The 461,373-nt window shown below is 72.6% G+C and carries 387 protein-coding genes, 5 tRNA genes, 1 other RNA gene, 1 pseudogene and 2 CRISPR repeat arrays (2 of these 396 cut by a window edge); of the genes and pseudogenes, 158 read left to right on the top strand and 236 right to left on the bottom strand.

Going from position 1 to position 461,373, the window contains the following annotated elements:
• On the bottom strand, positions 1-379 hold the start of the coding sequence (ligA, locus tag O7625_RS14095; protein WP_282346387.1) for an NAD-dependent DNA ligase LigA. The gene continues 1,760 nt to the left of window position 1, outside the view; the window shows 379 of its 2,139 coding nt (coding positions 1-379); the start codon lies at positions 377-379; the stop codon falls past the left edge of the window.
• 181 nt (positions 380-560) lie between these two features.
• Between ligA and O7625_RS14090 the strand changes: the two genes are divergently transcribed.
• Positions 561-1,073, top strand: a complete 513-nt coding sequence (locus O7625_RS14090; RefSeq protein WP_067314841.1) for a type II toxin-antitoxin system PemK/MazF family toxin — start codon at positions 561-563, stop codon at positions 1,071-1,073.
• Positions 1,074-1,118: 45 nt separating this feature from the next.
• On the opposite strand, the gene O7625_RS14085 is transcribed toward O7625_RS14090, so the two are convergent.
• The 7 genes from O7625_RS14085 to O7625_RS14055 form a co-directional block, all read right to left on the bottom strand.
• Complete coding sequence (locus O7625_RS14085) at positions 1,119-2,120, bottom strand: ADP-ribosylglycohydrolase family protein (protein ID WP_282346383.1); 1,002 nt, start codon at positions 2,118-2,120, stop codon at positions 1,119-1,121.
• Positions 2,121-2,330: 210 nt separating this feature from the next.
• Entirely contained in the window at positions 2,331-2,699 is a 369-nt protein-coding gene (locus O7625_RS14080) for a VOC family protein (protein ID WP_282346943.1), read from the bottom strand.
• Positions 2,700-2,736: 37 nt separating this feature from the next.
• Positions 2,737-3,744, bottom strand: coding sequence for a methionine synthase (locus O7625_RS14075; protein ID WP_282346381.1), 1,008 nt, complete (start codon positions 3,742-3,744; stop codon positions 2,737-2,739).
• Positions 3,745-3,773: 29 nt separating this feature from the next.
• On the bottom strand, positions 3,774-4,847 hold the full coding sequence (gene mnmA, locus O7625_RS14070) for a tRNA 2-thiouridine(34) synthase MnmA (RefSeq protein WP_067314849.1): 1,074 nt from the start codon (positions 4,845-4,847) through the stop codon (positions 3,774-3,776).
• A 525-nt stretch (positions 4,848-5,372) separates the two neighbouring features.
• Complete coding sequence (locus tag O7625_RS14065; protein WP_282346379.1) at positions 5,373-6,548, bottom strand: cysteine desulfurase family protein; 1,176 nt, start codon at positions 6,546-6,548, stop codon at positions 5,373-5,375.
• A gap of 315 nt (positions 6,549-6,863) precedes the next feature.
• Positions 6,864-7,532, bottom strand: coding sequence for a class F sortase (locus O7625_RS14060; protein WP_282346377.1), 669 nt, complete (start codon positions 7,530-7,532; stop codon positions 6,864-6,866).
• Complete coding sequence (locus O7625_RS14055) at positions 7,529-8,359, bottom strand: DUF4397 domain-containing protein (RefSeq protein ID WP_282346375.1); 831 nt, start codon at positions 8,357-8,359, stop codon at positions 7,529-7,531. Before O7625_RS14055 ends, O7625_RS14060 begins: the two co-directional genes overlap by 4 nt.
• Before the next feature lie 251 nt (positions 8,360-8,610).
• Here O7625_RS14055 and O7625_RS14050 point away from each other — a divergent pair, with 251 nt between their 5' ends.
• Positions 8,611-9,213, top strand: a complete 603-nt coding sequence (locus O7625_RS14050) for a sigma-70 family RNA polymerase sigma factor (RefSeq protein WP_067305832.1) — start codon at positions 8,611-8,613, stop codon at positions 9,211-9,213.
• Positions 9,167-10,036: an anti-sigma factor gene (locus O7625_RS14045; RefSeq protein WP_282346373.1), complete on the top strand. Its 870-nt coding sequence runs from the start codon at positions 9,167-9,169 to the stop codon at positions 10,034-10,036. The genes O7625_RS14050 and O7625_RS14045 overlap by 47 nt, the downstream gene beginning before the upstream one ends.
• A 188-nt stretch (positions 10,037-10,224) precedes the next feature.
• On the opposite strand, the gene O7625_RS14040 is transcribed toward O7625_RS14045, so the two are convergent.
• From O7625_RS14040 to O7625_RS14025, 4 genes are all read right to left on the bottom strand, one after another.
• On the bottom strand, positions 10,225-11,184 hold the full coding sequence (locus tag O7625_RS14040) for an electron transfer flavoprotein subunit alpha/FixB family protein (RefSeq protein ID WP_067305838.1): 960 nt from the start codon (positions 11,182-11,184) through the stop codon (positions 10,225-10,227).
• 11 nt (positions 11,185-11,195) lie between these two features.
• Positions 11,196-11,975 (bottom strand): electron transfer flavoprotein subunit beta/FixA family protein, encoded by a 780-nt coding sequence (locus O7625_RS14035; protein WP_282346369.1) that lies wholly within the window; start codon positions 11,973-11,975, stop codon positions 11,196-11,198.
• 236 nt (positions 11,976-12,211) lie between these two features.
• Positions 12,212-12,625, bottom strand: a complete 414-nt coding sequence (locus O7625_RS14030; protein ID WP_282346368.1) for a hypothetical protein — start codon at positions 12,623-12,625, stop codon at positions 12,212-12,214.
• Positions 12,622-13,419 carry a GNAT family N-acetyltransferase gene (locus O7625_RS14025; protein WP_282346367.1) on the bottom strand — a complete coding sequence of 266 codons (798 nt, stop codon included), beginning with the start codon at positions 13,417-13,419 and terminating at the stop codon, positions 12,622-12,624. Before O7625_RS14025 ends, O7625_RS14030 begins: the two co-directional genes overlap by 4 nt.
• Positions 13,420-13,460: 41 nt before the next feature.
• Between O7625_RS14025 and O7625_RS14020 the strand changes: the two genes are divergently transcribed.
• Genes O7625_RS14020 through O7625_RS14010 form a run of 3 tightly spaced genes read left to right on the top strand, consistent with a single transcriptional unit; the run spans position 13,461 to position 14,572 of the window.
• A complete protein-coding gene (locus O7625_RS14020; protein WP_067305851.1) occupies positions 13,461-13,853 on the top strand; it encodes a DUF202 domain-containing protein in 393 nt (130 codons plus the stop codon).
• Positions 13,850-14,170: a DUF202 domain-containing protein gene (locus O7625_RS14015; protein WP_282346366.1), complete on the top strand. Its 321-nt coding sequence runs from the start codon at positions 13,850-13,852 to the stop codon at positions 14,168-14,170. Before O7625_RS14020 ends, O7625_RS14015 begins: the two co-directional genes overlap by 4 nt.
• 27 nt (positions 14,171-14,197) lie before the next feature.
• Positions 14,198-14,572, top strand: a complete 375-nt coding sequence (locus O7625_RS14010) for a PLD nuclease N-terminal domain-containing protein (protein ID WP_282346365.1) — start codon at positions 14,198-14,200, stop codon at positions 14,570-14,572.
• 12 nt (positions 14,573-14,584) lie between these two features.
• On the opposite strand, the gene O7625_RS14005 is transcribed toward O7625_RS14010, so the two are convergent.
• The 4 genes from O7625_RS14005 to O7625_RS13990 all read right to left on the bottom strand — a co-directional run bounded on the left by O7625_RS14005 (position 14,585) and on the right by O7625_RS13990 (position 19,090).
• Positions 14,585-15,403 (bottom strand): ABC transporter permease, encoded by an 819-nt coding sequence (locus tag O7625_RS14005; RefSeq protein WP_282346364.1) that lies wholly within the window; start codon positions 15,401-15,403, stop codon positions 14,585-14,587.
• Positions 15,400-16,383, bottom strand: coding sequence for an ATP-binding cassette domain-containing protein (locus O7625_RS14000; protein ID WP_282346363.1), 984 nt, complete (start codon positions 16,381-16,383; stop codon positions 15,400-15,402). The genes O7625_RS14005 and O7625_RS14000 overlap by 4 nt, the downstream gene beginning before the upstream one ends.
• Before the next feature lie 133 nt (positions 16,384-16,516).
• On the bottom strand, positions 16,517-18,139 hold the full coding sequence (locus O7625_RS13995; RefSeq protein WP_282346362.1) for an acetolactate synthase: 1,623 nt from the start codon (positions 18,137-18,139) through the stop codon (positions 16,517-16,519).
• Positions 18,140-18,316: 177 nt separating this feature from the next.
• On the bottom strand, positions 18,317-19,090 hold the full coding sequence (locus tag O7625_RS13990; protein ID WP_282346360.1) for an enoyl-CoA hydratase-related protein: 774 nt from the start codon (positions 19,088-19,090) through the stop codon (positions 18,317-18,319).
• Between the two features lie 100 nt (positions 19,091-19,190).
• Here O7625_RS13990 and O7625_RS13985 point away from each other — a divergent pair, with 100 nt between their 5' ends.
• A complete protein-coding gene (locus O7625_RS13985; RefSeq protein WP_282346359.1) occupies positions 19,191-19,739 on the top strand; it encodes a DUF6232 family protein in 549 nt (182 codons plus the stop codon).
• Positions 19,740-19,806: 67 nt separating this feature from the next.
• Here the strand turns inward: O7625_RS13985 and O7625_RS13980 are convergent, their stop codons facing one another.
• Positions 19,807-20,475: a ScbR family autoregulator-binding transcription factor gene (locus O7625_RS13980; protein ID WP_282346358.1), complete on the bottom strand. Its 669-nt coding sequence runs from the start codon at positions 20,473-20,475 to the stop codon at positions 19,807-19,809.
• 199 nt (positions 20,476-20,674) lie between these two features.
• On the opposite strand from O7625_RS13980, the gene O7625_RS13975 reads away from it, so the two are divergent.
• The 15 genes from O7625_RS13975 (at position 20,675) to O7625_RS13905 (ending at position 33,801) form a co-directional block, all read left to right on the top strand.
• Positions 20,675-21,589: a ScbA/BarX family gamma-butyrolactone biosynthesis protein gene (locus O7625_RS13975; RefSeq protein ID WP_282346357.1), complete on the top strand. Its 915-nt coding sequence runs from the start codon at positions 20,675-20,677 to the stop codon at positions 21,587-21,589.
• Positions 21,583-22,656 carry a hypothetical protein gene (locus O7625_RS13970; protein ID WP_282346356.1) on the top strand — a complete coding sequence of 358 codons (1,074 nt, stop codon included), beginning with the start codon at positions 21,583-21,585 and terminating at the stop codon, positions 22,654-22,656. The genes O7625_RS13975 and O7625_RS13970 overlap by 7 nt, the downstream gene beginning before the upstream one ends.
• A 631-nt stretch (positions 22,657-23,287) precedes the next feature.
• On the top strand, positions 23,288-24,628 hold the full coding sequence (locus O7625_RS13965; protein WP_282346355.1) for an MFS transporter: 1,341 nt from the start codon (positions 23,288-23,290) through the stop codon (positions 24,626-24,628).
• The gene (locus tag O7625_RS13960; protein ID WP_282346354.1) at positions 24,625-25,074 is read left to right on the top strand and encodes a hotdog fold thioesterase; all 450 of its coding nucleotides are present in this window, start codon (positions 24,625-24,627) and stop codon (positions 25,072-25,074) included. The genes O7625_RS13965 and O7625_RS13960 overlap by 4 nt, the downstream gene beginning before the upstream one ends.
• On the top strand, positions 25,071-26,084 hold the full coding sequence (locus O7625_RS13955) for an AvrD family protein (RefSeq protein WP_282346353.1): 1,014 nt from the start codon (positions 25,071-25,073) through the stop codon (positions 26,082-26,084). The genes O7625_RS13960 and O7625_RS13955 overlap by 4 nt, the downstream gene beginning before the upstream one ends.
• Before the next feature lie 27 nt (positions 26,085-26,111).
• Positions 26,112-27,143, top strand: coding sequence for a beta-ketoacyl-ACP synthase III (locus O7625_RS13950; protein WP_282346352.1), 1,032 nt, complete (start codon positions 26,112-26,114; stop codon positions 27,141-27,143).
• Between the two features lie 49 nt (positions 27,144-27,192).
• Entirely contained in the window at positions 27,193-27,429 is a 237-nt protein-coding gene (locus tag O7625_RS13945; protein ID WP_282271663.1) for an acyl carrier protein, read from the top strand.
• A 3-nt stretch (positions 27,430-27,432) separates the two neighbouring features.
• Complete coding sequence (locus O7625_RS13940) at positions 27,433-28,086, top strand: histidine phosphatase family protein (RefSeq protein WP_282346351.1); 654 nt, start codon at positions 27,433-27,435, stop codon at positions 28,084-28,086.
• Positions 28,083-28,376, top strand: a complete 294-nt coding sequence (locus O7625_RS13935) for a putative quinol monooxygenase (protein WP_282346349.1) — start codon at positions 28,083-28,085, stop codon at positions 28,374-28,376. Before O7625_RS13940 ends, O7625_RS13935 begins: the two co-directional genes overlap by 4 nt.
• 24 nt (positions 28,377-28,400) lie before the next feature.
• Positions 28,401-30,026: an FAD-dependent monooxygenase gene (locus O7625_RS13930; protein ID WP_282346348.1), complete on the top strand. Its 1,626-nt coding sequence runs from the start codon at positions 28,401-28,403 to the stop codon at positions 30,024-30,026.
• A gap of 5 nt (positions 30,027-30,031) precedes the next feature.
• Positions 30,032-30,583 carry a carboxymuconolactone decarboxylase family protein gene (locus O7625_RS13925; protein WP_282346346.1) on the top strand — a complete coding sequence of 184 codons (552 nt, stop codon included), beginning with the start codon at positions 30,032-30,034 and terminating at the stop codon, positions 30,581-30,583.
• Positions 30,584-30,626: 43 nt separating this feature from the next.
• Positions 30,627-31,607, top strand: a complete 981-nt coding sequence (locus tag O7625_RS13920) for an aldo/keto reductase (protein ID WP_282346345.1) — start codon at positions 30,627-30,629, stop codon at positions 31,605-31,607.
• Between the two features lie 72 nt (positions 31,608-31,679).
• Positions 31,680-32,414 carry an SDR family oxidoreductase gene (locus tag O7625_RS13915; RefSeq protein WP_282346344.1) on the top strand — a complete coding sequence of 245 codons (735 nt, stop codon included), beginning with the start codon at positions 31,680-31,682 and terminating at the stop codon, positions 32,412-32,414.
• A 62-nt stretch (positions 32,415-32,476) separates the two neighbouring features.
• Complete coding sequence (locus tag O7625_RS13910; RefSeq protein WP_089004015.1) at positions 32,477-32,959, top strand: DUF6232 family protein; 483 nt, start codon at positions 32,477-32,479, stop codon at positions 32,957-32,959.
• 71 nt (positions 32,960-33,030) lie between these two features.
• Positions 33,031-33,801 (top strand): hypothetical protein, encoded by a 771-nt coding sequence (locus tag O7625_RS13905; RefSeq protein ID WP_282346341.1) that lies wholly within the window; start codon positions 33,031-33,033, stop codon positions 33,799-33,801.
• 148 nt (positions 33,802-33,949) lie between these two features.
• Here the strand turns inward: O7625_RS13905 and O7625_RS13900 are convergent, their stop codons facing one another.
• Positions 33,950-34,843 (bottom strand): ribokinase, encoded by an 894-nt coding sequence (locus O7625_RS13900; RefSeq protein WP_282346339.1) that lies wholly within the window; start codon positions 34,841-34,843, stop codon positions 33,950-33,952.
• 121 nt (positions 34,844-34,964) lie between these two features.
• Positions 34,965-35,852, bottom strand: a complete 888-nt coding sequence (locus O7625_RS13895) for an ABC transporter ATP-binding protein (protein WP_067305878.1) — start codon at positions 35,850-35,852, stop codon at positions 34,965-34,967.
• A gap of 75 nt (positions 35,853-35,927) precedes the next feature.
• On the opposite strand from O7625_RS13895, the gene O7625_RS13890 reads away from it, so the two are divergent.
• From O7625_RS13890 to O7625_RS13880, 3 genes are all read left to right on the top strand, one after another.
• On the top strand, positions 35,928-36,989 hold the full coding sequence (locus tag O7625_RS13890) for an ATP-binding cassette domain-containing protein (protein WP_282346336.1): 1,062 nt from the start codon (positions 35,928-35,930) through the stop codon (positions 36,987-36,989).
• Positions 36,986-37,999, top strand: coding sequence for a hypothetical protein (locus tag O7625_RS13885; protein WP_067305881.1), 1,014 nt, complete (start codon positions 36,986-36,988; stop codon positions 37,997-37,999). Before O7625_RS13890 ends, O7625_RS13885 begins: the two co-directional genes overlap by 4 nt.
• A gap of 342 nt (positions 38,000-38,341) precedes the next feature.
• Positions 38,342-39,856: a S8 family peptidase gene (locus tag O7625_RS13880; RefSeq protein ID WP_282346334.1), complete on the top strand. Its 1,515-nt coding sequence runs from the start codon at positions 38,342-38,344 to the stop codon at positions 39,854-39,856.
• A gap of 90 nt (positions 39,857-39,946) precedes the next feature.
• Here the strand turns inward: O7625_RS13880 and O7625_RS13875 are convergent, their stop codons facing one another.
• The gene (locus O7625_RS13875) at positions 39,947-41,122 is read right to left on the bottom strand and encodes an ROK family transcriptional regulator (protein WP_282346332.1); all 1,176 of its coding nucleotides are present in this window, start codon (positions 41,120-41,122) and stop codon (positions 39,947-39,949) included.
• 301 nt (positions 41,123-41,423) lie between these two features.
• Here O7625_RS13875 and O7625_RS13870 point away from each other — a divergent pair, with 301 nt between their 5' ends.
• On the top strand, positions 41,424-42,995 hold the full coding sequence (locus O7625_RS13870; protein ID WP_282346330.1) for a glycoside hydrolase family 3 N-terminal domain-containing protein: 1,572 nt from the start codon (positions 41,424-41,426) through the stop codon (positions 42,993-42,995).
• A 96-nt stretch (positions 42,996-43,091) separates the two neighbouring features.
• On the opposite strand, the gene O7625_RS13865 is transcribed toward O7625_RS13870, so the two are convergent.
• Together O7625_RS13865 and O7625_RS13860 are read right to left on the bottom strand one after the other, a co-directional pair.
• Positions 43,092-43,433: an STAS domain-containing protein gene (locus O7625_RS13865; RefSeq protein WP_157746966.1), complete on the bottom strand. Its 342-nt coding sequence runs from the start codon at positions 43,431-43,433 to the stop codon at positions 43,092-43,094.
• Between the two features lie 374 nt (positions 43,434-43,807).
• Positions 43,808-44,470 carry a GNAT family N-acetyltransferase gene (locus O7625_RS13860; RefSeq protein WP_348774016.1) on the bottom strand — a complete coding sequence of 221 codons (663 nt, stop codon included), beginning with the start codon at positions 44,468-44,470 and terminating at the stop codon, positions 43,808-43,810.
• Positions 44,471-44,668: 198 nt separating this feature from the next.
• Here O7625_RS13860 and O7625_RS13855 point away from each other — a divergent pair, with 198 nt between their 5' ends.
• Together O7625_RS13855 and O7625_RS13850 are read left to right on the top strand one after the other, a co-directional pair.
• Positions 44,669-44,869: a hypothetical protein gene (locus tag O7625_RS13855; protein ID WP_067305940.1), complete on the top strand. Its 201-nt coding sequence runs from the start codon at positions 44,669-44,671 to the stop codon at positions 44,867-44,869.
• A gap of 220 nt (positions 44,870-45,089) precedes the next feature.
• Positions 45,090-45,608 (top strand): hypothetical protein, encoded by a 519-nt coding sequence (locus O7625_RS13850; RefSeq protein WP_067305900.1) that lies wholly within the window; start codon positions 45,090-45,092, stop codon positions 45,606-45,608.
• A gap of 77 nt (positions 45,609-45,685) precedes the next feature.
• Here O7625_RS13850 and O7625_RS13845 read toward each other — a convergent pair whose 3' ends face one another.
• Positions 45,686-46,414 (bottom strand): Clp protease N-terminal domain-containing protein, encoded by a 729-nt coding sequence (locus O7625_RS13845; protein ID WP_282346322.1) that lies wholly within the window; start codon positions 46,412-46,414, stop codon positions 45,686-45,688.
• Between the two features lie 165 nt (positions 46,415-46,579).
• Between O7625_RS13845 and O7625_RS13840 the strand changes: the two genes are divergently transcribed.
• The 4 genes from O7625_RS13840 (at position 46,580) to O7625_RS13820 (ending at position 51,898) form a co-directional block, all read left to right on the top strand.
• Positions 46,580-47,491 (top strand): hypothetical protein, encoded by a 912-nt coding sequence (locus O7625_RS13840; RefSeq protein WP_282346321.1) that lies wholly within the window; start codon positions 46,580-46,582, stop codon positions 47,489-47,491.
• A 169-nt stretch (positions 47,492-47,660) separates the two neighbouring features.
• Positions 47,661-48,488 carry a DUF72 domain-containing protein gene (locus O7625_RS13835; protein ID WP_282346941.1) on the top strand — a complete coding sequence of 276 codons (828 nt, stop codon included), beginning with the start codon at positions 47,661-47,663 and terminating at the stop codon, positions 48,486-48,488.
• A 309-nt stretch (positions 48,489-48,797) separates the two neighbouring features.
• Complete coding sequence (locus tag O7625_RS13830; protein WP_282346320.1) at positions 48,798-49,778, top strand: VTC domain-containing protein; 981 nt, start codon at positions 48,798-48,800, stop codon at positions 49,776-49,778.
• Positions 49,769-51,898, top strand: coding sequence for a CotH kinase family protein (locus O7625_RS13820; protein ID WP_348774003.1), 2,130 nt, complete (start codon positions 49,769-49,771; stop codon positions 51,896-51,898). The genes O7625_RS13830 and O7625_RS13820 overlap by 10 nt, the downstream gene beginning before the upstream one ends.
• A 53-nt stretch (positions 51,899-51,951) precedes the next feature.
• Here the strand turns inward: O7625_RS13820 and O7625_RS13815 are convergent, their stop codons facing one another.
• Entirely contained in the window at positions 51,952-54,444 is a 2,493-nt protein-coding gene (locus tag O7625_RS13815; protein ID WP_282346319.1) for a helix-turn-helix domain-containing protein, read from the bottom strand.
• Positions 54,445-54,765: 321 nt separating this feature from the next.
• Here O7625_RS13815 and O7625_RS13810 point away from each other — a divergent pair, with 321 nt between their 5' ends.
• Together O7625_RS13810 and O7625_RS13805 are read left to right on the top strand one after the other, a co-directional pair.
• Positions 54,766-56,061, top strand: a complete 1,296-nt coding sequence (locus O7625_RS13810) for a hypothetical protein (RefSeq protein ID WP_282346318.1) — start codon at positions 54,766-54,768, stop codon at positions 56,059-56,061.
• 575 nt (positions 56,062-56,636) lie between these two features.
• Positions 56,637-57,665 (top strand): glycoside hydrolase family 11 protein, encoded by a 1,029-nt coding sequence (locus O7625_RS13805; protein WP_282346316.1) that lies wholly within the window; start codon positions 56,637-56,639, stop codon positions 57,663-57,665.
• 80 nt (positions 57,666-57,745) lie between these two features.
• Here the strand turns inward: O7625_RS13805 and O7625_RS13800 are convergent, their stop codons facing one another.
• The 8 genes from O7625_RS13800 to O7625_RS13765 form a co-directional block, all read right to left on the bottom strand.
• Positions 57,746-60,097, bottom strand: coding sequence for a ricin-type beta-trefoil lectin domain protein (locus O7625_RS13800; RefSeq protein WP_282346314.1), 2,352 nt, complete (start codon positions 60,095-60,097; stop codon positions 57,746-57,748).
• A gap of 397 nt (positions 60,098-60,494) precedes the next feature.
• Positions 60,495-61,727, bottom strand: a complete 1,233-nt coding sequence (locus O7625_RS13795; RefSeq protein WP_282346312.1) for a hypothetical protein — start codon at positions 61,725-61,727, stop codon at positions 60,495-60,497.
• A gap of 176 nt (positions 61,728-61,903) precedes the next feature.
• On the bottom strand, positions 61,904-63,274 hold the full coding sequence (locus O7625_RS13790; protein WP_282346310.1) for a ricin-type beta-trefoil lectin domain protein: 1,371 nt from the start codon (positions 63,272-63,274) through the stop codon (positions 61,904-61,906).
• A 774-nt stretch (positions 63,275-64,048) separates the two neighbouring features.
• Positions 64,049-66,748 (bottom strand): RICIN domain-containing protein, encoded by a 2,700-nt coding sequence (locus O7625_RS13785; RefSeq protein WP_282346308.1) that lies wholly within the window; start codon positions 66,746-66,748, stop codon positions 64,049-64,051.
• Positions 66,749-67,069: 321 nt separating this feature from the next.
• On the bottom strand, positions 67,070-69,619 hold the full coding sequence (locus tag O7625_RS13780; RefSeq protein WP_282346306.1) for a UvrD-helicase domain-containing protein: 2,550 nt from the start codon (positions 69,617-69,619) through the stop codon (positions 67,070-67,072).
• Between the two features lie 275 nt (positions 69,620-69,894).
• The gene (locus O7625_RS13775; protein WP_282346305.1) at positions 69,895-71,175 is read right to left on the bottom strand and encodes a DUF6357 family protein; all 1,281 of its coding nucleotides are present in this window, start codon (positions 71,173-71,175) and stop codon (positions 69,895-69,897) included.
• Between the two features lie 97 nt (positions 71,176-71,272).
• Positions 71,273-71,926 carry a hypothetical protein gene (locus O7625_RS13770; protein ID WP_282346304.1) on the bottom strand — a complete coding sequence of 218 codons (654 nt, stop codon included), beginning with the start codon at positions 71,924-71,926 and terminating at the stop codon, positions 71,273-71,275.
• Between the two features lie 199 nt (positions 71,927-72,125).
• The gene (locus O7625_RS13765) at positions 72,126-73,718 is read right to left on the bottom strand and encodes a glycoside hydrolase family 44 protein (protein ID WP_282346303.1); all 1,593 of its coding nucleotides are present in this window, start codon (positions 73,716-73,718) and stop codon (positions 72,126-72,128) included.
• A gap of 309 nt (positions 73,719-74,027) precedes the next feature.
• Here O7625_RS13765 and O7625_RS13760 point away from each other — a divergent pair, with 309 nt between their 5' ends.
• Positions 74,028-75,698, top strand: a complete 1,671-nt coding sequence (locus tag O7625_RS13760) for a cellulose binding domain-containing protein (RefSeq protein WP_282346301.1) — start codon at positions 74,028-74,030, stop codon at positions 75,696-75,698.
• A 643-nt stretch (positions 75,699-76,341) separates the two neighbouring features.
• Positions 76,342-83,110: a CRISPR direct-repeat array (repeat unit 37 nt; unit sequence GTTGCGATCCTCGCCCGGCGCGTTGGCCGGGCGCAGC).
• A gap of 126 nt (positions 83,111-83,236) precedes the next feature.
• Here the strand turns inward: O7625_RS13760 and cas2 are convergent.
• The 7 genes from cas2 to cas3 all read right to left on the bottom strand — a co-directional run bounded on the left by cas2 (position 83,237) and on the right by cas3 (position 91,602).
• Positions 83,237-83,527 (bottom strand): CRISPR-associated endonuclease Cas2, encoded by a 291-nt coding sequence (cas2, locus tag O7625_RS13755; protein WP_348774015.1) that lies wholly within the window; start codon positions 83,525-83,527, stop codon positions 83,237-83,239.
• Between the two features lie 2 nt (positions 83,528-83,529).
• Positions 83,530-84,558, bottom strand: a complete 1,029-nt coding sequence (cas1c, locus tag O7625_RS13750) for a type I-C CRISPR-associated endonuclease Cas1c (protein ID WP_282346296.1) — start codon at positions 84,556-84,558, stop codon at positions 83,530-83,532.
• Complete coding sequence (gene cas4 / locus O7625_RS13745; protein ID WP_282346295.1) at positions 84,551-85,201, bottom strand: CRISPR-associated protein Cas4; 651 nt, start codon at positions 85,199-85,201, stop codon at positions 84,551-84,553. The genes cas1c and cas4 overlap by 8 nt, the downstream gene beginning before the upstream one ends.
• A complete protein-coding gene (gene cas7c / locus O7625_RS13740; RefSeq protein ID WP_282346294.1) occupies positions 85,198-86,088 on the bottom strand; it encodes a type I-C CRISPR-associated protein Cas7/Csd2 in 891 nt (296 codons plus the stop codon). The genes cas4 and cas7c overlap by 4 nt, the downstream gene beginning before the upstream one ends.
• Positions 86,085-87,911 (bottom strand): type I-C CRISPR-associated protein Cas8c/Csd1, encoded by a 1,827-nt coding sequence (gene cas8c / locus O7625_RS13735; protein WP_282346293.1) that lies wholly within the window; start codon positions 87,909-87,911, stop codon positions 86,085-86,087. Before cas8c ends, cas7c begins: the two co-directional genes overlap by 4 nt.
• Positions 87,911-88,600, bottom strand: coding sequence for a type I-C CRISPR-associated protein Cas5c (gene cas5c, locus O7625_RS13730; RefSeq protein WP_282346937.1), 690 nt, complete (start codon positions 88,598-88,600; stop codon positions 87,911-87,913). Before cas5c ends, cas8c begins: the two co-directional genes overlap by 1 nt.
• Positions 88,601-89,334: 734 nt before the next feature.
• Positions 89,335-91,602, bottom strand: a complete 2,268-nt coding sequence (cas3, locus tag O7625_RS13725; protein ID WP_282346292.1) for a CRISPR-associated helicase Cas3' — start codon at positions 91,600-91,602, stop codon at positions 89,335-89,337.
• Positions 91,603-91,929: 327 nt separating this feature from the next.
• Positions 91,930-92,852: direct repeats of the CRISPR family, unit length 37 nt; unit sequence GTTGCGATCCTCGCCCGGTCCGCAGACCGGGCGCAGC.
• Between the two features lie 294 nt (positions 92,853-93,146).
• Between cas3 and O7625_RS13720 the strand changes: the two genes are divergently transcribed.
• Positions 93,147-93,344 carry a hypothetical protein gene (locus O7625_RS13720; RefSeq protein ID WP_282346291.1) on the top strand — a complete coding sequence of 66 codons (198 nt, stop codon included), beginning with the start codon at positions 93,147-93,149 and terminating at the stop codon, positions 93,342-93,344.
• Between the two features lie 123 nt (positions 93,345-93,467).
• Here O7625_RS13720 and O7625_RS13715 read toward each other — a convergent pair whose 3' ends face one another.
• The 11 genes from O7625_RS13715 to O7625_RS13665 form a co-directional block, all read right to left on the bottom strand.
• Entirely contained in the window at positions 93,468-93,908 is a 441-nt protein-coding gene (locus tag O7625_RS13715) for a hypothetical protein (protein ID WP_282346289.1), read from the bottom strand.
• A gap of 80 nt (positions 93,909-93,988) precedes the next feature.
• Positions 93,989-94,888, bottom strand: a complete 900-nt coding sequence (locus O7625_RS13710; protein ID WP_282346288.1) for an endonuclease/exonuclease/phosphatase family protein — start codon at positions 94,886-94,888, stop codon at positions 93,989-93,991.
• Positions 94,889-94,937: 49 nt separating this feature from the next.
• Positions 94,938-96,932, bottom strand: a complete 1,995-nt coding sequence (locus tag O7625_RS13705) for a DEAD/DEAH box helicase (RefSeq protein WP_282346287.1) — start codon at positions 96,930-96,932, stop codon at positions 94,938-94,940.
• Positions 96,929-98,056: a CDC27 family protein gene (locus O7625_RS13700; protein ID WP_282346285.1), complete on the bottom strand. Its 1,128-nt coding sequence runs from the start codon at positions 98,054-98,056 to the stop codon at positions 96,929-96,931. The genes O7625_RS13705 and O7625_RS13700 overlap by 4 nt, the downstream gene beginning before the upstream one ends.
• A gap of 85 nt (positions 98,057-98,141) precedes the next feature.
• A complete protein-coding gene (locus O7625_RS13695; RefSeq protein WP_282346283.1) occupies positions 98,142-99,278 on the bottom strand; it encodes a class II histone deacetylase in 1,137 nt (378 codons plus the stop codon).
• A 190-nt stretch (positions 99,279-99,468) separates the two neighbouring features.
• A complete protein-coding gene (locus tag O7625_RS13690; protein ID WP_282346281.1) occupies positions 99,469-100,731 on the bottom strand; it encodes a histidine decarboxylase in 1,263 nt (420 codons plus the stop codon).
• Positions 100,728-101,561, bottom strand: coding sequence for a hypothetical protein (locus O7625_RS13685; protein WP_282346280.1), 834 nt, complete (start codon positions 101,559-101,561; stop codon positions 100,728-100,730). The genes O7625_RS13690 and O7625_RS13685 overlap by 4 nt, the downstream gene beginning before the upstream one ends.
• Before the next feature lie 203 nt (positions 101,562-101,764).
• The gene (locus O7625_RS13680; protein WP_282346935.1) at positions 101,765-103,183 is read right to left on the bottom strand and encodes an APC family permease; all 1,419 of its coding nucleotides are present in this window, start codon (positions 103,181-103,183) and stop codon (positions 101,765-101,767) included.
• 35 nt (positions 103,184-103,218) lie between these two features.
• Entirely contained in the window at positions 103,219-103,566 is a 348-nt protein-coding gene (locus O7625_RS13675) for a hypothetical protein (protein WP_282346279.1), read from the bottom strand.
• A 129-nt stretch (positions 103,567-103,695) separates the two neighbouring features.
• Positions 103,696-104,382 carry an N-acetyltransferase gene (locus tag O7625_RS13670; protein WP_282346278.1) on the bottom strand — a complete coding sequence of 229 codons (687 nt, stop codon included), beginning with the start codon at positions 104,380-104,382 and terminating at the stop codon, positions 103,696-103,698.
• Positions 104,379-105,572, bottom strand: coding sequence for an FAD-binding oxidoreductase (locus O7625_RS13665; RefSeq protein WP_282346277.1), 1,194 nt, complete (start codon positions 105,570-105,572; stop codon positions 104,379-104,381). The genes O7625_RS13670 and O7625_RS13665 overlap by 4 nt, the downstream gene beginning before the upstream one ends.
• Positions 105,573-105,987: 415 nt before the next feature.
• Between O7625_RS13665 and O7625_RS13660 the strand changes: the two genes are divergently transcribed.
• Both O7625_RS13660 and O7625_RS13655 read left to right on the top strand, forming a co-directional pair.
• Entirely contained in the window at positions 105,988-107,325 is a 1,338-nt protein-coding gene (locus O7625_RS13660) for a hypothetical protein (protein ID WP_282346275.1), read from the top strand.
• Positions 107,322-107,915 carry a flavoprotein gene (locus O7625_RS13655; protein WP_282346273.1) on the top strand — a complete coding sequence of 198 codons (594 nt, stop codon included), beginning with the start codon at positions 107,322-107,324 and terminating at the stop codon, positions 107,913-107,915. Before O7625_RS13660 ends, O7625_RS13655 begins: the two co-directional genes overlap by 4 nt.
• 219 nt (positions 107,916-108,134) lie before the next feature.
• On the opposite strand, the gene O7625_RS13650 is transcribed toward O7625_RS13655, so the two are convergent.
• Positions 108,135-108,686: a GNAT family N-acetyltransferase gene (locus tag O7625_RS13650; protein WP_282346271.1), complete on the bottom strand. Its 552-nt coding sequence runs from the start codon at positions 108,684-108,686 to the stop codon at positions 108,135-108,137.
• Positions 108,687-108,856: 170 nt separating this feature from the next.
• Positions 108,857-109,081, bottom strand: coding sequence for a hypothetical protein (locus O7625_RS13645; protein WP_282346270.1), 225 nt, complete (start codon positions 109,079-109,081; stop codon positions 108,857-108,859).
• A 157-nt stretch (positions 109,082-109,238) separates the two neighbouring features.
• Between O7625_RS13645 and O7625_RS13640 the strand changes: the two genes are divergently transcribed.
• Positions 109,239-109,445, top strand: coding sequence for a helix-turn-helix domain-containing protein (locus tag O7625_RS13640; RefSeq protein WP_208567406.1), 207 nt, complete (start codon positions 109,239-109,241; stop codon positions 109,443-109,445).
• A 3-nt stretch (positions 109,446-109,448) separates the two neighbouring features.
• Positions 109,449-110,666 (top strand): site-specific integrase, encoded by a 1,218-nt coding sequence (locus O7625_RS13635; protein ID WP_282346264.1) that lies wholly within the window; start codon positions 109,449-109,451, stop codon positions 110,664-110,666.
• A 143-nt stretch (positions 110,667-110,809) separates the two neighbouring features.
• On the opposite strand, the gene O7625_RS13630 is transcribed toward O7625_RS13635, so the two are convergent.
• Positions 110,810-110,885, bottom strand: a tRNA-Lys gene (locus O7625_RS13630).
• Between the two features lie 184 nt (positions 110,886-111,069).
• Here O7625_RS13630 and O7625_RS13625 point away from each other — a divergent pair.
• Both O7625_RS13625 and O7625_RS13620 read left to right on the top strand, forming a co-directional pair.
• Positions 111,070-112,341 carry an Ig-like domain-containing protein gene (locus O7625_RS13625; protein ID WP_282346262.1) on the top strand — a complete coding sequence of 424 codons (1,272 nt, stop codon included), beginning with the start codon at positions 111,070-111,072 and terminating at the stop codon, positions 112,339-112,341.
• Between the two features lie 176 nt (positions 112,342-112,517).
• Positions 112,518-113,813: an Ig-like domain-containing protein gene (locus O7625_RS13620; RefSeq protein WP_282346261.1), complete on the top strand. Its 1,296-nt coding sequence runs from the start codon at positions 112,518-112,520 to the stop codon at positions 113,811-113,813.
• A gap of 198 nt (positions 113,814-114,011) precedes the next feature.
• Here the strand turns inward: O7625_RS13620 and O7625_RS13615 are convergent.
• Both O7625_RS13615 and orn read right to left on the bottom strand, forming a co-directional pair.
• Positions 114,012-114,084: transfer RNA gene (locus O7625_RS13615), tRNA-His, on the bottom strand.
• A gap of 99 nt (positions 114,085-114,183) precedes the next feature.
• Positions 114,184-114,774, bottom strand: a complete 591-nt coding sequence (orn, locus tag O7625_RS13610) for an oligoribonuclease (RefSeq protein ID WP_084261213.1) — start codon at positions 114,772-114,774, stop codon at positions 114,184-114,186.
• Positions 114,775-114,847: 73 nt separating this feature from the next.
• On the opposite strand from orn, the gene O7625_RS13605 reads away from it, so the two are divergent.
• Positions 114,848-116,104 (top strand): glycosyltransferase family 87 protein, encoded by a 1,257-nt coding sequence (locus O7625_RS13605; RefSeq protein WP_282346259.1) that lies wholly within the window; start codon positions 114,848-114,850, stop codon positions 116,102-116,104.
• Between the two features lie 303 nt (positions 116,105-116,407).
• Here the strand turns inward: O7625_RS13605 and O7625_RS13600 are convergent, their stop codons facing one another.
• Together O7625_RS13600 and O7625_RS13595 are read right to left on the bottom strand one after the other, a co-directional pair.
• Positions 116,408-117,142 (bottom strand): YcnI family protein, encoded by a 735-nt coding sequence (locus tag O7625_RS13600; RefSeq protein WP_282346257.1) that lies wholly within the window; start codon positions 117,140-117,142, stop codon positions 116,408-116,410.
• A 16-nt stretch (positions 117,143-117,158) separates the two neighbouring features.
• Positions 117,159-118,814: a copper resistance protein CopC gene (locus tag O7625_RS13595; RefSeq protein WP_282346255.1), complete on the bottom strand. Its 1,656-nt coding sequence runs from the start codon at positions 118,812-118,814 to the stop codon at positions 117,159-117,161.
• A 343-nt stretch (positions 118,815-119,157) separates the two neighbouring features.
• Between O7625_RS13595 and O7625_RS13590 the strand changes: the two genes are divergently transcribed.
• Genes O7625_RS13590 through O7625_RS13580 form a run of 3 tightly spaced genes read left to right on the top strand, consistent with a single transcriptional unit; the run spans position 119,158 to position 121,482 of the window.
• A complete protein-coding gene (locus tag O7625_RS13590) occupies positions 119,158-119,682 on the top strand; it encodes a MauE/DoxX family redox-associated membrane protein (protein ID WP_067306102.1) in 525 nt (174 codons plus the stop codon).
• Entirely contained in the window at positions 119,675-120,391 is a 717-nt protein-coding gene (locus O7625_RS13585; protein WP_067306099.1) for a thioredoxin domain-containing protein, read from the top strand. The genes O7625_RS13590 and O7625_RS13585 overlap by 8 nt, the downstream gene beginning before the upstream one ends.
• The gene (locus O7625_RS13580; protein WP_282346254.1) at positions 120,388-121,482 is read left to right on the top strand and encodes a hypothetical protein; all 1,095 of its coding nucleotides are present in this window, start codon (positions 120,388-120,390) and stop codon (positions 121,480-121,482) included. The genes O7625_RS13585 and O7625_RS13580 overlap by 4 nt, the downstream gene beginning before the upstream one ends.
• Before the next feature lie 31 nt (positions 121,483-121,513).
• On the opposite strand, the gene O7625_RS13575 is transcribed toward O7625_RS13580, so the two are convergent.
• Genes O7625_RS13575 through O7625_RS13560 form a run of 4 tightly spaced genes read right to left on the bottom strand, consistent with a single transcriptional unit; the run spans position 121,514 to position 124,186 of the window.
• The gene (locus O7625_RS13575) at positions 121,514-122,278 is read right to left on the bottom strand and encodes an ABC transporter ATP-binding protein (protein WP_282346253.1); all 765 of its coding nucleotides are present in this window, start codon (positions 122,276-122,278) and stop codon (positions 121,514-121,516) included.
• Positions 122,275-123,045, bottom strand: a complete 771-nt coding sequence (cbiQ, locus tag O7625_RS13570) for a cobalt ECF transporter T component CbiQ (protein ID WP_282346252.1) — start codon at positions 123,043-123,045, stop codon at positions 122,275-122,277. Before cbiQ ends, O7625_RS13575 begins: the two co-directional genes overlap by 4 nt.
• 14 nt (positions 123,046-123,059) lie before the next feature.
• A complete protein-coding gene (locus O7625_RS13565) occupies positions 123,060-123,470 on the bottom strand; it encodes a PDGLE domain-containing protein (RefSeq protein ID WP_282346251.1) in 411 nt (136 codons plus the stop codon).
• The gene (locus tag O7625_RS13560; RefSeq protein WP_282346249.1) at positions 123,467-124,186 is read right to left on the bottom strand and encodes an energy-coupling factor ABC transporter permease; all 720 of its coding nucleotides are present in this window, start codon (positions 124,184-124,186) and stop codon (positions 123,467-123,469) included. Before O7625_RS13560 ends, O7625_RS13565 begins: the two co-directional genes overlap by 4 nt.
• Positions 124,187-124,354: 168 nt before the next feature.
• Here O7625_RS13560 and bcp point away from each other — a divergent pair, with 168 nt between their 5' ends.
• From bcp to O7625_RS13540, 4 genes are all read left to right on the top strand, one after another.
• Complete coding sequence (gene bcp / locus O7625_RS13555) at positions 124,355-124,831, top strand: thioredoxin-dependent thiol peroxidase (protein WP_067306082.1); 477 nt, start codon at positions 124,355-124,357, stop codon at positions 124,829-124,831.
• A gap of 31 nt (positions 124,832-124,862) precedes the next feature.
• Complete coding sequence (locus O7625_RS13550; protein WP_282346247.1) at positions 124,863-125,732, top strand: hypothetical protein; 870 nt, start codon at positions 124,863-124,865, stop codon at positions 125,730-125,732.
• Between the two features lie 5 nt (positions 125,733-125,737).
• Positions 125,738-125,823, top strand: a tRNA-Leu gene (locus O7625_RS13545).
• Between the two features lie 65 nt (positions 125,824-125,888).
• Positions 125,889-126,419, top strand: a complete 531-nt coding sequence (locus O7625_RS13540) for a GNAT family N-acetyltransferase (protein ID WP_282346246.1) — start codon at positions 125,889-125,891, stop codon at positions 126,417-126,419.
• 22 nt (positions 126,420-126,441) lie between these two features.
• On the opposite strand, the gene O7625_RS13535 is transcribed toward O7625_RS13540, so the two are convergent.
• The 3 genes from O7625_RS13535 to O7625_RS13525 form a co-directional block, all read right to left on the bottom strand.
• Positions 126,442-127,536, bottom strand: coding sequence for an expansin EXLX1 family cellulose-binding protein (locus tag O7625_RS13535; protein WP_282346245.1), 1,095 nt, complete (start codon positions 127,534-127,536; stop codon positions 126,442-126,444).
• Positions 127,537-127,590: 54 nt separating this feature from the next.
• Positions 127,591-127,917: a hypothetical protein gene (locus tag O7625_RS13530; protein WP_282346243.1), complete on the bottom strand. Its 327-nt coding sequence runs from the start codon at positions 127,915-127,917 to the stop codon at positions 127,591-127,593.
• 161 nt (positions 127,918-128,078) lie between these two features.
• Complete coding sequence (locus O7625_RS13525) at positions 128,079-128,912, bottom strand: class I SAM-dependent methyltransferase (protein ID WP_282346241.1); 834 nt, start codon at positions 128,910-128,912, stop codon at positions 128,079-128,081.
• A 208-nt stretch (positions 128,913-129,120) separates the two neighbouring features.
• Between O7625_RS13525 and O7625_RS13520 the strand changes: the two genes are divergently transcribed.
• The 7 genes from O7625_RS13520 to hutH all read left to right on the top strand — a co-directional run bounded on the left by O7625_RS13520 (position 129,121) and on the right by hutH (position 138,129).
• The gene (locus tag O7625_RS13520; protein ID WP_282346240.1) at positions 129,121-130,104 is read left to right on the top strand and encodes an LCP family protein; all 984 of its coding nucleotides are present in this window, start codon (positions 129,121-129,123) and stop codon (positions 130,102-130,104) included.
• A gap of 153 nt (positions 130,105-130,257) precedes the next feature.
• Positions 130,258-131,109: a MurR/RpiR family transcriptional regulator gene (locus tag O7625_RS13515; RefSeq protein WP_067306065.1), complete on the top strand. Its 852-nt coding sequence runs from the start codon at positions 130,258-130,260 to the stop codon at positions 131,107-131,109.
• Between the two features lie 12 nt (positions 131,110-131,121).
• Positions 131,122-132,777 (top strand): urocanate hydratase, encoded by a 1,656-nt coding sequence (hutU, locus tag O7625_RS13510; protein WP_282346239.1) that lies wholly within the window; start codon positions 131,122-131,124, stop codon positions 132,775-132,777.
• Entirely contained in the window at positions 132,774-134,003 is a 1,230-nt protein-coding gene (locus tag O7625_RS13505) for an allantoate amidohydrolase (RefSeq protein WP_282346237.1), read from the top strand. Before hutU ends, O7625_RS13505 begins: the two co-directional genes overlap by 4 nt.
• The gene (locus tag O7625_RS13500) at positions 134,000-135,355 is read left to right on the top strand and encodes a formimidoylglutamate deiminase (RefSeq protein WP_282346933.1); all 1,356 of its coding nucleotides are present in this window, start codon (positions 134,000-134,002) and stop codon (positions 135,353-135,355) included. Before O7625_RS13505 ends, O7625_RS13500 begins: the two co-directional genes overlap by 4 nt.
• A gap of 54 nt (positions 135,356-135,409) precedes the next feature.
• Positions 135,410-136,603, top strand: a complete 1,194-nt coding sequence (gene hutI, locus O7625_RS13495) for an imidazolonepropionase (RefSeq protein WP_282346236.1) — start codon at positions 135,410-135,412, stop codon at positions 136,601-136,603.
• Complete coding sequence (gene hutH / locus O7625_RS13490; protein ID WP_282346235.1) at positions 136,591-138,129, top strand: histidine ammonia-lyase; 1,539 nt, start codon at positions 136,591-136,593, stop codon at positions 138,127-138,129. The genes hutI and hutH overlap by 13 nt, the downstream gene beginning before the upstream one ends.
• Positions 138,130-139,054: 925 nt before the next feature.
• On the opposite strand, the gene rdgB is transcribed toward hutH, so the two are convergent.
• From rdgB to clpS, 8 genes are all read right to left on the bottom strand, one after another.
• Positions 139,055-139,669 carry an RdgB/HAM1 family non-canonical purine NTP pyrophosphatase gene (gene rdgB / locus O7625_RS13485; RefSeq protein WP_282346234.1) on the bottom strand — a complete coding sequence of 205 codons (615 nt, stop codon included), beginning with the start codon at positions 139,667-139,669 and terminating at the stop codon, positions 139,055-139,057.
• Entirely contained in the window at positions 139,666-140,394 is a 729-nt protein-coding gene (gene rph, locus O7625_RS13480; RefSeq protein ID WP_282346233.1) for a ribonuclease PH, read from the bottom strand. The genes rdgB and rph overlap by 4 nt, the downstream gene beginning before the upstream one ends.
• Before the next feature lie 65 nt (positions 140,395-140,459).
• Complete coding sequence (locus O7625_RS13475; protein ID WP_067313931.1) at positions 140,460-141,206, bottom strand: MBL fold metallo-hydrolase; 747 nt, start codon at positions 141,204-141,206, stop codon at positions 140,460-140,462.
• A 194-nt stretch (positions 141,207-141,400) separates the two neighbouring features.
• Complete coding sequence (locus O7625_RS13470) at positions 141,401-142,366, bottom strand: cysteine synthase (protein WP_067313933.1); 966 nt, start codon at positions 142,364-142,366, stop codon at positions 141,401-141,403.
• An 11-nt stretch (positions 142,367-142,377) separates the two neighbouring features.
• Positions 142,378-142,677 carry a MoaD/ThiS family protein gene (locus tag O7625_RS13465; protein ID WP_067313936.1) on the bottom strand — a complete coding sequence of 100 codons (300 nt, stop codon included), beginning with the start codon at positions 142,675-142,677 and terminating at the stop codon, positions 142,378-142,380.
• 61 nt (positions 142,678-142,738) lie between these two features.
• The gene (locus O7625_RS13460; RefSeq protein WP_067313938.1) at positions 142,739-143,227 is read right to left on the bottom strand and encodes a M67 family metallopeptidase; all 489 of its coding nucleotides are present in this window, start codon (positions 143,225-143,227) and stop codon (positions 142,739-142,741) included.
• Between the two features lie 55 nt (positions 143,228-143,282).
• Entirely contained in the window at positions 143,283-143,777 is a 495-nt protein-coding gene (locus tag O7625_RS13455) for a DUF2017 domain-containing protein (protein ID WP_172898515.1), read from the bottom strand.
• Between the two features lie 61 nt (positions 143,778-143,838).
• Positions 143,839-144,129, bottom strand: coding sequence for an ATP-dependent Clp protease adapter ClpS (gene clpS / locus O7625_RS13450; RefSeq protein WP_067313943.1), 291 nt, complete (start codon positions 144,127-144,129; stop codon positions 143,839-143,841).
• Positions 144,130-144,459: 330 nt separating this feature from the next.
• Between clpS and O7625_RS13445 the strand changes: the two genes are divergently transcribed.
• The 4 genes from O7625_RS13445 (at position 144,460) to O7625_RS13430 (ending at position 150,367) form a co-directional block, all read left to right on the top strand.
• Positions 144,460-147,138: a LuxR family transcriptional regulator gene (locus tag O7625_RS13445; protein WP_282346231.1), complete on the top strand. Its 2,679-nt coding sequence runs from the start codon at positions 144,460-144,462 to the stop codon at positions 147,136-147,138.
• Positions 147,139-147,154: 16 nt separating this feature from the next.
• Positions 147,155-148,441 carry a nicotinate phosphoribosyltransferase gene (locus O7625_RS13440; RefSeq protein ID WP_067313945.1) on the top strand — a complete coding sequence of 429 codons (1,287 nt, stop codon included), beginning with the start codon at positions 147,155-147,157 and terminating at the stop codon, positions 148,439-148,441.
• A gap of 68 nt (positions 148,442-148,509) precedes the next feature.
• Positions 148,510-149,091: an isochorismatase family protein gene (locus O7625_RS13435; protein WP_282346230.1), complete on the top strand. Its 582-nt coding sequence runs from the start codon at positions 148,510-148,512 to the stop codon at positions 149,089-149,091.
• A 64-nt stretch (positions 149,092-149,155) separates the two neighbouring features.
• Positions 149,156-150,367: an MFS transporter gene (locus O7625_RS13430; protein WP_282346229.1), complete on the top strand. Its 1,212-nt coding sequence runs from the start codon at positions 149,156-149,158 to the stop codon at positions 150,365-150,367.
• A gap of 311 nt (positions 150,368-150,678) precedes the next feature.
• On the opposite strand, the gene ctaD is transcribed toward O7625_RS13430, so the two are convergent.
• Positions 150,679-152,436: a cytochrome c oxidase subunit I gene (gene ctaD, locus O7625_RS13425; protein WP_089004020.1), complete on the bottom strand. Its 1,758-nt coding sequence runs from the start codon at positions 152,434-152,436 to the stop codon at positions 150,679-150,681.
• A 137-nt stretch (positions 152,437-152,573) separates the two neighbouring features.
• On the bottom strand, positions 152,574-153,680 hold the full coding sequence (locus O7625_RS13420) for an FAD-dependent monooxygenase (RefSeq protein WP_282346226.1): 1,107 nt from the start codon (positions 153,678-153,680) through the stop codon (positions 152,574-152,576).
• A gap of 197 nt (positions 153,681-153,877) precedes the next feature.
• Here O7625_RS13420 and O7625_RS13415 point away from each other — a divergent pair, with 197 nt between their 5' ends.
• Positions 153,878-154,657: an IclR family transcriptional regulator gene (locus tag O7625_RS13415; RefSeq protein WP_282346224.1), complete on the top strand. Its 780-nt coding sequence runs from the start codon at positions 153,878-153,880 to the stop codon at positions 154,655-154,657.
• A 155-nt stretch (positions 154,658-154,812) separates the two neighbouring features.
• Positions 154,813-155,940 carry a cellulose binding domain-containing protein gene (locus O7625_RS13410; RefSeq protein ID WP_282346222.1) on the top strand — a complete coding sequence of 376 codons (1,128 nt, stop codon included), beginning with the start codon at positions 154,813-154,815 and terminating at the stop codon, positions 155,938-155,940.
• A gap of 80 nt (positions 155,941-156,020) precedes the next feature.
• On the opposite strand, the gene O7625_RS13405 is transcribed toward O7625_RS13410, so the two are convergent.
• Positions 156,021-156,803, bottom strand: coding sequence for an aldo/keto reductase (locus O7625_RS13405; RefSeq protein ID WP_282346220.1), 783 nt, complete (start codon positions 156,801-156,803; stop codon positions 156,021-156,023).
• Positions 156,804-156,918: 115 nt separating this feature from the next.
• Here O7625_RS13405 and O7625_RS13400 point away from each other — a divergent pair, with 115 nt between their 5' ends.
• Positions 156,919-158,106, top strand: coding sequence for a threonine synthase (locus O7625_RS13400; protein WP_282346218.1), 1,188 nt, complete (start codon positions 156,919-156,921; stop codon positions 158,104-158,106).
• Positions 158,107-158,232: 126 nt separating this feature from the next.
• On the opposite strand, the gene O7625_RS13395 is transcribed toward O7625_RS13400, so the two are convergent.
• On the bottom strand, positions 158,233-158,625 hold the full coding sequence (locus O7625_RS13395) for a cupin domain-containing protein (protein ID WP_067312738.1): 393 nt from the start codon (positions 158,623-158,625) through the stop codon (positions 158,233-158,235).
• A 274-nt stretch (positions 158,626-158,899) separates the two neighbouring features.
• Here O7625_RS13395 and O7625_RS13390 point away from each other — a divergent pair, with 274 nt between their 5' ends.
• The gene (locus tag O7625_RS13390; RefSeq protein ID WP_067312736.1) at positions 158,900-159,625 is read left to right on the top strand and encodes a response regulator transcription factor; all 726 of its coding nucleotides are present in this window, start codon (positions 158,900-158,902) and stop codon (positions 159,623-159,625) included.
• 175 nt (positions 159,626-159,800) lie between these two features.
• On the opposite strand, the gene O7625_RS13385 is transcribed toward O7625_RS13390, so the two are convergent.
• Positions 159,801-161,150, bottom strand: a complete 1,350-nt coding sequence (locus tag O7625_RS13385) for a cellulose binding domain-containing protein (RefSeq protein ID WP_282346215.1) — start codon at positions 161,148-161,150, stop codon at positions 159,801-159,803.
• Positions 161,151-161,326: 176 nt separating this feature from the next.
• Between O7625_RS13385 and O7625_RS13380 the strand changes: the two genes are divergently transcribed.
• Positions 161,327-162,430: a beta family protein gene (locus O7625_RS13380; RefSeq protein WP_282346214.1), complete on the top strand. Its 1,104-nt coding sequence runs from the start codon at positions 161,327-161,329 to the stop codon at positions 162,428-162,430.
• A gap of 5 nt (positions 162,431-162,435) precedes the next feature.
• Here the strand turns inward: O7625_RS13380 and O7625_RS13375 are convergent, their stop codons facing one another.
• The gene (locus O7625_RS13375) at positions 162,436-162,717 is read right to left on the bottom strand and encodes an adhesin (protein ID WP_067312730.1); all 282 of its coding nucleotides are present in this window, start codon (positions 162,715-162,717) and stop codon (positions 162,436-162,438) included.
• A 229-nt stretch (positions 162,718-162,946) separates the two neighbouring features.
• Between O7625_RS13375 and O7625_RS13370 the strand changes: the two genes are divergently transcribed.
• Together O7625_RS13370 and dacB are read left to right on the top strand one after the other, a co-directional pair.
• Entirely contained in the window at positions 162,947-163,672 is a 726-nt protein-coding gene (locus tag O7625_RS13370; protein ID WP_067312728.1) for an aquaporin, read from the top strand.
• A gap of 97 nt (positions 163,673-163,769) precedes the next feature.
• Positions 163,770-165,353 carry a D-alanyl-D-alanine carboxypeptidase/D-alanyl-D-alanine-endopeptidase gene (gene dacB / locus O7625_RS13365; protein WP_282346209.1) on the top strand — a complete coding sequence of 528 codons (1,584 nt, stop codon included), beginning with the start codon at positions 163,770-163,772 and terminating at the stop codon, positions 165,351-165,353.
• 27 nt (positions 165,354-165,380) lie between these two features.
• Here dacB and O7625_RS13360 read toward each other — a convergent pair whose 3' ends face one another.
• From O7625_RS13360 to O7625_RS13350, 3 genes are all read right to left on the bottom strand, one after another.
• Complete coding sequence (locus O7625_RS13360) at positions 165,381-165,818, bottom strand: nitroreductase family deazaflavin-dependent oxidoreductase (RefSeq protein WP_067312724.1); 438 nt, start codon at positions 165,816-165,818, stop codon at positions 165,381-165,383.
• 75 nt (positions 165,819-165,893) lie between these two features.
• Positions 165,894-166,790 (bottom strand): hypothetical protein, encoded by an 897-nt coding sequence (locus O7625_RS13355; RefSeq protein WP_282346206.1) that lies wholly within the window; start codon positions 166,788-166,790, stop codon positions 165,894-165,896.
• 226 nt (positions 166,791-167,016) lie between these two features.
• On the bottom strand, positions 167,017-167,610 hold the full coding sequence (locus tag O7625_RS13350) for a pentapeptide repeat-containing protein (RefSeq protein ID WP_282346205.1): 594 nt from the start codon (positions 167,608-167,610) through the stop codon (positions 167,017-167,019).
• A gap of 78 nt (positions 167,611-167,688) precedes the next feature.
• Between O7625_RS13350 and O7625_RS13345 the strand changes: the two genes are divergently transcribed.
• A complete protein-coding gene (locus O7625_RS13345; RefSeq protein ID WP_282346204.1) occupies positions 167,689-168,921 on the top strand; it encodes a serine hydrolase domain-containing protein in 1,233 nt (410 codons plus the stop codon).
• A gap of 58 nt (positions 168,922-168,979) precedes the next feature.
• Here the strand turns inward: O7625_RS13345 and O7625_RS13340 are convergent, their stop codons facing one another.
• Entirely contained in the window at positions 168,980-169,444 is a 465-nt protein-coding gene (locus O7625_RS13340) for a PPOX class F420-dependent oxidoreductase (RefSeq protein ID WP_089004022.1), read from the bottom strand.
• 43 nt (positions 169,445-169,487) lie between these two features.
• Positions 169,488-170,129, bottom strand: a complete 642-nt coding sequence (locus tag O7625_RS13335) for a hypothetical protein (RefSeq protein ID WP_089004308.1) — start codon at positions 170,127-170,129, stop codon at positions 169,488-169,490.
• Between the two features lie 322 nt (positions 170,130-170,451).
• Here O7625_RS13335 and O7625_RS13330 point away from each other — a divergent pair, with 322 nt between their 5' ends.
• Positions 170,452-171,231, top strand: a complete 780-nt coding sequence (locus tag O7625_RS13330) for a D-Ala-D-Ala carboxypeptidase family metallohydrolase (protein WP_282346203.1) — start codon at positions 170,452-170,454, stop codon at positions 171,229-171,231.
• 88 nt (positions 171,232-171,319) lie between these two features.
• Here the strand turns inward: O7625_RS13330 and O7625_RS13325 are convergent, their stop codons facing one another.
• The 3 genes from O7625_RS13325 to O7625_RS13315 form a co-directional block, all read right to left on the bottom strand.
• A complete protein-coding gene (locus O7625_RS13325) occupies positions 171,320-171,811 on the bottom strand; it encodes a hypothetical protein (protein WP_282346202.1) in 492 nt (163 codons plus the stop codon).
• A gap of 186 nt (positions 171,812-171,997) precedes the next feature.
• Positions 171,998-172,681 carry a response regulator transcription factor gene (locus tag O7625_RS13320; protein WP_067313237.1) on the bottom strand — a complete coding sequence of 228 codons (684 nt, stop codon included), beginning with the start codon at positions 172,679-172,681 and terminating at the stop codon, positions 171,998-172,000.
• A 55-nt stretch (positions 172,682-172,736) separates the two neighbouring features.
• Positions 172,737-173,981 (bottom strand): histidine kinase, encoded by a 1,245-nt coding sequence (locus tag O7625_RS13315; protein WP_282346200.1) that lies wholly within the window; start codon positions 173,979-173,981, stop codon positions 172,737-172,739.
• A 133-nt stretch (positions 173,982-174,114) separates the two neighbouring features.
• Here O7625_RS13315 and O7625_RS13310 point away from each other — a divergent pair, with 133 nt between their 5' ends.
• From O7625_RS13310 to O7625_RS13290, 5 genes are all read left to right on the top strand, one after another.
• Positions 174,115-175,014: an ATP-binding cassette domain-containing protein gene (locus O7625_RS13310; protein ID WP_282346199.1), complete on the top strand. Its 900-nt coding sequence runs from the start codon at positions 174,115-174,117 to the stop codon at positions 175,012-175,014.
• Complete coding sequence (locus O7625_RS13305) at positions 175,011-175,793, top strand: hypothetical protein (protein ID WP_067313243.1); 783 nt, start codon at positions 175,011-175,013, stop codon at positions 175,791-175,793. Before O7625_RS13310 ends, O7625_RS13305 begins: the two co-directional genes overlap by 4 nt.
• 2 nt (positions 175,794-175,795) lie before the next feature.
• Positions 175,796-176,515: a hypothetical protein gene (locus tag O7625_RS13300; RefSeq protein WP_282346198.1), complete on the top strand. Its 720-nt coding sequence runs from the start codon at positions 175,796-175,798 to the stop codon at positions 176,513-176,515.
• Positions 176,516-176,556: 41 nt separating this feature from the next.
• Positions 176,557-177,117 (top strand): heme-binding protein, encoded by a 561-nt coding sequence (locus O7625_RS13295; protein ID WP_282346197.1) that lies wholly within the window; start codon positions 176,557-176,559, stop codon positions 177,115-177,117.
• A gap of 103 nt (positions 177,118-177,220) precedes the next feature.
• Positions 177,221-178,648 carry an amino acid permease gene (locus O7625_RS13290; RefSeq protein WP_282346195.1) on the top strand — a complete coding sequence of 476 codons (1,428 nt, stop codon included), beginning with the start codon at positions 177,221-177,223 and terminating at the stop codon, positions 178,646-178,648.
• On the opposite strand, the gene O7625_RS13285 is transcribed toward O7625_RS13290, so the two are convergent.
• Positions 178,594-179,634: a hypothetical protein gene (locus tag O7625_RS13285; RefSeq protein WP_282346194.1), complete on the bottom strand. Its 1,041-nt coding sequence runs from the start codon at positions 179,632-179,634 to the stop codon at positions 178,594-178,596. The genes O7625_RS13290 and O7625_RS13285 overlap by 55 nt on opposite strands.
• 56 nt (positions 179,635-179,690) lie before the next feature.
• Between O7625_RS13285 and O7625_RS13280 the strand changes: the two genes are divergently transcribed.
• The 5 genes from O7625_RS13280 to O7625_RS13260 all read left to right on the top strand — a co-directional run bounded on the left by O7625_RS13280 (position 179,691) and on the right by O7625_RS13260 (position 184,435).
• Positions 179,691-180,623 (top strand): AAA family ATPase, encoded by a 933-nt coding sequence (locus O7625_RS13280; RefSeq protein WP_282346193.1) that lies wholly within the window; start codon positions 179,691-179,693, stop codon positions 180,621-180,623.
• Entirely contained in the window at positions 180,620-181,060 is a 441-nt protein-coding gene (locus O7625_RS13275; protein WP_282346192.1) for a Rho termination factor N-terminal domain-containing protein, read from the top strand. Before O7625_RS13280 ends, O7625_RS13275 begins: the two co-directional genes overlap by 4 nt.
• Positions 181,061-181,281: 221 nt before the next feature.
• Positions 181,282-182,475, top strand: coding sequence for an endonuclease (locus O7625_RS13270; protein WP_282346191.1), 1,194 nt, complete (start codon positions 181,282-181,284; stop codon positions 182,473-182,475).
• A 69-nt stretch (positions 182,476-182,544) separates the two neighbouring features.
• On the top strand, positions 182,545-183,396 hold the full coding sequence (locus tag O7625_RS13265; RefSeq protein WP_282346190.1) for an aldo/keto reductase: 852 nt from the start codon (positions 182,545-182,547) through the stop codon (positions 183,394-183,396).
• A 160-nt stretch (positions 183,397-183,556) separates the two neighbouring features.
• Entirely contained in the window at positions 183,557-184,435 is an 879-nt protein-coding gene (locus O7625_RS13260; RefSeq protein WP_282346189.1) for a cellulose binding domain-containing protein, read from the top strand.
• Between the two features lie 276 nt (positions 184,436-184,711).
• On the opposite strand, the gene O7625_RS13255 is transcribed toward O7625_RS13260, so the two are convergent.
• Entirely contained in the window at positions 184,712-186,034 is a 1,323-nt protein-coding gene (locus tag O7625_RS13255) for an AAA family ATPase (protein ID WP_282346188.1), read from the bottom strand.
• Between the two features lie 105 nt (positions 186,035-186,139).
• Here O7625_RS13255 and O7625_RS13250 point away from each other — a divergent pair, with 105 nt between their 5' ends.
• Positions 186,140-187,390 (top strand): inositol monophosphatase family protein, encoded by a 1,251-nt coding sequence (locus O7625_RS13250; RefSeq protein ID WP_282346186.1) that lies wholly within the window; start codon positions 186,140-186,142, stop codon positions 187,388-187,390.
• A 17-nt stretch (positions 187,391-187,407) separates the two neighbouring features.
• Here O7625_RS13250 and O7625_RS13245 read toward each other — a convergent pair whose 3' ends face one another.
• The 6 genes from O7625_RS13245 to O7625_RS13220 all read right to left on the bottom strand — a co-directional run bounded on the left by O7625_RS13245 (position 187,408) and on the right by O7625_RS13220 (position 196,042).
• Positions 187,408-188,412, bottom strand: coding sequence for a hypothetical protein (locus O7625_RS13245; RefSeq protein WP_282346184.1), 1,005 nt, complete (start codon positions 188,410-188,412; stop codon positions 187,408-187,410).
• Positions 188,413-188,509: 97 nt separating this feature from the next.
• Complete coding sequence (locus O7625_RS13240; protein ID WP_282346182.1) at positions 188,510-188,809, bottom strand: helix-turn-helix transcriptional regulator; 300 nt, start codon at positions 188,807-188,809, stop codon at positions 188,510-188,512.
• The gene (locus O7625_RS13235; protein WP_282346180.1) at positions 188,806-189,159 is read right to left on the bottom strand and encodes a type II toxin-antitoxin system RelE/ParE family toxin; all 354 of its coding nucleotides are present in this window, start codon (positions 189,157-189,159) and stop codon (positions 188,806-188,808) included. Before O7625_RS13235 ends, O7625_RS13240 begins: the two co-directional genes overlap by 4 nt.
• Before the next feature lie 113 nt (positions 189,160-189,272).
• Positions 189,273-193,574, bottom strand: coding sequence for an AAA domain-containing protein (locus O7625_RS13230; RefSeq protein WP_282346178.1), 4,302 nt, complete (start codon positions 193,572-193,574; stop codon positions 189,273-189,275).
• Positions 193,575-193,654: 80 nt separating this feature from the next.
• Complete coding sequence (locus O7625_RS13225) at positions 193,655-194,818, bottom strand: aminoglycoside phosphotransferase family protein (protein WP_282346176.1); 1,164 nt, start codon at positions 194,816-194,818, stop codon at positions 193,655-193,657.
• Between the two features lie 357 nt (positions 194,819-195,175).
• A complete protein-coding gene (locus tag O7625_RS13220; RefSeq protein ID WP_282346931.1) occupies positions 195,176-196,042 on the bottom strand; it encodes a TetR/AcrR family transcriptional regulator in 867 nt (288 codons plus the stop codon).
• 158 nt (positions 196,043-196,200) lie between these two features.
• Here O7625_RS13220 and O7625_RS13215 point away from each other — a divergent pair, with 158 nt between their 5' ends.
• Positions 196,201-196,419 carry a hypothetical protein gene (locus tag O7625_RS13215; RefSeq protein ID WP_231932830.1) on the top strand — a complete coding sequence of 73 codons (219 nt, stop codon included), beginning with the start codon at positions 196,201-196,203 and terminating at the stop codon, positions 196,417-196,419.
• 81 nt (positions 196,420-196,500) lie between these two features.
• On the opposite strand, the gene yidD is transcribed toward O7625_RS13215, so the two are convergent.
• Positions 196,501-196,884 carry a membrane protein insertion efficiency factor YidD gene (yidD, locus tag O7625_RS13210; protein ID WP_282346175.1) on the bottom strand — a complete coding sequence of 128 codons (384 nt, stop codon included), beginning with the start codon at positions 196,882-196,884 and terminating at the stop codon, positions 196,501-196,503.
• Positions 196,885-196,937: 53 nt separating this feature from the next.
• On the opposite strand from yidD, the gene O7625_RS13205 reads away from it, so the two are divergent.
• Complete coding sequence (locus tag O7625_RS13205; RefSeq protein WP_282346173.1) at positions 196,938-197,360, top strand: VOC family protein; 423 nt, start codon at positions 196,938-196,940, stop codon at positions 197,358-197,360.
• 125 nt (positions 197,361-197,485) lie between these two features.
• Here the strand turns inward: O7625_RS13205 and O7625_RS13200 are convergent, their stop codons facing one another.
• Positions 197,486-198,571 carry a hypothetical protein gene (locus O7625_RS13200; protein WP_282346172.1) on the bottom strand — a complete coding sequence of 362 codons (1,086 nt, stop codon included), beginning with the start codon at positions 198,569-198,571 and terminating at the stop codon, positions 197,486-197,488.
• 247 nt (positions 198,572-198,818) lie between these two features.
• On the opposite strand from O7625_RS13200, the gene O7625_RS13195 reads away from it, so the two are divergent.
• Both O7625_RS13195 and O7625_RS13190 read left to right on the top strand, forming a co-directional pair.
• Positions 198,819-200,369: a gluconokinase gene (locus O7625_RS13195; RefSeq protein WP_282346171.1), complete on the top strand. Its 1,551-nt coding sequence runs from the start codon at positions 198,819-198,821 to the stop codon at positions 200,367-200,369.
• A gap of 48 nt (positions 200,370-200,417) precedes the next feature.
• Complete coding sequence (locus O7625_RS13190) at positions 200,418-202,043, top strand: SLC13 family permease (protein ID WP_282346170.1); 1,626 nt, start codon at positions 200,418-200,420, stop codon at positions 202,041-202,043.
• A gap of 249 nt (positions 202,044-202,292) precedes the next feature.
• Here the strand turns inward: O7625_RS13190 and O7625_RS13185 are convergent, their stop codons facing one another.
• From O7625_RS13185 to O7625_RS13145, 9 genes are all read right to left on the bottom strand, one after another.
• Positions 202,293-203,069: a hypothetical protein gene (locus tag O7625_RS13185; RefSeq protein ID WP_282346168.1), complete on the bottom strand. Its 777-nt coding sequence runs from the start codon at positions 203,067-203,069 to the stop codon at positions 202,293-202,295.
• Positions 203,070-203,404: 335 nt separating this feature from the next.
• A complete protein-coding gene (locus O7625_RS13180; RefSeq protein ID WP_204956596.1) occupies positions 203,405-203,689 on the bottom strand; it encodes an antibiotic biosynthesis monooxygenase family protein in 285 nt (94 codons plus the stop codon).
• Between the two features lie 59 nt (positions 203,690-203,748).
• The gene (locus O7625_RS13175) at positions 203,749-204,507 is read right to left on the bottom strand and encodes a MerR family transcriptional regulator (protein WP_282346166.1); all 759 of its coding nucleotides are present in this window, start codon (positions 204,505-204,507) and stop codon (positions 203,749-203,751) included.
• Positions 204,508-204,586: 79 nt separating this feature from the next.
• Positions 204,587-206,884, bottom strand: coding sequence for an EAL domain-containing protein (locus O7625_RS13170; RefSeq protein ID WP_282346165.1), 2,298 nt, complete (start codon positions 206,882-206,884; stop codon positions 204,587-204,589).
• 83 nt (positions 206,885-206,967) lie between these two features.
• Positions 206,968-208,476 carry a hypothetical protein gene (locus O7625_RS13165; RefSeq protein WP_282346164.1) on the bottom strand — a complete coding sequence of 503 codons (1,509 nt, stop codon included), beginning with the start codon at positions 208,474-208,476 and terminating at the stop codon, positions 206,968-206,970.
• Positions 208,473-209,561, bottom strand: a complete 1,089-nt coding sequence (locus tag O7625_RS13160) for a hypothetical protein (RefSeq protein WP_282346163.1) — start codon at positions 209,559-209,561, stop codon at positions 208,473-208,475. The genes O7625_RS13165 and O7625_RS13160 overlap by 4 nt, the downstream gene beginning before the upstream one ends.
• A 295-nt stretch (positions 209,562-209,856) precedes the next feature.
• Entirely contained in the window at positions 209,857-210,090 is a 234-nt protein-coding gene (locus O7625_RS13155) for a zinc-ribbon domain-containing protein (RefSeq protein ID WP_282346159.1), read from the bottom strand.
• Positions 210,091-210,211: 121 nt separating this feature from the next.
• Positions 210,212-211,549 carry a class I SAM-dependent methyltransferase gene (locus O7625_RS13150; RefSeq protein WP_282346158.1) on the bottom strand — a complete coding sequence of 446 codons (1,338 nt, stop codon included), beginning with the start codon at positions 211,547-211,549 and terminating at the stop codon, positions 210,212-210,214.
• On the bottom strand, positions 211,546-212,928 hold the full coding sequence (locus O7625_RS13145) for an FAD-binding oxidoreductase (RefSeq protein WP_282346156.1): 1,383 nt from the start codon (positions 212,926-212,928) through the stop codon (positions 211,546-211,548). Before O7625_RS13145 ends, O7625_RS13150 begins: the two co-directional genes overlap by 4 nt.
• A gap of 138 nt (positions 212,929-213,066) precedes the next feature.
• On the opposite strand from O7625_RS13145, the gene O7625_RS13140 reads away from it, so the two are divergent.
• Positions 213,067-213,792 (top strand): RICIN domain-containing protein, encoded by a 726-nt coding sequence (locus O7625_RS13140; RefSeq protein ID WP_282346154.1) that lies wholly within the window; start codon positions 213,067-213,069, stop codon positions 213,790-213,792.
• Between the two features lie 73 nt (positions 213,793-213,865).
• Here O7625_RS13140 and O7625_RS13135 read toward each other — a convergent pair whose 3' ends face one another.
• Entirely contained in the window at positions 213,866-215,173 is a 1,308-nt protein-coding gene (locus O7625_RS13135) for an MFS transporter (protein WP_282346152.1), read from the bottom strand.
• Between the two features lie 71 nt (positions 215,174-215,244).
• Here O7625_RS13135 and O7625_RS13130 point away from each other — a divergent pair, with 71 nt between their 5' ends.
• A complete protein-coding gene (locus O7625_RS13130; RefSeq protein ID WP_282346150.1) occupies positions 215,245-216,297 on the top strand; it encodes a helix-turn-helix domain-containing protein in 1,053 nt (350 codons plus the stop codon).
• Here the strand turns inward: O7625_RS13130 and O7625_RS13125 are convergent.
• The 3 genes from O7625_RS13125 to O7625_RS13115 all read right to left on the bottom strand — a co-directional run bounded on the left by O7625_RS13125 (position 216,262) and on the right by O7625_RS13115 (position 220,351).
• A complete protein-coding gene (locus O7625_RS13125; protein ID WP_282346930.1) occupies positions 216,262-216,738 on the bottom strand; it encodes a hypothetical protein in 477 nt (158 codons plus the stop codon). The genes O7625_RS13130 and O7625_RS13125 overlap by 36 nt on opposite strands.
• 152 nt (positions 216,739-216,890) lie before the next feature.
• A complete protein-coding gene (locus tag O7625_RS13120) occupies positions 216,891-218,846 on the bottom strand; it encodes a VWA domain-containing protein (protein WP_282346148.1) in 1,956 nt (651 codons plus the stop codon).
• Between the two features lie 2 nt (positions 218,847-218,848).
• Entirely contained in the window at positions 218,849-220,351 is a 1,503-nt protein-coding gene (locus O7625_RS13115) for a magnesium chelatase (RefSeq protein WP_282346147.1), read from the bottom strand.
• 175 nt (positions 220,352-220,526) lie between these two features.
• Between O7625_RS13115 and mgrA the strand changes: the two genes are divergently transcribed.
• Positions 220,527-221,516 carry an L-glyceraldehyde 3-phosphate reductase gene (gene mgrA / locus O7625_RS13110; protein WP_282346146.1) on the top strand — a complete coding sequence of 330 codons (990 nt, stop codon included), beginning with the start codon at positions 220,527-220,529 and terminating at the stop codon, positions 221,514-221,516.
• 133 nt (positions 221,517-221,649) lie between these two features.
• On the opposite strand, the gene O7625_RS13105 is transcribed toward mgrA, so the two are convergent.
• Entirely contained in the window at positions 221,650-222,615 is a 966-nt protein-coding gene (locus O7625_RS13105) for a lytic polysaccharide monooxygenase (RefSeq protein ID WP_282346145.1), read from the bottom strand.
• A gap of 134 nt (positions 222,616-222,749) precedes the next feature.
• On the opposite strand from O7625_RS13105, the gene O7625_RS13100 reads away from it, so the two are divergent.
• Complete coding sequence (locus O7625_RS13100) at positions 222,750-225,053, top strand: DUF4173 domain-containing protein (protein ID WP_282346144.1); 2,304 nt, start codon at positions 222,750-222,752, stop codon at positions 225,051-225,053.
• Positions 225,054-225,263: 210 nt separating this feature from the next.
• Positions 225,264-229,352 carry an Ig-like domain-containing protein gene (locus O7625_RS13095; protein ID WP_282346143.1) on the top strand — a complete coding sequence of 1,363 codons (4,089 nt, stop codon included), beginning with the start codon at positions 225,264-225,266 and terminating at the stop codon, positions 229,350-229,352.
• Between the two features lie 99 nt (positions 229,353-229,451).
• On the opposite strand, the gene O7625_RS13090 is transcribed toward O7625_RS13095, so the two are convergent.
• Positions 229,452-233,069 (bottom strand): AAA domain-containing protein, encoded by a 3,618-nt coding sequence (locus O7625_RS13090; RefSeq protein WP_282346142.1) that lies wholly within the window; start codon positions 233,067-233,069, stop codon positions 229,452-229,454.
• Positions 233,069-233,449: a hypothetical protein gene (locus O7625_RS13085; protein ID WP_282346141.1), complete on the bottom strand. Its 381-nt coding sequence runs from the start codon at positions 233,447-233,449 to the stop codon at positions 233,069-233,071. The genes O7625_RS13090 and O7625_RS13085 overlap by 1 nt, the downstream gene beginning before the upstream one ends.
• Before the next feature lie 237 nt (positions 233,450-233,686).
• On the opposite strand from O7625_RS13085, the gene drmD reads away from it, so the two are divergent.
• From drmD to O7625_RS13070, 3 genes are all read left to right on the top strand, one after another.
• On the top strand, positions 233,687-236,875 hold the full coding sequence (drmD, locus tag O7625_RS13080) for a DISARM system SNF2-like helicase DrmD (protein ID WP_282346139.1): 3,189 nt from the start codon (positions 233,687-233,689) through the stop codon (positions 236,873-236,875).
• Complete coding sequence (locus O7625_RS13075; protein ID WP_282346138.1) at positions 236,875-241,038, top strand: DNA methyltransferase; 4,164 nt, start codon at positions 236,875-236,877, stop codon at positions 241,036-241,038. The genes drmD and O7625_RS13075 overlap by 1 nt, the downstream gene beginning before the upstream one ends.
• A 141-nt stretch (positions 241,039-241,179) precedes the next feature.
• Entirely contained in the window at positions 241,180-241,911 is a 732-nt protein-coding gene (locus O7625_RS13070; protein ID WP_282346137.1) for an EcsC family protein, read from the top strand.
• Positions 241,912-241,931: 20 nt separating this feature from the next.
• Here the strand turns inward: O7625_RS13070 and O7625_RS13065 are convergent, their stop codons facing one another.
• From O7625_RS13065 to O7625_RS13055, 3 genes are all read right to left on the bottom strand, one after another.
• Positions 241,932-242,303, bottom strand: coding sequence for a nitroreductase/quinone reductase family protein (locus O7625_RS13065; RefSeq protein WP_282346136.1), 372 nt, complete (start codon positions 242,301-242,303; stop codon positions 241,932-241,934).
• A gap of 296 nt (positions 242,304-242,599) precedes the next feature.
• Positions 242,600-242,800, bottom strand: coding sequence for a DUF397 domain-containing protein (locus O7625_RS13060; protein ID WP_282346929.1), 201 nt, complete (start codon positions 242,798-242,800; stop codon positions 242,600-242,602).
• Positions 242,800-243,639 (bottom strand): helix-turn-helix transcriptional regulator, encoded by an 840-nt coding sequence (locus O7625_RS13055; protein WP_282346135.1) that lies wholly within the window; start codon positions 243,637-243,639, stop codon positions 242,800-242,802. The genes O7625_RS13060 and O7625_RS13055 overlap by 1 nt, the downstream gene beginning before the upstream one ends.
• A 197-nt stretch (positions 243,640-243,836) precedes the next feature.
• Here O7625_RS13055 and O7625_RS13050 point away from each other — a divergent pair, with 197 nt between their 5' ends.
• On the top strand, positions 243,837-244,178 hold the full coding sequence (locus tag O7625_RS13050; protein WP_282346134.1) for a hypothetical protein: 342 nt from the start codon (positions 243,837-243,839) through the stop codon (positions 244,176-244,178).
• On the top strand, positions 244,172-245,125 hold the full coding sequence (locus tag O7625_RS13045) for a DNA-processing protein DprA (protein WP_282346133.1): 954 nt from the start codon (positions 244,172-244,174) through the stop codon (positions 245,123-245,125). The genes O7625_RS13050 and O7625_RS13045 overlap by 7 nt, the downstream gene beginning before the upstream one ends.
• 311 nt (positions 245,126-245,436) lie before the next feature.
• Here the strand turns inward: O7625_RS13045 and O7625_RS13040 are convergent, their stop codons facing one another.
• On the bottom strand, positions 245,437-245,898 hold the full coding sequence (locus O7625_RS13040) for a hypothetical protein (protein ID WP_282346131.1): 462 nt from the start codon (positions 245,896-245,898) through the stop codon (positions 245,437-245,439).
• A 740-nt stretch (positions 245,899-246,638) separates the two neighbouring features.
• Between O7625_RS13040 and drmA the strand changes: the two genes are divergently transcribed.
• The 3 genes from drmA to drmC are packed head-to-tail and all read left to right on the top strand — an operon-like array spanning position 246,639 to position 252,777.
• On the top strand, positions 246,639-250,142 hold the full coding sequence (gene drmA / locus O7625_RS13035; RefSeq protein ID WP_282346129.1) for a DISARM system helicase DrmA: 3,504 nt from the start codon (positions 246,639-246,641) through the stop codon (positions 250,140-250,142).
• Complete coding sequence (locus O7625_RS13030) at positions 250,139-251,977, top strand: DUF1998 domain-containing protein (protein ID WP_282346127.1); 1,839 nt, start codon at positions 250,139-250,141, stop codon at positions 251,975-251,977. The genes drmA and O7625_RS13030 overlap by 4 nt, the downstream gene beginning before the upstream one ends.
• Positions 251,974-252,777, top strand: a complete 804-nt coding sequence (drmC, locus tag O7625_RS13025; protein WP_282346125.1) for a DISARM system phospholipase D-like protein DrmC — start codon at positions 251,974-251,976, stop codon at positions 252,775-252,777. The genes O7625_RS13030 and drmC overlap by 4 nt, the downstream gene beginning before the upstream one ends.
• Before the next feature lie 36 nt (positions 252,778-252,813).
• Here drmC and O7625_RS13020 read toward each other — a convergent pair whose 3' ends face one another.
• The 9 genes from O7625_RS13020 to O7625_RS12980 all read right to left on the bottom strand — a co-directional run bounded on the left by O7625_RS13020 (position 252,814) and on the right by O7625_RS12980 (position 265,577).
• Positions 252,814-253,572 carry a phytanoyl-CoA dioxygenase family protein gene (locus O7625_RS13020; RefSeq protein ID WP_282346123.1) on the bottom strand — a complete coding sequence of 253 codons (759 nt, stop codon included), beginning with the start codon at positions 253,570-253,572 and terminating at the stop codon, positions 252,814-252,816.
• A gap of 34 nt (positions 253,573-253,606) precedes the next feature.
• On the bottom strand, positions 253,607-256,000 hold the full coding sequence (locus tag O7625_RS13015) for a CehA/McbA family metallohydrolase (protein WP_282346120.1): 2,394 nt from the start codon (positions 255,998-256,000) through the stop codon (positions 253,607-253,609).
• A gap of 228 nt (positions 256,001-256,228) precedes the next feature.
• A complete protein-coding gene (locus O7625_RS13010) occupies positions 256,229-258,835 on the bottom strand; it encodes an alpha-L-rhamnosidase (protein WP_282346118.1) in 2,607 nt (868 codons plus the stop codon).
• A gap of 56 nt (positions 258,836-258,891) precedes the next feature.
• Positions 258,892-260,064 (bottom strand): serine hydrolase domain-containing protein, encoded by a 1,173-nt coding sequence (locus O7625_RS13005; protein ID WP_282346116.1) that lies wholly within the window; start codon positions 260,062-260,064, stop codon positions 258,892-258,894.
• Positions 260,061-260,591, bottom strand: a complete 531-nt coding sequence (locus tag O7625_RS13000) for a phosphopantetheine-binding protein (RefSeq protein ID WP_089004026.1) — start codon at positions 260,589-260,591, stop codon at positions 260,061-260,063. The genes O7625_RS13005 and O7625_RS13000 overlap by 4 nt, the downstream gene beginning before the upstream one ends.
• Positions 260,592-260,766: 175 nt before the next feature.
• Entirely contained in the window at positions 260,767-261,717 is a 951-nt protein-coding gene (locus tag O7625_RS12995) for a carbohydrate ABC transporter permease (protein ID WP_282346114.1), read from the bottom strand.
• Positions 261,710-262,543, bottom strand: a complete 834-nt coding sequence (locus O7625_RS12990) for a sugar ABC transporter permease (protein ID WP_282346112.1) — start codon at positions 262,541-262,543, stop codon at positions 261,710-261,712. Before O7625_RS12990 ends, O7625_RS12995 begins: the two co-directional genes overlap by 8 nt.
• Positions 262,544-262,682: 139 nt before the next feature.
• Positions 262,683-263,969 (bottom strand): extracellular solute-binding protein, encoded by a 1,287-nt coding sequence (locus O7625_RS12985; RefSeq protein WP_282346110.1) that lies wholly within the window; start codon positions 263,967-263,969, stop codon positions 262,683-262,685.
• Between the two features lie 162 nt (positions 263,970-264,131).
• On the bottom strand, positions 264,132-265,577 hold the full coding sequence (locus tag O7625_RS12980; protein ID WP_282346108.1) for an AMP-binding protein: 1,446 nt from the start codon (positions 265,575-265,577) through the stop codon (positions 264,132-264,134).
• Positions 265,578-265,858: 281 nt separating this feature from the next.
• Here O7625_RS12980 and O7625_RS12975 point away from each other — a divergent pair, with 281 nt between their 5' ends.
• A complete protein-coding gene (locus O7625_RS12975) occupies positions 265,859-266,752 on the top strand; it encodes a glycosyltransferase family 2 protein (protein ID WP_282346106.1) in 894 nt (297 codons plus the stop codon).
• A 184-nt stretch (positions 266,753-266,936) separates the two neighbouring features.
• On the opposite strand, the gene O7625_RS12970 is transcribed toward O7625_RS12975, so the two are convergent.
• Both O7625_RS12970 and O7625_RS12965 read right to left on the bottom strand, forming a co-directional pair.
• Positions 266,937-268,724, bottom strand: coding sequence for an ABC transporter ATP-binding protein (locus tag O7625_RS12970; RefSeq protein WP_282346104.1), 1,788 nt, complete (start codon positions 268,722-268,724; stop codon positions 266,937-266,939).
• Positions 268,721-270,634: an ABC transporter ATP-binding protein gene (locus O7625_RS12965; RefSeq protein ID WP_282346103.1), complete on the bottom strand. Its 1,914-nt coding sequence runs from the start codon at positions 270,632-270,634 to the stop codon at positions 268,721-268,723. Before O7625_RS12965 ends, O7625_RS12970 begins: the two co-directional genes overlap by 4 nt.
• 274 nt (positions 270,635-270,908) lie before the next feature.
• On the opposite strand from O7625_RS12965, the gene O7625_RS12960 reads away from it, so the two are divergent.
• Complete coding sequence (locus O7625_RS12960) at positions 270,909-272,426, top strand: AMP-binding protein (protein WP_282346102.1); 1,518 nt, start codon at positions 270,909-270,911, stop codon at positions 272,424-272,426.
• A gap of 7 nt (positions 272,427-272,433) precedes the next feature.
• On the opposite strand, the gene O7625_RS12955 is transcribed toward O7625_RS12960, so the two are convergent.
• Positions 272,434-272,598, bottom strand: coding sequence for a hypothetical protein (locus tag O7625_RS12955; protein ID WP_157517440.1), 165 nt, complete (start codon positions 272,596-272,598; stop codon positions 272,434-272,436).
• Complete coding sequence (locus tag O7625_RS12950; RefSeq protein ID WP_282346101.1) at positions 272,591-274,627, bottom strand: RiPP maturation radical SAM C-methyltransferase; 2,037 nt, start codon at positions 274,625-274,627, stop codon at positions 272,591-272,593. Before O7625_RS12950 ends, O7625_RS12955 begins: the two co-directional genes overlap by 8 nt.
• Before the next feature lie 454 nt (positions 274,628-275,081).
• Between O7625_RS12950 and erm the strand changes: the two genes are divergently transcribed.
• A complete protein-coding gene (gene erm, locus O7625_RS12945; RefSeq protein ID WP_282346100.1) occupies positions 275,082-275,885 on the top strand; it encodes an ErmE/ErmH/ErmO/ErmR family 23S rRNA (adenine(2058)-N(6))-methyltransferase in 804 nt (267 codons plus the stop codon).
• Positions 275,886-275,926: 41 nt separating this feature from the next.
• On the opposite strand, the gene O7625_RS12940 is transcribed toward erm, so the two are convergent.
• Genes O7625_RS12940 through O7625_RS12930 form a run of 3 tightly spaced genes read right to left on the bottom strand, consistent with a single transcriptional unit; the run spans position 275,927 to position 278,702 of the window.
• Entirely contained in the window at positions 275,927-276,922 is a 996-nt protein-coding gene (locus tag O7625_RS12940; RefSeq protein WP_067302008.1) for a Gfo/Idh/MocA family oxidoreductase, read from the bottom strand.
• Positions 276,919-277,899: a Gfo/Idh/MocA family oxidoreductase gene (locus O7625_RS12935; RefSeq protein ID WP_282346099.1), complete on the bottom strand. Its 981-nt coding sequence runs from the start codon at positions 277,897-277,899 to the stop codon at positions 276,919-276,921. Before O7625_RS12935 ends, O7625_RS12940 begins: the two co-directional genes overlap by 4 nt.
• The gene (locus O7625_RS12930) at positions 277,899-278,702 is read right to left on the bottom strand and encodes a sugar phosphate isomerase/epimerase (RefSeq protein ID WP_282346098.1); all 804 of its coding nucleotides are present in this window, start codon (positions 278,700-278,702) and stop codon (positions 277,899-277,901) included. The genes O7625_RS12935 and O7625_RS12930 overlap by 1 nt, the downstream gene beginning before the upstream one ends.
• Positions 278,703-278,993: 291 nt before the next feature.
• On the opposite strand from O7625_RS12930, the gene O7625_RS12925 reads away from it, so the two are divergent.
• The 4 genes from O7625_RS12925 to O7625_RS12910 all read left to right on the top strand — a co-directional run bounded on the left by O7625_RS12925 (position 278,994) and on the right by O7625_RS12910 (position 283,840).
• A complete protein-coding gene (locus tag O7625_RS12925) occupies positions 278,994-279,887 on the top strand; it encodes a phytanoyl-CoA dioxygenase family protein (protein ID WP_282346097.1) in 894 nt (297 codons plus the stop codon).
• 29 nt (positions 279,888-279,916) lie between these two features.
• Positions 279,917-280,945: a hypothetical protein gene (locus O7625_RS12920; protein ID WP_282346094.1), complete on the top strand. Its 1,029-nt coding sequence runs from the start codon at positions 279,917-279,919 to the stop codon at positions 280,943-280,945.
• Positions 280,946-281,022: 77 nt separating this feature from the next.
• Positions 281,023-281,787, top strand: coding sequence for a class I SAM-dependent methyltransferase (locus tag O7625_RS12915; protein ID WP_282346092.1), 765 nt, complete (start codon positions 281,023-281,025; stop codon positions 281,785-281,787).
• A gap of 103 nt (positions 281,788-281,890) precedes the next feature.
• Complete coding sequence (locus tag O7625_RS12910) at positions 281,891-283,840, top strand: carbamoyltransferase C-terminal domain-containing protein (protein ID WP_282346090.1); 1,950 nt, start codon at positions 281,891-281,893, stop codon at positions 283,838-283,840.
• 5 nt (positions 283,841-283,845) lie between these two features.
• Here O7625_RS12910 and O7625_RS12905 read toward each other — a convergent pair whose 3' ends face one another.
• From O7625_RS12905 to O7625_RS12860, 10 genes are all read right to left on the bottom strand, one after another.
• Entirely contained in the window at positions 283,846-284,844 is a 999-nt protein-coding gene (locus tag O7625_RS12905) for an aldo/keto reductase (protein ID WP_282346088.1), read from the bottom strand.
• A gap of 33 nt (positions 284,845-284,877) precedes the next feature.
• Positions 284,878-285,879, bottom strand: coding sequence for an aldo/keto reductase (locus O7625_RS12900; protein WP_282346086.1), 1,002 nt, complete (start codon positions 285,877-285,879; stop codon positions 284,878-284,880).
• A complete protein-coding gene (locus tag O7625_RS12895) occupies positions 285,876-287,081 on the bottom strand; it encodes a 2-epi-5-epi-valiolone synthase (protein WP_282346084.1) in 1,206 nt (401 codons plus the stop codon). The genes O7625_RS12900 and O7625_RS12895 overlap by 4 nt, the downstream gene beginning before the upstream one ends.
• A gap of 93 nt (positions 287,082-287,174) precedes the next feature.
• Positions 287,175-288,302, bottom strand: a complete 1,128-nt coding sequence (locus O7625_RS12890; protein WP_282346083.1) for a Gfo/Idh/MocA family oxidoreductase — start codon at positions 288,300-288,302, stop codon at positions 287,175-287,177.
• Between the two features lie 67 nt (positions 288,303-288,369).
• The gene (locus tag O7625_RS12885; protein ID WP_089004031.1) at positions 288,370-288,750 is read right to left on the bottom strand and encodes a hypothetical protein; all 381 of its coding nucleotides are present in this window, start codon (positions 288,748-288,750) and stop codon (positions 288,370-288,372) included.
• Positions 288,747-290,270, bottom strand: coding sequence for an NTP transferase domain-containing protein (locus O7625_RS12880; protein ID WP_282346081.1), 1,524 nt, complete (start codon positions 290,268-290,270; stop codon positions 288,747-288,749). Before O7625_RS12880 ends, O7625_RS12885 begins: the two co-directional genes overlap by 4 nt.
• Positions 290,267-290,869 carry an SIS domain-containing protein gene (locus O7625_RS12875; RefSeq protein ID WP_282346080.1) on the bottom strand — a complete coding sequence of 201 codons (603 nt, stop codon included), beginning with the start codon at positions 290,867-290,869 and terminating at the stop codon, positions 290,267-290,269. The genes O7625_RS12880 and O7625_RS12875 overlap by 4 nt, the downstream gene beginning before the upstream one ends.
• 88 nt (positions 290,870-290,957) lie before the next feature.
• Positions 290,958-292,058 carry a glycosyltransferase gene (locus tag O7625_RS12870; protein WP_282346078.1) on the bottom strand — a complete coding sequence of 367 codons (1,101 nt, stop codon included), beginning with the start codon at positions 292,056-292,058 and terminating at the stop codon, positions 290,958-290,960.
• A gap of 91 nt (positions 292,059-292,149) precedes the next feature.
• On the bottom strand, positions 292,150-293,175 hold the full coding sequence (locus tag O7625_RS12865; protein WP_282346076.1) for an NAD-dependent epimerase/dehydratase family protein: 1,026 nt from the start codon (positions 293,173-293,175) through the stop codon (positions 292,150-292,152).
• A 73-nt stretch (positions 293,176-293,248) separates the two neighbouring features.
• The gene (locus O7625_RS12860; protein WP_231932773.1) at positions 293,249-294,451 is read right to left on the bottom strand and encodes a nucleotide sugar dehydrogenase; all 1,203 of its coding nucleotides are present in this window, start codon (positions 294,449-294,451) and stop codon (positions 293,249-293,251) included.
• A gap of 559 nt (positions 294,452-295,010) precedes the next feature.
• Here O7625_RS12860 and O7625_RS12855 point away from each other — a divergent pair.
• Positions 295,011-295,751, top strand: a complete 741-nt coding sequence (locus O7625_RS12855) for an LmbU family transcriptional regulator (protein ID WP_282346074.1) — start codon at positions 295,011-295,013, stop codon at positions 295,749-295,751.
• Positions 295,752-295,884: 133 nt separating this feature from the next.
• Here O7625_RS12855 and O7625_RS12850 read toward each other — a convergent pair.
• Positions 295,885-295,957: transfer RNA gene (locus O7625_RS12850), tRNA-Ala, on the bottom strand.
• 108 nt (positions 295,958-296,065) lie between these two features.
• Positions 296,066-296,665: a YqgE/AlgH family protein gene (locus O7625_RS12845; RefSeq protein ID WP_067301959.1), complete on the bottom strand. Its 600-nt coding sequence runs from the start codon at positions 296,663-296,665 to the stop codon at positions 296,066-296,068.
• 141 nt (positions 296,666-296,806) lie between these two features.
• Here O7625_RS12845 and O7625_RS12840 point away from each other — a divergent pair, with 141 nt between their 5' ends.
• Together O7625_RS12840 and mdlC are read left to right on the top strand one after the other, a co-directional pair.
• Complete coding sequence (locus O7625_RS12840; protein ID WP_282346070.1) at positions 296,807-297,610, top strand: S-methyl-5'-thioadenosine phosphorylase; 804 nt, start codon at positions 296,807-296,809, stop codon at positions 297,608-297,610.
• Positions 297,611-297,764: 154 nt separating this feature from the next.
• Positions 297,765-299,360, top strand: a complete 1,596-nt coding sequence (gene mdlC / locus O7625_RS12835; RefSeq protein WP_282346069.1) for a benzoylformate decarboxylase — start codon at positions 297,765-297,767, stop codon at positions 299,358-299,360.
• A gap of 171 nt (positions 299,361-299,531) precedes the next feature.
• On the opposite strand, the gene O7625_RS12830 is transcribed toward mdlC, so the two are convergent.
• The 8 genes from O7625_RS12830 to pruA form a co-directional block, all read right to left on the bottom strand.
• The gene (locus tag O7625_RS12830; protein WP_282346068.1) at positions 299,532-300,539 is read right to left on the bottom strand and encodes a hypothetical protein; all 1,008 of its coding nucleotides are present in this window, start codon (positions 300,537-300,539) and stop codon (positions 299,532-299,534) included.
• 321 nt (positions 300,540-300,860) lie between these two features.
• Positions 300,861-301,236: a transfer-messenger RNA gene (gene ssrA, locus O7625_RS12825) on the bottom strand.
• 104 nt (positions 301,237-301,340) lie between these two features.
• Positions 301,341-301,820, bottom strand: a complete 480-nt coding sequence (gene smpB, locus O7625_RS12820) for an SsrA-binding protein SmpB (protein WP_067306250.1) — start codon at positions 301,818-301,820, stop codon at positions 301,341-301,343.
• Between the two features lie 135 nt (positions 301,821-301,955).
• Positions 301,956-302,831: a permease-like cell division protein FtsX gene (gene ftsX, locus O7625_RS12815; protein WP_067306172.1), complete on the bottom strand. Its 876-nt coding sequence runs from the start codon at positions 302,829-302,831 to the stop codon at positions 301,956-301,958.
• A 70-nt stretch (positions 302,832-302,901) separates the two neighbouring features.
• Positions 302,902-303,582: a cell division ATP-binding protein FtsE gene (gene ftsE / locus O7625_RS12810; RefSeq protein WP_030331491.1), complete on the bottom strand. Its 681-nt coding sequence runs from the start codon at positions 303,580-303,582 to the stop codon at positions 302,902-302,904.
• A gap of 118 nt (positions 303,583-303,700) precedes the next feature.
• The gene (prfB, locus tag O7625_RS12805) at positions 303,701-304,822 is read right to left on the bottom strand and encodes a peptide chain release factor 2 (RefSeq protein WP_067306175.1); all 1,122 of its coding nucleotides are present in this window, start codon (positions 304,820-304,822) and stop codon (positions 303,701-303,703) included.
• 64 nt (positions 304,823-304,886) lie between these two features.
• Positions 304,887-305,402 (bottom strand): PadR family transcriptional regulator, encoded by a 516-nt coding sequence (locus O7625_RS12800; RefSeq protein ID WP_067306179.1) that lies wholly within the window; start codon positions 305,400-305,402, stop codon positions 304,887-304,889.
• A 264-nt stretch (positions 305,403-305,666) separates the two neighbouring features.
• A complete protein-coding gene (gene pruA / locus O7625_RS12795) occupies positions 305,667-307,295 on the bottom strand; it encodes an L-glutamate gamma-semialdehyde dehydrogenase (RefSeq protein WP_282346066.1) in 1,629 nt (542 codons plus the stop codon).
• A 469-nt stretch (positions 307,296-307,764) separates the two neighbouring features.
• On the opposite strand from pruA, the gene O7625_RS12790 reads away from it, so the two are divergent.
• Positions 307,765-308,748, top strand: a complete 984-nt coding sequence (locus tag O7625_RS12790; protein ID WP_282346063.1) for a hypothetical protein — start codon at positions 307,765-307,767, stop codon at positions 308,746-308,748.
• Between the two features lie 116 nt (positions 308,749-308,864).
• On the opposite strand, the gene O7625_RS12785 is transcribed toward O7625_RS12790, so the two are convergent.
• Positions 308,865-309,377 carry a hypothetical protein gene (locus tag O7625_RS12785; protein ID WP_067306189.1) on the bottom strand — a complete coding sequence of 171 codons (513 nt, stop codon included), beginning with the start codon at positions 309,375-309,377 and terminating at the stop codon, positions 308,865-308,867.
• A gap of 382 nt (positions 309,378-309,759) precedes the next feature.
• Between O7625_RS12785 and O7625_RS12780 the strand changes: the two genes are divergently transcribed.
• Both O7625_RS12780 and O7625_RS12775 read left to right on the top strand, forming a co-directional pair.
• Positions 309,760-309,987 carry a helix-turn-helix domain-containing protein gene (locus O7625_RS12780; protein WP_067306191.1) on the top strand — a complete coding sequence of 76 codons (228 nt, stop codon included), beginning with the start codon at positions 309,760-309,762 and terminating at the stop codon, positions 309,985-309,987.
• Positions 309,988-310,089: 102 nt separating this feature from the next.
• Entirely contained in the window at positions 310,090-310,671 is a 582-nt protein-coding gene (locus O7625_RS12775) for an Rv3235 family protein (RefSeq protein WP_282346060.1), read from the top strand.
• Positions 310,672-310,754: 83 nt separating this feature from the next.
• Here the strand turns inward: O7625_RS12775 and secA are convergent, their stop codons facing one another.
• Positions 310,755-313,679 carry a preprotein translocase subunit SecA gene (gene secA, locus O7625_RS12770; RefSeq protein WP_067306193.1) on the bottom strand — a complete coding sequence of 975 codons (2,925 nt, stop codon included), beginning with the start codon at positions 313,677-313,679 and terminating at the stop codon, positions 310,755-310,757.
• 170 nt (positions 313,680-313,849) lie between these two features.
• Here secA and O7625_RS12765 point away from each other — a divergent pair, with 170 nt between their 5' ends.
• A complete protein-coding gene (locus tag O7625_RS12765) occupies positions 313,850-315,004 on the top strand; it encodes a GNAT family N-acetyltransferase (RefSeq protein ID WP_282346059.1) in 1,155 nt (384 codons plus the stop codon).
• Entirely contained in the window at positions 315,001-316,131 is a 1,131-nt protein-coding gene (locus O7625_RS12760) for a GNAT family N-acetyltransferase (RefSeq protein WP_282346056.1), read from the top strand. Before O7625_RS12765 ends, O7625_RS12760 begins: the two co-directional genes overlap by 4 nt.
• An 80-nt stretch (positions 316,132-316,211) precedes the next feature.
• Here O7625_RS12760 and raiA read toward each other — a convergent pair whose 3' ends face one another.
• The 5 genes from raiA to mtrA all read right to left on the bottom strand — a co-directional run bounded on the left by raiA (position 316,212) and on the right by mtrA (position 322,082).
• Entirely contained in the window at positions 316,212-316,838 is a 627-nt protein-coding gene (gene raiA / locus O7625_RS12755) for a ribosome-associated translation inhibitor RaiA (RefSeq protein WP_067306200.1), read from the bottom strand.
• A 251-nt stretch (positions 316,839-317,089) separates the two neighbouring features.
• Positions 317,090-317,797, bottom strand: a complete 708-nt coding sequence (locus O7625_RS12750; protein WP_282346054.1) for a ComF family protein — start codon at positions 317,795-317,797, stop codon at positions 317,090-317,092.
• Between the two features lie 7 nt (positions 317,798-317,804).
• Positions 317,805-319,631: a GerMN domain-containing protein gene (locus O7625_RS12745; protein WP_282346052.1), complete on the bottom strand. Its 1,827-nt coding sequence runs from the start codon at positions 319,629-319,631 to the stop codon at positions 317,805-317,807.
• Positions 319,628-321,301: an MtrAB system histidine kinase MtrB gene (mtrB, locus tag O7625_RS12740; RefSeq protein ID WP_231932831.1), complete on the bottom strand. Its 1,674-nt coding sequence runs from the start codon at positions 321,299-321,301 to the stop codon at positions 319,628-319,630. The genes O7625_RS12745 and mtrB overlap by 4 nt, the downstream gene beginning before the upstream one ends.
• 91 nt (positions 321,302-321,392) lie before the next feature.
• Positions 321,393-322,082 carry an MtrAB system response regulator MtrA gene (mtrA, locus tag O7625_RS12735; RefSeq protein ID WP_067306208.1) on the bottom strand — a complete coding sequence of 230 codons (690 nt, stop codon included), beginning with the start codon at positions 322,080-322,082 and terminating at the stop codon, positions 321,393-321,395.
• 215 nt (positions 322,083-322,297) lie between these two features.
• On the opposite strand from mtrA, the gene O7625_RS12730 reads away from it, so the two are divergent.
• The 5 genes from O7625_RS12730 (at position 322,298) to O7625_RS12710 (ending at position 327,465) form a co-directional block, all read left to right on the top strand.
• Positions 322,298-323,143, top strand: coding sequence for a hypothetical protein (locus tag O7625_RS12730; protein WP_282346051.1), 846 nt, complete (start codon positions 322,298-322,300; stop codon positions 323,141-323,143).
• Positions 323,140-323,748: a DUF4129 domain-containing protein gene (locus tag O7625_RS12725; protein WP_282346050.1), complete on the top strand. Its 609-nt coding sequence runs from the start codon at positions 323,140-323,142 to the stop codon at positions 323,746-323,748. Before O7625_RS12730 ends, O7625_RS12725 begins: the two co-directional genes overlap by 4 nt.
• Positions 323,749-323,843: 95 nt before the next feature.
• The gene (locus O7625_RS12720) at positions 323,844-325,172 is read left to right on the top strand and encodes a DUF4350 domain-containing protein (protein WP_282346049.1); all 1,329 of its coding nucleotides are present in this window, start codon (positions 323,844-323,846) and stop codon (positions 325,170-325,172) included.
• Positions 325,169-326,158 (top strand): MoxR family ATPase, encoded by a 990-nt coding sequence (locus tag O7625_RS12715; protein ID WP_282346047.1) that lies wholly within the window; start codon positions 325,169-325,171, stop codon positions 326,156-326,158. The genes O7625_RS12720 and O7625_RS12715 overlap by 4 nt, the downstream gene beginning before the upstream one ends.
• Positions 326,155-327,465 carry a DUF58 domain-containing protein gene (locus O7625_RS12710; protein ID WP_282346046.1) on the top strand — a complete coding sequence of 437 codons (1,311 nt, stop codon included), beginning with the start codon at positions 326,155-326,157 and terminating at the stop codon, positions 327,463-327,465. The genes O7625_RS12715 and O7625_RS12710 overlap by 4 nt, the downstream gene beginning before the upstream one ends.
• A 196-nt stretch (positions 327,466-327,661) precedes the next feature.
• Here O7625_RS12710 and O7625_RS12705 read toward each other — a convergent pair whose 3' ends face one another.
• Positions 327,662-328,720 carry a stage II sporulation protein M gene (locus O7625_RS12705; protein ID WP_282346045.1) on the bottom strand — a complete coding sequence of 353 codons (1,059 nt, stop codon included), beginning with the start codon at positions 328,718-328,720 and terminating at the stop codon, positions 327,662-327,664.
• Between the two features lie 41 nt (positions 328,721-328,761).
• Between O7625_RS12705 and O7625_RS12700 the strand changes: the two genes are divergently transcribed.
• On the top strand, positions 328,762-329,925 hold the full coding sequence (locus tag O7625_RS12700; RefSeq protein ID WP_282346044.1) for an RDD family protein: 1,164 nt from the start codon (positions 328,762-328,764) through the stop codon (positions 329,923-329,925).
• Here O7625_RS12700 and efeB read toward each other — a convergent pair.
• The 3 genes from efeB to efeU are packed head-to-tail and all read right to left on the bottom strand — an operon-like array spanning position 329,918 to position 333,415.
• Entirely contained in the window at positions 329,918-331,219 is a 1,302-nt protein-coding gene (efeB, locus tag O7625_RS12695; RefSeq protein WP_282346043.1) for an iron uptake transporter deferrochelatase/peroxidase subunit, read from the bottom strand. The two genes, O7625_RS12700 and efeB, sit on opposite strands and share 8 nt — an antisense overlap.
• A 49-nt stretch (positions 331,220-331,268) precedes the next feature.
• Positions 331,269-332,402, bottom strand: coding sequence for an iron uptake system protein EfeO (efeO, locus tag O7625_RS12690; protein WP_282346042.1), 1,134 nt, complete (start codon positions 332,400-332,402; stop codon positions 331,269-331,271).
• A gap of 29 nt (positions 332,403-332,431) precedes the next feature.
• Complete coding sequence (gene efeU, locus O7625_RS12685; protein WP_282346041.1) at positions 332,432-333,415, bottom strand: iron uptake transporter permease EfeU; 984 nt, start codon at positions 333,413-333,415, stop codon at positions 332,432-332,434.
• Between the two features lie 409 nt (positions 333,416-333,824).
• On the opposite strand from efeU, the gene O7625_RS12680 reads away from it, so the two are divergent.
• Positions 333,825-333,983, top strand: a complete 159-nt coding sequence (locus O7625_RS12680; RefSeq protein ID WP_172898400.1) for a hypothetical protein — start codon at positions 333,825-333,827, stop codon at positions 333,981-333,983.
• 60 nt (positions 333,984-334,043) lie between these two features.
• Here O7625_RS12680 and ahcY read toward each other — a convergent pair whose 3' ends face one another.
• From ahcY to O7625_RS12615, 13 genes are all read right to left on the bottom strand, one after another.
• A complete protein-coding gene (ahcY, locus tag O7625_RS12675) occupies positions 334,044-335,531 on the bottom strand; it encodes an adenosylhomocysteinase (protein ID WP_067306231.1) in 1,488 nt (495 codons plus the stop codon).
• A gap of 229 nt (positions 335,532-335,760) precedes the next feature.
• Complete coding sequence (gene manA / locus O7625_RS12670) at positions 335,761-336,990, bottom strand: mannose-6-phosphate isomerase, class I (RefSeq protein WP_282346039.1); 1,230 nt, start codon at positions 336,988-336,990, stop codon at positions 335,761-335,763.
• 2 nt (positions 336,991-336,992) lie between these two features.
• Positions 336,993-338,015 carry a cation diffusion facilitator family transporter gene (locus tag O7625_RS12665; protein ID WP_282346038.1) on the bottom strand — a complete coding sequence of 341 codons (1,023 nt, stop codon included), beginning with the start codon at positions 338,013-338,015 and terminating at the stop codon, positions 336,993-336,995.
• Positions 338,016-338,061: 46 nt separating this feature from the next.
• A complete protein-coding gene (locus O7625_RS12660; protein ID WP_089004035.1) occupies positions 338,062-339,258 on the bottom strand; it encodes an SIS domain-containing protein in 1,197 nt (398 codons plus the stop codon).
• Positions 339,255-339,440, bottom strand: coding sequence for a Trm112 family protein (locus tag O7625_RS12655; RefSeq protein ID WP_282346037.1), 186 nt, complete (start codon positions 339,438-339,440; stop codon positions 339,255-339,257). Before O7625_RS12655 ends, O7625_RS12660 begins: the two co-directional genes overlap by 4 nt.
• 63 nt (positions 339,441-339,503) lie before the next feature.
• Positions 339,504-340,886 (bottom strand): phosphomannomutase/phosphoglucomutase, encoded by a 1,383-nt coding sequence (locus tag O7625_RS12650; protein WP_067306245.1) that lies wholly within the window; start codon positions 340,884-340,886, stop codon positions 339,504-339,506.
• 69 nt (positions 340,887-340,955) lie between these two features.
• Positions 340,956-342,419: a hypothetical protein gene (locus O7625_RS12645; protein ID WP_282346032.1), complete on the bottom strand. Its 1,464-nt coding sequence runs from the start codon at positions 342,417-342,419 to the stop codon at positions 340,956-340,958.
• A gap of 97 nt (positions 342,420-342,516) precedes the next feature.
• Positions 342,517-343,158 carry an endonuclease V gene (locus tag O7625_RS12640; protein WP_067314206.1) on the bottom strand — a complete coding sequence of 214 codons (642 nt, stop codon included), beginning with the start codon at positions 343,156-343,158 and terminating at the stop codon, positions 342,517-342,519.
• A 64-nt stretch (positions 343,159-343,222) separates the two neighbouring features.
• The gene (locus O7625_RS12635) at positions 343,223-343,447 is read right to left on the bottom strand and encodes a hypothetical protein (protein ID WP_282346030.1); all 225 of its coding nucleotides are present in this window, start codon (positions 343,445-343,447) and stop codon (positions 343,223-343,225) included.
• A 147-nt stretch (positions 343,448-343,594) separates the two neighbouring features.
• Positions 343,595-343,873, bottom strand: a complete 279-nt coding sequence (locus O7625_RS12630; RefSeq protein WP_282346029.1) for a hypothetical protein — start codon at positions 343,871-343,873, stop codon at positions 343,595-343,597.
• Complete coding sequence (locus tag O7625_RS12625; protein ID WP_282346028.1) at positions 343,848-347,891, bottom strand: toxin glutamine deamidase domain-containing protein; 4,044 nt, start codon at positions 347,889-347,891, stop codon at positions 343,848-343,850. Before O7625_RS12625 ends, O7625_RS12630 begins: the two co-directional genes overlap by 26 nt.
• 15 nt (positions 347,892-347,906) lie before the next feature.
• Positions 347,907-348,248 (bottom strand): hypothetical protein, encoded by a 342-nt coding sequence (locus O7625_RS12620; RefSeq protein ID WP_067314200.1) that lies wholly within the window; start codon positions 348,246-348,248, stop codon positions 347,907-347,909.
• Positions 348,241-348,672 (bottom strand): YbaB/EbfC family nucleoid-associated protein, encoded by a 432-nt coding sequence (locus tag O7625_RS12615; RefSeq protein ID WP_282346026.1) that lies wholly within the window; start codon positions 348,670-348,672, stop codon positions 348,241-348,243. The genes O7625_RS12620 and O7625_RS12615 overlap by 8 nt, the downstream gene beginning before the upstream one ends.
• A gap of 73 nt (positions 348,673-348,745) precedes the next feature.
• Between O7625_RS12615 and O7625_RS12610 the strand changes: the two genes are divergently transcribed.
• From O7625_RS12610 to gabT, 3 genes are all read left to right on the top strand, one after another.
• The gene (locus O7625_RS12610) at positions 348,746-349,969 is read left to right on the top strand and encodes an SUKH-3 domain-containing protein (RefSeq protein ID WP_282346024.1); all 1,224 of its coding nucleotides are present in this window, start codon (positions 348,746-348,748) and stop codon (positions 349,967-349,969) included.
• A 156-nt stretch (positions 349,970-350,125) separates the two neighbouring features.
• Positions 350,126-351,559, top strand: a complete 1,434-nt coding sequence (locus O7625_RS12605; protein WP_282346022.1) for a gamma-aminobutyraldehyde dehydrogenase — start codon at positions 350,126-350,128, stop codon at positions 351,557-351,559.
• A 123-nt stretch (positions 351,560-351,682) separates the two neighbouring features.
• Positions 351,683-352,954, top strand: coding sequence for a 4-aminobutyrate--2-oxoglutarate transaminase (gene gabT / locus O7625_RS12600; protein ID WP_282346020.1), 1,272 nt, complete (start codon positions 351,683-351,685; stop codon positions 352,952-352,954).
• A 151-nt stretch (positions 352,955-353,105) separates the two neighbouring features.
• Here gabT and O7625_RS12595 read toward each other — a convergent pair whose 3' ends face one another.
• The 8 genes from O7625_RS12595 to O7625_RS12560 all read right to left on the bottom strand — a co-directional run bounded on the left by O7625_RS12595 (position 353,106) and on the right by O7625_RS12560 (position 360,966).
• Positions 353,106-353,804 (bottom strand): hypothetical protein, encoded by a 699-nt coding sequence (locus tag O7625_RS12595; protein WP_282346019.1) that lies wholly within the window; start codon positions 353,802-353,804, stop codon positions 353,106-353,108.
• Positions 353,805-353,977: 173 nt separating this feature from the next.
• Entirely contained in the window at positions 353,978-354,748 is a 771-nt protein-coding gene (locus tag O7625_RS12590) for a DUF559 domain-containing protein (RefSeq protein WP_282346017.1), read from the bottom strand.
• Between the two features lie 609 nt (positions 354,749-355,357).
• Entirely contained in the window at positions 355,358-356,560 is a 1,203-nt protein-coding gene (locus O7625_RS12585) for a saccharopine dehydrogenase C-terminal domain-containing protein (protein WP_282346015.1), read from the bottom strand.
• Entirely contained in the window at positions 356,560-356,763 is a 204-nt protein-coding gene (locus tag O7625_RS12580) for a hypothetical protein (protein ID WP_067315264.1), read from the bottom strand. The genes O7625_RS12585 and O7625_RS12580 overlap by 1 nt, the downstream gene beginning before the upstream one ends.
• Positions 356,760-357,602: an ABC transporter permease gene (locus tag O7625_RS12575; protein ID WP_282346014.1), complete on the bottom strand. Its 843-nt coding sequence runs from the start codon at positions 357,600-357,602 to the stop codon at positions 356,760-356,762. Before O7625_RS12575 ends, O7625_RS12580 begins: the two co-directional genes overlap by 4 nt.
• A gap of 114 nt (positions 357,603-357,716) precedes the next feature.
• Positions 357,717-358,628, bottom strand: coding sequence for an ABC transporter permease (locus tag O7625_RS12570; protein WP_282346012.1), 912 nt, complete (start codon positions 358,626-358,628; stop codon positions 357,717-357,719).
• Positions 358,625-359,776 carry an ABC transporter ATP-binding protein gene (locus tag O7625_RS12565; protein WP_282346010.1) on the bottom strand — a complete coding sequence of 384 codons (1,152 nt, stop codon included), beginning with the start codon at positions 359,774-359,776 and terminating at the stop codon, positions 358,625-358,627. The genes O7625_RS12570 and O7625_RS12565 overlap by 4 nt, the downstream gene beginning before the upstream one ends.
• A 5-nt stretch (positions 359,777-359,781) precedes the next feature.
• Positions 359,782-360,966 (bottom strand): spermidine/putrescine ABC transporter substrate-binding protein, encoded by a 1,185-nt coding sequence (locus O7625_RS12560; protein ID WP_282346009.1) that lies wholly within the window; start codon positions 360,964-360,966, stop codon positions 359,782-359,784.
• A 208-nt stretch (positions 360,967-361,174) separates the two neighbouring features.
• On the opposite strand from O7625_RS12560, the gene O7625_RS12555 reads away from it, so the two are divergent.
• Complete coding sequence (locus tag O7625_RS12555; protein WP_282346008.1) at positions 361,175-361,687, top strand: Lrp/AsnC family transcriptional regulator; 513 nt, start codon at positions 361,175-361,177, stop codon at positions 361,685-361,687.
• 30 nt (positions 361,688-361,717) lie between these two features.
• Here O7625_RS12555 and O7625_RS12550 read toward each other — a convergent pair whose 3' ends face one another.
• From O7625_RS12550 to O7625_RS12540, 3 genes are read right to left on the bottom strand one after another with little or no spacing between them, the layout of a single operon-like run.
• Positions 361,718-361,897 carry a DUF397 domain-containing protein gene (locus O7625_RS12550; protein WP_282346007.1) on the bottom strand — a complete coding sequence of 60 codons (180 nt, stop codon included), beginning with the start codon at positions 361,895-361,897 and terminating at the stop codon, positions 361,718-361,720.
• An 11-nt stretch (positions 361,898-361,908) separates the two neighbouring features.
• Complete coding sequence (locus O7625_RS12545; protein ID WP_282346006.1) at positions 361,909-362,091, bottom strand: DUF397 domain-containing protein; 183 nt, start codon at positions 362,089-362,091, stop codon at positions 361,909-361,911.
• Entirely contained in the window at positions 362,082-362,849 is a 768-nt protein-coding gene (locus tag O7625_RS12540; protein ID WP_282346005.1) for a helix-turn-helix transcriptional regulator, read from the bottom strand. The genes O7625_RS12545 and O7625_RS12540 overlap by 10 nt, the downstream gene beginning before the upstream one ends.
• Before the next feature lie 406 nt (positions 362,850-363,255).
• Here O7625_RS12540 and O7625_RS12535 point away from each other — a divergent pair, with 406 nt between their 5' ends.
• On the top strand, positions 363,256-364,602 hold the full coding sequence (locus tag O7625_RS12535; protein WP_282346004.1) for an aspartate aminotransferase family protein: 1,347 nt from the start codon (positions 363,256-363,258) through the stop codon (positions 364,600-364,602).
• 126 nt (positions 364,603-364,728) lie between these two features.
• Positions 364,729-366,105, top strand: coding sequence for an FAD-dependent oxidoreductase (locus O7625_RS12530; protein ID WP_282346003.1), 1,377 nt, complete (start codon positions 364,729-364,731; stop codon positions 366,103-366,105).
• Positions 366,106-366,393: 288 nt separating this feature from the next.
• Here O7625_RS12530 and O7625_RS12525 read toward each other — a convergent pair whose 3' ends face one another.
• Entirely contained in the window at positions 366,394-366,771 is a 378-nt protein-coding gene (locus O7625_RS12525) for a DUF3499 domain-containing protein (protein ID WP_282346002.1), read from the bottom strand.
• 154 nt (positions 366,772-366,925) lie between these two features.
• On the opposite strand from O7625_RS12525, the gene O7625_RS12520 reads away from it, so the two are divergent.
• Complete coding sequence (locus O7625_RS12520; RefSeq protein ID WP_067315158.1) at positions 366,926-367,375, top strand: metallopeptidase family protein; 450 nt, start codon at positions 366,926-366,928, stop codon at positions 367,373-367,375.
• Positions 367,376-367,568: 193 nt separating this feature from the next.
• On the opposite strand, the gene O7625_RS12515 is transcribed toward O7625_RS12520, so the two are convergent.
• The 6 genes from O7625_RS12515 to O7625_RS12490 form a co-directional block, all read right to left on the bottom strand.
• Complete coding sequence (locus O7625_RS12515; RefSeq protein ID WP_007455784.1) at positions 367,569-367,826, bottom strand: WhiB family transcriptional regulator; 258 nt, start codon at positions 367,824-367,826, stop codon at positions 367,569-367,571.
• A 475-nt stretch (positions 367,827-368,301) separates the two neighbouring features.
• On the bottom strand, positions 368,302-368,652 hold the full coding sequence (locus O7625_RS12510) for a phospholipase (RefSeq protein WP_282346001.1): 351 nt from the start codon (positions 368,650-368,652) through the stop codon (positions 368,302-368,304).
• Between the two features lie 16 nt (positions 368,653-368,668).
• The gene (locus O7625_RS12505; RefSeq protein WP_282346000.1) at positions 368,669-370,066 is read right to left on the bottom strand and encodes a DUF4331 domain-containing protein; all 1,398 of its coding nucleotides are present in this window, start codon (positions 370,064-370,066) and stop codon (positions 368,669-368,671) included.
• Between the two features lie 235 nt (positions 370,067-370,301).
• On the bottom strand, positions 370,302-370,580 hold the full coding sequence (locus O7625_RS12500) for a hypothetical protein (protein WP_067315160.1): 279 nt from the start codon (positions 370,578-370,580) through the stop codon (positions 370,302-370,304).
• Between the two features lie 126 nt (positions 370,581-370,706).
• Complete coding sequence (locus tag O7625_RS12495; RefSeq protein ID WP_282345999.1) at positions 370,707-373,229, bottom strand: bifunctional FO biosynthesis protein CofGH; 2,523 nt, start codon at positions 373,227-373,229, stop codon at positions 370,707-370,709.
• A 201-nt stretch (positions 373,230-373,430) separates the two neighbouring features.
• Positions 373,431-374,339 carry a hypothetical protein gene (locus O7625_RS12490; RefSeq protein ID WP_282345998.1) on the bottom strand — a complete coding sequence of 303 codons (909 nt, stop codon included), beginning with the start codon at positions 374,337-374,339 and terminating at the stop codon, positions 373,431-373,433.
• Positions 374,340-374,437: 98 nt separating this feature from the next.
• Between O7625_RS12490 and cofD the strand changes: the two genes are divergently transcribed.
• Complete coding sequence (gene cofD, locus O7625_RS12485; protein WP_282345997.1) at positions 374,438-375,385, top strand: 2-phospho-L-lactate transferase; 948 nt, start codon at positions 374,438-374,440, stop codon at positions 375,383-375,385.
• Positions 375,382-376,575, top strand: coding sequence for a coenzyme F420-0:L-glutamate ligase (locus O7625_RS12480; protein WP_282345996.1), 1,194 nt, complete (start codon positions 375,382-375,384; stop codon positions 376,573-376,575). Before cofD ends, O7625_RS12480 begins: the two co-directional genes overlap by 4 nt.
• Before the next feature lie 109 nt (positions 376,576-376,684).
• Here O7625_RS12480 and O7625_RS12475 read toward each other — a convergent pair whose 3' ends face one another.
• Entirely contained in the window at positions 376,685-377,686 is a 1,002-nt protein-coding gene (locus tag O7625_RS12475; protein WP_067314086.1) for a winged helix-turn-helix domain-containing protein, read from the bottom strand.
• Between the two features lie 284 nt (positions 377,687-377,970).
• A complete protein-coding gene (locus tag O7625_RS12470) occupies positions 377,971-379,008 on the bottom strand; it encodes a hypothetical protein (RefSeq protein WP_282345995.1) in 1,038 nt (345 codons plus the stop codon).
• Between the two features lie 138 nt (positions 379,009-379,146).
• Here O7625_RS12470 and O7625_RS12465 point away from each other — a divergent pair, with 138 nt between their 5' ends.
• The gene (locus tag O7625_RS12465) at positions 379,147-379,749 is read left to right on the top strand and encodes an NUDIX domain-containing protein (RefSeq protein WP_282346927.1); all 603 of its coding nucleotides are present in this window, start codon (positions 379,147-379,149) and stop codon (positions 379,747-379,749) included.
• A 43-nt stretch (positions 379,750-379,792) separates the two neighbouring features.
• On the opposite strand, the gene O7625_RS12460 is transcribed toward O7625_RS12465, so the two are convergent.
• Together O7625_RS12460 and O7625_RS12455 are read right to left on the bottom strand one after the other, a co-directional pair.
• Positions 379,793-380,884 carry a sugar phosphate nucleotidyltransferase gene (locus tag O7625_RS12460; protein ID WP_282345994.1) on the bottom strand — a complete coding sequence of 364 codons (1,092 nt, stop codon included), beginning with the start codon at positions 380,882-380,884 and terminating at the stop codon, positions 379,793-379,795.
• 63 nt (positions 380,885-380,947) lie between these two features.
• On the bottom strand, positions 380,948-382,093 hold the full coding sequence (locus O7625_RS12455; RefSeq protein ID WP_282345993.1) for a glycosyltransferase family 1 protein: 1,146 nt from the start codon (positions 382,091-382,093) through the stop codon (positions 380,948-380,950).
• 150 nt (positions 382,094-382,243) lie between these two features.
• Between O7625_RS12455 and O7625_RS12450 the strand changes: the two genes are divergently transcribed.
• Complete coding sequence (locus O7625_RS12450) at positions 382,244-382,933, top strand: TIGR03089 family protein (protein ID WP_282345991.1); 690 nt, start codon at positions 382,244-382,246, stop codon at positions 382,931-382,933.
• 236 nt (positions 382,934-383,169) lie between these two features.
• Here the strand turns inward: O7625_RS12450 and O7625_RS12445 are convergent, their stop codons facing one another.
• Positions 383,170-385,272 (bottom strand): acetoacetate--CoA ligase, encoded by a 2,103-nt coding sequence (locus O7625_RS12445; RefSeq protein ID WP_348774014.1) that lies wholly within the window; start codon positions 385,270-385,272, stop codon positions 383,170-383,172.
• Positions 385,273-385,834: 562 nt separating this feature from the next.
• On the bottom strand, positions 385,835-386,350 hold the full coding sequence (locus O7625_RS12440; RefSeq protein ID WP_089004039.1) for an acyl-CoA thioesterase: 516 nt from the start codon (positions 386,348-386,350) through the stop codon (positions 385,835-385,837).
• A 23-nt stretch (positions 386,351-386,373) separates the two neighbouring features.
• On the opposite strand from O7625_RS12440, the gene O7625_RS12435 reads away from it, so the two are divergent.
• The 3 genes from O7625_RS12435 (at position 386,374) to O7625_RS12425 (ending at position 390,530) form a co-directional block, all read left to right on the top strand.
• A complete protein-coding gene (locus O7625_RS12435) occupies positions 386,374-387,048 on the top strand; it encodes a hypothetical protein (RefSeq protein WP_282345988.1) in 675 nt (224 codons plus the stop codon).
• A 180-nt stretch (positions 387,049-387,228) separates the two neighbouring features.
• A complete protein-coding gene (locus O7625_RS12430; protein WP_282345987.1) occupies positions 387,229-389,280 on the top strand; it encodes a class I SAM-dependent DNA methyltransferase in 2,052 nt (683 codons plus the stop codon).
• A gap of 8 nt (positions 389,281-389,288) precedes the next feature.
• Positions 389,289-390,530, top strand: coding sequence for a restriction endonuclease subunit S (locus O7625_RS12425; RefSeq protein ID WP_282346926.1), 1,242 nt, complete (start codon positions 389,289-389,291; stop codon positions 390,528-390,530).
• Between the two features lie 38 nt (positions 390,531-390,568).
• On the opposite strand, the gene O7625_RS12420 is transcribed toward O7625_RS12425, so the two are convergent.
• On the bottom strand, positions 390,569-391,936 hold the full coding sequence (locus O7625_RS12420; protein ID WP_282345986.1) for a hypothetical protein: 1,368 nt from the start codon (positions 391,934-391,936) through the stop codon (positions 390,569-390,571).
• A 326-nt stretch (positions 391,937-392,262) separates the two neighbouring features.
• On the opposite strand from O7625_RS12420, the gene O7625_RS12415 reads away from it, so the two are divergent.
• The 4 genes from O7625_RS12415 to O7625_RS12400 all read left to right on the top strand — a co-directional run bounded on the left by O7625_RS12415 (position 392,263) and on the right by O7625_RS12400 (position 400,786).
• A complete protein-coding gene (locus O7625_RS12415; RefSeq protein WP_282345985.1) occupies positions 392,263-393,501 on the top strand; it encodes a helix-turn-helix domain-containing protein in 1,239 nt (412 codons plus the stop codon).
• A 347-nt stretch (positions 393,502-393,848) separates the two neighbouring features.
• A complete protein-coding gene (locus O7625_RS12410) occupies positions 393,849-396,017 on the top strand; it encodes an AIPR family protein (RefSeq protein ID WP_282345984.1) in 2,169 nt (722 codons plus the stop codon).
• Positions 396,014-399,184 (top strand): DEAD/DEAH box helicase family protein, encoded by a 3,171-nt coding sequence (locus tag O7625_RS12405; protein WP_282345983.1) that lies wholly within the window; start codon positions 396,014-396,016, stop codon positions 399,182-399,184. Before O7625_RS12410 ends, O7625_RS12405 begins: the two co-directional genes overlap by 4 nt.
• A gap of 30 nt (positions 399,185-399,214) precedes the next feature.
• A complete protein-coding gene (locus O7625_RS12400; protein ID WP_282345981.1) occupies positions 399,215-400,786 on the top strand; it encodes a serine/threonine-protein kinase in 1,572 nt (523 codons plus the stop codon).
• 55 nt (positions 400,787-400,841) lie between these two features.
• On the opposite strand, the gene O7625_RS12395 is transcribed toward O7625_RS12400, so the two are convergent.
• Positions 400,842-402,005, bottom strand: a complete 1,164-nt coding sequence (locus tag O7625_RS12395; protein WP_282345979.1) for an acyl-CoA dehydrogenase family protein — start codon at positions 402,003-402,005, stop codon at positions 400,842-400,844.
• 248 nt (positions 402,006-402,253) lie between these two features.
• Between O7625_RS12395 and O7625_RS12390 the strand changes: the two genes are divergently transcribed.
• Both O7625_RS12390 and O7625_RS12385 read left to right on the top strand, forming a co-directional pair.
• Complete coding sequence (locus O7625_RS12390; protein ID WP_282345976.1) at positions 402,254-403,681, top strand: UDP-glucose/GDP-mannose dehydrogenase family protein; 1,428 nt, start codon at positions 402,254-402,256, stop codon at positions 403,679-403,681.
• A gap of 155 nt (positions 403,682-403,836) precedes the next feature.
• Complete coding sequence (locus tag O7625_RS12385) at positions 403,837-408,726, top strand: permease (protein ID WP_282345974.1); 4,890 nt, start codon at positions 403,837-403,839, stop codon at positions 408,724-408,726.
• Positions 408,727-408,960: 234 nt separating this feature from the next.
• Here O7625_RS12385 and purE read toward each other — a convergent pair whose 3' ends face one another.
• The 3 genes from purE to O7625_RS12370 all read right to left on the bottom strand — a co-directional run bounded on the left by purE (position 408,961) and on the right by O7625_RS12370 (position 412,835).
• The gene (gene purE, locus O7625_RS12380) at positions 408,961-409,452 is read right to left on the bottom strand and encodes a 5-(carboxyamino)imidazole ribonucleotide mutase (RefSeq protein WP_282345972.1); all 492 of its coding nucleotides are present in this window, start codon (positions 409,450-409,452) and stop codon (positions 408,961-408,963) included.
• Positions 409,449-410,609, bottom strand: coding sequence for a 5-(carboxyamino)imidazole ribonucleotide synthase (locus O7625_RS12375; protein ID WP_067314165.1), 1,161 nt, complete (start codon positions 410,607-410,609; stop codon positions 409,449-409,451). Before O7625_RS12375 ends, purE begins: the two co-directional genes overlap by 4 nt.
• Before the next feature lie 189 nt (positions 410,610-410,798).
• Positions 410,799-412,835 carry a thioredoxin domain-containing protein gene (locus O7625_RS12370; RefSeq protein WP_282345970.1) on the bottom strand — a complete coding sequence of 679 codons (2,037 nt, stop codon included), beginning with the start codon at positions 412,833-412,835 and terminating at the stop codon, positions 410,799-410,801.
• 135 nt (positions 412,836-412,970) lie between these two features.
• Here O7625_RS12370 and O7625_RS12365 point away from each other — a divergent pair, with 135 nt between their 5' ends.
• Complete coding sequence (locus tag O7625_RS12365; protein WP_282345969.1) at positions 412,971-414,005, top strand: phosphatidylinositol-specific phospholipase C domain-containing protein; 1,035 nt, start codon at positions 412,971-412,973, stop codon at positions 414,003-414,005.
• A 364-nt stretch (positions 414,006-414,369) separates the two neighbouring features.
• Here O7625_RS12365 and O7625_RS12360 read toward each other — a convergent pair whose 3' ends face one another.
• The 3 genes from O7625_RS12360 to mca all read right to left on the bottom strand — a co-directional run bounded on the left by O7625_RS12360 (position 414,370) and on the right by mca (position 418,303).
• Positions 414,370-416,838 (bottom strand): bifunctional diguanylate cyclase/phosphodiesterase, encoded by a 2,469-nt coding sequence (locus tag O7625_RS12360; protein ID WP_282345968.1) that lies wholly within the window; start codon positions 416,836-416,838, stop codon positions 414,370-414,372.
• Between the two features lie 249 nt (positions 416,839-417,087).
• Complete coding sequence (locus tag O7625_RS12355; protein ID WP_282345967.1) at positions 417,088-417,372, bottom strand: hypothetical protein; 285 nt, start codon at positions 417,370-417,372, stop codon at positions 417,088-417,090.
• A 49-nt stretch (positions 417,373-417,421) separates the two neighbouring features.
• Positions 417,422-418,303, bottom strand: coding sequence for a mycothiol conjugate amidase Mca (gene mca / locus O7625_RS12350; protein WP_282345966.1), 882 nt, complete (start codon positions 418,301-418,303; stop codon positions 417,422-417,424).
• Between the two features lie 179 nt (positions 418,304-418,482).
• On the opposite strand from mca, the gene O7625_RS12345 reads away from it, so the two are divergent.
• The gene (locus O7625_RS12345) at positions 418,483-418,917 is read left to right on the top strand and encodes a DUF4307 domain-containing protein (RefSeq protein WP_282346925.1); all 435 of its coding nucleotides are present in this window, start codon (positions 418,483-418,485) and stop codon (positions 418,915-418,917) included.
• 143 nt (positions 418,918-419,060) lie between these two features.
• Positions 419,061-419,561, top strand: coding sequence for a transcription elongation factor GreA (greA, locus tag O7625_RS12340; protein ID WP_172898402.1), 501 nt, complete (start codon positions 419,061-419,063; stop codon positions 419,559-419,561).
• Between the two features lie 74 nt (positions 419,562-419,635).
• Here the strand turns inward: greA and ilvA are convergent, their stop codons facing one another.
• The 3 genes from ilvA to O7625_RS12325 form a co-directional block, all read right to left on the bottom strand.
• Positions 419,636-420,856 carry a threonine ammonia-lyase gene (gene ilvA / locus O7625_RS12335; protein WP_282345965.1) on the bottom strand — a complete coding sequence of 407 codons (1,221 nt, stop codon included), beginning with the start codon at positions 420,854-420,856 and terminating at the stop codon, positions 419,636-419,638.
• 183 nt (positions 420,857-421,039) lie between these two features.
• On the bottom strand, positions 421,040-422,449 hold the full coding sequence (locus O7625_RS12330; protein WP_282346924.1) for an amidase family protein: 1,410 nt from the start codon (positions 422,447-422,449) through the stop codon (positions 421,040-421,042).
• 17 nt (positions 422,450-422,466) lie between these two features.
• The gene (locus O7625_RS12325) at positions 422,467-423,606 is read right to left on the bottom strand and encodes a cystathionine gamma-synthase (protein WP_282345964.1); all 1,140 of its coding nucleotides are present in this window, start codon (positions 423,604-423,606) and stop codon (positions 422,467-422,469) included.
• Between the two features lie 122 nt (positions 423,607-423,728).
• On the opposite strand from O7625_RS12325, the gene O7625_RS12320 reads away from it, so the two are divergent.
• The 8 genes and pseudogenes from O7625_RS12320 (at position 423,729) to O7625_RS12285 (ending at position 430,721) form a co-directional block, all read left to right on the top strand.
• Positions 423,729-424,142, top strand: coding sequence for an HIT family protein (locus tag O7625_RS12320; RefSeq protein ID WP_282345963.1), 414 nt, complete (start codon positions 423,729-423,731; stop codon positions 424,140-424,142).
• 103 nt (positions 424,143-424,245) lie between these two features.
• Positions 424,246-424,908, top strand: coding sequence for a peptide-methionine (S)-S-oxide reductase MsrA (gene msrA, locus O7625_RS12315; RefSeq protein ID WP_282345962.1), 663 nt, complete (start codon positions 424,246-424,248; stop codon positions 424,906-424,908).
• A gap of 125 nt (positions 424,909-425,033) precedes the next feature.
• Positions 425,034-425,318: a type II toxin-antitoxin system Phd/YefM family antitoxin gene (locus O7625_RS12310; protein ID WP_282345961.1), complete on the top strand. Its 285-nt coding sequence runs from the start codon at positions 425,034-425,036 to the stop codon at positions 425,316-425,318.
• Positions 425,315-425,605 (top strand): type II toxin-antitoxin system RelE/ParE family toxin, encoded by a 291-nt coding sequence (locus O7625_RS12305; protein ID WP_282345960.1) that lies wholly within the window; start codon positions 425,315-425,317, stop codon positions 425,603-425,605. Before O7625_RS12310 ends, O7625_RS12305 begins: the two co-directional genes overlap by 4 nt.
• Before the next feature lie 32 nt (positions 425,606-425,637).
• Positions 425,638-425,724, top strand: a pseudogene (locus O7625_RS12300) (peptide-methionine (S)-S-oxide reductase); the annotation flags it as partial.
• Between the two features lie 199 nt (positions 425,725-425,923).
• On the top strand, positions 425,924-427,714 hold the full coding sequence (locus O7625_RS12295; protein ID WP_282345959.1) for an N-acetylglutaminylglutamine amidotransferase: 1,791 nt from the start codon (positions 425,924-425,926) through the stop codon (positions 427,712-427,714).
• 2 nt (positions 427,715-427,716) lie between these two features.
• Positions 427,717-429,549 (top strand): N-acetylglutaminylglutamine synthetase, encoded by a 1,833-nt coding sequence (gene ngg, locus O7625_RS12290; protein WP_282345958.1) that lies wholly within the window; start codon positions 427,717-427,719, stop codon positions 429,547-429,549.
• Positions 429,546-430,721, top strand: coding sequence for an osmoprotectant NAGGN system M42 family peptidase (locus O7625_RS12285; RefSeq protein WP_282345957.1), 1,176 nt, complete (start codon positions 429,546-429,548; stop codon positions 430,719-430,721). Before ngg ends, O7625_RS12285 begins: the two co-directional genes overlap by 4 nt.
• Positions 430,722-430,838: 117 nt before the next feature.
• Here O7625_RS12285 and O7625_RS12280 read toward each other — a convergent pair whose 3' ends face one another.
• Positions 430,839-432,554, bottom strand: a complete 1,716-nt coding sequence (locus O7625_RS12280; protein WP_282345955.1) for an alpha/beta hydrolase domain-containing protein — start codon at positions 432,552-432,554, stop codon at positions 430,839-430,841.
• Positions 432,555-433,090: 536 nt separating this feature from the next.
• On the opposite strand from O7625_RS12280, the gene O7625_RS12275 reads away from it, so the two are divergent.
• A complete protein-coding gene (locus O7625_RS12275; RefSeq protein ID WP_282345953.1) occupies positions 433,091-434,020 on the top strand; it encodes a ribonuclease Z in 930 nt (309 codons plus the stop codon).
• On the top strand, positions 434,017-434,535 hold the full coding sequence (locus tag O7625_RS12270) for a GNAT family N-acetyltransferase (RefSeq protein WP_282345951.1): 519 nt from the start codon (positions 434,017-434,019) through the stop codon (positions 434,533-434,535). Before O7625_RS12275 ends, O7625_RS12270 begins: the two co-directional genes overlap by 4 nt.
• Positions 434,536-434,537: 2 nt before the next feature.
• Here the strand turns inward: O7625_RS12270 and O7625_RS12265 are convergent, their stop codons facing one another.
• The 3 genes from O7625_RS12265 to O7625_RS12255 form a co-directional block, all read right to left on the bottom strand.
• A complete protein-coding gene (locus O7625_RS12265; protein WP_282345949.1) occupies positions 434,538-435,431 on the bottom strand; it encodes a hypothetical protein in 894 nt (297 codons plus the stop codon).
• 161 nt (positions 435,432-435,592) lie between these two features.
• Positions 435,593-436,963 (bottom strand): cystathionine beta-synthase, encoded by a 1,371-nt coding sequence (locus O7625_RS12260; protein ID WP_282345948.1) that lies wholly within the window; start codon positions 436,961-436,963, stop codon positions 435,593-435,595.
• Between the two features lie 75 nt (positions 436,964-437,038).
• Positions 437,039-437,395, bottom strand: coding sequence for a DUF1232 domain-containing protein (locus tag O7625_RS12255; RefSeq protein WP_282345947.1), 357 nt, complete (start codon positions 437,393-437,395; stop codon positions 437,039-437,041).
• A 182-nt stretch (positions 437,396-437,577) separates the two neighbouring features.
• On the opposite strand from O7625_RS12255, the gene O7625_RS12250 reads away from it, so the two are divergent.
• The 3 genes from O7625_RS12250 to O7625_RS12240 all read left to right on the top strand — a co-directional run bounded on the left by O7625_RS12250 (position 437,578) and on the right by O7625_RS12240 (position 440,886).
• On the top strand, positions 437,578-438,627 hold the full coding sequence (locus tag O7625_RS12250; protein ID WP_282345946.1) for an SGNH/GDSL hydrolase family protein: 1,050 nt from the start codon (positions 437,578-437,580) through the stop codon (positions 438,625-438,627).
• A 76-nt stretch (positions 438,628-438,703) separates the two neighbouring features.
• Positions 438,704-439,507, top strand: a complete 804-nt coding sequence (locus O7625_RS12245) for an SGNH/GDSL hydrolase family protein (RefSeq protein ID WP_282271087.1) — start codon at positions 438,704-438,706, stop codon at positions 439,505-439,507.
• Between the two features lie 116 nt (positions 439,508-439,623).
• Positions 439,624-440,886, top strand: coding sequence for an acetyl-CoA C-acetyltransferase (locus O7625_RS12240; RefSeq protein ID WP_067307567.1), 1,263 nt, complete (start codon positions 439,624-439,626; stop codon positions 440,884-440,886).
• A 3-nt stretch (positions 440,887-440,889) separates the two neighbouring features.
• Here O7625_RS12240 and O7625_RS12235 read toward each other — a convergent pair whose 3' ends face one another.
• The 20 genes from O7625_RS12235 to eno all read right to left on the bottom strand — a co-directional run bounded on the left by O7625_RS12235 (position 440,890) and on the right by eno (position 457,891).
• Entirely contained in the window at positions 440,890-441,210 is a 321-nt protein-coding gene (locus O7625_RS12235; RefSeq protein ID WP_282345945.1) for a hypothetical protein, read from the bottom strand.
• Positions 441,211-441,302: 92 nt separating this feature from the next.
• Entirely contained in the window at positions 441,303-442,124 is an 822-nt protein-coding gene (locus O7625_RS12230) for a Bax inhibitor-1/YccA family protein (RefSeq protein WP_282345944.1), read from the bottom strand.
• 108 nt (positions 442,125-442,232) lie between these two features.
• A tRNA-Leu gene (locus O7625_RS12225) sits at positions 442,233-442,316 on the bottom strand.
• A gap of 153 nt (positions 442,317-442,469) precedes the next feature.
• Positions 442,470-443,807 (bottom strand): NAD(P)/FAD-dependent oxidoreductase, encoded by a 1,338-nt coding sequence (locus O7625_RS12220; protein WP_067307630.1) that lies wholly within the window; start codon positions 443,805-443,807, stop codon positions 442,470-442,472.
• Positions 443,808-443,911: 104 nt separating this feature from the next.
• The gene (locus O7625_RS12215) at positions 443,912-444,481 is read right to left on the bottom strand and encodes a hypothetical protein (RefSeq protein ID WP_282345943.1); all 570 of its coding nucleotides are present in this window, start codon (positions 444,479-444,481) and stop codon (positions 443,912-443,914) included.
• Positions 444,478-445,842 carry a DUF58 domain-containing protein gene (locus O7625_RS12210; RefSeq protein WP_282345942.1) on the bottom strand — a complete coding sequence of 455 codons (1,365 nt, stop codon included), beginning with the start codon at positions 445,840-445,842 and terminating at the stop codon, positions 444,478-444,480. The genes O7625_RS12215 and O7625_RS12210 overlap by 4 nt, the downstream gene beginning before the upstream one ends.
• A 5-nt stretch (positions 445,843-445,847) precedes the next feature.
• A complete protein-coding gene (locus O7625_RS12205; protein ID WP_067307555.1) occupies positions 445,848-446,855 on the bottom strand; it encodes a MoxR family ATPase in 1,008 nt (335 codons plus the stop codon).
• A complete protein-coding gene (locus O7625_RS12200; RefSeq protein WP_282345941.1) occupies positions 446,855-447,442 on the bottom strand; it encodes a hypothetical protein in 588 nt (195 codons plus the stop codon). The genes O7625_RS12205 and O7625_RS12200 overlap by 1 nt, the downstream gene beginning before the upstream one ends.
• A gap of 34 nt (positions 447,443-447,476) precedes the next feature.
• Positions 447,477-448,214: a DUF4129 domain-containing protein gene (locus tag O7625_RS12195; RefSeq protein ID WP_282346923.1), complete on the bottom strand. Its 738-nt coding sequence runs from the start codon at positions 448,212-448,214 to the stop codon at positions 447,477-447,479.
• A 19-nt stretch (positions 448,215-448,233) separates the two neighbouring features.
• Positions 448,234-449,007, bottom strand: coding sequence for a uracil-DNA glycosylase (locus O7625_RS12190; protein WP_282345940.1), 774 nt, complete (start codon positions 449,005-449,007; stop codon positions 448,234-448,236).
• A 19-nt stretch (positions 449,008-449,026) separates the two neighbouring features.
• A complete protein-coding gene (locus O7625_RS12185; RefSeq protein WP_067307546.1) occupies positions 449,027-449,713 on the bottom strand; it encodes a dienelactone hydrolase family protein in 687 nt (228 codons plus the stop codon).
• A gap of 307 nt (positions 449,714-450,020) precedes the next feature.
• Positions 450,021-450,530, bottom strand: coding sequence for a hypothetical protein (locus O7625_RS12180; protein ID WP_282345939.1), 510 nt, complete (start codon positions 450,528-450,530; stop codon positions 450,021-450,023).
• Positions 450,531-450,639: 109 nt separating this feature from the next.
• Positions 450,640-451,710, bottom strand: coding sequence for a hypothetical protein (locus O7625_RS12175; protein WP_282345938.1), 1,071 nt, complete (start codon positions 451,708-451,710; stop codon positions 450,640-450,642).
• Positions 451,707-452,039 carry a PadR family transcriptional regulator gene (locus tag O7625_RS12170; protein ID WP_067307540.1) on the bottom strand — a complete coding sequence of 111 codons (333 nt, stop codon included), beginning with the start codon at positions 452,037-452,039 and terminating at the stop codon, positions 451,707-451,709. The genes O7625_RS12175 and O7625_RS12170 overlap by 4 nt, the downstream gene beginning before the upstream one ends.
• A gap of 369 nt (positions 452,040-452,408) precedes the next feature.
• Entirely contained in the window at positions 452,409-453,344 is a 936-nt protein-coding gene (locus O7625_RS12165) for a Ppx/GppA phosphatase family protein (protein WP_282346922.1), read from the bottom strand.
• A 199-nt stretch (positions 453,345-453,543) separates the two neighbouring features.
• The gene (locus tag O7625_RS12160) at positions 453,544-454,785 is read right to left on the bottom strand and encodes a hypothetical protein (protein WP_282345937.1); all 1,242 of its coding nucleotides are present in this window, start codon (positions 454,783-454,785) and stop codon (positions 453,544-453,546) included.
• Between the two features lie 73 nt (positions 454,786-454,858).
• The gene (locus O7625_RS12155) at positions 454,859-455,365 is read right to left on the bottom strand and encodes an amino-acid N-acetyltransferase (protein WP_067302777.1); all 507 of its coding nucleotides are present in this window, start codon (positions 455,363-455,365) and stop codon (positions 454,859-454,861) included.
• A 1-nt stretch (position 455,366) separates the two neighbouring features.
• On the bottom strand, positions 455,367-455,924 hold the full coding sequence (locus O7625_RS12150) for a DUF501 domain-containing protein (protein WP_067302931.1): 558 nt from the start codon (positions 455,922-455,924) through the stop codon (positions 455,367-455,369).
• 37 nt (positions 455,925-455,961) lie between these two features.
• Positions 455,962-456,576: a septum formation initiator family protein gene (locus O7625_RS12145; protein ID WP_282345936.1), complete on the bottom strand. Its 615-nt coding sequence runs from the start codon at positions 456,574-456,576 to the stop codon at positions 455,962-455,964.
• 31 nt (positions 456,577-456,607) lie between these two features.
• Positions 456,608-457,891 (bottom strand): phosphopyruvate hydratase, encoded by a 1,284-nt coding sequence (gene eno / locus O7625_RS12140; protein ID WP_282345935.1) that lies wholly within the window; start codon positions 457,889-457,891, stop codon positions 456,608-456,610.
• A 220-nt stretch (positions 457,892-458,111) separates the two neighbouring features.
• Here eno and O7625_RS12135 point away from each other — a divergent pair, with 220 nt between their 5' ends.
• Complete coding sequence (locus O7625_RS12135; RefSeq protein WP_282345934.1) at positions 458,112-458,804, top strand: hypothetical protein; 693 nt, start codon at positions 458,112-458,114, stop codon at positions 458,802-458,804.
• On the top strand, positions 458,801-459,799 hold the full coding sequence (locus O7625_RS12130; RefSeq protein WP_282345932.1) for an NUDIX domain-containing protein: 999 nt from the start codon (positions 458,801-458,803) through the stop codon (positions 459,797-459,799). The genes O7625_RS12135 and O7625_RS12130 overlap by 4 nt, the downstream gene beginning before the upstream one ends.
• A gap of 133 nt (positions 459,800-459,932) precedes the next feature.
• On the opposite strand, the gene O7625_RS12125 is transcribed toward O7625_RS12130, so the two are convergent.
• Positions 459,933-461,373, bottom strand: partial view of a DUF885 domain-containing protein gene (locus tag O7625_RS12125; protein ID WP_282345930.1) — the 3' portion only. The gene runs 179 nt beyond the window's last position; 1,441 of the gene's 1,620 nt are visible here — the last part of the coding sequence; its start codon lies beyond the right edge, outside the window; the stop codon is at positions 459,933-459,935.

Below are 461,373 nucleotides of genomic sequence, written 5' to 3'. Positions count from 1 at the left end.
GGCCACCGGCGTCCCGCTCGACCCGCTCGGCCCAGGCGGCCAACTCCTCGTCGGCGAAGGCGTTGTCCAGCGAGAGCATCCGCTCGGCGTGGGTGACCGGGGTGAAGTCGGTGGAGAACGTGCCGCCGACCCGCTGGGTGGGTGAATCCGGGGTGCGCAGCGCCGGGTACTCCGCCTCCAACGCCTCCAGCTCGCGCAGCTGGCGGTCGAACTCGGCGTCGGGAATCGTCGGCGCGTCGAGGACGTAGTAACGGTACTGGTGTTCGGTCACCTCCTGGCCCAGCGTGGCGTGCCGCTCCCGCGCCTCGGGGGTCGGCTCACCACCGGCCGCCGCCTCCTGTGCCGCACTGACCTGCTGGGGAACCTCTTCTTTCGACACCCTGTCGCCTCCGGACATCGTGCGAACCTCCCCGGTGATCACGCTACTGGAGCACGGTAACGGGCCGGTGGGACATTCCCCCTGCCTCCCCCACCGCGCCCGACGGGCGCCCGCCACCCGACCGTGCGACGATCGCCGCACCTCGGCGGCGCGGTGCCGCCCGGACGGAGGCGGGGTATCGATGCCGGAGTGGGTGTGGTGGGGGCTGCTGATCGTGCTGGCGGTCGTCGCCGGCTGGGTCTGGAACGAGTGGCGTCGACGCGGTGGTCGACCCTCCAGCGGCGGCCAGCGCACCCGGCCGCCGCGCGGCACCCCGCCCCGCGACCGGGCCCGACCGACCGCGCCACCCCGCCCCCGCACCCCCACCGGTACGCCCCGACCGGGTGACATCTGGTGGGCGGACGTGCCGTTCCACGACGGCACCGGCTCGAAGGTCCGGCCCTGCCTGGTGGTACGCGCCGACGACCGGGGCGCCGAGGTACTCAAGATCACCAGTCAGGACAAGAGCGACCGGGACGACCACGTACGGATCCCGACCCGGGACTGGGATCCGGACGCCGAGCACGACAGCTGGCTCGACCTCGCCGAGCCGCTGCGGATCCCGGCCGACGCGTTCTCCCGCCGGGCCGGCGGCTGCGACCCGGCCCTGTGGCGTCAGGTGAAACGCCTGCACGGACGGCGCAGCCCGGCCTGACCCACCCCGCCCACCACGCGGCGGGCACCGGGCCTGCCGGGCGGGTCAGTCCCAGGCCGTGCCGAGGGTGGTGAGCTGATCGGCGTACTCGATGCGGGTGGACCACCCGGCCGGCCAGCCCGGCAGCCCGTGCGCGGCCCCGAGGAACGCGCCGGCCAGCGCGGCGATCGAGTCCGAGTCGCCCGCGGTGGCCGCTCCCCGGGCGATCGCGGCGACCGGGTCGTCGGGGTGCCACAGGACGCAGAGCAGCGCCGTGGCCAGCGCCTCCTCGGCGACCCAGCCCTCACCGGTGTACCGGCACGGATCGCCGCCGTCGTCCGGCCGGCGCAGCGCGGCGGCGAGCCGGTCCAGCGCCTCCAGGCACTCGTCCCAGCCCGGCGCGATGAACGCGGTCGGGGAGGTCGCCCCCGACCGTTGCCACAGGTCACCGAGCCAGTCGTCCCGGTACGTCCGCCGCTCGGTGCGGGCCCGGTCGGCCAGCAGGCCGGGCAGCTCCGTCGGGGCCGCGCCGCCACGCAGCAGCCGCACCGCGTACGCGGTCAGCTCGCTGGCGGCCAGGCCGGTCGGGTGACCGTGGGTGAGACCGGCCTGGAGCTGGGACAGCCCGGCGAGGGTGTCCAGGTCGACGTCGATCAGCCCGACCGGGGTGACCCGCATGTTGGCGCCGCACCCCTTCGAGTCGACCACCGTCGCCTGCTGCCAGGCCAGCCCCCGGCCCAGCTCCCCGCAGGCCCGCAGGCAGGTCATCCCCGGTGCCCGGTTGTTGTCCGGGCTGGCGGCCCAGTCCAGGAAGCGCCGCCGGAGCAGCGGTTCGACCACCTCCGGGGTGTGCACGGGGGCGTCGTGCAGTGCCCACCCCACCGCGAGCGCCATCTGGGTGTCGTCGGTGACCAGCACCGGATCGCCGACCAGCTCCCGCGGGCCGCCCGGGCCGTACCGGCGGTGGATCTCCGGTACGGAGAGGAACTCGGTCGGTTTGCCGAGCGCATCGCCGTAGGCCAGCCCGAAGAGCGAACCGGAGGCGCGACGCAGCAGGGAATCGATCACGACCCGATCATGCCCCGCCCCGGCCACCCCGGCACGCCGGAGACCACCGGCCGGCAGCCCGGCCACCGGCCCGAGCTGCGGCCGACGCCCCGCCAGCAGCCTGAGCTGCGGTCGACGCCCGGCCAGCGGCCTGAGTTGCGGTCGACGCCCCGCCAGCAGCCAGAGCTGCGGTCGACGCCCGGCCGGCGGTCGACGGCACGGCCGGCGGCGTCAGTCCCAGCAGAGGCAGAAGGGGTGGCCCACCGGGTCGGCGTAGACCCGGAAGCCCTCGCCCTCGCCGGGCAGCCGCCGGGCGCCCAGGGCGAGCGCCGCCTTCTCGGCCACCTCGATGTCGTCGACAGTGACGTCGAGGTGGAACTGCTGCGGCCTGGCCGGATCCGGCCAGGCCGGGGGAATCAGGTCGGATGCCTGCTGGAAGGCGAGCCGGGGCGACCGCCCGACCGGCCCGCCGAGCACCACCCACTCGTCGCCCTCGGAGTCCTCCTCGGCCAGGGGCAGGCCGAGCAGCTCGGCGTAGAAGCCGGCCAGGGCGCGCGGGTCGGGGCAGTCGATGGCCACGGTACGCAGTTTCCCAATCATGACCGTCATCCTGCCCACCCGGTACGACGGAAAACCCTCACGCCTCGTGCAGCCGCCGCGCGGCGTCCCGGCAGGCGGTGAGGACCGCACGGGCCTGCTCCGGGGTCGCCCCGGCCAGCCCACAGGCCGGGGTGACCACCACCTGTTCGGCGAGCTGGCGGCGCGGAAAGCCGAGCCGGTCCCAGAGTCCGCGTACCCGGTCGGCGAGCTGGGCCGAGGTCGGTGGGTGGCCGGCCGACGACGGCTGCGTCGGGGCCACCCCGGCCAGCAGGCCGAAGCCGGCGTCGATCGCCTCGCCCAGCGGGTCCAGGTCGGTGAGCAGGGCGAGGTCCAGGGCCACCCCGACCGCCCCGGCGGTGCGGAGCAGCTCCAGCGGCACGTCCGGGGCGCAGCAGTGCACCACCGTCGGCACCCCGACCGCGCTGATCACGTCGCCGAGCAGACCACGGGCGACCGCCGTGTCCACCGGTCGGTAGGTGCCCAGCCCGCTCTCGGTCCGCACCCGACCCGCCAGCGCCGCCGGCAGCGACGGCTCGTCGAGCTGGAGCAGCACCGACGCGCGGGGCAGCCGGCGGGCCACCGCCTCGACGTGCAGCCGCAGCCCTTCGGCCAGCGAGGCGGTCAGCTCCCGCACCGCCCCCGGGTCACGCAGCAGCCGGCCGCCGATCGGCAACTCCACCGCGGTGGCCAGGGTGAACGGCCCCGCCGCCTGCACCTTCACCGGCCCGGCGTACGCCTCGGCCTGCTCGGCGAGCTGGTCCAGGTCACGTTCCATCAGGTCCCGGGCGCGGCGCAGGTCCCGACCGGGGCGGGGGGCGATCCGCCAGCGGGCGGCGTACAGCTCGACCGGCAGCTCGACCAGGAGCCCGCCGCTGCGCCCGATCAGGTCCGCGCCCGGACCCCGGGCGGGCAACTCGGGCAGGTGCGGCAGGGCGGGCAGTTCACCGAGGACGATCCGCTGCGCCTCGGCGATGTCGGTGCCGGGTAGCGAGCCGATGCCGGTCGCCGCGCCCGCCGGCCAGGGCCAGAGCTGCTGTGGTTTCACCGCCGAAGGGTAACCGGCCCCCGGACGGATCAGCCGGTGATGGTGGCGGAACCGAGCACCACGTCCCCGGCCGGATCCGGCCGGTACGCCACGACCGCCTGCCCGGCGGCCACCCCGCGGACGGGACGGCGCAGCTCGGCGACGAACGTGTCGCCGTCCACCGTCACGGTCGCCGGTACGACGTCACCGTGCGCCCGCAACTGCACCTCGCACTCGATCGGCGTGCCCGGCAGCTCGCCACCGGTCCACACCGGACGACTGGCGCGGACCAGCGAGACCTCCAGCGCCTCGGCGGGACCGACGGTGACCGTGTTGGTCTTCGGGGTGATGGAGAGCACGTAGCGCGGCCGGCCGTCCGGGGCCGGTCGGTCCAGGTGCAGGCCCCGCCGCTGACCCACCGTGTAGGCGTACGCGCCGGTGTGGCTGCCCACCACCGCGCCGGTCAACGCGTCGACCACCTCACCGGGGGTTTCGCCGAGCCGCCCGGCGAGGAAGCCCCGGGTGTCGCCGTCGGCGATGAAGCAGATGTCGTGCGAGTCGGGCTTGTCGGCCACCGCCAGGTCACGCCGGGCCGCCTCGGCCCGGACCTCCGCCTTGGTGGCGTCGCCGAGCGGGAACATCGACCGGTCGAGCTGCGCGCGGGTCAGCACCGCCAGCACGTACGACTGGTCCTTGGCGAGGTCGACGCTGCGGCGCAGCAGACCGTCGGGGCCGAGCCGGGCGTGGTGACCGGTGACCACGGCGTCGAACCCCAGCGCCACGGCCCGGTCCAGCACCGCCGCGAACTTGATCTTCTCGTTGCAGCGCAGACACGGATTCGGGGTACGCCCGGCCGCGTACTCGGCCACGAAGTCGTCCACCACGTCGGCGTGGAACCGCTCGGCCATGTCCCACACGTAGAAGGGGATACCGAGCACGTCGGCCGCCCGCCGCGCGTCCCGGGAGTCCTCCAGCGTGCAACACCCGCGGGCGCCGGTCCGGAAGGTCTGCGGATTACGGGCCAGGGCAAGGTGCACCCCGGTCACGTCGTGGCCGGCTGCCACCGCCCGCGCTGCCGCGACAGCGGAGTCCACCCCACCCGACATCGCCGCCAGAACCCTCACAGCCACCCCCCTCTCCCCACCAACCCTACCCACCCCCCTCCCCCACGCCGTGCTCCGTGCCCCGTGCCCCTCCCCACCCGGTCCCCCTCGCCCCGCCCCGGCTCACCCCAGTCCCACCCCCTCTACCGCCCCGCCTGGCCCCGCCTTGCCTGCCCCCCGTCCCGCCCGGCCCTCTCCCGCCCCGGTGATCAAGAGGTTTAGGTCATCCGCGAGCCCGTTCCTCGCCTAAACCTCTTGATCACCAGGCGCCCCCATCCGCTCCGGCCCGACCTGGAGCGGATCAAGGGCTCGCGGGTGCTGCGGGTGGGCTTTGGGGTGGGTGACCAAGAGGTTTGCGTCACCCTTTGGGCGAGATTTTGACGCAACTCTCTTGATCACCGGGGCGGAGCGAGCCGGGGCCGGCCGGAACGGGGCGGAGCGAGCCGGGGCCGGCCGGAACGGGGCGGAGCGAGCCGGGGCCGGCCGGGGCCGGCCGAAACGGGGCCAGCCGAAACGGGGCGGAGCGGGACCGGCCGGGGTGGGGGGTCAGCGGGGGGTGCGGAGGGCGGCGGCTCGGCGGGCGCGGTCGACGGCGGTGGGGAGGGCGGCGATGAGGGCGTCGACGTCGGCGGGGGTGCTGGTGTGGCCGAGGGTGAAGCGCAGCGAGGAGCGGGCCCGGTCGTGGTCGGCACCCATCGCGAGCAGGACGTGACTGGGCTGGGCCACCCCGGCCGAGCAGGCCGATCCGGTGGAGCAGGCGATCCCCTGGGCGTCGAGCAGGAGCAGCAGGGCGTCCCCCTCGCAACCGGGGAAGGAGAAGTGCGCGTTGCCGGGCAGCCGGTTGACAGTGTCACCGTTGAACACCACCTCGGGCACCGCCTCCCGGACCCGCCGCACCAGGTCGTCGCGGAGCCCGGCCACCCGGGCCGCGTACTCCTGCTGGGCCTTGACCGCCGTCTCGACGGCGACCGCGAAGGCGACGATGCCGGCGGTGTCCAGGGTGCCGGAGCGGACGTCGCGTTCCTGGCCACCGCCGTGCAGCAGCGGGGTCGCCGCGACGTCCCGGGCGAGCAGCAGCGCGCCGACCCCGGTCGGACCGCCGAGTTTGTGCCCGGTCACGGTCAACGCGGACACCCCGCTGGCCGCGAAGTCGACCGGGACCTGGCCGACCGCCTGCACGGCGTCGGTGTGGAACGGCACCCCGTGCTCGGCGGCCACCGCGGCCAGCTCGGCCACGGGCTGAACGGTGCCTACCTCGTTGTTGGCCCACATGGCGGTCACCACGGCGACCCGCTCGGCGTGCTCGGCCAACCGGGCGCGGAGCAGTTCCGGGTCGAGCTGGCCGGCGGCGTCCGTGGGCAGCCAGTCGACCTCGGCGCCCTCGTGGTCGGCCAGCCAGTCGACCGCGTCGAGGACGGCGTGGTGCTCGACCGCGCTGGAAACCACCCGGAGCCGGTCGGGCCGGGCGGCCCGCCGGGCCCAGAAGATGCCCTTGACCGCGAGGTTGTCGCTCTCGGTTCCGCCGCCGGTGAAGATGACCTCGGACGGGCGGGCACCCAGCACCGCGGCCACCCGCTCGCGGGACTCCTCCACCCGACGCCGGGCACGCCGGCCTGCCGCGTGCAGTGACGACGCGTTGCCGACCTCACGGGCGGTGGCGACGTACGCCGCCAACGCCTCGTCGAGCATCGGGGTGGTCGCCGCGTGATCCAGGTATGCCATCACCGTTCAGCGTAACGGCCGGGGCACGGTCAGCCGGATACCGGACCGCTCGTACCGAAGCGTGGATCGGCCCGACCGGACCGGGAACCGCGCCCGCCCCACGCGGGCCGGGAGACGAAGCGGCCGGGGCCGGGACCGGATCGGCCCCCGCCCCGGCCGGCACGGCCGAGCGTCACGCCGGAACGGCCGAGCGTCACGCCGGCACCGCCCCGCCACGCCGGCACCGCCGAGCATCACGCCGGAACGACCGAGCGTCACACGAGCATCACGCCGGAACGGCCGAGCGTCACGCCGGAACGGCTGAGCATCACGCCGTCACGCCGGTACGGCGGTGACGACGATGTTGTCCCGGTAGTGGCGGGTCTTCGGGTCGAACGGGCCACCACAGGTGATCAACGTGAGCCGCGGCTTGCCGTCCCGGGCGAAGTACCGGTCCAGCGGGATCTTCGTCTTGGCGTACTCCTCGCGGGAAACGACCCGGTAGGCCCGCTGCTTCCCGTCGGCGCCGGTGGCGGTGAGGGTGTCGCCGCGGTCCAGTTCGCGGAGCCGGAAGAACGCCCCCTTGCCCTGCTCGGAGCTGTCGACGTGACCGGCGACCACCACCGAGCCGGCGGCGGTCTCCAGCCCGGGGCCGTACCGGTACCAGCCGATCTGGTCGACGCTCGGCGGGACGTCGAACTCGTCGGTCCGCGGGTCGACGCCCACCGGGTTGACCGTGGCGGTGACGTCGATCGCCGGGATGCGCAGCTTCACCGGCGGGACGGTCCGGTCGTCGGCGGGCAGGTCACCGGCGGTCACCGGCACCGACGGGCCGCCACCGGTGCCGGTCGTCGGGCTCGGCGGGCCGCTGCTGGCCAGCGCCGCCGCCTCGTCCGCGCCGACGTCCTCGGCCGGTTGCGATCCGCAGGCGACCACGGTGGCGATGGTGAGCGCGGCGACGCCGGCGGCCATCGCCGCCAGCGCCCCGCGGTGTCGCACCGTCACCGGCGACCGGTCCGGGTGGCGGCCACCCGCGCGCCGCCGCCGACCAGCAGCAGTACGCCGGCACCGGCCAGCACGTACCACCAGGTGTCCACGCCGGTGCCGGCCTGGCCGCCGGTGCCGCTGGGCACCCCGCCCGGGGCGGAGTGCAGGCCGGTGATGGTCTGGGCGACCAGGTCGAGGTTCTTGCCCTCGGCGGAGCCGGTCGCGTAGACGATGGTGGCGGTGCCCTCCTTGAGGGTCAGGTCCGCCGGGCCGATCGCCACGGTGTCGGTGCCGGCCAGCACCACGTCGGCCTTGACCGTGCCGGCGTCGACGTCGGCCTTGGCCTCCTTCGGGTTGGTCAGCCCCTCGAAGACCGGCTTGCCGCCGGCCCGGACGTCGACCGCCGGAGCGGCGGCGGTGTGCCGGACGATCAGCCGGGCCTTGCCGGCGGCCAGCTTGGCGGTGTCGTTGACGAACGGGGTGATCTGCGGCTTGCCGTCCGCGCTGAGGTGCGCGGCGAGGCTGATGTTGGCGCCGCCGGGCACCTCGGCGTCGTCGACCTTCAGGATGGCGCTGCCGATGGGCTGGCCGGGCTTGGTCAGGGCGATGTCGTACTCGCCCTCGGCGAGGGTCAGCGGGCCGGCCACGTCGCCGGGCTTGAAGTTGTCGAGGGTCTTCTTGCCGTTGACGTAGACGTCGACCGGGGTGTCCGGGATGCCGTGCACGACGGAGACCTTGGACGAGGCGGCGTAGGCCGGGCTCGTGGTCGCGGCGCCGACGCCGGCGAAGGCCAGGGCGGCCACCGCACCGCCTGCGGCGACCCGACGGAAGATAGCGAGCTGCATGTCTGCCTCCTGGTGATTGGTACTGGTTCGTCAGGTCTGGCTTGCAGAACGGGTTACGCCACCCGTCGCCGCACCGGATGCAGCCGCGGACCACTTTCTTTTTCTTCGTCCGAAGCGCATCCGGGACCGCCGTCGGGGACGAACAGCAGGTGAGACGAGTGGAGGCGGACACGGACCGGGAGAGTGGGGCGGAGGCTGTGGGCGTTACAGTCGGGCATGCCCCAGGGAAGGCGACCCGCCCGGTGACGGCGGTGGGAACAGCAGGACAGGACCCCGATCCACCCCCCGACGAGCTGGCCGAGCGCTTCCGGGCGGGTGACGAGAGCGCGCTGCGGGAGGCGTACGACCGGTTCGGCCGGGCCGTGTTCCACCTGGCCACCAACACGCTGGCCAACCGCAGCGACGCGGAGGACGTGACCCAGGCGACGTTCGTCGCCGCCTGGCTGGGGCGGGACACCTTCGACCCGGCCAAGGGTTCGTTGATCGGCTGGCTGCTCGGTATCGGCCGGCGCAAGGTGATCGACCGGCTGCGCGCCTCGGCCCGGGAGAACCGGGTGGTGGAGACGGTCCGTCAGCTACCCGAGCCGGTCGCCACCGGCGGCGACCCGGACAGCGTGGTCGACCGGCTGGTGATCGCCGACGAGCTGGCCCGGCTCCCGGACGACCAGCGCCGGATGCTGGAGCTGGCCTTCTACGACGACCTGACCCACCAGCAGATCTCGACGGTGACCGGAGTCCCGCTGGGTACCGTCAAGAGCCACATCAGGCGGGGCATGGCGAGCTTGAAACGCAGATGGGAGGTGGACGGTGCCACACCTGGAGCACGACCGGCTGGTCTTTCTGGCGCTCGGTGAGAGCGAGGCGGGCCACGGTGAGACCGACCACCTCGCGACGTGTGTGAGCTGTCGGGACGAGCTGGAGGCGCTGCGGCACATCGCCGGGCTGGGCGCGGACACCCAGGGCCTGCGCGAGTTGCCCGACCCGCCGGCCCACGTGTGGGCCGGCGTGCTGGCCGAGCTCGACGCCGCCGAGAAGCTGCCGTCCCTGGCCGAGGCGCACCGCCAGGGCCTGCCGGGGGTACGTCCGCAGCCGCTGGCCGAGGAGCCGCCCGACCTTCCCCACCGGCCGTCGCCGGCGGTGACCGGTGACCGCCCGGAGCCCCGTCGACAGTCCTCGCGCCCCGACGGGGAGCGTGCCCCCGGGCGACCGGCGACACGGTCCCGGCGGGGCCGGCGGTGGCCACGGTGGGCCACCACCGTCGTCACGGCGACCGCCGCCGCGGTGATCGCGGTGCTCGGCACCGTCGCCGTCCTCGGCGACCGGGGCGGACCCACGCCCCAGCAGGCCGTGCTGGCCAGCGCGCCGCTCACGGCGTACGGCAGCACGCCGAAGGACGCCAACGGTGACGCCCGGGTCTTCGCCGACGGACGACTGCACCTGCACGTCGCGAATCTCCCGGACGTTTCGGGGTACTACGAGGTGTGGCTGATCAATCCGAAGACCATGGAGATGTTCTCGGTGGGTGTGCTGCGCGGTAGCTCGGGCGACGCCCTGCTGCCCCTGCCGCCGAACGTCGATCTCCAGGCGTACTCGGTGGTCGACGTCTCCGCCGAGCAGTACGACAACCGCCCCGCCCACTCCGGCGACAGCCTGCTGAGGGGCACCCTGACGGGCTGATCGGTGGGCCGGTTCAGCTCCCCGGCCCGCCGATCAGCTCCCTCGCCACCCCGCGCTCCCGGCCGCGAGCAGCGCCCCGGTCCCGCCCACACCCCACCGGGCCGCCGCCCGGCACCGACAGGTCCATCCGGTACGACGAGGCCGCCGTCCGCAGTGCGGACGGCGGCCTCGGGCGGACCCGGAACGGGTCACTTACGCTTGCGGATCTCCTCGGCGGCCTGCGGGACGATCTTGAACAGGTCGCCCACCACGCCGTAGTCGGCCAGCTCGAAGATCGGTGCCTCGCCGTCCTTGTTCACCGCGACGATCGTCTTCGAGGTCTGCATGCCGGCCCGGTGCTGGATCGCGCCGGAGATGCCCAGCGCGACGTAGAGCTGCGGCGAGACGGTCTTGCCGGTCTGTCCGACCTGGAACTGGTGCGGGTAGTACCCGGAGTCGACGGCTGCCCGGGACGCCCCGACCGCGCCGCCGAGCAGGTCGGCCAGCTCCTCGACCAGCTTGAAGTTGTCGGCGTTGCCGACGCCGCGACCGCCGGAGACGACGATGCCGGCCTCGGTCAGCTCGGGGCGGGAGCCCTTCTGCTCGGCGACCCGCTCGACGACCTTCGCCAGCTTGTCGGTGTCGGTGACCGACACGGTGAGCTGCTCGACGGCCGGGGTGGCCGCCGCCGGGGTCGGGGTGACCGAGTTCGGCCGTACGGTGACCAGCGGCAGGCCCCTGGTGACCCTGGACTTGACGATGGTGGAGCCGGCGAAGGCGACCTGGGTGGCGGTGCCGTCGGCGTCGAGGCCGACCACGTCGGTCAGGATGCCGTTGTCCAGCTTGACGGCCAGCCGGGCGGCGATCTCCTTGCCCTCCTGGGCCGACGCCAGCAGGACGGCGGCCGGCTGCACCCGGTTGACCAGTTCGGCCAGCACCGTCGCCTTGGGGGCCACCAGGTGACCGTCGATCTCCTCGCTCTCGGCGGCGTAGATCTTCTCCGCGCCGTATTCGCCGAGCTTGGCGCTGAGCGCCTCGGCGGCACCGGCGCCCCCGAGCACCACGGCGCTCGGGGTGCCCAGCTCGCGGGCCAGGGTGAGCATTTCCAGGGTGACCTTCTTGACGCCGAATTCCCTGGTGGCTTCGACGACGACGAGTACCTCAGCCATGTTCAGACCCCTCAGACGAACTTCTCGGTGGCGAGGAACTCGACCAGCTTGACGCCGCCCTCGCCCTCGTCGGTGATCTTCGCGCCGCCGGAGCGCGGTGGACGCTTGGTGTGCTCGACGACGGCGCTGGTCGCACCCTCGAAACCCACCTCGGTGGGCGCGACGCCCAGGTCGGCCAGGGAGAGCGTCTTCACCGGCTTCTTCTTGGCCGCCATGATGCCCTTGAAGGAGGGGTAGCGCGGTTCGTTGATGGTGTCCCAGACCGAGACGACGGCCGGGGTGGCGGCGGTGACCACCTCGTAGCCCTCCTCGGTCTGCCGCTCCACGGTCAGCGTCGCGCCGTCCACGGTGAGCTTGCGGGCACCGGTCAGCGCGGCGACCCCCAACCGCTCGGCGAGCATGTGCGGCATGACCTGCACCCGGCCGTCGGTCGACTCGGCGCCGCAGATCACCAGGTCGGCGTTGAGCTGGCCGAGGGCGGCGGCGAGCACCTTCGAGGTGGCCACCGCGCAGGACCCGTGCAGGGCGTCGTCGAGGACGTGTACGGCGGAGTCCGGCCCCATGGAGAGCGCCTTGCGGATCGACTCGGTGGCCCGGTCCGGTCCCATGGTCAGGATGGTGACCTCGCCGCCGTGCGCCTCCTTGATCTTGAGCGCCTCCTCGATGGCGTACTCGTCCATCTCGTTGATGACGTTGTTCGCCGAACCGCGGTCGACGGTGTTGTCGTCAGCGCGCAGGTTGCGGTCCGCGCCCGAATCAGGCACCTGCTTGACGAGTACGACGATGTTCATCGCGATTCGACGACCCTCCTGTTGGTGGTGTGCGATCTGCTCGCCCGGTCAAGGGCGGAGCTTCGCGCGTCCGTTGACACCCGGTCAACCGCGGGGTGCTGTGCAGTTGCCCACGAACGCCATGTTACCTGCCAGTAGGTTACTGTTCCCGGGCACCCACAGTGACACGGCTCACCGCGTACCCGCCAATCTCGATCTCCGGCCGGAGCGGCTCCACGGCCGGGGGCGGGCGGGTCTTAGGCCGGCGCGGCGAGCGCGGTCCGGATCCGGTCGATGACGTCCGCCTCGGCCGGCGTCACCCCCCGGTGCGCGCGGGCCACCTGCTCGGCCGCGGCCACCACCAGCTCGCGGTACACGGACAGGTCGGCCGGGGACTTGGCCCGCAGGATCTCCACCGCGCGGCCCAGCGCCGGGAGCACCACCGACTCGACCTCCAGGGCCGAGTCCCGGGGCAGCCGGGGCAGCGAGCCGCCGGTGAGCGCCTCCTTCACCAGTCCGCTCGCGCCCGCGAACGCCCCGGACGCGGCGAAGCTCTCCCGGATCATCGCGAACACCCCCGGATCGGCGTTCGACACCAGGAAGACCGCCCCGAAGGCACCCGTCTTGAGGACCTGCTGCTCGTCGTCCGTCAGCCGCTGCTCCATCATCACGGAGTGTAGACGTACGGGGTGGTCGTGGTGACCGGGACGAAGCCGAGTCGCTCCAGGATCGGCCGGCTGTCCTCCGAGGCGTCCACCTGCAACAGCGTCTTGCCCCGCTGGTCGGCCAGCCGGGCCCGGTAGGCCACCAGCGCCCGGTAGACGCCCCGGCGTCGCCACGGCACGAGCGTCGAGCCGCCCCACAGGCTGGCGAAGCCGGTGCCGTTGAGGTAGCGCACCCAGGCGGCGCTGACCACGACGCCCTCCGCCTCGGCCACCAGCACGGTGATCGACTGCGGGTCCGCCTCGATCTCCCGGAGCAGGCCGGTGACCAGGTGCGAACGGTCGCTACGCCAGACCTCCTCCTCCATCGCGGCGATCCGCACCAGGTCGTCCCGGCTGGTGACCTCGCGCAGCCGTACCCTCTCGGGGAGCACCGGCACGGCGGCGGCCAGCGGCGCGACCGGGCCGATCAGGACGGTCTCCCGGTCCTCCGGCACGAAGCCGGCGGCGCGCAGCCGGTCCGGCAGGTCGGCGGGCTCGTCGTGGCTGTTGTGCTTCCACTCCACCGACTCGCCGCGCTGCCGGAACAGCTCGACCTGGCGGGCGATCAGCGCGTCCAGCTCCGCGCCGGCCAGCCCGTCCAGGGTGCGGTAGGTGAGGAAACCGCCGTGGTCCAGGCCCAGCACCCGCACCAGCGGCCCGTCCCGTTCGATGGTCACGCCGGCCGGGACCGGGTCGGGGATCTCCGGCCGGAGCTGTCGGTCGTAGGTGTCACGCAGGGTGGTGGCATCAAGATCTGTCACCGCTCCAGGCTAGGCCGACCGTAAAGCGGATAATCGGCGTCGTGTGGCAGGCGATCAGACGGTGGTTCGACCCGTCGGACCTCGACTCCGTGGGGACCACCCCGGACTACCGCTTCTCGCTGGCCAACGAACGGACCTTCCTGGCCTGGCTGCGCACCGGGCTGGCGCTGATCGCCGGCGGGCTGGCCGCCGCCCAGTTCCTGCCGCCGCTGCCGCTGCGACACCTGCGCGAGGCGATCGCCGTGGCGTTGCTGCTGCTCGGCGGCACGGTCGCGGTCCGCGCGGTGGACCATTGGTCGCGTACCGAACGGGCCATCCGGCTCGGCGACCGCCTGCCGGCCTCGCGCTTTCCGGCCGTGCTCGCCCTGATCGTGGCGGTGGGCGCGCTGCTGCTGGTGGTGGCCGTCCTGGTGCGCGGGGTTAGCGGCCGGTGACCGGCGGCCCGGGGCACGCGGGCGGCGATCCCGGCCTGCAACCGGAGCGCACCCGGCTGGCCTGGCGGCGTACCGCGCTGGCGTTCACGGTGGTGGCCGTGCTGGCGGTCCGGCTGGCGCTCACCGGGGACACCGCCGGGGCGACGCTCGCCGGGGTCACCGTGCTGCTCTGGTCGCTGACGCTGGTGGCCACCTGGGGGCGGGCCACCGGTCGCCGTCGGGCGGCGGTCGACACCCGGGCGGTACCGCTGGTGGCCCTCGCCGCGGCCGGTCTCGCGCTGCTCTGCGTGTCGCTGGTGCTGCGTGAGGTGTGGTGACGCGCGACGCTGCGTCATGATGGAGGCATGGCCCGGCTCTACGTGCTGTTGTTCCTGATCCAGGTGGTGCTCGCCGCCTGCGCGCTGATCAGTTGCCTGTCCGCCGACGACGGGACGGTCCGCGGGCTGCCCCGGTTCGTCTGGGTGTTGGTCATCCTCGTCTTCCCGCTGGTCGGGGCGGTCGCCTGGTTCCTCGCCGGGCGTCCCGTGCCCCGGGGGGACCGGCGGGGCAGGTCGTCCGGCCCGCGGCGGCCCGTCGCGCCGGACGACGACCCGGAGTTCCTGAAGTCGATCGACGAACGGGCGAACCGCGACGACCACGCCCTGTTCCAGCGGTGGGAGGAGGACCTGCACCGCCGGGAGGACGACCGGCCCCGCGGCGGTGAGCGGCCCGAACTCTGACCCCGGCCGGGGTCAGACCCGACGGCGCAGGCCCCGCACCGCGAGCGGGGCGAAGACCGCGGCGATGGCGACCGCCCACAGCAGCGACTGGAGGACCGGCCCGGCGACCGGCCCGCCGACCAGCAGCCCGCGCAGCGCGTTCGCCAGGATGGTCACAGGGTTGACTTCGACCCAGTGCTGGAGCCAGGACGGCATGGTCTCGGTCGGCACGAAGGCGTTGCTGGTGAAGCTGAGCGGGAAGATCACCGTGAAGCCGAAGATCTGGACCTTGTCCGGTTCGCTGACCAGCACCCCGACCAGCACCGACATCCAGGCGGCGGCGAGCGAGAAGACCAGCAGCAGGGCGAACGCGCCGAGCAGCCCGAACAGGCCGTTGCCGAGCCGGAAGCCGAGGATCATCCCGACCCCGAGGAGCAGGGTCAACGACCAGGCCTGCTTGACCGTGTCGGCGACGATCCGGCCGGCGAGCGGGGACCAGCGGGCCACGGGCAGCGACCGCAGCCGGTCGAAGACGCCCTTGGTGAGATCCTGGTTGAGCCCGAAGCCGGTGGTCATCGTGGCGAAGAAGGCGTTCTGCACGATGATGCCGGGCAACGCGAACGTCAGGTACTCCCCCGGGCTGCCCGAGATCGCCCCGCCGAAGACGTAGGTGAAGAGCAGCACGAACATCACCGGCTGGATGCTCAGGTCGAGCAGCTCCATCGGATTGTGTTTGATCTGCACCAGGCTGCGCCAGGCCAGCGTGCCGGTGTGCCGCAGGCCCGCGGTCAGGCCGAGCCGGCGGGTCGGCGCGGGACGGGCCGACGGGGCGGTGACGGTCGCGGCGGTCATGCCGGGCTCCCTTCCAGGATGTCGGCGGTGTCGGCGGTGGCGGTGTCGTCCTCGGCCCGGTGGCCGGTGAGCGAGAGGAAGACCTCGTCGAGGCTGGACCCGCGCAGGGCCAGCTCGGCCACGTGCACCTCGGCGTCGTCGAGGCGGCGGACCACGGCGGGCAGCGCGCCCGGCCCGCTGACCGGCGCGGTGACGGTGCTCTGGTTGACCTCCGGCACCACCCCGGTCACCTCGCCGACGACGGCGAGCACGGTCGGCAGGTCGGTCGCCTCGACCGGCCGGACGGTCAGCACCTGGCCGCCGGTCTTGGCCTTCAGCTCCTCGGGGGTGCCCTGGGCGATCACCCGGCCGTGATCGACCACGGCGATCTCGTCGGCCAGCTGGTCGGCCTCCTCCAGGTACTGCGTGGTCAGCAGCACGGTGACCCCCTCGGCCACCAGCCCCCGGACGATGTCCCACAGGTCGTTACGGCTGCGCGGGTCGAGACCGGTGGTCGGCTCGTCGAGGAAGAGCACCTGCGGCCGACCCACCAGGCTGGCGGCCAGGTCGAGCCGGCGGCGCATGCCACCGGAATAGGTCTTCGCGGCCCGCCCGGCGGCGTCGGTGAGCTGGAACCCGGCCAGCAGCTCGGCGGCCCGGCTCCGGGCGTCGCGCCGGGACAGACCCAGCAGCCGGCCGATGAGCAGCAGGTTCTCGGTGCCGGTCAGGTTCTCGTCGACCGAGGCGTACTGACCGGTGAGGCCGATCAGCTGGCGGACCTGGTGGGCCTCCCGGCGGACGTCGTACCCGCCGACGGTGGCGTGGCCCGCGTCGGCGGTGAGCAGGGTGGCGAGCACCCGTACCGCGGTGGTCTTGCCGGCGCCGTTGGGGCCGAGCAGCCCGAAGACCGTCCCGGTGGGCACCTGTAGGTCGACCCCGGCCAGGGCGGTGGTGTCGCCGAACCGGCGCACCAGTCCCTCGGCGCGGATGGCGTGTGTCATCAGAACTCCCGTCGTTATCGCTGGATCGTCCAACGATGGGCGAGGGGTCTGACGTTACGTGTGTCGCCGCTGTCATTCCGCCGATTTATCCGCCCGGCAGAACACGGCCGCCGCCGGGCGCGGTGCCGGGCGTTCAGGCCAGGTTCGACGAGCGGGGGTACGCGTCGGCCGGGTCGGTGAGCACGTTGACCAGGTACGGCACCCCGGCGTCGAACGCCCGGCCCAGGGCCGGCCCGAGGTCGGCGGCCTTCGCCACGGTCTCCCCGGCACCGCCGAGCGCCTCGACCACCTTGTCGTAGCGCAGCTCGGGCTGCAGGTCGGCGGCGACGTCGTAGCCGTACATGGCCCGCATCGGGTGCTTCTCCAGCCCCCAGATGCCGTTGTTGCCGACCACGATCACCACCGGCAGCCGCTGCCGGACCAGCGACTCCGCGTCCATCAGCGAGAAGCCGGCCGCGCCGTCGCCCATCAGCACGCAGATCTGCCGGTCGGGGTGGCTGACCCGGGCGCCCATCGCATAACCCAGCCCGGTGCCGAGGCAGCCGTACGGGCCGGGGTCGAGCCAGGTGCCGGGCTGCGACGGCTCCAGGTAGCGCCCGGCGTACGAGACGAAGTCGCCGCCGTCGCCGATGGTGACCGCGTCCGGGGCGAGCACCCGGCGCAGCTCGCCGTAGACCCGGGCCGGGCGGATCGGGTCGGTCTCGGCGGCCATCTCGGCGGCGTCCCGGGCCTTGGCGGCGTCCTCGGCGGTCCGCAGCCGGGCGATCCAGTCGGCGTGGTCGGCCCGGTCGCCGGGGTGGTCGGCGAAGGCGGACAGGATCAGCCGTAGGTCACCGGCGGGGCTGGCGGCCGGCTGGACGTGCCCGGCCCGCTGGGTCGGGGCGTCCACGACGTGTACCACCGCCGCGTCGCCGAAGTCGCCGAAGCTGAGCCGGAAGTCCAGTGGGGTGCCGACGACGACCACCACGTCGGCGTCGCCCAGCGCCACCCGGCGGGCCTTGGCGAAGGCGAGCGGGTGCTGCGGCGGGAGCGCCCCGCGCCCCATGCCGTTGGTGAAGACCGGCACCTGCAGCGCCTCGGCGGCCTCACGGAGCGCGGCGACGGCGTCGCCGGCGTACACGTCGGAGCCGGCGATGATCACCGGACGGGTGGCGGCGGCGATCAGCCGGGCCGCCTTCGTCACCTCGTCGGGGTCGGGTTCGATCGGCGCGACCGTGGCCGGGGCGGGCAGGTCGGCGTCACCGACCGAGAAGACCGCCTCCAGCGGGAAGTCGAGGAAGACCGGCCCCCGGTGCGGGGTGAGCGCGGCGGTCAGCGCGGCGGAGACCGCGCCGGGGATGTCGTCGGCGCTGAACACCGTCTCGGCGTGCTTGGTGACCGGGGCGACCAGCGGCAGGTGGTCCATCTCCTGGAGGCTGCCGGAACCCCAGCGGAACTGCGGGGCCCGACCGCCCAGCACCAGCACCGGTGAGGCGTTGAAGTAGGCGCTGGTCAGGCCGGAGATGCCGTTGGTGACGCCGGGGCCGGCGGTGAGCACGGCGACGCCGGGGCGGCGCTGGAGCTTGGCCACCGCCTCGGCGGCGAAGACGGCGGACTGCTCGTGCCGGACGTCGTAGAGCGGGAAACCGGTGGTGTGGGCGGCGTCGTAGAGCGGGAAGACGTGCCCGCCGGAGAGGGTGAACAGCTCCCGTACGCCGTGCGCCCGCAGTGCCGCCAGCGCCAGCGCTCCGCCGTGGCCCTCGACCCGTTCCGTCATCGCCGCTCCCCCTCGTCCGCCGACCGGAGTCACACGCTACTGGCCGGTACGGAAGATGTGAACACTCCTCACCCAGCCGACCTGAACCGGGCTCGGGCCGGGCCGGCAGCCGGGTGGCCGGGCGGGCCGGGCGGGCCGGGCGGGGGCCGGGTGGCCGGCGCGGACGCCCGGGCCGGATCAGCGGCCGGTGAAGTCGGGCTTGCGCTTCTCGACGAAGGCGGCCATCCCCTCGCGCCGGTCGTCGGTGGCGAAGAGCGCGGCGAAGAGCTGGCTCTCCCAGGCGAGCCCGGAGCCGAGATCCATGTCCAGGCCGGCGTCGACCGCCAGCTTCGCCGCCCGCAGCGCCTGCACCGGACCGGTCAGGTACGGCCGGACCAGCGCGACCGCGGCGTCGTAGACCTCGGCCGCCGGGACGACCCGGTCGGCCAGCCCGATCCGCAGCGCCTCCGCCGCGTCCACCATCCGGCCCGACATGATCAGATCCTTGGCGCGGGCCGGGCCGACCAACCGGGCCAGCCGCTGGGTGCCACCGGCACCGGGGATGACACCGAGTCTGATCTCCGGCTGGCCGAGCTTGGCGTCCTCGGCCACCACCCGCCAGTCGCAGGCCAGGGCCAGCTCGCAGCCGCCGCCGAGGGCGTACCCGGTGATCGCGGCGACCACCGGCTTGGGGATCCGGGCGAACGCGCCGATGGCGCTGGAGAGGTCGGCGGCCCGCTCCGCCATGTCCACGTAGGACATGGCGGCCATCTCCTTGATGTCCGCGCCGGCGGCGAAGACCTTCTCCCCGCCGTACACGATGACGGCCCGGACGGCCGGATCGGCGCCGGCGGCCACGGCGGCGGCCCGCAGCTCCTCCTGGACCTGCTTGTTGAGCGCGTTCATCGGCGGCCGCTCCAGCCGGATGGTGCCGATGCCGTCACTGGTCTCCAGCCGCACGAACTCGCTCACGCCGCCCTCACTTCCTCGTCGAAGTCGCGTGCCAACCTTACGACCCCGGTCGTTGGGGTACGTAGTCTGGTGTTCGCCACCCGCGGTCGGGAGTCCAGCGATGATCACGTACTACGACGACCGGTCGGTGCAGGTCACCTCCACCGCCATCCGGGTCGACGGCCGGGCCTACCCGTTGGCCGAGATCGGCCTGGTCTGGCACCGTCGGGGCGGCCGCTCCTGGCGGGTGCTGGCCGGGCGGGGCGCGATCGGCGCGGCCATGGCCGGTCCGCTGGTGGCCGCGGTGGTCGGCATCGCGGTGGCCGTGTGGCTGCACCGCTCCCCCACCGTCACGATCGCCATCGTGGGGGCGTCGGTCCTGGTCGGGCTGGCCGTCGGGCCGATCGCCGACTTCCTCTTCAACCACCTGGACCGGTCGTACGACCGGGGCAGCCGGCAGCGTGAGCTGTGGATCCGCTGGCGGGACCGGCCCGTGCTGCTGCTGCGCACCGGCGACGCCCAGCGCTTCGGGCAGATCTACCGGGCGGTGCAGCGGGCGGTGGAACACACCGGCCCTGCCCTCCGGCGGCCCACCCACCCTCGGGACCGTCCCGCCCCCAGTGTGCCCGGCCCGACCGGCGGCGGCCCGGGCCGGCAGGGTCCGCCGTAGCGGCAGCACCGGCAGTGGACCTCCCGGAGCAGCGCCGGGCGACCTCGGCACCGCACCGGCCGTCACGTCATGACGGGACGCTGTTCTGCCCGGGTGAGGCCGCGATCGACGACACCAGGAGCCGGGCCGCCTCGCCCCAACGTTCGAGCAGGTCCTTGCGGTGGTTCAGCTGCTCAGAGATGTGCTGGATGCCGAAGAACGTCGCCACCAGCACCCGGGCCGCCTGTGCCGGGTCGACCCCGGCGGCCAGTTGACCCTCGCGTGCGGCGGCCTCCAGCAGGTCGGTGAGAAGTGCGGTCCAGCCGAGATAGGGGGTCGGCAGCTCCACGTCGATGAGGTCACGTTCGATCTGCAGCCGCGCGCCCGCCCGGATGATGACGTCGTCGCGGAAGGCGAGCGCGGCCCGGTCGAGCATGGCGATCATGGTCGCGAACGGATCGAGACCCTGGCTGGAGACCTCCTCCAGCATCTTCGGCCAGCGGGCGTAGTGCTCCTCGACGACCGCCCGCGCCAGGGACTCCTTGTTGGGGAAGTAGAAGTACACCGCGCCCTTGGTCATGTCGATCGCTTCGGCGACGTCCTGGAGCGAGGTGTTGCGGAATCCTCGCTCGGCGAACAGGCCGGCTGCCGCACCGAGCAGCAGCCCGTGGGTCCGCACCGCCCGGTCCTGGCGGGGCGCGTGCATCTGACGCGGTTTCTTGGCGGGCCGCCGCGACGACCTCCACGGATCGTTCATCGAACACCTCTCCTCGCTGATGGGCCGCGCCGCTGTGGTTCAGGTCCTCCGCGCGGATCGTCGGCCCCGCTTGCAACATACCGTTGCGTAGGTATTTTTATCAGAGCACCCAGTAGCCCAGCGCCGACGCGGCACGCCGCGGATGCCTGTCGCCAGGCGCTACGACCGGGGGGAATCTCCGATGCTCCGAGATGCATCCATGTCCCGCTCGCGTCCCGCCACCCGGCCCGCCCTGCGGCGGCACCGGCCATCCGGCCTCCCCTCCACCGCGGTCCACAAGCGCCGCGCCGAGGCCGTGCTCCTGAAGGGACGGTCCCGACGACTCGGACCGGACCAGTACCTGGTGCCCGCGTCGTGGCCGGCCGACCATCCCCTGTACCACCCGGACCGCTACGGCCAGCTCGATCCGTTGCTGGTCGCCGAGACGATCCGGCAGACGGGCATCCTCATCGCCCACGAGCACCTCGGCATTCCTCATGATCACATGTTCGTGCTCGGCTCGCTCCATGTCGAGGTGCAGCACGGCGTCCACGCCACGGGTGACCGCCTGCCGGTCGGGGTCGTCGCCCACTGCCGGCACGACGGGCGGGATCCGGGGCGGACCCGGACCGCCATGACGGCGTGGTTCCAGTTCTTCGGACGGACCCTCGCCCGGGCGCGGGTCACCTGGCACACCATGGACGCTGCCCGCTACCACGACGTACGGTGGCCCACCGGTGCCGCGGTGACCTCCGACGGCCCGGCCACGCCGACCGTACCGGGCGACCGGCTCCCGGCCACCCGGGTCGGCCGGCGGCGACCCTGCGACGTCGTGCTGGCCGGCCCCGAGTCCGGGCCATGGCTCCTGAGCCCGGACCCCGCCCACCCCGTCCTGTTCGACCATCCCAGCGATCACGTTCCCGGCATGGTGCTGCTGGAAGGCGTACGCCAGGCTTACGCCGCGAGCCGGGACGACGATCCCGGACGGGCCGCCACCCTCGTGGAGGCGCGGTTCCGCCGGTTCGCGGAGCTGGACGCCCCCGTCCTGATCCGGCGCCGGGAACAGACGTTCACCGCCGAACAGCACGGGAGGATCCTGCTGGAGGCCATGGTCGACGGACCGGGTCCGTGCTGACCGTCCCGGACGACCTGCTGGCCCGGGCCGCCGCCACCGCCACCGGGGCGGACACCACCGGCCGCCTCGGTGCCGACGTGATGGAGGGCGTCCGCGCGGCGGGGTTCGCCCGCCATTTCGTGCCGGCCGAGTGGGGCGGCACCGCAGGGGGATTCGGCGAACTGGTGAACGCCTCGGCCACCCTGGCCGGCTCCTGCACCTCGGCCGCGTGGTGCGCGACGCTGTTCGCCGCGCACGGCCGGCTGGCCGCCTACCTGCCGGCACCCGGCTGTCAGGACGTCTGGGGGTCGTCGCCGGACGTGCTGATCGCCGCTTCGGTGGTGCCACCGCAGGGGGTGGCCACGCCACAGCCGGGCGGCTGGCGCCTGGACGGCACCTGGCGGTACGCCAGTGGCATCGAGTGGGCCGGGTGGGTGCTCCTGGCCGCGTGGACGGGGGAGAGCGAACACCGGGTGTTCGCCGTGCCCGCCGCGGAGGTCACCGTGGAGGCCACCTGGGACGCGCTCGGCCTGCGCGGCACCGGCAGTCACTCGGTCGTCGTGCGCGGCGTCTGCGTGCCCGCACACCGCACCTTCACCCTCGACGACCTGTCCCGCCCGTCCTCACCGTCCGCGGCCCGCTGCCACTCGGTGCCGTACCCGCTGGTCGCCTCCCTGTTGTTCGCCGCACCGGTGTGGGGGGCCGCGCGCTCCGCGGTGCAGGAGGCCGCGACGGGCGAACCGCCCGACCCGGGCTCGGCCCCGGAACGGGCGCTCGGTGCCGCCGCCGCCCGGATGGAGACGGCCGCACTGCTGATCCGGCAGGCGTCGGCCCGGGCCGACGACAGCGGGGCCGGACCGTCGGCGAGCGGGCTGAACCGCCTGACCGTCCCGTTCGCGGCCCAACTCTGCCGGGAGGCGGTCGACGCGCTGTGGACCGCGGCCGGCACGCGGGGTGTCGCGGGCGGCGCGCTCCAGCGGCGGTGGCGGGACGTGCTGACCGCCGTACGCCATCCCATGCTCGATCCGGAGGCCGGGGCGGCGGCGTGGGTACGGGCGCAGCACGTCACCCGGCACCGAAGCCGGTAGCACCCGACCCGCCCGCGCCCGGTCACCGGCACCGCGTCACACCCGGTCACGACCGACGGCCGATCCGGCCCGGGTGGCGGAATCCCGACCCGGTGGCCTGCCGAGCACGACAGGCCACCGGGCAGCGGGCGGTCGAGCCCGCGCACACCACTGTGGACATCCACGGGGAGGGCGCGGCACCGCGACTTTCCCTGCCCTGCCGGCCCGGTGCCACCGGGCCGAACACCGCACTGAGCAGGGAAAACCAAGAAGGATGGCTATCCCTTGTGGACTTCAGTGGATCACGCCGTCAAAAAAAACCTTCTCAAAGGTTTTTTTCTGCGCCGGATCTCGCTAGGGTCGAATTCGTCAGGACGTGAAGCCCCGGCCCGAGCGTGGGGCCACCTCGCACCGCGCTACCGCTCCACCCGGCCTGACCCCGCCACCGCCGATCTGGGCCACCACATCCGGATATGGACAACGGCCTCCGCCGCAGACAGCCACGCGTCCCCCGTCGGATCGTGGCGCGCGACGACCCGCGCCCGGCCCAGCCCGAGACACCCGCCCGCTGAACCGACGATCCCTGAAAGGGGGGGTAATGCCAGTCGACACGTCGACACCGACCAGGCGCCCCAGTCCCCTGGTCCTCCCGGTGACCATCGGCGCCCAGTTCGTGCTGCCGTTGTCCCTCGCCGGAACCGCCGTCGCCCTGCCGGCCATCGCCCGTGACCTGGGCTCGCAGCCGGAGAGCCTGCAGTTCGTGGTGAACGGGTTCAACGTCTGCTTCGCGCTCTTCACGATCGTGTGGGGACGCCTGTCCGACCGGGTGGGCTACCGCCGCGCCCTGCAGGCCGGCATGGCACTGATGTTCACCGGTTCGGTGCTGAGCAGCACGGCCGACAGTCTGCTGATGCTCGACGTCGCCCGGGTGATCGCCGGAATCGGGGCCGCATCCGTGCTGACCGGCTCCGCCACCATCATCTCGCACACCTACAGTGGGACGGCGCGTACCAGGGCGTTCACCGCCTTCGGTGCGGTGTCCGGCTTCGGCCTGGCCTCCGGCCCCATGATCGCGGGTGCGACGGTCGGCCTGGTGGGTTGGCGGGGCGTGTTCGTGCTGCACGCGGCACTGATGCTGCTCGCCCTGCTCGGCTCCCCCGCCCTGCCGCCCGGGAGGCACGAGAGCACCGAGACCGGCCCGCTGCTGGACCTGTCCATCCTGCGCAACGCACCGTTCATGCGGATGGCACTCGTGCCGGTCGCCGGCGCCATCGGATTCGTCGCCCTGATCACGTACCTGCCCAGCGCCTTCGAGGCGGTGCACGGCTGGAGCACCGCCTCCTCCGGAGCGCTCATGATGGTGATGACCGGACCGGTCTTCCTCTCCCCGCTGATCGTGCACCACCTCAGCGCACGCCTCCCCCGGATCACCCCGGGCAGGACGGCCGCGATCGCCCTGGTCTGCCTCGTGCTCGGCCCGCTCGGCCTGCTCACGGTCCGGCCGGACGCCTCGCCGTGGCTCGCCGTGGTGCCGATGCTGCTGTGCGGACTCGGCTTCGGTCTGCCGCTGGGTTTCGTCGACGGCGAGGCACTGGCCGCGGTGCCCCCGGAACGCGCCGGAACCGCCGCGGGCCTGTTCAACCTGCTGCGCATCGGTGCCGAGGCGCTGTTCGTCGCCGCGTTCGGCGCGACCATCAGCACGCTCGTCGCACGACGCCTGGCCGACCCGGCCGTGGCCGAGCGCGTCGCGGCCGGCGAACCGGGACACGCCGCCGACTACACGGCCAGCCTCTCCGTCGCGCTGCTCGGGGCCGCGGTCCTCTCGGCCGTCCTGCTCTGGTCCTACCTCGCCCTGAGCCGGCGCATCGCCGCCCGGCGCAGGCCCGTCGCGGACGCCGACCCCGTCCCGGCCGCCCCCGCGCCGGCACCCCCGACGACGGTCGCGGACTCCTACGACGACCGTACCGCCGAGTGCTTCACCCAGGTTCGATGAGCGGGGGGACGCTCAGCCTCGGGCCGGTCGCGGTGCACGACGACTACCGCGGCGAGCAGCTCGTCGACCGGCTCGGCATCCAGATCGTGCGGGCCGAGCCGGGGCTGGTGATCGGGACCATGCCGGTAGTGGGCAACCGCCAGCCGTTCGGCGTCCTGCACGGCGGCGCCAACGCGGTGTTCGCCGAGACCCTCGGCTCGCTGGCCGCCTACATGGCCGCCGGCCCCGGCGGCAACGCCGTCGGGCTGGACCTCTCCTGCAGCCACCACCGCTGGGTCTCCCGCGGGGTGCTCACCGGCACCGCCCGCGCCCTGCACGAGCACCAGGCCGTCGGGACGTACGAGATCGCCATCGAGGACGAACGGGAACGCCGGGTCTGCACCGCCCTGCTGACGTGCAGCATCCGGCGGGCCCCCGCCGCACACACCCCCTGGAGGCAGCCATGACCACGCACGTCGCCACCACGACCTACCCCGGGATCCTGCGCCTCGACACCGTCGACGACGCACTCGGTCCCGCCGCTGGCCGCTTCTTCGGCACCGGCTACCAACGGGTCCGCTACGCCCTGGACGACGCCACGTTCAGCCGCTCCGGCGGCACCCTCACCGGTCGGGCCGCGCTGACGATCAGCTACCCGGTCGACTGGTCCCGCAAGGACGGTCAGCGTCGGGTGCCGCACCTGAGCACCATCGACGCGCTCGTGGTCGCCGCGCGTGCCACGGAACAGGCGCTCGTCGCCTCCGGTGTGCCGGCGAGCGCCCTACCGGCCGCGTTCGTCCGGTCGGTGCGGATCCGGGCGGGAGCCCGGCCGGTCGAGCAGCTCGGCCGGATCGACGTGCGGTGCATCCGCCGCGGGACACCCCGACCGGTCGAGGAGACCGACCCGCCCGGAGCCGTCCGGTCGGTCTTCGAGATCGCCATCGGGACCATGCATACCGACATCGAGGTCGAGCATCCCGCAGCTCGGGCCGGCGGCCACCACCCGTCCTACGAGCCGCCCGCGAACGGGTTGTACGTCGACGGATTCGCCGAGCGTCGACTCTCCATCAAGGGGATCCGCGCCGACCTCGACACCCTGGCGGTCACGGGCGACGTACGGCTGAGCGCCACCCGGCCGCCGTCCCGCGCCGGCATCGAGGGCGGGTACGCGCCCGCCGTCACCATCTTCGACGCGTTCGTCACCACCCTGCAGCTCGGCCAGGTGCTGCTCTACGCGCACGACCGGGTCAGCCGGGACGCCAGCAACAACCTCTGGATGCGGCAGACCCGGATCGTCCGGAACCGCCCGGCGGCCCAGGGCCACGCACCCGTCCGGGCCAGCACCCGGCTGAGGAACGTGGACCTGCTCGGCAAGGGCGGTCACCGCTGGCGTACCGCGGACGTGGTGGGCGAGCTCGCGGGCATCCAGGTCAGCTGCTCGGTCACCCACCAACTGCCTGACAGCAATCGTCCCTGACCGACGACGCACCGGAAAGGAAACGCCGTGGCTCCCACCCCAGTCATCACGGGCATCGGCGCCAGCCTGCCACCTCGCGTGGTGACCAACGACGATCTCGCCCGTCAGCTCGACACCACCGACGAGTGGATCCGCACCCGTACCGGCATCAGCCGCCGCCATGTGGTGCAACCGGGCACCACCACCAGCGACCTGGCCGTGGAGGCCGGCGCCCGGGCACTGAAGAACGCCGGCACCACCGACGCGGACCTGGTGGTCCTGGCCACCACGACACCCGACCGGCCCTGCCCCGCCACCGCGCCGACGGTGGCGGCCCGGCTCGGCCTGGGCACCGTGCCGGCCTTCGACGTGGCCGCGGTCTGCTCCGGCTTCGTCTACGCCCTCTACACCGCGACCGCGGCCCTGGTCGCCGGGCAGGCCAGGACGGCCCTGGTCGTCGGCGCGGAGTCCTTCACCACGCTGCTCAATCCGCGGGACCGGACGACGGCCGCCATCTTCGGTGACGGTGCCGGTGCCGTGGTCGTCAGCACCCGCCCGGACGCGGCCGACCCGCAGCAGGCCGGCATCCTGCACTTCGACCTGGGCAGCGACGGTAGCCTGGCCGACCTGATCACGGTGCCGGGCGGCGGTGCCGAGCAGCGCACCTCGGACCGGGAACCCGAACCGGACGCGCAGTACTTCCAGATGGACGGCCGCGCCGTCTTCTCCGCCGCCGTACGCCGGATGAGCGACTCCACGCGCGCCGCCCTCGGTGCCAGTGGCTGGTCCGTCGAGCAGGTCGACTGGCTGGTCGGCCACCAGGCCAACGTCCGGATCCTGACGGCGGTGGCGGAGCAGCTCGACCTCCCACCCGAGAAGGCCCTGATCCACCTGGACCGCGTCGGGAACACCTCCGCCGCCTCCATTCCGCTCGCCCTGGCCGACGGCTGCCTTCAGGGCCGGCTGAAGGCCGGTGACCGGGTGGTCCTCACCGCCTTCGGCGGCGGCGCCACCTGGGGCTCGGCGACTCTCGTCTGGCCCGACCTGCCGCCGGTCGAGAACCCCACCACCGCACCGTGAACCACCCACCCCGTCAACCCGCTGCGACCCCTCAGAGGAAGGAACGTCGATGACCACCACCGCAGTCCTGGTAGAGGTGCTGGCCGGCAAGCTGGAGATGCCCAGCTCCGAGATCCCGGAGAGCGCCACCTTCGAAGAGCTCGCCGCCGACTCGCTCACGTTGCTGGAGATGTCCCTCGCCCTGGAGAAGCGTCTCAAGGTCAAGATCGACGAGGGCACCCTCCAGCCGGAGCACCGGATCGCCGAGGCGGCCGAGATCCTCGAGTCGCTGCCCCGCCTGGCCTGAGCCGTGCGACTGGTCCTGTTCCGTCACGGCGAGACGGCCCTCAACGGCGAGGACCGTTTCCAGGGACAGTGCGATCCGCCGCTGAGTGCCGCCGGCGAAGCGCGGATCCGGCAGGCCGCCCGCGCGCTCGCCGGGCGGGCCGGCCGCTGGACCGGCGTGTACTGCTCGCCGCAACGACGCGCCGTGCAGACGGCGGCGGTCCTCGGCGCGGCCCTCGGCCTGGGTCCGCTGCCCGACCAGAACCTGCGTGAGCGGCACCTGGGCGAGATCGACGGGCTCTCCCGCCGGGTCTTCGCCGCCGAACACCCCGACCGGATGCGACGCCTCGTCGCCCAGCTGGACTACCGGCCGCCCGGCGGTGAGACCGGAGCCGGCGTCCGCCGCCGGTTCACCGAGTTCACCGGCCGGCTGCTGTCCACCCCACCACCGCCCGGCGACGTCCTGGTGGTGACCCACGGCGGCGTGCTCAACGTCGTACGCCGCCACCTGCTGGCCGGACAGGAGCCGCCGGGCATGGTCGGAACCGGGCGGGCCGCCGTCGTCGACCTGGACTCCGGCCCCGGCGACCGGCGGCCACGGCTGAGCCTCGCCGCCTGGGACGTCGATCCGGGTGACCTGCCCCTCCACCAACCCCTTCAGCGAAGGAGCACCACATGAGCATCCACATCGTCGTCCGCTTCGACGTCAAACCCGAGCGCCTCGAATCGACCCTGGCGGCCTTCGCGGAACTCGCCGACCAGACCCGCCGGGAGCCGGGAGCCACGGTCTTCGACGTCTTCCGCGCCCAGGAGGAGCCGTGCACCGTCGTCCTGGTCGAGGAGTGGGCCGACCAGGCGGCCATCGACACCCACATGAAGGAGCCGCACACCGCCCGGTTCCTCGACCAGGTCCGGGACGCCTTCGCCACCCCGCAGGTGGTCCTCCACCTGGACCCCGTCAGCGCCTGACCGAGCCCGGAGAGGAGGGCCGACATGCACACAGGACCCGTCCACGGTGACGTGCTCATCGTCGGCGCCGGCCCGGTCGGCATGGCGCTCGCCGCCGAGCTTCTCGCTCACGGCATCCGCCCCGTGCTGATCTCACGGACCCGGCGGGTCAGCCCGCACTCACGGGCGACGATCCTCTGGCCCCGGGTGCTGGAGCTGCTGGACCGGACCGGCGTCGGCGCCGAACTGGTGGCGGCCGGACACTACTTCGACCAGATGAACTACTACTCGGACAAGCGGCGGATCGGCCTGGTGCGGTTCGACCGTCTGACCGGCGTCACCTACCCGTTCGCCATCACGATCCCCCAGTGGCGCACCGAACAGATCCTGGAGAAGCACCTCACCGCGCTGGGCGGGACCATCGAGTACGAACACCGGTTCGTCGACGCCCACCAGGACGACCGGCAGGTCCACTGCCGGCTGGTCGACCCGGCCGGTCACGAGTACCACCGGTCCTTCGCCTACGTGGTCGGCGCCGACGGACACGCCAGCACCGTGCGTGACCGCCTCGGCTTCGACTTCGACGGTCGGACCCTGCGGACCCGGTTGGCCATCACCGACGCCGAGCTCGTCGGTGAGCGCAGCAGCAGCGAGGCCGCCTACTACCTGACCCGTACCGGCAACATGGTGGTGGCACCACTGGGTGCGGGCCTGTTCCGGGTCGGGGCCAGCGTCCCGGACGGCTACGACCGCGACGACGTGCCGCGGGAGTTCTTCCAGAAGCTGCTGGACGAGCGGGTTCCGGGCGGCCACCGGCTCGGGCGGATGACGTTCAGCGGCATCTTCACCGCACACGTCCGGGCCTCGTCGCGGTACCGCAAGGGCCGGGTCTTCCTGTGCGGCGACGCCGCCCACGCGATGAGCCCCTCCGGCGCGCAGGGACTCAACACCGGCCTGCAGGACGCCGTGAACCTGGGCTGGAAGCTGGCCGGGGTGCTGCGCGACCGGTACCGGCCCGAACTGCTGGACACCTACGATCCGGAGCGACGATCCGCCGTCCGGGCCGTGTCGGACTTCTCGACCCGGCTCGCGACGATCGGGTTGTACTCGAAACGGTGGCAGATCGCCGTCCGCGACACCGCGTACCGCATCGGCTCGGTCACCGGCCTGCTGGAACGCGGTATGTCGCCGCGGCTCGCGCAGATCGACACCCACTACGGCCCCGGTCCCGGCCGCGGCCGCGGCCGCCGGTTACGCCCCGGTGCGCGCGTCCCGCTGGGTTGGCTGCCCAGTCACACCGCCGCGACACTCGCCGTCGACCGGTTCACGGTGCTGCTCTGGCCGGGAACCAGCTATCGCTACGAGCCGTGGACGGTGTTCGCCGACCGGGTGCGGCAGGCCGTGCCCGAGGTGGCCGTCCGGGATCTGGCGGGCCGTCCGCCCGGGCCGTTGCTGCCCCGCCTGGGCCGGTCGGCCACGGCCCTCGTGGTCCGCCCGGACGGGCACCTGCTCACCGCCGTCCCGGTCGGCGAGGCCGCGTACGACGCGGCGGTCGCCACCGTCCGCGCCGCCGTCCGGGCCGTCGTGTGCCCGCAGGCACCTCGTCCCGATCCCGTAACCCCATCCCGGACAGTGCTGTCCGGTCAGCACACGAGCAGCATAGGAGCGTAGATCCGATGACCCAGCGAGTGACCCTCACCCCCGTCGAGGACATGTCCCCCGAGCAGCACGACGTCTACGACAAGTTCCCGTCGAACCTGACCCGCGCCCTGCTGCTGACCCGTGGTTCGGCCGCCCCGCACCTGGCGCTGGGCGCCTCGTTCACCAAGGGTCTGCTCAGCGACCTCGACCGCGAGGTGATCGTGCTGCGGGTGGCGGCGTTGCGGGACAGCGCCTTCGAACGCCTGCTGCATCTGCACCTGGCCTACAAGGCCGGTCTCACCGATGCCGACATCGAGGCCGTCGAGCAGGGCGAGCTCGACCGGATGCCCGCCGGCCGGGCGGCCCTGGTGCGTTACGTCACCGAGTGCATCGACGAGCACAGGGCCAGCGCGTCGGCCTTCGCGGCGCTCCGGGAGTTCTATTCGCAGAACGAGATCGCCGAGGTGACGCACCTGGCCGGCCACGCCGCGATGACCGCGATGTACCTGGCCAGTCTCGACATTCCCCTGGACGAACACCTGACGTCCTGGGACAGACTGGCCGACGTGCAGGGAGCCCCGCGCTGACGCCGCCCGACGAGGCAGGGGTCGCAGGCAGCAGGAGGAAACGATGCGTCAGGTGAGACTGGGAAACTCGGGCCTGCGGGTGTCGCCACTGGCCCTGGGTTGCATGAGCTACGGCGATCCGGGCCGGGGCGCCCACCCGTGGACCCTGCCCGAGGAGCGCAGCCGCAGCCTGATCCGGGCCGCCCTGGAGGCCGGGGTCACCTTCTTCGACACCGCGAACATCTACTCCCTCGGCACCAGCGAGGAGTATCTGGGCCGCGCGCTGCGGGATTTCGCCCGTCGCGAGGAGGTGGTGATCGCGACGAAGGTCTTCGAGCCCATGCACGACGGCCCGCTGGCCGGCGGGCTGTCCCGGCAGGCGATCATGACGGAGATCGACCAGAGCCTGCGGCGCCTCGGCACGGACTACGTGGACCTCTACATCGTGCACCGCTGGGATCCGCACACCCCGATCGAGGAGACCATGCAGGCGCTCGACGACGTGGTGCGGGCCGGGAAGGTGCGCTACCTCGGGGCGTCGTCGATGCGGGCCTGGCAGTTCGCCAAGGCCCAGCACGTGGCCACGCAGCACGGTTGGACGCCGTTCGTCAGCATGCAGAACCACTACAACCTCCTCAACCGGGAGGAGGAACGGGAGATGCTGCCGTTCTGCGCGGACTCCGGTGTCGGCGTCACGCCGTGGTCACCGCTGGCCCGGGGCCTGCTGACCCGCCCGTGGGGCACCGAGACCGAACGCACCACGAAGGACCTCGTCCAGCACCGGCTCTACGCCCAGACGGCGGCAGCCGACCGTCAGGTGGTGGACGTGGTGGCACAGATCGCCACCGACCGGGGCGTCCCGATGGCACAGGTCGCCCTCGCCTGGTTGCTGTCCCGACCCGCCGTGTCGGGGGCGGTGGTCGGGGTCACCGACCCCCGGCACCTGACCGATGCGGTGGCCGCGACCGGGCTCGACCTCGACGCCGACGAGATCGAGCGGCTGGAGAAGCCGTATATTCCCCACGACACGGTCGAACTGCGATAAAAGTTGCATTGATCGCGTCTCTCCCGTCGGTAGCGTGGTGGCTCGTCCACCGCTACCGACGGGAGAGCGCCGATGGCAAGGTTCGAGGGTAAGCACGTGCTCGTCACGGGCGGCAGCAGCGGGATCGGCCTGGCCGGCGCACGCCGTATCGTCGCCGAAGGCGGCCGGGTCACGCTCACCGGCACCGACGAGCAGCGCCTGGCCCTGGTCGCCCGGGAGTTGCCCACCGCACGGGTGCTCCGCAACGACGCCTCGGACCCACGATCGGTCGACGACCTGGTCGACGTGGCCTCCGGCGACCCGTTGGACGGGCTGTGGCTCAACGCCGGATACGCGTCGGTGGCCCCGACGGAGCAGACGGACGCCGACTTCTTCGACGCGATGATGGCGGTCAACGTGCGGGCCGCCGCACTCCAACTGGCCCGTCTGTCCCCCCACCTGACCGACGGTGCCTCGGTGGTCGTGACGTCGTCCACCTCCGCCTACGAGGGCGCCCCGACGACCAGCGTCTACGCGGCGACCAAGGCGGCGCAGATCGCCGCGGCACGGGTCTGGGCCGCCGAGCTGGCCCCCCGTGGCATCCGCGCGAACGTCCTCGTGCCCGGGGCCACCGACACCAACTTCCGGCACTTCATGAGCGACGAACAGCGCTCCGGGTTCGAGTCGAGCCTCCTCGACCGGGTACCCCTGGGCCGGATCGGCACCCCCGACGAGGTGGCCGCGGTGGCCTTGTTCCTCCTGTCCGACGACGCCTCCTACGTGACGGGCGCCCAGTTCCCGGTCGACGGCGGCCTGCTCCGCCTGTGACGGAGCGCCGGCCGGGTCGACGGAGGCCGGCACGCACCGCTGCCGAGCGGTTATGCTTAGTGATGACCCTCTATTACCGGGACGACACGGTACAGGTGACCTCCGAGTCGATCCAGGCCGGCGGGCAGCTCGTCCGGATCGCCGACGTGGCGTACGTCTGGCACGCCCGGGGGGCCACCACGATGGCCGTCCGGTCCCGCATTCTCGGCCGCGGCGTGCTGGTGCTGCTGCTCTCACTGCCCCCGTTGATCGCGCTGGTCTGTGTCGTCTCGCTGGTCTGGTCCGCACAGGACCGGGGCGAGTGGAAGCCGGCCCTGCTCGTCCTGGCCGCCTGCGCCGTCGGGGCACTCGCCCTGCTGCCCTTCCTGGAGCTGCCGCTGGGCTGGCTGGACCGCTCGTACGAGCGCGGCAACCGGGTCAACGAGCTGTGGGTGCAGCACCTCGGTCAGGAGTTGCTGCTGCTGCGCACCCCCGACGCGCTGCGGTTCGGGCAGATCTACCGGGCCGTCCAGCGCGCCGTCGAACAGCAGGGGGAACACCGGTGAGCACCGCTGCCGGTGCGGTCGGCCCGCCCGCCGCCGGGCACCACTGGCCGGGGCGACGCACACTGGGTGACATGGCCATCCCACTGCCCCGACCGACCGCCGTCGTCGGCCTCACCCGTTCCGCCCTCGACCAGGCCCTCGGCTCGGCCGCCTCATTCGCCGCCGTACCGGCCCGCGCCTTCGCCGTGCTCGACGGGGTGGAGGCGCTCCTGGCCCGGATCAACCTGGTGGTGGACCGGATCGAGGAGACCCTGGACCGCACCGACCGGGTGCTCACCGACGCCGAGGAGGCGGTCGCCGAGGTAGCCGTGATCAGCACGGCGGCCACCACGGCCATCGACCGGGCCACCGAGGTCGCCGCCGCGGCCGCCGTGGTGGTGGCGGAGGCCGAGCAGGTGTCGGGGGCGGCCGCCGGGGTGGTCGCCGGGGCCGGGCAGGTGTCCCGGGCCGCCGGGGCGGTGGTCGCCGGGGCCGAGGCGGTCGCCGGGCGGGCCGCCGGTACGGTGGCCACCGCCGAGGGTGCAGCGGCCGTCGCGGCTGAGCTGCTGGCCGCGTACGAGCCGGCGCTGCGGCGGGGTGCGCCGATGGCGAACCGGTTCGTGGCCGAGCTGAGCCACGAGGAGGTGGTCGCGGCGATCCGGCTCGTCGACGAGTTGCCGAAGCTGAAGGAGCACCTGACCTCCGACGTACTGCCGATCCTGGCCACCCTGGACCGGGTCGGCCCGGATCTGCACGACCTGCTCGACGTGACCCGCGACCTCAAGCTCGCCGTCGCCGGGATCCCCGGCCTGGGGATGCTGCGCCGCCGGGGTGAACGGCTCGCCGACGACCCGGCAGGCTGAGCACCCCGGTCAGCGGGCCACCGGCACCGACCGTCCGCGCAGGAGTTGCAGGTCCCCGACCGGCCGTGCGGGATTTCCCGCTCCCTGACCGGCGGCGCGGGAGTTCCCGCGGCCCGACCGGCCGCTCAGGCGCGGGACCGGGGCCGGGTCAGGAGGTGAAGAGGGCGTCGATCTCGGCGCGGCTCGGCAGGGCCACAGAGGCGCCGAACCGCCGGACGCACGCCGCACCGGCCGCCGCCGCCCAGCGCACCGCGTCGACCACCTCGCGACCCTCGCCCCAGGCCACCGCCAGGGCGGCAGTGAACGCGTCCCCGGCGGCGGTCGAGTCGACCACGTCCACCGCGACGGCCGGCACGTGCACGGCCGGGCCGTCCCGCTCGACGTACCAGGCTCCGTCGCCGCCGAGGGTGAGCACCGCCCGGGGCACCAGCGCCAGCAACGCCTGCGGGTCGTCCCGCCCGCCTCCGGCGAGCAGCTGCGCCTCGGTCTCGTTGACCACCAACAGGTCCACCGCGGCGAGCAGCCCGGCGGGCACCTGCCGGGCCGGTGCGGCGTTGAGGATCACCCGGGTACCGGCGGCGCGGGCGGCCGACGCCGCCTCGGTCACCGTCTCGACCGGGATCTCCAGCTGCGCGACCAGCACGTCCGCCCCGCGTACGGCGTCCAGCTCGGCCCCGGTGAGGCCGGTGAAGGCGGCGTTCGCGCCCGGGGTGACCAGGATGGCGTTCTCACCGACGGCGTTGACCATGACCAGGGCCACCCCGGACGCTCCGTAGACCACCCGCAGGTGGGTGGTGTCAACCTGGGCGGCGGTGATCCGCGCCCGCAGGGTGACCCCGAACGCGTCGGAGCCGAGCGCGCCGAGGAAGGTGCAGGCGGCACCGGCCCGGACGGCGGCGATCGCCTGGTTGGCGCCCTTGCCGCCGGGCACCATCGCGAAGTCGCTGCCGAGCACGGTCTCCCCCGGCCTGGGCAGTTCCGTGGCGGCGCCGACCAGATCCATGTTCGCGCTGCCCACCACGACGATCCGGCTCTGCCGCACCACGACCTCCCGCCGACCGCACGTTCCGCGGCGAGTCTAGGGCCTCGACCGCCCGTCCCGGGTGAGTGGCCGGAAGGCGGCCCGACTGTCAGGCGGCGCGGGCGGTCAGGCTGCCCGGGTGTCAGGCGGCGCGGGCGGTCCAGCGGTCGCCGCGGCGCTCGACCACCAACGGCAGGCCGAAGGTCTTGCTGAGGTTGTCGCCGGTCAGCGTCTCGGCGAGCAGCCCCTGGGCGACCACCCCGCCGTCGCGCAGCAACATCGCGTGGGTGAAGCCGGGCGGGATCTCCTCGACGTGGTGGGTGACCAGCACCATGGCCGGCGCGTCCGGGTCGTACGCCAGCTCGGCGAGCCGGCCGACCAGGTCCTCGCGCCCACCCAGGTCGAGCCCGGCGGCCGGTTCGTCGAGCAGCAGCAGCTCCGGATCGGTCATCAGGGCGCGGGCGATCTGCACCCGCTTGCGCTCGCCCTCGGAGAGGGTGCCGTACGTCCGGTCCGCCAGGTGGCCGACACCGAGCTGCCCGAGCAGGGCGCGGGCACGGGCCTCGTCGGCCGGGTCGTAGTTCTCCCGCCAGCGGCCGACGACCGACCAGGCGGCGGTGACCACCACGTCGCTCACCCGTTCCTCGGCGGGGATCCGCTCGGCCACCGCCGCGGTGGTCAGGCCGATCCGGGTGCGCAGCTCGGTGAGATCGGTGCGGCCGATCCGGTCGCCGAGCACGTGCGCGACGCCGGTGCTCGGGTGCAGCCGGCCGGAGGCGAGGCCGAGCAGGGTCGTCTTGCCGGCGCCGTTCGGGCCGAGCACCACCCAGCGCTCGTCCAGCTCGACCTGCCAGTCGATGTCGTGCAGCAGGGCGGTGCCGGATCGCCGGACGGCGACGCCGGCCAGGCTGACCACCAGATCCGCGTCCACGGTCGAGGGAGCGGCTGCGGCGGGGAGCGGGTCACCAGTCACCGCTCCATCCAACCACGCAGTCCCGGGGTGGTCCCCCACGGGCGGCGGTCCGGCCATAGGGTGAAGCGCCGTGTCGTTGGTCACCACACCGGGAGGGCGACCCACGCCTGCACGAGACGAGAGGTGGTGCGGATGAGCGCGGTCATCGAGATCACCGGCCTACGCAAGACGTTCCGCACGCTGCGGCACGGCGGCCGGGTGGCGGTGGACGACTTCGACATGGTCGTCGAGGCGGGTCAGGTGCACGGCTTCCTCGGCCCGAACGGCTCCGGCAAGACCACCACGCTGCGCGCCCTGCTGGGGCTGGTCAACGCCGACGCCGGTGAGCTGCGCGTGCTGGGCGAACCGGCACCGGAGCAGCTGGCCCGGGTCGCCGGCCGGGTCGGTGCGATCGTGGAGAGCCCGCAGTTCTTCGGCAACTTCACCGGCCACCGGACGTTGCGCCTGCTGGCGGTGGCCGGCGGCGTGCCGACGTCCCGGGTGGACGAGGTGCTGGAGCAGGTCGGCCTCCACGACCGTGGCCAGGACCGGGTGAAGGGCTACTCGCTGGGTATGCGGCAGCGGCTGGCCGTCGCGTCGGCGCTGTTGAAGAATCCGGAGCTGCTGATCCTGGACGAGCCGGCGAACGGCCTGGACCCGGCCGGCATCCGGGAGATGCGGGACCTGATGCGTACGCTCGCCGAGTCCGGGGTGACGGTGCTGGTGTCCAGCCACATCCTGGGCGAGATCCAGCTGATCTGCGACCACGTCACGATCATCTCGCGGGGTCGCCGGGTGGCCGCCGGGCGGGTGGACGACGTACTGGCCGGGCACGACCAGCACGAGTGGCAGGTACGGGTGGGCGACCCCGGGCGGGGGGCGGAGCTGCTGCGGGCGGCCGGGCTGACCGTCACCGCCCATCCCGACGACCTGCTGGTGGTCGGCGGCACCCGGGAGCCGGAGCTGATCAGCAGCACGCTCGGCGGGCAGGAGTTGTGGGTCCGTGAGCTGACCCCGATCCGGCCGGACCTGGAGAGCGTCTTCCTCGAACTGACCGCGGCGCCGGCTCCACCCCGGCAGGCGGACGGCACCATCCCGGACGGCACCACCCCGGCTGGCACCGGCACCGGGGGCGCCGACCCGGGCGGCACCGATCCCGGTGGTGGGCGGCTGATCGAACTGGACCCCAACGACGGTCGGAGGGTGGACGCGTGAACCTGGTCCGTGCCGAGGTGGAGCGGCTGGCCGCCCGCCGCTTCGTCCAGCTGATGGTGCTGCTGCTCGCGGTGGCCTTCACGGTGACCACCGCGACGACCCTGCTCGGGTCGCACCGGCCGACACCGAGGGAGCTGTCCGCCGCGCAGGCGCAGGCCGCCCAGGCGGTGGCCGTGATGGAGGCGGAGCACACCCGCTGCCTGCGGGTCCGGGCGGGCGAGATCCCGATCACCGAGGACGCCGGTTACGTGCCGGCCGACTGTGGTGAGCTGGACCCGGCGCGGATGGAGCGGCTGCCGCTGGCCACCGACTACCTGTCGTCGGTCTTCGTCTTCGCCCAGGAGGCACGGGGGCTGCTCTACTTCTTGATCGCGTTCCTGGTGCTGTTCGGGTTCCTGGTGGGCGCGTCGTACATCGGTGCCGACCTGAACTCCGGCGGGGTGGTCAACCTGCTGCTCTGGCGGCCGGGGCGGCTCACCGTGCTCGGCACCAAGCTGGGCACCCTGGTCGGGGTGGTGGCCGCGCTCTCGGTGCTGGCGTCGGCGCTCTACCTGGGCACCTTCTGGACGATCGGGCAGACGGCCGGTGTGCCGGGTCCGCTGGACGGGGAGTTCTGGCGCGGGCTCGGCGCCATCTACGGGCGGGGGCTGGTGCTGGTGCTGCTGGCGACGGTGCTCGGCTTCGGGATCGCCACGCTGGGCCGGCACACCTCGGCGGCGCTCGGCGCGGTCGCCGCGTACGCGGTGGTGTGGGAGGTGGGCTGCCGGCTGGTGCTCCAGATCCTCGACGTGGCCCGGCCGGACCTGCTGATGCTCTCCAACTACCTGGGCGCGTGGCTGTCCGGCCGGTTGGAGTTCTGGGACGACACGGGTTGCCCGCCGGGGAGCGGTATCTGCGACGGCGGCACCTACGTGATCACCTGGGGGCCGGCGCTGCTGGTGCTGTTGGCGCTGACCGGTACGGTCACCGGGGCCGCGTTCGCCGCGTTCCGCCGCCGCGACCTGGTCTAGGCGTACCGCGGACCTGCTCTCATCCCGCGTTCCGCTCCAACGGCCCGGAAATTGCAACGCCGACAATGGACCACGACGAAAATCGCTCGCCATACGCTTGTCGGGCGAAGTGTTCGCCGGGCGGGAAAGCTCGGAAGGAATCCCATCATCCACATTTCGCCGGCGGTTCCGCGGAAAGGAATCCTGACGCCCCGCCCGCGGTATAGACGGAACGAATCCGTGCATTGACAGTCGGTGACGAAGGTTGAATTATCTACCGGCATGGATCAGCTTCGGAAACACCGTCGCCTCCGGGCAGCCCTGGTCACCGTGACCACTGCGGCAACCATTTCGACCATGGGAATGGCAAGCCCAGCAATGGCCGTAGGAAAAGTACTCGGTAGTGGCGGTCCGGACGCCATTGCCGACAACTACCTCGTCGTATTCGACGAGCACGGCACCGCCGAGGCCCGGACGAACGTGGCCGCGCTGACCGGACGGCTGGCCGCCAAGTACGACATCGAGGTGGCGCACACCTACCAGCACGCGGTCCGTGGTTTCGCCGGCACCATGACCCGCGCCACCGCCCGACGGCTGGCGGCCGAGGCCGACGTGTCGTACGTCGAGCAGGACCGGGTCGTCCGGGCGCTCGACACCCAACCAAGCCCCCCGTCCTGGGGCCTGGACCGGATCGACCAGCGCGACCTGCCGCTGAACGCCAGCTACTCGTACCCGTCGACGGCGTCCACGGTGCGGGCGTACGTGATCGACACCGGCATCCGGACCACGCACACCACCTTCGGCGGCCGGGCCACCTGGGGCACCAACACCGCCGGCGACGGCATCGACGCGGACTGCTCCGGCAACGGCCACGGCACCCACGTCGCGGGCACCATCGGCGGCTCCCAGTACGGCGTCGCCAAGGGAATCGCCCTGGTAGCGGTCAAGGTGCTGGACTGTAACGGCAGGGGCAGCCTGGCCGGAGTCGTCGCCGGCGTCGACTGGGTGACCGGGCACCACGCCGCCGGCGTACCTGCCGTCGCCAACATGAGCCTCGGTGCGGTCAGCCCCGACAGCACCCTCGATGCCGCGGTGCGCAACTCCATCACCGACGGCATCGTCTACTCCGTCGCCTCCGGCAACGACGGCACCGACGCGTGCGGCACCACCCCGGCCAGGGTCACCGAGGCGATCACCGTGAACGCCAGTACCACGGCGGACGCCCGCGCGTCGTTCTCCAACTGGGGCAGCTGCACCGACATCTTCGCCCCCGGAGAGGGCATCGTCTCGTCGTCCAACGCGAGCGACACCGCCACCGCCTCGCTGAGCGGCACCTCGATGGCCGCCCCGCACGTCGCGGGCGCCGCCGCGCTGGTGCTGGCCGGCAACCCCGGGCTCACCCCGGCCCAGGTGGCCGCCACCCTCTTCGACGCCTCGACCCCCAACAAGATCACCAACCCGGGCACGGGCTCGCCGAACCGCCTGCTGTACACGGGCTCGGCCCCGCCCTCCCCCGGCAGCGCCACGCTCACCCGGTACTTCTGGTCCGGCCGGGACCACGTCAGCTCCACCACCCACCCGGGCGGCGGTTACCAGCCCGAGGGCAGCCTCGGCAAGGTCCTCACCACCCAGGCCGCCGGCACCCACCCCCTCTACCAGTGCCAGGTGAACAACGACCGGTTCACCTCCCCGTCCACCAACTGCGAGGGGCGTTCCTTCCTCGGGGTGATCGGCTACGCCTACGACAACCCGCCGGCCGCGCCCTACCAGGGCCTCTACCGGTGCGTCGCGCGCGGCAGTGGAGAGCATTTCGACTCGCCGGACCCGAACTGTGAGGGACAGGCTGGCGAAGGGCTGCTGGGCTACCTGCTCAGCTGATCGGCCGTCCCGCCGGGCGACGGCGGGGCGCGGTTCCGGGACCGTGCCCCGCCGCTCCCGCCCGCCGGCACACCAGCGTCGGGTCGACGGTCAGCCGACCGTCGACCCGAACACCTCGTCCCGCACCGCGTCCAGCGCGGTGCGCAGCGCCCCCCGCAGGATCGGCTCCTCGGTCACCCCGGTGGGCACCACCCGGGGCCGGACCAGGGTGATCGCGGCCACCTCCTGCTGCACCCGCTCGGCCAGCGCCGCGCCACCGGCCTGCCCCACCTCACCGGCGAGCACCACCAGCGGCGGGTCCAGCACCACACAGGTGCTGGCCACCCCGAGGGCGAGCCGGCGGGCCAGCTCGTCGAGCAGCGGGCCACCGGCGGTGCCGGCGGCGATGGCGGCGCGCACCGCCTCGGCCGCGTCGGGTGCGTCGATGCCGTGCTCACGGGCCACCGCCTGGACCGCGTCCGCCCCGGCGAGCTGCTGGAACGCCGGCTTGGCCCGGCGCGAGACGTCCCGGGGGATCGGCACTCCCGGCACCGGCAGGTAGCCGATCTCGCCGGCCGCGCCGCTGCTGCCGTGGTGCAGCCGGCCCCCCAGCATGATCGCCAGACCCACGCCGGCGCCCACCCAGACCAGGACGAAGTCCGCCAGCCCCTGGGCCGCGCCGGACTGCGCCTCGGCGACGGCGGCCAGGTTCACGTCGTTCTCGAAGACGACCGGAGTGTGCAGGTCCTCGCGGAGCGCGGCGAGCAGCCCCCGGTGCCAGCGCGGCAGGTTGAAGGCGAAGGTGATGTCCCCGGTGGCCGGGTCGACCAGGCCGGGGGTGCCGAGCACCACCCGCCGTACGCTGTCGAGCTGCGCGCCGGCCCGGCTGGCCGCCTGCACCACCGCGGTGTGCACCACGCCGACCGGGTCGTCGGTGTCCCGGGTGGACTGCTCGACCTGACTGACCACCGCACCGGTGATGTCCGCGCAGGCGGCCACCACCCGTTCCGCGCCGACGTCCACCCCGACCACGTACGCGCTGCCCGGCCGGACGGCGTAGAGCTGCGCGTTCGGCCCCCGCCCGCCGGCCTGCTCGCCGACCCGGGCCACCAGCCCCCGCTCCTCCAGCCGCTCGACCAGCTGCGACGCGGTGACCTTGGACAGGCCGGTCAGCTCGCCCAGGCGGGCCCGGGTGAGCGGGCCGCGTTCGAGCAGCAGCTCCAGCGCCGCACGGTCGTTGAGCGCCCGCAACAGTCGGGGGGTGCCGGGCAGCCGGGTCGCACTCATGCCATGTCCTCTGGTTTTCCGTAAACTCTGCTAACCGAAGCGCGCTGATCAGGGCTGTCCGTAGCGTATCGGCCACCTCGAAACGGGGAACTCCGACGACTCGGCCGCCCGCGACGCCACTCGTGCCGTCCGGCGCTGCCGGCCGCCGGGCGGTGGACCGGGGACGACCGGGCGAGGGACCGGAGGCGACCGGGCCGCCTGCGCCGGTCGGGTCGGATGGGGCCGGGCGGGGCAGGCCGGGCGGGCGGGTCGGGACGGGACGGGCGGAGCGGGTCGGACGACGGGGAAAGAGGAGGTCCAGGTGGGGCGGGATGCCGGACTGCGCCGGTTGGTGCTGGGCACGCTGCTGGCCGCGTACCCGGGGCCGCTGCCGCCGGACTGGGCGGTCGAGCTGGTCGCCGGCGGGCTGGCCGGGCACACCCTGTTCGGCACCAACGTGCACGACCCGGCCCGGCTGGCGGCGAGCACCGCCGCGCTGCGGGCCGCCCGGTCCGACGTGCTGGTCGCCATCGACGAGGAGGGCGGCGACGTCACCCGGCTGGCCCACGCCACCGGCAGCCCGTACCCGGGCAACGCGGCGCTCGGCGCGGTCGACGACACCGCACTGACCCGGCGGATCCACGCGGCGATCGGCGCTGAGCTGGCCGCCGTCGGTGTCACCGTCGACCTGGCCCCCACGGTCGACGTCAACACCGCCGACGACAACCCGGTGATCGGCACCCGTGCGTTCGGCGCCGACCCGGCCCGGGTGGCGGCCCACGCGGCGGCCGCCGTGACGGGTCTCCAGTCGGTCGGCGTGGCTGCCTGCGCCAAGCACTTCCCCGGTCACGGTGCCACCGTCACCGACTCGCACCACGAGCTGCCCACTGTGGACGCCGGTCCGGCGCTGCTGCGGGAGCGCGACCTGCCGCCGTTCGCGGCAGCCGTCGACGCGGGCGTGCAGGCGATCATGACGGCGCACATCCGGGTACCGGCGCTGACCGGGGACGGGCCGGCCACCTTCAGCCGGGCCGTCCTGGTCGACCTGCTGCGCGGCGAGTACGGCTTCACCGGCGTCGTGGTCACCGACGCGTTGGAGATGAAGGGGGCGGCCGTCGCCGCGGGTGGGGTCGGGTCGGCCGCCGTCCGCGCCCTGGCCGCCGGCGCGGACCTGCTCTGCCTGGGCGCGAAGGTCGACGCCGCGCTGGTCGAGCGGGTGGTGGCCGAGATCGTCGGGGCGATCGGGGACGGCCGGCTGGATCGGCGACGGGTGGAGCAGGCCGCCGCCCGGACGGCCGCGCTCGCCGCCTGGACCTGCCGCGCCGTCCCACCCGGCCCCGCCCGACCCGGCCCCGTCCCCACCGGCAGCGGGCCGACGGGCAGCGGACCCACCGGCAGCGGGCCGACGGGCAGCGGGCCGACGGGCAGCGGGCCGACGGGCAGCGGGCCGACCTCTATTGTCCCGACCGGCATCGGGTACGAGGCCGCGCGCCGGGCCGTCCGGGTGGAGGGTGATCTGACCGGGTTCGACCACCCCCTGGTCGTGCAGGTGCACGCCGACGCCACCATTGCCGAGGGGCGGGTGCCCTGGGGGCTGGGTCCGCACCTGGGTGCCGTCGAGCAGGTCCGGGTGGTCAGCACCGAGACCGATCCGGCGGCGGTACGCCGACTCGCCGCTGACCGGCCGATCGTGCTGGTCGGCCGGAACCTCCACCGGCTACCCGGCGGTCCGGCCCTGGTCGCGGCGCTGGCCGGGACGCACCCCGTGACGGTGGTGGAGATGGGCTGGCCGGGGCGGTGGCGGCCGGCCGGGGTGCGGGCGTTCGTCACCACCTACGGCGCGAGCCACGCCAACGGTCGCGCGGCAACCGAGGCGCTCGGCCTGACCGGCTGAACGGACGGCGGCCTGCGGCGGCGGACGCCCGGCGGCGGGCTGCAGCGGCGGCGGGCGGCCGGCGGGTCGGCCACGTCGTGCCGCCACGGGCGGGTGTCAGCGACGCCAGGGGGCCGGGTCGCCGTGGTCGCCGGGGAGGCCGAGCAGCGGACCGACCGCCGTGATCCGTAGCACCCGTGCCACCACCGGTTGCGGCTCGGTCAGCCGCAGGGTGGCGCCCCGACCGACCGCCTCGGCCGCTCCGCGCAGCAGCGCGGCCACCGCGGTGGAGTCGAGGAAGGTGACGGCGGCGAGGTCGACGACGATCTCCAGCAGGCCGGGCCGGTCGAGGGCCTCGTCGAGAGCGCGCTCCAGCCCGGGGACGGTGGCGATGTCGAGGTCACCCACCGGGTTCAGCACCACCCGGCCGTGCCCCCCGCTCGGCGTCGGTAGCTGCATGCCCGTCCACTCCTGGTCAGCCGGCCGCCCGGCCCGCCCGCGCCGACCCTCGCCGCGACGCCCGACCATACCGCTGACCCCTGACAGCTTCCGCGACCAGCACCACCCGTGCCCCCGAACACCCGCACCGCGCACCCTGAGTTACCGGTGCACAGGTCGGCATTTTCCTCCCACCGCAGGTCAAGTCCACTTTCGGACAGCAGCAACCCGCCGCATGACCCTTGCATCGCGGCCACACAAGCACGTAGCGTGACCGCCGTTGAGGGCGACCGGCACCCGCGCCGGTCTCGGTGGGGCCTGGGACAGGCCGCGGACCGTGGATCCGGCCCGGGATCCACGGTCCGCGCCCGCACCCCGCTCGTCCGCCGCCCCGGTCAGGGCGGATAGACGCCGTACGAGGACCAGCCCCGGTCCGGGAAACCGGCCGCCTCGGCGACCCGGGCGGAGCCGATGTTCGCGGGATCGTGCCGGTAGGTCGGGACCGCCCCCTCGTCGAGCACCCGGCGGGCGGCCTGGGCGACGAGCCGACGGGCCAGTCCCCGGCCCCGCCCCGCGGGCGCGGTGCCGACCGCAAGCTCCTGCCCGTGCGCGTCGTGCCGCTTGATCCCGACGCCGGCCAGGTAACCGCCGTCGGCGTCACGGACCACGAGCACGTCGTTGTCGAACAGGCGCAGCCAGCGCGGCAGGGCCGGATCGGTGGGAGCGGTCCAGGTCCCGACGTCGGGCAGGGCCGCCGGCGCGAGGCACCACCGGAACACGTCGTCGTTGACCACCCAGCCCGGTTGCCCGACCGTCGCCGGCAGGGCCTCGTACAGCGCGGATCCTGGTCGTCCGGCCAGCACCCGGATGGCCTCGACCCGGTGCGGCGGCACGGAGAGCACGGTGCTGTCACCGGCCCGGACCGCGACGGCCGGACGCGGGCGGCCGTCCCAGGCCGGGCGGGTCCGCCGCCGCGAGCCGACCACGTGCAGGCCGGGCCCGGCCGGCCACTGCCCGAGCCAGGTCACCAGGTGCAGGTGCAACCGCCGGTCCAGCACCGCCCGCCCCTCCCCGGTGACGACACTTCCATGATCCACGGTACGCCGATCGGTCCCGTCGCGCGTCGGATTACCGACGCCGCCGCACGGGTAGGGACGAGCGGGATCGTGACCCTAGCCTGCCCGGAACCCGGTCCATCGACCGTGCGTCATATCTATTTCCATACATGTACACCTTTCTTTGGGACGGTAATGGTCATGCCAAGACAAACGAATGACCGATACCAGCAGGACAGCCCGCCGATCTGGGGTACGGCGGAGACCACGGGCCGGTTCCCCGCCCAACCGCGCTACCGGGAGGCCCGGTGCCGGCACGGCGCCGACCCCCTGCTCTCCTGGGCCGAGCTGGACAGCCTGCCCGCCGGCTGCTCGTCCCGGCGCGGCCTCACCGCCCACTGAGCCACCGGATCCGCCACGCCGGATCCACACCCGACCCCTTCCACAGATCCGTCACGGACAGGCCGGCACCGCCACCGCCCACGGGCGACAGCGCGGGGCCGCCGCAGCGCGATCCACCACCTGCCGACAGTCGTGCCGGGGTGTCCGGCCGGGGCGTTCGCACACCTGTCGGGTAGCGTCTTGTGGTCGATTCCGGCCAGCGACAGGAGAAGCGCAGCGCATGGGCAAGAAGACGATCCACGTCTCCGACTTCAGTGGCACGGTGCTGCGTCCCGACGACGAGGTGGTCCGGGTCGTCGTGCTGGAGCATCCCGACCTGGTGGCCGGGCCCGTGCAGCTGGACGCCACGGTGACCGAGGTGGAGAGCCTCGACGATGCAGCACTCGACGTGGCGGTGGTCGAGATCCACGACGGGCACGCCGGTGGGGAGCCCCGCCGGGTGGTGCTGACCGCCAGTGAGTTCGACGCCATGGCGACCGACACGCCGATGGCCCAGTTGTTGAAGACGGCCGAGCGGGTCCGCCCGCCGAAGGCCCGCAAGAGCGCCGAGAAGATCGACTATGGCACCCTCGACCATGCCGGCAGGCCGCACCGGGGGCGGGTCACCGAGGAGGAGGCCCGCCTGGTGCGCGAGCAGCTCGACGAGGTGAACAAGCGCCTCGCCGATGCCGGGCTGCGCCAGATCGACCCCGCCGACCCGGAGCACGCGCTGCGGTACGGATTCCCCGCGGTCGACTGAGTGACCCCGGCCGTGGCCGGACGCGCCCCCGTTGTCGCGTCCGGCCACGGCCACCGGGACGGTAGGCCCGCAGGCCGTCACTGCCCGCCGGCGAGCCCGGCGAGGGCGGCGGCCACCTGGGTCTCGGCCCGGTCCTTGGTCATCCCCAGCCCGGACAGCACGCCCGTGCCGTCCTCCCACTCCAGCAGGGCCAGCAGGATGTGCTCGGTGCCGACGTAGTTGTGACCGAGGCGGAGCGCCTCCCGGAAGGTGAGTTCGAGGACCTTCTTGGCCTGCGCCTCGTACGGGATCAGGGCGGGTACGTCGTCGGCCCGCGCGGGCAGCGGCGCGGTGGCGGCCTCGCGGACGGCCTCCGGGCTCAGCCCCTCGGCGACCAGAGCCCTGGCGGCGAGGCCGTCCGGCTCGGCCAGCAGGCCGAGCACCAGGTGTTCCGGTCGGATCTCCAGGTTGCCGGCGGTGCGGGCCTCCTCCTGCGACGCGATCACCACGTTGCGGGCCCGGGGGGTGAAGCGGCTGAAACCGGCGTTGGGGTCCAGGGCCGCCGCCGCGTCGGCCTTCGTGGCGGAGCGCTTCTGGGCGGCCTGCTTGCTCACCCCCATGCTGTTGCCGATCTCCGTCCAGGAGGCGCCGGAACGGCGGGCCTGGTCGACGAAGTGGCCGATCAGGTGGTCGGCGAGGTCGCCGAGGTGGTCGGCGACCAGCACCGCGTCGCTGAGCTGGTCGAGCGCGTCGGGGCGGGCCTTCTTGATCGCCTGGATCAGCTCGTCGAGGCTTACCGGGTTCGGGAGTTTCGCGGATTCCGTCATGCGTCAACCATAGGTTGACGAAGGCCCACCGTCAACCAGAGGTTGACGAAACTCGGTGGTGAGTAAATCCCGACACTCGCCGTGATTCCGCGATCTCGTACCGCAACATCGATGGGGCAAGTTATCGAAATCGGTCACTGTGACCGGAGGAGGTCCCGTCCCCCCATGCTCAGAACGATGAAACGCCTCGCCGCCCTCACCACCGCCGCACTGCTCGTCACCACCGCCCTCGCCGCCACCGCCGCGTCGGCCGCCCCCGAGGCCGGCGGGCAGACCGCCGACCGGGCCGCCAAGACCACCCTGGTCGCCTCGTGGTACTCGGGCACCCTCGCCGCGGGCGCCACCCAGAACTGGCAGTGGAACAACAACCCGGCCGGAGCGGTCTACCAGGTGGGGCTCTCCCCGACCGGGGCGAGCACCAGCCAGCCGTGCCAGTTCCAGGTGACCCGGAGCTGGTACACCCAGCTCTACAGCGGCGAGCGCCGGTTCAACTGGACCATTCGCAACACCGGCGCCATCGCCTGCGGCACCCAGGTCATGCTCAGCTCGCTGACCTCCGGGGCCACCTGGGCGCTCGGCGGCATCGCCCCGGGCAGCTCGGTCACCTCGGTGTGGAACAACAACCCGGCCAACGTGGCGTTCCTGCCCGGCATCGCACCCAGCGGTGCCACCAGCACCACCGGCTGCCAGCTTGAGGTGACCAGCTCGTGGTACTCCCGGCAGACCAACGGTGAGCGGCGGTTCTACTTCACCGTCAAGAACGTCGGCACCATCACCTGCGCCGGCAACGCCCTGCTGGGCAGCACCTCGACCTCGACCACCTGGTCCGCCGGGACGCTCGCGCCGTCGGCCAGCGGCGGATCGGTGTGGAACAACGCCAACCCGACGACGCTGGTCTACCTGCCCGGCCTCAACCCGGCGGTCGCCGCCAGCACCTGCCAGTTCGGCATCACCAGCAGCTACTACCAGCAGGTGGTGAACTCCGACGGCACCGTGCAGCGCCAGTACCTGGCCTACTACACCAACGTCGGCGGGGTCACCTGCTCCGCCACCTTCCTGCTCGGTTCCATCACCTGATCCGCCGTCGCGGCGGCCCGTCCCGATCCCGGGGCGGGCCGCCGCACCGGTACCCCGCCGTCGTGCCGGCCGCCCGACGCGGGCCGGTGCCGCTCCGATACCGTGCGGCGACGGATCGGGTCGGTGCTGCGGGAGGATCGGGATCATGCGGCTACACGTCGGCTGCGCGATGTGGACCCACCGGTCGTGGCAGGGCCGGCTGATCGCCCACCCGCTGCCGGCCCACGAGCGGCTGCGGCACTACGCCGGCTGGTGCGACGCGGTCGAGGGGAACACCACGTTCTACGCGACCCCGGCCCGGGAGACCGTGGCGACCTGGGCCCGGCAGACCGGGCCGGACTTCCGCTTCGTCCTCAAACTTCCGAAGGCCGTCACCCACGAGCGGCGGCTCGTCGACGCCGAGGGGCCGCTGCGGGTCTTCCTCGACGCCATCGAGCCACTCGGCAGCCGTGTGCACGCCCTGTGGCTCCAGTTGCCGGGGTCGTTCACCCCGTCGGACGTCCCCGTGCTCGCCGACTTCCTGCGCCGGCTGCCCGAGGCCCACCGGTACGCCGTGGAGGTCCGGCATCCCGCCTTCTTCACCGACCCCCGCGCCACCCGGCTGCTGGAGGAGGCGTTGGCCCCCTCGGGCACCGAGTGGATCCCGTTCGACACCACCGCGTTCTTCCGCAGGCCGCCGACCAGCGAGGCGGAACGGGAGGCGTGGGGCAAGAAACCCCGGATGCCGTTGCGGTCGGTCGCGCTGACCGACCGGCCCATCGTCCGGTACCTCGGCCGGGACGCCGAGACGGAGACCGTCGAGGGCTGGCGGCACTGGGTGGAGACCACCGCCGACTGGCTGCGGGAGGGCCGCTCGCCGACCATGTTCGTGCACACCCCGGACAACGCCGACGCGCCGCTGCTCGCCCGCCGCTTCCACGACGAGGTACGGGTCCGGCTACCGCACCTGGCCGCTCTGAGCGAGCCGATCCCGGTCGGTCCGCTCACCCTGTTCTGACCCTCGACCGCCACCGAAGGCCGAAAGTTTCGAGAGCCGACCCGGGATTCCCTGTCGGGAGAGTGGCCCACCGCCGCCTCCACCACGCCCATCCAGCCATGTCGGGGAATGTCGACAGGCAGCCTGGTCAGTCGCCGGAGCTGGACCAGCATATTGACGTCACCCGATGTTCGACTTACAGTACCGAAATAGTCACCGAAAGTTTACCGAAAATGTGATCGGCTCCGGCCGTCCCGCCGGGGGCTTTCCCCCGAGCTGACGCAGGCGACGTCGGACCCGACCGCCGACGAGCCAGGAGGAATCCGAGAGATGTCGCAGGTCGCAACCGGTCCGGCCGGCACGGGCCAATCCGCTCCGGCGACCGTCGGGGACCACCCGGCGCCGGTGACCGCCGGCGGCGGTCCCGTCCCGGCGACCGTCGCCGGCCCGCCGGTCCCCGGTGGGCGCGCCCCGACGGTCCCGCCGCCGTTCACACCGGCGCTGGCGGAGCTGCCCGGCGTCGGGCTGGCCGAGCTGATCGAGCGGGCCGCGCTGCAGAGCCGGGTGGACCGCAAGTACCTCGTCGCGCTGGACGAGCTGCCGGGCCTGCTCGACCGGCTCGTCCCACACGCCCTGGTGCTGGACATCGACGGCGCACGGTCCTTCCGCTACGAGTCGGTGTACTTCGACACCCCGGGCCTGGCCAGCTACCACGGTGCGGCGTACCGGCGGCGGCGGCGCTTCAAGGTGCGGACCCGGACCTACCTCGACTCGGCCGAGTGCTGGCTGGAGGTCAAGCTCAGCGGCTCCCGCGGGCTGGTCACCAAGCACCGGCTGCCGTACCGGCCGGAGGACCGTCGCACCGTCCGGTCGGGGCGGGAGTTCGTCGACCGGGCGCTCGGCCACGGCTCGGTCCGATCCGCCCCCGTCGGCGGTCACCTCGAACCGGTGCTGGTCACCCGCTACCGCCGTACGACGCTGCTGCTGCCGACGACCGAGAGCCGGGTCACCATCGACACCGACCTGTGCTGGCAGGACGACCACCACACCCTGCACCTGCCCGCTGTCGCCGTGGTCGAGACCAAGACCCGATCGGCGGCGTCCCCGGTCGACCGGCTGCTGTGGCAGGGCGGCACCAGACCCGCCCGCATCTCGAAGTACGCCACCGGCCTCGCCGCCCTGCGACCGGAGCTGCCGGACACACCGTGGCGACGGACCCTGCGCCGGCACTTTCGGCCGGCCCCGCCACCGGTCCCGGCGGGGCCGCCCACCCGCGTCATCCGAACCGGACAGGAGACATCGTGCGTCTGACCGTTCGCACCCCCTCCCGGCGCAGCGCCGGAATCGTGGCCGTGCTCGTCACCGGGCTCCTCGTGCCGTACGCGGCACAGGCGGACGCCGGCCCGTCCCCCCGGCCCCCCACCCGCGCCGGCGTCACCACGGGACTGGACACCTCCGCCGCCGACGCCCTGGCCGCCGCCGGGGCAGCGGACGACCTCGTCGGCGACATCGTCTTCTCGCGGCCGAGCGGCACCTTCCAGGGGGAGGTGACGGTGTCGCTGAGCACCACGGTCAGCGGCGCGCAGCTGCGCTACACCACCGACGGCCGACCGCCCACCGCGCAGTCACCGCTGTACGCGGGCACACCGTTGCGGTTCACCCGGACCACCCAGCTGCGGGTCCAGGCCTTCGTCGGCCAGACCGCCTCCGGTATGCCCGGCACCGCCATGTACGTCGCCCAGAACGTCGCCACCGCCCACGACCTGCCGGTGGTCCTGCTCGACTCGTACGGGGCGGGCAAGCCCGGTCGCGAGTACCTCGACGCCACCGCCATGGTCTTCGAGCCGGGCGGCGGCACCACCTCGCTGGCGGCGACCCCGACCGTCGCCACCCGCGCCGGGTTCCACCTGCGCGGCCAGTCGTCGGCGTCGTTCGAGAAGACGCCGTACCGCGTCGAACTGCGGGGCAACGACAACGACGACGCCGACTATCCGATGCTGGGCATGCCGGCCGACTCCGACTGGGTGCTGCGCGGGCCGTTCAGCGACAAGGCGTTGATCCGGGAGGCGCTGGTCTACGATCTCGGGCGCGAGATGGGCATGCCCGCACCGAGATACAGGTTCGTCGAGTTCTACCTCAACACCGACGCCGCCCCGGTGGCCGCCGGTGACTACATGGGCGTCTACATGCTGGTGGAGACGATCAAGAACGCCAAGAACCGGCTGAACCTCAAGCAGCTCGACGAGGACGACCTGACCCTGCCCAAGATCCAGGGCGGGTACATCTGGAGCTTCGAGTGGCTGGCCGCCGAGGAGCCGACGCTGACCTGCACCGGGCCGGCGGAGACCTGCTGGAACTACCTGGAGGTACGGGATCCGTCCCCCTTGCAGGCACCCCAGCGGGACTGGCTGCGGGGCCACGTCCAGGAGTTCCACGACGTGCTGCGGGCGGCGAACTCCGCCGACCCGCTCACCGGCTACCGGAAGTACATCGACGTCGACTCGTTCGTGGACCAGATGGTCCTCAACGAACTCAGCCGGGAGATGGACTCCTACATCCGCAGCGCGTACTTCTACAAGGACCGGGACACCAAGATCTTCGCCGGCCCGCTGTGGGACTACGACCTCACCTTCGGCGTCGGCGGCTACTTCGGCAACGACCAGATCGCCGGCTGGCAGTACCAGCAGACCCGGCAACCGGTCGCCAACGACTGGTTCCCACAGCTGGTACGCGATCCGGCCTTCGTCAACCAGCTCCGGTCCCGCTGGCAGAGCCTGCGCCGGGGCCTGCTCGCCGACAGTGCCCTCCAGGCGCGGATCGACGCCCTGGCGGCACCGCTGACCAACGGCGCCCAGCGCAACTTCCAACGGTGGCCCAACCTGACGGCACCGATGGTCGGCCCCTTCTACACCCCGACCGCGCCGACCTGGCAGGGCCAGGTCCAGGCCATGCGGGACTGGATGCTGCGCCGCGCGGCCTGGCTGGACTCCACCGCCGGCTGGGGCGGCCCGGTCACCACCCCGCCCCCGTCGCCGACGACCGCGCCACCGCCCACCACCACGCCACCGCCCACCACCACCCCGCCGCCCACCACCACGCCACCGGCCACCACGACCCCGCCGCCGGCCACCCCCCGCTGCACCGCGACGTACACGGTCACCAGCCGCTGGCCCGGCGGATTCCAGGGCGAGGTACGGGTCACCGCCGGCCCGGCCGCGCTCAGCAACTGGTCCGTGACCTGGACGTACGCCAACGGCGAGCGGGTCACCCAGGCCTGGAACGCCACGGTCACCAGCCAGGGCACGACGGTCACCGCCCGCAACGTCTCCTACAACGGGGCACTCGCCCCCGGCACCAGCACCACGTTCGGGTTCCTCGGCTCGTCCACCGGCGACCCCGGCACCCCCACCCCGAGCTGCACGACGAGCTGACCACCCACCGTCGCCGCCCCGGCCCGCCCCGGTGCCGGGGCGGCGACGGGCCGTCAGTCCGCCGCCGGGCTCCCCGCTGCGGCCGGGGTCAGCAGGTCACGGACCCGGGCCGCGTCCGGGTGGCCGAGGTGCTCGAAGATGGCGAGCGCCCGCCGCCAGGTCCGGCGGGCACCGTGGACGTCCCCCAGTGCGTGCCGGGTGTCACCGAGCCGGGTCAGGGTGTCCGCTTCGTCGTACCGGTCGCCGATCCGTCGGTACAGCACCAACGCCCGGCCGTAGCAGCGGATCGCCCGCCGGTGGTGGCCCAGCCGGTCGTGGATGAAGCCGAGGCTGTCCCAGGTGTTCGCCTCGCCGTGCCGGTCACCGGTCGCGGCCAGCAGCCTCAGCGCCCGCGAGCAGTGGTCGAGCGCCGGCCCGTACCGGCCGAGCTGGGCGAACGCCCAGCCGACCGCGTTGCGGGCGCTGGCCTCTCCGGCCAGGTGGCCGGCGGCCCGGTACAGCGCCAGGGCGCGCTGCCCGTGCTCCAGCGCCTCGGCGTGCCGGCCGAGCCCGTCGAGCATCGCGCCGAACGCCCGATGGGTGCGGGCCTGCCCGGTGTGGTCGCCCAGCCCGCCGAACAGGGCCAGGGCCTGTCGGTAGTGCTCGACCGCCTCGTCCACCCGACCCAACCGGTTCAGCGCCCGGGCCAGGTCGCGGTGGGCGTTCGCCTGTCCGGGAAGGTCGGCCGCCCGACGTGCCCCGGCCAGGGCGGCCTGCTGCGCCACGACCAGCTCCGGCCAGTTCCCCCGCCGCTGGAGGAAGTCCACCAGCGCCCAGGCCAGCTGCCAGGCGTGGCCGTCGAACCCGGTGCGCCCGGCGTACGAGACCGCCGCCAGCAGCACCGGGTACTCGGCGGTGAACCAGGCGAGCGCCCGACCGTGGTCGGGCAGCTCCTCGGGGGCCACCCCGGGCAGGGCGGCGACCGGCACCACCGGATCCCGGCCCGGTTGTAGCAGCAGGGCCGCCGCGTGCGCGGTGTGCAGGTAGTGGTCCAGTCCACGTTGGAGGGCCGCCTGCCGCTCCTCGACCGGTTCGAGGCGCTCGGCCAGCTCGGCCGCGTACGCCCGGAGCAGGTCGTGCGCGACGAACCGGCCGGGTGCGTGCTCGGTGAGCAGGTGCGCGTGGGCCAGCTCGGCCAGCAGCCGGGCCGTCCGGTCCCGGGGCAGGCCGGCCAGACTGGCCGCCGCGGCGACCCCGGTGTCCGGTCCCGGGTGGCAGCCGAACAGCCGGAACAGCCGCGCCGCCGGTGGGGTCAGGTTCCGGTACGACCAGGAGAAGACCGCCTGCACGTCGGTGCCGGTGTCCCCGCCGTCGAACGAGTCCAGCAGGCGCGGCGCCTCGCGCAGCTCGGCGACGATGGTGGCCAGCGGGAAGGTGGGATGCGCCGCTCCCCGCGCGGCGAGCACGGCCAGCGCCAGGGGCAGCCGTACGCACCGTTCGATCATCTCGTCGACCGCGGCGGGCTCGACCGTCAGCCGGTCCGCGCCGAGCCGCCGGGCGAGCAGCTCCCACGCCTCGTCGGTGCTGAGCAGGTCGACGGTGATCTGGCGGGCGCCCTCGGCGGTGATCAGGCCGGCCAGCCGGTGGCGACTGGTGACCAGGCAGAGGCAGTTCGGGCTGCCGGCCAGCAGGGGGCGTACCTGGTCGACGTCCCGGGCATTGTCCAGCAACACCAGCATCCGGCGGTCGGCCAGCAGGCTGCGGTAGAGACCGACCTGCGCGGACAGGTGGGTGGGAACCCGGTCGGGCGGCACGCCCAGGGCTTCGAGGAATCCCCGGACCGCCTCGGTCGGTGTGACCATCGCACCGGTGGAGTCGAACCCGCGCAGGTCGACGTAGAGCTGACCGTCCGGGAAGCGGTCGGCGACCCGGTGCGCCCAGTACACCGCCAGCGTGGTCTTGCCGACACCGGCCGTACCCGACAGGACCACGGTGCTGGTCGGCCCGGCCCGGCCCGGCGCGTCGTGGCCGGTGCGGCCGGCGTCGAGCTGGTCGAGCTGCGCGGCCCGGCCGACGAAACCGGGCAGGGCGGGGGGCAGCTGACGCGGCACCGGCACCCGGGCCACCGGTGTGCCGGCCCGGGTGCCGCCGCTCCTGGTCCGCGCCCCGGTGGCCCGGGCGGGCCGGCCCGGGGCGGGGTGGTCCGGGTTCGTGTGCCGGCGGCGCTCCTCGACCCGGTCCCGCGCGGTGGCCAGCGCCCCCTGCTCGGCGGGGGTGGCCCCGAGCAGCCGGATCAGGGTGTCGAACCGCTCCGGCGGGGGCAGGATGTTGCCGGCGAAGTACTCCCCGATCACCCCCCGCGACCAGCCGGTCCTCGCCGCCAACTGCCGGTAGGTCAGCGGCGTCTCGCCCTGCTGCCGGGCTTCCCGGCGGCGTAGCTGGCGCAGCAGTCCGGCCAGGTCCGGCACGGTCTGCGCGTCGGTGGCCAGGCGGTGCGCCTCCGGCGCGGGGCGGACCGCCCCGGCCGCAGGCTGCCGGGTGCCCGCAGGTCCCCGTTGGTCGGACATTCGGCGTTGGTCGGACATTCGGCCTCCACCCCCCGGGCATCCCCGTCGCCCCGGATGCGACACCGGGAGGGTAGAACCGGCCGGGCGACGCCGGTAGGCCATTGCCGATGTATGACAGTTCCACGTCGGACCTGTTGCGCCGACCGCAGGTTGATGCCTGTCGGGGCACGTCTGCCCCAGCTGACCGACGACCGCCCGTCCTGCGCTGTCCGGGAGTGTCCAGCCGTGTCCAGGATGCACCGCCGGACACCCCCGTGACCTGTCAATGTCCCCAGGGCGGGCTGACGCCCGCACCGCAGATCACTGGGGAAGGGATACCCGATGACTCGTCCACACCCGACCGCACCGCGGTCGGCGGGAGTGCTGCGTCGCGTCGCCACCACCGCGTTCGGCGTCACGATGCTCGTCGCGGGGGTGGCCGCCGCACCGGCCAGCGCCGCGCCCGCTCCCACGGCGCTGCCCGACAAGGCGGCCACCACCGGTTCGTTCGTCGACAGCACGCCGGTGCCCGGGGGCTTCGCCTCCTGGAAGGAACTGCTGACGTTGCAGCAGCGGATGAACACCGCCGCCGCCCGGATCACCAGCCTGGCGGAGCGCAACCCGAAGTCCGGTTTCGCGGGTGTGGTCGCCGACCCCACCGCCCGGCAGTTGCAGGTCTACTGGAAGGGCGAGCCGCCGGCCGACATGGTGGCCGTGAGCCGGACCACCGTGCCGACCCGGGTGCTGCCCGCCGCGTACACCCGGCGGGAGCTGGTGGCCGCGGCGGCCAAGCTGCGCCGTTCGGCCGGCGACAGGCTCACCACGGTCGGGCCGCGGGCCGACGGCGCCGGCCTGCTCGTCGGTACGCAGAACGGGCTGCCCGGCGCGGCGAGCCTGGCCGGTGTTCCGGTCACCGTGCAGACCGGGGTCGCCGCCGCGCCCGCCACCCGGTGGGACGACACCGCCCCGTGGTGGGGCGGCGCCGCGTGGCGCAACACCGCCACCGGTGGCGGCTGCTCGACCGGTTTCGGGGTCTTCCGGGCCGGAGCGGCGCGGGTGCTCTCCGCCGCGCACTGCGCCAACATCAACGTCGTCGCCGCCGACCCGACCGGGCAGACGATCGGCGCCGTCGGCGTCCGGAACACCGGCACCGACACCCTGCTGCTGACGGCCAGCGCGGGCGGGCGGGTCTTCAACAACAGCACCGACGCGGCCGGCAACGTGGTCAGTGAGTTCAACAACCAGGTGATCGGCGCGCTGGCCAGCCAGGTCGGCAACTTCGTCTGCACCTCCGGGGCGTACTCCGGAACCCGCTGCTCGATCCAGGTCAGGGCCCGCGACCTGTGCATCAACGTGCGTGACTTCGCCACCGTCTGCGGCCAGGTGCAGGCCGAGAGCACCGCCCGCACCAACGCGGTCGGCCAGGGCGACAGCGGCGGCCCGGTGGAGATCGTCAACGGGGCGAACACCCTCCAGGTCTGGGCCACCGGCACCAACACCGCCATCGACGACACCAACACGCTGACGGCCTGCACCGGCTACGTCCCCACCGGTCGCAAGTGCGCCTGGCGGATGTACTACGAGGACATCATCTCCGGGATGGCCGGTGTCGGCGCCTCGGGCGTGATCCTCGGCTGACCACCCCGACGTCCGCCGATCAGATCCGGCGGCCGGGCCGAGGCGCGATCGCGTCGGCCCGGCCGCCGACCGGCATGTCCGGCTCAAGGCCGGGACGGCTCAAAGCCGGGACGGCCCAAGACCGGGACGGCCCAAGGCGGGAGCCGGCCCAAGGCGGGGCGACGTCGGACGGGTGGCACGGATCGGATCACGGATCGGTCTCGGAAGTTTCGAGCTACCCGCCCCGAACACTCCGCCGGGCCGGCACACCACCGTGGTCGACCGGGCCGGGTCCGAGCCGTCGACACGGCCGCCGGCCAGCGGCAACCCGGTCGGAGCGAGCGATCTTGTTACGATAGAGTTTCGGGAATCTTTCGGAAAGTCGTTGACAGGTGGAGGATCGACACCCTACCGTCGCCATCGACAGCACTCGATGCTGTCGCCACCACCCCACCGCGACCCGTCCCCGGTTCCGCTGGACGACTCCGCGTGGTGACACACACCGCATGACCGGCTGCCGCACCTGGCCACCGACAGGCCGCCGGGTCGCGCCGCGTCGCTGGCTCCGGCCAGCTGTCACGAGGAGGAAAACGTACATGAAGGACACCTCGACCAGGCCGCGAAGGAGCCGCGTCCGGCTGCTCCTCAGCGCCGCGTGCGCCGCGGCGCTCGCCGTCACCGGCACGTTCATCGCCTCGCCCAACGCGTACGCCGAGAACGACCGGACCCTCACCTCGAACCTCACCGGAACGCACAACGGCTACTTCTTCTCGTTCTGGAAGGACAACGGCAACGCCAGCATGACGCTGCGCGCCGACGGCCGCTACAGCAGCAGCTGGGACCGGAGCACCAACAACTGGGTGGGCGGCAAGGGCTGGGCCACCGGCACCCGGCGGACGGTCAGCTACTCGGGCACCTACAACCCGGGCAACAACAACACCTACCTCGCCCTGTACGGCTGGACCCGCAACCCGCTCATCGAGTACTACGTGGTCGAGAACTTCGGCAGCTACAACCCGAGCAACGGCGCCACCCGGCTGGGCACGGTGACCACCGACGGCGGCACCTACGACATCCTGCGTAGCCTGCGGACCAACGCCCCGTCGATCGACGGCATCCAGACGTTCTACCAGTACTGGAGCGTCCGGCAGCAGAAGCGCAGCAGCGGCACCATCACCACCGCCAACCACTTCGACGCCTGGGCCCGCGCCGGCCTGAACCTCGGCACCAACCACAGCTACCAGATCATGGCGACCGAGGGCTACCAGAGCCAGGGCAGCTCCGACATCACCGTCCGCGAGGGTGGCGGCGGCAACCCGACCAGCGGGCCGACCGCCAACCCGACCACCCCGCCCGCCGGCGGCAACTGCACCGCGGTGCTCTCGGCCGCCGAGCAGTGGGGTGACCGGTTCAACCTGAACGTCGCGGTCAGCGGCACCAGCAACTGGGTGGTCAGTCTCGGCCTGAACGGCGGCCAGAGCATCCAGAACAGCTGGAACGCCTCGGTCAGCGGCACGAGCGGCACCGTCACCGCCAGGCCGAACGGCAACGGCAACAACTTCGGCATCACCATCATGGCGAACGGAAACTGGACCTGGCCGACGGTCAGTTGTCGAACGGCCTGACCCCGACCGGTTCCTGAGCACGACACAGCGGCGGGCGGCCCCGGTGACACCGGGACCGCCCGCCGTGGCGTTGCCTGCGGTCAGCCGCGTATCCACTGCTGGTTGCTGCCGCCGTTGCAGGTCCAGAGCTGGACGGCGGAGCCGTTGGCGGTGGCCCCGCCGTTGATGTCCAGGCACAGCCCCGAGCCGACCCCGACGATGGTGCCGTCGGCGTTGAGCCGCCACTGCTGGTTGGTGCCGCCGGTGCAGCTCCAGATCCGGGCCCGGGTGCCCGACGCGGCGCTCGGCACGTCCAGGCACTTGTTGCCGTAGACGGTGAGCTGGTTGGTCGAGCTGAGCGACCAGCGCTGGTTGGTGCCGCCGTTGCAGTCCCAGATCTGCACCACCGCGCCGTCGGTCTGGCTGGCCCCGTTGACGTCCAGGCACCGGTTCGAGCCCGCACCCCGGATCTCGCCGGTCGGGGTGCCCGGGGAGCCGACGGCGGTCACCGAGAGGTTGTCGAACTGGGCGGTGACGCCCTGGCCGGTGCCGTACCCGATCTGGCCGGCGACCCAGGTCGAGTCGGTGGCCGTGCCGACGGTGGTGCCGTCGATGGCGGCGGTCAGCGTGCTGCCGTTGAGCGTGAACGACAGGTTGTGCCACCGCCCGGTGCCCAGCGCCGAGGTGTTGCCGCTGGCCAGAGTGCGCCAGTTGCCGCTGGTGTTGTTGCTCCGGATCGACCAGGCCCCGCCGTCGGTGACCCGGAAGTAGTACCCGTTCATGTTCTGCGGGCCCTGGTGGTTGTAGGTGTTGCCGCGCCCGATGAGCTGCGCGTAGCCGGACTTCTCCAGCAGCACGTCCGAGGAGACCGTGTAGTTGCGCCAGCTCAGGTCGCCCAGCAGGGTGTACGGCTCGGCCTGGCCGGAGGTCCAGTAGATCGGGGCCTGCTCGGACATCTGCCGGACGCACTGCCCGGTGCGGCCGGCGGCGCAGCCGGCGATCTCGAAGGAGCCCTGCTGGTCCATCAGGTACCGCGCCTCGCGGCCGGTGGCGTACGAGTCGAAGGTGTCGCTGTACGGCAGCTTCAGGGTGCCCTGCGCCGCGCTGACCGCCGTGCCCTTGCCCTGCCCGCTGGTGGTGGTGATGCTGTAGACGTAGCCGGGCTGGACGGTCAGCGAGAAGCGCCCGCCGTTCGGGGTGATGTCGCTGCCCCGGACGAAGTGGTCGGCGGTGTTGTTCGACCGCACGTTGGTCGCCCAGACCCGGACCGTGCCGGTGGACAGGCCGCCGGTGACGGTGAAGTCGAGGGTCTGCGCCGCGCTGGCGTCCATCGTCTCGATGACGGTGCTGTAGTCGCTGTTGTTGGTGGACTTCAGCGAGACGTAGCTGCCGTTGTTGCGGTTACCGCCGAGGTATCCGCTGGACGCGTCGAGGTAGCGCCAGCCCGGGGCGGTGAACTGGGTGGTGTGCCCCATCACCCAGGCGTTCTTGCCGATCGAGTACGCCCCGGACCACGGCTGCTGGGCCACCGCCACGCCGGTGGTCGCCCACGGGATGTTGGGCGTGATGGCGGCGATGACCGGCCAGTTGATGTACGCGGTCATCTTGCCGTCGAGGTAGCCCCGGTTGATGCCCCGGGCGAGCGCCTGCGCCCCCGCGTTGTAGTCGTCGGAGCCGTTCTCGCTGGCCCACAGCGACTTGCCGGTGGACACGGCGTTGTTGGAGCTGGGGCAGCTGGTCTGGGCGCTACGGTAGCCGCAGACGTAGTGGCTGCCGAAGACCTGCACGGCGTTGGCGAACGCCGGGTCGCGCAGCGAGTCGTCGGCGGCGCCCCAGCCGAAGTCGTCCGAGGCGACGATCTTGACGTTGCTGTAGCCGCGGGCGTTGAGGGTGGAGCGCAGGTTCTTGTACCAGCCGGTGTTGTAGCCCTTCTCGTTCCAGCCGCCGAGGTAGTTGATGGTCAACCCGTGGGTGCCCGCACAGTCCAGCCAGGCCACCAGGTAGTCGATGGAGTCGTTGGACCAGAAGTTGCCGTTGCCGATCCAGCCCGGCGCTCCCCAGGCCAGGCCCACCAGGGCGATGTTGGGGTTACGGGCGCGGGCCTGCTCCATCATCCACCACTCGTAGCCCCGGTTGCAGTTGATGCTGCCCCGGGTGTGCTCGTGGCTGGGCTCCGCGCCGGAGGTCGAGTTGGTGTCGCCGCCGATCTCCACCTTCATCAGCTGCATCGCCGCGCCGTAGCCCGGCTTGAAGAGGTAGTCCAGGATGTCGCTGCGCTGCGGCTCCGGGTAGTCGATCAGCAGCCGGCTGTTGCCGCCGCCGCCGCTGACCGCGCCGATCCCGTCCAGCACCCGTCCACCGGACCCACCGTTGATCGTGATGGCGGTCGCCGCCTGGGCCGGGGAGGCGAATCCGGTCAGTACGGCCGCCGCCGCCACCGCCGCTCCGGCCATCGACGCCGCCAACCGACGTGGCCGCCATCCGCTGCGCCACCGTCGGCGGCGTGTCCCCCCGCCACCGGTGCCGTGTGGACGACTCTCTGCTCCGAACATCTGACTCGCCTCCCAGCCGTTTCCGGCCCGGAGCGGTACGGCGCACATCGGACTGCCGTACCCCACGCAGGATAGAAATCGGCGACCGTCAATGATTAGACGTCGTATGTTAGGCACCGTGCCGTTCGCCGGTCAACGGCCGACCCTGCACCTTTACCGTCGAATCGGGACAGCTCCACCACGATCCGGGAATGCGTCGCCGGAAAAGATCAGATGAATACGCCCGGTGGGTATCCCGCGCCCGTCGACCCGGCCACCACCGACGGGTGATGGCCGGGTCGACGGGACACGGCGTCGGTCAGCCCGGCAGGACCACCTGCGCCGGAGCGGACCGGTGGGTGGTGGTGCCGTCGCCCAGCTGCCCGGACATGTTGTTACCCCAGCACCACAGGCCACCGTCGGTACGCACGCCGCAGCTGTGGTAGCTGACGGCCAGGTTCTGCGTCCAGGTGGTCGCGGTGCCGACCCGGACCGGGGCGGACCGGTGGGTGGTGGTGCCGTCACCCAGCTGCCCGAAGCCGTTGTTGCCCCAGCACCACAGGCCACCGTCGGTACGCAGCGCACACGACGAGTCGACGCTCGCCTCGACCCTGGTCCAGCTGGTGGCGGTACCGACCTGGATCGGGCTGGTCTGGACGCCGGTGCCGCCGCCCACCTGGCCGTACCCGTTCTCGCCCCAGCACCACAGGGTGCCGTCGGTGCGGACCGCGCAGGTGTGCGCGTGCCCGGCCGTCACACCGGCCCAGGTGGTCGCGGTGCCCACCTGCGCCGGGGTCGCCCGGTAGCCCAGGATACCCACGCCGAGCTGGCCGTCCGTGCTGTCGCCCCAGCACCACAGGGTGCCGGTGGTCTGCACGGCGCAGCTGTGCGCGTACCCGGTGGTGACGCTCGCCCAGGTGGTGCCCGTACCCACCTGGACCGGGCTGGTCGCCCGGGACGGGGAGGTGCCGACGCCGAGCTGCGCGTTGCGGTTCAGGCCCCAGCACCACAGCGTGCCGGTGGTCTGCACGGCGCAGGTGTGGTTGGCCCCGGCGCTGACGCCGGCCCAGGTGGTGGCGGTGCCGACCTGCACCGGGGTGCTCCGGCTCGTGGTGGTCCCGTCACCGAGCTGCCCGCTGTAGTTGCCGCCCCAGCACCACAGCGTGCCGTCGGTGCGGATCGCGCAGTTGTGGCTGGTGCCCGCGTCGACCCGCGACCAGGTGGTGGCGGTGCCGACCTGCACCGGGGTGCTCCGGTTGGTGGTGGTGCCGTCACCGAGCTTGCCACCGTAGTTGTCGCCCCAGCACCACAGCGTGCCATCCGTGCGGATCGCACAGGTGTGCAGGTCACCGGCGGTGACCCGGGACACCTCGGCGGCGAACGCGGCGCTCGACGCGCCCCGCTCCGCCACGCCGGCACCCGCGACGGCTGCGCCCGCCGAGAATCCCACGGCGAGCGCGGCGACCCCGAGGGACACCGCCGCTGTGGTGACGGCGGCGCGGGCCGCCCGCCGCCATCGGGCCCACAGCCGACTGTTCCGTTGTTCGTTCATGCTCTGTTCTCCCCAGACAAACGTCGAATCCTGCACGGTGGAGGCGGCATCGCCCCGGCGGGTCTCCCTCGACCCACCGCGTACAGCAGTGACCCTATGCATTGAATGCAGTCAATGCGAGAGCCAACCGGGGCGATGTCGGGCCTACCGGTGCCGTCGATGGACGTCCGCCGGGCTCAGCTCCGGCTCCAGCGCTGACCCGCGCCGCCGTTGCAGTCCCAGATCTGGGTACGCGCGCCGTTGGCCGTGCCGTTGCCGACCACCTCCAGGCACCGGCCCGAGCCCACCCCGGTGATCGTGCCGTCGGCGTTGAGCCGCCACCGCTGGTTGGCCTGGCCGTTGCAGTCCCAGATGATCACGGAGCTGCCGTTGGCGGTGGCCGCGCCGTTGACGTCCAGGCACTTGCCGCCGAAGACCCGCAGCTCCTGGGCGGCCGTCGAGGTCCAGCTCTGGTTGCTCTGGCCGTGGCAGTCCCAGATGATCGCCGCCGCGCCGTTGGTCTGCGCGCCACCGTTGACGTCCAGGCACCGACCGGAGGAGGCGTGCCGGACCGCGCCCGTGCCGGACGGCGGCGGGGTCGTCGGGTTGCCGGTCGGCGAGGCCGTCGGGGTCGGCGTCGGGGTGGTGCCGTCGAACTGGGTGAAGAACCGCCAGACCTCACCCTTGGTCCAGGTACGGACGCCGCTGTCACCGCCGCCGTCCACCGGGCCGGGGGTGTGCCCGCCGTCGAAGGCGGCCCAGACCACGGGGTAGCCGGCCCGGCAGCCGGAGTAGGTGGTGGTGATGTGGGTCAGGCTGCCGGCGCGCGGCTCGGGCGGGCTCTGCGCCGTACACCCGTTGTTGCGGACGAAGGTGTCCCGCAGCGACCGACCGGCGGAGACGTTGAGCACCGGGTCACCGATGCCGTGGATGCCCATGTACGCGATCGGCTGGCCGCCGCCGCTGCACCCGCTGAGCTGACCGCCGGAGTAGACCGCGACGGCCCGGAAGACGTTCGCCCGGGAACAGGCCAGCGAGTAGCTCATCCCGCCGCCGTAGCTGAAGCCGAGGGCGAACAGCTGCGTCGTGTCGACGCACAGGTCGTTCTCGATCAGCCGGACCATGTCGTCGACGAAGGTGACGTCCTGACCGCCCGGGTTGGCCCAGCCGTTGCCGTTGCCCTGCGGGGCCACGAAGATCGTGCTGTTGTTCGCCTGCTGGCGCAGTCCGTAGTAGGACCAGGCCGCCCCGTCCGACCCACCCCCGTCGACGTCGTTGGCGGTACCGCCGTTCCAGTGGAACCCGAAGATCAACCGGTACTGGTGGTTCCGGTCGTAGTTGTCGGGGATCCGGAGGATGAAGCTGCGGTTCTGACCGCTGCTCTGGATGGACCGCTGGCCGCTGGTCAACGTGGGTGCCTTGCCGCACCCCGGGGTCGCCGCGGCCGCCGCGACCTCGGCAGCCGCCGCCGTACCGGTCGCGCCACCGGCCAGGGCCGTCGCGCCCACGGTCAGCACGAGGACCGCCGCCGCCGCGAGAGATCCGAGGATGGGTCTACGCCTTGTCATGATGCTGGGCTCCTGCCACTCGGCATGGACTGATGTCAGGTACGGGTTGCCACGGCGATCCCGACGTGCGCCCGACTGCCCCCGCTGACCGCACCCGCCAAGGACGGAGCACCGGGAGACGCTCGGTGCGCCCACGACGCCGACCGGCTCGTCGCCGTGGAGGCCAACCGCTGGTCCCGCTGCCCGGGCGGAACCGGCTGGCCGTCGAATCGATCGGTGGTCCACCCCGTGCGCCCGAACGCCACCCCGTCGCACACCGCTGCCGGAGCACCGGTACCCGACGTCGAATCGATTCGGCCAGACCCTAGGCCGGAAAGTGAAACATGTCAATGCTGTGTCCGGCAGGTTGCGACCCGGCTCCACCGCCGGCCGACCCGCCGGCGCGGCCCAGAATCCGCAGGCCGCCCGCCCGACGTGCGGTCCGACGGACGCACGGCGTCACCGTCTTACGGCACCACGGACGCGCGACGTCGGCACCGCACCGCACGACAACCGCGCGACATCGACGTCGCACCGCACCACGAACGCGCGACATCACGACCGCACGGCACCACGACCGCGCGACATGGATGCCGCACGACGCGACGGCCGCGCGACATCACGACCCCACGCCACCACGACCGCTCGACATCGACGCCGTACGGCAGCACAGCCGCGCGACATCGACGCCGCACGGCGCGACGGACGTGCGACATCGATGCCGCGCGGCTGCTCCGGCCCGCCGCGACCGACGACCCGGGGCCGGGTGCAGTGGCCCGGCCCCGGGGAGTGCGGTCAGTTGCGCAGGCTCCACTGCTGGTTGGCGCCACCGTTGCAGGACCAGAGGATGATCTTCGTGCCGTTGGCCGTGGCCGCGCCGTTGGCGTCGAGACAGAGCCCGGACTGGGCGTTGGTCAGGGTGCCGTTGGCGTTGAGGTTCCACTGCTGGTTGGTGCCGCCGTGGCAGTCCCAGATGATCACCGTGGTGCCGTTGGTGGTACCCGCGCCGTTGGCGTCCAGGCACTTGTTGCCGTACACGGTCAGTTGCTTGTTGGCGCCGTAGGTCCACTGCTGGTTGGCGGCGCCGCCGCAGTCCCACAGCTGCACCTGGGTGCCGTTGGTGGTGGAGGAGTTGGGCACCTCCACGCAGCGCCCGGACTGGCCGCCCACCAGCCGACCGCCCTGCTGGCTGCTGCCGCCACCCTGCTGGCGGACGATCGAGGTCGACTCGGCGGACCGGCTGCCCTGCGCGTCGAGCACGAACAGCCGGTACTCACCCTGGGTGGACGGCACGGCGATCGAGGTGGCGGTGCCGGCGGCCCTGGTCATCGTCGGGCCGGCGGTGAAGGTGGTCGTGCCGGCCGGAGCCAACCAGACCGTCCTGGCCGCGTCACCGGTGCTCCGGATCGGCACCGACGCCGTCGCGCTCGTGACGAACGTGCTGGCCGGGAGCACGTAGTTCGGCAGCGACAGGTTGGCCGCCGGAATGATGTCCCGGAACGCGTCCTCCAGCCCCGAGTTCGCCGCGATGGCGTACGCCGCAGCCGGCCAGACGTAGTCGGAGGAGACGATGATGTCGTTGACCGTGCTGTTGGGCAGGTTCTTGTTCGACACCTTGTTGATCGGTCCGTAGATCTGCGTGATGCTCAGATCGTGCTTCCGGCCGAAATCGTCGGAGTTGATCATCCAGGTGATGTTCTTGTCCACGCTCAGCACGTTGTCCCGGAACGTGATGTACGCCGAACCCTCGTCCGGGTGCAGGCCGTACTTGTGACCGGACGGCACACCCTGCAGATAGTTGTTGGTGATCGTGGTGCCCGGCTGGCTGCCCAGGGTGTAGATCGGCGCGGTGTCACTCAGGCGCTGCACCGTGTCGATGATGTGGTTGTAGCTGATCGTGTTGTTCCGGGCCGTCGTGGTGGGCCGGTTGGGCGCGATCGAGCCCGACGAGCCGTCGAAGTTCCACCAGCCCCAGCCGAGGGTGATCCCCGACCACGGCGACTTCTCGATCCGGTTCCGCTGGATCGTCAGGGTGTCCACGAAGTATGCCGAGACGGGGCTGTGCCCGTTGAACAGCACCGCGCTGTCGTACAGGTAGTTGTTCCTGATCTCGATGTTCTTGGGCAGCCCTTCGACCTGCGGCGACCACTTCTCCCGGTTGGTCGACGTGCCGTCGCCGATGTAGACGTGCTGGGGGTGGCCGACGGTGACCGCGGACCCGGCGACGTCGTTGGTGACGTTCCCGATCAACTGGCTGTTCTGCACGTCGTTGACCATGTTGACGCCGTCGGCGCCGGTGTGCTGGAACCGGTTGCGCTCCAGCCGGATCCCGTCGGCGTTCTCCACCTGGAGCATGCCGGGGGTGGTGTCGACGTTGCGGTAGTAGTAGTCGTGGAAGTTCCGCTTCGCGTACGCCTGCGCCCCGAGGTTGCCCTGCTGCGCCTGCTTGAACGACGAGCCGGCGACGTTGAACAGGTTCCAGTCGGAGTGCTGCACGGTGAGCCCGGAGAACGTGATGTTGCGGGCGTGGCTGCTCGTCGAGGTGCCGGCGACCCGCAGCAGGGTGGTCACGTTGTTCGGCGCGAAGACCGACGCGGTCGCCATGTTCTCCGTGCTGGACTTGTAGTAGTAGAGCGTCCGGCTGCTCTTGTCGAAGTGGAACTCACCCGGCGCGTCCAGGAACTCGTAGGCGTTCATGACCTTGTGCGAGCCGCCGGTCTGGGCGTTGCCGTTGAACGCCCCCTGGGCGATGGCGGCACCCGGCTGCTGGAACAGCGCCACCCGGTTGGCACCGTCGGAACTCGTGGTCACCTGACGCACCCCCACGATGGCGGTGGTCCAGGTGGTGGCCGTCTCGATCTCGATGTCGTCGGCGTTGCGGGCGATGGCGGGGAAGTCGTTCAGGCTGTACTTCGCGCCGTCACACTGCGACCCCGACTCCCAGGCCCACGCCGCCTGCCCGGCCGTGATGTTGTACGTCCCGTAGCAGCCCGCCGAGCCGATCGTCTTCGACGCCATGAACGCCCGCTTGTCGTTGACGTAGAGCGCCCGCAGTTTGGTGGACCGGTCGAGTGGCGCCTTCCAGATGTTTCCACTGTGCTGGGTCCAGCCGGTCACCGGCACACCACCGTCGAGCACCGGTGTCTCGTTGGGGTAGGCCGAATACATGACCCGGTAACCGTTGGTGCCGGAGTCGGCCGCCCCGAACTCGATGGTGCTGCTCACCGGGTAACGCCCGCCGCGCAGGTACACCTGGATGTCGCCGGTCATGCTCGCGTTCACGGTGCGGACGGCGTCCCGGGCGCGTTGCAGGGTCTTGAACGGCGACTGGACGGTGCCCGCGTTGGCGTCGTCACCGTCCGGCGCAACATAGTAGGTTTGCTGGACGGCGGCCGAGGCCGGCAGTGGGTTCCCGAGCACGGCCGGCAGCGCGGCGGCGACGAGCAACACGCCCGCCGACAGCGATCTGCGCACGACGGAGAGAGCTGATTTCACGTACGGTTCCTTTCGCCTGCCGCCGACTACGTGTCCGCTGGACGGTCGTCCGGGCAGTGCGACAATGAACCGCCGTGCGAACACGGGTCGACGCGCTGGGAGCGGGTGCGCTCCCGGGGTCTGACCGTTGGCGGGTTCCTTGCCGAGACGCCGTGACCGACCGGGCAGGGTCCACGTTCGAGCGACGCGTACCGACAGCGGAGAACCCCCTGCCACCGGGAGCTCCCACCGTCCGCTCAGACGCTCTTGCCCGTAGTCACGGAATGCTGCCTGAAGCGTAGGCGGCGCTTCCGGCAGACGCAACTACCAATTGTCAATCGCCTATGCGTAATCGTGACCCTGCCGGCGGGACGCCCGGATCGTTTCCTCGCCGACCGCCCGTGGACCGCCACCCGGGGTGGATGCCGAACCACCGGCCCGCCGGTCCCGGACGGGTGAGCCGGTGCGGTCGTCGGGCTGCGGCCCGGTGGCCCGGCGGTCGCCCGGTCGGCGGTGGAGGTGCTCCCGCAGTTGCCGGCGCAGCTCACCGATCGGCCCGGTGGCACCGAGCCGGCGCAGGAACTCCGGCGCGCTCCAGCTGACCAGGGCGCCCTGCCGGGACAGGTACAGGCCGACCCGGTCGATGCCGTACCGGTCGTCGTAGTCCAGCAACAGGTAGCCGGCGAGCTGGTAGATCTCGTCGCGGCCCAGCTGGTGCGGTCGGATGGTCGCCTTGCAGTCCAGCAGCAGGCCGTCGAGGATGAAGTCGGCGTCCGCGCCGCCGATGTCCTGACTGCCGGCGAACGTCGGGCCGCAGAACCGGGCGGCGGCGGGCAGTTCGAGGAACGGCCCGAACGCCTCCTCGGCGATCGCCAACTGCCGGGTGACGTCCTCGATGGCGTAGCCGGGGACCGCCGCCAGCAGGTCGTCGAGCGTGGTCGCCGGGGTCGCGCCGGTCAGCATGCTGTACCGCCGGATCTCACCGGTCCGGTAGACGTCCTCGTAGTAGGCGGCCACGAAGCACAGGCGCTCCAGGATCTCCCCGTCGAGGTCGTCGTCACCGTTCAGGTAGGCGTCCACCATGGCGACCAGGTCGCGTCCGGCCCGGTGCAGGGCCTGTCGTACCGGTGGTGGGGGTGCGCCCCGCAGCGGCCGGGCGTCGCCGACGGCGTCGACGCCGATCTCGACCGGTGCGCCGAGCGGGCTGCCCAGGCAGAGCCGGAGCCGGAAGTCGACGGCGTGCCCGAGCGCCGACCAGTCGGGATACCGCACGTCGATCGGCTGCACCGGACGGGGCAGGTCGCCGATCCTGCGGAGGTAGTCCTGCACGACGACCGCGCTGTGGGGCAGGTGCCGGGCCATGAACTGCGACATCGGGGAGTTCGGGTACCTGAGCTGGCGGGTCAGGCTCAGCTCGATCATCGGCCGCCCGGCCACCGTGCCGTCGCCGGTCGACTCCATGGTCTTCTCGTAGTCGTCGATCCACCGGATCCCCGCCGGGTCCAGGTGGTGCCGGGCCCGAGTGACCGCCACGTAGATCAGCCGGGCCTCGCCGGCCCCGAGCGGACGCGGCATCCCGTGGTCGTCGACCGACGGCTCGGCGAAGCCGTTGCCGATCCGTACCCGGGACCACTCCCGGCCCTTGGCCTTGTGCGCGGTGGACACCGTGACCTGTGCGGTGCGCTCGTCGGTGAGCCGGTCGACAGCATCGATGATCACGTCCGGCCCGTACGTGTCGACCAGCGTCACGATCGCCTTGAGATCCTGGCCGGCGGTGTCGTTCTCGGCGTACTCCTGCACGTCGTCCCAGGAGGTGAAGAGGAACAGCTCCGGATGGGTGGTGGCCCGGCCGGCCTTCAGCGCCTGGGCGGCCTGCGCGATGTTCCGCAGCGTCTCCCCGCCGCCGGTGAGCGCCACCGGCACGCCCCGCTTCAGGAAGCCGAGGACCTCCTGCATCGCGTCGGCGTTCCCCCGGCAGAGCACGGCGTCGATCTCCGCCGCCGCTCCGACCCGGGAGTCGATCACACTGTTGCCGGTCAGTTGCAGGTCCGAATCGGCGTGCCGGAGCCAGCGGTTCGCCGTCCGGGCGATGTGCGGGCCGAACCGGAACGACCTGGTCAGGTACAGGTGGTCCGCCGGGAACCCGGTCATCACGTCCCGGGCGTCGCGCCACGCGTAGATCTGCTGGGCCGGGTCACCCACGCACACCCGCTGCGCGTGCTGGGCCAGGAAGACCTCCTCCAGGACCGGGTTGGTGTCCTGGGCCTCGTCGAGCAGGACGAAGTCCCCCTCCAGCACCGGCCCGGTCAGCGCCCACATCTTCAGATAGTGGTCGTGTTCGAAGCGCAGCCTGCCGTCCGGGGCGCAGATGTCGTCCCAGGCCCGGCACGCGTACGGCAGGAGCACCCGGGCGAGGTGGTCCTGGGCCACCGGGTCCAGCCCGTTGATCCGTTCCAGGTGCCGGGCCGTCAGCTGGCGGTCGGTGCTGTAGCAGAACCGACGGATCATGCCCATCACCAGGCGGGCCTGGTGTGCGCAGGTGATCGGCCGGGAACTCACCCGCACCTCCTGGCGGATGCCCAGCAACCGCGCGGTCTCCTTCGCGGGAATGCGGGCCGACCGGTTCAGCCGTTCCCGGTAGTTCCGGCCGACGGCGCGGTGTGCCAGCGAGTGCGCGGTACGGCATTCGACGTTCGCCCCGAAGCGCTGCCGGGCCTCGTCGGCGATCGCCCTGTTGAACGCCACGTAGAGGCCGCGCTTCCTGGTGGTCCCGGCCATCATCACCAACGTCGCGGTCTTTCCGGTGCCGGCCCCCGCCACCAGGGCCAGTTCCCTGCCCGCGAGGAACATGTCCCGGGCGGCGAGCTGCTCCTCGGTCGGCTTGACGTCCATACACCCTTCCCGGACCGGTTCCCGTGCCCACCCCGTCGTCGTCCGTGGACCATCCGACGGCCCGCCCGGACCCGAGAGCCGCTCGCGGAACCAGTGGAGCCTACTGCGAAAGTGAGCGCGATGTGATCACTCCATCACCGCCGCCCGGGAGGATCCACGGTGTCACCAGGCCGTCGACCCAGCCCTCCCGGATAAAGCAGGCGCATTGCGGTGATTCTCGACCCTCTCGCACGAGCACCGGCAGCGACGCCGGACGGCTCCTGCTGAGTTTCCGGTCAGGCTCGGGCGTCGCGCCGACGACGCGTGCGCTCGAACTCGGCGACATCCGACGTCCAGGGACCGTGCTGGTCGAGTGCGGCGCAGCCGCCGCGGACGAAGGCGCGCACCAGGTCCCGGTACCCGGCGATCCCGTCGACCAGGCTGTACTCCACCCGGTACTGCGGATCTGATTCGCCCTCCCCGGGTCGCACCGTCGTGATCCGGGCGATGGAGTCGGCGTAGAAGTGCAGCTGGATCCCCTCGCCCCTCTCCTCGTCCTCGACGGTGAACACCTCGTTGTCCGCGGCTGAGCGGTCGGCGACGAACTCCCAGAACGCGGCGGAGGCGGTGCGGGGACCGCCCGCCGACCACTGCTGCCCGTCACCCCTGTCGTCGGTGAACGACAGGGCGGCCTTCCCCGCGCTCCCGTCGGCAGCCTCCCCGTCGTCGTCGCGGCGACCGTCGGCGGCCTCCCCGTCGTCGTCCGTCGGGGCGTCGCGGGAGCGGTCCGCAGCCTCGGAGCAGAGCAGGAAGCTCACCGTCCGCACCGCGTCGTCGACGAGTTCGGGGTACGCGCGCCGCACGGCCGCGTCGACCACCGCCGCCATCCGGTCCCAGTCGCGCCGGTCGGTGGCCCGCCGTCCCCGGCGCGGGTCGAGGCCGATCCGCATCCCGGCACTCGCCCGCTCCGCGGTGGCGATCACCCGCAGGACCCGGGGCAGCAGCGCCGGGTCCACGGCATCGGGCATACGTCGGGGGATCGTCGCGCCGTGCACGTACTGGCCCGTGTACCGCAGGATCTGCGCGTCGAGGGGGCCGAGGACCATGCCACGCTCGGCCCGACGGCGGTCCGCCTGATACTCCTGGGCTTGCCTCTCGTCCGGCCGTTCCGTCGCCGTACGCATCGCCTCGTAGACCTGACCGCGCTCCAGCAGGTCGGTGTCGGCGCCATGGGCGACGAGCCGGCTCCGGTCCCACCGGATGCGCCGGAAGAGCGCGTCGACCTCGACGGGTGCGGAGAGCAGGATCGGGTCCAGGAGCGCGACGGCGGCGTCCTGGTCGAGATCGCCCCGGGTTCCGGCGGCGTCGCACAGCGGAACGAGCGCGCTCCACAGCAGCAGGTGCCGGGCCAGGCTCTCCCGGATCACCGGGAGATGCGCCGCGCCGATCGGGAACGTGAACGTGCGCGGCTCGTGGTTGGCGTCGGCCCCGGCGCCGAGCACCAGCCGCAGCTCACCGTCCTCGCGGACCACCCACGGGATCCAGCCGCCGCTGCGGGTGAACACGGTGTCCGTCACCGCCCGGACCCTCCCCGCACCGACACCGGCTGGACCCTGCTGCCCCGGGTCCACGGCGGGCGGCGTGGCAGGTCGCCGTGCGCCCCGCAGCCGCCGTTCACGCCCACCGGGCACACTCGGCGTCGAGGCGCGGGGCACTGCGCACCCAGACTTCGCCCCCGGCGGCTCCGGCCGGGGGCTCGGCGCGTTCGAGGCCGAGGAACTCGATCAACTGGAGCAGCTCGGCGCGTTCGGCCCGGTCGTCGTCGACACCGTGCGAGTCGAAGAAGACGTGGTACCGGCCGCTCGGGTCGACGATGCCGGAATCCGCCCAGATCCGGGCGGTCTCTTCGAGCGCCGCCGCTTCCGTGGTGAACGTGGCGGCGCGGGCGGCCCCGCGGGCCTCCGGTGCCAGGTCGAGGTCGGAGAGGTCGGGGAACCACTGACCGAAGCGGTCGAGGCCGGCATATCCGTTCTCGAAGAACAGCCCGGCGGCCGGAACGTATCGGTTGACCGTGTCGACCCGGAGGTGCTCCGACCGGGGCTGGTCCCCGTACCCGAACCGGGAGATCACCCCCAGCCGGGGCATGAGCACCAGTCGCTGCTTCGCCGAGGTGTCCTCGATGGTGTAGGTGTCCGACTCCCGCTCCCGGAAGAACGCGGCGAAAGCCCAGTAGGCCTCCTGCGAATCGGCCACCGAGACCTCGCGGTCGTCGCCGTCGCCGACAGTGAAGACGAACTGCTTCGGTCCGGGACGGTAGGGACGGGCCATGGGCGTCCTTCGTTCGGGTGTGACAGCTCCACCGACGCAGTTGATCATAGCGGGCGGACCTGCGGCCCTGCTCACGGGCGGTCCGACCCACTGGTGTTCGGGGACGACCCGGCCCACGCACCCGGCACCGGAACCGTCCGCGACGCCGCCGAACCGGGACGCCGCGCCCTGTGTCGACCGGCGCAGCGCGGTGGGGCGCTCAGTGCCGGCGTTGCGGCAGGACGAGCAGCGTCACGGAGTTCGCCGGGTACGTCGCGCTGATGCCACCCCCGGCCACCCGGAGGTCCCCACCCCGGACGATCGAGGTGAGATCGGCGGGGCCGTAGGTGAACCGCTGCGCGCGGTCCCCGCCGTGCAACCCGGCGAGCGCCAACCGGGACGTCAGTTCGCCACCGGTCTTGTTGACCACCATCACCGTGAGTGCCCGGTCGGACGAGCGCTGCGCGGCGTAGACCGCGAGCTGCCCCTGGTCGCTGCTGACCGCCGACACGCTCACGTCACCGAACCCGCTCCCGGCCCCGTCGTAGTTCCGGTACATCCGGAAGGCGTACGCGCCGGGGTCGGTCGGCTTGGGTTCGCCCCAGATGGTGGCCAGGTCCAGCCCCTCGCGCCCGAAGATGCCGAGCACGTCGGCCTGCGCGAGCGCGCCGTTGATGTCGTCCAGCGCGCCCCAGTTGTATTCGGTGATGGCGACCTTCGTACCCGGGTAGTACTGCGCGACCCAGGCCTTCATCTGGCGGATGAACTGCAACGGCGGCGCGTTCACTCCGCCGGGGCCGATCCACGACTCGTCCACGTACGTCGGATCCCACAGCGACCGGGTGGAGCGCAGTCGCAGCGCGTTGGCGTCCGGGTCCTTGCCCCCGCTGATCTGCGGGTAGTAGTGCTGATCGAAGTAGTCGAGGAAGCGTTTCCCGCCGTGGGCGTCGCCGAAGTCCCGCATGTTCTTCAGGTACCACTGGGAGAGGTTGAGCCCGCCGTGCGCCGCCGCGTCCGCGCCCGGCGCGCATCCGTCCAGGCCGGACGCCACCCATTCGCAGTAGCCCCAACCGGACGGGCCGAGCACCGCCGCGCGCGGGTCGGCGGCCTTGATCGCCGCCGCGGTCGCCGTACCCTTGCCACCCAGTTCGTCGTAGCTCACCGGCTCGGGGTGGACGTCACGGTGGGTGGAGTTCCACAGCACCGGTTCGTTGTCGAGTTCGTAGATCGACACGCCACCGCGGGCCGCCGGGCCGAACTGGTCGACGAGGTGGGACACCATCTCACCCGCGAACGACGCGTCGGCCGGGATCGAGGTGTCGGTGGGGACCGCCCCGGTCAGGTTCGCGTCGGCGTGCCGGCCGTTGCCACAGTTCGGATCCCACTGGTCGAACGAGTCCTGCTCGGGAAAGCGGGTGGCGGGAAAGCCACAGGCGAACGGATGCGACGAGGGCGAGTCCTTCGCCACCCAGCCGATCAACGGCACGGCGACAACCTGTTTCGTCCCGTGATCCCGGTTCCGCTGGACGAACGCCTCGACCGTGTTCTCCGGCCCGGCCACGATGTTCTCGAAATACCAGTCGCTGCCCGTGTTGTAGGTGTGGTTCCTGAAGTTGTAGCGGCTGCTCGCGTTACCGCCCCACCGGGCCACCGGTGTGCCGAGTTCCGCGACGAGCGCGGGATCGCCGCCGTTCATGCCGTAGATGTCGGGGCTGATCCGGTGCCGGGCGGCGGAGACGTCCACCGCCAGGGTGAGGCCGCTGGCGGCCACCGCCGGACCAGCGGCGACCTGGGTGGTCAGCAATCCCGCCACCAGTGATCCGGCCACCCCAATCGCCGTCGCCGGTCGTGGCCCACGCCGTCGTCGCCCGCCCATCGGAGTCTCCTGCCGCCGATCGGCCCGGAAGGGGCCGAACCCGTATTCACATTATCAAGCATCTATGGGTAGTCAATCGCGTCCCGTTACCCACCTGACGATGGCCGGATCACCACCGCCAACCCGGCGATATGGTCGGCGCCTCCCACGCAGAACTGTCACGCATCTCAACTGTCGAGCATTCTCTTGACGCTCGTCTGTGCTTTGCGACATCGTCCAGGCATGGTGGGCAAAGGTCCGGGATCGGTGTTCCGTCGCATGTGGCCGGCCGTCGTCGCCGTGGCCGCGCTGCCGATCGCGATCCTGGGTGGAGGTCTGGCCGCCGCACCCGCGGCCGGCGCCGACACCCTGTCGACGCTGGCCGCCACCACCCCACCGTCGACCCCACCCGTCACACCGGCGCCGCCGGCCCCACCCACGCTGCTCAGGGCCACCACGGTGACCTCGACCTCGGTCACCCTGACCTGGACCGCCGCCGTCCCCGGCTGCTGCGCCATCACCAACTACACCATCACGTACCCCGAGGCGTTCAGCGACGTGATCCCGACGACGACGGTCGGCAACGTCACCACCGCCACGCTCACCGTCTCGCCGACCCGCCAGTACCAGATCAGGGTGGCGGCCAGGGACTCGGTGGGACACACCTCCCCCTGGTCGAACCAGATCATCGTGGTGGCTCCGGCAACCGACGACGGCCCGGACACCGTGCCACCGGGCTCGCCGACGAGCCTGACCAACCGGAACGGCACGCTGTACTGGTCGGGCGCGTCGGACAACGTCGGGGTGACCGGCTACCAGGTCTACAGATACGACGGCTGGTACACCTCCACGCTGCTCGGCACCGCCACGTCGACGACGTACCAACTGCCGCCCTCGGCCACGACCGGACCCGGCCCACGCATCCAGTTCTACGTGCGCGCCAGGGACGCCGCGGGCAACCTGTCGGCCGCGTCCAACACGGTCGACGCGACCAGCTCGACGCCCCCGGCCGATCTCCCGCCGACCCCACCGAGGGACCTGTCGGTCAGCCGGATCACCTCGACGTCGGCCACCCTGACCTGGACGGCGGCCGAGCCCGGCTGCTGCGACATCACCGGATACACGATCAGCTACTTCCCGGCGTTCCACGACCTCGGGGAGACCGCCCGGGTCGGCAACGTCACCACGGCCACGATCACCCTCAAGCCGGCCACCCAGTACCGCGTCACCGTGCACGCCAGTGACTCGGGCGGGCACGGTTCACCGTCGTCGGACTCCCTCACCATCGTCACCCCGGCAACCGACACCGGCCCCGACACCGTGCCGCCCGGTGCCCCGGGGACGTTGACCGTCAGCGACGTGACCACCGCGTCCGCCACGCTGCACTGGACGCCTGCGACGGACAACGTCGGGGTGACCGGGTACCAGGTCTACCGCTGGGACGGGTCCTTCAACTCGACGCTGGTGGCCACCGTGCCGGGCACCAGCCACACACTGCCACTCGCGCCGTCCGTGCCCAACCGCTACTACGTGCGGGCCCGGGACGCCGCGGGCAATGTGTCGATCGCGACCAACGAGGTACGGGTCGACCCGCCGACCGGCCCCACCACCTCGCCACCCGGCCCGACCTGTGCGGTGACCTACCAGAAGCAGGCGGAATGGCCCGGCGGCTTCGTCACCAACGTCACGATCGGGAACACCGCCACGACCGCTGTCGACGGCTGGACCCTGGCCTTCACCTTCCCCGATTACCAGCGGATCACCACGCTCTGGAGCGCCACCTACGCCCAGTCCGGCTCCGCCGTCACGATCCGCAACGCCAGCTGGAACGGCACGATCGCGGCCGGCGCGAGCGTCTCGTTCGGCTTCCAGGGCACCTGGAGCGGCAGCAACGCGTCCCCCACGGACTTCTCCCTCAACGGAACCCCCTGCCGGTAAGGCACCTTGCCATCGCTCTCCACAGCGGTCCGCCCGAGCTCAGGGAGCCCACGAGGAGGTGACACGGGTGACGGGTACCGCCCTGGCGTAGGTCTGAGGAAGCCTAGCCCCGACGGAACGTGCCGGTCATCGCCGAGTTCGGCCCGGAGGAGCGCGCCGCTGGCGGCGTGCCGGACGACGAAGACGGGTGCCCGAGCACCCACCGGGACACCGCGCCATCAACAGCAACGCCAAAAGACTCTGACCCAGGGTGAAACCCCAGGTCAGAGCCATTTTGATGGTGCGCCGCCAGGGACTCGAACCCCGAACCCGCGGTTACCGAAAGTAGCGATACGAATCTCGTCGCCGCCTGTCGAAAGTTGGCGCTGATCTGCACAGACATACCCGCACAATGAACGCCGCTTGTCACTTACGGTCACTCACCGACACGGGTTTTCGGGGGGTAAACGAGGGGTGCGACAGCACGTTGCCAGGATCCACCGACCCCGCTCAGGGTTCGGGCAGCATCGGCACAAGCACGACGAGCGCCGACCCCATCACGACCCAGCCGCCGCCGGCAGGGGTTCATGTCGGCAGGGCACTCGCCTGACGATGGTTTGCCGCAGCAGCGGCAGCCGTACCGGCAGGCAGAGTTGGTGCCGTGGTTGCGATCCTCGCCCGGTGCGGCAGCCGGGCGCAGCCGTCAAGGCTGGTGTCCAACGACTGGTAGACCACGGTTGCGATCCTCGCCGGCGCGGTGGCCGGACGCAGCACTGGTGCCCGATCCCGGCGGTGACCTGGCTCCACCTGTTGCGATCCTCGCCCGGCGCGGTGGCCGGGCGCAGCCGATCCTCACACCACACCCTCCGGATCGACGCCGATGTTGCGATCCTCGCCCGGCGCGGTGGCCGGGGCGCAGCACCAGCGCGACATGCTGACCGGGCGCGGGGTCGTAAGTTGCGATCCTCGCCCGGCGCGGTGGCCGGGCGCAGCTACGTCACGGGGACCGTGACGCCCGCCTCCGGGTCGTTGCGATCCTCGCCCGGCGCGGTGGCCGGGCGCAGCGCGATCGGGGTCACGCTGCTCCTTCGGTCGTGCGGATGTTGCGATCCTCGCCCGGCGCGGTGGCCGGGCGCAGCCGCATCGACCTTCTTCGGAGACTCCCTGGTCTCCTTGCCGTTGCGATCCTCGCCCGGCGCGGTGGCCGGGCGCAGCACCGGACCCAATCGGCATTGGCGGACCGTCGCCGGCCTGTTGCGATCCTCGCCCGGCGCGGTGGCCGGGCGCAGCTTTCCGACGACCCCGTTGCCGCCGTCCTCACCGGACTGGTTGCGATCCTCGCCCGGCGCGGTGGCCGGGCGCAGCCCGACGTTTTGCTGTGCGCCGCCCACCGGTCCGCCGCTGTTGCGATCCTCGCCCGGCGCGGTGGCCGGGCGCAGCTCCCGGACGGCACCACCCGGTGGGGCACCCCCCGCTGGTTGCGATCCTCGCCCGGCGCGTTGGCCGGGCGCAGCCCGTCGCGTGCTTCGCCAGCTGCGTCAAGCTCTCGTGTTGCGATCCTCGCCCGGCGCGTTGGCCGGGCGCAGCCTCGCCCCCGCTGCCGCCGGTGCCACCTACATGCGGGTGTTGCGATCCTCGCCCGGCGCGTTGGCCGGGCGCAGCAATGGCACCCGAGGGACCTCGCGACTCTCGAAGACCTGATGTTGCGATCCTCGCCCGGCGCGTTGGCCGGGCGCAGCCTCGCCCCCGCTGCCGCCGGTGCCACCTACATGCGGGTGTTGCGATCCTCGCCCGGCGCGTTGGCCGGGCGCAGCATGTCGGATGGGTTCCTGTTCCCGGTGGGGATCTGGGGGTTGCGATCCTCGCCCGGCCCGTTGGCCGGGCGCAGCCCGACGATGCTCTCCACCACCTCGCAGGCCGACAGGATGTTGCGATCCTCGCCCGGCGCGTTGGCCGGGCGCAGCGCCGCCTCCAGCTCCGGATCGACGGTGCGACGGAAGTTGCGATCCTCGCCCGGCGCGTTGGCCGGGCGCAGCCGCTCTTGCCGGCCCGCTCGGCGGCGGCCTTCCAGTTGCGATCCTCGCCCGGCGCGTTGGCCGGGCGCAGCATGTCGTTGCGGGTGCGCTGGTCGTCGAGCACCGGCGCGTTGCGATCCTCGCCCGGCGCGTTGGCCGGGCGCAGCGTCACATCACTGCCGGTCGGCATCGCGGCCAGCCGGTTGCGATCCTCGCCCGGCGCGTTGGCCGGGCGCAGCAGTCGGGAGATCGGCGTCGAGGTCTCATAGAGCAGGGTGTTGCGATCCTCGCCCGGCGCGTTGGCCGGGCGCAGCCGGTGCTGCTCGCACTCGGGATGTCCGTCGCCGAGCTGTTGCGATCCTCGCCCGGCGCGTTGGCCGGGCGCAGCTCCACGGCCGCCGTGCGGATCACCGCCGACGCCCAGCGGTTGCGATCCTCGCCCGGCGCGTTGGCCGGGCGCAGCCAACGCGGGTACGGCGCCGCCCACGAGCAGGAGCGCGTTGCGATCCTCGCCCGGCGCGTTGGCCGGGCGCAGCCCCGGACGTCGAGGGTGAACGGCTGGGGGCGGCGGTCGTTGCGATCCTCGCCCGGCGCGTTGGCCGGGCGCAGCGCCGCCTCCAGCTCCGGATAGACGGTGCGACGGAAGTTGCGATCCTCGCCCGGCGCGTTGGCCGGGCGCAGCGCGACCACATGAACGACCTGGCCCTGCTCGTCGAGCCGTTGCGATCCTCGCCCGGCGCGTTGGCCGGGCGCAGCGTTCTGCGAGCAGTACCAGGTGTCGCCGACGCCCGTGTTGCGATCCTCGCCCGGCGCGTTGGCCGGGCGCAGCCCTGCTCGCCGCCGCCGAGGTGGCAGCATTCCTGGACGTTGCGATCCTCGCCCGGCGCGTTGGCCGGGCGCAGCCCGCCTACGTCGCGCAGCTCGACGGGGCCCGCCCCGTTGCGATCCTCGCCCGGCGCGTTGGCCGGGCGCAGCCCGACCACCTCGGCCGAGTGGACGCAGCAGGCCGTCGAGTTGCGATCCTCGCCCGGCGCGTTGGCCGGGCGCAGCCGGTCCCGAACCGTGGCCCTGACGGACGGTGCGGTGTTGCGATCCTCGCCCGGCGCGTTGGCCGGGCGCAGCTGCTGACGGGCACCCTCGGTACGGTCATGGGCACCGCGTTGCGATCCTCGCCCGGCGCGTTGGCCGGGCGCAGCTGGTCCACCCGTCCGACGTGTCGGCCCCGGCCTCGTCGGGTTGCGATCCTCGCCCGGCGCGTTGGCCGGGCGCAGCTGGTCCACCCGTCCGACGTGTCGGCCCCGGCCTCGTCGGGTTGCGATCCTCGCCCGGCGCGTTGGCCGGGCGCAGCAACAGCAGCACATCAATCAACACCAGCATCCCCAACCCGTTGCGATCCTCGCCCGGCGCGTTGGCCGGGCGCAGCCAGGACAGCTCGGAGACGTGCACCAGGCCGTCCACGCGTTGCGATCCTCGCCCGGCGCGTTGGCCGGGCGCAGCCGCCACGGCGTGCCTCATGGCGAAGCACCTCCAGGACGTTGCGATCCTCGCCCGGCGCGTTGGCCGGGCGCAGCTTCACCGCCGTCATCCCGTTTGGGGCGATCCTCTACGCGTTGCGATCCTCGCCCGGCGCGTTGGCCGGGCGCAGCACGGTGCCGATCGTGTCGCCGGTCTCGGCGTGCACGTTGCGATCCTCGCCCGGCGCGTTGGCCGGGCGCAGCATCCACGGCGGGATGATGATCGGACAGATCCCCAGCCCGGTTGCGATCCTCGCCCGGCGCGTTGGCCGGGCGCAGCGTCCAGCGCGTCACGCAGCTCGGCGATCGTGGCCAGGTTGCGATCCTCGCCCGGCGCGTTGGCCGGGCGCAGCACGACCGGCGCGTCCCACTTGACCTTGATCCCGGCGTTGCGATCCTCGCCCAGCGCGTTGGCCGGGCGCAGCCGCTGGCCGAACGGATCTCCAGCCGGACTCCCCTGAGGTTGCGATCCTCGCCCGGCGCGTTGGCCGGGCGCAGCCCGAGTTCACGCGGGCGCTGATGCAGGCCGAGTCGTTGTTGCGATCCTCGCCCGGCGCGTTGGCCGGGCGCAGCCCGGTTCACGATCACGTTGCTCTGCATCTGCAACTTGTTGCGATCCTCGCCCGGCGCGTTGGCCGGGCGCAGCGCCTCGTAGCAGCCCCTCATTTGTGGTGATCTAGTAGGTTGCGATCCTCGCCCGGCGCGTTGGCCGGGCGCAGCGCCGTTCGCCGCGATCCCCGGGGCGGTGTTGTCGGTGGTGTTGCGATCCTCGCCCGGCGCGTTGGCCGGGCGCAGCGCCGTTCGCCGCGATCCCCGGGGCGGTGTTGTCGGTGGTGTTGCGATCCTCGCCCGGCGCGTTGGCCGGGCGCAGCGGTGACCCGCAGCAAGGCCAGGTACCACAGGCAGGCACCGTTGCGATCCTCGCCCGGCGCGTTGGCCGGGCGCAGCACCTGGGGGGCTGCGGGGACGCGCCCTTGCGGTGGTTGCGATCCTCGCCCGGCGCGTTGGCCGGGCGCAGCACGACTTCGACGTCGATCTCCCTCGACTGGCCGCCGCAGTTGCGATCCTCGCCCGGCGCGTTGGCCGGGCGCAGCTCGACCGTGCAACCGGACCAAGCGGGTTCGCTCAGGTCGTTGCGATCCTCGCCCGGCGCGTTGGCCGGGCGCAGCCCCGTCACGCCGACTATGCCCAATTCGCGCTGGGAGGCGGTTGCGATCCTCGCCCGGCGCGTTGGCCGGGCGCAGCTCATCCGCGCGCTGAACCCGACCAGCCGGACGCCGAAGTTGCGATCCTCGCCCGGCGCGTTGGCCGGGCGCAGCGCGCACCGAGATCATGGTTTGGCGCCTGCCGAGGCCGTTGCGATCCTCGCCCGGCGCGTTGGCCGGGCGCAGCGTCGATCGTCGCCCGGCACGACACCACCGTCTGACGAGTTGCGATCCTCGCCCGGCGCGTTGGCCGGGCGCAGCAACGTTGCACTGGCGCTGACCTGCTCTTTCACGTCGGGTTGCGATCCTCGCCCGGCGCGTTGGCCGGGCGCAGCCCCTTGTCGCCGGTGTCCGAGTCCTGGGCGAGCACGTTGCGATCCTCGCCCGGCGCGTTGGCCGGGCGCAGCTCATCCGCGCGCTGAACCCGACCAGCCGGACGCCGAAGTTGCGATCCTCGCCCGGCGCGTTGGCCGGGCGCAGCTTGACAAGCCGTTGAGTTATACGCTCTGTCATCTTGTTGCGATCCTCGCCCGGCGCGTTGGCCGGGCGCAGCCACCACCAGCGCCTCGCTGTCCCGGGTCGTGCGGGTGCGGTTGCGATCCTCGCCCGGCGCGTTGGCCGGGCACAGCCTGGTCCAGGTCGGCGACGCGGGGGTGACCGTCGCTGTTGCGATCCTCGCCCGGCGCGTTGGCCGGGCGCAGCGCCGCAACATCGGCGGAGGGATGCGCGCGACGAAGGTGTTGCGATCCTCGCCCGGCGCGTTGGCCGGGCGCAGCGCACCCCGGCCCTTGTCTCCGAGACGGTCGAGGTGCTGTTGCGATCCTCGCCCGGCGCGTTGGCCGGGCGCAGCCCGAGCAGCTCGCCCGGCCCCTCGCCGAGCTGCTCCAGTTGCGATCCTCGCCCGGCGCGTTGGCCGGGCGCAGCCGCGGACCGCCGGCATGCAGGCGGCCCGGCGGGAGATGTTGCGATCCTCGCCCGGCGCGTTGGCCGGGCGCAGCAATGGCCGACGCTGCCGTCAAGGAATCCGACAAGAAGTTGCGATCCTCGCCCGGCGCGTTGGCCGGGCGCAGCCCAAGGCGTACGGGTACGACCAGATCGGAGACGCCAAGTTGCGATCCTCGCCCGGCGCGTTGGCCGGGCGCAGCGTCACCCGCGCGCTGCGGCAAGCCAAGGGCATCAACCTGTTGCGATCCTCGCCCGGCGCGTTGGCCGGGCGCAGCTCGGCCGTCGCCGCGCTCCAGACCACCCCGACCCCGTTGCGATCCTCGCCCGGCGCGTTGGCCGGGCGCAGCCCGAGCAGGGCGGCCGGCTGGTCGCGGTCGCCGGGAAGTTGCGATCCTCGCCCGGCGCGTTGGCCGGGCGCAGCACTGGGATCTGCCCGAGCCGACGTTCAGCGACAAGACGTTGCGATCCTCGCCCGGCGCGTTGGCCGGGCGCAGCTCGCCGCCCGCTACGGGCAGAGCTGGACGGCCGTGTGGTTGCGATCCTCGCCCGGCGCGTTGGCCGGGCGCAGCTCTGCGGTTCGGTGCGCTGTCCGCTGGGTCCGCCTGCGTTGCGATCCTCGCCCGGCGCGTTGGCCGGGCGCAGCTGGAGATCGCGGCGGCGGTCGCCCGCGCTGAGTCGGTTGCGATCCTCGCCCGGCGCGTTGGCCGGGCGCAGCGATCTCCCTCGGCCAGATGCCGAGCCGTTCCCGCGCGTTGCGATCCTCGCCCGGCGCGTTGGCCGGGCGCAGCTCGAACCCGACACCCTCGCCGACGCCGCCGCGATCGTCGTTGCGATCCTCGCCCGGCGCGTTGGCCGGGCGCAGCACGTCGGGATACACGTGGTCGCAGATGAACTGTGATGCGGTTGCGATCCTCGCCCGGCGCGTTGGCCGGGCGCAGCATCGGTGATCTTGAGGGTGAGGTCTTCGGACGTCACCGCGTTGCGATCCTCGCCCGGCGCGTTGGCCGGGCGCAGCACGAGCAGCAGCGCGCCCTCCTCGCGGCAGCAGTGTTGCGATCCTCGCCCGGCGCGTTGGCCGGGCGCAGCCTCGCCGCGCCCCGATCCGGCGAGCGCGTCCGGGTGGCGTTGCGATCCTCGCCCGGCGCGTTGGCCGGGCGCAGCATGATCTTCCGCGGTGAGCAGTTCCTCGGCAACCAGTTGCGATCCTCGCCCGGCGCGTTGGCCGGGCGCAGCCGCTCCGGGGCTGGTGCCGGAGGCCGGCGAGATCCGGTTGCGATCCTCGCCCGGCGCGTTGGCCGGGCGCAGCCCCTCTACCTGGGAGAATCCATGGCCTCGCGCATCGGCGAGTTGCGATCCTCGCCCGGCGCGTTGGCCGGGCGCAGCTCAGCGTGTATTCCTCATCCTGCGGCCCCGTCAGGTGTTGCGATCCTCGCCCGGCGCGTTGGCCGGGCGCAGCCTGTCCATCTTCGCCGACCGCCGCCGGCAGAAGGGCGTTGCGATCCTCGCCCGGCGCGTTGGCCGGGCGCAGCCGGACAGCCAGGCCAGTGCCTCGTCGGCCGTCACGTAGTTGCGATCCTCGCCCGGCGCGTTGGCCGGGCGCAGCCCCCCACCTCGGGGCAGAGGTGGGGGCCTGGGCGTGAAAGTTGCGATCCTCGCCCGGCGCGTTGGCCGGGCGCAGCCCGCCGTCAACTGGGCCAGGGCGTACAAAGAATTTCTCGTTGCGATCCTCGCCCGGCGCGTTGGCCGGGCGCAGCGGTTCACGAGCAGCAAATATAGCGATCAGCCGATCCTTTATCGACTTGCTCGCAGTCCGTTTTGTCAATCTGATCCGGTTTTTTGACCTCGGAACCCTCCGGGGTTTTCGTGTCCACTAGGGGTTCCTAGATCACTAGTGGTCCGCGCGGGTCGATGGGTCGTGGTTTGCCGAGGTGTTCGACGTCGTCGAGGGCGTGGGCTGGTAGGTGGTAGATGCGGATGCTGTCCTGGGTGGGGTCAATGGCGTCTTGGAGGGCGGCGACGAAGCGGAGTTTGTCGGTGTCGCGGCAGACTACTTCGAAGACCGATTTTTGTACGCGGTGTCCGTATGCCTCGCAGATCTTGGCGACCTTGCGGAGTCGGCGTTGCCCCTGTGGGGTGACCGTCTCGACGTCGTAGGTGACGAGTAGGTCCATGTTCAGTTCACCGTCCACGGCTGGTAGGCGGCCGTGTCTCCGCGGAGGTGGCGGGCGAGAAGTCGGGCTTGCACGAGAGGGAGTAGCGCGGCGGGGACCTGGCGGTTGAGTTGCGCGTGGGGCCACTCGCGTTGTCGGCTCTGTTGCCAGGCGGCCAGTACGGTCTTTCGCCCGTTGTCGGTGAGTCGGTACGCCTTGTTTGGTAGTTCTTCGAAGTCGGTGGGGGTCAGCTCTCGTCTGTTGAGCATGGTGAGGGCGAGGCGGTCGGCCAGGAGGGGTCGGAACTCTTCCATCAGGTCGAGGGCGAGGGCGGGTTTACCGGGTCGGACGGCGTGGAGGAAGCCGATGTAGGGGTCGAGTCCGACTTGTTCGAGTGCGCCGTGGACGGCGACGCGCAGCATGCCGTATAGAAAGGAGAGCAGGCAGTTCAGGGGGTCGGTGGGTGGTCGTTTGTTGCGGCCGGATGCCTTCCAGTCGGTGTTGTCGCCGAGGAGGTGGGGCATGGCGGCGAAGTAGTCGCGGGCGGCGATGCCTTCGACGCCGAGGATTTCGTTGGTGCTGGCGGTGGTGGTGAGGAGTTCGAGTCGTCGGGCGAGGAGTTCGGCGGTGGCGCGTAGTGCGGTTTGTCGGTGGCCGCTGGTGTCGCGGGCGGTGCGGAGCAGGACTTGTCGTGCGTTGTGGATTTTGCCGGCGACGATGGCGACGGCTATGGGGAGTTGGCGTTCCGGTGCGTCGGCGGCGCGGTGTTGGGCTTGGCGTAGCAGTGGGTTGCCGTGAGTGGGGCCGACCAGGCTGGCGCGGAATCGTCCGCTGCCGGTGAGCCAGCTGACGGAGCGGCCGTCGTCGGCGCAGCGCAGGAGCAGGTCGTCGGTGGGGGTGACGCCGCTGAACAGGACCAGGTGGTCGAGTCGGACGAGGGGTAGCAGGTGACGTCCGGGTTGGTCGGGGTGGTAGATCCGGACGGTGTCGCCGTCGAGGCGCAGGCTGGTGCCGGGGGTTTGGACGTAGAGGGTGTTGAGGAGTTCAGTCACGCCACTGTCCCAATGGTCGTGGGGTCAACAGGTCGGGTGGGGTCTGCCGCTGGCCGTCGGTCAGTTCGGGGAGGCAGTCCTCGCGTAGCGAGCATCGCCGGCAGCGGGCGTCGTTGCGGGCTGTCGGCAGCGTCGGGGTGTGCAGCAGTCGACGGACGGCTGCGGTGGCGGCGATGACCCGTTCGAGCAGGTCGTGGTCGATGGGTATGGGATGTCGGCGGCGTTCGGCGACGGAGTAGATGTATCCGGTGGGCACGTCGAATCCGGCTTCGATGAGGCAGAGGGCCTGTCCGCCGAGTTGCAGTTCGGCGGGGCCGCCGGGTTTGTAGCGTCCGACCTTGTACTCGACGGGTGTCGCGGTGTTCTTCTCGAACTCGACGACGTCGCAGATGCCGCGTAGGCCGTGGGTGTGACTCCAGACCGGGAGCGACCGGATGGTGGTGAGACCCCGGCGGCGTTGGACGCCGGGGAGGTCGACGGTGGTGTGGCTGAGGTCGCCGCGTACCGTGTCGACGTTTTCCGACCAGACGCCTTCGACGTGGATCAGGGCGGTCTGCCGGTGGCAGTAGGCGTAGTGCTCCAACGCGGACAGCGGCACCTCCCGCAGGTCGGTGCCGCTGTCCGGGGGGTGGTTGTCGGTCACGGCCAGAGATCGACCAGCTTGGTCAGCTCGATGCCGCCGGGCAAGCCGGACTCGTCGATGCTGCGGGTGTAGTCGGTGTGGGCGCGTGGCGCCTTGTCGTCGTCGTTGCGCTTGACGGTGATCCGCTGGGTGAGGGCAGCCGACGGGGCGGCTCCGAAGGCGTCGGGGTGGCTGAACACGTACAGCCCGCAGAGCCTCATCTCACCGCGGCTGGCGGCCCGGTCGTGGTCGAACATGACGGTGAGGGCCTGCCACAGGGCCGCGAGGTCGTCGCTGGTGACACCGGTCTTCGCGGCGCGGGGTGCGGAGTAGAACAAATGGGCGCGGTAGAGGCCGTAGGGGACGGTCCACTTGGACCCGATCTCAGTGCGCTCACCTTTGTCGATGTCGTCCTGGCGGGTCTGGGTGACCCGGGTGATGGTGTGGTCGGTGGGCACGATCGCGTCGATGCTGCGGGCGAAGGTGAGCTGGAGCGGGCCACGGACCTGACCGGCACCGCCGCTCTTGCCGGTGCTGAGCACCGCGCCGAACATCCGGATGTCGAAGTAGTGCGCGCAGAGCCACTGCTGGGCTGCCGTGCTCTCTGCCGGGGTGGGCTTGTTGCTGATCTTGGGTGGGTTGGCGGTGAAGGCGCCGTCGATCCGGGTGTTCAGGGCGTGGCCGGCTTCGACGAAGATGCCGTAGCGCGGGTCGTCTCCGCGCAGCAGCGACACGGTGTCGCGGATCTTGCGTTTGATCGCCACGTCGGTGACCAGGCCCTGTCCGCTCTCGTCGTCGGTGCGGGGCTGGTTGCCGGCGTCCGGGTCGCCGTTGGGGTTACCGTCGCTGACGTCGAACAGCAGGACGGCGTCGTGGCGGCGGGTCGGGTCGAGGTGCGCGGCGCTCATGCGTCGTCTCCTTCGTCGTCGGCGGTCGGTGCCACGTCGTCGGGCTCCGGGGGAAGGTCGGTCTTCTTCTTGTTCGCGGCTGCGGCGAGTCGTTCGGTCCGCATCTCGGCCCGCTGCTGGTGGTAGCCGAGGATGAACTGGGCCTTGTCCGTCAGCACGGCGGCGCCGGGGATCACGTCGAGCTGGACGAACAGGTCGTCGAGCCGTCGTTCGTAGGCGTCCGACCAGCCGGGCCGGCGCAGCGGGCCGCGGAGGCGTTTGAGCCACGCCTGTACGTTGCGGCGGCCGGAGACGATGACGACCTGCGGGTTGTCGATGGCGCGGCCGAAGTAGCGTTCGGCGAAGGTGGTGTTCAGCTGTTGGTCGGCGACCCGGAACACGGTGCGTTGCAGGTCGTCCATGACGGCGAAGATGCGGCCGGCCACGTAGGCCGGCTGCTTGTGGGCGACGTTCAAGGTCGGCGTCAGCCTCTCTCGTTCATGCTCGGGCAGGGTCGGGTAACGGCGCAGGGCGAGCCGGATCAACGCCGCACGGGCGGGGTCGAGCCGGCCGTCGATCCGGATGCGATTGATGACGTGGTTGAGCAGCTTCGGCGGTAGCGGTCGCCTGAGTAGCGCAGCGCTGAGCAGCCGGTGGAACAGGTCAGGTGGGCGGTGCTCTCCGGATGCGCCGAACTTCGTCCACGTCCCGGGGCCTCCGTTGCGTCCGGCCTCGAAGCGCCCCGCCACCCGGGCCAGTTGGGAGACCCTGATGGTGGCCACCTCACCGGTCCAGGCGTCCACGATCCGGTGGTCGTCGAACCAGGCCCGGATGTTGTCCTTGACCCGGGAGATCGGCTGCTCGACCCAGTCCCGCACGACGACACGGGCGACGTTGCCACCCACCGTCACCGAGCAGTACCGGGACACCTCGTCCAGAGAGGCTTCCGCGCCGCCCGCCGGTCCGGCGACCAGTTTCTGGATGTGGCTGGGGTCCAACTGCTCGACGGCCGCCCACGGGTCGAAGGTCGACCCGCCCAGCACCCACCAGGCGAGCCGGGCGTTCTGCCCGGACAGGCTTGTGCTGTGACGCGGGTCGGACAGCAGCGCGGTCAGCGCGGTCATGATCTTCAGGCCGCAGTCGGCGCAGATCGGGGTGTGGGTCAGGAACTTCTGCAACTCGTAGCCGTGCGTGGCCTCGTTCATGCTGACCAGCGACGCGCTCTGGGTGGCCCCGGGCACCCACCGCCGAGGAATCTGCTGCGGCATCGTGTGGAGCAGCGGCTGCACCCGCCCGCAGACCAGACACAACCCGGTGCGTCCGGAGCCCTTCCGGTCACCGGCCACCCCGGCCCAGAAACGCAGCGCTCCGACAGCCTTCGCCGCGTAGACCCCGTCAACCCAGAAGCCGACCAGGTCTCCCCTGCTCCAGTCAGCCGGCGGTAGAACCTTGTCGGCATGCCCGTCGCGGTAGAAGGCGGCAATGGCCGGAGCAGGCCCGTCTGATTCGGCTACCGCCCACTCGGCGATCAGGGCGCGGAACGCGGCGTACTGCTTGGCCACCCGTTCCGGCTTGGCTCCTTCCGACAGCCAACCGAAGACGTACTCCCCCGTGTCGACCGCGAGCGCGGGCGAGATCCCGACGGTCCGGGTCACCGCCGGCACCAGCCGGGACTTGCCGAATCGGGCATTCGGGTCGTCCGTGTTCGCCGTATCGACCAGACCACCCTGGGGTACGCCGTTGGCGTCGATGTCCAGGCTCCAGCGCACCGGCTTGCGGGAGTAGAACGGCGGGATGACGTCCATGCTGGTGTCGGCGAACTCCACCAACCGCTGCAACAGCACTAGCCCACCGGACCTTCCACCGGAAGCGTCAACTCGATCCCCCGCTCCGGCACGGCCAACACCCCGGCCACCACCCGAGCGGCGAACCACTCCATCCGCGGCTGAGCAGACTGCCCGTCGCGGTGGATGGAGTGCAGCATGATGCCGATCTCCTCGTTCACATCCGCCCTCGGCGTGTCATCAGGCCAGCCGAACTCCGCGCTGAACTCGCGCGTGCCCAGGTAGGGCTGCTGGAAGCAGGCCCCTTTCCGAACCCGCCGACGCAACTGATCCCGGTACGCCGCGACCGGCTTGTCCGCGTGCGCCGCCACCTCGACGTGAGCATGGATGCGGTACGCCACATCCCGCAGACACACCGCATTGCGTTGATCCCGATGCGCCGCAGTGTCGACCCGCCGGGTGCCCTTGAGCGCCTCCGCCAACGGTGCGACATCCGAAGTCTCGTTCCGGCGGATCGAGAACTGTCGCACCGGCCTGAGCACCTCGATCGCCACCACCCGGTACCGCATCTCCGGCTTCCAGAAGATCGATTCCAGCACCCCCACCGCAGCAGACGGCGTCATCACCGGATAACTGACCCGCTCCACCTTCAACTCCGGCCGCGAAAACAACGCCGCCTCACCACTGACCTGCACCACCACCGGAAGATCACCCTCCGGACTACGCCGCAGAGTCACCCCATTGACCACTTCCGTCGTCACCACACAATCCCTCCCACGACAGCCCTCATCGAACACACGAACGAAGAAAGACCACACCACGAAACAAGAGGCCTCCTCGCACACCACGTGCGACGATCCACGACCAGTACGACAGAAACGACCGCACCACGCCGATTCGCTCCACGGAGGACTGACAAGAATCTGACTCGATCGACTCCGGAGGAGCGGGACTTCGTCCGACGAGGACCGCAAAGCCCAAGTCAGACGAAGCCATGCCCTCTGAGAGCCCACCCAAGGTTGCGATTCTCAGCACCTAAGCGCTGCAGGTCACCCGCTTCGCTGGCGACCAGGAGAGGCTACCAAACTTCCTTGGGTGTAGACCCCAGCTCTGCTCTGCGGTATGAATGTCTCGGCTGGGCGGGCACCGTCTGTCCAAACACGACGGTCCGCTGCGCGAACAGCGGACCGCCCAGCTCCCCGCCATCAGGAAGGCCAAAGGGAACAAGATGACAGTAAGGCAACGCCGCACCCACAGGCCACCCGACGAGGGCCAGGAGCACAGGACTCCTTCCCCGCTCCCTCTGCGCTGGGTGGTCATCATGGCGCTGAGCGCGGCAATCGGCATCATGGTCGGCACCACCGAGAGCCTGCCCGCCGGCATGGTCGCCAGCTTGATCACAGTCGGAGGGCTGCACAAGATCATGGATTGATTGGGTCACCAGGTGAGCGCGTGGCGCGCTCACCTGGTGACCTAGCCACCGTCAGAAGACGAACTGCTCCAGGTTCGGGTCGAGGTTGATCCCCGTGGCGGGGTCGTACTCGCCGATCCACTCGACCAGCGCGCCTCGCCGTACCTCGGTGCCGAGAATCGGTCGCAGTAGCGCCATGACGCCGGGTTGGCGTAGAGCGCTGGGGTGGAGGTTCGTCGTGTAGGCCTGTAAACGACGTAGCTTCGCCAGATCTGGAACCGGTGCGTGACGTAGATCGACGATGGCCTCCTCCAGTTCATGGCGCAGCTCGGGGGTTTCTGCGCCCTGTGGGGTCACCACGTTGATGGCGTCGTCGTCGATCATCCTGAACGCCAGCTTCCGATCCCGCCGCCCGGTGCTCGCATCCATCGGCCCGTCCGCCACGGTCTCGAACTCCCATCGTTGCCGGGCGCACTGGATGCGTTTCCCGACGTGCTGGCCGTCGGCGAGGTTGAGCATGTCGTACACGTTGCGGTAGTAGCGTCCGAGCGCCTCCACGTCGTCCGGGTCTGCCTTGTCCGGTCCGAACTGACGGCCGGTACAGCCGACCAATGTCTTGTACGAGGGTGGTTGGCCGCCGTCTTGCGGCGCGAAGACGACCACCCGACCACCGTCGGCCATCCGGCCCTCACGGTTGGCTCGACCGGCCGCCTGCAACAGGGAGTCAGCCGGCGCCATCGCCCGGAACACCACCGGGAAACTGACGTCCACCCCAGCCTCGATGAGCTGCGTGGCTACCAACAGGACCCGCTCGTGCTCGTAGAGTCGCGCGCGCACCTCATTCAGCACCCGCCGTCGATGATCCGGGCACATCCGGGTCGACAGGTGCCAGACCGTTCCTTCCTGAGCAGCGTCGTTCCACCGCTCGAACACCGCCTTCGCATCCGCCGTTGTGTTCACCACCACCAACGCCGACCGTTCTGCCGCCGCCTGGTCGGCGATATCCGCCAGCGTCGGCTGCGGGTCGAGCTGCCACTCGTATCGCACCCTGCGCAGCTCACTGACCAGCCTCGGGGTGTCGTGGATCAGGTCGGTGCACGGGACGTCCTTGAACTCCTCCAACGCCCAGAAGCTCGGCTGCGTCGCCGAGGACAGCAGCACGGTCGCCCCGAAGTGCCGCACGAGCAGGCGAAGACCATCGAGGATCGGCGCGAGCATGGCATGCGGTAGCGCCTGCACCTCGTCCAACACGATCACCGAGTTGGCCAGGCGATGCACCCGACGCATCGCCGACGGCTTACGCGCGTACAGCGACTCGAATAGCCGGACGAAGGTCGTGACCACGAACGGCGCATCCCAGTTCTCCGCCGCCAGCCGTGCCCACCGGCCGGCGTCCGGATCATCGAAGTCGGCCTGGCTGTGGTGTTCCAGAACAACCGGCTCACCACCCTCTTCGTCCAACAGCCGGCGGTACACGGCGGCGTTCTGCTCGGTGATGGTGAGGAACGGGACCGCCACAATCACCCGGCGCAGCCCGTGCTTCTCCGCATGCCGCAGTGCGAACGCCCCACTCGCCAGCGTCTTACCGGCACCGGTCGGCGCACCAAGGCGGAACACCCCCGGCTCGCGTTCAGCTGCCGCCAGACAATCTGCGTAGATCTGCTCCCGCAAGGCCGCGATCGGCGAGCCACCACGTCCGGCGATCTCCGCCCGACGTCGATGCTCGAATCTCTGGTAAAGATGACTGAAGTCGGCATCTGCAGACACCCGAGGGCCACTCAACCCTTGAAAATGCGCGGAAGTGTCCAAACTGTCTGCATCCACCAACGCGCTGTAACACAGGCGTAGCGCCATCTCCCCCACCAGCAGATCACCACGCCAGTCCGCCGGCACCAGAGAACCCAGCTCCTGCGGCAGATCGGGTAGCAACCCGGGCAACTCACGCTCAGCGGACGCCACGTCCCCGGACCCGTCAGCCAGCCTCTTCCGCAACGCCTGAGGAAGCCCCGGAGTATCGACAAGCCCACCATGATGGCCGAAAATCGCCCCAGCAAACGGCCCAAGACCACGCTCCTGCGCAATCCTGGTCCCCAACGACTTGTGATCAATACCCACCGCTCCCCCAGTGGACCCGACCACAGCGAGCTTGTCCTGCCACGCACAGGACGCCTTCCCCACGTCATGCAGCGCACCCAGCCAGTACGCCACCTCACCCCCACCAAACGGCGCAGCGAACCGTCGCGCCAACACCGCAGTGCCACGAAGATGATCCGCAAGCGAGTGCCACCGACCAGAACCGGTAGCAGGACTATGCGCCCGCAGGGAACTCACACCAGACATACACAACCCCCAAGAATCAACGTCACAGATCCCCTGAGCCACGTGGCTACCGACCACAGAGCAACAACGCTGTCGGCGGCCACCACCGACTCCTTCCGCACCCAGATGGTCACCACAGCAAAAGTGTGTCGACCTGGCCCTCGATATCGAGAACCTTCCTGAGCCCGTAGAACAGCTCGTACCCAGCAGCACTGGTGGATACGGAAGGCCGCGATCCTCGCCCGGCCCATAGACCAGGCGCAGCCGACCGCGCCGGACCGGGCCACCCCGCACCCCGGGAGAGCGCGAGCACGCAAGGGTGAAGGCGGCCGGTAAGCAGCTCGGCGAGTTGCGATCCTCGCCCGGTCCGCAGACCGGGCGCAGCCCCGTACGCATCGGCGCCGCCGCCTTCACCTTCTTCGAGTTGCGATCCTCGCCCGGTCCGCAGACCGGGCGCAGCCGCCGCCCAGCGCGCCGAGGCCGCGTCCGCCGAGTGGTTGCGATCCTCGCCCGGTCCGCAGACCGGGCGCAGCCCGGGTACGCCACCTGGGACCAGCTATTCGAGGAGCAGTTGCGATCCTCGCCCGGTCCGCAGACCGGGCGCAGCCCCACCCACTGGGCCGACCGGTGGCTGCCCGCCCCCGTTGCGATCCTCGCCCGGTCCGCAGACCGGGCGCAGCACCACATCCGGCCGATCCTCGGGCACCTTCCCCTCGTTGCGATCCTCGCCCGGTCCGCAGACCGGGCGCAGCTGCAGCAGCGGTGGGAGGCCCGCACTGGTGGGCTGGAGTTGCGATCCTCGCCCGGTCCGCAGACCGGGCGCAGCTCCCGCGTCCTGCCCGGTCAGCCGCCGGTACTCCTCGTTGCGATCCTCGCCCGGTCCGCAGACCGGGCGCAGCTCGACCCCCGGCGCGGCGCGAGCATCAACGAGTGCGCGTTGCGATCCTCGCCCGGTCCGCAGACCGGGCGCAGCGCCGGTCGGCGATCACGTCGGCCGGATCGCCCAGCCGGTTGCGATCCTCGCCCGGTCCGCAGACCGGGCGCAGCCCGCGACCCCCGCTGCGAGGCAGGTGATGTCCCGTACGTTGCGATCCTCGCCCGGTCCGCAGACCGGGCGCAGCCCCACTTGCCTCGGGCGGTCATGACGGCGATGCCAGGGTTGCGATCCTCGCCCGGTCCGCAGACCGGGCGCAGCATCGACGCCGTGGACGCGATCGACGGCCAACCCGACGTCGTTGCGATCCTCGCCCGGTCCGCAGACCGGGCGCAGCGGCTCCCCAACAGCAAAAATCGACTCTCGTCAGAGAGCCGCGCAAGCGATGTGGAACCGGTATATCCCAATCATTGCCATTTCGCGGTTCGGAACCTCCAGCCTTTCCGTGACCACCGAGGGTTCCTAGATCATTCACTGGTTACCTTCAGTATGTCAGTGCTGACGCCGCGAGTGGAGTTGATGAACCTGAGGCCTCGGACAGCAGGGCGACGTCTGGCGGCTTCTTGCCTGGCGCCGGCACCAGCCGAACGCCCCCGCGCCGAGCGCTAGGCTCATCGCGGCGATACAGCGCTTGATCACCGCAGCCGACGGCACGACCGCAAGTCCACTGGCCGTCAGCCCGCAATGGTCGGAAAACCACGAGCAGGCGGGCGAGGATCTTGGATTGCTCGACCGGCATGGCGCGCTGACCCGCAGCCTACGTGAGGTGTTGACCCACCACCTTCTGCTCCTGTTCAACCGGCTCGGCATCTCCGCCGCTGATACCTGACTGACCGCGACGGCGGCCGCGACTGTGGCCTTCCACCACTCGTTCGACCACATCCGGCTACCAAAACGCCACCAAGATCGACAGTAGGGTCGACCCGGTGAACACTTCCCGCACGCACCGGGATCATCGAGTGCCGCGACGCTCCGCGAACAGGCCCCTGCATGTACTCGAACACCGAGGAGCCGTTGCTCGCGCGGGCCTACTCAGCGATGTCGGCGATTCGCTGGGTGTGCCCACCACGCCCCCCAGGTCGATCACCGCGCCAACGTGGGCCATGGGGGCGGTGAGGTAGACGTACCAGCGCACCGACTGGCCGGTCACGAAGCGGCGTCGGAACTCGTAGCGCTTCTCGCCGGTCCAGATCAGGTCGAAGTAGATCGGGTTGAGCGCCATCAGCACCGGCTCTCGGGCGTCGGCCGAGGCGTCGTCACCGAAGAGGCTGGGGTGGGCGCTGCCGGTGAACAGGTTCATCGTCACCCCATCCATCGTGTCGCCGGCATGGCCCCAGAGGGTGGCCGTCCAGGTCAGTCGGTGTGTCGCGAGGTCGAGCGGCGGTGCGTCCACCCGGTGGGGCCTCCTTCCGGCGGTCACCCCGGGGCCGGGAGGCTGCGAGGTGGGCAGGCGTTCGTCGTGGAGGTCCGTCGTCACTGTTCTCTGGTGGTGTGGGTGGGGTGTATGCGTAGGGTGCAGCTGATGCGGCGGTGGTCGGATGGCCAGGTGGTGGGGTCGTCGGGTGGGATGTGGATTTGGTAGGTGCCGGGTATGAGGGTGGCGGTGGTGAGGAGGGCGTGGTTGGCGAGGATGTAGTCGGTGTGGAGGCCGTGGGGGCCGTTGGTGGTGGGTGGTAGTGGGGTGGGTGTGTGGGGGTCGAGTTCGGCGAGGTGGTGGAAGCCTGCGCTGTTGGTGCGTTGGCCGGTGGTGGTGTTCCAGGTGCCAATGAGTCGGTCGATGGCGCGGGTGTCGGCGTGCCAGGTCCCGTTGTGGTGGTGGGCTTTGTGGTCGCGGGTGCTGGTGGGGATGTGGGTCCAGTCGGGTGTGGGTAGGTGGGGGCCGGAGCTGGTGGAGTTGAGGTCTCCGGCGATGAGGGTGGGGGTGGGGCTGGTGCCGCAGGTGGCGAGGAGGCGGGCGCGGGCGAGGCGCTGTTCCGGGTCAGCGTGGGGCCAGTGTTCGACGTAGACGTGGAGTTGGTAGGTGGGGTCGGTGCGGAGGCTGAAGCGGGTGAGGTTGCGTTTGTCGGGGAAGTCGGGTTCTTCGGCGGCGTCGAGGCGCAGGACGCGGGGGTCGTAGATGACGGCGGTGGGGAGTGCTCCGGTGTGGAGTTCGCCGACGTAGGGGCGGCCGGTGACGTCGGTGAGGTGTGCCATGGCGGTGTGTAGTGGTCGTCTGCCTCGGGTGTTCCAGAATTTCGCTTCGCAGAGCATGAGCAGGTCGGGGGGTGGTCCGTCGAGGAAGGCGCGGGCCAGGGGTGTGAAGTCGTAGGTGCCGTCGGGTTGGAGTCCGCCGGCTTCGTAGTTGAACAGGGACAGGTCGAGGTCGACGCTCATCGGGTGCTCCTGGTTGCGGTGTCTTGGGTGGTGGCCGGTGATGCTGGCGTCACGGGTGGTTCTTGTTGGTGGGGTGCGTCCAGGTGAAGCCGAGGGCGTTGAGGGCGTCGATGCGGTCGCGGGGGACGAGGTTGCGTTTGCGTTGTTTGCGGAGGTTGTGGACGAGGTTTCCGAGGTTGATGTCGCCTTCGTGGTGGTGGCGGGGTATCCGCAGGTGTCCCTCACGTCGTTGGAAGGCGGTGAACGCGGCGAGGTAGCGCTGCCAGCGGGCGTCGAAGACCCGCCAGGTGATGCCGCACTGTTCCAGGGTGAGTACCTGGTCGGGGGTGAGTTCGCCGCGCCGGTATCGGCCTCGGCAGTTGTGGATGAACCCGCCGAGGTCGATGTCGTCTTCCCGGTGGTAGCGGGGTACGTCCATGTGACCTTCGCGGTGTCGGAAGGCGCGGGCGGCGGTGGTGCCGGCTGTCCAGCTTTCGGTGGGTGGGGTGGGTGCTCTGCCGGTGGTGGCGTGGTCGAGGACGCGGATGGTGATGTCCCGCAGCAGGGTGTCGGTGAGGTATCCGTCGGGCATGCGCAGCAGGACCCGTTCGGGGAGTCGTGGTTGCCGGGCGCCGGTGGTGGTGCGGGCGTGGCGGTGGCGGGTGTCGAGGTCGGCGGCGAGGGTGTCGTCGTGGGCGCGCATCGCCCACAGGACTTGCAGGGCGGCCATCCACTCGTCGTCGGCGTGGGGTAGTCGGGCGGGGTCGTCGGGGAGTAGCAGGGGGACGAGGATGGTGGCGATGCCGCTGCCTCGGGGGTTGCGGCGGAGGGCGCGTCCGACGGTTTGGACGACCTGGACGGTGGAGCGCATGGGTCGGGTGAGGACGACGGCGTCGACGGCGGGGACGTCGACGCCTTCGGTGAGGGCGCGGGCGGAGGAGATGACGGTCCATCCGTCGTCGGGGGGTTCGGCGAGGTGGTCGAGGTGGATCTGTCGTTGGCGGAGGTTCTGCTGGCCGTCGACGTGGCCGGTGGTGAGTCGGCCTTTGGGTTGTTGTGTGGTCGGGAGGCGGGATGCGGTCCGGGCGAGGGTCGCGGCGAATTCCTTGCTGTCGGCGACGCGGGGGGTGAACACGAGGACCCGGCGTAGCCCGAACTCGGTGGCGGCGCGCAGGAGGGCTGTCTGCACGACGGCGGTGCGTAGGGGGGCGTCGCCGATGGCGGTGATCTGGTCGTCGTCGGTGTTCTGCAGGACCCGTAGGGCGTCGTGGGTGCGGACGCCGACGACGACGATGCGGAAGTCGTCGAGCCAGCCGTCGGTGATGGCCTGGCCGAACGGGTAGCGGTGCCAGACGGGTCCGAACACGGTCGGGTCGTCCATGGACAGCACCTCGCGGGACTGCTGTTCCTTGCGGTGTGCGGTGATGATGCGGGGTGTCGCGGTCATGTTGAGCCGCACCCTCGCGGGGAGGTGGGTGTCGTGGTGGACGTGGGCGAAGGTCTTACCTGCGAGGCCGGCGGTGCGGTGCGCCTCGTCGACGATCAGCAGGTCGGCGGTCATGCCCGTCGCGTGGAGTGCGGCGCCGACCCGGTCGGCGGAGGTGTTGGTGACCGCGAGCAGCCGCATCCGGCCGCCCGGGGCGTGTCGTAGCCAGGCGGTGATCTCGTCGACTCCGGTCAGGACCGGGCAGCTCAGGTCGTCGGTGTAACCGGCGACGTCGGCGACGGAGGTGTCGCTGCACACCGCCGCCGTATGGACGCCGACCGGCCGCCACACCCGCAGGGTCTGACCGACCAACGCCAACGACGGACACACGATCACCACCAGGCCCTGAGGGCAGCACCGCACCGCCGCGTGTACGGCGATGAGTGTCTTCCCGGTCCCGCACGCGGCGATCACCTGTCCCCTGCCGTCCCGGGCGGCACCCTCGACAATCGCCTCGACCGCTTCCCGCTGATATCCCCGCAGCGGCGGCAACGCCTCCGCCGGCAGGGGCCGTCGGTCGTGGGGGACGCCGGATGGGCGTGCCTTCATGCCGCGTGCGGCCGTGTCCGAGGCGGTCATGCCTGCGCCACCGGAAGGGAAAGGGAAGGGTTCACTGCTGCTCCTCGGCTGCTGTCGTGACGGGTGGCGTGGTGGCCGGTGGTGTGGTGGTGCCACAGCCGGTCGAGGTGTTCGGTCATGCGGGCGGTGGCGGGGTGTCCGGGGTGGGTGCGGCGGTGGCGGCCGATGGTGTCGGTGAGCAGGGTCCTGGCGGCGTGGTGGTGGCCGAGGTCGTGTAGGACGAGGGCGGTGGTGGCGCGGACGGCGAGGGTGGGGTGCGCGTCGGGTCCGACGGTGGCGGTCAGGTGCTCGGCGAGGTCCCGCAGCAGGTGGTACGCGCGTTGGTGGTGGCCTGCCTGGCGGTGGGCGGTGGCGAGGGTATGCGCGGCGGTCAGCGTCAGCGGGTCGGTGAGGCCGTGCAGGTGGGTGAAGCTGCGGTGGGCGTACTCGGCCCAGTCGATCGCCGCTTGGCCGTGCAGGAGCGGGGCGAGCAGGTGTGCGGCGTCGGCGTGGACGACCTCGACGGCGGTAGTGGCGGGGTCGATGCCGGTGAGGATGTTCCGCAGGATGGTGCGGGTGCGCTGTGGGTCACTGCCGGTGAGCCTGCGGGCGAGGTGCAGGTGCCCAGGCGGGACGCGTCGAGGCGGCCGGCTGGTGGGCCAGGTGATGCGCAGGTCGCCGGGGTCGGTGCCGGCGGTGACCCGGGTGATCAGCCGGTGGGCGTGACCGGCGGCGGCGCTCACCCCCTTGGGATCGGTGAGCGCGGGCACCAGGTGCGCGGCATGCCGCAACACCACTTCACCGACGGTGTGGGCGACGGCAGTCGCGTTCAGCACCGGTCGCCGACATGGGGGTGGGCAGTCGTAGACGAGCCCGGCGCAGGTGAACACCGCCGTCATCGGCTGCCGACAGAACCCGCAGTGCAGCAATCCGTCAGGAAGCAGGACCGGGACATCGGTGGTCGGGGCGGCAGGTGCTGCGGCGGCATGGGCGCGGGCTTTCGTCACCCACGTCTGGAGAAGCCGGCGGTCGAGGCGGAGTTCCCGGGCGACGGTGCTGATCGGGCCGCGTCGTCCGGTCGCACGGACGGCTTCGACCTGGCGCACGGCGGCGGCGATGAGATCGGGGGTGTAGGTACGGGCCATCAGGAAGATCGGTCCTCGGCAAGACAGGGTGGGCAGGGGAAACACCGAACGGCCCGGCCACAGCGGCACCAGGCCCGGCGGGTGGTCAGGACGTGGGCGCGGTGGCGGGCGCGGTGATACGAGGTACGAGGTCGGCTGCGGCGTCGATGACGTCCTGCTGGTGGGGGCGCAGAAGTTCGCTGGTGTAGGCGGCGACGATCGTGGCGTAGGGGTCGGTGATGCGGGTGGTGGTGCCGGTGAGTTCTTCGAGGACGGCGAGGACGCAGTAGGGGGTGTAGAAGGGGCTGTAGCCGCCTTCGTGGGCGGCGATGAGTCGGCCGTGGCAGAGCCGGTCGGCGGCATCGACGAGCAGGCGGGTCATGGCGCGGTAGGTGCTGGTGGTGAGCATCTGTCGGGCCATGGGGTCGAAGACGTTGGCGTCGACGCCGTTGGCGAGCAGGATGAGGTCGGGGGCGAAGCGGTCGAGGGCGGGGATGACGACCTGCCGCATGGCCTGGAGGTAGGCGGCGTGGCCGCTGCCGGCGGGGAGCGGCACGTTGAGGGCATGCCCGGTGCCGTGGGCGGTGCCGTTTTCGTGGGTCCAGCCGGAGTCGGGTGGGAAGCAGTTGGCCTGGTGCAGGGAGAGGGTCAGGACGGTCGGGTCGTTGTCGAAGATGCTCTGGGTGCCGTTGCCGTGGTGGGCGTCCCAGTCGACGATCGCGATACGGGCCAGCCCGTGGACGGTCTGGGCGTGGCGGGCGGCGATGGCGATGTTGTTGAACAGGCAGAAGCCCATGCCGGTGTCGGCGGTGGCGTGGTGTCCGGGTGGCCGGGTCAGGGCGTACCCGGTGGTGATGTCGCCGTCGGCGGCGGCGGTGACGAGGGCGAGCAGGCCACCGGCGGCGAGACGGGCGATGTCGTAGCTGCCGTGCCCGACCGGGGAGAAGCCGTCTCCCGCGTCGCCTCCCCCACGCAGGTCGCTCTGCGCGCGGATGTGCTGGACGTGTGCGGGGGTGTGCACCCGGAGCAGTTCCGTCATGGTGGCCCGGCGGGGTTCGATGACGAGGAGTTCGCTGAGGAGTCCGGAGAGGTGGATCAGTTCGTGGGTGCGGCGTTTCGCCTCGGGGTTCTCGATGTGCACGGCGGGTTGCACGCCGGCGGTCGGGTCGGCGGGGAGCAGGCCGGCGCTGGTGCCGGTGTCGTGCCACAGGTATTCGGGGTGGAAGACGTAGCCGGTGGTCACAGTGATCGCCTCGCAAGGGGGTCAGCGGACAGGTTCGGACAGCGACGGGCAGGTGCGCCGGGACGCCAGGACTCGGGGGCCAGGACTCGGGGGCCAGGACTCAGCGGCCGGGGCTCGGGGCCAGGGCAGGGGGTCAGGGCTCGGGGGTCAGGGCTCGGAAAGGTCAGCGCGGCGGGGTGGCGGGCAGTGGTCAGGGGGTGCCGATGCCGGCGGTGGGTGAAGGCGCTCGCCGGGGACGGGGAATCGACCTCGGCAGGTGCGGTTCACCCGGGTCGGGATTGCCAACCGGCGCGGTGGTGTCGGTGAGGTCGGTGACGAAGGCGTCTATCTGGCCCTGGGTGACGCCGGGCATGCAGATGAGGTGGCTGATGTCCGCGTCGGTGGCGAGGAGCCATTTCGCCCGTACGGGGGCGGGTGGGGTGGCCAGGACGACGGTGAAGGCGTGGGGGTGTCGCCAGGCGGGCCAGCCGGCGGCGGTGAGCTGGTCGACGGTGTAGGCGGCGAGGCGGCGGGCTTCGCTGACCCGCCACCGGTGTCCCTCCCGGCCATGGGTGGCGATGGCGTGCCAGAGCAGGGCGGCGGCCAGCCCGCAGCGCGATCCGGTGATGGTGGAGTCGAGGGTCGCGGTGTAGGCGACGGGGGCGGCCTGGCGGCGGAGGCTGTCGCGGATGAGGACCACCCCGCACGGCGTCGGCACCCCGAGGAACTTGTGCCCCGACACCGCGATGCTGCCAACACCACTGTCGTCGTCCAGGCGCAGCCGCCCGTCGAGGGCCAGGGGTATGCCGGACAGGGCGGCATCCACGTGCACGTGCCGACCCGGCACCTGATGCTCATTGAGGACGGTGTGGATGTGGGTGGTGTCGTCGACGGCTTCGGTCATGGTGGTGCCGGCGGTGGCGACCACGATCGCCGGCCACCGCCGGTGCCGACGCACCCGGACGGCGAGATGCGCGTAGTCCATCTCCCCGTCGGCACCCGCCTCGACGGCCACCCCGCGTGCGCCGAGCATGTCGATGATCTTCGGGATGGAGTAGTGGGCGGCGGTCGAGTAGTAGATCCGTGCGGTGGGGAGACGGCGGCGGGCGGCGTGCAGGGCGGACAGGTTGCCTTCGGTGCCGCCGGTGGTGACGTACCCCCACCGGTCGTCGGCGGGCATGGCCAGGGTGTCGGCGAGCCAGGCGATCACCGCCCGTTCGAGGACCCGGGTGTGCGCGGTCCCGCCGATATCGGTCGGGTCACCGATGTTGTTCCACAACCGGTACCCCAGCCGCGCCATCACCTCCCGATGGTCGAGGTCGACCGCGCCGGGGAAGCCGATGCTCGTCGGCGCGGCCGTGTCCGCCTGCGCGACCAGGTGGTCCAGGACGGCAGTGACGTCGACCGGGGTACGGCCGAGGTCGGCGGCATCGGCCAGACCACACCGACAAACAGACACAGGGGTGGGGGTCATGCGGGGTGTCCCGTGAGAAGGTGCCCGGCGAGGGTCCGGTGCAGCCGGGTCAGCTGCGCCCAGGTGTCCCGGGTGATCGGGTCGCCCTGCTCGGTGAGGTGCTCGTGCGGGTTGTAGTAGGTGACCCGGTCGGGGTCGAGGGGTTTGGTGCAGCGGACACCGTCCACGCCGATCGGGGCATGCGGATCCCGATCGACGTGCAGAGCCGTGCCGTCGGTCAGCAGCACGTAGCACTGGCCCTTGAGGTCGAACACCGAGCGGCGACGGTCGTCGTCGGGGTGGCGCAGGGTCCGGGCGAGCTGCTGCCACCGCCCCTGATCGGAGTCGAGGGTCGTCACCCCCACCCCCACGTAGACCGCACCGGACGGCAGGGTCATGTCACCGCCGTTGACCATCGACCCCTGTGGCCCCACCGGATGCCACCGACCGCCGGCCGCCCCGACGCGGGTGATGCTGTCGGCGACGACCTCGGTCAGGTCCGCCAGGAGACGGGGCAGGTGCTGCGACTCCGGGGACGACAGCCACAACCGGTACGCGGTGTGCAGCTGGTAGCCGTGCGGCTGCGCCGCAGCTTCGGAGACGAAGAACAACATCACCCCGTGCGGGCCGAGCGCGTCACGCTGCCCGTACCGCTGATCCGCCTCGAACATGTGCCCGGTGTTCAGGCGCTTCGCCCGGTAGACCACCTGCTGCCGCAGATCGGCCCACCATCGGGCCTCGACCGACACCCCACCATCGGGCTCCACCGGCTGCGGGGACGGCGACGGGGTGTGCTCGGGTGGGGCCACGTGGACAGGGACATCCCGGCGGTACGGTCGCTCGTCGGGCATGCGGTAGTCCGGCGGGGGCGGCTGGATCAGGTTGGGACCTGGTGGGGGTTGGTGGTCTGCCGGTCGGCGAGGGCCGGGCGGTGCCGACAGTCGCGGAGGTTCGGGTCGCCAGGCCGGGTCCAGCGGATCACTGCTGCTGCGGTAACCCGGTGCCACTGGTGTGTGAGCGGTGTAGGTCTTCATGATCCGATTTCCCTCAGGGGTCAGATGGAGATGTGAAGGGCATCGGGCACCGCATGCGTCTTCGGCGTGCCGTGCCCGATGCCGGCGAAGACCTCCGGCCGGGACCGGCGCAGATGCCCCGCCCACACGCCGCCAGCAGTAGCGGTCGCGGCGAGGATCACCGGGAGCAGCAGCGGATACGGCGACCCGGGCGCCGCTCCGAGCAACGAGCCGACGTTGCCGACCATCGCCACCAGGACCACCGACCCGCCGAGCACCCCCAGTGCGGGTGCGACCTTCCACTGCCACACCCCGGCCCGTTCGCCCCGCACAGCGGGTGGAGCGGCCAGCGCGGCGACCGACGCGGCGAGCAGGAGGCAGAGCAGGCCGAGTGCGCCGAGGGTGGACAGCCAGGTGAACATCACCGCCACCGGATCAGCCCCGCTGACAGCGAACACCGCCACCACGACCGCCGCCACCCCGGACTGGGCGAAGGATCCGCCGCGAGGCGCGCTGACCCGGGTCGTGCTCCCCGTGCGGGCGAGACCAGCCGGGAGGACACCCTCGCGGGCCATCGCGAACACGTACCGGGCGATCACGTTGTGGAACGCCAGCATCGACGTGACGATCGCGAACACCAGCACCAGACCGGCGACACCCACCCACGCCGCCCCGGCGGGTTCGAGGATCGAAAACGGTAGCCCGGCCGACGGGTCGGCGGCACGGGCCGCGACGGCCTGCGGGCCGACGGCGACGCCCATCGCCCACGCCGCAGCCGCATACACGCCACCCAGGACGACAACCGCGATGATCGCCGCGCGGCCGATCGACCGACGATCCACCGCCTCCTCCACGAACGAGCCCGGCGCGTCCGCACCCATGAACGCCGCCACACACAACGCCACCGCCCCACCGATCCCCCCGACCGCCAGACCGGAAGCGTCGAAGCCCTCCCAGGACACGGCACCATCAGCCGGGGAACCGAGACCGGCCACGACGAACAGCCCCACGATCAGCAGCGACACCGCGAGAACCCCACCGAGAACCCAGGTCGACAGCACGATCGCCCGCACCCCGAGCGCCCCCACAACCGCCCAGGCGACACCCGCCCACACCCACCACGTGCCGCCGAGCTGGGCGGCGAGGGTCGCCCCGAACAGGCCGTACAGACTGGTCTGGATTCCGGTGTACGCGACCAGCGCGACCAGACCGGCGACCACACCCCAACCACGGCTCAGACCGTGAGCGAGGATCCCGTAATAGGCGGCCGGATGGCCGACCTGGCGGGCCAGCGCGGTGTAACCCACCATCAACAGCGCCACCACCCCGGCCACCAGGACGAAGGTGAGGGGCAGCGCGGTCACCCGGGTCGTCGCGTACGTGGTGACCAGACCACCGGCGAGGACCACCATCGGCGCGGACGCCGCCGCACCGAAAATCGACAAGCCGATCGGGGTCATCGTCCGCCGGGCGAGCGCCACCTGAGCGTGGGGCGTCACCGCTGACCCCACTGCAACGAGTCCGGGCACGACGACTTCCGACAACCCCGCACCGGATGCGACTTCACCTCACCGGCGCTCGCGGTGACCAGCAACACCGCCGTCGGACGCACCGGCCCACCCCGCCAGTAACCCCGATCCCGATCCAACCGCCGCAACGCCACGTCCGCCCGCGGCGTGAACCCGAACAGATCATGGGCACCGTCCGGCCACTCCCGCCGGATCGCATACCCCCACAGATCTGCCTCCCCGTCGGTGCTGTCGGCGGTGACGGGCCGGGAGCGGGCGGGAGTCAACCAGGGCGGCAACCACCGACCCAACTCACCCCGACGCGGCGGAAACATGACCACCGGACGATCGACAACAGCCACCATGAGACAAGCCCTCCTTGAGAAACGGGTACACAGGGACGACCGGCGGGCCACACGGCCAACACCAGCTACCGATCGGGAAAGCGCCCTACCGGGGCACGCTCAGCAAGGACCAGGTCGCGCAGGGACAACCCGACCACGCAGCAAGGTCACCCCACGACGCAACCGGACCCGAGGAGGAAACCCGCCACACGACCGGCCGGCGTCGGGGGCGGGTCGCCACATCCGCCACAGGGCGGGACCGCCCGGTTCCAGCAGGATCGGTGACCTCGGCGTATAGCCGCACCCGGCCAACACCCCCTCCCGAGGACGACCACCCGGGCACTCCGCGTACGCCGGAAGCCCCTCAATGTCGAGGACCCGGTGACAGGCGGCCAGCAACACCCGCGCCGCATCCTCGCGGCCGGGACGGATGGCGAGGTGCGCGAGATAGGCATGCGGGACCGGCGGCACCACCGCATCGAGGTACGCATGCCACAACGCGAACCGCGACGCATGCCCGCCGAGTGTCCGGTGCAGGTCATACATCCACCCCGCCGACGGCACCGGCACCTCCACCCGCCGGAACCACACCGCCACCACCGACCGATCCCCCGTCGTGTCGACCTGGCCGTGCCGCAACCCCCACGACACCAACAACCGTGCATACGAGCCCAGCACCAGCGGACGCGCGGGGGCCTCCGGCACCAACCAGCCACCGACCGGCCCGACCGACAGGGACTCCGCCACCAGCGGCGACAGCACATCGAGGTCCGCCTCCGACGCCCGGCACACCACGACCCGCGTCACGGCACGTCCCCCGCCCGACGATCCTCCCCGGCCTCGCCGCCGGCCACTTCAGCGACCACCGTGCCGGCGTGACGTTGCCGCGACGCCCACGACACCGCGTCGAAGCCATGCCGGAACGTCACCGCCACATGCAGATCGTCAGGGGCAATGCCACCGACCAGCAGCCAGGTCCGCGCTTCCTCGATCAACTGCGGCGGACCACACACCACCACGGCCCGACCCGGCTCATAGTGGAGCAACACCGCACCCAACAAACCACCCGCCGCCAAGGGATCGACATCCCCATCACCGGGCACCGACACCACCGTCAACCAGTCGCCGTACGCCCGCCGCAACCCGTCCAACCCCGCCATCTCACACAGGGCCGGCAGGTCACGGGCACCGACCACCACCGTCACCCGCCGCCGCACCCGCGACGCGGCGAGCTGGTCCACGACCGCCCGCAACGGAGCCAGCCCCGTACCCCCGGCAACCAACAGCAGATCCGCGTCACCGACGGTCGCCGCCGACAGACCCACCTCACACACCGGCCCCAACCACAGCGACTCCCCCACCGCCACCTGCCCGACCAGGACCGGTGAGACGACACCACCGGGAATCGCACGAACATGGAACTCGACCGTCCCGTCCACACGCGGCGCGTTCGCCGGAGACAACCACCGCCACCGCCCCGGCACCCGAGGCGAACACACCGGCAACGCCTCCCCCGCCACGAAGTCCAGCCGCCCCACCGGACGCACCGACACCACCGCAAGATCCGCACCCGCCGACACCACCGACACCACCACACCGAACGTCACCAGCGGACCATCGCCCAGCATCTCGGCGGACTGCTCAGCCAGACGCAACACCCGCAGACAACCCTGCTCCCACACCCGGGCCAACTCCGGCCCCCACGACTCCCCCGCGAACCGCCGCACCGTGTCCACCACCGCCGCCGCAATCACCGCCCCATCACCCGGACACAGGTCGAACCGCCGATACAACCGGCCCAACACCACCAGACCAGCCCGATAAGCAGCAGGATCACCCCCACGCACAATCAACTCCACCACCGTCGAGAAGAACACCGGCGCAAGCCGCTGCGGAAGAAACCGCACACCCCGAAGCAGCAGGAACGACCAGAAGTACGCCGCCGCCCGCTCATGATCAGCGACAGCGAACATCGATGCCCGCGCCAGTTCGCTCATCGAGTCACCGAGATGCTCGGCCCACCCGGGACAGCGGTCGACCCCCAAAGCCCGGCACGCTCACCGCTGCCAGCCAGCCGCTCGGGAGCAGGGTGGCCGCCGCCCGCCCACGCAGCCCTTCTCTCAGTACGCGGACGGGGAGCTACCGCTGCTGCTGGCGGATTGCTCGATGACAGCAGCTGCAGAGGCGTCAGATCGCATTCTGGCCTGTCACTGCTCGGCACATCCATCTGAAGCTCCCTGCCGTTTGAGATTGCGCTGACCTGCCGGTGAACCCTGGGTGCCGGCACACCCAGACTGTCGCGGGCGGCGTGTGGTCGGAATGTCCTTCCGGTGCACCGTCGGTGCACCGGCAGTCACCCCATGTGCCGCTACGATCACCAGGCAGCGGAGGCCCCTATCGGGAGGATGTGTGATGGCTCCGATCACGACTTGGACCGGCCGGGACGCCACCGCCCTGCGCCAGGCGTCGCGGATGAGCGTCACCACCTTCGCCGAACACCTGGGAGCGGCCCGTCGGACGGTGGCCAAGTGGAGCAGCCAGGGCGACAACGTCGTCCCTCGCGCCGATATGCAGGCCGCGCTGGACACCGTGCTGACCCGAGCCACGCCCGACGTCCGCGAGCGCTTCGCAGTCCTGCGCGCGATGGGCACCAATGGTGCAGCCGAGAGCACCAAGCTGCCGCATACCGGTCAGGATGCTGATACTGGTGAAGACAGCCACCACAGCTCGGACTCGGATGGTGACGTGCGACGGCGACATTTCCTGCGCAGCGCTGCGATCAGCGTCGCCGGTGCTTCCAGCGTCGTGCCAGTGCTCGACGCGCTCGTCTCACTCCGGCAAACGCCGGCGACGGTGTTGTCCGTGCAGCAACTCTCCCGCAAGGTGGTCGCCGTCAAACGCGACTACCAGGCCTGCCGGTACGAACGCGTCCTCGATCAGCTCGCCATGCTGCTGCCTACCCTCGAACCCGCCACGGTCGGCGCGGAAGGTGGGCATCAGATGCAGGTCAACGTTCTCGCCGCCGAGCTGTACCACGTCGTAGGTAGCGTCCTACTCAAGCTGGGCGACCGTGCGATGGCCCTGGTCGCCGCAGAGCGGAGCACCCGCGCCGCCGCAACGAGTCAGGACCCGGTGGCCGTCGCCGCGAGCGCACGGATCATGACCCACGCCCTGATGAGCAACAACCACGACGACCAGGCGGTGACCCTCGCCGCAGACGCCGCCGGCGTACTCGACCGGGACACCGGCCTCGCGTCGACCGACGCCGTCGCCGTCTACGGCGCTCTCGTTCTACGCGGTGCTGTCGCCGCAGCCCGTCGCGACGACCGGGACACCGCACACACCATGCTCGAAGAGGCCACCCGCGCCGCCACCCGCCTCGGCTACGACGGCAACGACCGGTGGACCGGCTTCGGCGCCACCAACGTCCTGCTGCACCGGGTCAACATCGCCCTCACCCTCGGCGACGCCGGCACCGCCATCGACATCGCCCGCACCGTACCCCTGGAAAAGATCACCCTCGCCGAACGCAAAGCCACGCTGCACGTCGACGTGGCCCGCGCCTACACCCAGTGGGGACGCCACGAACAAGGCCTCAACGCCCTCCGCACCGCATACGAGGTCGCCCCCGAAGAGATCCGCTGCCGCCCAGCAGTCCACCGCCTCACCAACGACCTCACCCACCTCACCAACGGCCCGATGCGCGCAGCCGTCGTCGACTTCATCCAGACCGCCGGAATCCCAAAATGACAGGACGCCACCTCCAGATCGTTGTCTGCGCCGCTGGCCCCGCCCCCGACGTCACCACCCTGATCAACACCGCACACCAACGGTCCTGGACTACGGCGGTCACCGCCACACCCCATGCGGCGAACTTCATTGACATACCGGCCATCGAAGAACTGACCGGCACACCCGTGCGATCCGACTACCAGGCATCCCCGGGCACCCGCCGCCTGCTACCCACCACCGACGCACTGGTCATCGCACCCGCGACCTACAACTCGATCAACAAGATCGCCCTCGGCCTCGCCGACAACTACGCCATGACCACCATCGCCGAACTCATCGGACGAAACATACCCACCGTCATCGTTCCCTTCGTCAACACCGCCCTCGCCACACGACGCCCCTTCCGCCACGCCGTGACCAGCCTCCGCGCCGAGGGCGTACACATCATGCTCGGCCCCGAAGAAGACTGGAAACCACACCCACCCGGCAGCGGTAACGACCGACGGCTGGCATTCCCCTGGGTCGCAGCGTTCACGGCAGCAGCCAGGAGTGCCTTATTGGGCCGGGGCAGGCTGGCGTCAGAGACCCCTCCGCCGGAAGACGGCTAATCGGTACCAACTCTTTTCGCATTGGAGTCAGCGCCAGCAGATGATGGGGCAGGCCAGGGAGGCTTCGTGAATGTTGTCGCGGATCTCCCAGCGGATGCGTGGGCGGCGGAATCAGTCAAGTAGAGCGATGGTCTGCTCGACGGTTGAATCCGTGGGAGCGGACGCTAGCGTACGAGTGCTTAACCAGGCGATCAACGCCTACCGCGCACAGCCCGCCATCTAACGCAGGGAACGCACGAACTTGACGTATTCCCGGTAGTAAGCGCCCGGCCGCCCGGGAACGGTACCGACCCGCTGCCAGCCCCACCCCTCATAGAGCGCATGAGTAGCGGTCGCGGCAGGGTTGGCCGACAGCGTGGCGCGTTCCTCGTGTCGTCCCCTCAGGAACGAATCGTGCAGGCCGCGCCCGATCCCCCGGCCCTGCCACGCCTTGCGCACCTCGATCTCGGCCAGGACCACCGTACGTTCGCCACCCCGCTCATCGGTGAAAGCCTCCTCCGGAGCCGGCTGAAGCCCCGCGAACCAGTCCCGATCCTGCCGCAGGCTGTACCCGAAGACGAACCCCACCAGCTCATCCCCCGCCCGCGCGGTGACCAGCGCATAGTTCCGCGCACCCAACGCCGCCGTGGCCCGCCCCCGGAACGCATCGACCTTGACCGTCGCATCCTCGCCAGGCACCTGCCCGTAGGCATCCGCATAGACCTCACACAATTCGTCCATCAACCCGCCAGCAGCCTCCGCACCAAGGCGGGCAAACGTCACATCGCTCACGCCCACCACCCTACGGACGCCCCCACACGCCGTCCTTCCCCGCGCCACGGGGAACTACGCTGAGCACGCACCGACGACTCGCGCCGGTCTTTACGCCGTGCCGGGCTTTCAGCAGACGACGCTACGAATTCCTACCTTGTGGAGGGTTGGAGTCGAAGCAAGGGCAACCGTCACGCTGTGTCCGCACCGCCGCCGGTAGCCTCGTCGAGCTGCCGGCGCAGTTCTGCGGCCTCGTCGGTCCGCCCCAGTCCGTCAAGGACATCGGCGAGGGTCTGGTAGGCGGCGAAAAGCCGCTCGGCGAACACGGCCGGCAGCTGTTCGGTCAGACGCGCGTAGATGGTGATCGCCTCGGTGGTCGCTTCCAGTGCCTCGGCGAGGTTGGCCTTCACGTTCACGCACACCCACCCGTACGCCCACAACGACGTCGCGAGGTCGGGTAGGTAGGCGGCAGGATTAGCCTCAGCCAACCGCCGACGGATCGCGACAGCTTCCTCGCTGGGAACCAACGCCTCCTCCCGCCGCCCCAACCCGGACAGCAGACCCGAGCCCGCAGTGAACACCCCCGCCGCCGAGTGGCGACCCGATCCCCTCCTGACCATTGATGACGTCGCGACCTGGTTGGGCAAACCGAAGAACACCCTCTACGCCTGGCACAGCCGAGGCAAAGGGCCACGCGCCATCCGCGTCGGCAACACCCTGCGCTACCGACGCAGCGAGGTCGAACGCTGGCTCGACGCACACACCGACCCGGAGCGCTGAGCCGTGGCCCGACCTCCACTATCCATCGGCACCTGGGGCAACATCCGCACCGAGAAGCTCGGCCCCAACCGGTACTGCGCCCGAACCCGATACCGCGATCACGACGGCAAGACCCGCGACGTCGAGGCCACCGACACCACCGGCCCGGCCGCCATCCGAGCGCTGAAGATCAAGCTACGCGACCGGGTGGCCCCCAACGACGACGAGATCACCCGGGAGACGCACGTCAGCACGCTCGCTGCTCGGTGGCTGGAAGAGATCACGGCAGAGGAGCGCGTCTCGCCGCAGAGCATCAGTAGGTACGAGATCAGCGTGCGGGTCTCCATCGTGCCCGTCCTGGGTGACCTACGGATCCGGGAGGCAAGCGCGGGCCGCATCGACAAGTTCCTGCGTAAGATCGCCGAGGATCGCCCCTCGGCAGCCAAGAGCGCGAAGGTGGTCCTCGGCCAGATGCTGGCACTGGCCGTACGTCGCGGCGCGCTCACCACCAACCCCATCCGCGACACCAGCCGCCTACGCAGGCCACGCAAGACCGTCGTCGCCCTTGAACGGGAACAACTCGACGACGTCCGCGCGGCGATCCGGAGGTGGCAACAGCCGACCCCCGGCAAGTCAGGCCCTCGCCCGACCAGCGACCTGGCCGACATCGTTGACCTCATGCTCGCCACCGGCGCCCGCATCGGCGAGATCCTGGCGCTGCGGTGGGAAGACCTGGACCTCGCCGTCGAACACCCCGTCCTGACGATCTGCGGCACCATCATCTACGTCAGAGGCCAGGGCTTCTTCCGCCAGGAGTGGACGAAGACCGACGCGGGCTTCCGGTCAGTGGTCCTGCCCCGCTTCGCGGTCGGAATGCTGATGGCCCGCAAGCTCGACGCCGCCGACAACCCCCACGACGCGATCTTCGCCTCCCGACGCGGCACCTGGCTATCCCCACCGAACGTCCGCCGGCAGTGGCGTGCAGCCCGCGCCGACACCGGCCTCGAATGGGTCACCCCGCACACCTTCCGCAAGACCGTCGCCACCCTGATCGACAGGGAGGCCAGCACCGACAGCGCCGCCGCCCAGCTCGGGCATGGCAGCAACGAGATCACCAAGAAGCACTACATCGTCAAGGCCGCCCTCGCCCCGGACAGCTCCGCCATCCTCGAACAGCTCGGCGGAAGGCCACCGTCAGGCGATCCGGAGAACCTCGGCCCTGGCACGCAGCCGACCGCATAGACGGGCAGCGGCCGGCAGCACCACCCGCCCCGTCGAATGTGATCGCCCCAGGGCGTTACTGGGGGGTTTACGGGGGGCGGTTCAAAACTACATAGATGAACATCAAGGCCCTGGCCAGCTAAGCGCTGGTCAGGGCCTTTTTGTGGTGCGCCGCCAGGGACTCGAACCCCGAACCCGCGGATTAAGAGTCCGCTGCTCTGCCAGTTGAGCTAGCGGCGCTCGTTGGCACGCAGAGAACATAGCACGGGGCAGGAGCGGGGTTCCAATCCACTACCCGGCTCCCCCCTTCGGTCGAGCTTAACGGTCAAAAGCCGCCAAATCCCCCACCGTACAACGTGCGGGATCGAGCCGGTGGCCTGGATGGGGCACGATGTCCGCCAGGTACGCGAGAACAGAGGTGGGGATGGGCAGGTTAACGCGGGGCGGGGCGATGGCGGGCGCTCTCGTCCTGGCGGCGTCGCTGGCTCTGGCCGGGTGCGGCGGCGACCAGAAGAAGCAGGCCGAGTTCGTCGGCGGCACCGGGGCTTCGCCGAGCACCGAGGCGGTGGCCCCGACGCAGTCCGACGGGGCGTCGCCGTCGGCGCCGGCCGCCGGCCTGGCGGTCAGTCCGGCCGACGGGGCGAAGAGCAGGCCGGTGAGCACCGAGATCAGCGCCGACCTCCCGGGCGGCGGCAAGATCTCCTCGGTCACCCTCACCACGGGTGACGGCAAGCAGGTCGGCGGGAAGATGCGTCTGGACGGCAGCTCCTGGGTGCCGTCGTCGGCCCTGAAGTACAACACCAGATACAAGGCCACGGTGACCGGCACCGGCGCCGACGGCCAGCCCCGGCAGGGGGTGAGTACGTTCACCACGATGGCCAAGCCGAGTTCGATGATCGGCTCCGGCCTGTACCTCTTCGACGACCGGACGTACGGCGTGGCCATGCCGGTGGTGGCCGAGTTCAGCCCGGGTATCCCGAAGAAGGACCGGGCGGCCGTCCAGAAGCGGATGTTCGTCAAGACCGATCCGCCGCAGCCGGGTGCCTGGCACTGGGTCTCCAGCGGCACCCAGGCGTACTACCGGGGGCCGGAGTACTGGCAGCCGGGGACGACGCTGAGCGTCCGGATCGCACTGGCCGGGATTCCGCTGAGCAACGGCCGGTACGGCAACGTGGACCGGTCGGCCACCGCCAAGATCGGGCGGGCCTTCGAGATGAAGGTGGACAACGCCACCAAACAGATGGAGGTCTTCGAGGGCGGCCAGCTGGTCAAGACGTTGCCGGTCAGCCTGGGCAAGAAGAGCACGCCCTCCTCCAGCGGCACGATGGTGGTGATGGAGAAGAAGGAGAAGACCGTCTTCGACACCATGGACGAGCCGGACCCGGCCAACCAGTACCGCACCGAGATCGATTTCGCCCAGCGGCTGACCTGGGGCGGCGAGTACATCCACGCGGCACCGTGGTCCGAGGGGGTGCAGGGTCGGCGGAACGTCTCGCACGGCTGCGTCAACGTCTCGATGGCGATGGGCAGGTGGCTCTTCTCCCAGACGAAGGTCGGTGACCCGATCACGGTCAAGGGCACCCCGCGCAAGCTCGAACCGGGCAACGGGTGGACGGCCTGGAGCCTGACCTGGGCGGAGTTCGTCAAGGGCAGCGCGCTGCCGGTTCCGCAGGGCGGCTCGGGCCCCCTGGTCTGACACACCCGGCCCGGGTCGACGCGGTCCGCGTCGACCCGGGCCGACGTGGACCGGTGACCCACCGTGTTCACACTTCGTCCACCGGCGTGTTTCAGTTCACCCTTCGCAACCGACGGGCGCTCCCACACGTCAGTGAGGCACGATGGAACATCGGGGACCACGACTGTGAGGGAATCATGCGACTTGTCCAGGACCATCTGACCGGGCGTACCGGTCGCCGCCGGGTGCTCGCGGCGGGGGTCCTCGCCGCGACGCTGGCCCTCACCTCCGCCTGCACCGGCTCCGGCGGTGACAAGCCGTCCAGTTGGCAGGGCGGCGGCGGGGAGAGCGCGCCCAAGGCCACCGCGACGATCAGCGAGCCGAAGGCCGACGCCACCGACGTCCCCGCCTCGACCGGCATCGTCTTCGCGGCCAAGGACGCCAAGGAGACCACCGTCGCGCTCACCGACGCGGCCGGCAAGCCCGTCGAGGGCAAGCTCGCCGCGGACGGTGCGAGCTGGCTGCCCGACAGCACCCTGGAGTACGGCGGGAAGTACACCGCCACCGTGACGGCCACCGGTGACGACGGCAAGTCGGCGACGGCCACCAGCGCCTTCACCGTGATGGCCAAGCCGGACAAGCAGGTGCGGGTGACCAGCTTCCTCGGCGACGACCAGGTGGTCGGCGTGGCCATGCCGCTGATCGTGAAGTTCGGTCGGGCCGTCCCCGAGGACTACCGCGACGACGTGCAGCGACGGATGACGGTCACCAGCACCCCGGCCCAGGAGGGCGTCTGGCACTGGGTCAGCCCCACCGAGGTCCGCTACCGGCCGAAGGAGTTCTGGAAGTCGGGCAGCACCGTGTCGTACCGGGTGCGGGCCGGTGGGCTGCCGATGGGCGACGGTTGGTACGGCCGGTCCGACCTGACCGTGGACATCAAGATCGGCCCGGCGGTGGTGATGCAGGTCGACAACAAGACCAAGCGGATGACCGTCACCAGGGACGGCAAGGCCGTCAAGACCGTCCTGGTCAGCCTGGGCAAGAAGAGCACCCCGTCGTCCAGCGGCACCATGGTGGTGATCGAGAAGCTCCGTAAGACGGTCTTCGACACCATGGAGGAGCTCGGCCCCGAGGAGGGCTACCGCACCAAGATCGACTATGCCCAGCGGCTCACCTGGGGTGGCGAGTTCATCCACGCCGCCCCCTGGTCGGAGGGGCAGCAGGGCACCACGAACGTGTCGCACGGCTGCGTGAACGTGTCGATGAAGGACGGCGCCTGGCTGTTCGCCAACACGAAGATCGGTGACCCGATCACGGTCAAGGGCACCGAGCGCAAGCTCCAGAACGGCAACGGCTGGACCGACTGGAACATGAGCTGGGACGAGTACGTCAAGGGCAGCGCCCTGCCGTACGACCCGGACGCCGGGCAGCCGGACGCCGGCACCGCCCCGGACGGCACCGCCCCGGAGCCGAGCGCCACGCCGACGTCCTGACCGGGACGTCGACACCCCGACCCGACCGGAGCACCGACCGTCCACGATCGGCCCCCGCCGCCAGGTGGGGGCCGATCGTGCGTCCGGGACAGGCACGACGGGTGGCGACAGCGGGCGCGTCCCCCGGCAGACCCCGGAAACGACTCAGGCCCCCTCGGCGGAGGGGGCCTGAACTGCGGTGGAAAGCTCCACCAACCGGGTGACTGATGGGAATTGAACCCACGACAACCGGGACCACAACCCGGTGCTCTGCCAACTGAGCTACAGCCACCATGCCGTCCGCTCCGGTCTCCCGGGCGGGTGCGGACTAATAATAGCCACACCCGGGCGGGGCCCGTCCAGCGGGTTGCACCCCGACCGGCGGACCGGCTCAGAGCTGCGCGGCGATCGCCCTCGCCGTGTCCACGTCCGGGCCGGGCAGTGGCACGAACAGGGTGCGCCGGTAGTACTCCAGCTCCCGGATGCTCTCCCGGATGTCGGCCAGCGCCCGGTGCGCCAACCCCTTCTGCGGCTGGCCGAAGTACACCCGGGGATACCAGCGGCGGCACAACTCCTTGATCGACGACACGTCGATCATGCGGTAGTGCAGGTGGGCGTCGAGCCGGGTCATGTCCCGGGCGATGAAGCCGCGGTCGGTGGCGATCGAGTTGCCACACAGCGGCGCGGTGCGCGGGTCCTTCACGTGGCTGGTCACGTACTCCAGGACCAGGTCCTCGGCCTCGGCCAGGGTGACCGTGGAACGGCGGGCCTCCTCGGTCAGGCCGGACTTCGCGTGCATGGTGCGGACGATCTCCGGCATCGCGGCCAGGGCCTCGTCGTCGGCGTGGATGACCACGTCCACCCCCTCACCCAGCACGTTGAGGTCGGGGTCGGTGACCAGTGCGGCGACCTCGATCAGCTTGTCGCTGGTGAGGTCGAGCCCGGTCATCTCACAGTCGATCCAGACGAGTAGGTCAGCCACCGCAACAGACTACGCGCAGCCCAGGTGCCCGCGCCTCGGCACTGTCGGGGGACGGGACCGCTAGGGTTTCCCCGTGCCCGCCGATTCCGTCGCTTCCCCCGTCGCCACCCCGGAGGACCAGCGAAGCCGTACGGTCCGCCGGGTCGTCACGGTGCTGGCGCTGGCCGCCGTCCTACCGGCGCTCTACCTGCCGGGCCTGGTGCACGACTTCTTCGATCTGAAGATCTACATGCGGGCGATGGACTGGTGGGCGTCCGGGCATCCGCTCTACGACTACGTGCAGCCCGACCGGGTGCAGGGTGAGCTCTACTTCACGTACCCGCCGTTCAGCGCGCTGCTGCTGCGCCCGTTCGGGGTGCTGCCGCTGGGCCTGACCATTGTCGTCTTCACGGCGCTGACCTGCGTCGGTGTCGTGGTCACCACCCGCTGGCTGGTGCTGCCGGTGATCGAACGGCACGGTCTGCACCGGACGTTCGCGCTCGCCGTGGCGGTGCTGCTGGTCTTCGCGGTGGAGAGCACCCGGGAGACGATCACCTTCGGTCAGATCAACATGCTGCTGGTGGTGCTGATCCTGGCCGACCTGCTCTTCGCCGTACCCCAGGCGCGGCGGTGGGCCGGGGTGGGCGTGGGGTTGGCCACGGCGCTCAAGCTCTTTCCGGGCATCTTCATCGTCTACCTGCTGGTGACCCGGCGCTGGCGGGCGGCCGTGGTGGCCAGTGTCACGGCGGCGGCGGCGACGCTGCTGGCCGCCGCGGTGGCGCCGCAGGACTCGTGGCGGTTCTGGACCCACGAGCTGTGGGCCACCGACCGGGTCGGGCGGACCGACTACACCGGCAACCAGTCGCTGTTCGGTCTACTCAGCCGGATCGACGCGCCCGAGGAGCCGAACCGCCTGCTCTGGCTCGTCCTGGTCGTCGCCGTTCTCGGGTACGGGCTGCACCGGGCGGCCCGTGCCGCGCGCAGCGGTGACTGGTTGACCGGCCTCACCCTCACCGGCCTGGTCGGCGGTCTCATCAGCCCGATCACCTGGACCCATCACATCTACTGGTTCGTCCCGGCGGTGGTGGTGCTGGTGGATGCCGCGCTCGACGCCGACCGGGAGACCGCGGCGGGGGCACGACGCCGACGTCGGCTGCTCGCCCTCGCCATCGGCACCGGCCTGGTGATCGTCTGCGGGGTGGTCTCGTTCTTCGACTGGGGTGTCGCCCCGGCCCGGACGGACAATCCGTGGGAGTTCCTGGTCCGCAACGCGTACGTGCTGCTGGCGGTGCTGCTGCTGGTGCTGCTCCCGGTGCGGCGGGAACCGCTCCCGACCGCCGGACAGCCCTGAAAAGGACAGATATTCCACTGTCTGACTTTTAGCGCTAATCTGACATGAGCCGGTCACGGCTACAACGCACCGCTCCCCCGGTGGGACGGCCCTCCGCGTCGGCAGCGCGGAGGGCCGTCACCGGGACCGGCCCGCCGCGCCGAAGGCCGTCACCGGGACCGGCCCGCCGGGAAGGAATGCCGCCACCGGGTCCGGCCCACCGCGCGGAGGGCCGCCACCGGGACCGGCCACCGCACGGCAGCGGCCCACCGCACGGCAGCGGCCCGCCGGACGGATCCGACGGGCCGGTGCGGGCGGTGCGGGTCAGGACTTCGGCGTCGGCTCCCGCCGGGTCCGGGCGAAGGCCAGCCCGCCGAGGGCCAGGCCGCCGAGCCCGGCCAGCAGGCCGACGACGCCCAGCACGATCGCCGTCGAACCCGAGTCGTCGTCATCGTCGTCGTCCTTGGCCGCCGCCGTCGCACCGGCCGCCGGAGCCGCCGACGGAGAACCGGCCGCGGCCGTCAGGGTCAGCACCGGTGCCGGGTTCTCCGGCTCCTCCGCACCCGGGGTGGGCTCCTCGATCCACCGCGACACGTTGCCGTCGGAGTAGGTCTGGAGCGTCTTGAAGACCATCCTGTCGACCTGCGGCAGCGGGCCCATCGAGACCGGGAACTCCTGGAACTCGCCCGGCTTGACGCCCCCACCGGCGGCGGCCGTCCAGGTGAGCTTGGAAACCGCCTCGGTGAGCTGGCTGCCGTGCACCTCGATCGGCGGATCCACCTTGCGCTTCTCCACCGCGACCGTCCACCCCGGCACCGGCATCGTGGAGACCGAGCCGACCGGGGCGTTGTCCGGCAGGTTCACCTCGATCTTGACGGTGGAGGCGGTGTCGCTCTCGTTGGGCACCCGGACGGCGAACCGGCCGTAGCTGCCCTGGGTCGCCTCCCTCGGGTTGACCGTGACGTGCGCCGCGGCCGGCCCGGCGAAGCCCAGCAGCGTGGCGGCGACGGCGGTGAGGGTGAGCGCGGCGGCGGATGCGGTGCGCCGGAGACGGATCATCTGGGACGGGCCCTTCTTACTTGATCGGCACGGTGGCGGTCACCGTGGCCTGGTCGATGTCGGAGGTACGGACCGTGAAACGCAGTTGCCACTCACCCGCCGACGGGAAGCTGAACTCCCCGGTCGCGTGGTTGTCGGTCAGCTTGAGCAGCGGGATGTCGATCGGTTCCACCCCGGCCGAGGGCAGCGCGGCGGTGGCCTTCCACTCCACCACCGGCTGCGGCCGGTTGTCCGGCGTGTAGGCGTACAGGTGCATCGAGTTGTTGCCCCGCTCGGCCGGGTCCAGCTCGACCTGGAGCGAGTAGATCGGGCTGGTCAGCGTGGTCGAGTAGTAGCCGGCGTCCGCGCCGGAGCCGCCGTCGGCGGCGGTCCGGGCCGGCGGGGTCTGCACCAGGACCGCCGTGACCCCGAGGATAACCGCGGTGACCGCCAGCTCCACCCAGACCGCGCGCCGCACCGGCATCGGCCGGGCCGCCGCGGTCCGCCGTCGCACCAGCTGCCGGGAGTACGCGGCCACCCCCACCACCAGCGCGAACAGTCCGATCTTCACGAGCAGCAGCCGGCCGTACGCGGTGCCGGTGAGGGCGGCGAGGGTGCCCACCTCGATCAACCCCTGCACGACGCCGGCCAGCAGCAGCGCCGCGACCGCCAGCGCCGCCCAGCGGGACCAGATCGGCAGGATCGCGCCCAGCTCCCGCTCGTCGGCCCGGCGCAGCAGGAAGCCGGCCAGCATCACCAGCCCGCCCAGCCAGACCGCCATGCTGCCCAGGTGCACCGCGTCGACGAGCACCGAGACCGCCGGGGCCGGGGAGGCCGCCGGATGCCCGGCCAGCGGCCAGGTGAACAGCCCGGCCACCCCGAGCCCGGTCAGGATGAGCCCGTCGGTGCGACCCACCGGCCCCCGGGTCAGCGGCCGGAGCAGGAACACCGACGCCGCCAACAGACCCAGCCGGATCAGGTGGGCGCTGCCGTACCCGCTACCCAGCACCTCGGACAGCCCCTCGCCGGTGACGTCGAACACACCGCCTCCGGCGGTGTACGGCACCTGCAACCACACCTCGACCGCGGTGGCGACGGCGAGCAGCCCGGTGCCGGCCCACAGCAGCCGGGCCGGCCCCCGCCGGGACAGCCGCAGCGGCCAGAGCGCGGCCAGCACCAGCGTCGGACCCACCACCAGCAGCAGCCCCGCGTACCCCAGGTAGCGGGCCACCTTCACCCCCGCACCGACCACCGGGTCGGCCCGGCTGTCCGTGCCGGAGTCGGTCGGCGGTGTCGACGGCGCTCCCACCGAGTAGGTGAACGCCCCGGAGACCGGGTGGCTGTCGGCGGAGATCACCCGGTAGCTGACCAGGTAGGTGCCGCGCGGACCGGCCGGGTCGACCCCGATGGTCACCACGGACCCCTCGAACCGGGGTTCCCCCCGGTCGGCGCGGGAGCCGTCCGGCGCGATGACCCGCACCTTGTCGGGCACCTTGCGGACCGACTCGCTGAACGTCAGCACCACCTCTGACGGGGCGCTCGGCACCACCGCCGAGGCGACCGGGCTGCTGCTGGCCAGCACGGCGTGGGCCGCGGCCGGCCCGCCGGGGGCGAGCAGCAGGGCGACGAGGGTGACCAGCAGGCCGGCAGCGGCACCCGTGCGGGCGAGCCAGCGACGATCGACGGCGTTCATCCCGCCATGCTCGCTGACCGGAGCCCCGAACGCCCACCCGACCGCCCCGTGACGGCACGGGGCGGCCCCGGCGGCCGGGGCGCCTGCCGTAGGTGGTGGCACGTCATGAACAGGTAGTCGGACGGGAGGGGGGAAAAGTTCCCGGCGTGAGCGGGACCATGCAAAGGGCCGAAGGACCCTGCCCGCCACGGCCACGCCGCGTAGCCTGGCTTGTCGTGACCCCCGCTCACCGCGACCCCGCCGCGACCGCCCGCCAGGCCCCGCCGACCGGTCCCACCCGCCCCCGGGCGGGCCACCGGGGACCGGCCACGCCGGGGAACCCGAGGGCCGGGCGGGACGACCAATGGGCGTGACCGCAGCGCGTACCCGGGCCGGAGGCTGGCCGGTCGTCCGGCCCTGGCTCGGCCTCGCCGCCCGGCTCGGCCTGGCCGCCGTGTGGCTGTTCGCCGGTGGGGCCAAGGTCGGCGACCTGGCCGCCTCCGGGCGGGCCGTCAACGCGTACCAGGTGATGCCCTACGAGGTGGCGACGGCGATCGGGGCCGCACTGCCCTTCGTGGAACTGGCGCTGGGCCTGCTGCTGCTCGCCGGGCTGGCGACCCGGCTGAGCGCCGGGGTCTCCGCCGCGCTGCTGGTGGTCTTCGTCGCCGGCATCGCCTCGGCCTGGGCGCGCGGCCTGGCCATCGACTGCGGGTGCTTCGGCAGCGGCGGGCAGCTCGCCGCCGGCCAGGCCCCGAGCTACCTCCCGGAGATCCTCCGGGACCTGGGATTCCTGGCGCTGGCCGGATTCCTGCTGATCTGGCCCCGCACCCCGTTCTCGGTGGACGGCTGGCTCGCGGGCGACCCACCCGTGGAGGACGACGATGAGTAGTCGCAAGGGGCGCAACGAGGCCGCGCGGGTGGTCCGCGAGCAGCTCGCCCGGGAGAAGCGGCGCAAGCGGACCCTCTGGACCTCCGTCGGCGCGGTCGTGGTGCTGGTGATCGCCGGCCTGATCGGCTGGAGCGTCTACTCCAGCCAGAAGTCGGACACCTTCACCGCGCCGCCCGGGGCGAACGACGCCGGCACCGGCGTCGTGCTCGGCACCGGGCCGGTCACCATCGACCTCTACGAGGACTACCTCTGCCCGGTCTGCAAAGAGTTCCAACAGACCAGCGGGGAGACCATCAACCAGCTGGTCTCCTCCGGCAAGGCCAGGGTGGTCTTCCACCCGGTCGCCTACCTCAACCGGTTCTCCACCACCGAATACTCCACCCGTTCCTCGGCCGCGTCCGGCTGCGCGGCCCAGGGCGGCAAGTTCAAGGAGTTCACCGACGCGCTCTTCGCCCAGCAGCCGCCGGAGGGCAGCGCCGGGCTGAGCAACGACCAGTTGATCGACATCGGCGCGGGCGTCGGGCTGAACAGGGACGACTTCGGCTCCTGCGTCAGGGACGGCACGTACACGGCGTGGACCGAACACGTCACCGACGACGCCAGCAAGGCCGGGGTCACCGGCACCCCGACCCTCAAGGTGAACGGCACCGCCGTGTCCGACCGCAGCCCGGCCGGCATCACCGCGGCCGTGGAGGCGGCCGGCAAGTGACCCCGGCACCCCTGCGGCGGGCCGTCCTGCTGGTCGCCGCCGCACTGCTCGGCCTGCTCGGCACCGCCGCCCCGGCGTACGCGCACGGGGCGGACGCCCCCGACGGCACCGACTACCGCACCGCGGTGACCGGGATCACCCCGGCCCGGCCGGGGCTGACCGTCCGGGCCGTCGAGGCGGGCGCGCGACTGGAGCTGGTCAACCGCACCGGCCGGGACGTCGAGGTGATCGGCTACTCCGGGGAGCCGTACCTGCGGGTCGGGCCGGACGGGGCGTACGAGAACACCCGCTCCCCCGCCACGTACCTCAACCGGACCCTGGCCGGCGACACCGCGCTGCCCGCCGCCGCCGACCCGGCCGCCCCGCCGCAGTGGCGCAGGATCGGCGACGACCAGCGGGTCCGCTGGCACGACCAGCGCACCCTGTGGCGGGAGCCCACGGTGCCCGCCCCGGTGGCCGCCGACCCGGGCCGGGAGCACCGGGTCCGCGACTGGGCCGTGCCGCTGCACGCCGGGGGCGAACCGGTGGAGCTGCGCGGCACCCTCGACTGGGTGCCGCCACCGGACCCGTACCCGTGGTGGGTGGCCGCCACCCTCGGGGCGCTGCTGGTCGGGGCGGCGGGTCTGCTGCCGGGCGGCCGGGCGCTGCGCGGCGTCGGCGCGGTGCTCGCCCTCGGTGGGGCCGCCGCCGTAGCCCTGGTGCTCGGCCGGGAGCTGGACGCCGGGGCGCAGGGGGTGGCCGGCGTGCTGCTCGGGCTGCTCGCCGGGCAGCTCTGGCCGCTGCTGACCGGGCTGGGTGCGCTGGCCGCCGGCGGGTGGGCGCTGGCCCGGCGGCCCGCCGCCGACTTCGTGCTCGCGCTGGCCGGCGCGTGCCTGACCCTCTTCGTCGGCGTCGCCAACCTCACCGTGCTGTCCCGCGCGGTCGCCCCGGTGCCCTGGTCCGGCGGCACCGCGCGGGTGCTGCTGACCGGGGTGCTGGTCACCGGGGTGGGCGCGGCCGGGGCCGGTCTGCTCCGGCTGCACGCCGCCGCCCGCGCCGCCGCGCCCCGGACCCCCGCCGGCCCGGTCCCGAGCCCGCCCGCCCACCGGTGAGGTCGACCGCCCCTCGGCGCTCCCGGGCCGGTCAGCGGGTCGGTCGCGGGTGGAAGCCGTAGGGCAGTTCCAGGCGGTGCCGGGCCAGCAGGGCCGCATCGGCGAGCAGGTCGGCGGTGGGGGCGTCGGCGACGATCCGGCCGGCGTCCAGGATCACCGCCCGGTCGCACAGCTCCGCCGCGTAGGGCAGGTCGTGGGTGACCATCAGCAGGGTCACCGGCAGGGCTCGCAGGATCCCGGCCAGCTCCCGGCGGGCCGCCGGGTCCAGGTTGGACGACGGCTCGTCGAGGACCAGGATCTCCGGGCGCATCGCCAGCACGGTGGCCACCGCCACCCGGCGACGCTGCCCGAACGACAGGTGGTGCGGGGCGCGGTCCCGGTGCTCGGCCATCCCCACCGCGGTCAGCGCCTCGTCCACCCGGGCGGCCAGCTCCGCGCCGCGCAACCCCAGGTTGGCCGGGCCGAACGCCACGTCCTCGGCCACCGTGGGCAGGAAGAGCTGGTCGTCCGGGTCCTGGAATACGATGCCCACCCGGCGGCGGACCTCGGTCAGGGTGTCCCGGTCCCGGGACACCGTCAGCCCGCCCACGCTCACCACCCCCTCGGTGGGGGTGAGGATGCCGTTGAGGTGCAGCACCAGCGTGGTCTTGCCGGCGCCGTTCGGGCCGAGCAGGGCCACCCGCTCGCCGCGCGGCACCGTCAGGTCCACCCCGGCCAGCGCGAGGTGACCGTCCGGGTACGCGTACCGAACGCCACGGACGTCCAGGGAGACAGCGGTCTGCACGTACCCGATCATGTCAGGACGACGGCGGTCGCGGCGATGGCCACCGCCACGACCGGCACGGTGGCCGCCGCCGCCCACTGCCCGGCGGTCGCCGCGCCGGCCCCCTGCCAGACCGCCGGCATCCGCCCGGTGTAGCCCCGGGAGAGCATCGCCAGGTAGACCCGCTCACCGCGTTCGAAGGCCCGCAGGAACAGCGCGCCCACCCCGGCGGCGAAGCCCCGCAGCTGCCACAGGAAACGCGGGTCGTCACCCCGGGAGACCCGGGCCACCCGCATCCGGCGGGCCTCACCGACCAGCACGTCGAGGTAGCGCAGCATGAACGTGGCGATCTGGGTGATGATCTGCGGGCACCGCAGCCGGTCCAGCCCGACGATCAGGTCCCGGGTGGTGGTCGTCGCCGCCAGCAGCAACGACGCCAGCACCCCCAGGGTGCCCTTGGCGACGATGTTCCACGCCCCGTGCAGGCCGTCCACCGACAGGCTCAGCCCGGCGAACTCGGTCCGCGCCCCGGCACCGAGGAACGGCAGGGCGACGGCGAAGAGCACGAACGGCAGCTCGATCGTGGCGCGCAGCAGCAGCCAGCGCGGACCCACCCGGGCCAGCGCGGCGACGACGGCGACCAGCAGGGCGTACCCGCCGAAGGCCCAGAACGCCTCGCGCGGGGTGGCCACCACCGCCACGGTGAACAGCACCATCGCGGCGATCTTGACCTCGGGGGCCAGCCGGTGCACCCGGGACGGGGTGTCCCGGTAGAGCACGTGTGCGTGTCCGGCTCCCACGGCGTACCGCCGGGTCAGCCGACGGAGCCGGACGCGGGCTGCCGGTCGGCGGTGCCGCCGGCCCGCTCGCCCCGGGTGCCGGTGTCGGCCGGGCCACGGCGACGCAGCAGCCAGAACAGGCCGCCGCCGACGGCGAAGGTGAGCAGCACCCCGACCACCCCGGACAGGCCGGTGGAGAGGAACCCGTTGTCGACGCCCCGGATGCCGTAGTCGGCCAGCGGGCTGTCGGCCAGCTCGTGGTCCCTCGCCTGCTGCGCGGGGCAGGAGCCGCCGGTGATCTCGTCGTCGGCGTTCACCGTGCAGCCCTTGAGCAGCGACGAGTCCAGGCCGTCCGGGTGCGACGAGGCGTAGTTGCTGACCACCCCGGCCAGCAGCAGGGCGACCAGCAGGCCGACCGCCACGAACCCCCAGGAACGCTTCCTCACCGCACACCTCCGACAGCCGGAACGGGAGCCGGCGCGGTCGCCGGCTTCAGCGCACGCAGCGCGTACACCAGATCGGGTCGGACCTTGGCCACGGTGGCGACCGTGGTCGCGGTGATCAGCCCCTCGCCGATGCCGATCAGCAGGTGGACGCCGGCCATCGTGCCGGCCAGGCCGGTGAGGTTGCCGCCCAGGTCGGTGGTGCCGCCGAGCCAGTACTGCACGACGAAGCCCTGGGACGCGACCACCACGCTGACCAGCGCCGAGACGAACGCGGTCACGGCCAGGCCGGCGGGGGTGCGGGGAAGGACCCGCAGCAGGCCGGCGATCAGCAGGTACGCCGCCGCGGTGCCGAGCAGCGCCATGTTGGTGACGTTCAGGCCGAGCATGGCGACGCCACCGTCGCCGAAGACCAGGGCCTGCACGATCAGCACCACCGACACACAGAGCGCGCCCACCCACGGGCCGACCAGCAGCGCGGCGAGCGCGCCGCCGAGCAGGTGACCGGAGACCCCGGCCGTGAAGATCGGGAAGTTGAGCATCTGGACGGCGAAGATGAACGCGGCGACCAGGCCGGCCATCGGCGCGAGCCGGTCGTCCAGGTCGCGCCGGCCGCGCAGCACGCAGAAGGTCAGGGCGGCCAGCGCCACGGCCGCGAAGACGCCCGCGACGGGACCGTTGATGATCCCGTTCGAGATGTGCATCGCCAGGGTTTCCACGTGACCTCCAGTCGACCGGCGCGCTCAGCTTATTTCCCGCAGTCTGCTGTTGCCAAGGTGCGGCAACAAGCCATGTGCGGTTCACCTCCAGGCCGGCCGCCGGTCGCCCCCGGGGCGGCCCGGCGCGGGACGGCCGACCCGTCGCCACCCGGCGGTAGGGTCGTCGCCATGACCGCGCCCGACCGGCTCGCCGCTGGCGACCCCGCTCCCGACTTCACCCTCCCCACCGACACCGGGGAGACGCTCTCCCTGGCCGCGCTGCGCGGTCGCCGGGTCATCCTGTACGCCTACCCGGCCGCGATGACGCCCGGCTGCACCAAGCAGGCCTGCGACTTCCGCGACTCGCTCGCCTCGCTCCAGGCCGCCGGCTACGAGGTGGTCGGCATCTCCCCCGACAAGCCCGCCAAGCTGGCGAAGTTCCGCGAACGTGACGCGATCACCTTCCCGCTGGTCGCCGACGTCGACAAGGCGGTGCTCACCGCGTACGGCGCGTTCGGCGAGAAGCAGCTCTACGGCCGTACGGTGACCGGGGTGATCCGGTCCACCTTCGTCATCGACCCGGACGGCAAGATCGAGCACGCGTTCTACAACGTCAAGGCCACCGGCCACGTCGCCAAGCTGCGCCGCGACCTCGGCCTCGACTGAGCGCGTCACACCCCGCCACTACGGTCGGTGGGTGGTCCGCTACCGATACCCACCCCCGGTGCTCGCCGAGGCGGCCACCGCCGCCCACTCCGTCGCCGGCGTGCTGAGGCTGCTCGGTGTCCGCCCCAACGGTGGCTCGCACGCCCACCTCAGCCGGCAGCTGCGCCGCTTCGGCATCGACACCTCCCACTTCACCCGCCGTCCGACCGGGAGCCGTCGACCGTCCGCGCGGCGCGTCCCGTCGACACAGCTGCTGCGCCCGCTCCCGGCCGGTTCCCGACGGGTGCCGGGGGCACGGCTCAAGGGCGCGCTGCGCGACATCGGCGTCCCGGACGAGTGCGAGGGGTGCGGCACCGGGCCGACCTGGCGGGGCGAGCCGCTGACCCTGCACGTCGACCACCTCAATGGCGACTTCCTCGACAACCGGCCACCCAATCTGCGCCTGCTCTGCCCGAACTGCCACAGCCAGACGTCGACCTACGCCGGGCGCAACCGGTCCGCCCCGGCACTGGTGGCCGACCATCCGCCCACGCCGCCGGGCCGGGAACCAGCCGGACCAGAGCGGGTCGCGGAGGTGATCCGGCAGGTCGAAGCCGGTGCCATCGGGCCGAGCGAGGCGGCCCGCCGGATCGGCTGCCACCGCAACCACATCTCCCGCCTCCGGCACCGGCTCGCCACCACCGGCAGCGTCACCGCCCCGCGCCGGGCACCGGCCGGTCACCCGCACGACCGGACCGTCGTCCGATACGCGCTGGACCGCCCCGAGCTAGGTCCCCGCAGACTCGCCGAGTTCATCCGGCAGGCGACGGACGGCACCTGCGCCATCAGCCACGGGACGGTCTCGAACATCCTGCGCCGGGCCGGGCTCTCCACCGTTTCCGCGCGACGCTCTAAACTCTGATCCGAGCGGGAGTGGCGGAATGGCAGACGCGATAGGTTTAGGTCCTATTGTCCGAAAGGACGTGGGGGTTCAAGTCCCCTCTCCCGCACCACACCGTCCTGTCGGAAACGTCACGATCGCGGGTCCACGACAGGTCGTGGCAGGAGGATCAGTGGCGTGAGCCTGCGCTTCGTCCTCGACCCCGATCTCACTGCCGGGCTGCGGGAACGCATCATCGACCTGTGGGTCGACGTGACCAACGCCGGCGGCGCGGTCGGCTTCGTCGCCCCGGTCGGCACCGCCGACGTACGCCCCGTCGCCGAAGCGACCTTCGCCGCCGTCACCGACGGCCCGGACCGGCTGCTGGTCGGCTACGACGGCGACCTGCCGGTGGCGGTGCTGTTCCTCACCGACCACCGGTTCCCGCTGAAGGCGCACTGGGGCGTCCTCAAGCGGGTGATGGTCCATCCCGACGCCCAGGGTCACGGCCACGGGCAGGCCCTGATGCGGGAGGCCGCCTGGCGCGCCCCCGAGCTGGGCTGGCGGGCGCTGCACGTGACGGTGCGCGGCGGGCTGGGCCTGGAGCGCTTCTACCGCCGGCTCGGTTACCGCGAGGTGGGCCGGCTGCCGGGCGCGCTGCGGGTGGCACCCGGCGACGACCGCGACGAGATCCTCATGTGGCGCGACCTGGACACCCCTACCACCTGACCCCATCCCGGGACCGCAGCGGTCAGCCCCGGGAGGCGCAGTCGACCGGACGGCCCGCGAGCGGCTCCGCCGACGCGGCGGGGGCCGGTGCGGCGGCCACCTCCGGCGGGGCGGACGAGGTGGCGGCGGCGACCGCCGACGGGCTGGCGGTGGTCCGGCTCGGGGTGACGCTGGGGCGTGGTGACGGCGGCCTGCCGGACGGGGCGCTCCGCGCGGCCGGGGCGCTGCCGCCGTACATCTTCACCGTGCTGCGCTGGACCCGGCCGGGGGACATGGTGATGCCGGTGGCGGTGACCCGGTGGCCGTAGACGTCGGTGACCCGGACGGCGTACGGGCCGGGCCCCGCCCCGGAGTCGATCAGCCAGTAGTTGAAGTCCTGCCGGGCGGCGGTGCGCCAGGCGCCGGAGCCCTGTCGCACCTCGACGGCGCGCAGCGGGTTGCCGTGCTCGGCGACCAGTACGGCGAACCAGTACTGCGACGCCCCCTCCTTGATCCGGAAGGTGAGCGGGCCGGACAGCGGCGGGTCGACCGCCGCGCGGTAGCTGACACCGACGATGCCCTGCACCGGGTCGGCGATCCGGGCGAACGCCTCGCGGGACAGGTCGACGTGCCCGGGGGCGCACTCCGGGCACTGGTCCATGATCAGGACCCGGACGGTGCCCCGGGGGCCGGTGACGTCGAGGTACCCGCCGCAGGCCGCGCCGGCGCTGTACTCGCCGGGGCCGAGCGCCACGTAGAGCCGGTCGGCCGGGGCGGACGGGTAGGAGCAGTTGCCGCCGGCCCCCTTCGAGTCGTAGAAGGTGGCCTTGCCCCGGTGGACCGTACCCCCGGTGGGTGGTGCCGCCAGCGGTTGCCCGGCGGCCATGACGACCGACCCGGCGCCGGCCGGCGCGGCCAGCCCGACGGACGGGGCGGCGCAGGCGGGGGCGGCCCCGGAGCGCAGCGCGAGGCTCAGCCCGAGCACGGTGGCGAGCGCGGCCACGCCCCCGGCGGCCAGCCAGCGGCGACGCCCGCCGGTACGGGCACGGCGGCGGCCCGGCCCGGGACGCCCGTCGGAGGTGCGGCGGTCCGGCCCGGAGCCGGCGAGTGGTTCGTCGGGCACGCTGCCATCGGTCACGCCGACCGATGCTGCCGGACCCGGGTGACCCGGGACAAGCCGGCTAAGGGAAAGCTAAGCCGGTCGGTCGATCCGGTCGCGGTGCAGCCCCGACGCGATCACGGTGAGCGACCGCAACGGCTCGGCGGCCTCCGGGCGGACCCGGAGCAGATCCTCCAGCCGGACCCGCCAGCGGCCGGCTTCGACGGCGGCGGCGTCGGGCGTGGTGTGCGCCCACGGCCGGAGCCGCTGCCCGGTGTCCCGGAGGGACCGCTCCTGCTCGGCGCCGAACAGCGCGCCGAGTTCGGTGCACATCCAGTCGAAGAGCTGGTCGTCGGGGACGGCCGAGACGATCAGTCGGGCCATGTCCCAGGCCACCCGGGGATGGTGGAGAACCTGCATCTCGACTCCTGGATAGATGGTGGCGATTCGGCCATCATCGATCCATGGGCGGTCCGGGACAAGACCCGACCGGTGGAGCACACCTCGACCGTCCGGCACCGCTTCGGCCGTCCGGCACCGCCTCGGCCGGCCCAGACCCCCCGTCGGGTGACACGGCCCTGTCACCAGGCGACGCCGATGCCGTCCCCGGGGTACCAGTGGTCGAGCGGGGTCTCCCGGTAGGCGAGGAACCGGCGGCCGGTACGTTCGGCGTGCTCGGCCAGCACACCGGTGGTGGTGACGTTGTCGGTGAGCAGGAACGCGCCGGGGGCCAGCTGCGGCTCGACGGCGTCGAACTCGCGGCGTTCGTGGGCGTGGCTGTGGTCGCTGTCGTGCAGGAACAGGTCGACCGGCCGGTCCAGGGCGGCGATCGCGGCGACCGAGTCGCCGACCACCAGGTCGACCACGTCGGACCAGGGCGCGCTGCGCGCCAGGTAGCCGGCCTCCGGGTTGACGTCCAGCGAGGTGAGCCGGCCGGGGTGCCCCTCGGCGGCGTTGCGCAGCAGGGCGGCGGCGAGGACACAGCTGCCGAGCCCCTTGTCGGTGCCGGTCTCGACGACGTGGGCGGGCCGGGTGGCCCGGACGATCGCGTACCAGCCGACCCGGCGCGCGTAGCGGACCCGCCGGTCGGCCAGGCCGCGCCGGGCGGACCGGGCGGTGGCCTGTTCGATGTGCCGGCGCAGCGCCGCGTCCCCGCTGATCTCGGCGAGGTATCCCCGGACCCGGGCCACCGGGACGTCGCAGACCACGCTGACGAACCAGGTGAGGTGCTGCCGGCTGAGCTGGGTCAGCTCGTAGGTGTAGTTGTGGTGTTCCCGGGAGGTGGCCAGCCACCTGGCCGAGGTGCGCAGCACCTTCGCGTCGTACCGGGCGACCCGGGCGAGCCGTCCGGGGAAGGCGGCCACCGGCGCCAACGGGGTCCGGGCGATGGCCCGGCGCAGTCTCGTCGCATCCACGGCGAGGTTCTACCAGCCGCAGGTGACCAGCGACTGAACGTCCAGCGTACGGCGGCTTTTCGGCTGCGCCCCGTCGGGCGTACGCGGGCTGCCCGACTGGGTGACGGCTCAGTAACATGCGGCCATGCCCGTAGGCGAACAATCCTCGGAAACCACTCCGGCCGCCTCCCCCGGGAGCGAAGGATCCCCCGGGAGCGCCGGATCCCCCGTGTCGTCGCCGCGGCGACGGCGGGGCTGGCGGATCGCCCTGGTGGCGCTGCTGGCGCTGGCGCTGATCGGGGCGGGCGGGGTCGGGGCGGGCGCGCTCTACCTGCGCTCGGTCGAGCAGGACGTCGAGCGGGTCGACGCCTTCACCGGGGTGCCGACGGAGAACCGGCCACCGGTGGTGGCCCGGGACGCCACGAACATCATGATCCTGGGCAGCGACTCCCGGGATCCGGAACGGACCGGGGGATCCCGTACCGACACGATCATCCTGGCCCACCTGCCCCGGGACCGGAAGAGCGCACAACTCGTCTCGATCCCCCGGGACACCTGGGTCGACGTACCCCGGTCGAGGGACGGCCGGCACGGCGGCCGGCCCGCGAAGATCAACGCGGCGTTCGCCTGGGGTGGGATCCCGCTGATGGTGCAGACCGTCGAGGAGTTCACCAGGGTCCACGTCGACCACGTGGCGGTGGTCGACTTCGCCGGCTTCCAGGAGATCATCGACGCGCTGGGCGGGGTCGACATCACCGTCGACCACCGCTTCACCTCGATCCACCCGCCGCTGCGCACCTTCCCGGCCGGTCGGCAGACGATGGACGGCGCGACGGCGCTGGACTACTCCCGGCAGCGCAAGCAGTTCCCGGACGGCGACTTCGCCCGGATCCGGCACCAGCAGCAGGTGATCCGGGCGATCCTCGACAAGGCGGCCACCGGGGGCCTCCTGACCAGCCCGGGGAAGCTCGACGACTTCGTCCGGGCCGCCTCGGCGTCGGTCTCCGTCGACCGGGAGATGTCGCTGCTGGAGCTGGCGACCGAGCTGCGCGGCCTGCGGGGCGGCAACCTCACCTTCGTCACCAGCCCGTCCCGGGGCACCGGCCGGGTGGGCAGCGAGAGCGTGGTCTTCGCCGACGAGCGGAGGTCCCGGGAGTTCTACGACGCGGTCCGCCGGGACGCCACCGCCGAGATCGTCCGCGCCGCCCGCTAGGCCACCGCCGAGATCGTCCGCGCCGCCCGCCGAGCCGCCGGCACAGACCACCGGGCCGGACGGCAGCGGGCCAGACGACACGGAGCGGACGGCAGCGGGCACCCGGAGGGGCGACTTCTTGCCCCTGAAATATTTCATGCATAGAGTCTCGGCATGAATGAAGGAGCCGTCGCCGCGCCGCCGGACCGGCTGCTCGACCTGTTCCACGGCGTCCGGCTCACCCCCACCCAGCGGCGCATCGCGCACTGCCTGGTGCAGCACGCGGCCACCGTGGCCTACCTGTCGGCGGCCGAGGTGGCCGAGCTGGCCGGGGTCAGCCAGCCGTCGGTGACTCGGTTCGCCGTGGCGCTCGGCCACGACGGCTACCCCGCGCTGCGCCGCCGGCTGCGCGAGCTGACCGCCGTCGGCCCCGACGGTCGCCCCGACGACGACAACGAACTGCAACTCGCGGTACGCGCCGAGATGGCCAACCTGGAGCGGCTGGCCGGTGAACTGGCCGACCGGGACCGGATCGCCACCGCCGGCCGGCTGCTCGCGGCGAGCCGCCCGCTGCCGGTGCTGGGGCTACGGGCCGCCGGGCCGCTGGCCGCCTACTTCGCCTACTTCGCCGCCAAGGTGCTCCCCGACGTGCGGGTGCTCGACGACGGCGGCAGCCTGCTCACCGACCGCCTCGAACAGGCCGCCTCGGCCGGGGCGGACGCGCTGCTCGCCTTCGTGCTGCCCCGCTACCCCCGGGAGACCCTCGACGCGCTGCGGGCCGCCCGCGACGCCGGCCTCACCGTCGTCGCGATCACCGACTCCCCGGTCAGCCCCGCCACCGAGTACGCCGAGCTGGTGCTCCCCGCCGCCGTCGGCACCGACCTCGTCTTCGACCTGCACACCGCTCCGATGACCCTGGCGATGGTGGTGCTCCAGGCGATCTGTGACGCCGCCCCGATCCAGACCCAGCGCCGCCTGGAGGCGTTCGAGTCGTCCGCCGCCCGTCGTCAGTTGTTCCTCGACTGAGAGGAGTACGCCATGCACCAGCCCGTCCGTGCCGCCCGCGGCACCACCCGTACCGCCAAGGGGTGGCCGCAGGAGGCCGCCCTGCGGATGCTGATGAACAACCTCGACCCGGAGGTGGCCGAACGCCCCGACGACCTGGTGGTCTACGGCGGCACCGGGAAGGCGGCCCGGGACTGGCCGTCGTACCACGCGCTGGTACGCACCCTCACCGAGCTGCGCGACGACGAGACGATGCTGGTGCAGTCGGGCCGCCCGGTCGGGGTGCTGCGCACCCACGAGTGGGCGCCCCGGGTGCTGCTGGCCAACTCCAACCTGGTCGGCGACTGGGCCACCTGGCCGGAGTTCCGCCGGCTGGAGTCGCTCGGCCTGACCATGTACGGGCAGATGACCGCCGGCTCGTGGATCTACATCGGCACCCAGGGCATCCTCCAGGGCACCTACGAGACGTTCGCCGCGGTGGCCGCGAAGCGCTTCGGCGGCAGCCTCGCCGGGACGCTGACCCTCACCGCCGGCTCCGGCGGGATGGGCGGGGCGCAGCCCCTCGCGGTCACCATGAACGACGGGGTGTGCCTGATCGTGGACGTGGACCGGACCCGGCTCGACCGGCGGGTGCACGACCGCTACCTCGACGAGGTCGCCGACTCGCTCGACGACGCCGTCGCCCGGGTGCTGGCCGCGAAGCGGGACCGCCGGGCGCTGAGTGTCGGCGTGGTCGGCAACGCCGCCACCGTCTTCCCCGAACTGCTGCGCCGAGGCGTGACCGTCGACGTGGTCACCGACCAGACCAGCGCGCACGACCCGCTGTCGTACCTGCCGGAGGGGGTGGAGCTGGCTGACGCCCGGGACTACGCGGCGGCGAAGCCGGCCGAGTTCACCGACCGGGCGCGGGCGTCGATGGCGAAGCACGTCGAGGCGATGGTCGGCTTCCTCGACGCGGGCGCTGAGGTGTTCGACTACGGCAACTCGATCCGGGGCGAGGCGCAGGCGGGCGGGTACGCGCGGGCGTTCGACTTCCCCGGCTTCGTGCCGGCGTACATCCGGCCGCTGTTCTGCGAGGGCAGGGGGCCGTTCCGCTGGGCGGCGCTCTCCGGCGACCCGGCCGACATCGCCGCCACCGACCGGGCCATCCTCGACCTGTTCCCGGAGAACGAGTCGCTGGCCCGGTGGATGCGGCTGGCCGGCGAACGGGTCGCCTTCCAGGGTCTGCCGGCCCGGATCTGCTGGCTGGGCTACGGCGAGCGGGACGTCGCCGGGGTGCGCTTCAACGAGATGGTCGCCGCCGGTGAGCTGTCCGCGCCGGTCGTGATCGGCCGGGACCACCTGGACTGCGGCAGCGTCGCCAGCCCGTACCGGGAGACCGAGGCGATGGCCGACGGGTCCGACGCGATCGCCGACTGGCCGCTGCTCAACGCGCTGGTCAACACCGCCAGCGGGGCGTCCTGGGTGTCGCTGCACCACGGCGGTGGGGTGGGCATCGGCCGGTCGCTGCACGCCGGTCAGGTCTGCGTCGCCGACGGCACCGCGCTGGCCGGACAGAAGATCGAACGGGTGCTCACCAACGACCCGGCGATGGGCGTCATCCGGCACGTCGACGCCGGCTACGACACCGCCCGCGACGTCGCCGAGCGCGACAACGTCCGCATCCCCATGGCGGAGGGGACCGCATGAGCGGCCTTGCCGGGCGGTTCCGGGAGTTGTGGGACGAGATCGCGCCGGTCGGCCGGGACGCCGACAGCGGCGGCTACCTGCGGTACGCGCTGACCGCGCCGGAGCTGCGGCTACGGGAGTGGTTCCGGGAGCAGGCCGACCTGCGGGGCATGCCGGTCAGCGAGGACGGCAACGGCAACATGTTCGCCTGGTGGGGCGACCCGCACGACGGTGACCCGAAGACTGACGGGCCGGCCGGCACCGGCGCGGTGCTGACCGGCAGCCACTTCGACTCGGTGCCACACGGCGGGGCGTACGACGGGCCGCTCGGCGTCGTCAGCGCGTTCCTCGCCGTGGACGAGCTGCGGGCCGCCGGGGCCGACCCGGTCCGGCCGGTGGTGGTCGCCGCGTTCGTCGAGGAGGAGGGCGCCCGGTTCGGCGTACCGTGTCTGGGGTCGCGGCTGCTCACCGGCGAGATCGACCCGGACCGCGCGGCCGGGCTGCGCGATGCCGCCGGGGTGAGCTTCGCCGACGCGCTGGGTGCCCGCCCGGCGGGGGCCGACCCGGCGCTGGCCGACCGGTTCGCCACCTTCGTGGAGCTGCACGTCGAGCAGGGGCGGGCGCTGGTCGACGCCGGTGCGCCGGTCGGGGTGGCGAGCGCCATCTGGCCGCACGGCCGGTGGCGCTTCGAGCTGCGCGGCGAGGGCAACCACGCCGGTACGACCCGGATGGCCGACCGCCGCGACCCGATGCTCACCTTCGCGTTCACCGTGCTGGCGGCGAACAAGGAGGCCCGGTTGCGCGGCGCGCACGCCACCGTGGGCCGGGTGGCGGTGGAACCCAACGCCACCAACGCGGTCCCGTCGACGGTGACCTGCTGGCTGGACGCCCGCGCCGCCGCACCGGAGACCCTGCGCGAACTGGTCGAGGCGGTGCACGCCAAGGCGGCCGAACGCGCCCGCCGGGACGGCACCGAGCTGACCGTGACCCCGGAGTCGGCCACCCCGCTGGTCACCTTCGACGCCGGGCTGGCCGACCGGCTGGCGGGGCTGCTGGCCGCGCCGGTGCTGCCCACCGGGGCCGGCCACGACGCCGGGGTGCTCGCCGCACGGCTGCCCACCGCGATGCTGTTCGTGCGCAACCCGAGCGGGGTGTCGCACTCCCCCGCCGAGTCGGCCACCGACGACGACTGCGCGGCCGGGGTGGTCGCGCTGGCCCGGGTGCTGGAGGAGCTGGCATGCCGCTGACCCGCTGGCTGGCCGAGCAGGCGTGGCTGCCCGATCACGCCGCGCCCACCCCGGACGTGCTGATCGAGGCCGAGGACGGCCGGTTCACCGCGGTCACCCCGCTGGCCCGGGGGGCGACCCCGCCCGCCGGGGTCGAGGTGCTGGCCGACGCGGTACGGCTGCCCGGCCTCACCCTGCCCGGCCTCGCCAACGCCCACTCGCACGCCTTCCACCGGGCGCTGCGCGGGCGTACCCACGGCGGTCGGGGTGACTTCTGGAGCTGGCGGGACGTGATGTACGACGTCGCCGGCCGGCTCGACCCCGACTCCTACCTGGCCCTGGCCCGGGCCGCGTACGCCGAGATGGCGCTGGCCGGGGTCACCTGCGTGGGCGAGTTCCACTACCTGCACCACGGCCCCGACGGCCGGCCGTACGACGACCCGAACGCGATGGGCGCGGCGCTGGTCGAGGCGGCGGCGCAGGCCGGCATCCGGATCACCCTGCTGGACGCCTGTTACCTGACCGCCTCGGTGGCCGGCGACCCGTTGGTGGGGGCGCAGCGGCGCTTCGGTGACGGGGACGCGCGGCGCTGGGCGGAGCGGGTCGACGGGTTCCGGCCGGCCGGGGCGCACGCGCTGCGCGGGGCGGCGATCCACTCGGTACGGGCGGTGCCGGCGGAGCAGCTCGCCACCGTCGCCGGCTGGGCCTACCGGCAGGGTGTCCCGCTGCACGTGCACCTGTCGGAGCAGCCCGCCGAGAACGACGCCTGCCGGGCGGTGCACGGGCGTACCCCGACGGGGCTGCTCGCCGACCGCGGGGTGCTCGGCCCGGACGTCACCGCCGTGCATGCCACCCACCCGACCAGCGCCGACCTGGCCCTGCTGGGCGAGCACCGGACCGGGGTGTGCCTGTGCCCCACCACGGAACGGGACCTGGCCGACGGGATCGGGCCGGCCCGGTTGATGGCCGACGCCGGCATCCCGCTGAGCCTGGGCAGCGACAGTCACGCCGTGGTCGACCTGTTCGAGGAGGCCCGCGCGGTGGAGCTGGACGAGCGGCTGCGTACCCGGCGGCGCGGGCACTTCACCGCCGCCGCGCTGCGCGACGCGGCCACCGTCGCCGGGCACGCCGCGCTGGGCTGGTCCGACGCCGGCCGACTGGCCGTCGGGGAACGCGCCGACCTGGTAACCGTACGGCTGGACAGCCCGCGTACCGCCGGGGTGCCGCCGGTGGGCGTGTTCTTCGCGGCCACCGCCGCCGACGTCGACCAGGTGGTGGTCGACGGGCGGCAGGTGGTACGCGACGGCCGGCACCTGACCGTGGACGTGCCGGCGGAGCTGACCGCGGCGATCGCGGCGGTGACCGGTGCCTAGCCGTACCGGGTCGGCGGCGGTCGGCCTGCCGCGGCCGACGGCGGGAGGGGTGGCGTGAGCAGTCTGCTGGTCGACAACATCGGCGAGCTGGTCACCAACGTGCCGGCGGCCGGCGGGGAGGGGCCGCTGGGCCTGCGGCGCGGGGTCGCCCTGCTGGTGGAGGCGGGCCGGGTGGTCTGGATCGGGCCGGCCCGGTACGCGCCGGCCGCCGACCGGCGGATCGACGCCGAGGGCGGCGCGGTGCTGCCCGGGTTCGTCGACAGCCACGCCCACCTGGTCTTCGCCGGGGACCGGGCGGCCGAGTTCGCGGCCCGGATGGCCGGCGAGCCGTACACCGGGGGCGGCATCCGGACCACGGTCGGCGCGACCCGGGCGGCCTCCGACGACGACCTGCGGGACACCGTGGGGCGGCTGCGCGAGGAGGCGATGCGGCAGGGCACCACCACCATGGAGATCAAGAGTGGGTACGGCCTGACCGTCGCCGACGAGGCCCGCTCGCTGCGGATCGCCGCCGAGGTGACCGCCGAGACCACCTTCCTCGGCGCGCACGTCGTCCCCGCCGAGTACGCCGGCCGGCCCGACGACTACGTGGGGCTGGTCTGCGGGCCGATGCTCACCGCCGCCGCGCCGTACGCCCGCTGGGTGGACGTGTTCTGCGAGCGGGGCGCGTTCGACGCCGACCACGCGCGGGCGATCCTCACCGTCGGGCAGGCCGCCGGGCTGGGCCTGCGGCTGCACGCCAACCAGCTCGGCCCGGGGCCGGGGGTGCGGCTCGGGGTCGAGCTGGGGGCGGCCAGCGTCGACCACTGCACCCACCTGTCCGACGCCGACGTCGACGCGCTGGCCGGTGCGGCCGGCACCGACGATCCGACCGTGGCGACCCTGCTGCCGGGGGCGGAGTTCTCCACCCGGTCGCCGTACCCGGACGCCCGGCGGCTGCTCGACGCGGGGGTGACCGTGGCGCTGGCCACCGACTGCAACCCCGGATCGTCGTACACCTCGTCGATGCCGTTCTGCGTCGCGCTGGCCGTCCGTGAGATGCGGATGACGCCGGCGGAGGCGGTCTGGGCCGCGACGGCCGGCGGCGCCCGGGCGTTGCGCCGCACCGACGTCGGGCTGCTGCGCCCCGGCGTACGGGCCGACCTGATGATCCTCGACGCCCCGTCCCACCTGCACCTGGCCTACCGGCCGGGTGTCCCACTGGTCCGCCAGGTCCTGCACAACGGAGTGCCGCAATGTCGACTGTGACCGTCCAGCCCACCGGGATCACCCCCGCCGACGTGCTCGCCGTGGCGCGCGGCGACGCCGGGGTCGCGCTCGCCCCGGCCGCCGTCGACGCGATGGTCGCCAGCCGGTCCATCGTGGACGGCATCGAGGCCGCCGGCCGTCCGGTGTACGGCGTCTCCACCGGCTTCGGGGCGCTGGCGAACACCTTCGTCGCCCCGCAGCGGCGGGCCGAGTTGCAGCACGCGCTGATCCGCTCGCACGCCGCCGGGGTGGGCACCCCGATGCCCCGCGAGGTGGTCCGGGCGATGATCCTGCTGCGGGTCCGTTCGCTGGCGCTGGGCCGCTCCGGGGTCCGACCGCTGGTCGCTCAGGCGCTGGTAGACCTGCTCAACGCCGACGTCACCCCGTGGGTGCCGGAGCACGGGTCGCTCGGCGCGTCCGGTGACCTGGCGCCGCTGGCGCACTGCGCGCTGGTGCTGCTCGGCGAGGGCTGGGTGCTCGGCCCGGCCGGGGAGCGGGTCGACGCCGCCGACGCGCTGCGCGCCGCCGGGCTGACCCCGGTGACGTTGGCCGCCAAGGAGGGGCTGGCGCTGATCAACGGCACCGACGGCATGCTCGGCATGCTGCTGCTGGCCGTCGCGGACGCCCGGCACCTGTTCACCATGGCCGACGTGACCGCCGCGCTGGCCATCGAGGCGATGCTCGGCTCGGAACGGCCGTTCCTGCCCGAGCTGCACGCCATCCGGCCGCACCCGGGGCAGGCCATGTCGGCGGCGAACATCCACCGGCTGCTGCAGAACTCCCGGGTGATGGACTCGCACCGTGACGACCTGGCGCACGCAGTGCAGGACGCGTACTCGATGCGGTGCGCCCCGCAGGTGGCCGGCGCGGCCCGGGACACCCTGGACTTCGTGGCGACGGTGGCCGGCCGGGAGCTGGTCTCGGTGGTGGACAACCCGGTGGTGCTGCCGGACGGCCGGGTCGAGTCGACCGGCAACTTCCACGGTGCTCCGCTCGGCTTCGCCGCCGACTACCTGGCCATCGCCGCCGCCGAGGTGGGGGCGATCGCCGAACGCCGGGTGGACCGGCTGCTCGACGTGACCCGCAACCGGGAGCTGCCGGCGTTCCTGTCACCCGACGCCGGAGTCAACTCCGGGCTGATGATCGCCCAGTACACCGCCGCCGGGATCGTCGCGGAGAACCGCCGGCTGGCCGCACCCGCCTCGGTCGACTCGTTGCCGACCAGCGGCATGCAGGAGGATCACGTCTCGATGGGCTGGGCGGGGGCGAAGAAGCTGCGTACCGTGCTGGACAACCTGACCAGCCTGCTCGCCGTGGAGCTGCTGGCGGCCGTCCGGGGGCTACAGCTGCGGGCGCCGCTGGAGCCGTCCCCGGCCGGACGGGCCGCCGTGGCGGCGCTCGGCGGTGCGGCTGGCGAACCCGGTCCCGATGTCTTCCTCGCCCCGGTGATGGAAGCGGCCCGTGCCGTGCTCGCCGGGCCCGACCTGCGTACCGCCATCGAACGGGAGATCGGCCCCCTGGGCTGACTTCCCTTCCCGGGCACTTCCGCCCTTTCCGCCCACCGCCCCGGCCGACCCACCGCCCCCGGCCGACCCACCGCCCCGGCGGACCCGTCGTCCCCGGCGGACCCGTCGTCCCCGGCCGACCCGTCGCTCCTGCGGCGGCCCGTCGCGGCGCAGGTCCTTGCCCCGGCAGGTCCACCGCCATAGCGCGCCCACCACGGCCCTCAGCTGAGCCCGCGTTCGGCACTCCCGAAGCCCACCCCGCCACTGTCATCACACAGCGTAATAACGCCTCCCAACCCAACAGCATCACCGAAAGTAGCCAAAGCCACTACCCCACTAATCCTCACCAGCACCCTTTGCTCTGCTGCCATGGAGGCGACATCGCTCTTACCAGCAAAAATCAAGGACGCACCCTGATTCACCCATAGAAGGCCCAGTTACTCTTCGTGCCTGTCGCCCGAAGGGCAGCAGAGCAAAGGATGCGGGTGTCGTACTGTACTGTCGGTTGGATGATTACCGTCGGTGAGTAGATGGGGCCTGACGTCGAGTGTCGGGGCTGGACGAAGTGGAGCATGTCCTCGCGGGCAGGGCGCGCATCTGGGACGACCGCAGGAGGGTAGGACAGGCACGGAGCCATGCCGCCCACGCCCCGGGCAACCAGACGTGCTGGATGCCGACAGCGCTGAGCCGTTCACGCCGGGCAGCCGACAGGCAGGGCCGTTCGTGAGCCGGCCCGCCGACAGGCGCCCCGCCCGCGGGGACGCGGGCGGGGCCGGGACGAGGCGCAGGCCGGGACGAGGCGCAGGCCGGGACGAGGCGCAGGCCGGGACGAGGCGCAGGCCGGGACGAGGCGCAGGCCGGGACGAGGCGCAGGCCGGGACGAGGCGCAGGCCGGGACGAGGCGCAGGCCGGGACGAGGCGCGGGCCGGGACGAGGCGCGGGCCGGTCAGGTGGCGGGCAGCACCTTGGCGGCCAGCTTCGCCAACTCGCGCAGCGCCTTGCCCCGGTGGCTGATCGCGTCCTTCTCCTGCGGGGTCAGCTCCGCGTTGGTCCGCTCCTGGCCGTCGCCGACGAAGATCGGGTCGTACCCGAAGCCACCGTCGCCGCGCGGGGCGCGCAGCAGCCGGCCGGGCTGGCGGCCGTCGACCAGGTGCTCCTTGCCCCCGGGCAGCACCAGCGCGACGGTGCAGACGAAGGCCGCGCCCCGGTGCTCGTCGGGCAGGTCGGCGATCTGGTCCAGCACCAGCTGAAGGTTGGCCCGGTCGTCGCCGTGCCGGCCGGCCCAACGGGCGCTGAACACCCCCGGCATGCCGTTGAGCGCGTCGACCGCGATGCCGGAGTCGTCGGCGATGGTGGGCAGGCTGGTCCGCCGGCAGCCCTCCCGCGCCTTGATCAGGGCGTTCTCGCCGAAGGTGAGGCCGATCTCCGGCAGCTCCGGGTACTCCTCGACGTCGTCCAGGCCGAGCAGGGCGATCCGGTGCGCGCCGAGCGCGCCGTCGAGGATGCGCTGGAGCTCGACCAGCTTCTTACGGTTCCGGGTGGCGAGCAGGACCTTGTTCATGATGCGAGCGCCTTCCGCTGGGCCTCGGCCAGTTCCAGACAGCCCAACGACGCGACGTCCAGCAGCGCGTCGAGCTGCGCCCGGGAGAAGACCCCGTCCTCCCCGGTGCCCTGCACCTCGACGAAGTCGCCCTCGCCGGTGCAGACGACGTTCATGTCCACCTCGGCGGCCACGTCCTCGACGTAGCAGAGGTCCAGCAGCGGCTCGCCCGCGACGATGCCGACGCTGACCGCGGACACCGACCGGTGCATCACCTTCTCCGGCTTGCCGGCCAGCGACTTGCGGGCGGCCAGCCAGCTCACCGCGTCGTAGAGGGCAACGTACGCGCCGGTGATCGAGGCGGTACGGGTGCCGCCGTCGGCCTGGAGCACGTCGCAGTCGAGCACGATCGAGTTCTCGCCGAGCGCCTTCAGGTCGACGCAGGCGCGCAGGCTGCGGCCGATCAGCCGGGAGATCTCGTGGGTCCGCCCGCCGATCTTGCCGCGGACGCTCTCCCGGTCGGAGCGGGTGTTGGTGGCCCGGGGCAGCATCGCGTACTCGGCGGTGACCCAGCCGAGCCCGGAGCCCTTGCGCCAGCGCGGCACGCCCTCGGTGACGCTGGCCGTGCAGAGCACCCGGGTGCCGCCGAACTCGACGAGCACCGAGCCCTCCGGGTGGGTGCTCCAGCCCCGGGTCAACGTCACCGGTCGGAGTTGGTCGGGTCGACGCCCGTCAGGTCGTGCCATCCCTGCACCCTATGCGGTGCCGTGATCGCGTCGTGCCGCGGTCTCCCGGCGGCGGTGGGGCCGGGTCAGATCTCGTAGCTGGCGCCGGCCCGGACCACTTCCAGCGGACCGGTGTACGCCCCGGCCGCCGCCGCGATGGTGTGCGACTCGCTGCCCCAGGCCACCACCAGGTGGGTCAGCAGCAGCCGGCCCACCCCGGCCTTGGTGGCCGCCTCGCCGGCCTCCCGACCGGTCAGGTGCAGATCCGGGGGGTTGTCCACCCCGTCGAGGTAACTGGCCTCGCAGAGGAAGACGTCGGCGTCCTGGGCGAGCCGCAGCAGCGCGTCACAGGGGGCGGTGTCGGAGGAATAGCAGAGCACCCGGCCCTCGTGCTCCAGCCGCACCCCGTACGTCTCGACCGGATGGTTCACCCGGTCGACGGTGACGGTGAACGGGCCGATCGGGAAGGTGCCCGGCTGGAGGCCGTAGAACTGGTAGACGTCCTCCACGTCGGCGCCGTCCTGGCCGTAGGCGGTGGCGAGCCGGTCCGGGGCACCCGGGGGCGCGTAGACCGGCAGCGCCGGGTAGGGGCCGTCCGGGGCGTACCGCCTCACGACCACGTACGACGCCGCGTCGAGGATGTGGTCGCAGTGCAGGTGCGTCAGGAGGATGGCGTCCGGGGCGTGCAGCCCGGCATAGCGTTGGAGGGTGGACAGCGAGCCGGACCCGAAGTCGACCAGCAGCCGGAAGCCCTGCGCCTCGACGAGGTAGGCCGAGCAGGGGGACTCGGGACCGGGGAAGCTCCCCGCACAGCCCAGGACGGTCAGCCGCATCCAGTCGCCCCACAATTACTATAGGTAGTCGACACGCCGGAGCCGGGATGGCTGATGATCTCAACCGACGCGTACGCCACGGTGCGCAGCCTACGCGCAGCGACGGCGGGGCAAGAATCATCTTCTGGAAGTTGTCACCAACGTGACACCCACGGAGGCCCGGTCGACGGTCCGTCGACCGGGCCTCCGGCGGGTCACGCCCAGAGCTGCCCTTCCAGGGCGTCCTCGGCGTCGGCGAGCGTGCCGCCGTACGCCCCGGTGGAGAGGTACTTCCAGCCGCCGTCGCAGACCACGAACGCGACGTCGGCCCGGCGGCCGTCCCGCACCGCCTCGTGGGCCACGGCCAGGGCGGCGTGCAGGATCGCCCCGGTGGAGAAGCCGGCGAAGATCCCCTCCACCTCCACCAGCTGACGGGTCCGCAGCACCGCGTCCCGGGTGCCGACGGAGAAGCGCCGGTTGAGTACCGTCGCGTCGTACAGCTCGGGGACGTAACCCTCGTCGATGTTGCGCAGCCCGTAGACCAGCTCGCCGTAGCGGGGCTCGGCCGCCACCACCTGGATGCCCTCGACCTTCTCCCGCAGGAACCGCCCGGTGCCCATCAGGGTGCCGGTGGTGCCCAGGCCCGCCACGAAGTGCGTGATGGTGGGGAGGTCGTGCAGCAGCTCCGGGCCGGTGGTCTCGTAGTGCGCCCGCGCGTTGGCCTCGTTGCCGTACTGGTAGAGCATCACCCAGTCGGGGTGTTCGGTGGCGATCTGCTTCGCGGTGGCGACCGCCTGGTTCGAGCCGCCCGCCGCCGGCGAGAAGATGATCTCCGCGCCGTACATCCGGAGGAGCTGGACCCGTTCGGTGGAGACGTTCTCCGGCATCACGCAGACCAGCCGGTAGCCGCGCAGCTTGGCCACCATGGCCAGCGAGATACCGGTGTTGCCGCTGGTCGGCTCCAGGATGGTGTCGCCGGCCCGGAGGCGGCCGGCCTGCTCCGCCGCCCGGACCATGAACAGGGCCGCGCGGTCCTTGATGCTGCCGGTCGGGTTCCGGTCCTCCAGCTTGGCCCAGAGCCGCACCGGCGGCGCCCCGTCGGGCACCGTCGGCGAGAGCCGGGGCAGCCCCACCAGGGGGGTGCCGCCGCAGGCGTCGAGCAGGCTGTCGTACCGCGTCATGACGCCCGCCCTCAGCGGGCGGCGACGAAGCCGAACGCGCCACCGGCGACGGCCGGCAGGACGGTCACGCTGTCACCGTCGTTGAGCTTGGCGTCCAGCGCGCCGAGGAACCGGACGTCCTCGTCGTTGACGTAGACGTTGACGAAGCGGTGCAGCGCGCCGGCGTCGGTGACCAGCCGGCCCTTCAGGCCGGCGTGCCGGGAGTCCAGGTCGGTGAGCAGGTCGCCCAGGGTGTCCCCGGAGCCCTCGACGACCTTCGCGCCGCCGGTGTAGCTGCGCAGGATGGTGGGGATGCGAACCTCGATGGCCATGACGTACTCCTTGGTCGGGTGTGCCTCGGTGCCGGACGGAAAGGGTGTGCGGAGCTGGGGATCAGCTGCCGGAACACTCGTAGTCGACCGTCGCCGGGCTCTGCCCGAACATGTAGGACTGGACCGCGTGCGGGTCCACCCCGGCATCCACGATCCGCACCGGCTCCTCGGTCACCACACCGTCGACGATCCGGAACGACCGGATCTCCTCGGTGTCCGGCTCGCGGGTGGAGACCAGCAGGTAGTGCGCGCCCGGCTCACCGGCGAAGGCCACGTCCGTGCGGGACGGGTACGCCTCGGTGGCGGTGTGCGAGTGGTAGATGACGACCGGCTCCTCGTCGCGGTCGTCCATCTCCCGCCACACCCGCAGGTGCTCCATCGAGTCGAACTCGTAGAACGTCATCGAGCGGGCCGCATTGTCCATCGGGATGTGCCGGGTCGGGGTGTCGCCGCCGACGGGTCCGGCGACCACTCCACACGCCTCGTCCGGGTGGTCCCGGCGCGCGTGGGCGACGATCGCCTCGACGATCGACCGGTCGATGCTCAGCACGTGACCCAGCCTAGCGCCCGTTGCCGGCAACCGGCGAGGCGGCGGCCGTCACAGTTCAGTCGATCAGGGCGTTGAGCAGGGATTCCTGGAGATAGCCGAGGTAGGCGTAGACCGACAGTTGGAACACCCGGGACGAGGTAGGGTCCTCGGCGACCGCGTCGTCGAGCTCCTCGCCCAGGTCGGTGCCGTCCTTGATCTCCAACCGGACGCCCATCGCGAGCCGGGCGTCGTTGAGCGCCCGCAGCCACGCCTCGGCCGCCTCGGCGTCCAGCCGCACCTCGCCACCGGCGGATTCGGGCAGCGCGGCGAGCACCGCGCCGGCCTGGTCGATCTTGGCGGTCTTCAGGTCGCCCTCGGTGTAGCGGCGGAACTCCGCGGTGCCCGCCGGGTCGTCCGGGTACGCCTCGGGGAAGAGCCGGCCGACGACCGGGTCGGCCGGGTCGAAGCCGTCGGTGAGCAGCCCGACCACCTCACCGGCGACCTTGCGCAGCACCCGCGCCTCGTCCACGGCGAAGGTCGCCACGTACCGGTCGCCCTGACGACGGAACATACTCACCGGGCCGTCTCCGTTCGCGACTGCGGGGCTCGCAAACCCGGCTCACTCCTCACGCTCACGACCTGTCCACCGTCGCCCAGAGGCCGTACGCGTGCAACTGGGCCGCGTCGTGCTCCATCCGCTCCCGGGCGCCGCTGGACACCACGGCCCGGCCCTTGTGGTGCACGTCCAGCATCAGTTTCTCGGCCTTCTCCCGGCTGTAACCGAACAGCTTCTGGAAGACCCAGGTCACGTACGTCATGAGATTGACCGGGTCGTCCCAGACGATCGTCACCCACTGCCGGTCCGCGACCGGCACCTCGTCGGTGTCCGGCGTCTCGACCGGTGCTACCTGTGGAGCCGCCATGCCCCCATGGTGCCACCGGAAGCGGGGATTCGATGAACCGGAACGCCGGGACGACTCCGATCACCCGCCGGAGCTGCGGAAACCGGCGGAACACGGATGCCGCGGCGACCCCGCGCCGGCGACCCGGCCCAGCCGGACGTCGGGCACCCGGGCGGGGCGACCGGGCCGGTGGCGATCGGCGGAGGGACGCGCGTACCCGCCCGACCCGGGCGGCACGGGCGCACCTACCGCACCGGCCCGACGCGGATACTCAGTGTCGGGTACGGGCCTACTCCACTCCCGCGTGTGACCGGGTACCTCCGCACCGAATTGCATCGATATGCTGCCCGGATGAGTCGGTGGGGTTTCGTCGGCCGTACGGATGAACTCACCCGGCTGCGGGCCGCGGTGCGCGAGGGCCGGGGGCGCGGGCTCTTCGTCAGCGGCAGCGCCGGCATCGGCAAGAGCCGGCTGCTGCGGGAGGGGGTGGCCGCCCTTCCCCCCGACCGGTACGCGCTGTCGTTCGTCGCGGCCAGCACCGCCACCTCGGCGCTGCCCTTCGGCGGGCTCGCCCCGGTGCTGCCGGCCGAGCAGCCGGCCGGCCTCTCCCCCGCCGGCGTGCTGCGCTGGGGGGTCGACGTGCTGCGGGAACAGGCCGCCGGGCGGCGCATCGTGCTCGCCATCGACGACGCCCACCTGCTCGACCCCCCGTCGGCGGCCCTGGTCCACCTGCTCGCCCGCGCGGAGAACACCACCGTGCTGGGGACGCTGCGCAGCGGCGAGCAGATCCCGCTGCCCATCCGGGCACTGTGGACCGACGACCTGGTCGAACACACCGAACTGGCCCCGCTCGGGCCGGCCGACACCACCGACCTGCTCGCCGCCATCCTGACCGGGCCGGTCGACGCCGGCACCGCCGAACGGCTGTTCCGGCTCTCCGCCGGCAACCCGCTGCTGCTCCGCGAGCTGGTGCTGGCCGCCTCCGCCGGAGGCGAGCTGGTCCGCAGCTACGGACTCTGGCGGTGGACCGGGCGACTCGAACTGGCCCCCAGCCTCACCGACCTCGTCGACATCCGGATCGGGCGGCTGGAGCCCGGTGTCCGGACCGTGGTCGAGCTGGTCGCCTTCGGCGAACCCCTCGGCCTGCACCTGCTCGAACAGGCTGCCGACCCGGCCGACGTGGAGGCGGCCGAGGAGCGTGGCCTGATCAGCGTGGGTACGGGCGGCCGGCGGGCCGACGCGCGGCTCGCCCACCCGCTCTACGGTGAGGTGATCCGCCGGCGGTGCCCGGTCAGCCGGACCCGTCGCCTCCAGGCCCAGCTCGCCGAGCGGCTGGAACGGGTCGGCGCCCGCCGCCGCGGTGACCTGCTGCGGGTGGCGGTGTGGCGGTTGAACTCCGGCACCGCCCAGGACCCGGCGCTGCTGCTCGACGCGGCCGGTCAGGCGTTCACCCGGTACGACGTGCCGCTGGCCACCCGGCTGGCGCGGGCCGCGCTCGACGCCGACGGCGGCTTCCCCGCGGCCGAGCTGCTCGCCACCCTGCTGATGTTCGGCGACCGGCCGGCGGAGGCCGTCGACGTGCTCGACGGGGTAGCCGACGACGTCGTCTCGGAGGAGCGGCGGTGCCGCTGGCTGACCGTGCACGGGATGGTCGGCTACTGGGGCCTGAGTCGGCAGTCCACGGTGGACACCCTCGCGGCGGCCGGTCACACCCTGGCCGACCCCGGCCACCGGGCCCGGCTGCGCGCCTTCGAGGCGATCATGCGGCTGCACGGCCTGGACGTCGACACCGCGGTGCGGATCAGCCGGTCGGTGCTGGAGCATCCGGCGGCCGGCGTCGCGGCCCGGGAGCTGGCCCGGTCCACCGTCGCCCATGCCGACGCGGCGCGGGGCCGGTTCCTGGCCAACGCCGCGGCGATCGACCGGGTGCAGGCCGAGGCGGCGAACTGGCGGGCCGACATGCCGTACCTGCACCTGGCCATGGAGCTGGCCCGGGGCACCCGGCTGACGCTCACCGGGGACCTGGCCGGCATCGACGCCATCGTGGCCGACGAGTTCGCCGACCAGGCCGACGCCGGCGACTTCCGGCTCGGCACCGGCTACCTGTCCATCCTCCAGGCGTACGCGGCGCGGCTGCGTGGTCGCGGCGACGACGCGCTCAGGGCCAGCCTCGACGCCTGCGTGGTGCTCGCCACCAGCCGGGTCTTCGCGGGCCTCGCGCACGCCGAGCGCGCCCAGGCGGCGGCGCTGCGCGGCGACGTGGCGACCGCGCGGGAGGCGATGGCCGAGGCCGACCGGGTCCAGACTCCCGGCATGGCGGTCCTCCAGCCCTGGCTGGAGCAGGCCCGGGGCGCGGTGCTGGCCGCCGGTGGCGACCTGACCGGGGCCGCCGGGCACCTCGGCGAGCTGGCCGGCCGGCTGCACGCCGACGGTCTCGCCGGCCACGAGGTGCTCGTCCTGCACGATCTGGTCCGGCTCGGTCAGGCCGGCGCCCCGGTCGGGCCGGCGGGCACCGACGGCAGCCGGCGCACGGTGGCGCAGCGGCTGGCGGATCTCACCGGGGAGGTCGACGGCGACCTGACGCCGCTGCTCGCCCGGCACGCGCGCGCCGCCGCCGAGAACGACGGGTCCGCCCTGTTGGCGGCGGCCGACGACTTCGCCAAGCTCCACCTGACGCTCTGGGCGGTCGACGCCACCGCGACCGCGCTGCACGGGTGGCGGCGGGACAGGTCGACGTCGGCCGCGACCGCGCACGAGCGGCTCGCCGCCCTGCTCGCCCGCTGCGACCGGATCCGGACCCCGGCGCTGGACGCGCTGCGGCCCGCGCTGAGCGCCCGGGAGCTGGAGGTCGCCGGCCTCGCCGCCGCCGGGGCGACCAGCCGGGTCATCGCGGGCCGGCTCTTCCTGTCGACCCGGACGGTGGAGAACCATCTCCAGCGGGTCTACGGCAAGCTCGGCATCACCAGCCGTGCCCAGCTGGGCGCGGCGCTGCGGTCGGTCCCGGGGCACGACGGCGGCGCGACCGGGTGAACTCTAGGCTGGGCTGGTGAACCGTCTTCGTCCCGCGCTGCTGACCGACCACTACGAGCTGACCATGGTCAGTGCCGCCCTGCGGGACGGCACCGCCGACCGCCGCTGCACCTTCGAGGTGTTCAGCCGGCGGCTGCCCACCGGACGTCGGTACGGCGTGGTCGCGGGGACCGGCCGCCTGATCGACATGATCAGGGAGTTCCGGTTCGCCCCGGAGGAGGTCGAGTTCCTGCTCCGCACCGGGGTGGTCGACGAACCGGCCGCCCGGTGGCTGGCCGGCTACCGCTTCACCGGCGACATCGACGGGTACGCCGAGGGTGAGCTGTTCTTCCCCGGCTCCCCGATCCTCACCGTCTCCGGCGGCTTCGCCGAGTGCGTGGTGCTGGAGACCCTGGTGCTGTCGGTGCTCAACCACGACTGCGCGGTGGCCGCGGCGGCCGCCCGGATGGTCACCGCGGCCCGCGGCCGGGCGCTGATCGAGATGGGTTCCCGGCGGGCGCACGAGGAGGCGGCGGTGGCCGCCGCGCGGGCGGCGTACCTGGCTGGTTTCCGGTTCACCTCCAACCTCGCCGCCGGCCAGCGGTACGGGATCCCCACCGCCGGGACGGCCGCGCACGCGTTCACCCTGCTGCACGACGACGAGCGGACGGCGTTCGCGTCGCAGGTCGCCACGCTGGGCCGGGACACCACGCTGCTGGTCGACACGTACGACATCAGCCAGGGCATCCGGACCGCCATCGAGGTGGCCGGGCCGCAGCTGCGGGCGGTCCGGATCGACTCCGGCGATCTCGCGGTCATCGCCCAGCAGTCCCGGGAACTGCTCGACTCGCTCGGTGCCACCGAGACCAAGATCATCGTGTCGGGTGACCTCGACGAGTACGCCATCGCCGCCCTCGCCGCCGAGCCGGTCGACATGTACGGCGCGGGCACCGCCGTGGTCACCGGGTCCGGGGCGCCCACCGCCAGCCTGGTCTACAAGCTGGTCGAGGTGGACGGGCGGCCGGTGGTCAAGCGCTCCGAGAACAAGGGCACCATCGGCGGCCGGAAGGTCGCGGTACGTCGACACAAGCCCACCGGCACGGCCACCGAGGAGATCGTCGTCTCGCAGGGCGTACCTGACCGGCGGGCCAACGACCGGCTGCTCCAGCACTCGTTCGTGGTCGACGGCGAACCGGTCGACCTGCCGGGCATCGAGCAGTCCCGCGAGCACCTGCGGGAGTGCCTGATCTCCATCCCGTGGGAGGGGCTGAAGCTCTCGGCCGGTGATCCGGCGATCCCGGTCACGGTCGTACCGGCCGGTTGAGTCGTCGGGGCAGACTGGGTCGTGCCGCAGGTGGGGTCACCGGCGGCGAGCGGAGAGGAAGGGCACCGATGGCCAACGCGCTGATCATCGTGGACGTGCAGAACGACTTCTGCGAGGGCGGTTCGCTCGCCGTCGCCGGGGGCGCGGGGGTGGCCGCCGGCATCTCCGGGTTGCTGGCGGCCGAACCACGGCGGTGGGACCACGTGGTCGCCACCAAGGACTACCACGTCGACCCGGGGGCGCACTTCGGCGATCCGCCGGACTACGTCGACTCCTGGCCGCGGCACTGCGTGGTCGGCACCCCGGGCAGCGAGTTCCACCCCGACCTGGTGACCGACCGGGTCGAGGCGGTCTTCCACAAGGGCGAGCACGCCGCCGCGTACTCCGGTTTCGAGGGGCACGCCGCCGACGGTGAGGGCCTGGCCGACTGGCTGCGCCGGCACGACGTCGACCGGGTCGACGTGGTCGGCATCGCCACCGATCACTGCGTCCGGGCCACCGCCCTGGACGCCGCGCGGGAGGGCTTCGCCACCACCGTGCTGCTCGACCTGACGGCGGCGGTCGCGCCGCCGACGCTGGACGTGGCGCTGCGGGCGATGGACGGCGCCGGGGTGACCCTGCACGGTGAGCCGGTGATCAGCGCCGCATGAGCCGGTAATCGCTTGCCGTTGTCGTACCTCCGGTCGAGGATGACCGCCGGAGGTACGGAGCATAATGACGTTGACGCCTTACCGGAAGGCCCTGGCCCAGCCCGGCCTGCGGTCCCTGCTGCTGGTGGCGGTGCTGGCCCGCATCCCGCTCACCGCGACCGGGGTGGCCCTCACCTTCTTCGTGGTGCTGGAGCTGGGCCGGGGTTACGGAGCCGCCGGCCTGGTCGGCGCCGCGTCGGTCACCGGCGCGGCGATCGGCTCACCCCTGCTCGGCCGGCTGGTCGACCGGCGCGGCCTGCGGCCGGTGATCGCCACGACCACCATCGTCGAGGCGGTCTTCTGGGCCAGCGCCCCGACGTTGCGCCTGCCGCTGCTGCTGCCCGCCGCGTTCGTGGCCGGGTTGTTCGCGCTGCCGGTCTTCTCGGTGGTCCGGCAGTCGATCGCCGCGCTGGTCCCGGCGCAGCGTCGACGCCCCGCGTACGCGTTGGACTCGATGTCGATGGAGCTGTCCTTCATGATCGGGCCGGCGCTGGCCGTGGCGCTCGCCACCGCCGTGTCGCCCCGGGTCGCGCTCTGGGCGATCGGCGCGGGCATCGTCTCCTCCGGCATCCTCCTCTGGCTGCTCGACCCGCCGATCCGCAGCGCCGACGAGCCGGTCGGTCCGCAGCCCCGGATTCCCCGGCGGCAGTGGCTGACCAGCCGCCTGCTCGCCGTGTTCGCGGTGAGCGCCGCCGCCACCCTGGTGCTCGGCGGCACCGACGTGGCGGTGGTCGCCGTTTTGCGGGCCGGTGGCGAGGTCGGCTGGACCGGCGCGGTGCTCACCGCCTGGGCGGTCGCGTCGCTGGTCGGCGGCTTCGCGTACGGGGCTGTCCGCCGGTCCTTCTCCCCGTTGGCGTTGGCCGCCCTGCTCAGTCTCTGCACCATCCCGGTCGGGCTGGGCGGGGGTCACTGGTGGCTGCTCTGCCTGGCCCTGCTGCCGGCCGGCGCGCTCTGCGCCCCCACGATCGCGGCCACCGCCGACGCGGTCAGCCAGCTCGCCCCGGCCGGGGTACGCGGCGAGGCGATGGGCCTGCACGGCTCCGCCACCACGGTGGGCATCGCCCTCGGCGCTCCGCTGGCCGGTGCGGTGATCGACGCCTCGGTGCCGCTGTGGGGCTTCGCGGTCACCGGTGCCGTGGGGCTGCTGGTGACCCTCGTCGTGCTCCCGATGGAGCTACGCCACCGCCGCGCACCCACCACCGAACCCACCGCCGACCTGGCCCCCGCCGCTACCTGACCCGGCACAGCGGCACAGCGAGGGACGCTATCTCCTCGTGAGCGGTATGCCACAGCGTCATAAAAATGACGCTGTGGCATACCGCTCTTTCGAGAGAGTGTCGCTCCGGCGGCCACACGTTCCGGAGCGAGCCAACCCCGACCCACGCCACGCCCGCCGCCACCCACACGTTCCGGAGCCAGCCAACCCCAACCCCACCCAACGGCCGGCGCGGAACGCCGGCCGCGACCGACGACGGCCCGTCCCGGGAATGCCGACGGGCGTCGTACCCCGGGTGGGGTACGACGCCCGCCGGCGGTGTACGTGCGGCGTCAGCGCCGGTCGAGGTTCCCGGCGGTGTCCTCCTGGTAGCTGGCACCACCGTTGACCTCGCTGGTCAGCGGCTTGGCACCACCCTCCGGCGGGCCGGCGAGGCTCTGGCCGGCGGCCAGCTCGGGGAACTTCGCGTCGAACGCCGGGCGCTCGGAGCGGATCCGGGGCATCCGGTCGAAGTTGCGCAGCGGCGGCGGGGAGCTGGTCGCCCACTCCAGCGAGTTGCCGTGCCCCCACGGGTCGTCCACCTCGACGACCGGGCCGGTCTTGTACGACTTCCAGCAGTTCCAGATGAACGGCAGGGTCGAGATGCCGGTGATGAACGCGCCGATCGTGGAGATCATGTTGAGCGTGGTGAAGCCGTCGCTGGGCAGGTAGTCGGCGTACCGCCGGGGCATGCCCTCGTTGCCCAGCCAGTGCTGCACCAGGAACGTGGTGTGGAAGCCGATCATGGTGAGCCAGAAGTGGATCTTGCCCAGTCGCTCGTCGAGCATCCGGCCGAACATCTTCGGGAACCAGAAGTAGATGCCGGCGAACACCGCGAACACGATCGTGCCGAACAGCACGTAGTGGAAGTGCGCCACCACGAAGTACGAGTCGTGCAGGTGGAAGTCGAGCGGCGGGCTGGCCAGCAGCACCCCGGTCAGGCCACCGAAGAGGAAGGTCACCAGGAAGCCGATGGCGAACAGCATCGGCGTCTCGAAGGTGATCTGCCCCCGCCACATGGTGCCGATCCAGTTGAAGAACTTCATCCCCGTCGGCACGGCGATCAGGTAGCTGAGGAAGCTGAAGAACGGCAGCAGCACCTGGCCGGTGGCGAACATGTGGTGCGCCCAGACGCTCATCGACAGCGCGGCGATGGCGATGGTGGCGGCGACGAGGCCCTTGTAGCCGAAGATCGGCTTACGGGAGAAGACCGGGATGACCTCGGTGATGATGCCGAAGAACGGCAGCGCGATGATGTAGACCTCGGGGTGCCCGAAGAACCAGAACAGGTGCTGCCACAGCATCGGGCCGCCGGTGGCCGGGTCGTACACGTGGGCGCCGAGCAGCCGGTCCGCGGCGAGCGCGAAGAGCGCGGCGGCCAGCAGCGGGAAGACGAGGATCGCCAGCAGGCTGGTGACCAGCATGTTCCACGTGAAGATCGGCATCCGGAACATGGTCATGCCGGGCGCACGCAGGGTCAGGATCGTGGTGATCAGGTTGACCGCGCCGAGGATGGTGCCCAGACCGGAGATGGCCAGGCCGACCACCCACATGTTCGCGCCGACGCCCGGCGAGTGCTCGACGGTGCTCAGCGGGGTGTAGGCGGTCCAGCCGAAGTCGGCCGCGCCACCGGGGCTGAGGAAACCGGCGGTCGCCATGGTGCCGCCGAACAGGTACAGCCAGTAGGCGAAGGCGTTCAGCCGGGGGAACGAGACGTCGGGGGCGCCGATCTGCAGCGGCACGACGTAGTTGGCGAACGCGAACACGATCGGCGTCGCGAAGAACAGCAGCATGATCGTGCCGTGCATGGTGAACAGCTGGTTGTACTGCTCGGGCGACAGGAACTGCAGGCCCGGTCGCGCCAGCTCGGCTCGCATGATCAGGGCCATCAGGCCGCCGATCATGAAGAACACGAACGCGGTGACCATGTACATGATCCCGATCTGCTTCGCGTCCGTGGTGCGCAGCAGCCGCGCGATGGCCGACCCCTTGACCGGCTCTCGGACCGGCCATGGCCGGGTCACGACCGGCTTGGGTGCGACGGTGGTCACGAATGGCCTCCGGTTCTCGGTTGTCCCGCTCGGCACGCGTCGTCAGCTGCGGGCCGTCATCCGAAAGGATGTTAGTCCCCGGTAGGTGGCAGCACCGCTCGGGGTGCTCTGGCACCATGTCCGGCCGCCGGTCGCGGCTACAGCGGGCCGACCAGCAGTCGGTAGTGCTCGCCGAAGATCCGCCCGCCCCGCCCGCGCAGCAACGGGTCGCGCAGCGCCGGCGGCACGTCGCGGGTGCGGTTGCGGTCCCGGGTCCGGTCCCGCACCCATCGGGTACGCGGACGACGACGGCTCTCGTACGCCACCAGCGCCGCCTCGACGCCACCGGCGGCCCGGAGCGACTCGGCGAGCACCACCGCGTCCTCCAGCGCCATCGCGATCCCCTGGGACAGCGTCGGCGCGGTGGCGTGCGCGGCGTCGCCGACCAGCAGCACCCGGCCCCGGTGCCAGCGACCCAGCTCGACCTCGTCGGTGAGCCCGACCTGCACGTCGTGCCAGGCGGCCAGCACCGCCGGGACCGGTCCCCCGTAGCCGCCGAAGAGTTCACGCAGCCGGGCGACCGGGTCGGCCGGAGCGACGGTGCCGGCCTCGTCGGCGTAGCAGTAGAGCCGCCCGGCCCCGAGCGGCACCACCAGGAAGCCGGCCCGCCGCCCGAGCAGCGCCGTCCAGTCCGCGACGTCCGGGCCGTCGCGCACCACCCCCCGGTAGACCACCTGGCCGGCGGGCCGGGGCGGGCCGCCGAGCCCGGCCAGGGCGCGGACCGCCGAGCGGGGCCCGTCGGCGCCGATCACCAGGTCGTACTCGCCGCCGGTGCCGTCGGTGAAGGTCACCGCGACCCCGGTCGGCAGCAGTTCGACGGTGTTCACCTCGGCGCCGTGCCGGACCGCGCCGCCCGCGCCGCTGAGCAGCACCTGGTAGAGGTCGCGGCGGGGCAGTGCCCGGCACTCGCCCACCCCGGCCCAGAGCGCGTCGAGGTCCACCTCGCAGAGCGGGTCGCCGGCGGCGTCGAGGAAGCGCTGGCGGCGGATCACCTGCCCGAGTGGACGGACCGGGCCGTCGAGGTCCAGGCCGCGGAGCGCACGGGCGGCGTTGCCGGGCAGGTAGAGACCGGTGTCGGTCAGCTCGTTCGGGGGTAGCTTCTCGGTCACGTCCGGCCGGAAGCCCGCCAACCGCAGGGCCCGGGCGACGGCCAGACCGGCGATGCCCGCACCGACGACGAGGATGCGCAGGGGAGAGCCACCCATGGTGGTGTACGCCTCCGGAGGGGATCGGTACGCGGTGAAGGCAAGACACTACTCCGCGCGATCGGAGCACACCAGAGGCGTTGATCCTGACCTCCGGCGCAGCCGGGACGAACCAGAAACTTGTCCAGGCGGTGGAACGTCGTTCGAGGGAGGTGCGCTCCTGGGCCGGACGCCGTGCGTCTCACTACAGTGACGCCGTGACGACGGACGAGTCGTACCGGTCGGTCAAGTCGGCGGGGCGGGCGCTGGACGTGCTGGAGGCGCTGGCCGCCCCGCAGGGGCCCCGGTCACCGGTGGAGCTGAGCCGGGCGCTGGGCATTCCCAAGAGCAGCCTGCACGCCATCCTGCGGACCCTGCTGGACCGCGACTGGGTGGCCGTCGACCCGAGCGGGACCAGGTTCTCGGTGGGGCTGCGGGCGCTGGAGGTCGGTGCGGCGTTCCTCGTCGGCGCGGACGCCGCCGCCCTGTACGACGTCACCCTGGACCGACTGGCCGAGCACTCCGGCGAGACGGTCCAGCTCTACCGCCTCGACCGCGGTGCGGTGGTGCTGCTGGCCAGGCGGGACTCGGCACACATCGTCCGGCCGGTCTGCGCGGTGGGGCGGCGGCTGCCCGCGCACGCCACCGCGGCCGGCAAGGCGCTGCTCGCCGCCCGGACCGACGCGGAGGTCGACCGGCTGCTCCAGTGGCCGCTGCCGGCGACCACCGGCCGGACGGTCACCACGCCGGAGGCGCTGCGCGCCGAGCTGGCCGCCGTGCGGCGGCGGGGCTGGGCCGAGGAGTGGGAGGAGTGCAGCCCGGGGCTGGCGGCGGTGGCGGTGGCGGTGCCCCTGCGCGAGCCGGCGGTGGACGCGATAGCGGTGGCCGCTCCGGTGGCCCGGCTGGGGCCGGAGGTACGGACCCGGCTGGCGGCGGTGCTGCGGGAGGCGGCCACCCAGGCCCGCACGGCCCGCGCGCTGCTGTCGCTCAACCCGTAGAACGCGGTTCACGTACATGGATGCGATCGGCTGTTAACTTAACCGGTTCAGTTGCGCCACAGTTTCAAGTGTGTAAATGTGACAAGGACCATGGGAGCGCTCCCGGTCACACCCGAGTCAGGTCCGGCGCCCCCGCGCCGCAGCCAAGGAGCATCATGAAGCGTCCATTGCGGGCACTCGCCGCCGCCGGCCTCCTGGCCGTCGGTTCGATCGTCGCCGTCGCCTTCGGCGGCACCGCCTCCGCCGACACCCAGATCTGCGAGCAGTACGGCTCGACCGTCATCGGCGGCAAGTACGTGGTCCAGAACAACCGCTGGGGCACCACCGCCCAGCAGTGCATCAACGTCACCGGCAGCGGCTTCAGCATCACCAGCCAGCAGGGCTCCGCGCCGACCAACGGCGCACCGGTGTCGTACCCCTCGATCTTCGTCGGCTGCCACTACACCAACTGCTCGCCGGGCACCAACCTGCCGGCCCAGGTGAAGTCGATCAGCAGCGCCCCGGGCAGCATCTCCTTCAACTACGTCGGTGGCGCGATCTACGACGCCGCCTACGACATCTGGCTCGACCCGTCGCCCAAGCGGGACGGCGTCAACGCGATGGAGATCATGATCTGGTTCAACCGGCAGGGCAGCATCCAGCCGATCGGCTCGCCGGTGGGCAACACGAACATCGCGGGCCGCAGCTGGGAGGTGTGGCGCGGCAACAACGGCGGCAACAACGTCATCTCGTACGTCGCGCCCTCGGCCATCCAGGGCATGAGCTTCAACGTGCTGGACTTCATCGCCGACACCCGTAACCGCGGGGCGATCACCAACGACTGGTACCTGACCAGCATCCAGGCCGGCTTCGAGCCGTGGCAGGGCGGTGCCGGGCTGGCCGTCACCAACTTCTCCCAGACCGTCAACACCGGCGGCACCCCGCCGCCCACCACCGCCCCGCCGACCACGCCCCCGCCCACCGGCGGCGGCTGCGCGGTGAAGTACACGTCGAACTCGTGGAACAACGGCTTCACCGCCGACGTGACGGTCACCAACCGGGGTTCGGGCACCATCAACGGCTGGACCCTGACCTACAACCTGCCCAGCGGGCAGCAGGTCACCAGCTCCTGGAACGCCAGCGTCACCCAGAGCGGGTCCGCGGTGACCGCCCGCAACGCCGCCCACAACGGCACCCTCTCCCCCGGCGGCAGCGCGACCTTCGGCTACCAGGGCAGCCTGAACGGCACGTACTCCGCGCCGACCAGCTTCTCCCTCAACGGCGTGGCCTGCGCCCGCGCCTGAGACCCACCACCCACCACCACGCGGGGGGCGTGACCGACAGGTCACGCCCCCCGCACCCCGTCCCGACGTCCCCGCTGCGGTCAGCCGCCCAGGGCGTCGATGTCGCGCAGCTCCTCGGCGGTCAGCGAGAAGTTCCAGATGTCGGCGTTGGCGCGGATCCGTTCCGGGGTGACCGACTTGGGGATCACCACGATCTCGTGGTCGACGTGCCACCGCAGCACCACCTGCGCCGGGGACACGCCGTGCGCGGCGGCGATCCGGGTCAGCACCGGGTCGTCCAGGTCGCTGGCCTTGAACGGGCTGTAGCCCTCCAGCACGATCCCCCGGTCCCGGTGCTCGGTGTGCCGCCGTCGGTCGTACAGCGACGGGCTCCACCGGATCTGGTTGACCGCCGGAGTCTCCCCGGTCGCCTGGATCAGCTCGTCGAGCTGGCCGGTGGCGTAGTTGCTCACCCCCACCGCCCGGGTGAGGTTCTCGTCCCGGGCGGCCAGCAGCTCACGCCAGACCGGGATGCTGTCCGACGGCGACGACGGCGGCCAGTGGATCAGCCAGAGGTCGACGTGGTCGGTGCCCAACGCCCGCAGGCTCGCCTCGATCGTCTCCCGTTCCCGGCCGACCCGGTCGGGCGGCAGCTTGGTGGTGACGAAGACGTCCTCCCGGCGCAGCCCGCTGTCCCTGACCGCCCGGCCCACCTCCTCCTCGTTGCCGTACATGGTGGCGGTGTCGAGGTGCCGGTAACCGGCGGCCAGGGCGGCCAGCACGGCGTCGTACCCGGCCCGGCCGGTCGCCTGCCAGGTGCCGAACCCGAGCAGCGGCATCCGTACGTCGCCGGGGAGACCGACGGTGGGTTGGTCGAGGTCCATGCCGACCGTTCTACCCGTGATCGGACCGGACATGCCGGGCGAGCGGCGAACCCGGGCCGATTGCCGGAGAATGCCGGTGTGCCGAGCATCGACCGGTCCGACGGCGAGGAGCATCGTGTACCTGACCCACCTGGAGTGCCCCCGCTGCGGCCGGGAACACGACGCGGGCCGGCTCACCAACCTGTGTGACTGCGGTTCACCGCTGCTGGCCCGCTACGACCTGACCGCGGTGGCCGCCGCGGTGACCCCCGAGCGGTTCGGGCTGCGCCCGGCCGACCTGTGGCGCTACCGGGAGCTGCTGCCGGTCGCCGACGAGCGGCACGTCACCACGTTGGGCGAGGGGTGGACGCCGCTGTGGCGGGCGTCGGCGTACGGCCGGGAGATCGGCGTCGGAGACCTGATCGTCAAGGACGAGGGGCTGACCCCCACCGGGTCGTTCAAGGCGCGGGGGGCGGCCGTCGGGGTGAGCCGGGCGCGCGAGCTGGGGGTCCGGCGGATCGCCATGCCGACCAATGGCAACGCCGGAGCCGCCTGGGCGACGTACGCGACCCGGGCCGGGCTGGCCTCGACCGTCGCGATGCCGGTCAACGCCCCGACCATCTGCCGCCGGGAGTGCGCGGCCGCCGGGGCCGACCTGCACCTGGTGGACGGGTTGATCGGCGACGCCGGGCGCTGGGTGGCCGAGCTGGTCGCCGGCTCGGACGGCACGGTCTTCGACGCCGGCACGCTGCGCGAGCCGTACCGGCTGGAGGGCAAGAAGACGATGGGGTACGAGATCGTCGAGCAGCTCGGCTGGCAGGTGCCCGACGTGATCATCTATCCGACCGGTGGCGGGGTCGGCCTGATCGGCATCCACAAGGCGATGCACGAGCTGCGGACGCTGGGCTGGGTGGGCGACAAGCTGCCCCGGCTGGTGGCCGTGCAGTCCACCGGCTGCGCGCCGGTCGTCCGGGCGTTCGCCGCCGGTGAGGACCGGGTCCGGCCGTGGGCCGACGCGCACACGGTGGCGTTCGGGATCACCGTGCCGGCCCCGCTGGGCGACGAGCTGATCCTGACCGCGCTGCGGGAGAGCAGCGGGACGGCGCTCGCCGTCGACGACGCGGAGATCCTGGCCGACCTGCGGGACTTCGCCGCCCGGGAGGGGTTGCTGCTCTGCCCGGAGGGGGCGGCCTGCCTGACCGCCGCCCGGCACCTGCGGGCCGGTGGCTGGATCCGGGCCGGCGAGCGGGTGGTGGTGCTGAACACCGGGTCGGGGCTGAAGTACCCGGAGACGGTGGACGTCTCCGGCGTGCCGGTGGGGTGACGCCCGACCCCCTGCGGACGGGACGCACCCCCGACGGTTGGGTCCGGGGCAGGAGGACCCCCGCCCACGCGCGGGGCGTGGGACGGGGGTCGGCCCCGGGACCGGCGTGCCCGCCGACGGTGGGGTTCAGGAGGTCGGCGGTTCGTCCCGGCCGGCGGCTTCCGCCGCGTCGGCCTCCTCCTTGGTCCGGTGCACCGCCTGGTCGGCGTGCTCCGGCGGGCCGTAGACGGTGTAGAGGACCAGCGGGTTGGGGCCGGTGTTGACGAAGTTGTGCTTCGTCCCCGCCGGCACCACCACCAGGTCGCCCTGGGCGACCGCCCGGGTCTCCCCGCCGACCCGGGCCTCACCGGTGCCGCTGACGAAGGTCAGGATCTGGTCGATCCCGTCGTGGACCTCCTCGCCGATCTCACCACCGGCCGGGATCGTCATGATCACCAATTGGGTCTGCTCGCCGGTCCAGAGCACCCGGCGGAAGTCCGGGCTCTTCTCGGCGACCGTCGCGATCGTGAAATGTTCCATGTCCCGCTCATACCCGTAACGGCAGCGGATCACGCCGGGTCGTGCGGATGGTGGAATTCCCCACCCCGCCGGGGTTTGCAGGTCGCCGAAACGGGCAACGAGCACTCCGGGCCGGCGCGGCGACGCACCGGTCGAACCAGGTCCCCGCTGGCGTACCGCCGAATGGCTGCGGTGGCGGGAGACGGTCGGAGCGCGGCGACGGACGGCCGATGGTCGTGCGGCGCCGTGCGCCCGTCTCCGGGGTCGGACCGGTGCCCGGGACTACCCTGCGGGGGTGGCCCGCCTGCTGCTCGTCGAGGACGACCTGACCATCCGCACCCCGCTGGTCCGGGCGCTGCGTGAGCGGGGGCACGCGGTGGCGGCCGCGTCGACCGCCATGGAGGGGTTGCGGCACACCCTCGACGAACGACCCGACCTCGTCGTGCTCGACCTCGGGCTGCCCGACCTGGACGGCGGTGAACTGCTGCGGATGCTGCGCGCGGTCAGCGCCGTCCCGGTGATCGTGGCCACCGCCCGCGACGACGAACGGGAGATCGTCCGGCTGCTCGACGCCGGGGCCGACGACTACGTGGTCAAGCCGTTCACCGCCGCCCAGCTCGACGCCCGGGTCCGGGCGGTGCTGCGCCGGGGCGGACCCGACCGGCCCGACGACGACCCGGTGCTGGTGGTCGGCGGGCTGCGGATCGACCCGCGCGCCCGGCAGGTCGCCCTGGACGACGTACCGGTGGAGCTGACCCCGCGCGAGTTCGACCTGCTGCACCACCTCGCCACCCGACCCGGCGCGGTGGTGACCAAGCGGGAGCTGCTCACCGAGGTCTGGCGGATCCCCTACGGCGGGGCGGACAAGACCGTCGACGTGCACCTGTCCTGGCTGCGCCGCAAGCTCGGGGAGAGCGCCCAGCAACCCCGCTACCTGCACACCGTGCGCGGGGTCGGGGTACGGCTCGCCCCGCCCGGCGGCGACCACCCCGGGCCGGGCGACGACCCGGGCGACGACTGACCCGCGACCGGCCCGGCACCGGTGGGGTGCCGGGCCGACGGGGTCTCAGCGGACCGGGGTGCCGGGACGACAGGGGCTCAGCGGACCGGGGTGCCGGACCGCCAGAGGCTCAGCGGACCGGGGGTGCCGGACCGCCAGAGGCTCAGCGGACCGGGGGTGCCGGACCGCCAGAGGCTCAGCGGACCGCGCAGGTGAGCACCGTCGGCGGCTGGTTGTCACCGGTGACGACCAGCCCCCAACTGGTCGTCGCGCCGGGGGCCAGGCTCCCGTTGTGGGCGGCGTTGGTCGCGGTGACCTGCCGACCGGACTGGCTGACCGTGGCGTTCCAGGACGAGGCGACCTGCTGCGTGCCGGCGAAGGTGAGCGCGTTGGTCCAGCCGGTCAGTGCCCCGGCCCCGACGTTGCGGACGGTCACCTCGGCCTGGAAGCCACCCGACCAGGAGCCGGTCACCCGGTAGCCGGCCGAGCAACCGGTCATCGGCGCGGGCGTCGGCGTACCGGTCGGCGTCGGGGTCGGCGTACCGGTCGGAGTCGGAGTCGGCGTGGGTATGGCGGTCGGCGTGGGGGTGGGGGTGGGGCCGTCCGAGGTGGTGTAGTCGACCCGGGTGTACGCCGCCGAGCACGTCCCGCCGCAGGACGCGGGCAGGGCGAACCGGTAGACCCGACCGTTGTTGACCAGTGCGCCGGCCGCGTCGCGGACCCGGATCTGGAAGTCGGTGCCGCCGGAGGCGGTCGCCCCGATCACGTAGGACTGCCCCATGTCGCCGTTCATGGCGGCAGCGGTCCACACTCCACCGGCCAGGTACTCCACCCCGTGGATGCCGTTGGCCAGGTGCGAGACGGCGATCGCCGGCCAGTAGCGCTGGGCACCCTTCATGAAGCCGATCCGGATGTCGCCGGAGTAGTTGGGCGCGGGCACGAACGACCAGGAGACGTGCCGGTTGTTCCAGTGGGTGGGGTTCATGTCGCCCACCGGTGTCCCGTTCCGGACGAACCGGTTGAGCGAGGCGGTGGAGAGGTCCAGGTGGTAGGGATCGTCCCGGCACCAGGCGTTGCCGTCGCCGCAGCTGTCCGCCACCACCATGGTCAGCGTCGCCCCGTTGTAGGCGTCCGTGGTCCACCCGCCGTTGCGGCAGAACGGCTGGCCGGGCGCGCCGTCGTTGACGCCGGTGCAGTAGTCGCCGACGGTGACCCGGACGAAGCGACCACAGTTGAGGCCGTTGTTCCACAGTCCGATCTTCGCCGCCTGACTCGCCGGGATCGGCCGGATCGGGTACGACGAGTAGTCGCCGGGCAGGTCGTAGGCGTTGAGCGCGACGAAGTCCGGCGCGTCCAGCTCCGACTGGGGCAGCCCGCAGCCGCCGTACGGGGCGCCGAGGGCGTCGAAGTGGGTGGCGTTGCCGGTGACCGGGGTGGTCGGCTCGGGTACCGCGACGGCCCGGGCGGGCAGCGGAACGGCCAGCAGCAGCGCGGCGACGAGGGTCGACGCCGCGAACGGGCGGGCACGGTGACGCGACGATCTCATGGGGTACGCCTTCCAGGACAGCATGGGGGGACGTTGGTCTCGGATGCCCTTCCACGCCCGGCGTACCGCCCGTCCATGCCACCATCGGCACCCACCACTGTCAATGCCCGACATGGACCCACCACTGATTTCCGTTCACCTCTGTGCCGGTGGCGCTCGAATCGGTAAATTGAGGTATGGTGCCCGCCCCCGGAGGTCGGGTGGCGGAACCGGTCTACCGCCCCATCCTCACCAGCAGACGCGGTGAGCTGGAGGCGCTGGTGCACCTGGACAGCGCCGCGGCTCCCCTGGTAGCTCCGGTCCTGCACGTCTCCCCCGCCGACAGCGGCCTGCCCGAGCTGCTGGGCCGGCTGCCCGCCGGTCTGGTGCCGGCCGTCGACGTCTGCGCGCTGCCCGACGGGCCGGACGCCGAGCTGGCCCGGTGGGGCGTACCGGTGCTCCCGGTGATCGGTCTGAGCTGTGGTGACCGGCGGTTGGCCGCGCACGGCACGGCGTGCCGCGCGTACGCCCGGGGGGCGGTGGTCCGGCTCCGGGTCGGCCGGGACCGGGCCGGGCCGGACGCGACCACCTCCGCGGTGGAGCGGGTGTGGCGGCGCACCGGGTTGCTCCCGGAGCAGTGCGACCTGCTGGTCGATGCCGGTGACGTGTGCTGTGCGGCGGATCTGCGGACGGCCGAGCCCCGGGTGCGGCGGCTGGTGGACTGGGCCTGCCGGCACGCCTGGCGCACGGTGACCGTGGCGGCCGGTGGGATGCCACCGTCGCTGTCCCGGCTGGGCACCGACGAACCGGTCCGGGTGGACCGGTGGGACTGGCGGTTCGGGCGTCGGCTGACCGACCTGGGCGTGGGCTACGGCGACTACGGGGTGGCCCCGGCCCCGCCCGGCGACGTGGAGCCCGGCGACGTGGAGCCGGGCGACCGGCTGCCCACCGTGCGGTACACCGCCGACGACGGGTGGTGGATCTACCGCTGGTCGCGGCGGGGTGGCCGGGGCGACGAACGCTTCGCCGACCTGTGCCGGGCACTGGTCGCCGCCCCGCACTGGCCGCCCGCCGGGGCGGGCTTCTCCTGGGGCGACCAGGAGTTGCTGCGCCGTGCCCGCCGGGTGACCGGGGCGGGATCACCGGTCAACTGGACGGCGTGGAGCACGTCGCACCACCTGGCGCACGTCCTGGCGGCGTTGACCGGCCCGGTCGACCGGCGTCGTCCGGGTCCGCCCCCGGGCGGCGAGGACGGCTTCACCCGCCCGCACCGCGGCGGCGAGCACCGGTGGACCCGCTGATCAGGTCACGCCTGCTCGGTGAAGCCGAACTGCACCACACCCTCGTCGTCGACGGAGGCGTCCACCGAGGTGTCGTTGAGCAGCTCGGCGGCCTCGGAGTCGAGGAAGATGCGGGCCCCCTCGGTGTCGACGATCTGGTCTCCCTGGGCCGGCACGGGCACCAGTTCGATGGTGAGCGCCCCGGCCTCGACGTCGGCGGCGATCCGCAGCCCGCCGTCCTGGGCGACGTCCTGCTGGGCCGCGAGGTCACGGATCACGAGCACGGCGTTGTCGGTCATGGTGAGCATGATGGGACTCCTCGGGATTCTCGGGATCGGAACCTCGCGCGGCGGCAGATGCGCGCTTCCTGCGGCGAATCGGTGCCCGCCGGGCGATCCGGGGCGGCTTCCCGCGGCCCCTCCTCACCCACGGTGCCCGCTGCCCGGGGGTTCGTCAAATAGAGCGGGGTCTGTCGAGGGCTCCGCCGACATCCCCGTTTCCGCTCCCCGGCCCGCCGATCCTTCCTACCCTGAGCGCATGGACGCTGCCCGACGGTACGCCGCCGAACTGCTCGGCACCCTGCTGCTGGTCTTCGTCGGGGTGGGCAGCGCGGTCTTCGCCCGGGTGGAGGGCGGGGTGGTGGTCGTGGCGCTGGCCTTCGGGCTCGTCGTGGTGGCGCTGGTGTACGCGCTCGGACCGCTCTCCGGTGCACACCTCAATCCGGCGGTGACGCTGGGGGTGCTGCTCTCCGGCAAGATCTCCGTGGTCGGCGCGGTCGCGTACGCCGTCGCCCAGTTCGTGGGGGCCGCGGCGGGCGGCTTCGTCATCTGGGCGCTGGTCCGCTGGGGCGGGGTGGCGGACCAGACGGGGGTGTTGGGCACCAACGGCTACGGCGTGCACATCAACCGCGGCGGCACGGCGGTGCTGGAGACCATCCTGACCTTCCTGTTCGTGCTGGTGGTGCTGGTGGTGACCAGCCGGGTCGAGCATGCCGGTTTCGCCGGCCTGGCGATCGGCCTGGCGCTGACGGCGGTGCTCCTGGTGGGGATCACCCTGGACGGCACCTCGGTCAACCCGGCCCGGTCGTTCGGCCCGGCCCTGTTCGAGGGCGGCACGGCGCTGCGGCAACTGTGGGTGTTCTTCGTCTTCCCGCTGCTCGGTGGGGCGCTGGCCGCTCTGGTCGCCCCGCTGGTGCTCCGGCGGAGCCCGCGGCTGCGGCGCGGACCCGAGGCACCCGGTCCGGCCGCGCCGCAGCCCGGCTGACCGGTCCGGGCCGACCGGTCCGGGACCGGCCACCGGCGGAAGAAAACCTACGGTGCCGAGGCTTGCCTGACGGAAATCTTCGTGGCAGCGTCAGCGCATGCATCGTCGTCTCTTTTCCCGGACGCTCGCGTCGGTGGCGCTGGCCGCCACCGTGGCCACCGCCGGTGCGCTCCCGGCCACCGCCGAGTCACCCACCCCGGCGGACGCCCGGCTGCGCGCCACCATCGACGCCGTCCTCGCCGACCCCCGGCTCGACGGCGCGCAGGCCGGGGTGGTCGTGGTGGACACCACCACCGGCCGGACCCTCTACGACCGCGACGGCGACCGCCGGCTGGTGCCCGCCTCCAACACCAAGCTGCTGACCTCCACGGCGGCCCTGGCGCTGCTCGGCCCCGGTCACCGGTTCAGCACCGACGTGCTCACCGCCGGGCGGCGGCGGGCCGGGCTGCTCTCCGGCGACCTCTACCTGCGCGGCGGCGGCGACCCGACGATGCTGGCCGCCGACTACGACGCGCTGGCCGCCCGGGTCGCCGCCGACGGGGTACGGATGGTGACCGGTCACCTGGTGGCCGACGACACCCGGTACGACGACAGCCGGCTCGGCGCGGACTGGGCCTGGGACGACGAGTCGTCCTACTACGCGGCGCAGGTCTCCGCGTTGACCGTGGCGCCGGACACCGACTACGACGCGGGCAACGTCATCGTGCGGGCCGCCCCGGCGGGCAGGGCGGGGGCGCGGCCGGTGGTCACCATGACCCCACCCAACGGCTACCTGCGGATCGACAACCGGGCCGAGACGGTCGCCGACGGCGAGACGACGCTGTCGTTCACCCGGACGCACGGCGGCAACACCATCGTGGTCACCGGTCGGATCGCCGTCGACGCCGCACCGACCAGCGACTGGCTGAGCGTCTGGGAGCCCACCGGCTACGCCGCCGCCGTCTTCCGCGACGCGCTGCGCCGGCACGGGGTCCGGGTGCTCGGCCGGACCGTGCTCGGTCGGGCCACCCCGGCGGACGCGGTACCGGTGGTCCGGCACGACTCGATGCCCCTGGCCGACCTGCTGGTGCCCTTCCTCAAGCTGTCCAACAACGGCCACGCCGAGGTGCTGACCAAGGAGATGGGGCGGGTCGTCTCCGGCACCGGCAGCTGGCCGGCGGGGCTCACGGCGATCAGCGAGTACGTCGCCGACAACGGAGTGGACACCGGCGGGCTGCGCCAACTCGACGGATCCGGGCTGTCCCGGCGCAACCTGGTCCCGGCCGGCGAGTTCGTCGCCCTGCTCGCCGCCGTACGCCGGGAACCCTGGTTCGACACCTGGTACGCGGCGCTGCCGATCGCCGGTAACGCCGACCGCCTGGTCGGCGGCACCCTGCGCAGCCGGATGCGCGGCACGGCGGCGGCGGACAACGTGCACGCCAAGACCGGCAGCCTGACCGGGGTGTCCGGGCTCTCCGGCTACGCCACCGACGCCGACGGGCGGGTGCTGGCGTTCTCGGTGGTGTTCAACAACCACCTCACCTCGTCGGTCCGGGAGTTGGAGGACCAGATCGCCATCGCCCTGGCCTCCCACCGGGCGGCGGACGGCGGCGCCGCCCGGGTGGCACCGCCGGCGGCCCCGGAGGCGCCACCGGCACCCGGGGGCGGGGAGTGCTCCTGGGTCAAGCCGATCGTCTGCTGAGCCGCCCGGCACCCGGGCCGCGGCCGGTCACCGCCGGTGCAGCACCACCACCGGGATCTCCCGGTCGGTCCGGCTCTGGTACTCGTCGTAGGCGGGCCAGATGGCGGTCATCGCCGGCCACATCGTCGCCCGTTCCGCCGGCTCGGCGGTGCGCGCCCGGACCGCGAACGTCTCCCCGCCGACCTGCACCTCGGCCTCGGGGTCGTCGAGCAGGTTGAGGTACCAGGAGGGGTGCTGCGGCGCACCGCCCTGGGAGGCGACGACCAGGTAGTCCGCGCCGTCGCGGCCGTAGATGAGCGCGGTGCGACGCAGCTTGCCGCTGCGCCGGCCGCGGGTGGTCAGCAGCAGCGTGAAGACGCCCGGCTGCCACTCGTGCCCCTCGACACCGCCGGTCGCGACGTACCGGCGGATGTGGTCGGCGACCCAGCCCTCGGGGCTGTCCACCACCTGCTCGTTGGTCGGCATCTGCGCCTCCGGCTAGCTCGTGGGCATCGACCCGGCCACGCTATCCCGGCAGCGGCCCGCCCGGCACGGAACGACTCAACGGACCGCCGCCGCCTGGAGGTTGACGTTGCCGCAGCTACTGTTGAAGGTCCCCTCGACGGTCCACCGGATCAGCAGCTTCGCGCCCTGCGGGGCGCGGAACCGGATGACGAACTGGGTGGTGTGGGTGGTGTGCGGGTCCTCCAACCGCAGGGTGCGGGTCGGGCCGCCGGTGGACAGCCGCACGTCCAGCCGGCCCCGGGCCATCCAGATCCCGGCGAAGAGGTGCACCGTGCGCGGCTCGCCGCTGGCCGGCACGGACAGCGCGAAGCCGTTGCCGACCCCGCAGACGAACACGCCGGTGCCGGTGGCGCCGACGGCCGGCACCGGCGTGCCGTCGCGCCAGCCGAACAGTTCGGGGTTGGTGTCGTACCGGTCACGCGCGCCCCGGCCGCCCTCGTCCCGGATCTCCCCGGTGCCACCGCTGCGGCGGACCAGGGTCTCCGGCCGGTTGAGCCCCCAGTGGACCCAGTCCCGGGTGCCCAGCCCGGTCAGGTCCACCTCGGCGGGCACCTCGGCCCGGGAGACGCTGACCGTCGGCGCGGCCGGCGACGACGCCGCCGGGACGACCGTGGGCGACGGCGGAACGGTCGGTGACGGGGTCCGTTCCCGGGGCTGCAACCCGGGCGCGGCGATCCCGGTCTCGGCCGGGTCACCCAGCCCCGCCACCCCGGTCGGGTAACCGGCCGGGGTGGGCGTGCCGGCCGCCGACCCCGCGTCCTGCCCGGGCGGGTCGGCTGCCGGCCCCAGGTAGGTCACCAGCACGGCGAGGCAGGCCAGGGCGGCCACCGCCCCGATCGCCCAGCGGCGACGTTGCCGGCGACGGGCCTCCCGCCGCTGCGCGCTGCGGGTCGTCGGGCCCGGCCCGATCCGCCAGGTCTCTTGGTCGTCCACGTGTGTCCCACTCCCCAGCCCGACGCCCGCGACCGGTCGGGGAGGGGGTGCGGTCGCGACGTGAGCGCTCTCACGTTTTCATTTCAAGGCCGGAGTGCGCCATATGCCAGCGGGTGGGCGTTTCCAGTTTGTTACCAACTGGGGTTGAAGGAAAGTTTCCTATCCATTGTCGAAATCCCACTTCAAGGCCATGATGCCAGGAAGATCCACCAGGCCTGCGGGCCGGTCAACGAATCTCGAACCCCAGCGCCAGGGCCAGCACCATCGCCTGCTCCGGGTCGATCACCGCACCCGCCCGCTCCACCGCCGTCGGATCCAGCGCGGTGAGGTCACTGCCCCGCAGGTCGGCCCCGCCGAGCCGCACCCCGTGCCACTGGGCGGCCGAGAGGTCCACCCGGGCCAGCGTCGCGCCGGTCAGGTTCGCCCCGCTCAGGTCGGCCTCCCGCATCCGTACGTCGCTGAACCGCGCGCCACGCAGGTCGGCGCCGGGCAGCGCGACGAACGACCAGTCCCCACCCGACACCCGCAGCGGACGCAGCTCGCACTGGTCGAACGTGCTGCCGACCAGCTTGCAGCCGGTGAACTCGGCCTCGAACAGGTTGCACCGGCGGAACCCGCAGCGGACGAAGGCCGAGTCGGTGTGCCGGGAGGCGTTGAACGACACCCCGCCGAAGGAGCACTCGGTGAACGAGGCGCCCCGGCTGACCGCCTCGGTCAGGTCGACGTCGGCGAAGACACAGCGCACGAAGTGCCGGTCGACGAACTCCTCGGCGTACCAGTCGGTGCGGCGGAACGTCTCGTCCTCGGTGGCCTGCGGCATCGGTCCACCATAGGTGCGAGCACCGACACCACCGGCGAACCTTCCACCCGGCGCGTACCGGCTAGTAGGTTCGGCGGCGTGAACGTGGCACGCAGCACCGACCCGGCCCGCATCGGCTTCGACCCGGCCCGGCTGGCCCGGATCGACGAGCACTTCGGCCGGTACGTCGACGACGGGCGGCTGGCCGGCTGGCAGGTGGTGGTCACCCGGCGCGGCGAGATCGCCCACTCCTCGGTGTACGGGCTGCGCGACGTGGAGGCGGGCACCCCGGTCGACCCGGACACCATCTGGCGGATCTACTCGATGACCAAGCCGGTCACCTCGGTCGCGGCGATGATGCTGTGGGAGGAGGGCCGGTTCGAGCTGACCGACCCGATCAGCCGCTGGCTGCCGGAGTTCGCCGACGTCCGGGTCTTCGACAAGGGTTCGGCGCTCAAGGCGTACACCGTGCCGGCGGTCGAGCCGATCCGGGTCTGGCACCTGCTCACCCACACCTCCGGGCTGACCTACGGCTTCGCGCACACCTCCGTGGTGGACGCGATCTACCGGGCCGCCGGCTACGACCTCGGTGTCCCGCCGGGGCTGGACCTGGCCGGCGCGAGCGCCGGGATGGCGAAGCTGCCGCTGCTGTTCCAGCCCGGCACCGGCTGGAACTACGGGGTCTCCACCGACGTGCTCGGCCGGCTCGTCGAGGTGGTCTCCGGGCAGAGCCTGGCCGAGTTCTTCGCCGACCGGATCCTCACCCCGCTGGGCATGACCGACACCGGTTTCTGGGTCGACCCGGCGGACGCCGGGCGGCTCGCCGCCCTCTACACCCCGCATCCCGGCACCGGCCGGGTGGTCCGCGCCGACGCGCTCGGGGCCGCCGCGTCGGCCCGCCCGGAGTGCCTGTCCGGCGGCGGTGGACTGGTCTCCACGGCCGCCGACTACCACCGGTTCACCCAGTTGCTGCTGCGCGGCGGCGAGCTGGACGGCGTACGGCTGCTCGGCCCCCGGACGGTGCGCTACATGACCCGCAACCACCTGCCCGGCGGCGGCGACCTGGCCTCGCTGGAGCCGCGGGGGTTCGCCGAGACGGTGCTGGACGGCATCGGCTTCGGGCTGGGCTTCGCCGTGGTGCAGGACCCGGTGCCGGCCAAGGTGCCGAGCAGCGTCGGCGAGTACTACTGGGGTGGGCTGGCCAGCACCGCGTTCTGGGTCGACCCGGCCGAGGAGCTCACCGCCCTGCTGTTCACCCAGCTCATGCCGTCGAGCACCTACCCGCTGCGCTCCCAGCTGCGCCAGCTCGTCTACGCCGCCCTGGTCGGCTGAGCCCGCACCGGCCCGGGGTCGCGCCGGTCGGGGCGGCGGACCGGCCGTACCCCGGTGGTCAGTCGGCCAGTTGGGGCGGGAAGCCGCCGGTGGCGATCGGGCCCCACCTTTCGACGGTGACCCGGATCAGCGACTTGCCCTGCGCCACCATGGCCGCCCGGTACTCGTCCCAGTCCGGGTGCTCCCCGGAGATGCTGCGGAAGTACTCCACCAGCGGCTCCAGCGCGTCGGGCAGGTCGAGCACCTCGGCCACCCCGTCGACCTGCACCCAGGGGCCGTCCCAGTCGTCGGAGAGCACGCAGGCGGAGACCCGGGGGTCACGACGGATGTTGGCGACCTTGGCGCGCTGCGGGTAGCTGGAGATGACCAGCCGGCCGGCGGCGTCGACCCCGCCGGCGACCGGCGAGGACTGCGGGCGGCCGTCGGCCCGGGTGGTCATCAGCAGAATCCGGTGCCGGGGGCGGACGAACTCGATCAGGGCGTCCCGGTCGACCCGGGTGTTGGTTGCGACGCTGCGTGCCATGCCCCGGTTCTACCAGGCCCGCCGGCCGGCGGGGCGGCCGGTGTCAGCCGGACCGGCCGGCGGCCCGGCCCGGCGCGGGCTGGGCGGGCACCCGGGGCCGGGCCGGGGGCCGCCAGGCGCGGCCGTTGGCGTAGATCACCCGGAAACCGAGGTACGCCGCGAGCGGCGCCCAGTGCGCCGAGCCCATCCGCAGCTCGGCGGCGTTGTGCCGCTGGCCGTTGGCGAGCACGTCGAGCAGCACCGTCTCGAAGGCGGCCGACTCGACCCAGTCGACCTCGCGGGTGAAGCCGCAGATCAGGGCCGCCCCGGTGACGTCGAGGAAATCGCGCAGCGTGGCGTCGGAGGCGCGCAGCACCGAGCAGCTGCCGAAGTAGAGCCGCCGGCCCTCGCCCCGCCCGGCCATCCGCTCGGCGACGTCGGACAGCTCGACGGAGTCCCAGTCGGTGAGGCAGAGCCGGCTGGGCTCCCCGTGCATGGCGAAGAAACCGACCCGGTGGTCGGCGTACTGCTTGAGCAGCCAGCGGTCGAGGAAGTAGAACAGCTCGTCGCGGGTGGCGGCGTCCTTGTGGATGTAGCGGATCCGGCCGAGTCGTTCGAGCAGGTCGAGGGTGGGCAGCACGGACCCGCGCTCGTTGAGGTCGCGGTGCCACTGCCCCTCGACACAGAAGACCCCGCCCCGCGCCACGTCCACCTCCCCGACCCCGCCGGCCCGGACGACGTTACCGGGTCCGGGCCGGCGGCCCCCAGCACCCTCGCGGCCGGTGCGTCCGCCGGGGCGGGGCGACCACCGGCCGGGAATTCCGGCCCGGCTTGTCACTACTGACCCGGCCTGACCGAATCACCATTGCCAGCAATTCACAGACAACATCCAGCTGTCGCCGACGGTGCGGACAATTCCTCTCTATTGCCGCGAATCCCTCGGCGAGCTGTCAGGGTGGAAGTTGCAGGACGTCCCGGGCGATGCCCTGCGTCACCACCCCATCCACGTCTCGATCGGGAGGACTTCTGTGCGCAGGAACACTGTGAAGCGGGCACTCGTCGCGTTCGCCCTGGCCCTGCCGGGTGCCGCGATCGCCACGGTGGCCGCCGCGCCAGCGGCCCACGCCGACGGCTGTTACACCTGGAAACGCGACCTCTACCAGGGGCGTTCCGGCGACGATGTCCGCCAGCTGCAGATCCGGGTGGCCGGATGGACCAGCCGCGGCGGGATCGTCCGGATCGACGGGGACTTCGGCCCCGAGACCGCCGCCGCGGTCAAGCGCTTCCAGAGCGCGTACGGGCTGCGCAGCGACGGCATCGCCGGCAAGCAGACCTTCAACAAGCTCTACCAGTTGCAGGACAACGACTGCACGCCGGCCCACTTCAGCTACCGGGAGCTGGACGGCGGCTGCGGCAAGGGCGGGTGGAGCGGCGGGCCGCTCTCCGCCGCCGACACCAAGGCCAGCGCGGTACGCACCATGTGGAAACTGGAGGCGCTCCGGCGCGGCCTGGGTGACAAGCCGCTCAACGTCACCAGCGGCTTCCGCGACTCCAGCTGCAACAAGAAGGTCGGCGGAGCCTCGGACAGCCAGCACCTCTACGGCAACGCCGCCGACCTGACCTCGGCGAGCAGGTCACTGTGCGAGGTCGCCCGCGCCTCCCGCGACCACGGCTTCAGCGGCATCTACGGCCCCGGCTACGCCGGTCACGACGACCACGTCCACGTGGACTCCCGGCGGGAGAACAACTACGACAAGTCGACGAACCGCACCAGCTGGGCGGCCCCGGACTGTGGCGTGAGCCGCTGACCGACCGGCGTGGACACCGGCCCGGCCCCACGGGATCATCGGGGCCGGGCCGGCGCCGCACCGGGGAACCGGCGGGGGGTGCCCCCGCTCAGCTCGCCCGGGGCCAGCGCGGCGCGGCGGCGGGGGGCGCCACCGGCCGGCCGGGGACACCGGCGCGCATCCCGGGCCGCATCCCGGTGGCGGTGGGCCGCCCCCCGGGCGTGCCCGGCCGCACCACCTGGCCCCGCGCCGGGTAGCCGGTGGCCGGGGCGGGCCGGGCGGGCGTCGTACCGGGCCGGGGGGTGGTGTAGGTGAACGGGAACGGCACGTGCACGAACGGGTTACCGTGCCGGATCAGCGCGTCGATCTGCCGGTCGTTCAACCCGTGGTTCTCCAGCACCCGCCGCCCCCAACGGTGCAACCGGCACGGGTACGACGACCCGTCGTTGCGGCACAGCGGCCCGTTGGGCCACTCCTCGGCGGCGTGCACCACGACCGCTCGCACCGCGAGCCGGACGTCCTCGGGTGTCAACGAGGCGGGCACCGGCACCTCGCCCAGAACCTGATCGATGGGGTCCGTCGACTGCTCACCAACTCGCACGGCAGGCCTCCCGCAGCTCGGCAGCGATTGCAGCCGAATCGCCGCAACGCATCCTCGGCCAGTGGTACGGGCGGTGACCGGCGGCGGTTCAATCCCCCCAGGCGGTGAGCAGATCAGGCCCAGCTCCGACACCCTCAAAATCGGTACCACCAAAAATGAGGGTACCGACGCTGAGAGCATCAGCCGTCAGACCAGGCCCGCGTCGTGGACCAGCAGCGCCACCTGGACCCGGTTGTTCAGCGCCAGCTTGGTCAGCAGCCGTGACACGTACGCCTTCACCGTCGCCACACTCATGAACAGCTCCGCCGAGATCTCCGCATTGCTCCGGCCGTGACCGAGCGCCACCGCCACCTCCCGCTCCCGCTCGGTGAGCCCGGCCAGCAGCCGCAGCGCCCGGTCCCGGCGCGGGTCCGGGCCCGCCGTCGACCCGTCGGTCAGGTGGCTGATCAGCTGCCGGGTCACCGTCGGTGACAGGGTCGCCTCGCCGGCCGCCACCCGCCGCACCGCCCGGACGATCTCCGCGGGCGGGGTGTCCTTGAGCAGGAAGCCGCCCGCACCGGCCCGCAACGCCCGCAGCACCTGCTCGTCGGCGTCGAAGGTGGTCAGCACCAGCACCTCCGGCGGGTGCGGCGACGCCCGCAGCGCCTCGGTGGCGGTCAGCCCGTCGACCCGGGGCATCCGGATGTCCATCAGCACCACGTCCGGCGCGCACCGGGCCACGGCGGCCGGCACCTCGTCGCCGTCGGTCGCCTCCCCCACCACCCGCAGGTCCGGCACCCCACCGAGGATCATCGACAGCCCGGCGCGGACCAGCGCGTCGTCGTCGACGATCAGCACCCGCACCGGGGCGTCGGGATCGCCGCCGCTCATCCCGGCCACCCGGCCCGCCCCCGCCGGTCGGCGGGGTCCGGTCCGGCCGGGCGGCTCATGCCGGCCACGGCAGTCGGGCGGCCAGCCGGAAGTCGCCGGTCGCGTCGTCCCGACCGTGCGTCAGCCGGCCACCGGCCAGGGTGACCCGCTCGGCGATGCCGACCAGCCCGGTCCCGGCACCCGGCAACGCCGGCCCGGGCGCGCCGCCCACCGGCCAGGGGTTGCGGATCTGGACCGCCAGCTCCCGCCCCGGCCCGCCGGCCAACCGGACGGCGACCGCCGCGCCCGGGGCGTGCTTGCGCGCGTTGGTCAGCCCCTCCTGCACGATCCGGTACGCGCTGCGGCCCACCGCCGTCGGCACCTCCGCCGGCCGGGTCACCTCGTCGACCAGGGTGACCCGCACCCCGGCCGCCCGCGACTCGGCGACCAGCGCGGGCACGTCGGCGAGGGTGGGCTGGGGGCGTTCCGGTGCGCTGTCGCCGCCGGAGGTGTCGGCGCGGAGCACCCCGATCACCTCACGCAGGTCCTGGAGCGCGGCGTGCGCGCTGCCCCGGATCACCCCGGCGGCCCGGGCCACCTCCTGCGGCGGCGCGTCCGGGCGGAACTCCAACGCCCCGGCGTGCAGGCTGAGCAGCGAGATCCGATGCGCCAGCACGTCGTGCATCTCCCGGGCGATCCGGGTGCGTTCGAGCTGCCGGGCCTGTTCGACGCGGAGCTGCTGCTCGGCCTCGGCCCGGTGGGCGCGGTCGCGCAGCGACAGCACCAGCTGCCGGCGGGCCCGGACGAACAACGCCCAGGCCACCACGATCCCGACGAACATCATCGTCCAGGCCACCGTCGCCCAGTAGGGCAGCGACGGGTCGGGACGCACGACGCTGTAGAGCGGAATGACCGACAGGTGGAACCCGACCAGCGCCGCACCGATCGGCAGCGGCCGGTGGACCAGCACGGTGAACACCACCACCAGCATCGCCACCCCGGCGGTCACCGAGAACAGGGCCAGCGGCAGCCCGGCCACCGCCAGCCCGACCGGCCAGCGGCGGCGCAGCCACAGGGCCGCGCAGTAGACCAGACCCCCCACCAGGTCCACCCCGATCAGCCAGGACGGGCCGGCGTTGTGGGAGAACTGCGGCCTGCTCGACATCGCGTCGGCGAACGCCAGCAGCGCCCAGCCGACGGCGAGCAGGAAGGCCACCGTGTCGACCAGCCAGTCCCGGGGCGTCCGCCGGGACGCCCTCGCCTCGGGCGTCAGCGCGCCCGGCAACAGCCAGGGATGATCGGGTACGACGGCAGCACTCACCCACCCATGCTAGAAACCCGACCGGCTTCCCGGACACCAACCAAAGTCGAGGTCTGCCGGTATACCGAGGTAGGGGTGGCCCTCGACCGCCGGCCGCAGCGCCCGGCCGGGTGGCTGCGACAGGCTCGACGGCATGATCACCGTTGACCACCTCACCAAGCGGTACGGCCCGCACACCGCCGTCGACGACGTCTCGTTCCGCTGCGAATCCGGCACCGTGACCGGTTTCCTCGGCCCGAACGGGGCCGGCAAGTCCACCACCATGCGGATGCTCTGCGGGCTGACCCGCCCGACCTCCGGCACCGCCACCGTCGCCGGTCAGCCCTACCGCGAGCTGCCCAACCCGGGCCGCGAGGTGGGCGTGCTGCTGGACGCCTCGGCGCAGCACGTCGGGCGCAGCGGGCGGGAGACGCTCACCCTGGCCGCCCGGACCATGGGCGTGGACGCCGACCGGGTGCCCGCCGTGCTCGACCGGGTGGGTCTGAACCCGGTGGCGGCGAAGCGCCGGGTCGGGGCGTACTCGCTGGGGATGCGGCAGCGGCTCGGCCTGGCGCTGGCGCTGCTCGGCGAGCCCCGGGTGCTGGTCCTCGACGAGCCGGCCAACGGCCTGGACCCGGAGGGGATCTTCTGGATGCGCGGGCTGCTGCGCGACTTCGCCGACCGGGGCGGCACCGTGCTGCTCTCCTCGCACCTGCTGCGGGAGGTGGAGGCGGTCGCCGACCGGCTGGTGGTGATCGGCGGCGGCCGGGTGGTGGCCCAGGGCGGCAAGGACGAGCTGCTGGCCGGGGCCGGCACCCTGGTCCGGGCCCGCGACCCGCACGCCCTGCGGCTCACCCTCGACCGGGCCGGGATGGACGCCACCGCTGGCGCCGACGGCGGCTGTGTGGTGCACGCCGAACCCGGGGCCGTCGGGCAGGCCGCCGCCGACGCCGGACTGGTCCTGACCGAGCTACGGCCGGCCGGCGGCGGTGGCCTGGAACAGCTCTTCCTCACCCTGACCGCCGGCGCGAGCACCAAGGAGGCCGTGAAGTGAGCACCGTGACGACCGCACCCCCCACCCCCGCCCGGCAGGCCGTGCCCGGGCCGTCCCTGGTCCGGCTGATCGGGGTGGAGCTGCGCAAGCTCGGCGACACCCGGGCCGGACGCTGGCTGCTGGCCTCGATCGGACTGATCGCCGCCGTGATCGTCGCGCTGCAACTGCGCTTCGTCGACGACGCCGCGCAGACCTTCAGCAACTTCTTCACCGCGTCGCTGGCGCCGGTGGCGCTGCTGCTGCCGGTGCTGGGCATCCTGTCGATCACCGCCGAGTGGTCCCAGCGCACCGCGCTGACCACGTTCGCCCTGGTGCCGCGCCGGGAGCGGGTGGTGGTCGCCAAGCTCGCCGCCGTGCTGCTCGCCGCGTTGGCGTCGGTGCTGGTGAGCCTGGCCGTCGCCGCCGTCGGCACCCTGCTGGCGGGGATCACCGGCGGGGCGGGGAGCTGGGACTTCGACTGGACGCTGGCCGGGCACGCCGCCGTGTTCCAGGCCATCAACGTGCTGATCGGCGCGGGGTTCGGCTTGCTGCTGCTCAACACCCCGCTGGCGATCGTCACCTCGCTGCTGCTGCCGACGGTGTGGGGCATCCTCTCCGCGATGATCGCGGCGCTGCACGGCCCGGCCCGCTGGCTGGACACCTCGATCACCATGGAGCCGCTGCTCGGTGCGGACATGACCGCCGGGCAGTGGGGCCGGCTCGGGGTGTCCCTGCTGGTCTGGGTGGCCGCGCCGCTCGCCGCCGGGATGGCGCGCACGCTGCGGCGCGAGGTGCACTGACCATGTCGACGCGGGAGCCGGACGCCACGACCAGAGTCGGTGGCGACGTCGGGGAACTGCTGGTCATGTGGGTCGGCTTCCCGCTGCTGGGCGGCGCCCTGGGTGGGCGGCTACCCATGGTCGCCGACTGGGTGGCCGGGCTGCCCTGGGCTCCGGTGCAGGGCTGGTTCGAACTGGTCGCCGGGTTGCCGTACCGGCGGGCACTGCTCGGGGGCATGCTGCTCGGGATGCTGGCCGGGCTGCTCGTCGCCCACGTCGGCACCCGGGAACGGTTGATCGTCACGGTGGACCGGGGCGGTGTCCGGCTACGCCGCGACGGCGTCGACCACGACCTGGTCCGCCGGTGCGTCACCGCCGTCTTCGCCGACCGCAGGGAGCTGGTGCTGCTCGGTCCGGCCGGTGAGGAGCTGGCCCGGGAACGGTCCGACCTGAGCCGACGGCGGCTGCGGGACGCCTTCCGTGAGCACGGTTGGCCGTGGCAGGACGCCGATCCGCACCGGGCGGCGTACCGGCGATGGGTGGAGGGGTTGCCCGACCTGCCGCCGGGGGCGGATCCGCTGCTGCGCGCCCGGCAGCGGGCCGTCGAGGCCGGCCGGCAGCGGGACGCCCGGGAGATGCGCGGTGAGCTGGCCCGGCTCGGGGTGGTCGTCCGGGACGAGGACAGGCGACAGTACTGGCGGACCGTTCCGCTTCCCCGGGAGGAAACCCCGCACGGGCGGTAGCGTCTGTGGTGGAGGGGATCTCCTCGGAACCGGGAGCCTGCATGACCGAGCAGCAGCCGTACCGGGTGCTGGGCCGGCACCCCGGCTTCGAGCTGCGCCGGTACCCGGCCCACCTGGTCGTCGAGCTGCCGATCGACGGGGGGTTCGCCGCCGCCGGGAACGCCGCGTTCCGGCCGCTGGCGGCCTATCTGTCCGGGGCCAACCGGTCCCGGCGCGGGGTCGGGACGGCCGGTCAGGTGCTGCGGGAGGCGGGAGGCGAGCGGATCGCGATGACCGCGCCCGTGGTCCAGGAGGAGGGCGACCGGCCCGGGAACTGGCGGGTGTGGTTCGTGCTGCCGGCCCGGCTCACCCCGGCCACCGTGCCCGAGCCGGCGGACCCCCGGATCACCGTCCGGGAGCTCCCCGAGCAGCTCGCCGCGGCGGTCCGGTTCGCCGGGCGGTGGACCGACCGGGCGTTCGAGCAGCGGGCCACCGCGCTGGGCCGGGCGGTCGCCGACGCCGGCCTCACCCCGTCGGGGGCGATCCGGTACGCCCGGTTCGACCCGCCGTGGAAGCCGTGGTTCCTGCGCCACAACGAGGTGGTGCTGCCGGTCGTCGAGTGACCCCGGCGCACGGCCGCAGCGTCGTCACGTCGTCGCCGATTGTGCATCCGCCGCACAGGGAGTATCAACCAGAGTGGATATCTCCCGGCGGAAGGGGACGACCATGGCCTCCACAGTCGACAGGGGCGGGATCTTCCGCCGCAAGCCGGTCGAGGAGATCACCGACGAGACCGGTCAGGGGCTGTCCCGCTCGCTCGGGCTGTGGCAGCTCACCGCGATCGGCGTCGGCGGCATCATCGGCGCCGGCATCTTCGCCCTGGCCGGGGCGGTGGCCAACCAGACCGCCGGGCCGGCGGTGCTGGTGTCGTTCCTGATCGCCGGGCTCGCCAGCGCGGCGGCGGCCCTGTCGTACGCCGAGTTCGCCGGCATGATCCCCCGGGCCGGTTCGGCCTACACCTACGGGTACGCGGTGCTCGGCGAGGTGGTGGGCTGGTTCATCGGCTGGGACCTGCTGCTGGAGTACACCGCGATCGTGGCGGTGGTGGCGATCGGCATCTCCGGCTACTTCGGCTTCCTCGTCGGTGAGCTCGGCGTCGAGCTGCCCGCCTGGATGCTGGGCGCCCCGAGCACCGGCGACGGGCACGTGGTGGACCTGTTCGCGGTGCTGCTCTGCCTGCTGATCGCCTTCCTGCTGACCCGGGGCATCAGGACCGCCGCCCGGTTCGAGACGATCGTGGTCGGGGTGAAGGTGGCCGTGGTGCTGCTGGTGATCGTGGTCGGGTTCTTCCACGTCCGCACCGGCAACTACTCGCCGTTCTTCCCGTACGGGCTGGGCGGGGCGTTCACCGGGGCGGCCACCGTCTTCTTCGCCGTCTTCGGCTACGACGCGATGAGCACCGCTGCCGAGGAGTCCACCGACGCCCGCCGGCACATGCCGAAGGCGATCGTCTGGTCGCTGGCCATCTCGATGGTGCTGTACGTGCTGGCCACCCTGGTGCTGACCGGGATGCAGAACTACCGGGACATCGACCCGGAGAGCGGCTTCTCCTCCGCGTTCGCCTCGGTGGGGCTCTCCGGCCTGGCCAGCGTCATCGCCGTCGGGGCGATCGTCGGCATCCTGACGGTGATGTTCACCTTCATGCTCGGGGTGACCCGGGTGTGGTTCTCGATGAGCCGCGACGGCCTGCTGCCGGCCTGGTTCGCCAAGGTGCACCCGGTGCGTCGGGTGCCCACCCGGGTCACCTGGATCGTCGGCGTCGGCTCGGCGGTGATCGCCGGCTTCCTGCCGATCCGGCAGGCCGCCGAGCTGACCAACATCGGCATCCTGCTGGCCTTCGTGGTGGTCTGCGTCGCGGTGATCGTGCTGCGCTACCGCAGCCCGGACGCCCCACGGACGTTCCGGCTGCCGGGCATGCCGGTGGTGCCGGCGCTCGGCGTGGTCTTCTCGGTCTGGCTGATCAGCTTCCTCGACCACGTGACCTGGCTCCGGTTCGCCGTCTGGTTCCTGCTCGGCGGTCTGGTCTACACCTTCTACGGTTACCGCCGCTCGGCGCTGGCCGGCCGGGACGGCACCACGCCCCCCGGTTCCTGACCCACCGTCGGTCGGGCCGGCAGCAGGGCGGCGAGCAGCCCGGCGAGCAGCCCGGCCAGGGCGGGGAGCGGGTCGGGGCCGGCGATCGGGCTGTTGCCGGCCAGCGCGGTCAGCGGCGCACCCGGCCGCAGCGCCGCGCTGACCAGCAGCGCGCCGGACAGCAGGGCCAGCGGGACGACCACGGTGACCGGGACGAGCAGCACGAGCCGCCGCCACGCCGATCGCCCGTCCGGCCAGGGCCGGGTCAGCAGCGCCACCCCCACCAGCAGGACCGCGCCGAGCACCGCCGCCGGGAACAGCCGATCCGTCGGCCCGACGGGCCGGACCAGCGGCAGGCCGACCCCGCCGACGACAGCCATCCCCACCGCCACCACCAGCCGGGGCCGACCCGGCCCGGGGGCGGCGGCCAGCGCGCCCACCACTGTCGACGCCAGCAGGAGCAGACCGGTCACCAGAACGGCCGGACCGAGCTCGGGCTCCCGACCGGTCGGCGAGCGGGTCGTCACGGCGACCAGCATCAGCAGCGCCGTGACGACGGGCAGTCCGGCCAGCACGGACCGGTCCGGGCCGGGCGCGGCGTCGCCGCGTACGCCGAGGGTGGCGGTGATCCCGACGGCCAGCCAGCCGACGACGACCAGCAGCGCCGTCGCGCCGGGGCCGGTGGGGTCGGCCCGGTCGACGGCGACGTCGGCGACCAGCGCGCCCCCGCCGAGCAGCACCGCGCGCAGGGTCGCCGGCCGCCGGCCACCGCCGGCCAGCACCAGCCCGGCGACGACCGCCATCAGGGCCAGGAAACGCAGGTCACGCGCCCAGTACGTATGCTCGCCGGGGAGCCGCTCGGACCACGGGCCGACCGGTTCGGTGAGGGGTTGCCACCGGGTCGTCCCGACCGCCCAGCAGACCACGGCCAGGGCGGCGAGCCCGGTGCCGGCGGCGACGAGCCGGCCGCCCGGTCGCGGAGCGTGACCGGCCGGGGTGGGCATCATGGATGGTCAGACGCCATCCGGGCGGTTACGGTTCCCCGTCTGGGGAGGTGCCGTCGGTGTACGTCGTATCCGTGATCAACTACAAGGGCGGGGTGGGCAAGACCACCGTGACCGCCAACCTCGGGGCCGAACTGGCTAACCGGGGGATGAAAGTGCTGCTGATCGACCTGGATCCGCAGACCAGCCTGACGTTCAGCTTCTACGACCCGGAGGACTGGCGGGAGCGGCTGCGCGACGGCCGGACCGTGAAACGCTGGTACGACGGCCTGCGCGGGGACACCCCGGCGGTGACCCTGGGTGAGCTGGTGGTCTCCCCCGGCCCGGCCAACACCCACCTCTCCGGGGCCGGTCGGCTCGACCTGATCGCCTCCCACCTCGGCCTGGCCGACATCGACCTGGCCCTGGCCCGGGGCGTCGCCGACGGCGAGGACTACGACCGGGAGCTGTTCCGGGTCCGTGGCTCGCTGGCCGAAGGGCTGCACGATCCGGCGCTCGACGGCTACGACCTGGTGCTGATCGACTGCCCGCCGAACTTCAACGTGGTGACCCAGTCCGCCGTCATCGCCAGCGACCACCTGCTCATCCCGGCGAAGGCGGACTACCTCTCCACCCTCGGCATCGACCACCTCTGCGGCAGCGTCCGGGAACTGGTCGACCGGTACAACGCCGACGCCCGCCGGTTCGCCACCAGCCGCCGGCACCACAAGGTCGCCCCGGACGTTGCCGGGGTGGTCTTCACCATGATCCAGCTGACCGCGCACCGACCGATCGCCGCCCACCAGGGCTACCTGGACCAGGTACGCGCCCTCGGGCTGCCGGTCTTCCCCACCGCGCTGCGGGAGAACGTCACCCTGTTCGCCGGGAACACCCCACGCGGGGTGCCGGTGGTGCTGCGCCACCGGGTCACCTCGCCGGTTGTCCAGGAGGAGCTGCGGCGGATCACCACCGAGTTCCTCGGCCACCTGCAACCCCGCGAGGTGCCGGTGTGACCGGGACTCCCGGCGGAAACCTCGCGGCCGGGGTGCTGGCCCGGGTGGGTGAGCTGTTGGCCGGGCTGTCGGCCGCCGAGGTGGCCGCGCTGGCGCAGGGCCGGATGCGGTTGGCCGTCGTCCCGGTGGCACCGGCGGGGGAACCGGCCGGCCCGACTCCGGTGCCGCTCACCGCATCGCTGTCGCCGGCCGCGCCGGTGCCGCCCACCCCGTCGGGTGTCGACCTGACCGTCGCGGCGGCCACGCTCGACGCCATGGCGCAGCGCCGGGACGGCACGGCGTACCTGACGCCCTGGCCGCTGCGGGACCTGCGGGCGCTGGCCGCCCGGCTCGGCCTGCGCGGGGTCGGCGGCCTGCGCAAGGCGGAGCTGGTGGAGCGGCTGGTGGACCGGACGGTCGGGTTCCGCGCCGCCTCCGCCGCCGTCCGCGCCCGCTGAACCGGCCCCGCCGCCCGCACCCCGGACCACCGGCCCGGAACGGCTCGGCCACCCGGTCGGAGCCGATGCCGTCGGTCCGGCGCGGCGGCGGGCGGCGGGCGGCGGGCGGCGGGCGGCGGGCGGCGGGCGGCGGGATCCTGTCGCGCAGCGGTTCGCGGTGGCCGGGAATTCACCTCGCCGACCTCCCGTCGGTCGGGTTCCGGCCGATAACATCGCCGGGCATGGATATGAAGAGCAGCACCCGCCCGCGACCCGGGCGGACGATCGCCGCGCTCGCCGCCGCCGTCACCCTGGCGGTCCCGGTGGTGGTGGCCACGACCTCGGCGTCCGCGGCGGCCACGTCGACAGTGGCGCAGGCCCTCGCCACCCAGGACGGCCGAGTCGCCACGGTCACCGGCTACGTGATCGGCCAGCCGACCGCCACCAGCACGGTGCTCACCTCCGGCTACACCGCCGACACCGCCATCGCCCTGGCCGACACGGCCACCGAGACCGGCACCAGCCGGATGCTCTACGTCCAGATCACCGCCGACTACCGCAGCGCCTTCGGGCTGTTGACCAACCCGTCGCTACGGGGTCGACAGGTCACCGCCACCGGGACGCTGACCGCGTACTTCAGCCACGGCGGGCTGAAGAACCCCACCGGGATGAGCATCGGCGGCGGCACCCCGTCGCCCACCGCGACCGCCTCCCCCACCCCCGCGCCCACCGGCTCCACCGGGCCGTACGACTCGACGTACTACGCGACCGCGATGGGCAAGAGCGGCGGCGCGCTCCGCAGCGCCCTGCACACGATCATCAAAACCCAGACCAGGCTGAGCTACGACCAGGCGTGGGAGGCGTTGAAGGACACCGACCAGGACCCGGCGAACGCCAACAACGTGATCCTGCTCTACAGCGGACGGTCGCAGAGCAAGAGCAGCAACGGCGGCGGGGCCAACGACTGGAACCGGGAACACGTCTGGGCCAAGTCGCACGGTGACTTCGGCACCTCGACCGGGCCGGGCACCGACGTGCACCACCTGCGACCGGAGGACGTGACGGTCAACTCCGCGCGCGGCAACAAGGACTTCGACACCGGCGGCAGCCCGGTCGCCGAGGCCGCCGGCAGCTACACCGACGCCGACTCGTTCGAGCCGCGCAACGCGGTCAAGGGCGACGTCGCCCGCATGATCATGTATATGGCGATCCGGTACGAGGGGGACGACGGCTGGCCGAACCTGGAGATCAACAACTCCGTCACCAACGGCAGCGCGCCCTACCTCGGCCGGCTGCCGGTGCTGCTCCAGTGGCACCGGCAGGACCCGCCGGACGCCTTCGAGCAGCGTCGCAACCAGCGCATCTACGAGCGCTGGCAGGGCAACCGCAACCCGTTCGTCGACCACCCGGAGTGGGCCACCGCGATCTGGGGCTGAACGGGCCGGTTGTCACAGATCACCCCGGTCGGGCGGTGAGGACACGGCCCGACCGGGTACACCCGCGGTATGGCAAATACCGTTCCCGACATCAGCCTCAACGACGGCAACACCATCCCACAGCTCGGCTTCGGGGTCTTCCAGATCGAGCCGAAGGACACCGCCGAGGCGGTGGGCCGGGCGCTGGAGATCGGCTACCGGCACATCGACACCGCCGAGATGTACGGCAACGAGGCGGAGGTGGGCGAGGGCATCCGCGCCTCCGGCCTGGACCGGAGCGAGGTCTTCGTGACCAGCAAGCTCAACAACGGCTTCCACCGCCCCGAGGACGCCCGCCGGGCGTTCGAGTCGACGCTGGCCGCGCTGAAGACGGACTACGTCGACCTGTTCCTCATCCACTGGCCGCTGCCCACCCGCTACGACGGCGACTTCGTCTCCACCTGGAAGACGCTGGAGGAGTTCCAGCGCGACGGCCGGGCCCGCTCGATCGGGGTGTCGAACTTCCAGGTGCCGCACCTGGAGCGGCTGGCCGCCGAGGCCGACGTGGTGCCGGCGGTCAACCAGATCGAGGTGCACCCGTACTTCACCAACGAGCAGGTGCGCGCGTACGGCAACACCCACGGCATCCCCACCGAGGCGTGGTCCCCGATCGCCCAGGGCCGGGTGCTCGACGACCCGACGGTCGTCGACATCGCCGAGCAGGTCGGGCGCACCCCCGCCCAGGTGGTGCTGCGGTGGCACGTGCAGCGCGGCGACATCGTCTTCCCCAAGTCGACCACCCCGAAGCGGATCGAGGAGAACTTCCGGATCTTCGACTTCACCCTGGACGACACCGCCATGGAGCGGATCAGCGGGCTGGACAAGGGCGAGCCGGGCCGGACGGGACCGAACCCGGACGTCTTCGACTACATCCCCGCCTGAACGATCCACCGCCGGACGGCGTGACCCACGGGGCGGGCTCCGGTCAGGGATCCCGCCCCGTCGCGTCCGGCCACCGGATCGTCGGGCCGATGACGTCGACGCTGCGACGCCACCATCTCCGGCATTGATGAACGTGCATCTGGGTCCGTACCATCCGGGCATGCGTGCCCGTCGTGTCACCGCCACCGTCGCCGTCGCCGCGCTCGTGAGCCTGGTCGCGGTCGGCGCCGCCCACGCCGACGACACCCCGGCGCTGACCACCCCCGGCGCCCCGGTGGTGGTCGCCAACGAGCCGCACCGGCTCAGCCTGACCTGGACCCCGTCGACGTGGAAGGGCGAGCCGGGCGGCCCGATCACCTACGACGTGCGCTCGCCGATCGGGCCGAACGCCTACCGGGGTCTGGGCAGCACCGAGACCAACGCCATCACCCTGACCGACCTGGCCCCCGGCACCGACTACCGGATCGCGCTGCAGGCGTACGCCCTCGGCGGCTACTCCGACACCTCGGCGGTCGCCGAGGTGCGTACCGCGTACGGGCGGGCGAAGGTCGACTACCTCAACCTCGACTGGGCGCCCACCGACAACCAGGCCCAGTTCCGGATCAACGTCACCAACACCGGCAGCCGACCGCTGGACCTGACCACCGTACGGGTCCGCTACCACCTGCGTTTCGAGAACGGCAACGCCGCCCTGACCACCGAGTGCGACTGGGCGACGCTGGGCTGCGCCACCATCCGGCGTACCCTCCAGTATTTTCCGCCGCCCGCGCCGCCGCCCGGCCCCAGCCCGACGCCGACCGTCTACCCGGTGCCCGGCACCCCGTTCCCCGGCTGGGTGGAGCTGACCTTCACCACCGGGGTCCTCGCCCCCGGGGCGTCCTCCGGGCCGATCCAGCTCCGGCTGCACCGGCCGAACTGGACGGCGATCGACGAACGCGACGACCCGAGCTGGCAGCAGGCCACCGGCGGGTGGACCCCCAACAGCCGGATCACCCTCGACGTCGACGGGGTGCGCGAGTACGGCGACACCTGGGGCTGACCGCCGCCAGGCGGAGGCGGGATCGCAGGCGGACGGCGTCCCGGGGCATTCTTCCCGATGCGACGTATGACGGTGCGTCATATTCATGCCCGACAGGCATACCCGTGCCAGGCATCGTCGTTACCCGGCGGGGTCGCCCCGGCCGGCTGCGCGGCGTCGGCCGGCGGAGCGGCGTCGGCCGGCGGAGCGGCGTCGGCCGGCGGAGCGGCGTCGGCCGGCGGAGCGGCGTCGGCGGTGGCCCGCCCGTCGGCCGGCGCGGCGCACGCCACACCCGGGTCAGGCCGAGGCCCGGTGGTCCGCCAGGAACGCCATCGTGGTCTGGTTGGCGGCCCAACCGTCGGGGAACTTCACCGGCACGTCCAGGTGCACCGACTCCGTCGACGGGTGGGCGTCCAGCAGCTCCCCGATGCCGGCCCGGGCCACCACGACGCAGGCGTGCCGGTGCCGGGAGGTCAGCACGCACAGCCGCCCCGACTCCAGGTGGAAGTTCGTCGCGTCCCGCCGACCGGAGAGCGGGTGCAGCACGATCGTCACGTCGTACTCACGGCCCTGGAGCCGGTTGGCGGTGTCCACCGTGATGCCCGCCCCCGCCGGGCCGAGGTGGGCGCGGATCGCGGCGACCTGGTCGCGGTGCGCCGCGCCGACGGCGATCCGGTCGGCGGTCACCGGGGTGCCGGCCGGCGCGTGCTCGGAGACCGCGACCGCGCCCCGGGCCAGCACCCGCAGGGCGAGCGCGGCGCACGCCGCGGCGGCCTCCGCGTCGGTACGCAGGGTGTGCCGGGCCGGCAGCTCGTGCAACGCCCAGCCGGTGCCGACCGCCAGCTCCACCGCCGCGTCCAGCGCGTCGCCCGGCCCCGGCCGGGTCAGCGTCAACGCCCGGTCGGCCGGACCGGTGCCGGCCCGGAACCCGGTGAACGGGTAGAACGCCGCCGCGACCACCGGGGCCGCCGACGCCGGCAGCCGCCAGGACACCGGCAGCCGGTGCACCGGCAACTCCGGGTTGTGCCGCAGCAGCACCGCCACCGCCGCCTGCATCGGATCCCAGCTCAGGCCCGTCCAGCGCAGCGTCTCGACGGTGGAGAACGGGTCGAGCTGCCCGGGATCCCCCACGAACAGCGCCCGCGCGAACCTCCCGGCCACCCGCAGCAGGGCGTCCGAGCGCATCTGGTACGCCTCGTCGACGATCGCCCACGGCCAGGAGCCCTCGGTGACCGTGGCCCACTTGGCCGCCGTACCGATGGTGACGGCCGGATCGCCCAGATCGGCGACCTTCGACGCGACCCGGACCGTGTCGTGGCCCCGGACCCGCTCCGACGGCCGGTAGTCGGTCGCCGACAGCCGGCCGATGCGCAGCTCGGGGGCCTTGGTGGCGAGCCGGTCGATCAGGTCGTCGACCTGCTCGTTGGTCTGCGCCACGATCATCAGCGGCTCGCCGGCGGCGGCCAGCTCGACGGCGGCCCGCACCACCAGGGTCGACTTGCCGGCCCCGGGCGGGGAGTCGACCACCACGCCCCGGTGGTCCCCGGCGCGCAGGTCGGCCAGCACGGCCGCGACGACCCGTTCCGCCCCGACGGCGGGCGGCACCTCCAGCCCGAGCATCGACCTCACCTCCCCAGTGCTCCCGGCACCCTACCGGCCCGCCCCGCCGGGACGTCGTCGTCACACCTTCCTGGTACGACAGCGCTACCAGGAAGGGGCGTACCCATGATCGTCTGGAGCCACGGTGACCTGCTCACCGCCGACGCCGAAGCACTCGTCAACGCCGTCAACACCGTGGGGGTGATGGGCAAGGGGATCGCCCTCCAGTTCAAGCACGCCCACCCCGTCAACTACGCCGCCTACCGGGCCGCCTGCGCGGCGGGCGACGTGCGGCTGGGCCGGATGTTCGTGGTCGACTCCGGCCGGCCCGGTCGCCACCGCTACGTCGTCAACTTCCCCACCAAGGGGCACTGGCGGGCCGGCGCGAAGCTGCCCGACATCCGATCGGGGCTGTCCGACCTCGCCCGGGTCGTCCGGGAGCGGCAGATCCGGTCGGTGGCGGTGCCCGCCCTCGGCTGCGGCGCCGGTGGCCTCGACTGGGCCGTGGTCGAGCCGATGATCGTGGAGGCGTTCGCCGAGTTGCCCGACGTACGGGTGCTGGTCTTCCCCCCGGACGGGGTGCCGCCCTCCTACCGGCACCTGCTGCCGGTGGCGGAGAGGGCGGTGGCGCAGGCCGCCGAGCTGATGCGGCACCGCGCCCCCGGTGCCCTCACCGCCAAGGGCGAGCGCGACTTCGCGTCGCAGCTCGACTACGAGATCGAGCGGGAGGTACACGCCTTCCTCCGGGACGCCACGCCCGAGATCGGCTTCCTCGGCGAGGAGGACGGGGTCCAGGGCACCGGTGACATGCAGTGGGTGCTCGATCCGATCGACGGGACGGCGAACTTCGTCCGTGGCCTCCCGCTGTGCGCGGTGTCGCTGGGGCTGTTGCACGCCGACGAGGCCGTCCTGGGCGTCATCGAGGCACCCTTCCTGGGCAACCGGTACGCCGCCGCCCGGGGCAACGGCGCGACGGTCGACGGAAAACCCATCCGGGCCAGCGGCACCACCCGGCTGAGCGACGCGATCGTGGCGATCGGCGACTACGCCGTCGGGGCGGACGCCGCCGCCAGGAACCAGCCCCGGCTCGCCCTGACCGCACGGCTGGCCGAGACGGTGCAGCGGGTCCGCATGGTCGGCTCGGCCGCGCTGGACCTGGCCTGGCTGGCCGAGGGCCGGATCGACGCGACGCTCACCCTGTGCAACTATCCGTGGGACATGACGGGCGGCACGGCCATCGCGCGGGAGGCGGGCGCCGTCGTCGTCGACCACGACGGCAGCACCCACCACCCCGGCTCGTCGGTCACCTTCGGCATCGCCCCCGGCCTCACCAAGCAGGTGCTGGCCCTGGCCGGCGAGGCCCTGCGCGAAGGCTGACGGCACCCCGGCAGGGATCAGCCGTGCTGCGCCCGCTGGAAGAGCGGACGGGTGATCGCCGTGCTGAACTGCGGCCCCACCAGGTAACGCTTCCCCGGGATGTAGCCGTGGGAGTTGTCGCCGACCACGGTGCCGAGCCCGGTGTGCCGGTCGAAGTGCGCGAACCGCGGCCCGCCGCTGGAGCCGCCGCCCATCACACACGCGGTGCCCCACTGGCCGGGCGGCTCCGGCCACTCCTCGGTCGGCTGCTGCTCCACCGCCGGGCCGGTGCAGTAGGCGAGACGCTCACCGGTGTACTCCGGCAGGCCCTCGCGGGCCTCGTCCGAGCTGGCCCGGGGGTAGCCGAACTGGTGCACTACTCGTGCGCCGGGCACGTCGTAGCCGATCCGCTGGGCGGCGCGGACGGCGTCCTGCACCCGACGTCCGTCGTCGTTCGGGTGGAGCACCACGAACGCCTGGTCGTACGAGTCGTACAGGCTCTCGATCTGGTCGTTGAGCAGCCACGTCGACGGGGCCACCGACAACCGCGCGACGAACCTGCCGTACGGCGCCCGGCCGTCCCGGTAGCCGGGGACGAACAGCACGTTGCGCGTCCACTGGTTGTCCTCACCGAGGAGGTCGGTGTTGTTCACGCAGTGCGCGGCGGTCACCACGGTGCTGCGGTTGGCGCTGTCCAGCACGGTCGCCGTACAGCTGGCGTCCTCCCCGTGGTCGGTGAAGAAGAGCCTGCCGACGGTACGCGACACGGCGTCCGCCCGGGTCCACGGTGCGCCGTCGGGCTTGGCCACCGGCGGCACCTGCGCCGAGGGGGTCTTGAGCGCCGCGATCCGCTGCGGCGTCCAGTACGCCAGCACCGCCTGCCGCTCGGCGGCGGTGACGGCCACGGCGTGGGTGGCGACCGGGCCGGGCGTGGCGGTGGCGGGCTGCTGGGCGAGCCCGGTCAGAGTCGTCGTCACGAGCGCGGTGACCGCTCCCGCAACGCCGACGCGACGACGCAGACCGGGGGTTGGCTTCGATGTCATGACGAGGAAGGTACGGCCGGATTGTCAGGAAATCGTTGGTGCGCCTTCCTCGGATCGGTCTCGACTAAGCGTGCTCCGGTGCGAGGGGGGCCGGCTCTCAGGCCGCATCGGTGTTCGGTGTGAACCTGACATCGAGCCGCATATCGAGGGCGCCGGCCAGCCGCTCCAGGACAGGCAGGGTGGGTATCGTCCCGCCAGCCTCGAGCCGCGCCACGGCGGACTGGGTCATCCCGGCAGCTCGCGCCAACTGACTCTGGCTCCAGCCACTTCGCTCACGCAGGTGCCGAACCTCCTGGCCCAGCTCGTAGGCGATTCGGGTCGCCTCGTACGCCTCGGCTGCTCCAGGTTCGGCCAGCCGGCGGTCACGCAGGTCGTTCCAGTCGACGCGATCACTCATCGTTCTGCCCCCTCGTTCACGGTGTGCCGCTCCGCCATGCACCGCTCAAGCGCCCGGCGAGCCCGCTGGATCTCCCGGTCCTCCCGCATCCGCGTCTTGCGGAACACCGTCAACAGGATGATCCTCCGCTCGGAAGCTATCCAGTACGTCACGCGTACCGCGCTGTGCTCAAGGTAGAAGCGCAGTTCTCTGAGTTTGCCGTCCAGTTGCCTGGTGTGAGGTTCGCCGAGAAGAACGCCTCGACTGGCAAGAAGGTCGATATAGAACGCCGCTCGCGCAAAATCGGTGCTCGGCAATTCCTCCAACCAGTCGCGGACTTCTGGTTCCAGCTCCACGCTACCCCAGGCCATAGCGTAGATGCTATAGCTTGAGGCAGTCACTCACCGTTAGTGCCACTCAAGTGTCGGGTTACCCATCAAGCTCAGGACACGAGCGGAGAGCGGTATCAGTCGGCAGCGACCGTTCAGGACGGGTGCTCCTCGACCGTCCGATGGCCCTCGATGCCCAACTCCTCGATGAGCTGCCACAGCGGTGCCAGCGCCGCCTCCGGATCCCGACTGAACACGCTGCCCCGGATCCGGACGAACACGCAGTTGCCGACCCGTTCCAGCACCGCCTGCCGGCGCATGTCACTCTCCCACTGCTCCGGCCCGTGGTAGGCGTCCCCGTCGCACTCGATCGCCAGCCGCCGCCCGTCCGGCGCGGGCAGCACGAAGTCGATCCGGTACGAGCCGATCCGGAACTGCGGCAACGGCCGCAGCCCCCGGCGCAGCATCCGCCGCAGCACCTCGCGTTCGAAGTCGCTGTCGCAGCGCTTCTCCAGGTCGTCGTACGCCTCCTCGGCGGTGTTGACGTTCTGGCAGTAGCGCAGCAGCAGCCCCCGGGCGTCGTCGGGGCGCAGGTCGTCGGGTTGCACCGAGTGGAACACCCAGAGCTGGTCGCGGGCCCGGGAGGCGGCGACGTTGACCCGGCGGTGGTGGTCGCGCTTGGTGAAGGCGGCGACCGGGCCGTTGAGCGGGGAGACGACCGTGGACACCAGCACCACGTCGCGTTCGTCACCCTGGAAGGTGTAGGAGTCGCCGACGCGCAGCCGGCGGCGTTCCATCTCCTCCGCGCCGATCTCCTCGCGCAGCCGGGACAGCAGATAGATTGCCTGCCCGCTGGTGCTGAGCAGGCTGACCACGCCGACGCTGCGGCCCGCGTACGCCGGATCGGCGACGATCGCGGCGACCCGGGCGACCAGCGCCTCGGCCTCGGCGACGTTGACGTTGCCGTACGTGGGCAGATCCTGACGGATGCCCTCGGGCACGTGCACGGCGACCACCGGGTCGCCGATGCCGGCGGGCCGGTCGGTGCGCAGCGGTTCGATCTCGCCGCCGTAGTAGGTGTCGCTGGAGAACCCGATGATCGCCGGTACGGACCGGAAGTGCTCGGTCAGCAGGATCCGCTCGGGTGAGCGGCGGACCGCGTGGTCGTAGAGGCTGCTCTCCGGGTCGAAGTGCTCGGCCGACGGCACGTCGACCAGGTGTGCGTTGATCAGGCCGGTGACGCTGCCGACGAAGGAGAGCTGCGGCCCGATCTGCTGGTCGTCGCCGACCACGACGGCCCGTTCGGCGAGGCTGAGCACGGGCAGCGCGAACAGGTCGGCCTGGGACGCCTCGTCCACGATGACCACGTCGAACCGTGCCCCGCCGGCGAACTGCTCGATGGCCCGGTCGACGGACATCACCCAGACCGGCACCGCGTCCACGGCGGCGGTCATCGCCTTCTGGGCGTGGGCCTGCCACTGGGCGGCGTTCCGCCCGGTCCCCTTGCCGATCTTGCGGAGCGCGGTGGTCCAGTCGGCGAGGGCGGCCCGCCGTCGGTCGTCCAGCGCCAGCGACACCTCCAACCAGGCCGACGCGACCACCAGTTCCCGGGTGAGCTGCCGGATCCGTTCCCGGGTGCGGTCGACGCGCCGGCCCAGGGCGACCGGGTCGACACTGCCGACCACCTGGTCGAACCAGGTCTGCGCACGCCGCCACCGCCACCGGTCGAGGCAGTCCGCGCCGGTGCCGTGCAGGGCGGCGGCGGTGCCGGCCTCGAGCTGAGCGGTCCAGTCCGCGGCGACGGGGCGCAGCCGGTCGGTGAGCTGGCCGAAGCGTTGCGCCTCGGGGCGCAGCGCGGCGAGCCTGCGCACCTCGTCGAGGAGGGCGTCCCAGCCGTCGAGGTCCCCCTGGAACGCCTGGTCGAGCAGCCGCCACAGGTCGCTGGCGTCCCCGCCGGACATGCCGCGCTGGAGCAGCGCGTCGAGCCGGTGCTCCTCGGCGACCAGCTCGTCGTGGGCGAACACCGCCGTACCCCGGCCGAGCAGGGCGATCAGCGCGGTCAGCCGGCGTACGTCGGTGGTGTGCTCGGCGCGCGGCAGCATCCGGCGGACGGTGTGCAGCAGCGCCGGCCAGCGCCGCCGGTCCCAGTCCAGCGCGGTGGCGGCGGCGGTGAGCAGCTGGCCGGTCCAGTACTCCGGCTCGTCGCCGACCTCGGCGGGCAGGCCGAGCGGCGCCCGCCACTCCGCCCACCGGGTGGCCAACGCCTGCCGCAGCCGACGCCGGGTGACGTACGCGACGACGATGTCGACGTCGGCGGCGCTGCGCAGCATCTCGCCGTCGATCCGGCAGTCGGCGGCGATCCGGGCCAGGGTGCCCTGGAAGAGCTTGTGGACGCCCTTGCCGGCGGTGAACCGTTGCCGCAGCTCGTCGAGGAGGGCCAGCAGCCGGCGCGGCTCGGTCAGGTGGGCCTCGACGACGGCGACCTCGTGCCCGGCGATGACCCGGGCGGCGGCGGCCAGGTCGGCGAGCGCCTGCTCGCTGGCGGCGACGTGGTCCTCCCACCGGATCCGCCAGTTCGCGTCGGCCTGCACCAGGGTGCCGAGCCGGTCGGTCCACGCCCCCTCCCGCCCGGTGAGCTGGGTGAGCGCCTCCCGTAGCTGCCCGCCGAGCTCCTCCAGGGCGGGCCGCCCGACGGCGCGGACCTCGGCGACCAGCATCCCGGCGTCGGCCAGCCGGTCCAGCTCACGCCGGGTGTCGGCCAGCTCACGCCGGTCGGCCCGGACCGCCTCGGCGGTGGGCAGCTCGGCCACCGTCGGCAGGTGCCGCAGCGCCTGGGCACGGTCCTGTCGCCGGGTACGCCGGGCGATGTCGAGCAGTTCGCTGAACTCCTCGCCGGTCAGCGGGGCGTCGAGGTCGGGGGCGAGCGGGTCGGGGATGTCGCCGTACCGGTCGGCCCGTTCGCGCAGCCAGGCCCCGACGTCGCCGGGGGACAGCCGGATGCCGTCGATCTCGTACCGGGCGGACTCGTGTTCGGCCAACGCCCGCAGCCCGGCCAGGGCGAGCCCCAGGTCCCGCTCAGTCTCCTCCAGTTGCCGGCGCAGCCGGTCGACCTTCTGCTGCTCGACGCGGCGGTCCAGGGTGGCGCCCCGGTCGGAGAGTTCCCGCGCGGCGAGCTGGAGCTGCACGAGCTGGTCGGCGGAGCGGCCGAGCACCGCCAGGCAGAGCGGCTGGATCTCGGCGGGCAGGCCGTCGCGCAGCACCCGCAGCGGGTCCTCCTTCTGCGCCACGACCAGCACCCGCTTGCCGTGCGCCATCAGGTGGCAGATGAGGTTGCGGATGGTGTGCGTCTTGCCGGTGCCGGGCGGCCCCTGCACGGCGACGTTGCGGTGCTGGGCCAACCGGCGGGCGATGGACTCCTGCGCCTCGTTGGTGGGCAGCGGCATGAGCAGCCGCTCACCCAGCGGCTGCCACCGCTGCGGCTCGTCCTGCGGCATCTCCAGCCGGCTCGGCTCGTGGGCGAGGATCGCGGCGAGCGCGCCGATGCCGGTGGTGTCGCCGGCCAGCAGCCGGGACCGCAGCTCCTCCAGGAAACGACGCAGCATCCGCTGCCGGGGTCGGACGAACAGCACCCCGGTGTCGTGCACGTACGCCCCGGTGGGGGCGGGGGCGTCGGCGTCGCGCAGCACCGGGTCGTGGCCGAGGCGGCGCAGCGCCCGCGCGAGGAAGTCCCGCCGGTCCTCCGCCGCCCAGACGTCCAGGTCGAGCTGCCCGCCCGCCCCGGCCAGGTCGAGCAGTTGCCGCAGGTAACGCTCGTCGAGGCCGGTCAACGGATCGGTCTGCAACCGGGCCGGCCCCTGCGGCACGACCCGGACGACCGACCGGTCGGGGTCGAACTCGACGGCGACCGGGGTCACCACCAACGGGTACCGCACCCGGTGCCCGTCGACCTCGGTGGTGACGACGCCGTGGCCCCAGACGAGTTCGTGGCTGGCGGCGGTCATGTCGATCCGGTGCATGAGGTCGAACAGGGCGCGGTGCAGCTGGCGTACCCGGTCGGTGGCCGCGGCCTGCTCGGCCCAGGGCCGCCAGTCCTGCTCCCGCCACCGGTCGAAGCGGGGTCGCAGCCGGGCGACCGTCTCGTCGTCACCGGTCAGTTCCGGCTCGGCCGGATAGGGCGGGGCGTCGGCCAGGTGCGGGACGAACTCGACAGGGGTCTTGAGCCGCCGGGGGGCCGCCGGGAAGCCGACCCGCAGCCAGCTGACCCCGTCGGCCGAGACGCCCATCTGGCAGTCGGGGTGTTCGGGCAGGTCGTGCTGCCAGAACGCGTCCGTGGTGGGCACCGTCCGGGCCGGCTTCTCCAGCTGGGCGCGGACCGCCATCAGGTAGTCGACCAGCGCGGTGGTGCGCGCCAGGATCAGCGCGGGCGTTTCAGTGTCGGACGTGGCGCGGGAGAGCATGCGGCACCTTTGCTGGCTGTGGCGGTCCCCGGCACCCTACCGGCGAATTCCTCCCGGACGGGACCTCCGGTCGGCATTCTTCACCCCGGCTCGGCCGCCGCCCGCGCCAGGTTGGCCGGCACATCCTTGGCGTGGTAGATCCGTTCGCTCGGTTCGATCCCGGCGAGGAACATCGCGTACACGGCCGCCATCCGCAGCCAGGCCACCGGCCGCAGCAGCGCCACCGCCCGCTCCGGTCGGCAGCCGGGCACGTCGGAGCGCCAGCGGGCGCACCAGTCGGCGAGCACGGCGGCGGCCGGCCCGGCGGGCAGCTGCTCGGTCAGCCGGAGGACGTCGAAGGCCGGGTGCCCGACGAACGAGTCACCCCAGTCGATGACGGTCCGCCGCCGCCCGTCGGCGCGGACGTTGCCGGGGTGCAGGTCGCCGTGCACGAGGGTGTCCGGCAGCCCGCACCGGGCCACCTCGGCGAGCCGCGTCTCGACGTCGGCGAGGTGCCGGTCGGCGGCGGGGTGCGGGGCGAGCATGGTACGGAGCCACCGGGCCAGGGCGGCACCGCGCAGGTCCGGCACCCCGGCGGCGGCCAGCCGGTCGACAGTGGGCACGGCGCGTAGCTGGAGGGCATGGTGGACGGCGGTGATCGCGGTGCGTTCGGCGGCGTCGGCGCCGTAGCGGTCCTCCCCCGGCACGTGGTCGAGCAGCATCCGGCCCTCGTCGTCGGCGGCGAGCAGCGTCGGCGTGTCCGGGTCGTCGGCCAGCAGCCGCAGCACCGCCGCCTCGTGCCGGAAGAAGGACGGCACCTGCTTGAGCCAGGTGGTGCCGTGCGGCCCGTCGAGCCGCCAGATCGCCGACAGGTTCCAGGTGCGCTGCTGGGCCGCCCCGGTCGCCGGCCGACCCAGCCGGTCGAGCTGCCCGGCGGCCCAGGCCAGGCTCGCCGCCGGCCCGCCCGGCTGCGCGTAGGGCGCCCGCAACGGATGCGCCGCCGGCTCCACCGCCTCCGCCGGCAGCAGCGGTACGCCCACCGGCCCGACGGCCTCCGCCAGGTAGCCGACGTGACCCCCGGGCGGTTCGCCCCGCTGCCCGGCGAGCAGCCGCAACACGGCCACCTCGGTGCCGTAGGCCGCGCGGGCGCCGGCGACGACCTCGACCGTGTCCTGCCACCAGGGCACCGGCACGGTGAAGTCGGGCAGCGCGCCCAGCGTCCGGCCGGTGGCGTCGACCAGGACGAGGCGCACGGTGCGGGACATGCCCGGACGGTAACCACCGCCCGGCCCGTCGGGCGAGCCGATTACCACGGCGGCAGGCGACGTACTAGCGCACCGGAGCGAGCCAGCCGCACCCACCGCCACGACAACCGTCGACATCGACATCGAGCCGCGAGTTGTGTGGAGAGTTGTTGTCGTCCTGGCGACAACAACTCTCCACACAACGAGGCACTGACCACCGGGACGGCGGGAGCAGCCAGCGCGCCCGGGGCGGGAGCGGCCAGCGCGCCCGGGACGGGAGCGGCCAGCGCGCCCGGGACGGGAGCGGCCAGCGCGCCCGGGACGGCGGCGGTCAGCGGACCGGGGCGGTGATGGGCAGCGCGCCCGGGTGGGTGGCGGTCAGCGGACCGGGGCGGTGATGGGCAGCGCGCCCGGGTGGGTGGCGGTCAACGCGCCCGGGTGGGTGGCGAGGATGGCGTCGAGGCCCCGGAGGAAGAGGTCGTCGTCGCTCCACTGTGCGTCGTCGAGGTGGCCGGAGGCGGTGAGGGTGGGATAGGCGGCGGCGTTCGCCTCCAGGTGTCGGCGGGCCTCGGCACGTACCCGGGGGTCGTTCGTCTGGCGCCAGGTGGCTTCGGTGAGCGCCGCGCCGATCACGTAGTTGGCCACCAGCCGGGTCATCACGGCCAGGTGGACGCCGGTGAACCCGGCGCGGACCAGCGCCGACTGGAGGAACTCCGTACGGGCGAGGACGTGCGGGCCGAGCATGGGTCGGCCGATCAGGCTTGGCGCCCAGGGGTGGCGGAGCATGGCCGCCCGCCAGCCGGCGGTCAGCGTGCGGACGTCGTCGCGCCAGTCGGCGCCGACGGCGACCGACGGCTCCCCGGTCGGGCCGTCGGTGACCACCGCGTTCTCGACCGAGTTATCGGTGACCACCGCGCTCTCGGTCGGGTTATCGGTGACCATCGCGTTCTCGGTCGGCAGCGGCACCTCGCCGAAGATCTGGTCGACGGCCAGGTCGAGGACGTCCTCCTTCGTGGTCACGTGCCAGTAGAGGGCCGTCGGGGTGACCCCGAGACGCTCCGCCAGCCGGCGCATGGTCAGCCCGTCGACACCGTGCCGGTCGAGCAGGGCCACGGCCTCCGCCACGATCCGCTCCCGGGTCAGCGGGGTGGCCCGACGGTTGCGGGCCGGCTCGTCGCGCAGCCACACCGTGCCGGCCCTGCCGTCGGAGCGGCCGCCCGGCCGCTCGGCGGGTGCCCCGGTCAATCCACTCGCGTCCACCCGCGCCAGCCTAGTACCGTGTCGGTTAACTTAACGTTGTTAGATTAGATGTTCACCGTCCGGGCGGCCGCGCGCGAAGGTCACCGGCCGCCCCGGTGAGCAACGGCGATCCCCCGGAAGGACGGTGGCGACCCGTGCCGCTGATGCGGATCCAGCTGGACAGCGACCGGTACACCGCGCGTCGGGTGGTGGAGTTGCACCGGGCCGGCAAGGTCCACCGCGAGTCCCGGGACGCCGCCCGCGCCGAGGTGTGGCGACGCGGGCGGACCCCCGCCGCCGAACCCGTCTTCGTCGGCACCACGAACGGCGAGCCGGTCCGGCTCATCTACGACGTCGAGGTCTACCGGGACGTGACATCGTAGCCCTGCAGGCCAGGTGTGCCCCCGGCCGCGCCGGCACCGCCCGATCGGGCACCCCCGCCGGCCGGGCCGGAGGCGGATGGGTCAGCGGACCGGGTCGTGGGTGCCGTGCGGGACGCCCGGCTTGCAGCGGCGCAGCCGGTCCGCCGCCATCCGGCCGCCGACCGCCAGCCCGTACCGCTCGACGGCGGTCAGGCCGTAGGCGCTGCACGTCGGGGTGTAGCGGCACCGGCCCGGCCAGCGGTGCGACAACCACCGCCGGTAACCGAGGATCGCCGCCCGGCCGGCCCGGTCCACCACCGGCGCGTGGCTGACCTGGGCGGTGGTCGCACCGAGGGTGAGCAGGAACGAGAACAGGCCGAAGTCGCAGCAGGGCAGACCGTCGCAGTCGCAGACGTCGCAGTCGGCGTCGCACCAGTCACGCTTCTTCCTGCGCTGCTTACGCTTGAAATGGATCACGCCGTACATGATGCGACGGCCGCGCCACCACCACGCAAGGCGTACGCGGGTAGGGTCCGGGGATGGACCAGCGGGTCAGTCTGATCACGCTCGGGGTCGCCGACCTGCCCCGGGCCCGCGCCTTCTACGAACGCCTCGGCTGGCGTGGCCAGGAGGTGCAGGAGACCGTCTTCTTCCAGGCCGGCGGGCTGGCCGTGGTGCTCTGGGGCCGGGCCGCGCTGGCCGCCGACGGCGGGGTGCCCGACACCGGCCCGGGGGCGGTGTCACTGGCGCACAACGTCCACTCCCGCGCCGAGGTGGACGACATCCTGGCCGCCGCCGACCGGGCCGGGGCGCGCATCACCCGACCGGCGGCGGAGACCTTCTACGGCGGATACGCCGGCTGCTTCACCGACCCGGACGGCCACCTCTGGGAGATCGCCTGGAACCCGGGCTTCCCCCTCGCCGAGGACGGCAGCCTCACCGTGCCCGACCTGACGTCCTGACCGTCCCCGGGGGGGCCGGAACCGGCGACCCGGCCCCGATCGGGACCGGGACCGGCGGGACGGGAGGGCCGGCCCCGACCGGACGGGCGGGGCGGCCGGCACCGGACCCGGAGCGGACGAGGCGGTCAGCGGTCGACGGTGCGGCGTACCCCGTCGTGCCCGGCGCAGGGCTTCGGCCGGCCGCCGGTCAGGCTGACCGCGCCGTCCCGGCAGAGCACCAGGTAGCCGCGTCCGGCCCAGAACTCGGGCGCGCAGTCGAACCAGTCGCAGACCCGGTGGTCGGGCCGGCGGATTCGTGCCCCGCCGCAGTAGTCGTACCCCATCGGGTTGGCCGGCGCCCCGCAGCGCCGCTCCCGCACCACGGACGGCGACGGGGCGGGCGACGGGGGCCGGGTGCGGGACGGGACAGGTGCGGCGGTGGCCGCCGCCGCCACCTCCGGGGTGACCGGCGGATCCGACTCGGCCAGTACCGCCGGCACCACCAGGGTCAGCGCGGCGGCCACCGCGACGGTACGTCGACCGCCGGGGATCCGGGCGCTGATCCGGGCCTGCGCGGGGGTGGCGATCGCCGGCCGGAACGGCGTGCTCTCGGCGTGCACCGCGATCAGCTCGTCGAGCTGGGCGAGGACGGCGGCCCGCTGCTCGATGGCGTCGGCGAAGGCCAGGGTGAGCACGAACCGGAACTCGGCCGCCCGGCCCGGCGGCAGCAGCACGCCGGAGGTCTGCCGCCGGTCCAGGACCTGCACCAGGGTGACCGGCGCCGCCGGGTCGTGCAGCAGCCCGGTCATCTTCCCGTACGCCCAGTCGCGCCGACCCCGCCCGCCGACCAGGACCAGCCGGCGGTTGGTGACCACCGCGATGCCGGCGTCGGTGGCCCGGACCCCGTCGGGCAGCCGGTGCCGCAGCCGCCCGCAGTCCGGCTCGACGACCAGCTCGGGGGCGGGTAGCACGCCGGTGTGCCGGACCTCGACCAGCTGCGCGCCGGGCATCGTCCACAGGACGGCCTCGCCGGGGCCCAGCGCCAGCGGCAGGCCGACCCCGGAGGCCGCCGTGCCCCGCAGGCCGACGGCGAGGGCTCGCAGCCGGCGCAGCTCGTCGTCGCGGCGTCGCCAGGCCCGCTCGTCGGTGCGGAAGGCCCGCCGTCGCCGTTCGTTCTGCCGGCGTGCCCAGGTGTAACGCCAGGTCGAACCCGTCGAATCAGTCATCGCCACGCCGACTCCTCCGCCGCGCGAGCCACCAACCGGGGTGTTCACCGGGTTCAACGGCGGCCACCGGCCCGATGGCCCGGAATTCCGGATTTACCACCCGATCGAGGGATGGATCCGACCGTCGGCGGCACCTACCGCACGGGTCCACCGTCGCTCCGACGCCGTGCGGGGTGGTGCGTCCATGGGTAACGTCAGCCGCAGCCGGGTCCGCAGCGCAGCGCCCGCACCACCGACGCCAAGGGGGTACCCCGTGACCGGCCCGGACCAGCGCCACCTGGTGCTCGGCGTCGACATCGGCACCACCAGCACCAAGACCGTGGCGTACGACACCGACGGTCACCAGATCGCCAGCCACTCCGTCGGCTACCCCCTCGACGAGCCGCACCCCGGCTACGCCGAACAGGACCCGCAGCTCATCTTCGACGCGGTGGTGGAGACCATCCGCACCGTCGTCACCGAGCTGGGCGACGGGATCGCCGGCCTGTCGTTCAGCACCGCGATGCACAGCCTGATCGGCCTCGACCCGGAGGGCGCACCGCTCACCCCGTCGGTGACCTGGGCCGACTCCCGGGCCAGCGGCAAGGCCGAACGGCTGCGCGCCGCGCCCTGGGGGCTGGACCTGCACCGGCGCACCGGCACCCCCGTGCACCCGATGGCCCCACTGCCGAAGATCCTCTGGTACGCCGAGCAGGAGCCGACGCTGCACGGTCGGGTCGCCCACTGGGTCGGCATCAAGGACTACGTGCTGCTGCGGCTGACCGACACCCTGGTCACCGACCACTCGGTCGCCTCGGCCACCGGCCTGCTGGACATCCACCGACTCGGCTGGGACGCCCAGGCGCTGCGGATCGCCCAGATCACCGAGGAACAGCTCCCCCGACTCGTCCCCACCACCACCGTGCTGCCGGGGCTGACCGCCCGCGCCGCCATCGCCACCGGTCTGCCCGCCGACACCCCGGTCGTGGTCGGCGCGGGCGACGGCCCGCTGGCCAACCTCGGCCTCGGCGCGGTACGTCCCGGCGTCGTCGCCTGCTCCATCGGCACCTCCGGGGCGATGCGGGTGGCCGTCGAACGCCCCGCCGTCGACCCGCTCGGCGGGGTGTTCTGCTATGCGCTCACCGAGGACCGCTGGGTGGTCGGCGGCGCGATCAACAACGGCGGGATCGTGCTCCAGTGGGCCGGTGACGCGCTCGCCCCCGAGTTCGGCGAGCACGGCGAGGAGGAGCTGCTGGCGCTGGCCGCCACCGCACCGGTCGGCTCCGGCGGGCTGATCATGCTGCCGTACCTGCTCAGCGAGCGGGCCCCGCACTGGAGCGCGCTGCCGCGCGGGGCGTACGTCGGGCTGACCCACGGGCACCGCCGCGAGCATCTCGTCCGGGCCGCGCTGGAGGGGGTCTGCCAGCAGCTCGCCCTCGTCCTGGCGTCGGTCCGGGCGGCCGGCAACGAGGTCCGCGAGGTGCGCGCCAGCGGCGGCTTCGCCCGCAGCCCACTGTGGCGGCAGATGCTCGCCGACGCGCTCGGCATGCCGGTGCGGTTCCCCGCCGGCCACGAGGGCTCCAGCTTCGGCGCAGCGCTGCTCGGGATGCAGGCGCTCGGCCTGATCGACTCCGTCGACGTCGCCGCCGACCTGGTGCGGATCGACGAGACGGTACGCCCCGAGCCGGCCTCCGCCGCCACCTACGCCGCCCTGCTCCCCCTGCACGCCGAGCTGTACGACGCGCTGGTGCCCACCTTCGCGTCGCTACGCCGAATGGCCCCCAGCCTGCCGGCGGAGCCGCCACCCACACCCGCACCCATGTGATCGCCCGCCCCGCCCCGGGTCGGACCCTGTCCGAAGGTCGTGATTGCCGTGCCCGTCCTCCTCGCCGCACCGGCCGAACCGGTCACCAACGCCGGTGACGCCCAGCTCGTCGTGGCCGCTCTGCTGGGCATCGCCGCGGTGGTGCTGCTCATCGCCTGGGGCAAGGTGCACCCCTTCCTGTCGCTGATCCTCGGTGCGGCGGTGCTCGGGGTGGTCGCCGCCATGGCCCCCGACGCGATGATCGAGTCGTTCAGCGCCGGGGTCGGCTCGACCGTCGGCGGGGTGGGTCTGCTGATCGCCCTCGGCGCGATGATCGGCGGTCTGCTCGCCGAGTCCGGCGGGGCGGACGGCATCGTCAACCGGGTCGTCGGGCGGGTCTCCGGCTCCGCCCTGCCCTGGGCGATGGCCGGGGTCGCCGCGCTGATCGGTCTGCCGCTCTTCTTCGAGGTCGGTGTGGTGCTGCTGGTGCCGATCGTGCTGCTGGTCTCCCTGCGTACCGACGTGCCCCTGATGAAGATCGGCATTCCGGCGCTGGCCGGCCTGTCGGTGCTGCACGGCCTCGTGCCGCCGCATCCCGGTCCGCTGGTGGCGATCTCCTCGCTCGACGCCGACCTGGGGCTCACCCTCGGGCTGGGTCTGATCATCGCGATCCCCACCGTGATCATCGCCGGTCCGGTGTTCGGCAACTTCATCGCCCGGTACGTCCCGGCCACCGCCCCGGCCGCGCTGCTGCCCACCCGGCAGCCGGCCACCGGGGGCGGCGGTCGACGCGGACCCGGCAGCCCGGCCGCCCCCACTGCCGGGCGCGGCCGGGGCACCGACGGCCCGGACACCGGCCGTGGCCCCGACGGCCCCACCGGACGAAGCACCGACGGCCCGGACACCGGGCGGGGACGGGCCGGTGACGACGTCGACGGTGACCTGCTCACCGACGACGACCTGGTCAACCCGGGCACCGGTCGGCCGGGCGCCCCGGTCGACGACAGCGGCACCGAGACCGCCCGGCGTACCCCCGGGTTCTGGCCGGCGGTGCTCACCGTGCTGCTCCCGGTGGTGCTGATGCTGCTGCGCGCGGTCGGCGAGCTGACCATGGCCGAGGGGACCTTCGCCCGGCAGGCCCTGGACATCGCCGGCGCACCGATCGTGGCGCTGCTGGCCGGCGTGCTCGTCGCCATGTTCACCCTCGGCTACCAGGCCGGATTCAGCCGCGGCCAGGTCTCCTCGGTGCTCGGCGGCTCGCTGCCGCCGATCGCCGGCATCCTGCTGATCGTCGCCGCCGGTGGCGGCTTCAAGCAGGTGCTGGTGGACGCCGGGGTGGGCGACCTGGTCGCCGACGCGGCCAAGGACGCCAACCTCTCCCCGCTGCTGCTGGGCTGGCTGGTGGCCGTCGGCATCCGGGTCGCCACCGGCTCCGCGACGGTCGCCACGATCACCGCCGCCGGTATCGTCGCGCCGCTGGCGGCCACCCTGGACCGGCCGGAGGTGGCGCTGCTGGCGCTGGCCGTCGGCTGCGGCTCGCTCTTCTTCTCGCACGTCAACGACGCCGGCTTCTGGCTGGTCAAGGAGTACTTCGGGTTGACCGTGGGGCAGACCATCAAGAGCTGGTCGGTGCTGGAGACGATCATCTCGGTGGTCGGTTTCGCCGGTGTGCTCCTGCTCGACCTGCTCCTGTGAGATCCCCCGCGCCCGCGCCCGCCGGTCAGATCGGGTCGGCACAGGTCGGTCGGATCGGCGCAGGTCGGTCGGGCCGGCACAGGCCGGTCGGGCCGGCACAGGCCGGTCGGGCCGGCACAGGCCGGTCGGATCGGCGTTGATCAACTCAATGTCGCCGCGATAGCGGTGTCGGAGCGCGCGGACACCGCAGTGGTGGCGATGTTGCCGAGCAAGCCAGCCCCGCCGGGCGGGGCGGCCGGACGGCGGGGCTCAGGCGCCGGGGATGTTGGCCGGCGGGTCCTCGCCGATCAGGCCGACCGCCGGCTTCTCCGCCGACACGGGCAGGCCGAAGTCGGCGTACGTCAGGTCGAGCGCCGAGGCCCTGCCCGGTTCGCCGGACAGCTCGATCCGGTAGCGGACCAGCCGGCCCTGCGCGTCCACCGTCGCGGTGAACGGCACCGCCGCGGCCCGCTCGCCGAGCACCCCGCTCATCCCGCTGCCGAGCACCTCGGTGCTCCGACGCAGGTCCAGGGTGCCGGCGTAAGCGCGTTCACCGGTGGCGCGCACCCCGGTGGCCGTGCCGAGCGTGCTGGCCAGCCGGGTGTTGTCCACGCCGGTCCGCTTCCCGGCGGCGGCCTCGGCGGTGCCCAGGTGCCACCAGGTGCGCCCGTCCCACACCGGCACCCTCCGATCCGGGGCGGTCACCTTGACGTAGACGTCGGTGCCGGTGGCGAGCCGCTCGACGACCACCTTGCCGTTCGCCACGACCAGCGTCGTCGTCTCCAGGCCGCGCCGGCCCTTCGGATCCCAGAGCAGCACGGTGCCGTCCCCGCCCGCACCGGCACCGAGGGTCAACCGGTAGGACTCCTGGTCGACCCGCTGCGCGGCGGTGGCCAGCACGGCGGCCGGCTCGGTCGGGGCCGGTCCGGTCGTGGACGACCCGGTGGTCGGGGCCGGTCCCGCACCGCCGCCGTCCGAGGTGCAGCCGGCCGCCGTCACCAGCGCGACGAGGGCCGCCGTGGCGACGGCCAGCTTCGGGTGCTTCACGGCGGTCTCCCCGGGTGGCGCGCCCGCCGGCCGAGCCGATCGACGCTGGTGACAGAGCGGTCGCGCCAGCCTAGCCCGGCACCCGGCCGCCGACCGGCCACCCCCGACCGCACCCACCCGGCCCGGGCGACGGCAGGCCCGACCCGCGTCCACCCGGACACCCCGACCGGTCCGGCGACGGCCGGACACCGGGGCAAGGCCGGACACCGGGGCAAGGCCGGACACCGGGGCAAGGCCGGACACCGGGGCAAGGCCGGACACCGGCATGCCCCGGCAGAAACCCGGGGAGCCGGGGAAGGCGTCCGGTCTGTCCTCGGCCGACAGGCCGGGGCCGGTCAGGGGGCCTCCACGGCGGAGATGCGGTAGCGGTGCACCTCCGCGCCACGGATCGCCGCGACCTGCTCCTGTTCCGGGCCGGACCCCCGGAACGCCAGCAGCTCGTCGTCGGACTCCCAGCGTTCGTAGACGTTGATCCGGCCCGGCTCGACCAGGTCGGCGCCGATGGCGAAGTCGACACAGCCGGGCGCCGAGCGGGCCTGCCGGACCACCTCCACGCAGGAGGCCAGGTAGGTGTCCCGCTCGGCGGGGTCGACGTAGAGACTTCCGGCCACGATGAACACAGACGACCTCCGGTGGGTGAGCGGGACGAACCCCCATCCTCACCCACCGTGGGCACCGTTCAGGCCCGGCTGATCGCGTTGGCGTGGATCGCCTCCGCCAGGTACTCCGCCAGCCCCGGCGCGATCGTCTCGTAGAAGGCGGTGAACCGGGGGTCGGCCAGGTACATGTCGGCCAGCCCGGTGTGCACCTCGTACGAGCAGTCGTAGAACCAGCGGACGATGAGCTGCCGGTGCTCCTCGGCCAGCGCCATCGCCTCCGCCGAGTCGGCGGGCGTCCCGGCGGTCAGCGCCGCCACGATCCGCCGTCCCCAGTCCTCCTGCTCTGCCTTGATGCGCAGCCAGTCCTCCTTCGAGTAGTTCGCCGCCCGCTGGGTCGACACCCGGTACGCCTCGGTGTCGCCCCAGCGCTGCCGCGCCTCCTCGGCGTGCTCCTCCGGATCGACGTCACCGAAGACCTCGAACCGTTCCTCCGGAGTCAGGTTGATCTCCATCCGTCTCGCCTCCATCGCGATCTCGATCGCGGCGACCATCTCCTGGAGCTTCCCGATCCGCCCGGTCAGCACGTCGTGCTGCCGGCGCAGGTGCGCCGCCGGGTCGGCATCCGGGTCGTCGAGGATCACCGCGATCTCCTCCAGCGGAAACCCCAGCTCCCGGTAGAAGCGGATGTGCTGCAACCGCTCCAGGTCCGCGTCGTCGTAGCGGCGGTAGCCGGCCGGCGTCCGGCCGCTCGGCGAGAGCAGCCCGATATCGTGGTAGTGGTGCAGCGTCCGGACCGTCACCCGGGCCGCCTTCGCCACCTGACCCACCGTGTACGCCATGGTCTCCTCCCTCCGGCACCCAGGTTGCGGCCTGCCGTGACGTGAGGGTCAAGCCGGTTCCCCCGTCGGGGGGGAGGGGTCAGCGGGGGGCCTGCAGGGCGGCCAGGCCACCGGGACGGCCGTACCGGTAACCCTGGCCGTGCAGGCAGCCGATCGCGGTGACCGCCTCGTGCTGCCCCTCGGTCTCCACCCCCTCGGCCACCACCGCCAGGTCGAACGCCCCGGCCAACCGGGTGACCATCTCGACCGTGGCGTACGCCCGCTCGTCGGTGTCGAGCCGGGCCACGAACGACCGGTCGATCTTGAGATCGGTGGCCGGGATGCGGTGCAGATAGCTCAACGACGAGTAGCCGGTGCCGAAATCGTCGATGGCGATCCGGATGCCCAGCCCACGGAGCTGGGCGAGCCGTTCCAGCACCGCCTCGCTGCTGTCGATCAGCGCCGACTCGGTCAGTTCCAGGGTGAGCGCGCGGGGGGCGAGGCCGGCGGTGGCGGTGGCCGCCGTGACGGTGGCGATCAGGTCGGGACGGCGCAGGTGCGCGGCGGCGATGTTGACCGCCACGGTCGCCTCGGGCACCCGGACCCGCCAGGTCGCCGCCGCCCGGCACGCCTCGTGGATCACCCACCGGTCGATCGGCACGATCAGCCCGGTCTCCTCGGCCAACGGCAGGAACGCCGCCGGGGCGAGCAGGCCGAGTCGGGGATGCCGCCAGCGGACCAGGGCCTCCGCGCTGCGGACCGCGCCGGTGGCCAGGTCGACGATCGGCTGGTACTCCAGGTGGAGCTGCCGCTCGTCGACGGCCCGACGCAGGTCGGCGATCAGCTCGGCCCGGGTCACCGCCGACTCCCGCAGCCCCGGCGTGCAGGTGCGGTACGCGGACTTCCCGGCGGCCTTCGCCGCGTACATCGCGATGTCGGCGTCGCGCAGCAGGTCGGTGTGGCTGGCGTGCTGGGGGCCGAACTCGGCGATGCCGATGCTCGCCGACGGGTGGACCCCGACGTCCTCCTCCCCCGGGGACGGTTCCAGGGCGGCCAGCAGCCGGGCGGCGAGCCGTTCCGGGGCGACCGGGCGGTCACCGTCGACCAGCACGGCGAACTCGTCGCCGCCGAGCCGGGCGATCGTGCCGTCGTCACCGACGGCCGTCCGCATCCGGACCGCGATGCTGGTCAGCAGGGTGTCGCCGGTGGCGTGCCCGAACCGGTCGTTGACCTGTTTGAAGCCGTCCAGGTCGAGCAGCAGGACGGCGACCGGCGGCCCCTCGCGCAGCGCCCGGCGCAGCCGCCGGTTGAACATCAGCCGGTTCGGCAGGCCGGTGAGCTGGTCGGCGTAGGCGAGCCGACGCAGCCGGGCCACCAGCCGCAGGTTCTCGTTGGCGGCCAGCCCCTGCCGTAGGGCGAGCACCCCGAGCAGCGCCATCATGCCGACGAAGACCAGCGGCGGGGTCTGCCCGGTGGGTCGGCGGGCCAGCACCACCGCGATGATCGCCCCGCCCACCGGCAGGTACGGCAGCGCCACCCGCCACCAGGACGGGAGCGGGGACTCGCCGATCTCCTCGGCACCGTCGCAGGTCGGTGGCGGCGGCCGGGTGGTGGCGATGCCGATCAGCAGGTAGCTCAGCGGCCAGCAGACGTCGACCGGGTGGCCCGGGGCGTAGCCGCCGTGCGCGACCAGCGAGACGTAGACCGCGTCGGCGCCGGCCCGGGTGGCCAGGCTGGCCCCGAGCAGGGTCAACGGCGGCCACACCGGCCGGGCCGGACCGGCCACCGCCACCAGGATGGTCAGCTGCATCAGGTCGATCATCGGGTAGAGCAGGCCCAGGGTGCGCAACGGATCGTCGAGGTCGGCGGCGGCGATGTCGCGGAACACCACCACCCAGCCGATCGGGATCAGGGCGAGCCCGACGATCACCCCGTCCAGCACGGTGCGGGCCCGGCCGACCATGCTGCGCGGCGCGGTCAGCGCGGCCAGCAGGGCGGCCGTGCCGGTGACGATGCCGGCGGTGAAGACCGCCCAGATCAGCGGGGTGTGCGGCAGCTCGTCGGCGCGCAGCCGGTCCACCGTCCAGAGCAGCCGGCCACCGGCGGCGAGCCCCATGGTGAGCGCGAGCAGCGCCCAGAACCGGCGCAGCGGGGCGGGGTGCCGACGCATCGTCCGGGCGCAGGCGTAGCTGGCCCAGCCCGCCACGGCGGTGGCGGTGACGTCGCTGACCAGGGCCGCCTCGGGCAACGCGGCGAGCAGCCAGACCAACTCCAGGACGACGGCCACCGCGGCGACCACCGCACCCACCCGGGGGAGGGTCAGTGGTCGGATCGGCACGCCGGAGACGGCGTCCTGGGGCAGCACGGTGATCGCTCCGGCTCTCTCTCCAACGCGCACCTCGACCGTGCGGACGGCCCACGGACGGCGAACCATCGAAGCCTAGCCAGCCGGGCGGGTCGCCGCCACACTCACCGGGTCGGCTATCCGACCACTGAGGACAGCTCGGATCCCCGGGCGTCGGCCGCGTCGTGGGTCGGCGGCCCCCCGTGCGTCCACGGTGTCTCCTCGGCGGTGGGGAACGTCCCGGCCGGCAGGAACGCCTCCGACAGGGTGGTCAGGCAGAGCTGCTCCCCCACCTGCGGCACGCTGCCCGGCGGCGCGGTCAGCCCCCGACCCATCCCGCCCGACAGCTCCAGCACCACCTCGGTCCGGCCGTCCGCCGCCGGGGTCACGAATACCACCCTGGCCTTCTGGCCCGGCCGCGCCGTCGACCAGAGGGTCGCCCCGACCGGCATCCGGACCGGGTCGCCGGTCACCACCTGGATCCTCGGCCGCAGCACCGGCCGCTTCCCGCTGTCGTCCACCCGCCCCGGGTCGGCCAGCGTCACCTCCCCGACGAAGGCCTCCCCGGTCAGCCGGTGCTCGGCCATCACCAGCGGGTCGTCGTAGGCGCGCTGCACCAGGTAGGCGCTCGCCGCGCGCTCCAGCCGGTGCAGCCGGACCGCCGCCGCCACCGCGCCGTCGTGCCGGGGCTGCGGCCCGCCGTCGGCGTCGAGGTGCTCGGCGTAGCCGGTGAAGGCGTCCCGGTCGCCGGCCCAGCGGCCCGCCACCCGCGCCCCGGGCGGCAGCGCGCCGAGCAGGCCCAGGCCGCGCCACATCAGCTCCCAGGTGGGCGCGAGCTGCCCGCGCAGCAACCGCACCAGCTCCGCGTACGCCTCGTCGCGTGCGACCGGGTCGTCGGCGGCGGCGGCCCAGCCGGCCATCGCCGGGGCGAGCAGCACGTTGTCGAACTCCGGGTCGGTGGCCGGGCCGGCCGGCGGGCACACCTGCGGGTCCTCGGCGAGCGCGGCGGCCTGCGCACCGGTCCGGCCGGCCGGCGGGTCGATCCAGCCCAGCAGCGCCGGCAGGTGCAGGTCCTCCACCGCGCTCTGCCCGGTCGCCCAGTGCAGGGTGAGCGCGTCGGTCATCGCCAGCAGCGCCGACGAGCCGGGCTGCTCGGCCCGTTCGGCGAAGAAGGTCAGCCAGCGGCCGAGCAGCGGCACGACCGGGTGCACCGGATGGTCGCCGTCCGGGCGGCGGAACCGGGTGGACCGGCCGAGCAGCCGCAGGAAGGTGATTCCGGCCGGGTTCGGCACCCAGAGCTGCGGGGCGTCCACGTACCGGTACCGCACGTCGCGGCCCCGGTCCACGGCCACCGCCTCGGCGACACCCCGGAAGCCGTCCAGCCAGGGCAGCACGATCGCGGCCAGCTCGGTGACGAACCGGAACCGCTGGTCCCGGTTGCGGGGCTGCGGCACGACCAGCAGCCGGGCGTCGTCGGGGGCGGTGCCCACCAGCGCGGCGAGCGGGGCGTGCGCCTCACCGGCCATCGCCAGCGGCACCAGCACCAGCGGGCGTTCCGCCAGGTGCAGGTGCCGGACGGTGGCGACCGGCTGGGCCACCCCGGCGGCGACGGCCTGGGCCTTCGCCAGCGCCCGCAGCGTACTCATGCGGGGTCGCCGGCGAGGGCGTCGGCGCGCAGCCGGGCGGCGGCCCGCAGCAGCGCGGCGGCCTCCTCCCGCTCCGGGTCGGCGGCCCGCTCGCCGGTCGCCAGGGCCAGCACCTCGGACACCTCGGCGATGCCACCGAGGGCCTCGCGCACCGGTCGGCCCAGCGCGCCGGTCTGCCCGCGCGCCTCGTCCCGGCAGAAGTACGCCAGCTCACAGCCGGCCAGGCAGTCCGGCGCGTAGCGGGCCGGCACGGTCCGCAGCGCGGCGGTCAGCGTCGCCGGATCGGCCGCCGGGTCGGCGGTGAAGTCGGCCGGCACGGCGGCGAGCAGGTCGTCCAGCCGGGCCATCCGGTCCAGCTGGCGGCGCAGCACCAGCAGCTGCTTGCGGACGTCGATCAGGCTGGCCACCGGCCGGTTGGCGAAGTCCTGCGGGCAGACCAGCACCACGTCGTGCGACACCGACTCCGGATCCCGCCCTCCGGCGGCGAGCAGCTCGCGCAGGGCCAGCACGTAGACGGCCGACTGGATGGCGGCGGCGGACACCTTCGCCGGGTCGGCCTGCCCGTCGATCACCGGGAACGACTTGATCTCCACGACGTGGAACCGGCCACCGAGCCGGGCGGCGACCAGGTCCGGTTCCAGGTGCACCCGCTGACCCGCGACGTCCAGCCCGAGCAGCGGATGGTCGAACAGCGCGGCGTCCGGCCCGGTGGCGGTCAGCGCGGCCCGGGACCGTTCCCGCCGGTCCGGCAGGTCGTCCGCCCCGCCCAGGTCCGTCCAGCTCGCCCGCTGCGGCACCGGTACGCCCAACCGCTGCGCGACCAGCCGCAACAGCTCCGCCCCACCGTCCGCCTTGACCTGCGCCTCGAACGCGTTGCCCCGGGTGATGGCGAACCGGGACTGACCGAACCGGGCCGGGAAGCCGACCCGCCCGGCGAGCGCGGTCTTGTCCACCCCGGCGCCGTCCAGCACCGCCCGCCGGGCGCAGCCGGGGTTGCCGGTGAGCGCGGCGAGCGTCCGGGCGTTGTGTCGTTTCGGGGGCGCGTCGCCCCGGATCGCGGCCAGCCGTTGCGCGGTGCTCGTCACGACAGGCCACGATAGCCGCCCCCGCCGACCCTGCCCCGCCCGACGACCCCCGCGCCGGCCCGGGGCGGCGCCGGATTCCGCGGCCGGCGGAGCGGAGCCCGGGTGGTGCAGCGGCGGCGCCGGGTTCAGCGGCCGGCGGAGCGGTTCCAGGGCGAACGGGGCGAGTGGGCACCGGCGGACGGCCGGCGACGACGGCGCGACCGGCGACGGCCCGGGGTGCAGAGCGGACGGGTGCCGGTCGGCGCCGGCCCGGCCGGCGGCCCGCCGATCAGCCAGCACAGGAAGCGGGCCACGGTCAGCCGACCGGGAGGCGACGGGCCTCGTCGGCGCTGACGGGGTACTCGGTGCCGCAGAACGAGCACTGCTGCGCGTACCGCGTCCGGACCGGGATCAGCGGGACGAAGAACAGGGTGAACTTCGTGACCCGGCGGCTGATCACCTGTGCGGCCCGGTTGCCGCAGTGCCGGCAGACGGCGGTCACCACCCCCGCCCGGATGACCCGGGTGCGGAGTCCGAAGATGAAGAGCATCCTCCGGCAGTACCCAGCCCGGCGGCCGGGGAACCACCGGACGACGATGTCCACGCCCGGGGCGGCACCGGGACGGGCACCGCCCCGGCGGGTGCCACCGCTGCCGCCCCGGTGCGGCCGGTCAGGGCGTCCAGTCCGGGCGCAGCGGGTAGCCGTTGCCACCCGCCGGCCCGTTCCGGGTCGCCAGCACCTGGTGCAGCTGGATGCCGTTGCGCTCGAAGGCCAACCGCGACCCGGCCATGTAGAGGCCCCAGACCCGGGCCGTGCCCAGGCCCACCTCGTCGACGCAGAAGTCCCAGTTCGCCACGAGGTTGCGGCACCAGGCGGCCAGCGTCAGCGCGTAGTGCTGCCGCAGGTTCTCCTCGTGGTGCACCTCGAACCCGGCGTCGTGCACCTCGCCGATCAGGCGGCCCGGCCCGGCCAGCTCGCCGTCGGGAAAGACGTACCGGTCGATGAACGCGCCCGACCGGTGCGGGGCGCGGTTGTCGGCCCGGGTGATGCAGTGGTTGAGCAGCCGGCCACCGGGACGCAGCCGGTCCCGCAGGGCGCGGAAGTACGCCGGGTAGTTGCGCACCCCGATGTGCTCGGTCAACCCGATCGAGGAGACCGCGTCGAACTGCTCCCGGGGGGCGTCGCGGTAGTCGAGGTGGCGCACCTCGGCCAGCCCGGTCAGGCCCTCCCGTTCGATGGCCGCCCGCGCCCACTGCGCCTGCGCCCGGGACAGGGTCACCCCGATCGCCCGTACGCCGTACTCGCGGGCCGCGTGCCGGACCATCCCGCCCCAGCCGCAGCCGACGTCCAGCAGGCGCATCCCCGGCTGGAGCGCCAGCTTGCCGGCCACCAGGTCGTACTTGGCCGCCTGGGCCTGCTCCAGGGTGTCGGTCGGGCTGCGGTACACCGCGCAGGTGTACGTCATCGAGTCGCCGAGCACCTTTTCGTAGAAGGCGTTCGACACGTCGTAGTGGTGCGAGATGGCGGTGCTGTCCCGGCCCCGGGAGTGCCGCAGCCCGCCCATCACCCGCCGCCAGCGGGGCAGCGCCTCCTGCGGTGGGGCCGGCGGGGGCCGTAGCCGCTCCCAGCCCAGCCCGCGGGCCAGGGCCAGCGCCTCGGCCACCGGGGGAATCCGCAACCGCAGGTCGGACAGGACGCTCAGGGCCTCGTACGGGTCGCCGGGGTGCACCCCGCCCAGCTCCAGGTCACCGCTGACGTACGCCCGCACCATGCCCAGGTCACCCGGGGCGGTGAGCAGGTAGGACAGCCCCCGCTCGGAGCGGACGTCGAGGGTGATCCCGGCGTCGGCCGGGCCGATCGCGCTGCCGTCGTAACCGGTGACGCGGACCGGCAGGTCCCCCGTGGTGACCGCGCGGACGACGTCGGCGACGGTCGGACCGGGCCGACCTCCCGCCGGTGGGCTGGCCGGGGCGCCCGCCGCCCCGTGTTCTCGGTCGGTCAGGCTCATCTTCGTGCAACCGCCTTCTCGTAGAGTCCGGTGAGCCGGTGGTCCGGGTCGTAGCGGTCCTTGACGGCACGCCAGGTCTCCCCGCCGTAGAGCCGGTCGAAGGCCGCCCGGTCGTAGTACGCGTCGGAGTAGAGCGACTTGTGCCCGCCCAGCTCCGACACCGCCCGCTCGATCGAGCGGTTCACGTCGCCGTCGGCGGCACCCGCCGCGATCGGCACACTGCCCCAGAATCCGATGTTGACGTACGTCCGGCCGGGGTGCAGCGGGTAGAGCGGCCAGGCCCGGGCCGAGCCGGGGCCGGCGGGCTCCCGCAGCCGTAGCGGGCAGAGCCACACCGGGGTCATCCCCACCTCGCGGTCGAACCAGCGCAGGAACTCGGCAGTGGCGTCCAGCGGGATCTCGACGTCCTGGACGACCCGTTCCCGGGCCGGTCGGCCCCGCCACCGGTCCACCCGGGCCGCCACCTGGTAGCGGTGCTCCAGCCGGACCAGCCGGTGGTAGACGTCGCTGCGCCGCCAGCGGGCCGGCCAGAGCCGACGCACCACCGGGTGCTGCACCCCGAACGCGGCCGAGCACCAGAACCAGTCGGTGTCCCACCGCCACAGGTAGTCGTGACCGCTCAGGGTGTCCCGCACCCGGCGGCGCAACGAGCGGTAGTAGACGTCCTGGCCGGTGTAGTCGCTGAGCCGCTCCGGCTCGTCGGTGAAGGAGCCGAGCACCAGGTAGGACTCGCCGGGGCTGAACACCACGCCGTCCATCGCGTCGACCGGGCGGCCCTCCCACTCGCCCTTGGCGACCACGTCGGCGATCGCGTCGGTCAGCTCCGCCAGCCGGCTGAACCGGACGTTGCGCAGGGCCACCGCCCGACCCACCGGCTGGAGTTCGATGCGCAGCCGGGTGGCGTACCCCAGGCTGCCCAGCGAGTTGGGGAAGGCGGCGAACAGGTCGGCGTGCGGCCCGTCCGGACGGGCGGTGACCACCTCCCCGGCACCGGTGAGGACGTCCAGCTCGACGACCGACTCGTGCGGCAGCCCGTTGCGGAACGACGTCGACTCGATGCCCAGCCCGGTGACCGCGCCCCCCAGGGTGATCGTCCGCAGCTGCGGCACCACCAGGGGCATCAGCCCGTGCGGGAGGGTCGCGTCGACCAGGTCCTCATAGGTGCACATGCCCTGCACGTCGGCGGTACGGGCGACCGGGTCGACCGACAGGACGCCGTCCAGCCCGCTCACGTCGAGCCCGGGGGTGCCGGTGGCCGACCGGGGTCGGAACAGGTTGGAGGTACGTTTGGCCAACCGTACGGGGTGCCCGGGAGGCACGGCGGCGTACGACCGCCGCAACGTGTCCACCGCCAGCTCATGATCACGCTGTGCGCGCATGAGATCACCTTACGCGCGAAGCGGCGTTCCGGGGGGACACCCCGCACCGACCGTCCATCGGGGCGGCCGGTCGTCGACCGGGTCACCAGGCGGTGGGCCGACTGGCCGTCGACCCCGTCGGTGGGTCACCATTCCGCCATGGCCGTCCCCGATCCCCACCGCGACCCGTCCGGCACCGTGTACGGCGGTCGGCCGGCTGCCCGGCCCGCACCGCCCCGGGATCCGCTGATGCGGTTCGCGCTGGTCACCGGGCTGGCGGGCGTACTGCTGGGGGTGTTCTTCGCCACCGGCGTGCTGGGCGGCGGCGACGGCGACGGGCAGCCGGTGGTGCCCGCCGCCGCACCGACCCCCGGCACGACGACCGAGGCGGTGCCGGCCACCGGCCCGTCGCCCAGCCCGACCCCGTCGCCCACCCCCACCCCCAGCCCGTCGCCGACCACCCCGGCCCCGGTCTCCGGGCCGATCGTGCTGCGCGCGGTCACCTCCGGCCTCTGCCTCGGCACCGACGGCGGCGGCGAGACGGCCACCGCCGAGCTGGCCGTCTGCACCGGTGGGCCGGAACAGCGGTGGGTCGCCAACCCGGTCGCCCCGGACCTCGTGACGCTCACCAACGCCGGCCACGGGCAGTGCCTCGACGTCGAGGGCGGCAGCCGGGACGACGGCGCACGGCTCCAGCAGTTCGGCTGCCACGGACAGGCCAACCAGCAGTGGCGGCTGGCCCCGGTCGGCACCGGGCCGGTCCTGCTGGTCGGCGTCGGGTCCGGCCGGTGTGCACAGGTCCGCGACGGCGGCACCGCGCCCGGCGACGACCTGGTGCAGGCCACCTGCACCGCCGCCGCCGGCCAGCAGTGGACCCTCGGCTGACCGGCCGGTCGGCGGTGGACCCTCGGCTGACCGGCCGGCGGGGTAGGTCGGCATGCGGTTCCCCTTCCACCGGTCAGCCCCGGTAGCTCCAGGCGCCGGTGTGCCCGGCGGGCACCGGCACCGGCAGCGACGGTGGTGGCACCGACCGGCGTCCGCGTCGCAGCAGCAGCGACAGCACCCCGGCCCCGATCGAGAGCACCCCGGCCGCGTACCAGGCCGGCGCGTAGTCGCCGAGCCGGTCGCGGACCAGGCCGGCGCCGGTCGCCGCGGCAGCCGCCCCGAACTGGTGCGCGGCGAAGACCCAGCCGAAGACCACCGCCGCCGACTCGCCGAAGTACTCCCGGCACAGGGCCACCGTCGGCGGCACGGTCGCCACCCAGTCCAGCCCGTAGAAGACGACGAAGACCAGCATGCTGGGCCCGGTGCCGCCGGTGAACAGGGCGGGCAGCAGCAACAGCGACAGCCCGCGCAGCCCGTAGTAGCCGGCGAGCAGCAACCGGCTGTCCATCCGATCGGTGAGCCAGCCCGAGGCGACGACCCCGACGATGTCGAAGAGCCCGACCAGGGCGAGCAGGCCCGCCGCCGTGGTCTGCGGCATGCCGTGGTCGTGCGCGGCCGGCACGAAGTGGGTGCCGACCAGGCCGTTGGTGGTCGCCCCGCAGATCGCGAAGCCGCCCGCGAGCAGCCAGAACGGGCGGGTCCGGGCGGCGGCGGCGAACGCGGCCACCGCCCGCGCGGCGGCGCCGCCGGTCGAGGGCGGCCGGGGCGTCACCTCGGTCGCGCCGTAGGCGGGCAGGCCGAGGTCCGCCGGGTGTTCCCGCAACCACCAGGCCACCAGGGGTACGACCGCCAGGGCGGCCCCGGCCACCACCAGTGCCGCCGTCCGCCAGCCGTGGTCGCGGACCAGCACCGCGAGCAGCGGCAGGAAGACCAGCTGGCCGGCGGTCCCACCGGCGGTGAGCACCCCGGTGACCAGCCCACGGCGGCGGACGAACCAGCGCCCGGTGACGGTGGCGACGAAGGCCAGCGCCATCGAGCCGGTGCCCAGCCCGACCAGCACGCCCCAGCAGAGGATCAGCTGCCAGCTCGCGGTCATGAAGACGGTCAGCCCGCTGCCCAGGGCCACCAGCACCAACGCGCCGGCCACCACCCGGCGGATGCCGAACCTGTCCATCAGCGCGGCGGCGAACGGCGCGGTCAGCCCGTAGAGCAGCAGGTTGACCGAGACGGCGGCGGAGATGGTGGCCAGCGGCCAGCGGAACTCGGCGTGCAGCGGGTGCAGCAGCACCGACGGGGTGGCGCGGAAGCCGGCCGCGCCGACCAGCGCGACGAAGGCGACGGCGGCCACGGTCCAGGCCGGGTGGAGACGGGCTCGGGTCATGCTCCGAGTCTCGGCGGCGGCCCGACCCGGTGGTGAGTGGCCGGAAAGCCATCGTACGCAATAATCGGGCCATGACCCTCGTGCCGCACCGGATCGGCGTGCTCGCTCTCGACGGGGTGGTCGGCCTCGACCTGGGCACCCCGGCGCAGGTCTTCGGGGCGGCCCGCGACGCCGACCGGCGACCGCTCTACACCGTCGACACCTGCACCCCCGGCGGCCGGCCGGTGCGCAGCTCCGCCGGCTTCCGGGTCCTCCCCGACCACGGGCTCGACCTGCTGGCCACCGTCGACACGGTGGTGCTGCCCGGCCTGCACGGCAGCGCCCCGATGACCGACGGCACGATCGACCCGGCGGTGACCGTGGCGCTGCGGGCCGCCCACCGGCGGGGCGCGCGGATCATGTCGATCTGCACCGGCGCGTTCGCGCTCGCCGCCGCCGGGCTGCTCGACGGGCTGCCGGCGACCACCCACTGGGCGTACGCGGACCACTTCCGCCGGCTCCACCCGACCGTCGACCTCGACCCGGACGTGCTCTTCATCGACGCCGGCCGGGTGCTCACCTCGGCCGGCGTCGCCGCCGGGATCGACCTCTGCCTGCACGTCGTGCGCAGCGACCACGGCAGCGCGGTGGCCAACCGGGCGGCCCGACGGTGCGTGGTGCCGCCGTGGCGCGACGGCGGCCAGGCCCAGTACATCGAACGACCGGTGCCCCGCACCCCGGCCAGCGGCACCTCAACCACCCGGGAGTGGGCCCGGCAACGACTGCACGAGCCGGTCACCCTGCGGGAACTCGCCGCCCACGCCCGGATGAGCGTCCGCACCTTCACCCGGCACTTCCGCTCGGAGACCGGGCTGAGCCCGGCGCAGTGGCTGCTCCAGCAGCGCACCGACCACGCCCGGCTGCTCCTGGAGACCACCGACCTGAGCGTCGAGCAGGTGGCCCGGCGGGCCGGCTTCGGCACCACCGCCGCACTGCGCCAGCGGCTGCACACCCGGATCGGGGTCTCCCCGTCGGCCTACCGCCGGACCTTCCGCCGCGCAGGCTCCGGCACCCGGCCCGACGGCTCACCACCCGTCCCGGCCCCGGGCTCAGGCGGGTTGCGGCTGGTCGCGGAGCATCCGTAGCTGCGCCAGGTGCCGGGGCAGGTGCACCCGGGCGTGCAGGTCGAGCGTGCGCGACCAGGGCAGCGGTTCGTCGACGACCAGTTCGAAACCCTCCCGCAGGTGCGTCTCGACCGGGGTGTCGGCGGCCGGGCCGAGCCGGTCCACCAGCGCGCAGAGCCGCCCGCTGGTGGCCCGCAGCACGGTGGTCAGGCCGGGCAGGCCGCCGCACTCGGCGACCAGGGCGTCCAGCTCCGGCCGGTGGACGCCGGCCAGGTCGTAGAAGGCGAACGGCGCACCGGCCAGCACCGCCTCGGACACCTCGCTCATCAGCCCGTCGTTGGCGACCAGGTGCGCCACGATCCGCGCCGCGTCCCACCCGCCCGGCCCGGCCGCCCCGAAGCCGCCCGCCTCCACCTCGGCGAGCACACTCCGGTACGCCGCTCGCAGCCCCGCGCTCTCCACCCGTCCAGTCAACCCCGCGACACCCCTTCGGGCGGGGGGTTGTGCGGGCCGGGTCACCCGGACGGGCAGCCCGGCCCGGCACCGGCACGGCCGGCATCGACGCCCGCCACCGGCCCGGCCGGCGTCGACGCCCGGCACCGGCCCGGCCGGCGTCAACGCCCGGCGGCGCCCCGGGAACGGAGGTAGTCGGAGACCACGTACTCGCCCAGGTCACCGAGGTCGGGGGTGAACAACCGGCCCCGGGCACGGCGGGCCACCGCGTCCATGAAGCGCCGCAGGTCGGGATCCTCACCCAGCAGGAAGAGGTTGAGGGTGACCCCGGCACGGGCCAGCCGGTCCACCTCGCGGACGGTGGCCCGGACCGTCTCCGGCAGCGGCGGCCACTGGAAGTACGCCTCGCCGTCGTCCGGGTCGAGGTGCGCGGTCGGCTCGCCGTCGGTGACCACCAGCACCACCGGCTCCGCCCCCGGATGGCGGCGCAGGTGCCGACCGGCCAGCCGCAGCGCGTGCTGGAGGTTGGTGCCCTGCCGCATGTCCGGCTCCGCCGCCGCCAGCTGCTGCTGCGTCAACGGCATCGCCTCCAGGCCGAAGCCGACGATCTGCAACGCGTCCTGCGGGAACCGGGTCGCCATCAGATGCGACAGGGCCAGCGCCGTCTGTTTCATCGGCCCCCACCGCCCCTGCGACACCATCGAGTACGACAGGTCCACGCAGAGCGCCACCGCCGCCGACGCCCGCCGTTCCGTCTCCACCACCTCGAAGTCCTCGACGGCGAGTTGCAGCGGCACGGTGGGACCGGCCCGGCGGACCGCCCGGGTGAGCGTGCGTACCACGTCCAGCGGCTGCTCGTCGCCGTACTCCCACTGCCGGGAGGCCCCGCTGACCTCGCCGGCCGCCCCGGCCGTCCGCAGGTCGTGCTGGCCGCGCGGGCCGGCGGTGAGGTCGGCGAAGACCCGGCGCAGCGCGGTGCCCGCCAGCCGGCGCAGCGCCTTCGGGCTGAGCGTCAGCCCCTCGGCGTCCCGGCCCACCCAGCCCTGCCGACGCAGCTCCCGCTCCAGCTCCCGCAACCGGGTTACGTCGTCGGCGGCGTCGCGGCCCAGCGTCCGGGCCACCGCGTCGACGTCCACGTCGTCCAGGGTGGCCCCGGGGTGCTCCTGGTCGAGGGAGTCGAGCAGGTCGTCCAGCTCGGCGATCTCGTCCAGCGCCCCGGCCGCCTCGCCGTAGCCGAGCGGCCGGTCGCCCCGGACCCGCTCGCCCCGCTGCCAGTCCAGGTCGGGGCGCAACGCGCGCAGCTGGGCGTCGAGCGCGGACAGCTCACCGGCGAGCCGGTCACCGAGCGACTGCCGCATCAGCCCGGCCAGCTCCTCGCGCTGCCGGTCCGACAGCGACCGCATCAGACGTTGGCCGGCGGCCGACCGGCGGGCCAACACGTCGACCAGCTCGTCGACGTCGCGCGGCTGCTCCGGGAAGAACTCGCCGTGCCGCCGCATGAACTCGGCGAACGCGTCGGTGGTGTCCTCGTGCCGGGCGTGCCGGGCCAGCAGGTCGTTGAGGTCGTGCATCATCTCGGCGAGCTGCGCCTGCACGGCCGGATCCCCGGCGGCCCGCGCGGCGTCGCGCAGCCCGGCGAACCGCTGCTCCAGCACCTCCCCGCGCAGCCCGTCGAGAATCCGCTGGTACGCCTGCCGGGCCTCGTCGCTGGTCCACCGGTACCCGGACAGCTCCTGCACCGCGCGGGCGGTGGACCGGGGCAGGTTGTCCAGCACCGTCTCGGCGAACCGGGCGTCGTCGTCGGTACGCCCGCGCAGCGCGTCCCGCTCCGCGGCGAGGGCCTGGTCGAGCAGCGCCCGGGACCGGGTCACCGCGCCGTCCAGGTCACCCCGGCGCAGCGCCTCCCGGCGCAGCCGACGGGCGCGGGCGGCCAGCTCGTCCAGGCCGCCCCGGCCCTGCGGGCCACGGCGCAGCAGGTCGCGTAGCGCCTCCCGGAGGCTGCCCCCGGCCAGCACCTCCGCGCCGACGGCGTCCACCGCGGCCCGCACGTCGTACGGCGGGGCGAGCGGGTCGGGGCCGCCCTGCCACTGGCCGTACCGGAACCGGTTGCCGGCCATGCTCAGCTCCGACCGCCGTAGACGGTACGACCGGACTCGGTGACGTCCTTGCCGAGCCGGCGGGTCAGGTGCAGCCCCTCCAGCACGAACTCGACACCGGCGGCGGCCTGCTCCGGGGTGGGCGCGTCGCCCAGCCCCAACCGGTCCAGCGCCTTGGCCAGCCCCGGCACGGTGCCGACCTGGCGCAGCAGCTCCGCCGAGGAGACCAGCTCCCCGGTCTCGATCACCGCCCCCTCGCCGACCAGGGCGGTGAAGCCGGAGAGGTCCAACCCGGCCAGCCGGGACCGGAACGTCTCGGCGGTCGCGGTCCGCAGCAGGTGGCCCAGGATCTCGGTCTCCCGCCCCTCCTCGCCGCTCTCGAACTCGACCTTGCCGCGCAGCGTCGAGGTCACCGACACCGCGTCACCGACCCGGGCGACCGGCGACTCCTCGCGTACCGTGCTGTCACCGGCAGCGGACGCGGAGCCGGGCGGTGCGGCCCGGGAGCCGGCGGGACCGGCGAGCAGGCCGGCGCGGCGCAGCGCGGCAGCCGCGACCGTCTCGGCGGCGGCGATGGCGAACCGGGCGGAGACGCCGGAGCGCGGGTCCACCGACGGCGACTCGCGCACCGCGCGGGCGAACCGGGCCAGCACCTCCAGCACGTGCTCCGGCACCTCGGCGACCAGGTCGGCCTCCTGCCGGATCAGGGCCAGCTCCAGGTCCAGGTCGACCGGGTAGTGGGTCCGCACCTCCGCACCGAAGCGGTCCTTGAGCGGGGTGATGATCCGGCCCCGGTTGGTGTAGTCCTCCGGGTTGGCGCTGGCCACCAGGAAGAGGTCCAGCGGCAGCCGGAGCTGGTAGCCGCGGACCTGGATGTCCCGCTCCTCCAGCACGTTGAGCAGCGCCACCTGGATCCGCTCGGCCAGGTCGGGCAGCTCGTTGACGGCGAAGATCCCCCGGTTGGTCCGGGGCACCAACCCGAAGTGGATGGTCTCCGGGTCGCCGAGGGTACGACCCTGGGCGAGCCGGATCGGGTCGACGTCACCGATCAGGTCACCGACGCTGGTGTCCGGGGTGGCGAGCTTCTCGCCGTACCGCATCGAGCGGTGCAGCCAGGCGATCGGCAGGTCGTCGCCGGCCTCGGCGACCAGCGCGCGGGAGGCAGGGGTGAGCGGGTGCAGCGGGTGCTCGTTGAGCACCGAGCCGGGGAGCACCGGGGTCCACTCGTCGAGCAGCGCCACCAGCGAACGGATCAGTCGGGTCTTGCCCTGGCCGCGCTCGCCGAGCAGCACCATGTCGTGGCCGGCGAGCAGCGCCCGCTCGACCTCGGGCAGCACGCTGTCGTCGTAGCCGACGATGCCGGGGAAACGGTCCCCACCGGAGCGCATCCGGGCGAGGAGGTTGTGGCGGAGTTCCTGCTTGACGGTCTGGTACCGGTGGCCGGCGGCGCGCAGCGCGCCGAGGGTGCCCGGCAGGTCGGCGGGCGGGACCGGGAGAGCCTGGTTGGGCGCAGTCACCCGTCCCACGCTAGCGCGGTCCCGCGTCCGCCGCCGCCGTCACCGGGACCGTCCCTGCGGCCGCCGGTCTCCCGGGCCGCCGGCCGGGCGGCGTCACCGGGGCCGCAGATCGCCCGACGGGACGGACCACCCGGGCGCGACCAGGGTGAACGTCCCGTCGGCGGGCGGGGCTAGGGTCGACGGCGTGACCTACCTCGCCGCGGACGACCGCTACGACCAGATGACCTACCGCCGCAGCGGGCGCAGTGGCCTGCGCCTGCCGGCGATCTCCCTCGGGCTGTGGCACAACTTCGGGCCGGACCGCCCGTTCGCCCGGCAGCGGGACATCGTCCGACGCGCGTTCGACCTCGGTGTCACCCACTTCGACCTGGCCAACAACTACGGCCCGCCACCCGGCGCGGCGGAGGAGGCGTTCGGCCGGCTGCTCGCCACCGACCTGAAGCCGTACCGGGACGAGTTGGTGGTGTCCAGCAAGGCCGGCTACCTGATGTGGCCCGGCCCGTACGGCGAGTGGGGATCCCGCAAGAACCTGATCTCGTCGCTGGACCAGTCGCTGCGGCGGATGGGCCTGGACTACGTGGACGTCTTCTACTCGCACCGCTTCGACCCGGACACCCCGCTGGAGGAGACGATGGGCGCGCTGGACGCCATCGTCCGGTCCGGCCGGGCGCTCTACGTCGGCGTCTCCAACTACGACGCGGAGCAGACCAGGCGGGCCGCCGCCATCCTGCGTGACCTGGGCACCCCGCTGCTGATCAACCAGCCGTCGTACTCGATGTTCAACCGGTGGACCGAGGCCGACGGGCTGCTCGACACGCTGGCCGAGGTCGGGGCGGGCTGCATCGCGTACAGTCCGCTGGCCCAGGGGCTGCTCACCGACCGCTACCTCGGCGGCATCCCCGCGGACTCCCGGGCCCGCACCAGCGTCTTCCTCGACGAGACCGACGTGACCGACGAGAAGCTGGCCACCGTCCGGGGCCTCGCCGGGCTGGCCGAGCGGCGCGGGCAGACGCTCGCCCAGCTCGCCCTCTGCTGGGCGCTGAGGGATCCGCGGATGACCAGCCTGATCATCGGGGCGAGCAGCGTCGCCCAGCTGGAGGGCAACGTCGCCGCCCTGTCCCACCCCGACCTGACCCCCGACGAACTGGCCGAGATCGACCGCCTCCTCAGCTGACCGCCCCCGAGCCAGGCCGAGCCGGGCCGAGCCGGGTCGGCGCGCGTGGGCTGAAGTAGCGGTGTCCGCGCGTGCGGATACCGCTACTTCGGCGCGGTTGTGTGGATCATGCGGCCGGTCAACCGGCGGTGGCTCACCAGATGCGGCGGCGGCCGGCGCGGTGGTTGCGGACGCCGCAGGGGCGGCCGGGCGGGACCGGGGCCGGGCGGCGCAGCCGGGTCGCCACCAGCGCCACCACCAGCACGGTCAGCACCACCGCCGCGCCCACCACCAGCCGTAGGTCGCCGCCCCCGACCCGGGTCACGGACGCCACCGGCACGCCGGCCTCCTCCCCCGCGCCGACCGACCCGCCGACGTCCGAGGCGGCGTCGGCGGAGTCAGCCGGGGCCGGATCGGCACCGGTCGTCGCGGCACCACCCGGCACGGGCGACGACGTGGCCGCGGCGGCGTCGGCCGGGCTGGCCGCGAGCACCCCGGCCGCTGGCCGGAACAGCACGTCGGAGCAGGAGTAGTAGGTGTCCGGGGTGTCGGAGTTCTGCCACACCGTGTAGATCAGGTGCCGGCCGGTCAGCCCCGCGGGCAGCCGCCCCGGGATCTGGTACGACCCGTCCCGCAGTGGCGGGTCGGTCACCGACAGGAACGGGATGGTGTCGAGGTCGGCCCAGCGCAGCCGGGTCTGCGGGTCGTACCCCGGGCGGGTGGTGTAGAGCCGGAAGGTGCCCTTGTGCGGGATGGTGCCCCGGTAGCGGAAGACGTACTTCGCGCCGGCGGTCAGCTCGGTCGCCGGCCAGTCCGCCCGGGCCAGGTCCAACCCCCGGTAGGCGGAGAGCCCACCGCTGCACAGCTCGCCGTCCGGGATGCGCTCCCGGTCCCGGCCCGCGACGCCGTACACCCGGATGTTGTCCCACTCGCGCAGCGCCGCACCCGCCGACACCGCCGCCCGGCAGGCCGGCGTCGAGACGTGCGGCCCCTGCGGGCCGCAGGCCGCCGAACGGCTCAGCGGGCTGGTGGGTGCGCCGTGCGCGGCGGCGGGAGCCGCGTCGAGCAGCACGGTCACCGCCACGACCGCGAGGGCGGCGAGCGTTCGGCGTACGGTCATCTGGTCCTCCCGCCCTTGGTACGGACGCGGGCCGGCAAAGGTTCGACGTTTCGACGCGCCGTGCCGGTGACGGGGCCGCGACGAGGACCGGTTCGCTCTACAGTGACCGCACTTCCCGTAGCAAGGAGCACACCGTGTCCGAGCCGGAGCCGACGTCAGACTCCCCCGGCGGCAGCCCGACGCCGCCCGGATCGCCGTATCTGTTGGCCCTGCCCGCGCTGGAGGGGATGCCACCGGCGATCAGGTGGCCCGGTCAGGAGGGTGCGCCGGGGTGGGCCATCCCGGTCCAGGTGCCGGACGGCACCCTCGGGTACGCCCTCTTCCTGCCCCTGGTGCCGGCGACCACCGACGCCCCGGCGGGCGACCGAGACCGCACCGACGCCCCGGCGGGCGACCGAGACCGCACCGACGCCCCGGCGGGCGACCGAGACCGCACCGACGCCCCGGCGGGCGACCGAGACGAGCCGGAGCCCGCCGCTGCCGCTGCCACGCCGACAGCGGCGCTCTCCCCGTCCAGGGCACCCGCGCAGCCGGCCCCCGCCACCGCGCCGACCCGGCCGGAACCCGCCACCGTGCCCTCGCAGCCCGGCCCCGCCACCGCCACCGTGCCCACGCAGCCCGGCCCCACCGCCGCCACCGCGCCCACGCAGCCCGGTCCCGCCACCGCGGACCCTGCCGCGCCGACCGCGCGCAGCGACGGAGGTCCGGCCGCGGCGGCCGGTGACGCGCCGGCCGGCGGGGTTTCCGCACCGGCCGGGCCGGTACCCGCCGAACCACCGGCGACGACAGCCGGCCAGGGGGCCGCCGCCAGCTCCGGCCAGGGGGTGACCGTTCCGGCACCGCGCGCCGGGGCCGCCGCAGCGGCCGGTGGACGGCCGGTCCCGCACTGGGGCGGGTCACCGACGCCCTGGATCCCGCAGCCGCCACCGCCGTCGTTCCTCAGCACCCGGTGGCCCGGTCCCCGACCCGGCAGCGGATGGGCGGTGCCGGCGGCGGTGCTCGCCGGTGCGCTGGGGGTGGCGTTCTTCGTCCCGCTGAGCCGCACCGGCATCGGCTGGTTCCTCGGCTGGCTGATCCTCACCGCCGGGGTGGTCGCCGCCGTCCGGAAGAGCACCGGGGCACTGACCCGCACCGACCGCCTGATCCGGGGCGGCTGGGCGGTGGCCGCGCTGGCGCTGCTGGCCGTGCTGGCCTTCCGCAACGCCTGGTGGCTGGTGACCTTCTGCGTGTTCGGGGCGCTGGGCTGCGCGACACTGGCCATCGTGGGCGGCCGGCAGGTCCGTTCGATCCTGTTCAGCCTGGTCGCGGCGCCGTTCGCGGCGCTACGCGGGCTGCCCTGGGTACGCCGGCACGTCACCGCGACCGGCACCGGCCAGGTGCTGCGTCGGGTCGTCGGCTCGGTGGTCGCCACGGTGCTGGTGCTGCTCGTCTTCGGGCTGCTGCTCTCCTCCGCCGACGCCGCCTTCAACGAGGTGCTCGGTGCGGTCGTACCCGAGATCAACGTTCCCACGGTGGTCCGCTGGCTGTTCCTGGCCGCCGTGGGTGGGCTGATCGCGGTCGCCGCCGTCTACACCCTGGCCGCCCCGCCGGACCTGTCCACCGTCGACCGGGAGGGCCGCCGCCGGTGGGGGACGCTGGAGTGGTTCCCGGCCATCGCGGCGCTGACCCTGCTCTTCGTCGGCTTCGTCGCGGTGCAGTTCACCGTGCTCTTCGGCGGTCAGCGGCACGTCCTGCGCACCGCCGGCCTGAGCTACGCCGAGTACGCCCGCAGCGGGTTCTGGCAACTGACCGTGGTGACCCTGCTGACCGTGGCGGTACTGGGTGGGGTGAGCCAATGGGCCCGGCGGGAGACCCGGGTCGAACGGATCCTGCTGCGGGTCCTGCTCGGGCTGCTCAGCGCACTCAGCGTGGTGATCGTGGTGTCGGCGCTGTCCCGGATGTACACGTACCAGAAGGTCTACAGCTTCACCGGGGAGCGGATCTTCGTGATGGCCTTCGAGCTGCTGCTCGGCGCGGTCTTCCTGATGATCCTGGCGGCGGGCGTGCGGTGGCGGGGGCGCTGGATCCCCGGCGCGACCGTCGGCCTGGCCGTGGTGATGCTGCTCAGCCTGGCCGTGCTCAACCCCGAGGACTACGCGGCCCGCCGCAACGTCGCCCGGTACGAGCAGACCGGCAAGATCGACGCCTGGTACCTGCGGGCGCTCTCCGCCGACGCCACCCCGGCCCTGGCCAAGCTGCCGGACCGGGTCCGCCGCTGCACGCTGAGCTGGATCGACGACGACCTCGCCGAGCCGGATCCGTGGTACGCCTGGAACCTCGGCCGTACCCGGGCCCGTGCCGAGCTGGACCGGCTGGGTCCACGCGCCATCGGCGGGCAGAAGGACTGCAAGGCCGCCGACCAGTTCGACCTGCCGAAGACCAGCCGCACCCCGCGCTGACCATCCCGGCCGCTCGTCGACCCGTCCGATTACCCGCCGGGTTACCGTCGAGGGCGCATTTCCCCTGGTAGGACAGTATTCGATCAACCAGAAAACAGCTGTCAACGGAAACCTCGGAGAAACCGGGGCTGGTTAGCGTTCGCGACCGTCGAACGCTCAACTCGCTCCGAGGAGACTCCTTTGACGGTACGAACATCGAGGAGCACGCGCGTGCTCCTCTCGGTGATCGTCGCGGTGACGGCCCCGGTGGCCCTGGCGGGGCCGGCCACCGCGGCCCCACCCGCCGCGGTCGCGCCGCCCCCGGCGACCGCGACCGACCTGCCCGACCCGACGGCCCGCGGACCCTTCGGTCACCGGGCCGTCCAGGAGGCCAAGTTCGGCCTCGCCAGCATCCAGGAACCGAACTCCTCCGGCGCCGACCCGACGGCCGGGACCGCGCAGGCCCCGGAGCGGATCGAGATCCGGGGCCAGCTCCACACCCCGGACTTCACCCGGCGCAGTACGCCGTCGCCGGTGCTCGTGCTGGTGCACGGCAACCACGGCTCGTGCGACTCCGGTCAGGACACCGCCCAGCTCACCTGCGCCCAGTTCAAGCACAACGAGAACGGCTACGCCTACCTCGCGGAGAACCTCGCCACCTGGGGTTACACCACCTTCTCGGTGTCCCAGGACCAGCTGATGATGCGGCAGGACGGCAACAAGGGCAAGGGCATGCACAGCCGCCGGATGCTGATCGCCGCCACCCTGGACGCGCTCGGCGCGGCGAACCGCCCCGGCGGCCTGCCGGTCGACGAGCACACCACCGTCGGCACCACGCTCTCCGGTCGCCTGGACCTGACCCGGATCGGTCTGATGGGACACTCGCGCGGCGGTGACGCGGTGTCCAGCTTCATCGACTACAACCGCATCCGCACCGACGGGCCGCGCTACCCGCTGCGCGGGGTGATCTCGCTGGCCCCGGTGGACTACGAGCGCAAGGCCCCGTACGGGATGCCGTACCTGTCGATCCTGCCGATGTGCGACGGCGACGTCTCCAACCTCCAGGGCGCGCGGCTCTTCGAGCGCAGCCAGTACGTCAACCCGGGTGACCCGTTCCCCCGCATCCAGGTCGAGCATCTCGGCGCGATCCACAACTGGTACAACACCGTCTGGTACGCCGACGGCGGCGCGGACGGCCAGGCCAACAACGACGCGGCCTGCGGCAACTCGGCGCCGTTCGCGACCAACAACATCCACCCGCACAACCTGCGGCTCAGCGGCGCGGCCAGCTACACCGACCCGGCCCTGAACTACGCCATCGACAACTCCGACCCGCTGAACCCGGCCGTGAACACCAAGTTCTCCGGCGACCCGGCGCGGATGGGTGACCAGGAGAAGCTGGGGCTGGCGACGATGGCCGCGTTCTTCCGCCGCTACGTCGGCGGCGAGGGCGCGTTCCAGCCCTACCTGACCGGCGAGCTGGCGAACACCCCCGGCGGGTTGCAGGTCCCGGCGTCGGCCTGCCCGACCAGCCCGTCCGGCACGGCGATCGGATGCAACGAGCGGGTCAACACCAGCTACTTCGCCGCCCCGCAGGAGCGGGTGGACGTGATCCGGCCCGAGGTGAACAACCCGCTGACCCGTAACGCCCTCGGCGGCACGCTGACCGGCAGCGGCTTCGCCGACCCGTACGCGCAGGCCGCCGGGGTCACCCCGAAACCGGCGAGCACCCCCGGCGGCTACGACTGGTGCAACCCGGAGCCGCAGGACTTCGCCCCGGCACAGCTCGGGAAGACGGGGCTGCCGACCGCCGCCAAGCCCTGCCCGCTGCCGGCGGCGGGAGCGCTCGGTGGGCAGAACGGCACCCGGGAGAACAGCCCGGTCAACCACTCCTACGGCCGCCAGCTCACCCTCGCCTGGGAGCCGGGCTCGGCCGCGTCGCTGACCGCCGCGATCCCGGCCGCGTCCGGCGACGTACGGCACCTCAAGGCGTTGGCGCTCAGCGCCGCCGTCAACTTCTTCGACACCCGTAACCCGGGTGCCGACAACCGGGGCGACAACACCCGGGACACCACCGTCGACGGCACCCCGGCCAACCCGGTGTGGCCCAACGAGAAGCCCACGTCGTACGACCCGGCCTCGACGACCCAGCGGTTCCAGATCGCGCTGCGGGACGCCGCCGGTCACGAGGGGACCGTCGACGCCGGGGATCCCCGCTGGGGCAATGCCCTGCACATGTCGACCGGCACGAACACCCCGAACACCCACATCGTCCTGGACCAGATCCGGGTTCCGCTGGCCGAGTTCGCGGCGCAGGGCGTCGACGTCGGCGCGCTGGCGAAGCTGGAACTCCGGTTCGGGGTGGGTGACCTGCCGAAGTCCGGTTCGATCGAGCTGGCCGACGTACGCTTCCAGGAATCCGACGCGGGGGCGTCCCTGTTGTCCGACGGTGACCGGGCCGACGGCGCGGGTCACGGCCCGTCCGCCCTCGGCGGCCCCGACCCGGCGACCCACCTCGCCGGGTACGACAACTCCCCGGGCAATGTCGCGCTGGTCGACCCGGTGGCCAACCCGCAGGGCAACACCACCTGGACGGTCGACGACGACCGGAAGCAGTGCCCGACGGCCGACTTCACCTCCGTCCAGCGGGCCGTCGACTTCGCCTCGCCGTGGGACACCATCGTGGTGTGCGCGGGCGTCTACCAGGAGTCGTCGACGCCGGTGAACCATGCGTCCAACCCGGTGCAGACCGGGGCGCGCAACGGCCTGACCATCACCAAGCCGCTGAAGATCAAGGGGGCCGGTGCGGACAAGGTCACCATCAAGCCGGACCCGTCGCTGGGCGACCTGGCCGGCGACCAGCCGTACCTGCGTGACGGCGGCGGCAACGTGATCACCGTGTCCCGGCAGTCGCTCGGCTCGACCGACACCAACGAGATGTTCCTCGACCTCTCCGGCGTGACCGTGACCTCCGGTGACGTCTGGGCCGAGGCGGGCATCGCGTTCTTCGGCGCGGCCGGCCGGGTGGCGGACAGCGTCGTCGGCCCGCTGCGGGTGGCGACCACCGACGAGGAGTTGGCCGCCCACCCGCACGGCTGGGGCATCGTCAAGACCGGCATCATCCGGGGGGCGGGCACCGGCACCGTCGAGAGCGAGCTGACCGTCACCGGCAGCGTGGTCAGCGGCTACCAGTCCGGCGGCATCCTCTTCGACGGCGCGCGGGGCCGCGACGGCACCCCCGAGACCACCGTCCGCTCCGGCATCCGCCAGCACGGGTACGTGACCGACACCGTCGTCACCGGCGAACCGAACAGCCGGTTCCCACAGATCGGCATCGCCTACACCAGCGGGACGGACGGCTTCGTCAACACCAGCCGGATCACCGGGAACTACTACCGGCCCGCCCCGTCCCGGTCGTACGGCATCCTGCTGACCGACGCCGGCACCGAGACGGCCGGTGCGCTCACCGGCACCCGTAACGTGCTGACCGGCAACGGGTTCGCCGTCTACAACGCCAACGCCGACAACACCGCGGTACGCGAGGGCGCCCCGTTCGCGCTGACCGGCAGTTACCTGGGCGCCGGGCCACCGGTGCCGGGCGGCCCGGCGGTCCCGGACACCGGCGTCGAGGCGATCTCCGGCGTGGACGGCACCGGCAGCGCCACGGTAACCGTCACCAAGCGCCGGCCGACCCCGCCACCGGCGGTACCGACCACGGTGGGCCGGGTCGCCGACGCCGCCCCCTCCGCCGAGCTGGCCGACCCGGGACGCGGCACGGTCCTCCGGGTCGGGACGACGGTGCACCCGCTGATCCGGGGCACCGACGACTTCGCCATCGCCTCGACGAGCCTGTTCGTCAACGGCACCCTGGTCGGCACCAGCACCACCGCCCCCTACCTGTTCGACTGGACACCGGCGGCGAAGGACGCCGGCAGGCAGGTCAGGTTCCAGGCGATGGTGGTCGACTCGTCCGGGCAGTCGACGCTCTCCAAGCCGGTCGTCGGCACGGTCGATCCGGCGACCCCGGCTCCGACCGTACGGATCGACTCGGTCGAGACCAGCCCCACCTCGGGTACGGCCACGCTCACCGCGACGGTCAACACGGCCGGCACCCTCACCCTCACCGGTGACAAGGTGGTGGCGGTCAGCCGGCAGGTGGCGAAGGCGAACACCGTCACGGTGACCGTGACGGTTGCTCCCGCGTACCGGCAGACCCTGGTCAGGACGGGTCGACTCGACGTGACGCTCACCGTCGGTTTCGGCAACGCGGCCGGGCAGAGCCCGGGCGAGGTGGTGCAGGTGACCCTGACCAGGTCGTGACGAGCCGGCGCTGAGGGGAGGGGTCCTCCCGGACCCCTCCCCTCAGGACGCAACCGGAGTGTCGAGGTGCCGCTCCGTCGCCTGCGGCCCGGCCGGGACCTACCCGCCGTCGCGCTCCGGCGGCGACGGACGCAGGGCGTCGGCCAGCTCTGCGGCCACCTGCTCCGGCTCGGCCAGGCACCGCCACGCGGGCACCCGGCGCACGGGCGTGGAGCCACCGGTGACGTCGAGCCGGGCGAGCACCTTACGCAACCCCCGACCATCAGGATCGCCCGTCGGATCGTCGACCACGACAGCCAGCTCGACGTCCTCGCGCCGCACCACGATGTCGGCCGGCTGCCCGGCCACAGGGACGTCCCGCCGCACGGCGAGTCCCACCTGCCGGAGGGCACGGTGGAGTCGGTCCGCTGGCAGGGAGTCCGCGCCCGGCCGGACCTCGGTGGCCGAGTTGGCCGACGCCAGAGCCGTCAGCAGACCCCGCTGTCCCGACCACCACGACCGGTCACCCACCACGACGAGCTGGGACCGGGCCCGGGTGATCGCGACGTTCCACAGGTTGGTCTGGTGGACCAGCCAGCCCCGGGTCCGGTCCGCCACCCCGTGCGCCCCGACCGGCGACACCACCATGATGTCCCGTTCACTGCCCTGGAACTTGTGGATCGTCGCGCAGAGCAGGTTCTCGGTGAGGCCGGCGGCGCGCAGGGCCGCCGACAGCCGACGTTGGTGCGCGGCGAGCGGCGTGACCACCCCGATCGAGACATCCGGGTACGCCCTCCGCAGGTCCGTCACCTCGGCGACGACCGCGTCGATCTCGACCTGGTTGTACCCGGATCCGGTCGCCCCGGGGCTGAACCGGCCGGGCACGTCGCGCCACCGCACCGCGTGTTCGGCCGGGGCGGCCAGCCGCGCCGGATCGGTCAGCACGGTGAGCCGGCCCTGGTAGACCTCCCGGTTCGGCACGTCGACGATGTCCGGGTGGCACCGGTAGTGCTCGTCGAGCAGCTGCGTCGCCCCCGCAGCGGCGGCGAACGCGTCGTACGCGGAGTGGCCGGTGTAGGTCAACCGACGGGCGGTCAGCCAGCCGGTGCTCAGCTCGGCGCGGGCCCGCTCGGTGACGTCGTCCGCCTCGGGCAGGTCGACGACGGGCGCGAGCTGCCGCGGATCACCGATGATCAGGGCCCGCTTGGCGCGGTAGAGCATGGGAAGGATAGCGGGAATCGTGCACTGCGCCGCCTCGTCGATCACCACCAGGTCGTACAACGCGGGGCTCCGCTTGAGCCGCCGGGCGGACAGTGCGGTCACCGCCCAGCCGGGGAGCACCCGCAGCAGCTCCGGGAAGTAGGCCCAGCTGTCCGACTGCGGCCGGGCCATCTCGTCGGCCCGGCCCTGCAACAGCGTTGCCCCCGCCGCCACCCGACGGGCGATCTGCGCCCGCAGCAGGTCGACGCTGCGGGCGGGCCGTTCGGTGCCGATCAGGTCGACGAGCCGCCGCCAGGAGACCTCGGCGTCGGGCAGCGCGGCGAGCCGCCGCAGGCAGTCCCGCCAGCGCAGCTCGAACACCGCCCGCTCGGCGAGCTGCTCGACGCCATGCCGGTCGACCACCTGGTACGACCGCAGCCGCCACCGGTACCACCAGCCGAACCACCTGCTGGCAAGCGCCCGGTCGGTCAGGCCGACGAGGTGCGCCAGCGCGGTGTCGTCAACCGGCAACGGGACTGCGTCCACGCCCGGGGCGGCGCTCCCGCCACCCGGGTCGACAGCGCGCTCGGTGGCCAGGTCCGCCAGGTCGCGTTCGAGCAGCCGCCGCTCGTCCAACGTGGCGCGCAGGCTGGCAGCTTCCTCGGCCAGCATGCGCAACTCGTGCAACGGGGTCCGGTCGTCCGGCAGGGTGGGCCGCTCCGCCGCCGGATAGGCGGCCATGAGGTCGGCGAGGTGCTTCGGTTCCTGCTGACGGTGTTCCTGGTTGCCCGTGCGCATCAGCAGGCCGGGGCCGATCAGGTCGGTCACCCGGTCGAGCACCGAGTCGACGGCCTGGTTGCTGGTGGAGCCGATCAGCACACTCTGGCCGGCGGCGGTGGCGGTGGCCAGCAGGGCGGTGACGAGTTGGCTCTTGCCGGTGCCCGGCGGCCCCTGGGCCACGGTCAACGGCTGCGACATCGCCGCCTGGATGATCTCTTCCTGGGTCTCGTTCGCCGCGCTCATCGCCACCGTCACGACCGGCGTCGCGGGTGCCCCGTCCGGGCGGAGCGCCAGGGTACCCAGGGCGGTCCGCTCGATGAGCCTCGGATTCTTGATCATGCCGCGCAGGTCGTCGACGAGCTGCCGCTGCGGCGAGTCAGCGGCATCGACGGTGTAGAGGATCGCGGCGTTCTGCACCCCGTTGAGCGGTCCCGGCCGGATGGTGCCGCCGATCATCGCCGGATCCACCTCCGTCACCGGACGCAACCCGAACGTCTGCACGAGCACGTCGACGGTGGCGGCCAGCGAGGCAGGGTCGCCCGGCACGAAAGCCTGCTCGACGCGCTGCACCAACTCGTCGGCCTCCACCTCGGAGAGTTGGAGCAGGTCGACGAGGGCGGCGCTGGGGCGGGGTGGGAAGGAGGCGTGCAGGACGTCGTCCGCGCCGACGGTGACATCACAGACCAGGAGCGGAGCGAGCCGGGGTGGCCTCTGCCGGGCCGGCCGGACGACGACGACCGGATAGCCGTACTGCACCTCCCGGCCGTCGGCGCGGGCCCGGCCGGCGAGTCTGGCCGCCGTGCCGCCGAGCTGGACAGGGGTCTGCGAGGTGAAGACGGCCTCGCGTCCCGGAGGGGCCGCCACGTACGTCCCGGTGGCCTGCGGGTCGATGAACGACTGCAGCACGGTCGACCGCTGCATGCAGTTGACGTAGTAGGTGACCAGGCGACGCCACTGGTCCGCGTCGAACGGCGCCTCGTCGGCGGGGCTCGACGTGACGGCCGCGGCCTGCCGTGCCTCGGCGGCGGAACCCGGTGCGGCGACCAACCTGATCGGCTCGGTGACGCCCTCGCTCGACTCGACCGGGGTGTGCTGACGACGCCGGGCCATCTCGGTCAGTGCCCAGCGGGACAGGTCGTTGCTGGTGATCCAACCGTCGTCGGCAGGCCCCTCGGCCGCACCCCGCAGCCCGTCGAGGAGCACCTCGGTGAAGACCGACGGACGGTCCGGCCCCTGTGCCTTCGACGCCTTCAGGTGGGTGCTGGAGGTCAGGATGAAGGTGCCACGCTCCCGCTTGAGGCGGCGTGGCTCCTCGCGTACGCCGCCCTGGAAACGGTTGCGGGCGGTGAACGCGCCGGAGAAGCAGCAGTCGAGCAGCACCACCTTCTGACCGGCCTTAGTGCTGTTGAGCAGGTGCCGCAGCGTGCCGTCGGTGTCGAACCCGGTCGCGTGCAGCTGCCCGCTGACCGTGTCGGTCGCGGCCAGGAACAGCGACTGCCCGTCACCGTGCAGCACGCCGTGGCCGGAGTAGTAGAGCAGCGCCAGGTCGCCCCGGCTCCGCGCGCCGTAGAACTCCTCGACGATCTGCCGCAGGTGCGTCGCCGGCAGGTCCACTTCCGCGCGTACGGAGTCGAACTCCCCCGCGCCGTCCAGCAGCGCCTTGAGCTGCGCCACGTCCTGGCGTACCGAGGGCAGGGGGGCGAGTTCCCGGTCGGCGTGGCAGGTGGCCGTGCCGAGCAGCAGGGCGTGCCGGCCCATCAGGGGCGGGTCCGCTCGATCGCCGCCCGTACCGTGGCGACCAGTTCGTCGGTCTGGCCGTGGGTGGGCCGGTCGATGGTCAGCTCGATGTCGCCGACCCGCAGGTGCACCCGACGGCCGGTGTGCCGTTGCAGGAACGCCAGCACCACGTCGACCAGCGCCTGCACGTAACCGGGGTCGGTGCCGGCCAGCACGGTGACGACGCCGAGCGCCACCTCGGCGACACCCTTCGCCTCCGGATCGGTCGCCGGCCGCTCGACGCGCTCGACCTCACCGATCTCGCGGAGGTCGTCCGCGAGCTCCTCGGTCAGCTCCCCGAGGACGAACTCGTCGTCGTCGGCAAGGGGGGTGAAGTCGATCCGGATGCGGGCGTGGGACATCCAACCTCCTGGCTCAGCGGTGCTGACCAACCTACGGAAAACGGTCCGTCCCGGGCTGGGGTCTGTCGGTTAGCCGATCGAACCGACGATGCGGTGTCGCCTATGTGGATCATACGTACGTCCAACGTAGATTACGGTTCCTGTCTGCCTTCTGAGCGCCCACATCCCCCGGAGCGCTCGACGGATCAGGGACGACGCCCACATGGGCCGAAGGAGCACACCGATGGTTCGAGCCGGATGACCACGGCGATCGACAGCCCTCCGGCGCCAGGCCAGCTCGTCACGGTACGCAACCGCCGCTGGGTTGTCGCCGACGTGGTCCGCAGCGAGGTGACCAGCGGCGACCCGCACGTCTTCACCGGTGTGACCCCGCACCTGGCCACCCTGGTCAGCGTCGAGGACGACGCCCGCGACGAGGAGTTGCGGGTGGTCTGGGAGCTGGAGCCGGGGCGGCGGGTGCACGACAGCGCGACGCTGCCGGACCCTCGGCACGGGTTCGACGATCCCGGGCAATTGGCGGCGTTCCTGGACGCGGTGCGCTGGGGTGCCATCGCCTCGGCCGACCGGACCGCCCTCCAGGCCCCGTTCCGCTCCGGCATCGAGATCGAGGACTACCAGCTCGACCCGGTGGTCCGGGCGCTGTCGATGCCACGGACCAACCTGTTGATCGCCGACGACGTCGGCCTCGGCAAGACCATCGAGGCCGGGCTGGTGATGCAGGAGCTGACGCTCCGGCACCGGGCCCGCACCATGATGATCGTCTGCCCGGCCGGGCTGACCCGGCAGTGGCGCGACGAGATGCGCGACAAGTTCGGCCTGGACTTCCGCATCGTCGACGCGCCGCTGCTGCGGGAGTTGCGTCGCGCCCGGGGGCTCTACACCAACCCGTGGACGCACTACCCGCGGTTGATCGTCAGCGTGGACTGGCTCAAGCGGGACCGGCCGATGCGGCTGCTGCGCGAGGTGCTGCCCGCGACGCCACGCTATCCGCGCAGCTTCGACCTACTGGTGGTCGACGAGGTGCATACCTGTGCGCCGTCCGGCCGGGGTCGGTACGCGGTGGATTCGCAACGTACGAGGGCGATCCGGGCGCTCGCCCCGCACTGCGAGCACCGGCTGTTCCTCTCCGCCACCCCGCACAACGGTTTCACCGAGTCGTTCACCGCGCTGCTGGAGCTCCTCGACGACCAGCGGTTCGCCCGGGGCGTCAAGCCGACCGACGAGCAGTTGGCCCGGGTGATGGTGCGGCGGCTCAAGAGCGAGTTGCCGCCGAAGTGGGACGGCACTCCCCGGTTCCCGGCGCGGCACCTGGGCTATCTTGAGGTCGCCTACCCGGCTGCCGAGCGGCACGCCCACGCCCAGCTCAGCCGCTATGCGGCGAGCCGCCGGGCGAACGCCGACGGCCGGGCCGGTGAGATCGCCGCCGACTTCGTCACCACCCTGCTCAAGCGCCGGCTCTTCTCGTCGCCGAAGGCGTTCGCCGAGACGGTGGAGACCCACCTGGCGACGATGACCGCCCGGGATCACACCGCCCCCGACGACCCGGTGCGGGGGACGGACCGGGCGGCCGGTGAGAAGGTCCTGCAACCGGTGATCGACCGGCTGGCCGAGACGGCCGAGGACGATGCCGCCTACGGCAGCGCCGAGGCGGATGCCCTGACCACCGTCCGGCACTACGCGGCCCCGCTGTCGGCCGAGGAGCGGGCACTCCTGGGTGAGCTGCGCACCTGGGCACGCTCGGCGCAGGACCGGCCGGACGCCAAGCTCGCCGCACTGCGCCGCTGGCTGGACCCGCTCGTGCGACCCGGCGGTGAATGGTCGACCGAGCGGGTGATCATCTTCACCGAGTACCGCGACACCCAACGCTGGTTGCACGAGCGGTTGCTCAGCGCCGGTTACCCGCCGGAGCGGATCGCCCTGCTCTACGGCGGGCAGGACCCGGACGAGCGCGAACACGTCAAGAACGTCTTCACCGAGCACCCCGACCTCGACGACGTTCGGGTCCTGCTCGCCACAGACGCTGCCAGCGAGGGCATCAACCTGCAACGGCACTGTCACCGACTGTTGCACTGGGAGATCCCCTGGAACCCCAACCGTCTTGAGCAACGCAACGGCCGGATCGACCGGCACGGCCAGCGCGCCGCCCGGGTGGAGGTGCTGCACTTCGTGCCTGCCGGTTGGCAGCAGGTCGACTACACCACCGGTTCGTTGGAGGACGAGCTGGCGTTCCTGCGGCTGGCGGTGGAGAAGGTCGAGGCGATCCGCACCGACCTGGGCAGCGCGGGTGAGGTGATCGCCGCCCAGGTCGAGCAGAAGATGACCGGCAAGCAGACCGACTGGCGGGTCACCGACGTCGAGATCGACAGGCGGGCCAGCCGGGCCCGGCTGCGGGTGGAACGTGACCTGGCCCGGGACCTGCAACGGCTCACCGACACGTTGAAGGGGAGCCGGGCGGAGCTGAACCTCACCCCGGCCACCGTGGAGCGGGTGGTCCGCACCGGGTTGCGGCTGGCCCACCGCCGGGATCTGCTCGACGCCCCGACTCCGGCCGGCGCGTCGGGTGCCTGGTTCCGGCTGCCCGAGCTGCCCGGCGCCTGGGCGACCGCGCGCAACGACGGGTTGCTGCACCCGGTGACCGGCCGGGAACGGCCGATCACCTTTGATCCGGACGCGGCGGTGGGGCGTACCGACGTGGTGCTCATGCACCTCGGGCACCAGTTGGTGCAGATGTGTCTGCGCCTGCTCCGGGCCGAGCTGTGGGCCCAGGCCCGAGGCGGTGCCGGGTCGGGCGACGCGAAACTCAGCCGGGTCACCGCCCGGGTGGTGCCGGGTGACCTGCTGCGTACCCCGGCGTTGGTCGCCCACGGCCGGGTGGTGCTCACCGGCGCGGAGGGCACCCGGTTGCACGAGGAGATCGTCACCGCAGGTGGCCCGATCGAGGGTGGGAAACTCACCCGGGCCCGTCAGGAGGAGTTGGAGGCGCTGCTCGCCGCCGCGACCGACGAGGTCCCCGCCGAGCAGGTCCGGCAGAGCCTGACCGAGCTGTGGCCGACACTGGCCGGGCCGCTGGGTCGGGCTCTCGGCACCCGCGCCGACCAGCGCGCCCGCAGCCTGCGCGGGCTGCTCGCCCGCCGCTGCGAGGAAGAGGTCACCGCGATCGGCGCGGTGTTGACCGAGCTGGAAGCCTCGATCCGCAGCAAGCTCGCCGACGAGCCCCACTGGGAGCAGCCAACCCTGTTCACCGTCGAACGTGACCAGTTGCACGCCGACCGGGACGCGTTGCAGGCCCGACTGCGCGACATCCCGGCGCAACGCGAGCGGGAGAGCGACGCGCTGCGTCGTCGCTACGCCGACCCGACGCCCCGCTGGTTCCCGGCCGCTGTCACCTTCCTGGTCCCCGCGTCCCTGGCCCGAGGTGCCCGCTGATGCCCGCCATCCCCCGTCAGTCCCGAGGAACGTCCCGCCGTGCCGGCACCGGCCGCCGGGCGGTTGGACCGCCCACGCAGCGGCCCCGACCGCCCGCGCTGACCATCGACGAGCAGCACGCCGAGTGGCTGGGCCTGCTGCGCCCGGAGGGGCCGTTCCTGACGGTGCCGGTGCTCGTCGAGACGTTGCCGCACGGCCTCGACACCGTGCTGGACGACGTACGGGACCGGGTCCGCCGGGGCTGGGCGGAGGTGCAGGACGCCCCGGACCTGCTCGGCCCGGCCTGGGTCGAGCTGATCCTCGGCGAGTTGCTGCGTTATCCGGCCAGCGTCCGTGCCGACGGCCCGGTCGAGGTCACCGGCGTCGACGGTTTCCGGCCGGACGTGGTGCTGTCCGGTCCGCAGCCCGGCGGCGGCCGGGCGGCCCGGTTGCACGTACACCGGTTGCCCTTCGACGCCTCGCTCACCGCCGCCCGGGATGACCGGCCGGGCGCGATCGAGCAGGCCGCCCAGGTGTGCCGGGACACCGGCGTACCGCTGGCGCTGGTGACCAACGGGCAACACTGGGCGTTGGTGCACGCCCGCCGGGGGGAGCCCACCGGCGTGGGTGTCTTCGACGCCGACCTCTGGCTGGAGGAACCCACGCTGCTGCGCGGCTTCGCGACGCTACTCGCCGCGTCCCGGGTGCTCGTCCCGCCGACCGACGCCGACGGCCGCCCGTCGACCAGCCTCGCCGGGTTGTTCGTCCGCAGCGCGGAGGCGCTCACCCAGATCACCACCACCCTGGGCGATCAGGTCCGCCGGGCGGTGGAACTCTTCGTCGGCGAGCTGGCCCGGCTGGACCGGGAATCCGAGGGGATGCTGCTCGGCAAGGTCACCGACCGGGAGATCTACCGGGGCTCGCTGACCGTGCTGATGCGGCTGGTCTTTCTGCTCTATGCCGAGGAACAGCGACTGCTGCCGGTGGCCGATCCGCTCTACGCACAGGCGTACGCGGCGTCCACCCTGCACGGTCAGCTCGGCGCGGTCCGTGACCTGCACGGCGACGAGCTCGGCGACCGTCGTACCGCCGCCTGGCCCCGGCTGCTCGCCCTCTTCGCTGCGGTGTACGACGGCTGCGAGCACCCCGACCTGCGGATTCCCGCCCACGGGGGTTCGCTGTTCGACCCGGGGCGCTTTCCCTGGCTGGTCGACGCGGCGGTCACCGACCGGGTGGTGCACGAGATGCTGGACGCCCTGCTGGTGCTGCGGCACCGGGGCCGGGCCGCCGAGCAGCTCAGCTATTCCAGCCTCGGTGTGGAGCAGCTCGGCCACGTCTACGAGGGCCTGTTGGAGTTCTCCTGCGCCCGGGTGCGGGAGCCGTACGTCGGTCTGCTCGGCAAGCGTGAGCCGGAGCTGCCGCTCGCCGAGTTGGAGGCCGCCGCCGCCCGGGGAGAGGCGGAGCTGCGGGTCTGGCTGGTCGCCCGCTGCGAGCTCACCGTCCGGCAGGTGGCGAAGGCCCTGGCCGCGACGCCCGTGCCGCACCAGCTCGCCGCGCTGCACGCGGCCTGCGACAACGACGCCGACCTGACCGATCGGGTACGCCCGTTCTGGGGCCTGCTCCGCGCCGACCTGCGTGAGCTGCCCACCGTCTTTCCCGCCGACTCGGTGCTGTTCACCCAGTTCGGCGACCGGCGGAACACCGGCACCCACTACACCCCGCGCCCGTTGGCCGAGGAGGTCGTCCGGCACACCCTCGCCCCGCTCTGCTTCTCCCCCGGCCCAGCGCAGGGCGTCACCGACGAGAAGGTGTGGCAGCCCAGGACCGCCGACGAGCTGCTGCGGCTCAAGGTGCTCGACCCGGCCATGGGTTCCGGGGCGTTCCTGGTGGCGGCCTGCCGCTACCTCGCCGAGGTGCTGGTACGGGCCTGGCAGCGCGACGGGCTTCCCGCCGAGTTCGCCGACCTGGCCAACGGCAACCCGGACCGGGAGGATCTGCTGCTCGCGGCCCGTCGCCTGGTCGCCGCCCGCTGCCTGTACGGGGTGGACCGCGACGACATGGCGGTGGAGCTGGCGAAGCTGTCGCTGTGGCTGGTGACCCTGGCCAAGGGGAAACCGTTCGGCTTCCTCGACCACGCGCTGCGCTGCGGCGACTCGCTGATCGGCATCACCTCCGTCGACCAGCTCACCGCCTTCCACCTCGACCCGCAGGCGGGCCGTTACCAGCACAGCCGCTTCTTCGGCGACCTGGTCGACCGGCTGCAGCGGACGGTCGACGAGATGACCGCGCTGCGCGAGTCGATCGGCGCGACCGTGGTCGAGGACACCCGCGACGCCGCCGACAAGGCCGCCACGCTCGCCCAGGTCGACCAACTCGGCCACGGGCTGCGGCTGGCCGCCGACGCGGTGGTCGGCGCGGCCCTCTCCACCGCCGTCCGCCCCCAGCGCCGCCCGTGGAACCCGGAGGACGACACCGACGACCCGGAGACGAAGTACGACGACCGCCTGCTCGACATCAGCGACGACGTGTACGGCCTGCTCGACGGGCCGGGCGACACGGAGTTGGAGCAGCAGGTCACCGCGACCGTCTCCGGGTGGCTGCGCGGTTCCCGGCCGGAGCCGATCCGGCCGCTGCACTGGCCGTTGGAGTTCCCCGAGGTGGTCAACCGGGCCGGCTTCGACGCCGTCATCGGCAACCCACCGTTCGTCGGCGGCAAGCGGGTCAGCGGAGCGATTGGCGTTGACGTGCGGGAATACCTCAAGCAACGGATCGCCCGTGACAAGCCCGGCAACGCCGATCTCTGCTCCTACTTCCTGCTGCGGAACCTGAGCGTCACCGGCAAGGGGCGGGTGGGCATCATCGCCACCAACACGATCGCCCAGGGCGACACCCGGGAGGTCGGCCTCGACCAGGCCGTTGACATGGGCTGGACGGTCTACCGGGCGAACAAGTCCCAGCCCTGGCCGGGCACCGCCTCGCTGGAGGTCTCCCTACTCTGGGTAGGCCACGCCGCCAATGACGAGCAACGAGTGCTCGACGGTCGTGGGGTACGCGCCATCACCCCGTCCCTGGACGCCGAGTCCCGCGTCACCGGCAACCCCCACCGCCTCGCCGCGAATCAAGGCAGAGCCTTCATCGGCTCGTTCGTCCTGGGTATGGGCTTCGTGCTGGAGCCGGAGGAGGCTCAATCCCTTCGGGCCAGAGATCCCCGCAACAAGGAAGTCCTCTTCCCCTACCTCAACGGCGAGGACCTCAACTCCCGACCCGACTGCTCGGCTAGGCGTTGGGTCATCGACTTCTTCGATCGCACCGAGGACGAGGCCCGGAGATACCCCGAAGTCTTCGCTCTCATCGAAGAGCGAGTGAAACCCGAACGCCAACGCACCAAGCCTGATGGCTCCTACGCCTTGCGCAGACCCCTACCGCACCGATGGTGGCAGTACGCCGACAAGCGTCCAGCGATGCGGAAGGCAATCGAAGGACTCGACCGTGTGCTGGTTATTGCTCTTGTCAGTAAGACCGGCCTGCCTGTGTTCGTGCCGACCGGACAGGTCTTCTCCCACGCGCTCGGCGTCTTCGCCACCGATCGGGTGGATGATCTCGCCTCGCTTTCCAGCAACTTCCACTTCTCCTGGTGGACCACGAAGGGTGAGTCGAGCCTCCGGTCTGATCCCCGCTACACCCCGTCGGATGGGTTCGAGAAGTTCCCGCAGCCGGAGCCGACCGAGCGGATGGCGCGGGTCGGGGCGGAGTTGGACTCGTATCGGCGGTCGGTGATGTTGGGGCGGGAGTTGGGGTTGACGAAGCTCTACAACCTGGTCCACGACGAGCAGGTCACCAGCGCCGACATCCGCCACCTGCGGGAGATCCACGTCGAGATCGACGAGGCGGTGGCCGAGGCGTACGGCTTCAACCTCACGCTGGGGCACGGTTTCCACCGGACCCGCCAGGGCACCCGGTTCACCATTGCCCCGACCGTCCAAATCGACGTGCTGGATCTACTCCTCGAACTCAACCACCAGCGTTACAGAGAGGAGGAGCGCAAAGGGCTGCACGCGGGCACTGCACGCAAGTCGCCCAAGAGGGCCAAGCCCATCCCGCGACCTCGCGCAGCGGAAGCCCCCGCCTCGGCCGATCCTCTGCTGTTCGATGGCCTCTTCGCCCCCCCTGACGCATTGTTCTAACCGCTGGCTTCAATACACGATAGCCGATCTTCGATGTCGGAGATTTCCCATGCTGACCGGCCGATCAGATGAACCGGTTCGGGTTTCCTGGCGATACCCCGCCTCGACGACTCGACCGTTTGACAGGGCAAGGAACGGAGAATGATGGACGCGAACGAGACCCACGCAGGCGACCACGGTGAGGGTCCTTCCAATGCGATGGTTCGCTACTTCCAGAACCTGACCATGAAGGTCATCCAGGATGGCGTCGGCCCGATCACCGGGTCGATTCCCTACGCGGAAGCTCGCCTGAGCAAGGCCCGCCCGGCCGCAGACGACCCGACTATCGATTTCGACGGCGCACCCCTGCGCGACCAGACGAGCGAAGCAACAGTCGAGCGGGTGATCGATCGGCTGATCAAGGAGTCGGTGGCTGCGGCATCGACGAACGGGTTCGTCACTGGTTTGGGCGGTTTCGTGACCATGCCCGTCACGCTTCCCGCGAACATCGCAGGATCACTGGTGATCAACGCACGACTCGTCGGGTCGATCGCTTACCTTCGGGGCTACGAGATCTCGGACCCGCACGTCCAGACCATCATCATGCTCACGACGGCAGGCGGGACGCTGGCGAGCACGCTCCACGGGGTAGGGGTCAAGATAGGGACGAAGTTGACTGCGCAAATCATCAAGGCGATCCCGATCGCCGTCATCAGGAAGCTCAACGCGCGCGTCGGCTTCATGCTCCTCGCCAAGTACGGGACGCAGAAGTCAGCCCTTACCTTGGCCAAGGGCATCCCGATCGCGGGGGGCCTCGTCGGAGCCGGGGTGGATGCAGCCCTCACCGTTCTGGTGGGTCGCGCAGCCAAGGCGAACTTTCCGGCATCCATCTGATGCTGGCCCCGCTCAGGGCGTCAATCCAGCAGCGCGCCGAGTTCGATTTCCACCAGCGGGCTGCCGGCAATCCAGCTCTCCAGGCTTCCGGCCCAGCTCAGTGCGGGGACGATCTCACCGAACACCTCGGCCCGTTCGTCCGGGTCGGTCACCGGGCGTCCCCGTACCGGAAGATCCAGGTCGGCCAGGTGCAGCGTGAACTCAGGATGCGCGAGCATGTTGGCGTACCAGTCGCGCGAACCCGGACTCCCGGTGAGCCAGTAGCGGCCACCGGCTCGATAGCGCCAGATCTCGGTTCTCCTCGGCTGACCGCTCCATCGCCCGGTCGTGCTGATCTCCACAGTTCGCTGCCGCTCCAGCACCTGCCGTGTCTCGTCCACCGGAGTCGTCATGCACCCATGCTCCGACCTCAATCGAGCTTCAGGTCAAGCCCGTCGGGGTTACGCACGCTCGACAGCGGTCGACGTCGCCAAGGCGCGTGAGCTGTCGGACGACTGGCTCCCACCGCTCGGGACATCGAACGGATCAAGCGAGCGGAGTCGTCACCGCGCCAGGAGGGGCGACGACGGCATCTTGACGGTTCGTCGTACCCCGCAATGGCCACCACCTCCCGCGCTGGCGGCCCGGTCCGTCGTGGCTCCCGGCACCGCAGGCACGGCATTTCCGGGTACGGGTGAGGGGCCGGCTGTCAGCTTGCCGGGTCGACCTTGAGGCTGGTTAGGAAGTTGGTCCAGGATCTGCCGTCGAAGGCGAGCGCCGGGCCGCCGCGGTCCTTGGTGTCGCGGACGTCCACCGCGCCACCGACGAACCGCACCTCCACGCAGGCCGCGTTGTCGGAGCTGCGGGAGGACTTGAACCAGCCACGATCGGGGGTGGGGAGAGTGGCCATCACGTCATCTCCTTGGCGATCTGCCGGATCAGCACCAGCGACTCCGCCGAGTTTAACGCCCGTTCCCGCGCCTCGGCGAAGGTGACGACGTAGTCCGCGACCCGGCCGGACTGGTCGATGATGTCGCTGGAGGTGAGCACCTCCTGCCAGACCAGGTCGGCTAGCCGGGGCGACGGGAACGACAGGATCTGGAACGGGCCGCCGAGCGCGGGATGCGCCCCGGCGGTGAACGGCATCACCCGGATCTCGAACTGCTCAGGGCGTTCGGTCAACAGCCGGTCGAGGTGGTCGAGCTGGGCGCGCATCACCTCCCGGCCACCCACCTGCTGCCGCAGCGCGCCCTCGGCGATCACGGTGGTCAGCCGCAGCGGATGGTCGCCGTCGAGCCGCCGCTGGCGCGCCATCCGCACGGCGACCCGCCGGTCCATCTCGGTCAGCCGGACGTAGGTGTTGCCGCCCCGGATCACCGCGCGGGCGTACTCCTCGGTCTGCAACAGGCCATGCAGGAGTTCGTTGTGGTAGCTGCGGACGTGCTCGGCACCCGCCTCGTAGCCGAGGAAGCGCAGGAACTCGGCCGGGAAGAGCTGCGAATACTGGTGCCACCAGGCCCGCTGCATGGCCGCGACCCGCAGCCCCTCCAGCTCGGCCGCGTCGGCGGGGTCCAGCTCGTAGACCGTGACCAGCTGGGCCAGCCGGTCGGCGGGCAGCTTGACCCGCCCGGCCTCCACCCCCGAGATGTACGCCTGCGTGATGCCGCTGGCACGACCCGCCGCCACCGCCGTCATCCCCACCTCCTCACGCCGCTCCCGCAGCCGAAGCCCCAGCTCCCACGCCTGCACCGTGGGTGAGGAAAGTGGTGCTGGCGACTTACGGCGCGTCCTTGCGGGGCTCGGTGTCATGGCAACTCCATCCATCTGTGATCGGGGGAACCATCACGACCATAGTCCGTTGACACTCCGATGACTAGGGTATTGATATAAACATCTTCATCGGCAATGATCCCTGGAACTAGGTTCACCGCACAGGAGGAGGCAGCATGTTCGACCAGGACGGCTGGACCAGCCGGGAACCGCAGGTGCGGCACGCGTTCTCGCTCTCCCGGATTGTCGACGCCGGCACCCCCGACCAGTGGTACGACCTGCTCGGGGTCGTCCGGGTGCCGGTCGACCGGCTGGCGCCGGAGAAGCTGCGCGACCAGCTACGCCCTTGGGCGCTGGCCACCCTGGCGTCCGGCGGCTACGGCTTCGGCCGCTACTACGCGTGCTACTCCACGCTGGACGAGGACGACGAACCCGACAAGGCCATCGCGCACGAGGACATCAGCTGGTCCGGCAGCACCGTCCTGGTCCCCGCCGACCAACCTGCCACCTCATGCTGACACTTGACCCCCATAAGGCTGCCTTGGTGGCCCTCCTTCGCCGCCCGCAGGCAAGCTGGTCAGAGACGGCCCTGAAAATCCAGGAGAACGGCAGCGCCAAGGCCGCCCTCGACCGCACGGTCGGCCACTGCGACACCCTCTTCCCGCAGGCAGAGTCGACCACCAAGCTGATCGACACTGCCGCCGCCGAGGTCGCCGGCTGGCAGGCGGAGGGGATCGGCGTTCACGCCTTCTTCGACGCCACCTACCCGGCTCAACTGCTCGGCATCCGAGAGATGCCACCGCTGCTGTTCAGCCGGGGCGACCTTCGGGTTCATGACCGGGCGGTGGCCGTCGTGGGCAGCCGTAAGGCGAGCAGCGATGGGCTACGGATCGCCCGGGCGGTCGCCACCACCCTCGCCGGGCGTGGGGTGACCGTGGTCAGCGGGCTCGCCAACGGCATCGATACCGCCGCTCACTCCGCCGCATTGGAAGCAGGCGGGCGCACCGTCGCGGTCATCGGCACCGGCATCCGCCGCTACTACCCGGCAGAAAACAGACGCCTCCAGGACCACATCGCCGATGTCGGGCTGGTGATCTCCCAGTTCTGGCCAGACGCCCCGCCGAGCCGACAGAGCTTCCCCATGCGCAACGCCGTCATGAGCGGCTACGCGGTTGCAACGGTTGTCGTTGAGGCAGGCGAGACCAGTGGAGCACGAATCCAGGCCAGGCTCGCTCTCCAGCACGGCCGCCCCGTCGTCCTGACCAGTCAGGTCATGCGATGCGACTGGGCCAAGGCGTTCGCCGAGAACCCCGGCGTCTACGTCGTGCACGACACCGCGCAACTTGTGGAAGCCGTCGACGACATCCTCAGCTACCAGCCCACCGAAGCCGTTCGCCAGCGGATCATAAGTCTGTTTATTGGGGCGGATTCCGGGGGCCCCTGGCGCGAATTATGCGCCCCGTAACGAAAATTCCGACGAGGGAAACTGCTCCTGAAATCATTATGGCGGCGCCCTGCATGGCTGCATCGGACTTGACATAGTCACGCGCCAACTCGGCCAAGATAAAGACTGAGGCGAGCGCACACATGTATCCCAAATATCTCGCAATAAGGTCACCTCGATCCATCAACCTCTGATGAGAGCGAGCGCGGGAATCCTCCACCCGAAAGTGCTCAACCAAGGCTGCCTGTTGCGCGCGTGGGAGATCTTCGAATTCCCAGGGAATTTCGAAAGAAGGAGCCCCCTTCGCAACGCGACGGCGGGCGGGTCGAGTGTCAGGCATCGTCACCGCCACCCTCTCGCGCACGCACCACAGCAGCTCCCTTGCGCCTCAGGAGACGAGTTACTTCGCCCTGAAATTTCCACCACTCACTTTTACCGTCAAGGAGCACGTGCTGCTGTCGACCCACCAGCCCTCCCTTAATGAGGATCCAGAAATGGCTCCACACTTTCTGAACACATCGATAGAGAGCGCTGGAATGGACACTCTTCGGAAGCGAATGCCCATCCTTCAGCAACACATTGGCCAGCAAGCTGGTGGCTTGATCATCAAGTTCAGCCACTTCCGTGTCGTGATTTTCGCCGCTTATTGAGATCCTGGTACGAGCGACAGGAACACCACCTGAAGGCGTACTGGAAACCGGGCGAATCGTGATTCTCACAATTCCCAGCAGAGCATTGGAAGCGGGAAATTCCTCGATCACGGTGGCCTGCATTTCTTCACGTTCAGCACTCATCCAGGCCATCGGGTTAGCCGTTCCTGCCGGACGACACCCGAGATAGTATCTTGTCGACAATCAAAGCGCTTACTTCAATTGACCCATCTTTGTTTACTTCCAAAAAGGCGAGAGTCTTGCCAGCCTGGATCCCCTTGACAACCTCCTGAAAGATGAGCTCAGCCACCCGTTCGCGATCCGCGGGGCTCAATTGGGGATAGCGACGCTGCAGTGCTTGCTGAAGGGGCGCTTGGTCAATTCGCAGATCTGACTTCCGCTGCACATTTCGCGCCATAGGAATCCTCTGCAACTCGGGCCATTGCGGCTAGCCGTTGCGACCCTGGCAGGATAGAGTAGCTGCGCTTTCTCCGGCTTGTCGGATCAAGGACAGCGCCAGGGATTGACTTCTGTGGTCGCCGACCGAGCCGAAGCGACAGACTTCTAGGCCTGTGTCCGTCTGGCGCGCCTGGCTGTGCGCTGGCAACCCGTACGACGACAGCCACAGCACCAGTGCTACCCCCGTCAGACAAGCTTGGCTCCGATGTAGGCGACGACGAGCTGCCCTGCCCCGGCCATACTCAGGTGCAGTCGGCCCGCACCTGATGCGAAGCGCGGCCCAGTCGAAAAGTCGACGCAACCAACGCGGATGCGGGACACCAGCAGGTCGACACCGGTCCGCGCCAGCCAGCGGATCGAAGCCCCTTAACGCACAGAGCCGACCGCGCCCTCCGCGGTCGCAGGAAACCGCTACGGTCACTTCCGTGACTGGGCAGGGTGTGCTCGCCGTACCGGATGAGCGGGCGATTCGCGACGAGCTGCAAGGGCTGGTCCTGGCCGACCTGCTCGGGCCGCTCGGCGGGCCGGCGGAAGAGTTCTCCACCAGGGAAAACCCGCTCGACCGCTACATTCTCGGGCGGTTGGCGCCCAACGGTACGTCGGTCGATCCGGCCACTGAGGACACTTTCGCCGAGGCGACCGCCTCGGATGCCGCCGAGGGGGGTGCCGAGCCGACCGCGCCGAGCGTGCCGAGCCTGGCCCCGTCCGCGCTTGGCTTCACTGTCAGCGTGCCGTCGTCGGTCGCCGAGCTGCGGGTCACCGCCGCCTGGGGCAGCTACGACACCGCCGTTGGCGAGCGCGACGGGCACGCGGGCGGCACGGTCTGGCGGCGGCACCAGCGCGGCGGCCCGGTCACCGTGTCGCTGCGGGAAGGGCTGATCACACCGCAGAAGCCCGACGCCGCGCAGCCGAAAATCGTGGTACGGGGTCGGGTCCGCCGCCTGGGTGAGGTGTGGCTGGTCTCACTCTTCCTGGAGAACCGGGAGCACAGCGAGTCGGCGCGTCAGCCGAAGCGGTGGATCTTCCAGGTCGAGTTGACCGCGACCGGCCCCACCGATGACGAGCCGGTCTTCCTGCCCCGGCCGGAGCAGGTCACCGGCGGCGACGACGCCGACCAGTCGGAGCGCCGCCGGCTGGCGATGGCCTACCGGTTCCACCCGGAGTTCGCGGTGGGGCACGGCACAGGAGTCGATGCCGAGCCGTCCCCCACCGACCCCCTACGCGCCTTTACGGTACGCACCGCGACCGTCCCCACGCACGAGATGCCCTTCACCGACGTGCCCAGCAGCGAGCGGGACGACGACCTGCCCGAGCTGGCGGACGTCGAGCTGGACATGCGACGGCTGGCCGAGCTGGCCGACGGCCCGGTCGACGCCCTCACGGCGGCGTTGCGACCGCTCGTCGCCGGCTACCGGGCGTGGATCGACCGCAACGAGACGGCCGCCGGTGACCCGGCACGGCGACTCGACGACTACCACCGCCAGGTGCGCGAGGCGCTGCGCGACGCCCGGGAGGCCGCCGATCGGATCGCCGCCGGCATCACGCTGCTCGCCTCCCCCGACCCGTCGGCCCGCCAGGCGTTCGGCTTCGCCAACCGGGCGATGTACCTGCAACGTGTGCACAGCCTCGTCGCCGCCCGACGGCGGGAACACCCGAGCATCCCGCTGGAGCAGGCGGTCACCGACGCCGACCGACCGGAGAACCACAGGTGGCGTCCGTTCCAGTTGGCCTTCATCCTGATCAACCTGCCGGCCCTGGCCGACCCCCGGCACCCGGAGCGGGGTGACGACGTCAGCAAGGCGGTTGCCGACCTGCTCTGGTTCCCCACCGGTGGTGGCAAGACCGAGGCGTACCTCGGCCTCACCGCCTTCACCATCGCGGTCCGCCGTCGCCAACCCGACCAGGGCGGGTTGACCGGTGCGGTCGGGCTGGCGGTGCTGATGCGGTACACCCTGCGATTGCTCACCATCCAGCAGTTCGAGCGGGCCTCGACGCTGATCTGCGCGGCCGAGACCCTGCGCCGCGCCGAGCCGCAGACCTGGGGTGGAACGCCGATCCGGATCGGCCTCTGGGTCGGCGGCCGGGTCACCCCCAACCGCACGCAGGACGCCAAGGACTGGCTGGACGAGCAGCGGCGGGGCCGTTCCAACCGGGCCATCGGCTCACCGCACCAGCTCACCAGTTGCCCGTGGTGCGGCTCAAAGATCAACCCCGGCAGGGACATCGTGGTCGAGCGGGACCACTGGCGCATCCTGGTGCTCTGCCCCGACGTCGAGTGCCCGTTCAGCGAGGTCGGCAACCACTCGCCGAGGAGGGACGAGGCGGGGTTGCCGGTGATCCTGGTCGACGAGGAGCTCTACCGGCACCCCCCGGCACTCGTGATCGCCACCGTCGACAAGTTCGCCCAGTTGCCGTGGAAAGGCGAGACCGCTGCTCTCTTCGGCCAGGTCGGCAAGCACTGCGACCAGCACGGCTATCTCACCGAGGATCTCGAATCGACCGACTGGGAGCGCAGGCGACACCGGCCGGGCAACAAGGTCGTCGCCTGCGGACGGCTCCGTCCACCCGACCTCATCATCCAGGACGAGCTGCACCTGATCTCCGGACCACTCGGCTCGCTGGTCGGGCTGTACGAGACCGCGGTGGACCGGCTGGCCAGTTGGGAACCGGTCCGGGGGCAGTGGTCCCGGCCGAAGGTGATCGCGTCCACCGCGACCGTGCGCCGGGCCCAGCAACAGATCGGGGCGCTGTTCAACCGGCGGACCCGGGTCTTTCCCCCGTCAGGGCTGGACGCCTCCGACAGCTTCTTCGCCCGGCAGCGCTCGACCGAGGAACGTCCCGGCCGTCGTTACGTCGGCATCTGCGCGCACGGCAACCGACTCCGGGCCACCCTGATCCGGGTCTACGTCTCTGTGCTCGGCGCGGCGCAGAAGCTCCACGAGACATACGGCCGCAACCCGGTGACCGACCCCTACATGACGCTGGTCGGCTACTTCAACAGCCTGCGCGACCTGGGCGGCATGCGGCGGCTCGTCGAGGACGACGTCTCCAGCCGTCTGATCAAGGCCGACGAACGCGGGCTCGCCCGACGGTACGACCCGTACCTGGAGGAGTTGACCTCCCGGATGCCCTCGGACGCCATCCGGCCGCTGCTGGACCGACTCGCGGTGCGCTTCGACGCCAGCCGGGCCAAGGGCGCACCCCGGCCGATCGACGTGCTCCTGGCCACCAGCATGATCGCCGTCGGGGTCGACATCGAACGGCTGGGCGTGATGGTGGTGGCCAACCAGCCGAAGTCCGCGGCCGAATACATCCAGGCGACGAGCCGGGTCGGCCGTAGGGCGCCGGGCCTGGTGTTCACTGTCTTCAACTGGGCCCGGCCACGCGACCTGTCGCACTTCGAGCGCTTCGGCCACTTCCACGCCACCGCCTACCGCCAGGTAGAGGCCCTGTCGGTGACCCCGTTCGCCGAGCGGGCCATCGACCGGGGGCTGACCGGGGTGCTGGTGGCGCTGGTCCGCGATCTGGAGGGCACCTACAACGGCAACCTGCGGGCGGGTGAATTCGACCGGCACGGCCAACTCGCCGACCACGTGGTGCGGTACCTCAAACGCCGCAGCGAGGTGGCCGCCGACAACACCGTCCGCCAGCGGGTGGAGGACGAGCTCGAAGCCCGCCTCGACCTGTGGGCGCGGGAACGCGCCCGGCCCGCCCGGCGGCTGGCCTACGACAAGCCGTACCACAGCGACGACATCGCCGGGCTGCTGCACCGCCCGGAGGAGGGCCGGTGGGTGCAGACCACCTGCCCCACCTCGCTGCGCGACGTGGAGCCGGGCATCCAGCTCCAGTTGCAACTCGGCGCCATCGGGGACGATCCACCGCCGTTCGGTCCGCCGCTCGGCGGCGGCGTCGCAGGGGCATCCTCATGAGCGGGCCGCAGCCGCGCAACCTGCGGGTCGGTGCGTTACGCCCCAACCAACTGCTGCACACCTACGGCGTCGGCTCGGTCGCCGACCTGCCCAGCCTGTCGGTGCTGACCCTCGGGTTGGCACACTGGGACCTCACCCACTCGACGCCGGTCACCGAGGACCGGCTGTTGACGGCGGTCCGGCGCAGGCTCGGCGACCAGGTGGAGAGCCTGCGGCTCCCTCCACACCTGCCGGAGACGTCAGACCTGTTCGCCGACTGGACCCGGGTGGGCGTGCCGGTGGCCCTCTTCCCCACCTGGCTGCGCTGCTCGGATACCCGGTGCAACCGGCTCGCGCCGGCCGATTCCGGGCTGTTCGAGCTGCTGACGTCGCCCTACCAGCCGGACCGGGTCCGTTACGTACACAGTTGCCGGGGCAACGGAAACTCCCGCCCCACCGCCGTGCCGGCCCGTTTCGTGCTGGCCTGCGACAACGGCCACCTGGATGACTTCCCCTGGTCCTACATCGCGCACGGCGGCACGGACCCGGGCGCGGGCCATTCGCTCACCCTCACCGAGCGCGGCAGCACCGGTGAGGCGGCCAACATCTTCATCTCCTGCGAGTGCGGTTCGCGCCGACCGATGTCGGTGGCGATCGGTCTCCTCGCCGAGCGGAGCCTGCCCGCCTGCCGCGGCCGTCACCCCCACCTCGGCAGTCACGGGACCTGCGACGCGCCTGCCCGGACGCTCGCCCTCGGTGCCACCAACAGCTGGTTCGCCATGCAGTTGCGGGTGTTCAGCATTCCCCGGGCCGAGCATCCGGTCGATCAGGTGGTCGACGACCACTGGCGGGACCTGGGCGTGCTCGCCGGGCTGGACGAGGCCACCGCGAAAAAAATCATGCAGACCCAGAGCTGCTGGGCCGAGCTGAAGCCCTACGGTGTCGACCGGGTCTGGGCGGCTATCCAGCGCCGCAACAATGCTGAGCCTGGCGACACCCCGGATGAAAGCGGTGACCTGCGCAAACCCGAGTGGCGGGCGTTCACCGCCGGCACCAGCACCGAGCTGCCCGACTTCACCACCCGCCCGGAGCCGGTGCCACCTCAGCACCGGAGTTGGCTGCGGGAGGTGGTCCTCGCCCCCCGCCTACGCGAGGTCTCCGCGCTGTACGGCTTCACCCGGATCGACGCACCCGAGTGGGACGTGCTCGACACTCCGGAGCGGCGGCGGGCTCCGCTCACCGTCGGCAAGCCGACCTGGCTGCCCTGCGCCGAGATGCGGGGCGAGGGAATCTTCCTGCGCCTCGACGAGGAGCGGGTGGTCGAGTGGGAACACCGACCAGAGGTCAAGCACCGCGAAAAGCTGCTGGTCCAGGCCCATGACCGCTGGCGGGCACAGCGCAGGCTCGACCCGGAGGAGCACCCCGGCGCTCGGTACGTCCTGCTGCACACCCTCGCCCATGTGCTCATCCGCGAGTTGGCCCTGGAATGCGGATACAGCGCCGCCGGCATCGGCGAGCGCATCTACGGCCGGATGGACGACACCCTCGGCGCCGGGGTGCTGCTCTACACCTCGGCACCCGACAGCGAGGGCACCCTCGGCGGCCTGGTCTCGCTGGGACGCAACGACCGGCTGGGGGGCCTCGTCGAGCGGGCACTGGAAGCCGCCCGGTTGTGCAGCTCCGATCCGCTCTGTGCGGAACACGACCCGACCGTGCACGCCCGGCTGTCCGCCGCCGCCTGCCACGCCTGCCTCTTCGCCGCTGAGACCTCCTGCGAGCGGGGCAACCACTACCTCGACCGGGCACTGCTGGTCGACACGCTCAATGATCCCGGCTCCGGGTTCTTCGCCCGGTGAGTCACGAACGGTTCGCGGCGCTGATCGCCGACCTCACCACCACGCTGCCCGCCGACCATCTCGACGTCTGGGCCGGTGTGCTGGTGAATGTGGCTACGCCCGATGACGGTGCGGTGGTCGCCGAACTGGCCGACGCCCGGCCCGGCTTCTCGGTCGGCGTTCATGCGGCACGGCTGATCCGGAGCTGGCGCACCGAAGCACCCGACCTTCCGGGCGCAGCGGTCGCGCTCGCCCTGCGCAGTGCCGCCCTGCTGCAGCGGCGCACCGAGGCCAGGCGCACCGAGTTGGCGGTCAGCGGGCCGACCACCGTCGCCGGGCCGGTGCGGCTCACCAACTCCGTGGTCGTCGAGGTCATCCGGGCGGCCCGGAGCACGCTGCTCGTGGCGAGCTTCGCCGCGTACGGGGTCGCCGAGGTGATCACCGAACTGCTGTCCGCGGCCCAGCGGGGCGTACATGTTGATCTGATTCTGGAAAGCTCGATCGAGGACGGCGGTGCCTTGAGGGGGTCCTCCGGTGCCGCAGCGACCTTCGCCGCACTACGGCACCAGGCGACGTTCTGGCACTGGCCAGCCGCACGACGGGTCGCCGGTGGAAACCCACGGGCCGCGCTGCACGCCAAGCTCGTTGCCGCCGACAGCAGGGTTGCGCTGATCGGCAGTGCCAACCTCACCGACCGGGCGCTGTCGCACAACATCGAGATCGGCGTAGTCCTCCACGATCCTGACGTCGTACACAGACTGGTCACCCACTTCCAGGCCCTTACCGACCCCCGAACCGGCGTGCTGCAGCGACTCCCCTGAGGGACTCTCCGTGGTGTTTCGAGCGGCTTTCTCCCGTCACGGGACGCCGAGGACATGGCGGGCGGCGGGGGTGAGTCGGTCGCGGGTCGCCGGTCGCAGGTAGCCGGCCTGGTCCACCTGCTGCTTGAGCCCGCGCCGGCAGAAGAAGGAGTGCAGGGCGCGGCGCGGCCGGTCGGTCCGGTTCGTGGTGCCGCCGTGCCACAGGTGGCTGTTGACGACGACCACGGTGCCGGCCGCCCCGAGCAGGGTGATCTCGTCGGGGTGCGGGTCCTCGGTGTTGTCCATGACGTGGGCCGGGCGCAGGCCGAGGCGGTGGCTGCCGGGAACGACGCGGGTGGCCCCGTTCTCCCCGGTGAAGTCGTCGATCATCCAGACCGAGTTGCAGACCTGGTAGTCGCCGGGCCGGAACGGCCTGCCCCAGTCGGCGTGCAGGCCCTGGTGGCCGCCGCCCGGGAGGGCGGCGCGGCTGTTCAGGGAGGAGAGCGTGAAGTCGGTCAGCACGTGGGCGATCCCGGCGAGGACCCGGGGGTGGGTGTAGCAGACGTCGAAGGCGGGGTCCTTGTTGACCAGGTCGGCCAGCCGGTCGGTGCCGGCTTCCCGGTGCACCTCGGTGCCGGCCCGGTCCCCTTCCTCGGCGGAGAGTTCGGCGAGCCGGTGGCGGATCGTCTCCAACTGCGGCGGGGTGAGGATGCCCGGCAGCACCAGGAACCCGTCGGTGTCGAGCCGTGCCCGCTCGTCCTCGGACAGGGTGTCGTCAGTTACCCCCAGCTCACCGAGGGCGGTCCCGATGTCCATCTGGTCTCCTTCGTCGGCACGTCGGCGATGTCTGTCAGCTCCCGCGCTCGTCCAGTGCCCGCAGGGCCTCCGTGAACGGACGTTCCAGCCAGGCGAGGTGGTCTACCTCGCCGTGGTGGTGGGTGGTGGAGTGGTCGGGCCGGCGGGCCGCGGTGTGCCGGACGTAGTCGCGGGCACCCTCGACGAGTGCCCGGATCCGCCGGATCCCCTCCCGGTCGGCCATCGCCCAGTCGCCGCCGCAGGCGACGTAGACCGGGGACGTGTGCGCGAAGACCCGGCGGGCCCATTCGTCGAGGTGGTAGTCGGTGCCGAAGGCCCGGCAGGCGAGCCACGAGTGCGCGCCGATCGGCAGCTCCGTGGTGATCTCCGCCTGTCGGCCGCCGTCAGTCTCCGCGCGGGCGACGACCTCGCCGTTGAGCACGACCTCGAGGCAACGCAGCGGGAAGATGCTGCGCACGGTGGCGTGCACCCGGACCGTCCCGGGTCCGGCGAGGCGGACGGTGTCGCCGGGTCCGTCGCCGTCGACGGTGAGTGTCACCAGCGGCCCTCCGGAGAGGAACGTCCGCCCGGCCCGTACCGCCTGGCACCAGGCCGGATAGCTGAACTCGCCGTCCACCCGCGCGTACGTCCGGTAGAGGCCGACCGGCACGGCGCTGGACATCTTGTCGGTGCCGCCGACCAGCGGCAGCCGGTAGCCGCTGTTGAGGTAGTGGTAGTATTCCTCGGTCGCGCCGTCCGAGTAGGCGGCCATCTCGACGGCGTCCGCCCGCCCGGTCGCCACGAGCACTGCCGGTTCGCCGTTGGGGTTGGGGAAGTGCGCCGCGACGACCGTGCCGCCCTGGGCGTGGGTCCGGTCGGCCCAGTCGCTCAACGTGGCGTCCAGCGCGCCGCCGAGTTCGGCCTCACCGGGGCCGTCGCTGCACCACGGCATGACCGGCTCTGTCAGACCCCAGAGCACCACGTGGCCGAGCGTGTGCTGCCGGTTCTCCTGCCCGACGTACGTCAGGTAGCCGCCGCCGTCGACCACGGCGGGCCGGCCGGAGAAGTCCTCGGTGTTGGTGAACAGCGAGCCCCACTGCGACTGCAGCAGGTTGACCACCCGCAGGTCCTCACCGAGCTGTTCGAGCTGGGCGCCGGCGGTCGACAGGAAGTGCACGTGCGAGTCGCCCGACCACCATCCCTCGGCGGCCAGGTCGGCGATCCGGCTGATCCGCAGCTCCAGGCTCTGCTGCCCCGGCTCGATCCGCACGGTCTGCCGCAGCGGCTCGTACTCGAAGCCGCGGGCGACGTCGACGATCACGTCGCCGCGCGGCAGCCACCCCTGGCAGGTGCCGTCGATGTAGGCGTAGGTGCGCTCCCCCAGCCGGACGTCGCCGCCCACGTCGTAGTGCCAGCTCCGCAGGTTCTGCGCGACGTGCTGGTGGTGGCCGTGCGGCTGGTAGGGCACCCCGGCGGCCGAGCTGAAGTGGACCCGGCACGGCACCGGTGCGCCGGTCGCGTCGTCGACGACGGTGACGTGCACCCAGTTCCGGCCGCTCTCCACCACTTCCACGCAGACCCGGCCGGTGTCCACCGGACCCCGCTCGACGTCGGCCCAGCGCAGCCGTGCGAGCTCCTCGTCGCCCTGGCGGACCGTGACGGTGGCCGAGGGCAGGGCGGCGACCAGCGCGTACCTCGACGTTCCGCCGGCGGTGCCCCAGCCGACCCGGTCGTCCGCGACGCCGGGCAGCGGCTGCGGGCTGGTGGCCACCCCCCGGTCGACGTGGACGCCGAGGGGGCCGGTCCGCCCGTCCTTCGGCGTCAGCCGCACCGGGCGGGCCGGGGTGCGGACGAAGGGGTACTCGTCGACGTCACTGGTCGTGATGCCGGCGACGATGAGGCGGGCGGACGTCGGGATGAACTCGATCCGTTCGACCGGCACCTGCGGGTGGGGGTTCTCCCAGCACCACAGGTAGTACCCGATGGGGGCCTGTCTGGTGTGTTCGGTCAGCCGGAAGCCGGCCTCGCCCCAGTCGTCGCCCGCGAAGCGGGGTTGCTCGTAGTCGGCGGTGTCGGTGACGCCGAGGAACGGCTGCCTGCTCCACAGTGGCGGGTGCACGATCTCGATCTCGAACCGCTCCCGGACCGGCACCCGGACGACCCGGCCGTCGGCCAGGTGGAACGCGTACTCCGCGACGGTCTGCCCGACCGGGTGGGCCACCGGGGCGTCCCGTTCGAGCAGCCGGTGCGCGATGATCACCCGGGGCGCGGGGCGGCCGATCCGGACCGACACCGGCGCGGTGGGCATCAGGTAGCACCGCTGCGCGGACGGCGGTTCCGACCCGATCAGGAACGGCAGGCCACGCAGGTCGACCCGCCCGATCGGCGCCCGGCCCGGCGGCTCGCCGAGCACGTCGACACCGGCGTTGCACACCGCGGAGAGGTCCACTGGCTGGTAACTCGGCATTGATAGTCCGGGGACGCGGCGTCCGGACGGACCCGGCTCCCCATCCCCCCTTCGATCCGTACGCGGCACGGAAGTGCTTCCCCACCGCGCGGCCGGCCCACCAGCACGTCGATACGAGTCGATGCAAAACCCGAGATCATTATCGTCCGCCCGCAACGCTTCCACCACCTCCGGGCGTCCGTCCCGCCGGCGGGACGGACGCCCTGCGGTTCAGTCGAAGTCGGTGGGGATGGGGGGTGGGTGCCAGACCGGGTCGTCGGCCGGCGCGCGGTGGGCCGCGCTGAACCGGTGCCGGCCGGGTCCGACCTCGACGGGATCGCCGCCGGGCAGCACCACCACGGCGGTGACCCCGACAGGCACGGTGACGTCGACGGTGAGCAGGCCGTCCGCCCGCCGCCAGGACACCTCGGCCCGGCCGTACGGGGTCAGGTGCGCGGTCCTGGCCCAGGCCACCCCGCCACCGGGGCGGGGTGCGACGGTGAGGACCCGGTACCCCGGCGCCCCGGGCGCGAGGCCGCCGAGCACCCGGTGCATCCAGTCCGCGACCGCGCCGAGCGCGTAGTGGTTGAAGGACGTCATCTCCCCCGGGTTGACACTTCCGTCGGGCAGCATGGCGTCCCACCGTTCCCAGACGGTGGTGGCGTCCATGGTGACCGGGTACAGCCAGGACGGGCACTCCCGCTGGGTGAGGAGCTGGTAGGCGTCGTCGAGCGCGCCGGCCGTGACCAGCGCGTCGCAGATCAGCGGAGTGCCGAGGAAACCGGTGGCGATCCGGTGGCCCCGGCTGCGCACCACCTCGACCAGCCGTTCCGCCGCCCGCGTACGCTGCCGGTCGTCGTCGAGCAGCGCGAACTCCAGGGCCAGCGCGTAGCCGGTCGGCGAGTCGCCGACGAGCCGACCGTTCGGGCTGACGTACTCGTCGCAGAACGCCCGGCGGCAGCGCTCGGCCAGCTCGGCGAACCTGTCCGCGTCCGCCTCCTCGCCGAGGATCCGGGCGATCCGCGACAGCACCCGGGCGGTGTGCACCCGGTAGGCGGTACCGACCAGGACCGGGTCGGTGACGGCCGCCGCCGGGTTGTCCGGCGGCGCGGTGGGGTCCAGCCAGTCGCCGTACGTCAGCTCCGGCTCGTCGAACAGCGGCCTCCCGCCGAGCGCGGCGGTGACCCCGTCCACCCAGGCGCACATGCTCCGGTACTGGCGGCGGAGGATCCCGGTGTCGCCGAAGTGCCGGTACACCGCCCACGGCACCAGCACCGCCGCGTCGCCCCACCCGGCGTGCCCGACCGGCTCGGCGAACGGCCCGCCCAGGTCGACCCGGGGCACGAACAGCGGCACGATGCCGTCCGGTGTCTGGTCGGCGGCCAGGTCCTTCAACCAGGAGGTCAGGAACCCGGCGCAGTCGTACAGGTAGCTGGCGGTCGGCGCGAAGACCTGGATGTCGCCGGTCCAGCCCAGCCGCTCGTCACGCTGCGGGCAGTCGGTCGGGACGTCCAGGAAGTTGCCGCGCATCGACCAGACGACGTTCCCGTGCAGCCGGGTCAGCAGCGGGTCGGAGCAGGCGAACCACCCGGTGCGCTCCAGGTCGGAGTGGTGGACGAGGGCGGTGACGTCCTCGGCCCGTAGTTCCTCGGGCCAACCGGTCACCTCCGCGTACCGGAAGCCGTGGAAGGTGAACCGCGGTCGCCACCGTTCCCCCTCCGGGTCGCCGCGCAGCGTGTACCGGTCGGTGGCGGCGGCGGTCCGCAGCGGCCGGACACCGAGCTCGCCGTGCTCCAGCACCTCGGCGTGGCGCAGGGTGACCGTCGTGCCCGCCGGCCCCTTCGGCCGGATCTCCAGGGTGCCCACCAGGTTCTGCCCGAAGTCGAGCAGGGTCCGGCCGGACGGCGAGGTCAGCACCGCGCGGACCGGCACCCGCTCGATCAGGCGGACCGGTGGCCCGTCGGGTGCCACCAGGATGCCCGGGTCGAGGTCCCGCACCGCGCAGGGCCGCCAGCCCCGGTCGTCGAAACCGGGGGCGGACCAGCCGGGCTGTTCGAGCCGGGCGTCGTGGTGTTCGCCGTTGTACAGGTCGGCGGAGGTCACCGGTCCGGTGGCCGACCGCCAGGAGGCATCGGTGCCGATGGTCACCGTGCGGCCGTCGACCAGGACGACCTCCAGCTGCGCCAGCAGGGCCAACCGGTCGCCGTAGACGTTCCGGCGACGGGTGGCGAAGGTCAACCGGCCCCGGAACCAGCCGTCCGCCAGCTGCGCCCCCAGCACGTTGCCGCCCGGCCGCAGCAGGTCGGTCACCTCGTAGGTCTGGTAGCGCAGCCGGTGGTGGTAGCTCGTCCAGCCGGGCGCGAAGGCGTCCGCACCGACCGGCCGCCCGTTGATCTCGGCCCGGTACAGGCCGTGCGCGGTGACGTAGAGCCGGGCCGAGGCGACCGGCGCGTCGAGGGTGAAGCACCGGCGCACGAGGGGGGCCGGGCCGTCCGGCGGGGCGACCAGCCGGGCCGTCCAGTCCGCCGGCTCCAGCAGCCCCGCCTCCACCGTCGCCGGTGCGCTCCACGGGGAGACCCGCCCGTCCACGCCGGTCACCCGGACCCGCACCGTACGACGGTCCCGGGAGCGCAGCTCCGACGCCGGCCACGGCACGCCCACCGAGTCCGGCGAGGCGACCCGGTGGGTCGTGCCGTCCACCTCGACCTCGTAGCCGGCCTGCCGCCAGCCGTCCGGCGCGGACCCGGTGCGCCAGGACAGCCGCGGCGAGCGGTCACCGATGCCCAACGCGGTACGGAGGTGCCCGAACCGCACCCGGCCCACCCGGACGTCCGCCATCTGCCGGCTCCTCTGCGTCGCCCGGCCCGCGGCTCCGCCGGCCCCCGCCACCGGGGTCAGCGGAACGCCCGGTACACGGCGGCGACGACCGGGTGGCCGTGGGTGGAGCGGTAGGCGCTCCCGTCGCCGACCAGCTCCCGGGGCACGCCGTTCATCCGTAGCGCGATCACCAGGCCGGCCCGGGGGTCGCACATGCCCCACGTCCCCGCGTTGCTGTGGTGCCCGAAGCTGGCTGGTGAGACCGCGCGGTAGAAGTTGCACCGGTCCAGCCGGAGGAACATGCCGTACCCCATGCCGTTCTCCACCCGGAACGACCGGTCGGCCCCGTCGTCCTCCTCGGACCCGGTGACGAACCGGTCGGGGGGTTCCTCGGTCAGCCCGGCCGGCTGCTGCGTGGTGGTCATCGGCGACGGGTCGAACCCGAGGAGGTCCCGGCACCGTTCCGGCTCGCTCAGCACCGAGTACAGCTCGGCCAGCGCCTCCATCGGCGCGTACCCGCCGTAGGCCGGGTTGGGCCAGGCGAGCGCCTGCGGGCTGTTCAGCCGGGTCAGCTCGCAGACCGGCCCGCCGAACCGGAGGGACCAGTAGGCCAGTTCGAGCCGGGACGGGTCCGGCCCCGGGACGGGGACCAGCTCCAGCGCGTCGGCGCCCGCCGGCCGCAGGACGTGCTCGGTGAGGAAGTCGGTCCAGGGTATGGTCGTCACCCGCTCGATCATCTCGGTCAGCGTCCACCAGCCGCCCCAGCTGTCGTACCGGATGACGGTGCCGGGCGTCCAGTCGCCGATCTCCCCGGCGAACAGCCGCTGTTTCAGCACGGCCGGCGACGAGATGTAGGGGAACGCGTTGCGGGGCATGAAGTGCCCGGCGGTGTGGGTGAGCAGGTGGTGCGCCGTGATCGTCTCCTTGCCGCCGCAGCCGAACTCGGGGACGTACCGGCTCACCGGCTCGTCGACGGAGAGCAGCCCGCGCGCCGCCAGCGCCAGGATGCCCATGGCCACCACCGGCTTCATCGCGCAGTCCAGCCTGGCCTTGGTCCCGACGGACATCGGCACGCCCGGCCGGGCCTCACCGGCCGCGTGGCTGAGCACCTGCCGGCCGTCGACCCGGACGACGAGCTGCCCGCTCCGGCAGTGGCCCCCGGCCACGAAGGCGTCGAGCATGGCGGCCGGCGACGCGCGGTGGGCCTCGATGTCGGGGAGGTCGGCGGCGGCTCCCGCCCGCCGGCTCATCCGGTCGTTCCCCGGTCCCGCCCGGCATCGACCAGCGCCGCGACGTGCCGCACCGACGGATTGTTGAAGAACCGCATCAGGTCGACGTCGACACCGAACTCGTTCCTGATCTCGGCGACGACCCGCACCGCGCTCACCGAGTCACCGCCGAGGTCGAGGAAGTCGTCGGTCACCCCCGTCCGGTTCCGGTCCAGGATCCGGTTCCACAGCGCGACGACCCGCTCCTCGGTCTCGGTCGTGGCCGGCTCGTAGCGGTAGACGTAGACCGACTCCGCCAGCAGCGACTCGGGGTCGGGGAAGCCGTCCGCCAGGTCCGGCAGCTCCGTGGCCAGCACGACGGTGATCCGCGACGCCGCCGCTTCGAGCACCTCGGCGCAGGCGTCCCGCAGCTCGGGGCCGCTGCAGAAGCCGTCGGGCCGCACCAGGGCCAGCACCGGGCCGGGCGCGCCGTAGTCGATGACCGTCGCACCGTCGACGTCGGGCCGGTCGACCAGCGTCGCCTCGACGTCCTTGCGCACAGCGGGCATAGCGACCCCATCTCGACGTGCCGACTCTCGGCGGGATGGTCGGGCGGTGTCCTCACCGCAGGGCGCGGGCGGTCTCCCCCGCCGCACCCGGCCAGGTCACCGACCATACCGGGAGGACCCCACGGGAGGGAAGATTGTCGATGGCTGACCGGCCGGTGCGGTACTGCGGCGGCGGTCAGCCGCTCATCGCCCCGGCGGTCATGCCACGCACCACCCACCGCTGCGCCACGACGTAGAGCACGAGCGTCGGAAGCTGCGCGATGAGCAGGGCCGCCGCCGGCAGGTTCCAGGACACGAAGTACTGACTCAGCTGCACCGGCAGCACGCCCACCGTGACCGGCCAGCTGTCGGAGTTGTTGAGCAGCACCACGGCGAAGAGGAACTCGTTCCAGATGTTGATGAACTGGAGCACGAAGACGGTGGCCAGCGCCGGGCCGCTGAGCGGCGCGAGGATGCGCAGCAGCACCCCTGAGTCGCTGCACCCGTCCAACCGGGCGCTGTCGTCGAGTGCCCGCGGGACGCCGGCGAAGAAGCCCCGGAAGATGAGCAGGCTGAACGGGATCCCGTACACCCCGTGGATCAGGACGAGACCCGCCAGCGAGCCGGTCAGGCCGAGCGACTCGGCGATCCGGTACAGCGGCAGGACGACCATCTGCTGCGGGACCATCAGCCCGACCAGGAGAAAGACGAAGAGCGCATCGGCGAACGGGATCAGGCGGCGGGCGATGAAGAACGCGATCGGGAAGGTGACCACCACGTTGATCAGCGCGCCGCCCACCGCCAGCACCAGGCTGTTGCCCAGCAGGGTCGGCATGTCGAGCGTCGTCCACGCGCGCACGTACGCGTCGAGGGTGGGTGGCACGGCCGGCGAGAACGGGCTCTCCCGGATCTCCGCGTCCGACTTGAGCGACGTCTGCAACGACAGCCAGAAGGGGTAGAGCCACAGCAGCACCGCGACGGCCGCGGCCACCGACGCGGTGACCGAGTAGCGTCGCCGGGGCCGTCGTCGCCGGGGCCGTGCGCCGCCCGGGCGCTTGTCGACCGACAGCTCGTCGCCCGGCAGCTCGTCGACCGGTACGGTCCCGTCGGGGCTGGTGTCGTCGACGACCTCGGACGGGTCACTCATCGAACGCCTCCCGCGTTGCCACCCGGCGCACGTACACGATCGCGAAGGTGAGGCTGAGCAGCAGGATGACCACGGCGATCGCGGCGCCGTAGCCCTGGTTGCGGTTCACGAACGTCTGGACGTACATGTAGTAGCCCAGCAGGGCGCTCGCGTTGTCCGGCCCGCCCTTGGTCATCACGTAGACGAGGTCGAACGACCGGAGCGACTGGATCACGGTCAGCGCGACGACGACCACCATGACCGGCCGGACCCTCGGCAGCGTGACGTAGCGGAACCGCTGGAGCCCGTTCGCGCCGTCGACCCGGGCGGCCTCGTAGAGTTCCGCCGGGATCTGTCTGATGCTGGCGTTGAACAGCGCCATGCTGAGGCCCGAGAACTGCCAGGCGAAGACCGCGACGAGCGAGTACAGCACCAGGTCCGGGTCGCCGAGCCAGTCCTGGGCCAGGAAGCCGAGGCCGACGGCGTCGAGCACCCCGTTCAGGGCGCCGAACGACGAGTTGTAGACCAGGGAGAACATGATGCCCAGGGTCACCAGGCTCATCGTGCTCGGCAGGAAGACCAGCGCCCGCAGCAGCCCCGTGCCGCGCAGCCGCCGCGAGTTCAGCACGGCGGCGTATACGAGGCCGACCGCCACCGGGACGGTCATCGTCACCGCGGTCCAGACGAGGGTGTTCACCAACGCCGTCCGGAAGGCGGGGTCCTCCGCCATCCGGGTGTAGTTGTCGAGGCCCACCCACTGCGGCGGCGTGAAGCCGTTGGACTTGTAGAGGCTCAGCCGCGCGGTCATGACGATCGGCAGGATGATGACGGCGACGTACGCGATCACGGGAAGGGTCAGGTAGAGCAGACCTTCCCGGGACGTCCGCGCCGGCCGGGCCGGACGTCCGCGCGCCGATGACCGCCGCACCGGCGCGCGGCGCCTCGGACCGTTCACACTGCCTCCAGGTCGACCGGTGTCCCGCCGGCTACTGCCGGTCGGCCACGGCCTGCACGCGCTTGGCCGCCTCGGCGGGCGTCACGGTCTTGTTGACGACGCCCTGGGTGGCGTCGAGGAACTCGTTCGCGACCTCGGCGGTGAAGGCGAGGTCGACGTGCAGGAAGCTGTCGCTCGTCTGCGACTTCATGGCGTCCGCGAGCTTGAGCATGACCTTGGACAGGTCGAGCGTCGTCAGGTCGACCTCGACGTTGGCGGGGAACAGCCGGCCGGCCTTGCCCAGGGTCGTCTGCGCCTCGGCGGCGACGTAGTAGTCGACGAAGGCCGCGGCGGCGTCCCGGCGACGCTGGTCCGACTTCGCGTTGATCATCAGGGTGTTCTCGGCGTAGATCTCCAGCGTGCTCTGCTTACCTACCGCCGCGGGGAAGACGAAGTAGTCCATCTTGTCGGCCGCCGCCTTGTCCGACCCGGCGATGGTGCTCGGGTACCAGTTGCCCTGCACGTTCATCGCCCCCTCGCCCTTGACCCACGGGATGGTCGAGTCGGCGTAGCCGATCGAGTTCGGCGAACCGTAGTAGTAGCCCGCCGCGTTCCAGTCGGCGAGCTTCTGCCAGGCCGCGACGAACGGCGCGTCGGTCCACCTACCCTTGCCGGCGACCAGGTCGTTGTAGACCGCCGGCCCGTTCTCCGCCACGACGAGCTGCGTCCAGTAGAACTGGGCCTCCCACTTCTCCTTGTTGGAGAGGATGAAGGGGGCCACCCCGCCGGCCTTGAGCCTGGCCGCCGCCGCCTCCAGCTCCGGCATGGTCTTGGGGACGGTGACGCCCTTCTGGGCGAAGATGCCGGGCTGGTACCAGATGGCGCTGGAGGACATCATCGTCGGGGCGAAGTACTTCTTGCCGTCGAAGGTCGCCTGGGTCTGGCCGAGGGCGTTCAGCCGCTTGGTCCAGCCGTACTGCTCGTAGTAGCCGTCGAGCGGGGCGGCGAAGCCGGCGTCGATGACGTCCTTCGCCCGGCCGCCCGCCCACGCGTAGAAGACGTCCGGCGCGTCACCCCCGGTCAGCTGGGTGATCTGCTTCGTCTTGTACGTCTCGTCGTCGATCGCCGTCCGGGTGACGCGGTACCGGCCCTCGAACTTCTTGTTGAAGGCCTCGACGATCGCCGCGTCGGCGTCGTCGCCCACGCCGGTCAGCCGGGCGGAGTAGCGGATCTCGGTGACACCGGAGGATTCGGCCTCGCCGCCGCAGGCGGTGAGTGAGGCGCCGACCGTCAGCGTGACCGCGAGCGCTGCAATACGGAGTCTCTTGTTCGCAGTCACCGGTGTCTCTCCATCCTGGACGGCAGACGATGGTCTTGGACAGTGGGTCGGTAGTCTAGCCCTAAGTCGTCAGTCAGGATGGCATCGGATTGGCCGGTGTCGTCGCCGCCGAAGTCGACGGTGGTGGACGGTCCTGCCGCTTAGTCGTCATTCGGACAATGGTCAGCCGGACCCGGCGTCCACCATCTGGTCGAGCGCGGAATAGTCGAGCTTTCCGGCGGCGGTACGCGGCATCGCGGCCACCCGCCGGACGACCACCATGGCCGCCGGGACGCCGAGCGTGTCGGCGATCTCCCGCCGGGCCGGTGCGAGGGTGTCCGGCTCCCGGGTGGTGAAGACGACGATCGGTGTCCCGCCGGCGGTGGCGACCGCGGCGACCTGCCCCACCGGCCCGCACCACTCCTCGACGTCGTCCAGGCTCACCCGGCGGTCGAGCACCTTGGCGAACCGCGACGACCGGCCCGTCACGTAGAGGAAACCCTCGTCGTCGAGCCGGCCGAGGTCACCGGTGTCCAGCGTGTCGACCTCCCGGCCGCGCGCCAGGTCGTCGCGGCAGGTGGCGTAGCCGAGCATCACGTTGGGTCCGGTGTAGCGGATCGCCCCCTCGGCCCGTCCCGGGCGGGTCGGCCGCACCGTCACCCGACCGCCGGGCAGCGGGGTGCCGACCGAGCCCGGCTTGTCGGCGAGGCGGTCCGCGGCGAGGCAGGTGATCCGGGAGGTCGCCTCGGTCTGGCCGTACATGCAGTGGAACGCCCCGCCGGTACGGCCGGCCCAGTCGACGGCGGCGCGGAGCAGCCGGTGCGGCAGTCGTCCGCCCGCCTGGGTGAGCACCCGCACCGACGGCGGCAACCGGTCGGCCCGTCCGCCCAGCACCGTCTCGTGGACCAGCGGGGTTCCGCCGACGGTGGTCACGGCGGCACGGTGCACGAGTTTCCAGAAGTCCACGCTCAACGGGCTCAGGTCGGTCACCACGACCGCCGATCCGGCCACGAGATGGCTGGTCAGGATCGAGAGCCCGTAGCTGTAGCAGAGCGGCACGCTGGTCACGGCGCGCTGCGCGGCGGACAGGCCCAGGGCACTCACGATGCCGGTGGCGTTCGCCAGCACGGCGTCCGCACCGATCCGCACCAGCTTCGGTGACCCGGTCGAGCCGGAGGTGGACAGCAGCAGTGCCAGGTCGGCCCCGACCCCGCCGGCCGGCTCCGGGGCGATCCAGGCCGCGCCCGTCCCGCCCGGCACCGCCGACCCGACCGCCCGGTATCCGCTTTCCCGCAGGTACGAATCGGGATCGCCGGGCCGCTGGAACACCATCCCGGGTCGGTAGGTGGCGACGAGAAGTCGTTTCCGGTGCACCGGTGTGTCGGGCGGGAACAACGCCACCGCCTGCCCGGCGGAAATGGCACCCAGATAAACAAGCGACAACTCGATCGAGTTCTGCAGGAAACAGAAGATCACCTCCTTTTCCGCACGTCCGCCGATCGTGTGCAACGCCCCGACGGTCCGGTCCAACCGCCCGCGCAGTTCCCCGAAGGTGATCGTCCGGCGGGCGGAGACGAGCGCCGGGTCGCCGTCGGATCCCCCGAGCAGCAGGTCGCGGATCTCGGTCAACGCCGCCTCCCCACCCGCCGTGTCGGGGCCGTGTCCCCGGTGCGCCACGGGCCGCCGCCGGGCGCCGGACGCCTGCCCCACCGGCCCGGCCCGCCGCACCGACCTTCCCACGATCCGGTCATCCGCGGGGGTCGATACGGTGTGATAGGTTCGGACCGCATCAAGCTGATCATGACGTTGCGGATGGTCCACCACCGTCGGAGCGTTACCGGCGCGGACGCGGTTGGCGTCCTCCGCGACCGTCCGGACAGGACACCGACACGGAGGGGGCGAGGTTGCGCGTGCGCGCCTCAGTTGTCATCACCACGTACAACCGACGCTCGGTGGTACCGCAGGCCGTCGAGTCGGTCCTCGGTCAGACCCTCCGGGACATCGAGGTGACCGTCGTCGACGACGGCTCGACCGACGGCACGGCCGACGAGCTGACCCGGCGGTTCGGGCAGGACAGCCGGCTACGCGTCATCCGGCGGGTGAACGGCGGTCCACCCGTCGCCCGCAACACCGGCCTCGACGCCTCGTCCGGCCCGTACGTCGCGTTGCTCGACAGCGACGACATCTGGCACCCCGAGTACCTGGCGAGCCAGGTCGACGTGCTGGAGCGCCACCCCGAGGCCGACATGGTCCTCGACAACGGCATGTGCCACGCCCCGGGCGGGGAGTCCGTCCCGCTGTTCGACCAGCCGGACTGGGTCTTCCCGCACACCATCGACGCGATGTGCGAGCTGTCGTACATCCTGCCCAGCTTCAGCGTCTTCCGCTCCCGGGTGCTGCACGAGCTGCGCTTCGACGAGACGTTCCGGGTCGGCGACGACACCGAGCTGATGTGGCGCTTCCTGGCCGCCGGGCACCGCAGCGTGGGCAACCCGCGGACGCTGGCCGAGTACCGGGCGGTCTGCCAGCCGGGTGGCGAGGCCGCCGCGCAGCTCACCGGCGAGCAGGATCCGATCCTGCTCGCCGCCTACGACGTCTGGAAGCGGTACGGCGACCGGTACCCGCGGGCGATCGACCGCGGCCCGGACTTCCACCGGGAGTTCGCCGAGGTGCTGATCCGCAACGACCGCGCGCACGAGGCGCGGTGGCACGCGGAACGCTTCGCGCAGACCGCGCCCGACGACCCGGACGCCGAACGGCTGCTGCGGCTGTCCGGCGCGGTCGGTCAGACCACCGCCTCCTAGTCCCGGCGACCGGCTCCGGGCACGCGATACCGTCTGCGTGCCCGGAGCCGGCGCACCAGCACCGTCGGGGTGCCTGGGGCCGGCGCACCCGGCACCGTCGGCGTGCCCGGGGCCGGCGCACCGTTGCCGCCGTCCTGCTCACCCCGCCGCCGGCTCCCCGCTCATTCCGCTGCCGGCGCTCCGCTCATTCCGTGTACGCCCGCGACTGCAGGTGGAACAGCTCGGCGTAACGGCCACCGGCGGCGACGAGTTCGTCGTGCGTGCCCCGCTCGACCACCCGACCGCCGTCGAGCACGACGATGAGGTCGGCGAGGCGGACCGTCGACATCCGGTGCGTCACGAACAGGGTGACCCCGCCGACCCGGGCGGCGACCTCCCGCGCGGTGGCCTGGTAGGCGTCACACACCTGCTGCTCGGCGAGGGCGTCCAGGGAGTGCCCCGGCTCGTCCAGCGACAACAGCATCGGCTCGGTACGCATCACCGCCCGCGCGAACCCGACCCGCTGCCACTGCCCGCCGGACAGCTCGGTGCCGTCGCCGTAGCCGCTGCCGATCAGCGCCCCGGTGTCGCCGATCCGTTCCAGCAGGGCCGTCGCCCGCGCCCGGTGCATCGCCGCGGTGACCGCCTCGCGGGAGTCCACGTCCGGCAGGTGCCCGACGCCCACGCTGTGCTGCAGGGTGAGGTCGATCCGGGCGAAGTCCTGGAACAGGGTGGCGGTCCGTCGTCGCCAGGACGTCACCTCGGTCGCCGCCAGATCCACCCCGTCGACCAGCACCCGTCCCGCCGTCGGTGGGTACAGGCCGGTCAGCACCTTGATCAGGGTGCTCTTGCCGGCGCCGTTCTCGCCCACGAGCGCGACACAGGTGCCCGCCGGCAGGTACAGGTCGACGTCGCGCAGGGCGGTCCGGTCGCTGCCCGCGTAGGCGAAGCTGACGTTCTCGAACCGGATGCCGTCGGTCATCCGCTCGACGGCGAACGGCGTCGCGCCGGAGCCGCCCGACCGTTGCCGCGACTCGTCCCGGAGCTGGAGCAGGCGGCGCACCCCGCTGGCCGAGGCGTAGACGTCACCGAACAGGTCCAGCCCGGCGGCCATCTGGGTGGCGATCTGGGTGGCCAGCGTGACCACCAGGATGACGTCGCCGACGGTGGCCTCGCCCCGCCGGGCGAGCTGGTAGACGTAGAGGACCGAGCCGACGTACCCCAGAGCGAACGCGAGCTGCCCGGCCAGCCGCAATGCAGTGCTGCGCCACTGCGCCGCGTTCATCGTCCGCTGGTAGGTGGTGAGCAGCTCGGCCTGCTTGCCGAGCAGGTACCGCGCGTTGCCCATCAGCCGGATCTCCTGCTGGGAACGCGGATCGACCATCAGCCGGCGGTAGTGCCGGATCGTCCGGGTCACCGGCGCCGTCCGCTCCCGCGCCGACTCCAGCAGGTGCTCCGCGCGCCGGCCGAACACCACCGGCAGCACCGCCACCACGGGCAGCAGCAACAGCAGCGGCGACAGGACGCCGAGCACCACGGCCGTGACGGCCAGCTGCGCCGCCAGGGCCGCCATCGGCAGCCCGCCGATGATGCCGGCCCGCATCCGCTGCACGTCCTGGCGTACCAGGTCGACCCGGTCGCCGAAGGACGGATCGTCGCCCAGCTCCAGCCAGTCGGACCCGTTGGCGGCCCGCAGCAGCTCCCGGTGCAGCCGCTGGTCGGTGATCTCGGCCAGCTCGAAGTAGTAGAGGTGGGCGAAGTGCCCCAGCATCAGCTCGCACAGCAGCACCACGGCGGCCACCGCGCCCCAGGCCGCCGCCTCGCCGGGAGCGTCGACGACGACCGCGTCGACGAGCTTCTTGAGCGCGAGGGCGACCGCCGGGGTGGCCAGCGCGCCGGGCAGGAGCAGCCCCATCCCGATGACGAAACGCCGTCGGTCGAGCCGCCACGCCAGCCGCAGCAGCCACCGGAGCCCGAACCAGGTGTTGTTCATGCCGGTCCCCCCAGCGGTGTCGACGTCGCGGCACCGTCGGCGAACCGACTGGCCTGCACGGCGAACATCCCCGCGTACCGGCCACCGCTGGCGATCAGCTCGTCGTGGCTGCCGGCCTCTTCGATCCGCCCGTCGGCGAGCACCACGATCCGGTCCGCCTGCCGCACCGACGAGAAGCGGTGCGAGATGACCAGGCTGGTCACCCCCCGGGTGAGGTCGAGGAAGGTGTCGTAGAACTCCGCCTCCCCGCGCGCGTCGAGCTGGGCGGTCGGCTCGTCGAGGACGAGCACGCTCGCCCCGTGCCGGACGGCGAACAGCGCCCGGGCGAGCGCCACCCGCTGCCACTGCCCGCCGGAGAGGTCCTGCCCGCCGGGCAGCGCCCGGGTCAGCGGCGTCTCCAGGCCCAGCGGCAGCTCGTCGAGGAGGTACCCGAGCCCGACCCGGCGCAGCTCGGCGGTGACGCCCTCGTCGTCGTCACGGTGCTCCACCGAGCCCATCGCCACGTTCTCCCGGAGGGTGGCCTCGTAGCGCACGAAGTCCTGGAACACCACCGCGAACGTCCGCTGCCAGGCCTCGGGGTCCAACCGGCGCAGGTCCACCCCGTCGACGGTGACCGAGCCGCCAGCCGGCTGGTAGAGACCGGCCAGCAGCTTGACCAGCGTGGTCTTCCCCGCGCCGTTCACCCCGACCAGCGCGGTCGAGGTGCCGACCGGCAGCCGGAGGTCCAGCCCGCGCAGCACCGGCCGGTCCGGCTGGTAGCCGAAGGTCACCTGTTCCAGGGCGATCAGCCGCTGGGGCGTGGTGACGACGCGGTTCCGCCCGGTGCCGTCGTCGTCGGTGTCCTCCCGGCAGAGCCGCTCGAAGGCGACGATGGCCTCCCAGGCCGCGCGGCCGTGCACCATCTTCATGTCCGACTCGGGGAACATCTGGCCGAAGCGGACGCAGATGGCGACCGCCTGCACGCCGATGGCCACCTCGGCCACCGGGGCGTCGCCGGCCGCGCCGACGGAACCGGCCAGCAGGAGGAACGCCGCCAGCGTGGCGATCAGCCCCAGGCCGGCGTACACCAGGAACGGCACCCCGTAGACCCGCCGACGCCAGGACCAGAGCGGGTCCAGGTAGTCGCGCGACGCGTCCTCGTAGCGTTGGTCCAGCCAGTCGAGCAGCCCGAGGGTACGGATCTCCTTCGCCGCCCGCGTGGTGGTCGCGAGTTCGCGCAGGTAGGTCAGCCGTCGCCGGACCGGCTCGAAGCTGACGATCAGCGCACCCCAGCGGTGGAAGGCGATCGAGTGGCCCCGGCGGACGACCAGGGCCACCGTCGCCGCGGCCAGCGCCACCGGCCAACCGGCGGTGACGGCCGCGACGGTGACCGCGCTGACCAGCTGGGCGTACCGCGCGACGAGCGCCAGGGCGCCCTCGGTCGCTCCACCGGGCGTCAGGATCCAGGTGTCGAACTCCTCCTCCGCGTGGTTCAACAGGTCGGCCACGTCGGCGCGTTCCAGGGTCGGCAGCGACGCCCGGATCGCGGCGTCCTCGGTGTACCGGGCGATGCAGTAGCTGTCGATCCGGCGCGAGACCACCTGCGACAGGGCACGTTGCAGCGGTGCCAGCAGTTGCTGGACGACGAAGGCGACGAGGGCGACGGTCAGCCAGCCGGCCGCGGCCGACCGGTCCGGGTCGCCGGCCAGACTGCTCAGGGCCAGACCGACACCGACGCCGAACGTCATCGGCATCAACCCCGCGACGACGTGCACCGACAGCAGCGTGGCGACCAGCGGGCGGCCGGCGTACCGGCTGAGGTGCACCAGCTGACGGCCGGCCTCGGCGCGTCGCCGGGCCCGCCGACCCCATCCCCGCCACGGCGGGCGTGCCCGCTCGTCGCCGCGCGCCACCTGGTCGGCTGTCGGCACCCGTCCTCCAGAAATCCGGTGTGGATCGTCGTGCGGTGATCGGATCGGCGGCGCCCGGCGGCGGATTCCCGGCCGGCGCACTGTCCACGCGGGACACTACCGCAGCGGCGCGCTCCGCCGGGTCCGGGAAAGACGCGGCGGCGCGTCCCGCCAGCGAGACGGGCGTCGATGGCCGGCGGGCGTCGTGTCTTGGCGGCCGACCGGCCGGTGCATAGGGTCGTGGGATCAGGTCGGTAGGCGTGACGGCGGCGACAGGGTGGGGACGGCGACGCTGATGACCGGCTCCGTGGGTGGGGCGTCGGACCGGGGGTCCGTCGTCGACCACGCGCTGCGGGCCGCCGCCCTGGCCATGCCGTCGGCCGAGGCGTTGGTGATCGACCCGGGATCCGCCGGGAACACCCTCGTCTGGCGGGACCTGGAGCGGCGTACCGCCCGGCTCGCGCAGCACCTCGACGAGGTCGTCGCCGCCCGGGCCGGGGGGCCGTGTGCCGTGGAGGTGCCGGCCGGGCGCAGCGCCGCCGCGTTGCTCTGGCTGGTCGCCGCCCTGCGTACGGCGCTCCCGGTGGTGCTGGTCGACCCGTCCGCGCCGCAGCGGGAGCGCACGGCGGTGCGCCGGGAACTCCGCGGCGCGGGTCTCGGCCTCGTCGTGCCGGTGGCCGGGGACGGCACTGTCGACGAACGCCGTCCGCCCGGACACCTGCCGGCGCTGGCCGGAGCGCCGCCGCGCGCCGCCGTGCCCCCGCACGCACTGGTCCTCGCCAGCGGCGGCAGCACCGGCCGCCCCAAGCTGGTCGTGGACACCACGATCCGCCGGCCGGCGGTCCACGAGCACCTCCAGGTGACCAGCCGGCTGGCGTGGCGGGCCGACCAGACCCAACTGGTCACCGGGCGGCTGCACCACGCCGCCCCGCTGACGTTCTTCGTGCGGGGCCTGGTCGACGGCAACCGGCTCGTCGTGCCGTCCCGGTACGCGTCGTCGATCGCCGCCCGGCTGATCGAGGAGCAGCGGGTGCGGTGGATGCAGGCCACCCCGTTCCAGCTCCAGCACCTGGCGGCCTGGCTGCACGAGCACCCGGCCGACCTGGGCAGCCTGCGCGCCGTGCTGCACATGTCGGCGTCCTGCCCGCCGTCGGTCAGACGGCGGTGGATCGACTGGGTGGGCGCGGAGCACGTCTTCGAGATCTACGGGGCGACCGAGGGGCTCGGCCTGACCGTCGCGTCCGGCGCCGAGTGGCTGGCCCGGCCGGGCACGGTGGGCCGGGGCTTCTACACCCGGATCCGGATCCTGGACGAGGCCATGCGGCCGGTGCCCCGGCGGGCCGTCGGCACGGTGTTCCTGCGCAGTCTGGGTACCCCGCCCACGGCCGTCTACCTCGGCGGCGACGCCCGGCTGGCCACCTCTCCGGACGGTTTCCGCAGCGTCGGCGACCGTGGCCGCCTCGACGAGGACGGCTATCTCTACCTCGAACCACGACGGGTCGACATGATCAACGTGGCCGGCGAGAACGTCTATCCGGCCGAGGTCGAGGCGGTGCTCGTCGGGTGTCCCGGCATCATGGACGCCGCGGTGACCGGGGTGGCCGACGACCGGCTGGGTGCCCGTCCGGTCGCCGTCGTCACCTGCTGGCCCGGCGTGACGCTGGACGAGCGCGCCGTGCTCGCGTACTGCCGCGAGCGGCTCTCGGCCTTCAAGACCCCGCGGTGGATCCGGGTGGTCGACCGGATTCCGGTCACCCCGGCCGGCAAGGTCGACCGTCGGGGGGTGGCCGACCTGGTATCCGGGTTCGGCTGAGGCAGCGCTACCCGTCGTCGCCCGTCGTGGTCGCCGACGCCTGCGGAGCCGGACCGGCCGCTCCCTCCGCCCGGTCGGGCCGGCCGTCCGGCGGTGTGGTCGGCCAGTGCACCACGAGTTCCCCGTCGGCGGTGAACCGGAAGTCCGTCGGCGACAGCAGCGGGTCAGGCATGGATCTCCTCCCGGGCGCGTACCCCGGTCATCGAGGGCAGGCGTCCGCCCGGCAGGGTCGCCCGGTCGACCACGTCGGCTCCGAGCACGAAGCGGCCGTCCCGCTCGTCGGCCAGACCGCGCAGCACCTCCCGGAACCGCTGCATGGTCTTCGCGGTGGGCGTGTACGGCCCGAGCCGCAGCGGCAGGGCGAGGTACGCCTTGCCGTCGGTGACCACCAGCCGCCGGTCGATCAGGTGCGCCAGGACGTCCTCGACGGCCGCCTCGCCGACCCCCGGGTGCTCCTCCACCACCGCCTTGTGCACCGAACTCAGGCTGCGGTACGAGTCGCAGGCCAGGAACACCGCGGTGGCCAGCGGCCGGTCGAGAACGGTCAACGGCTGCACCGCCTCCGGGCGCAGGTCCCAGATGACGGTCCGGTCGTCGACCAGACCGTAGAAGAGGTCGCTGCCGGCCTCGTAGGAGTCGGTCCAGCTCTGGCCCACCTCGATCACCTCGGCGGCGTAGTTGCTGCTGCCCGGCCGGTCGAGATAGTCGCAGTTGAAGAAGTAGGCGAGGTTGGACACGGCCCGGTCGTCGAGCGCGTAGATGTACCGGTACGCGGGCACCGGCCGGATGTTCGCCAGTTTGAAGCTCGTCGCCTGCTCGAACAACGGGCTGAACCTGTTGAGCAGCACCGGCCGCACGGAGGTGGGCGGGGGCAGGTGACTCAGCTTGCGCATCATCTCGGCCATCGTGGTGTAGTCGTCCGGCGACTCGTCGGGGATACCCCAGAGGATGTTCCAGAAGACCGTGATCCCCAGCTCCTTGCACCACTTGAGGAGCTGCACGTTCTGCAGGCCGCGGACCCCTTTCCGCATCAGGGTGAGCACGTCGTCGGCGAGGCTCTCGATGCCGGGTTGCAGCGTCCGGATGCCGGCCTCGTGGAGCGCCTCCAGCTGCGGTCGACGCAGATTGGCCTTGACCTCGTAGAACAGGTCGAGGCCCTTCGCCTTGCGGGCCAGCTCGGGAATCATGTCCTGGAAGTAGGCGTAGTCCAGGATGTTGTCGACCACCGTGACGGCGAGACCGGGGTGCCGGTCGGTGAGCGTGTCGAGTTCCCGCAGCGCGCGGCTGCTCGACTTGCTCCGGAACCGCATCGTCGCGCCGTTGAGCCCGCAGAACGTGCAGTGGTGCTTCTGCCCCCACCAGCATCCCCGCGACGTCTCGAACAGCAGCCCGGGCTTCTCGGCCCCGTCGAACCCGGCGGCCGCGAACTGCACGAAGTAGTCGTCGAAGTTCGGCTCCGGCAGGTCGTCCATCACCTTGACGCCGGGCGCGACGGAGTACTGGGCGGCGAGCGCCAGCGCGTTCGGGGCCTTGCGCTGCCGCACCCCGGGGAGGTCCCCGAACGGTTCGCCGTCGATGATCCGGCGGATGATCTGCGGAAAGACGACCTCACCCTCACCGGACACGGCGGCGTCCACCCACGGGAACTCGGTGACGAGCTGGTGGCCCATCACCCCCTCGCAGTTCGCGCCGCCGAAGATGATCGGGGTGTGCGGACTGAGCTCCCGGACCGCGCGGGCCACGGCCAGTGCGGCGATGTTCTGGTCGAACACGGTGGTGAAGCAGACGACGTCCGGCGCCATCGACACGATGCGGGCCGCGCTGTCCCCGACGAAGTCCGACGCCAGCTCCCGGGCGGCCACGAGCTGGCTGATCAGGTCCTCGTTCAGCACCCGGCCGCCGCCCTCCGCGGGCATGGTCCAGGTCTCGCCGAACCGCAGGACGTTGTCGACGTAGTCCCTGGCGGTGGCGTGCCCGGGGAACAGCGCGTCGGCGAACACCCATTCACCGAGGAGGTTGCAGGTCGAGTCACCGTCGGTGATGCGGTTGTACAACTGTGGGCTGATCCGTTTGGCGAATTCGATCGTCAGGTACAGGATGTCGACGTTCACGTCGTCGTTGGCCTGGACCAGGGCGGATTTCAGCAGGCTGAGGCCGAGTGACGGCAGCAGGAGTGGGCCGAAAGGTGCCGAGACCAGCACGACATTGGCTTTACCGGTCGGTGAGGGCTGTCCCATATGGCCACGTCTCCTCAGTCTGGAACGGTGACTCGGTGCTCCGGGTGATGTGTGGGTCGAGCCGAACCGGGAAAAGGCCGGTGTCACCGCACCAGGGTGACGACTGCGTGCCGTGGAAGACACCGGACCGGGGGACAGCGTCGGCGTTCCCGCTGGGCCGATCGGCGTCGTGGACCGTGTCAACCCACCGTGGCACAACAGCTGCGACCGGTCAAGGTTCGATCGACGCTGGTCGAATTGCCGGCCACCGGGTTCCGGTTCGGCGACGACCCGGCACCCCGCCGCCGGGGTTCCCCCGGGGCCGGCGGTGCCGCCACGCTAAAATGGGCGGCGTTCGGCCACCTCAGGACCGGGTCGGCACGTTGCTTGCCCGAGATCGTGCGATCTTCCGGAAGCCACCCGAGGGGAGATCGACGACGTGAGGGACGACCGGGTGCCGCCGCACCGGGACCGGGACCGCAGACGGCGTGAGCTGTCCCAGAACTTCCTGCGCTCGGCGGCGACCGCCGACTGGTTCGTCGACCTCGCGGACCTGCACCCGCGCGGCCTGGTGCTGGAGGTCGGGGGCGGCGAGGGCGTCATCAGCCGCGCCGCCGCGCCGCGCTGCCGCGAGCTGGACGTCTTCGAGATCGACCCGGTCTTCCTGACCCGGCTGGAGCGGTCGCTCGCCCCCCACGAGAACGTCACCGTGATCGGCCGCGACTTCCTCTCCGTCCGGCCGCCGGACGAACCGTTCCAGGTGATCGGCAACGTGCCGTTCTCGATCACCGCCCCGGTGGTCGACTGGTGCCTGGACGCGCTGGCCCTCGACAACGCCACCTTCATCACCCAGCTGGAGTACGCGCGGAAGCGGACCGGCGACTTCGGCCGCTGGAGCCTGCTGACGGTACGCACCTGGCCGCTGTTCTCCTGGGAGCTGTGCGGCCGCATCCCCCGTACCGAGTTCCGCCCGGTGCCGAAGGTCGACGCGGGGGTCCTCCAGCTCACCCAGCGCAGCCGTCCGCTGGTGCCCCAGGGCAGGTTGCGCGCCTACGAGAGCATGGTCGAACTCGGCTTCACCGGCGTCGGCGGCAGCCTGTACGCCTCGCTGGCCCGCCGGTTCCCGGCCGCCCGGGTCGCCAGGGCGTTCGCCGCCGCCGGGGTGGAGCGGGACCGGGTGGTCGCCTTCGTGCACCCGTCCGAGTGGCTCGACATCTTCGCCTCGCTCGACGCCCGCAGGTGAGCGACCCGCCGCCCCGGCACGGCCTTCCGGTCCGGGCGCGGTCAGTCGAGGTCGAGCCGGGAGAAACCGGGCGGCGCGTGGCGCAACGCCTCGACCAGGCGCATCGCCTGCACCGCGTCGCCGATGTCGCCGCCGACCGGTCGGCCGCTGAGCACGGCGTCCGCCAGCTCGATCATCTCGCCGGCGTAGCCCTGCAGGACCAGGCTGTTGTTGTGGTCGGTGGGGATGGTGAAGTCCGGCCGCCACGACTGCATCATGGCGGGGGTGGTGCCGTCGGCGTCCGCCCACAGCGGGGCCGCGCGCTCGACCGTCAGCTCGGTGAGGTCCCGCACCCGGAGCAGGGTCGAGTCGCCGGCCAGTTCGAGGGTCTCCTGCAGGCGCGGCTCCAGGGCGGACAGGGCCAGCATGGAGGCCGCACCCGACGAGTGCTCCAGCGTCAACGCGATCACGTGCTGCCCGTCGCGCTCCGACAGGTGGACCGTGCCCGCGACGACGTCCCCCATGAAGAAGCGGGCCAGGTCGAGCGCGTGGATGCTCATGAAGACGAGGTGGTCGAGCAGGGGTGCCGTCCGGACGTGGGAGTAGTTCAGCCGGAGCATCGACGGCCGGCCGAAGTCCGCGCCCAGGGCGGCCTGCCGGGCGAGTTGGTAGGCGCGGGCGTACCGCTTCTGGAAGCCGACCATGACCTGACGGTCACCGGCTGCCGCGGCGAGTTCGCACGCCGCCCGGTAGCTCATCGCCGGCGGCTTCTCGACGAACAGGTGCCGCCCCGCGGCGAGGACGTCCAGCCCCACCGAGTGGTGCAGGCCGGGCGGGCCGACGACCGCCACCACGTCGACCTCCTCGGCGGCGAGCAGGTCCTGGTGGCGGGTGTAGCGGGCGGACGCGCCGTAGGCCTGCGCCACCCGCTCGGCGCGGGACGGGTCGGTGTCGCAGACGGCGACGAGGTCGATGGGGGCGAACCGGAGCGCCGGCAGGATCGCCATCCACGCGTGGCTGCCGCAGCCGACCAGACCGAGCCTCACCCGTGTGGTCATCCGAGCGCCTCCCCCGGTGGTGCTTGCCGGCCGGGGCCGAGCCGGTCGCCGATCACGTCGACCAGGGCCAGCGTCCGGGCCGCGCTGTGCAGGTCGGATTCGCAGGTCGCCGTACCCCGGACGACATCCTGGAAGTGCCGCAGCGCCGGACCGAAACCCATCGTGTCGACCGTCGTGTTCACCTGGTCGGGGATGGAGTAGTTCGGCCGCCACCGCTGCTCGGGGCCCTCCGCGGGCCGCAGCACGCAGGTGTCCACGTTGTCGACCAGGACCGAGCTGCCCGACCCGAACACCTCCACCGACTCGTTGTGCTGCTGCCAGCTCCCGGTGGTGCCGAGTTGCAGGCTGACCACCGCGCCGGACTCCGCCCGGGCGGCGACGGACAGCGCGTGCCGACCGCCGTCGCTGCGTCCCCGGGTCACGTGCAGGTCGTGGAGTTCACCGAGCAGGAACCGGGCCAGATCGAGATGGTGCACCGGGTTGTCGACCAGGTAGTCGTCAAGGCCGACGCCCATGTCACCCATGACGAAGGTGAAGGTGGCCAGCGAGGGCGCCCCGAACGAGGGATCCGCCAGCGCCGCCCGGGCCTGCCGGTAGGCCGGCGCGAACCGCTTCATGTAGCCGACCATCACCGGGACACCGGCCTCGGCGCTCAGCGCCGCGAGTCGGCCCGCCTCGGCCGATCCGCCGGCGCCCGGCTTCTCGGCGAAGACGGGAACCCGTGCCTCGACACAGGCCCGGATCACCTCGCCGTACACCGACGGGGGGAGGCAGGCCACCACGGCCTCCACCCCCTCGCGCCGGAGCATCTCCGCCGGGTCGGCGTAGGCGGCCCGGGCGCCGAACCTCGCCGCCGCGGCCTGCGCGGAGGACAGCCGCCGGGCACAGACGGCGGCCACGTCGAAGCCGAGCTGCACCAGGGCCGGGAGCAGCACCGAGGTCGCATGCCGGCCACAGCCGACGACGCCGACGCGCATCACGGCGACCGCAGAAGCCGGTGCAGGAACTCCCGGCCGCGGCCGCTCTCGGCAGCGACCTGGTCGGGGGTGAGCCGGCCGTCGAACTCCAGTTCGAGGCAGACCGGCCGGGGGTTCGCGGCGAGGAAGCGGGCCAGCGCCGGCCAGTCGTACTCACCGTCGCCCGGCGTGTGGTGGACGTCGCCGTCCCGGTGGTCGCGGGCCTGGACCCGGGTGATCCGGTCGCCGATCAGCCGCAGCCCCTCCGCCGCCGGCGTCCCGCCGCAGGTGGCGTGGCTGGTGTCGTAGGTGATGCCGAGGGCGTCCTCGCCGGCGATCTCCAGCAGCCGGAGCGCTTCCGGGACGGTCTGCGCGTTCATCCCCCGATGCGGCGCCTCGACGCTGACGGTGACGCCGTGCCGGTCGCGGCCCCGGCGGAACGCCTCACCCGCCACGGCGGCGGCCCGGCGCAGTCCGGCGTCGGTGTCCTCCCGTTCGCCGACGTCCAGGATCAGCTCGCAGCGCAGCCCGGCGGCCAGCTCCAGCAGGCGGTCGGCGACCCGGAGCAGTTGGTCCGGGTCGGCCGGGTCGTCGCAATAGATGCGGGGCGCTGAATTCAACGCGACCGGGCGGAGGCCGCAGCGGTCGAACAGCGCCGCGCTCCGGGCGACCGTTTCAGCGATGGGCGCCAATGGGTCCAGATGCGGGCAGAAATCGCCGAGAACGCCGATCTCGACCTCGGTGAACCCGATTGCGGCGATACGGTCGAGCGCATCCCCGATCGGGAGCACGCCGAACCCGATGGTGGAACAGGAAACCTGCATACCGCCCCTTAGCTCGTCCTCGCGGCAGGGCGATGGACCGTCGGGTGCTCCTGAGGCGACAGTAGGGTCACGTCCACCACTGGTCAACATCGCGACGGCCGGATGCCGGACGCGCGCCGTGGACCGCCCGGCGGCCGGCGCGGCGCGCGGTCCGTCCCGCCGGCGAGACACTCAGCGATTGGCCCTACATATTCACTCACGACTTTCGGTGAACGCGACGGCACCTTGACTCGCCATTGGCACGAATGTAGGCTCACCGCACCCGGCGCGAAATAACGACAGGGGGCCGCCATGAGCAGTGAGTATCACTCTACTCTCATCGCAAAAGCAATTGCCGAATATCCGAAGCTCGGCTATTCGATTCTTCCGGGATTCTTCACCGAGGAGGAGTTGGCCCCCGTTCTGGGCACGCTGCACGACACCCTTCCGGGGCCGGACGCCTTCGTGAACGGCTCCGCGGAGTTCCAGGAGTCGCACCGCACGAACTACCGCGCCGGCCTGGTCGACTGGCCGTACCCCAGCACCGAGCTGAGCCTGTTCGCGGTGCACCCGAAGCTGATCGAACTGTCCGAGATCCTGCTCGGCAGCCCGGACATCCGTATGTACAACGGCCACGCCTGGGTCAAGTACGCCGGGGCGTCCTACGACCAGGACCACCACCGCGACTACCGCGGGCACACCCCCGTCATCGCGTCCCAGGACCCGGAGTTCGCGCACGTCCAGTACTTCATCCTGCTGTCCGACGTGGACGAGGGGAACGGCCCGCCCATGTTCGTGGACAACCGGCTCGCCGAGGGCGTGCCGATGCACCCCCACCTGGCCCCCCGGGACGCCCACCCCGAGTTCTACGAGGCCGAGATCCCCGGCGTGGGGCCCCGGGGCACCGTCATCGCCTTCGACATCGACACCTTCCACCGCGCCACCGACCTCAAGCGGGACGGCGCGTCGCGGTACATGCTCCTGTCGTTCTTCCGACGGGCGGAGGCGAACTGGGTCGCCGGCCCGGGACGCGGCATCCTCACCGAGGACGCGGAATGGATCTCGTTCGTCGAGAACGCGAGCCGGCGGCAGTTGGACATGCTCGGCTTCCCGGCCCCCGACCACCGCTACTGGACCGACGAGATCAAGCAGGCCTACATCGGCCGTTACCCCCACGCGGACCGGTCCTGGCTGGGGTTGGCGTAGGACCCGCGGACAGCAGGTAGGGAGCGCCGGTGCGGCTGCCACACACCCCCGGTCTGGCCAGGCGGTCGGTCCAGCACCTCCGGTACCGGACCGGGCTGATCAGGTCGGTGCACGCCTTCCGCCGGGAGCCGGTGGAGCGGATCACCCTCGTCGTCCCGGACTCGCTCGGTGACATCGCCATCAACTCCGCGGTCACCAGGGCCATCCGGCTGCGGGGGGCACCGGCGGAGATCACGCTGCTCACCGACCGCAAGTACGCTTCGGCGGTCGCCTTCAACCCGGACTACGACGCGGTGGCCCTGCTCGACGGCTATACCGACAAGCCACCCTGGGCGCTCACCTACCAGGAGCAACTGGCCGCGGCGAAGGCGCTGACCCCGGCGATGGACGCCCTCGTGCTCTGCCAGCCGGGTGCCTGGTGCGACGCCCTCTGGTCCCGGTACCACTCGCTCGACATCCAGTACCGGCTGAGCGGCACCCCGCCGGCACTGCGCCGGCTCCCCCGGCTCACCGTCCCGGCGGGGGCCGCGGAGGCCGTCCGGCCGCTCCGGCAGCGGGCCGTCGGGCGCACCGCCTTCATCGCGCCCGGCGCCTTCACCCTGAAGTTCGGCGCGGCCGGCGAGCGGTTCTTCACCGAGCTGGCGGCGCGTCTCGTCGGAGCCGGCTGGCAGGTCTACTGGAACGGCGCCGAAGCGCCGTCGCCCGCCGGTGGGGCACCGGGTGGCGCGGGATCGGTCGTCGCCGTGGGTCACCTGCCGCTGGCGCAGGTCGTGGCCCTGGCGAGCAGCTGCGAGCGCGCGGTCTGCGCCCGCAGCGGTCTGGCCGACGTCATCACCTTCTGCACCCCGGAGCTGCCCCAGTACGTCCTGTATCCCCGGACCCGGTATCCCTATTCGCGCCGACCTGTCCGGGAGTGCTACTCGCTACGGGCGATGGGCGGGGTGAACGTCCACGAAAGCGAGAACTCACTGGACACCGACGCCGATCTGTCGGCCGAGCTGGCCGCCGTCGGACAATGGCTCGAATCCCCTCGGAAGCATACCGAGTCGACGCCGTGAGCAGCGCCGTCGATGCCCCCGGCAGGGTGGTCCCGCCGACTCTGGGCTTGCCGCCTGGCATTGATTAAGCTCAGCACATGCCAGTCTTCGACAATTTGGTCGCCGCCTATGCGGCGGAGGGCTATGCAGTTTCGACCGGCCTCAACCCGACCGTGTTCCACAATCTGCACAGCGTCCCGTTCACCTGGCTCGTCCGCGACGGCGTCGAGGTGGCGGACGGACTGGGGATCTCGCTGCCGGAGATCTACCTGCTGGAGTGCCTCGCCGCGGTCCGACCGGCCGAGTCGATCCTGGTGATCGGGAACTCTTTCGGCTGGAGCACGCTCGCGCTCGCGCTGGCACAACCCCAGGCACGGGTGGTCGGGCTGGACTCGGCCGCCGACCGGTTCTCCCTGGAGGGGCTCGAGTTGACCGCCCGGATCGCCGGCCGACTCGGCCTCGACCGGGTGTCCCCGGTCCGGGGAACGTCACCTGTCGACATTCCCGCCACCGTCGAGAAGCACCTCGGCGGGCAGGTGGATCTCGCCTTCGTGGACGGCCACCACACCAGCGACCAGATCGTCGCCGAGTACCGCGCGCTGCGCCCGCTCCTCACGCCGGACGCGATGGTCCTCTTCCACGACGTCCAGTACACCGGGCTGCAGGCGGGCTTCGACACCATCGTCGAGGAGTCCGGCTGGCAGGGCAGCATGCTCCACGCCACCCCGTCGGGCATCGGGTTCCTCACCGCCGATCCGTCACCCGCGCTGGCCAGGGTGATCGCGGCGTTCGCGACCGACCCGTCCGCCCTGGAGGTCGTCCGCAGGAAGGGGGAGCGCTTCGGTGCGGAGTTCGGCAGCTGAGCCGGACTCGTCGGTGGGTCGCCGCCCGGATCCGCGGTGACCGTCCCAGTCAAGCCGTCCGGTCCCCCGACGCCGGGTCAGCACGAGTGCGAGGGAGTATCCCGTGTCCAGGACGATCGTTCTCGGTATCAACTCGGCGCACGACGCCGCCGCCTGCCTGCTCGTCGACGGTGAGATCGCGGTGGCCGTCCCGGAGGAGCGGCTGGCCCGTACCAAGCACTACGAGGGCTATCCGCACCGCGCCGTCGACTACTGCCTGCGCTCCGCCGGCCTGGCCGACCTGACCGCGGTCGACACGGTCGTCATCAACGAGTACGTCAAGGACGACACCGGCCTGCTCGTCCGTCAGGCCGGCTTCACGGGGGACCTCGTGGTCAACCCGTCGCACCACCTGCTGCACGCCTACTACGCCTGGATGGCCTCGTCCCTGCACCGGCCGGCGGTGCTGATCCTGGACGGCGCGGGCTACCACTACGGGGAGTACCAGCGCCGGCAGAGCCCGATGCTGGGTCCGCCGCCGCCGTTCTCGGAGATGGAAGAGTCCGAGTCGATGTACGTGGTGCGCGACGACGAGGAGCTGACGCTGGTGCGCAAGCGCTGGGGCCTGTGGGCCTCCAGCGACCCGTTCCTGCGCTTCCCGAGCCTCGGGCACATGTACTCGGTGGCCTCCGAGTACATCTTCGGGCACATGATGCACGCGGGGAAGACGATGGGGTTGGCGCCCTACGGCGACGCGTCCCGGTTCCCCGACCCGATCATCGAGTACACGCCGGACGGGCTGGTCATCGACACGGAGTGGATCACCAAGGTGCCGCCCCGCTCGGCCGAACCGGCGCACCTCGACGACATCTGCCGGGACATGGCCGCCAAGGTGCAGGCCGAGCTGGAGCGCGCGGTGCTGTACCTCTGCCGCGAACTGCACGAACTCACCGGGGCCGACGAGCTGTGCGTGAGCGGCGGCGTCGGGCTGAACAGCGTGACCAACGGGATGATCCTGCGGGACACCCCGTTCAACCACCTCTTCGTGACGCCGGCGTCGGGTGACTCGGGGGTGGCGATCGGGGCCGCCCTGTACGGGCACCACCGCCGCACCGGACGCCGGGTGCGGTGGAAGGCCTACGACAACTACCACGGGCACTCCTACACGACCGCGCAGATGCAGCGCGCGGTCACCAGCCGTGACGTCCTCGTCGACGCCCGCCCGGTGACCGACCTCACCGGGCAGGCCGCCCAGGACATCGCCGACGGCAGGTTCGTCGGCTGGTTCGAGGGCGGCAGCGAGTTCGGCCCGCGGGCGCTCGGGCACCGCAGCATCCTCTGCGACCCCCGCCCGCCCGAGATGCGCGACCGGCTGAACGCGCTGGTCAAGTTCCGCGAGCCCTTCCGCCCCTATGCCGCGTCGGTGCTCTCCGAACACGTCGGTGACTACTTCGAGGCACCCGACGACGACCCCTTCATGATGACCGTCGTCCAGGTCCGGCCGTCGCAGGCCGACGTGATCGCCAGCGTCTGCCACGTGGACGGCACCTGCCGCATCCAGACCGTCGACCCAGACCACGCCGGCAGCTACCGCCGGCTGATCGAACGGTTCCACGAACTGACCGGCCTGCCGCTGGTGCTGAACACGTCGTTCAACATCCGGGGCGAACCCGTGGTGGAGACACCCGACGACGCCCTGGAATGCTTCCTCGGCTGCAACCTCGACGTGCTGTACCTCGACGGCCACCGGATCACCAAGTACGTCGCCCGCACCGCGGAGCACCCGGAACGGCTGGTGCCCAGGCTGGCCACGTCGCTGACCATCCGGGCGACCGTCGGCAACGACGGGGGCGCGGCGACCGAGCCCCGTTACCAGTGCCAGAAGAAGACCGGCCACCTCACCACGCTCTCCGCCGAGGAGTACGCGGTGCTGTCCCTGATGGACACCCGACGGAGCATCGCCGACCTCGCCGCCGCGCTGCCGGGGTGGACGACCGAGGACGCGGTGCACCTCGTCGCCGACCTCCAGGAGCGCGGTCTGGTCTACCTTGCCCGCCCGGCCGACGGCGGCTGAGCCGGCTACCGGCCGCGCCGCCGCACACCGGCCTCGGCCAGCGGCGCGAGCACCGGGCCGGTGACCGGCACGTCCCCCAGGGCGTCGTCGATCGCGGCGAGGACGTCCGCGCCGAGGGCGACGGAGGAGGCGGCGGCGTTGGCGTGCACCTGCTCGGGGCGGCTCGCTCCGGTGATCGCCGAGGCCACCTCGGTGCGCCGGAGCACCCAGGCCAGGGCCAGTTGCGACATGGTCAGCCCGACCGCGGCGGCGACGGGCCGCAGCCGCTCGACGGCGGCGAGCGTACGCTCGGACAGCAGCGGATCCATCGAACCGCTCCGCAGTTCGCCCGCCGCCCGGGAGCCCGGCGGCGGCGCCTGCCCGGGACGGTACTTGCCGGTCAGGACGCCCTCGGCGAGCGGCGACCACACGACGTGCGAGATGCCGTGGCGGGCACCGAGCGCGAAGAGTTCGGCCTCCGGCGCCCGCCACAGCATCGAGTACTGCGGTTGCGACGACACGAACAGGTCCGGCCCGCCGATCTCGACGGCCGCCTCGACCTGTTCCGTGGTCCACTCGCTGAAGCCGAGGTACCGGGCCTTCCCCTGCCGGACCACCTCCCGCAACGCCGCCACGGTCTCTTCGAGCGGGACGGTCACGTCGAACCGGTGGGCCTGGTACAGGTCCACGTGGTCGACCCGCAGCCGGCGCAGGGAGGCATCGATCTGCTTGGCGATCTGGGCCGCCGACAGGCCCCGGTCCGCCTCGTCGTCGGACATCTGGCCCCAGACCTTCGTCGCCAGGACGTACGAGTCCCGCGGGTGCCGGGTGAGGATCTCCCCCCAGGCCGCCTCGGCCGCGCCCCGACCGTACGCGTTGGCGGTGTTGAAGAAGGTGATGCCGACGTCGAACGCCGCCTCGGTGCAGCGACGGATGAGGTCGGTGTCGACGCCGACGGCGTACACCAGTCCCAGCGAGATCTCCGAGACCTCGACCCCGGAACCCCCGAGTTGTCGATAGCGCATCAGTCCACCCTCGTCTGCGTGCGGAGACGTCGGTCAGTGGGCAGCGTCCAGGGTCGCGCGCTGCCGTGGGGTCAGCTCCAGGTCGACGGCGGCGAGGCTCTCGTCGAGCTGGGCCACCGACGACGCGCCGACCAGCGGGACGACCGGTACCTCACCGCCGATCAGCCAGGCGAGCACCACCTGGTGCGCCGTCGCCCCGACCTCCTCGGCGACCCGGTGCAGGGCGGCCAGCCGGGTCGGCGTGCCCGCGTGGTCCAGGTCGGGATCGGTGGGCCTTCCTCCCCGGGCGTACGCGCCACCGAGCACCGCCGAGTAGGCGACCAGGGTCAGCTCCGGGTGCGCGCGGACGTAGCTCAGCAGGTCCCCACCGGCGTTGCCGGGCCGGCCGTCCACCGTGCGGAACCCCGGCGTGTCCGACCGTCTGCGCAGGTAGCTGTGCTGGTACTGGAGCACCTCGTAGCCGGGGACACCGGCGGCGGCGGCGAGCGCGCGGGCCCGCTCCACCCGCCACGCCCACTGGTTGCTCACGCCGAGCAGACCCACCGACCCGTCCGCGACCAGACCCGCGAAGGCCTCCACCACGTCCTGCTGGGGGACGGCCATGTCCTCCTGGTGCGCGTACAGCAGATCGAGCCGGTCCGTGCCGAGGCGCTCCATGCTGTCCAGCGCGGCCCGGCGGATCACCGCCGGCGCGAGCCCCTCGACGTTGCTCGGCTTGGCGACCTCGTCCAGGCTCAGCCCGTCGGCCACCGGCCGGTCGCCGACCTTGGTGGCGATCGTGATCTCGTCGCCGACGCCCCGGGACCGGCGCCAGCGGCCCAGCACGCTCTCGCTCTCGCCGCCGCGGGTGCCGGTCAGCCAGAACGCGTAGTTGTTCGCCGTGTCGACGAAGGTTCCGCCGGCCGCCACGTACCGGTCCAGGATGGCGAACGAGGTCGACTCGTCGACGGCGCTCCCGAACTTGATCGCGCCCAGGCCGAGCACGCTCACCGTCCGCCGGGTGGCCGGATCCCGGCCGATCGTGCGGTACCTCACCCGATCACCTCCTCGTCGCGGGTGGCGGAACAGCCGAGTTCGGCGGAGTGCGACCGCAGCTCCGTCGCCGCGTGTTCCAGGTCGCCGAGGTCGACGTCGTCGACGAACTCGACCTTTGCGATGTCGAGCAGCACCGGCAGCCGGAGCCGCCCGCCGCGCAACGCCGTCGTCGACCGCAGGGCGGACCGCAGCAGACCCGGATCGGCCAGGAGGGGATGCCAGAGCGGGAGCCCCAGCGTGCGGCCCAGCACCGACAGGATCTCCAGGCCCAGGTCGGGGGCGAGGTTGCCCCGCTGCATGGAGAGGACCACCGAGAGCGCCATGTCGATCCCGACCCACTCGCCGTGCGACAGGGTGGACCCCGGGGCCATCTCGAAGGTCGGTGAGACGGAGTGCCCGAAGTTCATCGTCCGCCACAGCCGGGCCTCCCGGAGGTTGTCGGCCAGCTCGGTGAGCATCGGCAGGATCGCCCGCCAGAGCACCTCCCGACCGACCGGATGTTGCATGCGTCGCTCCCGCAGCTCCCGGCCGTGCGAGATGAGCATGTGCCACAGCGCGACGTCCTCGGTGAGCGCGACCTTGGCGATCTCGGCCAGGCCGGCCGCCGTGTGCCGCTCGCTCTCGGTGGCGCACAGTTCGAGGCAGTGCAGCGCCAACGGGGCCGGGGCGAAGGTGCCCAGCGCGTTCTTGACGCCGGCGTGGTTGACCCCGACCTTGGCCGCGATGCCCGCGTCGCAGAGGCCGAGCAGGGTGGTCGGGATCCGGACCGCCGGCATGCCGCGGTAGAGCGTCGCCGCCAGCAACCCGCCGATGTCGGTGATCGTGCCGCCGCCGATGAGGATCAACGGCTGGCTCCGCCGGTCCAGGTCCAGGGAGAGCAGCCGGGCGGCCAGTTCGCTGTACTGGGTGAGGTTCTTGGACTCCTCGCCGCCGTCGGCCTCGATCCAGACCGGGTCGATGCCGAACCGCTCGAAGAGGCCGGCGAACCGGCTGCCGAAGAGGCTCCGGACGGTACGGTCGATGATCACCGCGCGCCGGCCGGGCGCGTTCGCGGTGGCGTACACCGGGTCGCTGAGCCGGAACAGGTCGGGCACCGCCTCCGGGGTGGCCCGGAGCAGGTCGTCGACGAACCGGACCCGCCAGGTCCGCCCCTCCGCCACGGACGTGGCGGTGATCCAGTCGCCATCGGTCGCAATCGGCACTTCGGCTGTCCTCCCTCTGGACTACGGGCCAGTCGCCCACCGGTATCCGACGGGGATGGGCGCCACCGTCTCGTCGGTGCCGGTGTCGAGCGGTCAGCCCGCCGGCCGGGCGAGCGCCGTCGGCCGACCGGAGTCGGCGGCGGCCGACAGGGCGTCGACGACCAGCGCGCAGCGGTACCCGTCCTCGAAGTCCGCGGCCGACTCCCGGACCGACGTGCGGCCCGCCACCGCGCGCAGGAAGTGCGCGGCCTGATGGGTGAAGGTCTCGGTCCAGCTGATCGGATGGCCCGGCTCCGGCCACCACATCGCCATGAAGGGGTCGGTGGGCCGGGTCACCTCGATGAGCGTCGCCCGGTGCCCCGGGGTGATGCTCCACAGCTCGTTGAGTCGCGGTGACTCCCAGCGCAGCGCCCCCTTGGTGCCGGTGACGGTGAACCGGCACTCGCTGGTGACCCCGCCCGCCACCCGGGAGCCCCGCACGGTGCCGTGTGCACCGGAGCGGAACTGCAACGTCCCGCTGAAGAAGTCGTCCAGCACCGCCGGGGACGGGTTGAGCTTGCCCCGCTGCGCCTGCACGGTCGTCGGTTCACCGGCGAACCAGAGCGCCAGGTCCAGGATGTGCGGCCCGAGACCCAGCAGCGCGCCGTCCTGCGGCGGGGGCGGCCACACCGCGACGTCGTCGGCGTCGTGCTCCGGCAGGCCGATGGACTCCAGGAAGGAGCCGTCGAAGGCGACCACCTCACCGATCTCCCCGGCGGCGACGAGATCGTGCGCGAGCCGGACGGCGGGCGCGAAGCGGAAGTTGAAGCCGCACATGTGCACCACCCCGGCCGCCTCCGCCGCCCGCCACATCTCGTAGGCGTCGGCCGCCGTCGCGGCCAGCGGCTTCTCGCACAGCACGGCGTGGCCCGCCCCGATGGCGGCCATCGTCGCGGCGTGGTGCAGCTCGGTGGGCAGGACCACGTCCACGGCCGACAGCCCCGGACCGTCGAGCTGCGCCCGCCAGTCGGTGAACGCCTCCCGGTAGCGGTACTGCGCGGCGGACCGGCGGGTCCGGCCGGGGTCACGGCCCGAGAGCGACCGCAGCTCCACCGGCGGGAGGTCCGGCACCAGCAGGCCCGCGACCACCAGAGCGAGTGTGTGTGCCCGGCCCATGAAGCCGTTGCCGACCATGGCCACCCCGACGGGATCGGCCGGTGCCCGCACGATGTCGTCCCCCACGTCTCCGAACCTACCTACGGGATTTGAACTGATCAATGGAATGCTCCTCCCGTGGGACGACCCGCCGTCACAGGGCCGGGTCGATGTCGACGCGCAGCCCGCCGAGGCCCCGGTCGCGCGGCAGGTTCACCGCGTACGCGGTCGGCAGCCCCGAGGGCTTGGCGTCGTTGACGACCACCCGCTCCCCCAGCGGCAGCCCGAACATCGCCCGGTCCACCCGCAGGCCGAGCCGGGCCAGCAGGTCGAGGGTCCGGGCCCGCTCGCTCTCCGGACGACCGGTCATCACCACCACGACGTCGTCCGGGGCGATCTGCGCCCAGAAGCCGGCCGCGCCGTCGAGGACCTCGTCGTCGCCGCCGAGGTAGGCGTTGTGCCGGAACACCACGCCGTCGAGGTCGACGATCCACACCTTGGGCAGCTCGCTGAGCGTCAGCCTGGGTCCTGTCATGCCGCCTTCTCCAGCAGGTAGACGCCCTGGTAGAAGGCGCCCATGGCGGAATCCACGTCGTCCAGCGCGTACCCGGTCAGGGACAGCCAGATGAGGGCGTGGATGACGTCGACGTCGCTGCCGAACCACCCGGTGCGCTCCCGGACGAGCGGCCCCTGCCGTTCCCACCCGTTCGAGGCGATCCGCAGCGTGACGACGTCACCGGCGACGGTCAGCGCGAAGTTCCGGCGGTTGAACTGGTCGTAGTTCCCCTCGACCGAGTACAGCAGCTTGGACCAGTCGTAGCGGGGGTCGCCATAGCAGGTGGCCCGGCCGAACGTCCCCCGCGGATCGATCAGCCAGATGCCACCGGCCCGGTCCACCAGGGTGTTGGAGAACGTCGGGTCTCCGTGGACGAGCGCGTGGTCGACCGCGGGCAGCCGGTCCATCGTCGCGGCGAACCAGTCCGCGTGGCGCGGGTGCAGCGGATTGCGGCAGGTGCGCCCGTTGATGACCAGCGAGGGCCGGTCGACGTTGGGCAGCAGCCGGCGGACCGAGGCCAGCCGGCTGACCGTCTTCTCGTGGTAGACCATCCGGTCCGACTCGGGGTCGGGTGGCGCGGGGCTGAGGGCGTGCAACCGCGCGAAGCAGTCCATGATGCCGGTGACCACCCGCGCCTGGCCGTCCGGCGTCAGGTCCAGGTCGAACGGGTGGACGCCGTCGATACGCTCGATCGTCAGCGGCGACCGGCCGCGCAACCGTGGAACGTGCGGAAACCCCAGGTCGGTAACCGTCTCGTACCAGCGCGCCTCGGCCTCGATGAGGTGGTCGTACTGCCGCAGCCGGGCCGCCTTGACCACCACCTCGTCCCGGATCTCCACCTCGTTGAAGAAGCGGGCCGTCTGCCCCCCGTGCTCCTCCGCGTACCCGCGCACCGCCTCCAGGGTGCCGAACTCCCGCATCCCGGGCACCACCACGGTGTCGACGGGGGTCGACGACGTCCGTAGGTGCCGGACGAACTCGCCCTGCTCCGGCAGCTCGGGCAGGTGCTTCCGGGACGGGACCGCGAACAGGCCGGCCACCCCGCGCCGGTCCGACGCGACCTCGACCAGCCGGCCCCGGTCGTCGACGCTCCACCGGCAGCGGAACCGGTCGCTCAGGCCGACCAGCACCCGGTCGCCCAGCTCGGCGGTGGGGAACTCCGCGAAGAACAGGTCGCACCAGAGGATCAGGAAGGCCGAGGTGTCGTCCACGACGGACACCGCCGTCGACAGCCCGCTCAGGGTGCCCTCGCCGGTCGCCCGGACGACGACGTGGTCGACCTTCGGGGGCACCGTCGCCAGGTACGCCGCCAGCACGTCGGCGTGGTGGTCCGCGACGATCACGAACCGGGCCCGGGGCAGCTGGCGGAAGAGCCGGTAGAGCAGCGGCTCGCCGTCGACCGACAGCAGGCACTTGGGCTTGTTGGCCGTGAGCCGGCCGAGCCGGGATCCACGTCCACCGGCCTGCACGATCACCGAGGGGATCTCGTCCAGCCTCATCTGACCCGCACCGGTCCGAGGCCGATGGTGCCGCCCGGGTGGGTCCTGCGGAAGGCCGATTCCGACAGCCCCGCCGCGCTGGCGAGTTCGGCGGCGAGCGACTGGAGCAGGCCGAGGAAGCAGACCGAGGAGGCGGTCGGCGCGAGGTCGAGGTGGTCGGCCTCGCTGACCATCGGGACGTGGACCCCGCCGCGGCAGCTCGTCGCCAGCGTGGAGCCGGGGGCCGAGTGGATGGCGAGCGTGTTGGAGTGGCCGACCTGCCGGCACGCGTCCAGGAAACGGAGGAGTTCCGGCGTCTCACCGCTCTTGGAGATGAGGATCAGCAGATCCTCCGGCCGGAACAGGCCCATGCCGCCGTGCAGTGCCGCGACGGGGTCGGCGCTGACCGCCCGCAGGGACAGCGAGCTGAACGTCGAGGCCACCTTGTCGGCCAGCACCAGATTTTGCCCGACGCCGCTGAAAATCAACAGGCCGGTGCAGCGACGCACCATTTCCACGGCCCGGTCGACCTCGGACCCGTCGAGATTGTCGGCCGTGTGCTGGAGATTCTCAATCTGGCATCGCAGACTTTCTCGCCAGGATCCGTTTCGAGCTGACACTGTATTCCAGCCTCACCGGCGGCGCCCGCCGCCTTGCTCCTTACTACCCTTCGGCCACTGCCCGTGCAAGGGTCCGCACTTCCGCCGGCTAATGGTCCGCGAACCGGTTTATCATTTGTTCGACGTGCCGTTCGTAACTGTGGTTGTCGACGAGGTGTTTCTCGAGTTCCGCCGGCTGGCCGAAGCGCCGCGGATCGGCCATCACCCGGTCGAGGGCGGCCCGCAACGCGGCGACGTCGCCGGTCGGCACCACCAGGCTGGCGGCCACCTCCGGCACCTGTGTGCGCAACTCCTCGGTCACGACGATCGGCTTGGCGAAGGTCAACGCGTGGACCAGCGCGCCCGAGACGCCGCCGTGGGCCTCGAAGCCGGCCAGGTAGGGGAAGACCACGACGGCCGCCCCGGCGATGAGCTGGTCCAGCCGATGGTCGTCGACCCACCCGGGTTCCCACGTCACCCGGGCGCGGGGGAACGTCCCGGCCAGCCAGTCCGCGTCCTCGGGCACCTCCAGCTTTCCGCCGATCCGCAGCCGGTGTCCGCCCGAGCCGACCGCTTCGAGCAGCACGCGGATTCCCTTGTACCGGTTCCCCCGTCCGATCAGCAGGACGTACGGTTCGTCGCCGTCCGCGCCGGCCGGCGCGGCCGCAGCGGCGGCGAAGCGACGCCGGATCGCCTGCTCGGTCGCCGCCGGCCAGCCCAGGTGGACGATCCGGTCGGCCGGTATCCAGCGGGACGCCTGACGGAGACCGGCCGAGGTGTGCACGACGATCGGATCGGTGGCCGCGAGCCGCCTCAGGACGCCGACCGCGTCGCCCTGTTTGACGGCGTTGATGCCCCCCATGGTGCCCTCGATCGCGCCCGGACGGTGCAGCGTGTGGGCCATCCGGATGCCGTGCCGCGCGATCGGGAAGGCATCCCAGTTCTCGTCGAGGAACAGGTTGACCAGGACGTCGGCTCCCTGCCGTACCGCGTCCGCGCAGGCCGCGCCGAGATTGGCCCGGGCCGGTCCCGGGGTGCGGTCCACGTCGCCGGTCATCGGGTGGTGGATCAGCCCGGTCAGCCCTCGACGGCCCGCCAGGAAGCTGTCCGGGCAGTAGATCGGCGCCCGCGCCGCCCGGCCCAGGCCGACGATGTGGTCCGGATGGTGACCCGGCACCTCCCCGTAGTCGTCGAAGAAGGCGAGCCTCATCGACCGGCCTCTGTGGGTTCACGCATCTCGTCCATCCTCACCATGGCTGTCGGTCGGATCAGGGTGTGTCCCGCTGGCGGGACCGGTCGGGTCAGATCCGACCGTCCCGGACCGCGGTGGCGATCCACGGGATCACCACGTCGAGCATCTCGTCGAGACTGGTGGTCGCGGTGAAACCGAGGAGTCTCTCCGCCTTGCCGACGTCCGGCACCCGCAGCTGGACGTCGTGCTCGAAGGGGGTGTCGTGGACCAGTCGGAGGGGGACCGACGGCCCCTTGACCCTGCGCCAGATGGCCCCGGCGAGCTCGGCGACAGTGGTGGACTCGGCGGTGGAGAGGTTGAAGTCCTCGTTCAGCGCGGCCGGGTGTTCCATCGCGACCACGATGCCGCGGGCGAGGTCGGCACCGTAGGTGTAGTGCCGGACCTGCCGGCCGTCGCCGAGGATGTGCAGCGGATCCTGACCCTTGAGCACCTTCTGCACCAGGTCCGGCACCACGTGGGACATCGCGAGCTTGACGTTGCCCGAGTGGACGTCGTGGTGCCCGAGGGCGCGGGTCTCCCCGATGCCCACGCAGTTGAACGGCCGCACGATGGTGTACGGCAGCCCGTACTGCTGGTGCGCCGCGCGGGCGTAGTACTCGACCGCCAGCTTCTGGAAGCCGTACGACGACACCGGCGGGGGGACACGGCGTTCGTCACCCTCCTGCGACGGCCACCGGTCGGTGGACTCGAACACCATGGACGACGACAGGTAGGTCACCTTCCGCAACCGGCCCTCCTGGTGCGCCCGGATGGCGGCGTCACAGGAGGACGCCATGATCCGTTCGTTGGTGGCGAGCAGGTCGTAGGCGTACCGGTGGAAGTAGGAGATCCCACCGATCATGGCCGCTCCGGCGATGAAGTGATCACAGTCGGTGAGCAGCTCCGACAGGAGGTCGGTGTCGCGGGCGTCACCCTCGACGAAGCGGTACGCCGGGTGCTGGTCGTACTCGCGGGAGACCCGACCGTACTTCGAGTAGTTGTCGATGCCGACGACCTCGTGCCCCCGGCTCAGCAGCTCCTCGACCAGGTAACCACCGATGAATCCGGCCGATCCGCTGACCAGCACCTTCGGCATCCGCCACGCCTCCGTTCGTCGATGTCTGCGAGCCGGTCGGCAAAACCGGTGTCCCCTGCGTCCCCGTCGGCGCTCAGATCAGCACGCCCCGGCCGGTGAGGCCCCAGATGTCGATCACCGGGGTCGCGGCGGGAAGGTCGCGGTACTGCTCGTGCGGGGCGGCGATGACGAGCAGTTCCGCGTCGGCCAGCACCCGCTCGTGCGGTACCAGCCGTTGGTCGTCGACGAAGGGATCGGCACACAGCACCGCCGCCGCCTTGAGGAGCAGGATCTTGCGGAGCCGGTAGGCCAGTGACTCCCGGGGGTCGTCGCTGCCGCCCTTGAAGGCCATGCCCAGGATGCCGACCCGCATGGTGGACAGGTCGAACCGCTCCTCCAGCCGGGCCACCACGTAGTTGGGCAGCCCCTCGTTGACCAGCATCGCGGAGTGCCCGAGCGGGAAGTTGTTGCCGTTGAACGCCGCGAGCTGCATGGTGTCCTTGAACAGGCAGGGTCCGGCCGCGAACCCCGGGCCGGGCAGGTCGGCCGCCCGCGGGTAGTCGTACCGGATCGCCTGCCGGACCCGCTCGAAGTCGAGGCCCGAGTCGTTCGCGATCATCCAGAACTGGTTCGCCGCCGCGAACTTGATGTAGCGCCAGCTGTTGGTGAACAGCTTCGCCAGCTCCGCCTCCTCCGGGGTGAGCGGCACGATCTGCGGGGTCAGCGAGCGGAACAGCGTGGCGGCCCGCGCGAACGCCCGCGGGGTCCGCCCGCCGACGATCTGCGGGAGTTCGAAGAGCTCCACCAGCGCCCGGCCCTCGGCGATGCGCTCCGGGCAGAAGGCCACGTCCACGTCCGGCAGGCCCAGGCCCGCGATCAGCCGCTCGGCCATCGCGGTGACCCCCGGGTAGACGGTCGAACGCAGGGCGACGAAGTGGCCGGGGCGCAGGAAGGGGGCGTAGCGTTCCAGGGCCGTCGACACGGCGGTCACGTCGGGGCTGAGGTGCTCGTCCACCGGCGTGCCGACCACCACCACGAGGTGCTCCGACTCGCTCACGCAGGACGGGTCGACGGTGGCGCGCAGCGCGCCGGAGGCGAGCACGGAGGGCAGCAGCTCGTCGGCCCCGGGCTCGGCGAAGGGCATCCGACCCGCGTTCACCAGGTCGACCGCGACGCCGTTGACGTCGCACAGGACGACCGAGAGGCCGCGTGCCGCGAAGGCCAGCCCCAGCGGCAGGCCGACCCGCCCGCACCCGCCGATGATCGCGACGTCGGTGACGAACCGGGACGTGTCCACTGCTCTCCCCTCGACGAGTTGACCCGTATCGATCATCGAAGCGGTGGCGCATCCCTCTCGTATCACCGGTCCACGAGGGGGACTCTATCGATCACCGGCAGCTCAGGCAATCATGTTGATCCATGCCATACCACGATCGGAATCAATGGTGTCGCACCCGGCAAAGCAACCACATCGCCGTCGGCCCACCACCCTCCCGGTGATCTTTTCGCCCTGGCCAGCGGCACATTGCCCAGCTTGTTGCTCTTGACTTTCCCCGGTGGTTTCCGGCGAGAATGGATCTCTCGCCTTTGGACGATCTTGTTCGGGAGAATGGGTACGCCGACGTGCCCCGACCCCGTGCGCCCCACCCGATGCCAGGCACGAGCGACGGTAACGGTAGAGGTCGGTGATACCGGATGGACTTCCGACGCTGCACCGGACACGGACACCGGCCACCGGGCCGGATCCCCGCCGGGATCTCCACCCGACGTGCGGTCGACCAGACTCTCCGTCCGACCGACGACCCACCGGACGGCTGCGGATGACGCCGACGGTCCCGACGAGGGAAGGCGGTGACGTGGCGGTGCATCCCTCCACCCGGACCGGACCACCGAAGACCGCCCCGCTCGACGTGCAGTTCGACATCCTCGCGACCCCACGCACCGGGATCGAGTTCCCCGAACACCTGCCGTACGAGAAATGGCTCGGCATCGGCCGGCGGCTGGCGGCGGTCAGCACCTGGTCGGCCTGGTGTCTGGGAGACTGGCTACTCTACGGGGAGACCGCGTACAGCGGGCGCTACAGCGACGCCATCGAGCAGACCTCGCTCGACTACCAGACCCTGCGCAACTACGTCTGGGTGGCCCGACGTTTCCCGCTGTCCCGGCGGCGCGACGCGCTCAGCTTCGCCCACCACGCGGAGGTCGCCCGGCTGAGCGAGCACGAACAGGACTTCTGGCTGCGCAAGGCCGAGAAGCTCTCGTGGTCGAGAAACCGGCTGCGCAAGGAGGTCCGGGCCAGCATCGCGGAACGGTCCGCCGAGGCGATCCCGCCCGGGCCCGACGAGGCGAACCTGGACGACCGGGGCCGGGCCGGTGACAGCACCCACATCAAGGTGCGGTTGTCGCCGGAGCAGATCCGGTCGTACAGCGCGGTGGCCGAGAAGCTCGGGCACAGCCTGGAGGAGTGGGCGATCGGCGCGCTCGACCGGGCCGCCCGCGAGGAGCTGGCGGTCGGCGGCCCCGACCGGCCCGCCGGCGAGGCACCGGGACGCCCCGCGGACCCCCGCCGGGACGGCCTCTTCGCGGGAATCGGCTGACCCGCGCTCAGCACGCCGGTCCACGCGGCTTTCCCGCGCCCGGGGCGCCTGCGGCGTGGCCCGGCGACCGGCCACGAGATCGCAAAAAGCCGGCACCAGTCCTGGACTGGTGCCGGCTTTGCGTCTACGCAAGTGGAGCCGAGGGGACTCGAACCCCTGACCCCCACACTGCCAGTGTGGTGCGCTACCAGCTGCGCCACGGCCCCTTGCGGTAGTCCCGGTGTCCCGGGCACGGAGAGAACTATACACACGCCGCGCCGCATGGTCATCTCGCGGGGGTACCCCCGGACCGGCCCCCGGGGACGCCTGGTGGATCAGTTCAGCGCCACGTCCGGAGGGAAGTGCGCGACCGCCGCCATCATGCCGCCCTGCCGGCGCAGCACCATCGGCCAGAGGTCGTCCGGACGGTCGACGAAGGCGTCGCCGGGCAGCGCGTCGAGCACGAACCAGGACCCGTCCTCGATCTCCTGCTCCAACTGCCCTGAGCCCCAACCGGAGTAGCCGGCGAAGACCCGGATGCCGCCGATGCTGTCCCGCATCCGCTCCGGATCGACCGACAGGTCGACGGTGCCGACCGCGCCGGAGATCGGCTGGAAGCCCTTCAGCCGCCGCATCGGGTGCCGCATCCGGGCCAGGCAGATCGCCGACTCCGGCTGCACGGGACCGCCCTCGAAGAGCACCGCCGGGTGCCGGGCCAGGTCGCTCCACTCACCGAGGACGTCCGCGACCGGGACCTCGGTGGCCCGGTTGAGCACCACCCCGAGCGCCCCGCCGGCCTCGTGGGCGACCAGCAGCACGACCGTACGGTCGAAGTTCGGATCCTTGAGGGCCGGTGTCGCGACCAGCAGCCGCCCGGTCATCGACTCCACGGCACGACCGCTGATCGCCGGTCCCTCCCCCTGCGTGTCGGACATCGTCAGCCGCGCACCGGGTCCGACAACCGGGCACCACCGACCATCCGTGCTGTCACCGCCATGCCTGGCACCATAGCCTGCACCCAGTGCGGTGGCTAAGGTCTGACCGACAGGTGATCGAGGGCGGTCGAGGGAGGGTCGATGGTTCCGACGGCGGAGATCGCGGTGATCGGCGGTTCGGGGCTGTACGCGCTGCTCGACGACGCGACGGAACACCAGGTGGAGACCCCGTACGGCGACCCCTCGGACGTGCTCACCATCGCCTCGGTGGGCGGTCGGCCGGTGGCCTTCCTGCCCCGGCACGGGCGTGATCACCGCCACCCGCCGCACCGGATCCCGTACCGGGCGAACATGTGGGCGCTGCGGGCCCTGGGGGTACGCCAGGTGCTCGCCCCCTGTGCCGTCGGCGGGCTCCGCCCCGACCTCGGCCCCGGCACGTTCGTGGTGCCCGACCAGCTGGTCGACCGCACCAGCGGCCGGGTGCAGACCTACTACGACCAGGGCGCGGTGCACGTGGCGTTCGGTGACCCGTACTGCCCGGTGGGGCGGCGTGCGCTGCTCGACGCGGCGGCCGGACGGGACGTGTCGGCGGTCGACGGCGGCACGGTGGTGGTGGTCGAGGGCCCCCGCTTCTCCACCCGCGCGGAATCCCGCTGGTACGCCTCGATGGGCGGCACGGTGGTCAACATGACTGGCCACCCGGAGGCCGTGCTCGCCCGCGAACTCGCCCTCTGCTACACCTCCATCGCCCTGGTCACCGACCTGGACGCCGGGGTGGAGGCAGGCGAATCGGTCACCCAGGAGGAGGTCTTCCGGGTCTTCGGGGAGAACACCGACCGGCTGCGCGGCGTACTGCTGGACGCGGTGGCCGCCCTGCCCACCGACCGCGACTGCCCGTGCGGGCACGCGCTGGACGGCATCCGGACCCCGTTCCCGCTCCCCTGAGCCACTGCCCCACGCCACCCCACGGACGCAGGTGACAGCCGGCAAAGCACCCGAACCGCCGCCTGCCGCCCGGTAGATTCGGCAGCTCGGGGGCGGATCACCGGATCCCGACGGGCAACGGCACGGGCCGGCGGGGGACACGGAGGCGGGGGCGATGGCGACCGTCCGGGAGACCACCTACGACCTGCTCCGTGCCCTCGACCTGACCACGGTCTTCGGCAACCCCGGCTCGACCGAGGAGCCCTTCCTCCAGGAATTCCCGGCCGACTTCCACTACGTGCACGCCCTGCACGAGGGCTCGGCGGTCGCCATGGCCGACGGGTACGCACAGGCCACCGGCCGGCCCGCCCACGTCAACCTGCACACCGCCCCGGGCACCGGCAACGGCATGGGCAACCTTGTCACCGCCTGGCACAACCGGACCCCGCTGCTCGTCACCGCCGGGCAGCAGAGCCGGGAGATGCTGCTGATGGAGCCCCGACTGGCCAACCGGCAGCCGACCGAGCTGCCCCGGCCGTACGTGAAGTGGAGCCACGAGCCGGCGCGGGCGCAGGACGTGCCGGCGGCCTTCATGCGGGCGTACGCGACGGCGGCGCAACCGCCGGCCGGCCCGGTCTACCTCTCCCTGCCGCTCGACGACTGGCACCAGCCGGCGGACCCGCCCCCGCAGGTGCGGACGGTGGCCACCAGGTTCGCCCCCGACCCGCGCCGGCTGCGGGAGTTCGCCGCGTCGTTGTCGGCGGGCCGCCATCCCGTGCTGGTGCTCGGCGCGGCGGTGGACCGGGCCGACGCCTGGCCGGTGGCGGTGGCGGTGGCGGAACGGCTCGCCGCCCCGGTCTGGTCCGCGCCGGCACCGGAGCGGGCCGCCTTCCCCGAGCACCACCCGCACTACCGGGGGGTGCTGCCGTACGCGATCGCGCCGCTGGCCGCGCAGCTCACCGGGCACGACGTCGTGCTGGTGGTCGGTGCGCCGGTGTTCCGCTACTACCCCCACGTGCCCGGTGACCACCTGCCACCGGGAGCCCGGCTGCTGCACGTCACCGACGACCCGGACGAGGCGGCCCGCGCCCCGGTCGGCGACAGCCTGCTCGGCGACGCCGGGCTGACCCTGACCGCACTGCTGGACCTGCTGCCGGCGACCGACCGGCCGCCACCCGCGCCCCGCCCGACGCCGCCGCCCCCGGTGCCGGCAGATCCGCCGGACGCGGACGCGCTCTTCGCCGCCCTGGCCGCCTGCTGGCCCGCCGACGCGGTGCTGGTGCAGGAGTCGCCGTCCAACCTGGCGGCGCTGCGTCGTCGGCTCCCGGTCACCAGGCCGGCGTCGTACTTCACCATGGCCAGCGGCGGGCTCGGCTACGGGCTACCGGCCGCCGTGGGCATCGCCCTCGCCGAACGCGACACCGGGCGGGGACGGCCGGTGGTGGCGGTGATCGGGGACGGTTCCTTCCACTACTCGGTGCAGGCGCTGTGGACCGCCGCGCGGTTGCGGCTGCCGGTGGTCGTGCTGGTCCCGGTGAACCAGCAGTACGCCATCCTCAAGGCGTTCGCCGAGCTGAAGTCCACCCCCGGCGTGCCCGGCCTGGACCTGCCGGGCCTGGACCTCACCGCCGTCGCCCGCGGCTACGGCTGCGCCACCCGCGTCGTCGACACCCTGGACGACCTGCCCGACGCGCTGACCGGCGCACTACACGCCGACCAGCCGACCGTCCTGGCCACCCCCATCAGCACCAAGATCCCCAAACTCCTCTAACCCCCACCCACCCCCTCGCCCCGTCTCGCCCCGATGCGCCCCGGTGATCAAGAGGTTTGGGTCAACTCTGGAGATCAACATGACGCAAACTTCTTGATCACCGGCCCGGGTCGTCGTGGTCCGGGAGGCCCGCGGGGGTAACGGGTGGTGGTGGGTGGGTCCGGGGGCGGGTCAGTGGGCGGCGAGGGTGAGCACTCGACCGGTGGCGACGTCGAGCACCGGGCGCGTGCCGAGCGGTGCCGCCAACGTCACGGTGACCGGCTTGAGCACGGCGAGCTCGATGCACTCCCCGGTGCCGGGGACCGTCCCACCGCCGACCACCACCACGTCGTCACCCTCCCGCACCAGGGCGGCGGGTCCGCTGTCGCAGGCCCCCAGGGCGACGTCGTACGTCAACCGGTCGCCGTCGACCCGTCGGAGCCGGTCGACGCCGGCCACGCCGCCCGGAAGGGTCCGGCTCGGGGTCGCCGGCACGGGCACGGCGGTGACCGCCCGGGGGGCCACCGCGAGCCGGGCCACCGCAGTGGTCAGCTCCGCCACGGTGAACAACCAGGCCGGCACCGCCGCGATCCCCCGGCTGGTGCGTATCTCGGCGGTGCCCAGGGTCACGCCGGTGACCGTGAGCGGGACACAGGCGGTGGCGGCCCGGGTGGCGACCGGATCATCCGGCCGGCCGGCGACGGTCGGCGAGGGAGCCGGCGGCACCCGGGGCCGCCCCTCGCACGGCGGCGGATCCCCCTGGTCCAGTTGCCGGTACGCCTCGGCCGCACTGACCAGGGGGACGCTCAGGGCACCGTCCGGAAAGCGGATCGCCGCATCCGCGGGGACGACGGTCGGGAGTTCGATCTGATCCCGGTACCAGCCGGAGCGGAAGGCCGTCTCGGTGTCGGCGTCGAAGCCGGGATCCCCGGTGAGCACGGTGGCGTCCTGCAACGGCAGGTACCCGGTCGACCAGTCGGGGCCGGGCCGCCACGCCCCGGCGACCTCGGCGGCCCGCCGGTCGAATTCCTCCCCCTGCCGGTCCGCGCCACCACTAGCTCCACCCACCACCGCCCCACCCGACGCAGCCCCACTCGGCACGGACCCACCCGACGCAAGCCCACCCGGCACGGAGCCCGCCGGCGCACACCCCGCCGCCCCCACCAGGATCCCCAGCCCCACCAGCACAAGTCGACGCATACCCCCTGAGACGCCCACCCACCCCCACCGGTTCCCACCCCACCCCCTCCCTCCATCTCTCGCCCCACCCCCTCCTCCCTCGCCCCACTCCCGCCCCCCGCCCCGGTGATCAAGAGGTTCAGGTCAGCCGCCGAGATCAAACTGGCCTGAACCTCTTGATCACCGGGGCGAGAGAGGCGGGGGGTAGGGCGGCCGGGGGGACCGGAGTGGGGGCAGGGCCGCGGGGGTGGGAGTGGGAGGAGGGGGCCAGGGCCGGGGAAGGTGGGGCAATGGGCCGGGATGGCGATGCGCCCCGGTCCTTGCGGACCGGGGCGCATCGTGTGGTGGAGGTGCCGGGAATCGAACCCGGGTCCTTCGCCGGTTTGTCAGGGCTTCTCCGAGCGCAGCTCGCTATGCCTCTACTCGGCCCCACCGCTCACGCGAGCAAGTTGGTGTGACGGGCCCAGTCGCTGATTGATCTCGCCGCACGGACCCCGCGACCGGGTCCGGTTGGCCAGCCTTCTAGCTGATGCCGGCTAACTGGGACGAAGGCGTTCCCAGGCCGACAGACTCACTACTCGCCTCAGGCGGCGAGAGCGAAGTCAGCGCGATTTTGCTTGGCGCTTATTGGTTTCCGACGACCGATTCTCGAGACGACGTCGGCTTCCTCGGCTCGCTTCCCCTGTCGCTGCGTACGAAGTCGAAACCAGTCACCCCCTCGACGGGCCGCCGATGTGGCGGCACTGACCAGACTAACGCCTGCCGCAACGGGTTTCATCCCGAGGCCCGGGTCGGCGCGTCGAGCCCGACAAACGGTGTGAATCAGTCGTCCATCCCCTTGCCCCGGCGACCGGACACCCGGGCGATCTCCCGGTCGGCGTCCCGCTTGGCGAGGTCCTGCCGCTTGTCGTACGACTTCTTGCCCTTGGCCAGGGCGATCTCCACCTTGGCCCAGCCGTCGGAGAAGTAGACCTGCAACGGGACCATGGTCAGGCCACCCTCGCGGGTCTTGCCGATCAACTTGTCGATCTCCAACCGCTTCAGCAGCAGCTTGCGGGTACGCCGGGGCTCGTGGTTGGTCCACGTGCCCTGGGTGTACTCCGGGATGTGCATGCCGTGCAGGAACAGCTCACCGTCGCGCTCCTGGGCGAAGGCGTCGACCAACGAGGCCCGCCCGGCGCGCAGCGACTTGACCTCGGTGCCGGTCAGCGCCATGCCCGCCTCGTAGGTGTCGAGGATGGCGTAGTCGTGGCGGGCCTTCCGGTTGGAGGCGACCACCTTGCGGCCCTTTTCCCGTGGCATCCGGCGCACCTCCCTCCTGGTACGCGCACCGACCGTCCGGCCGGCGAGCGGGGATCATGCTACCCGAACGACAAGGACCCTCCCCCGCCGTTTCTTCCCGGCGGGGGAGGGTCCTCACGGAGAGCCCTGCGGCGACTAGACCCGCAGGTAGAAGCGGAGCGTGACCCAGGCGGTGGCGGCGCTGATCAGGCCGCCGACGCCGGCCATCAGCGGGAACATCAGGAAGATGTCCGACCACTGGATCGGCGACAGCAGCCCCTCCAGCGCCTTCAACGAACCACTGAACAGCAACTGCTTGGCACCGATCAGCGCGATCAGGCCCAGCAACGAACCGATCAGGCCGGCGACCACCGCCTCCAGCACGAACGGCGCCTGGATGAACCAGTTCGACGCGCCGACCAGCTTCATGACCGCGACCTCACGCCGCTTGCTGTACGCGGCCACCTGGATCGTGTTCGCCACCAGCAGCAGCGCGGCGATGGCCATCACCACGGCGGCGGCCAGCGCGATGTTCTGGATCGCGGTGAGCACGTTGAAGATCTTGTCCAGCAGCCGGCTCTGGTCGACGATCACGTCGACCCCCTCGGTGCCCTGGTACTGGTCGTAGATGTTCTTGTACTGCTCCGGGTTGACCAGCTTCAGCCGGAACGACTCGGGCAGCAGGTCCGGCTTCACGGCGTTCACCAGGTCGGGCGCGTCCTGGTACATCTCCTTGAAGGTCTTGTACGCCTCGTCCTTGTTGACGTAGAGGACCTCCTTGACCAGGGGGTCGCTCTTCAGCTTGGCATCGAGGTCGGTGCGCTGCTGCTCGGTGACGTCGGTCTTCAGGAAGATCGAGACTTCGACGTTCTTGTAGTAGAGGTCCTTCATGTCGCCGACCTGTTTGTACATCAGGCCACTGGCGCCGAGCATGGTCAGCGAGACCGCCATCGTGATGATCATCGCGATGGTCATGGTCACGTTGCGCCACAGTCCGACCAGCACTTCGGACAGGACGTACTTCATCCGCATCGGGTGTTCCTCCGGCTCTCCGGCGTGAGGTGTTCGTCGTCAGGTCGTACGGCAGGGGTGGAGCGTCGGCTCACCCGTAGACGCCGCGCGCCTGGTCGCGCACGATACGGCCGCTCTCGATCTCGACGACCCGGCGGCGCATCTGGTTCACGATGTTGGAGTCGTGCGTGACCATCACGACGGTCGTGCCGGTGCGGTTGATCCGGTCCAGCAGGCGCATGATCTCGATCGAGGTGTCCGGGTCCAGGTTTCCGGTCGGCTCGTCCGCCAGCAGGATCAGCGGTCGGTTCACGAACGCCCGCGCCACCGCGACCCGCTGCTGCTCACCACCGGAGAGCTCGTGCGGGTAGCGGTGCTCCTTGCCACCGAGACCGACCAACTCCAGCACCTCGGGCACGACCCGGCGGGCCACCGCCTTGGTCTTGCCGATCACCTCCAGGGCGAACGCCACGTTCTCGTAGGCGGTGCGGTTCGGCAGCAGCCGGAAGTCCTGGAAGACACAGCCGATGGAACGCCGGAAGTGGGGTCGCTTCCAGGACCGCATCGAGGTGACGTCCTTGCCGTTGACGACGACGCGGCCCTTGTTGGGGGCGACCTCGTGCAGCAGCATCTTGATGATCGTGGACTTACCGGAGCCGGATGGCCCGATGAAGAAGACGAACTCGCCCTTCTCGATCGAGACGGACACGTTGTCGAGCGAAGGCCGGGACGCCTTCGGGTACGTCTTCGTCACTTGCTCAAGCTGAATCACGGGTGGTGAGTCTACGCGGTGTAACCGCAGAGCCAAGTGGCACGCCCCGCCGATGCGAGGCGCGTCATCGATTCACCCGGTCAGCCCGAGATCGACGACGCGCCCCGTCCACGACCGGTCACGCAGCGTCGTTGGCGAGCTGCTGCTGCTTGCGCCACCGGATACCGGCTTCGATGAAGCTGTCCAACTCGCCGTCGAAGACCGAGGACGGATTGCCGGTCTCCTGCTCGGTTCGCAGATCCTTCACCATCTGATAGGGGTGCAGGACGTACGAGCGCATCTGGTCGCCCCAGGAGCTGGTGCTGCCGGTCTTCAGCCCGGCCAGCTTCGCCTCCTCCTCCTGCCGCTTGCGCTCCAGCAGCCGGGACTGGAGCACCCGCATCGCGGAGGCCTTGTTCTGCAGCTGGGACTTCTCGTTCTGGCAGGTCACCACGATGCCGGTGGGGATGTGGGTGAGCCGCACCGCCGAGTCGGTGGTGTTGACGCTCTGCCCACCCGGGCCGGAGGAGCGGTAGACGTCGACCCGCACCTCGTTCTCCGGGATGTCGATGTGGTCGGTCTGCTCGGTCACCGGCAGCACCTCGACCCCGGCGAAGCTGGTCTGCCGACGCCCCTGGTTGTCGAACGGGCTGATCCGGACCAGCCGGTGGGTGCCCGACTCGACGCTGAGCGTGCCGTAGGCGTACGGCACCTTGACGGTGAAGGTGGCCGACTTGAGGCCGGCCTCCTCGGCGTACGACGTCTCGTAGACCTCCGTCGGGTAGCCGTGCCGCTCGGCCCAGCGCAGGTACATCCGCAGCAGCATCTCGGCGAAGTCGGCCGCGTCCACCCCACCGGCGCCCGCCCGGATGGCGACCAGCGCCTCCCGGGAGTCGTACTCGCCGGAGAGCAGGGTGCGGACCTCCATCTCCTGGATGGCCCGGGTCAACCCGGCGATCTCCGCCTCGACCTCGTCCAGCACACCGGAGTCGGCCTCGTCCTCGGCCAGCTCCAGCAGCACCCGGGCGTCGTCCAGCCGGGAGCGCAGGCTGCCCAGCTTGCTGATCTCGCCGTTGACGTACGACAACTGCGAGGTCACCTGCTGCGCCCGGGCCTGGTCGTCCCAGAGATCCGGCGCGGACGCCTGCTCCTCCAGCCGGGCCTTCTCCTCCCGCAGACGGTCGAGGTTGAGCACCGACTCGATGTTGCGCAGGGTCGCGTCGAGTTCCTTGAGTTGTTCGGCGTAATCGGCAGCGGTCACGACAGACAAGCGTACTGTGCGCGCGGCGGTCCGCTCACTGCACACCACCTAGCAGGGCGGATGATCAGCCGACCGGGGCCGTCTTGAGCCAGGACAGGGCGGCCTTGTGGTAGGCGACGGCGAACTCCAGCGCGCTGGCGTCGTACTCGTCGCCCTCCTTCTTGGCGGTCTTGACCTGCTCCCGGACGTACGCGAGGGCTTCGGTGTGGTATTCGTTGGCCGAGGCGTAGAGGTTCTTGAGCTGGCTGGCCGAGTGCAGGTTGCCGAAGGCTATCCGCAGGGCGATCGGGTTGCGGATGGTGTCCCGACCCGGGTTCTCCGCCAGCCAGCGGGAGAAGGTCCGCTTGCCCGCCGCGGTTATCGCGTAGGGTTGACTCATCCGCGGTCCGGGCTTGCCCAACCGCACGAAACCACGCTCCGCCAGCACCGGCAACTCACGGTAGACCTGACTGCGTGTCATCGACCAGTACGGCGCCAGTCGGCGCTCAGCGGCGGCCATCAGTTGGCCGCCTGTCATCGGGCCCTCGTGCAACAACCCCAGCAGGGCCGCCGCAGTGGGGTTGACTCCGGAATCCGCCATGCCCTCTAAGCTGCCACTTTGCGGTCCCGGCGTCCAGGATTTCCGGATTTGCCACCCGGAGGGATTTCCAATGTGCACTGTCGGCCGACGACAGTGCTCCCAGGACCACCCGCCGACCACCCCGGACCGGCCCCCACCGGGGGGTGACCTGGGCCGCACCGGCCGGGCAGCCGAGAATACCCCCGGGTAACCCCGGGCCGTCCCGGGGGGAGCCGGTCCGGTCGGCGGTGACGGGTCGACCCGCCCCCGCCGACCGTCACCGGTTCAGCCCATGTGCGGGTACGTGTGGTCGGTCGGCGGCACGAACGTCTCCTTGATGGTCCGGGGCGACATCCAGCGGACCAGGTTGTGCCACGACCCGGCCTTGTCGTTGGTGCCGCTGGCCCGCGCGCCACCGAAGGGCTGCTGCCCGACCACCGCGCCGGTCGGCTTGTCGTTGACGTAGAAGTTGCCGGCCGCGTACCGCATCCGCTCGGCCACCGCGTCGATCACCCGGCGGTCGGTGGCGAAGACCGACCCGGTCAGCGCGTACGGGGCGACCGACTCCGCCTGGGCGACCACGTCGTCGAACCGGGCGTCGTCGAACACGTGCACGCCGAGGATCGGGCCGAAGTACTCGGTGGTGAACGTCTCGTGGGCCGGGTCGGCGCACTCGAACAGCGTCGGCCGGACGAACCAGCCGACCGCGTCGTCGGCGGTACCCCCGGCCAGCACCCGGCAACTGTCGTCCCCGGCGATCAGCTCCAGCGCTGCGGTGTGCCGGGCGTACGCCCTGGCGTCGATCACCGCGCCGCCGAAGTTGCCGAAGTCGGTGACGTCGCCGTAGGTCAGCGCGTCGGCGGTGGCGGCCAGCCGGTCCCGCAGCCCGCCCTCCCAGAGCGACCGGGGGACGTACGCCCGCGAGGCGGCCGAGCACTTCTGACCCTGGTATTCGTACGCGCCCCGGATCAGCGCGGTGTGCAGGGCGTCCACGTCGGCGCTGGGGTGCGCGACGACGAAGTCCTTACCGCCGGTCTCGCCGACCAGCCGGGGGTAGCCCCGGTAGGAGGCGATGTTCTCCCCGACCGTGCGCCACAGCTGCTGGAAGACCCTGGTCGAGCCGGTGAAGTGGATGCCGGCCAGGTCCGGGTCGGCGAGCACCACGTCGGAGACCTCCTCGCCCCGCCCGGTGACCATGTTGATCACACCGGGGGGCAGGCCGGCCGCCTCGAACAGCCGCATGGTGAAGTGCGCCGCGAACTGCTGGGTGGGCCCCGGCTTCCAGACCACGGTGTTGCCGAGCAGGGCCGGCGCGGACGGCAGGTTGCCGGCGATCGCGGTGAAGTTGAACGGGGTCACCGCGTAGACGAAGCCCTCCAGCGGGCGGTGGTCGAACCGGTTCCACACCCCCGGCGACGAGTTCGGTTGAGCCGCCAGCAGCCCCCGGGCGAAGTGCACGTTGAACCGGAGGAAGTCGATGAACTCGCAGGCCGCGTCGATCTCCGCCTGGACGGCGGTCTTGGACTGGCCGAGCATGGTGGCCGCGTTGAGGGTGTCCCGCCACGGGCCGGCGAGCAGCTCGGCGGCGCGCAGGAAGACCGCGGCCCGCTCCTCGAACGGCAACGCCCGCCACCCCGGCGCGGCGTCCTTGGCGGCCCGCACCGCGGCGCGGGCGTCGTCGTGGGTGGCGTGCCCGGTGACGCCGAGCACGTGCGCGTGCCGGTGCGGCTGCACCACGTCGATCGGGGCACCGCCGGCCATCCGCTGGCTGCCGGCGATGGTCATCGGCAGGTCGATCCGCTCGGCGGCCAGCTCGGTCAACCGCCGCTGGAGCCGCTCCCGGTCGGCGCTGCCCGGCTCGTAGGTGCGTACCGGCTCGTTGTGCGGCTCGGGTACGGAGAACACGGCGTCCATGTCACAGGCTCCTGGGCGATCTCGACAGCGGCGGCGAAATCGGCCCCGCAGGCGTCGACCGGGCGGCCGGACAGCCGGACGCCGCGCGAGGGACCTGGACGCGGCGGCGGGACCTCCGACGATTCTTCCACGCCGGCCTGCGCGGACTCACGCCACGCCGGCTCCACGCCGTAGATCACGAGGCCCGATCGCCCATTCGTCGACGATTCCCGCCAGGATTCCCCGACGAGCCGAAGAAACACAGGCCGATCCGACGGGCCGGAAGCGCCCGCGCCCAGCCCCGTCCGGGCGACCGGGCCCGCCCGCGCCCAGCCCCGTCCGGCGGACCGGGGGCACGCACCCGGCCCGATCCGGGCGACCGGGAGCGCCCGCGCCCAGCCCGGCCGGGTCCGTCCGGCCCGCGTACGCTGGTCCGAGCGAGCGAGCGGCCCGTCCCGGTGCCGGGGTGCGCGGTGGCGAGAGGGAGACGATGAGCAACCAGCCCGGCAGTACGACGGCCGCCCCCGTCGACCCGCCCGTCGACCCGACGACCGGGCGGACGGGCTACGCCCCGGGCACGGCGGTTCTCGCGGTCCTGGCGGCCGGCTGGCTGACGGCGATGCTGTGGTCCACCCGGGAGGTGATCCACTCGGCCGCGGTCGGCCTCACCGCGATCACCCTCTCCGCTTTCGCCCTGCCCGGGGTGATCTCCGCCGCGCTGGTCGCCGGTGCGGCCGTCGCGCTGGCCGCGAGCGAGCTGACCGCCCGCCGGCTCGGCGACCGCGCCGCACTGCGGTTCGCGGCGGCGCTCGGCGCCGGGATGCTGCTCGGGCTGGGCACCGCCCTGGCCATCAACCTGACGTACGCCGACAACGCCACCACCAACACCATCGCCGGCACCAGCGCGGCGGCGGCCATCATCGGCGCGGCGCTCGCCGGAGCGCGTACCCCCGGACCGGTCGGCGCGGTGGTCACCGCCACGCTCGGCGCACTGCTCTTCGTGGTGGCCTTCAGCCAGGCCCGCGACCCGCTGTTCGACCTGTTCGGGGCCGACGACTCCCAGGCGTCGCTGGTGAGCGCCGCGAAGTGGGTCTCCCGTACCGAGTCACTGCTCGCCGGCCTGCTCGCCGGCCTGCTCGCCTTCGGCTACCTGACCTGGACCCGCCGCCGGGCCGTCCGGCACGCCCCCGACGCCCCGGCTCCGAGGTGGCCCGCCTACCTGGTCGCCGGGGCCGGCCCCGGCCTGCTCCTGCTGCTCACCGAGGTGATCATCCGGGTCGGCGGCCGGACCCTGCTGGACCTGGCCGGGGCGTTGAGCGAGGCGGACGCGGTGGCCCAGACCAGCATGGGCACCTCCCGGATCGACAACGGCATCTGGGTGCTCTTCGTCGGCGCGCTGACCACGGTCATCCTCTTCGGCCGCACCCTCGGCCCGGCCCGCCACGACGACGAGCCCGGGTCCGACGAGGCCTGACACCACCCGCCACGGCCCGGCACCACCCGCCGCACGGCCCGACGCCGTCCGGCGCCACCCGCCACGGCCCGACGCCGTCCAGCGCGCGCCACCCGGCCCGGCCGGCCGCCGCCCGGTCAGGAGGCGGTGGTACGCAGCAGCAGCTCCCACTCGGAGGGGTCGTACCACTCCAGCTCGTGATCCTCGGTCCCGTCGACGGTGAACTGGGCGTCCGGATCGCCGGCGAGCGCCTCCGCCACCACGTCGACGGCGGCGGTCACGTCCTTGACCGCCTCGGCCCCGTCCACGTGCAACGCTGCCACCGCCGACGCCGGCACCGGCCCGTCGAGCTCCACCACGCTCGAACCCAGCTCGCCGTCACCCCGACCGACGAGCCGCGCGGGCAGGTCCACCGAGACCACCACCCGGCGGCGGGGGGCGTCGGCATCCTCCCGGAGCAGTTGCAGGGCGTCCTGGGCGGCCCGGGTGAAGGCGACGTACTCCAGCTCCTCCTCGTCGCCCTCGGCGTACCACTCCCGCAGCATGGGGGTGACCGCATGCCCACCGCTCGCCGGCAGGCCCTGCTCCCGCAGCAGGACCAGCATCGGCACGGTCGCCGGCACATACACCCGGACCAGCTCGTCGCCCACCGTCGTCTCCCCTGCTCGTCCACGGTCCCGCCGCCGACGTTCGTCCACGGCCCGCGGCCACCGCTCGCCCACGGCCCCACCGCCACCGGCACGGCCGGTGGCCGCCCGATCCGATCATGCCGTACGCCGTGACCGTCGTGCACCGCACACCGCTCCGCCGGACGGCCCGGGTCCGGAGCGGGACGGTCGACCCGGGTCCGGCGAGCCGGACGGACGGCCCGGGTCCGGCGAGCCGGACGGACGGCCCGGGTCCGGCGAGCCGGACGGACGGCCCGGGTCCGGGGCGGGAGGGGCGGCGCGGCCGGCCCGGACGGGCGGGTGCTGGGCCGGGAAGGCTGTCGGTGGCAAACTGAGCCGAACGACGCCAAGCCGAGGGGTTTCCGTGGAGCCGAGGTTTCTCCTGCTCTCCGACGTTGCCGCCGAGCTGAACGTGTCGGACTCGCAGGTCTACCACATGGTCCGCAGTGGTGAGCTGCCCGCTATCAAGATCGGCGGGCGGGGTCAGTGGCGGGTGGAGCGTGCCCGGCTGGAGGAGTACATCCAGCTCAAGTACGCCGAAACCGCCGAGTGGGTACGCGGCAACCCGCTCACCGACCGCGACCCGGAGTGACCGGTCCATCCCGCTGAGCCATTGACCCTCGGCACCGCCGTGCCCGAGAATCAACGGTGTCGGAAGCAAACGAAGGCAAACGTAGGGATTGAGGGTGCAATGATGGCCGACTCCCGCCGTCCGGGGCCGACCCGACCGCCGATCCGGCTGCGCCCGGCCCCCGTCGCCGATCCGCCCTACGTCGACGAGGTGCCGGATCTCTGGCCGCGGCCACCCGGCCAGCTCGCCCTCGACCTGTTCGGCACGGGACAGCCACCCCCCGGCCGCCCGACCGGTCGGCGGCCTGATCCCCGGCCCCACCCCGGGCACCCGGTCGCCCCACCCCCGCCCCCACCCGCCACCGCCACTCCCGAGGCGGCCCGTGCGGCACACCGGTTCGTCGGCACCTGCCTGGAGATCCTCAACGGCTACCGGCCACCCGGCCAGATCCGTGCCCTGGTCGAGCCGGGGCGCACCGTCGAGGTGACCGAGCAACTCGCCCGCGCCGCGTCACGTACCCCGCCGACGCGTCGGCGGTCCACCCGGCCCGCCGTCCACCTGCGTCGACTGCGGGTGTGCGAGCCACGCGCGGCTGCGGTCGAGGTGGCGGCGGTGGTCACCGCCGGTGGTCGCACCTGGGCCATGGCGCTGCGCCTGGAACACCGGCGCGGCAGCTGGCTCTGCACCACCCTCCAGGTCATCTGACCCCACTCCACCCGCGCCGGGGCCGGGCAGGACAGCAGGACGCCCGCCCACTCGGTGAGCGGGCGGGCGTCCTGCTGGTCGGATCAGGCGCCGCCGTTGGGCGCTCCGTGGCAGCGCTTGTACTTGCGGCCGGAGCCACACGGGCAGGGCGCGTTACGGGACGGACCGCCCTCGGCCCGGTCGACCGGGCCGGTGTTGCGGCGGGCCGTGCTGGCTGCGGCGGCCTGACCGGTCGCCCCCGCGTCAGCCGGGCGACGCGACGGGCCGGCGGCCGGACGGGCCGGGGACGGGGCCTGCTGCTGCCCGCCCCCGATGCCGAGCGCCGGTGCGGACGGTTCCGGCTCGGGCCGCTCGACGGCCACGCCACCCGCGCCCGCCTCGCCGTCGATGGTGGGGGCGGAGTACTGCAGGCCCTGCTGCTGCGGCGCGCGGTTGAGGCCCTTGGCCCGGATCTCGACCGGCTTCTCCAGCAGCTGGACCTCCTCGGCCTCCGGCTCCGGCTCCTGGACCTGCACCTCCAGGTTGTAGAGGAAGCCGACCGTCTCCTCCTTGATGCCCTCCATCATGGTGGCGAACATGTCGAAGCCCTCGCGCTGGTACTCGATGACCGGGTCGCGCTGGGCGTACGCCCGCAGGCTGATGCCCTCCTGGAGGTAGTCCATCTCGTAGAGGTGCTCGCGCCACTTGCGGTCGATGACCTGGAGCAGCACCATCCGCTCGAGCTGACGGGTGGCCTCCTCGCCGAGGCTCTCCTCGCGCCGGTCGTATGCGGCGTTCGCGTCCTCCTTGAGCCGGGCGAGCAGGAAGTCCTGGTCCAGACCGGACCGGGAGCCGACCTCCTCCTCCAACTCGTCGATGGTGACGCCGACCGGATAGAGCTGCTTGAGGTTCGTCCAGAGCTGGTCGAGGTCCCAGTCCTCGGCGTAGCCGTCGCTGGTGGCCCCCACCACGTACGCGCCGACGGTGTCGTCGATCATGTTGCGGACCTGGTCGGAGAGGTCCTCGCCGTTGAGCACGCGCAGCCGCTCGGCGTAGATCACCTGGCGCTGCTTGTTGAGCACCTCGTCGTACTTCAGGACGTTCTTGCGGATCTCGGCGTTCTGGCCCTCGATCTGGGCCTGGGCGTTCTTGATCTGCCGGGTGACCATCTTCGACTCGATGGGCACGTCCTCCGGGATGTTGAACCGCTCCATCACGGCCTCGACCGCACCGGCCCGGAACCGCTTCATCAGCTCGTCCTGGAGCGAGAGGTAGAACCGGGACTCGCCCGGGTCACCCTGCCGGCCGGCCCGGCCGCGCAGCTGGTTGTCGATCCGGCGGGACTCGTGCCGCTCGGTGCCGAGCACGTAGAGCCCGCCGGCTGCGGCGACCTCCTCGGCCTCGGTCTCGCACGCCTGCTTCCAGGTGGGCAGGACCTCCTCCATCGCCTTGGCGTACTCGTCCGCCTGCTCGACCGGGTCGAGTCCGCGCTGGCGCAGCTCACTGGCGGCGAGGAACTCGGCGTTGCCGCCGAGCAGGATGTCGGTACCCCGGCCGGCCATGTTGGTGGCGACGGTGACCGCGCCCTTGCGCCCGGCCTGGGCGACGATCTCGGCCTCGCGGGCGTGGAACTTCGCGTTCAGCACCGAGTGCGGGATGCCGCGACGCCGCAGCAGCGTGGAGAGGATCTCGGAGTTCTCCACCGAGACGGTGCCGACCAGTACCGGCTGACCGGCCTGGTGCCGTTCGGCGATGTCCTCGATGACGGCGTTGAACTTGGCCTTCTCGGTCTTGTAGATCACGTCGGCCTTGTCCATCCGGACCATCGGCCGGTGCGTGGGGATGGTCACCACGCCGACCTTGTAGACCTTGTTGAACTCGCCCGCCTCGGTCTGAGCGGTACCGGTCATGCCGGAGAGCTTCTCGTAGAGGCGGAAGTAGTTCTGGAGGGTGATGGTGGCCAGGGTCTGGTTCTCCTGCTTGATCTCCACCCCCTCCTTGGCCTCGATCGCCTGGTGCATGCCCTCGTTGTAGCGGCGGCCGTGCAGGATGCGCCCGGTGAACTCGTCGACGATCAGCACCTCGCCGTCGCTGACGATGTAGTCCTTGTCGCGCTTGTAGAGCTCCTTCGCCTTGATCGCGTTGTTGAGGTAGCCGACCAGCGGGGTGTTCACCGACTCGTAGAGGTTGTCGATGCCGAGCCGGTCCTCCACCTTGGCCACGCCGCGTTCGGTGACCGCGATGGTGCGCTTGGCGTAGTCGACCTCGTAGTCGCCCTCGCCGTCCTTGCCGGCCTGGAGACGGGCCACCACGCCCGCGAACTCGCCGTACCAGCGGGCGGAGTGCTCGGCCGGGCCGGAGATGATCAGCGGGGTCCGGGCCTCGTCGATCAGGATCGAGTCGACCTCGTCGACCACGGCGAAGTTGTGCCCGCGCTGGACCAGCTCCTCGTGGGACCAGGCCATGTTGTCACGCAGGTAGTCGAAGCCGAACTCGTTGTTGGTGCCGTAGGTGATGTCGCACTCGTACGCGGCCTTGTGCTCGGCGGCCGGCCGGTTGGGCAGCACCACGCCGACGGTCAGGCCGAGGAACTCGTGCACCTGGCCCATCCAGGCGGCGTCGCGCTGGGCCAGGTAGTCGTTGACCGTTACCACGTGCACGCCCTTGCCGGAGAGCGCGTTGAGGTAGACCGCCATGACCGAGGTCAGCGTCTTACCCTCACCGGTCTTCATCTCGGCGATGTTGCCGAAGTGCAGTGCCGCGCCACCCATCACCTGGACGTCGTACGGCCGCTGGCCGAGCACCCGGGCAGCCGCCTCGCGCACCGTGGCGAATGCCTCGGGCAGCAGGTCGTCGAGGGTCTCACCGTCGGCGAGCCGCTCCCGGTACTGGTCGGTCAGTGACCGCAGCTCGTCGTCGGTGAGGTTGACGTAGTCGTCCTCGATCGAGTTGACGGCGGCGGCGATGGCCTTCAGCCGGCGCACCATACGGCCCTCGCCCGCGCGGAGGACCCTTTCCAGAATCGACACGGATCAACGCTCCCCTAGACAGTCTCGAACCATCGTAGGCGCTCCGTCGGCGCGATGGTCACTGGTGGCGGCGGTCCGGACCGACTAAACCGACATATTGCTCGGCTCGGCCCGCCACCCGGCGGTTATCCGGTTACGCCCACCGCGAACGATCCGGCACGATGACTCGGATGGAGCCTGTGGAGATCACCGAGGACGGCCTGTTGCTGCGCCCGTGGCTCGCCTCGGACGCGGACGACGTACACCGGGCTTGCCAGGACCCGGACATCCAGCGCTGGACCACCGTACCGCGTCCGTACCGGCCTGAACACGCCCACGGTTTCGTCACCGGGATCGCGCCCCGCGCCTGGGCCGACGGCACCGGCGCACCGTTCGCGGTCGGCGACGCGGCGACCGGCGAACTGCTCGGCTCCTGCGGCCTGGTGTCGATCGACCGGACCCTCGAATCCGGTGAGATCGGCTACTGGACCGCCCCCTGGGCCAGGGGGCGTGGGGTCACCGTCCGCGCCGTCCGGGCGGTCGCCCGCTGGGCCTTCGACACCCTGGCGCTGCGCCGGCTGGTCTGGCAGGCCGAGGTCGGCAACCACGCCTCCCGGCTGGTCGCGTTGCGGGCCGGCGTCCAGGTCTCCGGCGAGCTGCGGCTGGCCCGGCCCGGCGCGGGCGGCCGGACCGAGGGCTGGATCGGGTCGTTGCTGCCCGGGGAGGTGCCCGCCCCCGGTGCACCCGGCCCGGCCGGGCCGGGCACCCTGGACGCCCGCCGGGCCGCCGTGTTCGGCCGGGCGCAGCCCGTCCTGTTCGCCACCGCCGGGGACACCGAGCTGCGGTTGCGCCCGATGGAGGAGCGTGACCTGGCCGGGGTCGTCGCCACCTGCCGGGACGCCGACACCGTCCGGTGGACCAGCGTGCCGCACCCGTACCAGCACACCGACGCCGAGAGCTACCTGACCTACGGCGGGCTGACCTGGGCCCGGGGCAGCAGCGCCTGCTTCGTGCTGGCCGATCCGGACGACGCCTTCGCCGGCACCGTCGACCTGAGGTTGAACCCCGTCGACCCGCTGCTGGCCGAGGTCGGTTTCATGACCGCGCCGCACGCCCGGGGACGGGGCTGGATGCCGGCCGCGCTCGGCGCGCTCGCCGCGTGGGGCGTCACCGGGCTGGGCCTGGCCCGGATCGAGTGGAAGGCCCACGTCGGCAACACCGCCTCCCGCCGGGTCGCCGAGAAGGCCGGCTTCACCGTCGAGGGCACCGTCCGGGGCGGGGTGGCCCAGCGGGGGCAGCGGGTGGACGCCTGGCTCGGCGCGCTGCTCGTCGAGGACCTGACGTGACGCCGCAGACCATCGAGGCCGGCCGGATCCGGCTGCGGGCGTACCGCCCGGACGACGCCGACGACCTCGCCGCGGGCTGCGACGACCCGGTGAACCTCCGGTTCAACCCGACGATGCCCCGGCCCTACACGCTCACCGACGCGCGCCGGTGGATCACCGAGGGCGCCCCGGCGGTGTGGCGGGCCGGCGGGGCCGCGTACGCGATCGTCGACGCCGCCACCGACCGGCTGGTCGGCGGCGGTGGGCTCAGCCAGGTGGTGCCGGCCCGGGGGCAGGCGGAGCTGGGCTACTGGGTGTCGCCCGGCTCCCGGCGGCGCGGCATCGCCACCGCCGCCACCCGGGCGCTGGCGCGCACCGCGTTCCGGGCCGGCCTGAACCGGCTGGAGCTGCTCATCCACGCCGAGAACCCGGCCAGCCAGCGGGTCGCGCTGGCCGCCGGTTTCCAACCCGAGGGGGTACGCCGGGCCGCCGGCCGGGACCGCGACGGCAGCCGGCACGACCTGCTCGCCTGGGTACGCCTCGCCGGCGACCCGCCCGGCCCGGCCCCGCGCCCGCTGCCGGACCTGCCCGGCGCCCGGCTCACCGACGACGTGGTGACACTGCGCCGGCTCGCCCCGCCGGACGCCGAGGCGCTGTACCGGCTGCACAGCCGCCCGGAGGTGGTGGCGACCCGGGTCCGTCCGGTCGCGCCGACCCGGGCCGACGTCGCCCGGCGCTGCGCGGTCGCCGAGAGCGAGTGGTTGACCGGCCGGGCCGCGGACTTCGCGTTGCTCGATGCGGCGACCGGCACCCTGGCCGGCGGCTGCGCCCTGATCTACGACGAGCCGGCCACCGGCCAGGCCATGATCGGCTACAGCCTGCTGCCCGAGGCGCGCGGCCGGGGGCTGGCCACCCGTGCGGTCCGGCTGCTGACCGGCTGGGCGTTCGGCCCGGTCGGGCTGGCCCGGCTCTGGGCCGGCACGGCGACCTGGAACGTCGGCTCGCAGCGGGTCATGGAGCGGGCCGGTTTCCACCGGGAGGGCCTGATGCGCGCCCGGCTACCCGCCCACGAGACCACCGGCCGCCCCGACACCGTCCTCTGGTCCCTCCTCCCCACCGACCCGCTCCCCCACCCCTTTCCTAGGTGATCAAGAGGTTTACGTCAGTTCGATCTTCACCGCTGACGCAAACCTCTTGATCACCGCGCCGAAGGGCCGGGGGCTGGGCGTCAGGTGTCGAGGGAGATGATGCCGTAGTCGTAGGCGTGGCGGCGGTAGACGACGCTGGGGCGGCCGGACTCCTTGTCGTGGAACAGGTAGAAGTCGTGGCCGACGAGTTCCATCTGGAACAGGGCGTCGTCGACGGTCATCGGATCGGCCGGGTGCACCTTGGCCCGGGCGATGTGCCAGGGCTGGTCGTCGTGCTCCTCCGGGCGCTCCTCGACGGCGGTCGCGGTGGCCGTGCCACCGGCGGGAACCGCCACGTCGTCCAGGCCGGCGACCGGCAGGCCGGCGGTGGCGGCGGCGACGGAGATCGGCGCGTGCCGGCCCCGGTGTACGCGGCGGCGGTCGGCCGCCCGGCGCAGTCGGGTGTCCAGCTTGGCGATGGCCGCGTCCAGCGCGCTGTAGAAGTCGTTCGTGCAGGCCTCGGCCCTGATCACCGGCCCGCGGGAGACACAGGTGATCTCCACTCGCTGGCAGGTGTCGGACTGCCGGGGATTGCGTTCGTGGAACAGCTCCACATCGACCCGGATGAGCTTGTGATCGTAGCGTTCGATTTTCGCGAGTTTCTCCGCTACGTGTACCCGGTAATGGTCCGGCACTTCGACGTTTCGACCCTTGACCACGATGTCCACGTGACCTCCCTTTTCCGGATGGTCGGCTGATCTTCGAATCCGGTCGAGCGACCTCGGGAGGGCCCCTGGGAGCGTCGACCGGTCAGGTACGGCTACGCCTCCTTCCACCGTCGGGGGCGGCTGGGGAACGCTTCCTACCCCCGACACGAAAACGCTAACTCCTGTTCGGCCGGCAGTCACCCCCGGTTGCGGGAAACCCTCAGAGAATTAACAGCAACCAACACCATGGGGTGAAACGGAAACACGAAGCGTCACCGGGGCCGCCGCTTTTGCGTTGCACCCAACACGGCCGCGCCGTATGGCGTCATTCCCGCCGCCCGCAAAGTCCGACTCAGCGCGGCCAGGGTGGCCCCGGTGGTCAGGATGTCGTCCAGCACCACCACCGTCCGGCCACCCGCGCCCCGACCGGCCCACCCGGCCCGCAGCCGGAACGCCGACGCCGCCGCCTCGGCCCGCCCCGCCCGGTCCAGCGCCACCGAATCCGGCCGCGGCAACGCCCGCACCGGGACCGCCGTCGACACGTCCCAGCCGGCCCGCCGCAACCGGACCGCCGCGTGCCGGGCCAACCGGGACAGGTGGTCGCCGTAGCGCTCCCGGGCCGCCGCCGCGCGGTCCGGCACCGGCACCAGCAGCACCGGCCGGGCCGTTCCCACCGACGCCGCCACCACCTCCGCCAGCAACCCGCCCAACGGCCGGGCCAGCCCGTGCCGACCCCGTTCCTTGTACGCCAGCAGCGCCTCCCGCAACGGACCCGCGTACGGGCCGAGGGCGTGGCAGGGCGGCAGGTCGGGCGGTGCGGGTACGGGCCGGGCCGGCACCGGACGCAGGGCGGCGAGCTGGCGTACGCAGTCCGGGCAGCAGCCCTGCCGCAGGCTCGCGTCCCGCCGTCCACAGCCCGCGCAGCCGGTCGGGAAGACCAGATCGGTCAGGTCCGCCCAGAGTCCGCCGACGTCCCGCACGGCCGGCTCAGAACAGGAAGAACGGCGCGGTCGGGCTGCCCGCCCGGGCACCGGCGGGCGGCGGCGACACGTCCAGCACCTGTTCCGCCCGGATCGTCTCGACCGACGACGACCGGTAGCGGTAGGCGACCCCGTTGGCCTCGTACATCATCATCACCGAGGGCAGCACGTACGTCGGGTTGACCGGGTACACCGCCAGGTGGGTCACGCCGGCGCCGACATCGGTGACCAGGGCGGACTGCTGTGTGCCGTCGACCCCCAGCTCGTACACCCCGGAGCGGTCCGTCGAGCCGGCCAGGGCCAGGATGTTCTCCCGCTCCCAGTCCACCGCCGACAGGTCGGTCAGGGTGGTGGCGACCGGCCGCACCGGGCCGAGCGAGACCACCCCGCCGTCGAGGCTGGCCGCGCTGAGGTAGGGCCGACCACCGACGATCAGCGCGATCCGGTGCCCGTCTAGGGCCGCGGCCACCGCGCTCACCCGTCCCGCCGCGCCCACCGGCACCGGCACCATCCGCGCCCGGTCGTCGAACCGGTAGAGCTTCCCGTCCGCGACCACCAGCCCGTACGGCTGGGCTCCCGCGAGCGGACGCAGCCAGACCGGCCGCCCGATCGCGGCGAACGTCTGCGTCCCCGCGGTCATCGCCTGCACCGGCGCGGCACCCGAGCCGACCACCAGCCGGTGCCGACCACCGGGGGCGGTGCTCACCAGGGCGGCGAGGATCTTGTCGTCGTCCCGCCGCAGGGCGGCCGAGACGACGTCGTGGTTGTCCTCCGCCCGGAGCGGTACGGCGCCGACGGCCTCGCCCTCGGCGGCGAGCGGACGGACCGCACCCTCGTAGACGGTGAACCGCTGCGGCGCCTGGGTGAGCGGATAGACCGGGTTGGCGAGACGGTGGGCGGCCAGGTCGTCGATGGTCACCCGGGACTGGTTGCGGGTGGTGAGCTGCAGTGGCCCGTCCAGATCGGACAGCGACCAGGCGAGCTGGATGCCGAGCCGCTCCAGCTTGCGACGGTCGTCCCCGGGCAGGTCGAGGTTGACCTCCCAGCGGCCGTCGGTCTTGACCGCGTTGTTGATCAGGGCGGTCCGGTCCGGCAGGCCGGTCACCCCCTGCCGGAGCCAGTCCGACGGGCCGGCGATCAGCCACTTGACCACCTCGCTGACCAGTCGCTCGGTCGGCACCGCGACGGGCAGGTAACGCTGGTCGGCGACCAGCCGGGTGGCGTCGGAGTTCCAGAAGTAGACCGTGCGGTTCTTGTAGTACTGCTGCAACGCCACCGTGCTCAGCAGCAGCACGGGGGGTGGGTCGGTGACGTAGTACCCGGCGTCCTCCACGTCCTCCTGGCCCGGCTCGGCGGAGCCGCGCAGCGAGAACCGGTACTCGGTGTCCGTCGCCACCGGCGGGCCGAGCACCCCGTTGGCCCGCAGCACCCCCACCTGCTGCACCGGCACCCGGACGGTGAGCAGCCCGCTGGCGTTCTGGGTGATCACCGGTTTCTCGGTCACCCGGACCACGTTGATCACGACCTCGCTGCCCTGCTTCTCGGCGAGCCGGTCGCGGTCCTCGCGGGCGATGAACTGCTTGACCCGCGCGTACGCCCGCTCCGGTTCGCCGGCCGCGGCGGAGAGGAAGTTCTCGACGAAGGCCTCCCGGTCGGTGCCGCTGGCAGCACGGGTCGGTGGTTCGCCGCTACCCGAGCTGGACGCGCCCGCCGAGACCGCCGGACCGGACCCGTCGACCTGCAGGTCGGTCTGGTCGGGGATGCCGCAGCCGGCGGGCACGAGCGCCAGCAGCGCGGCGCAGAGCAGCCCGAGCAGCGCCCGACGCCGGTTCACGACCGGACCTCCGCCCGGTCGGCGGCGGTCGACCCCGGGCCGATGGCCAGCACGCCGCCGTCACCGGGGCCGATGGCCAGCGGCTCGCCGTCGCGGGGGCCGCCGAAGGGCAGGGTGGCGTCGGCCGGGACCAGCCGCAGCGGTGAGCTGGTGAGCCGGTCACCGGAGCGGACCGGCAGGGTGAGGCGGAACTGGGCGCCCTGCCCCGGGGCACCCCACGCCTCCAGCCAGCCACCGTGCAGCCGGGCGTCCTCCAGGCTGATCGACAGGCCCAGACCGGTCCCGCCGGTCTGCCGAGCCCGGGACGGGTCGGCCCGCCAGAACCGGTTGAAGACCAGCTTCTCCTCGCCCGGCTTGAGCCCGACGCCATGGTCGCGCACGGTGACCGCCACCGCGGTCTGGTCGACCCCCAGGGTGATCACCACCGGTTTCGCCTCACCGTGCTCCACGGCGTTGCCGACCAGGTTGCGCAGCACCCGCTCGACCCGGCGCGGGTCCACCTCGGCGATCACCGGGGTGGTCGGCACGGCCAGCTCGATGGTGACCCCGACCCGCTCGGCCAGCCCGGCGAGGCGGTCGGCGACCCGGTGCACCACCGGCACCAGGTCGGTCGGCTCGGAGTCGAGCATGGCGAAGCCGGCGTCGAAACGGCTGATCTCCAGCAGGTCGGTGAGCAGCTCCTCGAACCGGTCCAGCTCCGCGTGCAGCAGTTCGGCGCTGCGGGCCACCGCCGGGTCGAACTCGTCGCGCTCGGCGAAGATCAGGTCGGCGGCCATCCGGACGGTGGTCAGCGGGGTACGCAGCTCGTGCGAGACGTCGGAGGTGAACCGGCGCTGGAGGCGGGACATCTCCTCCAGCCGCAGAATCTGTCGTTGCAGGTTGGTCGCCATCTGGTTGAAGGAGGTGGCGAGCAGGGCGAGGTCGTCCTCGCCGTCGACCACCATCCGCTGGTCGAGCAGGCCGGCGGAGAGCCGCTGGGCGGTCCGCGCGGCCACCCGGACCGGGGTCACCACCAGTCGGGTGACCAGGGCGGCGAGCAGGCCGAGCAGCAGCACCAGGGCTACCCCGGTGGCGATCACGGTGGCCCGCGCGTCGGCGGCGGTGGCGTCCTGCCGGTTGAGCGGGACGAGGTAGTACAGCTCCAGTTGACCGAAGCGGGTCGGCACCGGGGAGCCGTAGACCAGGTACTTGGTCCGTTCGCCGGTGAGCCGGCCGGTGCGGATCTGGTGGGCCACCTTGCCGTCGGCGACGGCGGCCCGCAGCTCCCGGCTCACCAGCGGCCGGACGTCCGTCGCCGGGGAGGTGCGGGTCTCGATGACGCCGGCGTAGTTGTCGGCGGTGATCGCCACCACCACCCCGCTGGTCTGCTGCGGGTCGCCCCCGGCCAGGTAGTTGACGGTGCCCTCGATGGTGTCCTGGAGCTGCGTCTCCTGCGGCTGGCTGTAGAGGGCGAACTGCTTGGCCGAGTAGTCGCTGCCGTTGCGCAGCCGCAGCAGCACGTCGGTCTCGGCGTTGTCGAGCAGGATGCTGGTGATCTTGTCGGCGATCAGGTAGGCGAAACCGCCCACCAGCAGGCTGGACACCACCAGCGTGATGGTCACCACCCGGACCTGCAACGACCGCCGCCAGGTCTGGCGCAGCCCGGCGGTCACCCGCGTCGTGCGCCCCACCAGCGCGCCGCGCAGCGCCCGCGCGGCGGAACGCCAGCCGGCGGGGTGCTCGGGGGTGGGGATCGGTGCGCTGGTCACGGTGCAGACCAGGCTATCCGGTACCCGCCTTGTAGCCCACGCCCCGTACGGTCAGGATGATTTCCGGCCGCTCCGGGTCCGGCTCGATCTTGGCCCGGAGCCGCTGCACGTGCACGTTGACCAGGCGGGTGTCCGCCGCGTGCCGGTAACCCCAGACCTGTTCCAGCAGGACCTCCCGGGTGAAGACCTGACGCGGCTTGCGGGCGAGCGCGACCAGCAGGTCGAACTCCAGCGGCGTGAGCTTCACCTCCTCACCGTCCCGGCTGACGGTGTGCGCCGGCACGTCGATGGTGATCTGGTTGCCGGGCGGACCGATGGTCAGCATCTCCGGCGCGACGTCCTCGCCCCGGCGCAGCCGGGCCCGCATCCGGGCCACCAGCTCCTTGGGCTTGAACGGCTTGACCACGTAGTCGTCGGCACCGGACTCCAGGCCGAGCACCACGTCGACGGTGTCGCTCTTGGCGGTGAGCATGACGATCGGCACGCCCGACTCGCCACGGATCGCCCGCGCGACGTCGATACCGCTCATTCCGGGCAACATCAGGTCAAGAAGCACAATATCGGGGCGACTATCCCGGAATGCGGCCAACGCCCGCTCCCCGTCGGCGACGAACGAGGGCAGGAAACCTTCACTGCGCAGGACGATGCCGAGCATCTCGGCGAGCGCGGGGTCGTCGTCGACCACCAGTACCCGGGCTCTCATGGGGTTTATGTTTCCATCCCCGTTCAGTTGGTGGGATCGGCGTCTGGATGGCACGGTACTGCCGGAAGAGGTGTCCCCGCACGTCCCCCGCGCGATATCTCCCCCGATGGCCGGATCGCTGCGGCCGCACGGCGGGTCCACCCGGCCGGTCGGGCCGTGTCACCATGATCCCCGGGCAGGTCGCCGCCCGCCAGCCACCATTCGCAGGAGTACGCGTGCCCGACCCCGGCCCGACCGCCGTACTCCCCCGGCGTCCGCTCACCGTCGGGGAGCTGCTCGACTCCGCCGTGCTGCTGCTGCGCACCCGGGGCCAGGTGCTGATCCCGCTGGGCGTCCTACTCGCCACCGGTGAGCAGGTGCTGCTGTACCCGCTCCGCCTTCTCGCCGACGCCGGCCCCCCGCTGTGGTGGACCGGGAGCGGGTCCTTCCCGCTCTGGTGGCTGATGCTCGCGGTGGGCGCGGCCGGCGAAGCGGTGATCATCCTGCTGCTCGGCAACCCGGCCGCCCGGGCGGCCGGCGCGGCGCTGCTCGGCCGCCGGGCCGGTACCGGCGAACTGCTCCGCCCGGCCGGTGCCCGCTGGGGCGTCACCCTGCTGTCCGCCCCGGTGGTCGGCCTGCTGATGCTGGTCGCGGCCCTGCTCGGCCCGGCCTGGCTGGTCGGTTACGGACTGCTCGGCCCGGTCGCCGGAGCGGTGGTGCTGGACCGGGTGCCCGGGACGGCGGTACCCGCGCGGGCCGCCCGCGTCGCGCTGCGCGGTCGGGCCGCCGCCGTCCGGGTGCTCGGCTACCTCGGCTGGTGGGTGCTGCGGGTCGGCCTGGCGCTCGGCCTCTTCTTCGGCGTCGAGTCGTTGCACCTGCTCGACCTGGCCGACCCGGAGGTCCGCGCCGTCGCCGCGATGGTCGCCTGGGCAGCGGTGAACAGCGTGGCCTACCCCGCCCTGGCCTGCCTGGACGCGGTGATCCACCTGGACGTCCGGATCCGCACCGAGGGACTGGACATCCAGCTCGCCCGTACCCCCGCCGGGGTCCTGGCGACCGTCCCGCCGGCGGCCGACCGGTGAGCCGGTGGTGGACGGAGGCCGTCGCCGCGCTCGGCGACGTCCTGCCGCTGCCGCTGGCGGCGCTGCTGCTGGTGCTGGCCGCCGGGCTGACCGCGCTCGCCTGGTACCACCATCCGGCCTGGGTGCCCCGCCGGCTGCCCCGGTGGCGGCTCCGGCTGCCCCGGCTCCGGCTGCCCCGGTGGCGACGACGCCGCCGGGCGGACCGGTCGGCCGGCACCGTCACCGCCACCGTGCTGCCCCGCCCCCGGGCCGGCGACGACGCCGTCCCCACCGGCGGCCCCGGGTCCTCCGTGGCCGACCGGCTGGCCGCCGAGGGCCGCTACGCCGAAGCCGTCCGGGAACGGCTGCGCGACATGGTCCGCCGGCTGGCCGCCGCCGGGGCGGTCACGCCCCGGCCCGGGATGACCGTCACCGAACTCACCGACGCGGCGGCCCGGGCCCGTCCCCCGGTCGCCCCGCCGCTGCGCGCCGCCGGGACGATCTTCACCGAGCTGTGGTACGCCCAGCGCCCGGCCGCCGCCGGCCACGACCGCCGGATGCGGGAACTCGCCGACGACCTGGACCGGGCGCTCGCCACCCCACCATCGGACGGGAGCAGCCCGTGACCCGGCCGACGACCGGTCCACCGCCACCGGCCGCACCATCACCACCGGCCGCATCACCACCGGCCGCATCACCACGGCGGCGACGCCGGCACCGGGTGATCGTCCCGCTGGCGCTCGCCGCCGCGCTGCTCGCCGGCACCATCGGCGCCCACGCGCTGGACCAGCCCGACCCCACCGACCCCGGCTTCCTCTCCCCGGTCGCCACCGACGACGACGGCGCCAGCCGCCTCGCCGACGCGCTGCGCGCCCGGGGCGTCACCGTCCGCCGGGAGACCGACCTGCTGCCCGCGCTGCTCGCCCTCGACAACGCCCCGGCCACCCTCTTCGTCCCGGCACCGGAGCTGCTGCACCCGGACACCCTCGGCGCGCTGGGCGAGCTGCCCGCCGGACGTCGACTGGTCCTCGTCGACCCGGCCCGCCGGATGCTCGAAACGGCCGGCCTGCCGGTGGTGCCGACCGACCGGCGGTGGGCCACCCGGGCGGTCGGCCCGGCGGCCGACGGCCGGCCCTGCCCGCTGCCCGAGGCGACCCGGGCCGGCGTCGCCGCCGCCCAGCTCCAGCGGTACGCCGCCGCACCCGACGGGCCGGTCGCCCTCGACCGCTGCTACGCGGGCGGCCTGGTCCGGCTGCCCGGCCGGGCCGAGACGGTGGTGATCGGCGCCAGTGACCCGTTCCGCAACGACCGGATCGCCGAACGGGGCAACGAGGCGCTCGGCGTCGGCCTGCTCGGCGTCCACGACCGGGTGGTCTGGCTGGACCTGGACGGTCCAGCCCCGCCCCCCACCTTCGGCCGTCCCGGCGGCGACGGCGAACCCGCCTGGTCACCCACCCCCGGCGGCAGCACGGAGTACGACAACGGCGGCACCGGCGAGGGGCAGGGGCAGCCGGGCGGCCCCGGCCCCTCCGCCGACGGGCACGACGGACGGGGCGACGCCCCCGACCAGGCCGGTCCACCACCACCGGACGACCACCCGCTGCGGGACGCCTTCCCGCCCTGGTTCTGGGCGCTGCTGGTGCAGCTCGCCCTGGTCGCGCTGCTGGTCGTGCTCTGGCGGGCCCGCCGGCTCGGCCCACCGGTCGGCGAGCCGCTGCCGGTCGAGGTCCGCTCCGCCGAGACCGTCCTCGGCCGGGCCCGGCTCTACGAACGGGCCCGCGCCCGGGGGCCGGCCGCCGCGACCCTGCGCACCGCCACGCTGGGCCGGGTGCGCGACCGGCTCGACCTGCCCGCCACCACCGGGCACGCGGAGCTGGCCACCCGGGTCGCCGAGCGGGTCGGCGGCGACCCGGAGCAGATCCACGAACTGCTCTACGGCGCGGCGCCGCGCACCGACGCCGAACTGGTGGCGCTGGCCCGGTCGCTGGACCGGCTGACCCGTACCGTGGCGGCAGCGCCCGGCCGACCGACCGAAGGAGACCCCCGGTGACCCGACCCGCCACCACCGTCGAGCCCACCGCCGGCCCGGACGACGCCCGGGCGGCCCTGCACCGGCTGCGCACCGAGGTGGCCAAGGCGGTCGTCGGCCAGGACGCCGTGGTCACCGGCCTGGTGATCGCGCTGCTCTGCCGGGGTCACGTGCTGCTGGAAGGGGTACCCGGGGTGGCCAAGACGCTGCTGATCCGCACCGTCGCCGCCGCCCTCGACCTGGACTCCAAGCGGGTCCAGTTCACCCCCGATCTGATGCCCGGCGACGTCACCGGGTCGCTGATCTTCGACCCGCGCACCGCCGCGTTCACCTTCCGGGAGGGGCCGGTCTTCACCAACCTGCTGCTCGCCGACGAGATCAACCGGACGCCGCCGAAGACCCAGTCGGCGCTGCTGGAGGTGATGGAGGAGCGCCAGGTGTCGGTGGAGGGCGCCCGCCGGCCGCTGCCGGACCCGTTCATCGTGGCCGCCACCCAGAACCCCGTCGAGTACGAGGGCACCTACCCGTTACCCGAGGCCCAGCTCGACCGGTTCCTGCTCAAACTGACCGTGCCGCTGCCCAACCGGGACGAGGAGCTGGGCGTGCTGCGGGCCCACCACGCCGGGTTCGACCCGCGTGACCTCGGCGCGGCCGGCGTACGCCCGGTGGCCACCGCCGCCGACCTGGCCGCCGCCCGGGAGGCGGTCGGCCGGGTGCACGTGGCCGAGCCGGTGCTCGGCTACATCGTGGACCTGTGCCGGGCCACCCGGGTCACCCCGGCGCTGGAGATCGGCGCCTCGCCCCGGGGCGCGACCGGGCTGCTCGGCACCGCGAAGGCGTGGGCCTGGCTGGCCGGCCGGGACCACGTCACCCCCGACGACGTGAAGGCCACCGCCCGCCCGACGCTGCGGCACCGGCTGCGGCTGCGCCCCGAGGTGGAGCTGGAGGGGGTCGGGGTCGACGCCGTGCTGGACACGGTGCTGGCCACCGTGCCGACCCCTCGATGACCTGGCGGGCGGCGGTTCTGCTGCTGGCCGGGGTGCCGACCCTGCCGTTCTGGCCGGATCCGCTGCTCGGGGTGGCCGTGATGACCGCCGCGGTGCTGCTGCTGGCCGCCGGGGACTGGGCGCTCGCCGCCCCGCTGCACGGGATCACCGTCGACCGCGAGGGCGACCGCGCCGTCCGGCTCGGCCACCGCGCGACAGTCACCCTGCGCCTGACCAACACCTCCGGGCGTACGCTGCGCGCCCGGGTGCGCGACGGGTGGGTGCCGTCCGCCGGGGCACGGCCGGACGTACCGCCGGACCGGGTGTGCCTGGTCGAGCCCGGCGGGGTGCTGGTGCTGCCCAACCGGCTCACCCCCACCCGGCGCGGCGACCGGCCGGCGGTGACCGTGGCGGTGCGTTCGATCGGGCCGCTCGGGTTGGCGTTCCGGCAGCGGGCCGGTCGGCCCGCCAGCCCCGGCTGGACGCTGCGGGTGCTGCCCCGGTTCGACTCCCGGCGGCACCTGCCGGAGAAGCTGTCCCGGCTGCGGGTCATCGACGGCACCCAGGTCACCCGGGGGCGCGGCCAGGGCACCGAGTTCGACACCCTGCGCGAGTACGTGGTCGGCGACGACGTCCGGTCGATCGACTGGCGGGCCAGTGCCCGCCGCTCCGACGTGCTGGTCCGCACCTGGCGGCCGGAGCGCGACCGGCGACTGGTCTGCGTGCTCGACACCGGCCGTACCTCGGCGGTCCGGGTCGGCGACGAGCCACGGCTGGACACCGCCATCGACGCGGCGCTGCTGCTGGCCGCGCTGGCCTCCCGGGCCGGGGACCGGGTCGACCTGCTCGCCGCCGACGCCGAGATCCGGGCCACGGTCACCGGCAGCGGCCAGCCCGCCCTGCTCCACCGGCTGGTGCACGCGCTCGCGCCGCTGCACCCGGCGCTGGTCGAGACCGACTTCGACCTGATCGTCGCGGAGATCCTGCGCCGGCACCGGCGGCGCAGCCTGGTGGTGCTCTGCACCGCCCTGGAGGCGGGCGCGCTCGCCGAGGGTCTGCTGCCGGTGCTGCCCCGGCTGGCGGCCCGACACCGGGTGGTGGTGGCGGCCGTGCACGACCCGGTGCTCACCGGGCTGACCACCGCACCGCCGGTACGCCGCGAGGACGTCTACGCGGCCGCGGCCGGCTGGCGGGCGCTGGCCGAGCGGGACCGGATCCGCACCGCCCTCAGCCGTTACGGGGTGACCGTGGTGGACGCCCCGGCGGCCCGCCTCGCCCCCGCCCTGGCCGACACCTACCTCCGACTCAAGGCCCTCGGCCGGCTCTGAGGGTCGCGCTCCGCACCGGCTGAAGCCGGCCATCGTCCTGATCAGATTGCGGAAACCAGCACTCCTCGCGGCGTGTCGTATGCATGACCGCAATCCGTTCGAGTGCGTCCCCGCCGGGCGGTGGGCGGGGGGTCAGCGGGGCGGGGGGTCAGCGGGGCGGGGGGTCAGCGGGGCGGGGGGTCAGCGGGGCGGGGGGTCAGCGGGGCGGGGGGTCAGCGGGGCGGGGGCGGGGGGTGGGGTGCCAGGCGCGGGCGGGATCGGTGGAGGGCCAGAGTTCGGCCAGCCACGGGTCGGTCCGCTCGGCCGGTAGGCGCTCGGCGGCGAGCGCCCGGCGACCGAGCAGCACCACGTACGCCAGGAAGCCCAGCCACACCGCCGCGCCGACGCCGACCCGCAGTGCCACCGGCACCGGCGCCGGGGTGACGAACGCCTCCAGCAGCGCGGAGACCCCGAACAGCCCGACCAGGCCCACGGCGACCAGGATCGCCGACCGGCCCGCCTCGGCGACCGCCCGCCCCCGGCCCAGGTTCTCCGGCGGGGAGATCCACGCCCAGGCGGTCCGCAGGCCGACCCCGGCCGCGACGAAGACCCCGGTCAGCTCCAACAGCCCGTGCGGGGTGATCAGCCCGAAGAAGACGTCGGCGCGGCCGTAGGAGACCATCACCCCGCCGACCACGCCGACATTCAACGCGTTCTGCCACAGCAGGTAGCACACCGGCACCACGAGCACCCCCGCGGCCAGGCACTGGGCGGCGATCCAGGCGTTGTGCGTCCACAGGTGGAAGGCGAACGTCGGCGCGGAGAACTCGGTGTAGTAGCCGGCGAAGCCGGAGTCGACCAGGTCGGCGGCGGCGTCCGGGCCGATGAACGCGGCAGCGGTGCCCGGATTGGCCGCCACGTACCAGATGAGGAAGCCGCTGAGCAGGCTGAACCCGGTGGACACCGCACACCACCACGGCCAGGCCCGGTAGACCGCGCCGGGGAACCCGACGGTGACGAACCGCCCGACGGCCGCCCAGGACAACCGTCGGCGGCCGGTGATCCGGGCGCGGGCCCGCAGGACCAGCTGCGACAGCCGGCTGACCAGGACCGGATCGGGTGCCCGGCTGCGCAGCGTCGACAGGTGGGTGGCGGTGCGCTGGTAGAGGACCAGCATCTCGTCGATCTCGTCGACGTCGAGCCGGCGGCGTTCGCAGTACAGCTCCAGCCGCCGCCACTCGTGGCCGTGCTCGGCGACGTACGCGTCGAGATCCACTGGTCCTCCCCCGTCCCGCGCCCATAGTGTTCACTGTCCGGGTGAGCGCGCAACCAGCGGTGCCGGCCGGCGTCGGCCCGACCGCTCGTGGGGTGGACGCCAACGTGGCCGGCGGCGACCCGACCGACCGGGTGGCGGCCCTGGGGGCGGCCGGCGGCGACCCGACCGGCCGGACGGCGGACGCCGGGCTGGTCAGCGGCGAGGCCGTCGAGCTGGACGTCCGGGCGGCGCGGCTCGGATCCCGGGTGCTGGCGCTGCTGATCGACGTCGTCGGGCAGGCGCTCTGCGCCGCGTTGCTGGCCCTGACGCTGACCCCGCTGGTGCTGATCCTGCTCCCCGACCCGGTGGTGGACCGGGCGTTCACCGGCGCGCTGGAGACGCTCGGCCTGGTGCTGGTGCTGGTCGGCTACCCGGTGATCTGGGAACGCCTCAACCACGGCCGTACGCCGGGCAAGCTCGCGGTGGGGCTGCGGGTGGTCGACGCCGACGGCGGGCCGGTGGGGATGGGCCAGTCGCTGACCCGGGCGCTGGTCGGCGTCGCGGTGGAGTGGCCGGGGCTGGTGCTGCCCCTGCTGAGCTGGGCGGCCGGGGCGACGGTGATGCTGACCGACCCGCGCGGCCGGCGGCTGGGCGACCTGGTGGCCGGGACCATGGTGGTGCACACCCGGTCCGCGCAGAGCTGGCGACCCGCTCCACAGATCATCCCGCCGCTGTCCGGCTGGGCGGTCACCCTGGACCTGACCCGGCTCGACGACGCGCTGGCCCTGGCGGTGCGGCAGTACCTGGTCCGGGGTACGCAGCTCGTCGAGCCGTACCACAGCCGGTTGGGTCGGCAGCTGTGGCGCGAGGTGGGGGTGTTGACCTCCCCGGCACCGCCGCCCGGCGTACCGGAGCCGTTGCTGCTGGCCGCGGTGCTGGCGGAACGGAACCGGCGGGGCGCGCTGCGGCTGCGCCGCCACCGGGCGGTCACCGCCGCGCTCTGGCCCGACCCGACCGCCGTCGGCCCGTCATCTGCCACCGTCGGCCCGTCACCCGCCACCGTCGGAATGCCACCGGCCACCGTCGGAATGCCACCGATCGCGACCGGCCCGCCGGCCCCGGCCGGGTCGGGGCTCCGGCCGGCGTCGCCCGGTGGTTATGCGCCCGCCCCACCGGGGCCGGACCGCCCGCCCGGCCCGGGAGCTGGCTGGCCGCCGCTCAGCTGAACAGGGCGCGGCCCCACCAGTCGGCGGCGTCGCGGACCCCGGCCGGGCAGGCGAACAGGCCACTGGAGACGTGCCGCAGGTACTCGTTCATCGCGTCGTTGCGGGCCAGCCGGGTCTGGATCGGCACGAACTGCCGGCGCGGATCCCGCTGGTAGGCCATGAAGAACAGCCCGGCGTCGAGTCGGCCCAGCCCGTCCGAGCCGTCGACGTAGTTGTAGCCCCGGCGCAGCAGCCGGGCGCCGTCGTTCTGGCTGGGGTGGGCGAGCCGCACGTGCGCGTCCCCGGCGATCACCGGCTGCCCGTCGTCGCCCTTCGCGGCGAAGTCCGGCTCGTCGAACTCGTCCCGGCGGCCCAGTGGAGCGCCGCCCCCCTTGGTCCGCCCGACGATCTGTTCCTGCTCGACCAGCGAACTGCGGTCCCAGGTCTCGATCTGCATACGGATCTTGCGGGTGACCAGGTAGGACCCCCCGGTCATCCAGTCCGTGCCGTCGTCCGGCTGGACCCAGAGGTGCCCGCGCAGCAGCTCGGCGTCCTCGGCCTTGAGGTTGGCGGTGCCGTCCTTGAAACCGAAGAGGTTACGGGGCGTGGCCTGGTCCCGCGACGTCGACGAGGTACGCCCGAAGCCGAGCTGGGACCAGCGGACGCTGACCACGCCCATCCCGATCCGGGCCAGGTTGCGGATGGCGTGCACCGCCACCTGCGGATCGTTGGCGCAGGCCTGCACACACAGGTCACCGCCGGAGATCTCCGGGCGCAACGCGTCCCCGGCGAAGTGCGGCAGGTCAGCCAGGGCGGCGGGCCGGCGGCCGGCGAGGCCGAACCGGTCGCGGCCCTGCGCGTCGCGGAACAGCGTGGCGCCGAAGCCGACGGTCAGGGTGAGCTGCGACGGAGGCAGGCCCAGCGCCTCGCCGGTGTCGTCCGGCGGGGCCTCCGGCATGCCGTCGACCGCGCCGATCACCCCGGCGTCCTTCCCGGCGGTCATCCGGGCGGCGGCGGCCGTCCACTCCTGGAGCATCGCGACCAGCCGGTCCCGGTCCTTGGTGATCACGTCGAAGGCGACGAAGTGCAGCCGGTCCTGGGCCGGGGTGGTGATCCCGGCCTGGTGCTCGCCGTGGAACGGCACCGCCCCGGCGGCCCCGTCGTTCGCGGCGGCCCGGTCGCCGTCTCGGGCCAGCGCGCCCGCTCCGGCGGCCACCCCGGCCACTCCGGCGGCGCCGACCCCGACGAGGGTGATCGCCCGCCGCCGGGACAGCCGGCGGCGGCTCCGCCCGGCGGTGCTGCTCTGCTCGCTCATCGACTCTCCTGGGAGGGACCGGCCGTACGACGGCCGTGCTGGGCCGTCGTCACCGGGCGACGGCGGCGGCGACCTTGCTGACCGGCTCGGCGAGGGCGTTGATGCTGTCCGACAGCTCCTTGAGGTCGGTCTTGCCCAGCTGGTTGTGCAGCTTCCAGCCGTCGCCGTCGCGGTGCTTGCCGAGCGCCGCCTCCACGGCGGCGAACTCCTTGTCGAGCTGGGCGACCAGGTCCGGGGCGCGCTGCTCCAGCGCGGGCCGCAGCGCGGCGACGGCCGCCTTGGAGCCCTCCAGGTTGGCGTTGAAGTCCCAGAGGTCGGTGTGCGAGTACCGCTCCTCCTCGCCGGTGATCTTGCCGCTGGCCACCTCGTCGAGCAGGGCCTTGGCACCGTTGGCGAGCTGGAGCGGGGTGAGCTTCTCGGCGTTGGCCCGCGCCACGATCTCCTTGACGTCGGCGAGCAGCCGGTCGGCGATCGGGCCGTCCTTGCTGATGTCGCCGGTGGTCCAGAGGTCCTTCTCGATCCGGTGGAAGCCGGTGAACTCCATGCCCTCCTCGATGACCTCCTCCCGACCGTCGATCTTCGGGTCGAGGTCGCCGAAGCTCTCCGCGACCGGCTCGATCCGCTCCCAGTAGGTGCGGGCCACCGGGTACAGGGCCTTGGCCTTCGGCACGTCACCGGCCTTGACCGCGGTGACGAACTCCTCGGTCCTGGTCAGCAGGGCGGCGGTCTGGCTGGTCACGTACCGCTGGTAGCTGGCGGTGGCCTCGGTCAGCGCGGCGTCCGGCGCGACGGTCGCGGCGGTGCCGCTGACCTTCAGCGCGCCCCGGATGCCCCGGCCGCTCATCCCCGGCTTGCAGGCCGTCTCGTACGTCCCCGCGGGCAGCTCAACCCGCAGCTCCCGGCTGAGCCCCGGGGCGATGTTCTCCACCTCGCCCATCACCCGGTCGCCGGCCGCGTAGACGTAGAACTCGTTGACCTTGCTGCCGGAGTTGGTCACGGTGAAGGTCGCCTGACCGGCGTCCAGTTCGGTGACGTCGACCTCGCACACGCTGTCCGTCGCCTTCACCTTGACCGTGTTGGCCGCCTCGGCATCCTGCCGCTCGTCCTTGCCGCCGCAGGCGGCGACACCGGTGACGGCGAGCGCGCCGACGGCGGCGAGCGCCAGGAAACGGGTGGTACGCATCGTTGCTTGTCTCCTTGGAAAGGGCGTGTTCAGGAACGCCGCGACACGGCCGGCTGGGTGGTGGGGCGACCGTCGGCGGTGGGAGCGGTCGCCCCGGCGTCGTCGGCCGCTGCCGGGGCGGTCGGCTCGGGGGCGGCCGCTGCGGAGGCGGCCGCTGCGGGGGGCTCGGGGGCGGAGGCGGCCGGTGCGGGCTTCGGGGCGGGGGTCGCCGCCCGGCGCAGGAACAGCACCAGCACCGGTACGGCGTAGGCGACCCAGGCGACCGTCTCCAGCACACTCGGCGCGGCGGTGATGTTGAACATGCCGGCGAGCAGCGCGGCGTACCAGGTGTTGGGGTCGAGCACCCCGGTGATGTCGAAGGCCAGGTCGTTCAGGCCGGGCAGCACCCCGGCCTCCTGGAAGTCGTGCACGCCGTACTTGAGGATGCCGGCGGCGACCAGGATCAACAGCGCGCCCGTCCAGGTGAAGAACGTCGACAGGTTGATCCGCAGCGCGCTGCGGTAGAGCAGGAAGCCGATCCCGATGGCGGTGGCGATGCCGCCGACCAGGGCCAGCAGCGGCCCGGAGCCGGTGCCACCGGTCGCGCTCTGCGCCGCCGAGTAGAAGATCAGGGCGGTTTCCAGGCCCTCCCGGACCACCGCGAGGAACGCCATCCCGGCCACCGCGAGGGAGCCGACGGCGAGCGCCTCGCTCAGTCGGCCGCGCAGCTCACCGGCGATCGTCCGGGCCGCCCGCCGCATCCAGAAGATCATCCAGGTCACGAAGACCACGGCGGCGACCGAGGTGACGGCCTCGAACAGCTCGCGGTCCTCGGAGCGGGCGAGCAGTTCGGTCGAGGTGTACTCGATGAGCCAGCCGAAGAGGACCGAGAGCGCCACCGCCAGCCCGACGCCGGCCCACACCTGCGGCAACCGGTCCCGACGCTGCGACTTGACCAGGAAGGCGACCAGGATGCTGACGACGAGCGTGGCCTCCAGCCCCTCCCGCAGGCCGATCAGGTACGTGGCGAACATCGGTACTCCGTGTCGTGGTCAGGCATGCCTCAGGTTACTTAGGGCAGCCATACCTTCCTCCTGATCGAAGGTGCCGTCAAGTCGTTCATGACCAGCTTCACCCTGGCCGGGAGGGGCGGACCGCCCCGCCGGACGAGGACTGTGCAGGTGCCGCCCGACATGACACGATCGAGGCGTTCCCCAGGACAGGACGGCCCGTGCCCGACACGCCCCGCACCCCCACCACCCGCCCCGGGTGTCCCCCGCCGTTGCCGGCCGCCGACCCCCGCGCGGGCCACCTCCGCCGCCCGGGGCGGCTCCGTCATCCGGGGCGGCAGCGCCATTCGTGCCACCTTTGCCGTCCGGGGCGGCTCCGCCATTCGTGCCACCTTTGCCGTCCCGGGCGGCTCCGCCATCCGGGGCGGCAGCGGTGAGGGGGTTCGGTCCCTGGCTGGCCGTCCTCGCGCTGGTGATCGCGCTCAACGCGCTCCGGCTGCGTCCGCTGGCCGTGGTCGTCTCGCTGGTCTGGCTCGCCTGGTGTGTGTGGACCTGGGTACGCCCGGCCCGCCGCCGCCCCGACGCACGCTAGGACGACGGCACGGGAGAGGGGGCCGGCCAGTGCTGGCCGACCCCCTCCCCGGTGGTGTGCTCAGTAGCGGTAGTGCTCCGGCTTGAACGGGCCCGCCGGGGAGACGCCGAGGTACGCGGCCTGCTCCTTGGTCAGCTCGGTCAGCCGGGCGCCGAGCGCGTCCAGGTGCAGCCGGGCGACCTTCTCGTCCAGGTGCTTGGGGAGCACGTAGACGCCGGTCGGGTACTCGTCGGTCTTGGTGAACAGCTCGATCTGGGCGATCGTCTGGTTGGCGAACGAGTTCGACATCACGAAGCTCGGGTGCCCGGTGGCGTTGCCCAGGTTCAGCAGACGGCCCTCGGACAGCACGATGATGGCGTGGCCGTCGTCGAAGCGCCACACGTCGACCTGCGGCTTGATGTTCTCCCGGGTGACGTCCGAGCGCTTCATCAGGCCGGCCATGTCGATCTCGTTGTCGAAGTGGCCGATGTTGCCGACGATGGCCTGGTGCTTCATCCGGGCCATGTGCTCGTTGGTGATGACGTCGAAGCAGCCGGTCGCGGTGATGAAGATGTCGGCCTGCTCGACCACGTCCTCCAGGGTGGCGACCTGGTAGCCGTCCATCGCGGCCTGGAGCGCGCAGATCGGGTCGACCTCGGTCACCACTACCCGGGCGCCCTGGCCGCGCAGCGACTCGGCGCAGCCCTTGCCGACGTCGCCGTAGCCGAGCACGACGGCCATCTTGCCGCCGATCAGCACGTCGGTGGCCCGGTTGATGCCGTCGATCAGCGAGTGCCGGCAGCCGTACTTGTTGTCGAACTTGCTCTTGGTCACCGAGTCGTTGACGTTGATGGCCGGGAAGAGCAGGGTGCCGGCCCGGTGCATCTCGTAGAGCCGGTGCACGCCGGTGGTGGTCTCCTCGGTGACGCCCTTGATGCCGGCGGCGATCCGGGTCCAGCGCTGGCCGTCCTCGGCGAGGCTGCGGTGCAGCACCTGGAGGATGACCGCGTACTCCTCGGAGTCGGCGGACTCGACGGGCGGGACGACCCCGGCCTTTTCGAACTCGACGCCCTTGTGCACCAGCAGGGTGGCGTCCCCGCCGTCGTCGAGGATCATGTTCGGACCCTGCCCGTCCGGCCAGGCGAGCACCTGCTCGGTGCACCACCAGTACTCCTCCAGGCTCTCGCCCTTCCAGGCGTAGACCGGGACGCCGGACGGCGCGTCGGGGGTGCCCTCGGGGCCGACCACGATCGCCGCGGCGGCGTGGTCCTGGGTGGAGAAGATGTTGCAGGACGCCCAGCGGACCTGCGCGCCGAGGGCGACCAGCGTCTCGATCAGGACGGCGGTCTGGATGGTCATGTGCAGCGAACCGGTGATCCGGGCGCCGGCGAGCGGCTGGGCGTCGGCGAATTCGCGGCGGATCGCCATCAGGCCGGGCATCTCGTGCTCGGCGAGGCGGATCTCCTTGCGCCCGAACTCGGCGAGCGACAGATCCGCCACCTTGTAGTCGCCCTCGGCGAGGGTGCTCGGCCGGGCGTCGCGGGACGACGCCGGGAGGGTGCTGGTCATGAAGGCTCCTGTCGAACGATGGCTGCGCGACCCTCAACCTTACGCCCGCATCCCCCCGGCGCGCAGCCGGCCGTCTCGGAGCAGCGCACGGGGCGGTCGGCGCTGGACGGTCTCCCGCCCATCCGCCGGCCGCCCCGTGCATCCCCCCGGTTTGGTTCCCCCGCGCGGCGCCGGACCTTTGTCGCGATAACGCTGCGCACACATGAAGTTACACTGTGCAACAGCCTCGTCAAGCCAATTCCGGAAAGTCGGACTTGCCGCGTGTGGTCGGGCCGCCGCCACAGGTGGCGACGAACGCGACACCCGTACCGGCGACGACCAGGGTCCGCGCGCCGGCCGGACCCACGGCGGCCTGCCCCGGCCCGAGCGTCACCGCCCCGGTCCCGTCGTCCACCGCGACCTTGCCGTGGTGGCAGAGCACCACCCGGGGGCCGGGCAGCGGCAGCCGCACCTCCGGCCCGGCCGCGTCCACGGTCACCCGGTGCAGCGCGAAATCGTCCACCGGCACCGGCCAGCACACCACCCCGGGCGCCACCGGGCGGGCGACGATGATCGGATCGTCCAGCACCTCGAAGCGCAGCACCCGCACCAACTCGCCGACGTCCACGTGCTTGGGGGTCAGTCCGCCGCGCAGCACGTTGTCGCTCGCCGCCATGATCTCGACGCCGGTGCCGCACAGGTAGGCGTGCAGGTTGCCGGCCGGCATCCAGATCGCCTCCCCCGGCGTCAACCGCACGTGGTGCAGCAGCAACGCCACCAGCACCCCCGGGTCGGCCGGATAGCGGGCGGCCAGCTCCCGGGCCAGCTCCGCGTCCGGCCCGGCCGCGTCCGCTCCGCGCACCGCGTCGACCAGTCCGGCGCGGTCCGCGTCCGGCCAGTTCAGCAGCGCCCGTACGGCCTCCCGCAGCCCCGCCGGCCCGGCCCGCAGCGCGGCCACCACCGGCGACAGCTCCGGCACCCCGAACCCGGCCAGCGCCGTCGCCGACACCTGCGGATCCCGGAACCCGCAGAGCGCGTCGAACGGCGTCAACGCGACCAGCAGCTCCGGCTTGTGGTACGGGTCGACGTAGTTGCACCGCCCCTCCGCCCGCCCCGGCCCGCCGGAACCCCCGGCCCGGGCCTGCTCGGCGGCGTACCCGGCCCGGGCCTGCTCGGCGTCCGGGTGGGCCTGGAGGCTCAGCGGGGCGTCCGCGGCGAGCACCTTCACCAGGAACGGCAGCCGGGTGCCGAACCGGGCGACCTGCCGGTCGCCGAGCCAGTGACCCGGCTCGGCGACCAACAGGTCGGTCAGGCTCACCCGCTCGCCACCCCGGTCGACGGTGGCCGGGCTGTCCGGGTGCGCGCCCAGCCACAGCTCCGCCTCCGGGCCGGCGCTGGGCACCGGTCGTCCCTGCAACTCGGCGATCGCCGAACGGGATCCCCAGGCGTAGTCGCGGATCGACCCGTACAGCAGCTCCACGCTCAGCCTCCGGCCCGCCCGGCCACCTCACCCGACTCGCTCGGCGACGGTACGGCGGCGGTCGGCGCGGCGGCCGTCGGCGCGGCCGTGCCGGTGCCCGCCCGCTCGGCGGCCACGCTGTAGATGTCCGGCTCCAGGTAGATAACCCGGGCGATCGGCACCGCGGCCCGGATCCGCGCCTCGACGGTGTTGATCCCCCGGGCCAGTTCCTCGGCGCTCTCCCACCCCGGAACGCCGATCTTCGCGGCCACCATCAGCTCCTCCGGGCCGAGGTAGAGCGTCTTCATGTGGATGATCCGCTCGACCTCCGGGCCATCGGTGATAGCCCGCTCGATGGTCGCCAGGTCACCGGGGTCGGCGCCCTCACCGAGCAGGAGGCTCTTCGTCTCGATCGCCAGCACGATCGCGATGATCACCAGCAGTACACCGATCATGGCGGTGCCGGCGGCGTCCCACATGCCGTTGCCGGTGATCAGCGTCAACCCCACGCCGAACAACGCGAGCACCAGACCGACCAGCGCGCCGAAGTCCTCCAGCAGCACCACCGGCAGCTCCGGCGCCTTCGCCCGACGGATGAAGTTCACCCACGACTGGCTGCCCCGGGTGTGGTTCGACTCCTTGATGGCGGTCCGGAAGGAGAAGCCCTCCATCACGATGGCGGCCACCAGCACCGTCACCGGCACCCACTGCCACGCGGTGATCGGGTGCGGGTCGGCCGCCTTGTGCCACGCCTCGTAGAGCGCGAAGAGGCCGCCGAGGCTGAACAGCACGATCGACACGATGAACGCGTAGATGTAGCGCTCCCGGCCGTACCCGAAGGGGTGTTGCGGGGTGGCCGCCCGCTTGGCCCGCTTGCCGCCGAGCAGCAGCAGCGCCTGGTTGCCCGAGTCGGCCACCGAGTGGATCGACTCCGCCAGCATCGACGACGAACTGGTCAGCAGGAACGCGATGAACTTGGTGATCGCGATGCCGACGTTCGCCAGCAGGGCGGCGATGATCGCCTTGGTCCCGCCGTTCGCGCTCACGCCGTCGCCCCGATCCTGGGCATGACGGCAGCGTCCCTGCGTCCGTTCACTGGTTCGACAGCTCCTTCATCTCGGTGACGGCCGGAACGGCCATCGGATCCAGCCCATGGGCCAGGGCCAGGTAGATCGACGCGAAGTCGGGCACCGCGACCAGGGAGGCGAGCCGTTCCAACGCGGAACCGCCCTCGGCGGTGACCACGTCACAGCGCACCCCGCGCCGCTCGGCGAGGGTCTGCACCGCGTCGGCGCGACGCTCCTCGACGGCGAGCGGCTCGTCGGTGTCGTCCTCGGCGTTGAGGCCACCGTCGCGCAGCAGCACCAGCCGCAGCCGGGTCGGGTCGGGCTCGACCTCGTCCGGGTCGGCGAAGATGTCCCGGGTCGACTCCACCAGGCCGCCGAAGACGCCGTCGAGCAGGCCGACCCGACCCCGACCGGCCTCACCCAGCGCCCCGGTGACCACCGGATAGCGGGCGTTGGCCGACAGCGTGTCGCCGAACCGGCGGGCCGCCACGGTCGCCAGCGGGGAAGAACCCCAGACGATCGGGATCGACCCGGCCAGCCCGAGCGCCAGCGACTTCGCCGGGTTGACGAAGGACTCGGCGGTCGACCGGCACCGGTCGGCGTCGGCGTCCAGCCGGGCCGCCGTCTCGGCCAGATCCGCCTCGTTGACCTTCACCAAGCCGAGCGTACGGGCGGCGAGCAGCACCGGCACGGTGAGCGCCCAGAGACTGGCACGGGCCGGGGCGCGGCGGGGCACCGGGATGAACGGCGCGCGGGCCCGCTCGGCGACCGACTGCAACTGCGAGTCGGGTGCGCCGACCGCGACCAGCCGGGCCCCGCGGCGGTGCGCGGCCTCGGCGGCGCCCAACGCCTCCGGGCTACGGCCGGACGCGCTGACCGCGATCACCACGTCGGCCGCGCCGACCCAGCCCGGCACCCCGGCGCTGCGGTGCGGGATCACCGGCACCGGGCAGCGCGGCCCGGCGACCGTGGCCAGCACGTCCCCGGTACGCCCGGCGGTGCCGATGCCGGCGATGACGACCGCCCGGGGGCGGCCCTCGTCCTCCAGCAGCGCCAGGTTGGCCTCGGCGGCCAACGCGGCGGACTCCCGCACCTGCGCCCCGGCCGAGGCGGTGAAGCGCAGCATGCCGCCCGGGTCGTGGGCGGCGACCGCGTCCGGGTCGTCCAGGATCGACTCGTCGGCCACCCGCCGGCCGCTGACGCCGGCCGTTCCGTCCATCACCGCTGCGCCTCCGGCCCGCCACGAGCCTCGTCCAGCAGCAGCACCGGCACGTCGTCGCGCACCTCGAAGGTGCGACCGCACTGCGTGCAGGTGAGGGTCTGGGCCTGAGCGTCGTAGTCCAGCGGTGCGTGGTGTGTGTCCGGGCAGGCGAGGATCTCGAGCAACTGCGGGTCCAGGGCCACGGCGCGGCTCCTTCCACGTGTGTGGTCTGTGCCGGTCGGCGGTGCCGACCGGCGGAGGGGATCTTATCGGCGAACCCGCTCCAGCACCTCGTCGCGCAGCGAGGCCATCCGCTCCTCGGTCGGCCCCTCCACGTTGAGCCGCAACAGCGGTTCGGTGTTGGACGCGCGCAGGTTGAACCAGGCACCGTCGGGGAAGCGCAGGGTGAGGCCGTCCAGCTCGTCCGCCTCCGCCTGCGGGTACGCGGCACGCACCTCGGCGACCCGGGCGGCCTGGTCGGTCACCGTGGAGTTGATCTCGCCGGAGGCGACGTACCGCTCGTAGACGCTGGCCAGCAGGGACAGCGGCTGGGACTGCTCACCCAGCGCGGCCAGGGTGTGCATGGCGGCGAGCATGCCGGTGTCGGCGAACCAGAAGTCCCGGAAGTAGTAGTGCGCGGAGTGCTCACCACCGAAGATCGCGTTGGTCCGGGCCATCTCGGCCTTGATGAAGGAGTGGCCCACCCGGGCCACCACCGGTTCACCGCCGTGCTCCCGGATGATCTCCGGCACCGCCCGGGAGGTGATCAGATTGTGGATCACCGTGGAACCCGGGTGTTTAGCCAGCTCACGGGCGGCGACCAGGGCGGTGATCGCGGACGGGGACACCGGCTCGCCCCGCTCGTCGATCACGAAACAGCGGTCGGCGTCACCGTCGAAGGCCAGACCGAGGTCCGCGGAGTGCGCCACCACCGCCCGCTGGAGGTCGACCAGGTTCTTCGGGTCGAGCGGGTTGGCCTCGTGGTTGGGGAAGGTGCCGTCCAGCTCGAAGTAGAGCGGGACGATCTCCAGCGGCAACGCCGGCAGCGCCGCGTCGCCGAGCACACTCGGCACCGTGTAGCCGCCCATCCCGTTGCCCGCGTCCACCACCACCTTGAGCGGGCGGATGGCCGACAGGTCCACCAGCTTGCGCAGGTGGGCCGCGTAGTCGGGAAGCAGGTTGCGCCGGTCGACCGGGGCCGGCGGACCGGCCGACGGCCGGGCCGCGCCGTCCAGCAGCGCCTGTGCCCGGACCCGGATGTCGGCCAGCCCGCTGTCCTGGCCGATCGGGCGGGCCCCGGAGCGGCACATCTTGATGCCGTTGTACTGCGCCGGGTTGTGGCTGGCGGTGAACATCGCCCCGGGCAGGCCCAGCGCGCCCGAGGCGTAGTAGAGCATGTCGGTGGAGGCCAGCCCCAGCTCGATCACGGCCCGCCCCTCGGCCCGCACCCCGGCGGCGAAGGCGGCGGCCAGCCCCGGACCGGTGGCCCGCATGTCGTGCGCGATCAGCACGGCGTCGCCGGGTTCGCCGGACTCGTTGAGCACCTGGGTGAGGGCCGCCCCCAGCGCCTCGGCGGCCCGTTCGTCCCACTGGTCGGGCACCGTCCCACGGACGTCGTACGCCTTCACGATCTGGGACAGGTCAGACACCGGTTTCAGCTCCTCGACAGGGGTCGTCAACGACCCTGAGCGTATCGGAGCGGCGGCGTCCACCCCGTGCTAGCCGGGGAGCTGGGGCGCGATCGTTGTCGGGTCACCGCCGGTGGTGGGCGTCGGGTCGGGCCGCTCCGGGGCGGACGACGGCCGCTCCGGGACCGGCACAGCCGCGGGCGGTGGCCCCGGAACCGACGCAGCGGACGCCGGAGGCCCCGGGACCGACGCAGCGGCGGCCGGCGGAGCGGACCCCGGCCGGTCCGGAACCGGCACAGCGGCGGCCGGCGGAGCGGACCCCGGCCGGTCCGGAACCGGCACAGCGGCGGCCGGCGGGACGGACACCGAGGCAGCAGCGGCCGGCGGGACGGAGACGGGCCGTCCCGGTGCTGGCGGGACGGAGACGGGGTGGTCCGGGGCCGGCGAAACGGACACGGGGCGGTCCGGGGCGGCGGCGGGACGGGCGCCGTACACCGCGCCGGCCGGGCGCTGGTGGGGCGTCACCGCCGGGTAGGTGCCGGGGGCACCGTACAGGCCGCCGGTACGGGTCGGCGCGGACGGCGGCGGCTGCCCGCCGTACACCTGACCGGCGGGGGACGGGGACTGCTGCCCGCCGTACACCTGGCCGGCGGGCTGCTGTCCCCCGTACACCTGGCCGCTGGGCGGCGGCGGGGGCGGGACCGGCACCGCGCCCCCGGAGCGGTAGGTGGTCGGCACCGGGTTGCGCGGCTGCGGCACGGCCGGGAAGTCACCCGGGTCGGCGGCCCGGCCCGGGTCGGCACCGGCCCGGTCGGCGCGGGACCGGAAGATCAGTAGGGCGATGAGCCCGGCACCCAGGACCACCAGGGCGATACCGGCGAACATGATCATGGATCCTCCGGAGGTCTCTGCGGCGGCCCGGCCGGTGGACGGCGGGGCCGCGAGCACGGCCTGGGTGGCCCCCGGCTCCATCGTGGAGGCGGGGGTGGTCGCGACGGGGGTGGGCGTGGGCTTCCTGGTCGGGGTCGAACTCGGGGTCGGGGTCGGGGTGCCGGCGGCCCGTCCGCCGACCCGGGACGTGTCGGCACCACGACCGATCAGCCGGCCGGCTGCGGTCGTCGCCTCACCGACCACGCCCAGCCGACCCGCCGGCGCTCCGGCGAGGAAAGCCACCCGGTAGCGGACGACGCTGCTCTTCCCCTTGCACAACGTCGGATCCGCCGACGGGGTACGGGAACCCCGCACCACGCCACCGCCACCGGAAACCGGCACGGCGGACCAGCCCCCGCCGACGTTCACCTCTACCCGGACCTGTTCCGCGGTAATCCCGTCGAGGCTCAGCCCCAGCGCGGTGCGCAGCACCACACACCCGCCGGAACGCTTCCGCACCTCGATCGAGACCCCGCCCGGTGGACCGCCGGCGGAGAAGCCGCCCGAAGCCCGCACCCGCACCCGGTCCGAGTCCGCGTACGCGGGGGGCGCACCGACCGCCACCAGGCCGCCGAGCAGCGCACCGACGGTCAGCAACCGCACCGCCTGCCGACGCCCGGACATCGCCCACCTCACCCTCCCGCCCCGGCGGGGCCGCCGGTCAGGTTACTACCGGCCCAGCCGGGCACCCGGCGACAGAGCACCCCGCATGTGGGCCGCGTTACCCGGTGCCGGCGGTGGCCGCGAGGGTGGCGCGGCAGAGCCCGTCGGCGGTACGGGTGGTCTCCGGCAACCGGTAGCGCGGGGTCAGCGCGAGCACCCGGTCGACCGCGTTGTCCAGCCCCATCCGGTGCCCGACACTGACGAACACCGGCCGCACCCCGTCCCGGGTACGCAGCACCCGACCCACCACCTCACCGGCGTCCACCAGCGGTGCGCTGTCGCCCCGGCGCGGGCCGGGGCCGGTCCACGTGCCGACCAGCGGGGTCTTGCCCACCCCGATCGCCGGGAGCCCGGTCACCACGCCCAGGTGGCAGGCCAACCCGAACCGGCGCGGATGGGCCAGCCCGTGCCCGTCACAGATCAGCAGCTCGGGGCGGATGGTCAGCCGGTCCAGGGCGGCCAGCAACGCCGGCAGTTCCCGGAAGGCGAACAGCCCCGGCACGTACCCGAAGGCAGGCCGACCGACGCTGACCCCCCGGTCCACCACCTCCAGGGTCTCGGCGTCGAGCACGGTCACGGCCGCGGCCAGCCGGTCACCACCCTCGGCGTACGCCACGTCGAGGCCGGCCACCGTCGCGGGCCGGCATGGCCCCGGCCCGACCAGGTCCGCGCGCGACCGCAACCGGTCCTGTACGGCCATCGCCTCGGCGACCGTCAACGCCTGGTGCCCGGTGCCGTCGTGCCACTCCGGCGGCCCGGCCGGCTCAGCCCGACCCACCGTCACGCCCGCCCTCCCCGTTCTCCTTGTCGACCTCCTTGTCGGCCTGCTTGTCGAAGGCGCCGAAGGCGATCGCGAAGGCGACGCCGATGGAGATCCCGAACACCACGCCGACGGCGTCCTCGAACATGATCCACCCGATGACGATCCCGACGAGCAGGCCCGAGACCCAGGCGGTGGTACGACGTCTACCGGCAGCAGGGTCAGCCATGACTCCACCCTATTTGAGCACCGCAAAGCACCGGTTTCTCCAGCTGCTCCCGTCGGCGGCCACCCCAGCCGAAGGGCCGCACACCCCATCCACCACCCATCCTGATCGCCTCACCTACGGCGACCAGCTCACCACCGGACCAGGGAACTAGCCTGTCGCCGCCTGCTCGAAAATGCCTTCGATCGTCTCGTCGTCCGGAAGGGGCCGCCCGCCCGTCACCGAGGCCGCAGCCCGATCGGCGGTAGCCCGGTCCACCTCTCGGTACCGTTCGAAATTTCGATGATCGTCAAGAAAGCGGATGACACGCTCAGGGTTGTACGCCCATGAGCGTCGACGGTGGTCCCACATCAAGGCGTGTCCCCGGGCCGGATCGGTCACGAACACGCCTACCGGCTGGGCGTTACGGGACAGAACGTAGTAGGTCAACACTCTGACGCTCCAATTGACGCTCCAGTTCGGGAGATACGGGGAAGTCCTGCGCCGTCAGCCCGAACCGCGCGGCGACACCAGCAAAGTCTCGTCCATCAGCCCGGAGGACCTCGATGTAGGACCACCAGACGCCCCTGTTGAGGTGTATCCACTTCGCAAAGCTGGCATCCTTCGCCGGAAAGGACTCCGCAAGACGTGTAGGCACCTCAGCCGGCATTCCATGGCAACGGTTCATCGACAGCATCTCGAGGAATGCTTCGACACGTCGCACCGGGGACTGGGTCGTACGGCGCAGCACCTCGTACGCGTGATGCGTCTCCAACCACGCGGCTCGGGAAGACCGACTGTGCACCTGCAACTCGAAGAGCTGCCCTTCCGGGGAGCGGACGGTGCAGTTGAATCCGTAGAACCGGTTGCCGGCCCGCCAGAAGTTCTTACAGGAGCCCTCGTCAACCGTGAACCCGGCACTGCTCAACTCCGCCAGGATTCTGCGCACCGCCTCCTCGTACGACACTGCCGGCGACACGACGAAACAGAACCTCAGAACATCGTTGACCTCGACACTGAACTCCTCGACCGAGATGCCGACGGAGCTTGCCTCGTCGAGGAACTTGCGGGCCAGGGACAGCGGACTTTTCAGCCGGAACTCCTGGTCACGCAGCTCGACAGCGCCGCCCACTCCCAACGCGCCGCCCACCCGGGAGGCAAGCCGACCTAGGGTGTTTTCCACCTCGTCGGCTACCATCGCCGCCTGTTCACGGACCTTGTCAAGCTCCCCGCGCTCGTGAACGGATAGTTCGGCCATCACCTCCACCGGTTCGGCACCCGGATCGCTCGGCGGCACATCACCCTGCGCATCGGCCGGATGGTCCGCCCCACCGGGTCCGTCGAGCAGGTGGAGGCGGTTGAGGTACGGGTCGCCGTATCCCTGCTCGTCGTCGGGTGCCGGCGGGTGGTCGGGCAGGTCGGGGTGGACACTGAACCGGCCCCGCGCCAGCCCGCCCAACGGCATCGGCCGGGCGTCCGCACCGAGGATCAGCGCGTCGATGCCGACGACGTTGTCGGGGTGCCGCCGCCCGGCGTGGGCGTAGAGAGGGCGGTCGCGGACCGTTCCCGCCTGCGGGTCGAGGTACAGCACCGCACCGTTCTGGTTGAGCGCCACCCAGGCGTGCGAGCCGCCGTTCTCCCACTCGGTGATCAGGAAGGCGTAGCTGCCGTGCCCTCCCAGGACGAGCTGGTCACGCAGGTTGCGGTAGCCCCGCTCGACGGACTGGCGCAGCGCTGCCGGCCCCGGTGGGGCACCCTCGTCGACGGCGAAGAGCTTCTGGAACCGTCCGCCGGTGACCTCTTCGACCCGGCCGGGACCGTCGACCTCACCATTGACCGGACGCCGGATGTCGCCCTGCAGGTAACCGTCGAAGGTCCGGGGCGCGGCCACCCTCGGCCGACCGTGCACCCACGTCTCGAACAGGGACAGGGTGCAGTCCAGGCAGTTGATGCCCCGGGTCGGGTCGGCCTGCGGGCCGCCGTCGTTGGCCAGCGCGAACCACCCACCCTGCCGGGGGTCGGCGGTCCGCACGACGCTGCCGTCCGGCTGCCGGGGCAGCTGCCGTTCGAGGTCGGTCTGGTGCAGGGCGAGCGGTGGTCGCAACCCGCCGACCCGCCCGTACCTGCGGGAACGGTCGATGGGCGGCGGGCTGTCGTCGCCGGTCAAGGCCGACCGGTCGCCCGTCTCGACCCCACCGACCGCCAACTCGGCCACGTCGCCGTTGATACGGGAGAAGTCGGCCGGGTCCGCCACGAACACCGTGTCCGGAACTACCCGACCCGCAAGGATCGCTTCCGCGAGATCCTGGTGGCCGTTCGCGTCACGCTGTGCCTGACGGGCTATTCCCTGGAACCAGTTGGCCAGGGCCGACCGGCCCTCACGCTGAAGCTCGAACGCCTGGCGGGCAGCACGTCTGGCGGCCGTCTCGCGTCTACGGGCTGCCCTCTTCGATCGAGCGGCCTCGTCCCTTCGACGCCGGTCCTCGAACCAGTGTCGCTGCGCCTCGAAGTAGCCCTGATAACGGCGGCGGTCCAGCGCCTCCCGTTCGGCCGCCCACATGGCGGCGTACCACTGCGGCGTCCTCGGGCGGGGTGGCTCGTCGTCCGCCCGGGGCGTCGGGACGACCGGCTCGGTGGCAGGTGCGACCACCGGCCCGGGTGCCAGCGCCTCCAGCAGCGGGAAGCGTCGGGCACCCCGCCTCTCGCCGTCGCCGTCGATGCCCGGGTGCCCGGCTCCGGCAGCCGGCGGGAGGTGCGGCACCGAAGGCGTTGCGCTGCCGTGTGCCGGCGGACCCGCCGTCGGTGCCGGCCCCACCGGGACACCGGGTGGTGACCCGAACGAAACTCCGGCGACGGGACCGGCCGAGGTCACGCGTCCCGACGACGAATCCCCGGTGGGTGACGAGGCGGTTCCCGCCGGTGACCCGCCCGCTGTCATCGTGCTGGCGGCCGGGTTGACCGGCGCGGCGTCGACACCGGGCGACGCGACCAGCGCCGACGTCACCATCTCGGTGGATCGGCCCGCCGTCACCGGGGACATCGCCGTATCGGTCGTGACCGACGACAGCGTAGGACTGGACGACATCGATGCGGCGGCGACCGACGCCGGAACTGCGGCGGCCGGATGATCCGTGGCCGGATGGTCCGTGGCCGGATGGTCCGTGGCCGCCGGGCGTGAGGCCGCAGGCGCCTCCGACCTCACCTCTGCCGGTCTGTCCCCGACGAGAGGACCGTGGCCGGTCGGCGCCTGTGGAGGGGGCGACGACGCTTCGACAGCGGTGCCGGGGCCGTCGCCGGTCACCAGGGCCGGATCGACCCGCACCGCCGGCGTCGGTGCGGCGGCACCGGCGGACGCCTGCACCGGAGCATCAGCGGACGGGGTTGCCCGGTCACCGCCGACCGGCGGTGACAGACCGGGAAAGGCCGTGGGCACCGGGGCCGCGTCGGCCAACGTGTGCAATCGACCGTCGAGCCGGGCGCGCAGCGCCGCGTCCGCCTGGCCGGTCGCCGAACCCGCGGCCCCGGAGACGGCAGCCCGGCTCGTCTCCTCCAGCGACAGCACACCCTGGCCGGTGGCCAGCCCCGCTGCCCCCTCCGCGAGCACCTCACCGGTCATCTCGCGGCCGAAGTGCTCACCGACCCGGGCGCCCCGGCCGGTGGCGTGCCGCCCCAGGCCGGCCAGGGGTGCGACCGCGCCACCGGCCAACCCGCCGAGCGCCGACGCACCGAGATCGGCCAGGTCGAGGCCGTGCCGGCGACCGGTGGAGTTCTGGTACGCCTGCGTCGCCAGGCTGACGCCGGCCTCCTCCCCCGCCTCGTACAGACCCCCCTGGACCGCCCGCTTGCCCAGCCCGCGCATCCCGCCCCTGGCCACTTCCTTGGCGGCCCGCTCGCCCGCTTCCCTGAGGCCCTGCCGGAGCGCCTTCTTGGCCAGTTGCGCCGTCAACCGGCGGAAGATCTGCTGGATCACCAGCCGGCTGGCGGTAACCGCCGCGCCGGCCGCCGGTGAGGCGACCCCGGCGGTGAGCGCGGCGGCGACGGCGAGCGCGAGCAGCTCCACGACCAGGAGGCCGAGTTCGATCCACACCTCGAGCTTGGCGGCCTCGATGTCGCAGCCGCACTCCTCGACCAGGCGGCCCAGGTCAGTGCTGACCGTGAGCAGCACCGACAGCGGGGCCTCGTCGCCGTCGGCCAGCCGTCGCCAGGCCGCCTCGAAGGCGTCCGGGACCGCCCCCGCCCCGCCGTATCCGTTGCGGATCTCGGTGGCGGCGGCGACCGCGTCGGCACGTGGGCCGGTCAGGGCACCCGCCACGGCGTACCACTGGTCGGCGAGGTCCCAGACGGCGCGTTCGTTCCCCTCCGGCCACTCCACGCCGACCACCCAGTCGAGCGCCTCATAGACCCAGCCCGGCAGGTCCCAGGGGCTGAAGTCGAGGGGGTGCGGGATCGGGCTCGGCAGCACGGTCACGACTTCCCCCGCAGGTCAGCGCCGACGGCCCGGGTCGGCCACCCCGTCGAAGCGCCGGCCGGTCGCCGCGTCGGTCCGAAGGTTGGCGTCGACCGAGGTCACCACGTCGGTGCCGAGCCCCTCCAGCGACCGGCCGAGCCCGGCCCAGGCGCGCAGCAGGATCTCCTCGGAGGACCGGTAGCTCTTCTCGAAGGCGGCACCGATGTCGTCCCGACCCCACGGACGGGGTGCGCTGGCCGCCGCGATCTCCCCGCCGAGGCCGGCCCGGCGGGCCGACACCGACTCACCGGCCAGGCGCAGGTCGGTGCCGCCCCGCCGGGCCCGGGCCGGGTCGAGCCAGAGCTGCCCCTCACCCATGCCGTTCGTCCTCCCGCCGGAGCACCGCGTCGGCTCGCCCGAGCAGTGCGCCGAAGTCGCCCGTACGCAGGAAATCCACCGACCCCGAACCGGCCGGCAGGTGGGCGGCGACCAGTTCCTGGGTGGCCGTGGCCGCCCGGGCGCAGGCCCGGCGCACCGTCGTGGTGATCTTCCGGCTCAGCGCGTGGTGATCGCGGTCCTGATAGACCTCACCGGTCAGCTCCACCGAGATCAACTCACCTCGGGCGCCCACCGTCGCGGTGACCTGGCCGTCGTCCGAACGCTCGGTGACCCGCAGCTCGGTCAGTGCGGACCGCAGCTCGTCCACGCCGGACCGCAACCGCCGGTACTGGCCGTAAACCTCGTCGAACCGCGCCCGGAGCGCATCGTTCGCGTCCCGGTCCACCCTCTCGGCCAAGGCCACCCTCCCCGGTCACCGTCAGTCAGGCGAACCATACCGGCTGCCACGATCCCGTGGGGTCCGGTAGTTTCGGACGGTGATCGATCGCCGACAGGCCGAGCAGCTCGCCGACGTGTGGGCCCGCCGTGACTCGCGACGCCTGGGCCACGAGTGCCGGGCCACGCTCGACGAGTTCGACCTGGGCTACGTGATCCGGTCGACCGTCGACCGCGCGGTCGACACCAACCCCGGCGACCTGCCGACCACCGTCGTCGACAAGGAGACCGGCGAGGTCACCACCTGGCCCCGGGTGCCGGCGGCCGTGGTGCAGCAGATGTACCGCCGCAGCCGGCCCACCGGCACCCCCGCCCCGCGGACCGTCGACCCGGCCAGCCTGCTGCGGCGCGAGATCCGCCGGCTGCCGACGCCGGCCACCGTGGCGCACCTGACCGTCGAGGGCCGCACCTACCTCGGTCACGGCGTCAAGGGCGAGGTGGCGCTGCGGCATCACCCGCTGGTCCAGGCCTACCTCGACGAGCTACCCCCGGGGCACCTGGTACGCGGGGGTGGGCGGCACGCCGAGATGGTCGTCGTCTCCGACGTACTGCACGAGTACGACCACCGCCGCGCCGCCGCCGGCCAGCCCCCGCTGACCATGCGCGAGGCGCGGTCGCTGCTCCTGGCGACCGGAGTGGACGTCTTCCTGGTCCGCGAGCCCGGCGATCCGTTTGCCGGCCCGGCGGAACGCCCGTGCGACTCCTGCCTCGACTTCCTGGTCCACTTCGCGGTCGTCGGCTGGTCGGAGCTGGCGTTCACCCGGCAGTGGCGACCGGAGCCCGCAGCAGCCCCGGTACCTGACCGGTTCGTCGCCGAGGTTGCTCATGCGCTGGTCGACGGGGGCTGGGAGCCCGACCTCGGCGACGAGGCGTTGGCGAGAATGGCGATCCTCGAAGCCCACGAGACGCGGCACGGGCACTCCGACTTTCCAGCGGCGCTGGATACCCTCAGCCACTTTCCCTCGCTGGAGAGCAGTCGGCGCGGCCCCGGGCGGCAGGTGTGGATCTCGCGGTTCTCCATCGACCCCGTGCACGCCGCGTACACCGTCGACACCCTGGCGGACTTCGGTGCCGTGCTCGGCGTACGCCTGTTTCCGATCGGTGCTCAACACCCGGACGGCATCCTGGCCGTCGACGAGCGCGGCCGGGTCTTCGCGCTGGACCAGGCCGGTGAGTGGTTTCTCGGTGACGACATCGACGCCGCGCTGACCACCCTGCTCCTCGGCCTCGCACCGCCCCGGGTCCGCGACGACGGCACCTGGTGAGGCGCCGGGACGCCCCCCGGCGTGCGGGAAAGCCGGTGCCGCACGGAAACAGTGGCCTCAGCCCTTGTCTGCCGCGAATTCAGTAGCCAAGATGGCAGTCAGACTGCGATTACCTCCGCTGATCCGACTCCCCGCCATCCCTGGAGCGACCTCATCATGAGCGACCAGCAGCTGCGCAACTTCGTCGACGGCACGTACGTGGACCCGGTGGACGGCGGTCACGCCGACCTGATCGACCCCTGCACCGGTGACGTCTTCGCCCGGACGCCCGTCTCCGGCGCGGCGGACGTGGACGCGGCGATGCGGGCCGCCGCCACCGCCTTCGAGACCTGGCGGGACACCACCCCGGCGGAGCGGCAGCGGGCAATGTTGAAGCTCGCCGACGCGGTGGAGTCCCGGGCCGCCGAGCTGGTCGACGCGGAGGTGCGCAACACCGGCAAGCCGCGTCAGCTCACCGCCGAGGAGGAGCTGCCACCGGCGGTGGACCAGTTCCGCTTCTTCGCCGGGGCGGCCCGGCTGCTGGAGGGGCGCTCGGCCGGAGAGTACCTGGCGGGGCACACCTCCTACGTGCGGCGGGAGCCGATCGGCGTCTGTGCGCAGGTCACCCCCTGGAACTATCCGCTGATGATGGCGGTCTGGAAGATCGCCCCGGCGTTGGCGGCCGGCAACACGGTGGTGTTGAAGCCGTCGGACACCACGCCGGTGTCGACGCTGCTGCTGGCCGAGATCGCCGCCGAGTTCTTCCCACCGGGGGTGTTCAACGTGGTCTGCGGCGACCGGGACACCGGTCGTGCCCTGGTGGCGCACCCGACCCCGCAGCTGGTGTCGATCACCGGCTCGACCCGGGCCGGCATGGAGGTCGCCGCCGCCGCCGCGCCGGACCTCAAGCGCACCCACCTGGAGCTGGGTGGCAAGGCCCCGGTGGTGGTCTTCGACGACGCGGACGTGGCGGCGGCGGCCGAGGCGATCGCGGCGGGCGGCTACTTCAACGCGGGCCAGGACTGCACGGCGGCGACCCGGGTGCTGGTCGGCCCCGGCCTGCACGACGACTTCGTGGCGGCCCTCACCGAGCAGGCCCGCAACACGCGTACGGGTGCCCCGGACGACGCCGACGTGCTCTACGGCCCACTGAACAACGCCGACCAGCTCGCCCGGGTCAGCGGCTTCGTCGACCGGCTGCCCGACCACGCCGAGCTGCACACCGGTGGCGCGCGGGTGGGTGGGCGCGGCTACTTCTACTCCCCCACCGTGGTCTCCGGGCTACGCCAGGCCGACGAGATCGTCCAGCAGGAGGTGTTCGGCCCGGTCATCACCGTGCAGCGGTTCACCGACGAGGACGAGGCGGTGCGCTGGGCCAACGGCGTCGACTACGGGCTGTCCGCCTCGGTCTGGACGAAGGACCACGGCCGCGCGATGCGGATGACCCGCCGGCTCGACTTCGGCTGCGTCTGGGTGAACACCCACATCCCGTTCGTGTCGGAGATGCCGCACGGCGGTTTCAAGCACTCCGGGCACGGCAAGGACCTGTCGGTCTACAGCCTGGAGGACTACACCCGGGTCAAGCACGTCATGCACCACGTCGGAGGCTGACCCGTGAGCGCGAGGAGCGAGCCGGGCCTGCGAGCCCCGCAGCCGCGAACAGAAGACGACCCAGCGAGCGCGAGGAGCGAGCCAGGCCTGCGAGCCCCGCAGCCGCGAACAGAAGACAGCCCAGTGGTCTCCAGCGCGGAGCTGCACCGGCGGCGGGGTGCCGCGGTGGCCCGTGGCGTCGGCAGCGTGATCCACTCCTACGTGGACACCGCCAGCGGCGGAACGATCACCGACGTCGAGGGGCGGGAGTGGATCGACTTCGCCTCCGGCATCGCGGTCACCAGCGTCGGCAACTCCGCCCCCCGGGTGGTGGAGGCGGTACGGGCGCAGGTCGAGCGCTTCACCCACACCTGTTTCATGGTGGCGCCGTACGAGTCGTACGTGGCGGTATGCGAGCAGCTCAACGCGGTGACCCCGGGAACGTTCGAGAAGCGTTCGGCACTGTTCAACTCGGGTGCCGAGGCGGTGGAGAACGCGGTGAAGGTCGCCCGGCACGCCACCGGGCGGCAGGCGGTGGTGGTCTTCGAGCACGCCTACCACGGCCGGACCAACCTGACCATGGCGTTGACCGCGAAGAACATGCCGTACAAGCACCGGTTCGGGCCGTTCGCCGGGGAGATCCACCGGGTGCCGATGTCGTACCCGCTGCGCGACGGCGGGCTGTCCGGGGCGGAGGCGGCGGCACGGGCGATCGACCTGGTGGAGAAGCAGGTCGGGGCGGAGAACGTGGCCGCGCTGCTGATCGAGCCGATCCAGGGCGAGGGCGGTTTCGTCGTACCGGCGGCGGGTTTCCTACCGGCGCTGCGCCAGTGGGCGACGGCGGCCGGGGTGGTGTTCGTCGCCGACGAGATCCAGACCGGTTTCTGCCGGACCGGCGACTGGTTCGGCTGCGACCACGAGGGCGTGGTGCCGGATCTGGTCACCCTGGCCAAGGGCATCGCCGGGGGGTTGCCGCTCGCGGCGGTGACCGGCCGGGCCGAGCTGATGGACGCGGTGCACGTCGGCGGCCTCGGCGGCACCTACGGCGGCAACCCGATCGCCTGCGCGGCGGCCCTGGCCAGCATCGCCACGATGCGGGAGCTGGACCTGGCCGCCGCCGCCCGCCGGATCGGGGCGGTCCTCGCCGACCGGTTGCGCGCCGTCGCCGCCCGCGACCCCCGGATCGCCGAGGTACGCGGCCGGGGCGCGATGCTGGCCGTGGAGCTGGTCCGGCCGGGCGGCCTGGTCCCGGACCCGGCCGCCGCGAGCGCCGTCTCGGCGGCCTGCCACGCCGCTGGCCTGCTCACCCTCACCTGCGGCACCTACGGTAACGTGCTGCGGTTCCTGCCGCCGCTGGTGATCTCCGACGACGAGTTGGCCCGGGGTCTGGACATCCTGGACACCGCCTTCGGCTGACCTCCAGGCCCCGATCGGCACCGCCCCGGGTCGCCGCCGGACCGCAGCGTCACCGGACCACGGCGTCACCAGACCGCGGCCTCACGGACCACGGCCTCACCAGAACACGGCGTCAGCAGACCACGGCGTCACCGGATGACCGCTGGTGCGCTCAGCGCACCAGCTCGACCAGGTTGCGGCGGATGACGTTCTTGCCGGGCTCCCGGACCAGCTCCATCGCGGCGGCGTTGAGCAGCACGCAACTGCCCGACGGCCCACTCACCGACACCGTCGTCACCTTCCCGTTGTCCAGGTTCGTCACCCGCAACCGTGTCCCCACCGGGAACCGGTCACTCGTCGCCGCGGGCTTCCCACCCTCGGCGGAGAAGGTGATCGAGCCGCTGCACGCGCTGGCGGGCTGGGCGACCGCACCGGTCGACGACGGTGCCGGCCGCTGGGTGGCGGGCGGCTGGGCGGCACCCGGGCGGGTCTCGCCGGGGACGGGGGCCGCCGGCGCGTCGACGCCGACCCGCTCGACCACGTTGCGGCGGATGACGTTCTTGCCGGGCTCCCGGACCAGCTCCATCGCGGCGGCGTTGAGCAGCACGCAACTGCCCGACGGCCCACTCACCGACACCGTCGTCACCTTCCCGTTGTCCAGGTTCGTCACCCGCAACCGTGTCCCCACCGGGAACCGGTCACTCGTCGCCGCGGGCTTCCCGCCCTCGGCGGAGAAGGTGACCGACCCGGAGCAGAGGCTCGGACGGGCGGGCGCGGTGTCGGCGAACCCGAATCCGGTGCCCACTGCGACCACCGCCGTGGCGACCGCCGCGACCCCCGCTGCCAGTACGTGCTTGCGCTGCACCTTCACCACGTCTCCCGTCGTCGTTGCCTGCACCGCCTGATACGGCCCCAACCCCTTCCCCGTTCAACCAACCTCCCCACATCCCTCGATCCCGGCGTCGATCAAGGAGTTATGGTGGGCTTTTCAGGTACTTTTAGACCGTTTTGCGCTCCCCACAACTTCATGATCGACAGGGCGGGTCACGGGCGGAGGAGGGTGGATACTTGGGTGGTGATGAGGGAGGGGCGGTGGTAGAGGTCCCGGGCGGTGAAGTGGCGCATGCGCCAGCCTTGGGCCGCCAGCCAGTTCATCCGGGCACGGTCGTGGTTGAGACGGTCGCGGTCGAGGTGGGACAGCCCGTCGTACTCGATGCCGACGCGTGATCGCCGGTACCCGAGGTCCAAGCGGTAACGCCGGAAGCCGTCGTCATCCGACACCCAGATCTGTGGCTCCGGTGCCGGCAGCCCACCGTCGATCAGGACGAGCCGGAGTTGGCTCTCCTGCCGGCACTCCGACCTGGGATCGGCGAGCCGTACCAGTTGCCGCGCCTGCTCGACACCCCGCAACCGCGTGTGTCGGGCAAGCTCGGCAGTCAACTCCTCGGGACGACAAGCGCCCACCCGCAGGCACAGGTCGAGCAGTGGCAACGCGTCCAGCCTGGCGACCGTCCTGGCCAGGTCCACCGCGCACCGGTCCGCGGGAGCGCACGGCAGACCGGCCAGCAAAACCGGCTCAGGTACGGCAAGCACCGCCTGGTGCACCACGACGCCCCGGATCTGCGGCACCCTCCCCCCGGCGGGCACGATCACGTGGAGATCCTCGCTGGGCACGGCACCGAACCCGTGCAGTCGAGCACCCGAGTGGAAGCCGACGACCGCCCCCGGAAGCCGACGCAGAAGCGCCTGCCACCGGACGCCCTCCTCACCCACCACCCCACCGACACCACCCGGACCCCGGCTGCTCCGCGCCACCCGGACACTCCCCGCCGCCCAGGCACTCCCCGTCACCCCGACACCGCTCGCCGCCCAGACACTCCCCGCCACCCCGGCACTCCCCGACCCACCGACACCACCCGGACCCCGGCTGCTCCCCGCCACCCGGACGCCCCCCGACCCACCTATTTCCAGTGCGCCGGCCTCTCCCGGCCCGTAGACACCCCGCGACCACCGGCGCAGTTCCCCCTCACCGACCGCCCGCCGAACCTCCTCCCGGCTCCATCCGGCCGACAACAACTCCGAGTACCGCAACAGCCGCCCCGCCACAGTCACCTACCCTGCCCACCACCCAACCTCCCCACCACCCCCTGTGGACAACCTCCCCGCCCACCTCCCCCACCCCCTGTGGACACCCCCGCCCCGCCCCCCACCCCACCCCGTCCCCCCACCCGCCCACCCCACCTGCCGATCATGGAGTTGTGGTGCCCCGCGAAAGCCACGAAAGATCACCAATCACCCACCACAACTCCATGATCGACGGGGAGGGCGGGCGGGGAGGGCGGGCGGGGAGGGCGGGCGGGGAGGGCGGGCGGGGAGGGCGGGCGGGGAGGGCGGGCGGGGAGGGCGGGCGGGGAGGACAGGGGGTTAGCGTTCTTCTAATCCCCAGGGGGAGCCGTAGTCGGTGAGCAGGTCGAGGAAGGGGCGCGGGGGCAGGGCCTCCGGGCCGAGCACGCCGACGCCGGACCAGACGCCGGTGGCGAGGAGTTCCAGGGCCACCACCGGGTTGACCGCGGTCTGCCAGACCACCGCCTGGTGGCCGTACTCCCGCATCGACCACTCGTTGTCGACCACGTGGTAGAGATAGACCCGGCGGGGCCGTCCGTCCGGGCCGGTGCCGGTGACGTACGTGCCGGCGCAGGTCTTGCCGCGCATCCGGTCGCCGAGGGTGGCCGGGTCGGGCAGGCTGGCGGCCACCACGTCGCGGGGAGAGACCTGCACGCCGCGCACCGACACCGGGGTGGTCGAGTCGAGACCGACCTTGTGCAGCGCCCTCAGCACCTCGATGAACTCGTCGCCGAGGCCGTACTTGAAGGTGACCCGCCGGGCCTTGACCCAGCGCGGGATCAGCAGCACCTCCTCGTGTTCGACGTTGACGCACTCCACCGGGCCGATACCGGCCGGGAAGTCGAACACCTCCGGTTCGCTGAACGGTTCGGTGGTGTACCAGCCACGGTCCCGTTCCCAGATCACCGGCGGGTTGAGGCACTCCTCGATGGTGGTCCAGATGGAGAACGACGGGGCGAAGTCGTACCCGTCGACGGTGAGGTTCGCCCCGTCCCGGATGCCGATCTCGTCGATCTCGGTGAACAGCTCGTCGGCGGCGTACCGGGCGAACACGTCGGACAGGCCCGGCTCGATGCCGATGCCGCACAGCGCCAGCCGGCCGGCGTCCACCCAGGCGGAGGCGGCGGCGAACTGCTCGTCACCGAGCTTCACCCCGGTCTGGGTGTAGGGCCGCGCCGGGTGCGGGTGGGACAGCGACATCGCCATGTCCAGGTAGTCGACCCCGGCGGCGAACGCCCCGTCGAAGATCGGCATGACGAAGCGCGGGTCGACCGCGTTGAGCACGTGGGTGATCCGGTGCTCCCGGCAGAGCGCGGCGACCGCGTCCGCCGAGGAGGCGTCGAGTCGGGCGGCGACGAACCGGCCACCGTGTCCGGCGACGGCCCGCTCGGCCCGGGTCAGGTCGTAGTCGGCGACGACGACGGTGGCGAAGAAGGACCGGCGGGCGGCGATGGCGACGGCGGCGGAGCCGACCCCGCCGGCGCCGACGAGCAGGATACGCATCAGGAATCGAACCCCAAACCAAGACGATCGAGCGTACGGAACCAGTGCTGACGCCGGTCGTCGTGCGCGTACGCGTCGGCGCGGACCGGCGACCAGCGGGTGAGGTGGATGTCGGCGGCCGGACGGGGAGGATCGGGGCGGTGGTGCACATACCGGCCGGGCGTCGCCTCGACGAGCGCCCGGCCGGTATGCGGGAGGTTCACGACAGGCCTGTCGCCCGTCGACCGGTCACGTCGGCGACCGGGAGCGCGGCCCGTCGGGACCGTCGACCGCGCAGCATGCTCAGCCCGACGAGCAGCAGGGCGATGCCGAACATCGCCGTGCCGATCACGTTGACCTGCGGCGGGATGCCCCGCTGGGTGGCACCCCAGACGTACATCGGGAAGGTGACGGTGGTGCCGGCGTTGAAGTTCGTCACGATGAAGTCGTCGAAGCTCAGCGAGAAGGCGAGCAGCGCGGCGGCCACGATGCCGGGCAGCACCAGCGGCAGGGTGATCCGCCGGAACGTCTGCCACTCGCTGGCGTAGAGGTCCATCGCGGCCTCCTCCAGCCGCCGGTCCATGCCGGCGAGCCGGGCCTTGACCGTCACCACCACGAACGACACGCAGAACATCACGTGCGCGATGACGATGGTCCAGAAGCCCTGCGGCACCCCGGCCGAGACGAACAGGGCGAGCAGCGAGGTGCCCATCACCAGTTCCGGCGTCGCCATCGGCAGGAAGATCAGCAGGTTGACCCCGCTGCGCCCCCGGAACCGGTGCCGGACCAGGGCGAACGCCATCAGAGTGCCGATCAGGGTGGCCCCGACGGTGGCGATGAACCCGATCTGCACGCTGCGGACCACCGCGTCGCACATCTCGGGGGTGGCGCAGGGCTGTCGCCAGTTTTCCAGGGTGAACTCGTTGAAGTCGTAGGACAGCCGGCTGGACGGGCGGTTGAGGGACAGCCCGGCGACCACGGCGATCGGCAGGAACAGGTAGCCGAGCACCAGCAGGGCGACGATCATCACCCACCGGTCGGCCAACCACCGCGACATCCTCATCGGGGCCTGCCTCCGCTCACGACTGCGGGGCTCCGCTGCGCTGCGCTCCTCGCGCTCACAGCAGCCCACCTCCGCTCACGACTGCGGGGCTCCGCTGCGCTGCACTCCTCGCGCTCACAGCACCTCCTCCGTGCCGGATCTGCGCAGGTAGACGAAGACGACCGCGAGGATCGCGGCCATCAGCAGGAACGACAGGGCGGCACCCTGCGGGTAGTCCAACCGGACCAGGAACGCCGAGTCGATCACGTTGCCGATCATGTACTCGTTGGGGGTGCCGAGCAGTTCGGCGTTGATGTAGTCGCCGGTCGCCGGGATGAAGAAGAGCAGGGTGCCGGCGGTCAGTCCGGGCATCGACAGCGGCAGGGTGACCTTCCGGAAGGTGTGCAGCGGGCTGGCGTACAGGTCGCTGGCCGCCTCCAGCAGCCGGTAGTCGAGCCGCTCCAGGCTCGCGTACAACGGCAGGACCAGGAACGGCAGGAAGTTGTACGTCAACCCGAGCACCACCGCGACCGGGGTGGCGAGCAGTCGCCCGTCCGGGCCGAGCAGGTGCACGTCCCGCAGCAGCCCGACCAGCGCGCCATTGTCCGACAGGATGGTCTTCCAGGCCAGGGTGCGTACCAGGAAGCTGGTGAACATCGGGGCGACCACGCAGACCAGCAGCAGGTTCTTCCACCGGCCGGCCTTCTGCGCGATCGCGTACGCCAGCGGGTAGCCCAGCAGCAGCGCCAGCAGCAGCGCCGCCCCGGCGTAGCCGAACGACCGGGCGAACTGCGGCCAGTACGCCTGCACCGCCTCCGGATAGTTGCCGAACGCCCAGGTCAGCGCGTACCCGGTGGAGAGCGAGCCGGCCGGGTCGTAGAGGCTGGCGGCGGCGAGCTGGAGCAGTGGCACGGCGAAGAACAGCAGCAGCCAGGCCGCCCCCGGCACCAGCAGCAGGTACGGCAGCAGCCGGTGCCGGCCGGGCCGGGCCGGTGGCGGCGAGGCGACCGACGGGGCCCCGCCGCCCAACTGCGCCAGTGCGGTCACGACGGTGCCCCGACCGGCTCGCCGAGCAGCGGGGTGGTCCGGTCGTCCTGGCCCGGCTCACGGGGCAGCAGGAAGGCGTGCCGGGGATCCCAGTGCGCCACCACTGACGCGCCGACCGGCCGCTGCCCGACCAGACCGCTGTTCGCCGTGAACGCGGACAGTTCACTGCCCCATCCGGTCCGCACCAGGTACTGGGTGCTCACCCCCACGTACGACGCGTCGGTGACCACCCCGTCGACGTGCTGGTGGCCGGTGGGCACCTGGTCGGCGGTGTCGACCAGGTGCAGCTTCTCGGGACGTACCCCAAGGTAGACCGGACCCCGGTCGGTGCGGGCCCGGTCGACGGGCACCGAGAAGCGCACGCCGCGCGCGGTGACCGGCACCTCGGACCCGGCCGGGCCGGCGGCGTCGGCGGCGAGCAGGTTGGACTGGCCGAGGAAGTTCGCCACGAACGCGGTGGCCGGGTACTCGTAGAGTTCGGCCGGTGGGCCGAGCTGTTCGATCCGGCCGGCGTTCATCACCGCGACCGTGTCGGCCATCGTCATGGCCTCCTCCTGGTCGTGGGTGACGTGCACGAAGGTGATGCCGACCTCGGTCTGGATCCGCTTCAGCTCGACCTGCATCCGTCGGCGCAGCTTCAGGTCGAGCGCGCCGAGCGGCTCGTCGAGCAGCAGCACCTGCGGGTGGTTGATCAGGGCGCGGGCCAGCGCGACCCGCTGCTGCTGGCCGCCGGAGAGCTGGGCCGGGCGACGCCGTTCGTAGCCGTCGAGCTGGACCAGCGACAGCATCCGGCGGACCTGGTCGCCGACCTTGCGGATGCCGCGCCGCCGCAGCCCGAAGGCCACGTTCTCGGCGATGTCCAGGTGCGGGAAGAGCGCGTAGCTCTGGAAGACCGTGTTGACCGGCCGCTGGTACGGCCGCAGCCGGGCGATGTCCCGGTCGCCCAGGAGCACCTGGCCCGCGGTGGGTTCCTCCAGCCCGGCGATCATCCGCAGGGTGGTCGTCTTGCCACAGCCGGACGCCCCGAGCAGGGCGAAGAAGGAGCCCTGCGGGACGGTCAGGCTGAGGTCGTCGACGGCGGTGAAGACGCCGAACCGCTTGGTCAGGTGGGCCAGCCGCAGGTCACCGGCCGGTGCCTCGTTCGCCATCCCGGTCACGCCCCGATGACCTGCTGGAACTTCGACTCGTACTCCTTCTCCTGTTTCTCGTCCAGGGCCATGAAGACCTTCGACTTCGCCAGCAGGGCGTCGTCCGGGAAGATCAGCGGGTTGGCGGCCAGCTCCGGGTCGATCTTCTCCATCTCGGCCTGCGCGCCCTTGACCGGGCAGATGTAGTTGACGTAGGCGGCCAGCTTGGCGGCCACCGCCGGCTGGTAGTAGTAGTCGATCAGCGCTTCGGCGTTGGCCCGGTGGGTGGCCTTGTTCGGCACCAGCATGTTGTCGCTGAACAGCATCACCCCGGAGTCCGGCGCGACGAACTTGACCTTGGGGTTGTCGCCGGCCAACTGGATCACGTCGCCGGACCAGCCGATGCACGCCGCGATGTCCCCCTTGGCCAGGTCGGGGGCGTAGTCGTTGCCGGTGAACCGGCGGATCTGCTTGGACTCGACGGCCTTGCGCAGCTTGTTGAGCGCGTCGTCGAACTGCGCGGCGGTGAACTTCGCCGGGTCGTGCCCGTTCGAGGAGAGCAGCAGGCCCATGGTGTCCCGCATCTCCGACAGAGCGGTCACCTTGCCCTTGAGGTCGGCACGGGTGAGCAGCTCGTCGACCGTCCGGAGCTCCCCGGTGACGCTGCCGTTGTAGGCCAGCCCGGCGAGGCCGGACTGCCACGGCACGGCGATCCGGTCCTCCGGGTCGAAGGAGCGCCCGCGCAGCGACGACAGCAGGTTGGCCGCCACGTTCGGCACCTTGGCCGGGTCGAGTTTCTGGATCCAGCCGAGCCGGATCATCCGGGCGGCCATCCAGTCGGTGAGGACGATGATGTCCCGCCCGGTGCTCTGACAGCCGGCCAGTTGGTTCTGCACCTTGCCGAAGAACTCGTTGTTGTCGTTGATGTCCTCGGTGTAGGTCACCTTGATGCCGTTGGCGGCCACGAACGCGTCGAGGCTGGGGCGCTTCGCGGCGTCCTTCTCGTCCACGTCCATGTACTGCGGCCAGTTGGAGAAGGCGAGGGTCTTCTCCGTGGCCGACAGGTCGTCGCTCTTGCAGCCGTCCTCGGTCTGGGTCGCGGCCTTCGTGCCGCAGCCGGCGAGGCTGCCGCCCGCGGTGAGCAGGGCGGCCGATCCGAGGGTGCCGGTGAGCAGTCCACGCCGGGTGAGGGGCCGGAGGGGAGTACGCATGTGACGACTCCTAGGGGGTCGTCCGTCGGCGGCGGGGACGGGGGTGCGGCGCCGGCGGGAGGGGTCGGGTGCCTGAGACGACCGATCCTGACATGAGGTGACCAGCCCCACAAGGGATTCCGTTGCCGCAATAACCTCTGACGACGAATTACGCCAGACTGCGCCATAGCACTAGGCTCGGCTGGGGAACCGACATGGGGAGCGGTCGATGACGATCCGACAGCAGGAGAACGGCACCGGCGGCCGACGCGTCGCGGTGCGCGACGGTGCCAGCCACGCGCTGTTGGACGACGTGGCGAAACAGATCATCGAGCAGCTCCAGGAGGACGGCCGCCGGCCGTACGCGACCATCGGCAAGGCGGTCGGGCTCTCCGAGGCGGCCGTCCGCCAGCGGGTGCAGCGGCTGCTCGACGCCGGGGTGATGCAGATCGTCGCGGTGACCGACCCGCTCCAGCTCGGCTTCCCCCGGCAGGCCATGATCGGCCTACGCACCGACGGCGACCTGGAGGCCGTCGCCGACCGGCTGGCCGGCTTCGACGAGATCGACTACGTGGTGATCACCGCCGGCTCGTTCGACCTGCTCGCCGAGGTGGTCTGCCGCAACGACGCCCACCTGCTGGAGATCCTGCAGCGGCTGCGCTCGGTGCCCGGGGTGCTCGCCACCGAGGCGTTCGTCTATCTCAAGCTGCGCAAACAGACCTACACCTGGGGTACGGCCTGAGCCCACCCACCGTGGCCCACTCCCCGGCACTCAGCGGGCGGCGACGAAGGCCCGCCAGGCGTCGGGGCTGAAGCTCAACGTGCCGCCAGCCCGGTCCTTGCTGTCCCGCACCAGCACCCGACCCGGCACATTGTCCGCCACCTCGACACAGTCACCGCCGTTACTGCTGCTCCGAGTGGCCGTGCGCCAGCGGGGCTCGATCACGTCCACGGCAGCGGCACTCACTTCTGGGCGGCGACGAAGGCACGCCAGGCCTCGGGGGCGAAGCTCAGCGTGCCGCCGACCCGGTCCTTGCTGTCCCGCACCAGTACCCGGCCGGACAGATTGTCCGCCACCTCGACACAGTCGCCACCGTTGTTGCTGCTGCGGCTGGCGGTCCGCCAGCGGGGCTCGATCACGTCCATGTCTCCACCGCTTCCCGGATCAGCTCGTGCGACCGACGAGCGGGCAGCGCCTCGCCGGCCACGCTCTCCCACCTTCTGCCCAGGCTAGCAACGTCGGCGCTCTCGGTCACCATCTCGCCACGGAGTTGATTGTCCAGATAGGCCACCTCGCTGCCGTCGAGCAGCCGCGCCAGCATGAACGGCCCGGCCAGACCGGTGTGCCAGGGGCCACCGAGCGGAATCACCCGCACCTGCACGTGTTCCCGCCCGGCGACGGCCGCCAAGTGGGCCACCTGTCCGGCCATGGTCACGCGATCGCCGACCAGTCGGTGGAGCACCGCCTCGTCGATCACGAAAACCAACTGGGCTGGAGGGTCGCGGTCGAGCAGGACCTGTCGCTCCAACCGTCCGCCCACCAGTTGCGCAACCTCGTCAGACGGGAGCAGGCCACCGGTCCCCAACACCGCTCGGGCGTACCTCTCGGTCTGGAGCAGGCCCGGCACGAGCAGTGACTGGTACGAACGGATCGAGGTGGCGTCCTGCTCCAGCTCTGCCCACGGGCGGAACCAGGGCAGGTCGCGGCGACGGTAGGGCTCGGGCCAGAGTTCGGCGGGTTCCCGACCGAGAATTCCGGCGACCGCCACCCGGGTACGCGGATGGGGCACCCGCCCCGAGCTGAGCCACCGCCCGGCCGTCTTCGGATCCACCCCCACCCGCTGCGCCAGCGATTCCGCGGTTTCCCCACGTTCCGCCATCGCCACCCGAAGCACCTCGTTCACCGGCAGCCCCTCTCGCCCGACCGACACGCTCCGGCGCACCATAACGACAGTGCGTGTCGGCGTCCGCCCGTCATCGGCGTGTCGGCGCGGGACCTGTGCCAAGGGTCCGCAAGGTGCCCCGGAAGGTCCGCGAAGTGCCCCGGAAGTGCACCGGACACCCCACCCGGCACCGTCCGGTCGCTCGACGTCAGACCGCCGCCCCACGCCCTTCCGCAATCGGGCCGAAGGAGAGGCGGCCGGGCGGCTCGCCAGGCATACGGATTCCGTTGCGTTCTGCCGGGGGTCACGCTGATTCCGTCGCGCTCAACCGGAATGACGCTTGCATTTCGCGGCCGGACTGTGGGATAACCGTGGGCAGAGCGGCCGGTGTGTCACCCCTGACCGGCCCGAGACCGATGGGGCTGACATGGCCGACGCCACCGACCACCTCTGGATGCACTTCACCCGGATGGCCAGCTACGCCACCGGCGAGGTGCCCACCATCGTGCGCGGTGAGGGCACGTACGTCTGGGACGCGCAGGGTCGCCGCTACCTGGACGGGCTCGCCGGGCTGTTCGTCGTCAACGCCGGGCACGGGCGCACCGAGCTGGCCGAGGCCGCCGCGAAGCAGGCCGGCGAGCTGGCGTACTTCCCGCTCTGGTCGTACGCCCACCCGAAGGCCGTCGAGCTGGCCGAGCGGATCGCCTCGCTGACGCCCGGCGACCTGAACCGGGTCTTCTTCACCACCGGCGGCTCGGAGGCCGTCGAGACGGCGTGGAAGCTCGCCCGTGCCTACTTCAAGCGCACCGGCAGGCCCACCAAGCACAAGGTGGTCAGCCGGTACCTCGCCTATCACGGCACCTCGATGGGCGCCCTGTCGATCACCGGACTGCCCGGCATCAAGACGGACTTCGAGCCGTTGGTGCCCGGCGGGATCAAGGTGCCGAACACCAACTTCTACCGGGCTCCCGAGCACGGCGACTCGCCCGAGGCGTTCGGCGTCTGGGCCGCCGACGAGATCCGCCGGGCCATCGAGCGGGAGGGGCCGGACACGGTCGCGGCGGTGTTCCTGGAGCCGTTGCAGAACTCCGGCGGCTGCTTCCCGCCGCCGCCCGGTTACTTCCAGCGGGTACGCGAGATCTGCGACGCGTACGACGTGCTGCTCGTCTCCGACGAGGTGATCTGCTCGTGGGGCCGGCTCGGCGAGTACTTCGGCGCCGTCCGGTACGGCTACCAGCCCGACATCATCACCACCGCCAAGGGCATCACCTCCGGCTACGCCCCGCTCGGCGCGATGATCGCCAGCGACCGGCTGATGGAGCCGTTCCTCACCGAGACCGGCATGTTCGCCCACGGGGTGACCTTCGGCGGGCACCCGGTCTCCTGCGCGGTGGCCCTGGCCAACCTGGAGGTGTTCGCCCGGGAGGACCTGATCGGCCACGTCCGGGCCAACGAGGACGCCTTCCGGTCCACCCTGGAGAAGCTCACCGACCTGCCGATCGTCGGCGACGTCCGGGGCGACGGCTACTTCTACGGCATCGAGCTGGTCAAGGACAAGACGACGAAGGCCACCTTCGACGAGGCCGAGTCGGAGCGGCTGCTGCGCGGCTTCCTGTCGTCGGCGCTCTTCGCCGCCGGGCTCTACTGCCGGGCCGACGACCGGGGCGACCCGGTGGTCCAGCTCGCCCCGCCGCTGATCGCCGAGCAGGAACAGTTCGACGAGATGGAGCAGATCCTGCGCGCCGTACTCACCGAGGCATGGTCCCGCCTGTGACCGCCCCCGGCCGGTAACCGCCCCGGCCGCCGCCGGTCCGGGGGACGGCTCGCCCGGACCGGCGGCGCTCGGACCGGCCCTTCCCGCCCCGCCGGCCCGGCCGGCGCCGTTGCTGCGGAGCCCGCAATGCGCTACCAGGAGCTGTCCCACTGGCTGTCCACGGTGGACGATCCGTTGACCCCGCTCCCGGCCCTGCCCGGTGACGCCGACGCCGACGTGGTGATCGTCGGTGCCGGCTACACCGGGCTGTGGACGGCGTACTACCTCGCGGTGGCCGATCCGACGCTGCGGATCGTCGTGCTGGAGGCGGAGATCGCCGGGTACGGCGCGTCCGGGCGCAACGGTGGCTGGTGCTCGGCGCTGCTGCCCACCTCGCTGCCGGCGCTGGCCCGCCGGCACGGCCGAGCGCAGGCGCTGGCCATGCAACGGGCCATGCGGGACACGGTGACCGAGGTGGGCCGGGTGGCCGCCACCGAGGGGATCGACTGCGACTGGCAGCACGGCGGGACGGTGCTGCTGGCCCGTACCGACGTCCAGCTCGGGCGGGCCCGCGCCGCCGTCGACGAGGCCCGCGACCACGGCCTCGACCCCGACGACCTGGTCCTGCTCGACGCCGCCGGGGCCGCCGCCCGGTGCGCCGCCGAGGGGGTACGCGGTGGCACGTACACCCCACACTGCGCCGCCGTGCACCCGGCGAAGCTGGTCCGTGGCCTGGCCCGCGCGGTGCGACGGCACGGGGTGACCCTGTACGAGCGCTCCCCGGTCACCGCGATCCGGCCCGGCGCGGCGGTCACCCCGCACGGGACGGTACGGGCGGCGGTGGTGGTCCGGGCCACCGAGGCGTACACGCCGATGCTGCCCGGCCACCGCCGGACCGTCGTCCCGGTCTACTCGCTGATGGTCGCCACCGAACCGCTGTCCGAGGCCACCTGGCAGCGGATCGGGCTGGCCGACCGGGAGACCTTCTCCGACTACCGGCACCTCATCGTGTACGGCCAGCGCACGGGGGACGGCAGGCTGGCCTTCGGCGGGCGCGGTGCCCCGTACCACTTCGGATCGCGGGTCTCCCCCGACCACGACCGGGAGCCACGGGTCTTCGCCGCACTCCGCCGTACGCTGGGGGAACTCTTCCCGGTACTCGGGCCGGACGTGCCGGTCGCCCGGGCCTGGGGCGGCCCGCTCGGGGTGGCCCGGGACTGGTCCGCCTCGGTCGGACTGGACCGGTCGTCCGGGTTGGGCTGGGCCGGCGGCTACGTCGGCGACGGGGTGGGGACGAGCAACCTCGCCGGCCGTACCCTGGCCGACCTGATCCGGGGCGTGGAGTCGGAGCTGACCGCCCTCCCCTGGGTCGGCCACCGCTCCCCCCGCTGGGAGCCGGAACCGCTGCGCTGGTTGGCGATCAACGCCGGCCTGCGGGTGATGTCCTCGGCGGACGGAGCCGAACACCGCACCGGCCGCCCCGCCCGCCGCGCCACCACCTTCGCCCACCTCCTGGGCCACTGAACCCCTGATCCCTGATCCCCTCCCCGGCTCCCTCCCACCCCCGCCAACCCCCGCTGACGCCCGTGACCAGCCGGCCCCCGCTGACGCCGCTGACCCGGTGAGGCCGGTGATCAAGAGGTTTGGGTCAAGCTGAAGATCAAAGATGACCCAAACCTCTTGATCACCGGGGCGGGCTAGGGGGTAACGGACGCGGGAGCGCGGACGCGGGAGCACGGACGCGCGCGGACGCGCACGGGCACACGGGGCCGGGGCGCGGGGCGGGTGCGGATCGCGGGGGGGGTGCGGGGTTCAGTGGTTGGGGGGGATCACGCGGAGGTGGCCTCGGCGGCCGGTGGGGGGGTTCTGGTTCTGGGGGTGGGACGTCTGGTCGTCCTGGGGTGGGCGGGGGGCGACCGGGCGGGCCGCCTCGCGGACGGCCTCGGCCAGGGCGACCAGGTCGTCGGTGGTGGGCGGCGGGGGCTCGAACTCGCCCTCGTGCCGCACGACGTCCCAGCCCCGGGGGGCGGTCAGGCTCCGGGCGTGCTGCTCACACAGGTCGTACGTGTGCGGCTCGGCGAATGCCGCCAACGGCCCCACGACAGCGGTCGACTCGTTGTAGACATAGGTCAATGTGGCGACCGCTTGCCGGGGGCAGCCGTTACGGGAGCAGCGCCGTGGTGACCTCACGTGCGGCAGGGTATCCCCATTACCGGGTCCGGCGCACCGGTTCGCTTTGCGACACGCCCATCACGGTGATCACAATTCGCACCTGGTGCTCCCGCCACGCCTGTCGACGCGCGCCGTGGTGGGCCGGTCGGGGCTGCGGGCTACCCTTTGCCTCATGACGAGTCCGGAACACCGCCGCCCCGGCGCCGGCCGGCGCAACCACCGTGACCGGCACGGGCGTGGCCTGCGCGGGCGGCTGGTGCCGGCGACCGTGCCGCTGGCCCGGACCAAGGCCGAGGTCTTCGACGACCTGGTGCTGGACACCGTGGAGACGCTGGAGCGCCGGTTCGCCACGGAGCTGGCCGGGGTCGAGTTCGCCGTCGAGGACGTCCCGCCTGATCTGAACGTGTACGACTCCGACGTGCTGGAGGACGGCGAGGTGCCGCTGGCCCGGCTGCTGCCAGGCCGGCCGGGTCGGCAGGAGGTGCCGCCCCGGATCGTGCTCTACCGGCGGCCGTTGGAGTTCCGCGCGATGGACCGCGAGGACCTCGCCGACCTGGTCCATGACGTGATCATCGAACAGGTGGCGAACCTGCTCGGGGTCGACCCGGACGAACTGGCCTGACCGCTTTCCGACCTCTGGTCGTCGGCTCCACCCCACCGGACCCGGCACCGGGCCATCTCACGTGGCCCGGTGCGCCGCCCGGTGGCCGACCGCCCCCGCGGTCGGGCCGCCGCACCGCCCTGACGTCGGTCACCCCCGTGACCCGTCGGGCGTGAGCCGGGCGGCCCCCACCGCCCCGGCTCGGCCCCTCAGCTCAGGCGGCCCGCCGCTTGAGCTTGCGCCGCTCCCGCTCGGAGAGCCCACCCCAGATCCCGAACCGCTCGTCGTGCCCGAGAGCGTATTCGAGGCATTCCGTCTTGACCTCGCACCGCGAACAGATCCGTTTCGCCTCGCGGGTCGAGCCGCCCTTCTCGGGGAAGAACGCTTCCGGGTCGGTCTGCGAGCACAGTGCCCGCTCCTGCCACTCCGGCGCGTTTCCGAGCAGGTCGGCCACCTCAAGCTGGCCGTCCATCAGATGCCTCCTTGTCGCGCACCGACGTCACCGCCGCTGCAACCCCCCACGCGAAAGGCGTGCTTGTCCGTCCGGTCCCTATTTGTTGCGTTCCGCGCGAACAACCCCATCGAAATTACACGCGTGTAATGCGTGCGCCGTCAAGCCGGACTTGATAATGGAGTCGCCCTCCCGACACGCCACCGGACGGTCACCCGGACCATCCGGCCCTCGCAACCTGCCCTATCGATTCAGCCCCCGGGCGAGTAACGCCCCCTCCGGCGAGTTGCCCCAGATTTCTCCTGTGGCGTCGCCGCCCCGGCGGCCGCCGGAGCACGTCGACGGGCACGTTGGACGGCCGACCCGCCAAGATCATGAGCATGGTGGGGGACAGGGTAACGCGGTTGGCTCCGGACCGCCCGCCGAGCCGGGAATGCCGACAGCGCCCCGTCCACATTGTGGACGGGGCGCTCGGGTGGACGAACTGTCGCGGGGCTCAGGCCGACCGTGGTGGGCTGCTCGGCCAGACGAATTCGGCAATCGCCCCACCGGTGACGGAGATCGTCCCGGCGGACGTCTCCTCGTCCCACCAGACGGTATACAGGCCCGCCGCCAGATCCGGGTAGACGGCACTGTGGAACACCCCGTCGCGGACGATCCGCTCCCGCACCGCCGAGTGCGTACGCACCACGGCGTCCTGGTCGACCCGGCTGATCTCGATCTCCCGGCCGTGCAGGTCACGTCCGGTGTAGATGATCAGTGCGCCGGTCTCGCCGCCGATGTCGAGCATCACCGTACCGCTCTCCGTCGGCCCGTACTGATGGTGATGGTGGTGGTGTCCGCTCATGCCGCTCTCCGTCCGGTCAGGAGTTCGCCGCGGCCGGGTTGTTGAACCCGTCGTACGGCGTACCGAGGAAGGGGAAGTCCCGCAGGAACGGCGCGGTCACGTCGGCCGCGCTCAACCCGGGGGTCACCGCGCCGGCCGCCGCATCCGGCTTGAACTTCTTGTCGACCAGCGGCACGGTCACCCCGGCCACCGCCCGCAGCGCGATGCTCACCACGTCGTCGACCACCCGGCGACCGTTGGGGAAGCCGGCCAGGTCGCCCCCGAGCAGACCGAACTGGTTCGGCTTGCTGCTCGGCTTGATCGCGGTGTTCAGCCGCAGCATGTCGGCCTGCAGCTCGCCGGTGAGGTTGGTGAAGCCGTCGATCAGCCCGGACGGGATCCCGGTGAGCAGGATGGCGAGCAGGTCGGCCCGGGGCTTCTTGGACTTGTTCAGCGCGTCCAGGTTGGGGAAGACACCCGGGTAGAGCACCGGCAGCAGCGCCGCCAGCTCCGGCTGCTCGACGAACCGGGCGAACCGCTTGTCCTCGGTCGGCGGCAGGGTGTTCCACAGGTCCTTCTTGGACATCGGCACGATGACCTCGTTGAACAGCGGGTTGCCCAGCCGGGAGACCTGGGTCCACGGGCCGACTGCGGAGTCCGCGGCGACCCTGTCGCCGAGCACCCGCACCTGCTGGCGGGAGGCGGTCGTCCACACCCCGATGGTCGAGGCCCGGTCGCCCGCGCCGTACCGGTTGGCCTTGCGGCGCACCTTGCTCAGCGGCACCTGCACCGCGATGCTGTGCACGTTCATCCGGTCCACCGCGTTGACCGGCTCGCCCTCGGTCTTGAACAGCTTCTTGCCGGCCACGTGCAACTGCTGGAACGGCCGCAGCGTACCCAGGTCGAAGATCGCGCCCAGGTCGACGAAGAAGCCGTCCGCGCGCTGCCCGGCGAACACCTTCTCCCCCGTCGACAGCTTGAACGTCGCCTGCCGGACCAGGTCGTTGTACTTCGGGATGGACAGCGGCCCGACGTTGCACGGCGGGCAGGGCAGCTTGTGCGCCAGCACGTGCTCCTTGCCGTCGGTGATCCGGGTCAGCCGGTAGAACTGCCGCCGGTTCCAGTTCTTGCTGTCCAGCGACTCGATCGGCCCGGTGTTGTAGAGAAAACTGTTCTGGTTCGTGATCTCGGTACGGAATTCGAACCGGTAGGTCACGTCGGGGTGGCCGTCACCGTCGTTGTCGATATGGATCTCGTACCGCACGTCGTCGCCGAACTCGAAGAAGTTCGGGCCGCTCGCGGGGAGCTGCAACGGCACGTAGTTGGCGATCAGCGTCACCGAGTCGGGCCGGTCGGGGCTGACGAAGGCGTACAGGTCGGAGCTGTCGGCGACCGGGTCCTTGCTTATTTCCGGCGCTTCGCGGTGGGACGACATGGCGGACCAGCCTTTGCGGAATCATGAGGAATCAGGGCATGACGAACCGGGCGCCGAGAGCCTGCGCCTGGCGGTGAAGGGGAAGCGACGCGGACGGGTCGACCCGCCCGGCGGTGACGGGCAGCTCAGCGCCGCCCGGTGCCGATCGGTGGCTCAGCGCCGCCCGGTGCGGATGGACGGCTCGGCACCACCCGTCGCGGGCGGTGGCCGACGCCGCCTGGTGGCAGCGGGCGGGTCAGCTCCGACCGGCGGCACGGCGCAGCCGGTCCGCCAGCCCCCGGTCGCGCACCTCGATCCGAGACGTGCCGACGAAGACGTCCAACGTCCCGGAGTTGGCGTCGCGCAGGTGGACCACGATCGGCCCCTCCGCGCTCGTGGTCGACGGGGAGTTCTGCGCCACCGACACGCCGGTCACCGTCAGGGCAGCCGCGCCCAGCGTGGCGCTCGCCGCCGCGGTCAGTGTCTGGCGGCGGGTCAGTCGCGGCCAGGAACGCTTCCGCACTTCGCTCGTCATGGGGAACCTTTCCTCCGGCGGCGCGTGAGCGCCCGCGGTGTGGAGCGCGAGGTCGCCGGCGGCGGCCCTCGCCTCAACCGCCACCGGCGAACACTGGTACGGCCCGCACGCGCGAAAGGTTCGATGTCATCGCGACGGATGACCGTACGCGGTCGTCCGCTTGCGCGCCGGCCGTCCGGCGGCGGCGGCGATCGCCCGCAACTGCTCCTCGGTACGCGCCGATCCGTTGCCCGAACCCGCCATCCGGGAGATGGTCTCCTCCATCAGGGTGCCGCCCAGGTCGTTGCAGCCGCCCCGGAGCATCGCCACGGTGCCCTCGTCGCCGAGCTTCACCCAGGAACACTGGATGTTGTCGATCCGCCCGTGCAGCAGCAGCCGGGCCATCGCGTGCACCACCCGGTTCTCCCGCCAGGTCGGGCCGGGCCGGGCGATGCCGGCCAGGTAGATCGGCGCGTTGGTGTGCACGAACGGCAGGGCCACGAACTCGGTGAACCCACCCGTGCGGTCCTGCACCCCGGCCAGCACCCGGAAGTGCGCCAGCCACTGCCCGGGGTGGTCGACGTGCCCGTACATCATCGTGGAGCTGGACCGGATGCCCAGTTCGTGGGCGGTCGAGACCACCTCGACCCAGGCGGCGGCCGGTAGTTTGCCCTTGGTGAGCACCCAGCGCACGTCGTCGTCGAGGATCTCGGCGGCGGTGCCGGGGATGGTGTCCAGGCCGGCTTCACGCAGCATCGACAGCCAGTCCCGCACCGGCACGCCCGCCTTGGCGGCGGCGGTGACGATCTCCATCGGGGAGAACGCGTGCACGTGCATCCCGGGCACCCGGGCCTTGATCGCCCGGACGATGTCGGCGTAACCGGTCACCGGCAGCTGCGGGTCGATGCCGCCCTGGAGGCAGACCTCGCCGGCGCCGGCCGCCCACGCCTCCTCGGCGCGGTCGGCCACCTGCTCCACCGACAGCCGGAACGCGTCGGCGTCCCGCTCCCGCTGGGCGAACGCGCAGAACCGGCAGCCCACGTAGCAGACGTTGCTGAAGTTGATGTTGCGGTTGACCACGTAGGTCACGTCGTCGCCGACGGTGTCCCGACGCACGTCGTCGGCGAGCCGGCACAGCTCCTCCAGGGCCGGGCCGTCCGCGCCGAACAGCGCCAGCGCCGCCCCGGCGTGCCGGGGCTCCAGCAACGCCGCCGGGTCGTCGGCCGCCAGCCGCAGCCCCGCCCGCAGGTCGCCGTCGCCGACCGGCACCGGTCCGCCCGACGCGGCGGGGCTCACCTTGCCGGCGACCTCCGCCCAGTCGCCGTAGACGCTGTCGAAGTCGCCCCGCCGGTCGTCGGTGCGGCCGGTCGTGTCGATGGTGGCGTGCAGGTCGACCCGGCCGCCGCCGAAGACCTCCTCCGGCTCCTGCCAGGGGCGGCCCATCGGGCGGGCCGCCTCGACCGCCAGCCCGGTCGCCGGGTCGGCGAGCGCCGTGACGTGCGGCAGCAGCCGGGGGTCGAGCCAGGGGTCGCCCGCCCGGACGTACTCCGGATAGACCGTCAGCCGCTCGCGCAGGGTGAAGCCGGACTTCTCGGTCTGCCGGGCCAGCTCGTCGAGCTGCGGCCACGGCCGTTCCGGGTTGACGTGGTCGGGGGTGAGCGGGGACACCCCGCCCCAGTCGTCGATGCCGGCCCGCAGCAGCAGGTCGTACTCGTCCTCGATCAGGTTGGGCGGGGCCTGGATCCGGGCCTTCGGGCCGAGCAGCAGCCGGGCCACCGCCACGGTGGCCGCCAGGTCGTGCAGCTCGGCGTCGGGCAGGCCGCCCATCGCGGTGTCCGGCTTGGCGCGGAAGTTCTGCACGATCACCTCCTGGAGGTGGCCGTACTCCCGGTGCGAGCGACGGATCGCGAAGATCGCGTCGACCCGCTCGGCCGGCGTCTCACCGATGCCGATCAGGATGCCGGTGGTGAACGGCACCCCGACCCGGCCGGCGTCGTCGAGGACCCGCAGCCGGACCGCCGGCTCCTTGTCCGGGGAGCCGAAGTGCGGGCCGCCCGGCTCCGACCAGAGCCGGGTGGCGGTGGTCTCCAGCATCATCCCCATGCTCGGCGCGACCGGCTTGAGCCGTTGCAGCTCCGACCAGGAGAGCACCCCCGGGTTGAGGTGCGGCAGCAGGCCGGTCTCCTCCAGCACCGCCACCGCGCAGGCCCGCAGGTAGTCCACTGTGGAGTCGTAGCCCCGCTCGTCGAGCCAGGAGCGGGCCGCCGGCCAGCGCTCCTCCGGCCGGTCACCCAGGGTGAACAGGGCTTCCTTGCAGCCCAGCGCCGCGCCCTGCCGGGCGATCACCAGCACCTCGTCGGTCTCCAGGAAGGCCGCCGGCAGCCGGTGCGGCACGGTGGCGAAGGTGCAGTAGTGGCACCGGTCCCGGCAGAGCCGGGTCAACGGGATGAAGACCTTCTTCGAGTACGTCACCACGCCCGGTCGGCCGGCGTCGCGTAACCCGGCGTCCCGGACCTCCCCGGCGATGCGGAGCAGCTCGTCCAGTTCGCCGCCCCGGGCGGCCAGCAGCGCGGCGGCCTCGTCGACGTCGAGGGCACGCCCGGTGGCGGCCCGGCGCAGCGCCCGGCGCACGGTCGCCGGGGTCGGGCCGGGATCGGTGCGGTCAACCATCCGCCCAGCCTAGGCGCTGACCTGGACGGTCCGGCAGGTACGCGACCCGGGTGTGACATCATCCCCGGCCCGGCACCGGCGACCCGGGCCTCCGCCCCGGGCAGGCTCCGGCACCACCGGCCCGGCCCGGCCGGGGTCCGGCACCACCGCCACGGCCCGGCCGGTCGCGCCGCAGCGTCGACCGGCCGGGCCGGGGTGGGCTCAGTGCGGGGTGTTCGGGTCGTCGCGCCGGAAGGGCTGGGTGCGGTCGGCCTCCGCGTCGCCCGTGCCGGTGGTCGGCTCGCCCGGCTGACGCGGGATCGCCTGGGTCGGGTCGGCCGACGGGGGCTGCCCGAACGGCGGGGCGCTGTGCGGCCCACCGGCCGGCGGCGCGGACTGCGGAGCGCCGAACGGCGGGGCCGGCTGCGGCGGGACACCGCCCGTCGACCCGGACTGCGGCGCACCGAACGGCGGCGCGGACTGCGGAGCACCGAACGGCGGGCCGGACTGCGGGGGCGGGGCGAAGCCGGGCTGGCCGTACTGCCCGGCGCCGGGCTGGCCCGGGGTGGGGTGGCCGGGGTAGCCGCCCTGCTGCGGCCAGCCCGGCTGCGGCTGACCGTAGACACCGGGCTGGAGCTGCGGCTTCGGCACGTGGTAGAGGGTGCGCCAGATCCGGAACACCACGTACGCCGCCAGCCCGAAGATCGCCAGCCAGGCCGCCCGGGTCAGCATGCCGAGCAGGGCGTCCAGCACCTCCGCCTCGGCCAGCCGGCCGACCAGCCAGATCAGGAAGGTCAGCACGCCGAACAGCGCGGCGAAGGCGTACTCGCCGAGGGCGAGCTGGGTGAACTGCTTCGCCCGGCCGGACACCGGCGAAAGATGGGTGACCAGCAGCACGGCCAGCAGCGGCAGCACCGTCGACTCGACACCGACGAAGGCGAAGAACTCGCTCCCCGCCCGCCCCGAGAAGGTGCTGTAGTCCGATGTCGGCACGAGCAGCCGGACGAACCCGACGAAGAGCAGCACGGCGTTCGCGCCGAGCAGGACGAGCGCGGCGAGTTCGCGCAGGGGTGCGGTGATCTGGCGGGCCTGCGACGCGTCGTGCGACGCGGGCTCGGCGGGGCTGGTCACGAACTCTCCCTCGGGGCGAAACGGACAGATGCCGACGTGAGCCTAGTCTCTCGGGCCACCCACCGGCGGTACGCCTCCCGTACGGGAGGATGGGGGACATGCACATCGTGGTTCTGACCGGCGGGATCGGGGGTGCCCGATTCCTGCTCGGCGTCCGGGCGTACGCCCGCGAGGTGGGTGCCGAGGTGACCGCCGTGGTCAACGTCGGCGACGACCTCTACCTGCACGGCCTCAAGGTCTGCCCCGACCTGGACAGCGTCCTGTACACCCTGGGCGGGGGTGCCGACCCGGAACGCGGGTGGGGGCGGGCCGGCGAGAGCTGGACGATCCGGCAGGAGCTGGCCGCGTACGGAGCCGAGCCGGGCTGGTTCAACCTCGGTGACAAGGACGTCGCCACCCACCTGGTGCGTACCACCATGATCACTGCCGGTTATCCGCTGTCGCGGGTCACCGAGGCGCTGGCCGCCCGCTGGCAGCCCGGCGTACGGCTGCTGCCGGCGACCGACGACCGGCTGGAGACGCACGCGGTGGTCGACCTGGACGGCGAGCGGCGGGCCATCCACTTCCAGGAGTGGTGGATCCGGTACCGGGCGGGTGTGCCCACCGACCGGTTCGTCTTCGTCGGCGCGGACAGCGCCAAGCCGGCCCCCGGGGTGACCGAGGCGCTCGCCGCCGCCGACGTGGTGCTGGTCGCGCCGAGCAACCCGGTGGTGAGCATCGCCCCGGTGCTGGCGGTGCCCGGGCTGCGCGACGCGGTGGCCACCGGCCCGGCCCCGGTCGTCGGGGTGTCGCCGATCATCGGCGGTGCACCGGTACGCGGGATGGCCGACCGCTGCCTGGAGGTCCTCGATGTGGAGTGCAGCGCGGCCGGGGTCGGCCGGCTCTACGGCGGGCGCAGCGAGGGCGGCCTGCTCGACGGCTGGCTGGTCGCCCCGGAGGACGACGGCGTGGCGGTACCCGGGGTGACGGTCCGGGCGGTTCCGCTGCGGATGACCGACGAGGCGGCGACGACGGCGATGGTGCGGGCCGCGATGGAGCTGGTGTGAGACTGGAGATCCTGCCGGTGCCGGGCATCGGCGACGTGACCGAGGGCGACGACCTGGCGGTGCTGATCGGCACGGCCGCGCCGTGGCTGCGGGACGGCGACGTGCTGGTGGTGACCAGCAAGATCGTGTCGAAGGCGGAGGGCCGGCTGGTGGACGTGCCGGCCGACGGGCCGGAGCGGCTCGCCGCGAGGGACGAGGTGCTGGCCGCCGAGACCGCCCGGGTGGTGGCGACCCGGGGGCAGACCCGGATCGTGCAGACCCACCACGGCTTCGTGATGGCCTCCGCCGGGATCGACGCGTCCAACGTCGACAAGACCCGGCTGGTGCTGCTCCCGGTGGACCCGGACGCGTCGGCCCGGTCGCTGCGCGCCGCGCTGCGGGACCGCTACCGGATCGACGTCGCGGTGATCATCAGCGACACGATGGGTCGGCCGTGGCGCAACGGGCTGACCGACGTGGCGCTCGGGGTCGCCGGGATGCCCGCGATCCGGGACCACCGGGGCGAGGTCGACCCGTACGGCAACGAGCTGCAGCTGACCCAGATGGCGGTGGTCGACGAGCTGGCCGGCGCGGGTGAGCTGATCAAGGGCAAGTGCGACCAGGTGCCGGTGGCGGTGGTCCGTGGCTACCTGCCGGCGACGTCACCACCGACCGACGGTGGCCCGGCCCACCCGCCGACCGAGGGCAACGGCCTGGCCCACCGGCCGACCGAGGGCAGCGGCCGGGACGACCGGCCGGCGGTCCGGCTGGTCGACGACGGGGTCGGGGCCGCCGCCCTGGTGCGGGAGAGCGCGCTGGACCTGTTCTCGCTCGGCACCGCCGAGGCGACGGCGGCCGGGCTGCGGGCCGCCGCGACGCTCGCCGACGGCCCCGGCGCGGCACCGGTCGACCCGGCCGCCGTCGACCGGGCCATCGCCGCGGTGGCCAGGGTGGTGGCCCCCGGCACCAGCTTCACCCCGGTCACCGACGACGAGGTACGCGTCGGTCTGGCGGCGACCGTCGACGGCTGGCCGGCCGGGGCGACCGGCCTGGTGCTCGGCGCGGCGCCCACCCCCGTCGACCAGCCCGACCTGGTGCGTTTCGGCGCCGACCTGCACCGGCTGCGGATCGCGCTGGCCGCCGAGGGGATCGGATCCGCGCTGCTGCCACCGCCGACGGGCAGCATCGCCAGCGCCTGCCTGGCCCTCTGAGTCGACCGGTCATGGTGCCGGGGCGGCGGCTTCCGCGCGGCTGGACACCACCGCATCCGTGACGTTGCGCCGCCCGCCGCGGATGGTGTCAGGCGTCAGGCGTCAGGCGTCAGGCGTCGAGCATGGCCCGGCCGAGCGGGGTCAGGGTGTGCAGCACCGTGTTGCGGTCGCGGCGGCTGACCAGCAGCCCGGCGTTGCGCAGCACCGCGGTGTGCTGACTGGCGGCGGCCGCCGAGATGTGCAGCCGGCGGGCCACCTCCCCGGTGGTCGCGCCGTCGTCGCTCACCTCGAGGACCGCCGCCCGGGTCCGGCCGAGCAACGCGGCCAGCGCCTCCCGGCCACCGTCACCCGCCGGCCGACCACCCGCGCCGGCCGGCGGGTCCAGCCCGCCGAGCCGGTCCGCCGGATAGACCAGCACCGGCGGCAGCGCCGGGTCGAGCAGGGCGACCGGGGTACGCGCGCAGAAGAACGACGGCACCAGCAGCAGCCCCCGACCGTCCAGGTGCAACTCCCGACGGTTCGGATAGTCCACGACCTGTAGTACGCCGGAGTCCCAGCGCATTCCCGGCCGCAGGCTCGCCAGCAGCCCCTCGGTGCCGCCGTCGAGCAGGGCACGGGCGCGTACCGCGCGGTCGGCCTCCACCGCGGCCCGGATCCGCCCCCAGTACGGATCGATCGCCACCGACCGGTACTGCGTCATCGCCTCCGTCAGGTGCCGGAGCACCTCCGGCTCACCCCGGGCCAGCGCGGCGGCCGACGACGGCAGCGGGTTCGTGCCGGACAGCAGGGTCAGGTCCCGGCGCAGCAGCTCGGTCGGGGTGGACCGGACGGCGTCCAGCCCCGCCTCGAAACCGTCGAGGCTCTCGTAGGGGGTGAGGAAGTCGGGGAAGTAGCCGCGCGGCGGGTTCAGCGCGAACAGCAGCCGGAACTGGTCGGCGGCGGTCTCCCGGCGCAGCCCGGCGGCGACCCCCCGGCGCCAGCCGGCCATCAGCGGGTCGCGGGTCCGGCCCTGGAGCAGGTGCAGGCTCAGGACCAGCTCCCAGACCGGGTCGGCGGCGGGCGCGACCCGGGTCCGGAGGAGGTCCTGCTGCGAGAAGTGGATGGTCAGCATGGGGCGCTCCCGGGGCGGGGCTGGGGGACTCCCGCCGACCCACTGCACTGTACCGGGCGGCACTTATCTCCACTTTTAAGTGTGGAGTGAAAGACCTCGACGCAAGTTCCACCGATTGACATGCTCCTAGTGCCCGGACGACACCTGGGGTCACCCCCGCCGCCGCCCGGGTGACCTGGGGTCCGCAGGACGTGGCACCCGGGAGGCACCACGAGGGTCTGCGGCCCTGGTTCCGCAGAGGTGTCACCCGGGTCCACCACCCGTCCGCGCGAGGGCGGCTCGGTTCAGCCGATCCAGAGCGCCACCCGATGGTCCTCGTCGGTGACGTAGAAACGGCGTCCGTCCACCTCGGCCACCCCCTCGACGTGCCGGAACGGCGTCAGGTCGGCCACCAGCTCCCCCGCGATGCGCCCGTCGTCGGTCGGCTCCCACCGGAACCGGACGTGCCGCGAGGTCACCTCCCCACCGGCCGGATGGTCGTCCAGCAGCACCGATCCCTTGCCGAGGGCGTCGATCGACCCGACCACCGCCGCGTACCCGCCGTCGGCGGTCGGGGTGACCGCGCGGAAGCCCACCAGCGCGCCGGGCGGCGTCACCCCGGTCAACGCGTACGCCCGGTCGGCGCGGGGCCACCCCGCGCCCCGGGTGAACATCTCCGGCACCCCGGCCAGCTCGACCAGGACCGGTTCCCCGTCCACGGTCACCGGGAAGCGGAGCCCGAGCAGCACCGTCCCCTGCGGGGTGAACGCCGCCGCCTCCACGTTCAGCGGCAGGTCGTCCTCGGCCAGCCGGCGTACCCAGGACTTGGCCCGCGCCGTGCCCCGGGAGACGGTCTCGCCGATGAACCGCTGCCGGACCCGGTCGCCCGGCGGCAACGGGGTGAACGGCGCCTTCACCAGCGCGTCGTTGATCGCCCGGTGCACCCGGAACCGGTTGCGGACCACCTGCACCGGCAGTGTCCCGGTGGCCGCGTCGTCCTCCCGGAAGCGGGCCACGAAGGCGCGGCGGGGGCGCAGCGGACCGGCCTTGGATCCGAAGTGCGATCCGAAGACGTACACCCAGCCGTCGTGCTCGGCCAGTGCCTCACCGTCCTCGGTCCGGCCGTTCTCGACCCCGGCGTCCGCCACCACGTGATGGGCGACCCACTCGCCGTCGGCGCGCTCCAGCAGCAGGGCCAGGCACTGCTCCACCGGCCCCTCGTCGAGCACGGTCCAGAAACCGCGGACGGCGTCGTACGCCCGCAACAGCGACCGGGACCGGACCGGCAGAAGGTCACTGGCCTCGTTGCCGGCCACCACGAACTCCAGAAGTCTCAGGCTCACCGCGCCAGGGTACGGAGCGCACGCTCGTAGAGTGGCGGGATGCCCGACGCCTCGTCCGCCACCCGCCTCCCCACCGCCGAGCCCGCCGGCACTCCCGAGCCGGCCGCCCTGGCCGCCCCCACCAGCACCGCCGCACCGGTGCAGGGGGCGGCCGGGCCGGGGCCGGGCGACGGGAACGCGGCGCTGTACGCCGACGCGGTGGCGGTGCTGACCGGCTGGACGCCGACCGGGTCGGCCGCCGCCGAGGCCCGCGACCGCACCCTCGCCCTGCTCGCCGACGGCCCGGCCGCGTTGACCCGTCACCACCTGCCGGGCCATCTCACCGCGAGCGCCCTGATCCTCGACGCCTCCGGTACCCGGGTCCTGCTCTGCCTGCACGGCAAGCTGCACCGCTGGGTGCAGCTCGGCGGGCACTGCGAACCGGGTGACCACACGCTGGCCGGGGCGGCGCTACGCGAGGCCACCGAGGAGTCCGGCATCGAGGGGCTGGTCATCGACCCCGTACCGATCGACGTGGACATCCATCCGGTGGCCTGCCAGGGCGGCTCGCTGCACCACGACGTCCGGTTCGCGGTCTTCGCCCCGCCGGGGGCGGTCCCGCAGGTCAGCGACGAGTCCGAGGCGCTGGGCTGGTTCCCCGCCGACCGGCTGCCGGAGCCGCTGGCCGGCGGGACCGTCCAACTCGTCGTCCCGGCCCTGGCGGCCCATGCCCGCCACACCGCCGGCCACCCACCCCGCTGAGCCGGGCGTCCGCCACGGCGGTACCGACCGGGGCGGTCGTCTGTCAGACCAGCCCGTCCTCACCCCGGGACTTCAGCTCGTCGACCAGCGCCTTGACGTCCTGTGCCCGGTCGCGGGGGCAGACCAGCACCGCGTCGGGGGTGTCCACCACGATCAGGTCGCGGACCCCGAGGACGGCCACCAGCCGACCCGACTGCGGCACCACCACCAGGTCGTGGGCGTCGTGCAGCAGGACTCCGGGCTTGGCGTCGACCCCCAGCACCACGTTGCCGGCCGGGTCGGCGGGCAGCACCTCGCCGAGGGTGTGGAAGTCGCCCACGTCGTTCCACCCGAAGTCACCCGGCACGGTGGCGACCCGGCCAGCGGTGGCCGCGCCCTCCATCACCGCGTAGTCGACGGAGATCTTCGGCAGCGTCGGCCAGACGGCACCGAGGACCTCGTCCTGCTCGGGGGTGCCCCAGGCCGCCGCGATCGCGGCGACCCCGGTGTGCAGGGCCGGCTGCTGGTGGGCGAGTTCGGCGAGGAAGACGTCCACCCGCCAGACGAACATGCTGGCGTTCCAGAGGTGCCGGCCCGAGCGCAGGTACGCCTCGGCGACCGGCGCGGCCGGCTTCTCCTTGAACTCGAGCACCGGACGCAGCAGGCCGTCACCGCCCGGCTCACCGGTCTCCAGGTAGCCGTAGCCGGTCTCGGCCCGGGTCGGGGTGATCCCCACCGTCATCAGCAGGCCCTGTTCGGCGCCCCGGACGGCGGCCTGGACGGTCTGCACCCAGGCGGCGGGATCGCGGATCAGGTGGTCGGCGGCGAAGGAACCCATCACGGCCGTCCGGTCCCGCTGCGCGATCACCGCCGCCGCCAGCGCGATCGCCGCGCAGGAGTCCCGGGGCGACGGTTCCACCAGGATGTTCTCCTCGGGTACCCCGCGTAGCTGCCGGGCCACCGCCGCCGCGTGGGCGGCTCCGGTGACCACCAGGGTGCGCTCCGGTGTGGTCAGCGGCGCGAGCCGGTCCACGGTCGCCTGGAGCAGCGACGCGTCGGTACCGGTGAGCGGGTGGAGGAACTTGGGGTGCCCCGCGCGGGACAGCGGCCACAACCTCGTGCCACTGCCACCCGCCGGGATGACGGCGTAGAGCATCAGCACATCATGCCCGAACCGTCTCAGGTCGGATGGCGGCTCGGCCGTACCGCCAGCGACCACTCAGGAACGGGCCCGGCTCCACGCGGCGATGTGCACCTCGGCGCTCGACGCCCAGGTGAACTCCTTCGCCCGGTCGACGCCCGCCTTGGCCAGCGACAGCCGACGCTGCTCGTCGTCGAGCAGAGCGGCCAGGTCGGTGGCGATCTGGTCCGGGTCCTCGCTGGTGTAGGCGACCGCGTCACCGCCCACCTCGGGCAGCGAGAGCCGGGGCGTGGTGAGCACCGGCGCGGCGCAGGCCATCGCCTCCAGGATCGGCAGGCCGAACCCCTCGCCGTACGACGGGTAGGCGGCGACCAGCGCGCCGCCGAGGAAACCGGGCAGGTCGGCGTAGCGCAGGTAGCCGGGGCGCAGCAGCCGCAGGTGCGAGGGGACCTCGGCCACCGCGCGGTCGATGTCGTCGTCGTGGCCCTGACCGCCGGCGACCACCAGGGCCGGCGGGTTCTCCCGGTCGCCCACCGCCCGCGCCCAGCCGCGGATCAGATTGGGTACGTTCTTGCGCGGCTCCTTGGCCCCGAGGAACGCGACGTAGCTGCTGCCGCCGAGCCCGAGCCGAGCCCGTACCCGGGCCTTCTCCTCGTCGCCCGGGGCGTGGAAGGCCTGCTGGTCGACCCCGTGGTACGCCACGTCGATCCGGGTCGGGTCGGCGTCGAGCAGCCGGATCAGCTCGTCGCGGGTGGCCTTGCTCGGCACGATCACCCGGCTGGCCCGACGCAGCGACGTCTTGATCGCGCTGCGGAAGAACGTCCGGCGGGACTTGTCGTAGTGCTCCGGCTCGGTGAAGAAGGTCGCGTCGTGGACGGTCACCGTCACCGGGCAGCCGGCACGCAGCGGGCAGGTGTAGAACGGCGAGTGCAGCACCTCGGCACCGACCTGCTGGGCGAGCAGCGGCAGACCGGTCTGCTCCCAGGCGAGCCGGGCCGGGCGGTGGGCGACGGCGGCCGGGGCGGGGATCACCTCGGCCCCGGGCAGCATCCGGGTGTAGCGCTCCAGGTCGGTGCGCAGGCTGACCACGACCAGGTCGACCGTCTCCCCGCAGACCACCCCGAGGGCTCCGAGCAGGCCATCGACGTATCTACCGACGCCGCCACGGTCGGCGGGGACACTCGTGGCGTCGATGAGCACGCGGGGCGGGCGACCGGCGGTCACGGGGCGACTCCTTGCATGGCGGGTCTGTGGGGAACAACACTCCGGGCAAGCCTACGCCGGAGCCCGGTGCGGACGCTGACTGCGACCCGACCGTACGCCGACTTGTCATCGCCATCGGATACGGACGGCGGGGGCGTATCGTTCGCGCCGATGGCCGACAACATTGCCCGGGTGTTCGCCGCCGCGATCGCGGCGGACCCCGCCCGCCCCCTGCTGACCTGGTACGACGACGCCACCGGCGAGCGCACCGAACTCTCCGGCGCGACCCTGGCCAACTGGGTGGCCAAGACCGCCAACCTGCTCGTCGACGAGCTGGCGCTGAGCCCCGGCGACCGGGCCGGGGTGCTGCTGCCACCCCACTGGCAGACCGCCGCGGTGCTGCTCGGCTGCTGGTCGGCCGGCGTTACGGTGCGTGACGAATCCGGCGACGTGGAGGTCCTCTTCGCCGCCGCCGACCGGGTGGCCGAGGCCGACGCCTGGCCGGCCGGCGACCGGTACGCGCTGGCGCTCGCCCCGTTCGCCGCCCCGCTGCGCGAGGTGCCTGCCGGGTTCGTCGACTACGTCGTCGAGGTACGCACCCAGGGTGACCACTTCACCCCGTCCACCCGGGGCGGTCCGGCCGACGCGACCCTGCTGGCCGAGGCGGACGCCCGCGCGACGGACCTCGGCATCTCCCCCGGCGACCGCCTGCTCGTCGACGCGGCGGTCCACCCCGACCCGCGCGACTGGCTGCTCGCCCCGCTGCTCCGCCAGGCGACGATCGTGCTGACCGGCAACGCCGACCCCTCCCGCCTCCCCACCCGAGCCCACACCGAACGCACCACCCACACCCTGACCTGACCCCCACCCTGTTCCTCCCCGCCCGACCCTGTCCCCGCCCCGCCTTGCCCCGGTGATCAAGAGCTTTACGTCAACATCCAGCCCACGGATGACGTAAACCTCTTGATCACCCGGCCCCGACGCCGCTGGCGTGCGGTGATCAAGAGGTTTGGGGCGGGATTGGCGGGGCGGGGTGACGTAAAGCTCTTGATCACCGGGGCAGGTGAGACCCGGTGGGAGCAGGGTGGGGTGGTGGGTCAGGGGGTGGGGCGGGATTGGGCGAAGGTGGCGAAGGCGGTGAGGGACTCGGGGTTGGCCAGGGCGCCCTGGGCGGCGGCCGACTCGACCGGGGTGCCGGTGAGGATCTTCTTGACCGGGACCTCCAGCTTCTTGGACGACAGGGTGCGTGGCACCGCCCTGACCTGGTGGATCTCGTCGGGGATGTGCCGGGGCGACAGCGCGGTACGCAGCTCACGGGCGATCTTGCGGCGCAACGCGTCGTCGAGTTCGAGGCCCTCGGCGAGCACCACGAACAGCAGCAGCTCCCCGGCCCCGCCCTCGTCGTCCTCCAGGTGCACCACCACCGAGTCGACCACCTCGTCGAGGCCCTCCACCACCGAGTAGAACTCGGCCGTGCCGAGCCGTACGCCGCCCCGGTTGAGGGTGGCGTCGGAACGACCGGTGATCACGCAGCCGCCCCGCTCGTTGATGGTGATCCAGTCGCCGTGCCGCCACACCCCGGGATAGACGTCGAAGTACGCCTCGGCGTAGCGGCGGCCGTCCGGGTCGTTCCAGAAGCCCACCGGCATGCTCGGCATCGGCGCGGTGATCACCAGCTCGCCCAGCTCCCCGAGGACCGGGGTGCCGTCGGCCGAGCGCGCCTCCACCTTCGCCCCGAGCGCCCGGCAGGTGATCTCACCGGCGTACACCGGCAGCAGCGGCACCCCGCCGACGAAACCGGTGCAGACGTCCGTCCCGCCGGACAGCGACTGGAGCTGGAGGTCGGTGCCGACCGTCTCGTACACCCAGGTGAAGCCCTCGGCGGGCAGCGGCGCACCGGTGGAGCCGACCCCGCGCAGCGCGGACAGGTCGGCGACGTCCTTCGGGACCAGGCCGGCCTTACGGCAGGCCAGCAGGAACGGCGCGGACGTCCCGAAGTACGTGGTGCCGGTCTCCTCGGCCAGCCGCCACAACGCTCCCAGGTCGGGGTGGCCGGGGTTGCCGTCGAACAGCACGATCGTCGCCCCGACGGCCGGCCCGGAGACCAGGAAGTTCCACATCATCCAGCCGGTGGTGGTGAACCAGAAGAACCGGTCGGCCGGGCCGAGATCGTGGTGCAGGGCCAGCATCTTGAGGTGTTCCAGCAGGATGCCGCCGTGCCCGTGCACGATCGGCTTCGGCAGCCCGGTGGTGCCCGAGGAGTAGAGCACGTAGAGCGGGTGGTCGAACGGGACCGGGGTGAAGGTCAGCCGCTCGGTCGTCTCCGCCGCCAGCTCGGCCCAGCTCAGGCTGCTCTGCGGTACGCCGTCCGGGGCGACCGGCGTCCCGTCGGCCGGCCCGCCGGGCAGCACGGCTGCCGGGGCGGCACCGTCGGGGGCGGCCGGAGCCGGGCCGGCGGGGCCGGTCGGAGTCGAGCCGTCGGGGCCGGCCGGGGCGGAACCGTCGGGGGCGGTCGGGTGCAGGTAGGCGATGGTGACGGTGTGGGTCAGCGACGGCAGGGCGGCCCGGATCGCGGCCACCTCGGCCCGCCGGTCCACCGGCTTGTCGCCGTACCGGTAGCCGTCCACGGCTACCAGCACCTTCGGCTCGATCTGCTGCCAACGGTCGACGACGCTCCGGGTGCCGAACTCCGGGGCGCAGGACGAGAAGATCGCCCCGAGGCTGCTGGTCGCCAGCAGCAGGACGTACGTCTCGGGGATGTTCGGCGCGTACGCGGCCACCCGGTCCCCGGCGACCACGCCGAGCCGGCGCAGCCCGGCCGCCACCCGGCGGACCTGCTCGCGCAGCTCGGCGGCGGTCAGGGTGACCGGCGGACGGGTCTGCCCGTGGGCGACCACCACCGGGTCGTCGTCGGCCCGACCGGGCATCCGGAGCACGTTCTCGGCGTAGTTGAGCGTCGCGCCGGGGAACCACCGGGCACCCGGCATCGCCGCATCGCCCAGGGTCGCCGTGGGCGGGGTGTGCGCCACCACCTCGAAGTGGTCCCAGATCGAGCGCCAGAAGGCGTCCAGGTCGGTGACCGACCACTGCCACAGCGCGTCGTAGTCAGCGAAGTCCAGCCCCCGGTGCTCCCGCAGCCAGCGCAGGTAGCCCCCGATCCGGGACCGTTCGCGTACGTCCGCCGGCGGCGTCCACAGCACGTCACCCACCGCTCCACCCTCCCTGAGGCCCACACGGCACTGTGCCCGGCCATACCGCCATCTTGCCTACCTGGCAGCGTCATCATCCACACCGGGGGCCGACACGGAAACGTGCCCCGCGCACACATTCCAGCCCTCCCCCTCAGGCCAGCCCCGGTGATCAAGAGATTCACGTCAACATCCAGCGCGGGCGTGACCCAAGCCTCTTGATCACCGGGGCTGGGCACAATCGCCGATCCGCCCAGCCAGCGCACCACACACCACCCCGAGCGAGCTGGGTCGGTGACCAAGAGGTTTACGTCAACAATCCGGCGCGGGCGTGACCCAAACCTCTTGATCACCGGGGCGAGGCACACCGCCGACCCGCCCAGCCAACGCACCTCACTCGACCCGGGCCGCCCGGGTGGGTGACCAAGAGGTTTAGGTCAACGATCCGGCGTGGGGCTGACGTAAAGCTCTTGATCACCGGGGCGGGACGGGACGGGGCGCCCGGGAGGGCGGGGTGCGAGGGCGGGAAGGTGGGAGGAGGGGGAGGAAGAGTGGGAGGGAGGGGGTGGGCGGGTCAGGAGGCTCGGTGGGCCTGGATGGCGCGGCGTTTGGCCAGGCGGTGGGCGCGACGGATCTCCGCCTCCTTGTAGCGGCGGTGGTCGTCGGCGGTCTCCGGGAGCACGGGGCGGACCGGCCGGGGCGCACCGCCCACGTCCACCCCGACGAAGACGAGGTAGGCGGTGGCCACCCGGACCGGTGCGTCCTCCGCGGAGTCCCACCGCTCGGCGACCACCTTCACTCCGACCTCCATCGAGGTGTTACCGGTCCAGTTAACCTGGGCGTGGGCGTGCACCAGGTCACCCACCCGGACCGGCTCGGAGAAGACGATCTCGTCGATGGAGGCGGTCACCGCCGTACCGCCGCTGTGCCGGGCCGCCGCCGCGCCGGCCACGTCGTCGACGAACTTCATCAACACCCCACCGTGCACGGTTCCGTACAGATTGACATCGACGGCGGTCATGATGCGACTCAGCGTGACCCGGGAGTACGACGTCGGCTTGCCGGGAGGGGTGGCGGGGTGCTCGGTCATGCCGGAAACGGTACGGTGCGCCAATGCGACATCTCTGGAGCTTCCTCGCCGGGTTGGTGGTGGCGCCCATCACCTGGGTGCTGCTCACCCTCGGGCAGGACGGGTCGGGCCGGACCGTGGACCGCTGGGTGGAGATCGGCACGTACAACACGGCGAACCTGATCGAGCCGGCTGTCTACCTCGGCGTCGCCGGCATCCTGCTGGGCCTGGTAGGCACGCTGCGCACCTCGCCGCTCGGCCCGCTCGTCGCCGGGCTGCTGCTGGTCACCCCGTACGTCGGGATGTTCATCGCCCCGTTCACCGTGCTCGACCGGATCCCGAGTAACTGGAAGGTGCTCGGCGACCCGCTGCCGCTACGCGAGCCGGTGCAGAACGGCACCCTGTTCCTGATCGGCGTGATGCTGCTGATGGCCGTGTTCAGCGTGCGGCGGTGGCGGCGCTGGCCGCAGCCGGTGACCGGGGTGGAGCCGGCCCCGGCCGACTACGATGCCCCGCCGCCGCCCAGCTACGCCACGAGCGACTGGCCGCCCGCCGGGCCGCCCGCCCGCACCGAGCCGGACACCGCGCCGCTCACCCTCGGCTACCCCGACCTGGACACCCCCACCGAGCCCCTGCCCCGGCGGACCGGCACCGAGTCGCCGTGGTCCGCGCCGCCGCGCTACGGGGCCAAGCCGGAGAACAGCACCGACAACCGCTGACGACCGTCGGGTGGGCCGGCACGACCGGCCCACCCGCACCCCCTTCAGCAGGACCGGTGGTCGTCGTGGCGGCCGACGCGGGACAGCTCGTCACAATCCTGAGTACGCCAGCGGTGCAGCCGCCCGTACCCTGCCCGCCGGCCTCACCGGCGGTGCGTCTCTCCCACTAGAAGGAACGCGTTGAACAACAGCAAGCACACCGAGCTGGCGAACCACGCCTGGTCGGTCGCCGATCTCCTGCGCGGCGACTACAAGCAGTCCGACTACGGCAAGGTGATCCTGCCGTTCACCGTGCTACGCCGCTTGGAGTGCGTGCTCGACCTCACCCGCGACCAGGTCCTCGCGGAGTACGACCGGCGCAGGGACCAGAACGTGGACCTGGGTCGGTTCCTACGCCGAGCCTCGGGGCACCGCTTCTACAACGTGAGCGGCTACACGCTGAAGTCGATGGTCAACGACTCCGGCCAGTTGGCGAGGCACCTGCTCGCCTACATCGGTGCGTTCTCCGAGAACGCGCAGGAGGTGATGGAGCGCTACGAGTTCGCCCAGCAGGTGCGCCGCCTCGACAACGCGAACCTGCTCTACCGGGTGACCGGCCGGTTCGCCGACCTCGACCTGCACCCGTTCCAGCGCGACCGGAAGACCGGCAAGGTGGTCCTCGACAAGGAGACCGGCAAGCCCGTCCCCAACGTCACCAACCACCAGATGGGGTACGTCTTTGAGGAGCTGATCAGGCGGTTCGCCGAGAGTTCCAACGAGACCGCCGGTGAGCACTTCACCCCGCGTGAGGTCATCGAGCTGATGGTGAGCCTGCTGGTCGCCCCGGATGACGACGCGCTGAGCGTGCCGGGCGTTTCCCGTACCGTGCTCGACCCGGCCTGCGGCACCGGCGGCATGCTGGCGGCGGCCGAGGAGCACATCACCGCGTTCAACCCGTCGGCAACGGTCAAGGTCTTCGGGCAGGAACTCAATCCGGAGTCCTGGGCGATCTGCCGGTCCGACATGATGATCAAGGATCAGGACCCGGACAACATCAAGTTCGGCAACTCGTTCAGCGACGACGGCCACCGGGGCCGGCACTTCGACTATCTGCTGGCCAACCCACCGTTCGGGGTGGAGTGGAAGAAGGTCAAGGACGAGGTCGAGTACGAGCACGAGAGCCTCGGCGAGAGCGGCCGGTTCGGTGCCGGTCTGCCCCGGATCAACGACGGCTCGTTGCTCTTCCTCCAGCACATGATCTCCAAGATGAAACCGGTGACCGCCGACGGCAAGGGCGGCAGCCGGATCGCCATCGTCTTCAACGGCTCGCCGCTGTTCACCGGGGCGGCCGAGTCCGGCGAGTCCCGGATCCGGCAGTGGATCCTGGAGAACGACTGGCTGGAAGGCATCGTCGCCCTGCCCGACCAGCTCTTCTACAACACCGGCATCTCCACGTACTTCTGGCTCCTCACCAACCGCAAGGCCCAGGGACACCAGGGCAAGGTCGTGCTGCTCGACGCCCGCGACCAGTTCGCCAAGATGCGCAAGTCGCTCGGCGACAAACGCAAGGTCATCACCCCGGAGCAGATCAAGGGCATAACCCGGCTGTACGGGGAGGCGCTCGACGCCGCCCGGGATCCCGAACACCCGCAGCACAGCAAGGTGAAGGCCTTTGCCAACGAGGACTTCGGCTACCGCCGGATCACCGTCGAACGCCCGTTGAAGCTCCGCTTCGAGGTCACCGAGGAGACGCTCACCGCGCTGGCCGCCTCGAAGCCGATCCAGAAGGCGGCGGACGTCGACGGGCTGACCACCGCGTTGAAGCCGCTGCTCGGGCAGGCGTGGACGACCAAGCGCGCCGCGTGGGACGCGCTGCGCAAGGCGACGGCCGAGGGCGGGGTGGGCTGGCCGTCCGGCACCGCCTTCCAGAAGGCGATGCGGGACATCGTCGGGGTACGCGACCCCGAGGGCGAGGTCCAGCTCGTCAAGGGCAACCCCGAACCCGACACCGATCTCCGCGATTACGAGAACGTCCCGCTGGACCAGGACATCGACGAGTACCTCCGCCGCGAGGTCCTCCCGCACGTCCCCGACGCCTGGATCGACCACGACAAGACCAAGATCGGGTACGAGATCCCCTTCACCCGCCACTTCTACGTCTACAAGCCCCCGAGGCCACTCGCAGAGATCGACGCTGAATTGAAGGCGTTGGAGGCTGAGATCCAGGAACTACTGGGCAAGGTGACCGAGTGAGTTCGCCCATGGTTCCGCTGCGAAGGGTTGTGAAGGTCGTCAACGGGGGAACCCCGCCTCCGAATCCGGAAAACTGGGGAGGCCCAGTACCCTGGGCGACACCCGCCGACTTTGGTGACACGCTATCGAAGGTCGACTCGACCCGGCGCACCCTAACCACTCACGGGGCTCGAATTGGATCAACCATCGTACCGCCGGGCAGCATACTCCTTTCCACCCGGGCACCCATCGGGCACGTGGCAATTACCAATACTGCAATGGCCTTCAATCAAGGCTGCCGCGCCCTAGTTCCCTGCGGTGAGATTGAGTCAAGATTTCTTGGATATCAACTCGAAGCACTACGGGAAGACCTCAAGGCCAGGGGACTCGGAACCACGTTTCTGGAGGTATCCTCTGATTCTCTTGCAGCAATGCCCATCACAGTACCAAGCCTTGCGGACCAGCATCGAATCGCCGACTTCCTCGACGCCGAAACCTCCCGCCTTGATCGCATGCAGGTACGAACGGTTGAGCAGCGATCACTCTTGTCCGAGATCTCCAAAGAGGCAATCCGTCTCGCAACGACTACAGACAACGGCAAGACGCGAAGCTCGGGCGTCCCATGGATGCCGGAGGTAAATGAACAGTGGAAAATTATCAAGCTGAGCCACGCCTTCAGAACGGGAAGCGGCACAACCCCCAGATCCGACCAGCCTGAATACTTTAGCGGACCACACCCATGGGTTAATAGCGCAGATATCAACGACGGCGAGATCAACCGATGCGAGAAGTCGGTGAGCGACAAAGCGCTAGCAGAATTCCCTGCCCTTAAAATCTACCCAGCAGGGTCGCTCGTTGTTGCACTTTATGGGCAGGGAGCAACCAAAGGCAAGGTTGGGGTTCTACGGATTTCTGCCTGCTTGAATCAAGCATGCTGCGCTTTGACGCCCGTTGGGCCGATCACTGCAGAGTTTGCTGCCTACTGGTTCAAAGCGCACAAGCAGGGAATTGTTGGTCTCGCACTCGGGGCGGGGCAGCCCAACCTGAGTCAAGAACTCATCAGACAGCTCCGCATCCCGGCACCCAGCATTGAAAGACAGCGTCGGATCATTGCAGAATTGCAGAAACTTGAGGCGGAGATAAACGTCAAATCGACCCTACTTCACGCAAGAGAAAGACTACTCGGCGAACGCCGGACCGCGCTGATCACCGCTGCTGTCACTGGCCAGATTGACGTCTCTACCGCTAGCAGACGAGGAGTCGAGGACTGAGCTTGCCGTTGGAGCTGCGCAACCCCGTCCCCTCGCTATCAGATGGAAATCAGGTCACGGGCGTCCTGGCGGAACTGACGGACGGCGGGCGTGCGCTGATACGGGGCAAGGGCTCCAACCAGGTTGCGGACGTGCTTGATGCACCTGGCGGAGTTGACCTGCCCGGTGAGGGTCTGCACGGCCTGGCCGCCGAGGGCAAGCGCCTTGTCCAGCTCGGGATGCTCCTGCTGGACATAGGTGGTGGCGAGCAGCGCGTTGCGTAGCGCACCTTCCCGCGTGTAATCGTTGCCCTGTAGCCGCAGCGCGGTCCTCAGGTGGTCACGCGCACGGGGCCAGTCCTCCAGCTTGACGTAGCAGTAGCCGGCCTGGGCGTTCGCCTGCGCCTCGTTGATCCAGTAGGACCAGTCGGGGTCGCCGTGCTCCGGTCGGCTGTCCGTGAGCCTGCCAAACGCGTTGTCCAGCGCCCGACGGGTGTCGGTCACCGATCGGTTGTTGGCGTACGCCTCGGCAGCCCGTAGATCGAGAATCGCTGCCACCTTCGGACTCGTGGCCGGGTAGCTGGCCCGCGCGGTCTCAGCGAGGGTCACCGACTGGCGAAGCTGACCGAGGTCCTTGGCCTGACAGGACATGAAGCCGAGGATGTTCGCCCCGAGCCCACGGTCGGCGGCGGCGTTGGCCTGGTAGAGGCCCGCGATCCAGAAACGTTGCGCCTGGGTGTGGTGGCCATTGTCGAACGACAGCCAGCCCGCAAGGCGCAACAACTCACCGGCGGTGGCGTGGAGGCGTCGGCCGACGCTGTCGGTGTAACTACGCTCGCGTAAAGCCTCAACCACCGTGCTCAGATGTTGGCGGACCAAGCCCAGGGTCTGGCCGCTACCTAGATGGTCATCCATTCGTCGCAGGCTGGCTGTCACCGCGTCCAAGTGATCGACAACCTCGCCGGACAGCGGGCGACCGGTGGTCGATGCGACGTCCTTTGCCTGTGGGGCAATCAGCCACTCGTGCGCTGGTGCCGTCACGGCGGTGCCGATCAGGGTCAGGAACATTCGTCGATGCATCATTCCCTCAGATTCGTTCACAACCTCGGCTGCGTGCAATGCCCCGGCTGAGGACCAAGGCAGGTCGAGCCCGACAGAGGCAGGCGCCGCCTCGAAGCCGTCATCCGGCCAGCCCAGCTCATCGAAGCTGATCTCGCGCTGCAACTGTTCGGAAAGAACAGCCGTGACCAGAGCTGGCCACGGGCTGCGGGGAACATCGCCCTTCTTCCACTTGTAGGGCGTCTTGAGGTGCAAACGCTCGGCACGCCCGTGCCGTTCGGCGCACTCGTTGAGGCGTCGAGCGAGCTGCTCCGGCTGCCAGCCCACCTCGGCCAGCAACCGACCGATCGCCTCTCCGCTTGACTCCACCCACCGACTCCCTCATGCGTAGCGACTCCTGCACGGAAAGTACCGAAACCATCCATGATCAGGTGTCCCGGCACCGGTCCGCACCAATAGGCACTCCGCGCACCTGGGTTCTCCATGGCCTTGGCGAGGTCAACTGAACCCGTCACGCCGATCTTTGTCAGCCAGTCCAGAAGGTTGGGGGTGCTCGTGGTGTCCGTGGTTGTGTCGATCGTGTTCGGGGGCCTGGTGCCGGGGTTCCTGCTCGGGTTGCTCGCGTTTCGGGTCAAGTCGCGGTGGTGTCCGCGCTGCGGGGAGTCCACCTTGGCCATGGGGCCGGAGCGGGAGCGATGACCCGGCCCGGCGGTCGCAGGGGCAACGAGCCGCCGATCGGGCGGCGGGTGGCCGAGCTTCGGGCCAACCGGGGCATGAGCCAGCAGGTCTTCGCCGACCGGATCGGCAAGTCGAAGAGCTGGGTGGACAAGGTCGAGCGCGGCGTCCGTACCCTTGATCGGTTCTCGGTTATCGAGACGGTGGCCGCGACCCTCGGGGTCGCCCCGACCGTTTTGCTCGGTGTCAAGGCCCAGCGACGACCGGCCGCCGGCACCGACGTCGGCAGCGCCGTGGAGCGGGTACGCGAGGTGTTGGCGCGCTACGACGTACCCCGGCTCGGCAGCGACGATCAGCCGACGTCGTCGCTGCGTCAGCTTGCCGACCAGGTGGGGTACGCCTGGACGGCTTACCGCAGCGGCCACCACGTCCAGGTGTTGCGGATGCTGCCCGACCTGCTCGACGACAGCCGACGGGCCTGCCGGGTCCGGTCGGAAGAGACCGGTGCCGCCGATCTGCTGGTGCGGATGTACCGGCTCGCCGCCCAGGTGCTGGTCAAGCTCGGCGAGGCCGACCTGGCCTGGCTGGCGGTCGACCGGGCGATGAGCGCCGCCGCCGACGATCCACGGCGGGCCGGGCTCGCGGCGGTCTCCCTCGCCCAGGCACTCCGGACGCTGCGGCGGGGCAGGCTGGCGATGGGCGCAGCCGCAGCCGCCGTACACCGGCTGGACCTCGTGCCGTCCCGGACCTGCCTGCCTGAGCAGCCCACGCTGACGGGAACGCTGCTGACCGAGGCTGCTCTGGCCGCCGCCGCGTGCGGGGCCGTCGCCGCCGCTGCCGAGTTCACCGAGCGGGCGGCCCAGCTCGCCGCCACCCACGGCGAAGGGCACCACGACGAACACGACGGAATCACGTTCGGCCCCACCACCGTCGAGCTCACCCGCGCCCTGACCGCCATGCGCTTCGGCGACCACTATCGGGCCGTCACCGCCCACCGGCTGGCCACCGGCGGCGACGCCTGGCACCGACTTCCCGCCGAACACCGGGCCGCCCACCTCATCGACATCACCCGCGCCCACCTCGACCTCGGCGATTACCAGGCCGCCGGCCACGCCCTGGTGGCCGCCGACGGCATCGCCCCCGCCGAGGTCCGCCTCCGCCCCGCTGCCCACGCCGCGCTGACCGCCGTGCTCCGCGCCGGACCCACCGCCGCCGACGTGGCCCGTCTGGCCGCCGCTATCGGCCTGACCCGACAGTGACCGCCGTGCTGCTGTCGCGGACTGATCGGATATCTGACTCGCCGGGGCGTGCTCTCCCCGACCGGGCGTGACGTCGGCGGCACTGAGCTGCGCCGATGCGGTCCGCCACTCCTCCCGTCACGTGAAGTGATCTCTGGTCAGCCCGACAGACCGACCAGGACAGCTACGATGGGTGACGCATGCCGGCCAAGATCAGCTTCTCGCCCGATCTCGGCGCTTCCCGCCGCGTGTGATGGGCTCAGCCCGGCAACGGGGCATTTCCGTCCACCGTGCTGACAAGGTGGCGAGGCCGGACCCCGGAGGCGGCATGCTGCGATGACGGTGAAGATCGGCAGTGAGGTAGTCGGATGAGCGGAACGCCCGCGGCCCCTGGTGCGTCGTCCTACGAGACGACCCCGAAGACCCAGGTCCAACAGGTCCGCAGTGCCCTGCTGCGGGAGTTCGACGGGCTGATCGACGTCGAGGATCTCGCCAACAAGTCGGCAGTCGATCGCGAGCAGGCATTCCTGTCGAGGGCCCTGGCCGCCCTGACGGTCCGCGACCTGACGGGCTGCGACTCGGCCGCCGCCGCCGACGCCGTCATCGACGGCCGGGACGACATCGGCATCGATGCGGTGGCCATCGACAAGAACGCGTCCCACCTCTGGCTGGTCCAGTCCAAGTGGAGCGACAGCGGCAGAGGGAAGTTCGTCGTCGGCGACGCACTCAAGTTCATCGAGGGCCTTCGGCACATCGACGGACGGCAGTTCGACAGGTTCAACGCCCGGTTCCAGAACATCGCGGACCAGGTGGTCGCCGTGCTCAGCAACCGGGGCTCGAAGATCACCCTGGTACCGACCGTGATGCGGACCGAACCACTCGCGGCCGACGTCCTCCAGCGGCTCTCCGACGCCCAGGAAGAGTTCAACCAGTTCGGCAACATGCTCAGCCGACGCGTCTACCTGGCCCGCGACATCTGGGAGGTGGTCCGCAACGACTTCACCGAGCCGCCCATCGCGCTGACCGCCAGGATGCACGACTGGATCAGGGTCGTCGAACCGTACGAGGCGTTCCAGGGAATCGTCTCGGTCGCCGACATCGCCGAATGGTACGAGGCCCACGAAGACCGCCTCTTCGCCCGCAACATCCGCAAGCCGCTCGGCATCACGCAGGTCAATCAGGGTCTGATCGACACGTTGACCGTCGACCCGCACAACTTCTGGTTCTTCAACAACGGGATCACGGTCCTCTGCGACACGGTGAATCCCGAGTACTTCCAGCGGGCGGCGAAGCGGTCGCCGGTCACCCTCCAGCTGGACGGGGCCAGCGTGGTGAACGGTGCACAGACCGTCCACGCGATCCACCGGGCGTTCCGGAAGGCTCCCGAGGCCGTCGCCGACGGTTACGTGACCGTCCGGGTCATCTCGCTCAAGAACTGCCCACCGGACTTCGCCGACGCGGTGACCACCGCGACGAACACGCAGAACCGGGTCGAGCGGCGGGACTTCGTCGCCCTCGACCCGGTGCAGCGGCGCATCAAACAGGACTTCCTCCTCTCGCTTCAAAAGGCGTACACGCTCAAGCGCGGTGAGCCGGAGCCCGCATCCGAGAGCGGATGCTCGGTGGAGGTCGCCGCCACCGCGCTGGCCTGCGCGCACCGGAACACCGACCTCGCGGTCCGGGCCAAGCTCGGCGCGGAACTGCTGTGGGAGGAGGGAACCCAGGGCGCCTACCACCTGTTGTTCAACGCCCAGGATCAACCTTCCGCCTACCAGATCTGGCGCAGCGTCCTCATCCTGCGGGAGGTCGACGCCACGCTCCACCGCACCGCGAAGAACCGGCAGGCACGGGCCGAAGCGATAGTGGAGCGCGGAAACCGGCTGATCGCACACATCGTCTTCCAATACCTCGACCTCGACGGCATCGACGAGCCCGACACCGACTGGGACGCGGTCCTGGGCCAGGTGCCACAGGCGGTCGATCGGGCCGTCGACTGGCTCGTTCATCACGTCGATGCCGAGTTCAAGAAGCAGCTGGTGTCCAAAACGCTCACCGAACCCGAGCCCTGCCGCACTCTCGTGGGCCTGGTCCTGAGAGACCTGCGCAGCGGCGCCCCGGTCCCTGAGCTGCCGGCGGAATACCGCCCGGTGCGCAACGTCCCGAGGCAGCGTCGGCGCAACGCCGTACCCACCCTGGTCGATGCCAACCGGCTCGCCGAGGGCACGCCGCTGACGTTCCGGGCGATCAGCCAGGCCGAGCGGGAAGCGATGGCCGACTGGCTCGCCGCCGACCCGAGTCGCGGGGCCGCGACGTGGGTCAACCAACGGGTACGACCGATTCTCTGGGCCGCCGACGGGAAACGCTACTCGCCCTCTGGACTGGTGCAGAAAATGTGGCAGTTGGCCGAGTGGGGCAAGGCACCGGTCGCCGCCCAGGGGCCCGCCCGGTGGTGCGTCGCGGAGGGGCAGTCCCTGTGGAGGCTTGCCCTGGATACCCGCAACGACGGTGACCTCGGCGAGGGGGACGAGGAAGGATGAGCGCCGCGCACCACGAGTCGAAGTTCGGTGACGCGATCGTCGCCGCCCTGCTCGCCGCCGGGTGGGAGATCGGCGAACCGGCCGACTACCGCCCCGACCTCGGCCTGGACACCGGGCGGCTCTTCGCCTTCATCGGCGCGACCCAGGCTGCCGAGTGGGAGGACCTGGTCACCTTCTACGGCGGGGACCGGGACGCCGCACAGCGCGGCTTCGTCAAGCGCCTCGACCAGGCCATCGCCACCGACGGGCTGCTCGACGTGCTGCGCAAGGGCGTGAAGGATCACGGCGTACGCATCCGGGTCGCGTACTTCAAGCCGTCGTTCGTGGAGTCGGACGAGATCCTCGCCGACTACCAGCGCAACCGGTTGACAGTCGTGCGGGAGTTGGCGTACGCCACCAAGCAGTCCGACCGGGGCAACCGGCTGGATCTGACCCTGTTCCTCAACGGCATCCCGGTGGCCACCGCGGAGCTCAAGAACCCGCTGACCGGCTCGGGAGTCGAGCACGCCAAGGGGCAGTACCGGCTCGAGCGGGATCCGACCGAGCTGATCTTCTCCCGCCGGGTGATCGCCAACTTCGCCGTCGACCCCGACCGGGTCTTCGTCACCACCCGGCTGCGCGGCAAGCCGACCCGGTTCCTGCCCTTCGACACCGGCTCGGAAGGCCCGGGTCGGCCGGGCGGCAAGGGCAACCCGCCGGCCACCGAGTACGGGAAGTACGCCACCTCCTACCTGTGGGAGGAGATCTGGCAGCCGGACAACTGGCTCGACCTGCTGGAGCGCTTCGTCCACCTGCACCGGGAGAAGGGTGCGGACGGGCGTACCCGAAAGTCCTTGATCTTTCCGCGTTACCACCAGTGGCATGCCGTCAGGAAGCTCGCGGCGCACGCGGCACGGCACGGGGCCGGGCACAACTACCTGATCATGGCCTCGGCGGGGTCAGGGAAGTCGAACACCATCGCCTGGCTCAGCCACCGCCTCTCGTCGCTGCACACGAGCCGCGACGTGGCCGAGCTGGACCCCGACGCGGTGCGGGCTGGCCTGCAGCCTGGCTCGCCCGTCTTCGACAAGATCATCATCATCACCGACCGCCGGAACCTCGACTCCCAGCTCCGCGCGACGGTCGGCAGCTTCGAGCAGACCGCCGGAATCGTGGTCCCGATCGACGACGCCCAGGGGGCGAAGTCGGAGCGACTCGCCAGGGCGCTGTCCCGCGAGACCGGCAAGATCGTCACCGTGACGCTGCACACCTTTCCGGCGCTACGCGACTACCTCAAGCAGAACCCGACCGAGATCCAGGGCCGACGGTTCGCCATCGTCATCGACGAGGCGCACTCGTCCCAGTCCGGCGACGCGGCCGGCTCCGTCCGTGAGGTGCTCCGCGACCTGGGCCTGGACCCCGACTCCGGAGATCCGGGCGCGACCAGCGCCGTCGCACCGGTGGACACCAGGGCCAAGCTGAAGGCCAAGGCACAGCAGCGGCAACGGGCCGCCAACCTCTCCTACTTCGCGTTCACCGCCACGCCGAAGCACAAGACCCTGCTGGACTTCGGCACGCTCGGCACGGACGGGAAGTTCCACCCGTTCCACACCTACTCGATGCGGCAGGCCATCGAGGAGGGCTTCATCCTCGACCCGCTGCGCAACTACGTCACCTACGGCACCTACTGGAAGCTCGTCAACGGCAACCCCGACGAGCGGAAGGTCGACCGGGCCAAGGCGAACCCCCTGCTGGCCCGGTACGCGCTGACCCACGACTCGACGGTCGCCCAGCACGCGCAGGTGATCGTCGAGCACTTCCGCACGCACACCGCCGGCCGGCTCGGCCGCCGGGCCAAGGCCATAGTGGTCACCGCGGGCCGACCGCAGGCCGTGCAGATGGCCCGGTCGATCAAGAAGCACATCGGCGACCTCGGGTACGCCGACCCGGGCGTCCTGGTGGCCTTCTCCGGCACCCTCACCTACGACGGCGACGAGATCACCGAGGCGAAGGAGAACGGCGGACTGCCCGAGAGCGCCCTACCGAAGGCGTTCGCCTACACGCGCGCCGACGACAAGGCCGGCGGGGCCGGGCAGCGCGAGTACCGGATCCTGGTGGTCGCCGAGAAGTACCAGACCGGCTTCGACCAGCCGCTGCTCACCACGATGTACGTCAACAAGACGCTGACCGGCATCGCCGCCGTGCAGACCCTGTCCCGGCTCAACCGCACCACCGACACCAAGAGCCAGTCCGACCTGGCGGTGCTGGACTTCGTCAACGACGCCGAGGACATCAGGGAGGCCTTCCGCCCGTACTTCGAGGAAGCCGCCACCCTGCCCTCGGACCCCAACCTGCTCTACACCGCCCAGAGCCGGGTCATGTCCGCCGATCTCCTCGTCGACGAGGAGATGCTCGCCTTCGCTGCGGCCTGGCTGGCCGCCGACGAGCAGGCCGCCGGCAACCCGGCCACGTGGACGAAGCTGCACGCCGAGCTGTACCGGCACCTGGACCCGGCCGTCACCCGTTTCACCGCGTTGCTCGACAGCGACGACGAGGACGACCAGGCCACGGCCGAGACCTTCCGCGCCGACCTGAACGACTACGTCCGCAAGTACAGCTTCCTCTCCGGCATCGTTCCGTACACCGACGACGAGCTGGAGGGCCTCTACCTGTACGGGCGGCACCTGCTCAACCGGCTGCCCCGCGGTGCGGACGGCGGCGTGGACATCGGCGAGGTGGACCTCAGCCATCTCCGGGTGGAGATGACCGGCGAGCACGACGTCAGCCTCGTCCCGGAGGGGCCGGCCGACATGAAAGGCTTCGGCGACGGATCCGGCGGTGCCAGGGAGTCGGAGAAGTCGCTGCTCTCGGAGCTCATCGACAGGTTCAACGCCAGGTACGGCACGGAGTTCACCGAGCAGGACGTCGTCAAGCCCTTCCACGAGGCGCTCGCCGACCCGAAGGTGCGGCTGGCCGCCGTCGCCAACGACGAAGAGAACTTCGGCCACGTCTTCGACCCGGTCTTCGAGGACAAGATGATGGACCACTTCGACAGCACCGCCGACCTGGGACGCAAGTACTTCGACCCGCAGCAGAACTTCCGCAGCTCGCTCAACCGCAGCGCCCGTAGCGCCGCCTGGCGGCTGATCCGCCGGCAGGAGGGGGTCGTCGACGATGACGCGGCCTGACCGACGGTCGGGGCGGAGACGGGGGTAGCCGTGCGGGCGGAGCCGATCGCCGGTCGGTACGAACGGGTCGAGGAGATCGGCTCCGGCGGCATGGGACGGGTCTGGCGCGGCTACGACAGCGTCCTCGACCGCGAGGTCGCCATCAAACTCATCCACCCCGCCGCCGTCCACACCCCCGAGCAGGCCGAAGAGCTGGCCAAGCGGTTCCGCCGCGAGGCCCGCGTCACCGCGCGCATCCAGCACCACGGCGTGCCCCAGGTGTACGACGCGGTCCTCGACCGGCCCTACGACCGACTCTACCTGGTGATGGAGTACGTCCGCGGCACCGCACTGCGGGCCTTCGTCGACCCGCGGAAGCCGCTACCGGTGACCTGGGCCGCCGCGATCGTCGCGCAGATCTGCACCGTGCTCTCCCACGCCCATGCCATCCCCGTCGTGCACCGTGACCTCAAACCCGAGAACGTCCTGGTCACCGCCGACGGGGCGGTCAGGCTTCTCGACTTCGGCATCGCCGCCATCCTGCGCACCGACGTCACCCGGTTCACGGCGGCCGGCAGCGTCCTCGGCACCCACCACTACATGCCGCCCGAGCAGATCCAGAACGCGCGGATCACCCCGCAGAGCGACCTGTACGCCCTCGGCTGCGTCCTGCACGAACTCCTCGCCGGGCGACCGGTCTTCGCCGGCGGCAGCGACTTCGAGCTGTGGCACCAGCACGTCACCAAGCCGCCACCACCGCTGCGGACGCTCCGCGCCGACGTGCCCGCGCCAATCGAGGAGCTCGTCCTCGAACTGCTGGCCAAGACCCCCGAGGACCGGCCGGCGGACGCCTACGGGGTCTACGAGCGGCTGCTGCCCTTCCTGCCCCTGCCCGGGACGGCACCCCCCGCCGCCGAGGCTGCGCCCGGCGCCATGCCCGACCCGACGCTGGTGTACCGCCGGCCCAACGCGCCACGCCGCCGACCCGAGCCGGCGGCTCCCACGCCGCGCGGTGCGACGTCGACCGCCCACCCGGCGGCGATCCTGCGGACCGGCGTCCGGGAGGCGATCAAGGCGGCCGTCGCGGAGTCCGACGATCTGCTGGACGACGAACGCTTCGCCCAGGCGGCGGAGGTGCTCGATCGAGTGATCGGTCCCGCCAGCGCGGCGCTCGGTGCCGAAAGCCCCCGGGTGCTGGCACTGCGCTCACGACGAGCCGCCATCCTCGTCATCGGCGGGGACTTCCGGCGTGCGCTGCCGGAGTTCGACGCCCTCGCCACCGCGTACGCCCGCACCGCCGGCCCCACCGGCGAGGACGCGGTGGAATGCCTCCGGCAGGCGGCCCACTGCCGGGCGGAGCTCGGCCAGGCCACCACGGCCCTGCGCCAGTTCCGGCAGGTGCTGCGGCACGTACGCGCCGCCTCGGGTGACGCCTCCCCCACCGCCCTCGACCTACGCCGCAACATCGGCATGCTGCTGCTCTCCGAAGGGAAGGCCGCAGAGGCTGCGGCGGAGCTACAGCCACTGCACGACGACCTCTGTGTCGTCTACGGCCCGGGGCATGAGGAGACCCGGGAAGTCGCCGACGCGCTCGCCCGGCTCCGGTTCACCGGCGGCGGGTGACAGGGACGGCACTCCCCGGGAGCTTCCCCTCCTGAGCTGCCGAAACAGTCCCTCGTCAGTCCTTGAGGAGCTGCCTCGCCATGACGATCCGCTGGACCTGGTTGGTGCCCTCGTAGATTTGGGTGATCTTGGCGTCGCGCATCATGCGTTCGACCGGGTAGTCACGGGTGTAGCCGTAGCCGCCGAGGAGTTGCACCGCGTCGGTGGTGATCTCCATCGCCGCGTCGGAGGCGAAACACTTCGCCGCCGCCCCGAAGTACGTCAGGTCGGCGTCGCCGCGTTCGGACTTCCCCGCCGCCGTGTAGGTCAACTGCCGGGCCGCCTCCAGCTTCATGCCCATGTCGGCGAGCATGAACTGGATGCCCTGGAACTCCGCCACGGCCTTGCCGAACTGCTTACGCTCCCGCACGTACCCCTTGGCGTAGTCCAGCGCGCCCTGGGCAATGCCGACGGCCTGCGCGGCGATGGTGACCCGGGTGTGGTCCAGGGTCCGCATCGCGGTGCCGAAACCCGTCCCCGGCTCGCCGATGATCCGGTCGGCGGGGATGCGGACGTTGTCGAGGTAGACCTCCCGGGTCGGGGAGCCCTTGATACCGAGCTTCTTCTCCGGAGCGCCGAAGCTGACCCCCGGGTCGGACTTCTCCACCACGAACGCGGAGATGCCCCGGGAGCGGGCCGCCGGGTCGGTCGCCGCGAACACGGTGTAGAACTCCGACACCCCCGCATTGGTGATCCACCGCTTCACACCGTTGAGCACCCAGTGATCACCGTCACGCACCGCCCGGGTCGTCATCGACGCCGCGTCACTGCCGGCCTCCGGCTCCGACAGGCAGTACGAGAACATCGCCTCCCCGGCCGCCACCGGCGGCAGGTACCGCCGCTTCAACTCCTCCGACCCGGCCAGGATCAGCGGCATCGTGCCCAGCTTGTTCACCGCCGGGATCAGCGACGACGAGGCGCAGGCGCGGGCCACCTCCTCAATCACGATCGCGGTGGCCAGGGCGTCCGCGCCCGCACCGCCGTACTCCTCGGGGATGTGCGGGGCGTGGAAGTCGGCGGCCCGCAGCGCGTCGTACGACGCCCGGGGGAACTCACCGGTCTCGTCGGCCTCGGCCGCGTACGGGGTCACCTTCGCGGCACAGACCTCACGAACCGCCGCACGGATCGCGTCGTGCTCCTCGGGCAACCGGTAGACGTCGAACGTCTGTTCTGCGGCCATGTCGGCCCTCCCCTTTCACCGCTATCATGCGCAGTCTGTGACGTCCGGAGGCCGCCGACTGCCGCAGGATGAAGGATAGCCATCGTGACCCCTGTCCACGTTACCGGCGGGTAGTATCACCGCCGGGCGGGTCTCGGAAGCGCACAACTACGCTGACAGGACGACAGGTTTTCCATCGGTGCCCGGCCAGGCGCCGCAGCCGATTGCGACGCAGTGAAGCGCCGCCAGTGCGAGCGGAGAAGACAGGCGTGACGATCCCCTACCCCACCATCCAGCCGGCGCCGACAGTCTCCCCCGTGACGCCCCCGTCGGGTGCCCCGCGCCCCCGGGTCACCTTCCTGGGCACCGGCTACCTCGGCGCGACGTACGCCATCTGCTACGCCGAGCTGGGGTACGAGGTCCTCGGCTTCGACGTCGACGCCGACAAGATCGCCAAGCTGAACGCGGGCGAGGTGCCGATCCACGAGCCGGGCCTCGACGAGCTGCTCCGGCGCAACCTGGCCGCCGGCCGGCTGCGGTTCTCGACCGACATCGCCGAGACCGCCGCCTTCGGCGACGTGCACTTCATCTGCGTCGGCACCCCGCAGCGGGCCGACGGCATGGGCGCCGACCTGTCGTACGTCGAGGCGTCGGTGACCGCCCTGGCCCAGCAGCTCACCCGCAAGGCGCTGATCGTCGGCAAGTCCACCGTGCCGGTCGGCACCGCCGAGTGGGTGGAGCAGCTCGTCGGCAAGCACACCCCGGACGACCTGGGCGTCGAGGTGGCCTGGAGCCCCGAGTTCCTCCAGGAGGGCTTCGCCGTCGACGACGTGCTGCGCCCCAACCGGATCGTGGTCGGCGTCAAGAGCGAGTGGGCCAACGCCATGCTCTACGCCGCCCACAAGGGCGTCTTCGACCTGGCCGCCACCGAGGACCGGGAGGTCCCGCTGGTGGTCACCGACTTCGCCACCGCCGAGCTGGTCAAGGTCGCCGCGAACGCCTTCCTGGCCACCAAGATCTCGTTCATCAACGCGATGGCCGAGGTCTGCGAGGCCAGCGGCGGCGACGTCACCCAGCTCGCCCGCGCCATCGGCTACGACCCGCGGATCGGCAACCGGTTCCTCCAGGCCGGTCTCGGCTTCGGCGGCGCGTGCCTGCCCAAGGACATCCGCGCTTTCCAGGCCCGCGCCCAGGAGCTGGGTGCCGGCGAGGCGCTGCGGTTCCTGCACGAGGTGGACCTGATCAACCTGCGCCGTCGGACCCGGGTCCTCCAGCTCGCCGCCGACCTGCTCGGCCGCCGCTCCGGCCCGGCCGGCCCGGACTTCTCCGGCACCCGGATCGCGGTGCTCGGCGCGACCTTCAAACCCAACACCGACGACGTCCGCGACGCCCCGGCGCTCGCGGTCGCCGCGCTGCTCGCCAAGGCCGGCGCCGACGTGCACGTGTACGACCCGCAGGGCACCGAGAACGCCCGCCGGGTCGCCCCCGAGCTGTGCTACGAGCCCAGCATCAACGACGCGGTGTCCGGTGCCGACCTGGTCTGCGTGCTCACCGAGTGGGCCGACTTCCGCAACGCCGACCCGGTCGTCCTCGGTGAACTGGCCGCCGGTCGCAAGGTCGTCGACGGCCGCAACTGCCTCGACGCGACACTGTGGACCCAGGCCGGCTGGGAGTACCGGGGGATGGGCCGCCCCTGACGTCGGTCACGACGCGCCGGTACGGGGCGATGCTCCCCGCACCGGCGCGTTTTTGTGCCCCCAACGGAGTGGCAGGTGTCGAAATCCGCGCCCGCTCAGGGCATGCTGCGTGAGGGACGGCGTCCACAGTGCGGCCGGCCGGGTGGAGGGATGTCGTGGAGAACTTCCAGTGCTCCTCGTGCGGGCGGCAGATCAAGCCGGCGGCCCGCTGCCCCGACTGCGGGGCTGAGCAGCCGCAGTGGCGTGGACACCTGGCCGAGATCGAACGCTCCATCGCCGAGATGAAGGCCCGCGACGCGGAGATCGCCCGGGAGCAGCGGCAGATCGCCGCCAAGATGCAGGCCGCCCTCTTCCAGCGGGACATCCTCGCCCACGCCGGTGAGGAACGCGTCAAGCAGGCCACCCGGCCGCGCCGGGTACTCCGCCGCAAGCCGGGCCGTCGGCCACCGACCGCCGCCACCGGAGCACCACCGAAGGTGCCCCGGCAGGGCACCCCCGCCGGCCCGGACGAGCCGCCGCTCCCACCGCCGTACCGGACGGCCACCTGGCTGGGCGCGGACAACCCGGAACACCCGGCGGAGGCGTCCTCCCGGGAGGTGCAGAACATCCCGCTCGGGTTGGGCGCGCTGGTGCTGGCGGTCGCCGCGGTGGTCTTCGCCGCCGTCGCGACCAGCTCGATGGACGCCCTGGCCCGGCTCGGCATCCTGCTGGTCGCCACCGTCCTGCTGCTGCTCGCCCCGCCGGTGCTGGCCAGGCGGGGGCTCACCTCCACCGCCGAGACGATCTCCACGGTCGGCCTGCTGCTGGTGCCGCTGGCCGGGTACGCGCTCTGGGCGGTGGACCGGATCGGCGCCTCCGGGGCGGTCTTCTCCGGGATGATCTTCGCGTTGACCACCGGGGTCGCCCTCGCGTACGCCGTCGGCACCGGGCTGCGCGCCCCCCGGTTCGCGGCGGTGCTGGCCGCCCAGCCCGTGGTGCCGCTGCTCGCCTACGGGTGGGTCGACGGCCCGACCGGCTGGGCGGTGGTGTTCACCGTGGTGGCCGTGCTCGACCTCGGGCTGGTCCGCTCCGGCATCATGCGGGAACGGCCGGCCGGGCCGGAAGCCACGCCCGCCGGCCCCACCGCGCCCCGGCAGCGGGTCGACCCCGACGGCCGGCCGGAGGCGGCCCCCGAGGAGTCGGCCGAGGTGCTGGCCGGCACGGCGGGCGACCCGACCCGCGGCTCCCGGCCGGTGCCGTGGCTGCCCGAGACGACCTGGCTGCTGCACGGGGTGGCGGTGGCGCTCGCCCTGGCGTACGCCGTCACCGCCCTGCTGCGGGTGCAGACCGTGCCGGCGGCCGCCGGGGCGGGTGCGGCGCTGCTGCTGGCCGCCCTGGTGGCCCTGGCCGGCACCCTGCTGCTGCGCCGCCCGCCGCTGCCGGACCTGGGGGCCGGCATCCTCACCCTGGCCGTGATCGGCGCGCTGGGCCGGATCGCCGCGGTGGCCCTCCCGGGCCGGGCGCTGCTGCTGATCGCCGCGGTCATCACGCTGACCGGGCTGGCCGTGCGGGCCGTACCGGAGGCCGCCCGGCGTGGGCCGCAGCTCGCCTCCGCCGCGGCGCTGACCGTCAGCGGCCTGGTGGTGGCCGGTGGTGCGCTGCGGGCCGGACTGGCACCGGTGCAGGCGGCGCTGCCGGCCTGGCGGGCCGACCTGTCCCGGTTCCCCGCCGAGGTCGCGGCGGCGGCCGGTCCGTCCGCCGGGCAGCTCGCCGCCAGTGCGCTGCTGCTCACCATCGCGGCGGTGCTGGCCCTGCCGCCGGAGATCCGCCGCGAGTTCGCGGTGGTCGGCGCGGGGTTGACCGCGCTCGCCGTACCCGCCTCGTTGGGCCTGGGTGGGGTTGCGGCCCCCTGGCCGATGGTGCTGGCGGCGGTCGCGATCGGCGTCGCCGGGCTCTCCGCCGGCACGACACGGGCGGCCGTGGTGCACGCCGGCACCGCCACCGCGGTCGGTTTCGTCGGGGCCGGTGCCGCACTGAGCCGGCCGTCGGTGACCGCCGCCGCGCTGGCGGTGCTGATGCTGGCGGGGGTGCTGGTGGCGCTCGCGCCCCGGGTGCGGATCGCCCCGGCCGCCGCCGACGTCGTCTCCGGGTGGGCGGCCGGCGGGGCGGCGTTCGCGCTGCCCGGCGCGGTCGCCGCGTTCGTCGCCGCCACCGAGCCGTCCGGGCCGGTGCTCACCCCCGGGGTGCTCCGGGAGCTGACGGTGCCGATCCTGGCGGCGAGCTTCCTGGCCGTCTGCGTCACCCTCGGCTACGCGGCGGTGATGCAGGTGTCGCAGCGGCACCTGAGCCTGCCGCACGCCGTCGGCACCGGGCTGGGCGCGTTGGCGGTGATCGGGGCCGCCTTCTTCGCCCCCGGCCGGACCGCCGCCGACGCCTGGCTCGGTGGGCTGGTGCTGATCGCCACCCTGCTGCTGCTCTTCGCCGGCCGGATCGACGCGCGTCGCCCTTCGGATCTGGCGTTCGACGGTGCCGACCTGGCCGCCGCCGCCGTCACCACCGCGCTGATCGCCACCCTGGTGCGGATCACCGCGGTGATCTCCCCCGGCGGGCAGCTCGCGGTGGCCGCCGTGCTGGTGCTGGTGGTCGCCGTCGCCGCCCGGGCGATGCCCGAGGAGTGGCGGCGGGGGCCGGTGCTCGGCATCGCCGTGGGCGCCGCCCTGATCGGAGTACTGGCCGGCTGGTCGGCGCTGCGCGGCGGGGTGGGCGTGCTGGCCACCCCGGGCCCGATCTGGGCCGGCGACCTCACCGGCTGGCCGGCCGCGCCGACCGGCGGCTCGGCCTGGCAGGCCCCCGTCGCGCTGGCGCTGCTCGCGCTGGCCGCCGCGATCCTGCTCCCGGCCCCCTGGCGGTACGACGTGGCGGGCGTCGGCGCGGTGCTGGCCACCGTCGCCGTACCGGCCGCCTTCGACCTGCCCTGGTGGTCGCCCGTCCTGGTGGGGCTGACCGTCGCCACCGTCTTCGGGATGGCCGCGGTCGCCTCCGCCGACCCGCGTGCCGGGCTGTCCCGGGCCACCGTGGCCGGGGTGGTCGCGCTGCACGCCGCCGGGGCCGGGCTGGTGCGCCCGTGGACCACCGCGCTCGCCCTGGGGGGCATCGCGCTGATCGGCCTGACCGTGGCGGCGGTGGCCCGGTCGCTCGCCCCCTCGCTGGTGGAGGACGTCGAGACCGAGGGGATGCCGCCGCACCTGGTGCAGATCGGTGGCCTGGCGACCGCCGCCGCGCTGCTCACCCTTCCCGGCGCGGTGGCCGCCCTGGCCGCCGAGTTCGGCCACTCGGCCCAGGTGGTGCTGACCGCCGCGCTGGCCGCGTCCAGCTTCGGGCTCGCCGCCGTGGCCGCCGTCCGCCGGCAGGTCCCGCAGTATCTGCCGTACGCGAGCGCGGCCATCGCCGGTGGGGCCACCGTCAGCGCCCTGGCCGCCATCTTCGTCGACCTCCCGTCCGGGGTGTTCGCCGCCGCCGCGGCCCTGCTCGGTGTCCTCGCCGAGCTGGTCCGGGCGGCGACCGTGCCGCCGGTCGGGTCCGCCCAGCCGACCCGCCGCTGGACGGTCCTGCTGGACGGCGCGCTGCGCCGGCTGCCGGACGACGGCACGCAGCGGCGCTGGCGGGTCAGCCCCGCCGCCGGGGCGCTCGCCGCCGCGGCGGTGCCCACCGTGCTGGCGCTGTTCTCCCTCGCGCCGCTGCTCCTCGTGGCGCTGGTCGAGCCGCACCGGATGCTCGCCCACGTCTGGCAGGGGCCGCCGCCGCAGCTGCGCACCCCGCCGCCGGAGCTGGTCGACCCGACGCACGTGCTCACCGCGCTGCTGCTCACCGCCACCGCCGCGCTGGCCGCCACCGGCCTCAGCGGTGGCCGCCGGTCCCGGGCGGTGCCGGTGGTGCTGCCCGGCCTCGCGGTCACCCTGCTGATCACGCCGATCGCCCTGGGCATGGCCTGGCCGCAGAACGCCCTGGCCGCCCTCGCCGTGTTCACCATCTCGATGCTGGGGCTGGCGCTGACCCCGCCGCCCCCGCTGGCCGAGCGCGCCCGGTCGCTGCGGCTGGCCCGGGTGCTGGTCTTCGCGATCGGGCTGGCCGCCGGCGGCGCGGGGCTCGCCGGCAGCCTCGCCAGCGAGGGGCTGACCCTGTTCACCCTGGGCGGCGCGGTCGGCGTCGGGGCGGTCGCCGCACTCTTCGGCACCACCGGGCGGGCGCGCATCCTCGGCTGGCTGTTCGCATCGCTGATGGCGCAGCTCTTCGTGCTCACCGTCGGCCTGGTGGCCGGGTTCGCCGCCGTCTGGTCGGCGTTCGGGGTGCTCGCCGTGGGCGCGGTGTTGCAGGTCCTCGCCGCGCGGCTGCCCCGGCTGCGCCGGCCCGAGGCGCACCGGGAGGCCGCCACTGTCGAGTGGAGCGGTTACGCCGCCGCGCTCATCGCGCTGGCCCTGGCGTTCGACTCGCCCCGGCACATCGCCGCCCTGCTCGCCGCCTGGGGCGCCGTGCTCGGGGTGGCCGCCACCCGACCGGGGCGGCGACCGGTGGAGCGGCGGATCCTCTTCTGGGCCGTGGTGGCCTGCGAGATCGTCGCCTGGTGGATCCTGATGCGGGTCGCCGACGTGGCGCTGCCGGAGGCGTACACGCTGCCGTTCGCGGCGCTCGCCCTGCTGGTCGGCCTGCTGGAGCTGCGCGACCGCCCGGACCTGTCCAGCTGGGTGGCGTACGGCCCGGCGCTGGTCGCGGCGTTCGTGCCGACCCTGGCGATCGTGCTGGCCACCGACTCCAGCATGCTGCGCCAGGTGCTGCTGCTGCTCGGCGCGGTGGCGGTGCTGGTGTTCGGCTCGATCAGCCGGCAACAGGCCCCGGTGATCGTCGGCGCGGCGGTGACCGCGATCGCGGCGGTGCACGCCCTGTTCAGCCTGGGGCCGTGGCTGGTGCTCATCCCGGTCGGCCTGGTGCTGCTGGTGCTCGGGGCGAGCAACGAACGCCGCCGCCGCACCCAGGACAGGTTGCAGATGGCGCTGCGCGCCATGAGATGAGTCGGAGGGTCACGGCGGGGTCGGACGCGGTCGGCCTCAGTGGGCCGGGTGGTCGTGGGCGGGCGCATCGCGGCCAGGGGTGGACCGGGCGGTCACGCCCCGGCCGGAACGGCCCGGGGCCGGCCACGGTGATCGACTCGCTTGGGGCGACGTTGCGGTATCGACGGGGCCGGATACCGCAACATCGGCCCCATTGCGCGGGCTGCCCGCCTTGCGAGCGGTCCCACCCCGAGGTCAGGCCAGGGAGGCGCGGAGGGCGGCGTCCTTCTCGGCGACCAGATCCTCCAGGTCGGCCTGGAAGGCGACCATCCGGGCGCGCAGGGCCGGGTCGGTGGCGGCCAGGATGCGGACCGCGAGCAGGCCGGCGTTGCGGGCGTTGCCGATCGACACGGTGGCCACCGGGATCCCGGCCGGCATCTGCACGATGGACAGCAGCGAGTCCATCCCGTCCAGGTGCTTCAACGGCACCGGTACGCCGATCACCGGCAACGGGGTGACCGAGGCGACCATGCCGGGCAGCGCGGCGGCGCCACCGGCCCCCGCGATGATCACCTTGAGCCCCCGGTCCACGGCCTCCCGGCCGTAGTCGATCATTTTGACCGGGGTGCGGTGCGCGGAGACCACCGCCACCTCGTAGGGCACCCCGAACTCGTCCAGCGTCTCGGCGGCGGCCCGCATCACCGGCCAGTCCGAGTCGCTGCCCATGATCAACCCGACCGTGCTCACGCGTGCCCCTCCCGCAGCCAACGGGCGGCCCGCGCCGCCCGCTCCCGTACGTCGTCCAGGTCGTTGCCGAGCACCGTGACGTGCCCGATCTTGCGGCCCGGTCGGACCTGCTTGCCGTAGAGGTGGACCCGGGCACCCGGTTCGGCGGCGAAGAGGTGGTGCAGCCGCTCGTCGAGGGAGATCCCACCCGGCTCGCCGCCGAGGACGTTCGCCATCACCACCACCGGGGCGGTCAGCGCGGTGTCCCCCATCGGGTAGTCGAGCACCGCCCGCAGGTGCTGCTCGAACTGGGAGGTGCGGGCACCCTCGATGGTCCAGTGCCCGGAGTTGTGCGGACGCATCGCCAGCTCGTTGACGACCAGCCCGGCGTCGGTCTGGAACAGCTCCACCGCCAGCAGGCCGACCACCCCGAGCGCGGTGGCCAGGTCGATGGCGAGCTGCTGGGCGGCGACCGCCAGCTCCTCCGGCAGCTCCGGCGCGGGGGCGAGCACCTCGACGCAGATCCCGTCCCGCTGCACCGTCTCCACCACCGGGTAGACGGCGACCTGCCCGAACGGCGAGCGGGCCACCTGCACCGCCAGCTCCCGGCGCAGCGGCACCCGCTCCTCGACGATCAGCGAGGTGCCCCCGGCGAGCAGGGTAGCGGCCAGCTCGCCGGCCTGCCCGGCATCGTCGACCAGCCAGACGCCGCGCCCGTCGTAGCCGCCCCGGGCCGCCTTGAGCACCACCGGCCAGCCCTGCTGCGCACCGAAGGCGAGCAGGTCCGCCGGGTCGGCCACCGGCCGCCACGCGGGGTTCGGGGCGCCCAACGCGCCGAGCCGTTCCCGCATGGCCCGCTTGTCCTGGGCGTGCAGCAGCGCGTCGGCGGGCGGGAACAGCTTCACGCCCTCGGCGGCCAGGGCACGGATGTGCTCCGTCGGGACGTGCTCGTGGTCGAAGGTGACCACGTCACAGCCCTTGGCGAAGGTGCGCAGCGCGGCGAGGTCGGTGTGGTCGCCGAACTGCACGTCGGCGGCGACGAGCGCGGCACCGTCGTCGGGGGTGAGCGCCAGCACGCGCAGTGACTGGCCGAGGGCGATGGCGGCCTGGTGGGTCATCCGGGCCAGCTGGCCGCCACCCACCATGCCGACGACGGGCAGACCGGTACGGGAGTCCATAGCGCGGCCAGCCTATCCGGGCCGACCCCACCGGCCGACCCGAGGGCCACCCCGTCCCCGGCCGGCCGGCCCGACCCGCAGACCGGCGACCGCCGGGACCGGGCCACCCCATGCCCGGGTGGCCGGGCCGACCCGCAGACCGACGACCGCCGGGACCGGGCCATCCCGTCCCCGGCCGGCCGGGCCGACTCAGCCGAGCTGGGCCACCAGGTCGTCGACCGAGGTCACCGGCCGCTGGCAGACGAACCCCCGGCAGACGTACGCGGTGGGCAGCCCGTCGACCCGGGGCCGACCGGCGAGCAGTGGCACGCCGGGCTGGTCCGGCCGGCCGGCGACCACCACCGCGCCGGGTGGGGCGTGCCGGTGCGCGGCGGCGACCAGCGGATCCCCGGCCGGGTCGTCGGTGACCACCGCGATCTCGTACGGCCCGGAGAGCAGCGCCTCACCGGCCGACGCCGCGTACCCGGTGAACCGGGCGTGCCGGCCGACGATCGGCGCGACGGTCGACAGGGCCGCCTCGGCCGCCTCCCGGTAGCGGGTCTCCCCGGTCAGCGCCGCGTACGCGGTCAGCGCCGCCACGATCGCCGACCGGCCCGACGGGGTGGCGTTGTCGGTCGGGTCGGCCGGCCGGGCGACCAGCCGCTCGGCGTCGTCGGCGGTGTCGTAGAAGCCGCCGTCCGGGGCGGCGAACCGGGCCAGCGCGACGTCCAGCAGCCCGCCGGCCAGCTCCAGCCAGCGCCCCTCGCCGGTGAGCTGGTGCAGCGCGCAGAACGCCTCGGCCACGCAGCCGTGGTCCTCCAGCACCCCGGCCGGTTCGCCGACCGTCCGGTCCCGGGAGGCGCGGCGCAGCCGGCCGTCGACCAGGTGCACGGCGGCCAGGTGCTCGGCGGCGTCCCGCAGCGCCCCGTCGGCGACGATGGCCACACCGTCCATCAGGTTGGCGTCCTCGTCGTCGGGGGCCACCAGAAGCGCGGCGACCTGGACGAACTCGACGAGCGCGGTGATCGCCAGTCCGTTCCAGGCGGCCACCACCTTGTCGTCGCGGGCCGGTTGGGGGCGGGTGTCCCGGGCGGCCAGCAGCCGGCCCACCACACCGCGCCAGCGGTCCCGGACCGCCGGGTCGGCGTCGTCGACGTCCCGGGCCAGCCGCAGCACGCTCGTGCCGTGCTCGAAGGTGCCCGCCTCGGTGACGTCGAACAGGTCGGCCGCCCACCGGCCGTCGTCCTCGCCGAGCACCTCGACGAGCTGGGCCGGGGTCCAGGCGTAGGTGAGGCCCTCCACCCCCTCGGTGTCGGCGTCGAGCGCGGAGGCGAAGCCGTCCCCGGGGCGGTGCAGCTCGTCGGCGAGGAACCGGGCGGTGTCCCGGGCCACCCGGCGGGCCAGCGGGTCGCCGGTGAGCCGCCACAGCTGGGTGTAGACCCGCAGCAGCAGGGCGTTGTCGTAGAGCATCTTCTCGAAGTGCGGCACCGTCCAGTGGGCGTCCACCGAGTAGCGGGCGAACCCCCCGGCGAGCTGGTCGTGCAGGCCGCCCCGGGCCATCGCCTCGGCGGTGTGCCGGACGATCTCCAGGCTGTGCGCCGAGCCGGTGCGCCGGTGGTGCCGCAGCAGGAAGAGCAGGTTCATGTGCGGCGGGAACTTCGGTGCGCCGCCGAAGCCGCCGTTGGTCTCGTCGTACTCGCGGGCCAGTTGGTCGGCGGCGGCGTCGAGCAGCTCGGCGGTGAGCGGGGCGGTGGGGCCGCCGACGGCCTGGGCGCCGCCGATCGCCTCGACCACCGCGGCGCCCTGCCGCAGCACCGCCTCCCGCTGCTCCCGCCAGGCGGTGCCGACCGACTCCAGCAGCCGGACGAAGTTGGGCTTCGGGAAGTACGTGCCGCAGAAGAACGGGGTGCCGTCGGGGGTGGCGAAGACCGTCATCGGCCATCCGCCCTGGCCGGTCATCGCCTGGGTGGCGGTCATGTAGACGGCGTCGACGTCGGGGCGTTCCTCGCGGTCCACCTTGATCGCCACGAAGCCGGCGTTGACCAGCGCGCCGACCGTCTCGTCCTCGAACGACTCGTGCGCCATCACGTGGCACCAGTGACAAGCGGAATAGCCGACCGAGACGAGCACCGGGACGTCCCGCCGTTTCGCCTCGGCGAACGCCTCGTCGCACCACGGCCACCAGTCGACCGGGTTGTCGGCGTGCTGGAGCAGGTACGGCGAGGTGGCCTTGGCGAGTCGGTTCACCCGACGACCCTATCCACCCCCGGGCGCACCCGCCGGGGCAACCGTTCCGCCGACATCGGGCCTTCCCCCGTTAACATTCATCGACTTTGATCTGTTCGGGTCCGGTGATCGGCACCGGGCCGCGAGGAGGTCCCCATGCGCGGTTCCCGTCTCCTGTCGGCGCTCACCTCGGTCGCCGTGGTCGCGGCGGTGTTCGGCACCACCGGCCCCGCCTCGGCCGCGGTGGACCCCGGCACCCGGGTCTCGGCGACCACCGTGGTCGGTACGCACAATGCGTACGAACGCGGCACGTACCCCTATCTGGCGCAGGCGCTCGACGCCCGCCCCGGCCTGATCGAGCTGGACGTCTGGCCGGACATCATCACCAAGCAGTGGCGGGTCAGCCACTCCAACCCGCTGGGCAACGACAACAACTGCGTCGCCGCCACCACCCCCGCGCAGCTCTACACCGGCACCCGCAACAAGAACCTGGAGCACTGCCTGGACGACATCCGGCTCTGGTTCGACGCCCACCCCGACGCCGGCCCGCTGCAACTCAAGCTGGAGCTGAAGACCGGCTTCAGCAGTCGTACCGGGCAGGGGCCGGTCCAGCTCGACGCCGTGCTCGCCGCCCGGCTCGGCAGCCGGGTGTTCCGCCCCGCCGACCTGCGCGGCGGACACGCCACCCTGGACGCCGCCGCCCGCGCCAACGCCTGGCCCACCCGGGCGCAGCTCGCCGGCAAGGTGATCGTGGAGCTGATCCCCGGCACCGTCGAGGAGGGCAACCCCACCGACACCCTGTGGACCGACATCGAGTACGCCCAGCACCTGGTCGGCCTGGCGGCGGCCGGCACCCTCGGCCAGGCGCAGGCGTTCCCGGCGGTGCACCGGGCCCAGGCCGGCGACCCGCGCAGCCGGTACGCCGACACCGCCCTGAGCCCGTGGTTCGTGCTCTTCGACGGCGACGCCAGCGCGTATGTCACCGGCGGCATCGACACCTCCTGGTACGACACCAACCACTACCTGCTGGTGATGACCGACGCGCAAGACGTCCCGCCGGCGGTCGGCAACACCGACCCGGCGGCCGCCCGGGCACGGCTCGCCCAGCTCGCCGCCGCCCACGCCAGCGTGGCGTCCGCCGACTGGGCGGCGCTGCCGACGGTGGTCGGCGAGGTCCTCCCCCGCGGCTGACCCACCCGCCGCCAGGTGGCCCGCGTTCCGACGGCCGGCGCGGGCCACCCCCGCACCCCCGCACCCCCGCACCCCCGCACCCCCGCACCCCCGCACCCCCGCACCCCCGCACCCCCGCACCCCCGCACCCCCGCACCCCCGCACCCCCGCACCCCCGCACCCCCGCACCCCCGCACCCCCGCACCCCCGCACCAAGATCGTGCTCGATCCCTGTTGTAGTGGCCTCACATCCCTCCGAGACCACTACATCGTGGATCGAGCACGATCATGGATCGTTACGGGCACGGGCACGGGCACGGGCGGGCGGCACGGGCGGGCGGCACGGGCGGGTGGGGATAAGACGGGACGAACGGGGGCGGCGCGGTCAGGAGGCGCCGTCGGCGCGCAGGGGGAAGACGTTCGACTCGGCGGAGTCGCGCAGCGAGCCGAGCACCGCGCCGATCTTGTCGGCCGGCATCGGCTTGAAGAAGTGGTAGCCCTGGGCGGCGGTGCAGCCCAACGCCACCAGGGCGGCCCGCTGCTCGGCCGTCTCCACCCCCTCGGCGACCACCCGCAACCCCAACTCGTGGGCCAGCCCGACGGTGGCCCGGACGATCGCCGCCGCCTCCGGCGAGTCGGCCATCCGGATCACGAAGGAACGGTCCACCTTCAACTCGTCCACCGCGATCCGGGTCACGAAGGACAGCGACGAGAACCCGGTGCCGAAGTCGTCGACGGCCAACTGGACGCCCATCGTGCGCAGGTTCGCCAGCACCTCGTCGATCACCTCCAGCTCGCTCATCACCACCGTCTCGGTGATCTCCAGGACCAGCCGGTGCGCCGGCACCTGGTGCCGGCGCAGCGCGTCGGCGATCTCGGCCGGCAGCCGGGGGTCGAGCAGGCTGCGCGCCGAGAGGTTCACCGAGATCGGCACGTCCAGCCCGTCGCGGGCCCACCCGGCGGCCACCGAGAGCGCCTTGTCCAGCACGTACCGGGTGAAGGTGCCGAGCTGTTCGCTGTGTTCCACCGGGCGGATGAAGTCGGCCGGGCTGAGCCAGCCCCGCCGGGGGTGCTGCCAGCGGATCAGCGCCTCCACCCCGGTCGGGGCGCCGGTGGCCAGGTCGACCGCCGGTTGCAGGGCCAGCACCAGCTGGTCCTCGGCCTGCAACGCCTCCCGCAGCTCGGCGAGCAGGGCCAGCTGGTCGGTGCTGGCGGCGTCCCGGGCGCTGTCGTACGCGGCGACACTGCCGCCGCCCTCCTTCGCCTGGTACATCGCGATGTCGGCCCGGCGCAGCAGCTCGGTCAGGTCGGCGGTGCCCGCCCCGGCGACCACCACCCCCACCGACACCTCGACCGACATCCGCACCCCGGCCACCTCGGTCGGTGCGGCCAGCCGCTCGGCGATCTCCCGGGCCTGCCGCAGCGCGTACGCCATCGGGGCGGCCCGGTCGCCGAGCACCGGGACCGACGTCAGCAGCAGGGCGAACTCGTCGCCACCGAGCCGGGCGAGCAGGTCACCGGAGCGGGCCAGGTCGCCCAACCGGTTGCCGGTGAGCTGGAGCAGCCGGTCACCGGCGGCGTGCCCGAGCGTGTCGTTGACCTCTTTGAACTGGTCGATGTCGAGCAGCAGCAGAGCCACCGGGTGGTCGTGGGCGAGCTGCCGCAGCGCCTGGTCCCCCTTGCTCAGCAGGGCCGTCCGGTTGACCAGTCCGGTCAGCGCGTCGTGCACCGCGTCGTACGACGAGCGGGCGCTGACCAGCCGCAACTCCCGGTGGGTCGCCGCGTCGTGCAGGGCGGCGGCCAGCGCGTCGGAGTAGGCGGCCAGCGCGTCCCGTTCCCGGTCGCCGGGCGGCCCGGCGGCGGGGAACCGGACCCGCAACTGTCCGACCTGGACGTCGCCGACGACCAGCGCGCGGACCAGCTCGCCGGCGTTCGGGGCCGCCCCGTCGGGTGGCCCGACCTCCCGGCCCCGCACCTGACCGGAGGCGTCCCCCCGGTAGCGCCGCCACCGGCCGTCGCCCCGGGCCACGTCCACGTCCACCAGTTCGGCGCCGAACAGGGCGAGCGCGCCGGTCACCGCGGCGGTGGCCACCCCCCGCTCGTCGAGCTGGTTGAGGGCGGCGGTCGCCTCGGCGAACGCACGCCAGGTGCGTTGTTCCTGGTCGGCGCGGAGCCGGTGCCGGTAGGTCTGCTGGAGCAGCCAGAGCAGCGGGGGCAGCACCAGCAGCCAGCGGGGGTCGATCTCCAGCAGCGCCACCACGACCAGGCCGACCGCCACGTTGCCGACGAACATCAGCAACTTGCCGCGCACCGCAGCGAGCAGCGGCGGGCCGACCGCCGTGCCGTGCCGCAGGGCCAGGGCAGCCCCGCCCAGCCCGGCGGTGGTGAGCAGGTAGCCGACCGCGCCGACGACCAGGGCGGGGACGAGCGCCGGGGTGGGGCCGGCCAGCAGCGGCGCACCGAGGGCGGTGGCGACGGTCACGGCGAGCGCGGTCGCCGCCGTCAGCGAGGTGGCGATCCGCACCAGCTCCAGCGGGGCACGACGGTCGGCGGCCAGCGACATCGCCGTCCAGGCCGCCCCGGTGCCGAGCAGCGCGGCGGCCGGCAACCAGCCGGCCGGGGTGAGGTGCAGACAGACGATCAGCGCCGCTTCGCCCCAGGTGAGGCTGACCATGCCGGTGGCGGTGCGGAACCTCAGCCGGGCGAGCTGGGCCACCGCGAACACGACGACGGCGATGCCGAAGCGGGCCGCCCCCGGGAGCGGGTCGTCGGGCGGCAGGTCGACCGGCAGGCGCAGGCCGAGCACGACCGCCACCAACGCGGTCACCGCGACGGCGACGGTCAGCAGACGCACCCGCCAGGGGGTGTCCGAAGGCTCCGCACCGTCGCCGGACGCGCCAGCCCGGCCGGAGGTCACCGCCCGGCTCCGTCCGCGGGGCCGTCGGCGGCGCGACGGAGGAACGCGGCTGCGACGGTCATGGCACCCCCTCCCGCGCACGGCTTCAGGGACTTACGTCCCCCGGCGGAAGGCTAAGCCAATCCGGTTGACCGCAACAGGGGGCGACGACCCGGATCGGCGTGATTCACGCGCCAGCCACCTCGGTCAGGGCTGCTGGTGACCACTGGACGGGTTCGTACGTGATTCCTGCCCCGGTGTCCCGTCCGACGGACCGGGGACCGACGAATCGGTCCGATCGGTCCCGACCGGGCCGCCCGGCTCGGGGAAGCGGTCGGGCAGCCGGCGCAGCCGGGAGTTCATGTTGCGGATCAACAGGACGGTGGCGGTGCCGAGCAGCACGATGAGGAAGAGGCCCATCGGCCCGGCCAGGCCGCCCGTGCGGGTGTCGCCGAAGTTGTTCTCGGCGAGCACCTGGACAGCGTTCAGCATGGTATGTCTCCGATGTGCGGTGGAGTCTCAGCGTAGCCCCGGGCAGTGGTCACCCGGCATGGGCGGCCTCCCGCACCCCGGCGAACAGGTCGGACTCCGGCAGCGGGGACTCGACCATCGAGCGGGCCAGCTGGAAATCCTCGGTCGGCCAGGCGTGCTGCTGGAGCTCCATCGGCATCTGGAACCAGAAGCCGTCCGGGTCGACCTGGGTGGCGTGCGCCCGCAGCGCGTCGTCGCGGACCGGGAAGTACTCCGCGCACTCCACCCGGGTGGTGATCCGCGTGCCCTTGTCCGGCCGCTCGTCCCAGCGCTTGAGCCAGTCCTCGTACGGCGAGGGCAGGCCCGCCGCGAGCATGCCCTCGTGCAGGGCCAGGAACTTGCCCCGGGAGAAGCCGATGTCGTAGTAGAGCTTCAGCGGCTGCCACGGGGCGCCCAGTTCCGGGTAGCGGGCCGGGTCGCCCGCCGCCTCGAACGCGGCCATGCTGATCTTGTGGCACATGATGTGGTCGGGGTGCGGGTAGCCGCCCTCCTCGTCGTAGGTGGTGACCACGTGCGGGCGGAACTCCCGCATCAGCTTGACCAGCGGCCCGGCCGCCACGTCGACGTCCTGGAGGGCGAAGCACCCCTCGGGCAGCGGCGGCAGCGGGTCACCCTCGGGCAGACCCGAGTCGACGAAACCCAGCCAGGCCTGCTCGACACCGAGGATCGCCCGGGCGGCGTCCATCTCGGCCCGGCGGATCTCGCCGATGTTCGCCCACACGTCGGGGCGGTCCAGCTTGGGGTTGAGCACGCTGCCCCGTTCGCCCCCGGTGCACGTCACGACCAGCACGTCCACCCCCTCGGCGACGTACTTCGCCATGGTGGCGGCACCCTTGCTGGACTCGTCGTCCGGGTGTGCGTGCACGGCCATGAGACGCAGCTTCTCTGCCAACGTGGGCGCTCCTCGTCTGTGCCCGTCGGCGGCCCGGTCCGGGTCGCTCGCCTGACCTGCCGCGGTGACCTGCCGGCACGGCTGCCGACCTGCCACACCGGGCTCGGTCCCGGACTGGGAAGATGGACCCTGACATTCTTGCCGATGCCGCCGACAACAACGCCAGGAGATACCCGCCGGTGACCGAGACGCACGCCACAATTCCCGGGGCCGCGCCCGTCTTCCCGCCCGGCCGGTACGGACGTCGGCGCGAGCCCGAGCGCCGCCGGCCGGTGCTGCGCTGGCTGCTGGCGGCCGCGCTGATCACCGGGTTGGTGCTCGCCGCGACCCAGCTCTACCAGCGGTACGGCGACCCGGAGTACAAGCCCGAGGTGATCACCTACACCGGGATCACCGACACCGGGGTGCAGGTCGACTTCCGGGTGACCGTGCCGCCGGGCGGCTCGGCGGTGTGCCTGGTGCGGGCACGCTCCCACGACGGGGCCGAGGTGGGCCACGAGGAGGTCACCGTGACCGCGGCCCCCGGCCAGCGGCACGTCACCACCCGGCACCGGCTCACCACCACCGGACGCCCGTTCATCGGCGAGGTGGTCCGCTGCCGCCCGGCCGGCTGAACCGCCGGCCGGCAGCGGCGGGCCGAGCGGCGACGGCCGCGCCGGTCCCCCGAGCGAGTGATCGACCACGCCCGGTGGGTGCGCTCCACTGGTAGGTTGGTAAGTCACCTGTCAGCCAGTCCGCACATCCGAGGAGTACGCCTGTGTCCATCAATGACAACAAGGCGCCCGCCACCTGGCTGTCCCAGGACGCGCACGACCGCCTCCAGGCCGAGCTCGACGAGCTGATCGCCAACCGCGCGGTCATCGCCGCCGAGATCAACGCCCGGCGGGAAGAGGGCGACCTGCGGGAGAACGGCGGCTACCACGCGGCCCGCGAGGAGCAGGGCAAGGCCGAGGGCCGGATCCTCTACCTCAAGGAGTTGCTGCGTACCGCCCAGGTCGGCGAGGCGCCGACCGCCGACGTGGTGGCACCGGGCATGGTCGTGACGATCTACTTCGACGACGACGAGAACGACACCGAGACGTTCCTGCTCGGCTCGCGGGAGATCGCCGCCACCACCGAGCTGACGGTCTACAGCCCGGAGGCGGCGCTCGGCCAGGCCATCCTCGGCGGCCGTCCCGGTCAGGCCTGCACCTACACCGCGCCCAGCGGCGCGGACATCAAGGTGACCATCGTCAGCTTCGAGCCCTTCTCCGGCTGAGCCGTCGCGCCGCCGGGTCCGCGCGACCCGGCGGCACCTGTTCGCGTACGCCCGGAGCGGGGCACCCACCGGTGTCACGTCCCGGGCGCGAGGACCACCTGGTAACCGCTGGCCCGCAGGGCGCTGATCAGCGTGTCGGAGTGCTCGACCCCCCGGGTCTCCACCGACAGCGCCACCTCCACCTCACCGAGGCGCAGGTGCGGGGTGGCCCGCTGGTGCTCCACGTCGACCACGTTCGCCCGGTGCCCGGCGATCTCGGTGAGCAGCGAGGCGAGCTGGCCGGGCCGGTCCGAGCAGCGCACGGTGACCCGCAGGTAGCGACCGGCGGCGGCGAGGCCGTGCTCGATCACCCGCATCATCAGCAGCGGGTCGATGTTGCCGCCGGAGAGCACCGCCACCGCCGGGGTCCGCACCGGCACGGCGCCGGCGAGCAGCGCGGCCACCCCGACCGCGCCGGCCGGCTCGACCACCTGCTTGCCCCGTTCCAGCAGCATCAGCAACGCCCGGGAGATGTCCTCCTCGGTGACGGTGACCATCTCGTCGACCAGCTTGCGGACGTGGCTGAAGGTGAGCTCGCCCGGTCGGCCGACCGCGATGCCGTCGGCGATCGTGGCGAACGCCGGCAGCCGGACCGGTTCCCCGGCGGCCAGCGAGGGCGGGAAGGCGGCGGCGCTGGCCGCCTGCACGCCGACGATCCGGACGTCGGGCCGCAGTGCCTTCGCGGCCACCGCCATCCCGGAGATCAGACCACCGCCGCCGACCCCCGTGATGATCGTCTGGACCCCGGGGCACTGTTCGAGGATCTCCAGGGCGACGGTGCCCTGGCCGGCGATGACGTCCGGGTGGTCGAACGGGTGGATGAACACCGCTCCGGTCCGCTCGGCGAAGGTCTGCGCGGCCACCAGCGACTCGTCGACGGTGTTGCCGACGAGTTCGATCCGCGCGCCGTACCCCTTGGTGGCGGCCACCTTCGGCAGCGGCGCGTTGACCGGCATGAAGACCGTGGCGTCGGTGCCGACCAGGCCGGCGGCGAGCGCCACCCCCTGGGCGTGGTTGCCGGCGCTGGCCGCGACCACCCCCCGGGCCCGGTCGGCCGCCGACAGCCGGGCGATCCGCACGTACGCCCCGCGCACCTTGTACGACCCGGCGCGTTGCAGGTTCTCGCACTTGAGCCACACCGGCCCGGCCAGCGTCGCGCTCAACGGTCGGGAGGGCTCCAGCGGGGTGGTCCGGGTGACCCCGGCGAGCAACTCCCGGGCGGCCCGGACGTCGGCGAGGTCGACCAGTTCCGTCATGCCCCGATCGTGCCACCCGCCCCCGGCCGCACCGGCGGCGACACCACCCGCCACCAGCGGCGACGACCCGCTCACGGTGAGGTCGGCCGCCGCCCGGGACCGGGCACGTGACGTTCGCGCGTCAGACGACGGCCGGGGAAGCCCGTGCAATCGTCAGGCGACGGCCGGGGAGCCGTGCGACCGTCAGGCGACGGCCGGGGAGCCGGTGTCGACCCGGGGGTAGCCGGGGGCGTGCCGGGTCCACGGGGCCTGCATCTCGAACTGCCCGGCGACCCCGAGCAGCAGCAGCTCCGAGCCGGGCGGGCCGATCAGCTGCGCGGCGACCGGCAGGCCGTCCGGCCGGCGGCCCACCGGCACCACGATCGACGGCAGGCCGGCGACGTTCCACGGGGCGGCGAACGGGGCGTACCGGATGTTGGTCTTCATGTTCGCCAGCCAGGACCGGCCGGACCAGCCGGCGGCCTCGGGCGGCGGCCCGGCCAGCGCCGGGGTGAGCAGCAGGTCGACCGCGTGGTCGGCGAAGAAGCCGATGGACCGCTCCCGCCAGGCGGCCCGGTCGGCCTCCCGCACGTACCCGCGGCGCTGCGCCCACTCCCCCAGCGCGACGTGCCGGCGGCTACGTCGTTGCAGGCCCCGCCGGTCGATGCCGGCGGCCCGCACGTCGGCCGCGGCGGCGGCGAACCAGGTGGCGATCCCCTGCAGGCCGAGCGCGGTCGGGTAGACCGGATCGGCGGGCACCGTGTCGTGGCCGGCGGCGGCCAGCAGCCGGCCGGCGGCGGCCACCGCGTCCCGGTTGGGCGCGTCCGGTGACACGCCGCGCACCGGCGAGCGGAGCGACACGCCGACCCGGAGCCGGGGCGGTGGCACCAGCTTGTCCGGGCGACGCCCGGCGAGCACCTGGAAACCGACGGCGGCATCGGCCACGGTGGTGGTCAGCACGCCGTGCTCGGTCAGCCCGAACCAGTCCTCCGCCCCGAGCTGGCACGGCACCACCCCCCGGCCGGGCTTGAGGCCGACCAGGCCGCAGCAGGCCGCCGGGATGCGGATCGAACCGAGCCCGTCGTTGCCGTGCGCGATCGGCACCAGGCCGGCCGCGACGGCGGCGGCGGCCCCGCCCGAGGAGCCACCGGGGGTGAACCGGACGTCCCACGGGTTACGGGTGACGGCGGTCGCGTCGTCGGTGATCGCCCACAGGCCCAGCTCCGGCATCCGGGTCACCCCGAGGATCACCGCGCCCGCCCCGCGCAGCCGGCGCACCACCTCGTGGTCGGCCTCCGCCACCGGGGTACGGGCGGCCAGCGAGCCGTTCCAGGTGGGCAGGCCGGCGACCGGGGTGTTCTCCTTGACCGCGACCGGCACCCCGGCCAGCGGGAGGTTCGCCAGCTCCTCCTGCTCGTCGACCTTCTCCGCCTCGGTGATCGCCTCACCGGCGCGGACCGCGCGGAACGCGGCGAGGCCGTGGTCGACCCGGTCGATGTGGTCGAGGTGGTCGGCGACGACCTGGGTGGCGGAGACGTCGCCCCGGCGTACGCCCCGGGCGATCTGCCTGGCGGTCGCCCCCACCCAGGTCGGCATGATGTCCTGCACGGCCACCTCTTCCCAGCCCACGGTCAGCCCAGCGCCTGCTCCAGGTCGGCGAGCAGGTCGTCGACCGTCTCGATGCCGACAGACAGTCGCACGAGATCGCCGGGAACTTCAAGCGGCGAGCCGGCGGCACTTGCGTGTGTCATCCGGCCCGGGTGCTCGATCAGCGACTCCACCCCGCCGAGCGACTCGGCGAGGACGAACAGCCGGGCCCGGTTGCAGACCTGCACGGCGTGCTCCTCGCCCCCGGCGGCCCGGAAGGAGATCATCCCGCCGAACCGGCGCATCTGCTTGGCGGCCACCTCGTGCCCGGGGTGCGACGGCAGGCCCGGGTAGATGACCTGGGCGACCTTCGGGTGGCTGTCCAGGTAGGCGGCGATCCGCTCGGCGTTGTCGCAGTGCCGGTCCATCCGCACCCCGAGGGTCTTGATGCCGCGCAGGGTGAGCCAGGCGTCGAACGGCCCGTTGACCGCGCCCATCGCGTTCTGGTGGTAGCGCAGGTCGTCGCCGAGCGCCGGGTCGGTGACGACCAGCGCGCCACCGACCACATCGGAGTGACCGCCGACGTACTTGGTGGTGGAGTGCACCACGACGTCCGCGCCGTGCGCCAGCGGCTGCTGCAGGTACGGCGAGGCGAAGGTGTTGTCGACCGCCAGCAGCGCCCCGGCGTCGTGCGCCACCCCGGCCAGGGCGGCGATGTCGGCGATGCCGAGCAGCGGGTTCGTCGGCGTCTCGATCCAGACGATCTTCGTGGTGGGGCGGATCGCGGCCCGCACCGCGTCGACGTCGGAGACCTTCGCCGGGGTGTACGTCAGCCCCCAGCGCTCGGCCACCCGGGCGAAGAGCCGGTAGGTGCCGCCGTACGCGTCGTCCGGGATCACCACGTGGTCGCCGGGTCGGCAGACCGTCCGCAGCAGGGTGTCCTCGGCGGCCAGACCGCTGGCGAAGGCGAGCCCGACCCGGCCGCCCTCCAGCGCGGCCAGGCACTCCTGGAGCGCGTCGCGGGTCGGGTTGCCGGAGCGGCTGTACTCGTAGCCTTGCCGGGGCGCACCGACGGCGTCCTGGGCGTACGTGCTGGTCTGGTAGATCGGTGGGATCACCGCGCCGGTCCGGGCCTCCGGATCCTGCCCGGCGTGGATGGCGAGTGTCTCGAAGCCGTGACTCATCCCGCAGACGTTAGTCCGCCGTGCCCACCCGCCGGACGGAACCCGCACGCGCTCACCCCGCGTCCCTCCATACCCGCCCTCCGGCCCCCGTCGACCTCGGCGGCGGGGACTAGGCTGCCCGGGTGGCCGGGTGTGTGTTCTGTCAGATCGTGGCCGGCGAGGTGCCGGCGTTCCGGGTGGCCGACGAGCCGGACGGGGTGGCGTTCCTGGACACCCGGCCGGTGTTCAAGGGGCACGTCCTGGTGGTGCCCCGCACCCACCTGGTCACCCTGACCGACCTGCCGGCGGCCGACCTGTCCGGCTACTTCGGGCTGGTGCAGCGCCTGGCTTCGGCGGTCGAGTCCGGCCTGGGGGCCGGTGGGACGTTCGTGGCGATGAACAACCGGGTGTCCCAGTCGGTGGCCCACCTGCACACCCACGTGGTGCCCAGGACCAAGGGCGACGGCCTGCGCGGCTTCTTCTGGCCGCGTACCCGCTACGCCGACGACACCGAGGCCGCCTCGTACGCCGGGCGGGTCGCCGCCGCCCTGCCCTGAGCCGACGTTCTGCGGCCGGTCAGGCGAGAGGCTCGGCCCAGCGGGTAAGGAAGCGGTACCCGCCGGCGTTGCACGCGGGGAGAGGTACGAGAGGAGTTCCACCGTGTTCCTTCGCCGCATGAAGGCCGAGATGATCAGCCCCGACCAGGCCCTGCCCGGCCGCCCGATCGCGATGCCGGTCGGGGACCGGCACGAGGTGCTGGCGTCGTCACTGAAGGGTCCGTTCCCGGCGGGCGCCCAGGTCGCCGTGTTCGGGATGGGCTGCTTCTGGGGTGCCGAGCGGCTGTTCTGGACCCTGCCGGGGGTACTCACCACGTCGGCCGGTTACGCGGGCGGCTACACCACCAACCCGACGTACGAGGAGGTGTGTTCGGGGATGACCGGGCACGCCGAGGTGGTCCAGGTGGTCTACGACCCGGCCGTGATCAGCTACGAGGACCTGCTCAAGGTGTTCTGGGAGAACCACGACCCGACCCAGGGCATGCGTCAGGGCAACGACGTCGGCAGCCAGTACCGCTCGACGATCTACACCACCTCCGACGCGCAGCTGGCCACCGCGCAGGCGTCCCGGGACGCGTTCGCGCCGATCGTGGCGCGGGCCGGCAAGGGTGAGATCACCACCGAGATCGCCCCGCTGGGCGACTACTTCCTCGCCGAGGACTACCACCAGCAGTACCTGGCCCCGACGAAGAATCCGAACGGCTACTGCAACCACGGCCCGAACGGGTTGAGCTGCCCGGTCGGGGTGGCCCGTACGGCCGGCTGAATCCGCATGACCTGCCCCACAGATGTCGCGAAGATCATCTAGCCACCGGCCGCCGGGCTTACGGCCCGGCGGCCGGGGCTGAATTCTGTACAGGCTTCGCGCCAGAATCTGGCTATACTTCGAACATGACCGCCGTGCCGTTCACTGATGCGCGCAACCGCCTTTCGGAACTCATCGACGAGGTGGCCTCGACCCATGAGCGGATAGAAATCACCAGGCACGGCCACGCCGCCGCTGTGCTCATTTCCGCCGACGACCTCGCCGCGTTGGAGGAGACCCTGGAGGTTCTCTCCAGCGCCGAGGCCATGCGGCAACTTGGCGAATCCAAGGCCGCCGTCGAAGCCGGCGACGTCCTCGACGCCGACGAACTCGCAGCGTTGATGGCAAAGCGAGCGAAGCAGGCAAGGTGACCGGTCCGGACCCCGGCCGCTACCGACTTCAGGTCACCGGCCCGGCCGCACGCGCCTTAGCCGGACGGCCACCAGAGAAGATCTCCGCGGCCGTCTACGAGTTCATCACCACCGCCCTCCTCGACAACCCGCACCGCGTCGGCAAACGACTTCTTCTGCCGCCGTTCGAAGGCACCTGGTCGGCCAGGCGCGGCACGTACCGCGTCCTCTACGAGATCGACGAGGACGACCGCATCGTGACCGTGACGGCCATCGAGCACCGCGCCGACGCCTACCGGTCGCGTTGATTCGAAGGCGGGAATCAGTAGTGCACCGTTCGTCAGGATCGAAGAACCCGAACGGCTACTGCAACCACGGCCCGAACGGGTTGAGCTGCCCGGTCGGGGTGGCCCGTACCGCCGGCTGACCCCGGAGCCGCGCTGCCGGGTCTGCGGTGTTCCTCACATCGTGGACCCGGCGCATTTCCGGCATCCCGCACCGGGCGGGAAGGAACCGGATGCATGACAGCCCACCACCCTCGGTGACGGGGCATCGTAGCAAGCTGTCACACGTTCGTCATCGTCTCAACAGGCGAACTGCAACAAGCTCTGGCAGCATTGGCTGGCATGTGCGGACTTGCGGGAGAGTTCCGCCGTGACGGTTCCCGGGCCGACGTGTCGGCCGTGGAGCGCATGGCGGCCACGATGAGTGACCGGGGGCCGGACGACAGCGGAGTGTGGTCCCAGGGGGCGACCGCCCTCGGGCACCGCCGCCTGAAGATCATCGACCTCTCCGCCGCCAGCGGGCAACCGCTCGTCGACCCGGCCGCCGGGCTCACCGGTGTGTTCAACGGCTGCATCTACAACTACCGCGAGCTGCGCGAGGAGTTGCAGGGCAGGGGGCACCGCTTCTTCTCCGCCGGGGACAGCGAGGTGGTGGTCAAGGCGTACGCCGAGTGGGGGCTCGACTTCGTCGACCACCTGATCGGGATGTTCGCCGTCGCGATCACCGAGCGGGACACCGGCCGCCTGGTGCTGGCCCGGGACCGGCTCGGCATCAAGCCGCTCTACCTGGCCGAGACGCCGGGGGTGGTGCGCTTCGCCAGCACCCTGCCCGCCCTGCTGGCCGGCGGTGGGGTCGACACCACCATCGACCCGGTGGCGCTGGCCCACTACCTGAGCTTCCACAGCATCGTGCCGCCGCCGCGCACCATCCTGCGCGGGGTCGCCAAGCTCCCCCCGGCCACCGTCCGGGTCTACGAGCCCGACGGCCGTACCCACGAGCGGGTCTACTGGGATCCGTCGTTCACCCGGGACGCGTCGCACGCCGACTGGTCGGCGCGGGACTGGGAGGACGCCCTGCTGGCGTCGCTGACCACCGCGGTCCGCCGACGGATGGTCGCCGACGTGCCGGTGGGCGTGCTGCTCTCCGGCGGCCTGGACTCCAGCCTGGTGGTGGCGCTGCTGGCCGGCGAGGGACAGACCCGCTCCGGGCTGTCCACCTTCTCCATCGGCTTCGACGCGGTCGGCGGGCGGGAGGGCGACGAGTTCGTCTACTCCGACCTGGTGGCGAAGACCTTCGGCACCGACCACCACCAGCTCAAGGTGGCCGCCGGTGACCTGGTGCCGCCGCTGGAGGCGGCGGTGGCCGCGATGAGCGAGCCGATGGTCAGCCACGACTGCGTCGCCTTCTACCTGCTCAGCCAGGAGGTGTCCAAGCACGTCAAGGTGGTCCAGTCCGGCCAGGGCGCGGACGAGATCCTCGGCGGCTACCACTGGTACCCGCCGCTGGCCGGCGTCGACCGGGAGCGGGCGCTCGACACGTACGCGCAGGCGTTCTTCGACCGGGACGCGGCCGGGCTGGCCCGGGTGCTCAACCCGGCGTGGCTGGCCGACGGCGACCCGGCGCGCGAGTTCGTCGCCGCCCACCTGGGTCGGGCCGGGGCGCAGACCGCCGTCGACGCCGGCCTGCGGATCGACACCCAGATCATGCTCACCGACGACCCGGTGAAGCGGGTGGACAACATGACCATGGCGCACGGGTTGGAGGCCCGGGTGCCGTTCCTCGACCACGAGTTCGTGGAGCTGGCGGCGAGCTGCCCGCCCGAGCTGAAGCTGGCCCAGGGCGGCAAGGGCGTGCTCAAGGAGATCGGCCGCCGGGTCCTGCCGCACGAGGTGATCGACCGCCCCAAGGGCTACTTCCCGGTGCCCGGCCTGACCCACCTGGAGGGCAAGCTCCTCGACCGGGTCCGCGACGCGCTCACCGCGCCGCAGGCCCGTCGCCGCGACCTGTTCCGTGCCGACTACGTCACCGCGCTGCTCGCCGAACCGAACGCCGAACTGACCCCGTTGAACGGAAACAAACTGTGGCAACTGGGACTCCTGGAAATGTGGCTCCAGAGCCACGGAATCGACTGACCGTGAACGAGACTCTCGCCACCGGCACGGCCCGTACCGACCGGGAGCGGGTGCTCGGCCGCCGCCGGGAGCGGATCGGCCCCGGCGGCGATCCGGTCGCGCCGGTCACCGTCGGGGAGCAGCCGCGCCGGGAGCCGGCCGGGCCGTCCGACGTGGTCCTCGACTGTGGCTGGGGGCGGCTGGTCTTCGGCCAGACCTTCCACGAGCAGATCGCGGTGGCCCAGGTGCTGCGCTCCGAGGCGGCCGGCGCCCGGGACATCTGCATCTACCTGCGCGATCCGCACGTGCTGGTGTCCCGGCTGCCCGACGAGCTGTTCATCGACCCGTCGCTGACCTACCGGCTGCCGCTGGGTGAGCGCCGTCCGGAGGCCACCGGGCGGATGGAGATCCCCGGGCTGGTCGTCCGGCCGCTGCGGGACGCCGACGACGCCGACGCGGTGAACCGGATCTACGCCCGCAACGGCATGGTCACCGCGCCGGTGGAGGTGCTGGTCGACAACGCCGGCACCGACCGGTTCCTGCACCTGGTGGCCGAGGCGAGCACCGGGGAGATCGTCGGCACCATCACCGGCGTCGACCACGTGGCGGTCTTCGGCGACCGGGAGAACGGCGCGAGCCTGTGGTGTCTGACGGTGGACTTCAACACCGCCCCGCCCGGCACCGGCCAGGCCCTGCTCACCGAGCTGGCCGACCGGCTCGACGAGCGGGGTCGGGCCTTCGTCGACCTGTCGGTGCTGGCCGAGAACTCGGGCGCGATCCGGCTGTACGAGCGGCTGGGTTTCCACCGCACCGGCACCCTGTGCGTCAAGCGGAAGAACCCGATCAACGAGCGGCTGTTCCTGCCGGCCACCCCGGCGGGCTACGACGAGCTGAACCCGTACGCCAGGATCGTCGCCGACGAGGCGATGCGGCGCGGCATCCGGGTGGAGGTCACCGACGCGCACTGGGGTGAGCTGCGGCTGACCAACGGCGGCCGGACGATCGTCACCCGCGAGTCGCTGTCCGAGCTGACCTCGGCGGTGGCGATGAGCCGCTGCGACGACAAGCGGGTCACCCGGCGCATCCTCACCGAGGCGGGCCTGTCGGTGCCGCGCGGCCGGACCGCCACCGGCGACGCCGACGACCTGGCCTTCCTCACCGACGTCGGTCCGGTGGTGGTCAAGCCGGCCCGGGGCGAGCAGGGCAACGGCATCACCGTCGGGGTACGCACCGCCGAGGCGCTGACCGCCGCCGTCGAGCTGGCCCGCCGGTTCTGCCCCGACGTGCTGATCGAGGAGCTGCGCGCGGGCGAGGACCTGCGGGTGATCGTCATCGACCACGAGGTGGTGGCCGCCGCGGTACGCCGACCGGCGCAGATCACCGGCGACGGCGTGCACGACATCACCGAGCTGATCGCGCGGCAGAGCCGGCGGCGGGCCGCCGCCACCGGTGGCGAGTCCCGCATCCCGGTCGACGAGATGACCCGCGAGGTGGTGGCCGAGGCCGGGCACCGGATGGACGACGTGCTGCCCGAGGGGCGGGTGTTGGCGGTGCGTCGGACGGCGAACCTCCATACCGGTGGCACAATCCACGACGTGACGGCCGAACTGCACCCGACGATCGCCACCGCCTGCGTGGCGGCGAGTCGGGCCCTGGACATCCCGGTGACCGGGCTGGACCTGCTGGTCCCCGCCCCCGACCAGCCCGAGCACGTGTTCATCGAGGCGAACGAGCGGCCGGGGCTGGCCAACCACGAGCCCCAGCCGACCGCCGAGCGCTTCGTGGACCTGCTCTTCCCGGGCACCCGGGCCCCGCAGCGCCTCTGGAGCCCGGCCGGGCCCGGAGGGGTCGCGTGAGCCTCAAGCCCCTGGAGATCGATCTGGACTACCTGCGCCAGGTGCTACTGGAGCTGCTGGACATCCCGAGCCCGTCGGGGCGTACCGACCACGTGCAGCAGTACGTCGGCGAACGGCTCTCCGCGCTGGGCATCCCGTCCACGCTGACCCGGCGGGGGGCGCTCAGCGCCTGCCTGCCCGGCCCTCGGCAGACCGGCGCCGACCGGGCGATCGTGGTGCACACCGACACCATCGGCGGGATGGTCAAGCGGCTCAAGGAGAACGGCCGGCTGGAGCTGAAGACCATCGGCACCCACTCGGCCCGGTTCGCCGAGGGCGCGCACGTACGGATCTTCACCGACGACCTGGACCGGGTGATCACCGGCCAGGTGCTGCCGCTGAAGGCCAGCGGGCACCGCTACAACGACGACGTCGACCTGCAGGGCGTCGGCTGGGAGCACGTCGAGGTCCGGGTCGACGAGCCGGTCGAGGACATCGCCGGCCTGCGGGCGCTCGGCATCGACGCGGGGGACTTCGTGGCGTTCCTGCCGAATCCGATGATCACCCCCTCCGGTTTCGTCAAGTCCCGGCACCTGGACGACAAGGCCGGGGTGGCGGCGGTGCTGACCGCGTTCAAGGCGGTGGTGGACGCCGGCATCACCCCCACGGTCACCGCCCACCTGCTGGTCACCGTCACCGAGGAGATCGGCCACGGGGCCAGCCACGGCCTCGATCCGGACGTCGCCGAGATCGTCTCGGTGGACGCGGCGGTGGTCGCGCCGGGCCAGCAGTCCCGGGAGGACGCGGCGACCCTGGCGATGGGCGACGGGGTCGGCCCGTTCGACTACCACCTGACCCGCAACCTCGCCACCATCGCCCGGGAACACGGGGTGGACCTGGTCCGCGACGTCTTCGACTACTACCGCTCGGACGTGGCGGCGGCGGTCGAGGCGGGCGCGCACGCCCGGGTCGCGCTGCTCGGCTTCGGGGTGGACGCCACCCACGGCCACGAACGCACCCACCTGGAGGGGCTGCGTCACCTGGCCCAGCTGCTGTGCCTCTACCTCCAGAGCGACCTGGTCTTCCCCGAGTGGGACGCCGAGCCGGCAGGTGACCTGGCCGACTTCCCGTCCCTGGCGGTGCAGCCGGCCGGCGGGGACGGCCCCCGCGAGGGCCCGATCGGCATCGACTGACCGGCTGGTGGCCGCGCTGCCGGGCACCGCTGAACGGCGGGCACGACATCACGCGTCGTGCCCGCCGCCCACCGGCCGCCCCGGCCCCTCACCGTGGCGTCGGTCCTTACGGTCGGGTCACCGGTTGCGGCGTTCCGCCGCGTCGAGCAGGGCGATCAGCGCCTCGGTCACCCGCAGCACCGCGTCCCGGGCGGCCGGGTCGCGGGTGATCCGCTGTTCCGCCCGGTCGGCCAACTGCCCCAGCAGTTCACCGGCGCGGGCCGCGTTGCCGGCGGTGCCGGCCTGCTCGGCCCGCTGGAGCCGGTCTTCCAGCCGGGCCGCCACGTACTCGGTGATCCGGCCGGCGGCGACGTACTCGGTGATGAGGTCACGCAGGTCGGAGTACCAGGCGGGGTCGCGGGTGAACGACGCGGGCAGGTAGCCGGCGTCGGCGGCGGCGAGGGTGGCCGCGACGCTGGCGTCCACGTACGACCCGACGGTCGGGTAGCGGGCGGCGAGCTGCGCGTCGGTCAGCGGCACCGAGCTGCCGTCGAGGAAGCAGAAGCCCGGCCCCGTGTTGCTGCCGCTGTTGACCCGCAGCGGCACCTGGTGCTGGGCGAGCCGGATGCCGCCGAGGGCGAGTCCCAGCTCGTCGCGGGCGACGGCCGGTGGTGTCGTGGTGGTCGTCTGGATCGGCGGGGCGCTCGGCGGGGCCACCTGCTGGGCGACCCAGGCGACGGTGTGGTCGTACACCGCGTTCTGCACCATGTGCTGCGGGATCCGCGACAGCGAGGGCAGCGTGCAGGTCTGCGGCTCACCCGGGTAGCCGCCCGGGTAGCTGCCGATGTCGCGCTGGCGCAGCGGACCGTAGTCGGTGATCAGCTTCCAGTCGCCGTGCGAGGCGCCGGCGACCTCCCAGGAGCGCAGGACGGGCGAGTCGGCCTGGGCGCGGGCCGCCGCAGGCAGGATGCCGCTGGCCACGTCCCCCTCGGAGTTGATCCGGAACACCGGCGTCGCCAGGTCGGTGCGCAGCACCCCGCCACCGCCGTGCAGGACGACCGCGTCGAGCACGTTCGCCGACTGCTGGACGCCGTTGTAGTAGTTGGCGAGCCGCCCGGCGGACTGCGAGTGGCCGGTGGCGATCACGTACTGCGGGGCGGGCAGCTTGCCCAGCGGGTCGACCCCGGTCGGGTTGCGGACCGCCTTCACCGCCTGGCTGAAGATGTCGTACGAGAGACTGTCGTCGGTGACCGAGCCGCCCACGGTGACGTCCAGCGCGCCGTACCGGCTCGGGCTCCACGTCTTGAGGCCGGTGGCCGAGTGCAGCCCGGCCCGCTGGGCGGACACCCCGACCCAGGCGTACCCGGACCGGACCAGGTGCTCGTGTGACTGGAACCAGTCGACCTCCTGGTCCCACTGGTTGCTGACGTTGTTCCACTCGGCGACGACGACACCGTTGAACTTCTTGGTGTTGGCTGGCCGCCGGACCACCAGCCGGGTGCCGTATGGCTGGTCGGTGGCGATGGTCGTCGCGTTCTGGGTGCCCTGCACCGCGTACCGGGTGGCGGTGCCGAAGAGGAAGAACTCCTCCTCGACGTAGCCGGCGGCGGCGAGGTCGACGTCGGTGGCGAGGAACGGGTAGCCGTGGCGGGGGTCGCCGACCGGGGTGGTCCGGGCGATCGGCCCGGCGACCACCGGGTTCGCCACCCGTTCGCCGGTGGCGGTGGACGGCCGGGGCGCGGCCGCCTCGGCCGCGGTCGCCGGGACGGCCGGGCCGGTGGCGACGGCCAGGGCGCCGGCCAGGCCGAACGCGACCAGTGATCGGCGGGTGGGGGTGCGGGACGGAACGGGCACGGTTCACCTCACGAAGGGGTCGACCGAGGGGACTGCTCGGACGGGTGGTGGCGAGATGCGCTGCTCGGGATCGACTGCGGTGGCTGTCGTGGGGCAGAGAGTAATGCTCACTTCAGGCGAAAGATAGGCCAGATGAGCACGAACTTTCGATCAGTTGGACAAAAGTCGAACCAGTCGGCGTAGACGGCAGCGGTTCCCGGCCCGACCCGTCCCCCTCGAAAGTTCGGCAAAAATCACTACCGGCACCGGGCGTCGTGTGGGTAGCGTGGCGGTACACGGGAAAGGAGGTGGTCCAGACTTGTATAGCAATCGGACTCGTGAGGTGGCTGTCCGCTAGCCGCTGTCCTCGACAGTGAAACACCAGCTCGATCGTCGAGACCGTGTGGCAGCGGTGCGGCGAAACCACGACAGCCACCCGACCCCCGGGGTGCCGACCCAGTCCAGTCGGCCCGCGCGCAGCGCGGAAGCCCCGGGGGTCGCTTCGTTCCCCCGGCGGGCGGCACGACCGGGCCGACGGTCCAGGTCAGGAGGCCACCGTGTCCATGCGCGAGCTGGTGGTGCTCGGCACGGCCAGCCAGACCCCCACCCGGCTGCGCAACCACAACGGTTACCTGCTGCGCTGGGACGACGAGGTGATCCTCTTCGACCCCGGCGAGGGCAGCCAGCGGCAGCTCCTGCACACCGGGGTCACCGCCACCGACCTGACCCGGATCTGCGTCACCCACTTCCACGGCGACCACTGCCTCGGCCTGCCCGGCACCATCCAGCGGCTCTCCCTGGACCGGGTGCCGCACCCGGTGGCGGTGCACTTCCCGGCCGGCGGCGCGGAATACTTCGCCCGGCTGCGGCACGCCAGCAGCTTCCACGAGACCGCCGAGCTGGCCGTCGAGCCGATCATCGCCGACGGGCAGCGGATCGCCCTGGGCGTCGGCACGCTGGAGGCCCGCCGGCTGCGGCACCCGATCGAGACGTACGGGTACCGGCTGGTCGAGCCGGACGGCTACCGGGTGCTGCCGGAGCGGCTGTCCGCGTACGGCATCGGTGGGCCGGCCGTCGGTGAGCTGCTGCGGGTCGGGCAGCTGGACGTCGGCGGACGCCGGGTCACCCGGGACGAGGTGAGCGTGGTCCGGCCGGGGCAGCGGTTCGCCTTCGTGATGGACACCGGCCTCTGCGACGGGGTGTACGCCCTCGCCGAACACGCCGACCTGCTGGTCATCGAGTCGACGTTCCTGGCCTCGGAGGCCGCGCTCGCCGCCGAGGTCGGCCACCTGACCGCCGGCCAGGCCGCCCGGGTCGCCACCGAGTCGGGGGTACGCACGCTGGTGCTCACCCACTTCTCCCAGCGGTACGCCGACCCGCGCCGCTTCCACGACGAGGCCCGCGAGCACTTCACCGGCGAGCTGGTCGTCGCCGAGGATCTGGCCGTCGTGCCGGTGCCACCCCGGCGGGTAGCCTCGCCGGGGTGACCGTCACGCTGCGCCCCGCCGTCGTCGGCGACCTGGTGCCGGTGGGTGCCCTGCACCAGCGGTCCCGGGTCGCCACCTACTCGTCGTTCCTGCCGCCCGGGGCGCTGGCCGACCCGACGCCCGAGGCGATGGGGGCGTACTGGGTCGAGCGGTGGACGTGGGAGCGTGACGAGCACCTGATGACCGTGGCCGAGCGGGACGGCCGGCTGGTCGGGTTCAGCTACCTCGGCCCGGACGACGCGGGCGACCCGGCCACCGGCCTGCTCAACGCCATCCACCTCGATCCGGCCGAGCGGGGCCGGGGCACCGGACGGGCGCTGATGGCCGACGCGCTGGACACCATGCGCGGCCGGGGCTGGCGTCGGGCGGTGCTCTGGGTGCTGGAGCGCAACACCGGCGCCCGGGGCTTCTACGAGCACGGCGGCTGGAGCTGGACCGGCCAGACCCGGGACGAGCGGATCGGGCTCGTCCCCGTCCCCCAGCTCCGTTACGCCCGGCGGCTACCGGGCCACTGACGTCACGTGCCGTCCCGGTCCGCGTCGACCGAGAAGTTGATCACTGAGAGGTAGCCGTCGCCGTCCTCGACGACCTTCATCAACATCGTCTCGGCGTAGATGGTGTCGTTGTCGTTGAACGTGTCCCGCCCGGTGTGCGCGGCGTACGGCGCTGCGGCGTACACCCTGCTGTTGAGGGCCTCGTCGAACATCATCTGGGTGGTGAGCACCCGGTTGTCGCCCACGTGCACCATCGCGTGGATGTGCGTGGTGCGGCCCCGGTACCAGCCCGGCCAGACGGTGGTGAACTCGACGATCCCGTCGGCGTTGGTGACCTGGGCACCGCGCAGGTACCGCTTGTCGTCGGTCGGCGTCAGGTCCGCCGAAGCCCCTTGCGCGCCGCCACCCGGAGCCGCGCCGCCACCGGGCGGGTTGCCGGTGGGCGCGTCGCTCGGCGGGGAACCACCGGGGGCGGAGCCACCACCCGATGCACCGGACGACTGGGCCTCGGCGCCGGAGTACAGACCGTCGGCGTCACAGTGCCAGATCTCCACGACGGCATCGGCCAGCGGCCCGCACTGCTCGCTGTCCTGGACCCGGATCGCCACCCGCAACCGGGTGCCCGCCCGGTCCTCCCGGATGTCGCTGCGGATCTTGTCGGCGTCGAAGTAGTACGGCCCCTGGGTGGTGGTCGCGGTCAGCGTGCAGGTGTTCGCCGCGCCGAAGAGCGCGGTCAGGTCGGCGGACGTGCTGGCGGTCGCCTGCGGGGACACCGTCTCCCCGGTCGACGTGGTGACCGTGCCGTCGTCCCGGCCGCAGGCGGCGAGCAGACCGGCCAACCCGATCGAGCCGACCCCCGCGATCAGCCGGCGACGGCTGACCCGCTGCCCCTCGTGGTGGTCAAGGTCGTGGCGCATGTCGTTCCTCCCGTGGGTCGGTGCCTATCGGCTGGCTCCGACGGTAGGGAGGCGGCACGGACGCCCTCTGTGCCGCTGCTGTCCGCCTGCTGTGAATGGTCGACCCGACCGGACACGCTGCGGGGCACCTCCGCACGGAGGTGCCCCGCAGGTGTGCCGGGTCAGTGCGCGCCGAGGTGGGCGAGCAGGTCCTGCCGGGTCAGCACGCCCTTGGGCTTGCCGTCGACCAGCACCAGCGCCGCGTCGGACTTCTCCAGCATGCCCACCGCCTCGCTGACCGGCTGACCGCCGCCGATCATCGGCAGCGGGTCACCCATGTGCCGCTCGATGGTGTCGTGCAGGTGCGCCTGACCGGTGAAGAGGGCGTCCAGCAGGTCCCGTTCGGCGATCGAGCCGGCCACCTCACCGGTCACCACCGGCGGCTCGGCCTTGAGCACCGGGAGCTGGGAGACGCCGTACTCGCGCATGTAGTCGATCGCGTCGCGGACCGTCTCGGTCGGGTGGACGTGCACCAGCTCGGGCAGGCCGCCCGGCTTGCCCGCCAGCGCGTCGGCGACGGTCGGCTCGGTGCCGGAGTGGTCCAGGAAGCCGTACCGGGCCATCCACCCGTCGTTGAAGATCTTGGACAGGTAGCCCTTGCCGCTGTCCGGCAGCAGCACCACGATCACGTCGTCCGGGCCGGCGGCCCGGGCCACCTCCAGCGCCGCCACCACGGCCATCCCGCAGGAGCCGCCGACCAGCAGACCCTCCTCCCGGGCCAGCCGCCGGGTCATCTCAAAGGACGCCTTGTCGGAGACCTCGACGATCTGGTCGGCGATGTCCCGGTCGTAGGTCTCGGGCCAGAAGTCCTCGCCGACCCCCTCGACCAGGTACGGCCGACCGGTGCCGCCGGAGTAGACCGAGCCCTCCGGGTCCGCCCCGATCACCTTCACCCGCCCCTCGGAGGCCTCCTTGAGGTAGCGCCCGATGCCGGAGATGGTGCCGCCGGTGCCGACCCCGGTGACGAAGTGGGTGAGCCCGCCCTCGGTCTGCTTCCACAGCTCCGGGCCGGTGGTCTCGTAGTGCGACCGCGGGTTGGCCGGGTTGCTGTACTGGTCGGGCTTCCACGCGCCGGGGATCTCCCGGGCCAGCCGGTCGGAGACGTTGTAGTAGGAGCGCGGGTCCTCCGGGGCGACGGCGGTCGGACAGACCACCACCTCGGCCCCGTACGCGCGCAGCACGTCCTGCTTGTCCTGGCTGACCTTGTCGGGGCAGACGAAGACGCAGTGGTAGCCCTTGAGCTGCGCCACCAGGGCCAGCCCGACACCGGTGTTACCGCTGGTCGGCTCGACGATGGTGCCCCCGGGCCGGAGGATCCCGGCGGCCTCGGCGTCCTCCACCATCCGCAGCGCGATCCGGTCCTTCACCGAACCGCCCGGGTTGAGGTACTCCACCTTCGCCAGCACGGTCGCCCGGATACCCTCGGTGACGTTGCGCAGCCGCACCAGCGGGGTGTTACCGATCATGTCGACGACGTTGTCGTAGTACTGCACCTCGTTGTGCCCTTCGTTGCGGCGCCGGTAACGGCGGCCTGGCAGACGGTCCTTCGTCGCTCAGGGTACGGGTTGTCAGAGGGTCACATGACCGGGGATGACCGCGCCCTGACGCGCCTCCCACTCCAGGAAGCGCTCGGTCTCCGCCAGCACGCTGCCGGCCAGCCAGGTGACCATCACGGCGTCGTCGACCAGACCGAGGACGGTCAGGAACAGTTCCGGCACCACGTCGACCGGCGACACCACGTAGACCGCCGCCGCCGTCATCAGGGCCAGCCGCAACCCCCCGTCGTAGTCGCCCCGGGTGGTAGCCCGGATCATCCGGGGCAGCGCCGCCAGCCGGGTGCCCAGTGACGGGCCGCCCCGTGCCCCGGCCGCCAGCGACCGGGCCAGTGCGGTGAAGGCCGCGGTCCGCTTCAATGTCCTACCCATCTCATCCAGCCCCTCTCCACCGACCAGCGTGACTGCCCGGCGCAACCCGGCGTCACCTGCGGCGGGACGGCCGTCCGCCGGTGCCCGCCACCGGATCAGGTACCCAGAACCGGCGTCGCTCAGCCCTGAACCACCCGTCCTGACAGCGGCGGGGTGTCGTTGCGGCGCGATAATGTCGCTGTATGGGGGTGGCTGGTTCCGTCGTGACGGTGGATCCGCGGTGGCACCGCGCCCGGCAGGTGGTCCGGCTGGCCGCGATCGGCACGGGTGCCGCGGTGGCCGCCGTCGCCGCGACCGGCGGGGTGCTGCTCGGTCAGGCCCGGCAGGCCCGGCGCACCATCCCGATGGCGGAGGCCCCGCCGCCGCGCTGCGACGGCGTCTACGGCGTCAAGCTCCCCGGGCCGCCGCTGACCATGGTGATCCTCGGCGACTCCTCGGCCGCCAGCTACGGGGTACTGCGACGGCGGGAGACCCTGGGTTCGCTGCTGGCCACCGGGCTGTCCCGGCGGCTGCACCGGTCCGTGCGGGTGCACCGCTTCGCCGTGGTCGGCGCACTCTCCTCCGGGCTCCGGCCGCAGGTCGAGGCGGCCCTGGACTGCACACCGGACGTCGCGGTGATCCTGGTCGGCGGCAACGACGTCACCAACCGCACGCCGTACTCGGTGGCGGTCCGCCACCTGGTCGACGCGGTCCGGGCGCTGCGCGCGGCCGGCTGCGAGGTGGTCGTCGGCACCTGCCCCGACCTGGGGGCGATCCAGCCGATCCAGCCGCCGCTGCGCTGGCTCGCCCGGCGGTGGAGCCGGCAGCTCGCCACCGCGCAGACGGTGGCGGTGGTCGAGGCGGGCGGGTGGACGGTCTCCCTCGGCGACCTGCTCGGTCCCCGATTCGCCGCCGAGCCCACCCGGATGTTCGCCTGGGACCGGTTCCACCCCTCCGCCGAGGGGTACGCGATGGCCGCCGCCGCGCTCCTGCCGACCGTGCTGTCGGCCCTCGGGGGCGGGGAGCGTCAGCCGGTGCTGGCCATGGGCGAGGGCGTACGGTCGCTGCCCCGGGCCGCCCACGAGGCGGCCCGGCACGCCGGCACGGAGGTCAGCGGCGCCCAGGTCCGGGGCCGGGACCACGGCCCGGCCGGGCGCTGGGCGCAGCTTCGGCGGCGGGCCTTCTTCGGCGTCGCACCGACGCCGCAGCCCGGCGTCACCGCCGACTCACCCCAACTGGAGGGACTGGCATGAGCGAGCACAGCGAGCGGACCACCGCAGGTCACACCGGGCCGGTCACCGCCGGGTCGACCCTCCGGGCGGTGACACCGTGACCGGCCGTTCCCTCGGCGGCGAGCTGGCCGTACGGCTCGGCAAGGCCGCGGCGGTCTCCCTGATCGCCGGGACGATCGGCGGGGCGGCGGTGCTCGCCGGGCAGGCGGTGGCGGCCCGTAACCGCGACTACGCCCAGCCCGAGCTGGGCCTGGCGCTGCGGGCGACCGTCGGCCGGGCCGGTGCCCCGCCGCTGCGGTTGGTGCTGCTCGGCGACTCCTCGGCGCTCGGCGTCGGGGTGGCCCGGTTCGACGACACGGTCGGCGGCCAGCTCGCCCACCTGCTGGCCGAGGGACCGACCGGTCGCCGGGTGCACCTGTCCAGCGTGGGGGTCTCCGGATCCCGCTCCACCGACCTGGCGACCCAGGTGGCACGGGCGTTGCTCGGCGACCGGCCGGACGTCGCGGTGGTGCTGATCGGGGCGAACGACGCCACCGCCATGCGCAGCCCGGTCGAGGCCGGGGCGCATCTCGCCTCGACCGTGCGCCGGCTGCGGGAGGCCGGGGTCGAGGTCGTCGTCGGCACCTGCCCGGACCTGGGCGCGGTGCGAGCGGTGTCCCCACCGCTGCGGCAGGTGATCGGGTGGTCGGGCCGGCGGGTGGCCCGCGCCCAGACCACCGCCGTGCTCGACGCCGGGGGCACTGTCGTCGACCTCGGCACGGAGACCGGGCCGGTGTTCCGGGCCGACGCGGGGACGCTGTGCCACGACGGTTTCCACCCGTCCGCCGACGGATACCGGGTGTGGGCACACGCCCTGTTGCCGGCGGTGGTGGCCGCCGCCAACGTCGCGTCCCGGCACTGACCGGCCCGACTCCGGTCGTCCCGGCGGGTCCACCGTGCCCGGGCAATGGCCGGGGTGACATTTCCCGCCGGGCGGTCTTCTTCCGCGTGAGATTACCGTCAAGTTAACGTTGGTTCATGCCGATTGAGTCGTCCCGCGACGCCGTCATCGTCGCCACCGCCCGGTCCCCCATCGGCCGCGCCTTCAAGGGTTCCCTGCGCGACGTCCGCCCGGACGACCTCGCCGCCACCATCGTGCAGGCCGCGCTGGACAAGGTCCCCGGCCTCGACCCCACCACCATCGACGACCTCTACGTCGGCTGCGGGCTGCCCGGCGGCGAGCAGGGCTTCAACCTGGCCCGGGTGGTCGCCACCCTGATGGGCCTGGACGGCCTGCCCGGGGCCACGGTGACCCGTTACTGCGCGTCGTCGTTGCAGACCACCCGGATGGCGATGCACGCGATCCGGGCCGGTGAGGGCGACGTCTTCGTCTCCGCCGGGGTCGAGATGGTCTCCCGGTACGCCCGGGGCAACTCCGACACCCTGCCCCCCGAGGCCAAGGCGCTGGTCGGCGGCGGCTGGGAGAACCCGCGCTTCGCCGAGGCCCGGCAGCGGTCGGTGGCCCGCGCCCAGGGCGGCGCCGAGGTGTGGACCGACCCCCGCGACGCCGGCCAGCTGCCCGACGTCTACCTCGCCATGGGGCAGACGGCGGAGAACCTGGCCCAGGTGCACGACATCACCCGGGAGGAGATGGACGCGTTCGGCGTCCGCAGCCAGAACCTTGCCGAGAAGGCCATCGCCGACGGGTTCTGGGCCCGCGAGATCACCCCGGTGACCACCCCGGACGGCAGCGTGGTCGACACCGACGACGGCCCGCGCCCCGGGGTCACCCCGGAGGCGGTGGCCGGGCTGAAGCCGGTCTTCCGCCCGGACGGCCGGATCACCGCCGGCAACTGCTGCCCGCTCAACGACGGCGCCGCCGCCGTGGTGGTGATGAGCGCCCAGCGGGCCGCCGACCTGGGGCTCACCCCGCTGGCCCGGATCGTCTCCACCGGCGTCACCGCCCTGTCGCCGGAGATCATGGGCCTCGGCCCGGTCGAGGCGTCCCGGCAGGCGCTGCGCCGGGCCGGGATGACCGTCGACGACGTGGACCTGGTCGAGATCAACGAGGCGTTCGCCGCCCAGGTGATCCCGTCCTACCGGCAGCTCGGCATCCCGGAGGAGAAGGTCAACGTGATGGGCGGGGCGATCGCCGTCGGCCACCCGTTCGGGATGACCGGCGCCCGGATCACCGGCACCCTGCTCAACGCCCTCCAGTGGCACGACCGGACCATCGGCCTGGAGACCATGTGCGTCGGCGGCGGTCAGGGCATGGCGATGGTGCTCGAACGGCTCAGCTGAGCCCTACAGCGCGTCGCGGGTCGCCGTCACCGCGGCGGCGGCCCCGGCCAGCACCTCCTGCGGTGGGCCGGCGGCGACCAGGTCCGCCGCGACCACCCGGAGCTGGTCGGGCAGCGCCATCGGCTGCGCCAACCGGGGCACCTCCCGACGCGGCCCGCCCTCCGCGTCGGCGGCCAGGTCGGCGACGTCCTGCACCAGCCTGTGCACCAGGTCGGCCCGGGAGACGTCACCGCCCTCGGCGACCGCCGCCCAGCGCGGCTGCTGCCAGTGCCCCACCTGACGGACCAGCAGCGCCACCGCCCGGTCCAACTCCGCTGCGCTCATCGCCGGCGAGTCTACGCAACCCCGGCCGGTCGCACCGACGACGACGCCCGCCACCGCAGGGAGCGCGGTGGCGGGCGTCGGGTGCGAAACCGTCAGTCGTCGCCCTGGAAGTAGCTGATCAGGCGCAGCATCTCCAGGTAGAGCCAGACCAGGCTGACCACGATGCCGAACGCGGCCGTCCAGGAGTAGCGGGCCGGCAGCCCCATCCGGACGCCGTCCTCGACCTCCTTGAAGCTGAGCACGAAGCTCAGCGAGGCCACCACGATGCAGACCAGGCTGAACCCGATGGCCAGCGGACTGCCGTCGCGCAGGCCGGTGTTCACGCCGAACAGCGCGAGCACCAGGTTGATCAGCATGACGGCGAAGAGGCCCGCCATCACGGCGATCATGCCCTTGACGAACTTGGGGGTGGCCCGGATGACGCGCGCCTTGTAGAGCATGGTCATCACGAAGAAGACGCCGAAGGTGGCGACCACGGCCTGGAGCACGATGCCCTCGTAGGCCGTCTCGTAGAACTTGCTGACCAGACCGACGAACGCGCCCTCGACGATCGCGTACGCGACGACCAGGGCCGGGTTGGCGACCCGGGAGAACGAGATGATCAGGCCGAGCACCAGGCCGACCATCGCCGCCCCGATCCAGGCGACACCGAGCAACGAATCCGGCACCATGATCCAGGCCGCCGCGGCGGCGACGCCGAGGATGGCCAGGAGGGTGACGGTCTTGACGACGACGTCGTCGAGGGTCATCGTGCCGGACACCTGCGGGGCGACCGGGGAGCCCGGTTGGCCCGGGTACTGCTGGGGAATGCCGGGTTGTCCGTAACCGTACGGCCCGGGTTGGGCGTACCCGGCGGACCGCTCCCGCTCGGCCGCCTGGCCGAGCCGGGCGAGCACCGGGTTCGAGGTCTTCACTGTCTCAGGCCTCCCTCAGGGGGTCAGTCGCACGCAAACGTGCACTCCCAGGGTAAACGGCCGGTACCCCGGCACGCCCGCCGGGACGCTGTGGGAAAGCTGAGAGTGTGGTGCCCGGGGCGGGTCTCGAACCCGCACGCCTTGCGGCAGCCGCTTTTAAGGCGGCCGTGTCTGCCGTTCCACCACCCGGGCGGGTCCACGCCGACGCGCGACGGTGCAGTGTCACGGTAACCGTTCCGCGCCGGCCCGGCGTACCCCCGGGGCACCGGGGCGGCGACCCGGCCCCGACGACGCCGGACGCCCCTCCCCGCGACCGGGGAGGGGCGTCCGGGCGGGTACCGCCGTTCAGGCCGCCCGGCTGGTGACCGGGATCGGCTGCGACGCCTCCGCGAACTCCTCACGCGGGTCGTGCAGCTGCCCGAGGGCGACCACCTCACGCTTGAGGAAGAAGGCCAGCGACCAGTCCACCACGACCCGGACCTTGCGGTTGAACGACGGGATCCGGCTCATGTGGTACGTCCGGTGCATGAACCAGGCCGGCCAGCCCTTCATCTTGATGCCGTACACCTGGGCCACGCCCTTGTGCAGGCCGAGGCTGGCCACGCTGCCGGCGTGCTTGTGCTTGTAGTCGACCGGCTCCCGGCCGCGCACCACCAGCGCGATGTTGTCGGCCATCCGGGCGGCCTGGCGCACCGCGTGCTGGGCGCTGGGCGAGCAGTAGTTGCCCGGCTCCTTGGTGAGATCCGGCACCGCGGCGCAGTCACCGGCGCTCCACGCCCCCTCGACCACCCGGTCGCCGTCGACGACCTGGAGGGTGGGCAGGCAGGTGACCCGCCGCCGCTCGTCGCGGGGGAAGTCCGTGCGGTCCAGCATCGGCGACGGCTTGACGCCGGCCGTCCAGACGATGGTGTCGGAGCGGAAGCTGTCGCCGTCGGAGAGCTTCACCACCCCGTCGACGCAGGATTCGAGCCGGGTGTCCAGCCGGATGTCCATGTTCCGCTTGAGCAGCTGCTGCACCGTGTAGGCGCCCATGTCCCGGTCGACCTCGGGCAGCACCCGCTGGGTCGCCTCGACCAGCACCCAGCGCATGTCGTCCGGCTCCAGCTCCGGGTAGTAGCGCAGCGCGTCCCGGGCCATGTCCTCCATCTCGGCCAGCGCCTCGATGCCGGCGTAGCCGCCGCCGACGAAGGTGAAGGTCAACGCGGAGCGGCGGACGTCGGGGTCCGGCGTGGCGGCCGCCACGTCGAGCCGGTCCAGCACGTGGTTACGCAGGTAGATGGCCTCGCCGATGGTCTTGAAACCGATCCCGTGCTCGTGCAGGCCCGGGATCGGCAGGGTGCGGGACACCGAGCCGGGGGCCACCACCACGTGGTCGTACGGGATCTCCCGGGTCGGGCCGACGATCGGCTGCACCACCGCGGTCTTGCGGCTGTGGTCGATCCGGGTCACCGCACCCGCGACGATCTTGCACTTGCGCAACTCACGCCGCAGCGGCACCACGGAGTGCCGGGGCGAGATGTTGCCGGCCGCCGCCTCCGGGAGGAACGGCTGGTACGTCATGTGCGGCTGCGGGTCGACCACGACGACCTCGGCCTCACGGGAGCTCAGCTTCTTGGACAGGCGCAGAGCGGCGTACAGGCCCACGTGCCCGGCACCCACGACAAGGATCCGCTTCGGATTCACGTCATCCATCTTTCCCCGGGCGGCCCTGGAAATACCGGTCGAGACCCCCTTCTGTGACGGAGCACAACACCTGTGAGCTGCGTGACGTTCCCGCCGACAGCCCGCTACCGGCGGCGCAGCAACCAGCCCAGCAACCCGCTCGTACCCACCGCCACCAGCAGCCCGACCACGGTGACGGCCTGGGAACCGTCGTCCGGGCCGAGCTGACCCGACCCGGCCAGCAGCACGCCGATCACCGCGGAGGCCAGCACCACCGCACCGGCCCGGGTGACCCAGCGCAACACGACATTCGGGTCGATCGCCCCGTCGTACGGCAGCACGGCCGCCAACGCGCAGAGGGTGTGTCCGAGGTAGAGCAGGGCCGCCACCGCCAACAACCGCCACAGCGCGATCGGCCGGTCGTACCCGGCCGAGGCGAACACCCAGCCGACCACCGTGACCAGCGCGGCGAAGGTCGGCCACACCCGTCGCGGCGCCACCGCCGGCAGCACCGCCACCACCGTCAACGCCAGCACCGACCGGGCACTGAACAACTCCACCGGATACGCCAGGAGCAGGCCGGCGAGCCCGACCAGGAAGACGGCACCGCGTACCAGCAACGGCAGCAACGCCACCCGGCGCGCCGCCGTGCGCGCCGCCCGGACCCGCTCCCGCGCCGCCGCCACCGCGCTCACCGGCCACCTACCCGGGGAGCGGTCGCCAACCGGGCGACGTCCCGCAGCACCTGGTCCAGGCTGCCGGCGCCGGCCCACCCCACCACCGGCACGCCGTGCTCCCGGAGCTGGGCGATCATCGTGTCCCGGTCCAGCCGCCACAGCCGGTACGCCACCGGCGCCCACCCCCGGTCCCCGGGCGGGGCCAGGTCGGCCGGCAGGGTGTCCACCGCAACCACGAAGCGACCGCCCCGGGCCAACCGGGCCAACATCTGCGCGGACCGCTCGTCGAGCAGCGGGGTGAGCACCACCACCAGCGCGTCGGCGGAGAGCACCTGCGGGCCGAAGACCTGGTCGTACGAATCGTGCGGGGACGACTCGGCGTGCACGTCGAGCAGCCACTCCAGCACCGTCAGGTACTGCCGACGGCCGGTGGCCGGGCGCAGCCGGCGGGCTGCCGGACCGTACTCCAGCAGCGCCACCCGGTCACCCCGGTGCAGGTAGTGCTCGGCGATCGCGGCAGCCGCCCGGACCGTGGTGTCCAGCACCGACGCCGCGCCGTTTACCCCGCCGGAGCGGCCCGCCTCGGCCAGCACGTCGAGCAGCACGACCACCTCGGCGTCCCGGTCGGACAGGGTCGACGCCACGTGCAGCTGCCGGGTCCGCAGCGACACCCGCCAGTCGATCCGGCGCAGCCGGTCCCCCGGCCCGAAGACCCGCACCCCGGCCAGCTCACCGCCCTCCCCGGGCCGCCGCGAGCGGTGCCCGCCGACCAGCCCGGCGGCCCGGGGCATCGCCTCCACCGCCTCGAACGGCTCGGTCTTCGGGTACACCCGCATCCGCAGCGGGTCGGTCAGCACCGCCCGGGACACCAGCAGCCCGTCCGCGGCGGCGGCCCGGGCACCCGCCGGGCCGATCGGATGCCGGCCCCACCGCAGCGCGGTGCCGGCCAGCTCCAGGTCGACGGCGGTGCCGGTGGCCAGCGTGGTGACGAAGGGCCGGTCCGCGCCGCCGGAGCGGCTGACGTCCAGCCCGAGCCCGCCGAAGCCGGCCCGCCGCACCCGCAACCACGGCGAGATCCGGGTCCGGACCACGACCACGTCGTACGACACCACGTCCGGGTTGCCCACCGCCACCGCCCCGGCCAGCTCGCCCCCCTCGACCAGCTGGCCGTCCGCGGCGGTGATCTCCAGCTCCGGGGCGGCGACCGGCCGGCGGCGCAACGCGTACGCGGTGCCGAGCGCGAACGGGGTGGCCAGCACCACGAGGTCGACCCGGCCCAGCAGCACGGCGGCGATCAGCAACAGCCCGGTGAGCAGCACCGCCCGGCCGAGCGCCCAGGTGGGTGACCAGCCCACCGTCGCCTCCTGACGGTCAGGCACGACGATCAGCGCCCGGCCCGGCCGGCCGCGTAGCTGGGCAGCGCGCCGCTGGCCGGGGCCGGGGTCTGCTCCAGCACCTCGCCGACCACGAACGACGGGTCCACCCGGCGCAGCCACATCTCCGGGCGCAGGGTGATCCGGTGGGCCAGCGCGGGGGCGGCCACCTCCTTCACGTCCTCCGGCACCACGTAGTCCCGCCCGGCGAAGACGGCCCGGACCCGGGCCAGCAGCAGCAGCGCCAGCGACCCGCGCGGCGACGCCCCGACCAGCACCGACGGATGCTCCCGGGTGGCCGCGGTGAGGTCCACGATGTACTTGCCGACGGAGTCCTCCACCACCACGTCCTCCAGCGCGGCCTGCATGGCCCGCAGGGTGCCGGCGTCGACCACCGGCTCGATCTGCGCCTCCTCGCGACGACGGTCCATCCGTCGGCGGAGCACCTCCCACTCCTCGTCGCGCTGCGGATAGCCGAACGACACCCGCAGCAGGAACCGGTCGAGCTGCGCCTCGGGCAGCGGGTACGTGCCCTCGTACTCGATCGGGTTGGCGGTGGCCAGCACGTGGAACGGCGCGTCCAGCCGGTAGGTGACGCCCTCGACGGAGACCTGCTTCTCCTGCATCGCCTCCAGCAGCGCCGACTGGGTCTTCGGCGGGGTCCGGTTGATCTCGTCGGCGAGCAGCAGGTTGGTGAAGAGCGGACCGGCCCGGAAGGAGAAGTCGCCGCTGCGCTGGTCGTAGAGGAACGAGCCGGTGACGTCGGCGGGGAGCAGGTCAGGGGTGAACTGGAGCCGGCGGAAGTCCAGCCCGAGGGCCTGGGCGAAGGAACGGGCGGTCAGCGTCTTGCCCAGCCCGGGCAGATCCTCCAGCAGCACGTGCCCGCCGGCCAGGATGCCGGCCAGCACCAGTTCCAGGGCCTCCCGCTTGCCGACCACGACCGTGCCGACCGCGTCCAGCACCGCCCGGGCCAGGTGGCCGACCTCCGTGGCGGGAATGCTGCGGTCCACGTCGTTCATCAGATCTTCTCCAGTTCGGCGACGATCACCGCGAGGTCGCGCGGCGACGGGGTACGGCGGGAGGGGGTGTCGAGGAAACTCCACAGCGGCTCCCCGAGCAGGGCGCGGGCCCGGATCGGGTCGGCCTCCCGGGTCAGGCCGTGGCGTTGGCGCAACCGCTCGTCGGCCAGCTCGCCGAGGCGGGGCAGGATCCGCTCGGTGAAGCGTTCCGGGCTGTTCGAGGCCCAGTCCAGCGGGCGCTCCCAGCCGTTGATGGCGGCCCGCAGCGCGTCCCGGGCCGCCCAGTTGTAGTCGCCCGACTCCTCACCGGCGGGGGTCCGGACACCGGCGCGGGGTGGCGGCGGCGGGGCCAGCGCGGCGGTCACCCGCCGGACGGCGAGCACCGCCAGCACCCCGGCCACCACGATCGCGAGGGAGAGTTGCAGGCCGACCGCGCGCAGGCCGACCAGGATCACGGCGGTCACCCCGGCGGCCGTCAGGAGCAGCCGGAACAGCCAACGGACACGCCCGCCCCGGGCCGCTCCCGAGCGGGCCGGGGCCTCCTCCTCGAAGCGGAACAGGTCGTCCAGACCCGTCGACTCGCTCACCTCGGCACCCCACCGGTCGCGGCGTGGCGGGCGGTCACGCCGGCACCTGCGCGTCGGCCAGCGCGGTCAGTTCGCCGCGCAGCCGCCGTAGCGCCCCCCGGGCCTGGTCGCGCATCCGGGCGTCGACCGTGCGGGTGGCGTAGCGGGCCTCGCGGTAGACGTGCGCGAAGCCGTCCAGCACGTCGGTGCTGGCGATGGCGGGCACGCCGGCTGCCGGGTCGCCGCGCAGCAGCCGGGCGACCAGGTCGGTCGGGGTGTCCCCGGTACGTCTCGGCACGCCGGCCTCGGTGGCCGCCTCCTCCAGCCGCACCCAGCAGGCGATGACCGCGGTACGCGGGTCGGTGTCGGCGTCGTCCAGCTCCTCCAACCCGGCGTCGAGGGCGGCCATCACCTCCCGCGCGGTGCCCTCGGCGGTACGCCGGGCCCGCACCCCGGGCACCGCCCGGGTGGTCCGCCGCAACGCACCGCGCACCAACATCCAGGCCAGGTAGCCGAAAGCGGTCAGGACGGCCAGTCCGAGCAGGGCGATCGCCACCGTGGCGATCCACTGCGGGACGCTCGCCCGGGTCTGCTCGGCGTCGGTCCGCGGCTCGATCGGGATCGACGCGGCCGGCTCGGCCGTCGGGTACTCCGGCACGTAGGGCAGGCTCTCGGCGGCCGGCGGGATCCGGCTCGCGCCGATCGACGAGTGCCCCGCGGCGAGCGCGGCGACGAGCAGCAGCAGCGCCACCAGGACGACGGGCCACCATCTGCGCAGTACGCCCAGGACCATCGCCACCACCCCACGCTGCTCAGTCCACCCCCGCGAGCTGTCTGGCCCGGGTGAACACGTCGTCCAGCATCTGTGTGGTCAACCGCCCGGTGAAGGTGTTCTGCTGGCTGACGTGGTAGCAACCGAGCAGAGCGGGAGCGGCCGACCCGGACCAGTGTGCCCCATGGCCGAAGACCGGTCGCGGGCTGGGCGGCCGGACGCCGTACACCTGGCGTAGCACCGGCCACCACGCCGCCCAGGCGAACGCGCCCAGCGCGACCACCACCCGCAGGGTCGGGCGGATCAGCTCCACCTCCCGGTGCAGCCAGGGGGCACAGGTGTCCCGCTCGGCCGGGGTGGGCTTGTTGTCCGGCGGCGCGCAGCGTACGGCGGCGAAGATCCGGGTGCCGGTCAGCGCGAGACCGTCGTCGGCGGCCACGCTGGTCGGCTGGTTGGCCAGCCCGGCGCGGTGCAGGGCGGCGAAGAGCACGTCGCCGGAGCGGTCCCCGGTGAAGACCCGGCCGGTCCGGTTGCCGCCGTGGGCCGCCGGGGCCAGACCGAGGATGCCGATCCGGGGTTCGGACGCCGCGCCGGGTGGGGTGGCCGGCGGTCCCGCGCCGCCCCGACCGGTGCGGTTGTCGGGAGCGCCGAAGCCGGGCACCGGGCGGCCCCAGTAGTCCTGGTCGCGGAAGGCGGCCCGTTTCGTCCGGGCGACCTCCTCACGCCAGTCGACCAGGCGCGGGCAGGCGAAACAGTCGCTGATCGCGGCGTCGAGACCGGCCAGGTCGGCCGCCCGGGCGGCACGGTCGACCACCCGGGCGGGGGTACGCGACTCAACCAAGTTTGGCCCGGAAGAGTTCCAGGGTGCGGGCCCAGGCGGTGGCGGCGGCCCGCTGGTCGAAGTTCTCCGGCCGGTCCTCGTTGAAGAACGCGTGCGCGGTGCCCGGGTAGTCGTACGTCTGGAAGGTGCCACCGGCGTTCTCGACCGCCCGGCGTACCGTCTGCACCCCGTCGGCGGCGGCGAGACCGTCCGCCTCGGAGCAGTGCACGACCGCCGCCTTGCCCGCGTAGTCGGCCCACTCGGTGGGCATGCCGTCCCACGGCAGCCGGGGGTAGAACGCGGCGGTGGCCACGATCCGCTCGGCCCTGGTCGCCGCCCAGAGGGCCAGGCTGGCGCCGGCGCAGAACCCGGCGCAGCCCACCTTGCCGGTCACCTCGGCCCGACCGGCCAGGAACTCCGCCGCCACGGCGATGTCGGCCGCCGCCTCGTCCATCTGGGTGCTGTTGAGCATCTGCCGGGGCTCGCTCGGCCTGCTGGCCGGCTGGCCGTGCCGGAAGTCGGGGGCCAGCGCGACGAAACCGGCCTCGGCGAACCGGTCCACCACCGAGCGGATGTGCGGGACGAGGCCCCACCAGTCCTGGATCACGATGACCGCCGGGCTGGCCGCGCCGCTGGACGGTATCGCGAGATACCCCTCGCCGGCGCCTGCGTCGCGGCGGTAGCTCACCATCTCACCCATCGGCCCGTCCTCCTGTCGGTCAGTCATCGTTGGCTGGTCGCAGGGCGTTCCTACGTGTCGGTAGCCTGCCACGGCGGAACACGTGTCGGGAAGATGCCGGAACAGTGGGATACACCTCGTATTAACCCGCCGGTGGCCCGGGTGCACGGCGACGGCGGCGCGGAATTCCGCGCCGCCGTCGACAAACCACCGTGGTGGCCGGGAAGGCCCTGGTGGCGGGCCATACGACCCGCCGCGCCCCGGCCGGGTCGAGCCCGGTGGCGGGCCTGGCGGCCCGCCGGGGTCGGGCTCCGCGGTCCCGCCGGGCTCAGGCCTTCTTGGTCAGGCAGAGCAGGTAGCCCTTGCCACCCGGGGCGATGTTGTAGAAGAGGTAGGCGTCGTCACCCTCCTTGATGTACTGCTCGCACGCCTTGCCCTCCTTGGCCTGCGCCTCGGTCTGGTTCTCCACCCGGCCGACCACGTTGTAGGCGGCCTCGGTCGAGGTGCACCCGACCACCTTGGCGTCGTTGACCGACTGCTCCTCGGTGCCGGTCACCTCGGGCAGTTCGGCGATGCAGTCACCGGCCTTCGCCTCGGCCGTCTCGTCCGGGTTGAGGAAGTTGCCGATGGCGCTGGCGGCACCGAACTTCAGCACGGCGATCACCAGGAAGGCGACGATCGCGCCGATGATGCCGAGCGCCTTCTTCGCGCCGCCACCCTTCGACCCCTTCGCCCCCTCCGGCTGCTCCGGTGCGGCGGCGGGGGCCGGGGTGACCGGCTCGGGCTGGCCGGCCGGCTCGGCCTGCGGCGCGGGGGACGATGCGACCTGCTCTGACACGGGATGTCCTTCCGAGGGGTGAATGAGCAGACGACAACGTAGCCACGAAGATCAGCGTGCGCTGCCCCGTTCCCCTCGTCCGTTCAGCTATTTCCCAGCAACAGCACGGTTATCCGGTGACCGTGGGTAGGGGCGTGCTCGCCGGCCCGGACACCGACGGCGGAACCGGCGGGACGGAACCCGACGGGACCGGCGGGGTCGCAGTCCCCGACGGGGTGGCCGGCGGGGCCGGAGCATCCGACGCGGTGGCCGGCGGCGGGGTCCGCGTCGGGGCACCCGGGGTGGCGGCGGAACCGGGCGGGAGCGGGGCGACCGCCGGCGGGCGCGGCCGGAACGGCGCCTGCTCCGGACAGTACGGGTAGCCGCGCTGCACCGGGTTGACGTCGGGCAGGGCTGGATCGTCGCAGGCCGGCCAACCCAACCGGATCGGGGTGCCGTTCTGGTCGAAGAGCCGGGCGTTCTGCACCAACCGCCCCTCACTGTCGTAGACGTAGACGTCCTGCACCTGGTCGTACGGGTTCTGCACCGAGGTCGACTCGTAGCCGTAGTCGTAGTCGGAGCGGACGTGACCGTCCACGTTGACCACCGCGCCGATCGCGAACAGCACCAGCACCGCGGCGGTGGCGTGCACCGACCACCGCCGCCAGGACCGCAGCCCCGGGGTACGCCGGCCCAACCAGATGGAGCCGAACACCAGGCCGACGAGCATCAGCAGGCCGACGAACCCGCTGCCGTCGAGCCGGGGCAGCAGCCCGAGCGGGCCGTCGGTGCTGAGCGCGGTGACCAGCATGGCGGCCAGGTACCCGCGGGCCACCCACCAGGCCGGACGGAGCAGCCGCAGGAACTCCCCGGCCGTGGTGTGGCCGAACAGGGGGCCGAGCCGGGCGTCGACCCGACCGACCCGGGCCCGGGTACGCCCCAGCACACCGGCGATCCGCCGCTCCAGGACCCGCCGACCGGCCGCCGGATCACCCGCCCCCGCGGCGGCACGCAGCTCCGCCGCGTACGCCTCCGGGGTGCCCAGCCGGTCCACCAGGGAGCCGTCCGACTCGACGGCCACCTCGGCGAGGTGTTCCGGCAGATCCTCGGTCAGCTCGTCGCGTTCCTGCGCCGGCAGGTCGGCCAGTGCGACCCGCACCCGCTCGACGTAGTCCGTGATCTCCTGCCCAGTGACGGTCATGCCGCCATCCCCCGATCGTCGAGCAGCTGGTCCATCGTCGTGGCGAACGCGCGCCAGGTCTTGCCGGAACGGGTGAGCTGGTCACGGCCGGCGGCGTTGAGCGCGTAGTACTTGCGGTGCGGGCCGGACTCGCTCGGCACCACGTACGTGGTGAGCAGGCCGGCGGCGAAGAGTCGGCGGAGCGTGCCGTAGACCGAGGCGTCGCCGACCTCCTCCAGCCCGGCTTCGCGGAGCCGGCGGAGGATGTCGTAGCCGTAGCCGTCGGAATCCCGCAGCACGGCCAGCACGGCCAGGTCGAGCACACCCTTGAGCAACTGTGTGGTGTCCACGCATCACACACTACTGCGCACTGCGAAGTACCGTCAACAGCGCCATACCAGGCCCCGACTCTCCCTCACCCCGCCGCCCAAAGCCGCCCCCACCCCCGGATCCGCCCCGAGCTCCCGCTCGACTCCCGCTCCCGCCCCTGCTCCCGCTCGACTCCCGCTCCTGCTCCTGCTCCTGCTCCAGTGATCAAGAGGTTCGAGTCATCCCCGACCAAATCCTCGACGCAAACCTCTTGATCACCACTCCCCACCCCGGTGATCAAGAGGTTTGCGTCATGCCCGTCCGGGCGGGGTGACGTAAAGCTCTTGATCACCGGGCTCGATGTCGAGCGGGCGGAGGTGGGGAGGGGGCCGGGGTGTGTTGGTCGGCGGTCAGACGGGTTGCTGGGTCCAGGCGATGCCGTCGAGGATGTCGTGTTCGGAGGCGACCACCGAGGACATTCCGGCCCGCTCCATGATCACCCGCAGCACCAGGGCGCCCGCGCCGATCACGTCCGCCCGGCCCGGGTGCATCACCGGGATCGCCAGCCGCTGGGCGGCGCTCTTCGCCAGCAGGTCGGCGGTCACCCCGGCCACCTGCTCGTACGGCACCCGGGCGTGGTGGATCCGCTGCGGGTCGTACTCCTGGAGGTCCTGGGCGATGGCGACGACGGTGGTGACCGAGCCGGCGAGGCCGACCAGGGTCGCGGCCTGACGGCCGGGTACGGCGGCGAGCGCCCGGTCGACGGCGGCGGCGATGTCGGCCTGCGCGGCGGCGACCTCGTCGGCGGTCGGCGGATCGCCGTGCAGGTGCCGTTCGGTCATCCGGACGCAGCCGATGTCCACCGAGATGGCCGCCTGGACGCCGCCGTCGCGGGTGCCCACCACGAACTCGGTCGAGCCCCCGCCGATGTCCACCACCAGGTACGGCGGCTCGGCGTCGGCGGGCAGCCCACGGACCGCCCCGGTGAACGACAGGCGGGCCTCCTCGTCGCCGCTGACCACCTCGGGGACGACGCCGAGGGTCTGCTCCACCATGGCCCGGAAGTCGGCCGCGTTGCTGGCGTCCCGGGACGCCGAGGTGGCGCACATCCGGACCCGTTCGACGCCCAGCCGCTCGATCTCGGCGGCGTAGCCGGCCAGCGCCACCCGGGTCCGCTCGATCGCCTCGGGGGCCAGCCGCCCGGTCCGGTCGACACCCTGACCGAGCCGGACGATCTCCATCCGACGGGCCAGGTCGACCAGCGGGGCCTGCGGCCCGGCCGACGGGTCGGGCAGGTCGGCGACCAGCAGGCGGATGGAGTTGGTCCCACAGTCGATGGCGGCCACACGCGTCGTCACGGCAGCAACCCTACGGCAGCCGCCGGCCGCCCACGGCGGCACCGACCGCGCACGCGGGCAGCACCCGACCGCAGCACCCAGCCGCGCACGCCAGCAGCAGCCGGCAGCAGACGCGAGCAGCACCCGACCGCGCACGCGGGCAGCACCCGACCCCGTGCATCGGCGGCACCGACCGGCCCGGCGGTGGTCACCTTCGCCGGGACAGCCGCCGCAGCAGCAGCCACGGCACCCAGGCCAGCACGGCGAGCAGCACCAGCAGGGCCACCAGTGGTGTCCGCCACCACGGGGCCACCGTCGCCGGTGGCGGGTCGGCGGGCGCGGAGACCCACGGGCGGGCGGTCTTCGACCAGGCCAGGAAGGCGTCGCCGATCGGCAGCAGGCCGAAGGCGTACCGGCGGGTGTGCGGGGTGTCCAGCGGAAAACCGACCAGCTCGCCGTAGTTGGCCAACGCCCCGGCCAGCGCGTCGTCGCCCTGCACCTGGGCCGCGCCGAGGGTCACCACGGTGGCCGAGAAGCTCACCCCGAGCGGCAGCGGCCCCGAGTCGACGTCCCCCGGGCCGTCCAGACCGCGCGGATACTCCCGTACGGCCGGGCCGAGCCCCAGCGGCGACACCACGAACCCGGTGCGGAAACGCAGGTACTGTTCCCGGGCGAAGGCCGGGTCGATCTCCGGCAGGAACCGCTGGATGACGCTCTGCGAGGTGCCCCGGGCCACCTCGGCCGGCGCGCCGGTGCCCGGGTCGACCCGGTGCGGCAGCAGGCCGGTACGCGGGTCGAGCCGCTGGCGTACGCCGTCCAGCCAGCGGACCGTGGTCCGGTCGAACCGGGGCGTCAGCAGGTGGTCGTGCAGCCGCAGGGAGGCCACCGCCACCGTCGAGTCGACCGGCCACGCCTGCCCCGGATAGGCGGCGAGGTACGGCGTGGCCGAGGCGTCGAACGCGGCGGCCAGCGCGGTCGACGCCTCGGTGAACCGGCGTACCTCGGCCGGATCCCGACCCGACGCCGGTTGCAGGGCGAGCACCCCGCCGCGCAGCCAGTTCGTCCAGCCGGCGTGGAAGACGCCGTACGCCGGGGTCAGGTCGGCGCTGAACGGGGCCGTGCCGGCCGGTGACTCCAGCCGGGCCAGCGCCCACCGGGCCTCCCGCAGCGCCTCGTCGCGCTCCTGCGGTGGTTGCCGCAGGCCGGTCTCCACCCGGGCCAGCCCGTACAGCGCGTGGGCGAGGAACCAGCCCTCCGGGAACATCGCCTGGGCGTCCTCACCGGCACCGGCGTCGAGTTCGGTGCGCAGGTAGCTGAGCTGCCGGTCCACCCCGGGCGGCTGGCGGTCGACGCCACCGGTCGCCGGGGCGATCAGCCGGGCCACGCCGACCAGCGCGAACAGGGTCACCAGGACGGCGAGCAGGGCGACCAACCGACGCAGGATCGTCACCGACCCAGGGTGCCGGGCCGGGTCAAGGGCACCCTCGCCCGGCCCACCGGCCAGCAGCGGGCAGCCGGTCGGCCTAGAGCCGCAGCAGCATCCGGGTGTTGCCCAGGGTGTTCGGCTTGACCCGTTCCAGGTTGAGGAACTCGGCGACACCCTCGTCGTAGGAGCGCAGCAGCTGCTCGTAGACGGGTTGTGGCACCGGGGCGCCGTCGATCTCGGTGAACCCGAACGCGCCGAAGAACGCCGTCTCGAAGGTGAGCACGAAGATCCGGGCGATGCCCAGCTCCCGGGCGGCGTCGATCAGCTCGGTGACGATCCGGTGGCCGATCCGCCGCCCCCGGCAGACCGGGTCGACCGCCACCGTGCGGATCTCGGCGAGGTCCTCCCACATCACGTGCAGCGCGCCGCAGCCCACCACCGTGCCGTCGCCGGCCACCGCGACCCGGAACTCCTGCACGTCCTCGTAGAGGGTGACGGTGGCCTTGCTGAGCAGCCGCCGGTCGTCGGTGTAGGTGTCGACCAGCCGCCGGATCCCGCGTACGTCGCCGGTGCGGGCCCGGCGTACCACGATCCCGTCGGTCATCTCACTGCGCCGCCGGCACGTCCACGCACGGCCCGGCGGTCCACCACTTCTCCACCAGGGCGAGCGTCTCGTCGCCGAACGGGTTGACGCCGGGCCCGGCCCCGAGCGCGTGGCCCAGGTGCACGTGCAGGCACTTCACCCGGCCGGGCATCCCCCCGGCGGAGATGCCGGCGATCTCCGGGACCTCGCCGATCGCCGCCCGGCGGGCCAGGTAGTCCTCGTGCGCGGCCCGGTACCGGTCGGCCAGCTCCGGGTCCTCGGCGAGCCGCTCGGCCATCTCCTTCATCAGCCCGGCCGACTCCAGCCGGCTGCACGCCGCCGTGGCCCGGGGGCAGGTCAGGTAGAACAGCGTCGGGAAGGGGGTGCCGTCGGCGAGCCGGGGGGTGGTCTCGACCACGTCGGGCAGGCCGCACGGGCAGCGGTGGGCCACCGCCCGGGTGCCGCGGGGCGGGCGTCCGAGCTGCGCGGCCACCGCGGCCAGGTCGGCCTCGGTGGCCGGCTGGTGCTCCGGCGGGGGTACGGAGTCCGCCGCCGGCTCCTGCGGTGGTACGACAGTCACGGTGCCCATCTCTCGTTCGGTACGCGGGTGCTGCTGCTCACTCGTCCGAGGCGTCGCCGTTCGCCGCCCGGACGCTCGACCACAGGGTGTCGTACCAGGGGTCGGGGGTCTTCGGTGGGGCGGGCGGTCGGCCCCCGTTGGCGTCCAGGGCCGCGCCGTCCGCGTCGTTGAGCACGATCACCGGGGTCTCGCCCGGCGCCACCATGTAGAACCGTTCCCGCGCCTTGATCTTGATGTATTCGGGATCCTGCCACTTCGCCGCCTGGGCCGACAGCTCGGCGATCTGCTCGCGCTGGGCGGCCTGGCTGGCCTCCATCCGCTCGATGTCGACCTGCTGGTCGAGATAGACCCGGACCGGATAGGTGTACGCCAGGGCGAGCGCCAGCAGCACCGCGAACAGGACGGTGGCCCGCCCGGTGAACCGTCGGGGGTGGGGTGCGGTGAGCCGCCGGATGGTGCCGCCGGCCGCCGTCCGGCGGGCCGCCGCCGGACGGTTCGCCGAACGTACCCCGTCGGCGCTGCGCAACCGGGCCGTGGTGGCCCGCGGCGCGGCGCGGACCCCGCTGTCGCGCAGCGGCGTCCGGCCCGCGCCCGGCCGACCGGTCGGTCGGCGGGCCGGGCGTTGGCCACCCGGTGTGCGGCGCTGCTGCATCGTCACACCCCTCCCCCGAGGTTCGCCTGGCTCAGGCCGAACGGTAACGCGGGAACGCGCCGGCACCGGCGTACCGCGCCGCGTCGGCCAGCTCCTCCTCGATCCGCAGCAGCTGGTTGTACTTGGCGACCCGGTCGGAACGGGCGGGGGCACCGGTCTTGATCTGGCCGCAGCCGGTGGCGACGGCCAGGTCGGCGATGGTGGTGTCCTCGGTCTCGCCGGAGCGGTGGCTCATCATGCACTTGAAGCCGGCCCGGTGGGCCAGGTCCACGGCGTCCAGGGTCTCGGTCAGCGAACCGATCTGGTTGACCTTGACGAGCACCGCGTTGGCGGACTTCTCGGCGATGCCCCGCGCGATGCGCTGCGGGTTGGTGACGAACAGGTCGTCGCCGACGATCTGGATCCGGTCGCCGACAGCGGCGGTGAGGGTCGCCCAGCCGCTCCAGTCGTCCTCGGCCAGCGGGTCCTCGATGGAGACGATCGGGTAGTCGCCGATGAGCTTCGTGTAGTAGTTGCTCATCTCCTCGGCGCTCTTGGCGGCGCTCTCGAAGGTGTAGGTGCCGTTGTCGAAGAACTCGGTGGCGGCCACGTCGAGGGCGAAGACGATGTCGGTGCCCAGCCGGTAGCCGGCCTTCTCGACGGCCTCGGCGATCAGGTCCAGCGCGGCGGCGTTGCTGGGCAGGTTGGGGGCGAAGCCACCCTCGTCACCCAGGCCGGTGGAGAGGTCCTTCTTCTTGAGCACCGACTTCAGCGCGTGGTAGACCTCGGCACCGGAGCGCAGCGCCTCCCGGAAGCTGGGCGCCCCGATCGGGGCGATCATGAATTCCTGCACGTCGACGTTCGAGTCGGCGTGCGCCCCACCGTTGAGGATGTTCATCATCGGCACCGGCAGCAGGTGGGCGTTCGGGCCGCCCAGGTAGCGGAACAGGCTCAGCTCGGCGCTGCCGGCCGCCGCCTTGGCCACCGCCAGCGAGACCCCGAGGATGGCGTTCGCGCCCAGCGTGCCCTTGTTGTCGGAGCCGTCGAGGTCGAGCATCTTCTGGTCGATCAGCCGCTGCTCGCTGGCCTCGAAGCCGATCAGCTGGTCGACGATCTTGTCCTCGATGTTGGCGACCGCGTTCTCGACACCCTTGCCCAGGTAGCGGCCCTTGTCACCGTCGCGCAGTTCGACCGCCTCGAAGGCGCCGGTGGAGGCGCCGGAGGGTACGGCGGCGCGGGCGATCGTACCGTCGTCCAGCCCTACCTCGACCTCGACCGTCGGGTTGCCCCGCGAGTCGAGAATCTCCCGGGCGACGATTCCCTCGATGGTTGCCACTGAGTCGCTCCTCGTTCGTTGTGCGAATCCGGTATGGGCCGCGACGGTGCGGCTGGGGCAGATGTTGAACGCAGCGTATCGGGCCGCATCCCGGCGCACGGCGGCCGGGGACACGTGACCCGCCCCCGATCGGCCCGGCGAGACGGACATTCCCGGATTCTCGCCGCTCAACCGGCAACCGGTTTGCGCCCGGTGGACCCGATCGACCACGCTGGTCGCCATGCCCGCCGTCTCGACCACCCTCCGCGTGCTCGCCGTGCCGGTCATCGCGTTGCTCACCGTCACCGGCTGTCAGGCCCTGGACGACGCCGGACGCACCCTCGGCCGGTCCGATCTGGTCAACGACCTCGCCGCCCGGCTCGACGAGTCACTGGCCCAAACGTGGACCGCCGAGTACCGGCTCCCCGGCGACCGGACGATCACCATCGCCCAGGAGAAGGAGCCGGCCCGTTCCGCGTACACCTGGACGGCCGGCAAGATCACCGTTTCCGAACAGGCCATCACCCGGTGCGAGACCACCGCCGGGCGGACCGCCTGCACGGTCGTGCCGCCCGTGCTGATGTCCGGCAAGGCCGCCGTCCCGCTCTTCACCGAGGCCCGCAAGGTCGGGCTGGTCACCCCGCCCGCCGTCATCGGGCTGCTCACCGAGGCCGCGCTGGACCCGCGCGCCCAGGTCAAGCAGACCGACACCACGATCACCGGGCACCACGCCAGCTGCGTCGAGGTCCGCCGCGACGCCGGGGACTTCGACGCCTGCGTCACCAGCGAGGGCGTGCTGGGCAGCTTCACCGGGACGCTCGACGGCCGAGCGGTCGAGCTGACCCTGGACCGTTACACCGACTCGGTGACGCCGACGGCGTTCGACCTGCCCGCCGGGGCCGGGGTGACGGACCGCCGGCCGACGAAGCCGTGACCGTTCCCCCGCCCGCACGTCCCACGCCCACGACCGGCGACGCCGGCCCGCAGGGGGCGTCGCCGGAGGACGTCCACGACGCGACGGGCCCGGCCGGCCCCGCACCGGACGACCTGGGCCTGGTGGTGGCCGGTACCCGGCTGCTCACCACCCCCGACGGCGGCCTGCCCCGGGTCGGCGCGCTGCCGACCGGGACCGGGTGGGTGCCGCTGGGCACGCTCGACGGTGTGCCGGCCTGGCTGACGGAGACGGTCGAGCCGGGCCGAGCCCTCGCCCCGGACCGGTCGGCCGGCGGCGGGACCACGACCGAGGTCCGCACGACGGCGGGTGGTGGGGAGCCGGCCGGGAACGGGGATCCGGCCGGTGGCCCACGACCGGTCGGCCGGTGGCGGAGTTGGCGGGCGCTCGCCGCCGAGCTGCCCGAGCCGGTCGCCACGATCGCCGGGCGGGCGGTGGCCGTGGCCACCTGGCGGCGTACCCACCGCTGGTGCGGGGCCTGCCGGGCGGCGCTGGCCGACGTGCCGGGCGAGACGGCCCGCCGCTGCCCCGACTGCGGCCTGTACGTGCCGCTGCGGCTCTCCCCGGCGGTGCTCACCGCGATCACCCGGCCCGGCCCGGCCGGCGGCCCCACCGAGCTGCTGCTGGTCCGGCACGCGTCCGGGCCGACTGAGCTGTGGGCGCTGGTCGCCGGCTTCGTGGAGGCCGGCGAGTCGCTGGAGACGGCGGTCCGTCGGGAGGTGCACGAGGAGGTCTCGCTGGACCTCGGCACGATCGACTACTTCGGCAGCCAGCCCTGGGCGATCTCCGGGCCGGGGGTGCTGCTCGCCGGCTTCACCGCCACCGTCGCCGATCCCGCTGCCGAGCCGGTGGTGGACGGGCGGGAGCTGGTCCGGGCCCGCTGGTTCCCGGTGGACGCGCTGCCGGCGGAGCTGCCACCGGCGTACTCGATCTCCCGCTGGCTGATCGACGCCGTCGCCGCCCGCGCCCGGCCCTGACCCGCACCGCCGCTCCGTGCCGATCCGGCCGGAACCGGGTGGTTCCCGGCCGGGCCGCACCGCACCGGCCCGACCGTTCCGCGGCGGCGCACCCGACGGCCGGCGATCCGGCGGCGGGCCGCTGCCGGGCGGGTCAGATGCCGAGCAGGGTGCGCAGGTGGCGTGGGGGCGGGCAGTCGTGGGCGAGCATCGCGTCGTGCCACTCCCGCACCGGCACCCCGGCCGGACGGGACGCGGCGACGTCGGCCATCTCGCTGTAGCCGACGAAGTAGGTGGAGAGCTGCGTCGAGGTGAGCAGCGCCCGCCGCCACTTGCCGGCCGCCTCGCCCTCCTCCTGGAAACCGCGCCCGGTCATCAGCGCCAGCGCGTCCGCCTCGGTCATCTGGTCGCAGTGCACCAGCTGGTCGAGCAGCGCGTTGATGGTCATCCGCAGCTGCATCTTGAGCTGCTGGAGGCGGACCGGCAGGCCACCGAAGCCGAGGCCGGCCATCAGCTCCTCGGTGTAGACCGCCCACCCCTCGATGAACACCCCCGACTCGGTCAGCGCCCGGACCCGGGTGGGACCGGCGTACCGGCGGGCGTGGGCGAGTTGGAGGAAGTGCCCCGGCATCGCCTCGTGCACGGTCAGGTTGCGGATCATGTGGTCGTTGTACTCCCGATAGAACGACTCGACCCGGTGCGCCGGCCAGTCCGCCGGGGTCGGCGCGATGCAGTAGAAGGTGGGCAGGTCGGCCGGCTCCAACGGGCCGGGCGAGTCGCAGTACGCCACCGCGACGCCCCGGGCGAACTCCGGCATCTCCTGGATCACGCACGGATCGTCGACCAGGCTGACCAGGTCGTGCACGCGGACGAACTCGGCGGCCTCGTCGAGGCTGACCGAGGCGAGGTCCACGATGGAGTGGTCGTCGGGGTGCTCGGCGGCCAGCAGGTCGAGCGCCCGGCGTACCGTCTCGTCGTCGGCCGGGCCACCGACCAGCTCGACGGCCGCCGCGCGGATCTCGGCGGTGACCCGGTCCAGGTTGTCCCAGGCGCGACGCTGCACCTCGGCCGCGCCCAGCTCGGTGTCGAGGGTGTGCCAGAGCCGGGCCTCCCAGCGGCGGCGGCCCAGCCGGGGGTCGCGGCCCGGCCCGGCGTCGGCGGCCAGCCCGGCGCGCAGCCAGCCGACGAACTCGTCCAGCGCGGCGGTCGCCGCCCGCGCCGCCGGCCCGACCGTGCCGTCGAGCGCGGGTGCCCGGGCGAGCAGCAGCGGCACCTCGTCGCGGATCAGCGCGGCGGTGCCGGCGAACTGCCCGACCGCCGTCTCGGCGTGGATCCGGGGCATGTCGCGCAGCGTCGCCCGCGCGGTCGCCAGCGCATCGGGTACGGCCGTCAGGCGCCCGGCCAGGTGGGCCAGCCGCTCCTCCACCGGGGCGTACGGCCGGGCGAGGAGGGCGTGCAGCAGCGGGCCGGGATTGTGCGCCAGCGGATCCCACTCGTAGGCCCGGATCTCGCTCAGCTCGAACAGTTCCCGGTCGACCAGGGCGCTGAGCAGCGCGTGGTCGACCTGCTCCTCGACGTCGAGGGAGTCCGCGTCG

The sequence above is a fragment of the Micromonospora sp. WMMD714 genome, assembly GCF_029581315.1.
Classification (GTDB): Bacteria; Actinomycetota; Actinomycetes; order Mycobacteriales; family Micromonosporaceae; genus Micromonospora; species Micromonospora rifamycinica.
This window is presented reverse-complemented; position numbering and strand designations above follow the sequence as displayed.

Excerpts from the sequence above, each read along its gene's own strand:
- O7625_RS14090 (WP_067314841.1), top strand. The coding sequence starts at position 561 with ATGCCGGAGTGGGTGTGGTGGGGGCTGCTGATCGTGCTGGCGGTCGTC.
- O7625_RS14080 (WP_282346943.1), bottom strand. The coding sequence starts at position 2,699 with ATGATTGGGAAACTGCGTACCGTGGCCATCGACTGCCCCGACCCGCGC.
- O7625_RS14065 (WP_282346379.1), bottom strand. The coding sequence starts at position 6,548 with ATGGCATACCTGGATCACGCGGCGACCACCCCGATGCTCGACGAGGCG.
- O7625_RS14055 (WP_282346375.1), bottom strand. The coding sequence starts at position 8,359 with ATGCAGCTCGCTATCTTCCGTCGGGTCGCCGCAGGCGGTGCGGTGGCC.
- O7625_RS14040 (WP_067305838.1), bottom strand. The coding sequence starts at position 11,184 with ATGGCTGAGGTACTCGTCGTCGTCGAAGCCACCAGGGAATTCGGCGTC.
- O7625_RS14035 (WP_282346369.1), bottom strand. The coding sequence starts at position 11,975 with ATGAACATCGTCGTACTCGTCAAGCAGGTGCCTGATTCGGGCGCGGAC.
- O7625_RS14010 (WP_282346365.1), top strand. The coding sequence starts at position 14,198 with ATGGCCCGGCTCTACGTGCTGTTGTTCCTGATCCAGGTGGTGCTCGCC.
- O7625_RS14005 (WP_282346364.1), bottom strand. The coding sequence starts at position 15,403 with ATGACCGCCGCGACCGTCACCGCCCCGTCGGCCCGTCCCGCGCCGACC.
- O7625_RS14000 (WP_282346363.1), bottom strand. The coding sequence starts at position 16,383 with ATGACACACGCCATCCGCGCCGAGGGACTGGTGCGCCGGTTCGGCGAC.
- O7625_RS13995 (WP_282346362.1), bottom strand. The coding sequence starts at position 18,139 with ATGACGGAACGGGTCGAGGGCCACGGCGGAGCGCTGGCGCTGGCGGCA.
- O7625_RS13985 (WP_282346359.1), top strand. The coding sequence starts at position 19,191 with ATGATCACGTACTACGACGACCGGTCGGTGCAGGTCACCTCCACCGCC.
- O7625_RS13980 (WP_282346358.1), bottom strand. The coding sequence starts at position 20,475 with ATGAACGATCCGTGGAGGTCGTCGCGGCGGCCCGCCAAGAAACCGCGT.
- O7625_RS13975 (WP_282346357.1), top strand. The coding sequence starts at position 20,675 with ATGTCCCGCTCGCGTCCCGCCACCCGGCCCGCCCTGCGGCGGCACCGG.
- O7625_RS13960 (WP_282346354.1), top strand. The coding sequence starts at position 24,625 with ATGAGCGGGGGGACGCTCAGCCTCGGGCCGGTCGCGGTGCACGACGAC.
- O7625_RS13955 (WP_282346353.1), top strand. The coding sequence starts at position 25,071 with ATGACCACGCACGTCGCCACCACGACCTACCCCGGGATCCTGCGCCTC.
- O7625_RS13945 (WP_282271663.1), top strand. The coding sequence starts at position 27,193 with ATGACCACCACCGCAGTCCTGGTAGAGGTGCTGGCCGGCAAGCTGGAG.
- O7625_RS13935 (WP_282346349.1), top strand. The coding sequence starts at position 28,083 with ATGAGCATCCACATCGTCGTCCGCTTCGACGTCAAACCCGAGCGCCTC.
- O7625_RS13930 (WP_282346348.1), top strand. The coding sequence starts at position 28,401 with ATGCACACAGGACCCGTCCACGGTGACGTGCTCATCGTCGGCGCCGGC.
- O7625_RS13925 (WP_282346346.1), top strand. The coding sequence starts at position 30,032 with ATGACCCAGCGAGTGACCCTCACCCCCGTCGAGGACATGTCCCCCGAG.
- O7625_RS13920 (WP_282346345.1), top strand. The coding sequence starts at position 30,627 with ATGCGTCAGGTGAGACTGGGAAACTCGGGCCTGCGGGTGTCGCCACTG.
- O7625_RS13915 (WP_282346344.1), top strand. The coding sequence starts at position 31,680 with ATGGCAAGGTTCGAGGGTAAGCACGTGCTCGTCACGGGCGGCAGCAGC.
- O7625_RS13910 (WP_089004015.1), top strand. The coding sequence starts at position 32,477 with ATGACCCTCTATTACCGGGACGACACGGTACAGGTGACCTCCGAGTCG.
- O7625_RS13905 (WP_282346341.1), top strand. The coding sequence starts at position 33,031 with ATGGCCATCCCACTGCCCCGACCGACCGCCGTCGTCGGCCTCACCCGT.
- O7625_RS13895 (WP_067305878.1), bottom strand. The coding sequence starts at position 35,852 with ATGGCCGGACCGCCGCCCGTGGGGGACCACCCCGGGACTGCGTGGTTG.
- O7625_RS13890 (WP_282346336.1), top strand. The coding sequence starts at position 35,928 with ATGAGCGCGGTCATCGAGATCACCGGCCTACGCAAGACGTTCCGCACG.
- O7625_RS13880 (WP_282346334.1), top strand. The coding sequence starts at position 38,342 with ATGGCAAGCCCAGCAATGGCCGTAGGAAAAGTACTCGGTAGTGGCGGT.
- O7625_RS13875 (WP_282346332.1), bottom strand. The coding sequence starts at position 41,122 with ATGAGTGCGACCCGGCTGCCCGGCACCCCCCGACTGTTGCGGGCGCTC.
- O7625_RS13865 (WP_157746966.1), bottom strand. The coding sequence starts at position 43,433 with ATGCAGCTACCGACGCCGAGCGGGGGGCACGGCCGGGTGGTGCTGAAC.
- O7625_RS13855 (WP_067305940.1), top strand. The coding sequence starts at position 44,669 with ATGCCAAGACAAACGAATGACCGATACCAGCAGGACAGCCCGCCGATC.
- O7625_RS13850 (WP_067305900.1), top strand. The coding sequence starts at position 45,090 with ATGGGCAAGAAGACGATCCACGTCTCCGACTTCAGTGGCACGGTGCTG.
- O7625_RS13845 (WP_282346322.1), bottom strand. The coding sequence starts at position 46,414 with ATGACGGAATCCGCGAAACTCCCGAACCCGGTAAGCCTCGACGAGCTG.
- O7625_RS13840 (WP_282346321.1), top strand. The coding sequence starts at position 46,580 with ATGCTCAGAACGATGAAACGCCTCGCCGCCCTCACCACCGCCGCACTG.
- O7625_RS13835 (WP_282346941.1), top strand. The coding sequence starts at position 47,661 with ATGTGGACCCACCGGTCGTGGCAGGGCCGGCTGATCGCCCACCCGCTG.
- O7625_RS13830 (WP_282346320.1), top strand. The coding sequence starts at position 48,798 with ATGTCGCAGGTCGCAACCGGTCCGGCCGGCACGGGCCAATCCGCTCCG.
- O7625_RS13815 (WP_282346319.1), bottom strand. The coding sequence starts at position 54,444 with ATGTCCGACCAACGGGGACCTGCGGGCACCCGGCAGCCTGCGGCCGGG.
- O7625_RS13810 (WP_282346318.1), top strand. The coding sequence starts at position 54,766 with ATGACTCGTCCACACCCGACCGCACCGCGGTCGGCGGGAGTGCTGCGT.
- O7625_RS13805 (WP_282346316.1), top strand. The coding sequence starts at position 56,637 with ATGAAGGACACCTCGACCAGGCCGCGAAGGAGCCGCGTCCGGCTGCTC.
- O7625_RS13800 (WP_282346314.1), bottom strand. The coding sequence starts at position 60,097 with ATGGCCGGAGCGGCGGTGGCGGCGGCGGCCGTACTGACCGGATTCGCC.
- O7625_RS13795 (WP_282346312.1), bottom strand. The coding sequence starts at position 61,727 with ATGAACGAACAACGGAACAGTCGGCTGTGGGCCCGATGGCGGCGGGCG.
- O7625_RS13790 (WP_282346310.1), bottom strand. The coding sequence starts at position 63,274 with ATGACAAGGCGTAGACCCATCCTCGGATCTCTCGCGGCGGCGGCGGTC.
- O7625_RS13780 (WP_282346306.1), bottom strand. The coding sequence starts at position 69,619 with ATGGACGTCAAGCCGACCGAGGAGCAGCTCGCCGCCCGGGACATGTTC.
- O7625_RS13770 (WP_282346304.1), bottom strand. The coding sequence starts at position 71,926 with ATGGCCCGTCCCTACCGTCCCGGACCGAAGCAGTTCGTCTTCACTGTC.
- cas2 (WP_348774015.1), bottom strand. The coding sequence starts at position 83,527 with ATGGACCTACTCGTCACCTACGACGTCGAGACGGTCACCCCACAGGGG.
- cas7c (WP_282346294.1), bottom strand. The coding sequence starts at position 86,088 with ATGAGCGCCGCGCACCTCGACCCGACCCGCCGCCACGACGCCGTCCTG.
- cas3 (WP_282346292.1), bottom strand. The coding sequence starts at position 91,602 with ATGTCTGGTGTGAGTTCCCTGCGGGCGCATAGTCCTGCTACCGGTTCT.
- O7625_RS13710 (WP_282346288.1), bottom strand. The coding sequence starts at position 94,888 with ATGAGCGTCGACCTCGACCTGTCCCTGTTCAACTACGAAGCCGGCGGA.
- O7625_RS13705 (WP_282346287.1), bottom strand. The coding sequence starts at position 96,932 with ATGACCGCCTCGGACACGGCCGCACGCGGCATGAAGGCACGCCCATCC.
- O7625_RS13700 (WP_282346285.1), bottom strand. The coding sequence starts at position 98,056 with ATGGCCCGTACCTACACCCCCGATCTCATCGCCGCCGCCGTGCGCCAG.
- O7625_RS13690 (WP_282346281.1), bottom strand. The coding sequence starts at position 100,731 with ATGACCCCCACCCCTGTGTCTGTTTGTCGGTGTGGTCTGGCCGATGCC.
- O7625_RS13685 (WP_282346280.1), bottom strand. The coding sequence starts at position 101,561 with ATGCCCGACGAGCGACCGTACCGCCGGGATGTCCCTGTCCACGTGGCC.
- O7625_RS13680 (WP_282346935.1), bottom strand. The coding sequence starts at position 103,183 with ATGACCCCGATCGGCTTGTCGATTTTCGGTGCGGCGGCGTCCGCGCCG.
- O7625_RS13675 (WP_282346279.1), bottom strand. The coding sequence starts at position 103,566 with ATGTTTCCGCCGCGTCGGGGTGAGTTGGGTCGGTGGTTGCCGCCCTGG.
- O7625_RS13665 (WP_282346277.1), bottom strand. The coding sequence starts at position 105,572 with ATGAGCGAACTGGCGCGGGCATCGATGTTCGCTGTCGCTGATCATGAG.
- O7625_RS13660 (WP_282346275.1), top strand. The coding sequence starts at position 105,988 with ATGGCTCCGATCACGACTTGGACCGGCCGGGACGCCACCGCCCTGCGC.
- O7625_RS13655 (WP_282346273.1), top strand. The coding sequence starts at position 107,322 with ATGACAGGACGCCACCTCCAGATCGTTGTCTGCGCCGCTGGCCCCGCC.
- O7625_RS13625 (WP_282346262.1), top strand. The coding sequence starts at position 111,070 with ATGGGCAGGTTAACGCGGGGCGGGGCGATGGCGGGCGCTCTCGTCCTG.
- O7625_RS13620 (WP_282346261.1), top strand. The coding sequence starts at position 112,518 with ATGCGACTTGTCCAGGACCATCTGACCGGGCGTACCGGTCGCCGCCGG.
- O7625_RS13600 (WP_282346257.1), bottom strand. The coding sequence starts at position 117,142 with ATGATCCGTCTCCGGCGCACCGCATCCGCCGCCGCGCTCACCCTCACC.
- O7625_RS13595 (WP_282346255.1), bottom strand. The coding sequence starts at position 118,814 with ATGAACGCCGTCGATCGTCGCTGGCTCGCCCGCACGGGTGCCGCTGCC.
- O7625_RS13590 (WP_067306102.1), top strand. The coding sequence starts at position 119,158 with ATGGGCGTGACCGCAGCGCGTACCCGGGCCGGAGGCTGGCCGGTCGTC.
- O7625_RS13585 (WP_067306099.1), top strand. The coding sequence starts at position 119,675 with ATGAGTAGTCGCAAGGGGCGCAACGAGGCCGCGCGGGTGGTCCGCGAG.
- O7625_RS13575 (WP_282346253.1), bottom strand. The coding sequence starts at position 122,278 with ATGATCGGGTACGTGCAGACCGCTGTCTCCCTGGACGTCCGTGGCGTT.
- bcp (WP_067306082.1), top strand. The coding sequence starts at position 124,355 with ATGACCGCGCCCGACCGGCTCGCCGCTGGCGACCCCGCTCCCGACTTC.
- O7625_RS13530 (WP_282346243.1), bottom strand. The coding sequence starts at position 127,917 with ATGCAGGTTCTCCACCATCCCCGGGTGGCCTGGGACATGGCCCGACTG.
- O7625_RS13515 (WP_067306065.1), top strand. The coding sequence starts at position 130,258 with ATGAATGAAGGAGCCGTCGCCGCGCCGCCGGACCGGCTGCTCGACCTG.
- hutU (WP_282346239.1), top strand. The coding sequence starts at position 131,122 with ATGCACCAGCCCGTCCGTGCCGCCCGCGGCACCACCCGTACCGCCAAG.
- O7625_RS13505 (WP_282346237.1), top strand. The coding sequence starts at position 132,774 with ATGAGCGGCCTTGCCGGGCGGTTCCGGGAGTTGTGGGACGAGATCGCG.
- hutH (WP_282346235.1), top strand. The coding sequence starts at position 136,591 with ATGTCGACTGTGACCGTCCAGCCCACCGGGATCACCCCCGCCGACGTG.
- rdgB (WP_282346234.1), bottom strand. The coding sequence starts at position 139,669 with ATGAACAAGGTCCTGCTCGCCACCCGGAACCGTAAGAAGCTGGTCGAG.
- rph (WP_282346233.1), bottom strand. The coding sequence starts at position 140,394 with ATGGCACGACCTGACGGGCGTCGACCCGACCAACTCCGACCGGTGACG.
- O7625_RS13475 (WP_067313931.1), bottom strand. The coding sequence starts at position 141,206 with ATGCGGCTGACCGTCCTGGGCTGTGCGGGGAGCTTCCCCGGTCCCGAG.
- O7625_RS13470 (WP_067313933.1), bottom strand. The coding sequence starts at position 142,366 with ATGACGCGGTACGACAGCCTGCTCGACGCCTGCGGCGGCACCCCCCTG.
- O7625_RS13465 (WP_067313936.1), bottom strand. The coding sequence starts at position 142,677 with ATGGCCATCGAGGTTCGCATCCCCACCATCCTGCGCAGCTACACCGGC.
- O7625_RS13455 (WP_172898515.1), bottom strand. The coding sequence starts at position 143,777 with ATGTTCCGTCGTCAGGGCGACCGGTACGTGGCGACCTTCGCCGTGGAC.
- clpS (WP_067313943.1), bottom strand. The coding sequence starts at position 144,129 with ATGGCGGCTCCACAGGTAGCACCGGTCGAGACGCCGGACACCGACGAG.
- O7625_RS13445 (WP_282346231.1), top strand. The coding sequence starts at position 144,460 with ATGAGTCGGTGGGGTTTCGTCGGCCGTACGGATGAACTCACCCGGCTG.
- O7625_RS13435 (WP_282346230.1), top strand. The coding sequence starts at position 148,510 with ATGGCCAACGCGCTGATCATCGTGGACGTGCAGAACGACTTCTGCGAG.
- O7625_RS13430 (WP_282346229.1), top strand. The coding sequence starts at position 149,156 with ATGACGTTGACGCCTTACCGGAAGGCCCTGGCCCAGCCCGGCCTGCGG.
- O7625_RS13420 (WP_282346226.1), bottom strand. The coding sequence starts at position 153,680 with ATGGGTGGCTCTCCCCTGCGCATCCTCGTCGTCGGTGCGGGCATCGCC.
- O7625_RS13410 (WP_282346222.1), top strand. The coding sequence starts at position 154,813 with ATGAAGCGTCCATTGCGGGCACTCGCCGCCGCCGGCCTCCTGGCCGTC.
- O7625_RS13405 (WP_282346220.1), bottom strand. The coding sequence starts at position 156,803 with ATGGACCTCGACCAACCCACCGTCGGTCTCCCCGGCGACGTACGGATG.
- O7625_RS13395 (WP_067312738.1), bottom strand. The coding sequence starts at position 158,625 with ATGGAACATTTCACGATCGCGACGGTCGCCGAGAAGAGCCCGGACTTC.
- O7625_RS13385 (WP_282346215.1), bottom strand. The coding sequence starts at position 161,150 with ATGAGATCGTCGCGTCACCGTGCCCGCCCGTTCGCGGCGTCGACCCTC.
- O7625_RS13380 (WP_282346214.1), top strand. The coding sequence starts at position 161,327 with ATGGTGCCCGCCCCCGGAGGTCGGGTGGCGGAACCGGTCTACCGCCCC.
- O7625_RS13375 (WP_067312730.1), bottom strand. The coding sequence starts at position 162,717 with ATGCTCACCATGACCGACAACGCCGTGCTCGTGATCCGTGACCTCGCG.
- O7625_RS13370 (WP_067312728.1), top strand. The coding sequence starts at position 162,947 with ATGGACGCTGCCCGACGGTACGCCGCCGAACTGCTCGGCACCCTGCTG.
- dacB (WP_282346209.1), top strand. The coding sequence starts at position 163,770 with ATGCATCGTCGTCTCTTTTCCCGGACGCTCGCGTCGGTGGCGCTGGCC.
- O7625_RS13360 (WP_067312724.1), bottom strand. The coding sequence starts at position 165,818 with ATGCCGACCAACGAGCAGGTGGTGGACAGCCCCGAGGGCTGGGTCGCC.
- O7625_RS13350 (WP_282346205.1), bottom strand. The coding sequence starts at position 167,610 with ATGCCGCAGGCCACCGAGGACGAGACGTTCCGCCGCACCGACTGGTAC.
- O7625_RS13340 (WP_089004022.1), bottom strand. The coding sequence starts at position 169,444 with ATGGCACGCAGCGTCGCAACCAACACCCGGGTCGACCGGGACGCCCTG.
- O7625_RS13320 (WP_067313237.1), bottom strand. The coding sequence starts at position 172,681 with ATGAGCGGCGGCGATCCCGACGCCCCGGTGCGGGTGCTGATCGTCGAC.
- O7625_RS13310 (WP_282346199.1), top strand. The coding sequence starts at position 174,115 with ATGATCACCGTTGACCACCTCACCAAGCGGTACGGCCCGCACACCGCC.
- O7625_RS13300 (WP_282346198.1), top strand. The coding sequence starts at position 175,796 with ATGTCGACGCGGGAGCCGGACGCCACGACCAGAGTCGGTGGCGACGTC.
- O7625_RS13295 (WP_282346197.1), top strand. The coding sequence starts at position 176,557 with ATGACCGAGCAGCAGCCGTACCGGGTGCTGGGCCGGCACCCCGGCTTC.
- O7625_RS13290 (WP_282346195.1), top strand. The coding sequence starts at position 177,221 with ATGGCCTCCACAGTCGACAGGGGCGGGATCTTCCGCCGCAAGCCGGTC.
- O7625_RS13285 (WP_282346194.1), bottom strand. The coding sequence starts at position 179,634 with ATGATGCCCACCCCGGCCGGTCACGCTCCGCGACCGGGCGGCCGGCTC.
- O7625_RS13270 (WP_282346191.1), top strand. The coding sequence starts at position 181,282 with ATGGATATGAAGAGCAGCACCCGCCCGCGACCCGGGCGGACGATCGCC.
- O7625_RS13265 (WP_282346190.1), top strand. The coding sequence starts at position 182,545 with ATGGCAAATACCGTTCCCGACATCAGCCTCAACGACGGCAACACCATC.
- O7625_RS13260 (WP_282346189.1), top strand. The coding sequence starts at position 183,557 with ATGCGTGCCCGTCGTGTCACCGCCACCGTCGCCGTCGCCGCGCTCGTG.
- O7625_RS13255 (WP_282346188.1), bottom strand. The coding sequence starts at position 186,034 with ATGCTCGGGCTGGAGGTGCCGCCCGCCGTCGGGGCGGAACGGGTCGTC.
- O7625_RS13250 (WP_282346186.1), top strand. The coding sequence starts at position 186,140 with ATGATCGTCTGGAGCCACGGTGACCTGCTCACCGCCGACGCCGAAGCA.
- O7625_RS13245 (WP_282346184.1), bottom strand. The coding sequence starts at position 188,412 with ATGACATCGAAGCCAACCCCCGGTCTGCGTCGTCGCGTCGGCGTTGCG.
- O7625_RS13240 (WP_282346182.1), bottom strand. The coding sequence starts at position 188,809 with ATGAGTGATCGCGTCGACTGGAACGACCTGCGTGACCGCCGGCTGGCC.
- O7625_RS13235 (WP_282346180.1), bottom strand. The coding sequence starts at position 189,159 with ATGGCCTGGGGTAGCGTGGAGCTGGAACCAGAAGTCCGCGACTGGTTG.
- O7625_RS13230 (WP_282346178.1), bottom strand. The coding sequence starts at position 193,574 with ATGCTCTCCCGCGCCACGTCCGACACTGAAACGCCCGCGCTGATCCTG.
- O7625_RS13225 (WP_282346176.1), bottom strand. The coding sequence starts at position 194,818 with ATGTCCCGCACCGTGCGCCTCGTCCTGGTCGACGCCACCGGCCGGACG.
- O7625_RS13215 (WP_231932830.1), top strand. The coding sequence starts at position 196,201 with ATGCGGATCCAGCTGGACAGCGACCGGTACACCGCGCGTCGGGTGGTG.
- yidD (WP_282346175.1), bottom strand. The coding sequence starts at position 196,884 with ATGTACGGCGTGATCCATTTCAAGCGTAAGCAGCGCAGGAAGAAGCGT.
- O7625_RS13205 (WP_282346173.1), top strand. The coding sequence starts at position 196,938 with ATGGACCAGCGGGTCAGTCTGATCACGCTCGGGGTCGCCGACCTGCCC.
- O7625_RS13175 (WP_282346166.1), bottom strand. The coding sequence starts at position 204,507 with ATGGCGTACACGGTGGGTCAGGTGGCGAAGGCGGCCCGGGTGACGGTC.
- O7625_RS13165 (WP_282346164.1), bottom strand. The coding sequence starts at position 208,476 with ATGAGTACGCTGCGGGCGCTGGCGAAGGCCCAGGCCGTCGCCGCCGGG.
- O7625_RS13155 (WP_282346159.1), bottom strand. The coding sequence starts at position 210,090 with ATGCTCTTCATCTTCGGACTCCGCACCCGGGTCATCCGGGCGGGGGTG.
- O7625_RS13150 (WP_282346158.1), bottom strand. The coding sequence starts at position 211,549 with ATGAGCCTGACCGACCGAGAACACGGGGCGGCGGGCGCCCCGGCCAGC.
- O7625_RS13145 (WP_282346156.1), bottom strand. The coding sequence starts at position 212,928 with ATGCGCGCACAGCGTGATCATGAGCTGGCGGTGGACACGTTGCGGCGG.
- O7625_RS13140 (WP_282346154.1), top strand. The coding sequence starts at position 213,067 with ATGGCCGTCCCCGATCCCCACCGCGACCCGTCCGGCACCGTGTACGGC.
- O7625_RS13135 (WP_282346152.1), bottom strand. The coding sequence starts at position 215,173 with ATGACCCGAGCCCGTCTCCACCCGGCCTGGACCGTGGCCGCCGTCGCC.
- O7625_RS13130 (WP_282346150.1), top strand. The coding sequence starts at position 215,245 with ATGACCCTCGTGCCGCACCGGATCGGCGTGCTCGCTCTCGACGGGGTG.
- O7625_RS13120 (WP_282346148.1), bottom strand. The coding sequence starts at position 218,846 with ATGGCCGGCAACCGGTTCCGGTACGGCCAGTGGCAGGGCGGCCCCGAC.
- O7625_RS13105 (WP_282346145.1), bottom strand. The coding sequence starts at position 222,615 with ATGACCGTACGCCGAACGCTCGCCGCCCTCGCGGTCGTGGCGGTGACC.
- O7625_RS13090 (WP_282346142.1), bottom strand. The coding sequence starts at position 233,069 with ATGGGCCGGCACGCCCTGCTGCTCGGCACGGCCACCTGCCACGCCGAC.
- O7625_RS13085 (WP_282346141.1), bottom strand. The coding sequence starts at position 233,449 with ATGTCCCACGCCCGCATCCGGATCGACTTCACCCCCCTTGCCGACGAC.
- drmD (WP_282346139.1), top strand. The coding sequence starts at position 233,687 with ATGACCACGGCGATCGACAGCCCTCCGGCGCCAGGCCAGCTCGTCACG.
- O7625_RS13075 (WP_282346138.1), top strand. The coding sequence starts at position 236,875 with ATGCCCGCCATCCCCCGTCAGTCCCGAGGAACGTCCCGCCGTGCCGGC.
- O7625_RS13070 (WP_282346137.1), top strand. The coding sequence starts at position 241,180 with ATGATGGACGCGAACGAGACCCACGCAGGCGACCACGGTGAGGGTCCT.
- O7625_RS13065 (WP_282346136.1), bottom strand. The coding sequence starts at position 242,303 with ATGACGACTCCGGTGGACGAGACACGGCAGGTGCTGGAGCGGCAGCGA.
- O7625_RS13060 (WP_282346929.1), bottom strand. The coding sequence starts at position 242,800 with ATGGCCACTCTCCCCACCCCCGATCGTGGCTGGTTCAAGTCCTCCCGC.
- O7625_RS13050 (WP_282346134.1), top strand. The coding sequence starts at position 243,837 with ATGTTCGACCAGGACGGCTGGACCAGCCGGGAACCGCAGGTGCGGCAC.
- O7625_RS13045 (WP_282346133.1), top strand. The coding sequence starts at position 244,172 with ATGCTGACACTTGACCCCCATAAGGCTGCCTTGGTGGCCCTCCTTCGC.
- O7625_RS13040 (WP_282346131.1), bottom strand. The coding sequence starts at position 245,898 with ATGAGTGCTGAACGTGAAGAAATGCAGGCCACCGTGATCGAGGAATTT.
- O7625_RS13030 (WP_282346127.1), top strand. The coding sequence starts at position 250,139 with ATGAGCGGGCCGCAGCCGCGCAACCTGCGGGTCGGTGCGTTACGCCCC.
- O7625_RS13020 (WP_282346123.1), bottom strand. The coding sequence starts at position 253,572 with ATGGACATCGGGACCGCCCTCGGTGAGCTGGGGGTAACTGACGACACC.
- O7625_RS13010 (WP_282346118.1), bottom strand. The coding sequence starts at position 258,835 with ATGGCGGACGTCCGGGTGGGCCGGGTGCGGTTCGGGCACCTCCGTACC.
- O7625_RS13005 (WP_282346116.1), bottom strand. The coding sequence starts at position 260,064 with ATGAGCCGGCGGGCGGGAGCCGCCGCCGACCTCCCCGACATCGAGGCC.
- O7625_RS13000 (WP_089004026.1), bottom strand. The coding sequence starts at position 260,591 with ATGCCCGCTGTGCGCAAGGACGTCGAGGCGACGCTGGTCGACCGGCCC.
- O7625_RS12995 (WP_282346114.1), bottom strand. The coding sequence starts at position 261,717 with ATGAGTGACCCGTCCGAGGTCGTCGACGACACCAGCCCCGACGGGACC.
- O7625_RS12970 (WP_282346104.1), bottom strand. The coding sequence starts at position 268,724 with ATGAACAACACCTGGTTCGGGCTCCGGTGGCTGCTGCGGCTGGCGTGG.
- O7625_RS12960 (WP_282346102.1), top strand. The coding sequence starts at position 270,909 with ATGACCGGCTCCGTGGGTGGGGCGTCGGACCGGGGGTCCGTCGTCGAC.
- O7625_RS12955 (WP_157517440.1), bottom strand. The coding sequence starts at position 272,598 with ATGCCTGACCCGCTGCTGTCGCCGACGGACTTCCGGTTCACCGCCGAC.
- O7625_RS12940 (WP_067302008.1), bottom strand. The coding sequence starts at position 276,922 with ATGACCACACGGGTGAGGCTCGGTCTGGTCGGCTGCGGCAGCCACGCG.
- O7625_RS12935 (WP_282346099.1), bottom strand. The coding sequence starts at position 277,899 with ATGCGCGTCGGCGTCGTCGGCTGTGGCCGGCATGCGACCTCGGTGCTG.
- O7625_RS12930 (WP_282346098.1), bottom strand. The coding sequence starts at position 278,702 with ATGCAGGTTTCCTGTTCCACCATCGGGTTCGGCGTGCTCCCGATCGGG.
- O7625_RS12925 (WP_282346097.1), top strand. The coding sequence starts at position 278,994 with ATGAGCAGTGAGTATCACTCTACTCTCATCGCAAAAGCAATTGCCGAA.
- O7625_RS12915 (WP_282346092.1), top strand. The coding sequence starts at position 281,023 with ATGCCAGTCTTCGACAATTTGGTCGCCGCCTATGCGGCGGAGGGCTAT.
- O7625_RS12905 (WP_282346088.1), bottom strand. The coding sequence starts at position 284,844 with ATGCGCTATCGACAACTCGGGGGTTCCGGGGTCGAGGTCTCGGAGATC.
- O7625_RS12885 (WP_089004031.1), bottom strand. The coding sequence starts at position 288,750 with ATGACAGGACCCAGGCTGACGCTCAGCGAGCTGCCCAAGGTGTGGATC.
- O7625_RS12880 (WP_282346081.1), bottom strand. The coding sequence starts at position 290,270 with ATGAGGCTGGACGAGATCCCCTCGGTGATCGTGCAGGCCGGTGGACGT.
- O7625_RS12870 (WP_282346078.1), bottom strand. The coding sequence starts at position 292,058 with ATGAGGCTCGCCTTCTTCGACGACTACGGGGAGGTGCCGGGTCACCAT.
- O7625_RS12865 (WP_282346076.1), bottom strand. The coding sequence starts at position 293,175 with ATGCCGAAGGTGCTGGTCAGCGGATCGGCCGGATTCATCGGTGGTTAC.
- O7625_RS12845 (WP_067301959.1), bottom strand. The coding sequence starts at position 296,665 with ATGTCCGACACGCAGGGGGAGGGACCGGCGATCAGCGGTCGTGCCGTG.
- O7625_RS12840 (WP_282346070.1), top strand. The coding sequence starts at position 296,807 with ATGGTTCCGACGGCGGAGATCGCGGTGATCGGCGGTTCGGGGCTGTAC.
- mdlC (WP_282346069.1), top strand. The coding sequence starts at position 297,765 with ATGGCGACCGTCCGGGAGACCACCTACGACCTGCTCCGTGCCCTCGAC.
- O7625_RS12830 (WP_282346068.1), bottom strand. The coding sequence starts at position 300,539 with ATGCGTCGACTTGTGCTGGTGGGGCTGGGGATCCTGGTGGGGGCGGCG.
- smpB (WP_067306250.1), bottom strand. The coding sequence starts at position 301,820 with ATGCCACGGGAAAAGGGCCGCAAGGTGGTCGCCTCCAACCGGAAGGCC.
- ftsX (WP_067306172.1), bottom strand. The coding sequence starts at position 302,831 with ATGCGGATGAAGTACGTCCTGTCCGAAGTGCTGGTCGGACTGTGGCGC.
- O7625_RS12800 (WP_067306179.1), bottom strand. The coding sequence starts at position 305,402 with ATGGCGGATTCCGGAGTCAACCCCACTGCGGCGGCCCTGCTGGGGTTG.
- pruA (WP_282346066.1), bottom strand. The coding sequence starts at position 307,295 with ATGGACGCCGTGTTCTCCGTACCCGAGCCGCACAACGAGCCGGTACGC.
- O7625_RS12790 (WP_282346063.1), top strand. The coding sequence starts at position 307,765 with ATGAGCAACCAGCCCGGCAGTACGACGGCCGCCCCCGTCGACCCGCCC.
- O7625_RS12775 (WP_282346060.1), top strand. The coding sequence starts at position 310,090 with ATGGCCGACTCCCGCCGTCCGGGGCCGACCCGACCGCCGATCCGGCTG.
- O7625_RS12765 (WP_282346059.1), top strand. The coding sequence starts at position 313,850 with ATGGAGCCTGTGGAGATCACCGAGGACGGCCTGTTGCTGCGCCCGTGG.
- mtrA (WP_067306208.1), bottom strand. The coding sequence starts at position 322,082 with ATGAGAGCCCGGGTACTGGTGGTCGACGACGACCCCGCGCTCGCCGAG.
- O7625_RS12710 (WP_282346046.1), top strand. The coding sequence starts at position 326,155 with ATGACCTGGCGGGCGGCGGTTCTGCTGCTGGCCGGGGTGCCGACCCTG.
- efeB (WP_282346043.1), bottom strand. The coding sequence starts at position 331,219 with ATGAGCGAGCAGAGCAGCACCGCCGGGCGGAGCCGCCGCCGGCTGTCC.
- efeO (WP_282346042.1), bottom strand. The coding sequence starts at position 332,402 with ATGCGTACCACCCGTTTCCTGGCGCTCGCCGCCGTCGGCGCGCTCGCC.
- efeU (WP_282346041.1), bottom strand. The coding sequence starts at position 333,415 with ATGTTCGCCACGTACCTGATCGGCCTGCGGGAGGGGCTGGAGGCCACG.
- ahcY (WP_067306231.1), bottom strand. The coding sequence starts at position 335,531 with ATGACCAGCACCCTCCCGGCGTCGTCCCGCGACGCCCGGCCGAGCACC.
- O7625_RS12645 (WP_282346032.1), bottom strand. The coding sequence starts at position 342,419 with ATGTCCGGGCGTCGGCAGGCGGTGCGGTTGCTGACCGTCGGTGCGCTG.
- O7625_RS12640 (WP_067314206.1), bottom strand. The coding sequence starts at position 343,158 with ATGGCCGTACAGGACCGGTTGCGGTCGCGCGCGGACCTGGTCGGGCCG.
- O7625_RS12635 (WP_282346030.1), bottom strand. The coding sequence starts at position 343,447 with ATGGCTGACCCTGCTGCCGGTAGACGTCGTACCACCGCCTGGGTCTCG.
- O7625_RS12620 (WP_067314200.1), bottom strand. The coding sequence starts at position 348,248 with ATGGGTGAGGGGCAGCTCTGGCTCGACCCGGCCCGGGCCCGGCGGGGC.
- O7625_RS12605 (WP_282346022.1), top strand. The coding sequence starts at position 350,126 with ATGAGCGACCAGCAGCTGCGCAACTTCGTCGACGGCACGTACGTGGAC.
- O7625_RS12585 (WP_282346015.1), bottom strand. The coding sequence starts at position 356,560 with ATGCGTATCCTGCTCGTCGGCGCCGGCGGGGTCGGCTCCGCCGCCGTC.
- O7625_RS12575 (WP_282346014.1), bottom strand. The coding sequence starts at position 357,602 with ATGAGGATGTCGCGGTGGTTGGCCGACCGGTGGGTGATGATCGTCGCC.
- O7625_RS12565 (WP_282346010.1), bottom strand. The coding sequence starts at position 359,776 with ATGGCGAACGAGGCACCGGCCGGTGACCTGCGGCTGGCCCACCTGACC.
- O7625_RS12560 (WP_282346009.1), bottom strand. The coding sequence starts at position 360,966 with ATGCGTACTCCCCTCCGGCCCCTCACCCGGCGTGGACTGCTCACCGGC.
- O7625_RS12555 (WP_282346008.1), top strand. The coding sequence starts at position 361,175 with ATGACGATCCGACAGCAGGAGAACGGCACCGGCGGCCGACGCGTCGCG.
- O7625_RS12545 (WP_282346006.1), bottom strand. The coding sequence starts at position 362,091 with ATGGACGTGATCGAGCCCCGCTGGCGGACCGCCAGCCGCAGCAGCAAC.
- O7625_RS12535 (WP_282346004.1), top strand. The coding sequence starts at position 363,256 with ATGGCCGACGCCACCGACCACCTCTGGATGCACTTCACCCGGATGGCC.
- O7625_RS12530 (WP_282346003.1), top strand. The coding sequence starts at position 364,729 with ATGCGCTACCAGGAGCTGTCCCACTGGCTGTCCACGGTGGACGATCCG.
- O7625_RS12520 (WP_067315158.1), top strand. The coding sequence starts at position 366,926 with ATGACGAGTCCGGAACACCGCCGCCCCGGCGCCGGCCGGCGCAACCAC.
- O7625_RS12515 (WP_007455784.1), bottom strand. The coding sequence starts at position 367,826 with ATGGACGGCCAGCTTGAGGTGGCCGACCTGCTCGGAAACGCGCCGGAG.
- O7625_RS12510 (WP_282346001.1), bottom strand. The coding sequence starts at position 368,652 with ATGAGCGGACACCACCACCATCACCATCAGTACGGGCCGACGGAGAGC.
- O7625_RS12505 (WP_282346000.1), bottom strand. The coding sequence starts at position 370,066 with ATGTCGTCCCACCGCGAAGCGCCGGAAATAAGCAAGGACCCGGTCGCC.
- O7625_RS12500 (WP_067315160.1), bottom strand. The coding sequence starts at position 370,580 with ATGACGAGCGAAGTGCGGAAGCGTTCCTGGCCGCGACTGACCCGCCGC.
- O7625_RS12495 (WP_282345999.1), bottom strand. The coding sequence starts at position 373,229 with ATGGTTGACCGCACCGATCCCGGCCCGACCCCGGCGACCGTGCGCCGG.
- cofD (WP_282345997.1), top strand. The coding sequence starts at position 374,438 with ATGCACATCGTGGTTCTGACCGGCGGGATCGGGGGTGCCCGATTCCTG.
- O7625_RS12475 (WP_067314086.1), bottom strand. The coding sequence starts at position 377,686 with ATGCTGACCATCCACTTCTCGCAGCAGGACCTCCTCCGGACCCGGGTC.
- O7625_RS12460 (WP_282345994.1), bottom strand. The coding sequence starts at position 380,884 with ATGCTCTACGCCGTCATCCCGGCGGGTGGCAGTGGCACGAGGTTGTGG.
- O7625_RS12450 (WP_282345991.1), top strand. The coding sequence starts at position 382,244 with ATGGCCGACAACATTGCCCGGGTGTTCGCCGCCGCGATCGCGGCGGAC.
- O7625_RS12440 (WP_089004039.1), bottom strand. The coding sequence starts at position 386,350 with ATGACCGAGCACCCCGCCACCCCTCCCGGCAAGCCGACGTCGTACTCC.
- O7625_RS12435 (WP_282345988.1), top strand. The coding sequence starts at position 386,374 with ATGCGACATCTCTGGAGCTTCCTCGCCGGGTTGGTGGTGGCGCCCATC.
- O7625_RS12425 (WP_282346926.1), top strand. The coding sequence starts at position 389,289 with ATGGTTCCGCTGCGAAGGGTTGTGAAGGTCGTCAACGGGGGAACCCCG.
- O7625_RS12415 (WP_282345985.1), top strand. The coding sequence starts at position 392,263 with ATGACCCGGCCCGGCGGTCGCAGGGGCAACGAGCCGCCGATCGGGCGG.
- O7625_RS12410 (WP_282345984.1), top strand. The coding sequence starts at position 393,849 with ATGAGCGGAACGCCCGCGGCCCCTGGTGCGTCGTCCTACGAGACGACC.
- O7625_RS12405 (WP_282345983.1), top strand. The coding sequence starts at position 396,014 with ATGAGCGCCGCGCACCACGAGTCGAAGTTCGGTGACGCGATCGTCGCC.
- O7625_RS12395 (WP_282345979.1), bottom strand. The coding sequence starts at position 402,005 with ATGGCCGCAGAACAGACGTTCGACGTCTACCGGTTGCCCGAGGAGCAC.
- O7625_RS12375 (WP_067314165.1), bottom strand. The coding sequence starts at position 410,609 with ATGGACTCCCGTACCGGTCTGCCCGTCGTCGGCATGGTGGGTGGCGGC.
- O7625_RS12365 (WP_282345969.1), top strand. The coding sequence starts at position 412,971 with ATGCGCGGTTCCCGTCTCCTGTCGGCGCTCACCTCGGTCGCCGTGGTC.
- O7625_RS12355 (WP_282345967.1), bottom strand. The coding sequence starts at position 417,372 with ATGCTGAACGCTGTCCAGGTGCTCGCCGAGAACAACTTCGGCGACACC.
- ilvA (WP_282345965.1), bottom strand. The coding sequence starts at position 420,856 with ATGACGGAACTGGTCGACCTCGCCGACGTCCGGGCCGCCCGGGAGTTG.
- O7625_RS12325 (WP_282345964.1), bottom strand. The coding sequence starts at position 423,606 with ATGAGTCACGGCTTCGAGACACTCGCCATCCACGCCGGGCAGGATCCG.
- O7625_RS12310 (WP_282345961.1), top strand. The coding sequence starts at position 425,034 with ATGACCGCCGTGCCGTTCACTGATGCGCGCAACCGCCTTTCGGAACTC.
- O7625_RS12295 (WP_282345959.1), top strand. The coding sequence starts at position 425,924 with ATGTGCGGACTTGCGGGAGAGTTCCGCCGTGACGGTTCCCGGGCCGAC.
- O7625_RS12265 (WP_282345949.1), bottom strand. The coding sequence starts at position 435,431 with ATGCGCCACGACCTTGACCACCACGAGGGGCAGCGGGTCAGCCGTCGC.
- O7625_RS12255 (WP_282345947.1), bottom strand. The coding sequence starts at position 437,395 with ATGGGTAGGACATTGAAGCGGACCGCGGCCTTCACCGCACTGGCCCGG.
- O7625_RS12250 (WP_282345946.1), top strand. The coding sequence starts at position 437,578 with ATGGGGGTGGCTGGTTCCGTCGTGACGGTGGATCCGCGGTGGCACCGC.
- O7625_RS12240 (WP_067307567.1), top strand. The coding sequence starts at position 439,624 with ATGCCGATTGAGTCGTCCCGCGACGCCGTCATCGTCGCCACCGCCCGG.
- O7625_RS12235 (WP_282345945.1), bottom strand. The coding sequence starts at position 441,210 with ATGAGCGCAGCGGAGTTGGACCGGGCGGTGGCGCTGCTGGTCCGTCAG.
- O7625_RS12205 (WP_067307555.1), bottom strand. The coding sequence starts at position 446,855 with ATGAACGACGTGGACCGCAGCATTCCCGCCACGGAGGTCGGCCACCTG.
- O7625_RS12195 (WP_282346923.1), bottom strand. The coding sequence starts at position 448,214 with ATGGTCCTGGGCGTACTGCGCAGATGGTGGCCCGTCGTCCTGGTGGCG.
- O7625_RS12185 (WP_067307546.1), bottom strand. The coding sequence starts at position 449,713 with ATGGGTGAGATGGTGAGCTACCGCCGCGACGCAGGCGCCGGCGAGGGG.
- O7625_RS12175 (WP_282345938.1), bottom strand. The coding sequence starts at position 451,710 with ATGACCGTCACTGGGCAGGAGATCACGGACTACGTCGAGCGGGTGCGG.
- O7625_RS12155 (WP_067302777.1), bottom strand. The coding sequence starts at position 455,365 with ATGACCGACGGGATCGTGGTACGCCGGGCCCGCACCGGCGACGTACGC.
- O7625_RS12145 (WP_282345936.1), bottom strand. The coding sequence starts at position 456,576 with ATGCAGCAGCGCCGCACACCGGGTGGCCAACGCCCGGCCCGCCGACCG.
- O7625_RS12135 (WP_282345934.1), top strand. The coding sequence starts at position 458,112 with ATGCCCGCCGTCTCGACCACCCTCCGCGTGCTCGCCGTGCCGGTCATC.